Here is a 461,373-nt window from a genome sequence, read left to right on the forward strand (position 1 = left end):
GCGATACGGCTAAGTAAAGTATCTATCTGAGAGCCGCGGCCAAAAAACACTCTGGCATAGCGTGCATCGTAGGCCTGCAACCCGGGGAAAGGCGAGCCCTGCTGCCAGCTATGCTGCTGTACACTGTGTTCCTGCCCCAGCGGAAAACGTACTTCGGCTAAGGTCCGGTAGCCACGCTTGCGGATGGTTTCTATGTATTTAGGTGCCGTAGCGCTATCACCCAGTGCTTTACGCAGCTGGGTAATGATCTTATGCAAAGGGTTGTCGCCGGTATCAGTACCAGGCCAACACTGACTGGCGATATCATCACTGCTTAGTACCTCACCAGCATGGCTGCACAACAGCAGCAGCACATCCATGGCTTTGGGTTCAAGCTGATACACCTGTTTACCGCAGCGCACTGTATTAGCAGCAGGCTCAACCTGCCAGTCGCCGAAAAAAAACGCGTTACTCATATTCAACTGACTAAATGGCTTTACCAAACAACATAACATGCGTAGCCGCTTTAGTTTAGTGCTGTTTTAGTGTTTCTTAATGCGGGAAAATAGTTTTAACAGGGACAATATACAATATTGCTTAAGACAATGACTTAAAAAACATTTCTTTCTGCCATTATTTGTCAGAAAATTTTACATCGCTACAAATAAAACAATATAACAACTTTATATTCAATAATTTAACTTATGGCATATTTTTCGCTTTGCTGCGCCGCTGTAACAATACAGCCAATAATAACAGGAGCAAGGAAAACGCATGTTAAGTTATAAAAACACAGTGTCTGCTTTATTAAAATATACCGTTTTACCCGCGGCCATGGTGTTAAGCACCACAGCAAATGCCGCTTTGATTCATTTCACTGGCGAACTGGCCAACCCTAACTCTGTAGTTATTACCGAGTTTGTTGTTGAAACCGATAGCAATATCAGAGGCTGGACCGACTCTTTCGGTGACTATGCTAATTTCGACCCTATTACCAGCTTATGGGACAGCGCAGGTAATCTGTTACTGAATAATGATGATAACCCAAATATCAACCCGGCCACCCAGACCCGTTTTGATTCAGGTTTTCAAACAGTGTTAAGTGCCGGCACTTACTATTTTACGATGAGCGTATTTAGTAATTTTCCAATCGCTGGCCAAAATCTGTTTTCCGGCAATCCATTCAACGGTTTAGCGGCTAATGGCAGTTGTGCCAATACGAATACCTGCAGCATTGCTGACTGGTACGCCGGCAATGGCAGAACTGCACCAAACGGCAGCCCGGTTGGCAGCATGTACAGCCTGTGGCTGGATGGTGTTGCCTCTGCCGAAGTGGTCAACCCGCCAAACCCGGTACCGGCACCTGCCAGCCTGCTACTGCTGGTTGCCGGGCTATTCGGTTTACTGCGCAAAAAACGCTAAGCTGTAAGGCAGATAAACAGCTGTAGCTGTTTATCTGCCTTTGCTACCCACCGCTGCACTTATTTCCCACCAAGGCTTTGCTTGAGTATCCGCTCAGCTTTGCTAGGCTAGAGCCAAAGCACGCTTAAGGACACAGATTATGGCGCAATGGCTTAGCGGCACCGTTACAGCTAATCATCACTGGCATGCCAATTTATTCAGTATAAAGCTGCAGGCACCGGCCTTTGATTTTACTGCCGGCCAGTTTGTGCGCTTGGGTATCGACACCAACGACGGGCGCGTGCAGCGCGCTTATTCACTGGTTAACAGCCCGGGCAACACTGAGCTGGAATTTTTAGTCAGCACGGTGAGTGATGGCAAGTTATCGCCACTGCTGCAACAGCTGAAGATGGGCGACTCACTGGATGTCAGCCAACCTGCATCGGGCTTTTTTGTGCTCGATGAAGTTCCTGCCGGTGATAACCTGTGGCTGATGGCAAGCGGCACCGGTATCGGCCCTTACCTGTCGATGCTTGGTACGACGCAGCTTTGGCAGCGTTTTAACCATGTCATACTGGTGCACAGCGTGCGCACCCTTGCCGATTTGGTCTACCGCGAGTTGATAGCGCAGTGCCAGCACCAGTACCCCGGGCAGCTGCACTATCAACCTATTGTCACCCGCGAAGCGCACAGTGGCGCCCTGAATAAACGTTTGCCTGAGCTGATACAAAGCGGGGAACTGCAAAGCGCGTGTCAGCAAAGTTTGACTAACCGCTCGCAGGTGATGTTATGCGGTAATCCGCAAATGATTACCGATACCAAAGCGGTATTGGAAGCACTGGGACTAACCAAAAACCTGCGCCGCAGCCCCGGTAACATTACGGTGGAACAATACTGGTAGGATATCAGAAGATACCGGCTAACGAGCGCAATAAACCCTGATGCAGCGGCTGCTCAGCATCCTGCCAGTCCAGATTGGCTTTGTTGGCAAAACTCACCACTTTAAGCTGATATTTACGCATATCAGTGTCACGTTGCCATAGCTGCTCAAAGGCACCACTGTCGCCCTGTAGTAACTGATGCTCGCTGTACTCCTGCACTTTTTGCTCGCTGTCCGGTGCGATGCGCTCGGCAATCTGAATATCGGTCAGCATGGTGTAATACTTATCCTGCACCAGCTGATTACCGATATACTCAGCACCGGCAAAAGCGGCCAATACCACCAGTGCACGGGCAACATCTTTGCCATCAATATTGGTACCGACTGAGGTATCGACAAACACGGCGGCGTTGCGGCTATAGCGCTCGCTGCGCTGCTCGGGTGTTTCCGGTGCCGGCGGTGGGGCCATACCGGGATTGAGCATCGCCTGAATTTCTTCATCACTCATGCCGTATTCAGATGCCAATACCTTGTCGGGCCGCTCTTTTAGCACCGTACGCACGTTGACCTGCAGCCAGTACTGGGCATTGATTGGCGAGTTCACCAGATGATAACCGCGCTGCAGCATAAACTGGCGCACATCGTCATTCAGCGGTAACTGGTATTCGGCAGTGGTATTGCGGATATCGACAAAAATAGTGCGTTGCTCCGGCTCAACCGGGTCTAAATACACCGTCTGGCTCATGCGGGTCTGCACATCCAGGTTGCGTTTTGACACCGACGTATGCAAAGCAGTACAGGCGGTTAATGCCCATACTGCCAGCAATAACAGCACGCTACGCATTTAGAATAAACCCGCCAGAGAGCGCACCAGGCCCTGGGTTAGTTGTGGCTCTGCCTCTGGCCACTTCAGGTTGGCCTGATTAGCAAAGCTGGCGACGCGGGTCTGATATTTGCGCATATCACTCTGGCGCTGATAGCTGGAGGTGGTGCTGCCGCTATCACCCTGGATTAACTGATGCTGCGAGCTTTCACTGACAGTGCCATCAAAGCGCTCCATGATCTGAATATCGGTGATCACGCTGTAGTACACATCTTCTACCATGGCATCGACCACGGTGCCGACTATAGCGCCGCCAACAAGGGCGCCGGCTGTCGCACCGCCTGAGCTACCACCCGTTGCGCGGTGAATGGCATAACCTGTTACGGCCCCAGCCGCTATACCCGGCCCGGCGGCAAGTGCACTGTTAGTATCGCGGGCATTACTGCGGCCCACCTGCAATACATTGGCTTGTAACCAGTAATGCGCGCGTTTAGGGCTATCAATAACCTGATACCCGCGCGCCTGCAGGCTCTGTACTACTTGTGGTTTCAGATCGAATTCAGGTTTATCTGAAGTGTTGCGGATATCGACATAAATAGTGCGCTGCTCCGGCTCTACCGGGTCGAGGAAAATCGAGCTGCTCATTTTAGTCTGTACATCTAAATTACGTTTGGCGACAGCGGTATGTAAAGCGCCACAGCCCGACAGGCTTAATGTGCTGATAAGTAACGCCGACATTAATACAGTTTTCATTTTTGCTCCTTTACCGTTGTATTCCATCATTAACGGGACAACGGTTAAATTCTGACCGGTTTAGCTGAATTTTATCTGAACAACTCCCTAGAGTTTACCCGAAAATGCCCGTTTCCAGCGTGACGTTTTGTAAGCAAAGATAAACAGTCAGCAAAATGCTTAACGAAACAGGTTTTGCCTTTACTTTTGCCGCGCAGCCGTTACAATGTGCGCCGCTCTTTTGACCGAAATTTACACAGCTCTTTTCAAAATAAGGTAATTGCTATGCATCCGATGTTAAACATCGCGGTTCGCGCTGCCCGTAGCGCGGGTAACGTGATCGCCCGTGCCTGTGGCCAGCTCGATATGGTTCAGAAACAACAAAAAGGCACTAACGACTTTGTCACCAACGTAGACAAAGAAGCTGAACAGGCGATTGTTCAGGTACTGAAAAAATCGTTCCCGACTCACGGTATTGTCGGCGAAGAGCATGGCGATTACGGCAACAACGACAGCGAGTTTCAATGGATTATTGATCCGCTGGACGGCACCACCAACTTTATTAAAGGCATTCCGCACTTCGCGGTGTCTATCGCGTTGAAACATCAGGGTAAACTTGATCAGGCAGTGGTTTTTGACCCGCTGCGTGGTGAGCTATTCACTGCTTCACGTGGTCGCGGCGCGCAGTTAAATGGCACCCGTATCCGCGTAAACAACTTGCCTGATATGGGCGGCACTATCCTGGCAACCGGTTTTCCGTTTAAAAACAAAACCCATATCCCGGCGCACAGCGCCATGCTGACAGGTTTACTGGCTGAAGCGGCTGATATTCGCCGTACCGGTTCTGCTGCGTTAGATTTAGCCTATGTTGCTGCAGGACGTTTTGACGGTTTCTTCGAAATTGGCTTAAAGCCGTGGGATATCGCTGCAGGCGAACTGATTGTGCGTGAAGCAGGCGGCCTGGTATGCGACTTTGTTGGCGGCAACAACCACCTGCGCAGTGGTAACGTTGTGGCAGCGGCACCAAAAGTATTAGCCAGTATGTTAAAAGGCATTCGCCCACACCTGACAGAATCACTGTCCCGTTAAGTGGTGCAGTGAAACAGCATAGTCTGCAACGCCCGCTGTGCTCGCCACAGCAACTCGGATTTGCGCTGCAAATCCTCAGACACTCTGTGGCTGTGCATCGGGGTTCCAGACTACTTCAGCAAAACCTGTTTATTCTAAGCTAACCGTTGGAGCCCTGGATGGGCGAACAAATGTGTCAGGAACATATTTGAACATCGAAGATGGCCCGCAGGGTAAATTGCAGGAAGCAATTTATAAAACGAGCCCCCAGGGATGGGTTCACGGCGTGTTAGCGTGAGTAAACAGATTCTAGCCACCGAACTATAGCTATAACTTAGTCACCTGATAGCCCTGCTGTTGCAGTAACTCAAGCACATTGCTGTCACCGGCCAGATGCAACGCCCCGACCAGTACCAGCTCCACCTCTTTCGTTGCCAGCATCTGCTTAAGCTGCGGTATCCAGTTCTGATTACGTTGCACCAACAACGCCTGATAAAACTGTTTGCCCTCTGCAGTGTCTGTAAAAGCCATTGCCAGCTCAGACAGCTCATCAGTATTACCGCTACGCCAGGCACTGATGATCTGTGTCAATTGCTGTTCCAACCCAGATAACTGCGCCAGGTTCTGCTGCACAAATACATCTTCATTCGCCGCCGACACATTCAGTAAAATACTTAACTGCTGGTCAACAGTTTCCAGAAAATGCAGAGGCTTACTCTCGGCTACGGCCTTGTTCAGGAAGTACATATCTACCCCCTCGCCTGCCATACCGGCTTTTTGCAAAGCAACCTGCATCAGCGTTAACAACACAAAGTCGGGCTTAAAGCCGTTAAGTGCTTTAAGATCGACGCCCTGCGCCGTGGCAAACTGCTGTAACTGTTTAAACGTTGTAGCCGACAATACCTGGTTCAGTTTTCTGCCATCGTTGTACATTGCATGCTGCATCAGCAACTGCATACCCTGCGGCGTTTCCAGTTGTCTGACATCTGTCTCGAACACCAGCGCGTCGGCCTGCTGATAGGCTTTGGTAAACTCGTCCGGTAACGGGAACTGCTCCGGTGGTAGCAAATGCACGGTACCGGCAATGTATAATTGCTGCGCGCCTTTACTAATACGCCAGACTGAACTGTCAGCCGCCGCCGAAGCAGACAAAAATACAGCCAGTGCACAGCCCAGTTGTAGCAAAATTCGCATAAGATACTCCGTTATTTTGCTGCCGGCACTTCCAGTGGCAGGTTACGCTCACACCATTCCCGGTAACCACCAGCCAGGCTGTATACATTCTGGTAGCCCATTTGCTGCAGCGTTTTCGCTGACAGCGCCGAACGATATCCACCGCCACAGTACAGTACGATTTTCTGCTTTTTATCGGCTACTGTCTGTTCAATATCACGCTCAATAATACCTTTGCCTAAATGCATCGCCTCGGGCAGATGGCCTTTATCCCATTCGTGATCTTCGCGGATATCCAGCAGTACATAAGGTTGGTTATGCTCAAGCAGTTCGTCAATGCTGATTTCATTAATCTCGCTTTTGGCCTGTTCTACCAAGGCCACAAAGCCGGGGGCATGTTGTTTGCTCATCTGTCACCACCTGTTGTTCATTCTCTGCGCATAAAAAATGCCAGTCACGGACTGGCATTTTTAGCATCTTTACGGCTTGTGTTACAGCAGCGCGTCAGTATTTTCGCCTTCTTTCTCTACCGGAGGCGGCGGCAGCATATCTTCACGGCTGATGCCGAGAATTTCTGCAATGGCGCTGGCCACATAAATAGAAGAGTAAGTACCTATAGCAATACCGAACAGCAGCGCGGTAGCGAAACCATGGATCAGCGCGCCGCCCATATAAAACAGTACCACTAATACCAGTACTGTCGTTAACGAGGTAATAACAGTACGGTTTAATGTTGAGGTAATGGCATCGTTAATGGTGTCATCGACACTGGTGTCACGCAGTTTACGGAAACTCTCGCGGATACGGTCAAATACCACTATCGTATCGTTAATCGAGTAACCTATCAGTGCCAGTATTGCCGCCAGCACGGTTAAGTCAAACTCTAACCCCAGCACCGAGAACAGCCCCATGGTCAGCGTTACGTCGTGAAACAACGCCAGCACAGCACCCACAGACAAACGCCATTCAAACCGCATCGTCACGTACAGCAAAATACCGATCAGCGCCACCAGCATTGCCAGGCCACCATCTTCTTTTAGCTCTTCACCAACGCTTGGGCCGACAAACTCGATACGGCGCATGGTAACCGCTTCGCTTTGCGCAGCGTTCAGTGCTTTGATAACACTATCACCCAGCGTGGACTGATCGACGTCTGTACGCAATGGCACGCGGATCAACACATCGCGGCTGGTACCAAACAGCTGTACTACCGCATCGCCGTAGCCAGCAGCCGTCAGCGTTTGCCGCACCGCAGGTAAATCGGCAGGTTGGGCAAAGCCAACTTCTATAACAGTACCACCGGTGAAATCCAGGCCCCAGTTAATACCCTTGGTAAAGAAGGACACAAAAGAGCCCAGAATAAGCAGCGTCGACAATACTATTGCCGGCCACTTAAGGCGCATAAAATTCAGCGATTGCTTAAAATTGAATACTTGCATGCCGTACTCCTTATATCGGCAGTGACTGCACGCGGCGGCCACCCCAGAATAAATTGACTAACAAGCGAGTACCCACCACCGCAGTGAAAATAGAGGTCAGAATACCTATTGCCAGTGTAACCGCGAAGCCTTTAACCGGGCCTGTACCGATACCGAACAGGATCAACGCCACCAGTAAGGTAGTGATGTTTGAGTCGGCAATGGTGGCAAACGCACGGTCGTAACCATGGTGAATCGCCTGCTGTACAGAACGGCCTTCGGCCAGCTCTTCACGTATACGCTCGAAGATCAAAACGTTCGCATCAACCGCCATACCAACGGTTAATACAATACCTGCCATACCCGGTAAGGTTAGTGTTGCACCCGGGATCATCGACATCACACCAACAATCAGTACCAGGTTAGCCACCAGCGCCAGATTGGCTACCAGACCAAAGGCTTTATAGTAGATCACCATAAAGATCAGTACTGCCACCATACCCCACTGAATCGCAGTAACACCCAGTTCAATGTTCTCTTTACCCAGGCTTGGGCCTATGGTGCGCTCTTCAATAATCTGAATGGGCGCAATCAAAGCACCGGCACGCAGTAAAGTTGCCAGATTTTGCGCTTCGCCCGGTGAGCTGATACCGGTAATACGGAAATCACGGCCTAAACGCGCCTGTATCGTGGCGTCGTTAATCACTTCCTGTTGTTTAACCAGTACAGGGTTACCGTCTGCACCAATTTCGGTACCAGGTTTATACTCGATAAACACTGACGCCATGCGCCGGCCGATGCTGTCGCGCGTTGCCGCTGACAACATATTGCCGCCTTTGGCATCCAGTTTAATGCTAACCTGAGGCCGGCTGTATTCGTCATACGCTGAGCTGGCGCCGGTAATATGCTCACCGGTTAACATGATGCGTTTTTCCAGCAACAACGGACGGCCATCACGGGTGTAATATAACTCTGCATTAGGCGGCACACGGCCTTCCAGCGCAGCAGCCAGATCGCCTTCTTCATCAACCAGGCGGAATTCCAGTGATGCCGTAGCACCCAGGATTTCTTTGGCCTGAGCGGTATCCTGTACACCGGGCAGTTGCACCACGATACGATCTGCACCCTGACGTTGCACCAGCGGCTCGGCAACACCTATTTCATTTACCCGGTTACGGATAATGGTGATGTTTTGCTCTAATGCATATTCGCGGATTTCTTTTAAACGGATTTCGCTGATGCTAACCAGTACCGTCAGCTCGTCGGCACCCGGCGTAAACACCAGTTCGCGGTCACGTTTTTTCAGCGCAGCTTCTGCGGCAGCAACATCTTCCACACTGCGCAGGCTCAGCTGTACCTGGCCATTAGCTAAATCAGCCTGTACGGTACGGTAACGGATTTTCTCTTCACGCAAATCGGTGCGGAATGTCTGCACCATATCGTTCAGATTTTTATCCAGCGCCGCTTTCATGTCGACAGCCATCAGAAAATGCACACCGCCACGTAAGTCGAGGCCCAGTTTCATCGGCGAAGCACCAATGCTGGTTAGCCAATCGGGTGTAGCCGGTGCCAGATTAAGCGCGGTAATGTAGTTAGTACCCAGTAACTGGCTGGCCACTTCACGTGCCTGCAGCTGATCTTCGGTGCTGTTAAAACGCGCCAGCACCTGGCCGTTATCCAGCTCTACCGCTTTAGTGGTAATACCGGCTTCGGTAAAGCCCTGCTCGATCTGGGCACGAATGTCTTCCGATACCGTACCACCGCGGGTGGCGCTGATATTCAGCGCGGGATCTTCCGGGTATAAATTTGGCAGCGCATACACCAGTGCCAGCAACAACATGCCGACAACCACCAGGTAGCGCCAAACGGGGTTTTGATTTAACACCTGTTTATCCTTCAGTGTGGCTTACAGTGACTTCAGCGTGCCTTTTGGCAGAACCGCGCTGATAGCAGCTTTTTGCACTGTCACTTCAGTGCTGTCGTTCAGGGCAATGACAACATAGTCTTTGTCATCCGCTATTTTGCTGATGCGGCCAACCAGGCCACCCTGCGTTAACACTTCATCGCCTTTTGCCAGTGCAGACATCAGGTTACGGTGATCTTTAACACGCTTAGCCTGCGGGCGGTAAATCAGGAAGTAAAAGATCAGACCAAACGCCACCAGCATGATGATAAGGTCCCAACCGCCACCCTGTGGCTGGCCGGCCGGTGCAGCTTGTGCATACGCATTGCTGATAAATAAACTCATAAGTGTCCCCTTAATTGTGATTAATTGTGTTCTTTATTAGTATCAACCGCGTCCAGTGCCGGTACCGGCAGGCCACGTTTGGCATAAAACTGTGCGACAAACTCATCCAAAGTACCAGCGGCTATCGCGCTGCGCAATCCTTGCATCAGTTTCTGATAATGATGCAGATTGTGCACGGTATTTAATCTGGCACCCTGGATCTCGTTGCAGCGATCCAGATGATGTAGATATGCGCGGGAATAATTTTTACAAGTGTAACAGTCGCATTCTGCGTCCAGTGGGCCAATATCGTCTTTGTATTTAGCGTTGCGGATTTTTACCACACCAGTGCTGACAAACAAATGACCATTGCGGGCGTTACGGGTTGGCATTACACAGTCAAACATATCTATGCCACGGCGCACGGCTTCAACAATATCTTCCGGCTTCCCCACCCCCATCAGATAACGCGGCTTATTGGCCGGCATTTTATCGGTGGTATGGTTAAGAATGCGGATCATATCTGCTTTAGGTTCGCCTACCGACAAACCGCCAATGGCATAGCCATCAAAGCCAATGTCTTCCAGACCGTTTAAGGATACATCACGCAGATTCGGGTACATACCACCCTGAATAATGCCAAACAGTGCCGCCGGGTTATCACCATGCGCATCTTTACTGCGTTTGGCCCAGCGTAGCGACATTTCCATCGACTTTTTCGCCTGCTGCTCAGTTGCCGGGTACGGCGTGCATTCGTCGAAGATCATGACGATGTCTGAACCCAAATCACGCTGCACTTCCATCGAGCGCTCTGGCGTTAACATTATGCGCTCGCCATTAAGCGGTGAGCGGAATTTGACGCCCTCTTCAGTAATTTTACGCAGCTCGCCGAGGCTAAATACCTGGAAGCCACCAGAGTCGGTCAGAATAGGCTTATGCCAGTGCATAAAATCGTGCAAGTCGCCGTGTTTTTTAACAATCTCAGTGCCCGGGCGCAGCATTAAGTGAAAGGTATTACCCAAACAGATCTGCGCACCGGTTGCTTCCAACTCTTCCGGCGTCATGCCTTTAACGGTGCCATAAGTGCCTACCGGCATAAAAGCAGGCGTTTCGACTACGCCACGCTCAAAGATCAGCCGGCCACGGCGGGCCTTGCCATCTGTGGTATCTAATTCAAATTTCATTGTTATCCTCTTACGCCAGAGAAACAGTCCGGCTTTTTGCGCCGCGATTATAGCAGCTAAATCCCGATAAACTAAGCGATAGCACAGCCTTCAGGATGATACTGTTAAGTATAAGGCTATGGCAGGGTGTTCTTATGCAGCAGCGGCACGGATGCCGCGGAGGCTGAGACAGCACAGGGACGTGCTGTCGAAGGCGGCGGAATAAGAATTTCCCTGCCGTAGGCCCCACACCTCGATATCCCCCTCTTTAAATGCGAAGCTGTTGTTAGCGGATAAACATCGCATCGCCATAAGAGTAAAAACGATATTGCTCAGCAATAGCCGTTTCGTAGGCGTTCATTACATGTTCGCGGCTGCTGAACGCCGATACCAGCATAATCAGTGTTGATTCCGGTAAATGGAAGTTTGTGATCAACGCATCTATCACCTTAAAGTCGTAACCGGGGTAGATAAAAATTTGCGTATCGCCGTTGTAGGCAATCAACTTACCACCGCCTTGCTGTGCGGCCGACTCCAGCGAACGCACTGAGGTAGTTCCTACAGCGACAACCCGTCCGCCGCGGGCTTTGCAGGCTGATATTGCATTCACCACCTGCTCTGACACCTCGATATACTCGGCATGCATTTTGTGCTCCAGCACATTATCCACCCGCACCGGCTGAAAGGTGCCAGCACCGACATGCAGCGTGACATAAGCAAACTCAACGCCTTTCGCTTTAAGCTTTTCCAGCAGCGGCTGGTCAAAATGCAGCCCGGCAGTTGGCGCCGCCACTGCACCCGGTTTTTCGTTGTATACCGTTTGATAACGCGCTTTATCTTCTTCGGTATCCGGCCGGTCAATATAAGGCGGCAGCGGCATGTGCCCCAGCCGTTCTAACATTTCCAGCACGGGCTCATCACCCATCACTTCCAGCTCAAACAGCTCATCATGGCGCTGGTTCATCATGACCCGGGCTGAGCCTTCGAGCAGTAATTCGGTACCCGGTTTAGGCGCTTTACTGGCCCGCACATGTGCTAAAAAGCGTTTGTTATCCAACATACGTTCAACCAGTACTTCGACTTTACCGCCAGAGGCTTTCTGGCCGAATAACCGCGCTGGTATCACTTTGGTGTTGTTAAAGACCAGCAGATCACCACTTTGCAGAAAGTCTGCTAAGTCTTTGAAAATATGGTGGCTTAATTCGCCGCTGTTTTTATCCATCGCCAGCAGGCGGCTGGATGAGCGTTCAGTTTTGGGAAAACGGGCAATAAGCTGCTCAGGCAGCTCAAACGAAAAGTCTTTGACTTGCATACTTTTTGCAGACATAGAGGGTTCCTTGGCTTTACCGACCAGAGGGCGCGGCTGTAAAAAAACAGCCGGCATTTTAGCAGAACGCAGGGGTTATTTGCACTTTTGTACCAGCACCTGGGCAATCAAATCGGCCATTAAACGATAGCTGTGTGCTTTGGTTGACGTCGGCCGCCATGCCACACCGATATCACGATATGCAGCAGCGGTTCCCGGCGACTGGGTAATCAGTTCAGTGCCGTCGAGCAGGCCACTGTTAATTGCCATCTTCGGCATAAAGGTTACCCCCAGTTTGTTATTCACCATCTGCGTTAATGTATGCAGGCTGGTGGCAAAAAACGGGTTCACTTTGCGGCTGTCTTCCAGCTCACAGGCTTTTACTGCATGATTGGTTAAACAATGTTCGCGCTCAAGTAAAAAGATACTTTCATCCGGCCACTGGCTGATGTCCTGATTAAAGCCTCTGTCCAGCCAGTCCTTATGCAACACCAATTTAAATGCATCCTGCGCCAGCACTTCAGTGTGAAAAGCACCGGTTTCATAAGGCAGCGCCAGCAACACCATATCCAGCCGGCCTTCAGCCAGAGCATGCAAGGAATTATCTGACGTATCTTCACGCAGCAGCAATTGCAATTCGGGATAACGTTCCCGGCACAGTGCCATTACCTCGCTTAGTACAAAAGGCGCGATAGTAGGAATGCAACCGAGACGGAACGGCCCGGCCATAGGCTTACCCTGACACTTGGCAAAATCGGTCAACTCTTCACATTGCTCAATAATGTAACGGGACTGGCGCACCACATCTTCACCCAGCGGCGTGAAAATAAAGGTTTTATGATCGCGCTCCAACAACTGCGCATTCATGGTCTCTTCCAGGTTAGCAATAGCCGCACTGAGTGTAGACTGACCAATGAAGCAAGCCTCTGCGGCACGGCCAAAATGCTGGTGTTCGTGCAGCGCCAGTAAATATTGCAACTGTTTAATGCTGGGCAAACGTTTCATTGTAATTTCCGATTAAAAAATGCATTTAACGTTTATATAAGTGCTTAAACTGTACGCCGGATGCCGCAGCCATGCAAGCTTGCGCATTGGTTTAGCGCTATACCGCCCGCTTTATCACTGACCGCACATTACAACATCAAATATTTGTAAAATATTTGTTTGTTATATATTTTCATTTGTTATAGCGTATTTATCAGGCTGTACTCATGAAACGGGTGCGGCCCGACAATCCATCGCCTCCCGTTTGCGAGTCCTGCAGTACGCGTTGTACCGGGTAATACAAGTACAATGATAACAATCACCTGGAGGGTGAACATGTCCAGAACACCTCATATTTTGCTGGCCACCGTCAGCTTGCTGGCAGCCAGTATCAGCAGTGCAACAGCCGCGTCGGCAGATAATATCAAACAGGCGGCAGAACACGCTGCAGCAGACCGCTACATTATTAAATATAAATCAGCAGTAAACGCAGCCGGGCTTCGTACAGAGAACAAGGTCGGAAAAGCTGCAGCGCTGCAACAGCTGCAAACCAGCAGTGCGTTACTGCAACAAAAAGGCGCCCGGATACATCATATATTAGCTTCCCGTAACGCTATCGCGGCCCAGCTTGATGCCAAAACATTGCAGCAGGTAAAAGCGGATCCGGCTGTCGAATATGTAGAGGCCGACCTGCCACGCTACCCTATGATGCAGCAACAGCCTTACGGTTATGCGCTGGTACAAGCGGATCTGGTTAGCGACCAGTTTGCATCGAATCAAACCGTTTGTGTTATCGACTCTGGCCTTGGCTTGCCGCATGAAGACTTTAACGATGCGAATATCAGCGGCAGCAACGACATAGGTACCGGCAACTGGTTTGACGCCGGTGGTGCCCACGGTACACACGTTGCAGGCACAATCGCCGCGCTGAACAACGATGTGGGTATTGTTGGCATTATGCCAAGTGGTAATCTGAAACTGCATATTGTTAAAGTGTTTAACGATGATGGCTGGGGTTATTCTTCCACACTGGCACATGCTGTAGACACCTGCGTACAAAGCGGAGCCTCGGTTATTAATATGAGCCTTGGCGGTGCAGGTTCCAATACGACCGAGAGCAATGCCATGCAAGCCGCTTATGATGCCAATGTATTGCTGATCGCTGCAGCAGGTAATGATGGCAATACCGCATTGTCTTACCCGGCATCTTATGACTCCGTTGTGTCGGTTGCAGCAGTGGACGACAGTAAAGCTCATGCTGACTTTTCACAACGTAATAGCCAGGTTGAGCTTGCTGGCCCGGGTGTTGCGGTACTGAGCGCTTACCCAACCGGAACAGGCCTGGACACCGGCTTAACGATTGGCACCACCACCTATAGCACTAACCCGCTGGAAGGTTCGGCCATGGCTAACTTCAATGCTGAGCTTGCCAGCTGCGGCCTGGGCACCAGCACCTGTACTGATGTTACCGACAAAATATGTTTGCTTGAGCGCGGCGAAGTTCCCTTTTCACAGAAAGTAGAGTCTTGTCAGGCGGGTGGCGGCATCGGCGCGGTAATTTACAACAACGAGCCGGGCAATTTCAGTGGCACGCTGGGTGATAACCCAACCACCAATATAGTCGCCTTAAGTGTGTCACAGGAAGATGGCCAGCTATTGCTTGGGGAGTTGGGCAACGAGGCCAATATTGTTGCAGAGCCGTCAAACTACGGTCTGATGGACGGCACCTCGATGGCATCGCCGCATGTGGCGGGGGTGGCAGCGCTGGTCTGGAGCCATTACCCGGACTGCACCAATGCCCAGATCCGCAGTGCGCTTAGTGTGACAGCGGAAGATTTAGGCAATGCCGGCCGCGATACATCATACGGCTATGGCCTGGTGCAGGCGAAAGCTGCAGTTGATTATCTGGCAGAATTCGGCTGCGAGGGTGACGATATTGAACCGCCTCCGCCGCCGGTTGCTACTGAGCTGGAGAATGGGGAGACGGTGCCTGATATTTCGGGCGACGCCGGTGAAGAACAGCTTTACAGCCTGACGGTACCGCAAGGCGCTTCTGAGCTGTCTTTTGTAATGGCAGGCGGCACTGGCGATGCCGACATGTATGTCAAATTTGGCAGTGAGCCTACAGCGTCAGACTGGGATTGCCGGCCTTATGAGTTTGGTAATAATGAGAGCTGCGCTATCGACCCGGCACAAGCGGGTATCTATTACGTCAAACTAATCGGTTACAGCGACTTTGCCGGGGTCAGCCTGACCGGTAGCTTCACCGGGGCAGATCTACCTGATGGCGGCGGTGAGACGATCACAGATATTAATATTGCCCGCCGCAACTGGCAGCACTATACGCTGGACGTGCCAGAAGGCATGTCGCAGCTAACGGTAGACATCAGCGGTGGTCGCGGTGATGCTGATTTATATGTGAAATATGGCAGCCAGCCCAGCAGCGGTAGCTATGACTGCAGGCCGAATAAAAATGGTAATAGCGAAACCTGTGTCATCAACGCACCACAGGCCGGTGTATGGCATATCTCTTTGTATGCTTACCGCGCCGTAACAGGCTTAACACTGACCAGTGAATACCAGCCATAAGCTACGGCACGCCGATACAAAAAAGCCCTCACACTGAGGGCTTTTTTAAACTGCCTACGCAGTAATTCAGATACTGAATATGCTTTTCAGAATAAAGAAAAACACTATCGCCAAACCTGCACCCACCGGCAGCGTAATCACCCAGGAGATAAAAATGTTACGCACTACGCCTAAGTTAAGCGCGGCGATACCACGGGCTAAACCCACACCCAACACAGCACCAACTAATGTTTGCGTCGTCGATATAGGCAAACCGGTACCTGAAGCGATAACCACGGTAGAAGCCGCCGATAACTCGGCAGCAAAGCCCCGGCTCGGCGTTAAATGCGTAATGGCAGTACCTACGGTTTTAATAACACGCGCGCCCAAGGTTGCCAGACCAATAACAATACCAACAGCGCCAAGCGGTAATATCCACCAGGCCAATTGTGCTTTGCCTGCTACTTCACCGCCAGAACTTACCACACTGACTACAGCCGCCAGCGGGCCTATAGCATTAGCAACGTCGTTCGAACCATGCGCAAATGCCATACAACAGGCAGTAGTGATCATCAACACACCGAAAATGCGCTCAACATTGTTAAACTGCATTTTCTTATCGGCGGCCGGGTCAAACTTCAGTTTACTGATCACCACTTTACCAATAACACCCACCACGGCAGCCAGCGCCAGAGAAATGTAATAACCTTCGGCGGTACTAATGTGTAAACCTATATGCTTCAGACCTTTTTGCACTGTCACCAGCGTCATAACAAAGGCGGCGAACCCCATATAAAAAGGCACATACTTTTTCGCATTAGCCAAAGGGTTATCGGTATCGAAAATTAGCCGCTGTGCACTCATAAAGAACATATATGCTAAAACGCCAGCTAACATTGGTGTGACAACCCAGCTGCCGACAATACCCCCTACTTTGTCCCAGTGTACGGCGTCGACCCCTACGCCTACGGCAGCAAAACCGATAATAGCGCCGACAATAGAATGCGTAGTCGAAACCGGCCAGCCAAAATATGACGCAACAATCAGCCAGGTCGCAGCAGCAAGCAATGCGGCTATCATGCCGTACGCCATCAGCTCTGGTGTATCAACAAAAAACGAGGCATCCGTAATACCACCACGGATAGTCGAGGTTACTGAACCGCCTGCCAGATAAGCACCGGCAAACTCGAAAATAGCAGCAATGAAAATTGCCTGTTTAATGGTCAGTGCTTTAGAGCCGACTGAGGTACCCATAGCGTTGGCAACATCGTTTGCCCCAACACCGTAGGCCATAAAAAAGCCAAACACGGCCGCGATAATCACCAGGATCAGACCATATGACTGTATAATATCCATCAGGAAAACCTTTTAAAATTAACGAGCTAACATAATCTCGAGACGCGAACCCACTTTCAGCGCCACATCGGCTAAATCACCAACCCACTCCAGCGTGCGGTATAAGAACATCACATCGATTGGGTTTAGTTCCTGCTCAGCCAGACGCAAAGCCTTACGCAGTTTAATCTGCATATCGTCGGTATCACCTTCGATCATATCCAGCTGTTCAACCATCTTGATCACCAGATCAACTTCACGGCCACGAAAGCCGGTCTCCAGTAATTCATCCAGTTCGTTAATCACTTCACTGGCCAGTTTAGTGGCATCAATACAGCGTTGAACATAAGCTTTAAAACCTTCCTGCAAACTGACAGGGATCAACAGCTCACGGCCCAGTACGCGGCCGGTAATGTCTTTGGTTTTGTTGGCGATTTTGTCCTGTTGCGATACCAGCTCCAGAATATCGGTCCGGTCTACCGGTAAAAACAGGCCACGTGGCAGGTTAATGCGGATTTCGCGCTTTAATTTGTCGGCTTCCTTTTCCAACGTCACGATGTTTTTGCGTACGTCCGCAGCAAGTTGCCAGTTTTGCTGATATACAGCATCGAAAAACGGCAGCAACAATTCGCTTGCCTGATGCACCTTGCGGATATGTTCCTCTATCGGCTTAATCGGTGATTTAGCAAACACGGATAAAAAAGTACTAGCTGGCATAGCCTGGCCTCGTTAGTTGGTTTGACTGTAGTCGGCGCGCATTGTAGCGGCATTCATAACGCAAGAAAAACGAAAAATGAATGCAGAATGAAAACGCCCTGAACTGAAGTCTAGTCAGGGCGTATCGGTTGTACAGTAAAAATACTTGAAAATCAGCTACGTGCTTCTTGCTCCAGTTTCTCGGCGCTGCTGTGGCGCACGACCTTACCTTTGACAAAAAAGATAATATACTCAGCCAGGTTTTTGCAGCGATCACCGATGCGCTCCAGAGAACGGGCTGACCACAGTACATTCATAATTTTGGGGATAGAGCGCGGGTCTTCAATCATATAAGTCATCAGCTGGCGCGTTATGGCCTCATACTCGCGGTCAACTTTCTTATCTTCTTTATGCACCAGTAAAGCCGTTTCAATATCCATACGGGCGAAGGCATCCAGTACGTCATGCAACATCTGACCAACATGGTGGCCAAGATTATCCAGGTTTACCAATAAGTCCTGCTGTTCACTGTTAAACGACTCCAGTGCAACACGGGCAATACGGCGGGTTTCATCGCCGATACGCTCTAAGTCGGCAATCGTTTTCATAATTGCCATAATAAGGCGTAAATCACTGGCTGCTGGCTGGCGCTTAACAATGATGCTGGTGCATTCACGGTCTATCTGCAGCTCCCAGTCATTTACTTTTAAATCGGTGTCGATCACCTTTTGCGCCAGTTCCGCATCTGCCGACGCTATTGCCGCCAAGGCATTATTCAGTTGTTGCTCAATCAGTCCGCCCATGGCCATAACATGGTTACGAACTTCATCAATTTCCTCATTAAAGGAACTGGAAATATGTTTTGTTAAATTGAGCTTATCCACTGCGCTCTCCGTTAGTGTGAATACTCTGCCTGCCTCATTGGCCGGCGACTGCTTATGCGCTCAGTATAGGCAGAAAGCGGCTGGCTGTGCCAGTAAAGCAACAGTGGTTAAAAGCTAATTTTTTGTTCTTCGCTACAATTCCACCTTGGCACTGTATAAAAACCGGACAAAAGTTAAATCACTAAATTTACATATATTGTTGGCAATACATTTAAAAATGTAACGTCTGCGGCTACACTCTGTTGGCGTTATCCGTTTTGTATGTCTTAATTGGGGACAATAACAACCACAATCATTGTTAAGGTATGACAGGAAGATATTGAATGAAGCAGTTAGTACTTACAATAATAGGTAAAGATAAAGCTGGTTTAGTCGAGAAACTGGCTACCGTTGTCAGCACGCATAATGGTAACTGGATGGCCAGCAACCTGAGTCATTTGGCAGGTTACTTTGCCGGTATCCTGCAAATAGAAGTCGCAGAGCAGGACCTGCCTGCCCTGACCAGTGCTTTAGAGCAGATTACTGAGCTGGATATCCGCGTTCAGCACGGTATGTCCAGTAGTTTGAATGAGCAGCAGCATCTGAAGTTCGTCATTACCGGCAACGACAGGCCGGGTATAGTGCGTGAGCTGTCGTCAGTGATTAAACACAAAGGCACCAACATAGTACACTTTGAAAGCAGTAAACAAAGCGCGCCAAACTGGGGCGTACCATTATTTAATGCCGTTGCTACTGTTGAATTGCCGTCAACAGTCAGCCGTGATGAAGTGGTAAAAGCACTGGAAGCGATCGCCACGGACATTGTTGTAGATATAGAAACCGATATCTGAAATCTTTTTGCAGCCGCTTCGCGGCTGCATTCATCTTGCTGTCATAAAAATGCCATAGAGTAACCCCAGTTGTAGTCAGGGAGCTGGATCATGGAACACACCGACGCCGCAAGTGGCACTGAATTTCCTCTTTACCCGCGTGAACTGAGCTGGCTGGCATTTAACGGCCGAGTGCTGCAGGAAGCTGCGGATGAGCGCAACCCACCTATCGAGCGGCTGCGCTTTCTGGGCATTTATTCCAATAATATGGATGAGTTTTTCCGCGTACGGGTGGCCGATGTTAAACGCCGTATTCTGCTGAAAAAGTACCAGAGCAGTGAGCAGGAAGATGCCGAGGCTCTGCTGCATGAAATTCAGCAAACCGTATTACAACTGGGTGCCCGTTTTAACGCCATTTATCTCGATATTCAGCTGGAACTGCGCAAACACAATATTGAACTGATTGATAACTTTAAGCTGACAGAACTGCAATCTGGCTGGGTGCGCAGTTATTTCCGTGATGAGGTATTGAAACACATTTCGCCGATGATCCTGTCCGGCGACGAGGTCAGCCTGCCCAAGGCGCTGGAAGATAACACTACGTATCTGATGGTGGAAATGACCGGTGCCAATAAACCGGAATATGCGATAGTGCAGGTACCGACCAATGAGTTATCACGCTTTATTGAGTTACCACTGCATTTAAATACCCGCAAGAAGAATGGCCATTACCGCCGGCAAATCCTGCTGCTGGACGATGTGATAGTGCATTGTATCGCGGATTTATTCTCCGGCTTTTTTGAGTTTGACGCCATTCAGGCATATTCGCTTAAACTCACGCGTGATGCGGAATACAATATCAGCGACACGCTGGACCAGAGCCTGATTGATAAGATGTCAAAAGGCATTCGGCAGCGCTTAAAATCGGAACCGGTGCGGCTGGTTTACGATGCAGCCATGCCAGAGCAAATGCTGAAAGTACTGAGCAAGCAGCTCGGCACCAGCTCGGTAGATTCGTTAATTCCCGGCAGCCGCTACCGTAACTTCAAAGATTTTATCGGTTTTCCCAATATCGGCCATCAAAGCCTGGAGTTCCCGACGCTGCCACCGCTGAAAAGCCCCGAGTTTGAGCAGTACGCGACCAGTTTTGATGCCATTCGGGCCGGCGATATTTTGCTGTACTACCCTTACCACAACTTTGGTTATTTTACCGAATGGGTACGCCAGGCGTCGTTCGACCCTAAAGTGACCCACATTAAAATGACCATGTACCGTGTGGCCAAGCATTCAAGGGTGATCCACTCTTTGCTTGATGCGGTGCGCAACGGTAAAAAAGTAACGGTAGTGGTTGAACTGAAAGCCCGCTTTGATGAAGAAAATAACATCAATTGGGCACGTAAAATGACCGAATCCGGTATCCAGGTGGTATTCGGTTTAACCACGCTGAAAATACACTCTAAGCTTTGCCTGATAAGCCGGATGGAAAAAGGCAAACTGATGCATTATGGCCATATTGGCACCGGTAACTTTAACGAAAAGACCGCACGCATTTATACCGATATGAGCCTGTTTACCTGTCATCAGGAAATTACCGCTGAAATTGGCCAGGTGTTTGAGTTCATTGAATACAGTTACCGCCCCTATCAGTTTAATCACCTGATCGTCTCCCCAACCTGGAGCCGGCCACGGTTAATACAACTGATCCAACGCGAAATCGATTTTGCTGTTAGTGGCCGCAAAGCCGAGATTTTCCTCAAAGTGAATAATCTGGTTGATCAGCAAATTGTCGATCTGCTGTACCGGGCCAGCCAGGCCGGTGTCAAAATTCGTATTATCGTGCGCGGCATGTGTTCACTGATGCCGGGCATTGCCGGTAAAAGCCAGAATATTAAAATCATTTCGGTGCTTGACCGCTTTTTAGAACACGCCCGCATTTATGTGTTTCATAATGGCGGCGAAACCGATGTTTATCTGTCATCCGCTGACTGGATGACGCGCAATATTGACCAGCGGGTAGAGGTTGGTGTACCGATTTACGATGTACGCTTAAAGCAACAGGTGCTGGATACGCTGGATATTCAGTGGCGGGACAATGTAAAGGCACGTATTATTGATGCCAAACAAAGTAACGCCTACGTTAAACGCGGCAATAAACGCAGCATCCGCTCACAGCAGCAGATCTACGAGTATTTTGCCCGCCAGCAAGGGCAGCAAAGCGACAGCGGGCTTTAATGAACGAAACGGTACATGATACAGAGCGCCCCGATCATCAGGCCTATATGGCAGCGGTTGATCTGGGCTCTAACTCCTTCCATATGGTGATTGCCCGGGTGGTAGATGGCGACATTCAGCTACTACACCGGGAAAAGCAAAAAGTGCAGCTGGCTGAAGGCTTAAACGAGCAGCTGGTATTAAGTGAAGAGGCCATCGAACGCGGCCTGACAGTGCTGGCCCAGTTTGCCGATACACTGAAACCCTTTGCACCACAATCGGTGCGGGTAATCGCTACCTATACACTGCGCCGGGCGAAAAATGCCGCGACGTTTTTACGCCGCGCCAGAACAGTGTTTCCGTTTCCGATAGAAGTGATTTCCGGCCAGGAAGAAGCCCGTTTTATTTATCAGGGTGTGGCGCATTTTGAACACTTTAATGGCCGCCGGCTGGTCATCGACATTGGCGGTGGCAGTACCGAGTTTGCTATCGGCGAGGGTTTGCAGCCGCTGCGCCTGAGTAGCCGCAATATGGGCTGTGTCAGCTATGCAATGCAGCATTTTGCGCAGGGCCGTATCAGTGAAAAACGGTTTGCCCGCGCTATCTTACAGGCAGAACAGGAACTTGAGCCGATTGTCAGCAGCTTTAAAGCCGCAGGCTGGCAACAGGCCGTGGGTACCTCCGGTACCGTTAAAACCATTCGCGATATCATTATTGGCCTTGGTCTTAGCAATAATGCACTGGAGCTACATCATTTACAGGCGCTGAAAGAGCACCTGGTAGCACAGGAAAACAGTTACCAGCTTGATCTGCCAGGCTTAACTGATGATCGTAAATTACTGATTTGCTCCGGCCTGGCTATTCTGATTGCCGCCTTTAATTTATTGCAGATAGACCAGTTGGTATACATCGATGCCGCGCTGCGCGAAGGTGTATTATACGAAATGAGCGACAGGCTGCAGCACCTTGATATTCGCGAGCACAGCGTCGCCAGCATGCAGCGCCGTTATGATGTAGATATGGCTCAGGCTGAGCGGGTGCGTAATACCGCACTGCAGCTGTTCAGCCAGGTACGCAGCGTGTGGCAACTTAGTGACGAAGACGCCATGCTGCTGGGCTGGGCCGCAACCCTGTATGAAGTTGGCCTGCATATAAACTCTTCGGGTGTGCAGAAGCACTCGGCCTATATTTTGCAAAATGCCAACCTGCCTGGTTTTAACCAGGAACAGCAACAACTTATCGCCACGTTGGTACGGTTTCACCGGCGTAAAATACGGCTTGATGATATGCCGCCGTTTAGCCTGTATCAGTTATCGCAAGTCGTGTATTTGTTGGTTCTGCTGCGCCTGGCCGTGCTGCTGAACCAAAAGCGGCGCGATGATTTATTGCCAGAATTTAGTGCCCATGCCGCTATGCAGACGCTGGAGCTGAATTTAGGCCGGGACTGGCTAACCCAGCAAAGCTTGCTGGCGGCCGATCTGGCGGCAGAGCAAAAAGCACTGAAAAAAATTGCTTTTGTACTCGATTGTCCTGAACTGGTAGCCAGCAATACTGTATTAAGCTAGCCCGATTCTGCCGTATCAGAGCCAAAGCGCTTGGCTTTTTCAAGCTGAGCGCTTAAGGTAATACCACAACGGGTCAGGATGGAATTACTATGCGCAGGTCTCTGTTAAGTCTGGCGTTATTGCCACTACTCTCTTCTTTTCATACCGCTGCAGAACAGCGGCCAGAGCTGAGCAAACATATTGAGCAGGTAATGCCCAAAGTGATCAGCTGGCGCCGGGATATTCATCAGCACCCGGAATTATCCAACCGTGAAATACGCACCGCAGCCAAAGTTGCCGCGCACCTGGAAAAGCTTGGGCTGGAAGTACGCACGGGTATAGCGCATACCGGTGTGGTCGGTATTTTAAAAGGCGGCAAAGACGGCCCTGTGGTGGCGCTACGCGCTGATATGGATGCGTTACCGGTCACCGAACAAACCGGCTTGCCGTTTGCCTCTAAAGTGGTTAGCGAATTTAATGGCCAGCAAACCGGCGTTATGCATGCCTGCGGCCATGACGCCCATGTTGCTATGTTGATGGGTGCAGCAGAAGTGCTGGCCAAACAACAGGCTGACATTGCCGGTACCATTATGTTTGTGTTCCAGCCGGCTGAAGAAGGCCCACCGGCAGGAGAAGAAGGCGGCGCCAAGATGATGCTGGCCGAAGGTTTATTTGCGAGTCCAACGCCTTCAGCGATTTTTGGCCTGCATGTCTGGCCTGGCGAAAGCGGACAGATACAGGTAAAAACCGAAGGCATTATGGCAGCCGCGGACAGCTTTCAGATCACCGTAAAAGGTAAGCAGGTGCATGGCTCTTCGCCTTGGCGTGGTATAGACCCTATCAATGTGACCGGCCAGCTGATCAATGCGATTAACCTGATACCGGCACGGCAGATTGATGTCACCAAAGCACCGGCTGTTGTGTCTTTTGGCCAGGTACATGGCGGTATTCGCTGGAACATTATTCCCGATGATGTGAAGCTCGAAGGCACGATCCGCACTTTTGACAGTGATATGCGTGAAGATCTGATCAACCGTATGGCGCACACCAGTGAACATATCGCCAAAGCCAGCGGAGCTGAAGCTGAATTCCATGTACATAACTTTGCTGCCGTTACCTGGAACGACCCGGCTTTAACAGAGTGGGCGATGCCGAGCCTGAAATGGGCAGCTGGCGATAAAGGCGTTGCATCGGTGAAACCTATTACCGGCGCGGAAGACTTCTCGTTTTATCAGCAGCAAATCCCGGGGGTATTCTTCTTTTTGGGTATTTCTCCCAATGGCAAACCGCTTAGCGAAGTTGCGCCAAATCATTCACCGATGTTCGATGTGAACGAAGACGCGCTGATAAATGGCGTGCGGGCACTAACCGGCCTGGCATTAGACTATCTGGCTCAGCCACCGCAGGCCGGAAAATAAGGTAGCCATATGAATACACCACACCGCTGTCATTGGGTAGATTTAACCAAACCAGACTATATCGCCTACCACGATACCGAATGGGGCGTACCGGTTTATGATGATAACCGGCTGTTCGAGTTTCTGACGCTGGAAGCGGCTCAGGCCGGACTCAGCTGGTATACCGTACTGAAAAAACGCGATAACTATCGCGCCGCTTTTGCCAATTTCGACCCGGTAAAGGTCGCTGCTTTTGATGAACATAAAGCGGCAGAATTGATGCAAAACCCCGGCATTATCCGTAACCGGCTTAAAATTGCGGCAGCGATTAACAACGCTGCCCGGTTTCTGGAAATTCAGGCCGAGTTTGGCAGTTTCAGCAACTATCAGTGGCGTTTTGTAAACGGTAGCCCACAGCAAAACAGTATTGCCGGCCCGGCAGATTACCGCGCGACCAGCCCGGAGTCTGATGCGATGAGCAAAGATTTGAAAAAGCGCGGCTTTAAGTTTGTCGGCTCAACCATTATTTACGCCCATATGCAGGCCTGCGGTATGGTCAACGATCATCATAACGACTGTTTTCGTAAACACACCAGCAGCTAATCTTTAGCTGCTGGCTTTCTTTGCTCTGGCTGGTTTACGGTTACCCAGCACCAGCTCAGGCGGCAGTGTAAAAGAGAAACTACTGCCTTTGCCCGGCTCGCTGAAAATCATCAGCCGGCTGTTATGCCGCGACAGCACATGTTTTACGATGGCCAGCCCCAAACCTGTGCCACCGGTATTGCGGGCGCGGGCTTCATCCACCCGGTAAAAACGCTCGGTTAAGCGCTTAACATGCTGTGGCGCTATACCCGGGCCGTTGTCGTTGACGGCAAATACCGCTTTCTGATGCTGTCGCTGCCAGCTGACATGAATATCGCCATTGTTCTGCGTGTATTTAATCGCATTAATCACCAAATTGGAAAAAGCACTACGCAGCTCTTCAGTGACACCGGTCACCCTTAACTCTGGGTCAATATCAAATATTATGCTGTGTTGCTTATCACGGTTAACGGTCTGCGCTTCCTGCTCCAGTTTGGCCAGCATCGCCGGCACATCAACCTCGTCATCAAACTGTACTCTAGCCGATGCTTCAATGCGGGACAGTGTTAGCAGCTGCTGTACTAAAGCATCCATTCGCTTGGTCTGATCAAGCATCACATTATGGGCTTTTTTCCACATGGCCTTATCTGGCAGATGTTCATCGTCCATCACTTCCAGATAACCCTGCAGTACCGTCAGTGGTGTACGCAGCTCATGCGACACGTTCGCGACAAAATCTTTACGAATTTGCTCGAGCTGCTTTAGCTGGGTGACGTCGCGCACAATAAGTAAAAACTGCTCAATGCCGTATGGCATGATATTAAATTCCAGCGTCAGCTGATCGTTTACCGGTGATGGCAACTCAATGGGTAACTCAAATTTCGCTGTTTTCAGATACTGTAAAAATTCAGGGTGGCGGATAAGATTATCCAGCCGCTGACCTTCATCTGCTGGCCAGTGTAACCCAACCAGAATTTGCGCCAGCTTGTTGCTCCAGATTATCGACCAGTCATCGCGTAGCACTACTACGGCTTCAGGTAATGCTTCCGCGCCGTCTCGAAAGCGCCGCACCACGTTTCGCAGCTCGCGTCTTTTGCGCCGGTCCCGCCGCTGCAGGTAATAAATACCCTCGAACAAATGACCCCAGATCCCCTCGCTTATTGGCGGTGACAGCTTGCGGTCACGCCACAACCATTTGTCCATAAGAAACAGATGGTGATAGTGCCACAGCAATAACGCGACGGTGAAAATAAGCAGCGCCAGCAATAAGCTGTTGGAAATAAGCCCCACCAGAGCAATAAAACAATAAAAAAGGAAGAGCCTGGTGTACACCTTCCTTTTTGAAAGCAGCTGACGCATAAAAGTGGTGACTAACCTTACTTAGCTGAGAAACGGTAGCCGGAGCCCCGTACGGTTTGCACTAATCTATCATGGCCGGCGATAGAAATCGCTTTGCGTAAACGGCGGATATGTACATCAACAGTGCGGTCTTCCACATAAACGTTGGTACCCCACACATGATCCAGCAACTGTTCGCGGCTGTAAACACGCTCTGGGTGGGTCATAAAGAAATGCAGCAAACGAAACTCGGTTGGCCCCATATCCAGTGCCTGATCAGATGCCATTACCCGGTGCGAAACAGGGTCAAGCTTCAGACCCTGTACTTCAATGACCTCATCCAGGCTGGTTGGTGCGACACGGCGGATCACGGCTTTAATGCGCGCCATCAGTTCCTTTGGTGAGAATGGTTTGGTAACGTAATCGTCCGCGCCAACTTCCAGGCCACGCACTTTGTCCTCTTCTTCACCACGGGCGGTGATCATAATGATCGGAATATTACGGGTCAGCTCGTGCTGCTTCATTTTTTTCGCCACCTGAATACCACTGCCACCCGGCAGCATCCAGTCCAGCAACACTAAATCCGGATAGGGTTCCATCAGTGCATTAACGGCAGAATCGTAATCTTCTGCTGTTGTCGCCTGATAACCGTTTTGCTCCAACACAAAACACAACATATCGCGAATCGGGGCTTCATCTTCCACCACCAGGATCTTTCTTGCCATTGTTCTCACCAAATATAAATAGCGGCTATCAAGCCGTATTAGTTAACTGTTTACTTTTATTAACAATAATAGTATTACCTTAAATTATGACATTTTTATGAAAAACTTACCTGATAGCACGATAAAACAAGGATATGTATTCTAAAGCTCAGCTTTACCGCCGAAAAACTAACGAGAAAATAAAGCCCCGGTTTTAAGGCCGGGGCTGGTAGTTTCTCAGGCTGCAGATAACCCTAAGTACGCTTAGAAATCGTACTTGAAACTTAGCTGCAAGGTAGTGCCTACAGTACGACTTCGCACTGTTACATCGTCCTGGGTCACTTGCTGGTCTTCGCCCAGCAGATTACGCACCCGTAACTTAAATGTGCTGTTAAAATCGAGGTAGTACGAATAGACAAAATCCAACGAATGGAAAGGCTGTTCATAAGCATCTTCGCGTCCATTTATACCAGACGCTATAATCCGCTCACCGAACACATTATATATCAGTGATGCGCTGTGCTCGCCATTTGCCGAGTCATAACCCAGCTGGAAGTTGGTTACGTACTTAGAGTGACCGTTCATACGCTTGGTAGTATTAGTTAAACTACCCGCATCAGAAGCGGCGATCTTCACTTCAGAATCGCTCAAGGTGATGTTGCCAGAGGTAAAGAAACCATCAACAACCCAACCCAGGTCATACAACCATTCAGCCTCAAAACCGTATAATTCGGCTTGCGTGCCATTGGTAAAACCAGCGGTATAACTGGAATCACCAACCCGCAGTATGGTTTCTATGGGGTTAGTAATATCTTTGTAGAACAAAGATAACGCCAGATTGTTACCCATTTCGCCATAAAGCTCATACCGCAAGTCATAGTTTTTCAGACTACTGGACACCAACTGAGTATTACCCGTAGTACGGATATCCGTCAGAGGGTCAAAGTAACCTACCGGCACCACTTCACGTAAATCTGGCCTTACGACTGTTTCGCCGTAGCCAAACCGTACCTGATAGTCATCACCGCCGATATAGGTAAAGCTTAACGCCGGGAACAAGTCATCAGTATCGATGGTTCTGGCTTTAATATTGTCAGGGTTGAAGAATACATCCTGATCTTCAGGCGTAAAAATCAGGCTTGATGTTTCAAGGGCCACTTGCTTGAAGGCTTCATAGCGTAAACCGCCGCTTACCCGCCAGGTGTTGTCAAAAATAACATCAAAGGCACCGTAGGCCGCATCGGTTTTTTGTGCTGCTAAGTAGTCGTCAGCTTCAGGTGCATCCGGCTCGTTAAACACCGCCAACAGACTTTGCTCAGCAATAAAGCTATCTGTCAGATAAGATGGTAGCTTTAATAAATCAGCCTCACTAGCTGTTACACTGATGGCTGAACCGCTGTTGTTTACAAAGAAGCTGGATGTTGTGTAGTAGCGGGCTCTGTCAATAAAGTCCCAGCCACCTTTGAGCTCAATTTCAAAGCGTCCGGCTGTAATAGGCAGAGTTACATTTCCGCCCCAGTTTTTCATATGATCGTCCATATCGACGTAATCATACTCAACCTGTCCATTACCACCATTGACACTTGTACCCAGGTAATTGCTATTAGCATCATACCGGTTACTGAAGTTAAAAGTAGCTTGCAACGGGATATCCGTCGTGGCTTCTGACTGAGTGTAGTGCCAGTCTACTCCCACTCCCATGTAATCCAGAAAAGTATGCTGACCGCGGAACTGGTCTACCTCAAGTTTTCGCTCTTCGTAGGTAAAGCCCTGCGAATAGTCTGCGACACCATCAGCAGCAATGGTGATGTTTTGTGACGGGTTTTGTGAAATGGAAATTTCAGACTCGTCTTCGTTATCTTCAATATAAATTTTGGTATAGCTGACATTGTGCGTGTCCAGCCGGTAACCCACTGTGAACAACCCGTTAAGGCGCTCATTCTCCTTGGTTACCTGCGAATCCACCATACTGTCAAAGCAGCTGACAGCAACATCGTCTGCGGTTTCCAGCGACTGTGAGCAGTTCTCAGTTAAATTAGCACTTACCACAGCATTGCGACGGTCGGTATAATTCCATTTATTGTCATAAGCTACTGACGCTAAAAAGCCGACAGTGCCGCCCAGCCATTTTTCGTCAACACTATTACCGATATAAGCTTGTACAGAGTAGTTTGGATCCAGCGATTCATCTTTGAGCGACATATTGCGTGGCAGAGACTTTAACAGACCGTCGTTAATGGCTGTAGCTTGCTCGGCTGCAGTACCTGATCCGTTGGTTGTCAAACCATCGCGCTCAATGATATTACGTAATGAAAAATCACCACGGTAATGTACTATGGCATCGCGCAGTGCTGAAGGTGTGCCGCTGTGGTTACCGGCATAAGTAAAGCCATCAGAATTATTTGAGTCGGCTTCCACCCCTACCTGAATACCAGCAGTAAATTCAGTTGGCAGTGACTTGGTGCGGATATCTACATTACCGCCACCAAACGCTGCGGGCATATTCGGAGAAAATGCCTTTTGCACCGATAAGCTTTCAATTACGCTGGAAGGAAAAATATCCAACGGAATAACATTGCGGGTTAAATCCGGGCTTGGAATGCTTGCGCCATTTAGCCTCGCACTGGAGTAACGCTCACCGAGACCACGTACATAAATAAATTTACCGTCTACCAGAGTGAGCCCGGTAACCCGCCGCAGTGCGGCCGCAGCATCGGAGTCTCCCGTACGGGAAATTTGTTCAGCACCAAGAATATCGGCAACAAACGCCTGGTTCTTACGTTCTTCAATAACCGCTGTGGCAGTACCTTGCAAACGTGTCCCTGTGGCTACAACTTCTTCAATGGTGGTATCTTCCTGTGACTGGGCCAACACAGCACCAGACACCAGACAAGCCGCCACAGCTAGTGAAATTCTATTCATTCTGAATCGAAGCATGATTTATTTCCCACACTTTTTATGAACAAATAGGCGCAACCAAGCGCCTATTTGTGTCTGGTCAAATTGGTTATTCGTCGTTTGCGTTATCAAACGCGGCTTTGGCCCACTTGTACCAATCAGAAGAAGTGTCGTTAGGAGATACTGCTCCGATAAAGTCTGTCGCTTCAAAGAAGCTGTCAACCGTTGTCATATCCGTTGGGGTAACGGTCACATCCGCAGAGGTTGAAAAACCATTGTTAGCCAGTACGGTGTCAGAGCCGTTTACCACTTCACTAACGCCATCTTTGGTAAACCATTCGGTAACAGTGGTACTGCCACTTGCAGTTGAAACCGCCTCTTTACCAGCGTCTGCCAACAGCGCGCACGCAGCAATAGACGTTTTAATTGCAGTACGGTCAGTTACAATTTCATCGGCAGCGTCACCAGAGTAGTTAACACACCAAGTCTGAGTAGCGGACGTCTTCTTTAACACCATGTTGTAGAAAGTCGCGTTAATGAAATCGTCTAACTTCATCGCGATTGAAGGGTCACCATCGCGAGCTGATAATTCGTCAGTAGTGATTACAGTAACGTTAGCAATGTGAGGTGCAGATGCCGGAGCCTCTGTAGTTGAAGAACCTTTGCGGCCATCAGCTTCAAAACCGCCGTTACCCATGTTCAGCGTTTCGCCCGCCGCGTTTACAACAGAGCCGTGCTTAATCAGCAGATACTGAACCTTACCCTGCCAACCTGCGTCGATATCCAGGCTATCGTCCTGAGTATCAGTAACAACGATATGCTTCAGGTTAACGGCACCACCAAACAGTTCAACGCCATCATCGTAACCGGCATAGATATCTATATAATCAATTTCAGTGCCAGAACCTACCGAGTTTAAAAACAGCGAGTTCAGGTCGTTACCCACTTCAGCACCAGCTGGCAGACCGCCGGCATAATGAATTTTAACGAATTTTAATGTACCGCTGTCATCTTCGTTGTTGTTACCACCGTAGAAAGAAGATGCGCCTTCACTCTCTGCGTTACAGCTGCCGGCAGCACGCTCAGCATCCGAACACTGGTCAGTAATACCAAAACCATTGATGATAACGCCACCCCAGTCCTGCGGAGAAGGGCCAGCACCTACAGAATCCAGTGCTTCAATAGCGTTGGCAGAAGTGAACGTAATAGGCTTGGCAAGGGTTCCAACTGCTTCGATATTGGCACCGCGGTTAATCTGTACGCGGGATGCAGCATTATCAAAAACGATAGTAGCACCGGCTTCAACAGTCAGCGTAGGGCCATCTGTTTCTACAGTACAACCTTGCGTAGTATTACAGTCCTGGCCAACTGACAGTGTGCTTTTGAAATAGTGCACAATATCGGCATCTAACGTCACATCCGTAGTTAGCGGCTTGGCAGCACTGACGAAATTAGTACTATAAGTACAAATTTTGTTGCTGCTATCGTAGGTACCTTGAACAGTATCGCTGCCTGATTCATAAGAGCCGCAAGGATTCTCATCACCGCCGTCGCCTCCACCATTTGTTGGTGGCGGGTTATTTACAGTGCTGTTGTCGTTAACTGTTGGGGTGATATTGATATCTCCGCCACAACCGACTAACACTAAAGCCAGGGCAACAGCTGATACCTTAAACATGCTTTTAAGTTCCATTAAGCTCTCCGAAATTGTAATTGTGAGTTTATTCGCCGCACAAAGACTAGCGAGAGCCAGTGACACTTTTATTACAGTAAGATGTCGTCACAAAAACTTCATGGAACTATTCAATCCTTCTTAATGGGAACTTACGCCAATACAAAAGCCGTAATAAAACTGTCATTAACAACCACTAAACTGTGAGCCAATTTTTCAAAGACCAGTATTCCGTTGGTCTTTCTTAATTATTAGGGCTTAACAGTATGAGGCGTATAAAACTACTTCCGTTGGCCGTGCTTGCCTCCTCTCTGGCAGTTGCATTGCCATCACTAGCACAAGAAGATAAGTATCTGGAACCTGTAGTGAAAGAGGCTGGCGACATCAATAAGTCAGCGGCTGCGTCGCAGGAAAAAATCGACACCATAACTAACCAGCTCGATAATAAGCTGCAACAGTTTAAAAGCATTAATAAAGAGATTGACGGCTTAGTGGTTTATAACACTCAGTTGCGTAAACAACTAAGCAACCAACTGCAAGAAGTCGATGACTTAAATAAAGCCATTGATGAAGTAAGCGTTATTGAACGCCAAATCACACCATTAATGATGCGTATGATTGAAGGTTTAAAGCAGTTTGTCTCGCTTGACGTACCGTTTTTACCTGAAGAGCGCAGCAAGCGTTTAGCCGAGTTGGACACGCTGATGGAGCGTGCTGATGTAGCCCCCTCAGAGAAGTTTCGCCGCGTGATGGAAGCTTACCAAATTGAAATGGACTATGGCCGTACTTTGGAAGCGTACAGCGGCTTGCACAACATTGACGGCCAGGACCGCGATGTCGACTTCTTACGCGTTGGCCGAACAGCTTTAATCTACCAGACCCGCGATGCCAGCCAGCAAGGCATCTGGAATAAGCAAAGCCGCCAATGGGACGTACTGCCTGCTAACTACCGCACCGAAGTGACTAAAGGTCTGCGTATGGCTAAGAAGCAGCTCGCCCCTGATTTGCTGTCGCTGCCAATCGCCCTTACCGACTAAGAGAATAGAAGTGATGAAATCAATAGTAAAAGTTCTTACAACAACGTTGTTTGCCTCTTTAGTTGCAACGGGTGCCATGGCACAAAGTGTCGATGATAAAGCCCTTGACCTGGATCAGTTATTAAAACAGCTGGAACAAGGCCAGATTGCGCAGAATAAAGATAACCAGCGCCGTGAAAGTGAGTTCATTGCCAAGGTAGCAGAGCAAGATAATATGCTCAAAGCTGCCACCAGCAAACGAAATGCCGAGCTAAACACCAGTGAAAGCCTTGAGCGTCAGTTTCAGGAGCATGAAATTAAGTTGGCCAATTTAAATGAGGCCTTAACAACCCGCTTAGGCTCGTTAAAAGAGTTGTTCGGCGTGCTGCAACAAGTGTCTGGCGATACCAAAGGTAAATTTCAGAGCTCGGTAATTTCTGCGCAACTTCCTGGCCGGGTGCAATTTCTGGATGAACTGGCTCAGTCTATGGGGTCAAGCTCAAAGCTGGCTTCTATTGAAGAAATTGAACGCGTCTGGTTTGAAATTCAGCGTGAGATGACAGAATCAGGCAAAGTGACCAAGTTCAAGACCGATGTGGTAGAAGCGGGTGGCAACAAGGTTAATAAAGAAGTGGTTCGGGTAGGTTCTTTTGCTTTGGTAGCTGACGGTAAATATTTGGATATGAACCCAGTAACCGGCACTGTAGCAGAACTGACACGCCAGCCTGCCAGCCGTTACGGCGACAGCGCAGCGAATTTGCAGGCTGCTGATATCGGTGAGTTGGTTCAGTTCGGTCTTGACCCTACCGGTGGGTCTATTCTGGGATTACTGGTACAGGCGCCCAATTTCCAAGAGCGCATTGAACAAGGCGGCTTGGTTGGTTACATCATTTTAGTGGTAGGGGCAGTGGGCCTGATCCTTGCGCTAGAGCGTTTAGTTAGCCTGACGCTGATTAAAATCAAAGTAGACCGTCAACTGAAGAATCCGCAACCTAATAAAGACAACCCTCTTGGCCGTATTCTGCAAGTGCGTGAGCAGTTCCCGAACGTCGATACTGAAACACTGGAACTGAAACTCACTGAAGCCATTTTGGGCGAAGTGCCGAAACTCAGCCGCAACCTGACGATGATAAAAATCATCTCAGTTGTAGCGCCGCTGATGGGCTTGTTGGGTACCGTAACCGGTATGATAAACACGTTCCAGGCTATCACGCTGTTCGGAACAGGCGACCCTAAACTGATGGCAGGTGGTATTTCTACAGCCTTAATGACGACAGTGCTGGGCCTGGTAGTCGCTATCCCAATGACGTTGCTTTACGCCATGCTGAATACCCGCAGCAAGAACATCGTACTTATTCTGCAGGAACAAGCTTCAGGCGTTATTGCTGAACGTGCTGAACGGAGCTAATCGCCATGTTCGAGATATTCGAGGCCGTACGAGATTTTACCGAGACAGGTGGCCAGGTTCTGCTGGTGATTGGTCTACTGATTTTTATCATGTGGTTGCTTATTCTTGAACGTGCCTTTTACGTCTTTATTTGGCACAAACAATTCAAGAACCAGACTATTTCAGCCTGGGAATCAAGACGTGACCGCTCATCATGGTATGCCGAGCAAATCCGTCAAGCCATGATCTCGCGGGTGAGCATTAAGCTGAATGGTTCCATTCCGGTCATTCAGGCTTTAGTCGCGCTGTGTCCGCTGCTCGGCCTGATGGGCACAGTAACCGGTATGATTGAAGTGTTTGATGTCATGGCTATTTCCGGGTCCAGCAGTGCCCGCTCTATGGCATCGGGGGTATCTAAAGCGACTATCCCGACCATGGCAGGCATGGTCGGTGCGCTGTCAGGGGTATTTGCTTCCTCTTGGCTGGCCCGTGTTAGCAAGACCGAAAAAATGCATATTGAAGATGCGATGACTATGGATCACTAAGTGAGCCGGTTTTAACAGATTTGGTGGCTAAATGCCGCCCCACAGATAAGAGATATTTATGAAACAGCATTTTCAGAATCTGGTAGATGAAGAAGAAATTACCATCGACCTAACACCAATGCTAGACGTGGTTTTTATCATGTTGATCTTTTTTATTGTGACAGCGTCTTTTGTAAAAGAGTCCGGTATAGACGTGAACCGCCCCGAAGCGGCTACGGCAGTGAAGAAAGACCGCGCCAATATTCTTATCGCTATCAGTGACAAAAATGAAATCTGGATTAACAAACGCCGTATTGACGAGCGTGCAGTCCAGGCCAACATTGAGCGTTTGTATGCTGAGAATCCACAGGGCAGCGTTGTGATCCAGGCAGATAAAAAAGCCGTCACAGAAACACTGATTAAAGTGATGGATGCTTCCAGAGCTGCTGGTGTCTTCGATGTATCTATTGCAACTCAGGAGTAAACCGGTGCAGCGAATTTTCAGCCAAACCGTTCTATTTCAACCAGGAGTTAAGCATGGCTAATGCAACGATCGCAGCGCCGGGCGGCGCTTCTATGCTAGGTAGAATAGTCTTAGCGCTGGTGTTGTCAGGCATAGTGACTCTCGGGCTGTTTTTTCTGATGCAGTCCCTGATTAAGAGTGGCGGTAGCGCCCTGACTGACCCACCAGTAGGTTCTGTGCTGGACTTTGTCCGGATTAAACAGGAAGAGCAAGTAGAGAGAAAAGATCGTAAACCCAAGAAGCCGCCGAAGCCGGAACAGCCGCCACCACAAATGCAGCAACCACAATTAGACTCACCCACGCCCAATACAGAGGCTGGTTTTAGTATGGACTTTTCAGCAGATATCAGCACTGATGCGAAGTTATCAGGGGGTCTGGCGTTAGAAGGTGGGGACGGCGAGTATTTACCTATTGTCAAGGTTGCACCTGTTTATCCACGGCGTGCGCTGCAAAGGGGCATCGAAGGTTATGTTATTGTTGAATTCACCGTAACTAAATCAGGAACGGTGCGAGATCCTGTTGTCGTGGAAGCCAATCCGGAGGGAATATTTGAGCAGGCCGCGATGGATGCCGCGCTAAAGTTCAAATATAAACCAAGGGTGGTTAACGGCGAAGCAGCAGAAGTTGCGGGTGTGCAGAACCGCATAACCTTCCAGATTGATGGTTGAGGTGGAATCCTATGTTAGCAAAAAAAACACTCAGTCAAGTGGTCGCGTTTACGTTACTGGCGACAAGTAGCTATCTGTTACCCTGCGTCAGCCCGATGGGCCTGGTGCAAGCACAAGAACAGCAGCAAGACGAACGTAAAACCCGCCGTACACCAGCTTTACGCGCTAAAGTGTATGAGCAGTTGGCCAGGGCTCAGGCATTGGCCGATGCAGGGAAAGTAGACGAAGCCCTGGCGGCATTAGACGACGTTAAAAGCAAATCCAGCTCTATGAACAGTTACGAGTTGGCCATGCTGTATAACTTTTATGGCTTTACATATTACAACACCGAGCAGTATGGCAAGGCCATTACCGCCTTTGAGAAAGTAGTAGAGCAGCAGCCTATTCCAGAATCTTTCGAGCTCTCTACCCTGTTCAGCCTGGCTCAGCTGCATATGATGCAAGGCAATTATGCTAAGACACTTAGCGTCCTTGAACGCTGGGAGGCACTGAACAGCGGTGAGATCCCAGCCAATAATCATCTTATCAAAGCTCAGGCCATGTACCAGCAAAAAGACTATCAACGGGCTTCTGGCTTTATTAATCAAGCTATTAAGATGGTTGAAAGTGAAGGAAAGGTGCCAGACGAGAACTGGTATGTGTTGCAACGCGCAATCTATTTCGAGCTTAAACAACCCGAGAAAGTAAAAGATGTGCTGGTTAAGATGGTTCGCCACTATAACGATGGAAAATACTGGATACAACTCGCCGGGATGTACGGTGAACTGGGCGAAGAGAAAAAGCAACTGGCCGTTCTTGAAGCGGCGTACCAGCAGGGTTATATCACATCGGCCTCTGATATATTTAACCTTGCTCAGTTATATTACTACCATCAGGTTCCGGTAAAAGGCGCCCGCGTTATGGAGAAAGCCATGCAAGCGGGTGTGCTTGAGCGCAACCTGCGCAACCTGAAATTTACCGCAAGCTGCTGGTCTCTGGCCAAACATGACGATAAGGCTATTCCGCTGTTGATTGCCGCCGCAAGCTTATCAGATGATGGTGAACTTGAAGCTCAGCTGGGCCAAATATACCTGAATATGGAAGCATACGATAAAGCTATCGAAGCGAGCCTGTCTGCCTTGCAAAAAGGTGGCCTACGTAATCAGGGCATGTCTCATTTAGTATTAGGCATGGCTTACTTCAATAAGCAGCGTTTCGATGACTCTTTAGTTGAGCTGGCCAAGGCAGAGAAATTTGACAACACCAAACGCATAGCTATGCAATGGGAAAAATACGTAAAAGCAGAGAAAACTAACTTTGAAACTCTTCAAAGCGAACTGTCTTAATAAGTCTGAATAACACTTTAAAATACTAAACCGGCTTTGCTATTGAAAAGGCCTGCCATGCGGCAGGCCTTTTTATTGACCAAACTAAAACAGCTTACTGAAAGCTGTAACGCACACCAAGTGCATAGCGTGTACCGTACTGGCGGGCAAACAGGAACTGCTCTTCATAACGGCCATACCCCTGCTCGGTTTCATTGTTCAGGTTAATGCCTTCAAAGAACACTGTCAGGTTGTCATTAATGTCGTAATTTATGCTCATGTCCCACTGGCCAAAGGTTTTGGCAAACTGCGGTGGTGCATCAGCCGAGCCCTGCGATTGCCCTACGCCAATCAGGTAACTATCACGCCAGGCATAGGTTACCTTGACAGATAAACCATGGTTTTCATAAAACGCCTGGAAGTTAGCTGAATCACCCAAACCATTTAGCGGAGACTGCACTTCAAGGCTGGTGACGTCGAACTTCACATCACCGTCAACAAAGGTAGCATTAGCTCCCACACCAAAACCGGTTTCACCAAACAGGTGTTGCACCGCAACCTCAAAGCCATCGACTGACTTATCGTTGCTGTTGTAAGGCCGGGTTACCAGCCAGGTTATCAGTGGATCATTGGCAGTAGGTTCAATAACACCATTGGCGTTGCCATGGCCATTGTCGAGCATCTGCTGATAAATGGCGCTGGTATCGGGGTTGGCATCACCTGCCGCAATCAGCTGCTGCTCGGCTTCAAGATAACGCGGCCCCAGATAGATATCATGCAGGCCGTCAAATTGCGCTTCAACCGTTTCATTGGCAATAAAGTTCTTCACATCCTTTTTGAAATAACCCACTGACGCATAGCTGCCCTCAGCATAATAATATTCCAGGCTCAGATCTAAATTGGTCGATTCAAACGGTTGCAGATTAGTATTGCCCTCACTGCCGGTGCGCGCACCTATTTTTGGGCTGCCGCTTAAACTGCGCCCGCCAGCCAGATTACCCAGCGGTGCCCGCGCAATGGTTTTGCCCCAGGACATCCTCGCAACAATGTCATCGGTCAGGTCAATACGAAAATCGAACATCGGCAGCAGGACATCATGCTTACCGGTCAGGGTTAAAAAGGTATCTTCACCCTGAAGGTATTGCATTATCCACTCTGACGCTGAGGCCCATACCACCTGCTGCGGCACTGTCTGGCGCACGGTACTGGTAACGTCGGTTTCTTCGTAGCGCACACTGGCGTTAAACCGCGCCGGAAAACGGCCTATGTCAAACTGCCAGTCTGACTGCAAATACACACTCAGCGTTTCTTCCTGCACCGAACTTTCGCTGTCTATGCCGTCGTAATAAGCATCCGCTACATAAACATCAGCGCCCATTAGCCCCTCAGTCAGATAAGCTGCCTGGCGTGCCACGGCTTCATCAAAACTATAGGTGTAATAATACGGCGAGGCCATATTCAGGCCGCCACCACTGAACTCATCCAAAAAGCCGGCAGTGCTGTGACGGGTGAACATATTGTCAGGAAAAATTTCGGTAAAGCTGGGGCTAAAACCGGCACCACCACGCAGACCACTCCAGGCGTTATGGCCGCCCATGGTCTGGTCGGTAAAAGCCACACCGGCTTTAATGCTGGCCAGTGGAATATCAAATACCGAGTTATACCAGGTTGAATCGAGCTGTAATTGCTTGATATCTGACTTACCCGGCGAGTGAGTAAACTGGCTGAAGTTAGAATCCATTTCGCCCGGCGTCAGCTCATTGGTGCCATTACGCCACAGGATAGAAGCCTGCGGAATATCACCGGTGCGGTAATCATAGATTTTCGTGACCAACTGGTCAGAGCCAATGATCACCTGACCATCACTGCCAAGGCCCTTATCGGCGCCATTATCGGTTTTGTTATCTGAGTCGTGATAATCCAGGCTCAGATGAAAATCTTCTGTAACTTGCCAATCCAGGTTTAACCCTACTGAACGCGCTGTTACTTCAGTTGTATTACGGCTGGCGGTAAAAGAGCCGTCATTACCGCTGATATCGGCATAAACAGCGGTACCATTTTCATCCAGCTCGTACGCGTTAATATTGCCGCCAAACTCGTTCCAGATCCCCCAGCCAATAGTATTGACACCGGTAGTCGCTTGCGAAGCCGTGTAATCTAGGGTTGCAACAAAATTATCCACCGGCGCAAACTGCAGCGTAACCTGGCCGTTACTGCGCTCACGTTCTACATCATCAATGCCATAGTTCATATCTTTAGCAAAATACGCTGGCCCGATTTTATTGCCTTCTGCATCTTCCGGCCTGGCATCTATTACGTTGGCGGCATCAAGCACAGGCAGGCTGGTTTGCGCCTGCCAGCCCTGAATATTGGCATACTGGCGCTGAAAATCCCGCTGCTGGTGTGATACCGAAATTGCCACACCGAATTTTTCATCAGCAAACGTATTGCTGAAAATTGCAGACAGTTCCGGCGTGATGTCGTCACCTTCCTCATTGGACGAGTCATAAATGCCTTTAGCGGATACCGAGTATCGCAGACCGGGGCTTTGCAGCGGTTTAGCCGTAATAATATTGACGGTCGCCCCTAAACCCCCGCTTGGGTTTTCAGCACGGGCCGTTTTATATACCTCAATTGCACTGATACCGTCTGACGCCAGGTTTTCCAGGTTATACGAGCGGGTATTACCGGTGCCCGGCATTTGCCGGCCGTTTAAGGTAATAAGGTTAAATTCCGGGCCAAAACCGCGAACCGTGATCTGGCTGCCTTCGCCGTTAGAGCGGCTTACCGACACACCGGTAATACGCTGCAGTGACTCTGCCAGGTTGGTATCCGGAAACTTACCCATTTCTTCGGCGGAAATGGCATCTACTACGCCACTGGCATCGCGTTTTACATCCATTGAGCGAATTAAACTACCACGGATCCCGCTGATTTGAATGACTTCGATATCTTCGCTGGCACGGCTGTCTGCAGCATTAGTGTCCTGCGCCTGTACCAGTGAACTTGCCATTAATACGGCAATAGCGGTAGCCAGGCGGCTTTTAGTAAAAGTTACGTTTTTCATAATGACCTACTGAGCTTTATTCGTTATTTCCGGCCGGGTGCAGTCACCCGGCGCCTTTATGCTATTGATGTTAAGGTTGTTTAATCACCACATTGTCCAGACGGTAAATCGCCCCCTCTCCCTGTCCCCAGGCAGGAAAGACCATCAGTACGTCAATAGCTGAAATATCAAGCCCAGCCTCCAGTAAATCAGCCACGTTAAACGTGTAGGTTTGCCACTGCCCAACTACAGGCGCAACACCCTCAACACTGGTTGTTAAACTTACTTCTACCGCTGTTGCGGCATTATCTGCTTCAATCTTAAATATCCAATCAGCAGCCGCATTTGCCGGTGCACTAACCACCTTCATTTCAAACTGCACAATGCCGCCATTACGCAATAAACCGGCATCGAAAGGCTCGCCACTACCGCCACTGCCGGTGCGGTTGTTAAAGCCCATGACAGTTGGAGTGGCACCAATTCTAAACTCGGCAACCGTGCCATGAGCGGTATCATCCACCTCTTCCGTCGGCACAGAGCCACCACAGCAGTCCCACATCGGCCAGTCAGAGTTTGTTTGATCAGCAAACAAGGTTAACTCTGGATAATCGAGCGTAATTTCCACATTATCTACCCGGTACACGGCGCCTTCGCCCTGGCCCCAGGCTGGGAAGATCATCACAACATCAATAGCGGACACATCCAGACCGGCATCGGCCAACATCTGCAGCGGGAACGTATAGGTTTGCCACTGACCTGCAACCGGCGCAGTGCCTTCACTGCTAGCTGTAATATCCAGCTCTACTGCTGTGCTGGCTTCAATACTTTCCACTTTAAACAACCAGGGTGCCGACGCATTATTCGGCATAGAAGTCACCTGCATATCAAAGCGAATATAGCCAATCTCAACAATACCGGAGGCATCAAATGGCGAGGGGACGCCCTGAGGATCGGTAATAAACTCCTCTCGGCTGGTAAAACCGTTAACGGTAGGAGCTGCCGCTACACTAAATTCATATACATCACCCCGGTTAGCGTCTGCTACCAACGCTGGGGTGGTGCCGCCACAGCAGTCCCAGGCCGCCCAGTTTGGGTTAGGTGTGCCATCAAAAATGCTTACGCTTTGCACAAGACCGGCAGCAGCAGTGGGGATAGGCGCCAACCCGGTTACCAGTGCATCAGCTTCATCTTCATAGCCTGGGCGAATCGTCTCGCAGCCTTTGCCGGTTGAAGGGTTAGCAGCACACTCATATACCCTGACATAATCCACTTCAAAGCGCTGGCCGTCGGCAAAAGCAGCAGCATCTATGCCCAGATTGTTGACGTTCTCCGGCCAGTTACCGCCAACAGCCAAATTCAGGATCATAAAAAATTCCTGATCAAAAGGCGCTGCATCCCAATGCACTTCCAACTCTCCGCTGGACTGATTAAAGTACTCAGCAAACCAGCCGCGATGTGACAGCCCGTCAGCCTCTCCTTTACTGTTATAACGTACTTTTGACTGGCGCTGTGTGGCGAACAGGTAGCCATCCACATACCAGCGAATTTCACCCTCCTGCCACTCAATAGCATAGGTATGGAAATCGTCTGCCGGGTTTATACCATCGGGTAACTGATAAGCTTTACCTGAGCTGGCGTTATTTGGCCACTCGCGGCCATAGTGCAAGGTTCCGTGTACATTCGCTTCAGCGACACCGTCATCGCCAACCACTTTAAGGTTTACGGCCTCCATAATGTCAATTTCGCCGGACCGTGGCCAACTGCCGTATACACTGTCTGTCGGCATCATCCAGAATGCCGGCCAGCTGCCCTGACCGTAAGGAAGTTTGGCACGCATTTCGAAGCGGCCATATTTAAAATCGGCTTTGTGCTGCGTCGTCAGCCGGGCAGAGGTATAGGGCTTTTCTGCACCTTCCTCAGCTGGTAATGCCACGATATTCAACACACCGTCTTTTACAAAAGCGTTTTCATTGCTGTCGGTATAGCATTGTTTTTCGTTATTACCGCCACCCGTGCAATTGATTTCGTAGTTCCACTTATTACTGTTTATCGCCGTGCCGTCGAACTCATCGTTCCATACCATTACCCAGTCTGTTACCGGTTGGGATACGTCTATGTCGTCGAAATTGGATTTTGTTTCTGCACTGCCGCCGCATCCCTGTAATGCAGATGCCAGCATCACAGCGCAGGCTACAGTAGCCAGCTTTGCTGTTGTTTTCATACTCTTTGCCCCGTTTGTGTCAATGTTTAGCGTGGTGTTCGATTAAGCAGTCGACACCATCTAATGTAAGCGCTTTCATAAAGCTAATTGACAACAAGGCAAACGTCAATGCATCTGACAGATCTTTTTTTGTACAAATTAAAGAAACACTGCGGCCAAGCAGCATAAATCAAGGTTGGGCTTGAGTTGATGCTGACAATAAAAAAGCCGGTGTAACTAACCGGCTTTTTTGAACAGTAGGCTAAAAATATATTAAAACTTGTGTTCCAGGCCTACCGCCAGATAATCCTTGTCTAAAGCAGTATCGAAATCAAAGCTGGAGTACCAGGCAAATAACTTGGTGTTTTTGCCAAGCTTGTAGTCCGCGCCAGCGCTAAACCCATTATCATCTTCCATCGCCTGATACTGACCTTTCAGTTCAAACTTGCCAACAGGGTAGGCAACGCTTAACAGGTAACCGTCACGCTCAAGGCCGGTATCCGTTGCTTCCTGTGTCTGATACATGGCACCCAGTTTAAAACCAGACACTTTAACCTGTGCGCTGGCACGCACGGTGTCATAACCTGCCACATCAGCATCATAAGCCAGCGCAGCATATACCGCACTGTCTTTCAGGTTTTCATCACCGTATAACAACGCGGCCGAGATACCATCTTCTGCTTCCGGATCATCTTCAGCAATATACGTCAGCTGAGCACTGAAGCCTGAAAAAGAGGGTGAAAAGTAACTTACCGAATTGCTGGTACGGTTTTCACCTTTCCAAAGTACTTTAATATCACCTTCATAATCACTGAATAAGTCAATCTTGCCTTGCGACATCTTCAGTGCAGTATCATGCCGTCCAAGCCGCACTTCACCGAAACTGCCGGCCAGTCCCAAATACTGGTTACGCGACTTAATGTTCTTCTCGTTAGCTTCATCAGATGGGTCGACTTCCCATTCCAGCTGATATACCACAGTTAAACCGTCTTCGAGCGCATAATCGCCTTTCAGGCCAAAACGTGAAGCATTACTTTTCAATTCAGTGAAGCTGCCTTCACCTTCATCACTGTACTGCGCCGACACGTTAATTTTACCGTATACTTCCAGCTCTTTCGCCTGCACCATTGTGGTACCGGCAGCCAGTGCCACCGCTAATACTACTGTCGTTTTCTTCATTTTCTGCACCTGAATTAAGGCCGGTACCTGATGTTACAGCAACCGGCTTGGCTGTTTTGGACGCCGCCATAGTATGACTGATTTATGACACTAAAATGACAATATGGCAATTTCATGACCTTAAAATGATGTTTTTATGACTTAGACAGCTAAGCAACTGTTCTACTGGGAAAAGTATTTATCAAATTGACAAGATAGCCAGCCCAAAAAAGAAAAAAAGGAGCCGTAGCTCCTTTTTTTTGAAATGTCACAGCGTTAGTCGCGCTTTTTATCGACCACTTGCTGCAACTCGGCGTCACTAAGATGGGCTACATTGCGGCCTTTACTGAGGAAAATCGTATGCTCGCAAATATTGCGCGCATGGTCACCAACACGTTCCAGTGCTTTAGCAACATTTGATATCTGCAAGCTGATGGCAATTTGCCGGGCATCGTTCATCATCATGCTAAGGTTATGCTGCATAATGCGGGCATAATCATCATCTATGGCTTTATCTTCGCGTAGCACAGCTAAGGCGTTTTCAGCATCAATTTGCTCAAATGCTGCTAAAGCACGCTGTAACATTAAGCGCACTTTCTGCCCCATTACCGCAATGTCATCCAGCTGAGATTGCTGTGGCCGGTTTCCCTGCTCTTCTTTTAGTAGAGCCTTGGCGATGCGTTTAGCCAAGTCGCCTATGCGTTCGACATCGTTTATCGCTTTAAGTACTGACAGCACTAAACGCAGGTCGCTGGCTGCAGGTTGTCTTCTGGCAAGAATATCTAAACAGTGCTCGCTGATATCTACTTCAAAGCTGTTGACCTTACGGTCGAAATCTTTAACTTGCTGTGCCAGTTCAGTGTCAGCGCCGGTGAACGCTGTCATGGCGTCATCAAGCTGTTGCTGTGCCAGCGCGGCCATTTGCAGTAAACGAACTACGGCTTGTTGCAACTCTTCATCATAAGCCTGCGAATAATGGCCGCCGATTTTGCTATTTGGCATAACGCCAGTCTCCTGAAATAATCTTAAGCTGTGGCAAAATACAATTAACCGTAACGTCCGGTAATGTAGTCTTCAGTGCGTTTTTGCTGTGGGTTAGTAAACAAATCATTGGTATTACCAATCTCGATAAGATTACCCAAATGGAAAAATGCCGTACGGTCTGATACCCGTGCAGCCTGTTGCATATTGTGTGTCACGATAACGATTGTGAAGTTTTGCTTCAGCTCGTCGATCAGTTCTTCAATAATCGATGTAGCAATAGGATCAAGCGCAGAACAAGGTTCATCCATCAGGATAACCTCCGGGCTGACGGCGATACTGCGTGCGATACAAAGACGTTGCTGCTGACCGCCGGATAAACCGGTACCGGGCTGATCTAAGCGATCTTTTACTTCATTCCATAACCCGGCGCGACGCAGGCTGGACTCAACGATATCATCCAGATCGGCTTTACGCTCTGCCAAACCATGTAGTTTAGGGCCGTAAGCAATGTTTTCGTAAATTGATTTCGGAAACGGGTTTGGTTTTTGAAATACCATACCAACCTGGGCACGCAATTGTACTACGTCTAGCGACGGCTCATGAATGTCGCGGCCATCCAGTGTAATACTACCGGTGACACGGCAATGTTCTATCGTGTCATTCATCCGGTTCATACAACGTAAAAAGGTTGATTTACCGCAACCTGACGGGCCGATAAAAGAGATCACCTCGTTCTGATACACATCCATGCTGATGCCATGCAGCGCTTCATTGTCGCCGTAAAACACCTTTACATCTTTCGCACTGATTTTTACCGGGGCTGAGTTACTCATGCGTTTATCCGTTACCTTAAAAATTAAATCTGTTTAACGTGGTGGTTTGTAAAAATTCTACCAGCGCTTTTCGTATTTCTTTCTCAACCAGATGGCCAGGCCGTTTAAGCCAATCATCATTAGCAGCAATACAATGATAGCGGCAGACGTACGGGCCTCGAAGAAGTTACGCAGCTCATTGCCCTGCCACAGGTAAATTTGCACCGGTAAGGCACTGGCCTGCTCAAAAGGTGATGTAGGTACCGACGCTACAAAAGACTTCATACCAATAAGCAACAAGGGAGCCGTTTCACCCAAAGCCTGAGCAACACCTAAAATAGCACCGGTTAAGATACCCGGTATTGCCAGTGGCAATACATGGTGGAAAATAGACTGCATCTTAGATGCTCCGAGCCCTAACGCCGCTTGCCGGATAGAAGGCGGTATTGCTTTAAGCGTTGAGCGGGTCGCTATAATAACCGTTGGCAACGTCATCAGTGACAATACCAGACCACCGACTATAGGCGCCGACATTGGCAGGTTAAACCAGCCAATTAATACCGAGGCACCGAGCAAACCAAATACAATAGATGGCACTGCGGCCAGGTTATTGATATTCACTTCAACCAGATCGGTCAGCTTGTTACGTGGCGCAAACTCTTCCAGGTAAATAGCAGCAGCCACACCCATAGGTACCGCCAGCAGAATGACCACCAGCATCATGTAGAACGAGCCCATAAAAGCCCCAGCCAAACCGGCGGACGCCAGTGAACTGCGCGAGTCCGGGTTCATAAACAGCGCCAGGCTGAAACGGTTCTGGATAATACCCTCAGCTTTGAGTTTATCTGCCCATTCACGCAGTGTCGCGCTCAGTTGTTGCTGTGCATCAGGCAGGCTACGGTCAATATTGCCTTTAAGCCAAACATCAATGTTGGCATCTGTCAGCAAATGCAGCGTACGCGTCTGGCCAATGATAGCGGGGTCGGCTACCACCATATCACGCAGCGCAAAGCGTTCACCCGATGTGACAATACGTGTCAGGTCGCGCCGGTGCTTGCTGGCATCAGGCAATATTTTTTGCAAACTGTCAGTGATAAGCCGGTTGAAGTTAATAAAGCCCACTTCAGTTTGCCATGCCAGGTCACGCTGGCGGAAGTCGTTATCAGACTCATCAGCTTGCTGCACCGGTTTTGGTGGGATTTTAATAATCGCCGGGTCAAAATAAATATCCAGTGTCACCGCAGACTGCCAGAATGCCGGCACACCTTTGGAAAATATATTAATAAATAGCACTGCGACCAGCGCCAAACTTATTAAAACCGCTGTTAGCCCCAGGCTGCGGAACAGCTTTTCTTTGCGATGGCGCTTGTTCAGCGAGGCAATCACTTTCTGCTGCACCAGGCTGGGTGCTGCCACAGGCTTAATCGGGTTCTCTGCAATAATGGTCATAACTTACTCGTATTGCTCACGGTATTTACGCACTATCACCAATGCCATCACATTCAGCAGCAGGGTAATAACGAACAGGGTCAGGCCGAGGGCGAATGCCACCAGCGATTGCGGACTGGAAAAATCATTATCGCCGGTCAGTTGGTTAACGATGGTAACAGTGACTGTCGATACCGCCTCAAACGGGTTTGCGGTTAGCGCCGGGCTATTACCCGCTGCCAGCACCACTATCATCGTTTCACCAATCGCCCGGCTAACTGCCAGCAAAATGGCACCGACAATGCCTGGCAATGCGGCAGGTAACACAACTTTTAAGATGGTCTCAGATTTCGTGGCACCAAGCCCAAGTGAGCCATCGCGCATCGATTTAGGCACCTGCGTGATAATGTCATCCGACAACGAAGAAATAAACGGGATAATCATAATCCCCATGACAACCCCGGCAGTTAATGCAGAAGTGGCGTTAATATCCAGCCCGATGGTGTTACCTAAGTCGCGTAAAAATGGCCCTACGGTAACCAGCGCAAAAAAACCATACACAATAGTCGGGATACCTGCCAACACTTCGATCATAGGCTTGGCGGTGTTACGCAGCTTCACCGGCGCATATTCGGCCAGATACACGGCGACCATTAAACCGAGCGGTATCGCCACCAGCATAGCAATGCCAGCAATCAGTGCGGTACCGGCCAGCAGCGGTACTAAGCCAAAATCGCCCTGCTCGCCTACCCCAACAGTAGAAAATCGGGGATTCCAGGTAGTACCAAAGAAAAATTCGGTGGGTGGGATATAACTGAAAAATTTCAGCGTTTCACCAACCATAGACAGCACTATGCCAATGGTGGTCAGAATAGCCACAGTGGAACACAGCACCAGTAACGCTTTAACCACGCGCTCTACCTGATGCCTGGCTTTTAGCCGGGGGGTAATCTTTTGCAAGCTCAGTAACATACCAATAGCAGCAATGACTGCCATCAGCGCGGTCAAAACTATAGCGCTGTTAGCTTTTAGCTGGCGCAAATGATCTGCCGCACTGAGCTCCCAGGCCTCTGCATCGGCCACCACGCCAAAATTACTGGCCAGGTTACTTATGCGCTGCGATACGACCCGCAGCTGTTCATCAGAAAGCGCAGTAACCTCTGTCGGCAATTGCGCTACCATCATGGCGTTGATAACAGCGGGTGACAACCACAACCACAACAGAAGAATAAAGAAAGCAGGCAATACAGCCCACAACCCCACCATCATGCCGTAATGATGGGGCCTGGAATGCATACGTAAATCAGAGTTAACTGTCGCCACTTTGCGGCTTCGGGTCATACCAAGCTGGTAGCCCAGTGCCAGCAAAACAAGCAGCACTACAATTAACGAAAGGTTACTCATGGTCGCTCCGTTTACAGCTTACATGTCATCAAATACTCTGCCTGGCAGTGTAAGCAGCTTTTGTTTCATTTTTATGACAGTCATAAAGTAAAAAAGAGAACCCAAAACAGGTTCTCTTTAATCAAGCAAAGCTGATTATAGCGACTTTTTCTGCTTAATGTTCTGAATCATTTCAGCACGCTCTTCGTCAGACAGCGGAATTAAACCCGCACTTTCCAGCACGCTGCCAAAACCAGACATTGCTTCGCTGACGTGGAACTGAGCATATTCCTGTAAGCCTGGGATCACACCGATATGTGCACCTTTCACATAGATGTAAAGTGGGCGCGATACCGGATATTCACCCGAAATAATTGTGTCCTGATTTGGCTCTACACCAGACATGGTGGCTACTTTGATGCGATCACGGTTAGCTTCGTAGAAACTCAGACCAAATACGCCAATAGCATCTTTTTGTGCAGTTAAGCGGGCCAGCGTCTCAGTATAATCGCCTGCGATTTCAACTACACGGCCGTCTGTGCGCATTGCGGTACAGAACTTATGCGCTGCATCTTTATCCATCGCTTTAACTTCGGCCAGTGTCTGACAACCCGGGACAACCGCTTTTTCTTCATAAACTTCACGGGTACCGTGGTTTGAACCAGGGATAGCAAGCAGAATATCCTGATCCGGTAAGCTGCTGTCAATCTGATTCCAGCGGGTGTAAGGGTTTGCAACCATTTTTCCGTTCTGAGGCACTTCGGCCGCCTGCGCTAAAAAGACGTGGCGTGGCTCCAGTTTAAAAATGGCAGCATCGGTACGGGAAGCAAACACAATACCGTCGTAGCCAATTTTCACTTCAATGATTTCTTTAACGCCGTTTGCTTTACAGGCTTCCACTTCATTCGGACGAATTTTGCGCGATGAATTGGCAATATCGATCGTGCTGGCGCCCACGCCCTGGCAGAACTGACGCAAACCACCTGAAGAGCCGCCTGACCCTACAACCGGCGTACGAAACTGAGCAAAGTTGTTACCAAATTCCTCAGCAACCACAGATGAAAACGGCAAAACTGTAGATGAGCCAGCGATCTGGATAGTGTCACGGCTTTGTGCATGCACTGCTGTTGACGCAGTCATGGCGATGGCAGAAGCCAACAGCAGATTTGAAAGTTTGTTCAGTTTCATATTAATTCCTCGGTCATCCGGTTGTATGTACGGGCCAATGATGTACGGATATAGTTTGCTGCACTTTTATTGCAGTAATATGACAACAAGGAATTATTTAACTTAGCCGTTGTGATGTCATTGCTGTACACAGCAACGATTACGGCCCTGATGCTTAGCTTGATATAACGCCTGATCGGCCCGTAGTAACAATTTATCAAGATCGTCCTGCTGCGGCATGTACATCGCAATACCAATACTGCAGCTAACTGACAGTTCACTGCCATCGCTGAGCTTAAACGGGTGGGCGGCGACAGTCATCCTAAGTCGTTCCGCTGATAGAATCGCCGTCTTCAAATCTATTTCAGGCATCAGGATAAAAAACTCTTCGCCGCCGTAACGTCCGGCTAAATCGCTGTCACGAATACTCTGCATACACAGTGCCGCAAACTCTGCCAATACTCGGTCTCCGGCGGCGTGGCCATACTGATCATTGACTTGTTTAAAGTGATCAATATCCAGCATCATTACGGCTAAATCTTTCTGATATCGGCTGGCACGGCGGATCTCAGCCTGCGCCTGCTGGATAATGACACGCCGGTTAGTCAGCCCGGTCAGGATGTCTGTGCTGGCCAATTGTAGTAGTTCTTCATTGCGCTCAACCAGTAAACGCTCGGTCTGCGCGTGCCGGCTCATCTCAGCCCGTAATGCAGCAGCCAGCCGCCGGTAGCGCAGCGTACAAAACGCCAGGAATGCGATAACCAGCAACATGAGTAACACTGACTTAATCAGCAGCCGGTAATCCGTAGCCACAGGCTCGGTGTAAATAAAATTATCCAGCGGACGCACAGTTTCAGCCATACCCAGTGCCTGATAGCTGGCTGCGATCTGTTGCCAGCGTTCCGGGTTCATATGCCCAAGCTCAACCAGTTCCGGCATAATCAGACTGCGGATTACACTAGCTTCATAATGTAAATGGGCTATGGATTTCTCAGGTGCGTAATGCTGATGAATATAGTTGACGCTGTAATCGATATTATCCAGTGCGAACTGCCAGCCATCCAGACTGGCTTGCCTGAAAGCCGCCGCCTGCTTTGGGTGCTGACGTACCCAGTCTGCGTTACCGATTAAGATATCCTGATAAAAATTAACGCCATATTCTACTGGCTGAATAACCCTGTATGGTATGCCTAACTGTTCAAGCAGATAAGGTTCATTAGACAAGTAGCCGTTAAACGCATCCGTTTTTCCGCTTATCAGGTCATCCAGTTTCATACTGGAATTGCTCAATTTCAGCTTACTGATATCAATGCCTTCTTTAGCAAAAACAGCAAGGAATTCGGCATTTTCCTGCGTCAGACTAAGTTCAAGCTTTCTGCTGGCAAGATCCTGCAAGGTATAAATATCGGAGTCAGCTCTGACCAACCAGACGTTCGGAGATTTTTGCAAGACTGCAGCCAGTGCAACCACCGGTCGCCCCTGCAGATAGGCAAGTACAGCCCCTGATGCTGACACCGCAAACAGCGCTTTACCGGCCAGCAATTGATCCAATGCAGATATCCCGGGAGCTCCGGGCACAATGGTGACCTTTAACCCGGCTTGCTGATAATAGCCTTGCTCCAGTGCCATATAGTAACCGGCGAACTGAAACTGATGATGCCAGCGTAACTGTAGTCTGATGTCATCATCAGCCTGTGCATTTAGCATCAGCAGCGCCATTATCAGCATAACCAGCCTGATAATTCTGTTATTCACTGTCCCTGTCATGTTGCTATAGCATTTGAATTGCCCGGTTTATAGATGCGGGAATGCATTCTCAGTATAGGACAGGCTTACCAAGCGTAAAGCAGGGCTAAAGAATAAAAAGCCGGCATAAGCCGGCCGGTATTGATTACGGGTTTAATAAACGGCTTAACTGAGCCTGGGCCAACGGCTCACTCTGCTCAGCTGCCCGTTGATACCAGTCGCGGGCTTTTGCCAGATCTTTACTGACCCCGCGGCCATATTCATACATCCAACCGAGGTTATACTGTGCATTGGCATAACCCTGCTCAGCGGCCTGCAAAAACAGCTCAGCAGCTTTTTGATCATCCGCTTTTACCTGGCGGCCGTTTTTGTAAAACAGGCCCAGTGCTGTCAACGCTCTGGGCACCTTTGCCGACAGTGATTGCTGATATAAGTCAAAAGCTTTGCGCTCGTCCATGCTAACGCCATAACCTTTCTCGTACATATATCCCAAATAAGCAAGTGCGCGCTGATGCCCTTGCTCAGCAGCTTTCTGGTACCATTTTACTGCCTGTTTGTCGTCCTGCCGCACGCCTTTGCCAGTTTCATAGCGTAGTCCCAGATTAAACTGGGCATCAGCATCACCTGTTGCAGCCACCTTACTGTACCAGTACAGCGCTTTCTCATCGTCCTGCGCTACGCCACGACCTGCGCCATACATAAAACCAAGATTGTATTGTGCAAACACTACGCCTTGCTCGGCAGCGCGTTGATACCATTTCACCGCCTCAGCATCATTCTGCTCGGTGCCTGTACCGTTGGCCAGACGTAACGCGGTCAGATATTGCGCTTCGGCATGCCCTTGCGCTGCAGCCCGTTTAAACCAATCAAACGCAGCGGCTTCATCAACAACCCCTGAGTCTCCCTGACTTAACAGCACACCTAGCCTGAACTGGGCCCCCATATCTCCGGCTTCAGCCGCCTGCTCAAACAACAGTGCCGCCCGTGCTTCATCTGTTTTAACGCCCCGCCCTTCACTCAGGTGCACGGCAAGATAGTAACAAGCTGTCGCATCCTGGCCGTTACACGCAGCTTCAAGCGCCGCGACAGCTTTACTGTCATTGTTACGAACACCACGACCGATAGAATAGCTGATGCCAAGCTCACGTTGTGCTTCAATCAAGCCCTGGGAAGCCGCCCTGCTAAATAGATCAAAGGCCCGGCTTTCATTTTTGGCCACTCCTTGCCCACGCAGATAGTAATGCGCCAACTGATAGCCTGCCCGAGCATGGCCCTGATCCAGCGCACGCTGATACCAGCCAATGGCCTGGTTAATATCAGCTGGCGCCCCCCGGCCACTCTGGTAACGCTCTGCCACAATATATTGCGCATCGACATCGCCCTGAGCTGCCGCTCGCTCGTACCACAGCAGTGCGCTGGCATCATCCTGTGTCACACCCCGGCCATTTGCATACATAAAGCCGAGGTTATACTGTGCCAGCACATATTGCTGCTCAGCCGCTTTGCGATACCAATAAACAGCCAGCGCATCATCCTGCGCTAACCCTTTGCCATTGGCATGGGCTACGGCCAGTTGATATTGCGCCTGCGCCATCCCCTGCTCTGCAGCCTGGCCAAACCAATGTGCCGCCTCAGCGTCATCAGTCTTTACGCCATAACCGTTGGCATACATCGCCGCCAGATTAAACTGGGCATCCACCCCACCGGCCTGTGCTAATGGGTACCAGTGGCTAAACGCTTCGTCGTAGCGCTGGCGCTGAAACGCGCGCATGCCGATATCGAAATTGGCCTCTGCCGGTGCTAATACGGCTAATTCAGGCGGCTTTGCAGCCTTTGGTTTGCTGCTCGCCTGCACCGCTGCGCTGTCTGCTGCAGTTGCAGTGTCATCTGCTGCAGAGTTTACCGCATCAGCTGTTTTCACTATTGAGGTATCGGGTACTGCCGCTGGTAGCGCTTCAGCTACAGCGCCAGCTTGCTGTGATTTGTGTTGCTGTAATCCTGAGGCAATATCCTGCTGTGCACGGAACGATTCAGCAAAATCGGTACTGTTTGATGCCGCTTGCTCCAGCCAATAGGCCGCTTGCAGTGCATCTTGTTCTACGCCCTGCCCCATAGAATAGAGCTTAGCCAGTTCAAACTGAGCCTTGGTATTACCTTCCAATGCAAGCGCCTGCCATATCTGCGCGGCTTTGTGATAGTCACCTTGCTGATATGCTGCTACTGCTGTTTCAAATTGCTGTTGCGGTTCTGCTGCCAGCATAAAACTACTCAGCATGGCGCCTGTTATTATTCTGTTTAGCCGCATAGATGCCCCTCCACTAATCCTTGTTATACCAAAGATTAGTGTTCACACCAAGGGATGAACCAAGATAAAAAGTGAACCTGACGTGAATAAAACGGGCAAAACTGAGACCAGCAACAAAATTTAGCCGTTAAATTGCTGCTGATACCCCTGCAACAACGCTGGCCATTGTTCGGGTTGCCACTGAAAAGCACCATGCAGGCGACGCTCTTTTTCAAGTGAACGGAGCAACCGCTCCAGGTTCTGCTGCTGCCAGCTGCCCGCAGTGCGAACATCACACTTGTCAAAGTCAATCAGCCAGAACTGGCCATCTGCTGCAAGTAGAATATTGTGACAATTCAGATCCGAGTGAAATACGCCATGCCGGTGAAACCGCGCAATCATGGCGCCAACCTGTTGCCACTGCTCAGGCGTTAGCGCTTGCAGCAATAATAACTGAGCTAAATCTGTGGCACCTGCTATGCGCTCAATCAGAATGTCTGCACTATAACCAAAGCTACGTTGTTGATAACGTGCTGCGCAGGGCCGGGGAACGGGTAACCCCCAGCGCCGCATCTGGCACAACAGCCTGAACTCCGCCATAGCGCGGCTTAACAACACCGGCTCAGGCCAGAAGATATCCTTGTTAAACTTGCCTACGACCCCGCCACGATAATAGTGCCTGAGTACAGCTTGTTTGCCCTGTTGCTGAATAAACCAAACAGTATTTCGGCCTCTGGATTGTCCGGTTATCAGGCCTTGTTGCTGCCAGAACGCCGGCTCAAAATAGCCTGGCTCAAACTGCGGAAAAAACGCCGGATCAAACCAGGCGGTGCTGCCATCGAACCTGGCGATCCTCATCTGCGCCAGCGGCAGTAAAGCTTCTGCCTGCAGCATAATGCGGGCTATCGCTCCCTGCTGTTTACGATACAAGTCCAGGCCTTTGTTACCCAACTGCAGCGCAATTTCAGGCTGTTGTGTAAGTTGTTGTACCGCTGCGGCCAGGCTGGCAGCATCAGACACGGCGATATAAGCCTGCTGCTTGCCAAGCTGGCTAAACACCTGCTGAAAGTTAAATACATGTGGCCCGGCTATTACAGCTTTGCCAAATGCCATCGCTTCCAAAGGATTATGACCACCACGCTCGATCAAACTGCCACCGATGAAAACAAAACTGGCCAGCTGATACCAGCTTAATAGCTCGCCCATCGAGTCGGCCAGCCATATTGCCGTTGTCGTGTCGGGCAAAGCCCCACTGCTGCGACGAACAAAAGTAAGCTTATGCTGTGTCAGCAATTGGGCTACCGCATCAAAACGCTCGGGGTGACGCGGCACCAGAATCAGTAACAGCTGAGGAAATTGTATTTTTAGTTTCTGATAAGCCTGAATTAACAGTTCATCCTCACCGGCATGGGTACTGCCAGCTACCCACACAACACGCCCGTCAATAGCCGGCTGCAACGCTGTCGCCAGTTGCCGGCTGCTGCCCGGAATATCGAGCTCAAATTTAATATTGCCAGCGACTGCAACACTATTAGCACCCAGGACACGAAACCGCCTGGCACTGGTATTATCCTGTGTCAGAATTTGGCTGATCTGCTGCAGCATAGGTTTAGTCAGCTCACTAAAGCGCCGGTAACCTTTGGCCGAGCGGGCAGATAAGCGGGCATTGACTACCAGCGTAGGGATTGCTAACGCTTTACAGTTTGCCAGTAGATTTGGCCATAATTCTGTTTCCAGAATTAACAGCAATTGTGGCTGTAGTCTTTTTAACCAGCGACGCATCAATATAGGGTAATCAAATGGCAAGTAACAATGCGACAGCAGCCGGCCCTGTTGTTTCTGTTCATGCAAAAACCTGACAATAGCTGCAGAAGCCGTCGGTGTCGTGCAGGTTAATGTCAGGGGTAATTGCGGGTAAGCCTGCAGCAGGTTTTTAAGCAGCGGTTTGGCCGCATTAAACTCCCCCACCGATACCGTATGTACCACTATGCAACCTCTGGCACTTAATGCAGGTAGGACGAAAGCAAAGCGCTCGGTAAACCGCTGCCGGTAGGCTTTGTCTTTGCGCGAACGCAATAGCAGATACACTATAAGCACCGGTGTCAGCAGCAATAACAGTGTACTGTACAGAATCCTTAAAAGTAGAAACATCACGCTTTAGCCACTAACTTTATTGGCTTTAGCATTTGCTACCATGGTCGCCAGTGCAGCATACTTATGAAACGCATACTGCCCAAGCACAATCGCCATTAGCAAGCCGCGCCAACCGTCCAGAAAACCCAGCCGTAGTACGTACTGCTGCAAAAAATCGGTAAAAAACCGCAAAATAGCATAGGCCAGACCCGCTTTTTTACCGCGGGCAAACTTGTCCTCAGCGCCAAGGCAGGCATATTTGATATGCTTCTCCTGACAATGCTGATAACTGCGCCAGCTATGGTGAATAATCGCTGACTTCAATACTCTTACTTTTTCATAAGGCAGTAACAGCGTTTCATGCACCTGGCGGTCTTTAAAGCTGGCACCGGTTTTTAAGAATAGTTTACCCTGAGGTGTGGAATAGCGGCCGCGCTTGAGCAACTTGCCAAAGAAGTAAGTATGCCACGGCATTTTAATAAAGTTGGCGTCCAGCTCTGGTTCAGACAGTACCCGATCAATCTCTGCTTTCAGCTCTGGCGTCAGTATTTCATCGGCATCAATGCTCAGTACCCAGTCATGCTCGCACCAGGCCAACGCCCGGTTACGCTGTGGACCAAAACCCGGCCAATCGGTCTGATACACTTTGTCAGCGTAACGCTCGGCGATTGCCACAGAGTTATCTTTACTACCTGAATCTACAACGATCAGCTGGTCTACCCAGCCAGCAAGAGACTGCAGGCAGGCTTCTATTCTGTCTTCCTCGTTGCAGCAGATCACAAAGCAGGAGATTTTACGGCTGCGCATACTTATACCTTTTCTGTTGCTGACGAAGCGTTATATTGCACTGACGAAAGATCACCAGACAGATACTTTTTACGCACTGCACGCAGTTGCAGGCGGTACATCAAATTACGCCAGAAAGAGGTTCCGCCTTTACGGGTACCGCCACTCATTTTGTCGATTTCACTTTCGAAACGACTGGCAGACCATAAACGGTAAGGCAAAATCGAATACACCGACAGCCCCAGCTCAGGATAAAACTGCAAATCAACATCGACCGGCCGGAAAAACCGTGGCCGGCTGAGCAATTTCTTCGCGCCTTGCAGCGTTAACGCATAGCCGGTGGTACAGTTTGGTACTTTGGCAAAATTAACCAGCTGATAGCCATCGCCTAGCGCTAATTTTTGCTCGCCTTTACCATCGCGATCATCGGCCAGCTTAATCATATCCCAGTTATCTAACTGGCTGATTTTCTGCAGCACGGCAATAAAGTCGGGTTCTACATCGATATCATCTTCAAGGATAAGTGCCAGCGGGATCTGCTCATCCACCATACGCTGCCACAGGGTTCTGTGACTTAAGTAGCAGCCAATTTCCCCCGGCGACAACGGCCGCCGAAATTTCTCCCGGTTCAGCTTTCTATCATAACAAGCGTTAATAGCCTGTTCCGACAGGCTTTTGCCGTAAATGGCACTAAAGCGCTCAGCCTGCAGCCCGAGCTTGTCCAGCTGCTCAGTAGCAGATTTGTAACGCTCCGGGTTTGAATCCAGGTTTATCAGCCAGACAGGAAAGCTCAACTGTTGTGCCATTATGTTTTCCATTTTATTTTTATCTGTCGCGTTATTTTACCTAACAAACACCGTTTTACCTAGGCAGTGGCTATACGGCCAGTGTCTGGCTGCTTATTTACTGAGCCGGTTCAAACAACAACGCCAATGATGGATCCGGCTGTTGCTGAATAAAGGGGGCTAAGCGCTCAAACACCTGTTTCGGCGGTAAGCGGGTTTTGCTACCCACCACACAGAATAAGCCGGGGTTCTCCGGTGCGAAGCTGTCTGCTACCTGCCAATGCTCGTAGGGGTGAGAGTCATGGATCAGCAACAGCTGTGGTACTGCTTCGGTACCGGCAATAACATGGAATTTTTGCAGCATATTTAGCTTTAACGCACAAAGATAATACAGTGAATACTCGGTCCATTTCAGTTTCAGGTAACGGCCAATCCACCAGTTACGCGGATCTGAAGGGTTATGTAACGAGCACAACCCATCCACCCAGTTTTGATTGGCAGCTTTTGGCGTTAACTGCTGCATCAGCTGCTGGCTGATGGTTCTGGACATTAGCGCCGGCGTAACCGTCATACCAACGCCCTTAGGGCCGATATCCGGGCTTATCCCCAGCAGCCGGGCAGAAGAACGCCACCATTTCGGATGCTGCGCCCGCTGCTCATACTGTAACAGCGCCTTGCCATCAACAATGAGCTGCTGCTCGCTAAGCGGCTTTAAGCATACGACATCCGCATCCAGCGTCAGGTAAAACTCATTCGCCACCTTATCGGCGATAGCAATTTTAACCAGTTGCTGCTTACGCCAACCCCGCATTTTTGGATAACGTTTAAACTCAGGCAGTAATTCGTCCTCCGACAGCACTATGATATTCAGCGACTGCCAGCGGGCATATTCCTGTTTTACCAGTTCTACCTCCTGCCCGGGTACTACGATAAACAATTCGCTGATAAGCCCCGGCGCCATAAAGGTGCTGAGCGACGTGAACAGAATATGCGCACGCTTTAAATCGTTTACATCATAACTACCACTGGCTTTGAGCGGTAGCACGGCACTGATTGCCATAAACACTCCTTGTTGTCTAAACAGGGTCGTATCAGATTGTTAGCGGTTTTAATGCCGCCCGATAATAACCTTGGGCATAGCACTGCAAAAACCGGCCTGAAAAAGTGCATTAGCTTACCCGAAGCACCGTGCACGAGTAAAAACTTCTTTTGCAATAGGCAAGATCCGTTAAAATAAGCTCACCTGTGCACCGACTTGAGCCTGACATGCCAAATATGACCCAAAGTTTTCTGGATAGTTTAAAACGCCATCGCGACGCCTTTGCCACCGTAGAGGCCTATCTCGACGATGCAATGCAATTACTTAACGCTGTGCAGAATAGCCTGGCGCAGGGCGGCAAAGTGGTATGGATGGGTAACGGCGGCAGTGCCGCAGACAGCCAGCATCTGGCGGCTGAATTTATGGTGCGCTACAAAGCTGAGCGCGGGCCACTGGCATCAATAGCGTTAACTACCGATACGTCTATTTTAACCGCGCATGCGAATGACTATCACTTTGACAGCGTATTTGAACGCCAGGTACGCGGCCTGGTGCGGCCGCAGGATGTGGTAATTGGCCTGACAACCTCCGGCAAAAGCCCGAATATTAATCTGGCGCTGCAAGCTGCCAACGAGCTTGGTGCTTACACAGTAGCGTTAACCGGCCGTGATGGTGGTCTGGTAAAAGATATTGCCAAGCTGCCTATTATTGTAAAAAACGACGAAACAGCCCGCATTCAGGAAGTGCACATGTTTATTGGCCACTGGCTATGTGAAGCGCTGGATTTGGCTATCGCAGGGAATAACTGATGATTGATCTTAGCCTGCTGCAAAACTTGTCTTCAGCCGCTGTGCTGGTGGTCGGTGACGTCATGCTTGACCGTTACTATAACGGCGACTCGCAACGTATTTCCCCTGAAGCACCGGTACCGGTAGTGAAGATCAGCAAAATAGAAGACAAAGCAGGCGGCGCGGCTAACGTGGCGCGTAACATTGCCCATCTGGATGGCAAAGCCGGCTTATTAGGTATTATTGGCGACGACAGCGCAGGTATCTCATTACAGCAACTGTTAGCCGGCGAGCAAATTCATTCAGAACTGGTTAGCCAGCAGCATAAACCCACTATTGCAAAAATCCGAGTTGTCTCGCGCCAGCAGCAAATTGTCAGGCTAGACCAGGAAGAAACCTTCAGTATAGAAGATGCGAAGCGTCTGGCTGAACACTTTGCCGCCGTTTATCAGCAATACGATGTGATAGTGTTCAGCGATTACAACAAAGGCTCGCTGCAACAGATTGCCGGTATGATTAAACTGGCTAAGGCTGCCGGAAAAACCGTATTAGTCGACCCTAAACAAACCGATTTGTCGGTATATGCCGGTGCCGATGTTATCACCCCCAACTTAGGTGAATTCAGAGCTGCCGGTGGCAAAACCGGCTCGGTCGAAGACATGCTAAGCTCAGCCAGAAAGCTGATGCAGGATGCCGGTTTAGCATCCATTTTGCTAACCCGTAGCGAACAGGGTATGAGCCTGATTACTGCCAATGAGCATTTCCACTTCCCGGCGCAGGTACTGGAAGTCAGTGATGTGACCGGTGCCGGCGATACCGTCATTGCCACCTTAGCCGTTATGTTAAGTGCCGGTATGTCGCTGCACGATGCCACACAACTGGCGAACCTGGCTGCTGGTATAGTAGTGGGTAAAGTCGGCGCCGCAACAGTATCGCCGGAAGAGCTGGCAGCAAAACTGAATAAAGATTTATTCCGTCAGGGCGATTTCTACCAGACACCGTTTGACAAAGTAGTGCAGCATATCCGTTTTGCGCGCCAGAGCGGTGAACGTATTGTGTTTACCAATGGCTGCTTTGATATTTTACACGCTGGCCATGTGCGTTACCTGGCGCAGGCAAAAGCACTGGGCGACCGTTTAGTCGTCGGGCTAAATTCAGATGCTTCAGTGCGCCGCTTAAAAGGCGAGCAGCGGCCCATTAACTCACTGGAAGACCGGGCCACAGTGCTGTCCAGTCTGGCCAGCGTCGACTGGGTAGTACCTTTTGGCGATGACTTAAGCGAAAACGACACCCCGCTGCAGCTTATCAGTACTATCTTGCCTGATGTGTTGGTCAAAGGCGGCGATTACAGCCTCGATACTATCGTCGGCGCCGATGTCGTTATCGCTAATGGCGGTGAGGTACAGGTATTAACCTTTGTTGATGGCCGTTCAACCAGCAAAGTTATCCGTAAAATTCAGGATCTGCAGGGAAAACAATAAGTGGTTAAGCAGTGGAATCCGGCAAACCTTAACTCAATTTGTATTTTACGCCTGTCGGCAATTGGTGATGTGTGTAATGCAGTGTCTGTGGTACAGGCTATTCAGCGACAATACCCAAAGGCGCAAATCACCTGGGTCATCGGTAAGGTAGAGGCTGTGCTGCTGGCAGGGCTGCCCGGCGTGCGCTTTGTTGTATTTGACAAAAAACAGGGCAAAGCAGCCTACAGCCAGTTGAAACAAGCGCTTAAGCACGATTACTTTGATGTATTGCTGCATATGCAGGTCGCTTTTCGCGCTAACGTAGCGTCTCTGTGCATTAATGCCGGCAAAAAAATTGGCTTCGACTGGCATACTGCAAAAGAATTCCATGCGCTTTTTATGCGCCACCGTATAACGCCAGCGCCACGCAGCCATGTGCTGGACGGGTTTCGCCAGTTTGCCAAAGCCATTGGCGTCACTGAGCAAACCCTCGGCCACCCCCCAAGCTGGCAGCTGCCTATCAGCGATGCTGACGAGCAATGGGCCAAAGCGCAACTGGCTGCAACCGGCAATAGCAGAACTTTCATCATTAGCCCGGCGGCCTCTAAAGCAGAGCGTAACTGGTTAACGGAGCGCTATGCCGCTGTAGCAGATTACGCCACTGAACAAGGCTTTGCCGTGCTGCTATGCGGTGGCCCGACTGAACTGGAGCGTAATTTAAGCCAGGCAATATTAGCGCAGGCCAAACATCCGCTAACGGATTTGACCGGCAAAACCAGCTTAAAACAACTACTGGCGCTGCTTAAACATACCAGCCTGGTATTAGCACCCGACACCGGCCCTGCCCATATGGCTGTGGCTGTAAATACACCGGTGATAGGTTTATATGGTCATAGTAACCCCGATCGTACCGGGCCTTATTTATTCCGCCGGTACGTGGTCGAGGTGTATCACCAATCATTATTGCAGCAGCAAGGCAAAACGGCCGATCAGCTAAAATGGGGCACCCGGGTAAAAGGCAGCAATATCATGCAGCAGATAAGTGTCGCTGCGGTAACCGCCATGTTTGATACCGTAGTAGCGGAGCAACGGTTGTGAGCATTAAACCAGCGGTTAAAGCCGCATTTTTAGACCGTGATGGCGTAATCAATGTTGATCACGGCTATGTCAGCACTGCAGAACAATTTGAGTTTATCGACGGTGTCTTTGCGGCCTGCCGTTATCTGCAGCAGCAGGGTTACCTGCTGATTGTGGTGACAAACCAATCGGGTATTGGCCGTGGCTATTACAGCGAAGAGCAGTTCTGGCAACTAACCGCCTGGATGAAACAGCAGTTTGCCGAAAACGGCGTTAATATTACCGACGTCTTCTTTTGCCCACACCACCCGGTGAATGCCGAACCACCTTACCGGCTTGACTGCAATTGCCGCAAACCTGCGCCGGGCATGTTACTGCAGGCAATAGAGAAATATGGCATTGATGCCAAACAAAGCCTGATGTTGGGTGACAAAAAAGCCGATATGCAAGCTGCCAAAGCCGCCGGCGTTGGCCGCAAAGTGCTGGTGCTATCAGGTCAGAGCCTGAGCGGGGAAGATAAGGCCAGCGCTGATGAAGTCTGGCCTTCGATAAAAGCAGCGTTAACGCAGATATAACGCTTACAGCGCCGCCAGGATCACTTCGGCTTTACTGACTTCAAAGGTTTTCGGTGCTTCCACATTTAGCAGTGTCACCACGCCATTTTCGACAATCATGGCATAACGCTGTGAACGCAGACCACCAAAATCGCCGGTTTCCATAGTCAGACCAATGGCTTTATGAAATGCCGCGCCGCCGTCCGCCAGAAATACAATCTCTTCTGCATTCTGGCTTTTCGCCCAGGCACTCATGACAAAAGCATCATTAACCGCCGTACAGACAATGGCATCGACACCTTTGGCTTTAATCTGGTCGGCCAGTGTAATGTACCCCGGTAAATGCGCCGCAGAACAGGTCGGCGTAAAAGCCCCCGGTACGGCAAATAACACAACTTTTTTATTGGCAAAGATCTGGCTGGTGGTCGGGTTCATCACCCCTTCTTTCGTCAGTTGGGAAAAACTAACTTCCGGTAATTTATCGCCTGTTTTAATCATGGTTGCTCCCCTGTGCGCTAAGCGTTGGTTAAATCATTAATGTTAAATAAGTTGCTGACAAAATAGCATTACATTGCTGCATTAATATACACATCAAAACGATTATTCTTACCACCGACTTCCATCGTGGGTTTAACACCCGCTAAATATTCAGCATAACCTGGCCGTTTTACCACCACCCGCTTTTGTGCCAGCTGCAGTGCAGGTGCCAGCAGGGCATCGGCGTCGGTGTCGCTGCCAACCACATCATGGAAAGCCCGCATCTCTTTTTTTACCAGTGCGGTTTTATCCCGTGGCGGAAACATAGGATCCAGATAAACAACGTCTACCTTTGCATGTGTGGTAAGTGCGTGCAGCGCGCTGCTGTGCAGTAGCTGCATCCGCTCTGTCAGCCAGCTTAGCTCTGCTGTTTGCGCACCACGGCGCAAACCATCATATAATAGCGCTGCAACAGCCGGGTTACGTTCAACCAGCGTCACGCTTGCGCCCAAGCTTGCCAATACAAACGCATCACGGCCCAGCCCTGCAGTAGCGTCAAGCACCGTAATATCACGTTTTTTCTGTAAGCCACAGGCTTTAGCAATGGCCTCGTTTTTACCCCCACCATGCTGGCGGCGGTAACTGGCAGCACCACTGGCAAAATCGACGACAATATCGCCCTGCTTTGGTAACTCTGAATGGCGCAATACCAAAGCGCCCTGCTGCCAGGCCAGATGCCAGCCACTGACATTGTCGGCCAGAGTAAGATTAAATTGCTGGCTCAGGCTGTCGGCATAGCCGCCATCCAGTTCAGGGCTGTGTAAAATGCTAAACGCCATTAACGCTGCATCCCCACCACATTTTCACCAACACTTAGCGCAATAATCTGACTTAGCTGCTGCATACTACGGCCAGATTGCTGTTGCCACAGATTAAACTGCTGCTGTATTTGCTGTAGGCTGCGCTTACTGTTAACACCACCATCAAATACGTTAGTTGCACGCAGGTACGCCTCAACATCGTCGCTAAGAATAAAAGTATCTTTGCCAATCGCCCTAAGTGCATAGGGGCCGGTATTACCGCCAAGACGGGCGCCATGTTTTTTCAGATACGCCCATAAACCGGTAATGTCGCCAACAGGCCAGTCGGCCAGAAAGCGGGCAAAACTGCCGTGTTTTCGGGCAATATCGTCAATCATCATTGCATTGTGACGAATGGTAAACACCTTGGCTGCATTTCGGATAATACGCTCATCACGCGCCTTGGCTTCAAGCATCTCATCACTCATCAACAGCATTTTTTCGATATCAAAATCAAAAAAAACTTCACAAAAGCCCGGCCACTTTTGCCTGACAACCCGCCAGACAAAACCGGACTGAAACACTTTTTTGGTCAGTTCACCAAGTAGAACGTTGTCGGGTATGGCCGCGATATCAGCAGCAGTTGCACTTTGCCCAAGCAGCGCTTCCAGTGCCGTAGCGCCGCCTTTGCGATCACAGGCACGCTGATAAATTTGTTGGAAAGATTCAGCAGTTTGCACCAGGTTATCCATCTCTCAAAAATAAGAGCAACAGTGTAACTGCTGCCCCTATATCAATGCCAGTTCTGCTGTGTTACCAAGGTAAAAGCGCTTAAAACGCCGGCGCCTCGCCAGTGCCTTTTAACGTACAAACGCCATTTTCCAGTACCACCGCGGGTTTAGGCACCACAGCACAGTCAGACATCAGACCCAGCCGGTCATTTTCTGATTTCACGGCCGCATTGTATTTACTGATCAGGGCCATTATCTGGCTTTCATTACCCTTTTTCGTCGAGAGCGCAATATAGCTTGATGGCCCGCCACAGGGCTTACTGCCAAAGCCAACCACCTTGCACTGCTGAACATTATCGGCTTCTGGCTCACCAATCAGCGCCATAATTTCAGCCCGCATGGCCGGTAAACTTGCTTGATCTGCCATTTGCTGTTTCCTCGCTTTTACTGCCGCTACCGGGTTGGTTTGTGGGTCAATCGGCTCAACCAACGGCTCTGGCGGCAAGCGCTCAGCATTTGAGCCGTTTGCTGCCTGGCCCTGCTGACAACCCGCCACAGCCAGCGTCATAATAAGTATCAATAACTTGGTGCGCATAGTGTCTCCTTCCTGTCCGACATTCAGCTTGGCAGAGCAATAGTGAATTGGCAATGAATTGTTAATTCACTATTAGGGCTCAGCTGGCAATGCCCATATGCCGGAGTAATGCCTCGTTACTTGGCTCACGGCCACGGAAACCTTTAAACAGCTCCATTGGTTCGGCACTACCGCCACGCTCTAAAATCCAGCGTAAAAAATCGCGCCCGGTGTCGGCGTTAAAAATACCTTCTTCCTCAAACCGGCCAAAAGCATCTGCCGACAGCACTTCGGCCCATAAATAACTGTAATAGCCTGCCGCATAACCCCCGGCAAAAATATGGCTAAAGCCGTGTTGAAAGCGGTTAAAACGTGGCGGAATAATCACCGACACCTCACTACGCACTTCATCCAGCATTTGCTGTACACGCCCGCCTTGTGCCGGGTCATATTCGGCATGCAGGCGAAAATCAAATAAGGCAAACTCAAGCTGACGTACCAGAAACATTGCCGACTGGAAGTTTTTCGCGGCCAGCATTTTGTCCAGCAAATCCTGCGGTAATGGCTCGCCGGTTTCGTAATGCCCCGAGATGATAGCCAGTGCTTCACTTTGCCAACACCAGTTCTCCAGAAACTGGCTCGGCAGCTCTACCGCATCCCAGGCCACACCGTTAATACCGGCTACTGCGGCGGCGTCTACTTTAGTCAGCATATGGTGAATACCATGACCAAACTCATGGAACAGCGTTACCACTTCATCATGGGTAAACAGCGCGGGTTTTCCACCCACCGGCTTATTAAAATTACAGGTCAGGTAAGCTACCGGCGTTTGTACACTGCCATCGGCAAGAATGCGCCTGCCCTGACAGTCATCCATCCAGGCACCACCACGTTTTTTCGCTCTGGCATATAAATCGAGATAAAAACTGCCACGTAGCTCGCCGCTGCTGTCAAAAATATCGTAAAACTTCACATCACTGTGCCAGACATCAACACCATCGCGCTGTTGTACACTGACACCAAATAGCTTATGCAGTACGGTAAACAAGCCCGCTACCACTTTATGCTCTGGGAAATATGGCCGTAGCTGCTCATCAGAAATAGCATATTTTGCCTGCTTCAGTTTTTCGGCATAGTAAGTCACATCCCAGGCTGCCAGCTCAGCCACCTTATACTCGCTTTGAGCAAACTGCGTTAACTCGGCCAGGTCTTGCTGTGCTTGCGGCTTAGCTCGCCGGGCCAAATCGTGCAGGAAATCCAGCACCTGCGCCGGGCTCTGCGCCATTTTGGTAGCCAGAGACTCTTCGGCAGCGTTATTAAAATCCAGCAATTGCGCCAGTTCATGTTTAAGCGCCAGCGTTTCTTCAATGATAGCGCTGTTATCAAACTGGCCAGCAGTCGGCCCCTGATCAGATGCACGGGTGCAATAGGCACTGTACATTGCTTCGCGCAGTTCGCGTTTGTCTGCATATGTCATGATGGCGATATAGCTTGGAAACTCTAACGTAAAGACCCAGCCGCTCAGATCACGGTTTTTAGCTTCTTCCGCCGCAGCCAGCCTGGCATCTTGTGGCAACCCGACTAATTCAGCTTCATCAGTAATATGTTTAAACCAGGCCTGAGTCGCATCAAGTGTATTGTTGGCAAAGGTTGAGCTAAGCTCGGATAAGCGGCTTTGTATTTCACCGTAACGCTGCTTCTTCTCAGCCGATAAACCAATACCCGACAGCTTAAAGTCACGTAACGCGTTTTGAATCACTTTTTGCTGCGCAGCAGTTAAGTTACTGTATTCAGTGCTTTGCGCCAGCTGCTGGTATTTCTGATACAAGCCTTCATGCTGCCCAAGCCAGGTGCTGTATTCTGACAATAACGGCAGGCAGCTTTCGTATGCCTCGCGCAGTTGCGGTGTATTAACGACAGAATTCATATGTGACACCGGCGACCACAGCTTACCCAGACGCTCAGCATCCTGCTCTAATTGTTCAATCAGTGTCGTCCAGCTTACCTGCGGCAAAGCCACCGCGCGCTCAACAGCGGCGCGAGCCTGAGCTATAGCTTGCTCTACTGCAGGTTTCACCTGCTCAGGTTGGATCTGTGAAAAAGGAGGTAACCCGGTAAAGGATAACAGGATGTTTTCAGTGGCAGACATAATAAACCTTAGCTGTTTAGCGCAATAATGCAGATGATGTTGGGGCGAACCCGTTCAATATCAATCCGGCAACAGCAGACCGCGGCTGACAAGCCTATTGGCAGTGTCGCCATCACTTAGCTATACTGTGCAGAATTTGTTAATCAAAGGAATGAAGTTAAATGAAAATGTTGCAAAAATCCATTTTTATCAGCCTGTTATGTGCAAGCCTCAATGTAAGCGCCAGCGATGCTGAAATTAACGAAGCTATCGCAGCTGCAACCAAACACTACAAAGCCGGCGAATTGTCTCAAGCGATAGCGCAACTGGATTATGCCAGCACCCTGATCCGACAGGAAAAAGGCGAGCAGGTAAAAAGTGCCTTCCCGGATGCCCCTTCAGGCTGGGAAGCGGAAGATGCCAGCAGCGAAGTGGCCGGCGCTGCAATGTTTGGCGGCGGCATCACTGCGTCGCGGGTTTATTACAATGATGAGCAGCGCATTGAAATGCAGCTGATGATGGACTCGCCGATGTTGCAGGCGTTTTCAATGATGTTAAGTAATCCGTCGATGATCGCCATGTCTGGCGGTAAGCTGACGAAGATCCAGGGCATTCAGGCGGTCCAGAAAGTGGATGGCGACCAGTTGGAAATTCAGTTTGTCACACCTGGCGGTGCAATGATCACGTTAAGTGGTGATAACGCAGCGCAGAGCACCATGTTAAAGCTTGCCAATGCTATCGATTTGAAGAAGTTATAATTCTAAAGCCGATATTCTGCAGCATTAGCCCGGCGGCGTTGCCCCGGGCTTGTAAAACGCCAACCTAACCCCTATAACACAGTACAGTATCTTCTCAGGAACTGTATTATGACCCGTCATTTTGATTACTTATCTATCGGCGCCGGCAGCGGCGGCATTGCCAGTGCCAACCGTGCAGCTATGCGCGGTGCCAAAGCCGCGGTAGTGGAAGCAAACGTAGTAGGCGGCACCTGCGTGAATGTAGGTTGTGTGCCTAAAAAAGTAATGTGGTACGGAGCGCATATTGCAGAAGCCCTGAAATACAGCCCTGACTATGGCTTTGATGTTACACAGCACAGTTTCGACTGGGCCACCCTGGTAAAAAACCGTGAAGCTTACATTCAGCGTATTCACACCAGTTACCAAAAAGGCTTTGCTAACAATAACGTGACTTATATTGAAGGTTTTGCCCGCTTTATTGATCCGCATACGGTTGAGGTAAACGGTGAGCGTATAACAGCTAACCATATTACCATCGCCACCGGCGGCCGGCCGTCGCGACCTGATATTCCCGGTAGCGAGCATGGCATAGATTCTGATGGCTTCTTTGCGTTAACCCAACAGCCGAAAAAAGCGCTGGTAATAGGTGCCGGTTATATCGCAGTGGAAATTGCCGGTGTATTACACGCTTTGGGTACTGAAACGCATCTGCTGGTGCGTAAAGACAGGCCGCTGAGAAATTTTGATCAAGATATTACTGATATGCTGCTTGAAAGGATGACACAGGATAAGCTACGGCTGCATACACACAGCAATGTCGCCAGTGTCGAAAAAGTCAGTGATGGTAACCTGACTGTCAACCTGGATAACGGCGTACAATTTACCAATGTTGATTGCCTGATTTGGGCAATAGGCAGAGAGCCCGCCACGGACAACCTCGGTTTGGCTGCTGCCGGGGTAAAAACCGATGCAGATGGTTACATCCGCACAGACAAGTACCAGAACACCAATGTCAACGGCATTTATGCCGTCGGTGACATTACCGGTGAAGCGCAGCTGACGCCTGTCGCAGTAAAAGCCGGCCGCTTGCTGGCAGAGCGCCTGTTTAACCCGGAACTTGCCGATGCCCATATGGATTACAGCCTGATCCCAACCGTGGTATTCAGCCATCCGCCGATCGGCACTATTGGCCTGACCGAGCATGAAGCACGGCAAAAATATGGCGATGATGCGGTAAAAGTATACCGCTCCGGCTTTGCTGCTATGTATAACGCTGTAACCGCACACCGGGCGCTTAGCCGCTTTAAACTGGTTTGTGCAGGAGACGACGAAAAAGTTGTTGGCCTGCATGGTATTGGTGAAGGCATGGACGAAGTGCTGCAAGGTTTTGCTGTCGCAATCAAAATGGGGGCAACGAAGGCGGACTTTGACAACACCGTCGCCCTGCACCCCACCAGTGCAGAAGAATTTGTGACGTTGAGGTAAGATTCGGGCTAAGTTATTTTAAAGCCGACGATGAGCAAAGCTTTTTTACTTTGATTGTTACAACTTTAGAAGGCTTGCAATAACAAAGAAAGCCATTGCTGTCTTAGCACGCTTGGTCAACTTAGTACTTAGTGGTGTAAAACAAAAAGCTGCTGTACTTAAATTTGATGGTAACGAGTCCCCTTAAAATGCTTCAGTCGCCCCCCTACATCAGAGGGGCAGCAGGGTTTTAAGCTTCAGGAAAAAAATCCTGCTTTACCAGCGCCAAAGCGGCTACGTTGACCTATTAAAAACTTTGCTCCAGAGACACTATTGCTTAATTGGCTGTAAACCTTTAGCTCTGTCTTTAACGGCCTCTTGCACACCAAAGCCAGCATTTTTCCATGAGTGTGCTTCCTCTGCTGTGAATTTTTTTTCAATCCACTCTTCAGCAGTACCAGAATTGAATCCAGCATCAATCCATGTTTTTGCCTCTGTTGCTTTCAGCCCTAAATCATGCCAATTGTCGGCTTGCTGTGCATTGAAACCTAAACTTTTCCAGGAGTTAATTTCTGTTTGCGTCATTTTCCCCCAATCTGGCGAACTACTACACCCAACTACAACAAAAAAACAGATAAAACAGAAAGATAAATTTTTCATTTAATTACCCTTAATGTCCTAAGTTAATACATTAACCATGTTCGCTGCACTCAACGCCAAACTGAGCTAACAAAAGTTATAGCAGAGTAGTGCATTATCTGCGTGACCAAATAACTATAGCTTTTCCTAAATCAATTAATGTCGCCTCATCACCAAATCCATCAATATCAGAACCCTATAATCTACTTGATTCCAAGTCTGCAAAACCAAAGGCTATAGCGTCATTGTCGGCAAGTAATACTCCAATAGCTAAACGGCTCTCTAGTTTTGAGGTAATTCCAGCGTTAATATCATTGACTTCGCATGGTATGGCACCCACATAAACCAGAAACACAACACATACCAGAAAGCATGCCCTGAATATGATTTTTAATAATCTAAACAATCCCTTGCTAAGACTGACTAATTTATAAGCATTAGTGTAGCATAGGGCTACCAACACAAAAGTTGACCACACTGGCAAAGCAGCTGTTCTGAAAAGACATTCAATAACCAGATTAAGTAAGCGATTAATAGACAGTAATTGGAAAGTCGTGCACAGATTCAGTTTTACACCAGTTTCATTCAAAAAATAACGTGTGAATCAGCTAAGGAACTATTGCAGCAGTGACCAGTAACTCATCTACGCCTCTACCACTGGTATTGGCCGGCCCTGTTCTCAGGGCCGTAACCAAAGACAGCCTGACGCTGTGGCTTGCCACCACCGAAGCGGTGCGCATTAAGCTGACGTTGCAGCCAGAAGGCGAAGAAAATCAGCACTACAGCGATACCGAAATAGCCAGACACTGCACTGAATTAAAATGTGCCGGCAAACTCTACCTGCAACTGCTGCATTTACCGCTACGCAGTGTACTGCCGACCGGTAAATGGATTACTTACGATGTTAAGTTAACTGCATCTTCATCTGACACAAGTCAGTTTGACAACAACTGGCAGGGCTGGCAGCAATGGGCGCCTGATTTGGTGTACCCTGGCCGTGATCTGCCCGGCTTTGTACTGCAAAGCAAACTGTGCCGACTGCTGCATGGTTCCTGCCGTAAACCGCATTATCCCAGCGATGACGGTTTGCTGGCGGCAGATTTATATCTGCAGCAACATAACGTAGAGCAATGGCCGGCACTATTAATGCTAACCGGCGACCAGATTTATGCTGATGATGTCGCGGCACCGATGTTAAGAGCCATACACCGTTTGATAGAGCGACTCGATTTTCACGATGAAAGCTTACCCTGCTCGGCAGTGGCGAGTGCGTCAGAATTGCACAGCAGCAAACCTTACTACTACCGCCGCGATACCCTGTTGCCAAAAACTGAAGGCAGCCAGGCTGTTATTACGCAGGTATTCAAAGGTGCCAAAAAACCGGTTTTTACCTCGGATAATGCCCGTAACCATTTGATGAGCCTGGCGGAAATGCTAGGTATGTACCTGCTGGTATGGTCGCCGGCGGGCTGGCAGGATGACGCGACACAGCTGGAGGAGGAAATAGCGAACGAGCTGACTGATGAGCAAAAACAAACCTATGACGAACATCAGCAGATTATTCAGCAGTTTGCCACCGGGCTTGGCAAGGTACGCCGCGTACTGGCGCACTTACCTAGTGCAATGATATTCGACGACCACGATGTGACCGATGACTGGAATCTGACCGCCGAATGGGAGCAAACCGCCTATAGCCACGACTTCTCTCGGCGCATTATCGGTAATGCCCTGATAAGCTATCTGCTGTGTCAGGCTTGGGGTAACACCCCCGCAACCTTCGACAACGCCATGTTGGATAACGCCGAACAAGCCCTGCAGCAAAGTGGCTCAGAGCGGCATCAGCAGTTTATTACCCGCTTGCTGAAGTTTGAACAATGGCACTATCAGTGGCCAACCGAGCCGCCGCTGCTGGTACTGGATACACGCACCCGGCGCTGGCGCTCAGAGGTGTCAATTAGTAAACCCTCTGGTTTGCTCGATTGGGAAGCCATTACCGAATTACAACAAGATCTTATTGGTCATGATGCAGTGGTACTGATTGCGCCGGCACCGGTATTCGGCGTCAAGTTGATTGAAAGTATTCAAAAAGTGTTTACCTTTTTTGGCAAACCACTGCTAGTCGATGCTGAAAACTGGATGGCGCACCGCGGCACCGCTTATGCCCTTATCAATATTTTCCGCCACCCGAAAACACCGAAGAACTTTGTTATTTTATCCGGTGATGTTCATTACTCCTTCGTCTATGAAGTTAACCTGCGGGCAAAGCAACAAGGGCCGGATATCTGGCAAGTAACCAGCAGTGGCCTGAAAAACCAGTTTCCAACCCGCTTGCTGGATGTGCTAGACCGGCTAAACCGCTGGCTATATTCACCACGGTCACCACTAAACTGGTTTACCAAGCGACGGCGGATGAAAATTGTGCCGCATAAGCCAGACAACGCCAAGGCCGGTGAACGCCTGCTTAATCGCTCAGGTATCGGCCTGATTGAGCTTAACACCGACGGTTCGCCGAAAAAGATCATGCAGCTGACCGCAACCGGCGAGGCAATCGAATTCAATATCCGTGAAGGTGAAGCCCACTGGGAGTGAGCACGGCTTGCCGACCCGCTCACTGCCCTTAAATTTGCCACCGGTACATCTTTTGTTTCGGTTGTTACTACATTGTTCAGCTTTTTGGCTAAGCTCAGTATCAGCAGCTGCTTACAGGGACTGAACAATGGCTATTCTAACCGACTTATTTAATGGCAATTTTATGCCGCATGGTCACTGCCTGTTATGGCGGCCAGACTTACTGCTACTGCATGTAGGCGGTGATGCACTGACGTTTATTGCTTATATGTTGATACCAGCAGCCTTAGTCCGGCTGGTACGGGCGCGCGATGACTTGCGTTTTGACAGTATGTTTCTGATGTTTGCCGGCTTTATCTTTTTTTGCGGCGCAACTCATCTGCTGGGCATTATCAATGTATGGCATGGTTACTATTATATTCACGGTATTGTTAAAAGCCTGACCGGTGTGATCTCTATTATGACCGCTATTATGCTGTGGCGCCTGCTGCCCGAGGCCATCAGTTTGCCGGGTAAACGTCAAATGCAGGTAACTATTGCTGAACTGGTAAAAGCAGAAAGAAAACTGGCAGAAGCTAACCAACATCTGGAGGCGGAAGTACGTAAACGCACGGCACAGTTGGAGCAAATGGCAACAACAGACGAACTGACAGGCTTACTTACCCGACGTGAAATTATGCGTATCCTCGAGATTGAAATAGCACGGGTAAGCCGACAGAGTACACCACTCAGTATTATGATGCTGGACTTGGATCACTTTAAGAGTATTAATGATAACTTTGGTCATCAGGTCGGCGATGCCACACTTAAAACAGCAGCCGACAGTTTTGGCATTTTTTTACGGAAAACCGACTTTATCGGCCGCATAGGCGGTGAAGAGTTTCTTATCGTTTTACCTGACACTGATCTCAAAGATGCATACGAACTGGCAGAGCGTATCCGTCAGGTGTTAGAGCAACATACAGTGCAAGCTCCTTCAGTACCCGCCTGTACTGCCAGTATCGGCATAGCGCAATGCCAACCTGCTGATAATCTTAACAGCCTGATCCAGCGGGCCGATGAAGCTTTGTATCAGGCTAAATCAAAGGGCCGTAATTGTGTGGTAGGCACCTGACAAACGGCTAAATGCAGCTCTGCAGAAAATTGACAATGTAAACGTTGCTAATCCAGAGTAAAGGACAAGCGAAACTGTAATCCTGGTTCCATTTTGCTCGCGATAAGCGACCACTCGTGCGCCAGTGCAATTTCGCGGCAAATAGTCAGCCCCAGACCGGCGCCACTATCCCGTCTTTGTTCGGAACGCCAGAAGCGCTTAAACAACTGCAGCAGCTGAGCGTCATTCACGCCTGGCCCATGATCACGTACAACAATGCTGTCTGAAAATACATCGACTGAAACGACTGAGCCGGCAGGCGAATGTTGTATGGCGTTCTCAAGCAGGTTTTTCAGTAATGTAAATAACGCCCCCTTATCGGCCTGCAATATAAGGCTTGCAATATGCCGCTCTAAACGCAGTGTCACTTGCTCGTTGTCGGCCATGCGCTGCAAATAGGCAACTACTTCGGCAGCAATCTCAGTTACATCAACCTTTATAAATCTGTAGTTCAGCCGTTCACTGGCCTCTGCCAGCAATAATAATTGCTGCACCTGACGCGACATATAACGCACATCGTGTAGCAGCCAGTTACGCTGTTCTGTGTCTGGCATCAACTCAAGTTGGGCACGGATTAATGCCAGTGGAGTTTTTAGCTCATGCGCCGCTGTAGCCAAGAACTCTTGCTGCACACGATAACCATACTCAAGCCGCTCAAGCGCCTGATTAAAACTATTTACCAACGGTGTAAGCTCGGTAGGTACACCTTTAACTGGCAAACGAACATCCAAAGAATATGGAGAGATAGTGGACGCAGATTGAGATATATCTTTTAGCGGCCTTAGGGTATAGCGCAGCGTAATATAAGCGAACAGACCAAAGGCGAGCAGCAACACTACGCTAAACAGCGTAACACCCGCCCCCACCAGCGGCAGTGCAATATGGCGGTGCATAAGCTCCATAAACCTTGTGCTGGCGGTAAGCTGCAAATACCAGATTTTACCATTGTGTATAACGGGCTCCGTTGCACCATGCATAGTAATTCCATCATACTCAAAATCAAACCGGCCACGCGTCAGATTGAGCGGTGCTTCGTTCTCTGGCCAGACAGACTCGCCGGTACCCGATTGCAACACCACGTTACCTGCCTCATCCAGTATCCGGTAAGCCGTTTCATGCGAAACACTGTCAAACAGCCATGTTACGTCCTCGACTTTTGCAGCAAAGCCAATCGGCGTTCCATTGTCGTCGTACCTGATATCGTCAGCTATTCCGGCTACCGCATCGGCCAGATCCATTCTGGCAAGTGTATTATCTTGCAACACCATCATGGTAGCCAACATCAGCAATATTACACTCAGGACCATGCCGCCGAGATACGACAGTAATACCTGCAGTCGCAAACTATTGAAAAGATGCATTGTCACGAAGCGCATAGCCCACACCTCTGATATTCACTATCTGCTGCTTCGAACCAATAGCCCGCAGTTTACGCCGTAACCGGTGTAATGCCACATCCAGTGCATTTGGCGTCACCGCGTCGCTGAAGCCCCAGCCTGCCGCTTCCAAAGCACTGTGCCGTACTGATTCATTGCATCTGCGTACCAGTAACAACATAATTTGCAGCTCTGCCTGCGCCAGCGTCTCGCAGTTGTCGTTGCAGCAAATAAGGCTGTCTGACGGGCGCAAGATTAAATCGCCGCACTGTGGATCAAGTGAACGTACCTCAGCCGGACGACGCAGCAGTGCCCGCACCCGCGCCACCATTTCTTCCATGGCAAAAGGCTTGGCCAGATAATCATCAGCGCCGGCGTCCAGACCTTCAACGCGGTCATTCAATGCAGTGCGGGCAGTCAGTACCAGGCAGGGTATAGTATTGCCTGCATCGCGCAGCCGTCGTAGCAGCGATAAGCCATCGCCATCCGGTACGCCACGATCAATCACCAATGCCTGATAAGGTACTTGCTGCAACGCCACCAGTGCATGCTCTATCCGGCTAAACACATCTGCGACTATGCCGGCAGGTGCCAGCCCCTCACAAATTAGCCGGGCTAAGCGTTCATGATCTTCAAGTAGCAGAATACGGTTCATCAGAAGTTGTAGATATAACCAAGAAACACCCGGTTCTCTGTAGAGCGGTCAACCAGAGGACTGTCTTTTATTTCTGTTGCCAGACTCGTCACACTGGCATCGAAGAATATAAAATGCTTTTGCTTAAACATATAACCGACCCGTACTCCCATTTCGACATTCACACCTGCCTCACCTTTATAATAAGACCGGTCTGCGGTTACTTCTTCAGTTGTAACGCCGTAGTAGTAATCGACATATTTCTTATCCAGTAAACTCACCACAACCCTTGGTGTAAACATATACTGTTTCGCAAAATGCCAGGTTCTCTCAACACCAAAATTCAACATATGGCCTTCACTGTCGCCGGCAACTTCAGTCAGGATCTCGCCGCTGATATCTGCCAGATCATTTTGCCACTCTGCCTTAAACCCGGCCCAGAAGCCACCGTCACGATCCTGCATGCCATTCAGTACAGGTGCATCACTTTGCTCGTAATCCGTAAAGTCATACTTGGTAATTACACTGAAGTTTAACCGGTTTGACTCGCTAAAACGGTAGCCTGGTAACTTAAACGCCAGCTCAGGACCACTTAAGCGGACATATCGGTTCTCGTAACTCAGTATCGGCAATACTTTGTTATCGCGATCGATTCCTGTATACGGCTTCTGGCTGGTCATCACCGCCAGGCCTAGTCCCCATGACGACGCATTGTCATCTGCTTGCTGGGCAGTAACCGTTAACGGTACCAAACTAAAACCGGCAACTAATAACACCGCTGTGCGTTTTGGCAACTGAGTCTTCCAGAACAAGCTTGAGATAATTGAGTGCATAGATAAGTTCCTGTCAGATGAAAAGTGAGCAAAAAGTATCCTCATCATCCGCTGCCAGACTTACCTAAAACTTACCAATACATTTTTTTACTGTTTTTCCGCCAGTAAGTTTGCAGAAAGACAAACTACCGGACAGTAATGCAGGTTTCAGGCATATATCCCAACTTCACACTCCTTCAACCGCCTGAGGCAACAACCAGATTAAGGAAGCAGAACATGAAAAGGTCTCATCAGGTTGTATTGCTTGGTACTGCACTGATCGTCGCCATCACGGCCAGCATCATTATCGCAGCAGACCATGCTGACACACCGGCAAATAAGGTGCCCACAACTTCCAGGCCAACATTGACCGTGAGTGTCGTCAGCCCTCAACTTGCACTGTTGCCAGCCATATTATCTGCCAGCGGCAATATCAGTGCCTGGCAGGAAGCAAGTATCGGCAATGAAACAAATGGCTTAAAGCTGGAGCAAGTGCTGGTTAACGTCGGAGACAGCGTCAAGCATGGTCAGCTGCTGGCTAGCTTCAATGCAGATACTGTGCAGGCTGATCTGGCTCAAACCCTGGCAGCAGAGGCAGAAGCAGAAGCCCTGCTGGCGGAAGCCTCAGCTGATGTGAAACGCACTGCAGAGCTGCAAGCAAGCGGAGCCTTGTCTGCGCAGCAAATCCAGCAGTACATCACTACTGAAAAAGCGGCCCGGGCCCGGCTGCAGTCAGCCCGGGCTTTGGTGCATATACAGCAATTACGTGTTGAGCATACTAAGGTGTACTCACCCGATGACGGTATTATTTCAGCCAGAGCTGCCACAGTAGGTGCAGTAATGCCTGCAGGCCAGGAGCTGTTCAGGCTGATCAGGGGCAGCCGGCTGGAATGGCGGGCAGAAGTGGCCGCCGCAGATCTGGCGAAGCTCGAACCGGGCCAGCGCGTGCATATCACGCCGCTTGGCGGCGGAAGCATTATTGGTACTGTACGGATTGTCGCGCCGGTAGTGGATATTCAAAGCCGTAATGGGACGGTGTATGTCGACCTGCCGTCAGGCAGTAATACCAAAGCCGGCAGCTTTGCCCGCGGCTGGTTTGAGCTGGGGACGTCGAAGGTGCTAACCCTGCCACAAGGCGCCATTCAACTGCGGGATGGTTTTAGCTATGTAATGCGTGCAGGCCCGGACGGCAGAGTCAGGCAAACTAAAGTAAGCACCGGGCGTCGCACAGCTGATTTAGTTGAAATTACCAGCGGCATTACACCGGCTGATCAGGTAGTTGCAACAGGCGGGGCTTTTCTCGGTGATGGCGATTTGGTGAAAGTTGTTCCCCACCAGCTCACCACACAACTGCCTGTAAAACCCATTGTGACCGGGCCGACGCTAACCGCTTCATCAGACGAAGCGATGTAGCCGGAGTACAAAATGAATTTAAATATCTCTACCTGGGCTATACGTAACCCCACGCCGGCTATCCTACTGTTTGTGCTACTCACATTGTCCGGAATTTTTAGCTTTCGCGCGATGAAAATTCAGGACTTACCCGATCTGGACTTGCCCACAGTTACCATCACTGTAGAACTGCCAGGGGCTTCACCGTCGCAGCTTGAAACCGATGTCGTACGCAAAATAGAAAGTTCTCTGGCCACAGTTCAGGGCGTAAAGCACCTTTACAGCAACCTGAGCGACGGCAAAGCCAGTATTTCAGTCGAGTTCCGGCTGGAGCGCCCGATACAACAAGCCCTTGATGATGTGCGAGATGCTGTCGCCCGCATTCGTTCTGACCTGCCAACAGACTTACGTGATCCGGTAATTAAAAAAGAAGAACTATCTGGTTCCCCCATTCTGACGTACAGCCTTAGCTCTTTGAGAATGGATACCGAGTCATTATCCTGGTTCGTCGACAACGACATCAGCAAAACGCTGCTGGCGGTAAAAGGGGTCGGCGCGGTAACGCGGGTCGGCGGTGTTCAGCGGGAGATCCGGGTCGAACTGGATTTCGCTAACCTGCTGGCGTTCAACACTACAGCCGCTGATATTTCACGCCAATTACGCCAAGTACAGCAGGAAGCCGCTGGCGGGCGCGCCCATATTGGCGGTATGGAGCAGCCGGTGCGCACCCTAGCTACCGTGCAGTCGGCAGAACAGTTCGCCGCCATGGAAATCAGTTTAACGGATGGCCGCCGTATCCGGCTGGATCACATAGCCACCGTATCCGATACCACCGCAGAGCAACGTTCTGCCGCTTTTCTGAATGGCCAGCCGGTGGTGGGCTTTGAGATAACCCGTGCTGTTGGTTATGGCGAACTTGAAGTGGCCGAGGGAGTACAGACTGCCCTGCAGCAGTTGCAAACACAGCACCCGGATATCAGTGTAACCGAAGTATTTAACCTGATTGATCCGGTAGCAGAGAACTACGCCGGCTCCATGCAGTTGTTGTATGAAGGCGCACTGTTGGCGGTAATAGTCGTACTTTTATTTCTGCGCGACTGGCGGGCCACTTTCATTTCTGCGGTCGCCCTGCCACTGTCTATCATTCCCACCTTTTTCGTGCTGCACCTGATGGGCTTTTCGCTGAACACTGTAACGTTGTTATCACTGTCTTTAGTCATTGGCGTGTTGGTAGATGACGCCATTGTAGAAATAGAAAATATTGAGCGTCACCTGTTAATGGGTAAGACGCCGTTTCAGGCAGCAATGGAAGCTGCCGATGAAATTGGTCTGGCCGTGGTCGCAACCACTTTTACCCTGGTCGCGGTTTTTCTGCCTACCGCCTTTATGAGCGGCGTCATTGGTAAATTCTTTGTGCAGTTTGGCTGGACTGCAGCCATCGCCGTGTTGTTTTCTTTGCTGGTTGCCCGCCTGCTGACGCCGATGATGGCTGCCTACCTGTTGCGCTCACCCAAGCAACTGAGCAACCAGCAGCTTAAACCAGAACCAGGCTGGATACGCTCTTACCTTAAACTGGCAAGTCGCTGCTTGCAGCACAAAAGTATAACGCTGGGGGCAGCTGCAATATTTTTCTTTGCCGGCATAATGCTGGCGATGACGTTGCCCGGCGCCTTTATGCCAGCAGATGACAACCAGCAGACCCAGGTTACGCTGACTATGCAACCCGGCACAAAATTGCAGGACACTGTAGCACTGGCTGAACAGGCACGCCAACTGCTGCAACAGCATGAACATGTACAACAAATTTATGCCGCTATTGGTAGTGGTAATGCCGGTGACGCCGATGACGCGGGCGGCACAGCAGCCAGTGTTCGCTCAGCGGTGTTGACACTAAGCCTGAGCCATCGCAAGCGAAGGCCTGGTGTACATAAGCAAGACATTGAACAACAACTACGCGAAATTCTGCGCTCCCTGCCCGGTGCAAGAATTAAAGTCGGCATGGGCGACAGCGAAAACTACAGGCTGGTGCTGGCCGGCGAAGACAGCCGCGTACTGCAGCAACATGCGCTGCAAATTGAGCGGGAGTTAAGGGCAATTCCGGGCATCGGTGCCGTTACGTCAAGCGCTAGCCTGGTCAGGCCTGAGCTACTGATCAAACCGGATTTTGCCCGCGCCGCCGATCTGGGTGTTACAGCAGCGGCCATTGCCGACACTTTACGTATCGCCACAGCGGGAGACTATCAACAGGATTTAGCCAAACTTAACCTCAGTGAGCGTCAGGTTCCGGTAGTGGTGCGCCTGAGCGATATTGCCCGCGAAGATTTTGACACCTTTAAACGCTTGCCAATACCCGGTGCTCATGGCCCGGTCGCGCTGGAGAATGTCGCCAGTCTGGAAATCAGCAGTGGCCCGGCAGAAATAACGCGCTTTGACCGCATGCGCAATATCAATTTTGATGTAGAACTGAACACCCTGCCGTTAGGTGTGGTAGAACAAGCCGTAATGGCGCTGCCCAGTGTAAAAACCTTGCCGCCGGGCGTATCGCAAACCACGCAGGGCGACGCTGAAATGATGGGCGAACTGGCCAGCGGCTTCGCTATAGCAATGCTTACCGGCGTATGCTGCATTTATATGGTGCTGGTTTTGCTGCTAAAGGATTTTGTGCAGCCGGTTACCATTCTTACTGCGCTGATTTTATCTGTACCCGGCGCGTTTCTGGCGCTGTTTTTAACCCACTCAGCACTGTCCATGCCGGCAATGATTGGTTTAATTATGCTTATGGGCATCACTACCAAAAACTCCATCCTGCTGATTGATTACATCATTATTGCCAGACGTGAACATCAGCTAGAACGCTGGGATGCCATTATCGATGCCTGTCGCAAACGGGCGCGGCCGATAGTCATGACCACGCTGGCTATGGGAGCCGGCATGCTGCCTATCGCGTTGGGTATTGGCGGCGATCCGAGTTTCCGTGCACCAATGGCCATCGTTGTCATTGGTGGACTTATCACCTCTACGTTTCTTAGTTTACTGGTCATACCGGTGGTATACAGCTGTGTTGATGATGCGGTGCAATGGTTAAAACCACGCTTGCAGCAGTTTTTACCGCTTAACTATTAATCAACATCTGTGGGTAACTCAAACAGAGTAAATAACATTACCACTGGTGATTCAGCCTAACTTCAGCCGCACAGCGCAGAATAACCGCACCCTCTGGCGCTGTCGCGGTTGCCCGGTATTTGGTATTAAGACCACTCTGTCATTTGTAATAGAGGTAACAGCTTCGTTACAAAGTCATACAATCTGCCGCCCGGGCCCGCTTTATATTGCCGCCGGTAAACACAACCATAGTGGTGTATTTGATGATCCCGAAAATAATTCATTACGTCTGGGTAGGAAATGCCGAAAAGCCTGAGCTGGTGCAGCGCTGTATTGCCAGCTGGAAAAAACACCTGCCGGACTACCAGCTGATTGAATGGAATAACAACAGTGTCAAAGCCCTGAACAATACCTATATGCAGCAAGCCTTTGCAGCAGGTAAATGGGCTTTTGTATCGGACTATCTGCGGCTTTACGCACTACACCAGCACGGCGGATTTTATTTTGACACCGATCTGGAAGTCACTGCTGATTTAGAAGTATTTCGCCAGCATAACTTTGTCACCGGCTTTGAGAAATTTAAAAACCGTCTGGCACCTGTTACGGCGCTTATGGGTGCCTGCGCGCAGAATATAGTAATAGATAAACTGTTACGCCCGTATGACACCAAGCAGTTTGTCACAGCAGACGGCCAATATGACATGACGCCAAATACAGGTGTAATAAGTGAGATTTTCTGCAGGGAGTTTGGCCTGGTAAAACCTTACCGGGACGATGAGACAACTAAGCTTACCGCTGACGCCGTGATTTATCCCAGCCATTATTTTTGTACGCCCAGACAGGACAAGCCCGGCTACGCTATTCATCACTTTAACGGTTCCTGGTTTGATGAATACAGCCGTAAATTGCTGTTCCGGATAAAGCGATACAAATTTATCCGGTTAAAACGCAATAAAATACGTTCAGCATTACTGCCACTGCAAGCCGGTGAAACCAAAATCTGGCAGTGGGCACTGGGTGCGCGTTATAGCCTGCTGGTCGTGCAGGATGGCAGTAGCCTTTAACCCTGCAGCAGCTTTATTCTCAGCAGATAACGGCTGGCAGTAATATACAACCAGCTGTTGTCAGCGCTTAACGCCACATTAGCCGCCGCTACTCCGGTTTGTATCGTGCCCAGATGCTCACCTTTTGCCGATAACACCCACACCCCACCGGGGCCGGTAGCCAGCAATATGCCAGACGGCAGCACTTTTAGCCCGTCCGGCAAACCACTGGCCATTTTTGCAGCAGCGGTAGCGTCAAAAAACAACTTACCTTCGCCAAGCGTGCCATCACTGTTTACCGGATAGCGCCACCACTGCGCTGCTGCCGGGTCAGAATTAGCCACATATAACCACTGCTCATCCGGCGAAAATGCCAGGCCATTCGGCCGGGTCAGGTGGCTTGCCAGCAGCGTTATCTGGCCATCACTTTGCAACCGGTAAACTCCATTGACACTCTGCTGTTTTTGCTCTGATTTATCTGCACCTTTCAGGCCGTATGGTGGGTCGGTAAAATAATAAGCGCCGCTGCTATGCTGCACCACATCGTTGGGGCTATTCAGCAGTTTGCCGTTATAACGGCTGATAAGGGTATGATACTGCGGCTGCTCTGCACTGCTTTGCAACACTGCCAGACGCCGGTCACCATGTTGCGCCAACACTAACTGACCATCGTGGTTAAATATCAGTCCGTTGGCACCTTCCTGCAGATTATTGTCCGGATACAAACCGGTGTAACCAGAAGGCTGCAAATAAACGGTCAAGCCATGCTGCGCACTCCAGCGATACACGGTGTTCTGCGGCACATCGGAGAACAAAATATCACCCGAATCAGGTTCAGCCACCGGGCCTTCAGCCCAATGGAAACCTTCCGCCAATTGTTCAAGTACCGCCTGTTTACTGACAACCTGTTGCATGCCGGGCTGCAGCATTAATACTGGCTGCTCAGGCCAGGGAGAAGTACCAGCCATTGCCAGAGCTGGCAAAAGAAACAGCAGCATAGCAGTTGCGCGCATTTAAAAACCCCTTACCGAGAAATAACTGATGACAGGCTAACATGATGTCAAAACGGAGGAAATGTTGTTATTCACGCGGCCAGTTATGTTTATTCACATACCAGGCTCTGCTCTTCATTACGCAGAGTCAGCACCTCAACACCCGTTGTAGTTACTGCTACGGTATGCTCCCACTGGGCGGACAGCTTTTTGTCACGGGTAACGACGGTCCAGCCGTCTTTTTTGGTTTTCACTTTGTGACTGCCCTGATTAAGCATCGGCTCAATCGTAAATACCATGCCGGGCTTCAGTACCATACCACTACCTGCCGTACCGTAATGCAATACCTGGGGCGCCTCGTGCATTTCCCGGCCAATACCATGACCACAATATTCACGTACGACACTGTAACCTTTACGCCTGGCAAACTGCTCTATGGCAAAGCCTATATCACCCAGTCTACCTCCGGGTTTGACAGCATGAATGCCTAACCACAGCGCCTGATAACAATCATCAACCAGTGCTTTGGCGTCTGGTTTTACGCTGCCGATGCAATACATTTTACTGGAGTCTGCAATAAAACCATGCTTTTCCAGCGTAATATCAACGTTGATTATATCGCCACTGCGCAGCACCTGTGATGCAGAAGGTACACCGTGACAGACCACATCATTTACCGATGTATTAAGCACATAAGCAAAGCCATACTGCCCCTTGCTTGCCGGTCGGGCATGCAGTTCATCGACAATATAACGCTCTGCCAGGTCATTAATCTGTAGCGTTGAGATGCCTTCGGCAATTTTGCTATCCAGCATGGCAAACACCTGCGCCAGCAGACGGCCCGCCTCTCTTTGCAGGCTGAGCTCTTCTGGCGTTTTAAGCACGACGGGGCTCATCTATCTCTCCTGCAAGCGTGACATCAGCCTGGCGCAATAGCCTTGCTGTCAACTGCTGATAATTTAATGTCGGGTTCAGCTCAGCAAGCATGCCCATTTTCAACCAGAATTCAGCCTGAGCATTGATTGAACGGGACATGGCACCACTGGCTTTACGAATTTCCTCGTGCAGTTCATCTGCAATTTTAACGATACCCAAGTTAACCCTCCTGATTTAAATATACGAATCATATATAAAACATATAAACCAGACAAGTCCCCCTTCAATGCGCTACACTATGGCCCTGAACACGACAGCCAATAATGCGGCGCTTTAATACCGCTAAGATCTTATTTGCTCTAAGCTTTATACTGCGCCATGATTTGTAACGTATGGCGTCTGTGGATCAAAAAGGATCTGTCAGTTTTATTTACACCAGACCAGATACGGAATCATAAAAATCATTCAGAATCAGCCATTAACAAAATGGTCTGCTTTTTGCATTAACATGTTAGGAATTGTGATAAACCACTGTCGTCTATCTCTGTAGGGAATGGAAAATGTTAAGATCCATACTAATTTTGCTCTGCTCGGTTTCACTGTCTGCTTATGCCAGCACAGAAACGTGGAATTTTAAAACCGGCCAGACTACAACTGGCGCCAACAAACTGTCACTGCAATCCAGCTCAGGCAACAGCGCTGCACTATCTGGCTGGTCTTCTAACAGCAGTAGCGCAACGTCTACGGTAAGATCTGCCAACCGCGTCACCCTTGATTCTAATTGGGGTGTACAGCTGTGGAACAGAAACGACAGCGGCTCACCTTCGCACGCGGTAGACAATACCAGCGGCTTTGATTTTATCTTACTGGAATTCTTACAGCCTGTTGAGTTGCTCAGCCTGACAAACAGCTGGACCAGCGGCTACAGCTGGGTATCGGTAGGTGCTTTTGCAGCTAACCCTTTCGCCGGCGGTTCAGTAAACTGGCAACAGGTGGCCAATTCTGCCATCCAAACCGCGAGCTATAAAGATACTGGTATTAATACACCTTATGTGTTTGCCAACAACAGTTCTATTGAAGGTACAGGCATTACCAGCACTTTCGCTAACTACTGGTTAATCGGCGCTTATAATCCGGTATTTAACGGCGGCAATTACGCTCTGGGTGATCATATTAAATTTGCCAGTATTACCACCAAGACCTTTGTACCAGACAACACTGATACGCCGGTACAGGTACCAGAGCCTGGCACCATAGCACTGTTTTCGTTAGGCCTGCTTGGCTTGCTCTACAGACGGCGCGCTTAATCTGCACAAAAGGGGCGTCAGGCCCCTTTTTTTTATCTGCTTATTACTGCTATTGTTCATTTGCTTTACAGGGACAGTTTGCCGACTCCGGCAAAAAACGATAAGAGGTTTCAATGTTTGTTCGCTTTATTCTGGCATTGCTGCTGGTTTCCTCCTGCCAGTTGCTTGCCGACAGCCAATATAATTACGAGAACGCGTTAAAACTGTACCAGCAGAAACAATTTGATAGCGCGGGCATCCATTTACGTAATGTATTAAAAGATAATCCGGATAACTTAGCGGCTCAAATTTTACTGGGCAAAATTCTGTTAGAGCAGCAGCACTTCGCACAGGCGTTAAACGTGTTAGAGGGCGCGCTAACCGACGGTGCCGATGTTAATCTGCTCAGTGATGAACTAAGTTACGTCTACCTGTTATTTCAGGATGAATCCAGGCTGATGCAACTTGAAAAGTATGGTGCATTAAGTCCGCTCAAACGTTTTAACTGGCTGCTGGTCAGCGCTAACCTCTATCAGGAAAACGGTAAATACACCGAAGCCGCCACCGCACTGGATAACGCAGAACAACTGCTTGCAGACAATGCGTCTTTACTCAATGCCAAAGCGGGCCTGGCTATCAGATTACGCCAGTTTGCTAAGGCTAATAGCTTATTGCAGCAAACCCTGGCAAAAGATCCGCAGAATATTGAAACACTGCTACTGCTCGGCAATCTGGCCAAAGAGCAGCAACAACCCGAAGCGGCTCTGGATTACTATCAGCGTGCTTTATCGCTACAGAGCGATAACCCTTTTGTTTTACGTTCATTAAGCGCCGCCTGGTTCGCCGTAGGCCAACCGGCTAAAGCGCGGCCATTCTTACTTAAGCTGCAAGATATGGGACTAAACGATGCTTATCTGCGTTTTAGTTTGCTGCTGCTTAACGCTGTGCTGGATAATAAAACAGAAACCACTAATTTTGTTGCGCTACGCGATGATCTGAATGCGCTGCCAACCGATTACTTTGCAGCAGCGCCGGCACAGCTGTATTTAAGGGCAGCCTTGAACTATCTGCTGGGGGCATCAGAACAGGCGATTCAGGATTTAGAAGCTTATCTTAAACTGCAACCGCAGGATTCAAATGCTATCGCATTGATTGCAGAACATTATTTACGCACCAGAGAACCTAGCATGGCACTGCGTTTTTTGGAGAGACATCAAGAGCATATTCAAAACTCCGTGCCACTGCTGGCTCAACATGTGTTGCTTACGATGAGAGCAGGCAAGCTTAAATCAGCTGAAACGATGTTAAGTGATATCCGGGCCCGGTTTCCAACTGATGCAACACTGGCAGCACTGGATGCCGATTTAAAACGCCAGTTATATGGCCCAGAGCTGGCCCTGCAGGAGTTGAATAAGCAGCAAAGCCCAGATACCCCAGCAACGTTGTTAACGGGCGCTCTGCTGGCGCTGGATGTCGGTGATAATGACGCCGCTATGAAGAAGGCCCGGCAACTGATAACTTTGGCACCTGATAATGCAGATTACCTGAACTTATATGCCGGTATTCTGTTACAAGCGCAGCAGTACCAGAGTGTAAACCAGACATTGCAGCAGCTGTTGAAGCTAAAGCCAGAACACTTTGCCGGCAGGCTGACACTGGCTAATCTGTACATCAGTCAGGGCAAAATACAAGAAGCTGAGACCTTACTTTCAGCACTGTTAAAAGAACAGCCCTACCACCAGGCCACAACCGTTTTGCTGGCTGCTACGGAGTTGCAGTTAAGTAAAACACAACAGGCCGAGCAGCGACTGAATACGATGCTAAACCGTAAATACTACCGCCCAGCGGTAGACCTGTTGCTGCGTCACTACCTGACAACCAATGCTCTGACGGACGCACGCTATCTGCTGCAGCGGGCATTGCGGCAAGAGTTTCTTGATAAAGAGTTACTGTTTCAGGAAGTCGAGGTCCTGCTTGCTCTGAACGAAACGGCACAAGCTGAAGACAAAATAAAGCTTATTCAGTCATTGCCGGAACTTAACAGTGGGCACTGGCTGCAGCTTGGCAGAATTCAGCAGCGGCTAGGCCATCCGCTACTGGCGCTGCAAAACCTGGCTACTGCAATACAGCTCTCGCCAGATCAACCTGTATATCAGTACGAATATATCGCCATGCTGATAGCGAACAACAAACTGCCTGTGGCAAAAGAGCAACTGGCTGCACTAGAAGGCGAATCAGGCGAAAGTGCAGACGCGTATTTGCTTCGGGCAGAATATGCCAGGCAAACAGGCAATACATCAGACGCTTTCGTTGCTTTTAAAGCCAGCATCAGCAAGGACCCGTTTTTCAAGCGCGCCTGGGCCGGTTTATACGAACTAGCCCGGCAGGAAAAATACAACCAGCCTTTTGTCACGCTAGCTGAGCAATACCTTAGCGCCAACCCTGACAATGTGTGGCTGCGCCGTTTACTGGCTGAGCATCATATTAATCATCAATCTTATGCAGCAGCAAAACAGCAATATCAGCTGCTGCTGAATGCCGGCGCTTTCACCGATGATCCCTGGCTGTATAATAATCTGGCAAATGCATTGTTAACTGATGACGCTCAGCGAGCACTGGTGTATGCCATTCAGGCAGATAAGCTGCTTGGTAACAATCCCCGGATCCAATTAACGCGGGCGAAGGCTTTGCTTGAGCTGCGTCAATTTGATCAGGCACTACCCGTGCTGCGACAGGCATTCGCATTGGATAGCACTAATGCAGAGGTAAACTACCTGCTGGCAGAAAGCCTGGTGCAGTTGCAACGTAAAGATGAGGCACGGCTTATATTGCAAAAGTTGGTTAACAGTACCAGCCAGCCAGACTACCGGAGCAAAGCGTCAAGCCTGTTAGACACCCTATAACTTGCGCCAGCCATCAAGTAACGCTGGCTACACGGTATGTAGTGCGGCCAGCGCCTGTTCAATTTCCTGCTCATTGTTTACCAGACTTGGGGCAAAACGGGCATAAGACTTACGGTATGGTGTCGCGCTCATAATAATGCCTTTTTTGTGCATCTCTTTTACCACATCTTCCGGCGACATTTGTTTGTAATCAAAACATACCAATCCCGAAGATAACTGTGGCGACATAGGTGTATACAGCTTTACGCCCGCCAGTTTGGCCAGGCCTTGCTTAGTTTGGCTGTTAAGCTGGTGAATACGCGCCTGAACATCCGCTTTACCCAGTTGCAAATGTAATTTAAACGCCTCAGGCAGCGCCCAGCGGTGTTCAAACGAATGAAAACCACCCGGTGTCATGTGCTCGCCTGTGGGCACCTGATCCTGGGTGCTGCCACCCAGCCAGACATCATACGATTGACTAAAGCTTGGAATAACCGCATTGCAGTGCTGCCAACCGCGTTTACTGCCCCAGATCACACCGGTACCGCGTGGGCCGAATATCCATTTGTGGGTACCGGCAATAAAAAAATCACAGCCCAATGACGAAACATCCACATTTTCAATACCAAAGCCATGTACGCCATCGACACAGAAGATGATCTGATCGGCGTCATCACGCTGTTTATTCTGTTCAGTCAGCATATCGGCAATGGCCCGCACCGGCAGCTTTACCCCGGTAGAGGAATGCACCCAGGTTACGGCAACGACCTTGGTTTTGGTAGTAATGGCCGCCTTTAGTTTGGTCACCACTTCATCTACTGACACCTGCGAAGGATCATCATACAGTGCCACCTGGCGCACCTTAGCGCCGGTTCTGTCTGCCCGAAGTTGCAGCGATAAATCGGTGGAATAGTGATCATGCACCGTTTGCAGTATTTCATCACCCGGGCGTAATTTTAAGCCACTGTATACCAGCGCCAGGCCCATAGTGGTGCTGTCGGTGAGTGCTATCTGCCAGGCATCACCGCCCATATAGTCGGCTGCTGCCGCGGCTATCTGATGATCAATGGTCATAAAATGCTCATGCCAGTAATCGGCAGGGTTTTCATCAAAGGCTTTGCGGTGGCGTTCAATCGCGGCAGCCACCGGCTTGGGGTGTGATGCCAGCAAAAAGGTCGCTAAATGTATGTAGTCGTGAGTCAAAGAGAATTGCTGCCTCAGACCTTTCCAATCTGCGGTTTTAAGCGCGGGTAATGCTGTGCTGGCTTGCAATAGATGAGACACTGGCAGCAAACTGCTACCAAGCAATAATGAGGTTTGAGTCAGAAAATCGCGGCGTTTCATGGCTAATCATCCTGATTAAATTTTAATCAGTTTAGTGCATAAGCCCCAGAGTGCTGCAGAATTGACCTGGTTTGGCACTAGCCGCTTGTATAGCAAGGTGTTTTAAAAAAGACGAAAGCCCCGCCTGCAAAGCTGACGGGGCTCAATGTTAACTAGCTAAAGCTGCTAGAGCGACAAATTATCCAGAATGTCGTCATCTACCCGGTTCGCCAGCGTAACCTTTAACTTCGGGGTTCTGGCCATTTCACGTTTAATGGCAAAATCGGCCTCGGTATTCCGTGCCCAACTGCGACGCGCGATACCGTTATTAACATCGAATAGCAGCATGGATTTTAACCGTCTGTCTGCCTCGTTTGAGCCGTCGAGCAGCATACCAAAGCCACCGTTAATCACTTCGCCCCAGCCTACCCCGCCGCCGTTATGGATAGACACCCAGGTCGCGCCGCGGAAGCTGTCACCGATAACGTTGTGAATCGCCATATCGGCAGTAAAACGGCTGCCATCGTAAATGTTAGAGGTTTCACGAAACGGCGAGTCGGTGCCGCTGACGTCATGGTGATCACGCCCCAATACCACAGGGCCAATCTCGCCACGGGCAATAGCGGCGTTAAAGGCTGCGGCAATTTCCATCCGGCCCTCGGCATCGGCATATAAAATTCGTGCCTGCGAGCCGACCACCAGCTTGTTCTGCTTAGCATCTTTAATCCAGGTGATGTTATCCTGCATTTGCTGCTGAATTTCTTCTGGCGCCTCTACCATAAGGCGCTCAAGCACCTGTGCCGCAATGGCATCGGTTTTATCCAGATCTTCCGGCTTACCGGAGGTACAGACCCAGCGGAACGGGCCAAAGCCGTAGTCAAAACACATCGGGCCTAAAATATCCTGCACGTAGGACGGGTATTTAAAGTCGATGCCGTTGTCGGCCATCACATCGCCACCGGCACGTGAGGCTTCCAGTAAAAACGCATTACCGTAATCGAAGAAGTAAGTGCCCTTCGCGGTGTGTTTGTTCACCGCATCAGCATGACGTTTTAATGTCGCCTGCACTTTAGCTTTAAATAGCTCTGGCTCCTCCCGGATCAAGCGATTCGCTTCGTCATAACTGATGCCAACCGGGTAGTAACCGCCAGACCACGGGTTATGTAGTGACGTTTGATCTGAGCCCAAATGCACAAAAATATCGCTCTGATAAAAGCGTTCCCACACATCGACGACGTTACCGATGTAGGCAATCGACACCACTTCTTCATTGCCCTGCGCTTGCTTTACCCGGGCAATCAGCGCATCCATATTATCGATAAGCTCGTCAACCCAGCCCTGCTGATGGCGCTTAGTGGCAGCCTTCGGGTTTACCTCGGCACAGACGGTAATACAGCCAGCGATATTACCGGCTTTGGGCTGGGCACCACTCATCCCGCCCAAACCGGCGGTTAAGAAGATCTTGCCTTTGCTGCTCTCGCCTTTTTTCAGTACCTTTCGAAAGGCGTTCATTACCGTGATGGTAGTACCGTGCACTATGCCCTGCGGGCCGATGTACATGTATGAACCGGCGGTCATCTGGCCATATTGGGTAACGCCCAGCGCATTAAAGCGCTCCCAGTCATCCGGCTTGGAGTAGTTCGGAATCATCATACCGTTAGTGACAATAACCCGCGGTGCTTCTTCAGATGATGGGAACAAACCCATAGGGTGACCTGAGTACATATGCAGTGTCTGATCGCTTTGCATCTCGCTTAAATACTGCATAGTTAAACGGTACTGCGCCCAGTTTTGAAACACGGCACCATTACCACCATAAGTAATCAGCTCTTCCGGGTGCTGTGCTACTGCCGGGTCGAGGTTGTTATCAATCATCAGCATAATGGCGGCGGCCTGCTGGCAGTTGGCCGGATAATCAGTAATTGGCCGCGCTTTTAGCTTGTAGTCCGGCTTAAAGCGGTACATATAAATACGGCCGTAATCACTCAGCTCTTTGGCAAACTCTGCCGCCAGTTCGTTGTGCCACGCTTTTGGGAAGTAACGCAGCGCGTTACGCACCGCCAGCTGCTTTTCTGCTTTGGTCAGTATGTCTTTACGCTTAGGCGCCCGGTTCGCATCCGCAGGATACCGCTTAGCTGGCGGTAACTCGGCTGGTATACCTTGCTTAATCTGGTCCTGAAAAGTCATCATCCGTCTCCCCTTAATTCAGCGCAAAGTTGACAGTAAAGGCCTGGGTTTTCACCAGTTCAATCATGGCGTCGATATCCGGCTTTAACAGGCGATCTTCTTCTAACTTCGCCACTTTGCTACGAATAAGCGCAAAGTTGTGTTCAACCAGATCAGAACAGGTATTTGGCCGGCGGAACTCTATTGCCTGAGCGGCATACATCAGTTCTATCGCCAGAATTTTTTCCAGGTTACCTAAGATCTGGTTTAATTTGCGGCCAGAGATACTGCCCATAGACACATGATCTTCCTGTCCCATTGAGGTCGGTACACTATCGGCTGACGGCGGGAAGCACAATGATTTGTTCTCGGTTACCAAAGCAGCAGTCACATATTGCGGGATCATCATGCCGGAGTTTAAACCGCCGGCTTTGGTCAGCAAGCGCGGCAAACCATGCAGGCCTTCCAACAGTAAATAACAGCGGCGGTCGGAAATGTTACCCAATTCGGCAGCGGCGATAGAAGCATAATCCAGCACCATCGCTAGCGGCTGGCCATGGAAGCCACCGCCGGAAATCGCCTCTTCGCTGCTTATTACGATAGGATTATCGGTAACCGAATTCATTTCAATTTCGGCCAACTCTTTTAAATGGTTATAGGCATTACGCGAGGCACCATGTACCTGCGGAATACAGCGCAGCGAATACGGGTCCTGCACCCGGGCACAACCGGTATGCGAAGCCATATTTTCTGAGTCTTTAAACAGGCGGCGCATGCGGGCAGCTACTTCGATATTGCCTGCAAAAGCACGGATTTGATGCAGCTCGGCACGAAACGGCGAGCCACTGCCCTGCATACCCTCAATACTCATGGCGCCAGCAACATCGGCTAAATTCAGCAGGTAGCGCATCTTAGTCAGGGCAGTAATGGCATGTGACAAAATAAACTGGGTGCCGTTAATCAGGCCAAGGCCCTCTTTGGCCTGTAACTCCAGCGGTGCTAAGCCATGTTGCGCTAAGGCTTCAGCCGCGCTGATTGTGCCTTTGTCGTGCCAAAACTCACCTTCACCTAAAAGCGGTAAAAACAGGTGAGATAACGGCGCTAAATCGCCGGAAGCACCCACTGAGCCCTGCTCGGGTACTACCGGAATTAAATCCAACTCAATAAATTTCAGCATGCGCTCAACCACTTCTAAGCGTACACCTGAATAGCCCTGGCTTAAGGCATGTACTTTGGTGATCAGCATTAATTTTGAAATGGCTTTGGCGATAGGCTCACCTACCCCCACGGCATGGGTGATCAGCAGATTTTTTTGCAGTAGCGCGGTTTCGGCCGGCGAAATTTGCGTATCGCACAATGGGCCAAAGCCCGTGTTAATGCCGTAAATGGCTTTGTCAGATGAGGCCATTACCTCAACGTTGTTGCGGCTTTGATTAATTCTGGCGATAACTTCAGCACACAACTCAGCCTTAATACTGCCATCAGCGATACCGTTGACGATATCTAAATCCATCTGGTCTAAACCATAGCGAAACGTCATATTGTGATCCTTAAACATGCTGATAAAAAGTCTGCAACGGGACCTCGCAGGCAGAATCGGTTTGCTCTAAATCAACCGTTGGAGGCCAGAGATGGCCGGAACCGAGCCTCAGGGACGATTCATGGCGTGTTGATGTGAGTAAACCGGTTCAGCCGATGCCGCGATGAGCAGACATTGCTTTAATACCACCATGCTAGCTTGCGTCAGTAGTTTTATAAATACATAATATTCGTAACTCATTCCTGATTTATCGAACTAAAGAGCAACTGATGCAGGTACAGGACGTTGATTTACGTTTACTGAGAATTTTCGTCACTATCGTCGAATGCGGCGGGCTGTCAGCGGCCGAATCGCGGCTGAATATCGGCCGCTCAACCATCAGTGCGCATTTATCCGACTTAGAAGTACGGCTGGGCGTAACACTGTGTAAACGTGGCCGCAGTGGTTTTGAGCTGACTGAGCCTGGGCGAATAACCTATCAGGCTTCACTTGAGCTGTTACAGCAATGCGAGGCTTTTGCCACTACAGTTGCAGGCTCAAAACATAAATTATCTGGCCGGGTAAGCTTAGCAACCATCGACACCCTGGTTGGCGACCCACGCTGCGCTATCGGTAAAGCCATAGCGGCACTAAAACAGAAAAGCGACGCTATTCAATTTGATATCTATGTCTGCGAAGCACGCGAAGTAGAAACAGCCGTCGCCAACGGCCGTTCGCTGTTGGGCATCGGCGTTAGCCGCCACCATATCCGTGGGCTGGATTACACGCCGCTGTTTAATGAAACCAACTATCTGTACTGTGCCAGCGGCCACCCGTTGTTTGAGTGCAAAGAGCAGGAAACGGAAAAACTATTACAACGCGCTGAAGTGATCACCAGTAACTATATGCGCGATAAAGAGCGGCGCAACGATGGCTTAAACTACCAAAATACCGCAATCGCCTATCACGACGAAGGTATTGCCCATTTGATCTTATCCGGTAAGTTTATCGGCTACCTGCCCGAGCACTACGCCAGCCATTGGGTAGATAAGGGCGTATTCAAAGCGATACTGCCGCAAAAATATTGTTACCAGATCCCGGTGGTGTTAATTACATCCATCAACCATTCAGGCTCACCGTTGGCGCAAGCGATGATTGAAGCTATAAAGCGAAGTCATACTATCAGTAATTGATTTGATTCGTTTTGGTGCCTAGGGTCGGACTCGAACCGACACGGAGTTTCCCCCGGCGGATTTTGAATGAACTTCATATATGGTTATCTAGCTGAAAATTCAGCAGATAATTCTCTCAAAAAGCAAACTTTACAAAATATTTGCAAATTGAGAGCTATACATGGAGCTAAAAAATGTCAAAAGTCATCGAGAAACATCGCCTTACACCAGACCTGCAAATCTACAAGCAAAGTAACTGCTATAACTGGATTGCCCGCCTAAAAATCAACAAAACTCACTTTTCCCGCACAACCAAAACTCGTGATCTGAGCGAAGCTATAGCTAAGGCTCATCGAATTTTCATCGAATACGAAATCCGTTTCGAAACCAACAACTTTGTTGTAGAGACTAAACGTTTCGCCTTTGTGGCTGATAAAGTCATACAACAGATGCAGCAAGCATTAGCTGCTAGTATGGGTAAAGTCATCTATGACGATTATATAGGTGCACTGCGCAAATACCATATACCTTTTTTTGGTCGCACGCATGTGACCAGAATTGACGATGATCAACTTACCGAGTTCGACCAATGGCGCGTTGCTCAGCTTGGCCGCATCCCGGCTAAGTCAACAGTACAGAACCACAACGCAGCCCTGCAAATGGTCTTTGATTATGCCGTGAAAAAGAAGTGGATGCTGGTTAGCCAAGTACCATCGCTAGAAAACAAAGGTGTCGGCGGCCAGCGCCGTGCAGCTTTTAATATTGACGAATATCTTAAGGTCAGGGAGAAGGTAGAAGAAATCCAGTATGAAAGCCGCAAGGAGAAAACCCGGCAGATCAGAGAGCTTTTATTGGATTACATGGACTTCGCTATCCTGACGGGTATGAGGCCAGGCTCTGAAATGGATAACCTGACTTGGGCAGATTTGCACATTGAGAGGGACGCTGAGCGCTGCAGATTTTATGCAACCGTTCGTAAAGGGAAAACAACGAAATATACCGGTACACGCGAAATTGTTTGTAAGGAAGCCATCGTAAAAGTACTACAGCGTCTAAGTCAGCGTTTTCCGAATAGGAAAAAGGACGACAAACTGTTTCTACTGAAATCCGGTTCTGCAGTCAAAGAGATGCCACGACACTTTGATAGAGCCTTACAATTAACCGGCCTAAAGCATTCCCAACACGGAGAAAGGAGTTTATATTCGTTACGTCACAGCTACATTACCTGGGAGCTCACTGCCCAGAATGTCAGTATCGACGTTATAGCCCGTCAGTGTGGTACGGGTATCCAGATGATTGAACAGCACTACAGTCATGTTATCCCTCGGATGTTTGGCCGCGAATTGTCAGGTGTAGCGTTGGAAAACCAAAAGATGGTTGATAAGCAGTTTTCGGAAGTCCACTACGACGAACTGCTTAGACATCAGATAGATCGCTGGGCACAAAACTACAAATTACGAGGATTTATCTAACAGGAGTTTTGAATGGCGTACCTGCAGAAAATAACCATCTTCACGGGACTGATTATTTTTATCCAGCAGGGTTCTCAACGTTGGTATGCCCGCTTCAAAGTCGGTAAGAAACACGTTACGTATGCTACCGGCGAAATAGATGTTGACGCTGCAAAAGTTAAAGCCACCGAGGCTTATTATAAACGCCGGGCTGAATTTCAGCTCGGCATCAAAGCCGGCGCCCAGAATTTTGAAGTGCTCGCCAACTCAGTGATTAAAGATTTAGAACTGGACATTGCCAACGGAAAGTCTGCTAAAACCAACACCGTCTATATTGGCATTCTCAAAAACTATCATATTCCGTATTTCACTGGGAAACGAATCGACACCATTGAGCAAAAAGACATGGATGCGTTTTCTGAATGGCGCAAGAAAGAATTTGGTGGCGAGTTATCCAGCTCATCGTTGCAAAATCACAACGCAGTTCTTGGCAAGATATATGACAAAGCGCTGAGGTCAGCACAGATCTCCAAATACCATATCCCCACGTTTGACACCAAAGGCAAACGACAAGAGCGCCGTGCTGCATTTACTTGGGAAGAGTTCCGCAAAATCTCCGAATATATTGATGAGGAAAAGCAACGCACCAAAAACAAAACTAGTCGCATGCTGCTGGAATTGCTGTATGACTACATTGATTTTGTTGTTGCTAGCGGTATGAGGCCAGGTACTGAGATTGAGCAATTGGAATGGCGAGATATAGGCTTTGGATTAAATGATGGTGTACCAGAGATTACGGTATCAGTTCGCAAGGGTAAAACGACTAGCCATACAGGAACACGACAAGTCGTAGTGCGCAGTGACTTCGTTTCAAACCTCGAGGAATTGGTTGCCAGATTTCCAGACAGACAAGCAACCGACAAAGTATTCAGGTTAGCGGACGGCTCAGAGCCAAAGAGCCTAAGCCGTAAGTTCTCTGACATACTGGAAAAGCTAAACCTCAAAGAAAGCCCTTACGGCGAACGAACTCTTTATTCATTGCGACATTCCTACATTACATGGAACTTGAAAACGAAAGCAGACATCGCTGCATTAGCAAAGCAATGCGGCACCAGTATAGAAATGATCGACAGAACGTACAGCCATTTACTGCCTTCGATGTTCAGGCAAGAGTTCAGCGGTATGGTGTACGAGCAAAAAGATCCTGATTCATTGAAACGACGTGAGATTAGCCAAAAGGCTAGAAAAGCCAATATTAGGGATTATGGTTGGCTTGCTGAGAATTTTGGAAAAAGAAAGTTTGTATAGACTCATACGGCAGTAACAGAGAGCTCTCTGTTCGATTATCCCCGTAATTTTTTCGATTAACACATTGATAAATAATTACATTTCAACTTTTGACCAACTCAAACAAATTATGCCGGTGAACGCCCCCCAGATTCAGTCGAATACAAATCAGGATTTCCAAACCTAGAAACAATAGCATTACCTAACGCTTCTTTTGACAAACCGGGATATGTAATTGCAGCCTTCATAAAGGCAACACGATCCTCAAGAGTTTTAACATCAAGCCTATAACTACCACCTTTATACTCAATTCCATTAATTGATACGCTACTCATCCCAAGCTTTTTATGAAGCTGCTTTTGGAACTCAGCAGTAAATGTACCACTAATAATTTCTTGTCTCTGCAACGTGATGTTTTTAGTCGCGATATAATCTCCATGCACCGGTCTGCAAGTAATCAAGTCGCTTAAGGAATACTCTACCGCCCCTCCAGGAGACGATAGCGCTGAACCATCAAACTCATCACCTAAACCCAATGTACCGAACCGCAACCTGAAAGGCTTATCACCTTCAAACCCTCCACTCTGAATACGCTGAAGATTACTGACGTCTAATTGCCCAATTGCATCACCGCAGACACCCAACAGCCCGCCATAAACAACTAAGCCCAACACATCCCGCTTAATTTTCATATTGTCCATTCCCTAATTGTTATCAACCAAAACTTTAGAGATTAGGCCAGCAATCTAGTTTGTCAAATAGGATCAAATAGACGTTTTGGCCCGCCAATGTGGAATCAGCATTGAGATGATTGATCGCCACTACAACCAAGTAATACCAAGGATGTTTAGCCAGAAACTTTCTGGTGTTGATATACCGAAGAAAGACGATATAGAGCGTAAATGGACACACGCGGATAAACTCAGCAAACTATGGGAAAAACGGTTCATCGACTGGGAAATGAACTACAAAAACCGAGGAACCATTTAAATTTACCAGCTCAAATCTGATTGGACAGACACCACCGCAAAACTGGTAACTGTCAGATCAAGTCTGAGCTAGTACAGCTTAACTAAATGTCCGTTGTCTTCCAAACGTCTTTCGCAAGTGTAATTAAAAGCATATGCCGTTTTTCAATTGAAGCAGCATTCCATTCAGGAAACGCTTCCAATTTGGCATTGATTCTTGTTACTGAAGTGTCTTGCCCTACATCGACTAAAGCAGCAAGGCTTCGAGTTAGGTAGTTACCACTCTTACTGTATTCCAATTGCTTTGCCACGTAAAAATCATTGCCTGCGACAATATTGATTGGTTTTTCCAGCAAGGTAAGATTACCGAGGCGATTTTTATAATCGTCATACACAGCATTAGGGTTGTCATCAAGCCAACTTTGGCGAAGCTCCGCTTTTGGGTTGTTCGGCAAAATATGTTCAACTTCAAGCTTGGTATACGGTTCAAGACTGCCAGGCGTCTTGATTCCGCTGAATGCCATTTCGACGTGCTGAGTTAAGCGCGCTAGCAAGTACTTCGTTCGATATTGCTGCATCGAATAAAATGTGAAGCGTTTGAGTGCATCAGCTAGTTCTTGGGACTTAGCACTCATATTTTTCTCAAAATGATCAGATATAAAGTCGTTTAGTTTGCATTTCTGTAAAGAAAGATCTGTTGTTCCGGCAATAGTACGTAGTTCATCCGCCCATAACGAAAAATTACGTTCTAAGTCTTTTGTCGGTGTTTTTGTGAAGATGTAATAAAAAAGGAAACTCTCCAACTGTGCAACGAAGTGATCAAATAGTTGTTTTGGAAAATTGGCGGCGGCAAGTAGTAAGACATAATGCAAACTGAAAGCCCCGCCAGTAAGCCTTTTCAAGCTATCCATCACCAAACTTGGTTGACCGTCATTTCCGCACCCTTTAGCAAATGATATATAGTGCTCTACGTTACGAATTACTTTTCGGACAAACTCAAAGGGTTTAGCTTCGTAGTTGCAAAGAGCTGCATTACCTTTTGCGACAAACCAGTCGTAAATTTCATCTTCACGCACAACATTGTCCGCACGATCATTTTTTATGACGTAGTTAGCCATCAAAAAGTATCTTAGAAATCTAAGAGGTTTTTCTTTAGCCTTCTCAAGTGGTTTGGTAACCTTTTTCCACTCATCTTTCAGCTCCGTAAACTGGGTTTGCTTTACCTGTGTGAACAACAGATTCTTAAGCAAATCCATCGGATTCAAGCCGACCCCTCTTTCGTTAATCGTCTCAAAAATTTTTAAAGCACTACTAACATCTGTTGAAATCTGGATAAATACAACGTTATTTGCCAAATATCCCCAGTACTTTTTAAGCTGTGTTACTTCCTCATAATTATCCTTCAAATATCTATAAAGAGTACTATAGGCGTTAACCAGATTTTCCAGAGATCCAAAACTCGATATACCTGCCGCCTGAATACCGGCACGCACAATTAAGGGTTCAGCATCCAACTCAACGAGCTTTGCCATAACTTCACCGGCGCTTTCATAACGGGGTTCTAATTTAAGGTTAGTACGAACTTCCCCTTCACTATCAACATAACTTGTAGAAATTAATCCGGAAATCATCTGCCGCTGTGGCTCTCCTTGAAACAAATGCTTGAGAGCACACAACAAGAGGAAGAAAGTTGTAAGACGCTGCTGTCCATCAATGACTTCGTAATGATTCTTCTGCTCAGTGGGAGACACCAGTATAGTACCGATAAAATACTCTCTGGCAGAGCCGACATCAATTTGCTCTCCGATATCCTCTAGTAGCTGATGGACTTCTTTGTCAGTCCAAACATACTCACGTTGGTAATCAGGTACAATGTAAAAACATTCTCTAAAGGCTTCTTCAATGCTATATTTGTGATTCTCAATACGAGCCATTTTTTTCGGCTTCCCTTATCTTTTTCAGCAGGTTTTTCATAGTACCTAATATCGTATAATTTAAGAAGTTTGGTAATCCCCCCTAAAAATAACTGACGTCAAAAGTAGAATTTTCTCGAAACATTAAGCTCGGAAATCGCTCATTATTAATCCATCTCTCATCTTCAGCAGTCTTTAACAACTTTGCTAAGGTAGGCACTTTTTCGTCTGGATACTGAGAAATAAATTTGGTCTTAAGTGCCATTTCTAATGTGACATATGCCTGTAATTCAGCGACTTGATGAAATCTGTAAACAAACCAAGTATACAGACATAAGTTTTTGGCCGTTTCAAATAATTGTCGAACATCAACTGGAACGCATAGATGTAAATTAATTTCACTTCAAATACGATGTCTATCAGAGAGGCTACCGGTAAAGTGTTTTTGTCGTGGGTCTGGTGAGCAGATTTCATTTAAAGATTTCAAAGGATCTTCTACAACTTCACTTTTTTTCATAAAAATATTATGCCTACTTCCACGATTCCCAGTCTTTATATCCAACTTTGTAACCGACAACCTTACCGATACCAGGTTCACTAATTAGCCGATTTATTAAATCATTCTGTTCTTTTACACTAACAATGTGTTCTATATACTCGATGCCATCTAAAAAGTACCTTACAGCGTAATCTCCACGGCCTGATATATTCTTGTGTGGAAATAAATGTCTCTGATATTTATCACGTAGCTCCCAAAGTTCTTCTTTCAATTCATTAGCCCTAGTTTTTGTAAAAATCAGAGCTAAAAAAAGCGGCACACTTACAAAGGCCATAAACTCTACCAACCACATATTTCATCTTTCCTTAGTAATTCAGAGCATCAGCATTAATTCATACCGTATTTTTTAAGTAACGATTTAAAACCAAGATTTGGTTGTGTTACTCTAGCTTTATCTCCCCAGTTGTTTTAACCATCCTTAGTGCCAATGCAAAACAAATCAAAAGTGGTGCTATTTCAAAAAGGAATGTTTCCAACGGGGTTACTTTCATCTTTTCTTTAATTTCGTAATATTTTTCATTTTGAATGCGATAAAGGTCAAGTGTCTTTTCAAGATCTGATTCTGCGTCATATGACGCAATTGTTCCCGGTGCTTTCGGAAAATCATCAAGCTTAACTTCTTCCAATTGATTGAGATTAAGTTGCCTTGCTTTGGTCGCAACCGCATCGATCCATTCACAAGCCAGCTGATATTCTATGGACGGTCCGTGCGTCTCTAGTTCGAAAGTACCTTCAATAGCATCGATTTTTCCGGTGGGATCGTTACATGCAGAACCCGTATGTATGTCAGAAAATTCTTTAAGCGAATTTAAGTACAGAATAGCATTAGTTCTCGATATTGCTGCGTCCTGGTTCAATTCCCTAACCAATGTTTCTTTATTGCCTAGTGCAACCCCCAACAAAGCAATAATCAACCAAATATAATCGATGTACTTCCAATCTTTCTTTGTTAGTTTTTTAAAGTATCTACTATTCTCCCTGTTAGCTAGACAATCTATAAGTACTACCTTAATGAGGAAATACATTACCATCGTAATCAAAATTAGAACCAGCGTACTTTCTTTGATAAAAGAAATTAAGTTATAAATCATGTCTAGGTTCCTTGACCAAATTCCGAAAACCAGAAAGTTGAATCGACCATAGATTCTTAGGAAAATATCAATTTTGCACTTTAACGTATATTAAAGTGCAGATTTTTAACTAGATCAGCGACAAAGTGCATGCCTTGTCACTAACATAGATATTTTCGATACTTCTGTCACTACTTTAGCTAAATCTTACACTTATGCAACACAACTGCACTCTGAATGCGTGTGATTAGCTGATACAGCTTTAATTGATCTCACGTAAATACCATAGCGGTTACCGGAGGTATTTTCCGGCTAATTTTGATACGATTTTGGGTAGGTAGAACAATTCTCAGAATAGGTAGCTGGCAAATGTCTAGTTTATTGGTGGCGATTCAGTGATGGCCGGATTGAAAAATCTCCAGCTAAGACAGCTGGGATATACTAAGTTAATTGGTTGCAATTCAGTATGATGTAACTCTTTAAGTTATTACTTTTTAGTTTCTTCACTACCCTGAGAGTAACTAATATCTTTTGCAAACTTTTCAGCAGTTTCAGCAGTTTCAGCAGTTTCAGCCGTTTCAGCCGTTTCAGCCGTTTCAGCCGTTTCAGCCGTTTCAGCAGTTTCAGCAGTTTCAGCAGTTTCAGGTTCGCGTCTAGTCTTGGAATCTGGCTTCTTCCAATTCAAGACTCGAGCGAAAAATCCAGATGCGGCATCAGCATTAACATCCTCCTCATCTATGCCCCCTCTATTCAGCTTTTTAATCGATATTAGACTTGTAATAGCATCGTTTACAGCATTATAGCCTAAAAGATCATAGAGAACGGTTGCCGCTTTTAAAGGTCGTACTTTTTCACTTATAGATTCATCTTCTCCGATGCCAGTGTAATATAATTGTATAGCTGTTATTTCTTCCTCAGTGACATTTTGTAAAAGACCAATACAAAATGGCATTACAATTTTAGAAAAATCATCAAAGGTTATTCCTGCAGCCATAGTTGCAATTTCTTGGGCTCGTTTACTAGCCCTCTTTTTATCTATCTCACGATCAATAACACCAAGGAAACGCGACGCAATTTCAGCTAAACCGACATCAAATTCCTTTCCGTTTTCTCCTTTAATTTTTATTAAGGAACTGCGAAAAACAAACATTGCCCCTACCCCAGCCGAAATAACATCGGACACTTTGTCTTTAGTCAAATATTCACCAGTTTCAAAATCCCCAAGAAAGGCATGCATTAAAAATAATGCAACAAAACTCACTAGACCGTTAAAAGCCATATACGCTATGGAAGGTGCAGAAATTATAACTTTAAAAGGAGCGTCTTTATATCTAGACGTAATTTCGAAAAAGCTGAAAACAATCCCTATCAAAAATACAGAAAGGTAAAGACCAAAATAAGAACACCAATATTCAATCGACAACACTTCCATGTCATTGCCCTTATTACTTTATTAACTTATCATTCTTATAAATACGCCGTTCGTTCTTAAATTTACTTACAGAATCCTTTAAAACCTGATAAGCACTAACAATTTTCTTACCATTTTCAGTCAGTTTAATTGTCACATTTTCAAGACTGTTCCTATTTTCAGGATCTAAATTTATATCCAAAACGCCTTCATAAATCAGTTTCTCAATATCTTTCAAAACTAAATCAGCTTCCGCTCCAATTGATTTAACAACCTGGCTTAGCGATACAGTTGCTGAATCACTGCTTAAGCGATTTAATCTATTTAGAACCTTCCAGTCCATTTCAGAAATAGCATTATTACGATAAAAATCAGCATAATTCTCATTTGAGAACCTTTCTTGATTTTTTACTACGTCGTCAAACTTAAGGCCTTTTGTGTAACTTAAAACGTATGGTTGCTCGCTAGCCTTCTTCATAAGCTCCTCTACTCTAGTAACTAAACGAGTGCTAGCCTAATAATAGCATGGTTTTCCAAACTAAACATTCTGACAACCTTACTAAACATCAGTTCCACCTTTCTCACCCACAATAGTTTCTGCGCCTCTCTTTAAATTGGTATCGCCGGCTTTTTTCTATCTAACTCAGAGGTATAAAATCGCCCTCTTAGAATTGGTATCTAATCCAAATGCTAATCAGATTCTCGCATGCTTATTCTTAATACCTCTACAAGTAAAGCTACAACCAAACCCAGCACCATAAAAAAGCGCATAAATATTTTGTGGGTCGATCGCTTTGAAGTCGTGAACATCTAAATACAATACTTGACTTATGTCTCCTGGAGATCCCAAATTTCGACTGTGTCTTCCTTCGAATGAATTCGGAATAACTAGTAAACTAAGATATCCTGTTCTCTGGTCATAGTTAGAATCTATAAGGCCGTTTATTCCTTGAATAAACTCCAATCCTTCCTGCTCTAGAGTTACAAAAAATGTATCATCTTTGGAGCCATACCCTGTCCTGTCGACATAATTAAAATTAAACTTATACCTATTACTATCTAGTTGACTAAGTACACTACGGAAATCCAGTGCCAAATAAAATCTATGAGAAATAAAACCATTGTGAGCACTTTCTTGATTTAAATTAGCAACAGATATAATTTCTGACAAGTTTACAATATAACGTCTGAGCCCAGCATTCACTGACCTACTTTTAGCCTGAAGCTCACTATATATTGCATTAGAATGTAACCCTGCGACTTCAATCCTTTCAAAATCTTCAAACCCGCCTATTTCGAAAATAACATAAACATTATCTTTCGATATATTTTCTTTCAACAGCACTTTAATATCAAGAATTAGCCTAGTGTGCGCTTCGCTGACATTTAGCCTCCTACCATGCACTTTAACCTTACACTTACTTCGATTGATTTCGTCATTAACTTTGCTTGATACACCAGAGTTGACTACCACTGTTTCATTAAATGATCTGCAATTATCCGAAAAAAGGATCTTTGCCTGAAGTCCATTATACCGAGGTGGACTAAAACTAAATCTAACATATAAAATATAAATAAAAACTAGCAAAATAATTAGCATAAAGATAATTTTCCAGATCACCTTTACCTCTTTGCTTCCTAGAGGGTTAAGAATTAAACTTACATGCTTAAAGATATCCAAAGAGCAGAACCCTCGACATATATCGAATTAAAATCAAAAAAACATATCAACTACACCCTAAAAATCATAACCAACTTAGCACAACCACCATACATCATATCATCAATAACAAGCAGTCTAAAATCTATGCTTGCACTATCACCTTTTTAAAAAAGTCAATATTCTACTCGGTAGAAAACTTTTCTGATATTCTATTTAGTGTAGACAAAATGACATCAATAGTATTTTTAATGGCCACGCCTTCTGAATAAAGATTTTTAACATCATTTTCATTGAAACTGTCAACAAGGTTTCCTATATCCTCGTCAATGCTCTTGGAGGCTTTTGCTATTTGGTCGACAAGTGCAGCTACCTCGGCAAGATGAGCCGCGGCACCAGGAAAAAATAGGCTTTTTTCAGACTTATTAGCGACGACTGTTGCCAATCGAAATCCGTCTTTAAGGTTACGTGCACTTGCCGCAATTATTGCGTAAGCAGCGAAGGCATTTTCCGCCGTAATATTAATAAGCAGGTCACGGGCTTTTGATAAGCGGTCTTGGGTTTCATCATCAGCGGTATCCAATGCATTACTAAACTCACTAAGAAAACCTGTGTAATCCTTTTCTTCGGCAACTGCGTTGCGAATTTTTGCTAGTGCAGCCATACCACGCGCTTCTGCTGCGTTATGTTCAATTGTCATTTTGCATTTCCTCATAATTAAGTGTTGTGTATACACAAATCAGCTAGCAATTTCATGATCAACTTATAAAGAAGACTATTCACTGGGGACTGCTGCTCTAATTTGTTCTGCTACCAGCTTTAAATTTGCAGCAGTGTAGTTTCCACACTTGAATCGAAAAGATCTAAGTCCGCCACATTTCTGAAGTACACTGGCAGCTTCGCTATGCGTATTGCTCCATGCGTCGACTGCTTTCACAATTTTGTCTAGTGCTGAGTGGCGAGTCTTACGCCATTGAATCGAATCTTGTTTAGCTTTTTCTCTAGCGCGATAGCGTGGTTCTAGTAATGAGAGTAGTCCGACAATCGCGTGCGCTTCCACAGGATCAGCATTGTCCTTGAAGTAGTTTTCAATTGAAGAGAAACCTTTGTTATTTGCATACCAACGCATGCGTTTTTTACCCGCGCGCTCGTCAATCATTGCCCATTCCTGGAGTTGTATCGAGTCGATTACTTGCTTCTGTACTTCTGCTGCATCCTTCACCACTTGAGCCAATAACTGAACTTCTCTATTGACTGAGCTCATTATGCCTGCCAATGAGTCCTGGGCTTGAACTTTGGTAAAAGCATCAGCAAAGGCCTTGAATGCTGTTATTGCAGTTGAACTAATTGGATTGGATGCGCCAACAGTATTAACGATCGAGTTTACTGAATTGTTTATGCTATCTACAGCTTCTTCTCCAGTTTCTCCGGACGCCGCAAGTTTTGCTATGGCATCTGCATACCCGGTCATAACCTCGAGTGTTGCGTCAATATCAACTTTATTTGTCGCAAACGTATCTCGACGATTTTTCCATTCATCTAGTTTACTTTTTGTGAACCACCCCTCCTCAGATCCAATAAGATATTCAACATAGTTATGATCAAGCCGTTCAGTTATTTGTTTTCCCTCACTTGCTACTGCCCCTGCGAGGTCAGCTGAATTTTGTGCCCAACCAGATAAATCTGGTGTTGATGTGCATCCAGAAATGAAAATTAGTGTTAACCAGCAGATTTTCACAGTTAGATATTTTAGTTTTCCCGGAAACATCCTCGTTCTCCTACGTAGTTAATAATAAAAAATTGGCAATCATTAAAACCCCTAACTTATCGCATCAATTTAAGGAAGGAATTAACTTTAAATTGAATACAATTATCTGAACCACATATATCCCATCTAAAATCCGAAAATTAATATCAAATAAAAAAGCCGCTATCACATATCATTTTCAAATTTGTGCATTATTGAAGCGGAAAAGCAGGCTTATCTTTACCTTCATTAATCCAGTTAACCCAGAGCTTCGTATCCGTCCCTTCAAGCAACGTTACAAAATTACGGGCGCGGATATATTTGTTCGAGCCCTGTGGCTTGAGCATGTCGGCCGTGATGGATCGGGTCTCTTCCAAATATTCGAGGTCATCATTTGTGACGGCCAGTATGCCTAACCATTCGAGGTAAGTTGGTGCGGGATGCACAATGCCTGATGACACCACCTGGTGAATACTTATAGGCTGCTGTAAACGTAAGTCCCGGATAATGCCCAGACAGCCAACATGCACATCACCTGATAGCAGCACGGTTTTGGCATTTCGTATTTTCGCATTTTCCAAAAGAGCCATAATAAGTTTTAGGCGCTCCCCTTCATGCTCTTTAGCTCGCCAGTGGTCTTTTAAATCATCTGTGAGCTCTTCCTCCCACGGCGTGGAATCGACCACACTTTCTGCAAAAGAGAAATCCCGGTACACCACGGGTACCGCAGTCATAACCAACAGGTCCCCGTGGTTACAGCTATTTTCTAAGTAACTTTTGATGTCTTTCCACTGCTCACTGCCCATGACCTGAAGCAGCGTACGCTCAGAGCGGTTGTCCAACGCGAGAATGTTATATCCTCTAAAGTGCACCGCCATTGAGAAATGTGTCTTGTCGTCGGTTGCCAATAAACTTGTGTTGTCTCTGCCCCGAACCTGAAGTAAAGAGAAGTGTTTTCTTGCTGCTGCAAAGATGGCCTGATATACGTCACATTTCTTCTGTAAATCGTCCGGGTAACTGCCCCAACCATCAAAAATATCGTGGTCGTCCCACATCATGATAGAGGGAATAGATGCTAACATATGGGCTATGGGTTCTTTGTTCCATCTATCGACATAAAGCTCACTGTAGAACCTATCTAACTGTGTCCGCATGTCTTTCGTTGCTTTGCGGTTAACCTTCTCCTCCCGTGGAAGCTCATTCCAGGCTTTCAGCGTGCTCAACGTCGTCCACATGGAATCGGCATATACCTGGTCCCCACCAAGTAACAATAAGGAGAACGGGTTAATAAAGTGTTCTGCAGCCATGTCTTTCCAAAGGCGATATGGCTGCTCTGTTGTTGTCAGCATTTTATAGTCAGAGAAACCATTACATGAGGCGTATGCGAACTTAGGTTTCTCATTAGCGCCTGGCACATAAAACGTCCAGAAAGTTCTGCCGGCTTTGTCTTCCGCAGGCTCTGCATCTACTGAAATACTGTAGTTGACGTGGCGTTTGTCCTGCATGGCCACGGTTAGTACAGCACGCCACACATGCCCTGAGTAGATTTCGCCAATTAGCACCGCGTCTGCCTCTTGGCCATCTGCATAAGTTACAGATGCCTGACTGGCATTTTTGTCAGAGATAAATGTAACGGTGTAGAGCGTATCAGATTCAAGTCCCAGTATAGGACCGAGTACTAGTTTCTTAGACATCTGTCATATCCTTATATACAAGATTAAAAATAATCCCTACATACAACCCAATTGTTTAAGCAAAGCCGCCGATGACTGCAGCGCTGGTAGAGAAAAATTAAGCTTCTGTTTTAACGTCTCAAACGAAACAGAGCTGGCGCAGTAACTGTCGTTGCGTTTGGCCGATTGCTCCATGATAAAAAATGCGCCGTGGCCATCTTTGTTATAAATTGCTTTGAAGTAGGCCGAAGGTACTTTATGGGTTTCATCCGCTTGAGGCATTATCGGCATCTCTATCAGATATAGAGGCCCGGTTATAACAAACAGGCTATGTCTAAAACCTACAGCGGCTCTTTCTGCATCCTCAAGGGATTTCCAAGGGCCTTGGTTTAAGTCTTTATCTTGCGGCGTGATATTGCTCAGGTAATTAAGCTCATACCAGTATTTTGAGCTGGCAAACGTTGCAAGTGGGGCCTGATGGCCCCTATCTGCCTGCAGTACAGAGCTGCTTGCCCCTTTATAGTCGTCTTCCTCTAATGTTTTATCTGGATGAATTAAGGGATCTGTCGACCAGTCACGACCGGGTGACACCCCAAAATTTGTGATATCGACTTCATAAGCTACCCAATCGGCGAACTTAGTTTGGTTATTATTCGAGAGCGCATATAGATGGTTAAATACCAAGTCGTTGCCATCTGGATTAGTTGGGCAGCCAAGTGGACAATGCACGGAGTATATAGTTGCGCTGGCAGGGAGTGTGAATGCCAGCAACAGTGAAGTTGAAATAAGTGTCTTCGCAAATCCCATTTGCACGCTTCCTTTGATATAAGAGTATATGCAATGCTGCATTAATATTGTGCCAGTGCCGCTGGCAAATACTCTCTGCTCTGCTAATCATATTACCGTCTCCGATAAAAAATACCTTACGATTGCTTTATCAAAATATGATTTTTATTAGAAAGGGATTTTAATGATGTCTCAAAGCAAAGAACTTATCTTGTTTATCCCTGGATTGTCTGGCGGGGGGCCTGAAAAATATTTAAACAAGCTAACGGATGGCTTGGCAGATTATTGTAAAGGAACCGGCATCCCATTTAAGAATATAGAAGACTTTACCTCCGCAGAAGGCGCAAGCAAACGTCAAATCGAGATTGATGTATCAGACGAAATGCAAAAGACAATAGATATCCATGAAGTCTATTGGTCTGACTTAGCGCAAAACCTCAGTGCATCCAGCAGCTCACTAAAAGCCATTAGAGGCTTGTCATTAATTCTGTACTGGATGCGCTCACTGCCTGTCTGGGCAGCTGCGATACACAGCAAGTATATGTTCTCATCAATGCTGTTCACGCTACTTTTAATGCTGTTTTGGTATTTGGGTGTTTTTCTGGCCTTATTAACAGCGATAGGCACTCCGCCAGAAAGCGTTTTTACATTCGAAATATCCGGAAGTGAGTCAGTAAATTTTGCACCAATAATGCAGAGTATAAGTGATTGCGCTAAAGCGCTGGGTGGATGGTATATCTTCGCAGTGTCGGCAGTACTTGTTGCCGTTTTTCCAGTCAACTCCGTTGTCGACATCTCCTATGCGACCCAATGCTATTTACTCAACCGGGATAACGTGTTTCACAAAATAAGAGGCCGGATAAACTCAGCGCTGTATGATGCAGTACGTGACCCAGCGTATGAGAAAATTACCGTGGTCGGATATAGCTTCGGAGCTGTCGTCGCCGTCGAAGCTCTTGCCTCCTATACGGGTAAGAAAGAGCTTAACTTTATAACACTAGGAAGCCCTTTACTGATGATGGCAGCCAAATCCACACGGGTCAAGAACGCTATCGAGCAGCTGCAAGGTAACGCACAAATCACTTGTTGGTCGGATTTCTACTCAGATCAAGATTGGTTATGCACTAAATCACCAAACACATCTGTCAATGAAAAGCTCAATAGCCAGAAAATCACATCTTCAGTACCAATGGACGAGAGACTGAAAGGTCTAAGCCATCAGCTTTACTTTGGAGATTGGGACGTATTGAAGCGATTAATTTGAATATTTGGCTTAAACATCATAGAGATGTTGTACCACCAATCAGCGGTTTGCGAGATGCATAACAACTGACCAAAACTTTAAAACACTAACTATGTGTACAAATAAAATCATGTAAGCTTGGAGCGATGTCTTTTAAGGTAGTGCTCCATTTCTGCGTCAATCTTAATCCTGGCATTTACATCAATGTTAAGCGCTTGTATTTCTTCCGCTATGCACGAACTCAATAAAATCCTTCCCTCTTCATCAAAACTAATTAAATTCTTATCAAAAAGTGCATCATAAAGCGGAGAGAGAAGTAGCCCATTGTTTACGTCTAGGCGCTCTTTATCAGTAGCCTCGCTCCAAGGAACGATATGGCTAGCAATTAGTATTTTGTGTAATTTAGATCGTGTCACAGCACATTTGTTATCAAATTTATCAATAAGTTGACGTCTAAAGTAGCCTTGCCCTACGCGCGATGTTACTAAACCTTGTCTCTCCGTAATAGTTGGTGGCTTGTAGCTACCTTTTCGTTTATTAGAAATGACACCTTTTTTTGTCAAATGTGCTGAGCTACTCATTCCAACTTTTTCAGGTTTCCAAATGTAGATATCTATTAAGTCTTCATTATCTGTAAAATCATCATAATCAATGCTATCAAACACAATATGCACAGGTTTAGAGGTAGACTCATCATGCTCGACGTATTCTAGTCGACCACAGTATACGAATGGCTGCGTCTTACCTTTTACTCTCTGCACTACCCTAACAAACAAATGCGTCTCTAACTCTCCATTGATTACTTGCCTAATTTTGGGACTATCAATGTGCTGTGTTGTCTGAGAATCCCAATGAAAAAAATCTTCTTCGAAATAATCATTGAAATGGAACCGCGCTTCTTTACCTTCCTTTTGAAGATCCACAAACAGTAAGTAAGAGTTTGAGTTCTTGCAGGTAAAAACACCCTCTCGAACACTGGTGAGTGAACTCTCATTAAATAAAATGGAAAGGTCGCTTTTGCTATATTTAGCACCTAGTTTTAATTGACTAAAAATACTCATAGCACTTCCAAAGTCCCCATAGACTCTTATTACACTCTTAGAGATTAGTTTTGCATTTTAATGATTGTTAAAGTGCAGATTTTTAGCTAAATCAGCGACAAAGTGCATACCTTGTCACTAACATAGTGAATTTCAGATATCCTGTCACTACATTAGCTAAATTTTACACTAATGCAACACTATTGAGTTGTGTGCGCTTCTTTATCGCTGAATCTGAATAAAGCTAGTTCATATGAATAGCAGCGTATTACATGGAAGGATATATAGAGGTATTGCAGGAAAGCAGGTGCCCAGCTCAGCTAGGCACCAAAACATAGTTACTTCTTGGATAAGATCTCTTCACCATTAGCTGCTGCCCATTCATTCCAGGCATCAACTTTTGAGTTGTAGTTTTCCAGTGCTTGCGCTGTTGCTTCTGCAATTAGTGCATCAACTTGCTTTGCATGTTTCTTGTCAACCTTAGACACAGGCAATACTTCGACACCACGCTCCTGTAGCCCTTTCTTCATGGTATGGGTGCGCAGTAAATTTAGCTGGCCGCCTTCTACGTAGAAATATTGCTTATCTTTGTTGATGGTTTTGAACTTTGGTTTTGTTGGGCGTTTCCCTGAGGCCGGGTCATCTTGCTGACTATCTGAGCCTATAACATCGTTGCTCAATTTATAGCCCAGCTGCTCAAGCGTGAAGCCTTGCGACTTTGCCAGCTGTTCAAGCTGACCAATAATCTCAGCTTCCTTCTCTCGCTCTGCTATTACTGTGTTTAAGGTTGCAATAACGTCCTGCAGTTTTACAAGCGACAATTCCTTTGCAGCTTTTTTTAACTCGCGTTTATCTAATAGAATCGACATTACTTAATCCTTTGGGATTTGTACAGGGGTTGGGGACTTATTTACTTCCTGCAAAATCTCTCAACTGAGAGAAAAATCCCGACACAGAATGCCGGGTAATTAAATAATTAGCCTTTAACCGGCTAATTCAATTTCTTGCTTTTGATCATAAGCTTGTAGCCTAGACTAACATCTCAAGCGGAAACATCATAACCAACAAAATCTCAAACGCATATCGTAAATATGGACTTAACCGTTATTAACACGCAAATCGTCTGAGCTTATCTTTTAAAGAGTCATTTGTAGGAGAACCTTGAGGATATAAAGAGGCTATTGCACATATCGCATTCAAAACCTTTGCGCACGATATGTGCCTGTAGTGCTATTACTTAATTAATATCTCGAACAAATCTTACGTACAACTGCCCAGTAAACTGAGATACTCTGCCATCTTTAAAGCCGACATAATCGTAACCAGTATTAGCAGCAAAACCGAATAATACATTCGGTGTATTTGGAAAAGCAGTCTCGATAATAGTTGGAGCAGTAAAATCGCCTTTGCAAATTATGCTACCAGTAGCCGGATAGTAAGTGATATTTTCAGAACCAAGCCAGTAACTTGGATCTCCTGAGGAGCAGTAAACTAAACTGCGCAATTCTCGTACTGTAGGTGCGCGCCAGTCATCATAGTTCTCATCATCATAGTCAACAAGATTTGCAAGTCCTGCAAGCACAGTTATCGGTTCACCAGTACAAGTACCATCTTGCCAAGTCATGCCATAAGCACACCTTAGCCACATAAGATTAGTTTCTGTATCTGTTACAGTGCCGTCTTTATTGTCGATATAGCGTCCGACAACAACACCACTACCTTGCTCGGTAAAAGTCACACTAATAGCGCAATCTGAAGTGACAGCTGTGGTAACAAAGCTATTTGCGTCCAATTCACCACCGCAACCTGAAGCGCTAGTTAACTCATAGCCAATATCAGGGGTTAATGTAAATGTTGCAGTGTCTCCGTGTGCAATACTAAGACCATCTGGTGATATCTCACCACCGCCTGTAACACTAGTAGATATGGTATACGTCTTACGCTCAAATGCAGCACTAACCTGGCAGTTAGCTGTAATTGCACCTGTAGTGTATGTGCTGCCACTTAGTGTACCGGCACAACCACTGAGATTATCTATTTTGTATCCGTCATTCACTGATACGGTAAAAGAACCAGACTGTCCAGAAACGACCTCTAGTTGCGTCGGACTGAGACTGCCACCACTTGTGACAGACGTTGTAACTAGATATTTCTGAGTCTGCCCACCACCTGTTCCGCCATCTGTGCCTGTGTCTGAGCCTCCACTGTCACCTCCTCCACCACAACTTTGAACTAACAGCATTATCAATGGCAGCACTGCCAATCTATAGCGACTACTTAGCATTTTTAACGTCCTTACATTTACTGGGATTATATGCCTAGGACTATAATCTATAGACCGCAAGAGGGCAAATCATCATAGTCGCCTAAATTTATGAGGCTTTTGATGAGTAAGCAGTTTTTTAACGCCCTTGGGCAAAACGTGAAGAGCAGACGTCTGCAGAAGCAGCTAACGCAGCTGGAGCTGTGTCATGCTGCGGGTGTCGATCTGAGCTACATCAGTCGCATAGAACGCGGCCAGGTGAATGTAAGTATTGAAGCGTTATTGAAAATCTCAACAGCCCTTGAATGTAATGCAAAAGATTTACTGCCTGACAATGATGTGTCTGATTCTGATGGGACAGACAAGTAACACTACGTCTTATAATTCTGTACAAACTTTAGTCATCACTAAGTAACAAATTCTGCGCATGATGCTTTCTGGTTAACCAGAGAAAGGCATCAAAATGAAAATCAAAACTACCTTCGTGTTAGCAGTACTGGCATTTCTGTCAGCATCTCAAGCGTTCGCTGCAAACTGTGTTTATGGCTGCCCTACCGGTAAATCAGGCCAAACAATTGAGCGTCCTATCTACACCCTGCAAAACAACAGCAGTACTAAGTTTGCGAATTGGGTGGCTTATAAAGTGACTAAGAATACTATCGATGGTCCAAGCCGTACCCGGACATGGAAGGCAGATCCAAATATCAATTCAGCTTATACCCTTGAACCAGCAGACTACACTGACACGGCTGCGGTGCTTGGTACTGACCGAGGCCATCAGGTGCCGCTGGCTGCTTTTAGTAATACAGCGCATTGGGCTATGACGAATTACTTATCTAATATCACGCCGCAGTCGGCCAACCTGAATCAGGGTGCATGGGTGAAACTGGAAACTGCTGTCAGGAACCTTGCTCGCACCGGCCAGGACGTTTATGTCGTAACAGGCCCATTATATGAGTGGTACTTCGGTACGTTACCGGGTGCGGATGAAAGTCACATCATCCCATCAGGTTACTTTAAAGTGGTGATTACCGACAATGCAGGTTGGGTAGAGGCATCGGCTTTTATCATGGAGCAGAACTTAAGCCGCTCTGCGAGTTTTTGCCCTCGAGAAGTGACGATTAATCAGGTTGAGTCCCGTACCGGTTTAAACATCATGCCGTCGCTACCGTCATATAAAGAACCAGCTGTCGAAGGCCAGGTTGGTGGTTTGAAAACTGATCTTGGTTGCTGACGGTTTACCATACTGCCCAAGGTTAAGGCCTCGGGCAGTTTAACTACACTCCATATCTGCTATTGGCCCCTCATCAAAATATGTTTAATAAGTCTTCGTCGAACCGCACACCAGTAAGATGGTGTCTTTCACAACATTGCTTAAACGCTTCAGATACGAATAGCGCCTTATAACCTTCAAGCTCAGATTTAAAAATGTTTAAATCCTGCAGGCTATTTTCATCAAAGACAAGGGTTTCTAATCCGCACTCAAACCCGTCCAGATATTTTTTTAAGCATAACTCTGCCTGCTCTTTACCTGCAGACATACAGTTAAAAAAGTCATAGTGGACACCCTCGATTATTAGCGGCAATAACTCACCGTCTTTCGCAATTAAAGGCATCAGGCACTCTTTCGCTTTACTGTTCAGCAGTAAGAAGCCACCCCAAAAGGATACGTCAGGTAACGGTGTTCCGTTTTGAAAAGGTTCGCTTAAAGTACATTCTGGTTGCACCCAACGATCTTTAATAGTCTCGTGCAATCTGACAAACCGGCGAACCAACTTTAAATCTGTATCACCAATCAGTTCGGCAACTTGCATCAGATCCAAATCCGGCACTTCGTACAAATTAATCTCTCGTTTTAAGCGATAAACTTTCGTGCTCATAGTTAACTACTTCTTTTCTCTTCGAGGATTTTGACTGGATGCGTGCCAGTTTTAAGCTGCACTTTAACAGCATGAAGTCGATTTAAATAAAGTGCTTCAGGCAGATTGTCATTAGACAGCAAATCGCTAATCCACTCTTCATACTGATAGGTATGCAGCTTGCGGTGAGCTGGGGCATCAGGGGTAGCCCAATCATCCGGGGTATTTCGGACAAAGTTTCGGAGCCACACGCCGTTTACCGGATCATTAATACCAATGCCGTACTGATGTAAGTTCAGGCGACACGTCAACATATCCACTTTTAAATATCGACCTTTGCCTGGAATAATATGGTGGGCTTCGTGAAACGATGTCGGCTTCACCTCGCCTACGGCTCGCATATTTCTAACAAGGCGTTTTGTTGGGTGGTGCTCCTCAACCTGTAATTCAGTCGAGGATTTCAGCTTATTAGCAGCACGGTAATCTGTAAGTTGCGTTTGCAATCTAACATGGGCTGCGATTTTCCGACGCTCCATCCGTAGATGTTTTTGATCACGCTCACACTTGGCAATCCGCTGCAGTTTTGATAGTTGGCACTCGTTTTTGGGTGCTGCTTTGTGTCGCTCAAGATGAAACGCCCGAGCCTTAACCTCATAGTTATAGATAACCATTTCGAGTGGACTTGGGTTCAACGGGCGTTGTGGCATTGGCATAGCAGGAAAGTTGTTTGCGGTAGTTGGTTTCATCCTGAAGTCTACTCCCTATATCTCTCAACAGTTGACCGCATTCTAGTATCTGAGCTATTTGACATCAACCTTTTGTAAATCTATTTTTAACCAATAATTCACCCTTAAGGTTTGGTTATGGATAATCAGCGCGTCACTGAGCAACAGGCAGTGCAACTTCTGCAGCAATGGAATGGTGTGGGCCATGACTTGCCGTCTTTGGCAAAACTCAAACCAGCCAGCGATAAACAAGCAATACTCCTATTACTACCCGGCTATTTGTGTAATCAGTGGTATCAAGTTGGCGAAACCTATAGCTCTTACAGGGAGGCACTAACCTGCTTAGGCTCCCTAATAGATAGAAGCCGAACGACTTCACAGTTACCAAACTGAGCGAGCATTAAACTCCTTTGTATCAGAATTGCCAATTCTGGCCTGGCTGATATACTGTATATCCATACATATATGAGGTGGGTATGTCAGCAGTATTTATTGGTAACGCCGATTTCTGGCCGAAACAACAAATTCCCTTCTATAGCGATCCAGTCAAGGCGGGCTTTCCCTCACCAGCACAAGATTATGTTGAACGAACGCTAGACTTAAACGAACTATGTATTCGCCACCCTAATGCCACGTTTTTTGTTCGGGTTGAGGGTGATTCGATGATAGAGGCAGGCATTTATGACGGTGATGTATTGGTAGTAGACCGCTCTGTAGATGCCGAGCATGGTGATATCGTGGTTGCGGCAGTAGGCAATGAGTTTACCGTGAAAGAGTTATGTACCCGGCCATCGCTTATGTTGTTACCGCGCAATTCGGCTTACAAACCGATACGACCACGTAACGGTGAGGAGCTGAACATCTTTGGGGTAGTGACCAACGTTATTAGGCAAATGAAACGCAAATGACACCCTCCGTATTTGCGCTGGTGGACTGTAATAACTTCTACGCCAGCTGTGAGAAGTTGTTCCGGCCTGACTTAACGAACACGCCAGTAGTGGTGCTTTCTAATAATGATGGCTGTGTGGTTGCTCGCTCAAGAGAAGCAAAGAAACTCGGTATTAAAATGGGCGTGCCTGTGTTTCAAGTCCGTGAGTTAATGCAAAAACATGGTGTAGTAGCATTCTCTTCCAACTACGCACTTTATGCCGATATGTCACAGCGCGTTATGAGCACCCTTGAAAGCCTGGCTCCCAGGGTAGAAGTATATTCTATTGACGAATCTTTCTTGGATTTGACCGGTGTTGATTTTAGCCAGAGCCTGACCGAATTCGGCATACAAGTACGAAAGGTAGTGCATAAGTGGACAGGCATTACCGTCTGCGTAGGTATAGCACCAACCAAAACGCTGGCAAAACTGGCTAACCATGCAGCCAAAACATGGCCGAAAACCGGTGGCGTAGTCGATTTAACCTCTAAGGATAGGCAACGCAAGCTACTGGCCCTGTTACCAGTTAATGAAGTATGGGGTATTGGCAGCAAGCTAACCAAACGCCTGCAGCAACTGGGTATTGATACGGCACTGCAGCTGGCAGATGCTGATCCGAAGTTTATTCGTCAGCACTTTTCAGTGGTGGTAGAGCGCACGGTCAGGGAATTAAATGGTGAGTCTTGCATGGCGCTGGAAGAGATGGCACCAACTAAAAAACAGATTGTCAGTAGTCGGGCATTCGGTGAGCGTATAACTGACAAACAGCAAATGCAGGAGGCCATTAGCGAGTACGTCAGCCGGGCCTGCAAGAAACTGCGTACCGAACAACAAGAAGCTAAGCATTTAACGGTATTTCTTCGTACCAGCCCGTTTAGCGATAAAGATGCACCCTATAGCGGCAGTAAGAGTATCGAGTTAGATAAACCAAGCAGCGATACCCGGATATTTCTGAACAAGGCAATGCAGCTAATGGATGGGCTATGGGTTAGTGGCTATCGATACGCCAAGGCCGGTGTGATGTTGGCTGACTTTTACGAGCCTGGCGTTTATCAGCCTGGCCTTTTCGATGACCCACTAGTGCAGAGAGAGTCAAATCAGAAACTGATGCAGCTGATGGACAATCTGAACACTAAACACGCTAATACCATCTGGTTTGCTAGCCAAGGTACTAAGCAGGACTGGAGCATGAAGCGTGAACTTTTGTCGCCGGCCTACACGACTAATTGGCGTGAGCTGCCGGTAGCGAAGTAATAACCGCAGTGAGTAATTAACTGTAGTTGCCCCTGCTAAAACAGACATTACTAACTTGCCATTTGATAGCCCTACAGTCTCGCGGCGGCATCACTCTCAACCTCAGCGAGTGAAATGACAATAAACGTTTATCGCGATAGCTATTTGTTTGAAACCGGCGCTGCTTATCTGCATGCGCTGCCGGTAAATCGCCACAACCTGTTTGCTGTGATGGCTGGTTTTTAACTAAGGTACTAAGCGGAAAAACTCTAATAATATAAAACTCTAATTTCATGACAAATTAACAATAACCTCTATACTTTAAAACAGATTAATCACCTCTAACATTTTTCAATCCTTAAAGAAGTTAGTAATGAAGAGTAAAAATCTTAGCCAGGTTTATGCTAAGCAGGCCTTCCCATATAGCGTTTATTTATTATAAATGCGAAGGGGGGATTTTATGAAATTAATGAACTGTAAGGAACTAGCCTAAATGGATTGGCATTTATTCATAGCTAAGTTTCTAGAGTGGTATTTAATTTTCATTTGCGTCTGCAGCACGGCAAACTCTTTAGCAAATATAGAAAAACCCTCAGTTCTGTCAGTGATACTTTCTTTCATAATTGTTTTATTAAATTTCGGAGTTTTTGCGACGTGGGCAGCTGGCCATGCTCAACCTTCTGCATACACTTTATACACTATATTACTGGGTCCGGCTGTATTTATAAATTGTTTGAATTTCACTTATTCTTTATTCAAACTTGAAAAAAAAATTGAAAGAAAACTATTAATTAATGTCGAAAGGCCATTTTACTTTTACACTGTTCGTTTAATTTTCGTCTTAACACCTACAGCCATTTCGACAGCTTTAGCAACTGGTATTTTTAGCGGTCTAGCAGTTCAATTTAGTGATGCTCAATACCAGACAACGCCAAAATTTCAAGAAATTTTGAACTACAACAAAAAACAAAAGTTGGCGATGTTTGAAAGAACAAATAAAGAGTGCATCTATATTTTTAACCGGCTATCTCTTTATGATAAAGAAAAAATTGATTTTGACTCTAGTTTATTTTGGAGTGATGATGCCACTGCATATATTTCTGACGGCCCTAACATTCATATTAAATTCAGTAGACTTGCAACAGGCGAAGGCCGGCCATCAATGGACACGATTCGCCTTTCAGCAAAAAACTACAGCTGTCAGCACTCTAATGCTGACTTATCATTCATAAAAAAAGAAAACGGATACGACAAGAGCACGCTCCTAAAAATAATATATGATAGAATAAAAAACCAAGAAAAACTTAAAAGCTTACTGAATGAAGAAGAATCCCACCCAAGATTGATTGCATATGCTGCGGCTAATGTATATAAATATTTTGGCGAAATAAGGATAGATTACAGAGCATTAAATGATAGTGCAGAATTTGTAGACTTACTTAATTTATGGTTCTTTAGGATAGTTATAGGCGGTGTTTTTTACTTATCACTGATTTTAGATAAAAAAAACATTTAAATTTTAAGTTGGCGATTTATGTTGAGAGCAGCTTTATATTCGGAACTTATCGGCCATAATTCCAAAATATTAAGCTCTCTATCAGATTTCGATTATAAAAAATACGCTAAGCTAAAGCCTACAAAAAATAACTTATTAGTAGGATATAGCTTAATGTGCGGTAGACTTAACGTTATTGATGATCCAGGTGTTAGAGAACTATGCGAAGGGCTACAGATACAACTGTTCCCTGAACGTCAGATATTTAGCCGCTTTATCCGTGCCACTAACCCAGTCAGTATTGTTAGACAGAAGGATGGTATACGCAGAATTGATAACGCTATCTGGTGGCTGCTATTAGAACCAACAGCTACTGGCTTTAAGCCATCTAAGTACACTTCGTTTAACACTAGGTATGACAAGTTAGATGTTAAGGGCTCTGCAGGCTACCAGGCATACCGGCATAGCAGATGCGTTATTCCAGCTAAGGGATTTGGCGAAACGGAGTATGTGAACAACAAACCACAGCATTACCACGATATGGTTGCCAAAGATGGCGCTATTTTACTTGGCGGCCTGTGCCAGGAGTGGATTAACAAAGATACCGGCGAAACCGCACTGTCTTGCTCCGTGATAACCTTACCGCCGCACCCAAAACTGATGCATATTCATAGCAAGGCATCACCACTGTTACTGCCGATAGATATGGCTTTGGTAGACCGTTGGCTGGATGAAAACATCACTGATCCGAGTGAATTCCAGCCACTTCTACAGCCTAATATACCCTATGACCTCATTGCTACTCAGATAGATAAACCAAGTACTTTTAATGCTTTAAGTGGAGCAATTTTAATCGAGCAGGATATCTAATGCCTTTAGAGCTGATTATCACTGTCAAAACTGTCAAAACCTCTGACCAACCACTGCTAGTTTTGGTAAATACCTAGAAACCATCGAAGAAAACTAGCAAAAAAGCTGGAATAATGCAGATACAACACCTATATAACCACATGTAATAATACAACTATTACTTATATCATTGTATAGTAATAGGTTAATGTAACACTTAGCATTATTACCAATAGTTAATATGTAAATTAATAGCTTAGTTACTTAGTCTCCTGTTTATAAATTTACATACCTTTTAACTGCCAGAACACTTTGTTATATACCATCCACTTACAAAGCCTTATATGCTTTAGTCTCACACGTCTATTAGCACCAGATTTTTTAGTTTTACCTGGGATTGGTATAGCCTGAGTTTCAGGGGTTATGTCGGTAACAGTGATATAACCATAGCCATGAAGTCTTTGAAGTGTTTTAGTTAAATCAGTTGGACTATCAGAACCAACTAAATTCTTAGCTGAGTCAATCAAGTACCTAAAGTCGTTATCCTCTGTGTAAAGTGTTGCCTCTTTAGAAAGGTAATTATCTCTTATATAGACCCCGCCTAGCTCCCCGTAAGATCTCGCCAGTTCCATATTAGCTGCCATCGGCCTTACAACAAAAACAAATCCTTCAAGTTCTAACTTGTCATCATGTGTTAAAAATACATTGTGTAAATAAATAGCTAATTTGACGTCCGCCACAGTCAGAGACTTGTTGAAAAGCACATTCATCTGAAAGTAGTCAAAACCTCTAGATGTTCGCTTGGTAAAGTCAATTTCCTGACCTTTATCCAGCTTCAAATTTCGAGCAAGAAATGAATCCTTTAGCGCCTCTCGAAGTAGAGGCCGGTCAACCGATTCAGGGACCACTACCGTTGGGTTCTCTTTAGTCGCCAACTTGACGTTTTTTAACCTCTTTTTTCGGGGCTTAAATAATTTTTTATTCTCAGTATCTGCCGGTTTTGAGAGTATTTCCGGTAGTGTTTTTTCATGTTGCTTATTCATTTGCGTTAAACCTTTAGCCCAAAAGCGCAATAAGTCAATGATTATTATTGGATTTTTAGAAATCAATGAAAGTGTGACTTTTCGTAATAAATTCAAATCAGCAAAAATAATAGCTCATTTTTCAATTAAGCCCACCATATAGAACCTTAACTCAAAAATAAATATAAATTCCTACACCTCTGCAAGCCTTGATAGATATAACTCGCAACAAAATAAGGTTTAAAAATGCACGCAAATTCTAAATATTTCTGTGAATGCAAAAATCCTCTGCAGGCCTTATGGATACTGGCTTAAAGCAACTGTAAAGGTGTTATTTAGTGCTGCCTAGGTGGGTTCTGCACAGGATGAAATAATTGTTGGGTCTTAGCAATGGTGCGGGACAAAACGGTCGGTAAGACCATCCAGCAAATTAGGAAAGCCAAACGAGGCTTCGGAGTATATTACAATGAGTAAGAATCGGAAAGTATCAAGCAATTTAAAACGCCAGCAATCCAAGCGCCAAAAACTAGATGCGTTAAAAAGCAAGGCAGAAGTAGGTCAAAAAGGTACTGATGAAAAGCAGAAGAAAATTCCTAAAAAGGAAAACTCAGCTAAATCACGTGCTATTCGAGAATTCGATTTCAAAGCTGCCATCGAAAATGCTTCATCAGGCTCTTCGTCGAAAAAGAATAACTCTCAGACCGAACATGGCTTTTCGGCACTTTCACCTAATTCTTCCAAGAATGAAGGACCTAGTGATAAAGAGATTGCACAACATAATCTTGACGCTTTAGAAATGGCAGCCCTTCCGAAACCACCAAAAGTTACGGAAAAACATATGCCATCAACACTTTTCCGTTTCGTTATGGCAATTACAGCATTGTCAGACTCAAAGCTGTCATTCGCCGCTGCTGGGTTATACGTCGTACTTTGTAACTTGTTATCCCGCTTTCTAGTCGTTCGGGTAGCAAACGCTTTCGACTTTTATGACGTTGAAGTAAATATCTCAGGACTAATCGTGGGAGAACCAAGCACTAATAAATCACCTGTAATCAAGAAAATACTGGAACATGCCATTAAGCTAATCCGTCAAGGTAAGCGCGGTGACTCAGAAAAGACGATATTTGATATCGAAAAAGAGAAGATCCAGCTTAAGAAGGCCAGAAAGAAAATCGACGAAGCTGAAGAGATTCGTGCTACAGATCCAAAACTAGCAATGGAACTAGAAGCTGAAGCCCATTCATTGCTTGCTCAAGGGAAAAATTCTGATTGCCGCAAGAACTTTATCATCAGCAAGTGCACTCTATCATCTCTTGTTCACAAGGTCTCAAAAACTAATGATCCTCAACTAATGGTTCATGAAGAAATGGGCGAATTACTGACACTCACCCAAAAGGCTGGAAATCCAATGAAGGAGTTCCTTATCGGTCTGCTGGACGGCAACAGTATTGAGAATTACGAAAATAGATATCATGAATTCGAAACGAGCGGCAAACGCTTGAGTATTCTTGGAGCTGTGCAACCTGAAGTTGTTTCCAAAATTGTTATTTCAGTCAATGACGGCTTGATCCAGCGCTTCCCTATCATCGCTTACGAGAACACTGTTTCAGAGCAAGATATCACTTTGAACGCGGCTCAGGTTACCAAAAGTTTCGATAAGTGGAACTCCTTGCTGACACACTTAACGAAGCATCCTGAAAAACGCTTTGACGCCTACCTTACTACTGAAGCACTACAAGAATTAAGCCTAATAAAAAGTCGTTTTGCTACTCGGATTAATGACAAGCTAACCAATGCGATACTCAAAGGCCTATTTGGCAAGCGTCCTTCGTTTATTCTCTCAGTTGCTACTGCTAATGCGTTCATCCGAAACTGCGGTTTTAAGTCTCTGAAAATCGAAGTTGAAGATATTAAACAGGCGGCTGCGTACGCTGAATTAAATGAAGAGCACTTTAAGATCGCCTTTGGTTTCACTGAGGTCACGCAAGAAAAGCGTGCACTGGAACTGCTTAATCGCATTATGTTTTCAAAGTTTGCAAAGGAAAAATTTACAGCTAGCCAGATTGCCAAAAACGAGTGGCGCGGCTTTAAAAAGTCCTCATCAGTCGAAGAGCTATTAAATATCCTTAAGGAATACCAACTTGCCTATCAGTTAAAACCAACTGCTACAAAAGAGGGTGGTCGTCCGACAGTGTACTGGTTAATTAACACAGATTTGTTGGAGGCCTAAATATGCCTATGTTTAACGCGAAATCTATTGACGTTGAACATTTTGAAGACCTACAACCTTCATTGGGTGCCTTTCGGCACTCAATGAACAAAGGAATTTCAGTTGAAGATTTTCAAAATGTCATAACAGACAACCCTATTCCAGCATTTGAGCTGGGTGCACTTAAGATGTCATATAGTGCGGAGCCTCAACGCCCAGAAGTAGGAATTAACCACCTGTATGCTTATGACACATTATTACGCAGCCAAATCGCAACGCCTGCGACATGGGGGTTAATACCTGTTATTGATTCAATCAACTTTACTGCCCCGGCGAGTAAAAAAGAACTGCGAAAAATCCATGCACTTCTCGATGGAAATAACATTGAAGATTATGGCCTGCATGCCGTCATGGATACCGGCAACCACAAGACATACAAAGCAGAGGCGAAGGTGCGCAATTATTATCTCCGTACCTATCGCATCAGATTACTAAACACAGATGACACTAAATCGGAACCAATATATTTTTCTTATGGTTCGAAGATTACTGCTCGCAAAAGCAAGCGTAAGGCTCTGCGTTTCTCTTTTAACCCGGCACGATTTACAAAAGGCCAAATTAACGAAATTTTTAGCAGTCTGAATGACACTGGTGTATTCAAAAACCTAGAGCTGACATTAGACAAGGCGAACGTAACTCGCGTGGACCTTGCTTTAGATTTTATTGGAATACCAGCGCCAATGTTGTGTGTTGCTCAAAGTAACGTTAAGAAATACGTTGCACTACCTAAAGAGCCTGAAGACGGCATTGGTCAAACATTCTACATGGGGACTCGCAACAAAACTCGTGTTGTAATTTACAACAAAATCGCAAAACAGCTGAGCAAACGTCAACGACACGTAGCTGGTTTAGCGGGCCCTGATAGTAATCCGTTTGAATTGGTCAGGTTGGAATGGGTAATGATGCCCCAAGGTAACAACGGCAAGGAGATTAAGTTACCTGACCTAAATACAATTTCGTCTTTATTCCGGATGAAGACATTCTATTCTCCTCTAATTTACTTGGAGTATCCAACTTGTCATAACGACTTTTTAAAAAAAGGTGTCATCAAAACGCTTATGTCTGAGTCCAAAAAACTCAAAAAGAACGGCAAACCAATGTCAAAAGAGGCAATCAAGAAAAAGCAGAAATTAAGTAAATCCATGCGTAACGCGCAGATCAAAGCCATGTTTAAAAACATTGAGAAGTACAAAATGCATATCAATCAGACATGGTTTAAGAAAGAGCAGAAAGCAGTTCTCAATCAATTAGTGAGCGAAATCTTCGCTTTTGCCCGCTAAATTACTGAAATTACCGTGTCAGAAATACCACTCGCAATTCCACCAACACCAGCGCTACCATAGTGTAGCGCTATCTTCTGCGCTCCCTTTCTCACCCTATTTCACTCTGATTATCACTATTTAACGAGGTGCTCTTATGAGTACAGCTTCGCCGTATTCGCTTTATTTAAGCAGGCTATCGGCTAACAGCAGAGCGTCTATTGCATCGCAGCTACGTAGCATCGCTAAAATCATGGACTGGCCGGAAGATGATGTTAGCCGGTTTCATTGCATCTACTATCAGGACATGCTGCAGATACGCGCTTTGCTTCAGCATGCTGGCTGGTCAGCACGTTCGATTAACCGCGCACAAGTAGCTATTCGCAGTATAGTCAAAGTTGCCGTGATGATGAAGCTAGCCGATAGCGAGCAGCTTAATCAGCTCAGCAGCTTAAGTAAGCTAAAGCATGCCGAATATCACGGCACGGCGCTGACTAAACAGCAGGTTCAGGCGCTCTTCACCCTGCTTGAACACTCTATTACCCCTACCGGTATTCGCAATGTTGCGCTATTCGCGGTACTGCTCGGTACAGGGCTTCGGCGCAGCGAGTTGGTGGCACTTCAGCTTAAAGATGTGGATATCAACAAGCAGACTCTGCTGGTGCGTAACGGCAAGGGCAATAAATCCCGCACCGTGTTCTTACCCGATTGGTGCCTTAACTATTTACAGCGCTGGTTAGTACTGCGCTCCAAGCAGCCGGGATACCTATTTTGCTCGATGTTTATGAGTGGCGCTGTCACGCTTGATAAGCCGTTAAGCGTTTGGCTGGTCTATAGGCTAATCAAAGACAAGTTACAGCATATTGGTGTCGAGAATGCCTCACCGCATGATTTACGCCGCACCTTTATTACCCGTCTGCTTGAGCAGAACGTCGATTTAAACACAGTCAGGCAGATGGTCGGTCATGCGTCGATTACTACCACAACCATTTACGATAAGCGTGATATGCAGTTTATGCAGCAGGCGGCTAAAGCGCTGAGTTATGGAAGTGGTAACGGTAAAAGCGGGAGGTAAGCATGATTACCCCACCCAAAACGCCAGTGCCGTGTCATTATCTGGCCGCGTTTTATGCTCGGGAAGTGATTAGCCTGATTGATGTTGATATCAACCTAACCAGCGTGAATCGCACTATCTTAAAGCGCATAACCGGCCATGCGGTTGAAGGCAACTTAGAGCTTAATACCGAGATAGCACTTAAACACCTAACCATTACTGATACGGCTCCTGAACTTACTGACCGGGTTAAGCAGAACTTAGCAACGCTTTGCACCCTGTTTGGCGTTGATGCGGCCTTTGGTCCTGCGCTGGGCTTTTTGGTGCTCATAAATATCAATCAGGGGCTTAATCAGCTGGTGGATTTTGCTGGCGGTTACTTTGAAGAAAAGGCGCTGGAGAAGCTGCTATGCAACGTGTCCGGTTTAAGTGCTAATGATGTGAGTGTTGGTTTGTCAGCCATGCAACAAAACGGCATTTTGATTGTTGACCGCTACCTCAATGAGCTGCAGGACATCACGATACCTGTCAGTATGCTGTATGTACTGACCAGTGAGAATATCGAGAGCAAAGCGCAGCTATTGCAGCATGTACTCTGCCCAAGCTCAGTGATTGATTTAACCACAGATGATTTTAGCTATGTTGATGTGGCACTGCTGCGAGGGTATCTGGCTGAAGCCATTATTCAAAAGATTCGCGGCGTTAATATTCTGCTTTATGGTGAGGCCGGTAGTGGTAAAACGGCCCTTGCCAAAGTGCTGGCGCAAAGTCTGTCGATACCACTTTATGAAGCCCGCAATATGCGCATGGACGAAGGCTTTTTATCTAACGAGTTTGGCGCAAAAAGCTCAGACACCCAGCGTATTCAGTACATCACCATGCTGCAAAGCTTAATGGGCGGCAGCGACATGATGCTACTGGTCGATGAATGCGAAAGCCTGTTTTATAGCGCTGATACGCATTACTCCAAAGAGTCCGTGCATCGGCTACTTGAACAAAACGCGGTGCCAACCATTTGGATAACCAATTACGTTGGTGAGTTAGAGAACAGCTTTATTCGTCGCTTTAAGTTGGTGATGCCGGTTCATGCACCCAAGGACGAAGTGCTGGAGAAAATGAGCCGTGCAGAGTTTAAAGGCTTAGGCCTAAGTAGTGAGTTTCATGTTCAGCTGAGTAAAACCCCAAACCTGACACCGGCACTATTAGCCAATGCCTCCCATGTCGCACGAACACTAGGTGTTAAGCGCAGCTTGGCACAAGGCGTTATAGATGATGTGATTGAAAACAGCCTCACAGCCTGTGGGTTATGGGATGACACCATGCGCTATCAGGAAGAGCTAGCGTTTGATATGTCGCTACTGAACATCAAGCAACCAGCATCCGTGTTAAAGCAGATAAACCATGCCGTGGCTAATAACGCGCCTATACGGGTGTTGATTAGTGGCCCACCCGGTACAGGTAAAACCGCGCTGGCGCATTATTTAGCTGAGCAGCACAAGCGGGAGTTAAAGCGGGTGCTAAGCTCAGATGTACTGAGTAAATATGTGGGCGGCTCGGAGAAACAAATCGCCAGGCTATTTCAGCAAGCGCACCGCAACAACCAAATGTTACTGCTTGATGAGGTCGACAGCCTGCTGACCAGTCGGGAGCGTCTAAACATGCACCATGAGCGGCAAGTGGTTAACGAACTGCTGGCGCAGCTTGAGTGCTTTAGCTATCCGCTCTTTGCTGCAACTAATTTCGAAACGGCTTTGGATAGCGCCATACTGCGCCGCTTTGACTTCAAGCTGCAGTGTGACTACTTGACTGCGCCGCAAGTGTTAACGCTGTACAAGCGCACTGTGAGCGTCCAAACGCTATCAACGTTAGAGACTGAGCAGCTAAGTTCGCTTAGCAGACTTACACCCGGCGATTTTGCACTTTTAACCCGTCGTTTGCGCTTTAGCGCAGCGCACGAACATCGTCAGTTAGCGCTTGCCGTACTGACTGATGAAAACAACCGCAAGCAACCTAAAACCTCCATCGGCTTTGTGCAATAGCCACTAAGCCAACACCATAAGGAAAACACACTATGTCTATATTGAGTTCGCTCAAGGTTATCGCTCGCCCAAAAATTGAGCCCAAACCACCCATCCTAGGCAAACGCCTAAAATTGATTGAAAAGCTGGATGAGCAGCAGGCGATGGCGCAGGCTATGTTAGATGGTCATGCTTATGAAGCCTACAAGGATAAAAAGGTGAAAGACCCCGATACCGGTGAGCGCAAAACCGTACGCACACGTAAAGCGGTTCGCCCCTGGTACTTTGATGACAACGAGCACTACTACTTTGAAATCAAAGTCGGGCTCAAAACGCTTGAGCTGGAAAAAGGCAAAGCGGCGATTGATGTCGGTAAGAAAGAAGATTTACCCACCGTCATTAGCACCATCATCAAGGCCGTTGAGACTGGTGAGCTGGATGCGCAGATATTGCAATTGTCACCGGCAAAACCCCCGAAACAACAGAAAGCCAAAACCACGGATAAAAAGTGATGCGATGTGGCCGGTCACTGTGCCGGCCAAAGTTTAAAAGGTTTTGGAGGTGAGGAATGCCAACCTTACGCGAAATAGATGTGAAGTATCGGTTCAAAGAAATCGACTGCGACATTACCGGCATGCCAGTGCATCAACCTGCTGCCATAGCCCGACTATTCGACCACCTGAAGTATGAAACGAAAGAAGTCTTTATTGTCGTTAACCTAACCAAGCAGCATGACATTAACTGCTTTGAGGTAGTGGCCACAGGCAGTGTTGACGCCGTTACAGTGCGACCGGCTGAAGTACTAAGAACCGCCGTCATTCTAAATTTAAAAGTGGTGATGCTGATCCATAACCATCCATCCGGGAAGACCGACCCGAGCCGGGCAGATGTCCGCATTACCCGTCACATCATTGATGCGGCAAAAACACTGGATATCACGGTACTGGACCACATCATCATTGGCCTTAACCAGTACACCAGTTTGCAAGAAACCCACCCCGACATTTTTCAGTAACACCCTATCTATTCAGGAGTAAACATTATGCGTATTCAGTACGAGGGCTTAGCTTTGCCTGTTTCAAAGCGATTTATCGATGCACTGATCAATGCTATCGAGCCACACAGAGAGCCATTAGCAGAGTTTGTCTGCGTAAACTTTCGGGACCCGAAATACAGTGCTGAACATGGCGGCTATCACCCGGTAGAAATTCTGATGACAGGCACCAGTGGCCGTTACGACATCTGCTACATCACCGACTTTTGTTATGCCGGTATTGGTGATTGTGCGGAGCTGGTGAAATCACTCGATTTTGAATTCATCGCGGGCACCTTCCAGGATATGACCGGCTACTACCCTATCGAAGTCGCCAGAGAAATCTACCCAATGTGGGAAGACAACTTTTTAACCTACTGGCTAGATATGGGGGTTTTTGAGGTGGAGGTAAGCTAATGGAAGCATACAAACCAAAACGCGGTGAAGCACACTTAAAAACCAGCCCCAAACGGCTTGCGCTTGGTAATTGGTTACGGGAGCAGCGAAACGCTAAAGGGCTTACCATGCGCGACCTATCTGCAATCAGCGGCAAGCCGCACAGTTACTTTGGTAAGATTGAGCAAGGTATTCGAGGGTTGGATATTCTGGAGTTTTTGGAGCTCTGTCAGTGGCTCGGTATCGATTTCCGCAGTGCCATAAAGAAGATTGGAGAGCTTTAAAATCACTTATTGTTTCTGGCTCAACTCTAGACAACAGAGTTGAGCCCAGTGAAGCACACACTTGCTTTTCCATCCCGCAGGATATTAATGTAGGTGGTAAACTTTCATAAGTTACCGAGTTTATAACTTCCTAAGGTTATTCGTTTGAGATCTTTATTATTCGTTCTTTTAATAGCTTCAACCTCTTTATTGGCAAATGAACTGTCTCTAGATACTCTGCGCTTTGCCTCTGATAATACGATGGCAAGAGAAATTGCTAAGTGTGAGGTAATTCATGAGAAAATGTATGGCCCAACAGAGGTTTCTGGCAAGTTTAAAACTCATAAGGGTAGAATAAACTCCAGACATTAAGCCAGATTTGAAATGAAATGTTTATAAAATACGATTAGAACATTAATGCGCAAACTCCTTAGAAAGCAATACCAACTATAGTCTACTTCGAGTTCTATCATATATTGATTCGTCATCGACGGACTCTAGTGTAAATGTATTAACTGTAGTGCAGACCAAGACTTCATCATCCGAAGGTTCCGTACTCTCAGTTGAGTAAGTAGTCCCAAGAAGTGCATTATTTAAAACTGTATCAACCACTTCACTATACTGTAATACGTATGGCTTCATGAACACCTCCGAATATACCTTGCTTTGGTATTAAGTTAGGGACTCAAGCTCTGCAAACATCATCAGTTAAATTTAGCTATACTTTCATCATCAACTGATTCATGTGTTCTCGTTACCGTAGTTCTGTCGACTCCGTTATAAATTACATCATCATCAACAGCTTCGACAGTCTCAGTTAGCTTTGTTGTACCGAGCATTGAGATCACATCATCGTCGATCTGCTCTAACGTTTTAGTTATTGTCGTTGTATCAGAGAAAATAACATCATCATCAACAGATTCATTGGTGTTCGTTCCAAAAGTAGCCATTTGGATATTCTCGTCGTCAGTCGCCTCTATTGAGTCCGTTTGGAAGGTACTATTATCACTTTCCAACAAGCCAGATAAAGCAATCGTTTTGCTATATTGTAAAACATATGGCTTCATTAAATCACCTCACTTATGAAGATACTATTATCATTAATAAAGGATTCCTCAACCCTTGACAAATGTACGTCCTTTCCGATTAATATTAAATATTCAGCTAGAGAAGCACACTTTAAGTTTTCAGCGCGACATAAAACCAAAACTTTTCTATAATCTTTGATCTCTTTCGTAAATAACACAACAGTATCAATATCTAAACTATCACTTTTCAAATATATACCTGAACCACCTCTTCCATCAGTTAAATTTGCAGATAAACTTCCGCCCAGAGACACCATAAAAAACAATATGGTCATCGACAAAAACAAAGACATTAGAAACTTTCTGGCATTTAATACATTTGTAGCAAGTTGATTTGAAGTTCTTAATGTGAATAGTAAATCAAAGTACAGACTTTCCGCTACAGCTCTCTTTGTAGAATTCTCTACAATGCCTTTGACAGTAGATTTCGATGTGCTTCTTGTTTTTATACCATCAAATATAACGCAGAAAGCTTGCGATAAAAGTAACAGAGTTATAAACAAAAAGGCTAGATGCCACTTAGTCATACTTACTTTCACCGACTCACTGAAAAGGTATCCTACGAATGCTGCTGAAGCAGTCAAAATGGACAAATTGGCAATTATTTTGTCATTCAATACTGATAGTGGTTCTCTGGCCGCAGCGACTTTTTCTTTCAGAAACTCTGTTATTATATCTATTTGATCAGGATCTTTTCCATCTAGCTCATTTTTAAAAAACTCAAATTTCTCTTCCTCAGCGCCATTTCTGTAATGATAAATATCTTCCAACCTAACTAATTTTACAAAACTAAATTTGAAATAAAATGGATGTTCTCTTGAAATTGAGAAACTTAGAATGTGATGAATAACACTCCCACTATGAAAGGCAAAAATTGATACCCTAAAATCATGAAAATTTTTAAGAGAACCAAAAGAACTATCATTAGAAAAATTTAAGACAGGGCTTAAGTTTATTAGGTACTTAAAAAGGCTAAACATTTAGGTATTCCACTATTTTTGAACTGATATCTATGCCTGCCATTTCTTCAAGCCATGCCCACTGTCCGTTAACATTCATTTCTAAGAAAAACCACTCATTTTCATAAACTATGAAATCGAAGCAGCCAAAATCCATATTCATCTTTTCCATGTATTCATTGCACTTAATCTTTATTGGATCTGGAGTATCAATATGCTGGTATAAATTCTCAGCTCCGTTTTTTCTCCAGTCTATTAAGTTGGTTGACTGTATTTTCACTGCAAAAAAATTTCCACCTATCACAGTCAACCTAACCTCAAAATCTTTACTTTGATACTTTTGAAAGTAAGCTGGTGAAAACGTTAACGCCTCGACATCACATTCTGGATTGTACAGGTTTGTTTGCACAAACTCTTTATGGGTCGAAAATACTATAGTTCCGACTGCCAGAGGTTTTACGACAACATCCCCATCACTAATAATGGAGATATTGGATATGTTATTTGTAATAACAGCTGTAGGCTGATTAAACCCACATAGTTTCGCAATTTTGCCTTGATATACTTTATTATTAGCAAGCTTCATTATCGATGGCTTTGTCAAACAACGACCATCAAAAATCTCTGCGATACCTTCAATAAGGGTAAACAACTCTTTTGCTGCGAACTGATCGTATGGACTGTCAAATAATTTTTGGAGTTGGCTATTCGATGGCTTTCGGTAATAAATGGATTTACAGCAATCTGAATTGATAAAGGTGTCTCTTGATTTGATTGAAAAAAAATCCGCGCTAACAGAAATATCGTAAGCAAGCATGTTATCGACATCCAGCCTGAAAAACTCAACTGCTGAAGAATATCTTGAGATTATCAAGTCGACTGTTTTATCGTATGCACTTGTTATAATTAATATTTTTTTATTTTTCATTATCCATGTTTTTTTGGGTTTGTAACTTGGTAATCAGATAGATTATCTGTACATGAATTGGTCGCGGAAAACAATAGATAGCGCTATTTAAGCAATTAGTTGACCACTACATATTTCTTTTTTGAGGTGGAGGTTAGCTAATAGAAGCGTACAAACCTAAACGGGGTGAAGCCCACTTAAAAGCCAGCTCTAAACGCATTGCTCTCGGCAATTGGTTACGGGAGCAGCGAAAGGCTAAAGGTCTTACCATGCGCGATATGGCTGCGATCAGCGGCAAGCCTCATAGCTACTTTGGCAAAATCGAACAGGGTATTCGGGGGCTGGACATACTGGAGTTCATTGATCTATGCAAGTGGCTAAGCTTACCACCTCTTAAATCGTTGCAGTCTGTTATTGATATTGTATATCGATAACAGAGTTAAAGAGGTCTAATCATAGACCTCTTTAAATTAACAGAAATTTAGTTCCTTTCAGCAACTATTCGCTCGAACTCTGTCTCTAAAAGACTTCTAAGATTACGCGAAATCTGAGCATTCAATTCCCTTTTGGCATCTGAATTTACAGAATGGTCATGAGTAACTCGTAATACCTCGAAAGTTAGTTCAGCATCATCTTTGGCAGTCTTACCCTTCAACGGTGTACTAAAAAAGAAACCAGCTCGAAACTCACCGGTGTTTGCAGCTGAAACATATCTAAATGTAACATCTATTCTCTGCACATGGTAATAGGGATAATACGTTTCATCAGCTATCAAAAAGATATCGTTCAGTTTTTCTCCATCAATTTTAAGACGTTTAACAGTCTGGTTCATCCAAGACACTTGCGGATCATTTGGAAGTGGTGGTCCAGATATATCTCGACTTATTTCCATATCATTGACATTGCCCTTTTCGATAAAACGTCCATAACCCCCAGTTAATCTTTTGAAGAAACGAACCCGCTCGACATTTGAAAAACTGTTAAAGATAATACGTCTCTCTACTTCGCTAGTTGTAGCTCCAGACTCTTTCAAGGCTTTGGATATACGGGCTGTCATTCGTCTATTAATTATCTCTGTTTCTTTAGAGGAATGAGTTGACGAGAAATCAAGCTTCAAATTTTTACCTTGACGCTCAATAGCGATTTCACCATCAAAGCGAAGCTCTCTTTGTGTCCAATCTTTACTGAAATCTTTGCGAGAAATTGAGAACGGAATGCGGATTTTATCTTTTCCTTCAACCACTATTCCTGGAACATCAATTACTTCAATATTTTCAATACCAGTAAACGGGTTGAAGTCAGTATTAAAAAGTTCTTTCAGGGGAGTAACCCAATCGGAAACCGTATTCACCAAATCAAGGGAAGATACTTTTACTTTTGGTTTTGAGTCTCGGTCAACAGATGCATCAATTAGTGCCGAATAACCAGACGGAGTTAATATAGTAGCAGCTAAAAGAGGGACTGTTGCTGACTTATCATTACTACCAGAGAAGATTCCTTTTGTTTTCAGAGCCAAATGAACTTCACCGTAGGAAATGTGTTCGCTATTAAGTAGGACGCGCAGGTCAGCACCTAATGGAATCAAGTAGTTTGAATCTAAATTCATCATCATTGCGGAGCCTTCTGGAGTAAGTCAAGAATAGAGCGATTAAATGAAAAAGGAGAAATTTCTTCTGGTCTACTATGAAATGCTAGTCTAGCTTGTCTAGCTAATTCATCATCACGTGCAGGGTTATAATTAGGCATGCCGATTTTAATTTTGCCTATTAACCCTGATGCAAAGCTCAATCCATATGCCATTAGATTTTTGTATGAACTAGAATCAAAGTTTTCATTTGCATAAACAATTAACTCTTTTGATTCACCTTTTGTCACAACAGCAGGTATGATGTCAGCAGCAATGAGTTCAAGTGGGAGCTCTTTTCCCGTCCGCATCTCGTTCACAGTTATTGATGTACCAATTCTTGGGTAAAAAAATTCGTAATCTCCCCCTACTGCCCGCATCCTCAAATCATCTACAACTTTTAAGAGGAAAGACGCTCTACCATTGTCAATCACATAAAAAGGAGCATCACAATCCGAATCGGGTCTACAATGAGCAAGATCACCCAGAATGCTTTTATCAATTTCTTCATGATCATTATGGAGCCAGATCAGAAGCCCTGCGTGGTGGCGGTTTTTCTTAGCCTTGAAGTTTGTTCCAATATCTCTCAGGGTTTGATTGTATTTAGCACAATCAATAGTCTGGCCTAACTCTTTTATATGGCTTTTAAATTGCGTTCTCAGTGTTCCAACCGCTGGATAACTTCCTAAGATATTCTTGTTCGACACATGAACAAACTCAGTACGATCATCATGAAAAGGGTTGTTATAAAGGTAAATCTGGTCTTCTCCATGACTTTGACGTGGTTTTCCCTCATCGTTTACATGGCTGGGAGTATTACAGCTGATTGAGATATTGTGGATTAGATGCTTCCAACCTATTCGGTCAAGAAGCGCTGTAGCCAAAGCTTCTCCAATTTCACCAGATTTCTTTGATTTTTCTCCAGCCATCTTTACGCTCCTTTCCTTTCGAAATCCACCACAGCCCGAAACCCGCCTTTTGTAACCTTAACTTCTATTGAGGATATTTTTGTTTCTGGGTTCGACACCAACAAACTTACACCTTCAGAAATCCGCGCCTTAGTGACCACATCTTTAGCGTATTTTGAGAGATATTTACTTTCTATTGGTGCGTTGTCGTCCAGCGTTATTCCATATTTAAGATGTGCACCATTCACAAGCTCGTCCAATTTTTCGTCATCGATGTAACCTTTAGAGATGTTTCTTAGATCTGACAATGACAGTGATTCCGATTCGCTTAGATGCTCCTCAATATGTTTTGCAAATTCAATCGCACTACCTGGAGTTTCCACTTTATTAGATATTGCCTTAATCAGTGTGCCGGCAACTTGAGCAAATTTTTTAGGTGTTTGGACAGGGGAGGCTTTTAGGAAGTTTTCGATCCAGTATTTAGTTTTTTGCCCTAAGTTATCAATCACGAAGACCTTGTTACTATCAGATAAGACAATAGCTCCCTTCTGAACTTTATCGAGAGACACTCCCTGTTTTTCAATAACTTGAATAACACCGCCTTCCTCTCCCACATCTAAGTAGTCATCTTTACTTTCAACCCTAAACAACCCCAATGCTTGCAGTGAGACGTCATCAACTCTTACATCATCAAAAAGAATTATAATAAATTCACCACCTCCAATATTCGGATGACCAGAAGATCCATAAAGGTGCTTTGCTATTGCCTCACTGCATTGTTTAAATTGATTCGGGTCTGAGAATAGATTTTTTGCATAATGGTGAATGGTGTTTAAGGAGATGTCAGACTCATGCGTCAGAAAGAACTCCTCCCCTCTCCTTATTACCGGAGATAGAAGGCTACTTAAAAGCAAGTCATCCAATGTATTGGATCTATTGCATTCGACAGGAGACAAATAAAACCCCTCGTCACGAAGTTTATTTCCCACCCTATGGACAATAATTTTAGAGACTTTCGTCGAACTTATATCCATTATCAATCCTATTTCGGCTGAATTTATAAACCAACAATTTATTTGACTCAACTGCATAGTCGTATCTATTGAAAGCCGTTTTGCCAATTCTTCAGATAACAAACCGTTCTGGTCTTACGCCATATTTATTGCCTTTGATTTGGTTGGCATCCTTAAACTTCGATAAATCTAGTAGCTTAGTGCCTAATTTGCCTCAAAAAAAAAAAAAGAAACCGGTACTATGCATGCCAATGACATAGAACCAACAGAAATAACCTCTATCTGGTCGTGCGCCTTAGAATTTAGTTTTACAATATTTGGCAGAATATGGCTCGGTACACAGCTGTAGTCGACGGCAAGATCACATCCTTGGTTATCCATCTCAAGGTTGGGAGATTTCAATATCATAGCTAAAACTAGCCCTGGTTAATTGGAGTAATTCGCCAATAAGCAGATGCTTTATGAGCTTCACGCGATAAGATGATTTAAGGTGATGCCGATCCATGCAATTTCCTTGAAATTAGTAACTAGAACATTACCAAATTAGGAAACAATGTCAAAGCATAAAGATTTAAGTTATTGAGTAATATGGTGCCTAGGGCCGGACTCGAACCGGCACGTTGTCGCCAACGGTGGATTTTGAATCCACTGCGTCTACCAATTTCGCCACCCAGGCATTGAGAGGACTTTTTCTTTTGTAACTAACCTAGTTACAGACCTTTGCAAAACTTTGCAAGAAACCTGCACTTTTAATAACTGCTGAATCGTAGACTATTCAACGAGTTATGTCTACCCCACCCCTAAGACGCTTTGCATTTTGAATCCGCTGCGTCTACCGATTTCGCCACCCAGGCACTGAGGGGTATTTCTGAGGTAAACGCCTGCATTATACGATGCGAATCACTGAGCGCAAGCGAATTTGTGACAGAACAGTGTAGTTGCACAAAAATACAGCAGCTTCGAAAAAGCCTTGCTGCATGCTACACTTGCGCCGATTTTACTAGCGGATATGACTATGTTTGCCGATGCACCCCGCGCAGGGTTAATTCGCCGTTTAGCGGCAATGATGTATGACTGGCTGATTCTGGCTGCACTTTGGATGGCGGCGATGGCGCTGGCACTGGTACTGGTTGCGCTACTTAACGCTGTGGGCATAATTTCACTGGCCAGCTATACCGACCACGCCGATTTTATCGCCCGGCATAAAGTGTGGTTTCAGCTGTACTCTGTTGCCTGGTTTTGCTGGTTCTACCTGTATTTCTGGTGTCGTGGCGGCCAGACGCTGGGTATGCGGGCCTGGCGCTTACTGTTAGTGCAACAAAATGGTCAGGCTGTAACCTTACGCCAGGCCATATTACGCGCCATTACAGCACTGTTTGGTGTTGGGAATTTATGGCTATGGTTACGCTTTGGTAAAGGCCTGGCACTGCAGGATCAGCTGAGTAACACCCAGGTAGTTGTACTGACTAAAGAACAAAGCAAATTGATCAACCTGCATAAAACAGCCCGCTAAACTTCCTGCTGACATCGGTTTACCCACACCAACACGCCGTGAACCCAATCCCTGGGGGCTCCTCTCAGCCCATTCAGGGCTGAGACGGTTGGCTTAGGGCATACCGATTCTGCTTAAATGATCAGCATTAGGCTTTTTTCCGCATAAAATACAGCGATAGTGCAATAAACAGTACGCTTGGCAGTATTGCTCCCAGCAAGGGTGGTAACTGGTACACCAACGCGACCGGGCCAAATACCTCATTACTCATGTGGAACGCAAAACCCGTTAAGATACCCATTAGCACCCGGGCAGCCATTGTTACGCTGCGCAGCGGGCCAAAGATAAATGATAATGCCATCAGCAACATGGCAATTATGGTCAGTGGTTGCAGCGTTTTGCGCCATAAGGCCAGTTCGTAACGGCGAGAATCCTGCGAGTTTTGTTTCAGGTAGTCGACATAGTCATTCAGGCCACTTAGTGACAGCATTTCCGGTTTTATCGTCACTACGCCAAGCTTGTCTGGTGTTAAAGACGAGCGCCAACGCTGCTCGGGCAAGGTTTGTCTGATAATACGCTCGGCACTAAAATCGAGTTGGGTGACATCTTTTAACTGCCAGGCATCACGGTTATATACAGCCTGGCCGGCACTGACGATAGACAGCAATTGCAACTGCTCGTCAAACTGATATACCACCACCTGCTCCAGGTTACCAAAGTCATCAACCTTACGGATGTTGACAAAGTTATCGCCATCTTTTGCCCAAACACCTTGCTGTGCAGCAAACAGGCTACCATCAGATATCGCCTTGGTCCTCAGCTCCCTCGCAGCCCTGTCAGTTACCGGAGCCCCCCACTCGGCAACAGCCATTACCAGCAACATCATCAGCACGGAGGTTTTCATTACCGAGCTGATAATGTTCACACGTGATAAACCAGCAGCCTGCATTACTACCAGCTCGCTGCTGCTGGCCAGCATGCCAAGGCCAATCAGTGCGCCTATTAATGCCGCCATCGGGAAAAAGGTAACCAGATCGCCTGGTACACTGTATAAAGTGAATAGCGCGGCATGCACCATATCGTAGTAACCACGGCCAACCGAGCGCATCTGATCGATAAACTTGAACATAGCCGAGATAGCCAGCAACACGCTTAGCGTCAGCATTGAGGTAGTTAGAATGGTGCGGCCGATATACACATCAAGAATTTTCAGCATATTAACTTCTTCCCGCCAGCCAGGCCTGGAAACGCTGCGCCGCTGAACGATTGCGCAAAATCAATACTGCGCCAAGAGTCAGCGCACAGGCATGCAACCACCACATACCAAGCGGTGCCGGTATTTTGCCATCTTCCAGCGCGGAACGGGCAATAATCAGCAAAGAGTAGTAGCCCAGGTACAGCAACAATGCCGGTAGCAAGCGGCCGAACTTGCCCTGACGCGGATTAACCCGGCTTAGTGGCACAGCAATAAGTGTCAGCAACGGAATAGACAGCGGAATAGCAATACGCCAGTGCCATTCGGCCAGTGCTTCGTTGGTGTTCATCTGTAGCAGCTCTGTCGTAGCAACACTGCCGAGCTTACGGCGGCGCTGCTCTACTTCCTGTTCGCGGATTTGCAGCTGATAACTTTCAAATTCCGTAATTTCGAACGCAGCAGAGTCAACGTCGCCAGCGTATCGTCGTCCCTGCGCCAGTTGCAGCGTCTGACCGCCACGGGCATCTTCTTTTACGTTGCCGCGTAATGCATAAACAATGGCCTGGCCGCCCTGCTCATCACGGGCACTATTTTGCGCAACAAATACCCGTGACAATTCGCCGCTGTCACTGCCGCGTCCAACATCATGCACAAAAATGACGGCTTTTTCGTTTGATGTATGCTGAAACCGCCCCGGCACCACAGACAGTAAGCCGGCATTAGCGTCAGCTTTTTCTAAAATGCGATACTCCTGCTCTGTTGCCCACGGGCTCAGATACAAGGTAATGCTACCGGCAACAAAGGCCATCAGGATAGACAGTATTAAGGTCAGCCGCGTGACATACCACTCACTTACGCCGGTGGCATGCAATACTGTCATCTCGCTGTCGGCGTACACACGGCCATACGCAATCAAAATACCAACGAAGGCACTGAGCGGCAGTATAATTACAGCCAGTTGCGGCAATTTAAGCGCAACGATGCTGATAACCAGTTGCCCGGGCACTTCACCTTCTGAAGCGTCAGCCAGAATTTTGACAAAGCGCTGGCTTATAATAATGGTCATCAGAATGATAAATACCGCCAGCTGAGATTTAAAAACCTCACCTAACAGGTAACGAAAAATAATCAAAACGCCCCCTAAAAACCTGCCTTTTTGCTGGAACCCTGGCGATTTTTCAGTAAACTTGATATTTATAGCAATTATTATCGACCAAACAGCACAGAAAACCGAGCTTTTTTATAAATTCACGGTAGAATTTGGCCATAAATGTGCCGGTCATGTTAGCACAGTCTATTAGAATCAGGAGTTAGTATGGAGTTCAGCGTAAAAAGCGGAAGTCCGGAAAAACAACGTAGCGCATGCATCGTTGTCGGTGTTTATGAACCACGTCGTCTTTCTGCAGTGGCAGAACAACTAGATAAAATCAGTGAAGGTTATATCAGTAATCTGTTACGCCGTGGTGATCTGGAAGGTAAACCGGGCCAGATGTTGCTGTTGCACCATGTACCTAACGTATTGAGCGAACGCGTATTATTAGTTGGCTGTGGTAAAGAGCGCGAGCTGGATGAGCGTCAGTACCGGCAGATTATTGCCAAGACCATCAGTACGCTGAACGAAACCGGCTCGATGGAAGCCGTATGCTTTTTATCTGAGTTACACGTAAAAGGCCGCGATACCTACTGGAAAGTGCGTCATGCGGTAGAAACCACGCAAGACTGCCTGTACGTGTTTGACCGCCTGAAAAGCAAAAAAGATGAAACCCGCCGCCCGCTGCGAAAAATCGTATTCAATGTTCCGACACGGCGCGATCTGACCATCGGCGAAAAAGCAGTAGAGCACGGCCTGGCTATTGCAGCAGGTATCAAGCAGTGTAAAGACGTCGGCAACATGCCGCCGAATATCTGCACACCACAGTATCTGGCCGACCAGGCGCAGTTGCTGGCTGAAAGCTCAGCCAAAATCAGTGTCGATGTGTTAGGCCCGGAAGAGCTCGCCTCTCATGGTATGAACTCCTATCTGGCGGTTGGCCGTGGTTCTGTCAATGGCCCGCGTATGGCAGTGATTAAATATAACGGTGCAGATAATGACAGTGCCCCTGTGGTACTGGTAGGTAAAGGTTTAACCTTCGATTCAGGCGGTATCAGTTTGAAACCGGGCGAAGGCATGGATGAGATGAAATACGATATGTGTGGCGCCGCCTCAGTACTGGGTACCATGCATGCAGTGGTGCATTTAAGCCTGCCTATCAATGTGGTAGCCGTACTGGCCGCAGCCGAGAACATGCCCGATGCCAATGCCTACCGGCCGGGTGATATATTAACCACTATGTCCGGCCAGACGGTTGAAGTGTTAAATACCGACGCCGAAGGCCGCCTGGTACTGTGCGATGCGTTAACCTATGTTGAACGCTTTGACCCTGAGCTGGTAATAGACGTAGCCACCCTGACCGGCGCCTGCGTTATTGCACTGGGTAAACATGCTACCGGTTTAATGAGCAACCATAACCCACTGGCGCATGAGATTTTGAATGCGTCTGAGCAAAGTGGCGACCGCGCCTGGCGTTTACCGCTGTGGGATGATTATCAGGAGCAACTGGAAAGCCCGTTTGCTGATTTTAGCAACCTTGGTGGCCGTGCTGCCGGTACCATTACCGCCGCCTGTTTCCTGTCGCGCTTTACCCGCAAGTACAACTGGGCCCATCTGGATATTGCCGGTACTGCCTGGCGCAGTGGTGGCAAGGACAAAGGTGCTACCGGCCGGCCGGTGCCTATGCTGACACAGTTTTTAATTAACCGGGTTGGGCAGCAACAGGACAACTGATGCAGGTTAACTTTTATCTGTTAGATGAAACAGCCCCACAAAATGAGCTGAGCACTGTGCCAGCTCATTTTGCTTTAGCATGTCAGCTATGTGCCGACTTGTACCGCGCCAAACAACGGGTTTTCGTTTATACTGCCGACCAGCAACAGGCAGAAGCCTTTGACGAGTTATTGTGGCAATTTGATGCAGAACGCTTTGTGCCGCACAACTTAAGTGGTGAAGGCCCAAGATATGGCGCCCCGGTTGAAATAAGCTGGCAAGCCCCGAGGCAAAACAGGCCCGTGCTGGTAAACCTTGCCGACACCGTGCCGGCGTTTGCCAACCGTTTTAACCAAATCATTGAATTTGTTCCTGCAGATGCGCAGTTAAAAGCGCAGGCTCGGGAGCGTTTTAAGCACTATCGCCAGTTAGGTGTTACGCCGCAAACAGTAAACACCAACTGAGTTACAGGTAAAATCATGGAAAAGACGTTTAATCCCAGTGAAATAGAACAGGCCATGTATAACGCATGGGAAGCTAAAGGCTACTTTAAGCCCAGTGGCGACGAAAGCCTTGGCAACTACTGCATTATGATCCCGCCGCCGAACGTGACCGGCAGCCTGCATATGGGTCACGCCTTCCAGCAAACTATTATGGACGCCCTGACACGCTATCAGCGCATGCAGGGCAAAAACACGCTGTGGCAAGTGGGTACCGACCACGCCGGTATCGCCACCCAAATGGTGGTTGAACGTAAACTGGCAGCAGAAGGCTTGCCTGGCCGGCATGAGCTGGGCCGTGATGCCTTTATTGAAAAAGTCTGGCAGTGGAAAGGCGAATCAGGCGGCACTATCACCTCGCAAATGCGTCGTTTAGGTAACTCGGTTGATTGGGAACGCGAGCGCTTCACCATGGACGAAGGCCTGTCTAATGCCGTGCAGGAAGTCTTCGTACGACTGTATGAAGATGACTTGATTTACCGTGGTAAACGCCTGGTGAACTGGGATCCGAAACTGCATACCGCAATTTCAGACCTGGAAGTTGAGAATAAAGAACAAAAGGGCCATATGTGGCACCTGCGTTATCCGCTGGCTGATGGCGCGAAAACCGCTGACGGTAAAGCTTATCTGGTGGTGGCGACCACCCGGCCTGAAACCATGCTGGGTGATACGGGCGTGGCGGTAAACCCGGCCGATGACCGCTACAAGGCGCTGATTGGCAAAGAGATTATTCTGCCATTGGTTAACCGCCGTATTCCGGTGGTTGCTGATGAACATGCCGATATGGAAAAAGGTACCGGCTGCGTCAAAATTACCCCGGCGCACGATTTTAACGACTACGAAGTGGGTAAACGCAGTCAGTTGCCAATGATCAACATCATGACGCCTGATGCCACCATCCGCGCTGAAGGCGAATGCTTCCACCCAAGCGGTGAAGCCAACCCGGCGGTCAGTGCGCCTATCCCGACGGAATATCAGGGGCTGGATCGTTACGCTGCGCGTAAAGCTATCGTTGCCGCCTTCGACGCCGCCGGTTTACTGGAAAAAGTAGAAGATCATAACAATACCCTGCCATATGGCGACCGCAGTGGCGTGGTTATTGAGCCACTGTTAACCGACCAATGGTATGTGCGTGTTGCGCCACTGGCGAAAACCGCCACTGAAGCGGTTGAAAACGGCCAAATCGAATTCGTGCCTAAACAATACGAAAACATGTACTACAGCTGGATGCGCGACATTCAGGACTGGTGTATTTCGCGCCAGCTATGGTGGGGCCACCGCATTCCGGCCTGGTACGATGAAAACGGCAAGGTATATGTTGGCCGTACCGAAGCAGAAGTGCGCAGCAAACATCAGCTGGCAGACAACGTGAAGCTTTCACAAGATAACGACGTGCTCGACACCTGGTTCAGCTCTGCTTTGTGGACCTTCTCTACGCTGGGCTGGCCGGAAGATACTGATGCACTGCGTACCTTCCATCCGACCGATGTACTGGTAACCGGCTTCGACATTATTTTCTTCTGGGTTGCCCGGATGATCATGATGACAATGCACTTTATTAAAGGTAAAGACGGCAAACCACAGGTACCGTTTAAAACCGTATACGTTACCGGCCTTATCCGCGATGAAAACGGCGATAAGATGTCAAAGTCCAAGGGCAACGTTATTGACCCGCTCGACATGATTGACGGTATCAGCCTGCCGGATCTGCTGGCCAAACGCACCAGTAACCTGATGCAGCCACAACTGGCAGAGAAAATCGGCAAAGCCACTGAAAAGCAGTTCCCGGAAGGCATTACTGCCAGCGGCACCGATGCCCTGCGCTTTACCCTGGCGGCCCTGGCATCAACCGGCCGTGATATTAACTGGGATATGAAGCGCCTGGAAGGCTACCGTAACTTCTGCAACAAGCTGTGGAATGCCAGCCGCTATGTGCTGATGAATACCGAAGATCAGGATTGCGGCTTTAACGGCGGCGAGATGCAGCTGTCGCTGGCCGATAAGTGGATTTTGGCGCAGTATCAGGGCACGGTAAAACAAGTACGGCAGTATATCGATACCTACCGGTTTGATATGGCGGCCAACGCCCTGTACGAGTTTACCTGGAACCAGTTCTGTGACTGGTATCTGGAACTGACCAAACCGGTATTGTTCAAAGGCACCGAAGTACAGCAACGTGCCACGCGCCATACGCTGGTAACAGTGCTGGAAAGCTTACTGCGCCTGATGCACCCGATAATGCCGTTTATTACCGAAACCATCTGGCAATCCGTTAAGCCACTGGCAAACATCACTGCAGACAGCATTATGCTGCAGGCGTATCCTACAGCAGATGAAAGCCTGATTGATGCCACCGCAACTAACGACCTGGAATGGTTAAAAGCAGTGATCACGGCTATCCGTAACGTACGTGGTGAGATGAACATAGCGCCAAGTAAACCGCTGAGCATTTTGCTGCGTAACGTCAGCAGCGAAGAGCAGCGCCGCTTAAACGAAAACCAAAGCTTCCTGATGAACCTGGCCAAGCTGGAAAACATCACAGTGCTGCAAGCCGGTGAGCAAGCACCAGCCTGTGCAGCCCAGTTAATCGGTAGCATGGACTTGCTGATCCCGATGGCAGGGTTAATCGACAAAGATGCCGAGCTTAGCCGTATAGCCAAGCAGCTTGAGAAAACCCAACAGGAACTATCACGCGTAGCGGGTAAACTGGCTAACGAAGGCTTTGTTGCCAAGGCACCGGAAGCCGTACTGGAAAAAGAACGCGCCAAACAAACTGAGCTGGAGCAAGCGGTTGCTAAACTGCAAGCACAGCAGGCTGAAATTGCCGCGCTGTAAGCGCTTTGAACAGCTAAAAAGCCGGGTCTGAGTACCCGGCTTTTTTATGGCTTGAGTTACGCCGCAATGCTTTAGCCTGCAAGGGCTGGCGCAAAGATTCCATTTGTAGAAAATAATATTTTTGCTATGATTGCGCGGTATTTCGGCAACTGGCTGACAATACGCTTGCACTGCGTATTTATGCAGTAAAGTCTGGTGTTTAGCGCCTCATTTTTAAGCGCAGCACGGCTGATACCGCAAGGAACCGCTCCGTTGACTCGGGTTATCTGCTGCAACGGTTCACTTAACTTTTATCCGGCCTGCCGGAATAACTTTGAGAATAATAAATGATGTCAGCAGATACCTTGGTCGAGAGTCTCGCCGAACCTGTTGCGACCGCGGCCGAAGCGGCCGCAGCTGCGCCAAGTGCGTTAAGTTTAATCCCGCCTATTGTTGTACTTGCTATTGCTATCTGGTTAAAGCGGCCCATTTTGGCGCTGGTCATGGGCGCCATCGTTGGTTTGTTGCTGCTGTCACCGGTAGGAGCGTTAGATAATTTTGCCGAAACCTCACTGCGGGTAATGCAGGATGAAACGATTGGTTGGTTAATTCTGGTCTGTGGCGGTTTTGGCTCGCTTATCGCCTTGCTGGTGCATACCGGTGGTGCTTTTGCCTTTGGCCGGGCGGCACAAAATGTTGCTAAGGGGCGAAAATCATCACTGTTAATGACTTGCTTTCTTGGCATCGTCATTTTTGTCGATGATTACTTAAATGCGCTGACTGTTGGCGAAACCATGAAGCGGATTACCGACAAATATAAAGTGTCGCGTGAGATGCTGGCCTACGTTGTCGACTCTACTGCCGCGCCTATCTGTGTGCTTATTCCCATTTCAACCTGGGCGGTATTTTTTGGCGGCTTACTAGTCGCTAACGATGTAGCGCCAGCTGGTGATGCCAGCGGTATTGCAACCTACATCTCTGCTATTCCATACATGCTGTATGCCTGGCTGGCCATGGTAATGGTAATTCTGGTGATCCTGGGCGTGGTGCCTCTGTTTGGCCCGATGAAAAAGGCAGAACTGGCTGCGCAACAAGCCACCGTTGCCGCCACCGATGCGCCGAACTCCGCCACTACAGCACAGGATACGCACTCGGCTGATGATTTTGCGGTGCAGTCGTTTGAAGAAGAGTTTGATCAGGCCGACAAGCAAACCGGCAAACTGCATAACTTTTTGCTGCCCATGATTATGCTGGTCGGGTTTACTGTATGGTTTGAAATTGACGTCTGGAAAGGCTTGCTGGTGACTTTCCTGCTGACGCTGCCACTGTATCTATTGCAGCGCTTAATGACGGTATCTGAGATGATGGATCAGATGATCCACGGCTTTAAAACCATGCTGCCGGCTATCTGCACTGTTATAGCCGCTTTTGTGTTTAAAGATGTTTGCGATCAGCTTGGCTTACCCCAATACATCATCGAGAACCTGGCACCTTATATGAGCGCACAGCTGTTGCCGGCACTGGTGTTTTTATCGATGGCAATACTGGCGTTTGCTACCGGCTCATCCTGGGGCATTTTCGCCGTGTCTATTCCTATCGTTATGCCACTGGCGTTTGCGGTTGAAGCCGATATCCCACTGGTAATAGGCGCGCTGTTATCGGCCAGTTCTTTTGGCAGCCAGGCCTGTTTTTACAGTGACTCTACTGTACTGGCGGCGCAGGGTTCAGGTTGTAACCTGATGAGCCATGCGTTAACGCAGTTCCCTTATGCGTTTTTAGCGGCAGTGCTGGCGTTCTTCGGCTTCCTGGCGCTGGCATAACCCGCCCCAATTGTTACTGATAAAGGCGCTGACAACAGCGCCTTTATTTTTTATCAGGCTATTTCCGGTACTGAACCCATTTTTTGTCCCTGACAAAGCAAGCAGACACTGTTACCTTATATAACAACATTGTACCTTCTGTTTACCGGAGTGCTTATGCTACCTCTGCTGGCTAAAATTCTTAAAGTTCTGAATTCAGAGGCCTCGCCCTGGCAAATAGGCTGGGCCATTGCGCTGGGGTTATTTGTCGGTATTCTGCCGTTTGGGCTGTTAACCCTGCTAATTGTGTTGCTGGTGTGTTTACTCACCATCAACCTGACGACCTTTATCCTGGTGTGGGGCCTGACAGAGGGCCTGATGCTGCTATTTGCTTATCCACTGGAACAGCTGACCTGGCAATACGCGCAAAACGATACCCTGCTGACATGGCTTGCCGAAACTGAGACGCTGCAACTGCTGCATTTGCACCATACGCTGACACTGGGTGCCTTTGTGCTGGGTGCCCTGCTGCTGGTGCCTGTAGCCTGGCTCAGTAAAGTGCTGGTTCAGCAATACCGTTACCGGATAATGACCAATGTTGAGAAATGGAAACTGACGCAGATGCTCAAAGCCAGCAAGTTGTTTGCATTATATGAAAAGCTGAATTAAGGAGCCGGGCATGATACGTAAATCTGGTTGGTTAGTTTTTATTATCTTCTTCACGGCGCTGCTGGCGTTGGTATATTTACTGGCTGGCCCGGCCATAAGACTGGGTATGGTTTACAGCCTGGAGAAAGCCGTCGGTGCCGAGGTCAATATCAACAGTGTTTCACTTAAGCTGGCGCCGCTGGCATTACAGGTTGAAGATCTGCAAATTACCGACGCGGCGAATCCAAGCCACAACAGCTTCAGTTTCAACCAGGCAACGGCCGCGCTGGAACTGTGGCCGGCACTGCTTGGCTATTATGTTGTTAATGAACTGACCGTCGATGGGCTGCAATACGGCGCGCAGCGCCGCCAGCCCGGTGAGGTATACCGCACCCCGGGTTCAGATGGCGAAAAAATCGATATCGCTGACGTTTTGCAGGTGGATTTACCCAACGCGGATGAACTGATAGCCCGTGCTAACCTGCAAACGCCTGAGAAAGCTGAAGCACTTAAACAACTCGCGCTGTCAGAACAGCAACAGCTGAAACAGATAAAAGATCAATTGCCAGGTAAAGACACGCTGGAGCAGTATCAGGCAGATATCAAAGCACTGACAGACAGCAAAATAACTAATGCCGCCGATCTGGCCGCCAAAGCGCAACAACTACAACAGTTAAAAGACAAACTAAACGCCGAAAAACAGCGCGTACTTGAAGCAAAACAGCAGCTAACACAAAGCAAAGACAGCCTGCAACAAGCAGTAGCAGAACTAAAAGCGGCCAGTGAAGCCGATTATGCCAAAGTGCAGCAATTGGCTAATCTCAGTGACGGCGGCCTGGCGGGTATCAGTCAGATTTTACTCGGCGATGTCTGGGGGCAACGTATTGCACAGTTACAAAGCCTGTACCTGCTGGCAAAGCCTTATTTGCCTGACGAGCTACCACAGCAAAGCACCGAACCAGGCGAACCGGAAGTCGTGCTGCCCAATCGCATCCTGCCGTTACCCAGCCAGCCGTACCCTGATTTTTGGATAAAGCAGGCCAGAGTAAACTGGTTAATCGGTGGCGGTGAAGCCACCATTGCGATGCAGGATATCACCGCCCAGCACGCGCTGATAAACAGCGCGACAAAATTCTCGCTGGATGTAAAACAACTGCCGCAATTAGCCGCCTTTAACCTGCAGGGCGACTTTGCTATTTTGCAGCAAATGGTGACAAACCTGAGCTGGCAACTTGAAGGACTGAACTTGCAGCCACTGACGCTGGGTAAAGACGACACGGCGCTAAGCATAACCGACGGCCTGATAAGCTCAAGCGGCAAGCTTAACCTGACAGATAACCAGATATCACAACAAGCCAGTGTATTGTTAAAAGCAGCAAACTTTAGCAGCAGCGGCAATAAGTACCTGCAACAGTTAGCGGCATTACTGGATAAACAAACGCAGATCCCACTGAATGTTGCCGCTACCGGCCTGGTCAGTGCGCCTGAAGTCAGCATCCGCTCGTCACTGGATAAAGTCATAGGTGATGCGCTGCTTGGTGAAGCAAAACAAAAGGTTGCGCAGTACCAGAGCGAGCTTAAAGCGAAACTGGACGCCCGGTTACAACAGGGGTTGGCAGGGCAACAGGACTGGGCGGCACTGCTGACTGAGCAGGATAGCAATATCAGCACTGTCAGCGACAGCATTGAAAATATGCTCAATGCCAAACTGGCTGATGTGAAAGAGCAGGCTAAAGATAAACTGAAAGACAAATTACTGGATAAACTGGGTAAAAAAGATAACCAACCCTAAGGCTGTAACAGGGTGTTACAGCCTGTAAGCCTTTATTAATGCGCCCCCCGCCGGGCGCATAATTTCCCCCGTCTGCCCCATCACTCTCGCTTTTATGCCGCCAGCGGATAGATTTCAAGCCACATAAGTATACGGAATTACTCAGCATGAACCTCAGCCGTGCGGCGCTTAAAAATCCGGCCAGCGTTATTGTTACTGCTATTCTGATTTTGTTGTTTGGCGTAATCAGCCTGCTTAAACTTCCTATCCAGATCACGCCGGATATAGAACAACCGCAAATTTCTGTTTTTACCGGCTGGCGTTCAGCTGCGCCGCAGGAGGTTGAAGCGGTCATTATTGAACCTATTGAAAACGCAATAAAAAACACCCGCGGTGTAACGAAAGTTGAAACCAATATTCAACGCGGCTTTGGCTCTATTACGCTGACATTCGACATTGGTGCCGATATGCAACAGGCCACGCTGGATGTGATCAACAACCTGAATCAGGCGCCGCCGTTACCGCTGGATGCGATAGAGCCAACTGTTGTTGCAGGTGGCGGACAAAATACGCCTAACGCAGCCTCTATTCTGATCCGCCCGCTTCCGGGCAACAACGTCAAAGATGTTGCCAGCTATCAGCAGCTGATTGAAGATGTGGTGTATCCAAGGCTAAGCCGGATCCAGGGTGTCGGCCAGGTCAACCTGAACAGCCAGCGTCCGCGAGAGCTGCGCATTACTTTTGATGCGCAGCGCGCCGCTGCACTGGGTTTGAGTATCAACAACATTGCCTCACAGCTTCGGGCAGCTACAGATGCGTCCGGCGGTTTTGCCGATGTTGGCCGCCGCCAGTACACAGTACGTTTTGCCGGTCAGTTTAACCCGCAGTCACTGCTGGATATGATTCTGGCTTACAGCGGAGATCGACCAATTTACTTGCGCGATCTTGCAACAGCGGAGCTGGGCTTTAGCGACCGCACCGGCTTTACGCTGCGTAACGGTGCTCAGGCGTATTACATTACTGTTGCACGGAATAATGATGCCAATACCGTAGCGCTGCTGGATGAAATCAACATTGCTATCCGCGAACTGAATGCCGGACCACTGCTTGAAGCCGGCTTAATGATGGACCTGAGCTTTGATGCTTCGGTGCATATCCGTAACGCACTGGCGCTGGTAAAAAGTAATCTGGGGCTTGGCGTAGTGTTAGCACTGGCGCTGTTATGGCTGTTTATGCGGGGCTGGCGTGCCACGGCTATTATTGCGCTTAGCATTCCGCTTTCACTGGCTATCGCCCTTTTGGCCCTGCAATTACTTGGGCGCAGCCTGAATGTGATTTCACTGGCCGGGTTGGCGTTTGCTGTTGGCCTGGTGCTGGACGCGGCTATTATTGTGCAGGAAAACATCCTACGTTTGAAAAGCGAAGGCCTGGATGATAAAAAAGCCGCGCTACGTGGCGCTGCGCAGGTAAGCGGTGCTTTGCTGGCTTCCACTGCAACGACCGTAGCGATCTTCTTACCGATACTGTTTATGGCCGGTATCGAAGGTCAGTTGTTTTCCGATTTGGCCCTGACGTTATCTGTGGCGGTATGCAGCAGCTTTATCGCCGCCATAACGGTGATCCCGCTCGCCAGCCGCTACTGGTTGCCGGCCACACAACAAGCCGACCCTTTTGCTGCCTACTGGCAACGTTTGAGCCAGCTGATTATGCGACTGACCGATAGTGCCACCAAACGTCTGAGCTGGGCCACCGGCCTGCTGGCAGGGTCGGTATTAATAACGCTCGTACTGCTGCCACGCACCGATTTTATGCCACGTGCGCCTATAGATGGTTTCTTTTTTAACTTCAGCCTTCCACCCGGCGGCAACATTGAATTTCTCGAACAAGAGCTGGCTAACCGTGTCGTCGAGCGGCTGGAACCTTATTACCGCGGCGGCAAAACACCGGCTATTAAAAGTTATAATTTTTACTCTTATGGCCCTAACGCCAGTGGCGGCTTTATTTATGCAGCAGACCCAACACAGGTAGAAGCCCTGATGGACCTGGTGCGCAACGAAGTATTTGCCGGCATACCGGATACTCAGGTATTTCTGTTTCGCGGTTCAATGATTAACGTATCAGGCGGCGGAGATGGCCGCAGTATCGAGCTGAACTTGCAAGGGCCAGAGCTGAGCGATCTGATGCAGGTGGCCCGCATTGGTGTTAGCAAAGTGCAGGAACATCTCGCTGGCGGCAGTGCACAGCCGGTACCGGCGCTGGATATGGCTGAGCCCGAACTGCAACTGTTGCCTAATGACAGAGCCATCAGCCAGGCTGGCTTAAACCGGGCGGATGTCGCCAATTATGTCCGGGCTTTTACCAGTGGGCTTTTTGTGTCTGAGTATTTCGATGGCAACGACAGAATGAACGTTATCCTGCGTGCCGAACCCTGGCAAACACCAGAGCAGCTGGCAGCGATGCCATTGGTCACGCCCCGTGCCGGTAACCAGACACTGGGCGATATGGCGTATGTGCGACAAACTGTCGGGCCGTCACAACTGCGCCGTATTGGTGGTAAACGCACCATTAGCTTAATAGTGCGTCCGCCTGAGGGCATGTCGCTGGATGAAACTATGGATATCCTGCAGCAGTATGTTCTACCGCCTATGCAACAGGCACTGCCGGAAGGTGCCAGCCTGCTGCTAAGCGGCAACGCCAGCCAGATGAACTCTGCAATAGACGAAATGCTGCTGAATTTCACCTTGGCCTTACTTATTCTGCTACTGCTGATGACAGCCTTGTTCCGTTCATTACATGATGCTTTGCTGGTGTTGCTGGTAATGCCGCTGGCCATCGCCGGTGGTGTTGCCGCGCTGGCACTGGTGAATCTGTTTACACCACAATCGCTCGACCTGCTAACGATGATAGGGTTTATTATTTTGCTGGGATTGGTGGTTAACAATGCCATTCTGCTGGTGGATCAAACCCGCAGCGGTGAGCGTGAAGGCCTGCCACGGCAGCAAGCGGTGCAACAGGCAATACTGCTGCGCGCCCGGCCGGTGTATATGAGCACACTGACCAGCTTGTTTGGCATGCTACCGCTGATGCTGATCCCCGGTGTCGGCGCCGAAATTTACCGCGGCCTGGCGACAGTGATTGTTGGTGGTATGGCTGTCAGCGCCCTGTTTACTCTGATCCTGTTACCTGCAGTACTGCAAATACAGCGCCCGGTTTCAATGCGTATACGCAGTGCCACTGTCACTGCCCAAGGAAACTCCCATGTATAAATCGATATTGCTCATCAGTTGTTTATTCAGCTCACTGACGTTGGCACAAACAGCACCGGCGACATCCGTACAGCTGACTGAAAGCCGCTTATCATACGAAGTACCAACAATGGATATTGCCGGCACCATCTACAGCCTGAATAACACTGAGCTGACCGCCGGCATAGACGGTCGCCTGAGCTGGGTAGCCGAAGCGGGCACCACTGTACAACGCGGCGACCTGCTGGCGCAGCTGGATCCGCTGCCACTGCAGCTGCAAAAAGTCGAACTGACCGCCCAGCAGCAGCGGGCCAGGCTGCAAGCAGACTATTTCAGCCGCGAATATAAAAGGCTGCAGGATTTGCAGCAAAGCCAGAGTGTTTCACTGCTACAACTGGATAAAGCCCGCTCTGATTACCAGCTGGCACAAGCCGATGCCGACATTATTGCCGCCCGTATTGCGCAGCTGGACGATCAGCTAAACCGTACCGAAGTGCGGGCACCTTTTGCCGGAGTAGTGGCTGAGCGCATACGCGAGGCCGGTGGCGATGTGCTGCGTAACACTGCGCTGATCCGCTTGCAGGATATTTATCAGCTGGAAGTTCGCGCCTATATACCGCTGCAGTACCTGCGTTTTGTCCGTCTTGGCGACACCTTGAATATCAGCAACCAGCAGCAACACGGCAGCGCGGCAGTAACAGCCCTGATCCCGGCAGCAGATGCACAAAGCCAGCGCGCAGAGCTTAGATTAAAGCTGGGTAAAGCCTCTTCTGCCTGGCTGGCCGGCGAGCTGGTCAGTGTTAAAGTTGCTACCCGTGATGCCAGGGCGGCAGTAACTGTACACCGTGATGCCCTGCTGCTGCGCAGCGACGGCACCTATGTCGTGACAGTGGATGATGACAATGTCGCGCACCGTAAAGCGGTAAAAGTCAGCGACGGTAACGGCGATTGGGTCACAGTAGATGAAGGCTTACAAGCCGGCGAGAAAGTGGTCACCCGCGGTGCAGAGCGGTTACGGGACGGCCAGACAGTATCGCAAAGCTGAGTGCTGTCACACGCTGCTCAATCAACAAAGAAAAAAGCCGCTTTACAGCGGCTTTTCAACAGGATTTATTCTTCGTCATCATATTCAACGTCATCGTCACCTTCGAAATAGGTGCCCCAGCCGTCGTATTCTACTTTATGTTTATGTGCCAACTCTTCAAGCTTAATCGCATCAGCAACAATACTGTCAGCATCCAGTGATTGCTCACGTATGGCATCAAACACCCAGGCGTTGCCGCCATCTTCAAACTCAACTTCTTCGGCATCGGTCACTTCATAGCCAAGCTTAAACAGCTCTACGGCCAGTTTTTCCAGCTTGGCAAAATCTTTGTCGTAGAAATGGTGCTCGATGGTGTAAAGCGCATCCGGATCGCTACCGTCTTCCAGTAACGCACCTATGGTGTCTTCAGTAAATTCCTGCCAGTTTTCCATAAAATTACTCTTTCGCTGCGATAGTGCTGGCAGTGTAGTCGTTGCCCAGTTCGCTATCAAGTAAAGCTATCTGCTGCTGCATCTGCTGGTGCATACTTTGTGCAAACTCCCGGATATTCATCTGCTCACGTGCTGGTAAGGCTACCGGTTCCATCAGCTGAATAATCACTTTGCCATTATTCCAGCGGTTCAGTTTAAACTGGCCGTGGGTGCTGCTCATACAGACCGGCACTAACGGCACAGCAGCTTCCAGCGCGATATGGAAAGCACCCATTTTAAATGGCAGTAAACCGCGGCCATAACTGCGTGTGCCTTCAGGAAACATCCACACCGATAAACGGTCACGGTTAATCCGTTCAGCCGCGGCCAGCATAGTGTTCAGTGCTTTGGATTTGTTGTTGCGGTCGATCAGAATATTACCGCTAAGCCAGTACAGCTGACCAAAAAACGGAATAAACTTAAGGCTTTTTTTGCCAATGGTAACTGTGCGTGGCTGCACACCATTACTGATGGTAAATAAATCCAGGTTATTCTGGTGGTTAGCAATATAAACATAAGGCTTGGCAGGGTCGATAGCGCTATCGCAGCGAACTTCTACACTAATGCCGAAAATACGTGACATCCAGCCGTACCAATGGGAAAAAATATAGACATTATTCGGGTGAAATGGCCGAACCAAACAAATCAGCAAACCTGCAACCGTACTGATAATGAAAAACAGCACCAATAAAATTAACCTTACTACCGCAATCACTGCTATCTCCGCTCTTCCACTATAGGTGGCTGTTGTCGCTGGCACAAAAAAGGCGCCTGAAAAAGGCGCCTAGTATAGCGGCTTTATTCGCTGCTGCTGGTTTGATCACTACCGCCGTCATTACCCTGACTAACCTGCACCTCATCAATGCGCTGCAGACCGCGTGGCAACTTATTGCCACGCCGGCCGCGCTCACCGTGATAATGCGCCAGATCGTCCGCTTTGAGCCCCAGCTTGCGCTTGCCAGCCACCAACGTTACGCTGCCGTCAGCCGGTACTATCGCCAGCTGACAGACATACTCTTCACGACTGGCAGCACGGGCCGAAGGAATAGACATCAGTTTATTACCCTTACCTTTGCTGAGCTTAGGTAAATCCGCGACCGGAAATACCAGCATGCGGCCTTCATTAGAAATACACAGTACCAAATCGGTATCCGGTTGCTTCACTACCACAGGCGGTAATACTTTTGCGCCTACCGGCAAACTCAGCACGGCTTTACCGGCTTTGTTACGGCTGAGTAAATCACTGTACTCGGCAACAAAGCCATAGCCGGCGTCACTGGCCAGCAGCAGGGCCTGTTTGTCATCACCTAGCAGCACATGCTCAAAACTCTCACCAGCAACCATAGCAAAACGGCCGCTTAAGGGCTCGCCCTGGCCGCGGGCGGACGGCAGTTCATGCGCTTCGGTGGCAAAACTACGGCCTGATGAATCAATAAATACTGCTTGCTGGTTTGAACGGCCACTGGCCATGGCTTTAAAGGCATCACCGGCTTTGTAACTCAACGCATTACCATCAACATCATGGCCTTTGGCACAGCGCACCCAGCCTTTTTCCGACAGCACCACAGTAACCGCCTCACTTGGCAACAGCTCTTTTTCACTCAGCGCTTTGGCTTCGCCGCGCACCACTATCGGGCTACGTCTGTCATCACCATATTTCTCAGCGTCAGAGAGCAGCTCGTCACGGATAAGCTTGGTCAGCTTTTTCTCTGAGCCAAGGATCGCCTGTAACTTATCACGCTCTTTAGCCAGCTCGTCCTGCTCGCCGCGGATTTTCATCTCTTCCAGCTTGGCTAAATGGCGTAATTTCAATTCCAGAATAGCTTCGGCCTGGCGTTCGGTAATGCCAAAGAATGACACTAACTCAGGTTTGGGCTCATCAAAAGTGCGGATAATACGGATCACATCATCAATGTTCAGAAAGGCTATTAATAAACCTTCCAATACATGCAACCGATCCAGTACCTTGTCTAAGCGGTATTGCAGGCGGCGGCGCATCGTATCGCGGCGGAAGGTCAGCCATTCCGTCAGGATTTCCAGCAGATTTTTTACCCGCGGCCGGTTATCCAGCCCAAGTATATTGATATTAACCCGGTAGCTTTTCTCCAGATCAGTGGTCGCAAACAGATGCTGCATCAGCTGTTCAACATCAATGCGGTTTGAACGCGGTACGATCACAATCCGGGTCGGGTTTTCATGATCCGACTCATCGCGTAAGTCACTGACCATAGGCAACTTTTTCGCCTGCATCTGGGCGGCGATCTGTTCCAGCACTTTGGCACCTGATGTTTGATGCGGCAAAGCGGTAATGACAATATCGCCATCTTCCTGCTGGTAAATAGCGCGCATTTTTACGCTGCCACGGCCGGTTTCGTAGATAGCGGCTAAGTCGGTTGCCGGGCTGATGATCTCGGCATCAGTCGGGTAGTCCGGCCCTTTTACGTACTGCATTAAATCCGTTACTGTGCTGTGCGGATTGTCCAGCAGCGCAGCACAGGCATGCGCCACTTCACGCGCGTTATGTGGCGGAATATCGGTTGCCATACCCACGGCAATACCGGTAATACCATTTAGCAGAATATGCGGTAAACGCGCTGGCAGCACTTTAGGCTCTTCCAGGGTGCCATCGAAGTTCGGCAGCCAGTCCGTCGTGCCGGAGCCCAGTTCAGACAGCAGCACTTCCGAAAAACGCGACAGCTTGGCTTCGGTATAACGCATTGCCGCAAACGATTTTGGGTCGTCCGGTGCCCCCCAGTTGCCCTGACCGTCAACCAGCGGATAACGGTAAGAAAATGGCTGAGCCATCAATACCATAGCTTCATAACACGCCGAATCGCCATGCGGGTGAAATTTACCCAACACATCACCGACTGTACGGGCCGACTTTTTGTACTTAGCCAGATGTGACAGCCCAAGCTCAGACATCGCATACACGATACGCCGCTGCACCGGTTTTAATCCGTCACCGATATGCGGTAAAGCCCTGTCCATAATGACGTACATGGAGTAATTTAAGTACGCCTCTTCAGTAAAACGTCGCAGCGGAAGCTGCTCTACACCGTCATACGAAATTACTGTTTCTGTCATAACTTATCCTGTCTGGCCGGATACATCTGCACCGGTCGCTGTATATTTAGATTTTTTGCGGGTGAGTTGCCATAACAGCAGGATCAGCAGCACCAAGGTGCTGCTGCCCAGCACCGCCAGCCATAAAAACTGTACCTGCCGGTCACGCTCTGCTTCTTTCAATCGCAAAGCTTTAAGTTCATTATCCTGCTCCAACAGGCGGTTTTGCTGAAGTTGCCGTTCATGATCAAAGCCAAGCCGCAGCTGCTCCAGCGCCAGCTCATTTTCTTTGTTGCGCACATCCTGAAACAGAAAAACAAAATCCGTTAACTGCTGATAAGCCCGCTGATACTCACCTTGCTCTGCCAACAACTGAGCTTTTAAGTACCAGACATTCAGCCGGGTTGGGCTATCTTCAGCCACACTTTCTTCCGTCAGTGCTTGCTCTGCCAGCACCACTTGCTGCATCGCCAGCGAGCTTTGATTCAGCTTCTGATAAATCAGTGCCTTTTCATAGTGATGCGTCGAAATATGCGACGTAGACTGTAGCTGAGGTAAATACTGCTCGGCTTTATCGATATAAGATAGCGCCGCCTCGCCGCTGCCGCTTTCGCTGCTGGTAATAGCCAGCCCCAGATAGGCATGGTACAGGTTCACCTTATCATCAGCCTGCAGACTTTTTTGCAGCATCCGATTATAGGTTTGCAGCGACAACTGATATTGTTCGAGATAACTGTAGGTACGGGCCTGGTTAAAAAGTACTGTGATTTGGTTTTTTTGCCAGCCCAATTGCTCATACTGCTCTAATGCCTCATTCAGCAGCTCAATCGCATCCTGTTCAAACGACAAAGAGGCGTACAAGAGCCCAAGTTCAGCATTTATTTCTGCCAGCAGTTCCGCATCTTTCAGTGGCTGAGCACGCTGATAAGTATCTTTAAGCAGCAGTAATGCCTGCTGCTCTTTATTTTGTGCACTGAGCACTGCTGCATGATTAATCTGCCCCAGCAAAACATGCTTTTCGTCATCGAGCAAAGTGGCCAGTTCCATGCCGTGCTGATAGTTTTGTAACGCCTGCTGGTATTGTGTTTGCATTTCCAGCGCAAAACCCAACTGATAAAGCAGGTCTACTTTTAACAGCGATGGTTCTTTACCCAGCAACGCCAACCCCTGCTCTGCGGCTTCCAGCTGTTCCTGATGCCGTCCCAGAGCCTTCATCAGCGCGGCCTGCTGATAGTACCAGTTTGCCTGTACCTCTGGCGTCAGGTTTGCCAGCTCAGAGCGATGCTGCTGCAGCAACTGCAACATTTGCTCAGGTTGTTGGTGTTTTTGCTCATCAACCTGCGCCAGCCAATCTGGCAGCGTAGTTGCAACGACAGTCTGACTCAACAGCATGCCGGTACAAAACATAATTGCCGATAAATGTTTGTTCACAGTCTGACGCCTTGTGCTGAATACTCTTGTTAAACCGTAAGGGCTGCTTTGTCGCCTTTTTGCTCCAGCCATTCACGCCGGTCGGTAGAGCGTTTTTTCGCCAGCAACATATCCATGATTTCCATGGTTTGGGTCACGTCATCTATCGTCAGCTGCACTAAGCGTCGGGTATTAGGATCCATGGTGGTTTCACGCAGTTGCAACGGGTTCATCTCACCCAAGCCTTTAAAACGCTGTACGTTTACTTTACCGCGTTTTTTCTCTGCTTCTATCCGGTCCAGAATGCCGTTTTTCTCATCCTCATCCAGCGCGTAATACACCTCTTTGCCGATATCAATGCGGTATAAAGGCGGCATGGCTACATAGACATGACCCGCTTCAACCAGATTACGGAAATGGCGCATAAACAAGGCGCATAACAAGGTGGCAATGTGCAGACCATCTGAGTCCGCATCTGCCAGAATACAGATTTTACCGTAGCGCAATGCAGTTAAATCGTCGCTGTCCGGGTCCATACCGATGGCAACGGAAATGTCATGCACTTCCTGCGACGCCAGAATTTGGCCGGACTCCACTTCCCAGGTATTCAGAATTTTACCGCGCAGTGGCATAACAGCCTGAAACTCGCGGTCGCGTGCCTGTTTGGCACTGCCGCCTGCCGAGTCGCCTTCTACCAGAAACAGCTCGGTCTGGTTTAAATCCTGTGACGAGCAATCAGCCAGCTTGCCGGGCAAGGCCGGGCCCGACGTCACTTTTTTCCGTACGACTTTTTTGGCCGCTTTTAAGCGCTTTTGCGCGTTGTTAATACAAAAGTCTGCCAGGCTTTCTGCAATATCGGTGTGCTCGTTCAGCCACAAACTAAACGCATCTTTTACAATGCCCGACACAAAAGCGGCTGACTGACGCGACGACAAGCGCTCTTTGGTCTGGCCGGCAAATTGTGGATCCTGCATTTTTAGCGACAGGATATAAGCACAGCGGTCCCAGATATCTTCTGCTGACAGCTTGATGCCACGTGGCAACAGGTTGCGGAACTCACAAAATTCACGCAACGCTTCAAGTAAGCCCTGGCGCAAACCATTGACATGAGTACCACCCTGAGCCGTTGGGATCAGGTTGACATAGCTTTCGGTCACCAGCTCGCCGCCCTCTGGCAGCCATAACAATGCCCATTCCACAGCTTCAGTGCTGGCACTGAAACTGCCGACAAATGGTTTTTCCGGCAGGCAAACATAATCTTTAACTGACTCGGCCAGATAATCTTTAATGCCAGCCTGATAGCACCACTGGTACTGCTGCTGGTTTACTTTGTCATCAAAACTGACGGTCAGCCCCGGACACAATACGGCTTTGGCTTTTAAGACATGCAGCAGGCGGCTGACCGAGAATTTGGCAGAATCGAAGTAAGATGCTGTTGGCCAGAATCGCACCCGGGTACCGGTATTGCGTTTACCCACAGTGCCGGTGATGCTCAGCTCTGACACTTTATTGCCATGTTCAAACGCCATTTCATACACATTACCGTCGCGACGCACGGTGACATCAACGCGGCTCGACAAGGCGTTAACCACCGAAATACCTACACCATGCAGGCCGCCGGAGAATTGGTAGTTCTTGTTGGAGAACTTACCCCCGGCGTGCAAACGGCAAAAAATCAGCTCTACGCCGGTAACGCCCTCTTCCGGGTGAATGTCTACCGGCATACCACGGCCGTTATCAATTACTTCAAGTGACTGATCATCATGCAAAATAACCTGTACTGCATCGGCATGCCCTGCCAGCGCTTCATCGACACTGTTGTCGATAACTTCTTGCCCTAAATGGTTTGGCCGGCTGGTATCGGTATACATTCCGGGGCGACGCTGCACGGGTTCAAGCCCGGTCAGCACTTCAATCGAATCGGCATTGTATTGTTGTGATGTCATAGTCTCGGTCACTGGCTGATAGGATTAAGCGCGTTTTACGCAAGTTGGCAAAAGTTGGCAATAGCCTCCAGCTCGCTGGCATAGCCAACATAACTGTGATCACCACCTTCGCTCAGTTTTATGGTTGCACCTTTATAGTATTCAAGCGCAAGACGGTAATCTAACACTTCATCGCCGCTTTGCAACAACAGCAGGTAATTCTCAGGCTTTTGCAACGTTATTGGCATCATCTGCTGCAGCTGGCTCATTTGCGCACCGGTAACATCAAAGTGCTGTTGCAACACCGGGTGATAATAACGGCCCAGGTGTTTATCCAATACCGTGTGCGGCGCCACAGCCGGGTTAATCAAACAGGCCCGGCAATCAATTTGTTCAGCAATACAGGTTGCCAGAAAGCCGCCCAATGAGCTGCCTATCAGCGCAACATCACGCTGTGGCCCTATTTGCTGCCTGATAAGGTTAAGCGCTGCCGCCGGTTCGTAAGGCAGATCCAGCGCTACATAGTCAATATGCGGATAATGCTGGCGGAAATACGCCGTAGTCTGCTGCGCTTTTTCTGACAGCGACGAGCTGGCAAAACCATGTAAATAGAGTATTTTACTGTTCATATTCTGTCTTGTTGTCATGTTTACAGCCGCCGAAACTGCCAGCTGACCTCGCCATCGGCACTAAAGAACCAATCGCACCACTGGGGCCCGTCATTTACAGTATGCCAGTATGGTAGCGGTGAAAACTGCACGGAACTGGCCGGACAGCCTACCACATTAATGCCCTGCTCCTGCCGCTGATAGGCATAATGCGCATGGCCGTGTGCAATTCCCCTGATCTGAGGGTGTGCTTTAATGCTACACCAAAGCGCCGTTTGATCCTGCTGACCGTGTTTATCTATAAAACAGTTAAGCGGCACAGGGTGATGATGGCAAAACAGCCAGATATTGGCTTGTGTACTGTCGCGGCATTGCTGTGCTAACCATTGCTGCTGTGCCTTGGGAAATATACCGGCCGGCGTTTCCCCCTTGGTGTTTAACAATAAAAGTTGCCAGCCATTTAGCTGTAAGCTTAGTTCGGCACAAAAAGGTGGAGCGGCACAGAGCTGGCTTAGCATGGTTTCATCATCATGATTACCCGGCGTTACAAATACCGGGCACTGTAATCCCTGCATAAGCTCAGCCAGCAGGTGGTATGACGCTTCGCTGTGATCCTGTGTTAAATCGCCGGTTAAGATTACCGCATCAGGCAGCTCTGTTTGCAACTGCCTGATTATGGCAGCCAGATGCTTTGCAGGTTGCACCTGCTGATAGTAACCGTCTGCACTTTGTAATAAGTGGCAATCGGTGACCTGCACCAGCCGGTAGGCGTTTTTCGGGCTGAACACATACTGCATTAACCGAACACCAGCTCCCGGTTAATGTAACCCTGACCAGCGCAGAGTTTCAGCCAGTCACGCAGTAACATATTGATTTGCCTTTTTTCATCCGGTAACAACATGTCCAGATTAGGGTAATCGTAGCGAGCTTTAAAACGGCTGATATGCTGGCAGGCCAGCACTTCGGCTACCTGGGCATCATGATATAACCGCACGACAAAATGCGGCCGGAAAAAATGTTGCTGCTCATCCAGCAGTTCTATCTGCAGCGTGGTGGTAAAACGGGCCACCTCACTGACACTGATACAATAGCGATGCTGCGCAGATACCTGAATGACCGTTGACTGTCCCTGATGGGTACCGTCAGACAAATAGCGGTTCAACTGCGCGTAATTACGTTCACACAGAGCGAGAAAATCCGGTAATTGTGGTACATATTTACGGCGCTTAAACCACACTTCAGGCTCCCCAGGCGTGTTTTACTTTATCCAGATTAAGAGCCAGCCATTGCAATGCAATGACACTGGCGGCGTTATCGATTTTTTGCTGTTCCAGCAGTTGCATTGCCACAGTACGGGGCACCAGATGCACTTTAATGTCTTCCTGCTCATCAGCCAAACCGAAGATACCCTGCTGCACCGGCGCGGTAACCTGGCCTAAAAACAGTTGTATTCGCTCCGTTGTACCGCCCGGGCTCGATAAGTAGCTAAGCATAGGCCAAAGTTCGCCTATTGTTAACCCGGCTTCTTCCTGCGCTTCACGCCGTGCGACCTGTTCAGCACTTTCGCCTGGCTCGATCATGCCGGCTATCGCTTCCAGCAGCCATGGGCTTTGCCCCCCGCTGCCGGCACCGACTCTGAACTGTTCAATAAGCACTAGCTCATCGGTTTGCGCGTTGTAGGGTAACACGACAACAGCGTGGCCACGTTCAAATACTTCGCGCTTTACCGTGCCACTCCAACCACCGTTGAACAGCTTATGCCGCAATGTATATTGTTCTAAGCGGAAAAAACCCTGAAAAACCGTGCTTTTGTCGAGAATCTCCAGATCCTGCGGCCCAAATGAAGGATACTGGCTGATATTGTATTTAGACATAACTGCACTCACATTCTGTTACACTCTTGCGTGCAACTTTACCGTTTAATGATTACGAAGTTTACCGTAACAGAGTATTATTCGTGCAGTTTCCTTTTATCTGACCAGGATTGGTAGAAATGAAAAAAACCTTAATCAGTACCTTGTTAGCCTCTTCTTTCGGTTTGTTCAGCCTGCAGATTGCTGCAGCGGACCTGCAGGAAATATATCAGTTAGCCACGCAAAAAGATCCGCAGCTGTTAAAAGCAGTCGCCACTCGCAATGCCGCCAAAGAGGGCATCGATGTTTCTAAAGCCAGCTTACTGCCTCAGGTTAATTTAACCGCAGGTTACAGCAAAACCTGGTCTGAAAGCCCTGAATTTCTGGAAGACGGTATTGTGATTGTTGATGGCGATAGCAAAGGCTGGAATGCAAGGGTTGCCGTATCACAGTCAGTCTTTGACTGGACCAACTGGGAAAACCTGAACACGGCAGAAAAGCGTGCCTTACAAAGCCAGACCAATCTGGATGCTGCATCGCAAGAGCTGATTGTCCGTGTATCACAAGCCTATTTTAATGTGTTAAAAGCAGGTGACGATTTAGGTTTTGCTGAAGCGGAAAAACGCTCTATCGAGCGCCAGCTGGAGCAAACCAAACAGCGCTTTGCCGTAGGTTTAACAGCGATTACTGATGTGCATGAAGCCCAGGCGCAGTTTGATAGTGCCGTCGCCCGTGAAATTACCGCGCAAAACGCGCTGGAAACCGCCCGCGAAGCACTGCGTGAAATTACCGGTCAGTATCATGCTGAACTGGCGACGCTAAATACCGACAAATTTTCTACTCAAACACCTTCACCGGCCAGTGCTGACGAATGGGTTAAACTGGCAGAAGAGAAAAACCTTAGCCTGAAGGCAAACAAACTGGCGCTGGAAATTGCGCAGAATGATATTGATTTAGCAGCAGCAGGGCACTATCCAACAGTGACATTAGATGGATACTACAACACCTCTGACAGCGAATCTGAAAATACCTTAAATGGTGTCACGCGTTCTTCTAACACACCCCGGCTTGATAGTAAGCAAATTGCATTAAACCTGCGTGTGCCGTTATACAGTGGTGGTGCTACCACGGCCCGTACTGCTGTAGCCCGCGCTAACTATGTCGCTGCAGGCCAGGATCTGGAACTAAGCTACCGTACCGCAGTGCGTCAGGTTCGCAGCTCGTTCAACGATATCAATGCGAACATTGCAACGATCCGGGCGCTTGAGCAAGCCGTTATTTCTGCTGAAAGTGCGTTAAATGCCACTGAAGCCGGTTTTGAAGTCGGCACCCGTACCATCGTTGACGTGCTGCTGAGTACCCGTAACCTGTTTGAAGCACGCCGCAACTTATCCGGTGCCCGCTACAACTACGTTATTGCTATTCTGGCACTGAAACAGGCAGCCGGTAACCTGTCAGAACAGGATCTGGCGGGTATTAACCAGGCCCTGACTAACTAATCTGCGTTAAGGTTCATCGCGTCTGCGGTGAACCTCTTACCAGTTTCTGCTATCGCCCCCGCCATTTTTCGCTACAATAGCGCTTTCATTTTTTGCTGAGGATATCGCGTGGTTCAGGCTCCGCAGTTTAGCTGGCGCTTTTTGTTGCCGAATTATTGGTTGTTGTGGCTTGGCGCAGCGTTGCTTTATCTCATCAGCTGGCTGCCTTATAGCGTGTTGATGACGTTAGGAGCGGGCTTTGGCCGCTTGCTATACAAAGTGCTGAAATCCCGCCGCAAAGTAGCGCAGCGCAATATTGAGCTGTGCTTTCCTGATATGCCTGCTGCCGAGCAAACCGCTCTGGTAAAAAGTAACTTTGAAGAAACCGGCCGGGCGCTGTTTGATACGGTGATTGGCTGGTGGTGGCCCACCTGGCGGATCAGGAAACTGGCAAATTTTAAAGGCTATGAGCATATTGAACAGGCACTGGCTGCAGGCAAAGGTGTATTACTGCTGGCGCCGCATGTTCTGCACCTGGAGGGCGTATGCCGTGCTTTTGGCCTGACCCACCCCAGCGTCGGCTTTTACCGGCCGCACAACAACCCACTGTTGGACTATCTGACCTACCATGGCCGCAGTAAAAGCAATAAATATATGATTGGTAAGCGTGATGTGAAAGGGCTTATCCGCGCACTGAACCAGCAGGAAGTGTGCTTTTACCTGCCCGATCAGGATTACGGCCGCAACAAAGCTGAATTTGTACCATTTTTTGCCGTAAAAGATACCGCGACCACGACCGGTACCTTATTATTTGCCAACGCTGCCAATTGTGATGTGATACCGGTTATCACCAGGCGCTTACCGGGCAGTCAGGGATACGAAATTGAAGTTCAACCCAAACTGGCACCTTTTCCGACCGGCGATGTGAAAGCCGACGTCACCCGGGTGAATCAATGGGTAGAGCAAGTTGTGTTGCGGGCGCCGGAGCAATATATGTGGCTTCACCGCCGTTTTAAAACCAGGCCCGATGAAAATGCGCCGTCTTTGTATTAAAGGAGTCTGATAAATGTGGTTCTGGATCCGTAACCTGAGTTTACTGGTCATTTTGGGGGCCTTTGCCTATGCCATTTTCACCAAGCCGGATTTTCTGATCCGTAAAGATTCTGCCAACATCGCGGCTGAGGGCTTCAGCGATTTTTACTCAAAAATACGCGGCTCTATTGCCGACGGTGCAAAAGAGTTGTCAAAGTTCAAGATATCGCTGCCTGATACCAGTGATCGTTTGACCCAGCAGCTGCAGCAACGCGCTAATGTCGTGGTGCCGGGTGAAGCAAACTGGCGCGGCCAGGTAACTGACCGCCGGTTTCGCGAAGGCGATACGGTGAAAACTAAACTGACCGAGTATTCGCAGGCAGAAGGCATAGCCCTGTTCTGGACCTTACCCCGCGACTATGTGGTAAAGCAGTATTTTCAGACTGACACGACGCTGATTGAGACGATCTATGAAGTTGCAGTGGCGATAGCACCGGATTTTGAGTCACCGGTAATGGCGTATTACTGTCCGCGTGAACGGGCGGCAGTGATCACCGACAAAGCCAATGACCATCTGCAAAAGAATTGTATGACAGCCGATACCCAGCCGAAACAGCAATAGTGACCGTTACACTGCTGCTGTTACGTCAAACAGTTGCCGCCACACTTGTTCTACCTGCCATTTAGCCTGTTGCAGACGATCATCGGGTGGCAGGGTCGCCGGCGCCAGCGTCTGGCGGTGCCCGGCGCCACGTAACAGCTGATAGGCCTGCTGCAACTGAATACTTTGCTCAGTGCTGAGTAAGCCAGCGGCGGCGGCGGCTTCAAGAATACGGATATTGTCGCTGTACTGGTACAGGCTGGCATGTTCGGCGCTATAGGCCAGCACCAGATACTGGCTGATAAATTCCAGATCAACAATACCACCAACGCTATGTTTGGGATCGTCAGCCATACCGCTGTGATGCTGGCGCAGCTTATCACGCATCGTCGTGACATCCTGGCGTAAGCTGCCAAGTACACGGGGCTGACTTAAAATCTGCTGACGGATACGGTTAAAATGCTGCTGCAGGTCCATGCTGCCATATATCGCCCTGGCCCTGACTAGCGCCTGATGTTCCCAGGTCCAGGCTTCCTGTTGCAGATACTGGCCATAGGTCTCAATGTGGATTGCCAGTAACCCCGAGTTACCGGATGGCCTGAGTCTGGTATCGATATCGTACAATACGCCACTGTTGGTGCGGGTGGTACAAAGATGCAGTACCCGCTGCACCAGTTTCAGATAGAACTGCTTAGAATCTATGGCCTTATCGCCAGAGGTTGCCTCCTGGCTGTCACAGTTATGCACAAACACCAGGTCCAGATCAGAGCCATAACCCAGCTCCAGCCCACCAAGCTTGCCGTAAGCTATTACCGCAACACCTTTATTATCATTACTGGCGCCGGCAGGTAAACCATAACGCTCTGTCATTTGCTGCCAGGCCAGCTCTACGACCTGCGCCACTATGGCTTCAGCCAGCCAGGTTAAATGGTCGCTAACTTTCATCAACGGCAATACACCGCTGATATCCGCCGCCGCTATACGTAGTTGCTGCGCCTGTTTGTACTGGCGCAATGTCTCCATTAACAGCTCCAAATCATCTGACGGTACCCGCAGCATTTGCTGGCGCAGGCGGTCGCGATAATCAGCAGCTGTTGACACCTGATACAACTGCGCCGGGTCTATTAGCTCATCCAGTAACATCGGATAACGCGCCAGATGTTCGGCCAGCCAGCCGCTTTGATTACACAGTAATACCAGTTGTTGCAAGGCCGCAGCGTTTTCAAACAGCAGCTCCAGATAAGCGGTACGGGTGACGATTTGGCGAAATACCCCCAATACCCGGCTCAGCACACTGGGCAACGCCTGCTGTTGTTGCAACATATGTAACAACAGCGGAATAAGCTTGGCCAGAAAATCGCGGCCACGCGGGCCAACACTGCGTTTTTGGCAATCCTGTTTGAATTGCTGCAGCTGGTCAATTAGCTCGGTAGCCTGCTCCAGGCTAAGCCAGTCGAGCTGCGCAGCAAGCTCAGATGATGCCTGCTCACTGTCCCAAATCAGTTTACCCAGCGTGATTTCCTGTTGGTCCGGCTCTTCACCGTTATCAATCACCAATTTGAATTGCTGGTGCACCCGGGCCATAGCGGCATCCACCAACTGTTGTAACTGCTGCCAGTTGTCAAAGCCTACCGATGCCAACAGCTGCGCCTTTGACAAATCGTCCTGTGGCAATGTCTGAGTTTGCTTGTCGTCTATGCCTTGTAACGCCTGCTCAATGCGGCGCAGTAATAAGTAATCCTGCCGCAGTTCGCCGGTTTGTTCTGCCGTCAGAATGTTTTCGTCTGCCAGTACCTGCAGTGCTTTGAGCAATGCAGGCTGCTGCATGGCCGGGATGCGCCCACCGCGGATCAGTTGTAATGTCTGCACAATAAACTCAACTTCGCGGATACCGCCGATGCCAAGTTTAATATTATCGCGCCGGTTCAGACGGCGATTTTCCTGCTCAATCTGCTGTTTCATCCGCCGCAACGACTCAATGGCAGAGAAGTCGATATAGCGCCGGTAAATAAAGGGCCGCAGTAGTTTTGTCAGCTCTGCGCTGTGGACACCGTCGGGGTTTAGCACCCTGGCTTTTAGCATGGCGTAACGCTCCCACTCCCGGCCTTGTTCCTGATAGTAATCTTCCATTGCGGCAAAGCTCAGCACCAGAGGGCCACTATCACCAAAAGGCCGCAGCCGCATATCGACGCGGTACACAAAGCCATCTGCGGTAACCTGATGTAATGCCGCTATCAGCTTCTGGCCGAGTTTGGTAAAAAACTGCTGATGCTCACAGCTTCGGCGTCCGCCCTGGGTTTCGCCGTTGCCCGGATAGGTAAAAATTAAGTCGATATCCGAAGAGAAATTTAGCTCACCACCACCGAGCTTCCCCATGCCCAGAATAAGCAGTGGCATTGCCTTTCCCTGATTGTCCAGCGGCGTGCCCCACTGTGCTGACATCTGCTGATAGGCCCACTGATAGGCCGCATTGATGGTCAAATCTGCCACTTGTGATACCTGCAGCAGGCTTTCAGTAATATCCTGCAGCTGCAAAATATCTGCCGCCAGAATGCGACACAATTGAGCATTGCGGTACTGTCGTAGCTTTGTAAAAGCAGCCGGCTCGTCAAGGGCATCCAGCTGTGGCGGTACATTGCTGTTAAGCTGCAAAGCCGCCATCAGTGCTGCACTGTCGCAAAATTCAGCCTGCAGTTGCGGTTGTTGCAACAAAGTGCGGGCAATAAAGTTGCTGCCGCTGAACAACACGGCCAGTTGCTGCTGTGCGGCGCCGCTGACAGCAGTCAAATCAAACCGGCTGAGTATCTGCGTTAGATAACTGGAAAGTGCAGCACTTTGCTCGCTCATTATTGACTCCCGCTCAGGTATATTGATACAGATACTGCGACAGGCTCAGCAGTAATAAGTTGTACTCCCGCAACGTAAATACCGGTTGGTTGGCTGCAAGTTGCTGCGCCAAAGCTGACGCGGTAACACTAAGCTGTTGCAGTTGCCCAAGCTTCCCGGTCGCAGATGCAATAGCACTCAGAGCCTTTGCCGCAATGCCAAGCGCCAACAAATCCCGTTGTTGTAAATAGCAGGCCTCGGCTTGTTGCAGCGCTTTGACCTGCGCCAGCAAAGAATCACCAATGTCTGTGGGCAATTTTAGTTTAGTTTCAAACGCCAGCTGGTAACCCCGTGCAGCCTTACTTAACCAACCGGTTTGCAGCGGTAGTAGCTGAATAAGCTGGTTTGCCAGAACAAAAAGCTGCTGCGGATCGCCCGTCAGCAATTCAAGTTCCAGCTCAGCAATCGGCTGCGTTTTACCTTTCGCAGCCACCTGGCCCTGATCGTAAACCAGGTCGACTTCCGTACCATCAGCACAGCGCAACTGCCAGCTTCTTCTGTTAAAGTCAGTACGGAACAGCTCAGTAAGTTCTGTCTGCAGCTTGCCGACATCGGCATTTTCCGGCCATATGTGACTTGGAAAAGACACCAACTGTGGTATTACCGACGCGCAGGGCGCGTTGTACTCCGGCCGCATCTGCATAGCACCATGCTGGGTGCCCGCCAGTTTAATGGTTTGCTCATAGCGGCCTTTCTTCAGACGGCTACGCAGCCCCATGTCATGCTGGCGAAACCAGTTCGTGCTGGTATCAAAATAAGCGTTCAGCAGATCTGCCTGCTCATAGTGGCTAATTTGGCCCAGTTGCGTCAGGCTGGCCTGTAATTGCGGTAAATATGCCGGAGCCAGTAAAAACTTCAGCTCAAGTTCAGTACTCATCTGCTACTCTGTCTGCTATGGTGTGTCCGGCACAGGCCGCCACCGTTTTAAACCTTGTCAATTGCCGCGCAACTCCCTATCATCCAAGGTGTTGGCTGCAAAGCTGTTTTATAAAAATAAGCTCAGGATACCTATGTTCAGATTAATTAAAAGCTCCCTGCTGGTATTATTTTCAGCATGTTGGTTAGCCTATTGCGGTTCAGCCGCCGCCCAGACAGAAAGCAAGCCAGCCTTTATCAGCGACGCCTTATTTGTTTACCTGCATTCAGGCCCAAGTAATCAGTACCGGATTGTCGGGACTATTAACGCCGGCCAAAGTGTCACTTACCTTGGGGAAGATGCCGAGACCGGCTATGCGCAAATTCAGTATGAAGATAACAAAACCGGCTGGTTGCCAAAAGAGCATGTCACCTTTAGCCCGGGGTTAGTTTCACAGCTGGAGCAGTTAAAAGCCGAGTATGCCGATCATAATGAGAAAATTATGGCACTGGAGCAGCAGCGTGATGAGTTAAACAGCCAGTTGAATCAGGCCGTCGCTGAACGTCAGACGGCGCAGGAACAACTGGAGCAAGCAAACCGGGCCTATGAGCAGCTAAAAGTGCAGTTAGAAAACACCCAAAGCTCGATCTGGGAAAAACCTATGGTACTGGGTTCGCTGATTTTACTGGCCGGCCTGCTGTTTGGCCTTATTTTACCGCTTATCCTGCCGAAAAAACGTAATAACGAACGCTGGATGTAATCTCTGCAACAGCCGTTTCCATTATCAGCCCGCTGCCGGCGGGCTGTCTGCCGGTTTCAGTGGCAAGCCCCGGTCATTTTTCACCTGTTCTATCACCACATAGGTATGTGTTTGCGCTACACCCGGCAAATCGACAATCAGTGCCAGTATGTCGCGGTAAGCGTCCATATTTGGCAACCGCAGTTTTAACAGATAATCAAAACCGCCCGCCACCATGTGACATTCAGCCACCTGAGGGATCTGCACTACCGCATCGCGAAACTTATCAAATACCTCGCTGGTGGTTCTGTCCAGCGTAACCTGAATAAAAGCGGCAGTACCAAAGCCAAGCTTAGCCGCGTTTAGCCGGGCGCCAAAGCCGTCTATATAGCCTTCTTTTTCCAGCCGCTTAACCCTGTCGATACAAGGGCTGGCGCTTAAATTAACCTTTTTTGCCAGATCAACATTGGCAATGCGGCCGTCGCGCTGCAGCGTGTCCAGAATACTGATATCAATCCGGTCCAGCGCTTTACTTTTTACAGGTGTATTCATATCAGTAATTTTTCTGGTTTATGTTAATTCTGCCAGAATTATATAGGGTTAAACGGCAAAAATAACCACCCTATGCTGCAGACTTTTCACTAAAATGCCGCATTCTCAAATCTTGTCAGGAAGCTATCTGCCATGCTGTATAACGGTTCCCTGGTTGCCACTCAACCGCTGCGTCAAACTATTCGTGATTTCTATCGTGCCGATGAAGATAAGGTATTGGATTACCTGCTACCGCTGGCCGATATTGGTGTTAATGCCCGCAGCCGGGCCTGGGAGCGTGCGCGCCAGCTAGTACTGACTATCCGTCAGGCGCAGGTAGGTAAAGGTGGTGTAGATGCGCTGCTAAATGAATTCTCGCTGTCAACCGAAGAAGGCCTGGTGCTGATGTGTCTGGCCGAGGCCCTGCTTAGGGTACCTGATAAAACCACTGCCGACCGCCTGATCCGCGACAAGTTATCACAGGGCGACTGGAGCTCTCACCTGGGTAACAGTAGCTCGATTTTCGTTAATGCTTCGGCCTGGGGTTTATTGTTAACCGGTAAGCTGGTGAACTACTCTGATGAACAAAAGAAACAACAGTTTGGTCTGTTAAAACGTACCTGTGGCCGCTTGGGCGAACCCGTGATCCGCCAGGCAGTGCGCTATGCGATGCAAATTATGGGCGCGCAGTTTGTTATGGGCACTACTATTGGTGCCGCACTGGAGCGCGCCGCTGACATGGAAGCCAAAGGCTTTCGCTACTCTTATGACATGTTGGGCGAAGGCGCCCGCACGATGGCCGATGCAGAGCGTTACTTTGACAGCTATATGCGCGCTATCGATACCATAGGTAAAGCCGCGAATGGCCGCGGCCCGTTTAACAGCCCGGGCATCTCGGTGAAACTATCTGCCATTCACCCACGCTATGAATTTAGCCACCGTGACCGTGTTATCGACGAGCTTATTCCGAAAGTCAAACAGCTGGCGTTAGCGGCCAAAGCCTACGATATTGGTTTTACCATTGATGCCGAAGAAGCCGACCGGCTGGATATTTCACTGGATATTATTGAAGCTGTGTTCAGTGATCCGGCACTGGATGGCTGGGAAGGCTTTGGCCTGGCCGTGCAGGCTTATCAGAAACGCGGCATTCATGTTATTGAATGGCTGCGCGATTTAACGGTAAAAGTGGGCCGAAAAATGATGGTACGGCTGGTTAAAGGCGCCTACTGGGATACCGAAATCAAGCTGAGCCAGCTTGAGGGTTTCAGTGACTTCCCGGTATTCAGCCGTAAGCCGTCAACCGATGTGTCTTATCAGGCCTGTGCGAAAAAAATGCTTAGCTATCGCGACAGTATTTACCCGCAATTTGCGACGCACAATGCTTACACCGTTGCCACCATTATGGAAATGACCAAAGACTACACCGGCTTTGAGTTCCAGCGCCTGCACGGTATGGGCGATGCGCTGTACGATGAAATTGTAATAAAAGACAAGATCCCATGCCGCATTTATGCGCCGGTGGGAGAGCATTCTGATCTGTTAGCGTATCTGGTGCGGCGGTTACTGGAAAATGGCGCCAACAGTTCATTCGTAAATAACATTGTCGATGAAACTATTCCGGTTGAATCACTGCTGAGTGACCCGGTTGAAACGGTACGCGGCTGGACGAAGAAGCGCAACCGCCAGATCCCGCTGCCGGCAGATCTTTATGGCAGCGAGCGTAAAAACTCTAACGGCCTGGATTTAACCGACATAGACCAGTTAGAGCCGGTAAAAGCAGCACTGACGCAATGGTTTGACAGCGTTAAAGACATTGCAGTGCAGCCGGATGCCGTACCGGTAACCAACCCAGCTAATCTGGATGAAGTGATTGGTTATCTGCAATATGCCGATAAAGACAAGATGCAGCAGATCCTGGCCAATGCCGATGCCGCTTTTGCCAGTTGGTCAGCAACGGATGTCGCCGAGCGTGCAGCATTACTGCGCCGCATTGGTGATGCACTGGAAACGCACCGTAACGAGCTACTGGCACTGTGTGTAAAAGAAGCCGGTAAAACGTTGGGCGACAGCGTAGCTGAAGTGCGCGAAGCGATAGATTTCTGCCGCTACTATGCTGCCCGTGCCGAAGAATTGCTTGCACAGCCACAACAGGCCCGTGGCGTGTTTTTATGTATCAGCCCGTGGAACTTCCCGCTGGCCATTTTCTTAGGCCAGGTAGCCGCTGCTATTGTCGCCGGTAACACCGTGGTAGCCAAACCGGCAGAGCAAACCAGTTTAATTGCCATCCGTACTGTTGAAATTATGCGTCAATGCGGCATGCCAGAGCATGTCGTGCAATTAGTTATCGCACCGGGCCGTCAGGTCGGCGAGCATATCGTGCCAGACAGCCGTATTCAGGGTGTGATGTTTACCGGCTCAACCGAAACCGGCTGCTGGATTGCACGTAAACTGGCAGAACGTGGCGGTGAGCCGGTGCCGCTAATTGCTGAAACCGGCGGCCAGAACTGTATGATTGTCGACTCTACTGCCCTGCCTGAGCAGGTGGTAGACGATGTGATTTCATCAGGCTTCCAAAGTGCTGGCCAGCGCTGCTCTGCACTGCGCGTATTGTTCCTGCAGGAAGACGTGGCAGATAAAATTATTACCATGTTAAAAGGCGCCATGGCTGAGTTGCATGTCGGCGATCCTCAGTGGCTCAGTACAGACTTGGGCCCGGTGATTGACGCCAAAGCCCACGAGCGCTTAAGCAGCCATGTGCAGTATCTGAGTGATAAAGCCACCTTACATTATGAATGCAAGATCCCAGCAGGTGACCGGCATTATTTCTTTGCACCACGCCTGTACGAGATTGCTGATTTAACCGTGCTGGAACGGGAAGTGTTCGGCCCTGTGGTACATATCATCCGCTTTAAAGCAGATGATCTGGATAATATTATCAATCAGATCAATGCCACAGGCTATGGCCTGACAATGGGCGTACACAGCCGGATCGAACAGTTTACCCGCCGTATAGCCCGCGATATTAAAGCCGGCAATATCTACGTTAACCGTAATATGATAGGTGCTGTCGTTGGCGTGCAGCCATTTGGTGGCCGCGGTTTATCAGGCACCGGTCCTAAAGCAGGCGGCCCACTGTATCTGACACGGTTAGTTAAAGACAACCCGGATGTTAGCTGTGCAGCATTGGATGACGCCAAGCGCCATCGCCTGCTGAGTGAAACAACCAGTAGTGCAGTTGCCTATGCCATGCCAGCGGCTATCAGCGCACAACAACAGTGGTCACTGCAGTCGATAAATCAACGCACCTCTGTGTTGCGTCAGTTTATGGCATCACTGGCAGCAAATACCGTCGTCAGCAAGCAAGAACCGGACTTAGAGCAGGTTTTAACGCTTGCCCAGCAAAAACTGGCACGGGTAGAGCGCGAACTGCAAAAGCCTATCGCTTTGCCCGGCCCAACAGGTGAGAGCAATGTGCTGGTGCTGGACCCGCGTGGTGTGCTGGCGCTGGTGCGTGACGAATCAGCGGCGTTCAGCCACTGGTTACTGGCGATTATTACCGCACTGGCAGCAGGTAACGCTGTCGTTACAGCGGTAGAAGATGCCGACATGGCCGAAGCGGAAGCCTGCATTAAGGCGCTGCAGCAAGCTGGCATGCCACAACATTTGGTGTCTGTGGTGCGGCTGGACTGCCTGACAACTCTGCTGGCACACCAGGATCTGGCAGGGGCGATGATAGACGTTAGCAGTGCTGTAAAACCTTTATGTGCCGAACTTTTGGCAGCGCGTGAAGGCGCCATACTGCCACTGATCACCGCACCGGCAGGGCCGCAATTATTGCACCGTCTGGTGACAGAAAAAACCATCACCATTAACACCACAGCAGCTGGCGGTAATGCGTCACTGATGACAATGGCTGACAATATCGGCTGATAACGCCACTTATGTCATGATAAAGCCCGCTGTTGCGGGCTTTATGCTATGGTATATACCGTGCTATCGCAGTATTATGACAAATTATCTCGTTGTTAATTTATAGTTAAGCCGGTTCAGATATACTACGCGGCTGATTGTGAAGTAGGCAGGGTTAGGCGGAAGATGGCATATCAGGAAGTACACATAGCCGATTTGCAGCCAGGTAGCTATGTGGTTCAGGTGTTACAGCAAACCGGTGATGTCATCGTTAAACATGCCGGCTGGGTGCGCACACCCGCAGCTATCGAGCAACTGCGCCGCAAGGGTGTACAGGTTGTTCTGACCGATCCGGAAAAAAAACTCGAAGAGACTAAAGCCCCCCCAGCTGCAGAACCCACCAATATTGACGACGAACACAGTTCCAGAGCACTGTTCAGCGATGAGTGGCCAAAAGCTGAGCGTGCTTTGGTACAAACGCAAAAAGTGCAGCGGCAGATGCTCGATGCAGTGCGTCATAACAATATGATTGACCTGACACTGGTGCATGAAGTCAGCGCCGGCCTGGCCGATTCTATAGCACGTAATCAGGATGTATTACTGTGTTTAAACCGCATTGCCGAGCAAAGCGACAGCCTTTTACAGCATAGCATTAGTTGTGCTGTCTATATGGCGGCCTTTGCCCGACATCTGAATATGCCGACACATAAAGTGCAGTCGCTGATCACCGCTGCATTGCTGCATGATATCGGCAAAGCACTGAACCCGGACTATTTGCAGGCAGAAGACTATATGGCCATTCCGGCTAGTCTGAATGCGCTGCAAAAAACAGCTAATCTGGCGGGTGAAATCTCGTTATGGATTAGCCAGCATTGTGCGCATCTGGATGGCAGTGGCTCACCAAAGATCAGCGCCGGCCAGATAGAAAAAGGCAGCCGGATGCTGGCTATTGTCAATAATTACGAAAAACTGACCTCACCACAACATAGTAAGCTGGGCCCGCTGGCGGCGTCCCGCTTGTTGCTTGAACGCACACCACACAAACTGGATGCCGAGTTATTGCAGCTGTTTATCAAATGTATCGGTATCTATCCGCCGGGGTCTGTCGTCAAACTGACCAGCGGAAAACTGGCTTTGGTGCTGGAGAACAGTGCGAAAAAGCCGCTGCTACCTAAGGTGAAGATATTTTATCACAGTGCGCATCAGCATCACCTGCCAGCCCGGATACTGGACCTTTCCCGCCAACAGGAAGAGCAAATTGACAGCTGCGTCGATTTGAAAAAATACGGCCTGGATGTGCGCAACTACATCTAAATTTTACCATTAGCTAATATAAGCTGCTTGAATAAGCACAACAGCCGCTCTAAGATGTTAACAATTGCCTGAGTGGAAATGAGCAGTACTTGAAAACAATTAATATAGCGCAGTTAGCCAGCGGTATGTATGTGGTAAATGCACAAACATCCTCAGGTAAGGCTCTAAAAATACAAGGATTAATATCCAACCCGGCCCAGATAGAACTGTTGCGCAGTAAAGGTGTCACACAGCTTAGCATTGACCCTGCCAGGCAGCAGCCCACCGAACTGGAAGTCGATGACAGCAGCCAGTTCAACATGGTAACCACCGCTGCAGATTCTCCATCACTGACAGCCCGTCAGAGCATGAAAAAGCTCAGCATGGCGCAGGAAATCAAGAAAGCAAAAGCTCTGTATTCAGAAGCCAAGTCACTGCAAAAACGTGCTTTTGCTGACATTACTAACGGTAAAGCGATTAACGTTGCTGATTTTCGCCGCTGTGCCGAAGGCTTTATTGATTCGGTGTTCCGCAATCAGGATGCACTGCTCTGCATCAGCCGGATGCGTGAGAAAGATGCTTACCTGCTTGAACACTCGGTCAATGTATCTATTTTGATGACTATTTTTGCCAAGTACCTGAAGCTGGACGAACCCACAATTGAAGAGCTGGCCACAGGGGCTCTGCTGCATGATATCGGTAAAATAAAAGTACCCGATGCCATTCTGAACAAGCCGGGCCGCTTAACAGATGACGAATTTGTTGTTATGCGCCAGCATGTTGAGTTTAGCCGCGATATTCTGCAGCAAACTGAAGGTATCTCGCCAATCAGCCTGGATGTAGCGGCAAATCACCACGAGCGCATGGATGGCAGAGGCTATCCGGCAGGTCTGAAACAAGAGCAGATATCCTTACATGCCCGCATGATCGCAATAGTCGATACCTATGATGCTATTACCGCCCAAAGGGTTTATAAGAGCGGTCAAAGCTGTGTCAGAGCCCTAAAAATATTGCGCAGTGACAGCCCTGCGCATTTTGATCTGGAGCTGGTTAAGCAATTTATTGCCGCTATTGGTATGTATCCACCGGGCACGTTAGTTCTGATGGACAGTGAAAAACTGGCGCTGGTGCTGGAAAACAACCCCAGCAGCCTGACCTGCCCGGTCGTTAAAGTGTTTTACCATACCAAAAGGCGCTGTTATCTGCCGCCGCTGACGGTCGATTTGGCAAACCCGAAGTGCGATGATGCGATAAAGTCTGCTGTCGATGCCTCAGACTATGGTATTGACCTGAAAAAGTTTTTTAATGAATTTATCATGCAGGTTTAGTCAGGCCAGCCTGAAAGTGCCGTCATACTAAACAGCTGATTACCGTACTGCAGCAGCACAAACTGCGGCGTAATTTCTTTAATGCGGATATCAGCCGTCACCCACTGCCCTTCCTGTAGCGTTTTACCATTTACTTTTACCCAGCGCTGACTTGGCGTAGTGGCATAAACATGAGCATCAAACCGTAATGCGGGTATTTGCTGACGTAAGCTGGCATCCAGCTCGCTGATATCAACTGCAGGAGCCTCGTTGGTTCGTCTGGCCAGGCTACGGCTGCTTTGCTCTGTCGCTTTTAATGCTGAAGCGAACTTGTCGCGCAGCTCAGATGACACCTCCACCGGTTCCGCCGCAACGTCTTTGGTTACAGCCATCGGCTTTGGCTCTGCAGCTGCACTGCCGGCAGTCATGGTTTTTACCGGTGGCGGTGAGCTAAATTGCTCGGTCACCGGCTGCGGCGCTGGTGATACGACCTGGTTCAGTGCTGAGCCTATTTCTGCCGGGCTGGTGTTCACGCCAATAACAGCTGTCTTGTTATCTGCACTGTCATGAGTATTTTTTGTCTGCAGTGCCTGCAAAATAGCCTCAGCAGCTGCGGGCTCAACCTCGGGTTGCGGCTTAGTTTGTGGCGCAGGCTGTAGTAGCGGTACCAGTAAATATGCTGCAACAGCACCGGTCAAAAGCGCCAGTAACAAGGCCAATACCAACGCCAGCTTACGCCAGTAAGTGCTGGTTTTGTCAGGTACAGGATCTGAATGATGCTGCTGTTTTAATGCAGCCATTAAAATAGACATAACCTTGTTCACTACCTTTTATGCGAAAAGTGCTCGCCTGTCAGCCGTGTTGCAACAGCGGCATCAGCACCAGCGCCAGACTAAAGCCCAGCACTATAGCGCAAACCCCCAACACAGGCCAGAACCAGGCAGGTAAAGCCCGCTGGTTTACCTGATCTGACAGCGGTAGTATTTCACTGGCAGCGTGTTTGACCATTTTCTCGCTGACAATCGCCTGCTGCTGACCATAAGCACCAAGTAAAGCCCGATCGGCCATCAGATTAAGTAGCCTTGGAATACCGCCACTTAGCTGGAACAAACGTTTGACCGCAGCGTCGCTGAATACCGGCCGGCTGCAACCTGCTACCTGCAAGCGGAATTTAAGGTATTGTTTTACCTCATCCAGATCGAGTGGCAACAAGTGGTAACGGGCGGTAATACGCTGCGCCAGCTGACGTAAGTCGTTGCGTTTTAGCAATTGCTGTAGCTCCGGCTGGCCAATCAGAATAACCTGCAGCAGCTTGCGGGTATTGGTTTCCAGATTAGTCAGCAGCCGTAATTGCTCCAGCACAGCAGGCTGCAGGTGCTGGGCTTCATCAATAATCAGCAGCGTATGCTTACCGGTATCATGGTTTTTCAGTAAACGGTTTTTGATTTTATCGCCGAGTAACTTCAGGCTGGCATCACTTTTTTTATAACGGATTTTCAACTCGTCGCAAATAGCGCCAAGCAATTCCAGCTCGGACAATGTGGGATTGAGAATAAACGCCACCTCAGCCCGATCGTCCAGCTCCTGCAGTAAACAGCGGGATACTGTGGTTTTACCCGTTCCTACCTCGCCGGTCAGCAACACAAAGCCGCCCGCCTCACCCAAGCCAAACCGCAAGTGCGCCAGCGCCTCTGCATGGCGCGGGCTCAGATACATAAACTCCGGGTTAGGGGCTATCGAAAACGGGGCACTGCTCAGACCGAAAAATCCGGTATACATACTGCATCCTGCTACTTGGGGCGCTGCAACGTGCTGCGGCCGTGCATTTTGAAAGACGACGGGTATAATGGCAAAAAATCCAGCAACAGGAAAGCAGGTGCAACGATATCTGGTCGGTGGTGCAGTACGTGACAGTCTTTTAGGGTATCCGTTTCATGAGCGGGACTGGGTCGTGGTCGGTGCTACCCCCGAACAACTGCTCGCTCTGGGCTATCAGCAAGTGGGTAAAGACTTTCCGGTATTTTTGCATCCCGATACCAAAGAAGAGCATGCGCTGGCCCGAACCGAGCGAAAAAGTGGCAAAGGTTATACCGGCTTCAGCGTTTATGCTGCACCGGATGTCACGCTGGAACAGGACCTGCTGCGCCGCGACCTTACAATAAACGCTATTGCCCAGGCAGATGACGGCAGTCTGGTTGATCCTTTTCACGGTGCAGACGACATAAAAAATAAAGTGCTGCGCCATGTTTCGGATGCATTTGCCGAAGATCCACTGCGTGTGCTGCGTGTTGCGCGGTTTTACGCCCGCTATGCTCATTTGGGGTTTACCGTTGCGCCGCAAACCATGCAGTTGATGCGCCAGCTAAGCTCAGAGCTTGATACGCTGGCGGCAGAGCGCGTCTGGCAGGAAACCGCCAAAGCGCTTAGCGAAAAAACGCCTCAAGCCTATTTTGATTTGCTGCAACAAACCGGCGCTTTACAGGTACTGATGCCCGAACTGGCCGCACTGTGGGGCGTGCCACAGCCGCCGCAATGGCACCCGGAAATTGATACCGGCGTGCATACGCTAATGGTAGTGCAACAAGCCGCACTGTTATCTGACCGGCTCGACATTCGCTTTGCAGCATTAGTGCACGACTTAGGCAAAGGTGTCACCAAACCTGAGCTGTGGCCAGCGCATCACGGCCATGAACATACCGGCTTACCGTTAATTAAGCAGCTGTGCCAGCGTTTACGGGTGCCGAACGATTGCCGCGATCTGGCGCTATTGGTATGTGAGTACCACCAGATCATCCACCGCGCCCGCGAACTGAAAAGTAACACAGTGCTGAAACTGTTTAATGCGATAGATTTATGGCGTAAACCGCAACAACTGGAAGCGATATTATTAAGCTGCGAAGCCGATTTGCGCGGTCGCACTGGCTTTGAAAAAGCCGCGTATCCGCAAGCAGATTATTTACATCTGCTGGCCAGTGCGGCTTTGCAAGTGAATGCCAAGGCGTTACTGGCACAAGGCTTAAAAGGTGAACAAATTAAGCAAGGGCTGGAACGCGCCAGGCTGAATGCGATCAGCTCAGCCAAAGCACGCTATAACGCAGATACAGCACCTTAAACGGTGCTGCTTAACACCAGCAGTAAGGTTATACCTAAAATCAGCCGGTAAATTACAAAAGGCAGCATACCCATGCGCTCAATCACTTTTAAAAACAGGTGTATACAGATAAAAGCACTGATAAATGACAAGCCGGTACCAAGCGCTATCGCATTGATATCATAGTGCGTAGGTTCAGACAGTAGCTTAGACGCCTGATAGCCGCCGCTCAGCACTATGATCGGAATAGATAATAAGAACGAAAAACGCGCTGCACTTACCCTGTCCAACCCCAGCATTAACGCTGCTGTCATGGTAATACCAGAGCGCGAGGTACCCGGAATAAGCGCAATCGCCTGGGCAATGCCAATCAGCAGTGCCTGCTTCCAGCTTAACTGCTCCATTGTTTGTTGCTGTTTTGCCGTCACGTCTGCCAGCCATAACGCCAGGCCAAACACGATAGTCGTCACCGCGATCACATAGGGCGAGCGCAGAAAGGTTTCTATCAAATCAGCGGCCAACAAACCGGCCAAGCCTGCCGGTATCGTCGCCAGTATCACCCACCACGCCAGTTTACTTTCGGTGGTGTGTTTCCCACCCAGACTCTGAAACCAGCCGACGGTTAACTGAGCGATATCACGGCGAAAATACAGCATTACTGCCAGTAAAGTACCGACGTGTACCGCAACATCAAACACCAGCCCCTGATCCTGCCAGCCCAATATCGCGGAGGGCAGAATAAGATGGGCAGAAGATGAAATAGGTAAAAACTCGGTCAGGCCCTGAATAATAGCCAGAATAATCACTTCCACTGTACTCACTGCTGCGCACTCCATTCAAATGGCACTGGCCATAATTTTTGTTTTTTCTCGTATTGCTGCCATAACCCGGCGTAAGACAAACCGGTCTTCGGATGCAACCTGTCAGGCGCTAGCTCTGCCAGCGGCCAAAGCACAAACGCATTTTCAGTAATTTCTGCCCGTGGCAACTCCACCGGTTGCTGGCATACCACGTCGTCATAAGTCAGCAAATCTAAATCCAGGGTACGGCCACTGAACTTCTGCGCACTACGGTCTCTGCCATAACTGTCTTCAATTTGTTTAAACAACGCGACACAGTCGGCTATTGGCAAGTCCGTATCTGCACAGGCCACCAGGTTATAAAAGGCATCACCGCTAAAGCCAACGGCTTCACTCTCATATACTGACGACAACTGCACGGCGCCAAAGTGTTGCTGCAACGCGCTGACTGCAGCCTGAATATGAAACTGACGATTAATATTACTGCCAATGCTGATATAAATCCGAGCCATCAGTTGCGGCTCCGGATAATGTGTACACCAACCGTCTGTGCCTGCGCTACTGCACCAGGCTTACTGACGGTTACTTCAACTTTGCTGGTGGCAAACTGCTGCAATAACATAGCGGCTACACGCTCTGCGACGGTTTCAATCAACTCTATCGGTTGTGCTGTGACAAGTGCCGTTACCTTGTCGGCAATAATGGCATAATCCAGTGTCAGCTTGATGTCATCGCCTGCAGCCGCCGCTTTGGTGTCGGTTGTCAGGGCCAAATCAAGAAAAAGCCGTTGCTGAATGGTCTTTTCCCAGTCGTAAACGCCAATAACGGTGTCTACTTGTAGCTGTTTTATAAAAACTATGTCCATTCAGTTACATCCGCATTGCGTTATTTCTCGTTTCAGGTAGGCTGGTCGGATAGGTAAAACCGCTGAAAACCTATATTCTGCAGGCCTTGAATCAGGCTGCAATCTTAACGTAAAAACTGGTGCTGAGGAACCGCCTTAATGACCCCGCTGATTGGAATTATGATGCTGGCAGCCTATCTTTGTGGCTCCATTTCGTCGGCAGTGCTGGTCAGCAAACTGTTCCGCTTACCCGATCCCCGTTTACATGGCTCCGGCAACCCCGGTGCAACCAACGTGCTGCGCTTAGGCGGCAAAGTTCCTGCCGTGCTGGTATTAGTGTTTGATATTTTAAAAGGCACTATCCCGGTGTGGGGCTCCTATTTTCTGAAAATAGAACCGCTGTATTTAGGCTTAATCGCAATCTGCGCCTGTGTTGGGCATATCTTTCCGCTATTTTTTGGCTTTAAAGGCGGTAAAGCAGTGGCAACAGCTTTTGGTGCTATGATGCCAATTGGTCTGGATCTGGCGGGCTTATTGATAGGCAGTTGGCTGGTAATTGTCGCGCTCAGTGGCTATTCATCACTGGCAGCCATTTTGACGGTGAGCTTGGCACCGGTGTTTACCTGGTTTATCAAGCCTTTGTATACGATACCGGTGTCGATGCTCAGCGTGCTGATTATTCTGCGCCACCGTGAAAACATAGTGCGCTTGTGGCAGGGTAAAGAAAGCAAAGTGTGGGATAAGACCAAGCGCATTCGCGAGTAGCTTAACTCGGTATTCGCTATAGCTTCCGGTTGCAACTCCCGCTTTGGCTCACCACAGCAACTCGCTACCGCTTGCGCGTTCGCTCAAACACTCTGTGGTGCCCAAATCGTGATTCCAACCTTCAGCCTCGCAGGGCCACTACTCAAAGCCCGCACACGCCGCATTGATTGTAATGTTTACACCGCTGGCAAATCCTGCATTGGCCAGCGTGGCGTGACACCAATCGTTAAGTCCTGCTGCTGCCCTGCGGCTAAACGAAAATACCCGGCCAGCGCGATCATAGCGCCGTTATCCGTACAAAACTCCTTGCGTGGATAAAACACTTCACCACCATAGCGCTTTAATAACACTGCCAGTTGCTCACGTAATGATGTGTTCGCACTGACACCACCGGCAATCACCAGCCGCTTATAGCCGGTTTGCTGCAATGCGCGTTCACATTTAATTACCAGCGTATCCACCACCGCTTGCTGAAACGACGCAGCGATATCCGCCTGTACCTGAGTACTGTTACCTTCTTTAGCTATCACATTGGCAGCAGAGGTTTTCAGGCCGCTAAAGCTAAAATCCAAACCGGGCCGGTCGGTCATCGGCCGGGGGAATTTATATTTTTTCGCATCGCCTTGTGTTGCTAACTTCGCCAACAAAGGGCCGCCCGGGTAATCTAACCCCATCAGCTTGGCGGTTTTGTCAAAGGCTTCACCGGCGGCATCGTCAATAGATTCACCCAGCAACTCGTAACGGCCAATACCTTCTACCGCCACTAACTGGGTGTGACCACCCGACACTAAAAGCGCAAGAAAAGGAAACTCTGGCGAACGTTCTTCCAGCATCGGTGCCAGTAAGTGGCCTTCCATATGGTGCACGGCCAGTGCCGGTTTATTCCACGCCATCGCCAGCGACCTGCCAATAGCCGCGCCAACGAGTAGCGCACCGGCAAGGCCAGGGCCTGCGGTATAAGCCACGCCATCAATATCGGCAGCTTGGCAACCGGCTTCTTTTAAAGCCTGTTTAATTAACGGAATGGTTTTACGGATATGGTCACGCGACGCCAGCTCAGGCACCACACCACCATAGTCAGCATGCAATGGGATCTGGCTATATAGTACATGACTGAGCAACCCCTGCTGGTCATCATAGATCGCTATACCGGTTTCGTCGCAGGACGTTTCTATACCTAAAACTCGCATCTGTGTCTCAAATCCGCTAAAATAGCGCGCATTGTACCGGCTCAGCCCACGCAGAGCCAGAGGATCGGATTTAGATCGCAGAACTGCTTTACATCACCCTGTCTTTTTGCGTAAAATGCCGCACCATTTTTAATCGTATTGGTTCAGAGATAACCAATTTGGCCCTGAGGTGAGAATTTAATGCCTGTTGTTAAAGTAAAAGAGAACGAACCGTTTGACGTAGCATTACGTCGTTTCAAGCGCTCATGTGAAAAAGCTGGTGTATTAGCTGACGTTCGCGCAAAAGAATTCTACGAGAAGCCAACCTGGATCCGTAAGCGTAAAAAAGCAGCAGCTGTTAAGCGTCACGCTAAGAAGCTGTCTCGCGAAAACGCACGTCGTATCAAGCTGTACTAAGCGTCGCTTAGCTTACCCGCTGTACGACCACGGTGCTGTCTGCTGATAAATATCAGCATTGAAGAGCCCGTCGTGATATTGCAAAGTTGATATCTGCATACCGTGCCCGCAAGGCACGGTTTGTCTTTTTCTGAATAACGCCGAAGGAAAAAGGTGGCAGGACAAATCCCAAGACAGTTTATCGACGAATTACTGGCCCGCACCGATATCGTCGAACTGATTGACCAGCGCGTACCGCTTAAAAAAGCCGGTAGAAATTACGCCGCCTGTTGCCCGTTTCATAGCGAAAAATCACCTTCTTTTACTGTCAGCCCCGATAAACAGTTTTATCATTGTTTCGGTTGCGGTGCGCACGGTAACGCCATCAGCTTTATGATGGAGTTTGAACAGTTGGAATTCGTAGAGGCGATTGAAGAGCTGGCGCAGCTACACCATCTGGACGTACCACGTGAGCAAGGGGCGGCTAAGGCACGGCCTGCAGCACATGCCGATGATTACACCTTAATGCAGCAAGCCGCTGCGTTTTATCAGCAGCAGCTAACACAGCACCCAGATGCGCAAAAGGTACGGCAATATATTGCCAAACGCGGCTTAAGCGAGAAAACAGTCGCCGACTTTGCGATTGGATATGCACCAGACGGCTGGGATAATCTGCTAAAGCAGCTAAGCCCGGTTAATAACAGAACCCTGCGCGATCAGTTAGTTGAACTCAGACTTATTAACCGTAACGACAATGGCCGCGAGTACGATTTTTTCCGCGACCGGTTAATGTTTCCTATCCGCGATAAACGCGGCCGTGTTATTGCCTTTGGTGGCCGGGTACTTGGAGACGGTACCCCTAAATACCTGAATTCGCCGGAAAGCCGCTTATTTCATAAAGGCCGCGAACTGTATGGTTTATACGAAGCACGCCAGCAGCCGGGGCACTTAGAACAGGTACTGGTAGTAGAAGGCTACATGGACGTTGTTGCACTGGCCGAACATGATATCCGTTTTGCCGTCGCGTGCTTAGGCACCGCCACGACGTCAGATCATATGCATACGCTGTTTCGCTACACGCCCAAAGTAGTGTGCTGCTATGACGGCGACCGTGCCGGACGTGATGCAGCCTGGCGTGCCCTGCAAAATGCGCTGCCGCAGTTAAAAGACGGGGTGGAACTTAACTTTGTGTTTTTACCCGATGGCGAAGACCCGGACACACTGGTGCAAAAAGAAGGCAAAGACGCTTTTTTGCAGCGTATTGCGGCGGCAACACCGCTGAACCAATACTTTTTTGAACACCTGATCCAGGAATTTGATCCGGCGACAGACGCAGGAAAATCGGCATTGTCAGTTAAAGCCGCCGAACTGATTAAACAAATTCCCAGTGAATTTTATCGCGACAGTTTAAGCGACAAACTGGCTAACCTGCTGGGTAAACCACGGGAACGGACGAAAGCAGCAGTAAAACGGGCACCTAACCGGATAACACCCGCCACAATGAAAATTACACCAATGCGCCGGGCTATTGGTTTATTGCTGCAGTATCCCCATTTAGTGAAGGTAATGCCTGATGCGCCGGAGCTGGCAGACGCAGATATCCCCGGTATTAACTTACTGCTGGCCATACAACAACGGTTGCAGCAAGAGCCCGGGTTAACCACAGCCCAGTTACTTGAGCAATGGCGGGATTTACCTGAACACAGCATCCTGATGACGCTGGCCGCCTGGGAACACCAGATCGAGCCCGAACAGCTGTCGCAGGAGTTTATCGACACATTTTATTTTATTGAAGATCAGTATCTGCAAAAGCAACTGGATGAACTGGCGCTACGGGCCAAGCTTAACCAGTTAAGCAAAGCCGAGTGGCACAAATACAACCTGTTGCTGCAGGCACTGAAAAGCAAAAAACCAAAGCTTGCGACCTAATGCAGCTGGCTAGAAAAGCTGCGCTTTGTTATAATCGCTAGTTCGCAATTTTACATTAATCAACATTGGTGGAAGATAAGTCTCTATGGAGCAAAATCCTCAGTCGCAGTTAAAACTCCTGATCATCAAAGGTAAAGAGCAAGGTTATCTGACCTTTGCTGAGGTGAATGACCACCTGCCGCAAGACATTATCGATTCTGATCAGATAGAAGACATTATCCGCATGATCAACGACATGGGGATCCAGGTGTTTGAAAGCGCCCCGGATGCCGACGATCTGATCATGGCTGATGCCACCACAGACGAAGACGCAGTAGAAGAAGCTGCCCAGGCGCTGGTAAGCGTTGATAAAGAATTGGGCCGTACCACCGATCCGGTGCGTATGTATATGCGTGAAATGGGTACTGTTGAGCTGTTAACCCGTGAAGGTGAGATTGATATCGCCAAGCGGATTGAAGATGGTATCAACACAGTACAAAGCTCTGTTGCTGAATATCCTGAAGCTATTACCTACCTGCTGGAGCAGTGGGACAAATACGAAGCGGAAGAAATCCGCTTAAGCGACATCGTTACTGCTTTTATCGACCCGAACGATATTGATGAAGCGCCAATTTCTGGCAGCCACATCGGTTCTGACGTGCCAGAAGATCAAATGGACGATGACGACGATTCAGACGACGATGACGATTCTGACGGCGATTCAGATGACGGCGACAGCGGCCCGGATCCGGAAATGGCGCGCGAAAAGTTTGGCGAACTGCGTACCCAGTACGAAGTAACCCGTAACTCTATCGTCAAAAATGGCCGTGAGCACGCTACCACTAAAGCTGAAATTGAGAAGCTGAGTGAAGTATTCCGTTGTTTCCGCCTGGTACCGAAGCAATTCGATCGCCTGGTGAAAAACATGCGCGAAATGATGGATCGCGTAAGGGTGCAAGAACGCATTGTGATGAAACACTGCGTTGAATACGCCAAAATGCCGAAGAAAAATTTCGTCAAAGCCTTTACCGGTTTTGAAACATCAACTGCGTGGCTGGACGCCGAAATCGCCGCCAATAAACCTTATTCGCTGAAGCTGAAAGAGCAGCACGAAGAGTTGGTACGCAGCATTGAAAAACTGAAAAAAATTGAAGAAGAAACCGGCTTAAGCATCTTTAAAATTAAAGATATCAACCGTCGTATGTCAATCGGTGAGGCTAAAGCCCGCCGCGCGAAAAAAGAGATGGTTGAAGCTAACTTACGTCTGGTTATTTCTATCGCGAAGAAGTACACCAACCGCGGCTTACAGTTCCTGGATTTAATTCAGGAAGGTAACATCGGTCTGATGAAAGCAGTAGATAAGTTCGAATACCGTCGTGGTTATAAGTTCTCAACCTACGCTACCTGGTGGATCCGGCAGGCTATTACGCGTTCTATCGCTGACCAGGCCCGCACCATCCGTATACCGGTGCACATGATTGAAACCATCAACAAGCTGAACCGTATTTCACGCCAGATGCTGCAGGAAATGGGGCGCGAGCCTTCACCGGAAGAACTGTCTGAGCGCATGCAAATGCCGGAAGATAAGATCCGTAAAGTACTGAAGATTGCCAAAGAGCCTATTTCGATGGAAACGCCGATTGGTGATGATGAAGATTCACATCTGGGCGATTTTATCGAAGATGCCACCGGCGAATCGCCGCTGGACTCGGCCACCATGGAAAGCCTGAAAAACGCGACCAACGAAGTACTGGCAGGCTTAACAGCACGTGAAGCCAAGGTACTGCGGATGCGTTTTGGTATCGACATGAATACCGACCACACCTTGGAAGAAGTCGGTAAACAGTTTGACGTAACGCGTGAGCGTATCCGTCAGATCGAAGCCAAAGCGCTGCGTAAACTGCGCCACCCGTCACGTTCAGAAGTATTAAAAAGCTTCCTCGACGAGTAAAGCAGCTATCCGGATAAAGGCGCCAACAGGCGCCTTTATTATTTTCGGCCGAATAAGCTTAAAAAATCAGCAATTAGCCACACTTAGCGTAACAAGCCGGATGACAAAGACCGCAAAAGTTTTTATACTGCCTGCCGCTTTATAGCGAATGGCCCCATAGCTCAGTTGGCTGAGGGGCGGTCGCCGCTAGGCGATGAGGGGTGACTTAACGTCACACCGAAAGACACGAAGGCGAGACCGTGGATGGTCGAGCCGGAATGAAGCTACAGGATGTACCCTGGCAGCTGTTACAAAAGTTTCACATGGCCCCATAGCTCAGTTGGTTAGAGCGCTCGACTCATAATCGATCGGTCGCTGGTTCGAGTCCAGCTGGGGCCACCATTCTTTTCAATGACTTACGTCAAATTCTCAATTTCAAAAAATCTTATTTTAAAGTTGCGGATCGGTAGCGGATCGGAATTGCTAAAAAAGTAGCTGAAAGGGTATTTCTATTTTTAGCTACTTTAGATATTCGCTGGCGCTTTTTATAGAGTTGGTTTTTACTTTAGGGGCTCTGAAAATACCCTTTTAATGGGTATGAAAATACCATTTGAATTTTGTGGCCTACTGTCCTAGCTTTTACCAACTGATAGCAAAAATTATGCGGGCTGTTAGATGCATTGGAATAATTTGCAAGACTATTTGTCTTTTGCTGGGGAACAAAAAACAAAAGCAAAATTGGCAATAAAAGAAAAGCGCTTCGATGATGCGTGGCGGCACTTACACCAGCAAAAAGATTTCTATGCAAAGCACGTCAATCAATCAGGCGGTTTTTCAACCCGCGACACATTAAGTTTGTTAGGTACTGTAGACAGAGATTTGGCAGATGTTCTTAGATTAGAGGGGAAGCATCGTCAAGCCTTGGTTCACTTAGCATATTCATTTACCGCATCAAGGCATCGTCTTACAAAGGATTTAGAAAATAAGTTGCTCGCTTTTTATAAAAGGTGCAAGTTTACAAATAGCGATTATGATATTTTCAGGAAAAAACTGCTTTTAGCTTCGTCACCTGTAAATTTTGGCGAAATTCAATCCATTGTCTCACAGCAAGATTAAAACCCTTACTAAAACATTACCCTTAGTGAAACCTTAGTATTACGCGTACTGGTAGCAAAATGCCATTAGGGTAATATCAGGGTAAACCTTAGGGTAATCTTAAGGTAATAGCTCATTACTCGCTGGCTATCGCTGGTGCTTTATTCTCTTTGCTTAATCCCCACAGCCCAGAATAGCCAGCGTTTTGCAGGAATCTGAATAATCGTTTTCTTGTCCAAGGGTTCCCCCTCGCGGTGCGGATTTCTTTTTCGTTAAGGTAGGCTACTGCTTTTTGGTAGCTTGGAATTTGCCAGCCTGTTTTTACAAGTGAAAAAACCACGCTTAAAACGTGCTGACGGTGTTGTTGGTGTTCTGTGCTTGTCATAATTGTTAATGCTTCTTACTCAATTACTAGCGAACTAGCTGACCATTTATCACTATCTTTGTGATAAGTCATCTCAACAACATAACGGCCGCGAATCATTGCGCCAAACCCATTCTGCGAATCAAACGTCGCAACTATTAATGTTTTGCAGTTGCCAAGGTACTCTGCTTTTACTGGTCTAGAGGGAAATTCAGCACTTGCAGGTGATTTCAAACGTTGCTTCACAAAATACTGTGACATAACAAAAGCGCTCGAAGTATCTTTACAGTTTTTCTCTGCTCGTGCAGCAGCTTTTTCTTTTCTTTGCTCTGCTTTTTCTGGTGAGTCAGAAAAGCATGATCTTAAAAATAATACGATAATTAATCCCAAAATTATCTGTATTACGATTGCTACTGTTTTACCATTATTACCACTTGGAATTTTGGATTATTACTCCCAGACTGTTTGCCGTATTTATTTACACGATCTTGCCATGTTTCTTCTTTAACAGAATTGGTTTCTTTATCTTCCATGGTTGTACTCCCTGTCTTTTCTTTTGAAGAATGTTTTAACTCTAATTAGGTACAGTTTCAAATTTATATTACGCACTTAGCTGAAATCTAGGTTTATACCATCGTTATACTTTGCCCGGTATAAAGCAAAAGCCCCGCCGGGCTTGGGGTTCAGGCTGCTTTATACCTTTACCGTGAATTTCCCTATAAATACAGATATTCAGTTTTTCAGGTATAAAAACAGATGATTAATAAAAAAGAAGAAATAATGGTATAAAGGTATAAAGATACCTCTAAGCCTTATAAATAAAGGGCTTTGCGTTATACCCCCGCAGTATAAAGAAGGTATAAAGCAGATAAAAAAAAGCCCGGCCACCAATAGAAAGGGCCATTTAGCGGCCCCCGGTTAAAACGTAGCGTTTTGTTTTGCCAGCCTGCTTTAGCTGAAGGTCTCCCACTTCTTCCATGCGCTTAATGATCTGTTCGTATAGGTCTGGTTTGCCTTCCACTTTTGGGTTCTTGCTGTGCTGTTCGGTTAACTGCTTTAACTTGGCAAAGCATTTTAAAACTGCCTGCTTTAAGGCACTTGGCGTTATGCCTTCCGCTTTGGCTTGGCTGGTGGCCAACCTGCGTTTAATTTCTGCTCTGGTGTGCATTGCAATATCAGCAATGGTGGCGTTTGCTTTTTGTGCTGCGTCCTTTTGCAGTAAATAGGCAATATCATCAATGCACCGGGCAACCAAGGCAAAAGCGTAGCTAACGTGTTCTGGCTTTATTTCTTCAGCTTCGAGCGCCAGCAGGCTTGCCACCTTGTTTACCTGTTCCATTACCCGCGCATAAATGGCACCCATTACCGGGGCATTAAGTCGCTGGTCTTGGTCGTAATAACTTTGTATTGCTTCGAGCATTTGCCGGGCTTCTGCGCTAACCCTGAGCGGTTGCAAGCTGCCATTATTAATCAGGTGCAAGCGGTTAAGGGTGTTCACCTCACCGAAAAAAGGCGTTTCCTTTACCTTTTGTAGCTTTTCGCGTTCTTCCGCGCACCGTATCACCAGACAACGGCCAATTAAGCCACTGCCTATATTTTCCTCAGTGATAAGGCTATCAAGCCCACTGGGGGTAGAATGGCCCATAATCGATACCACAGGATCAGGCCAGCCATTTTCGATAAAATCACGTTTCTTAAATAGCCAACGCAAAGCCCGGTTAAGTTTTTCAACGTCTGGCGCTTCTTCCCCCGCTGCTGGTGCTTCTTCGGCTTTGGTAATGCGTTTTTTCAGGTGGTCTATTTCGTAATCAATTTCCTTTAAAAACTGGCGGCGGTGGTTGCCGTTAAACATATAAACTTTTGACGTTGCCAGCGTCAGAATTAAGTCACCTATTTTGCTTTCATAGGTGTTGGCGTTTTTGCTTTTTATAGCGTTAAACAAGCCCTGAATTTCATCAATGCGATAACAGCTGCGCCCGTCACCGTCTACAAAGTTTCGGATCATATCAACATCTGAGGAAATACCCCCGACAACATGACGGCCTAACTTTAATTCAGCGGCGGTTTGCGCTAACCAGCTTTGGCCGTGCTCCTTTCCTGCGGCACTGGGTGCAATCGCCAGCGTTAACAGGTTTAACTTAATACCGTCTAACCCTTTGCGGCTGCCTGCGGCCAGTGACAGCATTTGCAAAGCAACAATGGGATAAATCAGCGGTATAGGTCGGTTTGCTGTTTTGTTTAGGTGCTGGCAAATTTCACCCGCTAACCCCGGCGGGTTCTCAATGCTCACCCCTGACACATCAACAGGCAAAGGGTCTGGCTCTGGCACTTCTGTTTGATCTTCTGAAGCGATAAACAGCGCAAAAGCATCATCGGTAGCAGCCAGCCCTAACAATTCAGCAGCGGCCTTTACAGCGGCTTTAAAATCGCCGTTGTGTTCATCTTCACAGTACAGATCAAAGGAATCTAACCCCCTGCCGTTTAGCTTGTGGCTGGTGTTGTGAATGTACAGCCTTTCGCGCCCGTCTCGCTCCCCGGTTAGTATTTTTGCGCCTGCTACCCCGCTTTTGCTTTCAGGCGGTAAATAACGATTTTCCCGAATGAGTTTAAAGCCCATTTCTGCAACTTTCTGGCGTATCGGGTAGCGGTCACAGTAAGCCTGTACCACGCTTTCACCTTGGCGCTTAGGCATTGCACTGGCTGGCGCTTGTATTGGCTCCGGTAGGCTTTCAGGCACCTTAAACGGCTGCCCTGTTTCATAGCTGGCGCAATAGTAAACAGCAGCCCGGCCAGCGTCTAACCTTGGAAAAAACCAAGGCTGTGATAGCTTGTTATTCTCACTTACCGGGGCAACTTTAACCCCTGCTAAATGCAAAATATCAAGAATGGCATCAACGCCACTGGTTAAGCTGTAGGCTGTGGCATCACTTGGCACCACTAGACGCCACTTGTTAAAATCCTGGCCGTGCTTCTGGTGGCTGTGGCTGGTGTAAATAACGTGCTCAATGCCTGCCTGTCTCATAGCTTCATGCGCCAGCTTAGGATCGGGCGCACCTTCTACAATTTCGCCAGCATCACTGATTGAGCTATCACCATCAATAATGATTAACAGGTTTTCGGCCAGTGCCATTGCCGCATCACTGCGTGCACCATCACAGCTACCGCGCACAAAATAAGGGCCTTCCTTTGGGCCCGCCTTGACCTGTTCAAGCTGAAACATGGCAACCAGTTCAGACAGCGATACATTAAACGGCTGCAACTGAGTATTACCCGCGCCCCCGGTTAGTGTTCTGGACAGGTTAAGTTTTGTGCTATTATTGCCTGTGAAAGATGATTGCAAAGCCCCGTTAACTTGCCCGGTTGCGGGGTTTTGTTTTTGTGGTTCAGCCATTAATCCACCCCACAAAGTAAGCCCGTGCTTCTGGGGTCATATTCTCCCAGTCGATAAAGTAGCGGCGTATTTTGTCGTGCTTTATGCCATGAAAATCTGCAACGCCGTTTTCATCGTTATAGCGATATAAAAAGCCTTTTCGCTCTAAATCCTGTACCCGCGCTGCAAGGTGGCAAACTCCTAGCCGATCGGCTTCATAACGATTAATTGAACCCTTCGCCAGCATAAACTTAAATACTTTCCGCGCTTGTATCTCTGCGCTTTGGGCGTGCTTTTGGCGTAATATCATAATTAAACCCCCTTACCGGCTAAAAAAGCCTGTACCGCTTCAGCAGACCAAAGCAAACGGCCTGAAGGTAATTTGATCGGTTTTATGCCGTAGAATGAACCCGTTTTACAAAGACGGGTTCTGATTGTGCTGGGTTTGCCGTGTAGCAGTTCGGCGAATTGTTCAGTGGTTAGGTTTTGCGGTGTGAATGTAATCGTGTTCATGCTAATACCTCGTGTTGTTTGGTATTAGCACCTTAAAAATGAAGTGGTGTTAGCCACGGCTAGACGTTGTTATTTCTCATTCAAGCGCCTAACAAAGCGATCGTACTTCATAGTTTCTTCTTTTATCTCTTCGTTATCACTATCAGGAATAAGTGAAAATTGAACCGACCAAGTTTTGCAATTTGCTGGGTTTGAGACCAATTCGATCACCTTATCAAAAGATTCATGGTCAGCCTGAAGTAAATCAATAAATTCAGGCCATAACTCTTTTGGTCTGGCACCGGCAACTTTTCTTTGTTTTAGCTTAGAAAACACACTATTCAAACCTTTCTTTCGCTCTTGCTTAGCGATTTTGGTTTGTGTTTGTCCATAAAAGTTGTTCACTACCATACAACGCCAGATATTCCCGAGTTCATAAGCTGCGGCCAGTCGGGTTTCTACGGTATTTCTTTCGTCTAATGCAGCGTCTCCTGATTCCAAGTACCTTGCAGCCAAATCAAGTTTACTATCCCTTTCAAATTGGTTTGATTCCCTGATTTTCGCCCCAGATAATGCCATCCCGGTTATATCATCTCTAAGTTTTATTCCTTGCTCTCTCAAAAACTCAACGACAAAACCTATCATTCTTTTAGTGTTTAATGAAAACGCTCTACTTTCCTCTTTCATGCCTTCTGAATCAAAAAATGTGCGCCCGGTCTTTGTAAATCTTCCTCCTTCGTCCCCCATAACTACAACCTGACCCGATTCATAAAATAAAATCCACGGGTCTTTTCCTGCCGCTTTTATTGCCTTTATGAACTCTTCATATTGGCCTGTGGTCTTTAAGCGCTCTAGTATGACTTTTTTCTTATACTCATCCATCACGCCCCCTTAACCACAGTTAAACGCTGCTCACCATTGGCAGGCGCAATAAGCCCGGCCTGAACTAAAAACCATGTTTCTATTCGTTCATGCCATACCCTGAGCAAGTCCAGCGGCCTTTGCTTGTAATGCTTTTCAGCAGTCGCGCTGGGCTTATGCCCCATAATTTGCGCCACCACCCCGGCGGGAACTTCTACCCATTCAGATAAGGTGGCAAAGCTGCGCCGTAAACCGTGCAAGGTTAAACCTTCAATACCTGCGGCAATGACTGCGGGGTCAAAACTCTTGCGGGGGTCTACTAGCCTGCCGTCTTTACCTGAAGGGCTAGAAAAAACCCACTGATTGCGGCGGGGTAACTGATTAAGCAGGCTGGCAACATAAGGGGTTAACGGAATAACGCGCACCCCGTCAACGCTGCCTTTACTGGTGGCTTTGTCGCGTATAGTCATGCTGTGCCATTTAAAATCCACATCTGACCATTGCAGGGCCATTAACTCATTTCGCCGGGCTCCTGTTAGCAGCAAGGCTTGCACATAAGCGGCAATAACGGGGTTTGATATTTTCAGCAGTTCAGCAAAAAAAGCGGGTAACTGCTCACGCTGCAAAACATCATCACGGGGCTTTAACTTGGTAACGGTCTTTTTCACTGCTTTGCTTTTCAGCGCTGCAACATCAACCAGCCCGGCATAGTCTGGCTGTTCATTGCACCAGCTTAAACAAGCAAACAGCAGGCGGTAGCTTTGCGCTGCAACGCCGGGGCGGGTTTTGTTCTCGTTGTCTAACCAGCGTTTAATGACAGCGGCGGTTAACTCCCCCAGCTTTACACTAACCAGCGGAAATAAACAGCCTGCTTTTGTCACCCGGCGGCCACGGTCACAAGATAAACCCGAAGCTTGCACAAAATTAATATGATCGCGGTAATGCTTTTGCCCCCAGTCGCCCTTGTTGGCTTCTACATATTCAGCCCATACCGTGCCGAATGTTACTGAGCCCCGTTTTACTTCCTTTTCTTCTGCCAGTTCAGCGGCGGCCTTTTCTCGTTTTACCTTGGCCGGGCTTATGTTCTGGCTGGCTAATGCGTCCAACTTTTTAGCTTCTGCTCTGGCTTGCTCAATATCGAAACTTTCAACGGGGCCAATTACTACTCGTTGAGTTCTGCCATTAACCCATACTTGGTAAATGTAAGTTTTCTTACCTGAAGCAAAAGCCCTTAGCCCTAATCCGGGTTGCTTAGTGTCCCATAAAAACCCATCTCGCTTACCTTCGGGACACTGAAAAGCATCAACACGGCCAGCCGTAAAACTGACTTTGTTGCTGGCGCTTGTTGCTTTGGTGGTAGAATCTGCTGTAGCCATTTGAACCCCCTTTTGGTTCTTCTGGTTCGCCCTGCTAGGTGTTGGCGCACCTGCGGGGCTTTTTGCTGTTTTAAAGCTGCGGATCGGCTGCGGATCGGAATTGCTTCAATATACATCAATTTCGAGCAACGCGCCAGCAAAGGGGTTTAAGGCTAAATTACTGTTTTTTTATTAGTTTTGATATGTAAAGCAATGCGGGAAAATACGTTAGACACTCGACTCATAATCGATCGGTCGCTGGTTCGAGTCCAGCTGGGGCCACCATTCTTACCACGCATACTATAGCTGTCTCACTCCAACGCTTTTCTTTCACCACCTGTCGCTTGCTGCAACGGTATTACTTTGTTGCGTGCTATAAAAACACTCTGTGTATAAAATATACAACACGGAGAGAAGGTGAAAAATTTATTATTATGCGTAATGGGGTTATTTATGGCGACAGCCCACTGTAGTGAGCCTGAACTGACCATAATACAAAAGCCGATACAAATGAATGACACCAGAACGGCGCTTACGCTGGAGTATTTGAAACAGCGTTATGGTATCGAACAGCAAGAACCGACGATTACCCCGACGATGGTCGTGGTGCACTGGACTGTGATCCCAACCTTAGAGCAAACCTTTGCAGCTTTTGATCCGGCTGAATTGCCTGCCGCCCGCGACGGTATACGCAGCGGCGGCCAGCTGAATGTCTCCAGCCAGTTTGTTATCGACCGCGACGGCACTATTTATCAGTTACTGCCGGAAACCTATATGGCAAGGCACACTATCGGCCTGAATTACACCGCTATAGGGATTGAAAATATTGCTGATGGTAACGACTTGCCCATGACAGATGCTCAACTGAGTGCTAATGCCCGCTTGATCCGCTATCTGGCCGGTAAATACCCGATTGAATTTGTGCTGGGCCACAGCGAGTACCAGGCTTTTAAAGGTACCCGCTGGTGGAAAGAACGTGATGCCAACTACATTACCGAGAAAAACGACCCGGACCCGGAATTTATGCAGCGGTTGCGCAGCCAGCTAACCGATTTGGCATTGAAACCACTGCCCTGATAGCAGCGAGCAAACAGCGCAGTCAGGGTTTATCTGCGCTGTCTGGCGGTAATGGGGTTAGCTCGCCGGTGTGCAGATTAATGCGAAAATGATCATAGGACACGCCTTTGCTAAACACCGCCAGCATATCAAACAGCAAGCCAAACTGTTTGCTGACATATGCTCTCAGGCTACCACTGTTTTGTCTGTCAGTGGCTTGCCTGGCCAGCTGAGCGGCCAAAAAACGATACTGTGCTAACCGCTCTGCGCTGATATCGGTCAGCGCCAGACTGCCGGCATTTCGTAAACGATAAAAATCCAGCGCTACATCAAAGCCATGCCAACCGGCAAAGGTATTCAGCACTACACCTGCCTTTGCTGCATCCTGCTGCAGCTTTTGCCGCGCGGTTTGCCACTGTGGGCTTTGCATCAGCTGTTCAAGCTGCTCAGGTGACTGTTGCAACTGCGCCAACGTCATATCGGTTTGCAGCTGTGTCAGGATTGCCATCTGTTCTCCGTTCAACGCTAATAACAGCGTACGCAGTTCCTCCGGCCACTCTGATGGTAGAAAGCGTTGCCGTGTCAGTTCGCGCAAATGCCAGTTGGCAAACTCGCGATAGTTCGCTGACTGCAGAATTCCGCTGTTCCAGGCTGCGTCGGCATCTGTTTGCCGTAATTGCTGATGCTCAAGCCGGTAATGCTCGAACAGCTCGTCAAAACGTGGCACCTCGTTTAGCACTATGGTATCAACCTCGACTTGATAGTCAGGCAATACCGTCAGCAGTTTGTAAGCCGGTACATAAGCAGCTATCGATGGCGACTGAATATTCAGCAGGTAGCGGCCATCGCTGTAATGGGCCAGATTAGTATTGTTCAGGTGCATATGGCCGCCGACATGCAGCCGGATACCGGCTTTAGCTAAGGTGTACCCTACTTCGTCATCTGGCTTGCGCCCCAGCTGGGCGCTGTTTTTGCCAAGCAAACTGGCAATATGATCAGATTGGCCCTGATAAAATTCCAGCATCGGAAAGTGACTAAAAGTAAGCAGGGTTTTGCCCTGTTGTTTTGCCCGTTTGGCAACCTGCTCCACCCAGGCAATAACATGCGGCTTGTACTTTAGCACAGCGTTGTAACCGGCATTACCTGAACCTTTAAACCCTGTAGGCTCTGCCTCATCCGGTATATAAACATTGGCATCTATCGCCAGTAGCCATAAACCCGGTACCGGCTCGACCAGATAGCTTGCATCAACCACCTGACGGCACTCGGTATAGCCCGCCTGACGATAAGCGCCCCCGCCCTGACGGCAAATTTGATACTGCCGCTGCTGCAGATCTGCCTGAGCCTGCGCTGTTGCCAGCTCATACCCATTGGCGGAGTAGTCACTGAATGGCGTCTCCCAATACAGATCATCCGCCGTGGGGTAAAAACCAAAGCCTGACAACTCTGTCATCAGCTCTACGTAGCCGGCTTCTTTTACCTGATCTGAGCACACCAGACGGCGATTTTCAGGCGATGCCGTGGCTTTATCCTGGCAGCCACCGGCACCAGCGCTGTATATCGGTTGCGGCTTGCCATCAACGCCCAAATAATCCGCTTTGCCAGCAGCATGGCTGAGCGGGCGCACCGGATCATGATTGCCCAATGTCAGCAAAAACCGCATGCCATATTGCTGGCTATAACGCTGCAGTACTTGCTTTAACCCGCGCACATGTACCGGCTGACCATCGTCACTGAAATCGCCCGGCAACACCACCAGCTTGACCCCTTTGGCGGCAATGTCGTCCAGCGCCGCGAGAAAAGCAAAGTAGTTTTCGTTAAACAACCGGGTAGATTTAAGTTGCGCGGCCATAGTGCGGATAGCGGCTTGCTGACCGCTTTTACGGTTAGCCAGGCCGCTAAAGCCGTCAGTACTGAAATCAGCATACACATCGTGAAAGTGCACATCGGGCAAGAATGCTATCTGCACCGGCTGCATATCAGCCGCCTGCACCATTACAGCGGCAGTCAAAAAAGTAGCAGCAAGCCCTGCAGTAACCAGCCGCTTTGTCAGTAACCTAAGCTGTGATAACGCCATCGCTTTATTCCGTTTTGTTGCATCAGAAAATATAAAGGCCACAGCAGTATTCTGTGGCCTTTACCATTATCGTTTTAACACTCAGAAATCGGCGCGCAGCCCCAGGCTGATACGACGGCCCGAATACTCGTTCATCGTCGGGAATGCCGGGTCCATAGTGTAGCCGGTGGTTTCCTCGTCGGTCATATTGATGCCTTTTAAGCTCAGCTTAACATTGTCGGTAAGCTGATAACCAATGGCGATATCCAGCTGACCATAAGCATCGCGGTATACCGGGTACATGCTGCGTTCAATACGTTCTACATACTTGTCTTTGTAGTTGTACGACAGGCGCGCGTCGAAGCTGTCATTCTCGTAATAGAATGTCAGGTTATAGGTGCTGTCGGCCAGGCCTTCCGGCGGCGTATCAATACCCAGTGATGATGCGCCTGTCAGGGTGTTATCCAGTTTGGTGTAGTTAGCGTTAACGCCAAATCCATCCAGGGCATCATGCAGAATAGCCAGCGGGAACTGTGCAATCAGTTCAAGCCCGGTTACTTTGTATGAGCCTTCGGCATTCACCGGTTGGTAAACATCAAAATCGTAGTAGCCATCCAGGGTGCCGTTGGCGTTACGTTTTTCGACATCTTTTACCACACCGGTCAGTGCTTCACGTACCACACCTTCAATGTCTTTCCAGAAATATGACGCAGCCAGAATACCACCATTTTCCAGATACCATTCCAAACCGGTTTCCCATTGCTTCGCCATGGTCGGTTTCAGATCCGGGTTACCATCTTTAAAGCGGAACTCGTTCCAGCTGACCGAGCGTTTATAGGCAATGTCAGTCAGGGCCGGACGCATTAAGGTTTCAGATGCCGCCGTGCGCCACAGCACGCCATCGAGTAATTCAACCGTCATATTCAGGCTGGGCAGAATGTCGTTGTAACTACCTTCTTTTGAAATCGGCGCTGGCGTATAACCGTTAGAGCCGTCTTCGTTCTGGATCTGGTGATAACCAAATGAAAGTACTGAGGTATCTACCGCCCGCACACCAGCGTTTAGCACAACGGGTTTGCCAGCCAGGGTGAAATCGAAGTTCGCCATTGCATACAGCGCCAGCACTTCTTCATCTACCCGGTAATAATCGGCCACGTTAAATGGCACAGCAAAACCGTCATAACGGAAAGTGTCGCGGGCATAGGCGTTAGATACCTGCATCCAGTTTAAATCTTTGGCTTTGTAAGCACCGCCCGGCACAATATCGGTTACCCATTGCAGCTCGCTGTCGCTAAGCTTACGACTGTTTACCCAGGATGAGTCTCCCGCCGCTGGCCCCTGAATTTTTGCCGAGCCAAAATTACGCTCTTTTGATTTATCGGTATAACGGGCCCCAAACTGTACACTGGTCAACGCTGGCATAAACTCAAGCTGCAGCGCTTTTTTTACATCCAGCTGCAGTGCATATTTGTCATCGCTTACCTCTTCCAGCTCGGTCTCATAAGCTTCAAACAGGTAACTATCGGCTGCATCATACATATCGATACTGGCCGGATTATCACTCTTAATGGTTTCGCCGCCATTAGCGGTATAACGGGTACGTGACGGCGCATAGGCAACGTGCTTCAGGTTGGCGTAATCGGTGGTTTTCTCGGCACCGGAGTAACCCGCCAGCGCGCGGATATCAAAGCCATTGATCATCCAATCCATCGTCAGGCTGAACTGACTGTAGTCGGTGTTGTTAATGCGTTCTTTGCTTAAAAACTCATGTTGTGTCGCCGCGTACGACACATCGGTTAGCACGGTAATGCCGTCTGCAGCCAGGGTGGTATTATCGTAGCTGTGAATTTGTTCAAAAGTACTGATACTGGAAGCAGAATAGGCTGCAGCATCATATTCATCTTCGGTGTTGTCATAGCCACCCAGCATGCCATCGAACGTCAGGCTGAAGTTGTTATCCGGCTTGTATTGTAACGATAAGGTCGCGCCCCATTTATCCTGATCATTTAAGTACACACGATCGCCGGCTTTATCCAGAAACACAATGCGGTTAGTCACGTCAGTATCAAAACGGTCGTCAATCACAATACCGGTATCCCGTTCCAGTACGGCGACAGCCTGATCTGCACGAGCCAGCTTGCTGTCTGAGCCTCGTTGCTCTAAAAAGCGGCCTGACGGGCGAAAATTGATGCCAGAGTTGGAATCGGTGCGGTTAGTGCGTTGCGCTTTGGCAAAAGATACCAACGCGCCCCAATCGCCAAAGGTATCGCTGGCTAAAAATGAGAACTTAGGATCAACTTCTTCAGAAATAGAGTTATGCGCACCTTCTGCCGACACGATCAGTTTGCGGCCCGGGAAATCGAATGGCCGCGCAGTACTGATTTGTACCGAACCGGCGATGCCGCCCTCTTCATCAGCTGCGGTCGGTGATTTTTGTACGGTAACACTTTGAATAATTTCTGAGGCAAAAATATCAAATTCAACATCACGGCCGCCACTGCCTGACGCCGTTGCCAGGTCGTTAATCGACACATGGGTAAATTCAGTAGGCAGGCTGCGCACATTGACTTTGTCGCCAAGGCCTTTATTACGTTCTATCGTTACACCCGGCATACGCTGCAAGGCTTCCGCCAGGTTTTGCTCGGGAAAATCGGCGATATCGGTTGCAACAATTGAATCAGAAAAGCCAATATTGCTTTGTTTCAAATCGACGGCTTTTTCCAGGCTTTTACTGTAAGAGCCGGTTACAGAAATGACTTCAACATTCTGCTCTTCAGCTGTCTGCGCCACGCTGTGCAGCGGCAAACACACCAGGCTGCCTAACAACAGCTGATGAATAACTCGGCTTAGGGCTTTGGGTTGAACTGGCAACGACTGATGATGCTGATTGAGGTACTTCATAGTATTTCCGTTTTGTAATATTAGGGGTTAGCGACAAATAGCTGTACCCAATATTACAAAGCGGAGATGATACTTTTATTGCAGAAACTGAATATTTATACCCAATTTAGACATAAATATGTAATATTTATCCTAAAGCTAACAATAGCCAAATCAAAGTATTACTCGGCCAATAGCTCATCTTGCCGTTGTGTAGTGGGCATTAGTTCACGCCACCAGGCATGCTGACCAGCGCCATACCAGTTCGCCGCCGTCAAGCTGGCAACCTGACCAAAATGCGGCGTATATAATGCCACGGCATGCGCCGCCGCAGCGTTACTTACCCGCTCCAGCGGTTCATACCAGGCATGAAACGCTAAATCGAAAGTACCGTTATGCACCGGCACCATCACTTTGGCATCAACATCCAGGTGTGCCTGCACACTCTGCTCTGGCGTCATATGAATGTGTGGCCAGTCTTTGTCGTAAGCGCCGGTTTCGATAAACGCTACATCAAAAGGGCCGTATTTCTGGCCTATTTGTTTAAAGCCATCGAAATAGCCGGAATCACCACTAAAATACACTGAACCCGCAGCCGTTTTAATCACCCAAGAGCCCCACAGTGTCGTGTTGCCATCGCCAATACCCCGGCCGGAAAAATGCTGCGTTGGCGTAAAAGCGATCAGCGCATTAGCCGTTGTCAGCTCCTGCCACCAATCAAACTGGCTGATCTTTGCCGCTGGCACACCCCATTTTTGCAAATCAGCCTCAACCCCAAGCGGCACCAAAAAATGCTGTGTTTTATCCGCCAATAGCTTAATACTGGCTTTGTCCAGATGGTCGTAATGGTTGTGTGAAATCAATACTTTACTAATTGGTGGCAGCTCAGCCAGGCTGATAGGTGCCGGGTGAAACCGTTTAGGGCCTAAAAACGAAAACGGCGATGCCCGCTGTGAAAATACCGGGTCAAGCAGCCAGTATTCACCATATACTTTCAGCAGCACTGACGAATGCCCCAGCTTAACAAAATGCAGGCTGTCATCCGGCAAGGCATCAAGCTCTGCAAGGCTGATGTGTTTTAGCGGCAGCGGAAATGCCGGCACTTTATCAACAGCAGGCTCAGTGTAATAACGCTTGGCAATCGCCAGTGTTTTCATCAGCCCCGGCTGTTCAAACGGTGCCTCATTATGAAATTTCCCGTCCTGATAGCGCGCGCTTTGCTGCACGCTCTGGCTGTCGGTTGACGCTGTTATCTGGCTATTCACTATCCACGCTCCTGCCGCAAGGGCTGTCAGGCTGCACAGCAGCCCGGTTAAACATCGGGTAATCACTCGCATACGTTGCACCATGCTGATATTACTGCTCAGGCAATAAACTACACGGTGCAGTTTACATCAAGCCGGCAATAAGTAAACTACTTAGTGCACTTTTTTCTGTGCTGCGCTACAATGCCTGCGCAATCAGAGGTGTAAATATGAAATTATCCGAACAGAAAAGGCTGCAAATCCTTGATGCAGCGGAAGAGTTATTCCACAGCTTCGGCGTAGAGCACACCAGCATGGATCAACTGGCGTTACAGGCGCAGGTGTCCAAGCGCACTGTATATAATCACTTCGCGACTAAAGAACAGCTGTTTCAGGCTATTTTGCAGCGCATGTCTGACAAACTGCGCCAGGGCGGCGAAGTGCAATTTAACCCGGCATTACCCATTGCTGATCAGTTGCGCCGTATCGCCGCTGACGAGGTTGCCCTGCTTAGCTCAGAGCCGCTGTTGCGGGTAGCAAAAATTGCCATAGTACAGATGATGAAACAGCCTGAACTGGCCCAGACAATGAATGACAACGCACTGGGCTGTAAACGCTACCTGGCCGATTTCCTGCAGCAAGCTTGTCAGGCTAACGTGCTGACCATTGCCGATACAGTATTCGCCAGCCAGCAGTTTGTTTATCAGCTGAAATCCTTCGTGTTTTATCCGGCATTATTTGGTTTACATCAGGCCAGCGCGCCAGAGTTACAACATATTATTGATGAAACCGTAGCGATGTTTTTAGCCCGCTACGCTAACTAAGCATGGCGCTTTAACCAAACATCAGAAAACGGTGTGCTGCTGCTCCGGCTTTTACCCCGGCAGCGGCCGCCAGCATGGCGTTATGCATGGGGGCAGCCATATCACCGGCAACAAAAACCCCGCCGACAGAGCTTTGCTGCATAGCATCGGTTTTAACATAAACGCCGGTTGGCCCCTGCTCCAGCTCACAGCCCAGTTGCTGCACTAAGGTGTGGCCAAAGCTGGTTTCTGATGCAACGTACACCACACCCGTCGCCACCTCGCGGCCATCTGCCAGTTTTACTGCGCTTACGCCGTCAGCCTCGCCCAATATTGCCACCACAGGTGTGTGTTCCACGGCTACGCCACGCTTTTGCAGCATAACCTGCTGCTCTGAGTCCGGTAAAAACCGGTTCTGGCTGAAATAGGTCACCGGGCCCCAATCCGGCAGAATACCGGCCTGATGCACCGACGCCGCGCCATTTGCAATAACCGCTATCGGCTGCTGACGGTATTCATAGCCGTGGCAATACGGACAATGGATCACCGATTTACCCCAGCGCGGCTTCAGGCCGTCGATATCTGGCAACGTATCCACCAGCCCGGTGGCCAGGATAAGCACTTTAGTCTGATACTGCTGCCCTACTTCGTCTGTCACACTAAAGCCGTTAGCTTGCTGTTGTGCCGACTGCACCCTGCTCTGACGAAACGTCACACTCGGATACGCCAACAGCTGTTGCCAGGCCTTGCCCTGTAACTCCGCCGGCGCCATGCCATCGGCGGCAAAAAAGCCGTGTGATGCAGTGGCAAAACGGTTGCGCGGCTCGCCGGCATCTATCAGTAGCACCGAACGCTGGCCCCGGGCCAATTGCATTGCAGCAGACAGCCCGGCAAAGCTGCCACCAATCACTATTGCGTCCCACATCATCCTCGCCTCCTGTTGATAACTGTTATCGCGATACTACAACTTAAGAAACATCATAAGTTACGTAAGATGCAAAAACAACTCATGTAACATAAAAAGTTCCTTAAAACTACGTTAGAATGGCTGACAATGTTTTTCAGATGAGTGTGTTATGCGTAAAGACAGTCGCTTATCGCGCATGCTACATGTACTGGTGCATATGCATCATTTAGAGCAGGCGGTAACCTCAGATAACATCGCCATTATGCTGGGCACTAACCCTGTAGTAGTGCGCCGCACTATGTCGTTGTTACGTGAACAAGGCTATGTGAATGCAGTCAAAGGCCACGGTGGCGGCTGGACGCTGGCCAAGCCGCTGCACTGTATTACCCTGCTGGATATTCACCGCTCGCTAAGCGAAGCCTCACTGTTCACCATAGGTTTAACTGATGAGCACACCAACTGCCCGATTGAAAAAGCCGTCAACCTGGCCATAGACGATGTATTGCACGAAGCTGAGCAACTGGTGCTGCGCCGTTTTGCTGAAGTAACACTGGATAAGCTGGCATTGGAGTACTCCGCCAAACTGCGCTGAAACAGCGCGCAGCAGAAAATAATTTTACTGTTGTCGATTTGGCGGTGACTCAACCGACTAAGCTGTGACACAAACGAATAACGTTTTCGCAGCCAACAGGAGCCAGTAATGAGCAACAACACCGTAACCTTACATCGCGTGATTAAAGCGAAACCTGAACGCGTCTACCGCGCCTTTTTAGACCCCGATGCACTGGTTAAGTGGTGCCCGCCACACGGTTTTACCGGCAAGGTGCACAGTATGGATGCCCGCGTCGGTGGCGGTTATAAAATGTCATTTACCAATTTTAATACCGGCAGCAGCCACAGCTTCGGTGGCACCTATCTGGAGCTGAAACCTAATGAGCTGATCCGCTATAACGATCAGTTCGACAACCCTGATCTGCCCGGGCAAATGCAGGTTGTTGTCAGCCTGAAGCCGGTGTTATGTGGCACTGAGCTGCACATTGAACAAAGCGGGATACCTGAGGCAATACCATTGGAATTTTGCTACGCGGGCTGGCAGGAGTCGTTGCAACTACTGGCGCAGCTTACCGAGCCGGAAATTCCGGATCAGGGTTAAGCGCTGCTCAACCCTGGATCTGTAGCTATCTGCTATAAACTGTTTAAAAAAGCCAACAAGGCACTGCGTTCATTATCCGGCAGGGCCTGATAATTATCATTGCTGGCCTGCGCCTCGCCGCCATGCCAGCGGATGGCTTCATCGATACTGCGGGCCCGGCCATCATGCAGGTAGCTGTGTTGCGGTGTGCAATATTCATAGCCATCCAGACCAAATGCATCCCAGCCGCGACCGCCGGCGACACCTCCGGTAACACAGGCTGACAAGCCTAACCCCCAAAGCGGTGCAGTGCGCCACTCGGCACCACTGGCATTACCCTCGCCTAAATTGTCTGCCAGCCCCGGGCCCATATCGTGCAGTAACAAATCGGTGTAAGGGTAAATCGTCTGGTTCCGCAGTTCCGCCAACGGGTGAAAACTGCTGGTTTGATGGCTTTCGGTGTGGCAGCCATTACAGCCGATATTACGAAATACGTTTTTACCCTGTATCACCTGCGGGTTCGCGTAATCACGCTGCGGCCGCACGCCCAGCAGCGACACGTATTTCACCAGATTATCCAAATGCTGATCAGACATCTGCCTGCCACTGCTGGCACAACCACTTTGACTGCTGCCACAGTCCGGGCTGGAGAATATCGCTGTCATCACGCCCATATCGGTATTCAGCGCAGCGGCAACCTGGTGCCGTACACTGGCAGTAGCCGCTTTGTAACCAAACCGGCCCAACCGGGTGTCACCGCTTTGCGGATCAGTTATCCGCTGTGCCCGGCCGGAAATACCATCACCATTGCTGTCGTTTTCATCTTCCAGCGCCAGTATGGCAGCTTCCGGTATCGCTTCCAGCAACCCCATGCCGTTTAATTGCGGCGCAATTCGGGCTGAAAACAGCTGCGGTACGACACCACTGAACTGATAGTTTGGTTTACGCAGGCCGTTGCTTTCGGTAAAAGAGGCAATGGAAACATTGCCTTCACTGCTGGCAGCACCATTGGTTTTGCTTTGCAGCACACGGCCCAGTTGCGGGTGCGAGTTACCGCCGGCATCGGCGACTTTAAACACCCATTTATCCAGTGACTCGCCAATAGCCGCAACGGCTGCCCGGCCATTACGCACATGGCAACCGGCACAGCGGTCATTGATGTAATGCGACCCGCTTAAACCGGCCATATCAGTAAAAACACCGTTTTCAGCATGTTCATCATGGCTGCCATCTACTGCCGAGCTATGGTGTACACGCCGCCCCAGTACAAACGGCTGACCATTGTCGTAACCCAGGTTCGTCGCCATTTGCTGAAAATGGCCATCGGGTTCGGCGGTCATCTGCACGTGTAAGGTGGTATCGCCGCCAAGGCGTGCCGTTGCCGGTACCGGTATTGAGTCGCGTTGCAGATAATTACCCGGCTGAAACACCTGTTTATCGGTGACATCCCACGGCACTATGCCCTGGCCAACAATGTATAAAAAGGTGGTGCCGTAATAGTTAGAACGCCCACGCGGCAACGTAGCAGCATCAAGAAACTGACTGATCTCAAACTCCAGCTTATCGCCCACCTGAATCGGCCGGCCTTCACGGCAGTTATAGCTTTCTTCTTTCCAGTAATGGGTATAATCGACCATATTCATCACGCCGTTACCGCAAAACTCGGCCAACGTATTCACGCCTATATACCACCAGCGGTTTTCTGCCTGTAAATCATCCAGTTTATTTTGGGTGACTACATTCATCCGGATACTGCTGCCGCCTTTGGCGACGTAGTCAACAATCTCGATAGCGGCAGTTCTGTCTTCCCAGTAAAACGTCAGGTAATGATCGTAGGCCTGAAAATGGTTTTCTTTGGCATGCCTGTCGCGCGCCCGGTCAGAAAAACGCGTTACCAGCGCATCACCACGGTCAAACTGAATGGCGGGTTCCAGCACGGTCGACGCGCTATATAGCGGTACCACATCAACCGAGGTTAACGGGCAACCATTGGCATTGACAGGTACGCCTGGCGGCGTACCACTGCAGTTATCCAGTGTATCTTCCACACCGTCGCCATCACTGTCCTGGCCGGGTTCAGGTTCCGGGTCAGGATCCGGCTGCGGGTTCACGCCGCTGCCAAGAGTATAACTTTGCCACGGCGTATCTACCGCATAACCGTTGGCGGTGTCCCAATAGGTGAAAAAGTAATTAAGCACTGCGCCAGCCGACAGGCCCGATACGGTGTACTGGTTTACACCACTGGCTTGTTGCATGGCAACATTAATTTGGCCACCGCTGTTAACCGTGTAATGCAAATCGGCCCAGCCGCTGCTGTTGACAAAAAACCGTACGCTGTCAGCTGCCGTTTGCGCCACGCCAAAGGCGCCGCTGGCAGTAGGGCAACCATTGCCGTCGACAGCGCTACCCGGTGCAGTATTACTGCATTGATCGGCACTGTCCGGCACACCATCGCCGTCGCTGTCTGCTTGCTGGTTACTGTTGCCACCACCATGCCAGACAATATCATCAATAGCGAACTGGAAGCTGTAACCGGGTAACTGGCCATCAACACTGGCAATGTAAAACATGCCGCTTAACGCCTGCAGCGCAATTAAACTGCCACGCAAGTCGGCAACCGGTATCGTTACCTGCCCCCACTGGCCATTGCGCACTAAGCCGTATTTGCTTTCATTGGCCGGAAAAGTGATCCAATTTTGGTTGGTGTAATCGTCCGCTATGCCAATACGAAAGCTGACATCTGTCGGTATTTTGATACGAAAACTTACCGTACCGGCGGCAAAGTTGCTCATATCGCGCAGCTGTCTGGCATGTATACCGCCACCAAACCACTGGTTCGGTGCCACGTATTGCCAGGCAATCACATTAGATCCTTCAGCCGGTGCCGTATTGCCTGCTACCACTGAACTCTGGTTCCAGATATAAATATCCGAGCTGACGCCCGGCTGCAAGCTGTTACTGACTGCATTGCTGTCGGTAAACACACCAAAACTGCCGGTTTCCGGCGGGTTAATATTACCGCTAAACACCTGCCCCTGGCCGTTGAGCTGGTACACACGAATATAATCAAGATACATTTTGCCAGGTAGCGGCGCTGTTACCTGGCTGTTGTTTGCCGCATCGGTAAAGTTGCCACCAACAGCCAGGTTTGCCAGCAGATAAAACGGCTGCTGCAGTTCGCTGGATTCCGCTGTAATGCTGATGGGTGCATCGTACATATCGTATTCAACACCATTGTCGACCACGGTAAAACGCAGCTGGCTGTCGGTCCAGTAAGTACGGTAAGTCACAAAACGGTTACTCAGCGGCTGTGCGGCAACGTAAGCGTTATCGGTTTGCCAGGCGGTCATCGCGGCGCAGCTTGGGTTTTCAGGCACACAGGCGGCGTCAGCATAAAAAATGGCGTTGGCGCCGACATAACTGTTGATATTGGCACCGGCATGGCCCGAATCCGCCCTGGCCTGTGCTCTATGCCCCATCTCCATCATGTCAATTTCGCCTTTGGCCGGCCAGCTGGCAGTACTGGTACCCAGCATCCACGCCGCTGGCCACAAGCCAGTTGCCAAATCAGGCACCCGCAGCCGTACTTCTATCATGCCGTACTGCACTGCCAGTTTATGCTGGCTGTCTATTTTGCCTGAGCTGAAAGCGCGGCCGCCGATATTGTCGTTACGGGCCTGAAATACCAGCGCTTTGTTGCCTGGCTCGCCTGGCACATCTTCAATGCTAAGGTTGTTGCTGCTGTACCATTGCAGCTCCTGATTACCCCAGCCACATAAGCCAATAGCGCAACCATCGCCTTCGTTTGGCGTCCAGTTGTTGCTGTTCAACGTATTGAAATTATCTTCAAACAGTAAGTTACCAATTTGCGGATTACTGACATCGGCACTGGCTGGCTGCACCAGCAGCAGGCTGCATAACGCCAGCGACGTTCTGATCATTGTTTTCATTTGCACAAACCCATCGGTTGCAGGTTAAGTTAACTGTCACGCCATAGCGTTAACTGCATGCCAGGGCGCGCCGTATCGGGCAATGCTGATAGAAAGAGAGTAAGCTCCGAGCAGCTCATTTGTCTGCCTGACCGGTTTGCTCACATCAACACGCCATAAATCGTCCCTGAGGCTCGGTTCCGGCCATCCATGGCCTGCAACGGTTGATTAAGAGCAAACCGGTCAGGCTGAATTAACTGGTACTCAGCAGCCGGGCTGTCTTTCTGATGAAATGTACTAACGTCGCCACGCGCCACCATCAGGGTTAGCTGCCGGTTGCGTTGCTGTCATGGCGTTATTACCGGTATTAGCCGGTGGTATTATCTTATCCTGTCCTGAGGCGCTTATTTTCTCTGCCTTGTCACAGTTTGCGCAGGCAATATTGTTGTATTGATGTTAAAATGTAAGCGCTTTCTTAAGGCTAGATGATTCACCTGTAACGGTCAAGCAGTATGATAAAACTCTGGTTGGATAAGGGATAACAGCGGAAGTCGCGACAGACAGCAAACTGCCTGTCGCGGTGTAACATTAACGGACGATATCCATCTCTTCGAGTAGATTTTGTGCGCCATCAACATGCTCCATCAGCCACAGCACGTAGCGGATATCAACATGAATAGCACGGGTAATTTCCGGGTTAAAATACCAGTCTTTGGTGATCGACTCATAAGTTGAGTCAAAGTTTAACCCTACCAGCTCGCCTTTACCGTTCATTACCGCAGAACCTGAGTTACCACCAGTGGTGTCGGCGCTGGATAAAAAGTTAACCGGCACCGAGTTAAAAGCTTTTACCTCGGGTTTGGCGCAACCGCCAATACGGCACAGCAAGCCCGGTTTATATTCTGGCGCTAAATCGGCGTAGTAGTAACCGTCGGTTTTACCGGCGTTGTAGGCATCTACCAGTTTTTGCGGCAGCATAAACGGCGCTTCGGCCCGGCGCTTGGCAATTAAGCCTTTAACCGACGTAAACGGCGTTTTGTATACACCATCTTTAGCCGGGTAACCGTCCACAGTGCCGTAAGTAATACGCAGAGTGCTGTTGGCATCGGGGTATACCGGTTTGCCCAGTGTTTTGTTGTAGGCAATAACCGCCTGCATATAGGCCGGGCGCACCTGCGATAACTTGCCTGCTAAGGTTTTCTCCTCCAGCTCCAGCGCTTTATTTTTGGCATAAATCGCAACTGCCAGCTTGATAAACGGGTCGCTGCTATTGGCAAAATCGGCCGGTGTTTTACCCAGCCAGGCTTTACGCCCAGTTGTACTGGTCAGCGTGCTTTGTGGGTATAAGGCCGCCAGTTTATCGCTGATTTGCGCCTGGCTCATACCCGGCGTTAACCCCAGAGCGTTGTCCAGCTCAGTTACCCGAACGGCGTCAGGCTGGGCCAGATATTCAGCCAGCTGTTCCGACCAAATGGCTAAATCCATTGTCGGGTGAAAGCTTTTTTCCATCCGCGTTAAACGGCTCTCAATCATGGTTAAATCACGCTGCTGAAAGCCCATTTCGCGCATCGCGTCCGGCTTTTCGCTCTCTACCGCTAAGCGGTATAACAGCATGGCTGCCTGCAACATATCGCTGCGCTTGGCGTTGTCAAAATAGTAGGTTTGCTGGGTATAAGCCTGATCGGCATCAATAACACTTTTCAGCGCCGCAATACTTTGCTGATACTGCTGGTACGCCGTGTCGCTGTTAATCCAGTTTAGTAGCGCTTGTTCCTGCTGTTGTTTGATGGCATGAATATCAGTTACTTTAAAGCCATCCAGCAAGCCCTGCAGTTTTTTCATCCGGTTGTTCAGGCTTTTTACGGTTGAAGCATATTTAACTTTTAAATCTGCATCAGCTGCGCCTAAGCGGTCAATGGTACTGATAATTTGCTGGTAGGTTTTTACCTGCGCCGGATACTGCCAGTCGGCGGCAAAAGCAATTTCATCAGCCAACCGGTAACGGCTGGTCCGGCCCGGGTAACCGGCCAATAAAATGCCGTCGCCGGCACGCACACCCTTGGCGTTTACTTTCAGGTAATGTTTGCTCTGGTACGGTACGTTATCTACCGAATACGGTGCCGGTTTACCATCTTTGCCAACATAGCCGCGCAAAAAGGTGTAATCGCCGGTATGGCGCGGGTATTCAAAGTTATCTATATCACCACCAAAGTTGCCAATGGCCTCACTTGGCGCATACACCAGACGCACATCCTGCAGCATCAGCTGCTTGATCTGGAAATACTCCAGGCCATGGTGAAAACTGACTACCGAGCAGCGGTAGTTGGCATCAGACTCACAGCTTTTAATCAGTGCTTTACGGTTGGTTTCAATTGCTTCGTAGCGCTCACTGCCGCTTAGCTCAGCCGGTAAATTACCGGATACCTGCGCAGTAACGTCAGTCACAGATTCAGTAATATATAACCGCTCCTGCGCCCCGGCCGGCAGCTCCTCGCCCTGAGTTTTAGCCAAAAAACCTTTTTCAATCAGATTGTTGTCTTTAGTCGAGTTGTTCTGAATAGCGTTATAACCACAGTGGTGATTAGTTACCACCAGGCCATTGGGCGAGACAAAAGACGCCGAGCAATAGCCCAGGCTGACAATGGCACTCATCGGGTACTGGCTTAAATCAGCCAGTTGCTTGCCGGGGATCTCAATGCCTTTGCCAGTAAGTTCAGCCTGCAGCTGCGCCATCTGATGCGGCTGCCACTGGCCTTCGTCGGCAACAGCACTAAGGCTTACACCCAGCGCCGCGACCGTTAACAGGTATTTCGTATTCATAATGATTCCGTGGAAGAGGTTGTTATCGTTTTACGTCAGGCTAAATTATCCATGTTCAACGCCGCCGGGCAAGCCGGATAAGCTCAGTGCGTTATATTTACGTTAAGCTGCGCTAAAACGGCGCAGACAGCACGGTCAATTTAGGCTAATCTGAGCCAGTTTATAAAACTGTCATTGCCATTAAGGCCTCCCTTCCAAGGTAACTATATGATAATAAAAGCGTTACATCGCAGCACTTTGCTTGCTGCCCTGGGCCTGTTCAGTCTGTCAGCGAATGCACAAAGTCATGAGCTTAACCTGGCCGAAGCCGACAAACTGGTGAGTTTGCCGCTGCATTGTGTAGAAACGCCTTACCCTTATAAAACCGGTTGGGTATTGGGTAGCGCAGCAGATTTACAGCCACCGTCTCTGGTGCATCCGGTATTTTTTGGTTGCTTTGACTGGCACAGCGCCGTGCACGGTTACTGGTCTTTAGTTACCTTGCTGCGTCAGTTCCCGCAGTTGGAGCAGGCTGACGCCGTAAAATCGGTGCTGGCACGTAACCTCAGCGCCGAAAACGTGGCACAGGAAGCGGCATTTTTTAAAAAAGACATTAACGCCTCGTTCGAGCGTACTTATGGCTGGGCCTGGTTACTGAAGCTGCAACTGGAATTGCAGCAGTGGCAAGACCCGATGGCAAAACAACTGGCAGCAAACCTGCAGCCGTTAACCGATGTTATTGTGCAGCGCTATATGGATTTTCTGCCACGGTTACGTTATCCGGTGCGCGTTGGCGAGCACAGTAACACGGCCTTTGGTTTAAGCTTTGCCTACGACTACGCCGAACAAACAGGCCACAGCGCACTTAAAACCTTAATCACCGAGCGCGCTAAAGCATTTTACCTGCAGGATAAGCAGTGCCCGTTAAACTGGGAGCCAAGCGGCTACGACTTTTTATCGCCCTGCCTGGAAGAAATGGGCTTAATGCAGCGAATTTTGCCGGCGAATGAGTTTACCCGTTGGCTACAAGCCTACCTGCCACAGCTGAGTAAGCCCGATTTTACGCTGGCGACCGGTGAAGTGGGCGACAGAACCGACGGCAAGTTAGTGCACCTGGATGGGTTAAACTTCAGCCGTGGCTGGAACCTGTACCGGCTGGCTAAACAGTACCCGCAATATGCGCATTTAACTGCTGTTGCCGACCAGCATCTGGCCTATTCTTACCCTAACCTGATTGGCGACAGCTACGAAGGCGGTCACTGGCTGGGTAGCTTTGCTATTCACGCACTAAACAGCACCAAACCCTAGTTTCATCCTAAGGCAGTGCCGATTAGCGCACTGCCTTAACGGTTTACGTCCACCACTATCCGGCCTCTGACTTTGCCGTCAAGCAGCTTTGCTGCATACTGCTGCGCCTCAGACAAACCGATTTCTTGCGTCATACAGTCAAGCATTTCAGGATCCAGCCATTTCGCCAGCCCTTGCCAGGCTGCCAGTCTTTTCGGTTTCGGACACATGACACTATCTACCCCCACTAACGTAACGCCACGTAAAATAAAGGGCGCCACCGTAGCGGGGAAATCCATTCCGCCGGCCAAACCACAGGCAGCAACTACCCCGCCGTACCGGGTAGCAGCGCAAGCATTAGCCAGAACGTGCGACCCTGCCACATCGATTACCGCTGCCCAACGCTCTTTTTGCAGTGGTTTGCCTGCCGTTTCCAGTTCAGAGCGCGGCACTACGGCACTGGCTCCCAGTGTTTTCAGGTAATTGGCTTCCTGTTCACCACGGCCGCTCAGCGCCAGCACGTCATATCCTTGTTTAGCCAACAAAGCGATAGCAACACTGCCGACACCGCCGGTTGCCCCCGTAACCAGAATCGGGCCATTTTGTGGTGTCACGCCATGGCTTTGTATGGCCTGCACACACAACATGGCGGTGTAGCCGGCAGTGCCAATCGCCATCGCCTGTTTGGCGCTAAATTCTTTTGGCAGCGGCACCAGCCAATCACCATTAACGCGCGCCTTCTGTGCCAGGCCCCCCAAATGCGTTTCGCCTACTCCCCAGCCATTCAGTATTACCTGCTGTCCAGCCTGATAATCCGGGTGCGACGACAAACTTACTGTGCCAACAAAGTCTATGCCCGGTACCATAGGAAAACGGCGAACCACCGGTGCTTTACCCGTGATGGCCAGCGCATCTTTATAATTCAGTGTCGAGTAACTGATATCCACCTCAACATCGCCTGGCATCAGTTCAGAATCAGCTATTAACGTTAAATTAGTGCTGTACTGCCCTTCGGGTTTATCAATAACCAAAGCATTAAACATAACCACCTCCAAATTATTAGACCGATCGTATATTAAATAATAAAAAAACTTACCTTATACTTTGAACAAAGAATTCTGCAAAAGTACGCAGCGGCATAACGCTATGCTCCAGCTTTGCCTTTAACACCGCCCCTTCCCACGCGTTCCAGAATACATAGGCCAGCAATTTGCAGTCTTTTTCCTGCCCCAGCTCCCCACTTTGTTGCGCTTCCAGCAGGCAAGCCTCTACCAGCTGCTGCCACTCATCCAGCGTCGACATCAGCTTCTGCCGAAATGCCGGTGACAACTGCCCAATTTCCTGACTCAGATTGCCAACCAGGCAGCCGCGTGCAAAATCGTACTTTTGCATAGACTGCTCAGCATCACGCATATATGCCACCAGGCGTGCCAACGGCGGCAAGCTGGTATCGGTTAAAAAACGCGTCAGCTTAGCTTTCAGATAAGCAGAATAGTGCTCAACCAGCACCAAGCCATACTGCTCTTTACTGGCGAAATAGTGATAAAACGAGCCCTTTGGCACGTTAACGCTGCGCAGGATCTCGTCAATACCTGTCGCCGCAAGGCCGCGCTCGGTAAGAATGGCTACGCCGGCTTTGATAAGCTGAACCCGGGTCTCGCTGTATCCGGCCAGCGATTTTGGCGGCCTGCCCCGGCGCCGTGTAGTATTAGTGATATTTTGCATAGAAAAAATATTAGACCGATCACTTAATAAAAGCAAGTCTCAACCAAAATGCTCAGCAGCCAAACTGCTGTACAGCGCGGTAGCAGCATAGCTTCCGGCTCAACTCTGGCAAAAATAATGATCACTTTGCCTTGAAATATCCCACCTGAAACAAAACATACCGAAAGGTACAAATTAGTTATGTCTGATATAAATTAGAGGTTACAGATGGCGAAAATTACCGATTTATTAAACTGGCGCTATGCCGCGAAGAAACTTGAGGCCGACAAGGTCGTACCAGCAGATAAACTGGAACATATTTTAGAAGCTATTCGCTTAAGTGCCAGCTCCAGCGGCTTACAACCTTATCAGGTGCTGGTGGTGACCGATCCTGCATTAAAAGCACAAATTCGTCCCGTAGCCTGGAATCAGTCACAAATTACCGACTGCTCGCACTTACTGGTATTCGCAGCCTGGGATAACTACACCGTTGAGCGCATTAACGGCATGTTCGATCTGGTGAACGAGCAGCGCGGCTTTAAAAACGAAGGTTGGGAAGCCTACCGGCAGAAATTATTAAGCTGGTATCCCCAGCGGCCGGCGCAAGAAAATTTTGAACATGCCGCCCGACAGGCATATATCGGCTTAGGTTCAGCTTTACTGGCCGCGGCTGAGCAAGGCGTTGATGCGACACCGATGGAAGGTTTTGAACCGGAAAAAGTCGACCAGATATTGAACCTGGCCGACCTTGGGCTGAAATCAGTATTGCTGCTGCCTCTTGGCTACCGTGAGGTTGAAGGCGACTGGCTGGTTAACCTGAAAAAAGTACGCCGCAGCAAAGCCGATTTTGTTATCGAGCGCTAAACAGCTGTTAACCCCAATGCGCTGAATGCATTGTTATTACGGCGGAACAGGTTATAATTCCGCCGTCCCTTCAAGCTTTGGAGCATCTTACTGAAATGAATAACTAAATCCTGATTAGCCGTCACTTTTTATTTAGGACTTATCAGGGTTAGTGGGTTTATTGTCAGTAGGGCTATAGCACTGCCTGAGCTGTATCTGTTACCCGCCCCTGATTTATCAGGAGGCATTATGGCCCTTTTCAACTTTTCCCCCTGTAGTTTCAACCTTGCCAGCGGCGAGACGCTTTACCACGATATTAAACTGACGCTCGATGGCGGCATAAACGGCCTTATTGGCCGCAACGGTGCCGGTAAATCAATGCTCGCCAGTCAACTGGCAGCACAGCATCCGCAACAATGTTATTTGTTAGCGCAACTGCCCCAAAGTGATTGGCGGCAACGCAGTATTGCAGCGCTGTTAGGCCTTGAGCCGGTATTATATGCCCTGCAGCAACTGGCAAGCGGTCAGTTTGATGACAATACGCTAAGCCTGATAGATGGCCACTGGCAGCTTGCCGATGACTTACAGGCTGAGCTGCGGCAGATCAATGCCCCAACCGATTACTGGCAAAGCGCATCAATATTAAGCGGTGGCCAGATGACGCATCTGCGGCTTTGGTGGGCATTTTATCAGTCGCGGCCTTTGCTTATTCTTGATGAACCGTCAAATCATCTTGATACAGCAGGCCGCCATTGGCTAAACCAGCAGTTGCAACGGTTTGCAGCCAGGCCTGGCAGTGCAATTTTACTGATCAGCCATGACAGAGCCTTACTGCAGCAAGTGGCAGTATTGTATGAGTTAACCAGCAACGGCCTGCTGCGCTTTGGCGGTAACTATGCTTTTTATCAGCAACAACATCAGTTGCAGCAAGCGGCGCTGCAACAGCAGCAAAAACATGCAGAAAAGCTGTTGGAGCAGCGACAGCGCAATGCGCAAGCAGCAGCTGAAAAGGCGGCTAAACGGCAGCGACAGGGTGAACAGCGCCGTGGCAGCCAGGCCGCCATTTTGCTGGATTACAGTAAAAACCGGGCGCAAAGCGCGACTTCAGCCCGGCGTGTGCAGGAACAGCAGCAATTGCAACAGGCACAGCAACAGTTACAACAGATAAAAGCGCAGCAGCAAACGCTAAAATCGCAGCAGTTTTATCTGCCTGCCGAAACGTCAGCAGGCACGAAAACGCTGATAACTGCAGAAGCTTTACAACTCCCGTTTGGCAATTGCCGCCCGTTGAGCTTTAGCTGGAGCAACAAGCAGCGGGTACATCTGCAGGGCCTTAACGGCAGTGGTAAATCTACCTTGCTGCAGGTTCTTGCCGGAAAAGTCGACTTTTCTTCAGGTACGTTACGGATAAATTGCGACGTGCAATACTTGGATCAGCATTTCAGTGTGGTTGACCGCAGCGCAACAGTACTGAATAACCTGCGCCGCTATTGTCCCGCTCTTACAGAAACGCTTGCCCGTACCCTGCTGGCGGGTGTTGGCTTTCGTAATGAGCAGGCACTAAAGCCCGCAACGGCACTTAGCGGGGGTGAGCTGATGAAACTGGCCATGCTGATGGTTAGCCAGCATACCGGCTGGTTACTTTTACTTGACGAACCAGATAACCATCTGGACCTGCAGGCCAAACAGCTGTTGGCAGCAGCCTTGGCACAGTATCCGTCCGGTTATGTTTTAGTTAGCCATGATGCTGACTTTGTCACGCAATCGGAGGTTGATACCGTGCTGCAGTTGTAAGCTTTCAGCCCAGCAGCATCCAAAGCGCCACGCCAAACATCAGGCTGGCGCCGATGCGGTTTAAGTACTGCACCCGGTTGGCTTTACCAAAAAATAGCGCCAGTGCTTTACCACCGCTGGCGTACAGCAGCATCGAGCCAAATTCCAGCAGAATAATAATTGTCACCAGCACCAGCAACTGTGGCCAGAATGCCAGCTGGGTATCAATAAAAGGTGGCAATAGCGCCATATGAAAGGCCCAGCCCTTAGGGTTAGATACCGCTGTAATAAACCCCTGGCTAAACAGCACACGCCGTGGCATCAGGGCAGGCAAGGCCCCGGGCTGCGGCAGTGCCAGCTTACCTTTAGCACGCCACATTTGCAGGCCTATATAAGCAAGATACGCGGCACCGGCAACTTTAAACCATTGAAAAACAGCAGGAAACTGCAGCATTATCGCTGCCACACCGCACACCGCCAGTATCGCCACCAGCGCCACGCCCAGCATCTCGCCCCACATCATCCACAAGGTGCGGCGCACGCCCTGACTCATGCCGAGTGTCATCGCCAGTGTCATACACATGCCCGGCGTTACCGAAACGAATAAAAAGGTGGGAATAAAGGCTCCCATCAGCGCCAGATTAACCATAACCACCTCAACTGCGTGAAGGCGCTATTTTGCGCAGTTGCCACACTGGCAGCAAGCGCTTTAAGCAGGATTTTTGTGCCTGTTAGCGCAGTTGTAGCAAAACTTTATTATTAGCGGTTTAAGTTGCTAAAACATTTGATATTTTCACTATTTTTTAGTCAGTATATTAATTCACGTTTTTTATAACAGCGCTACACGCCGCAATTCTTCTGGGCTTGGCTAATTGGCCCGGTAATTGCCTGATTAATATCAACTAATTCACCTGAAGGAACAAAAAATGAAAAAAACACTCTCTGCTGTTTTCTTAATCGCGCTGCTTGCTGTGCTGTATTCTCAATTTACTGAACTAGCCTACAAATTTGGCTTTGCTGAATTAAAGATGGTTGCGGTGCTGGAGAACAGCGAAAAAATGAAAGTGAAGTGTGATGTGTATTCATTGGGCTTTTTTGACGAAATTAAGCTGCAGAATAAATTCCAGCAATGCCTGAATGACTATGAAGCCAAAGGTTATAAGATCATCAGCCGCCACGATGCCTGAGCAGCCTGAGCATTTATTTGCCGTTTAACCCGTCAGGCCCGGTAAAAGGTTTGCGTGACTTATACAGCCAGTCACTCGCCAACCGGGCAGATGATAGTCACGCCGATATCGCCGTGACCAATATCAAAGGCAAAGTGGTGTTACTGTCAGGCGAAAACGATGAAATATGGCCAGCACCGCAGATGGCCACAGAGGTGTGCGAAAAGATAAACGCCCGGCACGAAAACCAGTGCGAGCATTTGTATTATGAAGGCTTGGGCCATTTACTGGATGAAAAGTTTTTAGATAAAAACGATGCACTGCATCAAACCTTTATCAATAAACTTAAAGCTGACTAAGCAGCCTGCACAGCAGCAAAACAGCCCCCAAGAGGCAGGGAAGCCAGTTATTTACTCACTTCAAAGGTATGCAGTTGGTTCTTTTTAAAATAATGCACACCAAAAAGTAATGCCCCGGCATTTCCTGCAACGCTGGGGTCTCCGCTATGTCTGAATATTACATAGTCGCTACCCTCTTCTATTAACTGGCCATCTGAAAGATGCATTACGGAAGGCGTGATTAAACCACCGAGATTACTGCCATAGATATAATAGCTGCCAAAATCCACGGTTTTTCCTGTGGAATTAAGCTCTCCCCGTAAGTCTCGCGCTATCAGTTCAGCCAGCTTTTTCATGCCCACTGCTAATTCTGTTTTGAGTGTATCAACTTCCAAAGGGCTGGGGTTTTTAATATCAGTTACCGGAATATGAGTTGGCACATGATATAAATATCGGCCAACCCAGGTGTCTGAATCCACTTCTATTGCTAACGAAATCCGAAAGACATCGTCGAAAGATTCCTGAATATAAGCTACCGGGAACAACTGCGTTTTTTGCGGTTCATCACTATAGAACTCACTATTTTTGAAAGCATTCTCAGCCAGCGCCAATATATCAATACCAACATAGTGCTCTTTATAAGATTCACTTTTGCTTGAGTTAATCGCGCCAACTACTGCATCGCCCACAAAAGGCACAGGCACCAGTAAAGTCGCTGCACTGTCTGCAAATATCACAGCAAAATGCGTATCGGGAATTAGCCGCGAACCAGAAGGCAGTGTTGGAAGTTGCGCACTTATTGAAAACTTTTTAATTGTATTCTGAGGTGGCGGATTGCTGTCTTTCATTGCCACACAGCTTGTTAAAAAAAATATACTCACCGCAAAGAGGATTCGCATTGCTAACTCCTGTGTACTTAACATCCATTTGAATTTGTATGATAAAGCTGTAAAGGCAAGGCATTGCCATTTAACTCAGTACCTGGCACCAAGTATTGATAAAGCACTTATAAATTAGTCAATTATTACTATAGCGAATATAGAAGACCCACGCCGCAGATGGCAAATAAAGGGCGGCAGAATATACACACTAAGCCCCATAACCAGCGCCAGCACGCATATTGCCAGGCGTAACCACGCCAGACAGATTTTTTAGTATCTGACGCGACGATAAAACCAGCCTGTACCCATTGTACGCATGATAAAACCGAGGTAATGTCATACACATCAAATTTACAAAGACGGCCTTTTGCGACCTAAACCTTAAGCAATGAGCGACGTCGCGCGCTAAATTTGCGCCGTTAAGCCCCTGTCAAATCAGTAATGGAGTATCAGATTAATGGAAAATCAAGAATATGCAGGTTTTTGGATCCGTGTTGGCGCAGTTCTGATTGATATGATTGTAATGTTAATTGTGTTCGGGCTTCCGCTAACGCTTATTTATGGCGGAAAATACTGGACCGGAGATCAGATGTATCATGGCTTCTGGGACTTGTTTTTTAGCTATATTCTGCCTTTTGTTGCCACGATTTGGTTCTGGCTTCGGTTTTTGGGCACTCCGGGGAAAATGGCATTACGGCTGAAAATAGTCGATGCAAACACCGGTAATAAGCTGTCTGTAGGTCAGGCTGTTGGCAGATACTTCGCCTATATTGTTGCAGCTATTCCACTATTGCTGGGTTATATCTGGATAGGCATAGACAAGCGCAAGCAAGGGTTTCACGACAAGCTGGCCGGTACTGTAGTTATCCGCCAACTGGATAAAGAACCGGTTAACTTTAACAAAGATGCTTGATAACCCGCATTTATCGGTAACTGGCAGTCAGGAAAGGTTCCGGCTGCCAGTTATGGCCGTGTCTGACAGCATGAAACAGTCAGAGTGTATTTTCACGAAAAGTGCTCCCGATTTAATAACGCTTGATTAATTTTTTATTGTCCTCATTTAAGGTCAGGGAAATTACTTAAAGGAATGAAAATGAGATCAATGAATGATATTTTTGAAGTGAAATCATTAGTAAAGACGATTGCACTGTGTATTTTCACCTTCGGACTTTACGTCATTTATCGACTTTTTACGCTCACAAGCCAGATTAACGGAAATGTAGGGAAACCTATTTCTATATTGTTCGCAACCAGCGCCATCGTAGTGCATCTAATCTCTTTTTTTGGCCTTATCATTTACTTTACTGCAAACGGCAGTCCCGAATTGCTTATATTCTCAAAGTTGATGCACGTTGTTTCATCGATATTTCATGTTACGTGGTTAATAAAAATAAGAAATAGAATAAATCTAGCAACAGGTGTGGAGAAAGGAAGTAAGTTCTGGCTTAATCCTTTTTTAAGCTCCTTTCTGCATGTAATTTACATTCAGTACAAGATTAATCAGTTTTTACAGGTTAATACTGAACAACAGCAGGTTGCAAGTAATGCAATATAACAATCACCATCAAAAACGCGCCCGATACGCGCTCGACTCGCAACAAGTTGCTCGCGTTTGTGGCGGGCGTTAGACGCAATCAGGAATCAAGCATGAAGGGAATAGAGAAATCGAAGGCGCAAAAGGTCATTAATAAAATCCAATCAGGGGATTTTGATGAAAATGATATAGATAACCTCTTCATGCGGCTTCGCGCCTATTCAAAGAAAAATCTGATTTTCCGGGAAATTGCTGACTTTGTTGCTCACAATGATTTGCGTGATAGAGGAATTACAAACCAGTCTCTGCAAGCAATGTACTACAGTATTAAGTTTTTTATCGAATACGTTTCGCTGAATAAAACAATCGATATTACTAAACCATTCCCTTCATGGATAAAGAGATTAATTCAGTATCAGGTAGATAAAATTGACGAGCAAAAATTAATCGAATTACATAAAGTAAGTAAAGAAAGGCTGAAATCAAGAATTGACAACGGCTTCAAAGATGACGCCAAAAGCAGTACTACAAGTTTAAAGCAGGGAAAGCTATCACAGCATACGCTCGAAGCGATTCGTTATGTGATGAGTTTCATTATTCCAAAAGAGGCATTTACCCAAAAGGCACTTGTTGAGCAGTTGATTCAAGTAATTGACTCGAATGGTCTAGAGTACGAAAGAGTACAGATAGAAAAGCAATCGAACAGAATTGCATTATGTGCAATGCTTTTGCTCCACAATGCAAATTTCGATATTAAAGGACATAAACACGGTTACTGTAGCATTACTTCAGACAAAAATTCAGTATCGCACAATGTACGACATGTAGAGCAAGATGGAAATGCAATCGACTCTAAGGAGTCTTTTGGGAAACTTCGTATCACAGGCTACAGCGTGCTAGATAAGGATGGTAAGGATTTAACTATCGGTCACCCTGTAATGTCTACAGAACTGGAAGCAGAAGATTGGTGTTCTGTTGGTCTATTCCATATAGAACCAATGCGTCCTGAAGATCCAAACTACCTATGTAAAAGGCTAAAGCTAGATTGCGATTTGTATATCAATGAAAGTTTTCAGCTCTCTGAAGTCGGCGCTTAACAAACCAAGGCAGCGGGGCGTTAACCTCCGCTTTTCGCCCACCGCAGACAATAAAAAAACCGGGTTCACCCGGCTTTTTTCATTCATACCCCCCCCTAAATCAACTGTATCCCACCACCAAAACTGCGGTAGATGCTGACTAGTCGGGTAAAGCTTTGCTGTTGCAGTTGCGCCAGCTGATCGCGGGCGCGCAGCAGTTCGCGCTCGGCGTCGAGTAAGTCTAAAAACTCACCGCTGCCTGCGTTGTAACGCTCGCGGGCAATTTGCACTGCTTTATTACTGGCCTGCCACTGCAATTCTGTGCTCAGTTGCTGCTCGCGGCTTAGGTTATAGCTACTAAGCGATAACTGCATTTCGTTCAGCGCGTTAAACACCTGCTGCTCGAAATTGGCCAGTGCCATTTGGCTGCTGGCTTCAGCCTGGCGGATGCGGGCTTTAACAGAGCCTAAATCGGCGGCCTGCCAGCTAAGTGTCGGCGCCACTGACCAGCTTTGGGTATCGCTACCCAGCGTTAAACCGGGGCCTGACATAAAGCCTAAAAAGCCGCGTACTGACAGGTTCGGGTATAAATCTGCCGTTGCTACGCCAATTTCAGCGGTGCGGGCGGCCAACTGGCGTTCGCTGGCCGCAACATCGGCGCGGTAACGCAGGTAGTTTTCACCTTCGGCTATCGCCACCGGCTGTTTCAGCTCTGGCAAGTGCGGTACAGCGCCCAGCTTTAACTGACCGGGCTTTTGTGCCAGCAATGCTGATAACGTCGCATCGGCGGTTAACAGCGCCACGCGGTACGCCGGCACTGCGGCATGTACCTGATGCAACTGGGCATCAATTTGCGCCAGCTCCAGCTCAGATGCCATGCCTGCTTCTAACCTTGCCAGCACGATGGCGCGGCTTTGCTGCAGGTTTTGCAGGTTTTGCTCTGCGACCACCAGCCGAAGCTGTGCACCACGGTACTCGCCATAGTTGGTGGCAACCTGGCTGATCAGCTGTACCTGGGCATCGTGCCACAGAATATCAGCCTGCTCAGCCTGGGCCTGTGCGGCTTCTGTCGCACGGCGGATTTTGCCAAACAGATCCAGGTCCCAGCTTAGTGTGGCGCCGGTACTGTAACCGCGGGTGATCACACCATCATCTGCAGGTGACACTGTGCCGTTCTCGCTGGCCTGATAGCCAGCGTCCAGCGTGCCTTTTGGCAGAAAGTCGTTATTAGCATCGCGAAACACCGCATAAGCCCGGTCAACGTTAGCACGGGCCTGTGCCAGGGTGCGGTTTTCCTGTAATGCGCGTTCAATCAGCTTGTTTAACGCTACATCGTCAAACGCCTGCCACCAGCTTTGTGCCAGTTCGGCCTGCTGATAGGGTGCCTCGATATTAATATCCGCTACCTTTACCGGTGTCTGGTAATCCGGGCCAACGGCACAGGCACTTAAAGACGCTACCAGTATGGCGATGGCCGACATTTTCATTGGCTTACGCATGAGAGCCCTCCACTGAACTTGTCACCGCTGTTGCTTGCTCTGTTACAGGCTGACGGGCTTTCGTTTCACCACGTTTGGCCAGCATGTAGTAAAACAGCGGCGTTAAAATTAAACCAAATACCGTTACGCCTATCATGCCGGCGAATACGGCCACGCCCATGGCCTGACGCATTTCGGCACCGGCACCGCTGGAGAACACCATTGGCACCACACCCATAATAAAGGCGATCGACGTCATCAGGATTGGCCGTAACCGTAAGCGGCCGGCTTCCAGTATCGCTTCCATCGCGGTCATGCCGTGGTCTTGCAACTCTTTGGCAAACTCGACAATCAGAATGGCGTTCTTGGTTGCCAGGCCCACCAGCACTATCAGACCAATCTGGGTGAAAATGTTATTGTCACCACCGTAAATCAGCACACCACTCAGCGCCGATAACAGCGTCATCGGGATGATCAGAATAATCGCCAGTGGTAAGCTTAAGCTTTCGTACTGTGCGGCCAGCACCATAAACACCAGCAGGATCACCAGCGGGTAGATAAACATGCCGGCGTTACCAGCCAGAATTTGCTGGTAGGTCAGTTCTGTCCACTCATAGGTCATACCGTTTGGCAGGGTTTCAGCCAGAATTTTCTCAATCGCAGCCTGGGCTTCACCCGTGCTGTAACCTGGTGCCGGGCCACCGTTAATCTCGGCGGTGGTAAAGCCGTTGTAGTGCATTACCCGATCCGGGCCTGCGGTATTGCTTACATTGATAAACGAACCCAGTGGGATCATCTCGCCGGCAGCATTACGCACTTTTAACTGGCCAATTTGCTCTGGTGTTTGGCGGAACTGCTCATCGGCCTGCATATTAACCTGATAGGTACGGCCAAACTGGTTGAAGTCATTGACATACACCGAGCCCATGTAGGCCTGCAGTGTCTGGAATACTTCGTCCATTGCCACGCCCTGCTGCTTGGCTTTAGTGCGGTCGATGTCCAGATCCAACTGCGGTACGTTCACCTGATAGCTGGAGAAAATGCCAGCCAGTTCAGGCGTTTGCCAGGCTTTCATCATCACTTCCATCGTTACTTTGTACAGCTCTTCATAACCGTGGTTACCGCGGTCCTGAATTTGTAACCTGAAACCACCAATGGTGCCCAGGCCCTGTACCGGTGGCGGCGGGAAGATAGCAATAAAGGCATCTTCAATACCGGCAAACTTCTGGTTCAGTGCTGCTGCAATAGCATTGCCGGATAATTCGGCGCTGCCACGCTGGTCAAAACCGTCTAAGCCGACAAACACAATGCCGCTGTTCGGGCTGTTGGTAAAACCGTTGATGCTCAGGCCCGGGAAGGCAATAGAGTTCGCCACGCCAGGGTGTGCCAGTGCAATGGCCGACATTTCTTTGATTACCGCATCGGTGCGCTCCAGTGACGACGCATCCGGTAACTGGGCAAACGCCACTAAGTACTGCTTATCCTGCCCCGGTACATAACCGGTTGGTGTAGTGGCAAACTGCAGGCCGGTTAAGCCTACCAGCGCGACGTACATCACACCGACAATGGCGCCGTAGCGGATCACTTTTCTGACCAGGTAGCCATAACCTTCTGATAAACGGGCAAAGAAGCGGTTAAAGGGGCCAAATAACCAGCCGCCAAACAGCTTGTCCATACCGCGTGTCAGGGCATCTTTTTTCTCGCCATGGCCTTTTAACAGCAGGGCCGACAGCGCCGGGCTCAGCGTTAACGAGTTAATGGCCGAGATAAAGGTAGAAATCGTAATGGTTAAGGCAAACTGCTTATAAAACTGCCCGGTTAAGCCCGACATAAAGGCGGTAGGAATAAACACCGCTGCCAGCACCAGCGTAGTCGCAACAATGGGGCCCGTTACTTCTTTCATCGCTTTTTGCGTTGCTGCTACAGGTGATAAACCTTCACTGATATTACGCTCAACGTTTTCAACCACCACGATGGCGTCATCGACCACGATACCGATAGCCAGTACTAAGCCAAACAGCGACAACGCATTAAGCGAAAAGCCCAGCATTTGCATAAAGGCAAAGGTACCTACCAGCGACACCGGTACTGCCACCAGCGGAATAATAGACGCGCGCCAGGTTTGCAGGAACAGCACGACCACTAATACCACCAGCAGTACCGCTTCAAGCAGGGTTTTCACTACCGCTTCAATAGAACCACGCACGAATACCGTTGGGTCGTACACGATGTCGTAAGCCAGGCCATCCGGGAAGCTTTTTGACAGCTCGGCCATTTTGGCGCGTACATCATCAGAAATTTGAATAGCATTAGAGCCTGATGCCTGAAACACCGGAATTGCCACCGCATCTTTGTTATTCAGCAGTGAGCGCAGCGCATAGGTAGACGCACCCAGCTCAACCCGGGCCACATCTTTTAACCGGCTGACTTCACCGTTAGCACCGACTTTAATAATGATATTTTCAAACTCTTCCACCGCGGCTAAACGGCCTTTAACGTTTATCAGCAACTGAAACTCGGCATCGCCGCTTGGCTGGGCACCTAAACTACCGGCAGCCGCCTGCTGGTTTTGCTCGCGGATAGCTGCAGTAATTTGCGCCGGCGATAAACCCAGTGCCGATACTTTGTTCGGGTCCAGCCATATACGCATACTGTATTCGCCGGCACCAAATAAACGCACCGCACCCACACCTTCAATACGCGCCAGCTCGTCTTTCACATTAAGCGCGGCGTAGTTCGACAGATACAGCATGTCGTAGCGCTCATCAGGCGAGGTTAAATGCACCACCATGGTTAAGTCGGGTGACGATTTTTCAGTGACAACGCCTAAACGCTGAACTTCCTGCGGCAGCCTTGGCATAGCACGGTCTACCCGCGCCTGCACCTGGGTTTGCGCCAGATCGACATCAGTACCAATGGCGAAGGTCACCGTTAATGTCATCCGGCCATCAGACGTGGCTTGTGATGACATATACAGCATGCTTTCAACGCCGTTAATTTCCTGCTCCAGTGGCGACGCGACGGTTTCGGCAATAACTTTCGGGTTAGCGCCGGGGTAGTTCGCTGTTACCACCACAGTAGGCGGTACCACTTCCGGATACTCAGTGATCGGCAACTGCCAGACTGCTATCGCACCGGTGATAAAAAACAGCAGTGAGATAACAGCGGCGAAAATCGGCCGCCGGATAAAAAATTGCGATAACATTTAGATCTCCTTAACCGCGGCTGGCCGCTTTATCAGCATTGGCTTTCAGAACACTGTCTGCCTCAGCGGTCAACGCATTACTGGTTTGGTCCAGCTGTTGCTGTTCACTGCGCAGCTTCACCAGCTGCTCACTGCTGGCCATCTCTACCAGCTTGGGCTCAATCTGCATATTGGGCCGCACACGCTGTAAGCCGTTAACAACAATTTTGTCTGTCGCCGCCAGGCCGTCAGTGACAATACGCAGGCCGTTTACTTTCTCACCCAGCTTGATGGCGCGGTATTCCAGCTGATTGCTGGCATTCACCACCAAAACAAATTTGTTGTTTAAGTCAGTGCCCACCGCTTTTTCATCAATTAACACACCGTCATAACTGTCACTGCCGACCAGACGGATACGGGCAAACAGCCCGGGTAACAGGTCGTTTTCAGCGTTGGCAAAACTGGCGCGGATACGGATAGTGCCGGTTTGGGCATCAATGCGGTTATCGACGAAATCAACATGACCGATGTGGTTAAAATCGGCTTCGCTGGCCAGTGCCATATACACCGGGTTGGCCGCTTCGTCACGGGTATCGGCACGTTTGCCATCCTGTGCCAGGCGGGCGTACTTCAGGTAGGTTCGCTCGTCTACATCGAAATAAGCATACATTTTGTCGGTAGACACCAGGCTGGTCAGCTGGCTTTGGCCGGCATTGACAAAGTTACCTGCCGTCACCTGGGCATAAGACACCCGGCCACTTATCGGCGCACGAATGCTGGTATAGCTTAAATCCAGCTCGGCACGCTGCAGCGCAGCACTGACCGATGCTACCGTGGCGGCGGTTTGTTGTTTACGCGCTAAACGGCTGTCCAGCACTTCGGCTGAAATCGCGCGCTGGCTGCTCAGTTTCTCTGCCCGGCTGTATTCCGCATCGGCCAGAACTGAGGCGCTTTTCGCGCTTTGCAGCTCAGCTTTTAAGCGTGCGACTTCTGCCGCAAACGGCCGTGGGTCTATCTGCACCAGCAGATCACCTTTTTGTACCAGGGCGCCCTCGCTAAAATGGATCTGCTCGATATAGCCTGATACCCGGGGTACCAGATTTACCGTTTGCGGAGCCTGCAGCCGGCCGGTGAATTCATCCCACTCGGTTACGCGCTCATATACCACCTGCGCGACACTGACCGAAGGCGCTGCCTGGGCCTGTGCCTGATCAGCCGCTTCAGGGTTGCCACAAGCAGCCAACACCAGGGCAGCTACGCTTCCTAACATAAAAGTTCTTACAGTGTTTTTCGTACTCATGACGTTAATCTCCACGCTTTTTGTTTCTCGCTGCTAAAAAAAGCAACAAATAAAACTTGCCAGTTATGTACCGTTCGGTAAATATATAGGACGCAACAAAACAGTCAACCTATTTTTGTACCGGTTGGTAAATAAATTTATTTATACTACAGACGAATTTGTTCTAACGCTGGATCAGCACCGTTGCAGTGCAGTAAAACAGGCAAACTGACAGAGGTTACTGCCAGCTTATGACGTTAGTTTACGCGCTGTGCGGTTGTGGGTTAATGCCGGATGCTCGGGCATTCTTGCCTGAAACTCCACAGGCCATTGTTGGCAAACACAGTGAACCCTCAGGGGTAAAAGTGGTCTTAGCAGGTGTTAGCGGAAAGATTTCTGTACTGTAAGGTAAATAACCCTTACTAGACACGGGGTCTTTTGCTGTTTAGTATATAAGCAAGTTTTAATGCAGGAGCTGAACCATGTCAGCAATAAGTTGTACCCCGAATGTTGGACGGCCCCGCGCCTTTGATATGGACACCGCACTGGAAAAAGCGCTGGAAGTGTTTTGGCGTAAAGGTTATGACGGCACGTCTTTATCAGATCTGACTGAAGCTATGGGGATCAACAAGCCTAGCCTGTATGCTGCCTTTGGTAATAAAGAACAATTGTTTTTAAAAGCGATTGAGCTGTACGAAAGCCGACCCTGTTCGTTCTTTTTACCGGCGCTGGAAAAGCCAACCGCGTATCAGGTTGCCGAGCATATGTTATATGGCGCAGCAATGAATATGGCAGATCAAAGCCACCCACAAGGCTGTGTTGTAGTGCAGGGCGCGTTGTCGTGCAGTGAAGCCGCCGCCACCGTGAAAGAAGCCTTGATTAACCGCCGGCTTGAAGGTGAACAGAAATTACGTGACCGCTTTGAGCGGGCAAAAACCGAAGGTGATTTACCCGCCGATGCTGACGCTGAAACGCTGGCCCGTTATCTTGGTACCGTGCTGCAGGGCATGGCTATTCAGGCCAATAACGGCGCAAGCTGCGAGCAATTACGGCTGGTAGCACAAATGACTTTGCAGGCATTCCCACGCGCTTAAAGCAATGGAATCTGCCTTAAACTCCATACTTATTGCCTAATCCTACACAGGCTGCTGCCAGCCATAGGCAAAGCAGCCTGCTATGCCTATACTGCTGCAATTCACATTGCGGAGGGCAGCCTGTGACAGAGCAACGCGAAGTACTACGTCAGCAAATGCTGCAACCTTTGCAGCAGCTGCTAAAAGATACCGGTATCAATGAAAGCTGTGTACCCGGCTTGAAGCTGTATCGCAGCAATGCGCCAACATCTGCTACCCCTACATTATATGAGCCGACACTTTGCCTGTTATTGCAGGGCAGTAAACAGATCCTGCTGGGCGAAGAAATGCTGCAGTACAATCCGCTGCAATATTTGCTGGTACCGGTGATGTTGCCGGTCAGTGGTAAAATTATCCGTGCCAGCAGTAACGAGCCTTATCTGGGTGTCAGTATCAGCCTGGATTTGCGCGAACTGACCGAGCTGGTGATCGACCTGGGCGACAAAGTGCCACGCCAGCCACAGCCTGCCCGCGGTATCAGTATCGGCGATGCTGACCTGGACTTACTGTCTGTGTTTCAGCGGATTTTTGCGCTGTTGCAGCGGCCGCAGGATATTGCCGTACTGTATCCGCTGTTAAAACGCGAGCTGCTTTACCGCCTACTGTTAGGCCCGGCCGGTAGCCACCTGCGTGAGTTTACCCTGCTCGACAGCCAGGCCAGCCGCATCGGTAAGGTTATTGATACTTTGCGCCAGCGTTTTAATCAGTCGCTGCGCATTAAAGAGCTGGCCGATGTGGCGCATTTAAGTGAATCGGCGTTGTTTCAGGCGTTTAAAGCGGTCACGTCGATGTCGCCGCTGCAGTTTCAAAAACAGCTGCGCTTAAACGAAGCCCGCAGGATCATGCTGTATGAGGGTGTGGAAGCGGCAACGGCCAGCTACAAAGTGGGTTACGAAAGCCCATCGCAATTCAGCCGTGAATACAGCCGGTTATTTGGCGCACCACCCAAGGCTGATGTGGCCCGGTTTCGCCAGACCATCTGAAGCGTAATCTTACTGAAATGCCTGCAGATACTGCTGCAGCTGCTGTTCAAACCATTGCATAAATGCCTGTAACCGCCGGCTGACGTGACGCCGGTGCGGGTACAGTAACCACACCGGCATAGGTGCACAGCGGTGTTGCGGCAAAATATCCAGCAGCGCCCCGCTTTGCAGATAAGCCGCTGCGCCAATGACCGGCGCCTGAATAATGCCCAGCCCCGCCAGGCAAGCTGCAGTGTAAGCGTCTGCATTGTTCACTGTCACCATACCCGGCATCGACAATGTTTTGTCCTGCCCGTGCTCGGTATATTCAAAATAGCTGTTGTGCTGCCCCAGCACACTAACGTAATGCACCAGTTGATGTTGCGCTAAATCGGCCGGAGTTTGCGGCATGCCAAAGCGGGAAATATAGGCCGGGCTGGCTAAATTGCGCATTGGTAACTGTGCCAGTTTACGCGCCACCAGCCCCTCATCACCCACACTGCCAACCCGGATCACGCAGTCAAAGCCTTCTGCCACCAAATCGACTTTACGGTCGGTGCTGCTCAGCTCCAGCCGGATATTCGGGTACTGCTGCATAAAGTCAGGTAACTGCGGCATCAATATATGCCGCGCCATACCGGTCGACATATCCAGCCGCAGCACCCCGCTTACCTGGCTGCTTTGCTGCTGAAACAGGTTTTCAAGTTCCTGATACTCATCGAGCAATAATAAACTGCGGTCATAGCACAGCTGGCCATCCTGCGTCAGGCTGACACGGCGTGTAGTACGGTGCAATAAACGACAGCCTAAATGTTGCTCCAGCTGCTGCACCACATTAGACACATGGGTTTTTGATAAGCCCAGGCTGGCACCGGCTTTGGTAAAGCTGCCAAGCTGTGCCACCCGGATAAACATCTGCAACGCCTGTAACTTGTCCTGCATGTCATTGTCCATTAATGCTTAACAGTTTTACCATTTTTAGCATGTTTATCATATTACGGGCAACCAATACACTGAGCGTCGTAACTGAGTAACCCAATACGGAGCACACTATGACAACAACTCACCCTATCGCCCTAATCACCGGTGGCAGCCGTGGCCTTGGTAAAAATTCTGCCCTGGCACTGGCGCAACAAGGCACTGATATTATTCTGACTTACCAGCAAAACGCCGCAGCAGCGCAGGCGGTGGTCAGCGAAATAGAATGGCTGGGCCGAAAAGCGGTAGCATTGCCGCTGGACGTCGCCGACAGCAGCAGTTTTGCTGCCTTTGCCAGCCAGGTGCAACAGCAATTGCAACAGCTTTGGGGCCGCGACAGCTTTAACTATTTACTCAATAACGCCGGCATTGGCATTAATGTGCCCTTTGCTGACACCACTGAGCAGCAATTTGACCAGCTAATGAAAATCCATGTAAAAGGCCCGTACTTTCTGACTCAGCAGTTGCTGCCATTGCTGGCCGATCAGGGCCGTATTTTAAACGTTTCAACCGGCTTAACGCGTTTTGCAGTACCGGGGTATGGCGCTTATGCCGCCATGAAAAGCGCGATGGAAACCTTAACCCGCTACTGGGCTAAAGAGCTTGGGCCTCGCGGCATCCGCGTTAACGTGTTGGCACCCGGCGCCATAGCTACCGACTTTGGCGGCGGTACGGTACGCGACAACGATAGCGTAAATCAGTATCTGGCCAGCCAGACAGCACTGGGCCGGGTTGGCCAGGCCGATGATATCGGTGGCGTCGTCAGCTTACTGTTGTCCGAACAGGCAGGCTGGATCAATGCCCAGCGTATTGAAGCCTCAGGTGGCATGTTTTTATAACGAAAATATTGTTGCGCCAGCCACTGCCAGAATGCAAAAAAGGCCGTATCATAGGCGCCTTTCTTGCTGCTGCAGTGGCGCCTTTATGCAAAACATTCTGCTGTACCTAATCACGGTTTTAATCTGGGGTTCTACCTGGTTCGCTATTGAGTTTCAGCTTGGCGATGTTGCGGTAGAAGCCTCGCTGACCTACCGCTTTGCACTTTCTGCACTGCTGATGTGGGGCTATTGCCTGTGGCGGCGGCTGCCGATGCGCTTTAATGCAAAAGATCATGGCTTTATAGCGCTATTGGCGCTGTTTAACTTTGCCCTGAACTACATTCTGATTTACCAGGCGCAGCAGTATTTGACCTCTGCCATGACGGCCATTGCTTTTACCACTATGCTGTTGATGAATATCGTTAATACCCGGTTGTTCTTCGGCAAGCCGGTGGCGAAACGCATCTACTTTGGTGCGTTAATGGGTATTGCCGGTATTGTCGTGCTGTTCTGGCCCGATTTAGACGGCCTTGACTTAACCAACGCCAGCCTGCTCGGGCTGATACTGGTGCTGGGCAGCGCACTGAGTGCCTCACTGGGTAATATGGCCAGTGTACGTAACTCACGCGCCGGCCTGCCGATTATGCAGGTAAACGCCTGGGGCATGCTGTATGGCACTATTATGCTGGCGCTGATGGTAGGCATCAGTGGCACCAGTTTTACCTTCAGCACGGCGCCGGCTTATATCATTTCTTTACTGTATCTGGCGGTATTTGGCTCAGTAATAGCGTTTGCAACTTACTTTGCATTGCTAAAAGGTATGGGGCCGGAAAAAGCCAGCTACACCATAGTGCTGTTTCCGCTGGTGGCAGTTGTATTAAGCACCTTGTTTGAAGACTTTGTCTGGACCAGCTACACCTTTAGCGGCTTTGCACTGGTGCTGCTGGGTAATGCGCTGGTGCTGACGCCTTTTGCCAAAATTAAAGCGCTGCTGTTTAAACCTGCACTAGCCGCAGAGCCAGAATTACCCCAGGCAGAAACGCCAGCAGCGAAAAGCGGCGTTACCACGTAAACGCTGCTGCCAATTTCACCCCAGCTGCTATAGTACAAAGCATGCCGTGTAAACCGGCAGCTTTGGACTAGCAGAAGTGGAGTGTAAATGAAGTATGCAGTAACAACACTGCTGTTATTTTGTTGTTGGCCGGCACAATCATGCCAGTGGCCTGAGCTTAGCTTTCTGGTTGGCGTGGAAAAACCTCCCTATATTGAAGTGACAACCCAAAGCGGCTACGAGCTGGAGCTGTTACAGCTGGTCAGCCTGAAAATGCATCGCTGCGCCGTGTTTATTCATACTCCGAATGGCCGCCTGCTGGAGTTATTTAAGCAAGGCGTCGCTGATTTTGTCTCACTGCAGCGCAGCACGCCCGACGGCACTTACGCCACCCTGCCCTATATCAGCTACGAAAATGTGCTGATAACGCGCAGCGATCTGCAGCCGCCGCTACAAACACTGGACGATTTAACCGGCCGCAGGGTGATGGCCTTTCAAAATGCCCGTCAGTTTTTACCACCCGCCTACGCCGCTGTCCTACCGCGTTTCAGTAGTTATCTGGAAGTGGTAGAGCAACATCAGCTGCCCAATATGCTGTTAAAAGGCCGGATCGATGCGCTGGTGATGGATAAAAATATCTTTGAATACTACTACCGCCAAATCGCCCCCGCAGATCAGAGCCTGCAACAATTGCCGCTATTTGGTAAAAACAGTTACCATTTGCTCGGGCGCGATCCCTGGCTGGTGCAACGCTTTGATCAGGCGCTGCAGTTGTTTCAGCTAAGCAAAGAGTACCAGCAACTTCAGCTTAAGTATTTTCAACAGGTTAATCAGTAAATGCAGTGGCAGTTATTATTCATTCTACTATTGGTTGTCGGCAGCGCCGGCCCGACTGCACTGGCAGCAGACACCGACTTTACGGCTTTACGCACTCAGATAGAAACCAGCCGACAGCAGGGTAATCTGGATCTGGCTGATAAACTGACTGCAGATTATCTTGCGATGGCGACAAAGCTGGCTGACCCACAGCAGCAGGCGCTGGCCTACCATCAAATGGGTAATAACGCTATGGAGCGTAACAATTACCCGGTTGCCAGGCAGCAGCTTGAGCAGGCTATCAGCCTGCTACAACCAAACGGCCAGACAGCAGAACTGGCCAGCGCACTGCGCCGTTTAGGTATGGTGTACCGTTATCAGAGCGACTATGCCACCGCACTGCAATATATGTATCAGGCCATGCAAATCAATCAGACACTGCAGGACGAATCACAGATAGCCAGCACCTACAGCAGCATTGGCACCATACTGGAGAAAATGGGCCAGTACGAAGACGCTTTACAGGCTCATCAACAGAGCTTTGCACTGCATTTTAAATTAGGTAATCAGAGTAGCCTGGCCAGCGCGATTTATAATCTGGGCGACTTGCACCGCGTACTTGGCGATAAAGACAAAGCACTGGCGTATTTTCTGCAAACCCTGCAGCTGGATCTGGCCAGTGGTGACAAATTAAATATTGCCTACAGTCATAACAAGCTGGGATACCTGTACAGTGAGCTTGGCGAATTTGATAAGGCTGCTGAGCATACACAACAGGCGATGTTACTATTTGAGCAAATTGGTGCCCCGCGTGATACCGACTGGGGCCGCACAGTTGTGGCCAAACTGGCAATGGAACAGGGTGATTATCCAAAAGCACAACAATTGTTGGACGGCGTGATAGCGCGCGCGAAAACCAGCAGTTACAAAAGCCTGCTGGTAGATGCCTATAAAATGGCCGCTGAACTGGCGCTGCGCCAAAACGATGCGCAGGCGGTACTGCGCTATACCACTGCCGGGATAGAACAGGCACAGCAAAACAATGAGCGCGCCGACGAGGCGCTGTTGCTGCATATGCAGGTGCAGGCTTACATACAACTGGATGCGGTGCGCGAAGCCTTAGCGAGCTTGTTAAGACAAAAGCAGCTGGACGATGAGATTTTCAACAGCAAACGTGCTGCCACTATCGCTGCGATTCAGGCGCAAACCGATTTTACCCGTCAGCAGTATCAGATTGACCTGCTGCAAAATGAACAACAGCTGCAACAAGCCCAGTTAGAACAGCAGCACCTTATCCGTAACTTCTGGATCTCAGGCCTGGTTGCCGCTTTTATCCTGATGATTTCACTCTACCGGCGTTATGTGCAGCGCCAGCAAAACCGCCGGCTGGAACAGAAAGTGGACGCCAGAACACAGCAGCTGAAGCAAAAAAATGCCGAGCTGGCGCAGGCATATCAGCAACTGGAAATTATCAGCCTGACCGATAAGCTGACCGGCCTGCATAACCGGCATTTTCTGGAAAGCCATATCAGCACTGAGCTTGAGCAATGCCGCAGAATGCAGCACGGCAGCGGCAGCACAGCAACAGCGGCGAACAGTGAGCTGGCACTGTTTATCATCGACCTTGATCATTTTAAGTTGCTAAATGACAACCACGGCCATAGTGCCGGCGATGAAGTGCTTAAGCAGTTGCGGCACATTATGCAGCAGGTGTTTCGCCAGTCTGATTATCTGGTACGTTGGGGCGGAGAAGAATTTGTCGCGGTAGCACGCAATATTAACCGTGACGAAGTCAGCCATCTGGCGCAGCGCTTTGTTAATGCAGTACAGCACACGCCTATCCGGATCACCGGTGATGAACCGCTGCATATTACCTGCTCTGTCGGCTATGCCTGCTACCCGCTACCACTTGGCGAGCCAGCCATGCACTGGCAGCGCCTGCTAAAACTGGCCGATCTGTGTTTATATGCTGCCAAGTACAGTGGCCGTAATGGCTGGGTTGGACTGGACAACTGCACAGCCGATCTGCCACTGAGCCAAGCCGGTATTAATGCCGCGCAGATGCAGGCCTGGCACCAGCAAGGCATGTTGCAACTGCAGCACAGTTTTAACGGCGCTGTTAACTGGCAAGCCTGAATTACTGGCCGAGCTTAAGGCCAACCACACCGGCAATAATCAGCACAAAACACCCCAGTTGCTTAAGCGTGATCAGCTGGTCAAAAAACACATGGTTAATAAGCGTAATGGATACTAACCCCACCGCCAGCCACACCAGATAAGCGGTCGGCGCCGGTATGTCTTTTAACGACAAACCAAACAGCGCCAGGCTGGCTGTCATGCAGGCCACGGCGAAAATGACATAAGGAATTTTGCTAAAAGAGGCCGATTTTTCGATACCGACTAACCAACCGGCTTCAAGCACACCAGCAACAAACAGAATAAACCAAGACATAACACACCCCATTTCAGTAATGGGGCCGTCCCCGGATGAAATGGAGCGGTGAGGTCGTCCTCACTTCCAGAAGGGTTAAAACGCGCGGATTTTGGCAAAACAGACCGGTAATTGCAAGCCGTTAAAACGTCTGGTGGACCCGTAAAAACCGGGCAAAACGCGGTAAGCCGTGTTTGGTCAGGCCGTTATAGCGATAGGTAATGATGCAGCCAATTTCCGGTGGTGTCTGGCGCAAGGCGTCGGTTAAGCCGCTGCCGATGGCGAAGGTTTTGCCATCCGGCATTTTTACCAACAAAGCGCCCACCATGCCCTGGTACTTGCCTTTGCCGGGGCGGTAGCCAATGACTTCGGCCTCGGTATCCTGATAGGTTTTCAGTTTCAGCAAAGCATTGCTTCTGCCGGTAGTATAAGCGGCATCCTGATGATGCAACATCAAGCCTTCGGCACCGCCTTGTTCCAGCTCATGCAGTTTTGCTTGCAGCTTTGTATGACTTTCAAGCCTAAACTGCGGCACCAGCTTTAAATAGGGGCTGTTTTGCTGCTGCACCAACTGCTGCATCAGCGTTATACGCTCGCTAAAACTGCCCTGTGCCTCAGGCAGCTCGAATATGTAATAAGCTACCTGCTGCCACTCGCTGTCAACCGGCGCGGCTTTACTGACAATGCTCAATGTTTCAGCAAACTTGTTTCGGCCAAGCCACAGCTCGCCATCGAGTTTTTGCGCTGGCAATGTCGCGACAAACCAAACCGGAGCAGCAATAATATTACCGCCACGCGAGATAAGCTGCTTGCCATCCCAGAATGCACGCACACCATCCAGTTTTTCACTTACCCAGTATTGACGCACATCGATGTTGTCGCGGTATACCTCTGCCAGCAAAAGATCGGGTTTAGTTGCCGCCGTCAGCGCAAAGCTCAGGAACAGCAACAATGAAATTAACGCTTTTATCATATCTTTTTTCGTTTTATTTAAAAAAAAGTATAGTGAGCAAACACCGATCAGCCAAACAGAATGGAGCTGTGCGTGATTTGAAATGCGGCCGCTAACGAATAATCTGTTTAAACGTTTGTAACAGCATTAGGGCTTTAGCTGGATTGGTAAGGTAAGCAGTATCATTTAGCGGACGATCCAGGTAATCGCTGTAGCCAAGCTTTTCGGCTGCAGTAAGATCTGCCATATCTTTAAACCCCATTTTCCAGTCACCAAAACTGCGGTGCTCAATGGGTGTTCTTAGCAGCCTAATAACGCCGTAATGCCTCGGATCTTTGGCGATTTTTTGCTCCAGTGCGTCGACACTGTCAGCATCGCCTTCCAACACCTGCATAAAGTGTCCGTCTTTAAACAGCAGTAGCCCGGTAATATCATTTGCTGCGTTGGCAGCACGGCTACGGTTCAAAATATCTTTGATATCTACCCTGCTAAATGACCTTGCTGCTGAGCTTACGTAAATTAAAGTGATTAAAGCCATGTCGCCCCTTATTTTGCTTACTGCAGCACAGGTTTAAGATAACCGCTGCCCAGCTGGCGCATTTGCTGCTCAACCCAGCTCACACGTTGTTGCAGGTAAGGTGTTAACCGTCGTGGGTCGCGTTTACGCGGGCTGGGCAACAATACCGCCAGCCGCGCTGCTTCGTTGCGGCTTAGTGCGCTGGCAGCTTTACCATAATAATACTGACTGGCCGCTTCGACGCCATAGATGCCTTTGCCAAATTCGGCGATATTTAAATACACTTCCAGAATACGTTTTTTGCCCCAAACTAACTCCAGCCCCAGCGCCAGAGTGGCTTCCAGCCCCTTGCGCAACATACTGCGGCCGGGCCACAGCAACAGGTTTTTCGCCGTTTGCTGGCTGATAGTACTGGCACCGCGCAAGCCGTCGCCGTCGTCAAACTGCTCCAACGCTTTTTTAATTTCTGCCATATCAACGCCAAAATGCTGCGGAAAGCGCTGATCTTCAGAGGCGACCAACGCCAGCGGTACATGCGATGGCAGCGTGTTGATATCCACCCAACGCTGACTGACCGGATACGGGCTTTGCAGCATAAAGGCTGATGTAGGCGGCGCAACGAACCGCAGCAGCAATAACAGCAACAGTACAAGCAGCAGTAATGCCAGCATACCGCGCCAACATACAAACCAGATCCAGCCGATAAAACCGCGTGTACCCTGAGCCATTAATCCTCGCTTCACCGATGCCTGTTATAAGCTGCGCTGTAAATCGCCACTATCTTCGCCAGCCATTATGCGGCATCTTACTGAACTGGCACTAAATATAGAATGAAAAGCCGCCTCTGTGCGTTTTACAGCCATCACCTTGTTGTACTCAGGCTGAGTTAAGCTTGTTTTGTTACTACATCAGCTATGGTTTATCTGTACTGTTTTAACTGGAGAATGCCTTTATATGCCGGCTGAGCTGCTTATTCTGTCCAACGCTAACGCTATTGCCCAGCGCATTGTCGACAAGACCGGCGGAGACATCCGGCTGGCACTGCCGCTTGGGCTGGGCAAGGCAAACACTATTGTTAATGCGTTAACCGACCTGGCTATTGCCGACCCGTCTATCAAACTGCATCTGTTTACCGCGCTAACCTTACAGCACCCTCGCCCGGCAAGCGACTTGCAGGCCCGTTTTCTCGGCCCGGCCATAACACGCCTGTTCGGTGCTTATACCGCGCTGGATTACGCTACCCGCCTTGCCGGGGGCACTTTGCCTGACAATATCCGGGTGCAGGAATTCTTTTTTCAGGCCGGCAGCTGGCTGGGTAACCAAAGCGCCCAACAAGGCTATATACCGGTTAACTACACCCATGCCTTAGATACATTGCTGGCACTAAAGCCCAACGTCATTCTGCAGTTGCTGGCGCGTGACAAAGACAGGTTCAGTTTGTCCGGTAATACCGACATCACTGTCGACCTGCTGCGGGCACGTGCCCGCGGCGAGCAGCGCTTTATTCTCGCCGGTGAAATTAACCCGCAGCTGCCTTTTATGCCCGGCGCGGCGCAGCTTAACCATGATGAACTCGACTGTGTGCTGGACGATCCTGCCAGCCAGTTTGAGCTGTTTTCTGTGCCCAAGCGCCCGGTTGAGCTGGCCGATCACGCTATAGGCCTGCATGTCGCGGGCCTGGTGCCGGATGGCGGCACGCTGCAAATTGGTATAGGTTCACTGGGTGATGCCGTTGCTTCGTCGCTGATCCTGCGACACCAACAACCAGACACCCTCAGGGCCGTTATGGCAAAAGCCCCCTTCCCCAGCCATGCCGCCGCGCAACACAGCAGTTTCACCCGCGGACTGTATGGCGTAACCGAAATTCTGGTGCAGGGCTTTTTACGATTGATAAAAGCGGGCGTGATCCGGCGCGAAGTAGAGGGTGCACTGGTTCATGCCGGTTTCTTTGTAGACTGTCACGATTTCTATCGTGAGCTACGCGACATGCCCGAGCACGAACGCAGGCAAATCCAAATGATGCCGGTGTCCTTTACCAATCAGCTGTACGGTGACGAACTGCCAAAACGCACGCTTTGTTAATGCGGCAATGAAAGCCACTGTGCTGGGTGGTGTTATTTCAGATATTACCGACCAAGGCCAGATTGTCAGTGGTGTCGGCGGCCAGTTTAACTTTATTGAGCAGGCATTTGCGCTGCAAGGGGCGCGGGCGCTAATTACATTGCAAGCAACACGGGAAAGTAAAGGCAAAGTGGTGTCCAACATTGTGTGGCAGCATCCGCATGAAACCATTCCACGGCATTACCGCGACATTATCGTCACCGAATACGGTATTGCCGATTTACGCGGTCGCTCTGATGCGGAGTGTATCATGGCAATGATTTCTATTGCCGACAGCCGGTTTCAGGCCGATTTACTGGCAAAGGCCAAAGCAGCAGGTAAGCTGCCCAAAGCGGCCAGCGTACCGGCGCCGCATCGCAACAATACGCCGCAAAATCTGCGAAACTGGCTGGCACCCGTTGTCGCTGACGGTACCCTGGTACAATTTCCGTTTGGTACCGACTTCACTGACGTCGAACAGCAATTGCTGGGCGCGCTTAGTATTCTCAAAGCCAAAGCAGGTTCATACCCGGCAATGGCGGCGTTACTGTGGCATGGCCTGGTAAGCAGCAAGTCCCCTGCGCAACTGGCCTGTCTACAGCGCTTGTCGCTACAGCAGCCACGCTCTGTTACAGAGTGGCTGACGGCACAGACGGTAAAAGGCGCTTTGGCTATAGCCACTGAGCACTGACACCCTTGGCAGTATACCCTTCGCCTACTTAATCCTAAGCGAACATGAATACTGCAGTGTGATGTTTTGTGCTTCTAAATTGCTGCACAAACGAATAGCATAGTTGGTTTGCCGACAGCCGTGTTTGGTCGCGCCGTAATAATGGAGTAGTTTATGCGCCTTATCACTTTGCTTATTTTATGTTGGTCATTAGCGGCCTACAGCAACACGGCAGATACGCGGCAAAGCCTTGAAACAGAGTTGGACGGTGCGACGCCACAGCGGCAAATCAACATCCTGCAACAGCTGGTTAAAGAAAACCTTAAGCCAGACCCGCCCTACGCATTACAACATGCCAACGCGCTGATTAGCTTACTTGAAGCCACCGGGGCCACAGGCACAGCTTACCTTGAGGCGCTGCAGCAACTGGCAACCTTACAGGTTGGGCAGGGCTTGTTAGATGACGCCAAAGCTAACGCCGAAAAGCTGGCTGCTGGTGCGCAGCAACTGACAGAGCATGACTTGCATATTCAGGCACTGAAGATCCAGGGCGTTATCGCCAGGATCCAGTCAGATTATGACGCAGCTTTGGGCTACTTTAACCGCGCAGCCACCCAGGCTCAGCAGCAACAGCTGCCGGATGCGGCAGTACAAATAGCGTATGAAATTGCCATTATTTATTATTTTATGGGCAAGCACGCAGACGCCATTGAACTGCTCAAAAACATTCAGCCGAAAGTCGAACAAGCCAACAACCAACTGCTGGCCGGCAAAGTACTGAATATTCTTGGCATTGTTTACGCTAATCAATCACGATTTGAAGAATCGCTGGATGTGATGCTGACGGCATTGGAAATCCAGAAATCACTAAGCAACAAAGGTGCACAGCAGGCATTACTGAACAACATAGGCGTCACCTACAACCGGCTGGGTAAAATCCGCCAGGCGCTGGATATTTATATTGAATCACTCGATCTGGCCGTTGAACTAAAAGATATACAGAGCGAAGCACTGGCACTGATCAATATTGCGGCTATACAGCAAGACCTTGGTGACTACGAACCCGCTCAGGCTAATTTATCGCGTGGTATGGCGATAGCGCGGCAACTTAACGACAAAAACTTAATTGCGCAGGGCCTGAACAGCTCCGCCGAGTATTACTTGTTTAAAGCCGATTTTGCCAGAGTAATTGAGTTATCAAATCAGGCGTTAGCCCTTGCCGACAGTAGCGGTGATAAAACCACAGCGGTAGAACCGCGACGAAGACTGGCCAAGGTCTATCTGGCGCAAGGCGATATAACTAACGCCCTGTTGTATATCGAACAGGCAATTGCCATTGCAACTGAACTTGAGAATAAATCTAACCTCAGCAAACTGTACAAACAGTTGGCGGATATTTATCAGCAAGACGGCCGGTATGCCGAAGCGCTGGCGGCACACAAGCGCTATAGCGAGTTGAACGACGAAGTATTTAACAACGAAAGCGACAAGAAAATGGCCGCCTTACGTGCCAGAAATGAATCGCTGCAAAAAGATCGCAAAATTGAAGCGCTCGCCAATGAACAAAAACTACAGGCCATTCAACATGAAAAAGAATTGGCGCTGCGCGACCAGCTGTCGGCTCAAGCAGAGTTTCAGCGTTATGTGTTTGCTGCACTCGTTACGCTGTTGTTATGCGTGCTGTTTATGATTTACCGCCGGCGCCAGCAAACCCGGCTAAATAAAAAACTAAGTAAGTTAGTCAAAGATCGCACCCGCGAGTTAGCGGCCAAGCATATCGAGCTGGAACGGGCTTATACGGTCATGGAAACGCAAAGCTTAACCGACCAGCTGACCAAACTGCATAACCGGCGGTTTTTAATGCAAAAACTACCAGAAGATTTAGCCAACCCTGCAGCCGATGCCAGCGAACAGGACTTTGTCTTTCTGCTGCTGGATCTGGATAACTTTAAACAGGTTAATGACACTTACGGCCATACTGCCGGCGACCTGATCCTTATTCAGTTCAGCAACCTGATGAAGCAGGTGTTTCGCAGCAGCGACTATACCATTCGCTGGGGCGGCGAAGAGTTTCTGGTGGTGATGCGCCATATGAACCGCGCCAATGCGGCAGCCTACGCCGAGCGCTTGCGTCGTACTGTAGAGCAACATAACTTTGATATTGCCGACGGTAGCAGCATTAAAATGACCTGTTCAATCGGCTTTGCCTGTTTCCCGGATACCCAGGGCGAAAACCCGATACTCAGCTGGAACCAGGTGATTGATGTAGCCGATATTTGTTTGTATGCGGCGAAAAAATCGCAGCGAAATGCCTGGATTGGTGTCGAGAAGCTGGCAGCACACACCGGATTTAAGGATTTAATCAGCGATATGTCACTGTCTGTTGCTGCCAATCAGGTGAAGATAGTGTCATCTATAGCCGCAGATGAGATTGTCTGGGATTAGTTTGTCAGACAAACGCTCTGCCTGGGTCAAAACTATCATCAGTGGCGAAGCGCAGTCCAAGCCAGCTAAAGATTCAATGTACGGTCATTCGCGTGCAGGTCTGAGCTCTTCAATAATTTTCGCATCCACCCAATAAGGGCTGCCTACCACGTATCGACCGCCGTCTTCTCTGACTTTGACATCGCCCTGCCAGAAAAACAGATATTTGCCATCCGGTGTCACTTTTGGCCGTTGTTCATACAATGGTGTATTGATTTTGTCGCCCATATTAATCGCTTCGCCCCAGGTGCCGTCTTTCTCGCGAAAACTGATATAAATATCCGGAGTGCTTTCACCGTCTTTTTCCGCATCCCACATTAGATAGGACTCATCCGGCGCAATAAAAGGATGGGCGATATATTTTCCGCTGTTAATCGCCGCATTGATTTTTACCGGTATTTCATATTTACCATCGATCAGACGTGAGTAACTCAAATGCCCACTGCCATCTTTAAAATCTAACACGTAAAAATAGTATGTTCCTGCCGCTGATACCGAATAGCCAACAACAGGAATGTCTTTAAAAACATCAAACTTTTTCATCTCTCCCACACCTGGGCTGAAGCGCTCTTTTTCTGCTTTTATGTCTGTTGCCGGCACAGGTTTTTCGCGCCAGCCATTATCTTTGTATTGCATAACAACCCATTTGGGTTCTTTATACTGTCCACCAGAGCGTGTGAACGACAATTCCGTCATATCCGGCAAAAACAACACTTCAGTTTCCAGATACTGTTCTGTGGCAACGATTCCGGGTGCAAATGGTTCAGGTATTAAGCCTGGCGGTTTTTGACCAAGGTAAGGCCCCTGAAGTTTAGATATGTCATGTTGTGCAAAACTCACGTTACCCAACAGCAACGTAGCAAGCAGAAGCGGTGTTGAAAGATATAAAGGTTTCATAGCTTTTCCTTAGCGACTTTTTATTGATGCCCTCAAAATAACAATTCAGCTACAACAGCAACATATCGGAACATACTAAACCACAGCCTAAGTCAGCTAAAATTAGTGACGAGTGGTAGAAACAATGAAAGGAAAACGCTGATCAGCTTATGCTGCGACTGACAATTTATGTCAGCCGTGTCCATGGCCCTGTTATAGCCAGTGTTTTTGTCGGTGAGTAAACATTTACAAATAAAGTACTGCCATCGGGTGAAAAACATGCCCCGGCCAGTTCCGTTTGCTGATGTAAGCGGGCAAAGTTATACACCTCCCCCGCTGGTGTTACACCACGTAAATGATTATCTACCACCTCAGTATACTGATCTTCGCATACCAACAAATGGCCAAAAGGTGTAACAGTCAGGTTGTCGCCAAAGTTATACATAGACTCATGCTGGCTTTCGAAAAACAGCTGTAAACGGCCCGGGTTTGCCGCTTCAGCGGCTGTGCCCTCAGCGGATGATGGCTGGTAGCGCATAATTTGACCGAGCTTGGCTTTACCGCCATTGGTGCAGCAGAAATACAACTCTGCTGTACCCCAATGCACGCCTTCACCACGGGCAAATACCGCCGCGCCTTTGGCAACGCCTTGCTGGCGTAAATCATCGTTCGGGCTTTGTGGGTTATCCAAATCAACCCATTCCGTTTCCAGCCAGGCCGATACCGGCATAGCGTCATTTAGCCAGTTGCGGCTGTCGTACTGAGGTTTACCTTTGACCACCAGCGCCTGCAGCTTTCCGCCTTTGGCCAGCTTGCCATATTCGTTTGGCACAAAGCGGTAAAACAGGCCGTCACCTCTGTCTTCGGTTAAATAAACAATGCCGCTTTTCGGGTCAACTGCCGCCGCTTCATGGTTAAAACGGCCCATCTGCACTAAAGGCTCGGCTTTTACCAGGCCGGTAGCATTGGCCGGTACTTCAAAAATATAACCGTGATCTTTACTTAGTTCGCCGCCTGCGCGGTCAACCGACTCTTCACAGGTTAACCAGCTGCCCCAGGGGGTAATGCCGCCAGCACAGTTGCGGATAGTGCCAGTTAAACTGATAAACTCCCGCTCTTTTTTACCTGTGCTCAGATTATAAATCAGTGTGGTGGTGCCACCGGGCAGCGCTACGCCGTTGTTAAACTGGTCATACGCCAACGCGGTTTTGTGTTGTTGCTGCAACGCAGACTGCTTTGCCAAATCTTTTGGCTGCAACTCATGGTTACGGATTAACGCCACGCGATGGTTATCCAGTGGCAAACAGCCCATACCATCGGCTTTATCCGGTACGGCAAAACCGTCTGTCATCGGCTCGCCAAAAGAGGAAATAATGTTGTAGCTAAAGCCTTGTGGCAGGTCGAGCAGCTTATTCGGATCGGGCAATAACTCGCCATAGCCGGCAATACTGTTACCCGGTAAGGCGGCAAAAGCTTTACCGAGCAAACTGACGTTAAGGCCGGCAAAGGCCAGCGCCACAGCGCCTAAGGTAAATTTACGTCTGGTAATCATGCTAGTACATCCTACATAAGTGGCAAATCAGTTTAGCCTTACTGTGTTAGTGCAAAACCGACCGTAAAGCGTCTTTTAGCGCTTTTTAGCGCGCTGCTTTGCCTGAATCTGATTGCGTACTACGCACTTTATGCTTGATAAACTTACTTTTCAGCGTAGTAACAAGCAACACAACACCAGTGCACCACATAACAAATACTATGATGCCTGAGGGTAAGAACAGCCACAGCTTGGCGAACTCTGCAAACCAGCTGCCATCATGGATAGATTCGATGGTATCTGAGCGTCTGTAAGCCAGGTGCAGCACCGCTGCGGTCTGCGCATCAAGCTGCGCTTCCCAGCGGTTTGCCGCCACGACTTTCATTATGCCTTTATCAGGACGCACGTCGATTCGGTCGATATGTTGCCAGCCGCTTACCTGCATCTGCGGAATAGCGCTGACCACGTCTAGTACCTGGGCAAACGTTATGGTTGGCGAATTGGCGGCCCCCTTCATGGTCGGTGGCTGCACCCAGTCAAATTGTTTTTTAACTTGCAATAAAATGCCACTGCCAAACACGATAACAGACGGAATCAGAATGGCTACGGCGAGCCATAAATGCAGCTTGCGGCTAACCTGACGTAATGTTGGATGCATAGTTATCACTCTTCATTAATCGCTGGCCGTTAAAATTGATAGCGGGTACTAAACACCCATTCGCGCCCACGGGCAAAGGGCGCCAGATCATCCCTGGACGTAACATAATGGGCATCGGTCAGATTAACAACATTAACTGACAGCTGCCAGACGTCCGACAACGCATAGTTATAGCCGATATCAAGCACCCTGACACTGGACGTAGCAAGCTCGCCCGCGACCAGTTTGTTTGAAGCGCTGCGATGTGTCAGCGCGACAAAGCCGTCTGCGCTGTTGCCATACCATGACAGCGACACTCTGTGCTGCGCTGGCACTATATCAATCAGCCGCTGGCCAGCGTTATCCTCACCACGAAGCCACTGCCCGCCCACCTTAAGCTCGGTGTTCAAGCCAAAAACAGAAAAGGCGTGGCGCAGCTGATAATTTATCCCGCCAATTTCTGCCTGTGACAGATTCTGATATTGCTGCCGGCTTGAAGACAACGTTATCAACTCGATGTAATCTTTAATATGATGCTGAAACAGCGCCAGCGAAATGGCAGATGCGCCCTGCTGGTACTGCAAGGATAAATCGACATTATTCGCACGTTCAGTGCGCAGGTCACTATTGCCAAACACCTGCCCGCGCGGTGTTTCTCCGCGGTAAAAACGCTCGGTAAGGCCAGGCACGCGATACCCCTTACTCAGGTAGCCTGATAGCGACCAGGCAGGCGACAAAATATGGCGGTAGCCGGTAAAAGCACTGAAGTTACTGTCTTGCTGCCAGGTTGCCGTTAAGTTGTTGCTTTGCGTGGTGGATGACCAGCGTGCGCCGGCCACCCACAGGCCAGAGGCAAGGGTTTTACGGCTCTGAGCACCGGCATACAGCTGCCATTGCTTGGCATCCAGCATGCGCCTGTCATATAAAGGGGCGGCGTTTTCGACCGCGGCTTCACGTTCATCAACCTGCACACCCAGCCGGGCATCAATGCCGGTGCGCCAGTTCAGCAACCAGTCGCCTGAGTGCGACAAGCTTAGGCTGTTACTCAAGTGCATTCCGGTATTCAGTGCCCGGCTATCAAGTGCGTTAAAGCGCTGACCTGATCGGGTAATGTGACTTGTTAGTGCCGAGCGGTGCGCGTAAAAAGTTGCGTTGTGCCAGCCAAATGTCAGTTTCGCCAGGGCATGCTCATTTTGCGGATACAAGGTAAAACGTTTTTCCGGATCATCTGCACTGGCTTTGGCGATATTATTCGCCACCGAGTACAGCAGCAATGCATCAGGCAAGATGCCATGTCCGGCTTGCCGGCGTACCATCAGGCTATGCTGTTCAAACCTGTCCTGAATTGGTGCGTTACTGCCATCTTCACTGTTATTGGCGTGTTGATGATTGACTATCCAGCTCAGGTTACTGTTGGCTTGCACGCCACTTAGCTGCAGCTCGCGGTAGTCGTTGTTCGCACCATAACGCAGGCTAAGGCTGGCTGCCGGCGGAACCTTAAGCGCCACATCTACTGCACCACCAATCGCATCTCCACCTAGCTGTGTTGCTGCCACAGCAGGAAAAACCCATGCTTTGCCGACCATCGCAGGCGGCACAAATTCGGCAGCGCTGCCTGCGCGACGTTCGGTGTAGATGGGGATGCCCTCTACCAACGTTTGCACCCGCCATCGTGCGAATCCGCGGATATTGATGCTTTGGAACAAACCGCCCTGGCCGTTTAAATTGACCATCGGCGTATCTTTTAGCAAATTGGCAAGGCTATCACTGCTAAAGTGGCTGTCGTCGATACTGTTAGCCAGCGCCAGCACCTCAGCCGCTGCGCCACGGGCTTCAATTGCACGGCCAATTACCTCAATTCTGAGGATGTTATCGTCAACCGTATCAGGCGGCTCTGCGTGCAGGCAACCAGACAGCAATAACAAGTACCACAGCTTGTTTGGCATAAAACAATCAACCAGAAAAAATATCTATAACTGCACCGATGGTAGCAAGACGCGGCACCCGAGCCCTAGGGTGTTGGACGTATAATTCAGCCTATCGGACGAAAAAGCATTGAACAAGCCCGCTGCACACTCTACACATTTTTGTGCTACAACATCACCTTACTTATAACAACAATCCGGGGTCACGATGAATATTTTCACTAAAGCCACCTTGGTCACCACCTTGTGTGTGTCCAGCGGCTTCAGTCTGGCTGCCACAGAGCAAGACGACGCTGCATTTAGCAATGCCATCTTTAAAGCAATGGAATTTCGTAATATTGGCCCGGCCTATATGTCTGGCCGAATTGCAGATATTGCCGTAGACCAAACCAACCCGTCTACCTGGTACACAGCCGTTGGTTCTGGCGGTGTCTGGAAAACGACCAATTCCGGTACTACCTGGACGCCCATTTTTGATCAGGAAGCAGTGTACTCAACTGGCGACGTCACCATAGCTCCAGGCAACCCGAATATCATTTGGGTAGGCACCGGAGAGAACAATGGCGGGCGTCACCTGAGCTTTGGTGATGGCGTGTATAAATCGCTGGATGGCGGTAAGACCTGGCAAAACATGGGGCTGAAAAATTCAGAGCGCATTTCGGATATTATTATTCATCCAGACAATGCCGATATTGTCTGGGTATCAGTACAAGGCCCGCTCTGGTCAAAAGGCGGCGAACGCGGCCTATATAAAACCCTTGATGGCGGTAAAAAGTGGACCCAAGTTCTCAAACCTGAAGACGAATGGACAGGTGTCACGTCGCTGCTGATTGACCCGCGGAATCCGGACAAACTCTATGCCGCCACCTGGTCACGCCAACGCACAGTAGCAAGTTACGTTGGTACAGGGCCAGCGGCCGGTATTTACACTTCAGACGACGGTGGCCAAAACTGGGTTAAATTGAAAACCGGTTTACCTGAAGACAATATGGGCAAAATTGGCCTGGCCATTTCACCTGTAAAGCCAGACGTACTATACGCCACCATTGAAACCGACAATCGCGGCGGCGGATTTTACCGCTCAGAAAACCGAGGTGCCAGTTGGCAGAAATTGTCAGATGAAGTGGGCGGCGGTACAGGCCCGCACTATTATCAGGAAATTTTTGCCGATCAACATCAGTTTGACCGCGTTTACATCGCCAGTAATTACAGCAAGGTGTCGGATGATGGCGGCAAAACCTGGACACCAATCAATGTAGAACGCAAACACGTTGATGATCATGCCATGGCCTTTCATCCCACCGACCCCGATTTCGTGCTGATGGGTTCAGACGGTGGCATTTATATGTCACATGACCGCATGGCCAGCTGGCGTTTTATTGCTAATCTGCCACTAACGCAGTTTTATAAAATCGCTGTCGACGACTCAAAGCCATTTTACATGGTTTACGGCGGCACTCAGGATAACTCTACCCAGGGTGGCCCGTCGCAAACAAACCGCAGTGAAGGCATAAAAAATAAAGATTGGTTTTTAACGCTGGGCGGTGACGGCCACCAGCCTGCGATTGAGCCTGGCAACCCGAATGTCATGTACTCGCAGTGGCAACAGGGCAACCTGAACCGGCGTGATTTAAACACCAAAGAGAACGTATACATTCAGCCACAACCCCGCCCGGGTGAGCCAGCCGAGCGCTTTAACTGGGATGCTCCTATTAACGTGTCTGCACATGACCCCAAACGGCTATATTTTGCTTCTCAACGGGTATGGCGTTCAGACGACCGTGGTGATAGCTGGGTGCCGGTGTCTGGCGATCTGACCAAAAACGGTAACCGCATGCACTTACCAGTAATGGGCCGCACCTGGTCGGTTGAAGCCGGTTGGGATTTATATGCCATGTCTGAGTACCACACTATTGCCAATTTTGCCGAAAGCCCGGTGAACGAGAATATTCTCTGGGCGGGCACCGACGATGGCTTAATTCAGCTGACCACCGATGGCGGAAAATCCTGGAAGAAAATTGAACTGGACGATATTAAAGGTATACCAGCAACAGCCTACGTTAACGATATCCGTGCTGATTTATTCGATCCTAATACAGTTTACGTGGCGCTGGACAACCATAAATACGGTGATTTTAAACCCTATTTAATTAAATCAACTGACTTAGGGCGTAAGTGGACGTCATTGTCACAAAACCTGCCTGACAAGCATCTGGTATGGCGTATCGTGCAGGATCATGTCAACAAAGATCTATTGTTTATCGGTACTGAATTTGGTGTGTTCTTTACCCTTGATGGTGGCCAAAAATGGCTTGAGCTGGAAGGTGGCATACCGACAATTTCAACCCGCGACGTACAAATTCAGCGCCGTGAAAACGATTTAGTTGCCGGTACCTTTGGCCGTGGTATCTATATCCTGGATGACTATGCTCCGCTACGTTCGTTAACGGCAGAAACGCTAGAGCAAAAAGCCTTGCTGTTTGCGCCCAGCCGGCCGGTGAAATGGTTCCGACTGGATGAAAACCACAGCGAAACAGACGGTAACGATAGCTTCGTGGCAGACAACCCGAAACACGGTGCCACCTTAACCTATTATCTGAAGGACGGCCTGCTGACAGAAAAAGAAAAACGTCAGGAAACAGAAAAAAAGCAGCTGGAGCAGAAGAAATATCCGAAGTATCCAGACTGGGAAAGCATAGAAGCTGAAAACAACGCGGCCAAACCTGCCGTTTACCTGGAAATAACGGACAGTCAGGGTCAGGTTATTAACCGTGTAGAGGGTGACACCAAGAAGGGTCTGCATCGCATCACCTGGGATATGACCTTTGCGCCACAAAGTGCGCTAGTTACCCTGAGCAAGGAAGGGGAGCATGAAGAGGAAGACGGGCAGTCAGAAGGTTTTATGGTGCCACCGGGCAGCTATACTGCCACGTTGTATCAACGCATCGGCAGCGAAGTTACTGCCCTGACCGAACCGGTTCAGTTAACACTGGAAGCAATTTACCAACCAGCGGTTCAAGGGCCATCCTCTGCAGACAGTATTGCCTTTACCCAACAGTTAATCGCTGCAGACCGGCGTCTGTCAGCAGTTGAAGCCGTGTTTAGTAACATGTCTGATACGCTAAAACTGGTACGTGAAGCTATTGACCACACACCGGGAGACATTCGCCAACTGGAGCAACAATATGCCACCATCAATGCGCAAGTACATGACATATCAAGCCAGCTATATGGCTTAAAATCACGTGATAAGATGGGCATAGCACCGGCATCTATCGTTAGTAGGCTGCAATATGTGATGTCGGCTTCCTGGTCGTCGTATGGCCCGACCAAACAACATAAAGAACAGTTTGGTTTTGCCATGAGCGAGCTTGATAAAGCCGCTGCACGTATTCAAGCTCTGCATGATTCGGCATTACCTACGCTACAAAATGCCATTGTCAGCGCCGGCGGCCCTTGGACATCAGGCACCACGCTGATCGCTCAATAACGAGCGCTGCAATTTTGCCTCTATTGTTTAGCGCTCTAGGGGCAAAGCTGCTGCACCGGCAATCTTATTTAATTTTAACTCTAGTGTATTTAAAGCTGGCTTCTTTTAATTCATGCTCACGCTCAAACACCACGAACATATGCACCTCATCAGCAGAGATTTTGCGAATGGTAAAACCATCAAAATAAGCGGCATTGTCTTCTATCTTTACCAGCGCAAAATCCACGGTTTGATCTTTCTCTTCCCAGCCTTTTAAATCATGCTGAAAATGTTTTAATTGCAGCATCAGGCTGTCGTTCACTTCACGGATAATCTCAATTTCATAAAACTTTACTTTGCCATTGCTGCTGAGTTTAAACGTGCCCGCCATACTCCCGGCAGACGGCGGCGCCCAATGCTCTTCCACTGCGCCACCTAAAGCTTCACCACGCCAATGCCCTGCCAGCCAGCTTAACTGTTCGATACTGGCCTTTGGTGATACTTGCCCCGGTGCCAAAGTAAGAGTGTCAGCGGCATAAACATCAGATAAACACAGTAGTAATAAACAGCAAATTCGCAGCATAGTGTGCATGGTAGTTCTCCCTTTAACCTGTGTGACTCTTTAGCCTGTCTGACTATAGATGTCAGGCTTATAAATCTCCATAAAGTTATCGGGCTTGCTTAACGCGGTAAAGCCAAACTTCTGATACAAGCCATGCGCATTTGACGTGGCCAGCGTAAAACGCCTGACCTGTTGCACACTGGGGTGCTGCAACACAGCCGCCATTAGTAAGCTGGAAATGCCGTTGCCGCGATGCTCTGGCCAGACAATCACATCAACTAAATTGGCAAAGGTGGCCTGATCGGTAATGACCCGGCAAAAGCCAACCTGCTCGCCGTTTAAGTACGCGCCAAAGCATATGGAGTGTTCAATCGACGTAGTAACGGTAGCCAGGCTAATGCCTTTGGCCCAGCTACTGTGGTGCGTAAGAAAATCGTGGATCTTCGCTACATTAAGCTTCGATTTATCGTCATTGATAACAACCTTGCTCATCCCTAACCTCTGTTCTCTGCTGTGCACTTTACGCACTTTTACGTTATGCCGCGTACTACCACCATGCCACAGTAGCGACCGCGGAAGTTGTCTGTTAGTTTATTGAAAATAATACTAACAGGAACCAGCCGATGCTGAAAAAACAGCAGCTTTTTTCTTTACTGACCGCCGCGATACTGGCTACTGCCGTTAGCAGTGCAGTCGCCAGCAATACAGCCCCCCCAAAAGTAACGGTATCTGACTGGCTGGCACAAAGCACTGCTGGCGATTGGCGCGAGCTTGATGCCGAAAACACCTTATATCTGGAGCTGCCCAGCGGCCGGGTTGTTATCGAATTAGCCAGCGATTTTGCACCTAAACATATCAGCAATATAAAGGCGCTGGTGCGCGAAGGCTTTTATCGCAACATACCTGTAGTACGGGTGCAGGACAACTACGTCGTACAATGGAATGAACCCGACGGCGCAGTGCCGAAACCGTTAAAGCAGGCTAAGCGGAGCATAGCGGCAGAATTTACCGTTAAGCTGCCAGCTGACTTTGCCTTCTCCGCTTTAACCGACCCCGACGGCTACGCGCCAAAAACCGGCCATGTTAACGGCTTTGCCATGGCAATGGACCCCAGTAACAACAGCGGCTGGTTAACCCATTGCTACGGCGCCGTCGGCATCGGCCGCGACAACGAAGCTGACAGCGGCTCCGGCACCTCTATGTATGTGGTGACAGGCCATGCGCCACGGCATCTGGATCGCAATATCACGCTGGTTGGCACCGTGCGTAAGGGCATAGAGTTATTATCAACCCTGCCCAGAGGCCAGGGCGATATGGGGTTTTACACCTCCGCCGACCAATACACTTATATTAAAGACATCACCCTCGCTGCAGATCTGCCACCAGCACAGCGCACCGCACTGCAAGTACTGCGCACCGACACTGCAACCTTTAAAGGTGTTGTAGAAGCACAGCGCAACCGCGCCGGCGACTGGTACCAACACCCGGCAGCTTATATTGAAGTGTGTAATGTCAGAGTGCCAGTGCGGGAAACGCCAGAGAAGTAGCACCAAATCACTGTCACCAACGCTGTTGGATGCTGACGCTATCGATTTCGGCCGCTGTTGGTACAGCGCAGCTAGATTTTCAAACCACTAATTCAACATCAGTTGAGTCTTTTCTACATCTAATTCGTAATAACTATGCTTAGCAAGGCTAGCATTACCAATGACTTCATCAAAACCATTATATTCTTGAAGAGCATCGCCAAAATTACGATCTATTTGCAACATAGCTTTACGAACATTGTCGTCTATCATTACCACGTCTCTTGCTCTGGTAGCAAAAGTCGCCATTTTTGCAGCTCTATTGACACTTTGCCCCAATACGGTAGGAGTAGGGAACTGGCGAGGCCCGACATTAGTTACAATGACTTTGCCAAGCGCTAAACAGACACGTATTTTGACATTATCTGCAATTGAATGATCCAAATGTTTCCAATCTCTCGTTTTAAAAACTTTAAAACTACGAACCATGTCAACAGCAACTCTTACCGCCTGATATACGGGGTTACTGCTAATATCGCCGGGTTTAAAGCTGCGATAATGAAACCGCAGCAAGGTACCATCACCATTGAATTTCTCTAAAACAACGTCATATGGTTGCACTCTACGATAAAGCTCATCGTTAAATCTAACGATGAGTCTGGCGACTTCTGCTAACGACAACTCCTGATATATAGATGATGATCGCGTTAGATCTATGTACATTATCACCGCGTTGTCTAACTTTAACTCTTCATCTATACCCAGAAAAGCAACCGCGTTCGGTGCGTTCTTAAAATAATTCAGACAAGTAGCTATACCTGCACTTTTGTCTTCCGCAAAATCAGCTAATTTTTTCCTATCTTCGGCATTAAAGCCCTGCTCGGCCAGCCCATGATTGGTATCACTTCTTCTATTGAATACTTGCAATACGCCGATGACAGCATTCTGGAATTTTATCGGTGCCAGCGCAGTATGTATGGCTGTAAATCCCGAATCCGTATCATAAGAGGTAAGGTGCTGCAGATTCTTTTGTAATTCATTGTCAAACACTGGACATTTCTTTTCAAAACAATCACCGACAATTCCCCAAGTCTCTACCATTTTCAGATTATGTACTTTTTTCATGGCTTTCACATCTGAATTGAAAACTGCCGCGAAAGCATATCCCCGAGGTATTTCTGAGTCACTATCTCTTTGATTAAAAACGGGTATATAAACTGATGCGGCTTCAGCAGATAGGGCGTGAGCGATATTCTCTAATTTACCCGTTAATTCAGCTCTAAGATTTGGCAAATTTTCATGGCTTCTTAACTGTTTAAAGCATTCAACATCACTTGCCTGCTGCAGAGCGTTTTCCAGCTTGCGATTAATGTCTCTGAGCTCATTCTCTTTAAGAGCCAATTTCATTTTGTATTGTTCTATCTTCCTCCATCCCCCAAACACAATGGCAACAAAGATTATAGCTCCGACGCCATACTGCCTTATCCATAATTCAATGATATCTAGCGAGCTCATGCTAATCTTCCTTAATTAATAACCTAGGTACATTTTGAAATCTTAATCTCCATTTGACTAAGCTTAAGTGATAGCAGGTATCGTCGAGTAAGCAAATCCGCGGAACGTTCAAGCTCCGCATACCGTTTTTAATTACGTCATGAGCTTAGTAAGCATTGGAGTGCCCCTGAAAAGATTAAAGGGCATGGCAGCCGTTTTTTACCGATAGAACTGGCTGAAAATATGAAGAAGATGGTGGGCTTTTGCAATATCGCCGTGCATGAATATCAGCGTCTGCAGCTGGCGGTAACTGAGTATGTCATTACCAAACGGTTAGATGATTTTAAGCGGTATTGTCAGTTACTGCTTGGCAAAGACTTATAACTCAAACCACCGAATAACAGTTGCGCTGCCACCCAGTTGTGCTTCCATTTCACTAAAAAGTAGCTTGCTTACGTTTACGCTGTGCTGTGTAGTGCCACCACGGTTGAGAGTCATCACCATTGATAAAGCGAGTAATCGAAATAAATACATCGATGACACAAGGGTCATGCCGCTGGCCAGTAATATCGCATAGCCGGTAATACATATCGTAAGGGTCTTGCCCCAGCAAGTCGGCAGGCTTATCAATACCTAGCAATACCAAATCTGCAGCACTCGCCTTACCAATATTCGGCAGGTCGGTTAACTTAGTTACTTTTTCACGTATTACCTTGTCTGGGTGCATAGATACAGCTAACGCCGCATTCAGCGGCTTGTCCGCTGCAATGCAATGTTAGAGGCGCCCCTCATTCTCGTAACAAGCCCCGATATTTTTCATACTTATCTAGCTTGGATTTGTGCTCTCGACTTTCGTAAAAATTGAGATCGAGAATCGAAAGTAGACCACGAACGACACCAATGGCATTAAACTTTAGCCCGTTCTTCGACATGGGCGGATTTTCCTTTTCGTAGGCCAAGAACGCGGCCCATCCGACATCCAACGCCTGATCCAGCTGTCCTACTAGCTTGTATCCCGAGGCCGAAAGTTCACTCATGAGCTTCGAATACCCCTCTGCGTCGGACTCCGGCACAACGTGATCTTTGATTTTCCGAGCAAGGTAAGCGCGTAACGTATCGATATTGAGCTCTTCATCTAGATCGATGCCTTGGACCGATATCTTATCGGCAACCTCAGCCTTATTTCTTTCCCCGGCTTGGAAGAACATCTCAAAATGAGTATCGACCACATAGAACAAACCGCTTAGAGCATAAAAATCCTTTCTTAGATGCCGTGGGACATCATGGCTTGCTTTGTAGTCAAGATAATGCGAAACGGTTGCCCAAGCATCCATCGCAACCGTACGAACCTGAATTTCAGCGGCCAGGTTCTTAATGCTGTCGTAGCGTGGTCCGGAATAATCAGCCTTAAGTGTCGCGATGAAATGAACTGATTGATAACCGAATGAGGATATTTCTTGGCCTTCGATTTTATTGTCTTCCGACTTCACCTCAAGGGCCGACCTGATGATCTGCCCGATTCGTGGAATATCTGATCGGAATAGGCAAATGACCCTTACACCGACAATATCGGTGACTTCTTCAAACGGTAAATCTGTGTTGAGCCGACTGACCTTCTGTTGGAAGGATTCCGAATCTTTGACTCTTGACAGAACCGCATGGATTTTAATGCCCTCGTCCTGAATTGCACGCTCCAATACATATCGAACCTCTTCCATCAACTGGTCGTAGGTGGGCCTACGGCGTCGAAATTCCGACAATAGGGTTGTTGTCATCGATTTAGCCTCTAACAGCTTATTCAAAGGATCTATCCCCCGCAAATTGCGTTTAAAAGATCTCGCAAGTCACAAAATAAAATTCAGTCTATGGCGTCAACCAAATGTAAATCAAGCATATTTTCCATGTAGCAAATTACGGCATTGCAAAATACAGGTTTTGCACCCGCAAGTTGCTGTGAAAAACTCAAAGAGGAATGCTGTATAACCACACAGCCTATTATTCGCGTAAAGATGATAGACAGCGTTACTGATTGGCGGTACGCCGGGTATTTATCATCTTCAGCAACTCCACCGTTGCTGTCGCATCTGCCAGGGCGCGGTGGTGGTTGGTGAGCGGTATATCAAAATGCTGGCACAGGTTACCCAGGCTGTAGGATTTTAACCCCGGATAATAGCGGCGCATATTAACTACCGTACACAGCTGCGGCATATCAAACGGCAGTTCGCAGCGGGCGAATTCACTGCGGATAAAACCGTAATCAAACTTGGCGTTATGCGCGACAAATACCGCGCCTTGCAGAAACTCGGCAAGTTTCTCTGCCACGTCGGCAAAGGTTGGCGCATCCGCGACCATGCTATTGCTGATACCGGTTAAGCGGCTGATAAAAGAGGGGATATGCCGCTGCGGATTAATCAGCGTGCTAAAGGTGCCCAGCACTTCACCGGCCTGCACTTTTACTGCGCCTATTTCGGTGATGCGATCGGTACCGGCTTTGCCGCCGGTGGTTTCAACGTCCAGCACCACATAAACGCGGTTTGGGTCGATTATCCACTGCAGTTTTTCAATACGGGCATTAAAACCGGCCTGCTTTAGTGCCTGCAAACGCGCTAACTGATGGCGCTGAATTTTATCGCCCGGTGCTTTTACTTCAATAAACTCAAGCGTGTCATCTTTTATCAGCAGTAAATCCGGGTAACCGCTGCTGTGGCGGGGGAAATCCTGCGCCATGGCGCGCAGTATGGGGGCTAATGCACTTTGGCCATCCATCCCCGGTGCATATTGCAATAGCGGTAATAGCTGCTGCGCTAAATCGCTGTGCCAGTAAAACAGGCTGTTGGCTTTGCCATAGTGCGCGGTTAAGGCATTTAGCAGCGTGCTGGCTGCGGTAGGCAGGGCAAGTTCGGTTAGCTTTTGCTCGATGTCCGCCGCAAACTGCTGATAAAAGCCGCCGGCGCTGAGGTTACGCGGCCGGCGCTCAAAGGGGTTATGCAGCGCGCTGTGTTTATGTTCAAACAGCTCATGCCAGAACCACAGGCCAAACAGCGCCAGCCAGAGGTTGTTTTCGCCGTGAAACACGCTGTAACCCTTTGCCGCATAGTGTGCCATCAGGCCTTGCTCGGCTTTGCCTAAGTAAAGTTCGTCTATGCCAACCTGTGGTGCACTGCGCAAAAGCTCGGTTAGTGCTGAACGGCGCTGGCCGTTTGCGGCAAATTTACGCTGATAAAAATCATCGGCAAACAGCCATTCTTCATCGCAGCTGGGGTCGTCCAGCAATTGCTGCAAATACTGCTGGCACTTGTCCGTTTGCCCGCTGCTAAAATACAACCGCACTAAGCGCTCGCTGGCCGGAAAGCCATTACTGTGCTGATAAAAGGCGATAGCCAGCTCGTCCAGCAGGTATTGCTCGGCCAGTTTGCCCAGGTTGTAGCAGCGTTCGCTGCGCTTTAACGCCAGCGCATTATCATCACTTAGCGGCCATTGCTGCACCTGTTCCAGCCAGGGTTGCAGTAACATGGCGGCATCTTCCGGCTGGTTTTTCAGCTGTTTTGCCAGCTCGGCCAGTTGCTGTTTGGCACAGGCTAACGCGTAAGCCAGCCGGGCCTGGGCTAAGCCGGTAAAGCGCGGTTTAAACTGCTGTTTAAACTGGCCACTTTGGCGAATGCCCAAATCGCGCAGCGTAAACAATGATAAATTCGGCTCTATACGGCCAAAATAAAGAAAATACAGGTAATTCAGTGTGGGCTGGCGTTGCAGCGCTACATAGCGTTGCGGCAGCTGACTGATAAGCGAAAGCCAGTTTACGTCGAGCTTCAGCGCTGCGCGCAGCAGTTGTGGCTTGGCCTGGCTTTTTTTCGCACCACTTGCTGCGCCGGTTTGCGTTTCAGCCAGTTGCAGTAACTGCCATAAGGTGTCTTTGGTTAAGCGTAGCCAGAAATCGGCCAGTTCATTGTCGCTAAGCGCACTGATAAAGCCGGCGGCGCTCAGTTCATCAAGCACTGGCCCCGGCGGGCCAATCTCTTCGTAATGCAGCTCGGTATCGGCAAACACCGTGCCTTTGCGGTTAAGCATACGCACCAGTAACTGCTGCGCCGGCTCGCGCAGCGCGGCAAAATCGTGCAGAAACTGCTGCTCGTCTTTGGTTAAACACTGCGCGTAGTGAGTGCCGACAAACTGCAACAACTCGTTAAAGTGCTGCAGGTAGTAACCGGTGTCGAGATCCTGGCGTGGCCCGGCCATAAGCTCTGGCTTACGCCATAACAGTGCTGACTAAATAGCCGGTATAGCCAATAAACACCGCCAGTAGCACTGCACCTTCCAGCCGGTTAATACGGCCCTGTTTTTTGTAGCCGTAGCCCATCACAAACAATGCCGCTGTCAGTACGGCCATCAGTGTCCAGTCACGTGTTAGCACGACGGCATCGACCGCCATAGGTTCTATCGCTGCCGCTATACCCACTACCGCCAGCGTATTAAACAGGTTAGAGCCAATCACGTTACCCAGCGCAATATCGTGCTCGCCCTTTTTAATCGCAATCAGTGACGAAGCCAGTTCCGGCAACGAAGTACCGATTGCCACTACCGTTAAACCAATTACCAGATCGCTGACGCCCAGGCTTTGGGCGATAAACACCGCGCCGTATACCAGCATACGCGATGCTACTATCAGCAGAACCAGGCCCACCAGCAGCCAGATAATGGCTTGTTTTAAGGTCATGCTGCTTTGCGTCAGCTCTTCATTCATTTCTGTAGCCAGCGCATCCTGCGGGCTTTTCATGCCCTGATATACCGACCAGGCCATCAGCACAAAGAACACGCCCAGTAAACACCAGGCATCCAGGCTGCTAAGCTGATGGTCAAACATCTGCCAGCCGGCAAATACGGTTACCAGCATTAAAATTGGCAGCTCTTTTTTCAGTACCTGTGAATGCACAGCAATAGGGCTTAGCAGCGCCACCAACCCCAGGATCAACGCAATGTTGGTAATGTTAGAACCATAGGCATTACCCAGCGCCAAAGCCGGGTTACCGTCGCTGGCGGCCATGGCTGATACCACCATCTCAGGAGCTGAGGTGCCAAAACCAACGATCAGCATACCGATTAACAGCGGTGGCATACCAGCATACCGGGCGGTGGCTGCAGCGCCATCGACAAAGCGGTCTGCGCTCCAGACCAAAAGTGCCAAACCGGCAATTAACGCTACTACCGCCAATGTCATACTGTTGCCCTTACTTAAGATAATACTGCGCGCAGCATAGCATGCAGCCACAATGCTGCGAAGCTGTGCCACGGCGATTTTGAAACTAAAGTGAAAACCGTTTAAGCTGCAGCAATAGCCTGAACGGAGTACATAATGACCACCCTGATTACGATACTGGCACTGCTGTTTGCCGCGCTGTTTATCGTTGTTACGCTGACCGAAAAATACGGTAGCCGCGACAGCGAACAAACCGCCAAATTAAGCCGCTACATTATGCCGCTGGTGGCGCTGCTGATTTTGGCGCAGGTGATTAAGTTTGCTTTTTTCTCTGACTGAGTTTGGCCTTTATCCCAAGCACACTGACCAGCAGTGCCGGTAAAAAGGTCAGGCTTATCAGGGTAGAAAACAGCAGCCCACACAATACGATAATACCGACCCCGCGGTACAGCTCGGTGCCTTCCCCCGGAATAAGTACCAACGGCGCCAGGCCAAAAATAGTGGTGGCAGTAGACATCAGTATCGGCCGAAGCCGCGTCGCCACGGCCTGTGATACGGCTTCCTGCACCGACTGCCTGCCGCTTTGCAGGTTATGCCGGCTTTGATCGACAATCAGGATCGGGTTATTCACCACAGTGCCGAGCAGAATTAAAAACCCCAGCATGGTGATCATATCAAACGGCTGGTGAAAGCCGCCCAGCCCAACATGGGCCAGCACACGGCTTACGCCATTAACGGCGGTTAAGCCCACCAGCGCGCCAGCCAGGCCCAGCGGCACTGTGGCCAGAATAAACAGCGGGTAGCCCCAGTGGCTGAAAATAGCCACCAACAACAGATAAATCAGCAGCACCGCCACCGCAAAATTACTGCCCAGTGCGGCACGGGTTTCATCCAGCTGATCCGATGCACCTGAGATATCCAGTGTGACATCGGTGCCAATAGCACCGTCACGCTGCAGCTGTGGTACCAGCTGCTGCTGAACCATCGCCACCGCGGTTTCCAGTGCCACCGAGCGCGGCGGAATAATGTACAGCGTTACCGTGCGGCGGCCATCAACGCGGCGCAGGGTATCGCTGTCGGCTACTTCGGCTAAGTCTGCCAGGCTGCTAAGCGGCAGCACGGCCCCGCCCGGCGTCAGCACCGGGGTTTGTGCCAGCCTGGCCAGGCTTTGCTCATTACCAGCTTTGCTGAACAGAAAAATATCCACTTTGTCATCGTTGATAAAAAACTCATCAACAAAGGCACCGTCGCTGAGTGCTGATACCGCAAAACCAAAGTCAGCAGCGCTAAAGTTCAGCTCGGCTAAACGTTGCCAGCGCGGGCGAATTTCTACCAACGGCTGATCCAAAGATAACGATGCCGGCTCAGAGTTAAGTTGCGGCTGATCAAATAACTGACCAGCGGCGACATAAGCGGCATCAGCGGTAGCGTACAGGCTGGCTAAATCGGGGCCGGAGATGTCCAGCGCCACAGCGCGGGTACCGCCGTCGTTACTGCTGATAATAGAGCCGCGTGACGAGAATGCCCGCATACCGGGGTACTGGCGGAACAGCGTCGTCATGGCGTTCATCATCGCCTCGATATCGCCTGAGCGTACCGGTTCGCTCAGCACACGGATGCGGCCAACTGACACACTGAGCGAATAATACTTCAGCGCCGGCATACTGGTGTCGCCACGGTCAAAATCGGCCGGGTCTCGCTCAACCTGGGCGCTGAGGTATTCACGTAATTCTGTCGCAATACCGGCCATTTCCGACAGGTTATACCCCGGTGGCGCTATCATCGACGAAAAGGCTTTGGGCTCTTCCCCTTCCGGCAGATATTCGGCCGGCGGCAGCAAAAACCAGGCCGCGCCGAGTGTCAGCAGTACCGTCGCCAGCAACGTCACACGCCGGCGCAGCCGGTTGCTGATAATGCCATTGACCAGATTAAGCAATACGCCCGGGGGCTGCACCGCGTCGGTTTGCTGCATAGCCGAGCGCTTGCCAAAACCCAGCCTGGCAATCGCCGCCGGCACCACCAGCACCGCCACCAGCATAGAAGCGATAATGGCAGCGCCGATAGCGATGGCAATATCAGAATACAGCTGGCCGGCTTCCTGCTCGACAAACAATATCGGCACAAATACCAGCACTGTGGTCAGCGTTGACGCCAGCACTGCCGGCCAGACTTCACGCACACCGGCGATAGCGCCCTCTATTCTGTCCAGCCCGCGCCGGCGTGCCTGCTCGATACTTTCCAGCACCACTATGGTGTTATCCATTGTCATACCGATGGCAAAGGCAATACCGGCCAGCGAGATCACATTGATAGTGCGGCCAAAGGCCAGCAAGCCTAAAAACGCCGCTATGGTGCAAATGGGTACCCCCATCACGCCCACCAGCGTGGCGGGGCCAGAGCGTAAAAACAAAAACAGCACCAGCGTTGCCAGCATGGCGCCCAGTGCCAGGTTGGTCCAGACATTGGCCACCGAGTCTTCGACATAACGCACATCATCACTGATTAATGTCAGCTGCAGGCCATTGGCCGCCAGCATATCGCGGTTGATTTGTGCCACTACCTGCATCATCTGCTGCTTGATATCAATGACGTTAGAGCCTGGCTCGCGCCGCACCGACAGCCCCAGGGTGCGCTCGCCGTCGGTAAAGGCAAGGTCACGCACTTCAAAGTGGTCTAATTCAATACTGGCGACATCTTTTAACCGCACCTGCATATCACCCTGCTGGCTCAGGATCAGGTTTTCCAGCTCGTTCAGCTGGTCAAAGCGACCTACCATACGCAGCAGATACCGGCGTTTTCCGCTATCGATATCGCCAGCCGAGCTGTCGCGGTTACGCTGGCGTATTGCATCGCGTACCTGCGTCAGGCTGATACCGCGCTGCGCCAGCCGGGCCGGATCAAGCCTTATTTGCACCTGACGCTCAGCCCCACCACTGACGCCAACTTCAGACACCCCCGGCACCCGTTCCATCCGTGGCCGCACGTAGTCTTCGGCGTAATCGCGCAGCATATCCATATCCAGTGCCAGCGGGTTACCGGGCAATGGCATCAGCCGGAAGAACATAAAGGCGTTGTTGGAGAACGAACTGCTGAACAGCCTCGGCTGATCAACATTTTCCGGGTAGGACGGTACCTGACTGAGTGCATTGCTGACGCGGATCAGCGCTTCATTGACATCGACGCCAAACGGAAACTCCAGTTCAATTTCCGCCGAGCCGGTACTGGCGCGCGACACCATACGTTTCAGGTTTGGCAGGGTGCGCAGATAGCGCTCCTGTTCAATCAGAATTTCTTTTTCCACATCCTGCGGTGTCGCGCCGGGCCAGCCGGTGACAACACTGATGGTGCGCACTTCCAGGTCCGGGATCATCTGTACCGGGATACGCAGCGCAGCTACTATGCCCAGTACGCAGATAATCAGTACGGCAACCGTCAGTATGGTGCCACGGCGTATACCGGCATCGAGCATAGGTTACTCCTTATCCTGTGCCAGTACCTGCACACGCTGGCCATCGCGCAGCGTTTCGTTGCCGCGTATCACAACAGGCAGCTGTTTCGGTAGGCCGGACACAATCTCCACCCCTTGCTCTGTGCTGCGGCCAAGCTTTACCAGATGACGCTTGGCGGTATTATCGTTAATGCTGAATACGCTGAAGTTACCGTCGGGGTGGCGTAACAGTGCATCGGGTGGTACCACCAGCACGCTGGAATCATCACGCTCAAAGAACAAAGTTGCGCTGGCGGAGCTGCCCGGCAGTAATGGCTGTGGGCTGTCGCTGATCTGCAGGCGGGCAAGAAAACTGCGTGCGTTGCTATCGCCAACCGGCACCGCAGCCAGTAAGGACGCGCTAAGGGTGGCGCCGGGCACTAAATCCGGCCTTACTTCAATGCGTCGCAACGACGACAGCTCGGTGAAATACTCCTGCGGTACCTGCACATCCAGCAGCAAAGGGCTCAGACTAACCAGTTGTAATACCGGCGTACCCAACGCCAGCCATTCGCCGACATCGGTAAAACGTTTGGCGACAACACCGGCAAAAGGTGCGGTAAGGGTATGCCGGGCCAGTATTTCCTGTTGTTGCGCCACAGCGGCCTTGGCCTGCTGGTGTGCAGCCTCAGCTTCGGCCAGCGCGGCCTGGCGTAAACTCAGTTCACTTTGTGGAAATAGCTGCTGTGAAATCAGCTGCCGGGCTTCATTAACCAACCGCTGCTGCTCGTCATAACGTACCTGGGCAGCATTTAACGCCGCCTGCAGCTGCGCCAGTTCGTGTTCTGTTATAGCGGTATCAAGTTGGAGTAAAGGCTGGCCCTGCGTAACGATACTGCCGGCGTCTACCAGTACCCCGGCCACTAAGCCGGCAGTGCGGCTGGACAGCTGCGCATCCTGCTGTGCGGTCAGACTGCCGCTGAGAACCAATTGCTGGGCCAGCGCATTTTGCTGCGGCATCACCACCCGCACCGGCACGTTTTCCTGCGCTGCTAATGACAGCACCGTGCAGCAACCCCCTAACAACAGCAACCTCAGCCAAACCATACTCCACCTAAATAAGAATTGTTCTTGTTAAGGAGGAAGTATGACGCAAACCAGGTTTCAGATCACTTTTTTCCGGCTTTTAATCATGTTGCTGTTTGCATGCCTTACCAGCTAAGCGGGTTTAAGCGATAAAACCGGCTCAGTTCGCCGTACAGCTTTGGGTGTTGCTGTGATAACAAACCGGGTTGTTCAAAGAATACTTCACTGATTACGGCAAAAAACTCTGCCGGATTCGTCGCACCGTAGTGATCAAACAAACTATGTTCCCCCAAACCGGCCTGGCGCTGCAGTGCCGCAAACTCCGCGGCCATCACGCCGGACCAGCTTTGATAGTCACTGCTACGCTCCAGCAGCGGCGCGCCATTAGCGATGCCTTTTTCCTGATCCAACTGGTGGGCAAATTCGTGGATCACGACATTGCGGCCATCACAGGGGTTGGCGGCACCATCCAGCGTATCGGCCCAGCTTAAAATAACCTTGCCCTGCCCCCAGGACTCACCGGACAACACCCGGCGCTGTTCATGCAGCACGCCCGCGGCATCGGCACTGTTGTTACGCACAATAAAGGCAGAGGGATAAAGCAAAATCTGTTTTAGCTTAGGGTAGTAATAATCCGGTCTGTTCAGCAGCAACAAGCAAGCCTGTGCGGCTATCGTCACGCGCATTTCGTCGGTCACCGTTAAGTCATCACAGCCAATAAACTCTTTTTCAGCAATGAACACCTGAATATGTTTTTTCAGCTGCAGCTGTAAATCGGCAGGCAAAGCCCTGAAATACGGCAAGCGGCGCTTTAAAATATCACGCCACGGCGCAGGAAATGGCCGCGCCATAATGATGCTGCGCTGATAACGGCGCCAGTACGGCAAGCCCAGCACCAACGCAATAATGGCTGCGCCGAGTAATACGGTAAACAGGATTGCCACACTTCACCTCGCATCATGACAGCGGTATGCTGCACACTTAGTGTGGCAATAGTGGTGGTTTTTCAAGCCAGGCCGGGCAAACTAAACCGTCAGATGAACTCTGCTGCCTGTAGCGGCTCTAACCAGAGATGCAAAGTAAGGAAAAGCAATGTTTCAGTTATTTAAAACCCTGCTGGATAAAGTAAACGATGGCCTGTCAGCACCCGCAGGTACGACGAACACTTATGGCCTGAATGAGACGGAGCTGGCCTGTGTCAGCCTGATGCTGATGGTAGCTTATGCTGATTTCAGCAGCAGCGATGATGAGCGTGCCCTGGCAACAGATTACGTTAAACGGGAATTTTCTCTGACTGACAGTGATGCCGCAGCTGTGATTACGCTGGCGGATAAACAGGCACAGGATGCCACCTCGTTGCATCAGTTTACTGCCCAGTTAAAGCAGCTAAGTTATGATGCCAGGCTGGCGCTGCTGGGCAACCTTTGGCAGCAAGCCTATGCCGACGGCGTGCTGGATCCGAATGAAGAAGCGATGCTGCGTAAAATAGCAGATCTGCTGTTTATCCGTCATAGCGACTATATTCAGGCGAAACTGGCGGTGTCTGGTTAAACCCGCTTAGTCTTCCCGCTTATGAATAACTTCACCTTCTATCACGGTATTGGCATTATTGTGCTGTGTGCCGGCGTCAGCGCGCTGGCGCTGCTGCCAGGCTTTAATTTTTGCACGATGACGAAACAACAGAATCGGGATCAGGATCCAGCTTAACAGCAGCATAAAGACCAGCACAGCAACACCGACAAATAACATCAGGCCCAACATCAACCAGGCCAGAATACGCTGTAGTGGCCCGGCACTTTGACGACGGGCAAACATTTGCTGCCACTGGCTGCTTTGCTGTTTAAACGAAGAAAACATAGTTACCTCAATGTTGGCCTTACCGCACAACTTTATGCCGTAAAACCTTGCTGCGTCACAGAACCAAGCCTGTAGCACTGACGCTGAGCACAGACTGAACCTGACAAAACTGCCCGGTAATACAGCCTTAGTGTGGGCGCAGTGAATGAAGTTCAACACCTGTGCTATCGATTGCTATACTTGCATCAGTTTCATTAAAAGGACTTTGGCTATGCGCTTTGTGTTACTGCTGCTTTGCCCTCAGTTAGCGACCGCAGCGGGCCTGGTGTTAGGCACACACTCGCCGGTTGATGGCAACAGCAGCCAGCAGCAGATTAACTGTATTATGCAGCAAACCCGCCAGCCTTATACATTACAGGTTATGCCATGGCGCAGGGCGCGGCAGGAAGTAAAAATGGACCGGATTGACGGTTATTTTACTGCCATGCCCAATGACGAAATGAACGACTTCGCCCAGTTATCTGCACCATTGTTTCTGGAAAACTGGTACTGGTTCTGGCATCCGCGTCATCCCGGACCAGACAGCAAAGAACGTATCCGCTATGGTGCCATACTGGGTAGCCATCAGGCCGACTGGTTAGCACAACATGAACATAAACCGGATGTAGAAGTAAACGATTTGGCGCAGCTGGTACAACTGCTAAATATTGGCCGTATCGACATGCTGCTGGCCGATCTGGATGATTTTAACGAGGTGGCAAGTCGGCTTAAAATCGACAGTACTGAATTTAAACAGCGCTTTTTCCGCTATGTGCCGCTTGGCGTTTACTTTGCTCATAAAGCGCTGCAGCAGAGACCCGGTTTTATCGCCCAGTTTAACGCGGCGACACATTTATGTGCGTCGGCACCTTTTGCGTTATCAACAGCCGAGCAGCAATTGATCCTGAGCAAGCTATTGTCTGATGTGCAACAGCTGGCGCGCTTGCCGCTGCTACGTCAACGCCTGCAACAGCAAAACCAGCCAGAAGTCGATCTGTCTGCAATGTTACTGCTGGACTCGCAATGGCAGCAGCAATTGCTGGCCAACCAGGAGGACAGTCTTGCCACTAAAATGCTGAATAGCGCTGCATCTGAAGCACTGCAACAATGGCAGACCAAATATGCGGAGCTGGTGACTGAAGTTATCCTGATGGACCAGCATGGCGCAAATGCGGCCATCAGCAGGGTTACTACTGACTACTGGCAAGGCGATGAAATGCCGTTTCTGGGTATTTTTGAACAACAAGCGGCTTATTTTATCGATGTGGTTGAATACGACCAGTCAACCCGCCGCTTTCAGGTAAAGCTAAGCGTACCTGTTAGCGACGGGCAGCGCCATGTAGGCGTATTGAGCATCGGTATTGATGTTGAGCGCGCCTTAGCAACAAACTGATGCTTTAGTACGACTTACCAAAGGACAAATACACCGCATTGTTCTGCTTGATAAAACTGCGCTCGGCGTGGCCATAACCCAGATATAAAGGCCCAAAAGGTGTATCCCAGCCCAGAAATATACTGCCAGCCCACAACCAGTCGGTAGTGTCATCGGTCTGCTGTTCACCAAACACATTGGCTTTTACCCTGCCCCGCTCCAGCGAGCCGCCAATGTATAAAGGCGCGTTAAAAAATGAAATCTGCGGTTGGTTAATCTGATACAGGTAAACAAAACTACCAAACTGAATATCAGAACCGTACAGCAGGTCTGCAGGGTAACCGGACAGATTTAAAAAGCCGCCTAGTGAAAACTGATCAAAGGAAATGGCATTGTCATCAGCCTGATGGCGGTCGAAGTACCAGCGGGTTCTGAGGATATGCGGATGCCAGCTTTTAGCCGCCAAAAGTTCTGTCGAAGCGCGGTTACTATTACCTTGCAATGAGAGCGTGTTATCAGTACTGCGCCTGAAACTGGTTGCCAGCCGGATACCGCGGCTTGGAAAGCTGCGGCTATCCAGCGTGTCCCACACCAGTTTTAATTCTGGCCCACGGCTGCGGTAATCCAGCGTAGCACTACCAAACTGCTCTGCCAGATACCCTGGCATGGTAATGGTGCCATTTTGCCAGCTCCAGCCCAGCGTCAACTCAGCATGATCGGAAATATTCCAGCCCAGCCTGGTTACAGCAAGGTTACGGTTGTTACGCAACTCGCCTTCAGACAGCCCATTGTCGCTTTGCAGCACCTGAACATCCCGCCGGTGGCCTACACCCGTCAGCGCAAACAACCCACTGTCGGCGAAGGGCAGGTAGGCTTCAGTATACAGCGACTTGTCATTGCCCAACCCTAACGTGGTATGCCACTCGGCGCCCCAGCGGGTTAAGTTGGTCAATGTGTAAGCCCCGGCCAGCTGATACTGATGGGTATTATGGAAATCGTCTTCCAGTTGAAAATGAAAATTCAGATAACCCGGCCCCCAGGATTTTTCTTCAGCGCGAATATGCAGTGTATTACTGCCATCTGCTGCCGTAGTCAGTTGCTGAGACACCCGTTCAAACGTATCCACCCCATAGAGCTGCCGCAGCCCTTTATGCAGCTTGCGCGGTGTATAGGCATCACCCGGCGTCAATTCAAGCCGGCGCAGCAGCAGCCGGTCGTCCAGCCGGGACAGGTTTTCCAGTTCAATATTGTCGATAGTGATAGCCGCGTCAGGCCTGGGTAAAAATGCCTGACGCCAGGTAGCATACCACTGCGGCTGACTGAACCCCGCCAGCTGCGGTTGCGCTGCCTGTGCAGCAGTGCGCCCTGCTGCTATTGCCTCATCAATACGTTCAAATGCCAGCGTAGCCACGCCTTCGGCAACCGGGCTCAGTAACAGGTCGTCCTCGTCCAGTAACTGCAGTTGCTGCTGCACACCCGCTCTGACTAAGAAAGCAGTCAGTTGATGCGTTACATTCAGTGCTGACATCATTTGTTCTTTGTTCAGCAACGGGGCGTCGATACTGACCGCAATCACCCGGTCAGCGCCCAGTTGTTTTGCCACACTTATCGGCAGATTGTTGACCACGCCACCGTCCACCAGCAACCTGTCATCCAACTCCATAGGCGCGACGACACCCGGTATTGTCATCGACGCTTGCACAGCCTGTAGCAGGCTGCCACTGTCCAATACAACCTGCTGCTGCGTCAGCAGGTCGGTAGCAATGGCGCGAAAAGGCACCGGCAGTGTGTCGAAGTGCACCCTATTAGACGTCGTGCCGTACATGCTCTGCAGTAAATCTGCCAGCGCCTGACCAAACAACAAACCTTGCGGCAATTTGATACCGTCGGCAGATAGCCCTAAATCAACGTTCAGCGCGAACTGATCACTATGCTGTTTACGCCGCATCGGCATTTCATCACGGTATACCCTGTCTCTGAAGCCTTCAGCCCAGTTTGCCGCTGCCAGTTTGGCACTGATTTCGCTGGCACTGAAGCCACTGGCATACAAGCCGCCGATAAAAGCACCTATGCTGGTACCGACTACAAGATCGACCGGGATCTGTTGCTGCTCCAGTTGCTCAATCACCCCCAGGTGTGCTCCACCACGGGCGCCCCCTCCGCCTAACACCAGCGCCACGCAAGGCCGCTGCTGAGCTTTTGCCTGGCGGCAAACCTCATCAGCACGCACCTGCCAGGTGCCGGATAACAACATCAGCAGTGCTATGCTAAGTAGTACTTTTCCCGCCCTCATCCTGTTCTCCCTGGCGCATCAGCGATGTATTACAGCAGTGTAGCCACAGCAGCCCCGCAACCACAACAACTTCACCCCGTTTCTGTGTCCAGGCAGGCTGCCTTAAGCGAAAATCGAACTCGCATACTGTTACCGCCTCACATGCTGTCGCCAATTCATATCAGACTGTCTCAAAGCATCGACAGCGCAGGCTGTTGGCATTGAGCTGGCAAGAGGTTACTGTTATTGTTAACGATGTTTTCTAAGATGGTGGCGTGTATGCAGCATTACCGGGTTAATTCGATTGTTTTACTGACGCTACTTTTGGGTTTAACCTCACCGCTGTTCGCCAACACGCTATCAATCCGGATCACGGATGAAATGCAACACGCCGTTGCCGATAGCGTGGTTGAGCTTATTCCCAGCAATTCAACCCTCAGCCGCGCATCAACCGCAGGCAGCATTGCCCAACAAAATCTGACGTTTGTGCCTTTTGTGTCGGCTTATGCAGCCGGCACTTACATTGAGTTTCCCAACCGGGATAAGACGCGCCACCATGTTTACTCTTTTTCAGCGGCAAAAACGTTTGAAATTGAACTGTATGCAGGAAAACCCGAAGCGCCCGTTTTATTTGATAAGCCTGGCATAGTGTCTATTGGCTGCAATATTCACGACTATATGCAAGCCTATGTGTACATTGGGGAAAGTCCGCTTCTGGCCGTCAGCGACAGTGAAGGCAAGGTGCATTTTGACGGCTTAGCTGACGATACCTATCAGCTGAAACTGTGGCATCCGTGGCAAAAGAAAGACCATGACAGCTTGAGCGTAGTACTGGACCATGATACCAGTATCGATTTAACACTAGCGGTTGAACAAAAACAAAAACCTAAAGCGCCCAAACGTGGCTTTGGTAATTAAGGTATCGCGGCACATGCAGTTTCGCTCTGTCAGAACCAAGCTCATCGCGGTGCTATTGCTGCTACTCAGTGCTTTGGCGGCGGCTACGGCCACAGCCACACTTACAGCGATGAAGCGTGACAGTGAAGTGCAAACCCGACAGTTTTTAGCAGTAGGCGGTAAAGTGCTGCTGGAGGCATTGAATAACCGGGCAAAACAATTAAGCAGCAGCGTACAGGTTTTGGCCGCCGACTTTGGCTTTCGCCGCGCAGTCGCCACCGCAGAGCAGGAGACAATTGAGTCGGTATTAGCCAATCATGGTAGCCGCATTAACGCCAGCCTGATGCTACTGATGTCCCCCAGCGGTGAACTGCTGGCGAGCTCGGAAAAGCAGCTGCGCGCCAGTGACGTGATGCCGGTTTTTAACCAAAGCGCGCAAAACAGCAATACCCCGGTTACTGATGTATTGCAATTGGCCGGGCAGCCTTACCAACTGGTACTGGCGCCGGTAAAAGCGCCTAATCTTATTGCCTGGGTTGGCATGGGGTTTCCGCTGGATATGCCTTTGGCTGAGCAAATAGTGGCGATTACCGGTTTAGAAATCAGTTTTGTCTCTCAGCAGACTGAACAATTTAAGCTGTATATTTCTACTTTGGATAACAGCAGTGCGCAAAAACTGCCCGCCATGTTAAATACCCTGATTAACCAGCCAGGGCTGCCCTACGAAAACCCAGAGCAAGACTATGTGTCACTGGCTTTACCGCTGGATAAAAACAATCAGCTGTGGGCGGTGCAGCACCTTCAGCATTCGCGCTGGCTGGATGGTTATCTGGCATTCCGGCAACAATTATTCATTATCTTTGGTGTAGCACTTTCACTGACGTTAGTTGTAGGTATCTTCTTTGCCCGCAGTATTACTCAGCCAATTAAAGCACTAAGTTACTTTGCCCGACGTATAGGTCAGGGCTTTGACGAGACCATTCCGGTGCAGGGTAAAGACGAAGTTGCAGTGTTAGGCCGCACGTTAAGTGCAATGCAGCAAGACATCAAACAACGCGAGTTGCAACTGCGTCACAATGCAGAGCACGACACGTTAACCGGCCTGTTTAACCGCACCGCAGTAGAGCGCCTGCTGCCAGTCATATTGGCACAACATGATGGCTGTATATTAATCGTCAATATTGAACGCTTTAAACATATTAACGAAGTACTGGGCTTTAGTACCGGCGATATTTTGCTGCAGCAGTTAGCCCAGCGTCTCGCTCAGTTGCCACAAGCCCCGGATTTGCTGGCGAGGCTAGGGGCAGACGAATTTTTACTGGTTTATCAGCACCGGTTTACCGCAACACAGTTATCCGCTTTATTTGCCACTGCGCTTTCAGGTTACAACGTTGATAACTCGCATATTAATCTGAAGCTTTGTATTGGCATTTATCCTTTCTCACGCCAACAATGTAGCGTAAATGATGCCCTCAGACGGGCCGACATAGCCCTTGAAAATGCCAGACAGACACCACAGCGTATTGCCGAATATCTGCCCGGACAAGATGAACTGCATCAGCGTGAGCTTACCCTGATCCGCGACATACCGTATGCGCTGGAATCGGGCCAGTTTTTTGCCGTGTACCAGCCCAAAGTAGATATTCATGACCAAAGCTGTAAAGAAGCGGAAGCACTGATCCGCTGGCAGCATCCTAGTCTGGGCTTCGTCGCACCGGATGAGTTTATCCGTTTAGCTGAACACTCGGGAAATATAGGCTTAATCACTAACTGGATGCTGCAACATGTAATTGTGCAGCTGGCGACATGGCGGGCTGCAGGGTTCACCGTTACCGTTGCAATAAACTTGTCGGTACACGACTTACTCAACCCTAAGCTGGCAGATACGATTTTACAGCTGCTACATCAATATGACGTACCACATGATGCAATATCACTGGAAGTCACTGAAAGCGCGATCATGCAGGATACTGCGACGATTATTGCGCAGTTGGAGCGACTAAGAACGCTTGGGATACACCTGGCGATTGATGATTTTGGTACCGGACAATCATCACTGGCTTACCTTAAGCAACTGCCGGTGCATGAGGTAAAAATAGACCGGGCCTTTGTTAAAGATATTCATCACAACAACAATGATGCTTTAATTGTTAAGGCTACGACACAGCTTGCCCACAGCCTTGGCTTGGTTGTGACGGCCGAAGGTTTGGAAAACCCGGCAGGGTTAGCAGAACTGCTGCAGTGCCAGTGCAATAAAGTTCAGGGATACTTTTTCTCCCGCCCGCTGGAAGCAGAAAAATTCTCGGCCTGGATAAAACAATTTTCAGAGCAAAAACAGCAATGGTTTGCCCGGAAGGAGCGGCAATGAAAACAACGCTTTTTACCCTGACTGCCGGCCTGATTTTTAGTTGCTGCTGCGCGGCAAACAGTAAAATTATTGCCACTGGCGGTACGTCGTCAATAGAAGGCAGTGCCGGTGGCGGCATTGTGCCCTGGGCGGTCATTAACGGCTATGCCAGCAGTGGCGAAATGGCCGCTACTGCCTTTATCAGCCGGGTGGGCGTAGACGATTTTACGCTGAACTCAATCGGCGCCAGCCTGGCATACGACAACAATTGGGAATGGTCTGTCGCAAGGCAACGATTTGCTTTGGATAGTATAGGTGGCGAGCTGAGCCAGAACATTATCTCGGTGAAATACCGCCTGGCAGGGCAACTGCTTTATACTGCCCTGCCGCAGATCAGCCTTGGCGCACAATACAAAAAACTGCACGACTTTACATTGCCACAAGCAGTGGGCGCACGCGATGACAGCGGGCTTGATGTTTATCTTGCAGCAAGCAAAGTACTATTCAATCAAGTTGCCGGGCGCAATCTGCTACTTAACGCTACCTTACGCGCAACGAAAGCAAACCAGACCGGTTTACTGGGTTTTGGCAGTGCCGACAATAATAATTATCGCCTGATGTTTGAAGGCTCAGCCGCTTTGCTGCTGAATTACAATGTGGCGATAGGTGTAGAGTTTAAACAAAAGCCTGATGAGCTGGCTTTTGCTGACGAGCAGCATTGGCGCGATGTGTTTGTGGCCTGGTTTGTTAACAAACACCTGTCCGTGACCGCTGGTTATGTGGATTTGGGCAGTATTGCCGGCCTGAATAACCAGCAGGGTTATTATCTGTCAGTAGAAGGAGCCTGGTAATGAGGTGGTTAACTGTTTTAGTGCTAACGCTGATAACGGCTTGCAGCCAAACACCAACACCCAGCCTATACCAGCAGCTGGGAGGTGACGCCGGCATCAGTGCTATTACCGACGGCTTGCTTTATGAAATAGAACATGACAGCCGTATTGTGCACCATTTTGCAGATACCGATATTGAGCGTTTTCGCCGTTTGCTGGCGGAGCAATTATGTGAAATCAGCGGTGGCCCCTGCACTTACACCGGCGGCAGCATGGCAGAAAGCCATACTGGTTTTAATATTACCCTGGCCGATTACGATGCATTAGTTGGCCATTTAATTAAGGTAATGCAGCAGCAACATATCAGCATCAGTGCGCAAAACCAGTTATTGGCTCTGCTGGCACCCATGTACAAAGATATTAGTTATCGCTAATGCGCGGACCTGCAGCCTGGGTTAAACGCATGCTCAGTTTGCGGCTGAGCGGTGCGAAAATAAATACCAGCGGAAATGCACAAGCATGCGCGTACAGATAGGCTTTAATCCAGGCCTGAAAAAAACCGCTAAACCAGCCTAAATTGATAAATGTCAGGATACCTGACATTAAAAATGCCATAAAGCCTGACATGATAAAGGCAAACAATATTGGCTGAAAACGCGCAGGCAGCATAACTCGCTCCGGGAACAATGTGGTTCAATCAGATGATACAAAGGGTACGACTTTAGCATAGTTTTATTGCGGGGCGGTTTACCTGTCGTCAAAGCGCTGTTATAACACGCCATTTTCCAATACTGATACATTAAAGCGCAGGAGCTTTTATGCATAACATCGTTTTTCTCGACGCAGGCTCAATGGGTGATGCAGATTTATCGGTATTAGCCAATGGCGATGTTGCGCTGCAATGCTTTGAACATACCCCGGCAGAAGACGTAGTAAGCCGGCTGGCTCAGGCCAGTATCGCCATCGTCAACAAAGTACAGCTGGGTGCTGCAGCGCTGCAGCAATTGCCAAATTTAAAACTGGTGTGTATCGCTGCCACCGGCGTCAATAATGTCGACCTTGATGCCGCCGCCCAACTGGGTATTAGTGTGTGCAACGTACGGGGCTATGCCAATACTGCTGTGCCACAGCATGTTATCGCCTTGCTGCTGCAACTGACCAATAAAATATCACAATACCACCAGGCCGTTGCAGATGGCCTTTGGAGTCGCAGTAAACACTTTTGTCTGCTGGATTATCCGGTGACAGAGCTGGCTGGGAAAAACTTTGTCGTTATCGGGTACGGTGCTTTGGGTCAGGCCAGCGCTCAGCTGGCACAGGCTTTTGGAATGCAGATTATCGTTGCTGAACAGCCGGGTGCAGTCAGTTGCCGTAGTGGCCGGGTGCCGTTTTTAACCGCTCTGGCACAGGCAGATGTAATTTCACTGCATTGTCCGCTGAACGCACATACAGAAAAACTGTTTAATCAGCCGGTGTTGGCGGCAATAAAACCCGGCGCCTTGCTAATCAATACCGCGCGCGGAGGTCTGATTGACGAAGGCGCGCTGTTAAACGCGCTGCAAAATGGCCAGTTGGGTGGCGCCGCACTGGATGTATTATCAGAGGAGCCGCCGTCAGCTGATCACATACTGCTGCGCGCAGCACTGCCAAATCTGATCATTACGCCGCATATGGCCTGGGCCAGCGCAGAAGCACGCCAGCGCATGGTGGCGCAGTTAAAGCAGAATATTGATGCCTTTATCAGCGGCAAAGTGCTAAACCGGGTATAGGCTCAGCCTGCAATACCCGTTACACTGCGAAGAAAATACTAATATATGCATGCCATTAATATGCCTGTGATGATCTTAATATTGCTGCTATGTGGTTTTACTGCACAGGCCGAACCGCTGTCATCGCGTATGGTCGAGGCTTCAGATAATGCAGAGCAAATCAGCAATCAGTTACTATCCCGCCCTGCCGATAGCTTAACAGATGAAGACTGGCTGGTATTGACCGGGGCCCAGTTGCGGCTGCGCAATAAAGATGCCGCTATGGACGCCGTCAGCCATGCACTTGACATTAGCCACAAGCCTTACCTGCAGGCTTATGCTTACCTGCTAAAAGCACAGATTTACGGTATTTTGTACAGAGATACTGTTATTGCCATTACGCAGCTGGAACGGGCAGAACACCTGCTGCAACACGCTGAAGATGCAGCCAGCCTGGCGCTATACAGCGATGTGCTACAAAATTTCGCTCAGGCTTATAATCAGCTGGGCAATATTCCACTGGCTTTACCTTATGCCGAGCGCAGTCTGGCGCTGGCAGTCAGGCAACAGCAACCCGAAGCCGAGCTCAAAGCCCGCATTACGCTTGGCAGACTAATGCTGCAGAACAACGCCTATAGCCAGGCTTATCAGCAGCTGAATAGTGCGCTGGTGTTGGCAACCCAGCTGAAGGATGACGATGCGCTGGCGTCAATCCACCTTCGCCTTGGTATGGCATACCGTAAGATCGAATACCACAGCCAGGCTCTGCAACATTTACTCGAAGCCAAGCAGCGCTATCAACATCTGCAGCGCCATTCCAGTTATACCTATACCCTTATCTATATCGCTGAGACTTATCTGGAAGATAACCAGACAGCTGCTGAAGCTGCTGCTTATCTGGATGAAGCACTGAAACTGGCGCATGAACAGAACGATTTATTGCGGGTCGGCATCGTCACGCTGGGGCTTGGCAGACTGGCAGTAGTGCAGCAACATGAAGAACTGGCCCTGCAGTATTTTACTGATGCACTGCAGTTATTCCGGCAACAACAGGTACAAACCTACCTGCAGGAAACCAGCCTGGCACTGGCCGATTTACTGCTGCAACGCCAGCAACATGCGCAAGCGGATGAATTACTGCAGGAAATTGCGCCGAACATGCCACAGGCAGCAGCCTACCTGCGCTATCGCTTTCATGATCTGTCTGCCAGGCTATCTGCCGGACAGGGCGATTGGGTACAGGCATATCAAAACAGCCAGCAGGCCAATACTCTGCGCTTTGAGCAACTGGCGGAACAAAGTAAGTTGCAGCTTGATTTAATCAATCAGGGATTGCAGCAGGCCAAAGCAGCACCTGATGCCGATATTGCTGCCAATACGGTAAAAGAGCAGAATAAGCGCCAACTATTGTACATCTATCTGCTGGCGGCGTTTTGCATGTTGCTGGCAGCAGCCTTACTGGTTGCTATAGCAATATTACGCCGTAATAGCATAGCGCGCAGTGAGCCAAAGCAGCAAAACCACTGGAACAGTTTTTGTCAGCGCTTACAGCAACATTCAGCCAAACCTAATATCAATATACTGGCTTATGGACTCAACAATAGCCAGCAATTAAAAATGCAACACGGTGAACAGCAACTGCTGGCGGTGTTACAGCAGTTTCAGCAACAGTTGCCCATGGCCGTATTTGCCAGCTGTTTATATGATGACGTGCTGTGGCTTGCCGTGCACTCTGAGAGCGAGGACAGCCTAATACAGCAGACACTGGCCGGGCAGTTACAACAATTGCTGCCAGAGGTTCTGGCAACTGAACAGCTCATCAGTTTGCAGCTGCCGGTATCAGACTTACTGGAAAGCCCCTGGTTAACCAAAGAGATTAACGCACTGCGTGAAGCGCTTTGGCTAAGTCTGGCGCTTTGTGCCCGGCCATCAACTGACCACCGTCAACCTCGCTTGATGGCATTGCACAGCCGGCAGCACAGAGCATGCGAATGGCGCAGCAATATGGTCAGACAGGATTTGCTCAATGCCATCCGGCTTGGCGGTATTGAACTGACCTGCAACAACACTGTGTTGCCAGCGACTGTCGCCGATCAACTGGCCTGAGCAGTCTGGTCTGCAGTCAGCAGCAACTCTGGCGGTAATGCATAGCGCACCATTTTTCGCGCTTTGGGGCAGGTAAAGCTCAGGCTGACGGCCTGTAAGGCCAGGCCTGACGCGTCTTTATTATTTTTTCCATACTGCGGGTCACCCATTACCGGGTGACCGATGTCGGCAAAATGGCGGCGGATCTGGTGTTTACGTCCACTAATCAGCTCAATGTCAAGCCAGCTTTGCTCAGTGCCACTATCATAGCGACGCAGAGAAAACCGGGTCAGGCAGGCTTTGCCATCCAGCGGTGCTGTGATCGTACCCTGTTGCAGCAGCGCTGCTGATAATTGGCCTTTCACGCGGATCAAATACTGTTTACTGATTTGGTGTTCTGCAATCAGTTTGCTCAGCGCGCCGGCAGCTTGTTTACTGTGAGCCAGCATAACCAGGCCACTGGCTTCACGGTCCAGACGGTGCAGCAGAAATACCTGACGTTTAGCGGCAAAGTGCTGCTCGGCTGCGCGCAGCAGCGACAGATGGTCGCCCCATTCGTTGCCCTGCGACAACATACCGGCAGGTTTAAACCAGATACTGTATTGCTGCTGATCACTTATCAGCAGAGCACCAGCACAACTGCGCTGCAGAATATCGTCATCATAGTGTAACTGGAGTTGCTGGCCGCTGTGCAGCTTGGTTTGTGCGCGCCGCAAACGCTTCTGCGGTTTACCACTTAATAGTACAGCGCCCTTTGCCATCGCATCTTTCAGCCGGCCTTTCGATAGCTCAGGTACCTGCTGGCTGAGTAAATCAATGGCATTAATGCCCTGCTGTGCCACCAAAGTGCGTACCAGTTTCATTGCTTTACACATCCTTTACGTTGAAGTTCAGCCAAAATTCATGCCGCCAGCCTGTAATAGTAACAAAGCAAACGGAGAATCTGTTATGAAAAACATCAAACTGGGGCTGTTAAACTGCCTGTTACTGGCAATCATGCCACTGGGTAGTGCCATAGCCAGCGATAGCAGCAGCGTTGAGACATTCAGCACTACCGCGCCGGCGCAACTGGAAGCCAGACAAAGCAGCAAACTGAACAACATAGTGACACAGGCCTACCAGAGCCATGTCTGGTTTCACAGCGTTGATATATATCTGAGTGGCGACATTAACAGCAATGGTTATTATCACCGGCTCGAAGTGGAATTTGATGCAGACACATCGGTACCCTATCAGCAGGTATTTGCCGAATTTACCTTGTTGCCAACTTACGGGGCTGAACGGCTGTATTACACCAGTAGTGTATTTGAGCTATTCCGGGAGAGCAGCAATGACTGGCTGGCGGTTGACACTGTGCTGGACCAGCATTTCGCTGCCGATGATTACCTGCTGACGATCCGTTTGTTTGATGCGCAGACCGGCTATTTGCTGGCAGAGATTTCCGGCTTTGACGACAGTAGTCTGGATTATCTTCCACTGGAAGATTATGGCCGCGATAGCTACCACGAAAACAGCTCATCAGTCGAAGTATCCGCAGGTTCAACTGGTATCCTGGCGCTGCTGGCATTATGCTTGGTGCTATACCAACGCTTTCGTCTGAAAATCATCCGGAGCTGAATGAGACTGCTACTTTGTCTGTTACTGCTAACGCCGCTGTGTCAGGCGGCGCCGCTACGACTACTGTTGCAGCCATCGCCGCAGCAAATGCTCTTTAGCTACCAGTTTGACCTTGGGGGTTCCCCGCAACAACTGAGTTTCAGTATCAATAACAACACGCTGAACTCCCACTTTCGTCAGTTCCGCGCCCTGAAACCGGCACTGTTACAACAATACCTGTGGCGGGATCTACGCGCCCATGTCGCGCAATATCCGGGCGCACGGCTACAGCGGCTGCCCGGCAAAGACGCCTTGCATTACAAACTGCTGGTGGCAGATAGCAATCTGCTGGACAAGGTCGATACAGAACTGCAGCAACTGATGTCAGAGCGCACAGCCTTTTACCTGCAGCAACAATATTATTATGTGCAGGCTCTGCCGTGGAATGCGCGGGCGATTATTCCAGATCATGCGCGCATTATGCAGGACAGTCTGCAGGATCTATTGCCTGTTGCCACAGCATGGCACGGCAAGCTGGCAAACGTCCCGACCCGACAGGCGTTATTGACGCTGAGTGCATGGATACAGCAGATCCCTTATCAGGACCTATCAGACCGGCAGCGTTCATCCGGCGCCAGTTTTAGCCCACCGCTTAAGTTACTGCAGGAGAACCGTGGCGATTGCGATAGCAAAGCCGTGTTATTGGCTGCCTTGCTCAGGATGCTGCTACCAGATGTCAAACTGGCGATGGTCTATCTGCCACAACATGCGGTATTGGCGGTTCAACTACAGGTGACACCGGAAGATATGACCGTCAATATAGAAGGCCGGGACTACCTGCTGGTTGATGCTACCGGCCCGGCGTTGCTGGCTCCGGGCCAGATTGACCCGCAGTATCAAATCTATACAGACAATGGCCAGTTTGGTTATCAGCTACTGTGACGGCGGATGCTTTAAACGGCTTATCCGCTCGAACACATCCTGCCAGCCAAATGGGATACGGCGCACCCCCTGAGATCTGCCCTGTGACAACCGCTCAATATGCACCAGTAGGCGGCTAAAAGGTGTCAGAGTACGCAGCCGGTAACGGTACTGCATCGCCCCCAGCAATAAGCCGAGTAACACGGCATAACTGAACCAGTGCCAGATAAACTCTTTTAGCCCGGACGCAAATAAGCTGGTTTTCTGCTCCAGCAACCCCAGCGACCAGGGCATTGTATTCAGCCGCTGGATCTGCAGGACGTGCTGGTCGATATCCTGTGGCGAACGGGCCAGAGAACTGTTGATAAGCTGACCGGATTGATCCAGCAGCACGAAATCTGCATCACTGTGCTGCTGGTAAACCGGTGCCAGCAATGGCTCCAATGCCAGCGCAAATACAAAGTGCCCTAACTTCTTGTCCTCGGCGTATAACGGCAGCATCACTGCTGCCTGCCCGGGCAGAAACTCCGTAAAGAATATTTGTCCGCGCTCATAGGCAGGTTCAGGCATATTTTTTTGATACCACAGCAGCAGGTGATCAACGATATAATCAGACCATTTAGCCTGTCCGTTAAAGGCAAAACCCTGCTCAGAGAAATAATACATGCCGACCAAATGTGGCTGTGTTTCAGTGGCTAACTCAAAATAAGGCTGCAGGCGCCAAAGCATCAGCAGCTCGGCATCAACCCCTTCGTCAGGTGCAGTGATTGCCACCTGGCTATCACGGCCATCACTAAGCTGCAACAATAGCAAAGATTCGTCTGTATCTACTGCGGGTAAGCTCATTTTCAGTAATGAAGCGCGACGCACAGCCTCCATAAAGGCCAGCACGGGAGCAAATTCACTGTCGAGCTGATTACCAACAGTACTGAGGCGGAATTTAGTCTGCACAACATTATCGTCGAGACTACGGACATAATGTACAACGGCACCCAAGGCTGATAACAGCAACACCAGAATAATGCCCAATAAGGTACTGCGGCGATATTCAATATAAACTGGATTTTTCATGCAACTCCTTTTGCATGTCCGGTAGGACTGACGTAGAAATATAAAACAAAAAGCCTAGTTGAACTGCATCATTAGTCAACCAGGCTTTAATTTCAATCTATTTGTTATAAATTTGTTTCGGCAAACGAGGCCAACCGACTGCGCACCACACCGTTAAGATTAATAGTCGCGCTGCCCTCAAAGTTCTTAAACCGCTCAACAATATAGGTTAAACCGGACGTAACCGCTGTCAGGTAATTGCTGTCAATTTGTGACAAGTTACCCGAACAAATCAGTTTAGTGCCTTCGCCACAGCGCGTAATAATAGTTTTAAGCTGCGCTGCACTTAAGTTCTGACACTCGTCCAGAATAACAATCGCGTTCTGAATACTGCGCCCGCGCATAAAATTGACTGACTTAAATTGAATGTTGGCCTTTTCCATTATGTAATTAACGCTGGCATGCGGATGCTCATCCGTTTTGTGTAGTACTTCAAGCGAATCAGTTATTGCCGCCAGCCAGGGCGCCATTTTTTCTTCTTCAGTACCCGGTAAAAAGCCTATTGATTCGGCAATTTCCGGCGTGTTACGGGTAACAATGACTTTGTCATACATACCTTTTTCAATCACCAGTTCCAGTGCGGCTGCCAACGCGATCAATGTTTTACCGCAACCTGCCGGGCCGGTTAGCACGACCAGATCGATGTTGGGATCCATCAGTGCCTGCATTGCCATCGCCTGATAAACATTTTTCGGATGTATGCCCCAGGCATGGCGGTGCATCAGACGCTCGTAACCAAAATCCATAATTCGGATTTCTTTTTCGGTGATAGCAACCACTTTACCGGCAAAGCCTTCAGCTTCATCAATCAGATATTCATTAATATAAGCATTGGGTAACACGCTGCGATTGACATAGTGGTAAGTTTCCCGGCCCTCGTTTTCGCTGCGGCACTCACCAACCTGGCTCCAGAAGTCACCGCTGAATTTGTAATAGCCTTTGTACAGAAAACGCACATCATCAATCAGCTGGTCAGTTCGGTAATCTTCCACCAGCTTTAATCCGGCACCTTTAGCTTTCAGGCGCATATTGATGTCTTTGGTCACCAGAATAACTTTGGTCGGGCTTTTTTCTTTTTGCAGATATAACGCGGTATTGATAATGAGATGATCATTCTCGCCACCGGGCAAGCCGGGGATTTCATCAGTAATATGATGATCATTAACGATAATAAGGTGGCCACCTTGCTTCTGCTCACCTTGCCGGGGCACTGGCACCCCTTGTAACATTTGGTCCGGCGAGGCGTCTTTTAATACATCCTCTAATGCACGAATTGCAACACGGGCGTCACGGCTGACATCCTTATTCCGGTCTTTGATATGGTCAAGTTCCTCCAATACCGTCATCGGGATCACAACGTCATGTTCTTGGAAGTTTAGGAAGGCAAAAGGTTCGTGTAGCAGGATGTTTGTGTCGAGAACGTAGATTTTCTTTTCTTTACTTTTTCTTCGCGCCATACGGCTCTCCTCTTCGCCTGACCCAGGCCACGTACCTGTGTCATAAAACAAGCATAGTGCAACTGCCGGAGTTTGTCTGAGCCATTTACAAAATATGCAGCTGGTTCAGGTACATCAATAATGTGACGCGACCGCATGTCAGTTTAATGACAATTCAGCTCAGTTGCAGATACAAATTCAGATGCAGGCCGAACCGATTCCTAGTACCATAGCGCCCCCGTTTTAGCTGATAGGTTATCAAATGAAGTTTGCGCTGGGACAACGCTGGATTAGCGACACAGAATCCGATTTAGGTTTAGGCACTATTGTTGCGCTGGAAGGGCGTCATCTGACATTGCTGTTTCCGGCCAGTGGCGAGACCCGCCTTTATGCACAGGCAGAGGCACCGTTGACCCGGGTACAATTTAACGTTGGCGATGAAGTTGCCAGTGCTGACGGTTTTAAACTGCTGATCAGCGCGATAAAAACCCAACACGACACCTTAGTGTATTGCGGTACCAGGCTTGATGACGACAGCTACGTTGAGCTGCGCGAAACCTTTCTGGATCACTTTATCAGTTTCAATCAGCCACAGGATCGTCTGTTTGCCGGCCAGATAGATCGCTTTGACTGGTTTACACTGCGTTATCAGGCCTGGCAACATCTGCACGAGCAACAGCAAAACCCATTACGTGGTTTATCAGGCCCCCGGGTGAGTTTAATTCCGCATCAGCTACACATTGCCAACGAAGTCGCAAAACGCCATGCACCAAGAGTATTACTGGCCGATGAAGTGGGCCTGGGCAAAACCATTGAAGCCGGCTTTATTATCCATCAGCAGCTGATAAGTGGTTTGGCCAGCCGGGTGCTAATCGTGGTGCCGGAATCTCTGCAGCATCAGTGGCTGGTAGAAATGCTGCGCCGCTTTAATCTGCATTTCTCTGTATTTGATCAAGAGCGCTGCGAACAGTCGTTGCTGGACAACGCCAACCCGTTTGAAACCGAACAACTGGTGCTGTGCAGCCTGGCGTTCTTAAAAAACCATCCGCGCTGGCATGAACTGGCTGTCGGCACGCACTGGGACTTGCTGGTGGTAGATGAAGCACATCACTTACAGTGGAATGAGCAAACGCCAAGTGAAGAATATCAGCGTATCAGCGAGCTGTCTGCTAACACCGCAGGCGTTATCTTGTTAACCGCTACCCCTGATCAGCTTGGGCATGAAAGCCATTTTGCCCGGTTAAAGCTGTTGGACCCGGCACGTTTCCACAGCTATCAGGAATTTCTTAAAGAAGAGCAGAGTTATCAGCACATTGCTGCGATTGCGAAACCTTTATTAGAGCAGCGTGCGCTGACAAGCGAAGAAAGCCGGGCACTGCAGCAGGCATTAAGCGAAACCGACATCAGTGGTTTGCTGACACAACTGGCTAATGAAGCAACAGCCAACGAGCACGCAGCGCTGCGCCAGCAATTGCTGTCACAGTTGCTGGATCGTCACGGAACAGGCCGCATCCTGTTCCGTAACAGTCGCGCCAGTGTCAAAGGCTTTCCAAAACGTCACGCTCATCTGGCTGCCTTACCGTTACCCGAGCAGTACCAAAATGCGCTTAAAGTGCATTTTAGCCTTAACCCTGCCCTGTCAGAGGCCGAGCGGATCAGTGCAAACTTATTCCCAGAGCAGGTATTTCAGCAACTTGGGGCGAATAATGACTGGTGGCAATTCGACCCGCGGGTTGATCACCTGCTGCAACTGTTGAAACAACATAAGCACGAAAAATTCCTGCTGATTTGCGCCCGCGCAGAAACGGCTATTGCGCTGGAAGAAGCGGTACGGGTACGTGAAGGTATAAGGGCGGCGGTGTTCCATGAAGGCATGAGCATACTGGAACGAGATAAAGCCGCAGCCTATTTTGCGCAGGAAGACTACAGTGCTCAACTGCTGCTATGTTCCGAAATAGGCAGTGAGGGCCGTAATTTTCAGTTTGCTCATCATCTGGTGCTATTTGACCTGCCATTGAACCCGGATTTGCTGGAGCAGCGTATCGGCCGGCTCGATCGGATTGGTCAACGCGAAGATATCGCTATTCATTTACCTTATTTTGCTGATCACAGCCAGCAAGTCCTGCTCAACTGGTATCATCAGGGCCTGAATGCGCTGGAACATACCTGCCAGACAGGACGTACCGTATATGAACATTTCGCCACCGATTTATTACCACTACTGGCGCAAAACACAGCTGATACTGCAGTTCTGGCTCAACTGATCAACGCCACACGTGAGCTGAATGACAGCCTGAAACTGAAACTGGAACAAGGCCGTGACCAACTGCTGGAAATAAACTCTGGTGGTGGCAATGTCGCCAAACAACTGGCGGTGCAGCTGGAACAGCAAGACAACGGCACAGCTTTGCCGATGCTGATGCTTAAGGCCTGGGATATGCTGGGGATCAATCAGGAAGACCGCAGCGATACCAGCATTATCTTGACTCAGTCTGAGCATATGCATTGCAGCAGCTATCCCGGCTTGGGCGATGAGGGGGTTACCGTGACCTTTGATCGTGCTACCGCACTGGCAGAAGAAGACATTCAGCTGTTAACCTGGGATCATCCGATGGTGCGGGGCACTTTGGACATTCTGACCAATGAGCCACATGGCAGCAGCTCCGTAGCCATATTAGCCAATAAAGCTTTACCTGCCGGCAGTTACCTGCTTGAACTGAACTTTATTGCTGAAGCCAGCGCTCCGCCAGTACTGCAGTTGAGCCGTTACCTGCCAGCCACACCTGTGCGTTTACTACTGGATAAAAACGGCAATAACTTGTCAGCCAATGTCAGCTTTGACCAGCTGAATAAGCAGCTCAAACCTATTGGCCGCCAGACAGGCAGTAAATTGGCCAGCGCCCTGCAAAATCTGGTACATCCGCTGATCGCTAAAGCCACGTCGCAGGCTGAGACAGAGCTGGAACGCATCATAGCGAATGCCCAAAAACGCGCTGCCGACAGCCTTAGTGCGCAGCAGGAGCGATTGGTGGCCCTGCGTAAATTTAATCCTTCTGTACGGCAGGAAGAGATAGATATGCTCAACACACAGCAGCAACAGCTGACAGAGTTTATCGGCAAGGCTCGATTAAAACTGGACGCGATACGGTTGATTGTTGTGAGCCATGACTAACGATGTTGCTTAGTTATACGCCACCGCAGTCACCCTATCTGGATATTTTGTATCAGGATGATGCTGTAGTGGTGTTTAATAAGCCCAGTGGTTTACTCACGGTGCCGGGGAAGGCGCCGGAGCATAAAGACAGCCTGGAATACCGGGCTCGTCTAGTCTGGCCTTCAGTGCGTATCGTGCACAGGCTGGATATGGCCACGTCTGGTGTTGTGGTGATGGCACTGAGTGCAGCCAGCCAGCGCGAGCTTAACCGGCAATTCCAACAGCGGGAAACAAAAAAGCATTATATTGCCAACGTTGCCGGAATCGTCAGCGCTGACACCGGCAGCATCGACCTGCCATTAATTTGTGACTGGCCGAACCGGCCAAAGCAGAAAGTTTGTTACCAATATGGTAAAGCGTCCCTGACCCATTATCAGGTACTGCAACGTAGCGCTGATCACAGCAGGTTAAAACTGACGCCCATTACAGGGCGGTCTCATCAGCTAAGAGTGCATTTGCAATGGCTTGGACACGCGATTTTGGGCGACAAGTTTTATGCCGCTGAAGCCGCCTTTCTTGCCGCCCCGCGTTTATTGTTACATGCAGAACGTCTGGAGTTTAATCATCCTGATAGTGCACAACCAATAGTGTGCTTTGCGCCCTGCCCGTTTTAATCAGAATAAAATCATTATTATATTAACCCAAGGTTCATGTTAGTCAGATAACATCTATCACATAGTGTTGCTAACTGATTCAGAACTACTATTTTTTATATTAAGTTCAAATAATTTTAAATGATCTGCATTTAATACTCAGGTGAGTTTAAGGAGAAATGGATGAAACTTAACAAAACATTTTTAGCAGTAGCAGCCGCATTCCCGCTACTGAGCAGCGCAGTAATGGCGGACACTGTAAGTTCAGCTGATTTAAAAGAACGTGTGTTTGGTTCTTTGTTCGGTGAATACTATATGCCGGATCTAGATAAAACAGAGTCCGCTGAATGGAATTATATGGAGAAAGATTGGGGCTATGGTGTTGAGCTGGGTTATTACCTGACAGAACAATGGGCCTTACGTCTTGAATTCGCTAAACTTGACCTGCAGTCAAAACTGGACGGTTCTGATGCTGACGGCAATCGTATCGGTCTTGATGCCATGTATCACATATCACAGCTACCATCAGTTTATCTGGTAGGTGGTTTAAAACGCTTTGATGCCGTGCAGGATACCACTGCCTTTAATGTTGGTATCGGTTATAAACATTTCTTCAATCAGAATTTTGCTTTATTTGCCGAAGCGAACCGCTATCAGGGTATAGATGAAACTTACGCTGATGCGGGTGTTAAAGTGGGTCTGACCTATGTATTTGGTTCAGCATCAGCAGCGCCTGCACCAAAACCGGCTCCGGCGCCAGCTCCGGTCGCTCAGGCACCTGTACAACCGGTTGCACCTGCAGATACTGACGCTGACGGTGTAGTGGATAGCGCAGACAAGTGTGCTAACACTCCGGCAAACCACAAGGTTGATGCTACCGGCTGTACGGTTTACGAAGAGAAAATGGCCTCAGTGGGTGACATCGACATCGAAGTCCGCTTCCCGTTCGATTCCGCTACCATTCCGGCAGATAAAATATCCGACGTTGAGGGCTTGGGTGCATTTATGCAGCGCTTCCCGGAATCTACTGTACTGATTGAAGGCCACGCGTCTAACATCGGTAACCCGGATTACAACATGCGCTTATCTGAACGCCGCGCTAACTCTGTAGCAGATATGCTGAAGAAAGATTTTAATATCGACCCGTCACGCATTACTGCTATCGGTTACGGTGTAACCCGTCCACGTGTTGAAGGCAACACCCGCGCAGCGCACCGGGCTAACCAGCGTATTGAAGCTAAGGTCACTGCGAAGATTAAAGAACCAGTACTGCGTTAAACTTAACTGGTTATCTGTTGTTAAAAAAAGTCGCTGTTTATCAGCGACTTTTTCTTTTTTCGCTGCGCAAGTGATATTTTCTGCTGCACCATTGAAATAAGCTGTGCTAGCATGCCTGACCGATGAGCGGATATTTGCCATCTTCTGTATCAAGCACCTGTTAGGCCGTCATAGGGACAACGCATTAGTTTAACAGGGTGGAGTGCACTATGTTTAAATCACTTAGCCTGTTTGGCATTGCAGCGCTGCTTTGCAGTTATACCGTCGCGGCACAACAACCTGTCTTAGTCTCACTAAGCGCAAATTCTCATGTTTGTAACACTGAAACAGAGATTGCCCGTCTGGCCGAAAATGAGCAACTGCAGGAAATGGCCAAGGCATTGGTAGAAATCAAACCCACCAAATACTGTTTTATTCTGCCGCATGCCCCCAGTGTAGCTAAGCTGGATCATCAGGCAGGCTATATTAAATTTAATTACAAATCGCAGATTCTATATACGTTTCACAAATATGTGATTGCCACGACAGTAGCTGCGAATAATCCTTAAAGCTGTGCCGTTAGCCGCCGATATCTGATTAACTGTCTTTTAAAGGTTTTGTTATGCGGCGCAGTTTTGTCAGCAGCACTATTTTATTCACAATTCTGCTGTGGGCGTTCACGGTAAACGCCTCAACATCCGTTGAGCAAAACGCCAACGCAGATTTGCTACGCCAGTTGCCCGCCGATGAGATTCTGCAGCTAACCGCACAGCAGCAGGAATTTATGCTGCTACAGCGCGAAAACATGACCAGCTACACCAAAGGTACTGTCATCTTATTGCCCGATGCGAGCGAGCACCCAGCAAGTCCAAAATATATTAACCTGTTGCGTCAGCAGCTGACTGATTACGGCTGGTATACTTTAGCACTGATGCCGCCTTCACTGCCTGTTGAACTGACTGCTGACACCTTACAGGCTTATCAGCAAAGCCTACGTGAACGTTTAGCTGCTGCTCAGCAACAGGCTGAGCAGCACAGCGGCGTGACTATTGTTATAGCACAGGGTAGCAGTGCAGCGTTGTTGAACCAGCTATATGCCAATGCCCAGCTAGCTGAACCGGCAGCCTTTATCATGTTGGGCGCTTATTTGCCTGAGAGAGCGCTAAACCAGGATTTTGCCAAAGCGCTGGCCACACATCAGGTACCAACATTGGACATAAGCACTGGTCAGGATAACCGCATGGTACTCGGCCAACTGCGTTACAGAAAACAGTTGGCTAACAAGCATCTGAAAGCCGTTTACCGTCAACGTCTGATCAATGGCTCAGGCTACAATGCAGATACCCAGCAATGGGTATTCCAGGAGATATACGGCTGGCTAAGTTCAGTTGGGCTTTAGTTTACGCTTTTCCACTGCGCTTTTGGCGCAGCAGTTCATAAGCAGCCTGTATATCCTGCGTCCGTTTTTTAGCCACATCTAACATTTCGGCAGGCACCCCTTGCGCCATAAGCTTGTCAGGGTGATGCTGTGCCATCAGTTTGCGGTATGCCTTTTTCAACGCTGTATCGGAAACGTCCTGACTCACCCCCAACAGCTGATAAGCATCGGCAAGACTAGCTTGCCCGGTACTGTGTCGTTGGTTTGATCTGGACGAAAAACGGCTTTGCGCCTGATAAGCCTGCAACAGCATATCCAGCTGTGCAGCACTGAAATTCAGATATCCGGCGACCTGCTGCAGCAATCCATACTGGGCTGTCGTCATATTGCCGTTAACATTGGCGATGCTGAGTTGGATCTCCAGAAATAACTGCAATACGTCTTTACGACGCCTGTAGGTGTGGTAAAACTGCTGCAGTTGCTGGCGCAGTGGAAAATTAACCGCTTTGCCATCACGAAATGCGGCCTGGGCTTCACGTTGCTGATGACTATCGAGCCCAAGCTGGTCCATAAATACAGTGGCCTGTTGGATATGGGAAGAAGTAACTACACCCGTTGCTTTTGCAATGTGCCCCATAGTGGCGAAAGTGGTGTAACGGAATAATCCCTGTTCGTCAGTATTATCTCTGAACAAGGCGCTAAAGCCGCCATTTTGCTCAAACTGCAACCTAAAAGCCCGATCAAACCAGTGCCCTATCAGAATACCAAGCAATAACCCCGGCAGCTTCAATAAAGCCAGACCAAACAGCGCACCAAGTATTTTACCCCACACAGCGTCACCCTTCATTCGTTTGCACAGTAAACCGATCGCCGCACATTAACTGCGCTGCAGAATACCATCAGCACTATATCGGATTAGCAGGATTTCTAAAATTGATTTATCATAGCGAGTCCGCTGTCAATAAAAGCAATGAAAACAAAAGTAAGGCAAGAGTACTGCATGAAGCATGGGTTAGCTGTGTGTTTTTTTCTTCCGGCTGTCGCAGCCTGCACAATCGCATACGCCGAGGCAGCTCCCGCTGAAGTATGTTATATCCCGGTACAGCAGCCAGCTGCACTGGCCAGCCTGAATGCGGCGGATCCAACTATTAGCATTGCGTCAGATTCCGTAGCACTTAGCGACAACCAAAACGCTCAATTTAACGGCAATGTCGAGATTAGTTACCGCGATACTTTGCTGCTGGCACCAAGAGCATCTTTTAGCAGTATTTCGCAAACCATGACAGCCGATGGTGGCCTTGACTATTTTAACGGTACCTTACAGGTGAGTGGCAGCCGTTTCAGTGCGGATATGCAACAGAATAATGCCAGGCTGGATGATGCCAGCTACCGCTTTCTGACCCAGGCCGGACGTGGTTATGCCGAGCACCTGACCGCGTCAGAGCAGCAGGTTCTGCTTGACCAGGCGTTGTTTACAACCTGCCCTGTCAGCGACAACAGCTGGGCGCTGCATGCCAGTGAAATCAATATCGAGGCAGATGAAGGCTGGGGAGAGGCGCGTCACGCCATCTTTAAAATTAAAGATATCCCGGTACTGTACTTGCCCTACATCACCTTTCCGGTAAATGAACAACGCCGAAGCGGATTGCTGTTACCCAAATTTGGCAGTTCGCAAAAGTTAGGCGTTGAATTTGAGCTGCCTTATTACCTGAATCTGGCACCTAATTATGATATGACCCTTACGCCGCGTTATATGAGTAAACGCGGCGCTCAAATAAAATCAGAGTTGCGCTACCTGACTGAAACGCAGCAGGGCAACCTGCAGCTGGAATATCTGGGCTCAGATAATGAAAAGCCGGATGGCTTCGGCGCGCGCTACCTGGGCCACCTTAGCCATCTGAGTGATTTTACCCCTGAGCTGCGCGCTTATGTAGATTTTACTGACGTAAGCGATGATGCCTACCTGACTGATTTGGGTTCAGATTATAATAACCAAAGCGATACCCAATTGCTGCGCGAGGCGGCGCTGAGCTATTACGGCGAACAGGTGCATTCACAACTCAGGCTGCAGGGATTTGAAATTCTTGGTAATTACAACAAAGCTTATAGTGCCTTGCCGGAACTTAGTCTGTCTGCGGCAAAGCCGATCACGATTTTGCCTTATGTGAACTTCTCCTGGCAGGCACAGTACGCGCATTTTCGTAATGATGAAGCCAGCATTAATTATGCAGACCGTATGCATGTTGAACCAACCATTACCCTGCCTTTTGTCACACCTGCATTTGAACTGACAGCAGAAGCCAGTATGCTGTATACCTACTACCAGCAAAATGCTGCCGACGACGCTTTTGCGGTTGATTCATCCGTTACCCGTACGTTACCCAAACTACGGCTGCATTCAAGGCTGAATTTTGAACGTGAGTATGACTGGTTTGGCGAACCGGCACTGCAGACTTTTGAACCGCAAATTCAATATCTGTATATCCCCTACCGTGATCAGAGCAATATCGGCCTGTACGATACCACCCGCCTGCAGGATGACTATTATGGTTTATTCCGTATCAACCGTTATTCAGGCCTGGATCGGATTAACGAAGCCAATCAGGTCACAGTAGGCTGGACCAGCCGCTTTTATGATAATGTCGACAACGAGCTGTTCCGCTTTAGCCTTGGCCAAATCTTCTTCTTGTCAGACCCGACAATACAAGATGACGAAACGGATGATTTGAGCTCTGCAGAGTCAATGCTGGCCGCGGAACTTATCTGGCACTGGTACCGCAAATGGTATTTCAGCTCAGCCGTTCAGTACGATGTCGACAGTGACGAAATCATGAAAAGCAGTGTATCTCTGGATTACCGGGCCAGTGATAAAAGCATGTTTCAGTTGAACCATAGATACAGCCGTGCAGTCTCAGGATTGGAAATTCAGCAGCTTGGCGTGCTTGGAACTGTGCCTGTCAGCGATAACTGGCAGTTAGTAGGCAGTTACTATCGTGATCTGACAAATCATCGTATGATAGACGCCAGCATAGGCATGCAATACGAATCATGTTGCTGGGCAGTCCGAATAATAGCAAAACGTCAGATCCTGACCGATCTTGAGTTACCAATAGGTAATGTTACCCAGGCCAGCCAGCTGGACAGTAGCATTGGTATACAATTTGTTCTCAAAGGCTTTGGCGACAGTGCCGGCTTCGGTGTAACCGATATGCTATCGAACGGCATTTTCAGCTACCGCCGGCCATACTTACTAACTAATTGATGTAGGAATTTATGAAGTTATCACAACTTATCTCTGCAGCACTGCTGTGCTGTGTCGGCTTTGGCAGTAATGCTGCTGAACGTGAAATAGACAGCGTTGCGGTCATAGTGGATAACAGTGTCGTGTTAGAAAGTGATGTTACCGATATCGTTGAGCGGGTTAAACGCAACGCCCAGGCACAAGGCCAGACATTACCCTCTGATGCAGCGCTGCGAACTCAGGCGACCGAGCGGTTAATTCTTACTAATCTGCAGCTGCAGTTGGCCCAACGTATGGGTATGCAAATCAGCGATGCACAGCTCGATGATACAATCCGTAACATTGCTCAGGACGAAAAGTTGTCGTTGGAACAGTTCCGTCAGCAAGTCATAGCTGAAGAGGGCAACTACGAACGTTTTCGCGAACGTTTACGTGACGAAATGATCACCGGCGAAGTTGTCCGGGCCAACGTACAGCGGCGCATCTATATCAGCCCGCAGGAAATAGACAGCGTACTTAAGATGATGGAAGAACAAGGTGCCAGCAACGAACAGTACAATATTGGTCACATTTTAATTGCTATACCAAGTCAGGCCAGTGCGGAAGACATTAGTGAAGCCAAAGATCGGGCAGACAAAGTCATGCAGCTTTTGCGCGACGGTAGCGATTTCAAACGTATTGCTATCGCCTCATCTTCCGGAGCCAACGCACTTGAAGGCGGTGATTTAGGCTGGATGAACATTAATGAGATGCCGACGCTGTTTTCCGAAGCCATACGGGGCCGCAAAAAAACGGATATTGTCGGGCCTCTGCGTTCAGGTGCCGGCTTTCATATTCTGACTATTTTTGACATTCGTGGTGAAAACGTCGCTGCAATTAACGAAGTGAAATCCCGCCATATTCTGATTAAACCATCGATCATTCTGAGTGAAGAGCGTGCCCGTACTATGCTGGCTGATTTCGCAGCCAAAGTTCGTGCCGGAGAAGCCGATTTCGCTGAACTGGCGAAACAGCACTCAGAAGACCCGGGTTCAAAGCTAAATGGTGGCGATCTGGGCTGGAGTGAGCCGACAGTGTTTGTACCGGCTTTCCGTGACACCCTGAACCGGTTGGGAATTAATGAAATCAGCGAGCCATTTCGCACTGAGCACGGTTGGCATATTGCACAGGTGCTGGATAAGCGTACTGTCGATGCAACAGCCGATAAAAAACGTGAGCAGGTTTACCGCATGATCTTTAACCGGCGCTATAACGAAGAAGCAAGCAACTTCCTGCGTGAACTGCGCTCAGAAGCGCATATTGAAGTACTGGCGGATAACTAAATGACGCTGCGCATTGGTATAACGCCAGGTGAGCCTGCAGGCATAGGACCAGATCTGGTAATAAAGCTTGCCCAGCAAGACTGGCCAGCTGAACTGGTGGTTTGTGCTAATGCTTCTTTGCTTGAACAGCGGGCTGCGCAGTTGCAGCTTCCGTTGCGGTTACTGCCGTATGACGAAACCGCGACCGCAAAGCCGCAAGCAGCTGGCACCCTTACCCTAGCCGACTTCCCGTTGGAAGAGGCAGTTGTGGCGGGTCAGCTAAATGCTGCTAACAGTAACTATGTGGTCAACACACTTAGCTTTGCTGGCGAGAAATCTATTAGTGGTGAGTTTGCTGCGATAGTAACAGGCCCTGTGCACAAAGGCATAATCAATAAAGCCGGTATTCCATTTAGCGGACATACAGAGTTTTTTGCCCTGCAGTCTAATACACCTTACGTCGTTATGATGCTCGCTACCGAAGGATTACGGGTAGCCCTTGCTACCACGCATATTCCTCTGGCTTATGTCGCAAAAGCGATCACGGCAGAAAGACTGACGAAAGTCCTGACTATACTGCATCAGGACTTACAGCAGAAATTCGCCATTGCCAACCCCAAAATTTATGTCTGCGGGTTAAACCCGCATGCGGGTGAAGATGGGCATCTTGGCCGCGAAGAATTGGATATTATTATCCCAACACTTGACCAGTTGCGTGCAAGCGGCATGCAGTTGATTGGCCCTCTGCCGGCGGATACTTTGTTTCAACCTAAATACCTCGATGATGCTGATGCCGTATTGGCGATGTATCATGACCAGGGCTTGCCTGTGTTGAAACATATGGGATTTGGCCGCTCTGTAAACATCAGCCTGGGTTTACCGCTGATCCGGACCTCTGTTGATCACGGCACAGCGCTTGACCTTGCCGGCACAGGCAAAGCTGACGCCGGTAGTTTATTCCATGCAGTAAATCAGGCTATCTCTTTAGCCGCTAAAACGACGACTTTACATGACTGATAACGTACACCAGGGCCACCGCGCCCGTAAGCGCTTTGGCCAGAATTTCCTGCACGACCCCCAGGTTATAGGGCGTATAGTTAAAGCTATTGCGCCTAAACCGACAGATATATTGGTAGAAATAGGCCCAGGGCTTGGCGCACTGACTGAACCGGTAGCAGAGGCTGCCGGGCATTTAACCGTCGTTGAGCTTGACCGGGATTTAGCTGAACGCTTGCAGCATCATCCTGTTCTTGCCAGCAAGTTGACGATTCATCAGGCTGACGCAATGAAGTTTGACTTCACCAGCTTGGTTAAACCGGGTCAGAAACTAAAAGTTTTCGGTAATTTGCCTTACAATATCTCTACGCCTTTGTTATTTCATTTGTTTCAGTATGCTGATCAGATCGAAAATATGCATTTTATGCTGCAAAAAGAGGTTGTGCAGCGTATGACGGCAACTCATGGCAGCAAAGCGTTTGGCAGGCTCAGTATTATGACGCAGTACTACTGTCACGCCATGCCCGTTGTAGAAGTTGGCCCGGGGGCCTTTAAACCCGCACCAAAAGTAGACTCTGCAGTCGTTCGCTTACTGCCTAAGGCTATTGCCGAACGGGCACCCGTGCCAGCAGAAGTGCTTAACAGAGTTTGTCTGGAAGCGTTTAATCAGCGCAGGAAAACTATCCGCAATTGCTTCAGTAACTTTGCAACAGCAGAACAACTGGAACAACTTGGATTAAATCCAGGCTCACGGCCAGAGCAGCTTAGTGTGGAAGATTTTATTAAAGTAGCCCAATGGCTGCACCAGCAAGAGTCAACTGCATGACATCGCATTTTAATGTACCGGTTGAAGTAGAAACCTTTTACATCGCCGCCCAATCTGATCCTGCCGCACAGCGTTATGTCTTCGCCTACACCATTACCATTCGTAATCACAGCGAAGAATCTGTGCAACTGCTAAGACGCTATTGGCTCATTACCGATGCTAACGGCAAGCAGACTGAAGTTGAAGGCGATGGTGTAGTAGGAGAACAACCTACACTTGCACCCGGCAGCAGCTATCAATATACCAGCGGTGCTGTGCTTGAAACACCGGTAGGCACTATGCAAGGCCACTACGAAATGCTAACCGGTCAGCAAGAGCGGTTTCATGCAGCCATCCCTTTGTTCCGCCTGGCTATGCCAAATATTCTTAACTGACCATGGCAACTTATGTAATAGGCGATCTTCAGGGTTGCTATGATGCTTTACAGCGTCTGCTACTGCATATTAATTACCAGCCGGATAAAGACCAATTATGGTTTTGCGGCGATTTGGTCGCTCGCGGTCCACAGTCGTTAGAATGCCTGCGTTTTGTCAAAAGTCTGGGTTCCTCTGCAATTACTGTACTGGGTAATCACGATTTACATCTTATCGCCTGCTATTACGGCCTCAGTGATGTTAAACCACAAGACTTACTGCAGGATGTTTTTGCTGCGCCTGACCTGGCGGACGTAATACAGTGGCTATGCCAGCAGCCACTGCTGCATATCAGCACTGATCAGCGGTTTATGTTGGTTCATGCTGGCTTAGCGCCAGAATGGTCATTGGATGATGCGATTAGCATGACGCAGGAAGTGCAGCAGCAGCTTAAAACAGATCCTCTACCACTGCTGCAGGTTATGTATGGTAACAAACCTGACCGGCTGGCTGATGCACTGACCCCTGCCCTGCGTTGGCGTTTCACTATTAACAGCTGCACGCGGATGCGATTCTGCCGGCAGGATGGCTCGCTGGAGTTAAAAGAGAAAGGCCATCCACGAAGCCAGACAGCGTTAGTACCCTGGTATGAATTCTGGCGCGGTAAATTGCAGACTGAGCTATTTTTCGGCCATTGGGCGTCGCTTAACGGCTATAGTCCGATAGTCAATATACATGCGCTGGATACAGGCTGTGTCTGGGGTAATGCATTATCTGCATACTGTATTGAAACCCAGCAACGATATAGTGTGGCAGGTTTAGCAAGGACACGGTATATTTAGCCGGCTTGTCTGAACTTGTTCCACTTTGTACCTTAAGTTAAGGTGCAGAACTAATGCAAACAATTGGGAGTTATTATGAAGTTAACCGTTGCATTACGGGTTATCGGTGGATTTGGTATTATTTCGCTGCTCCTGTTGATCATTGGTATCACAGCTTATGGCAGCCTGAGCAATATCAGCGAGTCTACTGCGGAAGTTAATCAAATATCTATTCCCGCTCTGGAAAACAGTGCAGCTATGCAAAGTGAGTTTGTCATTATGAGTAAACTCAGCTTGCAGGCGTTTAACGCCGACTCTTTGTCTGAAATAGAGCGACTGCGCAAACAGTTCAGCAACGAGCAGCAATCCTATCAGCAGGCATCTGAACGGTTAATGAATGCGGTTCAGGAAGAAATGACACTGAAAGCCGCTGCAGGTGAAGTAAACCAGGCATACAGTAGCTTTATTCCAGTAAGCACCAAGCTATTTGATGAGCTGAAAAATAACCTTATGCTGCGTGACACTATCGATAGCAAGTTGTCAGAACTGGAAGGCCACGCCGACGATATGGCGTCATTAATCCTCGATTTCACTGATGTACGTGATGTGCAGCGGCGATTCCCACGGTCGTATCAGGCTGCTACCAGCATAGAAACCGGCATCAATACACTGATCAGCAACGTTGTAGATTTGAACCGTACTTTATCTGACACTACAGCCAATACGATCAGCAATGAAATAGCCTTCCGCCTGAAAGACCTGAATGACCAGTTTGCCGTGATTAAAACAGAAACTGCCGGTCAGGTAAGTCTGGTCAGTGAACTTGACGAGAAGGTTAGTGCGATAAACGAATCTTTAGACGGCAGCCAGGGTATCCCCGCGTTAAAGCTTAAACGCCTGCAAAGCACTGCCGACGCGACAGTTTTGCTGGCGTCAGCTGAGCAACAAACAGCCAGTGGTATGGCGAGTCTTGCCGGCCTATTAAGCCAGGCCAGCAAAGCCGCCGAAGTCATTCAGCGCGACGCGTCCTCTGGCGTGTCTAATGCCATTACAACAATCTTTATTGTAGTGCTGCTGTCTATTATCTTCTCCGTTATCATTGCCACTGTAACTGTCCGTAGCATTGCTATACCACTGGCGAAAGTAAATCAAATTCTGGGTGTCGTTGCGTCCGGTGATATGACCCAGAAACTTGATGACAGTGCTAAAGACGAATTTGGTGAACTGGCCCGTAACTGCAATAAGGTTATCGCCAATCTGCAACAGTTAATTCAGGGTATCATTTCGCGCTCAACACAGCTGGCAGCAGCATCTGAGCAAACGTCCGCTATTACCGTGCAAACTACTCAGGCTATTCGCGAGCAGAAGTCTCAGGTGACACAAGCTGCTACCGCAACGACTGAGATGAGCAGCACCGCACAGGGTGTGCTACAGAGCTCCAACGATGCAGTGGCAGAAATTAAGAATGCAGACAACGAAGCTGAGCGCGTTAAAGGTATTTCTCTGGAAAATAAAGCGATCATTCTGCAACTGTCACACGAAGTGGAGCAAGCTTCAGTCGTGATCAATAAACTGCATAAAGACAGTGCCTCTATCGGCAGTATTCTGGACGTTATCAGAGGCATTGCAGAGCAGACTAACCTACTGGCACTAAATGCTGCTATTGAAGCAGCCAGAGCCGGCGAGCAGGGCCGTGGTTTTGCGGTAGTAGCTGATGAAGTCCGCTCGCTTGCCAGTAAAACACAAGCGTCAACGCAGGAAATTCAGGCGATGATTCAGGTGCTTCAGAGCGGCGCGCACGCAGCGGTAGAAGCAATGAATAAAGGCCGCAAACAGGCAGAAAACTGTGTAGAGAAAACAGAAGTCGCCACCAAAGCCCTTGATTCGATTACTCATGCAGTACACCTGGCACATGATATGAGTGAGCAGATATCAGATGCCGCTAAAGAGCAGAATCAGGTTTCTCATGAAATCAGTAAGTTACTTGAATCTATCGTGTCGATTGCAGAAGAAACTGCGTCTGGTGCCGAACAGACATCAGAGTCTAGCCACGAAGTTGCGAGACTGGCTGAAGAGCTGCGTGTGTCGGTCGAGCAGTTTAAAGTCTAAGCTTTGATCAGCATAATAAAAAACCGCCAGTTGGCGGTTTTTTATTATGCTATAAACCGATTAATCGCCGTCACCCGCCCGGCTTTTTAACACGGCTACTAAAGGTGAGGCACCAAAACCATTGGCTTCAGCCCATTCGATATCACCCGCGCCAGCAATTGCCGAGCCAGGTAATTGCTTAGCAATAAATTCGCCAACGTCTGCGGCATTACTTCTAAATGCATGACGAATAAGACTTTCGCCATTACACACTACACCGTCATAAATGTTGCGCAGACGCAGACGATAGTCACTCAAAACCTTTCGCAGACGGTTTTTATCATCGGCTGCTACATAGTCGCACATTGAAGCAGCAAGCTGATCATCGGCTACTGCAACCGGTGCAGTCAATAGTGATAATGTTACCGCAGCACCACACAACAAAGTTGACAATAATCTCATCTACTACTCCTCACTGAATATAACCTGAATCATCTTAACAACATGTCTTTGCCTGTGCAAACTCAGACCGCACGCTGTAATGTAATAAAACGGCAATGATAGGGGTTATTTGTGTCAGCAGGATGATGAGATTCGCTGATAAGCCGCCATTCGTCTGAATTTCCTGTCTGATAGTCGGGAAAATACGCATCGCCTTCAGTATTGAGCTCAATTTCTGTCAAATATAGCCTTTGCGCTAAAGGTAAACACTGGCGGTAAACTTCGGCCCCGCCAATCACCATTACTTCGTCATGTTGTTGCAATAGCTCAAACGCCTGTTCAAGGCTGGTAACCCATTCAGCGCCTTTGGCATCAACAGGTGCCGATCGGCTGATGACAATATTGCGCCGGCCCGGCAGAAGCCGCCCAATAGATTCAAACGTTTTTCGCCCCATCACAACGGGTTTACCCAATGTCACCTGCTTAAAATGTTTTAAATCTGCCGGCAAGTGCCAGGGCATCTGGTTATCTTTGCCGATAACCCTGTTCCTGGTCATGGCGGCAACCATTGAAATTATCATGCCTACTACCTTAACGCTGATAAATCACTTCAACATCGTAGTCATCGTCATCGAAATCGTCGTCATCATCCTCATCATCTGCAACATGCTGTATGTCTGTCGGGCTATCATCCCATTTGAATGTCACTGGATCCGCCACTTGCTCTGCAGGTTCATCAACAGGTAACTCTTCAATATAGTTAAGAATGTCAGCAGATAAACGTTCGGTATTGGTTCGGCTGGCTGCTGCGATCTTAAATACCGGGCCTTGCCAGTCTAGTGCCGCTGTCACATTGCCGATGATCTCATCTAATTCATCGTCCATGACCAAATCCAGTTTGTTAAAAACCAGCCACCGCGGTTTACCGGCCAGTTTTTCGCTATATTTTGCCAACTCCTGTACAATCGTTACAGCATTCTCAGCCGGATCAGAGCCATCTGCCGGTAACACATCAACAACATGCAACAATAGACGACAACGTTCCAGGTGTTTTAAGAATTGAATGCCCAGCCCGGCCCCTTCAGCTGCACCTTCAATCAGGCCTGGTATATCAGCGATAACGAATGAACGATGTGACTCAACCCGCACAACACCGAGATTTGGCACTAACGTAGTAAAAGGGTAATCAGCCACTTTGGGTTTAGCTGCTGAAACAGCGCGGATCAGTGTTGATTTACCCGCATTCGGTAGCCCAAGCAGGCCAACATCTGCCAATAACAGTAATTCCAGACGTAAATTACGGATCTCGCCCGGTGTACCATTGGTTTTCTTGCGGGGTGCCCGGTTTGTACTGCTGGCAAAGCGGGCGTTACCCAAGCCGTGCCATCCGCCTTTAGCTACGCGTAAGCGCTGACCATTACGGGTCAGATCACCCAGCACCTCATCAGTATCAACATCTACAGCCCGGGTACCTACTGGCACACGTAACTCCAGATCCTTACCACGCTTACCAGTGCAGTTCACACTGCCGCCGTTTTCACCACGCTCTGCGCGATGAAATTTTTCAAACTGATAGTCAACCAGAGTGTTCAGGTTCTCATCTGCAACCAGATATACGTCGCCGCCATCGCCGCCATCGCCGCCATTGGGGCCACCCTTAGATACAAACTTCTCACGTAAAAAACTAATAATACCGTTGCCGCCGTCGCCGGCTTCTACTCGGATTATCGCTTCATCTACAAACTTCATCGGGTGCGTCCTGATTAATCAGATTAAAACCAGTTACCAGTTAACTGGCGATAAGTATAACTTAGCTTATTAAAAGATGTCGAAACAGGCTTGCGTGACCTATCACACCAACTTAGTAATAAAAAACCCCGCACCAGGCGGGGTTTATTTGAAATTTGACAGCTTACTCGCTGACGATGCTCACAAACTTACGGTTGTGCTCACCTTTCACTTCAAACTTCACTTTACCTTCAGTTAAAGCGAACAGAGTGTGGTCTTTACCGATACCAACGTTAGTACCCGCGTGGAATTTAGTACCACGCTGACGTACGATGATGCTACCAGCTAATACAGATTCGCCACCGAAACGCTTAACACCTAAGCGTTTAGCTTCTGAATCGCGACCGTTACGAGTGCTACCTACACCTTTTTTACTTGCCATGTGTCGATACTCCTATTACGCGCTGATGCTGGTAATTTTCACTTCAGTGAACCACTGACGGTGGCCCATCTGCTTGCGTGAATGCTTACGACGACGGAACTTAACGATTTTAATTTTATCGCCACGGCCATGAGTGACCACTTCCGCTACTACTTTACCACCTTCAACTAAAGGTGCACCGATGCTGATATCTTCGCCATTAGCGACCATCAGAGGTGTAAATTCGATTGTTGCGCCGGTTTCTAAGTCTAATTTTTCAAGACGTAGAGTTTGACCTTCCGTCACACGGTGCTGTTTACCACCACTTTGGAAAACCGCGTACATAGTTAACTCCGTACAAAGCACGCCAACGCTTATTAAGGGGCGTGTTAATTCAATTCACAGGGCGCGAATTGTACGCAATTTCCCCTACCCCCGCAAGTAGTAATATAAAAAAGATCACTGAAGTAGCAAAAGGATCCGGTTTTGCTTTGGGAGTATAAGAGCCATAGTGTAGAATTAGCGCCATTCTTTGGTTTAAGCAGTTGTTTTTCATGACGCTCGAACAAATTCAGCAGCTCACTTCTGCCGATATGGCTGCAGTTAACGAACATATTTTTTCACAGCTGAACTCAGATGTTGCACTGATCAACCAATTAGGCATCTACATCGTCAACAGTGGCGGTAAACGACTAAGGCCGCTGTTGGCAGTATTAGCTGCCAGAGCCCTAGGCTATCAGGGCAATGCTCATATTACAGTTGCTGCTATTATCGAGTTTATTCATACATCAACCTTACTACACGATGATGTAGTAGATGAATCAACACTACGCCGGGGTAAAGAAACAGCCAATGCAGTTTTTGGCAATCAGGCTAGCGTGCTGGTAGGCGACTTTTTATACAGCCGTTCATTCCAGATGATGGTATCGCTAAACGACATGCGTATTATGCATGTGCTGGCGGACGCCACTAATATCATCGCAGAAGGCGAAGTGCTACAGCTGATGAACGTCAACGATCCTGATACAACCGAACAGAGCTATATGCAGGTGATTTACTGTAAAACGGCCAAACTATTTGAAGCAGCAACTCAGTTAGCCGCCATTATTACTCAGCAACCTGAAGCTGTCGTGAACAGCCTTAAGCTTTACGGAATGCATCTTGGTACAGCGTTTCAGCTTATTGATGATGTGCTGGATTATCAGGCTGATGCTGCCGAGTTGGGTAAAAATATCGGCGATGATCTGGCAGAAGGTAAACCAACTTTACCACTTATCCATGCGCTGAAACATGGAACTCCCGCCCAACAATCATTGATCCGTGAAGCCATAGTAGAAGGTAACGGTATGGCCAATCTTGATGCCATTATGGCCGCCTTGCACGATACCGATGCCTTTGGTTATACACGAAGCATTGCTGAGCGCGAAGCGGAAAGTGCCCGCCAGGCTTTGGCAATATTGCCAGAATCTGAGCATAAACAAGCACTACTGGCATTGGCGGATATCGCGGTATCACGCACGCATTAACCTGCGATGCTGAAAACAAAAAAGGCGCGTATAGCGCCTTTTTTCATCATGAAGACCAAGCTTAGTTATTCTTAACGAACTCTTCGCCCAATGTAATATCGCCTTTTAATGTGCCCAGCATGTCATTCATGGCTTTTTGCTCATACGCACTTAAAGTACCGATAGGCAATAATTTCTCGACGCCATTTTTACCCAGCACTAAAGGCTGAGCAAAGAAACGGGCATGCTCACCGTTACCTTCGACATAAGCGTACTCAGTGACCGCTTCGCCTTGTAAACCTTTGATCAGGGAAATACAAAAACGTGCCGCAGCCTGGCCCATAGACAGCGTAGCTGATCCGCCACCGGCCTTCGCTTCTACTACTTCAGTACCCGCATTCTGAATACGGTGAGTTAAAGACGCTACCTCTTCATCAGTGAAGCTTACGCCTGCAACCTGAGACAGTAATGGCAGGATAGTGGTACCACTATGTCCACCGATAACCGGCACGGTGACTTCAGTCGGGTTTTTGCCTTTTAATTCGCCAACAAAAGTTTCGGCACGAATGACATCCAGCGTGGTTACACCGAATAAACGACGAGGGTCATAGGTACCCGCTTTTTTAAATACATCTGCAGCGATTGCCACTGTTGTATTAACCGGGTTAGTGATAATACCAACCAAGGCTTTAGGGCACTGCTGCACAATGGCTTCCGCCAGGGTTTTTACTACGCCAGCATTGATGTTAAACAGGTCTGAACGGTCCATACCCGGCTTACGTGGCATCCCGGCAGGGATCATAACAATGTCAGCGCCGGCTAACGCGGTATTCAGATCTTCTTTACCGTAGCCCGTTACCTTGACAGCTGTAGGGATATGGCTTAAATCAACCGCAACGCCCGGAGTAACCGGTGCTAAATCATATAACGCTAAATCTGTGCCTGCTGGTAAGTCTAATTTCAGCAATAAAGATAATGCCTGGCCAATACCACCGGCGGCACCTAAGACAGCAACTTTCATGATAAATCCCTCAATAACGGTTGATTGAAAAACGCGCCAACAATACTGAAACCGCGCTGAAAATACAAATAGCTTAAGCCTAAAGTCTAAGCATTTTAGCGAATTTTAGTGTAGTTTACTTCACAAAGTGTGACGCACTGCGAACTTTGCTAAGATAGCGACACAAAACAACTGATGATAAGAGCGTGATATGACAAAGCAAGCCAAACAGGAAGCGCTGATCCAGGCGTTTAAAGCATTACTGAAGACAGAAAGCTTTGGCTCTCAGGGAGAAATAGTTGATGCACTGAAAAATGATGGCTTTGATAATATCAGTCAGTCTAAAGTTTCGCGGATGTTAAGTAAGTATGGCGCAGTGCGCACACGTAATGCCAAACAGGAAATGGTCTATACGCTGCCACCTGAATTAGGTGTACCAACAACCAAAAGCCCACTGCGTCAATTGGTGCTTGATATCGAGCATAACGACGTGATGATTATTATCCGTACCAGCCCGGGTGCTGCACAACTTATCGCGCGTTTGCTTGATTCCGTAGGTAAAGCCGAAGGGGTACTCGGAACCATAGCTGGTGATGACACTATCTTTATTGCACCAATCAGCGTTAAAAATATTGATTTCACACTGAAGAAAGTCACCGAGCTGTTTGAAAAAGTATAATTAGATTAAAACTCAGCCTTTGGCAGATAATTCGAGAAAACTCAGCGATGGGGCAAAAAACGCGGCACTGAGTTCAATGCGATAATAACTCAGTAATGCATCAGGGGTTGTTAGCTGCTCTGATACTCCAAGGCGTCTGAATAACGCTTCAGCCAGATATTCTGCCTTTGCAGCATAACTCAACTGAATGAGCCCTTGTCGCTTTGGCTGATAAAACGGCATGTTCTGCATCAGTACAGTACTACCGGACTGCTGAGTCAACGCCAAATGGCTGTCGGGCAACATCAAGGTATCACTTAATGGCTTTGCTGATACCTTGTCATAGCCCATAACTTCCTCCTGCTCAGTCAGACTAAGTTGCTGCCAAAGCATCTGATCAAAGCACAGCTGTTGGAAATACACATAACTACCAGCGGCAAAAACAGGTTGTTGTGTGCTATCCACCAAAGCTACTTGTCTTTTATAACGGCCACCGGGGTTATAAGGCGCGTTTATAAAGCCGCTCAAATCCCGGCCATCTAAATAGCGAAAGCCCTGCAGTTGATCTTGCAACTCTGTATGGCCGTTCAACACCTGCAGAATTTGCTGACAAGCGATGACATTAACATCGAGGCGATCTGAGCGTATCTGGATCAGCAGATCAATGGGTACCGGCGACAGGCCTATATCGTCCAGTGTTAAATCGGGAAAAGATTTAAAGCCTGCAGGTCTGGCATCGGGATAAAGCACATCCCAATAATTGCTGCCAATAGCCACTACAGCAGTCAGCATCGACTCAGAGAAATGCGCTGCCAGGCGGTCTATTAACTGAGGTATACGTGCCAGTTTATAACGTAAGACGGATTCATGCCCTTCATAAGCGTTCAGAAGCAAATAGCTGCCATGCAGGTTTGCTTCAGTGCATATCCCCAGTTGTTCTCTGGCCATCTTAATCCTTGTTTAATTCAGACATACATTGAATGGCGCAATCTTGCACCCTTAAAGCCTTCATTGTTGTGAGATATATCTCACAAACAAGTAAGTTTTAACGCTATTTAACTGACAAAAATATTCTTCCAATAACACTTAAATGCATGATAAATAATAGCTTTCAACCGTAACCCTTATATTTACAATAATATTACAGCGCGTTTTTTTCAAAAAGCTACTGCTGTAATTACGCTACAGCGTTCATAATTAACTTGTCAACGGATGGACCCCCTGACAGGAAGTTAGGGCGACTCTGCAGGACGCAGATTCAAGCTAGGATAGCACAGGGATGAAAATAGGACACGCTCAGGATGAGCAAGCTCTTTTCAGACTCTTCACAAGCGCTGAGAATTGCAGGGATGACACAGGACACTCTCAGGACGAGAGCACATTATCAGGACGATAATGTTTATGGATGAAAGGGAAATAGCAGGACGCTTTGGGAACACTCCGGGATGGAGCCAGGGATGATACGCTAAGGACAGTATCGACAGGATGACGAAACAGGACCTTAGGTGGCCGCGCGGTTTGCGGCCTACCTTCTTCCTGGGTTACCAGCCACTATCAGAAAACTGCATTAATAAACCTCAGCCAATTACAGCAAACAATAAGCAGATGCACTCCACTATCGATTTAACTGCTGACAAGCTGATCATTTTTTATCTAACCTGTTCTGATATACAGAAAAATCCGGTACATCGCGTTTATAATCCTGCTGGTACAAGCTGGAATGAATGATAAAGTCAGCCGTCGCCTGATTACAGGCAACAGGAATATTCCACACCACAGCCAAACGTATTAACGCTTTCACATCTGGGTCATGCGGTTGTGAAGATAACGGGTCCCAGAAAAACACCAGCCAGTCAATTTTTTGCTCAGCAATCATCGCACCGATTTGCTGATCCCCCCCGAGCGGGCCGCTCGCCAGACATTGCACATGCTGATTCAGCGCTTCTGCAATCAATTTACCGGTAGTACCGGTTGCCACCAGGTTTTTATCAGCAAAGAAGGCTTTATGTGCACAAACCCATTGCAGTAACGCCTGCTTTTTACCATCGTGTGCAACCAGAGCAATTGTTTTCATAATGCCATACCCTTGTGTCTGAAAATGCCAGCTTAACGCGAAAAAAAAGCCCTGCATAGCAGGGCAAAACAACCAAGGTCCACGTATAACATCATTATTGGTCAGGTATTACAGCAGCTTCTGGCAAACGGTATACCTCTAACCACATCATTCTTCAGGCTACTGAGCAGACTCTACGATACGTTTCATCGCTGTCATGTAACCACGTAACTTTTTACCGACAATTTCCACCGGATGCTGCCGTATAGCCTCATTCACGGCAATCAGCTTAAGGTTGTCTACACCGTTACCGGCAGACACACCTTTGCCAAGGTATTCACTGCCTAAACTATTCACCGTCTCTTTTAATAGCGGCACAGCAGCATGAGCAAACAGATAATTGCCATATTCCGCAGTATCAGAAATAACAACATTCATTTCGTATAAACGTTTGCGCGCTATGGTATTGGCGATGAGCGGCGTCTCATGTAAAGACTCATAATATGCAGACTCAGCAACAATGCCGGCGTCGACCATAGTCTCAAATGCCAGCTCCACACCAGCCTTAACCATTGCCACCAGCAGCAAGCCACGGTCAAAATAATCTTGCTCGGCTATATGTTCATCTGAAGCCGGTGCCTTCTCAAAGCCACAGCTGCGGGTCTGCTCGCGCCAGGTTAGCAGGTTTTGATCATCATTCGCCCAGTCTGCCATCATGGTACGGGAGAACTCGCCGCTGATAATGTCATCCATGTGTTTTTCAAACAATGGTCGTAACGTTACCTTTAACTGCTCAGCAAGTTCGAATGTTTTGATTTTGGCTGGGTTGCTTAAACGGTCCATCATGTTGGTTATGCCACCGTGCTTTAACGCCTCGGTTACCGTTTCCCAACCATACTGGATAAGCTTAGCGGCGTAACCCGGAGCGATGCCATCAGCAACCATTTTATCAAAAGCCAGGATAGCGCCGGTTTGCAGCATGCCGCAAAGGATAGTCTGCTCCCCCATCAGGTCAGATTTTACTTCCGCAACAAAGGATGACTGCAGTACGCCGGCTCGATCACCGCCTGTTGCTGAAGCATAGGCCTTTGCGATTTCCAGCCCCTGACCTTTCGGATCGTTTTCCGGGTGCACAGCAATCAGCGTCGGTACGCCAAAGCCGCGTTTATACTCTTCTCTTACCTCAGTCCCCGGACACTTGGGTGCCACCATTACCACTGTAATGTCTGGCCGGATCTGTTTACCTTCTTCAACGATATTGAAACCATGTGAATAAGCCAGCGTCGCCCCCTGTTTCATCAAGGGCATAACCGCATCCACCACCGCACTGTGCTGTTTGTCCGGTGTCAGGTTTAATACTAAATCTGCTGTAGGAATCAGCTGCTCATAAGTACCAACAGTAAAACCGTTGTCGCTGGCCTTTTTAAAAGACGCCCTTTTCTCTGCAATAGCTTCAGCACGAAGTGCATAACTTATGTTCAGTCCTGAGTCGCGCATGTTAAGCCCCTGGTTTAACCCCTGAGCTCCGCAACCGACAATAACAATATTCCAGCCTTTCAAAAATTCGCAGCCGTTGGCAAACTCAGCTTTATCCATAAAACGGCACTGGCCCAACTGGCCTAACTGCTGGCGTAAATTCAATGTATTAAAATAGTTTGTCATGTTACTTCTCTGAATTCGTTTTCACCGCCCGGCGTGCAAGCCAAGCATAAACAGCACGTTGCAGCTGCTTTAATACCGTATATATTAGCCACTGCTTTAAATTGCGAGAAGTGATATATTTAGAAGTCTGTATTTCAAATAATGAAATAAAGGCCAACTTTATGGATATCCGCAGCGTTCAGTTATTTCAGCACCTTGCCAGCAGTTTAAACTTCAGTAAGACCAGCGAGCAGATGTATGTCAGCCCTCCCACTCTGACCCGGGTGATACAGAGACTGGAAGAGGAATTAGGAGTAACGTTATTTTTCCGCGACAAGCGTTCGGTTCGACTTACAGCAGCAGGGCAGCGATTTGCTCAGTTTGTGCGTACCTGGCTCGACGAATGGCATCAGCTGCAAGTTGACCTGCAGCTGGCAAGTGCAGAGCTGACGGGTGAAATCCGCTTATTTTGCACAGTCACGGCCAGTTACAGCCATTTACCGGCTATTCTGGACCGGTTTCGGTTAATGTGCCCCAAAGCTGAAATAAAACTAACCACGGGTGATGCGGCGTCAGCGATAGAAAAGGTTCGGCTGGATGAAGCCGACATTGCACTGGCAGCTCACCCTACGCATCTGCCAGCTAATTTGGCATTTCGCAGTATTGCTAGCCTGCCGGTAATGTTGATTGCCCCTACCATACCTTGCAGAGTGAATGACCTTTTACAGCAGAACCCGCTCCCATGGGATAAGGTACCGCTGATTATGCCAGAACATGGCCCGGCCCGTAGCCGGTTTGACCGTTGGTTGACCGACATGACTATAACACCACATGTCGTGGCGAAGGTAGATGGTCATGAAGCTATGGTGTCAATGGTAGCGCTTGGCACAGGTGTAGCATTAGTCGCAGATGCAGTGGTAGTGAACAGTCCGGTAAAAGATCGGGTCAGATCATTAGAAGTGGATTATCGCTTTGAACCCTTTGATTTAGGTGTCTGTATGCTACAAAAACGATTGAACGAGCCACTTATCCAGGCTTTCTGGCAAGTGGCTACTGCAAAATAAGACATACATCGCTAGCAGATTTATTTAACTACTTTCAGGTGAGATGTTTTCTTCGGCTTTGGAGGTTCAGGTTCCGGAGAGTCATCACCGAATTCATTGCTGAAAATCTCAGCTTCGTCTTCCTCTTCCTCCAGCGTGAACACAGTACCCGCGCCATTTTCTCTGGCATATATTGCCAGTACCGCGTTGACAGGGATATAAAGCGCGAAGGGCTGACCACCGAACCGGGCATTGAAGGTTACAGCATCATTACCTAACTGCAGATTGCCAACAGCAGAAGGGGCGGTATTCAGTACAATCTGCCCGTTCTGCACAAACTGCATAGGAACTTTTACAGCACTGACGGTAGCGTCAACAACCAGATAAGGCGTGCAATTGTTGTCGACTATCCACTCATAAAACGCCCGCAGCAGATACGGGCGGTTCGCTGTCATCTTCATTAGAACTTCATTCCTCTGCGGATCTCACGCTCAACATCACTTAATGAAGCTTGAAATGCATCGCGATCAAAAATACGCGTCATATAGTTTTTCAACTCTTTACTGCCAGGACCAGATAATTCAATGCCCAACAGCGGTAGGCGCCATAACAACGCGGCCATATAACAGTCAACCAGGCCAAATTCCTCGCTCATAAAAAATGGCGCCTCGTTGAACAATGGTGCGATAGAGAGTAAGCCTTCTTTCAATTCTTGCCGCGCCGTTGCCGCGTTTTCATCACCATTCAGAATAGCTGCAGCCAGACGGTACCAGTCTTTTTCAATCCGGTACATCATCAAACGAGCCTGACCACGGGCTACCGGATATACCGGCATCAAAGGTGGATGAGGAAAACGCTCGTCCAGGTATTCCATAATAATATTGGCCTGATACAACGCCAGTTCACGATCAAGCAGAGTTGGCAGGCTGCCATACGGATTAACTTCGTACAGATCTTCCGGCAAGTTATCTTGTGTGACCTGAAGAATATCGACAGTTACGCCTTTTTCAGCAAGTACGATACGTACCTGATGGCTGAACATGTCATCAGCTGCTGAGAACAGTGTCATCACAGGGCGTTTATTGGCAGTGATCGCCATGTCTTCCTCCGGTAAAATAAAAAACGGCAAAGGGGCGCTAAGGCCCCTGTAAACATTTCTAGTTGAAACAACTAGTTAATGTACATCTTTCCAATATTCTTTCTTCAGTAAGTAAGCCAGTACAAAGAATATTAACAGGAACACCATAACTTTTGTTCCCAACGCGCGGGCTTCCAGCTTAGTTGGTTCACCGACGTATTCCAGATAGTTTACCAGATCTGCAACTGCCCGGTCATATTCTTCGCTGGTAAGTTCGCCTGTACCATCCGTTTTAATGCCCGCATACACGTCTTTTGATTCACCGTCGACTAAACGGGTTTCATGCGCTTTGTACGGCATACCCTGCAACTCCTGCAGCACGTGCGGCATACCAACCATCGGGAATACTTCATTATTTACACCAAAAGGCCTAGACGGATCGGCATAAAAACTACGTAAATAGGTATATAACCAATCAGGGCCGCGCACCCGGGCAACGTTTGTTAAATCCGGTGGCGCCGCACCAAACCACTTCTCGGCATCTTTGGTAGCCATATTATTTTTAATATGATCGCCAACTTTCTCACCGGTAAACATTAGATTTTCCATACCAACATCTTCCGGAATATCCAGGTCACGGAAAGTTCTGGCATAGCGCTGGTACTGCATCTGGTGACACCCCAGGCAGTAGTTCTGGAACATACGGGCACCATTTTGCAATGATGCTTTATCGGTCAGATCAATCGGCGCCTTATCCAGATGAACCGAAGGCCCTGCAGCAAATACTGAAGCAGATACACACAGTAAGGCTGCTGAAAAAATATGCTTAATCATTAACTTAACCTCACTGGTAACGGCTTGGTCTTTTCGTTCTTACTGTAAATCCAAAGCAGTGCGAAATAACCGAAATAAGTAAATGAGAAAATACGTGCCAGAATGGTGTATGTTGGCGTTGCAGGTAAAACACCTAGCACACCAAGCGCTACAAAGCTGATACAGAACACGATCAGATTCACTTTGTGCAAACCGCTGCGGTAACGGATTGAGCGAACAGTACCGCGGTCAATCCATGGTAATAAGGCCAGTGCAATAATCGCCAGAAACATAAAGATAGCGCCAAACAGCTGATCTGGCACAGCCCGAAGAATGGCGTAGAACGGCGTAAAGTACCAAACAGGAGCGATATGCTCTGGAGTCTTCAACGGGTTAGCCGCTTCAAAGTTTGGCGGCTCGAGGAAATAACCACCACCTTCTGGCATAAAGAAAATAACCCAGGCAAAGATCAACAGGAAACCTGCTACACCAACTAAATCTTTAACTGTGTAATAAGGATGGAACGGTATTGCATCAACGATAATCTTCTTACCGCCTTTTGTGAAATACTGGTGGAAAGTAAACTTCTTGTCTGCTTCCGTTTGCTCGATGCTGCCGTCATTGTCGCGCTTGACTTCGATGCCGTCAGGGTTGTTCGAACCCACTTCATGCAGCGCCATAATATGCAGGAACACCAACACAACCAGCACTAAAGGTAAGGCAATAACATGCAATGCAAAGAAACGGTTTAACGTAGCACCTGAGATAACATAGTCACCGCGGATCCACAGCGTTAAATCCTCACCAATTCCCGGAATTACCCCGAAGATAGAGATGATTACCTGAGCCCCCCAGAATGACATCTGTCCCCACGGTAACAGATAACCCATGAATGCTTCAGCCATCAGAACCAGGAAAATTAACATCCCAAAAATCCACAGCAGTTCGCGTGGTTTCTGGTAAGAGCCGTACATCATACCGCGTAACATATGCAGGTATACCACGACGAAGAATGCAGAGGCGCCGGTAGAGTGCATGTAGCGCAGCAACCAACCGTAATCAACATCACGCATGATGTACTCAACAGAGGCAAAAGCGCCTTCAGCACTTGGCACGAAGTTCATTGTTAACCAAATACCAGTCAGGATTTGGTTAACCAGTACCAGCATCGCCAGTGAGCCGAAGAAGTACCAGAAATTAAAGTTTTTTGGAGCCGGATACTGCATAACATGCAGATTCATTTTCTCCATAAATGGCAACCGGTATTCAATCCAGCTCATCAGATTCTTAAACATCAGACTGCCCCCTCATCTTCGCCAATTAACAAAGTGTTGTCGTCGATAAACATATACGGTGGGATTTGCAGATTCTTAGGAGCCGGAACACCTGAAAATACGCGACCAGCAAGGTCGTAGGTTGAACCATGACATGGACAGAAGAAACCGGAATGTACGCCTTCTACATGCGAATCAAAATCAGTAGGGATATATGAAGGTGAACATCCAAGGTGAGTACAAATACCTACTGCTACAAATATTTCTGGTTTCTTAGAACGATAGATATTTTGCGCATATGCCGGCTGCTGTTCTTCCTCAGATTCCGGGTCACGTAATCGGTCATTCAGCTTAGGTAATAACTCCAGCATTTCTGTTGTACGTTTAACAACCCAAACCGGTTTACCGCGCCATTCAACGCGAATCAGTTGGCCGCTTTCCAGCTTGCTGATATCGGCCGTTACCGCAGCACCGGCTTGTTTAGCTCTCTCACTCGGGTTCCACGAAGCTATAAAGGGCACAGCAGCTCCGACAGCACCTACGCCCCCTACAACTGAGGTTGCAATGGTAAGGAAGCGGCGGCGACCTTGATCTACAGGCGCGTTGCTCATCCACTCATCTCCACGTTAACGCTTAAACAGAATTTAAGCGGCTGAATTTCAGCAATTATTATAAACCGTAAAAATATCGCCGATCATAATGAAAAGCCCTGCTTTACACAAGGATTAAGGCAGGCTGAATCGGTATTATCTTAGCAGTTTGCGTTATACGACCAGCATCTCAGGCTGGTTTGCAATCACAGATTACGGTCAGACGTATGAAAAAAAACCCGGCAATAATTGCCGGGTTTCTGGTACTGAATAAAACGATTAACGTTTTGAGTACTGTGGACGCTTACGTGCTTTACGCAGACCCACTTTCTTACGTTCAACCTGACGGGCGTCACGGGTAACGAAGCCTGCTTTACGCAGTGCTGGACGCAGTGACTCGTCAAACTCCATCAGTGCACGGGTGATACCGTGACGGATAGCACCGGCCTGACCGCTGATACCACCACCTTTTACGGTGATGTACAGGTCAAACTTCTCAACCATGTCAACCAGCTCTAATGGTTGCTTAACAACCATACAAGCCGTTTCACGGCCGAAGTAGTCGGTTAACGCGCGCTGGTTGATAACGATGTTACCTGAACCTGCTTTTAAGAAAACGCGGGCCGTTGAGCTTTTACGACGACCAGTTCCGTAATATTGATTCTGTGCCATGTTATGCTCCGATTAAATATCTAATACTTGCGGTTGCTGAGCAGCATGCTGATGCTCTGCGCCGGCGTAAACTTTCAACTTACGGAACATAGCGCGACCCAGTGGACCTTTTGGTAACATGCCTTTAATAGCAAGTTCCAGAACCATTTCTGGTTTTTTCGCGATTAATTTCTCAAAGCTGATTTCCTTGATGCCGCCTGGGAAACCAGTGTGAGAGTAATACATTTTGTTCTGCGCTTTAGCACCGGTAACAGCTACTTTCTCTGCGTTAACAACGATGATGTAATCACCGGTGTCTACATGCGGAGTGTACTCTGGCTTGTGCTTGCCACGTAAACGGGCAGCGATTTCAGTTGCGATACGGCCCAGCGTTTTACCTGACGCATCAACAACATACCAGTCGCGGGTTACGCTTTCTGGCTTTGCAGTAAAAGTTTTCATTGTCTCTATCCAAAAATAACTTAGTTACACCTGACACCGTGCAGGGCTGATGCAGCGGTTGTCGTTAGCGTACCCCTTCGAGTACAAAACTACCGGGCTAACGGCAGTATATAGGCTGTAACGTAGGCCGGGCGCGGATTATATATTAACCAATTTCAAAAATCAGCACCTTACGTATAAATTTCCACAGATTTGGCAAAAAATTATGGTAAGTGTGGCCTGGCAAGGTATTCCCGCGACTGCATCTCCTGCAGACGGCTGATACACCGTTTAAATTCAAAATTCAGAATGCCATCCTGATACAGCTGCTCCAGCGGGATCTGTGCAGAGATAATCAACTTGACATGCCGCTCATAAAACTCATCAACTAACGCGATAAAGCGGCGCGCTACATCATCATTTTGCCGCCCCATTGCTTTCACGCCAGATAGCAAAACCGTATGGTAGCAGCGGCTGAGTTCCATATAGTCATATTGGCTACGGGCCGTCTCGCACAGCTCATGAAAACTAAACCAGACAATACCGTCCGCTTCAAAACGGGTATTTAGTTTGCGGTTTCCTACTTCTACCTGTACCGCCTCTTGTCTTGGCTCTACCGACAGAGCGTGGAAATACTGCTGTAAGTTCGTTTCGGCTTTGGCATCCAGCGGAAAATGATAGATCTCTGCCTGTTCCAATGTTCGAAGCCGGTAGTCGATACCGCTGTCAACATTTATAATGTGGGTATATTTTTTAATAAGTGCTATCGCTGGCAGAAAGCGGGCCCGCTGCAATCCATTACGGTATAACCCATCTGGCTCTATATTCGATGTCGCGACCAGTGTAATGCCACGCGCAAACAGTAATTCCATCAACGTGCCCAGAATCATTGCATCGGTAATATCTGAGACAAAGAACTCATCAAAACACAGAATGTCTGTTTCTTGCTTAAACTTGTCGGCAACTTTTTCCAGCGGATTGCTGACACCTTTCAGTAATTTTAGCTCTTCGTGTACGCGATGCATAAAGCGGTGAAAGTGAATGCGCATTTTGCGCTTCGTCGGCAAACACTCATAAAACGTATCTACCAGATAGGTTTTGCCCCGGCCAACGCCCCCCCAAAAATACAACCCCAGCAAAGGCTGAACAGTTGGCGAGGCACCAAATACTTTGCGCCACAGCGATAACGTAGCAGGTTTATGATTAATAAAATCATCATACAATCGCTGTAACTGTGTCACAGCAAACTCCTGCGCCGCATCGTAGTGAAAGTCATCACGCGTTAAATCTTGCTGGTACTTTAATAGTGGAGTCATTTGAGTCTTACTTGAACGCTACTGAGTTACGGCTTTATTATCAGCAATAATAGTAACATGCCTTACCACTCTGGATAAGAAGTTAGGTTACACTATCAACAGATATTACCCCGCAGGAGTTGTTATGGAATTTATGTACGCTGCAGCATGGCTAGTGGCCGGACTTATTATCGGTGCAGTTGCTGCCCGCCTTTTTACACTAAGACAGCTGAACCAGCACAAGCTACAGCTGCAGCTGGATGAAAGCCAGGCTCAGCTGGCACAGTACCGCGAGGATGTATCCAGCCATCTGGAGACGACTAATCAACTGATGACTCAGCTGCAGGATAACTACGCCCGTATCGCAAGACATATCGCAGACTCTAAGATGCAACTGGTTGAGCGTCCGACAGTTTCTGTCAAACAAGATATTAATTATCTGTCCGGCGACACAGCAGCTTACATTCGGCAGTCATTGAATCAAATCGACGAAAAACGCCGTGTATACTCATCGGCTGAACAGCAACCACGTGATTATTCCGGGGAAGCCAGTGGCCTGATAAAAGATCGGCACAGTAAAAAACCCGTGCAATAATTTGTTACATAATGCATGCGGCCCGGCTGAACTTTTTTGTTTGGTAAAGGCTCATAGTCGCGACTTGTTAAAGGAGACTATGACGCTATGAATACAAAATTGTCATTGGTTGGTGCCGCAATCGCAGCCAGTTTGTTGTTGACAAACCCCGCCCCGGCGGAAGCCCGAATACCGTTTTTCTCCGGCGAGCAGGAAATACCTTCACTTGCTCCCATGCTGGAGCAAACTACACCCGCCGTTGTGCATATTTCAGTTGCCGGCAGCCGCGAGGTAAAACAGCGTTTACCCGAAGCTTTCCGTTACTTCTTCGGCCAACGCGGTCCAAATGAATATCGCGAAGAACGGCCGTTCAAGGGCTTGGGTTCAGGCGTCATTATCAATGCAGACAGTGGCTATATCGTTACCAATAACCATGTTATTCAGGATGCCGACGATATCGAAGTGCGGTTAAAAGACGGCCGGACTTTTAAAGCGAAAAAACTAGGCGCAGATCCGGAAAGCGATATAGCGCTATTACAAATTGAAGCCAAAAACTTAACCGAAGTGAAACTGGCTAACTCGGATAAGACCCGCGTCGGTGATTATGCCATAGCTATTGGCAATCCTTTCGGACTGGAGCAGACGGTTACTTCAGGCATTATCAGCGCGTTAGGCCGCGGTGGTTTAGGTATCGAAGGCTTTGAAGATTTTATCCAGACAGATGCCGCCATCAACAGTGGTAATTCCGGCGGTGCACTGGTAAATCTTCGCGGCGAGCTTATTGGTATAAACACCGCCATTCTGGGCCCGAACGGCGGTAACATCGGTATCGGTTTTGCCATTCCTGCCAATATGATGAAAAACCTGGTTGATCAGATCATTGAACACGGAGAAATACGCCGTGGCAGCTTAGGTATTCGAGGTCAGGATGTCACGTCAGACCTGACAGAGGCGATGCACCTCAACGTCAGCCGCGGTGCCTTCGTTAATGAAGTGCTACCTGACAGCGCAGCGTCAGAGGCTGGTTTAGAATCAGGCGATGTCATCATTAGTATGAATGGCAACAAAATTAGCTCCTTCATGGAGTTACGTGCAAAAGTTGCCACACTTGGTGCAGGCCGCGAGGCGAAGCTTGGCATACTACGCGATGGCAAAGAACGTACGATAACTGTAAAACTGCGGGAGTTAGCGACGGGCCAGGTAGCCGCAAGCCAGGTACATCCGATGCTTGAAGGTGCTGAAATGTCTAACGCCGAAGGTGGCGGTGTAAAAATAGACGTAGTAGAAAATAATTCACCGGCGGCGCAAATTGGCTTGCTTGCCGATGACGTTATTGTAGGTGTAAACCGGCAAAGGATTGCGAATCTGGCAGAGCTGCGCAAGATGCTGGAAAACCGTGACGGTGTAGCAGCGCTGAATATACGCAGAGGCAATATGAACCTGTATGTATTAATTCGCTGATAATACAGCGCTAAGTGGTAGCTGACAGCTACTGCTTAGCGCATATTAATGCTATGCTTGCGCAACCTTAATTTTGTAATTTTTTAATATCCCGTGGCCAAATTTTTGTATTTTGTACTTAAGAGTATTGCCTACGGGCTGGCATTAGCATTTCTGCTGATGCTGTTTGTACCGTCATTTACACATCTGTCGCTTCCTATATTCAGTCAGCAAGATGCCGTCGAAGAACACCACGCTGTGAGTTATGCCAGAGCAGTGCGACGGGCGGCACCGGCTGTGGTGAATGTTTACACCCGCAGCACCTTGGTCGACCCACGTTCTTTAAGGCCACGCACTATAGAGCGGCAAGAGTTGGGCTCCGGCGTAATTATGAGCTCACAAGGATATATCCTGACTAATTACCATGTTGTCTACGGAGCAGACTATATCGAAGTTGCCCTGCAGGATGGACGCACACTTGAAGCCGTACTGATTGGTCAGGACGAATTGACAGATTTGGCCGTATTGTATGTTCAGGCCGAAAATCTGCCTGTTATCCCGCAAGACAGCTCGCTGGAGCCTCAGGTAGGTGATGTTGTGCTAGCGATCGGCAACCCGTTAAATCTAGGACAAACGATTACACAGGGCATTATCAGCGCTAACGGTAACACCGGCTTAAGTTCACGTGGTTATATTGATTTTATGCGAATGGATGCAGCCATTAACCGCGGTAACTCTGGCGGTGCGCTGGTTAATAGCAATGGTATGCTGGTTGGTATCAACGCCGCAGCCTTTCAGTTGGAAAATCAGGATATTCAGGGCATATTCTTCGCTATTCCCTATCAATTGGCGGTAAACGTCATGCAAAAACTGATTAAGCATGGCCGGGTGACACGCAGCCACCTCGGCGTGTCTGGTGATGCCGTCGTCAATGCAGCCGGCGACCGTCTGATTTCGTCAGGTCAAACACTGTATGGTCTTAGCATTACCGCCGTTAACGCTAACGGACCGGCAGCAGAAGCTGGTTTGCAGGTCGGAGACATATTGCTGCAAATCGATGGTAAACGTTTTAGCAGTGTGCAACAGGCATTGAATATGATTGCCGAAACAGCACCAAATACTGCTCTTGCACTTACGATAAATCGCAGTGGTCAACAGCTGACTGTAAACGCAATAGCCCGCGAATTACGCAGATAAAAAACGCGGCTTAAGCCGCGTTTACCCGCTCGATATTAGCACCGAGTTTCTTAAGTTTGTCTTCTATTTGCTCATAGCCACGGTCAATATGATAAATACGATCGACGATGGTTGTGCCTTCAGCCACCAAACCTGCTATCACTAAACTGGCGGATGCCCGCAAATCTGTTGCCATCACCTGAGCAGCCATGAGTTTGTCGGTGTGCTGACACACCGCTGTATTCCCTTCCAGACTAATTTTCGCACCCATCCGCTGCAGTTCAGGGACATGCATAAAACGATTTTCGAAAATCGTTTCAGTTATCATTCCCACGCCATCCGCGACGACATTTAAAACTGTAAATTGTGCCTGCATATCAGTTGGAAAACCGGGATGAGGTACCGTTTTCACTTTCACAGCTTTAAGCTTACGCCCCGTCATGTTTGCGCGTATCCAATCCGGACCAGTGGTAATCTCAACACCAGCTTCACGTAACTTATCCAGCACAACTTCGAGCTCTGCCGGGTCAGTATTACGACAGGTTACGTCACCACCACTGACAGCTGCAGCCACTAAGAAGGTGCCCGTTTCGATACGGTCTGGCAACACCTTATGGTCTCCGCCGTGTAACGCCGCAACACCTTCAATAACTATACTGTCGGTACCTGCGCCGCGGATCTTCGCACCCATTGTATTCAGGTATACAGCAAGGTCGACCACTTCAGGCTCGCGAGCAGCGTTATCAATAGTTGTCGTGCCGTCGGCAAGAACAGCAGCCATCATCAGGTTTTCAGTACCTGTAACACTTACCATATCCATAATGATGTGCGCACCTTTCAGCCGGCTGGCATTGGCTTTAATATAGCCATTCTCAACCACGATTTCAGCGCCCATTTTACGCAGGCCATCAATATGCAAATTGACCGGGCGAGCACCGATTGCACAACCACCTGGCAATGACACTTCAGCCTGACCAAATCTGCTTAGTAAAGGGCCCAATGCCAAAATAGAAGCGCGCATGGTTTTGACCAGCTCATAAGGGGCAAACTGATTTGCAACCTTACCTGCATCAACCCGAACAATGTTATCGCTAAAGCTGACTTCTGCGCCAAACAACTGTAACAACTTTACAGTTGTTTCAATGTCTTTCAGCTTCGGTACATTGCTGATAACTGTTGGCTTTTCAGATAACAAACTGGCAAAAAGAATGGGTAAAGCGGCATTTTTTGCCCCGGAGATAGATACATCTCCCTGTAATGCCTGACCACCTGTAACAAGAAATTGTTGCATAAATTACTACATCGGAGGATTAAGAAGTTTTTCTCTACGCCATTGTTCTGGTGTAAAGGTCTTAATGCTAACAGCATGAATAGAGCCATCAGCGATCGCCGCCATCAGCGGCGCATAAACCATTTGTTGCTGTTTAACCCGGCTGACGTCAGCAAAACAGGCTCCTACAGCCGTCACGGCATAGTGAGAACCTTCAGCGCTAACGCGCACTTCTGTCAGTTGCAACTGTTCTGACAACAGTTGCTCTATTTGCTTAATATCCAAAACGAAACCTTAATTACTAATGGGCAATAACGGCCTGACTGCCGTTACATCTGCTAATGATAACAGCTGTTTCGGAACGTTACACAAAGAGATCTCTATACCACGCTGCTTAGCCCCGGCTAGCTGTTGCAACAACCAGGCCAGACCAGCAGTATCGATATTTTCAAGTCCGGAAAAATCAAAATTTACCCGTTCTGAGACGCCATTTAACAGTTTGAACGGTGAATACAGCATTAACGTATCACGATTTAGCACACCGGTAAAACACAATACCTCGCCTTGCTGCTCGATGTTAAGCGTCACTTTTCCTCCGCAGGCTTGGTAATAGGCGCTTTAGCTTTCTCCTGCAACAGCGCTGTCACACTAGCCAGCCCCTGCTGCCGGATAAGATTACCTAATTCTGCACGCTTACTGTCAAGCAATGAAATACCTTCGGCGACCATATCAAATACCAACCAGTTGTCTGCATCTTTACCGCGACGCAGTTTGAAATCAATTTTGATATCTGGTTTACCCGGATCGATAACCCTGGTTTTTACGGTAATGATTTTCTGATCATCTAAACCACCAGCAGCGGGTTCAATAATAACTTTCTGATCACGGTATTGGGTAAATACACCAGCGTACGTGGCGACCATATAATTCTGAAAGGCGTCGACAAAGGCCAGTATATCTTCACGAGGTGTCTTTCGAAGGTCAGCGCTGTTGCCGATAACACGCAGTGCGGCATAACGGCTGTCGATGTATGGAACAAGCTCATCGTTGACAATTACCCGCAACACTTCCGGATCAGCCTGAATTTTACTCTGGTCTTTAGCAATACGGCTAAAAGTATTGTCGGCCAGCACTTCCATCATTTTATATGGATCGGTAAAGGTGACCACTTCTGCCGAAGCCTGTGGCAGATAACTCAGAACGGCTAATGCCCCAGCCAGAAAAGTTGCGTACAATTTCATGTTTAATTCCCGCGGTTAAATAAAAACTGACCTATCAGCTCTTCCAGTACCAAAGCTGATTTAGTGTCTTCGATATAGTCACCATCACCCAGAATTTCAACAGTCTCGTCGATAAAACCCGGTTGCAACCCCAAATACTGCTCCCCTAATAATCCGGATGTCAGGATCGCCAGAGTGCTGGTTTCAGGAAAATTGTTATAATCGCTGTTAATTGCCAGCGTCACTATCGGAGTATAATACGTTGTATCAAGTTCAATGGCAGCCACACGTCCTACAACAACCCCACCCACTTTTACCGGCGAGCGGACTTTTAAACCACCAATATTTTCAAACTTTGCTTTAAGGGTGTAAGTTTCGCTACTTGCCCCCATACCGCTATTTGCAACCTTTAATGACAACATTAAAAATGCGGCCAGCGCTAATACGATAAAGCCACCAACTAAAATCTCTATTTTCCGCGTGGTCATGTTATCCACCAAACATTATTGCCGTTAAAATAAAATCAAACCCGAGCACTGCCAGTGATGCCGTAACAACGGTTTGCGTGGTTGCTGCACTGATACCTTCTGATGTAGGTACAGCGTCATAGCCTTTGTGTAGAGCGATCCAGATAACAATAAGCGCAAATACCACGCTTTTTATGATGCCGTTAAATACATCCTGATATAAATCGACATTAGCCTGCATTGCAGACCAGAAGCTACCCTGGTCAACGCCAAGCCAATCGACACCGACCAGATGTCCGCCCAAAATCCCCACGGCGGTAAAAATGATTGCCAACATAGGTAAACTGATGACACCGGCCCAGAAACGCGGCGCAATAATACGTCTTAAGGGATCAACGGCCATCATTTCCATACTGGATAGTTGCTCAGTCGCTTTCATCAAACCGATTTCTGCTGTCAAGGCGCTACCGGCACGACCGGCAAACAGTAAGGCGGCAACTACAGGGCCAAGCTCGCGCAATAAACTCAGCGCAACCAGAGGTCCCAGCATTTGTTCTGCACCAAACTTGACCAATACAGTATACCCTTGCAATGCCAGCACCATGCCGATAAACAAGCCGGACACCAGTATGATCAGTAGCGACAAAACCCCGATAACGTATAGCTGCTTAACCAGCAGCGGAAATCCTTTACGGAAATCCGGTTTACCAAGCAAAGCACCGAATAGCATCAGGCCTGCGCGGCCAAAGCCGGTAATACTGTTTATGGTGGCTGCACCAAGCTGTTGTAACTTATTGGCGATCACCTGGCTAACTCCATTAATTCTGTCTCATAAGGCGCCGCTTTATAATGAAACGGCACGGCACCGTCAGCTTCGCCCTGTAGAAATTGTTGCACCAGCGGCGAGTCACTTTGCCTCAGCTGTTCTGGCGTACCATGCCCGATAACGCTCTGCTCTGCCACAACATAGACATAGTCGGCAATGCTCATAACTTCTGTTACGTCATGTGACACCACGACAGACGTTAACCCCAGAGCATTGTTCAGCGAGCGGATAAGACGAACAATAACGCCCATAGAGATAGGGTCTTGGCCGGCAAAGGGCTCGTCATACATGATAAGCTCCGGATCCAGAGCTATTGCCCGGGCAAGTGCGGCTCGCCTGGCCATACCACCAGATAATTCCGCAGGCATAAGATCCCGTGCGCCCCGTAACCCTACTGCTTCAAGTTTCATCAAAACAATCAAACGGATAAGCGACTCGGGTAAGCGGGTGTGTTCACGGATAGGAAAGGCGACATTGTCAAACACTGACATTTCGGTAAACAGAGCACCACTTTGAAACAGCATGCTCATGCGTTTTCTTGCCTGATACAGTGCATGGCGCGACAGCTGCGGAATGTCCTGCCCGCCGAACAGAATTTTGCCACTGTCCGGTTTCAACTGTCCGCCAATAAGCCTCAGTAGTGTAGTTTTACCAATACCGCTTGGCCCCATAATGGCTGTCACTTTACCTCGCGCGAACTGCATATTCAGGTCCCGGTAAATCACTCTTTCGCCGCGACTGAACGTCAATTGCTGAATATCAATCAATGTTTCTGACAAATTCACTCTCTTTGCCTTACGGCAGGCTTCGCTGAAACAGGTTTGCAATATACATACATACTTGTATGTTTTCAATTATACTGCAGCCAAGGTTGTATTATTGTAAACGGCTTCATCGCTAAAGTCGTTACAAAAAATCGTAACAAACTGTGCTAAAAATTCGCTACGTTAGATAAACCGCAGCTTTTTTTGCAATTACAGTCAATAAACTGGAAAATAATCTCTGATTCGACAGCGCATTTGGGGAAAAAATTTTGTCACCCTTGTTATTAGCCGTGATTTTTGTGTTGGTTGGCCTGATTTTGCTGATCTGGAGCGCCGACCGCTTTGTATTCGGTGCGTCATCTGTTGCCCGAACCGCAGGTATTTCTCCGATGATTATCGGCCTTACAATAGTAGCGATGGGCTCTTCCGCACCAGAGATGCTGGTTTCAGCCAGTGCGGCCTGGCAAGGCCGGCTTGATACGTCCGTTGGCAATGCATTAGGCTCTAATATTACCAATATTTTGCTGGTCATAGGCGCAGCCGCGTTGCTCAAACCGATACTGGTATCCTCGCTTACCTTAAAACGCGAGTATCCATTACTGTTTGCTTGTACCCTGCTTGGTTATTACTTTATCAGCGATGATATGTTAACCCGCACCGAAGGTGTGCTGCTGCTCGTAGCATTCACCGGCTTTATTTGTCTGTTGGTATATTGGGGTAAGCATGCCGAAGCCGATGATCCGTTAATTGCTGAGATTAACAGCGAAATGCCAGAGCAAATTTCACTGCTGCGCGCGGTAGTTTGGGTGGTAATAGGTTTGCTGCTTCTGCTTGCCAGCTCGCAATTACTGGTGCATGGCGCTGTCACCATCGCCCGTTATGCTGGCATGAGTGACTTGGTAATAGGCCTGACTATTATCGCTATCGGCACCAGCCTGCCTGAACTCGCCGCCAGCATCATTGGCATCTTCAAAGGTGAGGATGACCTGGCGCTTGGCAATATTATCGGCTCCAATATTTTTAATATTCTGGCTGTATTAGGCTTAGGTGCCGTTATTGGCCCCGACTCGCTGGATCCCATGGCCGGTAGCCGGGATAGCTATGTGATGATCGCTGCAACGCTTGCGATGTTACTGATGTCTCTGCGTATAGGTAAAGGTCAACGCATTAATCGTATAGAGGGTGCCTTGCTGTTATCCGGCTTTGTTGGTTATCAGTACTTGCTGTTCAACACGATGTCGCAGTAAACGCCGGGGCAAAAATATGACAATTGATTTTACAATCCGGGCGGCAGAAGTAATCAAAATCGAGACTGCTGCCGTTGAACAACTAAAACAATATCTGGATGCTGATTTTAATCTGGCTTGTCAGCTGATTTTTGATAGCACCGGCAAGACCATTGTCACCGGTATGGGAAAATCAGGTCATATTGGCAGCAAGATAGCGGCGACACTGGCCTCTACCGGTACTCCGGCTTTTTTCGTTCACCCGGGTGAGGCCAGTCACGGTGACCTTGGCATGTTGTCCGCAGCTGACATCGTCATTGCTATTTCGAACTCCGGCGAAACCGCTGAAGTTCTGACCATTATGCCGGTTATCAAAAGACTTGGTATCAAGCTGATTGCCATGACAGGTAACCCGGCGTCTACCCTTGCCAAGCTGGCTGACGCTCACTTGTGTGTCAAAGTTGAACAAGAAGCCTGCCCACTAGGCTTAGCCCCGACAGCCAGTACCACGGCGACACTGGCCATGGGTGACGCACTGGCAGTCGCTTTGCTCGACGCCAGAGGCTTTTCTGCCGATGACTTTGCGCTATCACATCCTGGTGGCAGCCTGGGACGTAAGTTGTTATTGCGCCTGGAAGATATTATGCACACCGGCGAGCAGGTGCCGGCAGTGTTGTACAGTGCGACAATTAAAGATGCCTTGCTGGAAATCTCAAAAAAAGGCTTGGGTATGACAGCCGTTGTTGACGAGCAAGGCAAAATGGCTGGCGTATTTACCGATGGCGACCTGCGCCGTATTCTGGACCAGCGCTATGATATCCATAGCAACCAAATCGCTGACGTTATGACACGAAACTGTATCACGGCACAGGCACAACAATTAGCCGCTGAGGCGCTGCAGATAATGCAGCAGAAGAAAATTAACGGACTGATTATTATCGACGATGCCGGCAAACCTGTCGGTGCAATGAATATGCACGATCTGCTGCGGGCCGGGGTATTATAAATGTCACTTTTTAACAGCCTTTACACCCCTGTAAGTAACGATATTGTGCGTCGTGCCCGCGACATTAAGCTATTAATCTGCGATGTTGACGGTGTGTTTTCCGACGGACGCATTTATCTGGGTAATAACGCCGAAGAGCTTAAAGCCTTCCATACCCGGGACGGTTATGGCATTAAAGCACTACGCCAGGCCGGCATAGAGGTGGCGGTGATTACCGGTAGAAATTCAGCCATAGTGCAGCAACGGATGACATCATTAACCGTGCCTTATATCTATCAGGGGCAAGAAAATAAAACTGCTGCGTTTGAAGAATTACAGCAGCAACTGCAACTTCTGCCACAACAAATTGCCTACATCGGCGATGACTTAGCTGATTGGGTCGTAATGCAGCATTGCGGGTTGGCTGTTGCCGTAAACGATGCTCACCCCTATCTGGTCAAACATGCCCATTTTGTCACCAGCATACCTGGCGGGTTTGGTGCAGTGCGCGAACTATGCGACCTGCTGTTAATCAGTCAGGATAAATTCGGCCTATTTGATGGCAGTAGCACATGAGAAAAATACTGGTTTTACTCGTTCTGATACTGACCGGCACCGCTGCTTATCTTTGGTTTGAACCTACTGACAGCAATGATGCCTTGCAAACCGATCAGGAACTGATGCCTGACTATATTGCACAGAATATTACCCGACGACTGTTTGACAGTGATGGCTATCTGGTAGACAGCGTCAGTGCACAACGACTTGAACATTTTGAACTACTGGGATTTACACAGTTTGAAAAGCCAGTGTATACCCTGTATAACGAAGATCATCAGCCAAGCTGGCAAGCCAGTAGTCAATACGCGGTATGGTTCCCCCAGGATAAAATAATCCTTGAGCAACAGGTCAGAATTGATAGCCTGCAGCAAAATGAGCTTATTGACTGGCTTGAGACAGATACGCTGGAAATGCTGTTCCCTGACAACAAGTTACAAAACAACCAACCAGTGTTAATTCAGGGACAAGGCTTTTATATCAAAGGTAGTGGCATTAAAGCTGACTTGACCAGCAAAACTTTCCAGTTAGTACAACATGAGCAGACGGTATATCGTAATGAAGAATAATCTTATCTTAGCTCTGCTGCTAAGCAGCTCTGCGGTGATGGCTGCACAGCCAGACTACACCCAACAAATTCAGATCGATGCCGATAATCTGGTTTCAGTGCAGGAAAACGTCCTGACTTATCGTAATAATGTGGTGATTACACAAGGCTCACTACAGATGAAAGCCGACCAGCTGGAGATTAATGCCAGTGCAGGCAAGGGCAAAGAGGTATATATCGCTACCGGTTCACCCGTGAGTTATTCTCAGTTATTAGCGGATGGTAAGCCGGTTACCGCCACGGCAAGTGAAATGCGGTATGAGCCGTCAAACCGCACTCTGACGTTGAGTGGAGACGCAGAGCTGACGCAAAGCGGTAGTGTTGTCAAAGCGTCCATTATCAAATATAACGTGGAAAAACAGCAACTAAGTGCGGAAAGTAACGAGTCAAAACGCGTAACAACGATTTTTACGCCGGAGGAAAAGAATAATCCATGAAGTTAGTTGCTTCGCACCTGGCGAAAAGTTACAAAGGCCGGCAAGTTGTTAAAGATGTCAGCCTTGAAGTGAATGCAGGTCAGATCGTCGGTTTGCTCGGGCCCAATGGGGCAGGCAAAACGACGACTTTTTATATGATTGTCGGTCTGGTGCCATCAGACAAAGGTCATATCAGCCTGAACGACAAAGATATCACCTTCGACCCCATTCATACCCGGGCCCGTCAGGGCATAGGGTATCTGCCGCAGGAGAGTTCAATTTTCCGCAAGCTGACGGTATATGAAAACCTGCTGGCTATATTACAAACCCGCAAAGATCTCAGTGCCAGCAGACGCGAAGAAATAGCAGACGATTTACTGGAAGAATTTCATATTGGCCATATCAAGCATAGTCTTGGCATGAGCCTGTCTGGTGGCGAAAGGCGCAGGGTAGAGATAGCAAGGGCACTGGCAGCAGACCCGGCTTTTATTCTGCTCGACGAACCTTTTGCCGGCGTAGACCCAATATCAGTACTGGATATCAAAAAGATTATCCAGCATCTGTGTCAGCGCGGTATTGGTGTATTAATAACCGACCACAACGTGCGCGAGACGCTTGATGTCTGCGAAATTGCCTATATTGTCAGTCATGGCGAGCTGATTGCGTCGGGACCACCGCAAGAGGTATTGGCAAATCAGAAGGTCCGTGATGTATACCTCGGTGAGCAATTCAGGCTATAGTTAGCGAAAAACAATCTCAACACATTATTCAGTAGGATAACGGTAGAAGTAGATGAAGCCCTCTTTGCAACTTCGCTTAGGACAGCAACTTACCATGACGCCGCAGTTGCAGCAGGCTATACGCTTGTTACAGCTGTCAACGATTGAGTTGCAACAGGAAATTCAGGAAGCATTGGATGCCAATCCATTGCTGGAAGCCGAAGACGACTATGACAGTTTTTCTGCTGATGCCAAAGACACCTCAGATCCTTCCTCACTCAACTCTACCGACTCAGAACAGATAGCAGACGACAACTATGAGCCGAGCGAACCTGACAGCAGTGAAGCGATGTCAGAGCAGAATATTCAGGAAGACTTGCCGCTGGACAACAACTGGGATGATTTGGTTAGTGCAGCGCCGGTAAGTGCCGGAAACAGCGGCAGCGATGAAGATTTTGTCTATCAGGGTGAAACCAGTGAAACGTTACAGGACTACCTGCGCTGGCAAATGCAACTTACGCCCTTCTCGGATACTGACCGGGCAATAGCTGAAATTATTATTGAAGCCATTGACGACAATGGCCTGTTGACCATCAGCTGCGAGGAGATTCTGGAGTCGCTGGGGATAGAGGATATCGAAGCCGACGAAGTTGAAGCCGTCATTAAGCGTATTCAGTTATTCGACCCGGTGGGGGTTGGTGCCAGATCTATTCAGGAGTGTTTGCTGGTTCAACTACGCCAGTTTGCCGCGGATACCCCCTTCCTGTCAGCTGCGCAAAGCATGATCCGTGACCATACAGAACTTTTAGCTAACCGTGACTTTCGTTCTTTGATGCGTGTGACTAAACTGAAAGAAGACGAGTTACGGGAAGTCATGCGGCTGATCCATAGCCTTAACCCCCGCCCAGGCGCTGACGTTATTCGTGAAGAGCAACAATACGTTATTCCGGACGTTAGCGTGATAAAAGTAAAAGGCCGTTGGCAGGTTGAACTAAACCCTGACGCTATGCCTAAAGTACGTATAAACCAGCAGTATGCCGCGATGTCGCGTACCGCAAAAAATAGCGCAGATACCCAGTTTATCCGCTCTCATCTGCAGGAAGCAAAATGGTTTCTGAAAAGTCTGGAAAGCCGCAACGAAACGTTATTAAAAGTGGCAAATTGTATCGTTCAGCAGCAGCAGGCTTTTTTTGAGCACGGAGAGGAAGCGATGAAGCCTATGGTGTTAAATGACGTTGCCGAAATGGTTGGCATGCATGAATCGACAATCTCGCGAGTCACGACGCAGAAATATATGCATACACCCCGGGGTATATTTGAGCTTAAATTCTTCTTTTCCAGCCATGTGAGTACAGAAAGTGGTGGAGAATGTTCTTCGACAGCTATTCGTGCATTTATTAAGAAATTAGTGGCGGCGGAGAATCCGGCCAAACCGCTTAGTGACAGTAAAATGGCCGATATTCTGATGGAACAGGGCATTAACGTTGCGCGGCGTACCATCGCTAAGTATCGTGAGTCTCTGTATATTCCGCCGTCAAATCAACGCAAGACCTTGCTGTAAATAAGCCTAAAAGAAGGAATATGTCTATGCAAATCAATCTGACCGGTCGCCATGTTGAAATCACCACTGCCTTAAAACAATACGTAGATAGTAAATTTGCCAAACTGGAAAGGCACTTTGATCATATAAACAATGTACATGTGATCCTAAACGTGGAAAAATTGAAACAGATTGCTGAAGCTAAGCTGCATCTTAATGGTGCTGAAGTATTCGCAGTATCTGAAGATGAAAATATGTATGCTGCCATAGACCAGTTGATAGACAAGTTAGATCGCCAGGTCATTAAGCATAAAGAGAAAATAGCCCGACACTGATTAGATTATGACGAATTTAACCGCAATGCTTACCGAGAACTGCACTAAAAGTGCAGTTCTTTTTAACAGCAAGAAACGTATTCTGGAATATATTGCTGAGCTAGCACATCAGCGCCTGCCAGACATATCTGAGTACAGTATCCTTGAAGCTCTGATGACCCGGGAAAAACTAGGCTCTACAGGCATAGGTGGCGGCATTGCGATCCCCCATGGCAAACTCAAAACTGTCACTCAGCCGGTGTTAGTATTCGTAGTCAGTAAAGAAACGATTCCGTTTGACGCGATAGACAATCAACCGGTCGATATATTCTGCGCGATTCTGATCCCGGAAGATCAGTGTCAGGCTCATTTAAGTACACTGGCAGGCATCGCCAAACTATTGAGCCAGAAAGAGCTGACTAAAAAAATCCGTCATGCAGAAACAAACCAGCAGTTATACCAGTTGCTGGTCGACTACAGCTCAATGGAAACAGCAAAATGAAGCTGTTGGTAGTTAGTGGTCGTTCCGGTTCAGGCAAATCTGTTGCCTTACGTGTGATGGAAGACCTTGGCTACTACTGTGTAGATAACATCCCTGTTAATTTGCTACCAACGCTGGCCACTACAGTGATGGGGCAGTACGAGCGTGTTGCTGTCAGTATAGATGTTCGAAATCTGCCACAAGACCCCGATGAGCTGGCTGAGATCCTGTCCTATCTGCCACGAAAGCTGGATTTAACTATTCTGTATCTGGACGCCGATCATGCCAGTTTAATTAAGCGCTTCAGCGAAACCCGTCGCCTGCACCCGTTATCCCATCAGGCGATGTCACTGGACGATGCTATATCCCGCGAGCAGCAATTACTTGACCCGATATCCAGCCGGGCTGACCTGTACATTGATACTACTGAGTTAAATGTGTATCAGTTGGCTGAGCAGCTGCGCGAACGTATTCTGGGCCAAAAAACCGGCCGACTGGTCATTCTGTTTGAATCTTTCGGCTTTAAATATGGCATCCCTAAAGATGCCGATTTTGTATTTGATGCCCGTTTCCTGCCCAATCCACACTGGGAGCCGGATTTAAAGCCGCTGACCGGGCTGGACCAGCCAGTCAAAGACTATCTGGCTTCTGAACCGGTAGTCGCCAAGTATATCTGGCAAATAAACAGTTTTATCAGTACCTGGCTACCGCATCTGGAACGTAATAATCGCAGCTATTTAACAATTGCAATTGGCTGCACCGGCGGCCAACACCGTTCTGTCTATATCGTTGAAAGCCTGGCTGAAAGTTACCGTAACTTAAGAGACGACGTGCAAACACGCCATCGTGAGTTGGTACGCCATCACGGCAGAGCAAGCTGATGAAGTGCAGTGAAGAAGTCACTATTGTAAATCAACTTGGGTTACATGCCCGGGCAGCCACCAAGCTGGCACAGTTATGTCAGCAGTTTCAGGCAAAAATTGAACTGGTACAGGAAGATAAGACAGCAGACGCTAGCAGTGTGCTGGCACTGCTGATGCTGGCGAGTAGCAAAGGCAAGACATTGCTGGTTTGTGCAGATGGTGAAGACGCTACACAGGCGCTACGAGCCGTCGCCGATCTTATTAAAAACGGCTTCGACGAAAACTAGCTACGCTAATAACCCTTTGTACACCGCCATTCAATCTTAGCTACACATTCCTATCATGCGCTTTCACCTGAGCAGGGGGTATTTTATCCAACCCACGTGTTTTACTGATCGCAGTCAGTTTATGATGTAACGCTGTTTTAATCAGCATATGAGCACTGATTGGTGCTGTGATCAGCAGAAAAATAGTAATCAACAGTTCGTGAATACTCACATCTCCGGTCAGGCTGAAGAAAAAAATTGACCCCAGCAGTATGCCGCCCATACCAAGCGTTGTGGCTTTGGTCGGCCCGTGCAGACGCATAAAAAAGTCAGGCATCCTGGTCAGACCGATAGACCCTATCAACACAAAGCTGCCGCCCAGTAGCAGAAAAAACGCGATTGCCCATTCCATCCAGTGTTGCATAGTACTCTCCTACTCGATAATGTCGCCGCGCAATAAGAACTTACAAACGGCGACAGTACTGACAAACCCCAGCATAGCAATAAGCAGTGCGGCCTCAAAATACAGCGGCGAGCCCATAAGCAGACCATACAAAATGATCAATGCAATACTATTTATATACATGGTATCCAGCGCCAGAATACGGTCTGGCAGGCTGGGCCCCCGCAGCAACCGCCACAGGTTTAGCAACAGTGCAATGCTGATCATTGCAAACACCAGCATAATGACATTATCCAGCATTGAAAATCTCCTTTAGTGGGGCTTCATAGCGCTGTTTAATTGATTCAATTAGCGCCGCCTCATCAGTCAGGTTCAGTACATGAATTAATAACCAACGTTGTGGTAAGGGCTCACCTGGCTTAATGCTTTCAGTGCTGGGTAGCACTTCCGCACTTACGGTGCCCGGCGTCATCGACACCGTACTGGCCAGAATCGTTATAGGTAGCTCGTGCTGCAGATCCAGGGGTACTTTGACAAACGCCGGGTTTAGCCGCCTTTTGGGCCCCAGGATCAGCACTGCTACCTGAGCATTGGCAACCACTATGTCGGCCAGTACCCGCAGCATATAGCGCAGTGCCAGCAATGGCCGTTCGATGACAGGTTGAGGATCACGAAAGCGCTGTATCAATAATGGGATAAGCAGTGCCAGCACAACCCCAAAAAATAAATGTACAGCCTCAATGCTCTGGTTCAGCAATAACCAGACAACAAACAGCATGACACTGCGGTATGGCGTGGGCAGCCAGCGATACTTTGCATCAAATCTCATGGCGCATCCCCCTCTGCAGTGGCGGAGCCAAGTATTGTCCTGGCGGCAGTGTCCGTATCATATAACTGTGCCGCAGCCTGTTGCGTCAGCTCAGTTAAAGGTCCGGCAAATACCACCAGTAACGGGCTGGCCAATAACAGCCAGCATACAGCAAATACCTGTAATGGCGCGGCCTTATCACCAGTTGCATCACCACCACTTACCCGCCAGAACAACGTACTGCCAGCACGCGACAAGCCCACTATCACCAGCAGGCTGCACATTAATATCACCGTCCAAAGTAAGGCGCGGTTTGCAGGTTCCGTCACCGCCTGTAGCAACATAAGCTTACCAATAAAACCGGACAAAGGCGGTAAGCCGGCAACAGCCATCGCCGCCAGCATAAACAGGCTGCCAAGCAATATCGGCTGTACTACCCGCCGGCCAGAAACCAGACGGTCTGCCGCTTTACCACGTTGATTAGAAATCAGATCAGCAATCAAAAACAGCGCAGCCGTGACTAGAGTAGAATGCACGGTGTAATATAATGCCGCCGCCGCAGATAACTCAGTATGCAGCGCGACCATGGCAACAAGCGTACCCACGGATACCAGCACCAGATTCGCAACCAGTTTACGAAAATCGTGGCTGGATATCACACCAATAGCGCCAAGCACTATAGTGGCAAGGCCTGCCGGCAGTAACCAGTCTGCAGCCATTCCCTGCAACGGCCCCGCATCAGCACCAAATATTGTGGTGTACACCCGCAGCAGCGCATAGATACCAATTTTTGTCATTACCGCAAACAGTGCAGCCACAGGTGCTGAAGCCGATGAATAGGTGGCTGGCAGCCAAAACTGCAGTGGCAGCACTGCCGCTTTTAGCGCAAATACGATCATCAGCATCAGACCGCCTGATTTTACCAGCATCAGATCCTCAGCCGGCAGCACCGCAACCTTCTGTGCCATATCTACAATGTTCAGTGTACCAAGAGTGCCGTACAATACCGCCAGTGAAAACAGGAAAATGGCAGAACCAGTCAGGTTCAGTACCACATAATGTACAGCAGCTTTGGTTTTGTTCTTACCACCGGCATGGATCAGCAGTGCGTAAGAGGCAATCAGTAGTACTTCGAAGAACACAAACAGGTTAAACAGATCTCCGGTTAAAAACGCACCATTGATGCCCATCACCTGAAACTGAAATAACGGGTGAAAAAACGACCCTTTCTCGTCCTCACCGGCGCTGCCATAGCAAATAGCCCCCAGTGCCAGAAATGACGTTAAACACACCAGCACCATAGATAAAGTATCTGCAACCAGAATGATACCAAACGGTGCCTGCCAGTTACCTATTGCGTAGTGCAGCAAGCCATTTTGCTGTACATGCAGCAGCAAAATCACCACCAGCACCAGCTGAACTGCGCTTGAAATCATACTGACCCAACGCCGGCGCATTGGCGAATAGTGTACCGGCGGTAGCATAATGACCAGCGCGGTTAGCATCGGCAATAAAATAGGTGCCGTAATTAAATGCCACATCAACGACTCTCCCTCTTCATGCCATCAGCATCAGGCAGTTTACCATCGACATGGTCATTGCCCAGATCGGCACGGGCGCGGATAGCAAGGATGACTAAAAATGCGGTCATGGCGAAACCTATTACGATAGCGGTCAGCACCAACGCCTGTGGCAAAGGGTCTGCATACTGCTCACTGGTTCCCAGCACCGCTGCACCGCGCAGGGTCAGGCGGCCGGAGGCAAAAATAAACAGATTAACGGCATAGGACAGCATCGTCAGCCCCAGCATCACCGGAAAGGTACGGCCGCGTAACATCAGAAAAATACCGCAAAACGTAAGAAAGCCTATACAACTGGCAAACAGAGTTTCCATCAGATCGTTTCCTTATGCACTGGCCGGTGCGCGGTCGTCATCTTACCGAGATTAGCCAGAATCAGCAGCGTAGAACCAACCACCGTAATATATACGCCTAAATCAAAGGCAATCGCACTGGCCAGTTCAATTTTGCCAAGCACCGGTATATCAAAATAGTCGAACCAGGATGTCAGGAATGGCCGGCCAAACAGCCAGCTGGCAGCACCGGTAAATAGCGCAATCATCAAGCCAATCGCCACCACGCGCTGGTACTCAACGTTCATCCGCTCTTTTACCCAGTCCACGCCATGCGCAATGTACTGCAGAATAATGGCAACTGCTGTAACAAGCCCGGCAATAAAGCCGCCACCCGGCAAGTTATGGCCACGGAAGAAAATATAGATGGATACCATAATCGCCAGCGGTAACAAACTCTGTGATACGGTAGCCAGCAGCAGAGAATGCCGCTCCAGCGCCCAGGGCCGGCCTTCGCCATCACTACTGGGTTTAAACAATGGAATTCTGGTCAGCAGTTTAAAGATACCCAACGAAGCAATACCTAGCACGGTAATTTCGCCTAGTGTGTCAAAGCCACGGAAATCAACCAGTATGACATTTACAACATTGGTGCCACCGCCGCCGGTTTTAGCGTTAGTGAGAAAAAAGTCTGAAATGGTATTAAACGGCCTGGTCATCAGCGCATAACTTAAACTGCCAACCACAACACCCACCATACTGGCAATACTTAGATCACGCACCACACGGGAGGATTCAGATTGTTTTGGTGTCTTATGCGGTAGGAAAAACAGCGCCAGCATCAGCAGAATAATAGTTACTACTTCAACTGACAGCTGGGTTAGTGCTAAATCCGGCGCTGAAAAGCGGGTAAAAGCGATAGAGACCATCAACCCAACTACAGAGATCATTAGTAGCGCCACAACCCGTTTACGATGCCACATTACGGTAGCAAAAGCCCCAATCAGCAACAGCGCCGCACCAGCGCCATTGACGGCATCTATCGGCAGCTCTTCCCGCCCGCCCCAAAGTGTCGTCAGGTGTATTAGGGGTAAACCGGCCAGTAACACAAAACTGAGCAGCACCAGCGTCATGTAACGCTGCAAAGAGCCGTTATCCAGCCACTGATAAAAGCGGTGGCAGCGTGCAGCAAACTGCTTAATGCCCCGTTCAAAACTATTCAGCGCATCAACATCCGGCAGTGTGTTTTGAAAATCAAACAGATGCTTACGGTTGATGTAAATCAGCACGCCACCCGACACGGCCAGCACACTCATCAGCAATGGTAGATTAAAACCGTGCCATATCGCCAGACTATACTGAGGTACATTTCCAGCCAGTACCGCCTCTGATGCAGCATGCAGCAAGTCGCCAATCATATAGCTTGGGAAAATTCCGACCAGAATACACAGCGCAACCAGAATTTCGACCGGCACGCGCATATAACGAGGCGGTTCATGCGGAGTTTTGGATAAGCCTTTGGGCTGACCGTTAAAAAATACATCGTGAATAAACCGCGTTGAATAAGCTACTGAAAATATTGCCGCTATGGTCGCAAGTACCGGAATAACCCAAGATAAAGAGCCGAGCAAATGCTGGTGCAGGGTTTCAGCGAAAAACATTTCTTTTGATAAAAAGCCGTTCAGTAGCGGTACACCCGCCATTGCTGCCGCTGCAACCATTGCCAGCGTGGCGGTAATCGGCATAAATTGCCATAAACCATTGAGCTTGCGCATATCACGGGAGCCGGACTCATGATCAATAATGCCGGCCGCCATAAACAGCGAAGCTTTAAAGGTTGCATGATTAATGATATGAAATAAACCAGCCACAGCAGCCAGATCAGTGCCCATACCAAATAGTAATGTAATAAGCCCCAGATGACTGATGGTGGAATAAGCTAGCAAACCTTTTAAATCGTGTTTAAACAATGCCAGATAAGAGCCAATCAGTAAGGTCGCAAGGCCAGCAACACTGACCAGCACAAACCATAACTCAGTGCCAGACAATGCCGGATAAAACCGCGCCAGCAAAAAAATGCCTGCTTTAACCATAGTAGCAGAGTGTAAGTAAGCACTTACCGGCGTTGGCGCTGCCATGGCGTTTGGCAGCCAAAAATGAAACGGAAACTGAGCTGACTTGGTAAAACAACCCAGCAGAAACAACACTAATAATATCGGGTAATGGCTGTGTTGACGTATTTGGTCTGCACTGGCTAATACCTGCTGTAAGTCATAGCTGCCAACAATGTCGCCAATCATCAGAAAGGCTGCTAATAATGCTAAACCACCCGCGCCGGTTACCGTTAGCGCCATGCGCGCACCGCGGCGCGCTTCTGCTTTGTGCCACCAGAAACTGATTAATAAAAACGAGCTGATACTGGTTAATTCCCAGAACAACCACAATTGCAGAAGGTTACCCGACAGCACTATGCCCAGCATCGCCGTCATAAACAGCATCAGATACGCAAAGAAACGCGGCATTGAGTCACGTTCAGACAAATAATAACGGGCGTAAACAATAATCAGCAGGCCAATGCCGAGGATTAGCAAACTGAATAAAAACGCCAGCCCATCCAGCGTAATGGTAATATCAAGCCCGAGCAGCGGTATCCAGCTAACAAAGAAGCGCAGGGTCTCACCAGAAAATACTTCAGGGGCCTGAAGCAGTAATAATACCAGCGCCAACGCCGGAGCTACTCCCGTGGCTAAAGCACAGGTAGTACGGCTTCCTTTGCCGGCAAGTAGCGGCACCATAGTCCCCAGCAGCGGCAGGAGTAAAATCCACATCAGTGTCATAACTGTCGCGCGTCCTTCTTATTCATTAACCGACTGAAACTTTATACTGTCCCGCTAATCGTACAGATTAAGTTGTTGATATCCATAGGCAGTTAACTAAGCATAGAAGACAGAGTGCCTTTACAACATTGGGCGGGCAAAAAAATCAGTTTGTTGGTATTAATTCGGTTATTTATACCGATATCTGGCGGAAAAGTCTATAAAAGCTGAGCGCCCCAAGCCCGGTTACTATCGGTATTTACCGCAATATTTCATGCCTTTATCGCACTGTTATCAGCAACTTTTGCCGCCAAACTGGCGGCATTTATTTAAACAGGTTACAACTAACAATCTGCCGGCAACCGATACACAGGAGCACAACTTATGAAAACCCGAACTGAACACGATAGCATGGGTGAGCTGCAGGTCCCGCTGGACGCTCTTTATCAGGCGCAAACACAACGCGCAGTGCAGAACTTCAACATCAGCGGTCAGACACTGCCGGTAGAGTTTATCCGGGCTTTATTACAAATTAAAAAAGCTGCGGCTACTGCCAACCAACAGCTTGGCTTGCTGAACAACACTATCAGCCAGGCTATCTGTCACGCCGCAGACGACCAGCTTGCTGCGACAGATATGCAGCAGTACCCACTCGACATTTTCCAAACCGGCTCGGGCACCAGCAGCAATATGAACGTTAACGAAGTGCTGGCAACCCTGGCCAGTAAAGCACTGAACCAAACTGTCAGCCCGAACGATCACGTTAACCTGGGGCAAAGCAGCAACGACACCATTCCCAGCGCTATCCATGTCAGTGCAGCTATAGCCCTGCAACAGCAATTACTACCCGCCGTCAGACAGCTACAACAGCAGTTAAGTAATAAAACCAAGCAGATAGGGAAACTGGTAAAAACCGGCCGCACCCACCTGATGGACGCGATGCCAGTCAGTTTTGCCCAGGTACTCGGAGGCTGGCAGTCACAATTGCAATTGGCGGAGCAGCAACTGCAGCAACAGCTGGAACAACTTCAGGCACTGGCGCAAGGCGGCACAGCTGTTGGTAGCGGCATTAATGCAGACCCAGCCTTTGCTGCGACGTTCTGTCAGGTATTAAGCCGTAACACCGGCCTGTCCTTTCGCCCGGCGGAGAATTTTTTCAGCGCCATTGGCTCTCAGGATACGGCCGTTGCTACGTCCGGCGCATTAAAACGGCTCGCTATCAGTCTGATGAAAATCAGCAATGATTTACGCTGGATGAATTCTGGCCCGCTGGCAGGGTTGGGTGAAATAGAATTGCCGGCATTGCAGCCGGGATCTTCAATTATGCCGGGTAAAGTTAACCCGGTTATTCCCGAAGCGGTGGCTATGGTCTGTGCTCAGGTAATTGGCAATGACTGCACTATTACTGTCGCTGGTCAGTCAGGTAATTTTGAACTGAACGTGATGCTGCCGCTTATTGCCGATAATCTGCTGCACAGTATCCGCTTACTCAGTAACAGCTGCTCGGCGCTCGCGACACAAGCCATTTCAGGTTTTACCGTACGTGAAGACAACATCAGTAAGGCTCTGGCACTGAACCCTATTTTGGTCACGGCATTAAACCCATTAATTGGTTATGCCAAGGCAGCTGAAATAGCCAAGCAAGCTTATAAAGAACGCCGGCCGGTTATCGATGTGGCACAAGAACATACCAGCTACAGCCGCAGTGAGCTGGAGCAGTTACTGGATCCGGCCCGGCTGTGTCAGGGCGGCAATATTAGCTGATATTGCCGTTTTGGTTCAAATGCGAACATTCCGGCTAAAACCTTCTTAGTTTTAGCCTGTCCGCTTGCGTTAACTCCCCAGCTTCCGCCATAACTGGCAGTGCAGCACATGTTATGCCGACACACGCACTGAAAATGCCACCGGTAGACAGAATTAAAAAGTGACTGCTAAATAACAATAATTATTTCAAATCAACAGGGTTACCTCTGATTTAGCAGTACGGCAGGCAGCCCCTGAAGCAAAGGGTAGCGATATCATGTTTAATAAAACTCTACTTGCAATGCTGGTAGGCAGCACGCTGCTGCTTGGCTGCAACAGCAGTGATGACGATCCGGTGACAGTGCCTGATACGGGAGCCGAAACACCCACACCAGAACCTGATACCGGCGTTGTGGCGCTTACCGACCTTGATACCGTTTATGGTTATGCCAGCGAAAACGGCGGCACAACCGGGGGCGGTGGTGAAAACAAGGTAGAAATCACCGTCTGTACCGGCGAGGAAATGATCAACGCAATAAAAAACAAAGACCCGGCCAGGCCTTTAACAATATGGGTAAATGGTAGTATTACGTTGCAAAATGCCAAAGACAGCAGAATTGATATTAAAGATGTGTCAGATATTTCTATTGTCGGCCTGGGGAATCAGGGAGAAATGGCGGGTATTGGTTTTAATATCGTCAGGGCAGAGAATATTATTATCCGTAACCTGCGCATTCATCACGTGCGCGCCAATTTGGGAGCGCCTGGCGATGGTATCAGTATCGAAGGGCCGGTACGTAATATCTGGATTGACCATAATGAAATCTATAACAGCCTGACAGTAGCTGACCCTAGCCTGACCGAAGATCAGGTAAAAGACTATTACGATGGTCTGGTTGATGCCAAAGGGGACGCACAATTTATTACGATCTCCTTTAACAAACTGCACCACAGCTGGAAGACGTCGCTGGTTGGCTCTTCAGACAGCGATAATTACGACCGTACCATTACTTATCACCATAACCACTGGTACAACGTAAACTCGCGCTTGCCACTGTTTCGCTTTGGCAAAGGCCACATCTATAACAATTTTTATGATGGTGCTGTTGAAAGCGGGATAAACAGCAGAATGGGCGCAGTGATACGCATCGAGCACAACCACTTCGCCAGTATGAAAAACCCGGTTATGTCGATGTACAGCCAGACGGCTGGCTTCTGGCAGTTGATAGACAATATCTTTGAGGATATTACCTGGCAGGAAAGTCCGGACGATGGCGTTGTAGCCGGTGAAGCGGCTGAATCAACCGGTGAGTTAACACCACCTTATGACTACAGTGCCAGCCTTTTGCCGGTGCACAATGTTAAAGCAACGGTGCTGGCCTATGCCGGTACCGGTAAAATAGACACACCGCCAAGCCCTGGCCTGTGTGCGCCCGCTGAACCTGCAGAGCCTGAGCCGACTGAGCCGGAGCCCGTACCCATTGACCCGGTAGAACCGCCGGCCAGTGTCGACTGGAACGGCTATGATGGCAGTGTACAGCCCTTTGCTGACGGAGCCCTTGCGCTGGCAGATGGCAGCCTGAGCACGTTTGAACCACAACAAAGCGGAGGAGCTGACGAGCCTAACCTGTTCAGCGCCAATGGCGACGGTACAGTCCGTTTTGACAGCACAGCCAACAGCGCAGACCGCAGCCGTGCCAAGCTGAGTGCAGTAGCGCCTGATGACGGTGTTTATCCCAAGTTCTTTACGTTATTGATGGGCGTAACAGGTAACAGCAGTGGCAACCGGATCCTGGAAACCGAAGTGGCTTTAGGCGATGCAAACGCCGTCGCAGCCAGCCGGCTAAAAATCATCTTGCGTAATGATGGCAATAACTCAGGCATCCAGTTGGAGAATGCGAATAACGGCTCCTCTGTTACCGCCGGCAAAGGTGGCGAGCCTGACGCGCTGGACATGAGTACATACCGCATCTATCACTACACCGTGGCGCTAAGCTCCCCCACCACCGGTAATGTTGTTGTTTATGCGGATGGCAATAACACGCCTTTACTGCAGCTGGAAGGCGTGACCATGCGCCCGGCCAGCAATGGCAGTGATAATTATCTGCAGATTGGCGATGCCGGCGGTAGTAGTTACCTCGGTGATATTGATTGGGTAGTTTGGAGCAGTGCCGGTGCCTATACCCCAGACATGTTAAAAGGCTTGCTGCCTGCTGGCATTGGCAATATCAGCGGCTATGAAGTTCAGCCCTGACACGCTATTCATCCCGCAGCATTATTGAATATTCAATAGCGCTGCGGGTTAGTTAATTTTTCAATAAATAATTATTGCATTTAACCTATATATTATCGGTATAATTGCTGCTTTGCTTTACATTAGCGCAACAAGGAAGCAGTACTTATGGATAATATTACCTACACTGATAACAGCCCTGCAGTGACAAGCCGTCAGCGCCACGCCAAAGTGCAGTTCAGCGGCCAGGCCGGCGAGTTTTTTGGTATCTGGATTGTTAATTTACTACTAAGCATAGTGACACTGGGAATATACAGCGCCTGGGCCAAAGTGCGTACTACTCAGTACTTCTATGGCCATACCCGTATTGAACAGCAGCCTTTTCGTTATCTCGCAACACCAATACAGATTTTAAAAGGTCGTATTATTGCGGTAATTATTTTTGCGTTGTTTACTGCGGCTTCCATGCTATCTCCGGTACTGGCAGTATTGCTTGCAATGCTGTTAATGTTTGCATCGCCCTGGCTTATTGTACAAAGCCTGAAGTTCAATATGCGTATGACCAGTTACCGTAATGTGCGTTTTGCCTTTCACGGTGACTATGTCGGTGCCTTAAAATATTTTGTGCTGCTGCCGGTATTGTCGGTATTTACTTTATATCTGGCGATGCCTTGGGTCCTGAAAAAGATCGATCGTTTTATTTGCACCAATACCAGCTTTGGTGGGGTAAAGATGCAGGTGAATACCGATACCAGTTCTTACTATATCGCCGCTTTAGTTGCCGCTGCCGCCGTCTTTGGCGTAATGACAGTAGCCGCAATTATTGGCGTAGTACTGATTGGCATTATGGCAGCTACCGGCGCTGGCAGTGCAGCCGCGGCAATATTCCTCGGCTCGGCCGGTTTTTTTATTATGTATTTTTTCGCGTTTACGTTAAGCGCGGCGATTTACCACTGCATGATTCGCAACCATTTATTTGAGCGCACTGAGCTGCCTGAGGTAGCTAAATTTAAATCGAAAATGGAAGTGATGCCTTACCTGCTGCTAACCGTCACTAACCTTACGGCCATTGTGCTGACACTGGGCCTGGCTTATCCCTGGGCAAAAGTGCGTAAAACGGCGTATCTGGCATCTGTCACCGAACTGCTTATTTACCCTAAAGCCGACACGCTGGTGGATGAGCAACAAGCTGACAGCAGCGCTTTTGGTGAAGAAGCTGCCGGTTTGTTTGACGTTGACGTATCGCTCGCCTGATGTCTGCCGTTAAGGCCGTTCCAGGCCATTTTCAGCAAGCTGGCAGCAGTGCATTATATGTTGCCACTGCCAGCCTTACTGAGCAGGGCCTGTTACTGATACAGTGTGCCGACACTGCAACATTACTGGCTGAGGTTAGCAGGCCAGACTATCGTTTTGGCACTGTCCTGCCGGGGCTGCCGGTTGAAGTACAGCTGCGCAGTGGCGGTATTTTCCGGCCTGACGATGCCAACTGGCGTTGGCCGCAGCAAACTACCGGTTCGGGTATAGCTGCCGCGCTGGAAAGCAACCGGTTGTCGATACTGGCGGCTGTATTACTGTCGCCTTTACTGCTGTGGTGGATCATTGTCGACCTTATGCCAATGCTGGCCAGCGCCAGTGTGCTGCTGGTGCCCGACCATATTAAACAGAAAATGGGCGAGCAAACATTTTACACCCTGCAAAAAACGGCTTTACAGCCGACTCAGCTATCAGCTGCACAACAAGCAACCGTTAACTATCACTGGCAGACGGCCTTACAAAAGTTGCCATTGCAGCAGCAAAACTACAAGTTGCATGTGTTTCAGTCTGAGTTTTTTGGCGCCAACGCTTTTGCCCTGCCAGACGGCACTGTGGTGATCACTGACGAGCTGGTGAATTTACTACAGCACAACCCCGATGCTATCGTCGCGGTGTTATTGCATGAAATTGGTCATGTTGAAGGTCAGCACAGTGTGCGCTTAGTTGCCCAGTCTTTAGGGGCAACGCTGGTCATTGGCATCCTGTTTGGCAACCCGGATGGCGTAGCCGACCTGCTACTGGGTTCAGGCTCGGTGTTACTGCAAAATGCATTCTCCCGCGATATGGAACGTGAAGCAGACCAGTTTGCGTTACAACACCTCAAAACGCTGGGCAAGTCGCCGACAGCATTCGCTGATGCTATGTCAGCGTTACTTAGCAGCAAAGAAACCACCCTGGAGTCAGAGCCAGCCTTGTTAAAATATCTCAGCACACATCCGGCAACACGTGAACGGATCGAACAAGCCCGGCAACAACAGTAATACGTAAAAAGGTGCCGGATACCCCCGGCACGATTTTATTGTTATAGTTGATGGCAAAACCAACCAGGACAATACCTTATGCTGCGTTTTGCCAGTTTAGTCAGTGCGCTTTTCTGTAGCGCCGCCGCGGCGGCGCCGGTAGTACTTTCCGATATCAAAGGTTATGGCTTTGATGACAACCGCCAGCTGCAGCCGTTTTCAGTTTTAGTGTTTGATGATGAAAGCGGCAAAGTGATTACACGTGGCAATGCTGCCATTGCCAAAACATTTGCCAAAGCAAAACAGCTCACCGGCAAAGGCGCTACAGTGTTACCCGGCTTAATTGATGGTCACGGCCATGTACTGGGCTTAGGCCAAAATCTGGCGCAGGCCGAGCTCAGGGGCAGTAGCAGTGAGCAGGAAGCTGTGGCGCGGGTTGCGCAGTTTGCTGCAGAGAACAAAGATGCGCCCTGGATTATCGGCCGTGGCTGGAATCAGGTGTTGTGGCCCAGCAAACAATTTCCCAGCCATGCCAGCCTGGATGAAGCCATCAGCGATAAGCCGGTTTATTTAAAACGGGTCGATGCACACGCCGGCTGGGCCAATAGTAAGGCGCTGGCGCTGGCCGGTATCAGTAAAGATACACTGGACCCACCCGGCGGTGAAATAGTGCGTGACAGCAAAGGCAACCCGACCGGGGTACTGATTGATAATGCCATGACGCTGTTGGAACAGCATATCCCCGATGCCGATAACGCAGCAAAGGTTCGCGCCTTGCAAGCCGCATTTAAACATTTACTGGCGCTTGGCATCACCAGCGTACACGATGCCGGTGTCGATACCGATGTGGTAAAGCTGTACCAGCAACTGGCTGCTGAACACAAACTACCACTGCGTATTTACCCTATGCTGTCGGCCCGCGACCCACAACTGCCGGCATGGCTTGAAGCCGGTATTATTGATGACCCAACAGATTTTCTCGATATCCGTTCGGTAAAAATATACGGAGACGGCGCTTTAGGCAGCCGCGGTGCTGCACTCATTGAACCGTACAGCGATAAGCCGGAACAAAAAGGTTTGCTGGTTACGCAGCCGGATCAGCTAACCCAGATAATGCAGATGACAATTGACGCAGGCTTTCAAACCAATGTGCATGCTATCGGCGATTTGGCTAACCGTTTAGTGCTGGACCGCTTCGAAAAGCTGGTGCCCGATAACAAACGCGCGCAAAGCCGTCACCGTATTGAGCATGCGCAGATAGTTTCACCAAAAGACATCCCCCGCTTTGCCAGTTTGCATGTATTACCGGCAATGCAGGCGGTGCACGCAACGTCAGATAAGAATATGGCCGGTGACCGCCTGGGCGTAGCCCGGCTGCGCGGTGCCTACGCCTGGCGCAGTTTTATTGATCAGGGTAGCATCATAATTGGTGGCTCAGACTTCCCGGTAGAACTGGCCAATGCCTTTCATGGCATTCATGCCTCGGTCACGCGTCAGGATCATGATAATCAACCCGCCGGAGGTTGGTTACCAGAGCAGCGTCTGACGCTGACCGAAGCACTGCGATCTTTCACTGTTGACGCTGCCTATGGCGCTTTTCAGGAGCAAAGCATGGGTACGCTGATGCCTGGCAGTTGGGCTGACTTTATTATCGTCGACCGCGACATCTTTAATATCGCGCCAGAGCAGCTGTGGCAGGTAGAGGTAGAGCAAACTTACGTAAATGGTAAACAACGCTTTAAGCGCCGTACCGAATAATGCCAGCTTAAATATAAAAAACGGCGCCTGTGGCGCCGTTTTTTATACTGCAGCAACCCAATTACGCTTCCGGTTCGGCATAAACCGGGCTGGCAACCCGGTTGTCGCGCTGCTTACCCACCAATGAGCTGAGTTTACGTTGCATCTTATCAGCAGCACCGGTTATGGCCTGCCCCACGGTAGCAGCATGCTCAGTAACTGCAACCGGGTCCAATCCTTCCGGCCTGGCTTCGAGCAAACAGCGTTTGTCATTGCCATCATGCTTGGTATTGCCATTCTCGTCACTTAAATGCACTTCAATCCGGGTCAGGTAATCGGCAAAACGGCTTAATTTACTCAGCATAGTATCGCGCACAAATTCAGCCAGTCGCTCATCGGCCTGAATATTACGATCGGTATGAGTTTGAATTTGCATAGGCTACTCCTTCTGTGGATCTTCAAATAACCCTGGTGTAGGGGCTTACGATTACAGACCACACCGGGGGCGGATGGTTTCGCTGTGCTACTGTTTATCTGGAGACAATAATGCTTGCCATCAAGGGGTAACAGCAAAATTAAGCCGGATAAAATCAGACAGCAGAGAAAAGACTGGGTAAAATAGCGCTACTCTGTACCTGAACCGCCTCAAGCAGGACACGCCAACACCATGATAAGTAATAAGTGGCTTAAGCTGATTAAATCGCTGCATCTGAAAAAATACCGTAAAGCCGAGCAGCTGTTTTTTGTTGAAGGCGAAAAAGCTGTGCTGGAATTACTGGCATCCAACTGGCAGGTCAGCGCTTTGTTTGCCACTGAACACTTCTTACAACAATACCAGATGGCCGCAGCTAAAGCAGAGCTGGTGCAGCAATGCAGCAGTGACGAGCTGGTAAAAGCCGGTACTTTCAGCAGCAATGATGCGGCACTGGCGGTGGTGAAAATACCGACAGCCAAAGGCTTTAGCGCGCATCTTAGCGGCTGGGTACTGGTTCTTGATCAGGTAAATGATCCAGGCAACCTTGGCACAATTATCCGCATCGCCGACTGGTACGGCATTAAGCATATTGTCTGTTCGCCAGACACTGCAGACTGCTACAACCCTAAAGTGATAGCAGCCGCTAAAGGCTCATTTTTGCGCGTACAACTGCATTACCAGGCACTGCAGCCGCTGCTGGCAAACAGCTCGCTGCCGGTGTACGGTGCCTATCTGGGTGGCGAGTCAGTACATCATCTTAAGCTGATACAAAGTGGTGGTTTTATCGTGCTGGGTAATGAAGCAAATGGCATCAGCGCAGAACTCGAAGATACGATAAGCCGTAAAATCACCATACCTGCCTTTGGTCAGGCCGAGTCTTTGAATGTGGGCATTGCCGCAGCAGTGATCTGCGACAACCTGCTACGTTTAAGTTAAACACTCTGACAGCCCGCATTACAGCAGCGGCGGGTGTTTAAACACTGCTTTGCAGACAGAACATCTGTCTGTTGTACTTGAGCGCCCAGCTGCCTTTGCCTACAATGACGCTCTTTCAGTTATCACGGGTCAAAGCGATGAACGACACTACTATTACCGACGCAACTACGGATACAACCAGCAAGCCGGATTTACCGGATCGCCTGTGCGTTAACCCACGCAGCAAGCACTATAACGCTGAAGTGTTCAAACACGATGTCGGCATCCGTTTAAACGGTAAAGAGCGGTTTGATGTTGAAGAATACTGTATCAGTGAAGGCTGGGTAAAAGTCGCTGCTGCTAAGGCACTGGACCGCCGTGGTCAACCGTTATTAATGACGGTAAAAGGCACGGTAGAAGCGTTTTACCGCTAACAGAGGCGACACCTATGAGCTTTACCACTATTGAACACGCTGTTGGCGGAACACGGCTGGTAAAGCTACAACGGCTTGCGGCACACACCAACAGCACAGTGCTACTGAAGCTCGAAGGTGATAACCCGGCAGGTTCGGTAAAAGACCGGCCAGCACTGAATATGATAGTTCAGGCCGAAAAGCGCGGCACCATAAAGGCCGGCGATCGTATTATCGAAGCCACCAGCGGTAACACCGGTATCGCGCTGGCGATGGCCGCCGCGATCAAAGGCTATAAGATGACGCTTATCATGCCGGACAACGCCACCGACGAGCGCAAAAGCAGCATGCGTGCTTATGGCGCTGAGCTGATTCTGGTCACCAGAGAGCAAGGCATGGAAGGCGCGCGTGACTTAGCATTGCAGATGCAGGCTGAAGGCAAAGGCATAGTGCTGGACCAGTTTAATAACCCGGATAACCCGGCAGCACATTACGCCAGCACCGGGCCCGAAATCTGGCAGCAAAGCCAGCATAAAATTACCCACTTCGTCTCCAGCATGGGCACTACCGGCACCATTATGGGTGTATCGCGTTTTCTGAAAGAGCAAAACAGCGCTATTCAGATAATAGGCCTGCAACCGGCTGAAGGCGCCAGCATTCCGGGCATCCGCCGCTGGCCAGAAGCGTATTTACCAGGCTTTTTCGACAAAAGCCGGGTAGATAGCATTATCGATATCAGCCAGGGTGATGCGCTAAATGCGATGCGTAAACTGGCACGTGAAGAAGGCATTTTCGCCGGTGTCAGCTCCGGTGGCGCCGTGCATGCTGCCATTAAATTAGCCGAGCAGCACGATAACGCCGTAATCGTGGCGATTATTTGTGACCGTGGCGACCGCTACTTATCCTCGGGTATTTTCTAGCCTGTACCGCTTTTCGTCTTGCTCTGGTCAACGTCCTGTTGGCCACTTAACTTGGCCTTAGCGTCAGTTTGCGCTATTCTTTAAAGCCCTCCTGCTTTAAATCTGATACAAAATAAGGATTTATTATGTTTTCACTTCGCAGTATCAGTCTGATTGCTGCTGTTGGGCTATGCCATTTCTCAGCCCATGCCACTGACACCGACGACATTAAACAGCAACTGGCAGCGCTAAAGGCGCAAATTGCCGCCCTTGAACAACGGCTGGCAGAACAGGAAATCGCCAGCAAGAAAACGACGACACTGCTGGTACAGCAACAGACCGAAGCAGTCAGCAAACAGGAAACGAATGACAGCGACGGTATTAAACTGGGCGGCGCCATCCGCACCAATTACAGCCATACGTCCTACAGTGACGGCAATAAAAACCGCGGCGGCGATTTTGATTTTGATATTTTCCGGCTGAATTTGAACGGCAGTATTGGCGATGTGCTGCTCAACGCAGAAATCCGCTTTTTTGATTATATGACCGCCGTCAAATACGCCTATGTTGGCTACCAGTTAAATGAAGACTGGCAGGTGCAGGCCGGTATTACGCAGGTACCCTTTGGCAACTGGCCATACAATTCGCATAACTACTTCTTCAGTACTAACTATTATCTGGGGCTGGAAGATGATCACGACCTGGGCCTGCTGTTTAAACGCCAACTGGCCGATAACTGGCAACTGGATCTGGGCTTTTTTAAAAATGATGAGCTCGGAGGCGTCGATGGCTATGTCAGTAGCCGCGCCGACCGTTATTCGTATGACGTCGTTGGTTACCGTCTGGGCGAAGATGGCATCTATGACGATCCGGCGCAGCCAGTCGGCGAATACAACACTTTTGCCGGTCGTTTTGCTTATCAATTTGAACACAGCAGCGACTTTACCACTGAGCTGGGGTTATCCGCCCTGGCCGGCGGCCTGCATAACGGCAACTCGCGCGCCGGCAGCTACAACGCCTGGGCACTGCACCTGAACAGCCATTACCAACGCTGGAACCTGCAACTGCAACATGGCGAATACCATTACGATATCGATGACGTTGAACGCATGGCTGTTGGCGCTTATGCGTTTTACGACAGCATTGCTGCCAAAGCGAAAACCAGCACCATTAACCTGGCCTACAGCCTGCCAATCGAGTGGGGGCCGGTTACCGGGCTGCAGTTTTATAACAACTATGGTTTGGTGTACGACAAGTCAGACAACAGCCGTGACACCATGATGAACGTGACCGGCTTCTCTGTCGCCGCCGGCGGCTTATTTACCTATTTTGATTTAGTGCATGCCCGGAATCAGCCTTTTGTTGGCGGCAGTGCTGCCGGTGACAGCGGCGAAACCGAGCGTCGTTTTAACATTAATATCGGCTACTACTTTTAACCGCCGCTGCGGCTTTGAACCCATAACAAGGACAACAGCATGACAGATTATAAAGATCCGATGATCCCGGATGGCAAAGTTAACCCGATAGACACCGATTATCAGATAGGTCAGGACAATATCCTGATCAAGGTCGGCCCTTTTGGTTTGGATATTCATAACCGGGTGTTTTTAATTTCAGCTCTGGTGGTGGTGCTGTTTGTGGTGCTGACCATCAGCTTTCAGCAACAGGCAGAGCCGGTATTTAGCAGCATGCGCAGCTGGCTTACCAGCAATCTGGATTGGTTTTTTATTTCCGCCGCCAATATTTTTGTGTTGCTGTGTTTAGGCTTAATTATTTCGCCACTGGGCAAGGTACGCCTGGGTGGCACGGAAGCCACACCGGATTTCAGCTACGGCGGCTGGTTTTCCATGCTGTTTGCTGCCGGCATGGGCATAGGCCTGATGTTCTATGGCGTATCTGAACCGCTGTCACATTTCAGTAGTGCTTATGGCGGTGTTTCCGTTACCGACGGTGTGCGCACCGACTGGGCGCCGCTGGCCGGTGCCGCCGGTGATGCGTTAGCGGCCGAGCGCCTTGGTATGGCGGCGACTATTTACCACTGGGCACTGCATCCCTGGGCTATTTACGCCATTTTGGCGCTCGGTTTAGCGCTGTTTTCCTTTAATAAAGGCTTACCGCTGACCATACGCTCGGTATTTTATCCGCTGCTGGGTGAACGTATCTGGGGCTGGCCCGGCCACATTATTGATATTCTGGCGGTGTTTGCCACCTTGTTTGGTTTGGCCACGTCCTTGGGGCTGGGCGCTTCTCAGGCCGGCGCCGGCTTGCATTATTTGTTTGACTGGCCACAAGGCAATACCACGCAAATACTACTGGTCATTGGCATTACTGCTATAGCGCTGACGTCAGTATTGGCCGGGCTGGAAGCCGGGGTAAAACGTTTATCTGAAATTAATATGCTGCTGGCTGCGTTGCTACTGCTGTTTGTGATCATTGTCGGGCCAACCTTAGCCATTGCCAGCGGCTTTGTCGCCAACCTTGCGGCTTACCTGCAGCATTTACCGGCATTAGCTAACCCGCTGGGCCGCGAAGATGTCAATTTCTCACAAGGCTGGACTGCATTCTACTGGGCCTGGTGGATTAGCTGGTCACCTTTTGTCGGCATGTTTATCGCCAGGGTTTCGCGCGGCCGCACCGTGCGCGAATTCTTAATTTCAGTATTGCTGATCCCCTCTTTAGCTTGTGTACTGTGGATGACGGTATTTGGCGGCACAGCGATAAGCCAACTGGTACAGCAAGGTTATGAAGTGGCCGCCAGTGCCGAGCTACCCTTACAATTATTTGCCATGCTAGATGTATTACCGCTGGCGCAAATCAGCTCTTTTATTGCCATTATTCTGGTGGTGGTGTTTTTTGTCACCTCATCTGACTCAGGCTCACTGGTTATCGATACCATTGCGGCCGGCGGCAAAGTTGATGCGCCGACACCACAGCGGGTGTTTTGGTGTACCTTTGAGGGACTGGTCGCCATAGCGCTGATTTTAGGCGGTGGCCTGGTGGCATTACAGGCGATGGCGGTATCGACCGGTTTTCCGTTTACGCTGGTATTACTGGCTGCCTGCGTGGCAGTGGTTAAAGGCCTGATGTCCGAACCCAGAGCCTGAGGCCTTGGCATATAGGCAGGCAGGAATATAAGCACGATGGAAATAGAGCAAATTGAAATATTGCAGTTTTTGCAGCGGCATTCACCCTTTCAGGAATTGCCGCCAGAGCAGCAACTGCAGTTAGCGCAAAGTATCAATGTCGGTTATTTTCAGGCCGGCAGCGAGATACTGCGCTATAACGAACCGCTGCATGCGCTGCATCTGATCCGCAGCGGCGCGGTGGAAACCTTCCGTCGTAATGGCGATTTGTACAACCGCTTAAGCGAAGGTGGTATTTTCGGCGAGCAAGGCCTGCTGCGTGGCGGCAAGGTACGTTTTCCGGCAACCGCACTGGAAGACACGTTAATTTACTTTATTCCCGACCATGTATTTCAGCAGCTGTTTGACAGTAATGAGTTTTTTGCCGACTACGTTGAAGTAGGCGATACCGAACGTCGTAAATCGACGCGGGCGGCGAAGCAGGCAGAAGCCGACTTACTCAGTGCGAAAATAAGCACCCTGCTACACCGTGAGCCGGTGTGTCTGGCCAGCAGCGCCAATGTATGGCAGGCAGCACAAACCATGACAGAACATGGAGTGTCCTGCTTGTTAATAGTGCATGACACTGCAAACACAGACCAGGCTGAAACAGCGCAAACCGGAGCACTGGCGGGCATTATTACTGACCGCGATATCCGCTCCCGTTTAGTTGCCCCCGGGTTAAAATCGGAAACCAGCGTCAGCGACATTATGTCTACCAACCTGGTCACGATTGAGCAACACCAATATCTGTTTGAAGCCATGATGCTGATGCTGCGCCACAATGTGCATCATCTGCCGGTAATGCAGCAGGCGCGCCCGGTGGGTGTGCTGGCGTTATCGGATATTATCCGTTACGAGTCGCAAAACAGCTTATTTGTCGTCAGCAGTATTTTCCGTCAGCAATCGGTAGCGGAGCTCAGCGCCCTGCTAAAAGATGTTAAAGCCTGCTTTGTACGGATGGTAAATGAAGACGCCAACTCACATATGATCGGCAGCGCCATGGCGGCCATTGGCCGCAGTTTTAAACAGCGCTTGCTGGAGCTGGCAGAACAGCAACTGGGGCCGCCGCCGGTACCTTATTGCTTTTTAGCGCTGGGCTCTATGGCGCGTGACGAGCAGCTTATTGTCACCGATCAGGACAATGCTCTGGTGCTGGATAACAGCTTTGATCCGGTGCAACACGATGCTTATTTTCAGCAGCTGGCAGCCTTTGTCTGCGACGGCCTGGCTCAGTGCGGCTACAGCTATTGCAGCGGCAATATTATGGCCACCAACGCCCAGTGGCGCCAGCCGCTACGGGTGTGGCAGCAATACTTTACCGATTGGATTGAACAGCCCAGCGCTGAACGTTTACTGCATGCGAATATTTTCTTCGATTTAGACGCCGTCTGGGGGAAAACCCAATGGGCTGATGAGCTAAATCAGCTGATCGCCACCACAGCAAAAACCCGACCGCAGTTTCTCGCCTGCATGACACGCAATGCGCTGCAACGCACGCCGCCGCTGGGCTTTTTTAAAGACTTTGTGATGGAAAACGACGGCCGGCAAAACAACAGCCTGAATATCAAACGCCGCGGCACGGCCCCGATGGCCGATTTAATCCGCGTGCACGCGCTGGCACTGGGTTCGCCCGCCACCAACTCCTTTGAGCGGTTACGCGATATTATCGCCGCCAAGGTACTGCCTAACGGCCGCGGTGAAGATTTACGTGATGCCTGTGAAGTGATCGCCATGACGCGTATCCGCCAGCAAGCCCTGGCCTTGCAGGCCGGTGAAACACCGGACAACAATGTCGTGCCGGAGCGGCTGTCTGAGTTCGAGCGTAAGCATTTAAAAGAAGCCTTTTCGGTGCTGAGTAATGCGCAAAAATTTCTTAAATTTCACTTTCGGGCCTGACTATGCTGTATTTGGGCCCCTCCGAGCTAAAACGTCCCACCAGCCGGCAAACCGACCCGGCCATCAGCGATTGGCAGCAGTATTACCAGCAACAAGCTGAACACAATCAGCATGCCCTGCTAAAGCAGTTTTATCAGGCCGGTATGGTGGCATCTGACACCCCCATTAGCGACACGCCCTTGCTGGCACTGGATATTGAAACCACCGGGCTTGATCCTGCCAGCAGCGGTATTGTCAGCATTGGCCTGCTGCCAATGGACTTAACGCAAATTTATGCGTCAGAGGCACAGCAATGGCTGTTAAAACCTCGTTTTGCCCTTAGTGATGAATCGGTTACGCTGCATCGTATTACCCATTCTGATATTGAGCAGGCGCCGGATCTCAGCAGCGTGTTACCGCAGTTACTCCAGCTGATGGCGGGCAAAGTGGTGATAGTGCATTACCGTGGCATTGAACGGCCGTTTCTACATGCCGCAGTCAGCGCACGGTTGGGGCAAAGTTTTTACTTTCCGGTGATTGATACTATGGCGCTGGAGGCCAGATTGCACCGGCGCAAAGCATTGAGCTTGTGGCAGCAACTTCGCGGTAAAAAGCCACTATCGATAAGGTTAGCAGACAGCCGCTTACGCTATGGCTTGCCGCACTACCGACCGCATCATGCCGCTACCGATGCACTGGCCTGTGCCGAACTGTTTCGTGCCCAGCTGGGTGCACACTTTAGCCCCGACACGCCGGTGAGTGAACTATGGTGTTAGTCACCCTTGCATTTGGTGCAGCCACTTGGCATAGTGCGCAAAAGCCACAACAGGTCAGACCACAATGAACCAAGCCAAACCCAATAAATTGCAGCGCATCGTCAATAAGTGCTATCAGCTGCCAAAATCGTTGCAGGCCTTTGCACTAAGCACGGTATTTGGCCGGGTAATTAAGTTTGCCGGCACCGCCGGTGTAGAAGTGTTAGAGCTAAAAGGCAACCGCTCGGTGCTGCGGCTGAAAAACCGGAAAAAGGCGCAGAATCATATTGGCTCAGTGCATGCTGCCGCTACCGGCTTGCTGGCCGAATCAGCCACCGGCTTTTTAGTCGGCATTCACCTGCCCGACAGCAAATTGCCGCTGCTAAAGCAAATGCAGATAGACTACATTAAACGCTCCAGCGGTGACCTAACCGCCATCGCCACGCTGACTGACGAGCAAATCGCGGCAATGCACAACGAGGATAAAGGCGAAGTCACCGTTGCGGTAACCATTACCGACAGCGTTAATGTTGAGCCGGTCAGCGCTAAGATGACCTGGGCCTGGATCCCGAAAAAGCGCTGAACCTGCCTAGTCTTTTTCCCGCTCCAGAATTTTTGGCAGTTTGCGGTGACGCTCTTTTGCCACACTGATGGCATCGCTGAATGCTGATGCCAGAATGCCGGTAGGCACCGCAATAATGCAGACACCGGTAATAGCCGTTAAGCCGGCGCAAAACCTGCCTAAACTGGTGATCGGATACACATCGCCGTAACCGACGGTGGTCAGGGTGGCGATGGCCCACCAGGCACTGCGTAATATCGAGCCAAAAGCTTCAGGCTGATGCGGCCCTTCGACCAGATACAGCAGCGTGGAAGACACCAGCAGCAAAATACCGGCAAAAATCGCACTGATTAACAGCTCGTACCCACGGCTACGCACCGCTTCCAGAATACAATCGAGCGCAATAGAAAACCGCCCCAGTCGCGCCAACCGGATAATGCGGATCAGCAACAGTAAACGTAGCAAAATACCGCCGTTACCCAGATATACTGAGAACGCCACTAATACCGCGGCCAGATCGGCCAATGCCACAAATGAAAACACATACTGCCAGCGATGTTTAATACCGTCGTTTTCGATGCAGGTCCATACCCGCGCCAAGTATTCCATCAGGAACAGGCTGCCAAACAACAACTCACTAAAGCGAAACCAAACTTCATTGCCACGATATAGTTTTGGCTCAGTTTGCAGCACCGCCATGACGATACCAATAATAATAACCAGTGTAATCAGCGCATTAAGCGGTGTTAAACCATCCTGACGGTTAAGGCTGGGATCTAACTGACAAGCCAGACGATGACGAAGCGTGGCAACATGGCGATCGGCCATAATGACTCCCGGGTTTTCATAGTATTTTTGCAGTGGCCTTTTTATAATACGCCACCTGTTTTCGCCGGACTAACCTTTTGTCTTACGAGTATCTGGCCCTGGCCGCCGCAACCTGTTGGGCACTGGGCAGCTTAATGTCGGCGCAAGCCTCTACCCACTTGGGCGCATTTTACTTTACCCGCTGGCGTATGCTGTGTGCCGGTAGCATATTGTGGTGCATCTCGCTAACCAGTGGCGGCTGGGCCAGCCTCACACTAAGCGGCAGCACCGTGCTGGTATTATCCGGCGCGATTGGTATTTTTATCGGCGACACCGCCCTGTTTGCCTCAATGAACCGGCTCGGCCCGCGCCGCGCCGGAGTGCTGTTTGCTACCCACTCGCTGTTCTCAGTCATTCTGGCATATCTGTTTTTAGGCGAAACCCAATGGGGTTGGACGTTGGTCGGCAGCAGCATGCTGATTAGCGGTGTGATGGTGGCGATTCTGTTCGGCAAGCGTAAAGCCGAGCAACATGCCTGGGAGGCAAACCAAAGCCAATTGAAATCCGGCATTGCACTGGGGCTGCTCTCTGCACTGTGTCAGGCCGTTGCCACCTTAATGTTAAAACCGCTGATGGAAACCGATATCGATGCAGTATCGGCCAGCGCGGTGCGTATGACTACTGCCTTTTTGCTGCACCAGTTGATTTTTATGCTCGGCGTGAGAGTTGCCCGCGCTTATTTGCCCATGACAAAAAAGGTGTTTTTACTGGTACTGGGTAATGCTGCACTGTCGATGGTGCTGGGTATGACATTACTGCTATATGCGCTGCGTTATGGTGACGCCGGCATGGTTGCTATTTTATCCTCTGTCAGCCCGGTGATAGTACTGCCGCTGCTGTGGCTGGTGTACAAACGCAGCCCAGCCTGGGGCGCTTGGTTAGGGGCTATACTTACTGTCGCGGGTACAGTACTGATACTGGCGCAAAGTGTATAGTTGTATAAATAATGCCCTAGCCGCCGTTAACATTTACCTATAAAATCACCTCACTTTCGCACCATCTAACCGTTGCGCATATCCTAATTAAAGGAACATTATGAAGTACTCACTATCACGGCCAGGATTGGCTTCGCTGTTTGCAGCCTTATGTTTAAACAGCGCAGCGGTATATGCAGCTGTTCCCACATACGAAAATTTTGATGGTGTCGTTTTGGGTGACAATGGCAACACAATGAGCTTTGGAACCCCAGGTGCACCAAGAACAATTAATAACTGGACATTTACTTTACTCAATGCGGCAGGCACCCAAGATACAAGCCCTAATGCGTTTGTTGATATTACAAATCAATCGGCTCTAACTTCGCTCGCAGATAATAATTTTGATAAAGCCGCTTATCTTAATGGTAATTTTGCGGAAGGTACCGGAAATGCGGCAGCAGTGTTCAAGGCTACCCTGGGAGAAGAATTTGCATTTATTTCTGTTCGGGTGGAAAACGGTGCTTCAGCGGGCACCGATTATCGCTTGGTGGGGTATTTAAATGGCAGCCCCGCTGCGGGAGCCACTCAAAATTTTAATGCGGGAGCTTATGGTTCTGGCGGCACTTTGGTTACTGTCGCGGGAGCTGTTTGGCAGTACCTCGATGAAATTCGGATCGTGCGCCAAAATGGTGATTCTGATGTTTCCATCTATATTGATGATATTAACATTGGCCCTGCCGTATCACCCGACACCACCGATCCCACAGTAACCTCGGTCAACTCCAGCACAACAAATGGCACCTACAAAGTAGGTGATGCCATTAGTATTCAGGTCAACTTTGATGAAACTGTGACAGTGACCGGCACACCTCAACTGACACTGGAAACCGGCTCTACCGACCGGGTAGCGAGTTGCGCGAGCGGCACCGGCACTAGCATGACATGCACCTACACCGTTCAGGCGGGTGACAATACCTCTGACCTGGATTATGTCGCCACCAATTCGCTCGCATTAAATGGTGGAACTATCAGCGATTCGGCCAACAATGGTGCTGATCTGGACTTGCCAAGTCCCGGCGCTGCCAACTCTTTGGGGGCGAATAAAGCTTTAGTCATTGATGGTATTGTGCCCTCAGTGACCTCGGTTAATTCTAGTACTGCCAATGGCACCTATAAAGTGGGCGATGTAGTCAGTATTCAAGTCAGTTTTAGTGAGGCCGTTGCGGTCAACACCGGTGGCGGCACACCGCAGTTGACGTTGGAAACCGGTAGCACCGATCGCACTGTCAGCTATGCAAGCGGTTCGGGATCAACTCAGCTGACGTTTAGCTATACCGTGCAGGCAGGTGATAACTCTTCTGATCTCGATTATGTCGCAACCAATTCACTGGCTTTAAATGGTGGCACTATTCGTGATGCCGCCAATAATAACGCCAGCCTGACACTGGCATCTCCCGGTGCGGCCAACTCGTTGGGCGCGAATAAAGCCATAGTGGTAGATGGTGTAGTACCTACGGTGTCATCGGTGAATTCCAGTACCGCCGATGGTGCCTACAAGGTCGGAGATTCTATCGGCATCCAGATTAACTTCAGTGAAGCAGTTACAGTTACTGGCACACCACAGCTAACACTGGAAACAGGCAATACCGATCGCGCCATTGATTACGCCAGCGGTACTGGCAGCAGTGCCCTCACTTTCACCTATACGGTGCAGGCAGGCGATAACTCTGCCGATCTGGACTATGTTGGCACCAACGCCCTGGCCTTAAATGGCGGTACTATCGCAGATGCAGCCGGTAATAATGCAACCTTGACGCTGGCAACACCTGGTGCAGCCAACTCATTGGGTGCAAATAAAGCGCTGGTGGTGGATGCTGTCGCTCCCAGTGTCAGCAGCATTACCCCAACAGGTTTACCAGCAGCCAATGCGGCAAGTATGGCTTTTGCCGTAGCCTTTGATGAATCAGTAAATAATATATCCACTGATGACTTTACGTTAGTCACTACTGGAACCGCCTCAGGTTCTATCGCCAGTGTCTCAGCAGCATCAGGCGCTGGTGTTAACGTCACCATTAATACCATCACCGGTACGGGTACTCTTAAGCTAAACCTCAATGGCTCAACCAATATTGTGGATGATGCTGGCAATGGTGTAGCGGCTTACAGCAGTGGCACGACTCATAGCGTGGATCGCGATACACCTGCTGCGCCCAGTACACCAGATTTGGATGCAGCCTCGGATACCGGTGCATCCAATACCGACAATATCACCAGCGACAATACGCCCACCTTTACCGGCACGGCCGAGGCCAATGCCACAGTAACGCTGATTTCATCCCTGAGCGGAGCTTTAGGTACTACCATGGCGGATGGTTCAGGTAACTGGAGCTATACCTCAGGCGTGATAGCCAATGGTGTACACAACATCACCGCTACGGCAACGGATGCAGCCACTAATGTCAGTGCAGCATCAGCAGCGCTGGCGGTTACGATTGACGGGCCAGTCACGGTAACTACCAATGCCGACGCCGGTGCCGATGCAACTATCGACGGTAGCCTGGCTGTTGATTTTGCCGATGGTGCCGGCTTGTCATTGCGCGAAGCTTTTGCCTATGTAGCGGCGAATGGTACTGTTGATTTTGCGGCTGGGCTCAGTGGCACCACTATCACTTTAGGAGCACCGTTGACGGTTCCTGCAGGCATCATATTGAATGCCGATGCACTGGGTACTGCCACTATTACCGGCAGCACTTTCACTTTGGCCGGTAGCCTCAATTTAACCAATGGCAGTGGTGACAGGTTAACGCTGGATAGTGAATTGACCGGTGCCGCCGCTTTAACCAAAACCGGTGCTGGCCGTTTAATCCTGACCAATACCAATAACACCAACAGTTACAGCGGTGATGTCACGGTAAACGCCGGCGAACTGTGGATCGACAGCGACAGCGCCTTCTCCACAGGAAGCCTGACGCTGAATGGCGGAGTGCTGGGCAATAACATGGCCAGCTTCAATTTTGATAACGCCATAGTGTTGGGCGCTAGTGGTGGGGGTGTTCAAGTATTAAACGCGGCACAAACCCTGACACTGTCAGGCAATATCAGTGGTAGCGGTGCTTTAAGTAAAACCAGTGGCGGCAATTTAACGCTCAGTGGCAACAATAGTTTCTCGGGGGGGCTAGCTATCTCTGGCACCAATGGTGTGACAGTATCAGATTCGACTAATCTGGGTTCAGGTGCAGTTACCATCAATCCTTCCAGCCTGTTAACCCTTACCGGTACGGCCCAGACAATTACCAACGCCATTGTTCTGGCAGGCGATGCCACTATTAGCAATGCCAATGCCATGACCCTTGGCGGTGTAATCAGCGGTTCCGGCGGTTTAAGCAAAGCAGGAGCAGGAACCCTTACGCTGGGTGCAACCAATACCGCAACAGGCACAGTTGCCGTGGCGGCGGGTGGTTTAGCACTGGCTAATGGCAACGCGCTGGCAGATTCAGTAGCGGTATCAGTAAGTGCCGGTGCCAGTCTGATTCTGCCTGCTGGCAGTGAAACTGTAGGTTCAGTGGCAGGTGCCGGTAACCTGGTATTAACCGGTGGCACCCTAACCGCTGGGGCTAACAATAGCAGCACCAGCCTGTCAGGCGTGATCAGCGGTGCTGGTGCTTTAACAAAAGCAGGTACTGGTACTTTTACGCTTAGCGGCACAAGTTCCTTTAGTGGCGCCACTCAGGTTTCAGCCGGTACCCTGTTAATCACCGGCGACCTATCCAGTAGTTCAAATGTCAATGTGGCATCCGGTGCAACACTGGCCGCTACAGGTACGACCCCGACGATTGTCGTTGCAGATGGTGGTAATCTGTCACCAGGTAATGCAGGGCCCGGGCTATTAACCGTAGCAGGTAACCTGGTGCTTAACAGCGGCGCCAATCTGTTATTGGATATCACCGGCACCACAGCTGCCACCCAGTACGATCAGTTGACTGTTGCCGGTGCAGTGTCACTGGCCGGAGCCAACATTTCAGCAACGCACAGCTATGTCGCCGCCAACGGCGATACATATGAGGTCATCTCAAATGATGGTGCCGACGCCATTACGGGCACCTTTACAGATATCGCTGAAGGCGCTTCTTTTGTCGCCAGTGGCAATTCAAGCAATTTAATTGTGAGTTATGCAGGTGGCAGCGGTAATGACCTTAGCCTGACCAATACTCTGCTACCGGGGGCCCCCACCGGGGTGACCGCCGTGGCAGGAAATGGCTCGGCAACAGTCAGCTTTAATGCACCTTCATCCAATGGCGGGTCCGCAATCAGCAGCTATACCGTAACCTCCACTCCAGGAGGTCTGACAGCTACCGGCGCCAGCTCACCACTTACAGTTAACGGCTTGACCAACGGTGCAGCCTATACTTTCAGGGTGACGGCAACCAATGCCACCGGTTCAGGTACAGCGTCAGCTGCATCAAACAGTGTTACCCCGCAGTCACCCAATCAGGCGCCAGTCATTAGCGGCTCACCTGCATCGACGGTTTTACAGGGTACTGCCTATAACTTTGTACCAACAGCAAGCGACGCCGACAATAATCAACTGACATTCAGCATCAGTAATAAACCGGCCTGGGCCAGTTTTAATACAGCGAATGGCGCCTTAACCGGCACGCCGTCAGTCACTGATGTCGGCATCAGCAGCGGTATCATTATCAGTGTCTCGGACGGCACTGTGTCCAGCACCTTACCCGCATTCAGTATTGAAGTTACCCGGGCAAACACTGCACCGCAAATAAGCGGCATACCAACGACAACGGTAAAGCAGGGACAAGCGTACAGCTTTGTACCAACGGCATCTGATACTGACAATGACAGCTTGTCGTTCAGCATCAGCAACAAGCCAACTTGGGCAAACTTCAGCACCAGCACCGGAGCACTGAGTGGTACGCCGCAGCGCAGCGATGTCGGCACGACTCAGGGCATTGTGATCTCGGTATCTGACGGCGCGCTCAGTGCCAGCCTGCCAGCCTTTAATCTGCAGGTCGTCGCCGTAAATGAAGCACCGCAAGCTGAAAACGACAGCTTCACCCTGCCGTTTAGCCTGTCGGGCACTTATACGCTGAATGTGCTGGCCAACGATACCGACCCGGATAATGACAGCCTGAGCATTACCTTTGCCAAGACCAGCATTGGTACTGTGCAGGTGCAGAATAACCAGTTGCTATTAACAACACCGGAGAACTTCGGTGGCGCGATAAGCCTCAGTTATAGCATTACCGATGGCGAATTCAACGACAGTGCTGATGTTATGCTGCAGATAGAAGGCAGTAATCCGGACGCCCCGGTCGTTACGGTACCAGACGACCTGACCGTCAATGCAACCGGGTTGTTTACCAAAGTTGATGTTGGCGTAGCCATGGCAATTGACCGCGATGGTAACCGGCTGGCAGTGGCTCTGGACAAAGATAGCCTGCTGTTTAGCCCGGGTGAACATCAACTGTACTGGACTGCCACCGATGCAGAAGGCGTGAGCAGTACCGCCAGCCAGATACTGCGTGTGCAACCTTTAGTCTCACTAAGTAAAGCCCAGACAGTTACCAACAATAGCGAGGTAGCTGTTGATGTCATCCTAAACGGTGAAGCCCCTGGCTACCCGGTTGAAATAGGCTACAGTGTGGGCGGTACAGCAACAGCCGCTGACCACGATTTAGTAGCCGGTACTGTACAAATCACATCAGGACTGCGAGCCAGTATTCACTTTAATGTGTTTGCGGATCTCAGCAATGTAACTGAAAAAGACGTGATTATTACGCTAAACAGCGGCCCGAATCTAACCCCCAATGCCAGTACTCCGGTTAGCATTACTGAAGCAAACCTTGCACCCACTGTACAGCTTACGGTAATGCAACAAGGCGTTGCGACATCACTGGTAACTCCTGCTGGCGGTCCGGTAACGGTTAAAGCCGGTGTCAATGACGTAAATACTGGCGATACCCACAGCTATAGCTGGCAGTTGCCGCAAAACATCGATTTTACTGATGATGGCGATAGCATCAGCTTTGCCCCAGATAACCTTAACGGCGTACAGCAAGTTCAGGTTGAGGTAACAGATTCAGCAGGTACAACGGTGCAAGCGTCAGACTATTTCCGTGTGATTGCCGCCTTACCCGTGCTGGACGCGGAACAGGATACTGATCAGGACGGCATTCCTGACGCTCAGGAAGGCAGCGGAGATACCAACCGCAATGGCATTCCAGATTATTTGGACAATATGCCATCAAGCAATATTCTGCCGCAGCAAATTAATACCACTAATGCTTTCCTGATGGAATGTGATCCGGGTGTCCTTTGCCGTTTAGGTCGCTTTGCGCTGGCGGGCCAGTCAGGCGGTGCAGAATTGTTTAGTAACGAATTGCAAAGCGTACACAGCATACCTGCAGACACCGGCTTTAAAGCGGTCGGCGGTATATTCGACTTTGCTGTGACTGACTTGCCAGCAAGAGGGCAATCCGTGCGCATAGTGATCCCGCAAGCTGCACCTATCCCTGCAGGCGGTATCTATCGCAAGTTCAGCCGTGGGCAATGGGAAAGCTTTGTCGTCGACAGCAATAACCTCGTTGCATCTGCGACAGGGGCAACAGGCTATTGTCCACCGCCAGGCGATGCGCAATGGCAACCAGGCCTTATCGCAGGCAACTGGTGTGTGCAGCTAACCATCGAAGATGGCGGCCCGAACGATGACGACGGCCAGGTAAACTCTGCTGTAGTTGACCCCGGTACCGTCGCAGTGCCGGTAACGGATAACATAGCGCCACTGGCAGGTGATGATACCTACAGTGTACAGTGGAATCAGACGCACCAGCTTAACGTACTGGACAACGATAGCGATGCAGATAGTGATACGTTAACTATTCAGCAAGCATCCGCTAACTTTGGCACTGTTGTTATCAGTGATGACGGCCAAAGCCTGTGGTATACCCCACCGCAGGACTTTATCGGTAATGCTGTGGTGAATTACAGTATCGCAGATGGTAACAATGGCAGTGCCAATGCCACAGTGAATCTGACCGTTTACTATAACCGGCCGCCGTCCTTCACAGACAGCACCGCCAGTACAGACGACAAAACCGCGATTGATATTAACGTGCTGGCCAATGCCAGTGATGCTGATGGCGATACGCTAAGTATCAGCAGCGCTGCCGCGCAGCAAGGTACTGTGGCGATAACAGCTGCTCAAACGCTGCGTTATACACCTAAGGCCGGGTTCAGCGGTACTGACGAGATCAGTGTACAAATCAGTGACGGCCGCGGCGGCACGGCGCAAGCCAAAGTAAGTGTCACTGTGCAGGCAGTGCCGCCGGTAGTGACACCACCAGAGAAATCATCAGGCGGTGCTTTCAACCCGTGGCTGCTGGCCTTGCTGGCGTTATCATTGATACGCCGCAGTGGACACAACCGCCGCCATTAAAGCTGGTATAACCCTCAGCAAAGGCACCATTTGGTGCCTTTGCTTTATCTGCACGGCAATATCGTTAATACTGGGCTCAGATAGCTGATCTACACTCTTGCGTCTGACTGTCTAAGCCACACAACTGATGGAGGCCAGTATGAAATACATCCGCCAGCTCAGCCCCGCACGGCGCCTGCTTGTGGTCTCGCTGGCAGTTTTAGCCATGGCTGTGGCGCTGTACAGTGGCATTTTGCAGCAGCGGGTGGTTAACCCCGCACTGGCGCCGCTGGATGACAAAGCTCATTCGGTACTGCAGCACAGCCTGCTGCTAAGCAGCGCCTCTTTCGCTACCGCCCGGCTGATTGACCGCGGCATTGCTTTTGTGTCAGAAGCTGAAGTCGGTGTCGGGGTTGCCAGTGTTAAACCGGGCCAGTTACTTAAACCGTTGCAGGATATGGCCGTGCGCTATTCCGATTTAATGGTTATCGCGATGACATCTATCGGTTTACAGCTGTTCTTGCTTGAATTTGCCAAGCTGGCGGCGTTGCCCCTGTTTGGCAGTGGCATTTTGGTATCTACTCTGCTGGTATTAGTGGGGCCTGCCAGCTGGCGGGCCAGCAGTATCTACTTGCTACGTATTTTTATCGCTGTGCTGCTGGTGATCCGTATCGGCGTACCATTGGCGGCTTTTGGCGTGTCTGAGTTGTCAGACTGGGTGCTGGAGCCTCAGCGCATTGCGGCAGAAGCGGCATTAACCGGTGAAACGGCTGCGCTGCAGCGGGTTGAACAACCCCTTACCAATGCCAACGATGGTTCGCTCAGCTGGCTGCGGCAAATGGCCGCCAAAGCCAATGATATGTTCTCAGCCATGAAAAGCTTTTCTGACACCATGGTTGAAAAGCTTATTCAGCTAATAGTGGTGTACAGCCTGCAGACGCTGGTATTTCCGCTGTTGTCGCTGTGGCTGCTGTGGCACCTCGGCCGCTGGTTTGTGCGCAGGCCATTGCCACAGCCGTCACTGCAAACTGCTACACCTTAAAGCGTTGTACCAGAGCACTCAGGCGTCGCTCCAGCTCGGTCAGCTCACCGGTTGAACTGGCCAGCTGTGAGGCATTATTCGCCGCCTGATCGGCAAGTTGAGCAATTTCATGAATACTGCGGCTGATATCACCCGCTACCGCGGTTTGCTCTTCAGCAGCAGTTGCAATCTGGATATTCATCTGGGTAATGGTGCTGACCGATTTGGTAATGGTTTGCAGCGACTCACGGGCCTGATCAGCCTGCGCCACGGTCTGGATAGACTGTTCACGGCCGCGCTGCATTACCTGCACGGCATCTTTGGTACCCTGCTGAAAAAGGTTGATCATCTGCTGAATTTCATTAGTGCTTTGTTGGGTGCGGGTCGCCAGTGTGCGGACCTCATCAGCCACTACTGCAAAACCGCGGCCCTGCTCGCCGGCGCGGGCGGCTTCAATGGCAGCATTTAAGGCCAGTAAGTTGGTTTGTTCGGCAATACCACGGATCACGTTAACAACAGAACCTATCTGGTCAGCATTGGCACCGAGCTTTTCAATCGCATCGCCGGCGGTATTGACCTCTTCGGCCAGTTTATTAATCGAACTAATGGTCTGGGCCACACTTTGCTGCCCGCCGACGGCCTCTTTATCGGCATCCTGTGCCGCACTGGCCGCCAAACCAGCGCTACTGGCCACTTCCTGTACCGCAGTAGACATTTCATATACCGCTGCGGCCACTTGAGTGGTTTCTGCCTTTTGTGTACCCGCATCCTGATCGGTCAGGCTGACAATTTGCTGCATAGTTGACGCGCTGTGGCTAAGTGCTGTGACAGCCTGCTTAACCTCACTGACCAGCTGCTGAATTTTCTGCGCAAACTCATTAAAACCGCGCGCCACTTCGCCAACCTCATCAGCTGTTTCAATCTGCAAGCGCTGCGTCAAATCACCTTCGCCCTGGCCGATATCAATCAGCGCAGCCGAGGCTTTTTGTAATGGTTTCACCACCATATTGGCGACAAACAGCGCCAGTAGCACCACCAGTACCAACAGCACTATGGCGCCGCCAATAATCATCAGTAAGGTATCGCGGATCCGTTCGCTGATTTGCTCTTCTTTGCCGGCAACACGGCGGTCGATATCGTCGATATAAAAGCCGGAACCGATAATCCAGCGGTTATTATTCATTGCGGCTGCATAGCCGAGTTTGGGTGTCAGGCCGCCGCGGGTCTTTTCATCCCACATGTAAGTGACAAAGCCGCCGCCTTTTTTACCCGCCGCTATCAGCTCACGAATTAAAAACACGCCGTTTGGGTCTTTCAGATCGATCAGGTTGCGCCCTTCCAATGCCTGATTAGAGCCATGCACTATGTTTACGCCATCCAGATCATAAACAAACATATAGCCATCATCACTGAACTTCATCGCCCGGATCACCGCTTTAGCGGCTTCCAGCTGGGTAGCATCCAGTGCATTGCCCGTCATATAAGGCGCCACCGCACTGACTGCTATTGCGACATGGTGCTCCAGCGCATCCTGTTTCTCCTGCATCATGTCAGCACGAAACTGAGTTACCTCCTGCTCTCCCATCGCGCGCATCTGGCTGTAGATCAATAACATCAGCAACAACACTACGGTTGCCATTGGCAACACCGCCAGCAGCAGCATTTTATTTTTCAGTGAGAAATTGAACATAGACAGGCTCCGCATCTTTGCGATAACAACTTGATTCTGTTACATCATAGTGCAGGCAGGCAGAAAAGGAAGCGCCCTACGACTATAGTGTATAGCGCGTAAATTCAGACTGCTGCATACGTATGCAGCATAGAAATGCATGTCAGCTGTAATACACTCAGCAGCAAATCTATTAAAACTACAACACAGGGTAGAATCTATGCGTAAGAGCGCCACCATACTGTTGCTGAGTGTCGCAGGCAGCCTGCTGCTGTCATGCAGCAAAGCACCGGAGCCCGCCATGTCGACAAAAACCGAACCGGTAGCAGCAAAGCCTGCCGCTGAACGTCCGGCAACTGAACATAAAGTTGTGGTGTATCAGGTATTCACCCGCTTATTTGGCAACACTAACAGTAACAATCAGCCCTGGGGCACATTAGCGCAAAATGGCGTGGGTAAATTTTCTGACTTTACGCCCCAGGCGCTGGACGCAATAAAAGCCCTGGGCGTCAGCCATATCTGGTATACCGGCGTACCTCACCACGCACTGGTTAACGATTACAGCGCTTATGGCATCAGTAATGACGACCCGGACGTTATCAAAGGCCGCGCCGGCTCGCCTTATGCGGTCAAAGACTATTACAATGTTAACCCTGATCTCGCTACCAACCCGGCCAACCGGCTGGCTGAATTTGAACAGCTTGTCGCCCGTACCCATCAACACGGCATGAAAGTGCTGATAGACATAGTGCCGAACCATGTCGCCCGGGCGTATCAATCGTTGTCTAACCCTGAAGGCACTACTGATTTTGGTGCCAATGACGATACCACCGTCGAGTATGCCCGCGATAATAACTTTTATTACGTGCCTGGCCAGGCGTTTAACGTGCCGGCCTTCCCGGACAGTTACAAGGTACTGGGCGGTGAAGCGCATCCGTTAGCCGACGGAAAGTTTGCCGAGTATCCGGCAAAATGGACAGGTAACGGCTCACGCGCAGCCCAGCCAGCCTTTGACGACTGGTATGAAACCGTAAAAATCAATTACGGCGTAAAACCAGACGGCAGCTATGATTTTGACAGCTTACCCGCAGACTATGCCGAAAAAGACTGGCAGGCGCATTTTCAGTTCTGGCAAGGCAAAACCGTGCCGGACTCCTGGCGCAAGTTTCGCGATATTACGCAGTACTGGCTGGCCAAAGGTGTCGACGGTTTTCGTTATGATATGGCCGAGATGGTGCCGGTGGAGTTCTGGAGCTACTTAAACTCGCATATCAAACAAACCAACCCGCAGGCGTTCTTGCTGGCCGAGGTGTATCAGCCGCATTTGTACCGCGACTACATTAAACTTGGCAAAATGGATTACCTGTACGACAAAGTTGAGTTTTACGACAGCCTGAAACTTGTTATGCAGGGCAAGGGCCCAACCTCGGCACTGGTTGAAACGCAGCAGCGCATGGCTGATATTGAACACCATATGCTGCACTTTTTAGAAAACCACGACGAGCAGCGTATCGCCGCGCCGGAGTTCGCTGGCGATGCCAGAAAAGGCCTGCCAGCGATGGTCGTGTCGGCAACGATCAGTACCTCGCCTACGATGTTGTACTTTGGTCAGCATGTTGGCGAACCGGCAGCAGCAGACGCCGGTTTTGGTAATGCCAGCCGTACCACCATTTTTGATTACTGGGGCGTGCCGCAACATCAGAAATGGATGAATGGCGGCAAATTTGATGGCGCGGCCCTGAGCGAAGATGATAAAGCCCTGCATGCTTACTATCAGAGGCTGCTCAGCTTTACCGCTAAGGCGCCGGCGCTGATGGGACAATACGCCGAGCTGCACAGCGCCAACCTGGCCGCAAATAGCGGTTACAGCGAACAGCAGCTGGCCTTCGCCCGCTGGAGCGATGAGCAAAAACTGGTGGTTGTCAGCCACTTTAACGCCGACGCTGCAGTGAGTTTTAACCTGACGCTGCCGGCCGACCTGATTAAGCGCTGGCAGTTAAGCGATGGTCAGTACAGCCTGACCGACGCCCTGAGCAACAACCAATATTCATTAACGGTAAGCAATGGTACAGGCAGTATAGCGCTGGAGCTTGCGCCTTTAGCCTCTGTGATCCTGGAGCTATAAACCATGCGCTTATTAATCGTTATATTTGCTTTTTTGTCAGCACCTGCGCTGCTGGCCGCACAGTACCAACAGCATGATCTGCAGGGCAGCACACTCAATATTAAAACCGACGAGGGTGCCGTCACGCTAACGTTCTACCAGGACGATGTGGTAGAAGCCTTTTATCAGGCAAAAGGTGTCAAACAACTGCCATCATTCTCAGTCAGCCAGAACCCGGCTGATATTGCGCTACGGCTACAGGAAACTGCCGGTAAGCTGATACTAAGCAGTGCCGGCTTAACCGTGAACATTGAAAAATCACCGCTGAAGCTTAGCTACTACCGTAGCGGCAAGCTGTTGCTCGCCGAAGAGCAGGGTTATGTGCAAAACGCTGACAGCCAGCAGCATGGCTTTCGTTTCGCGTTAACGCCGGGCGAAAAACTGCTGGGCGGCGGTGAACGCGTACTGGGTATGGATCGGCGCGGGCAGAAATTTCCGCTATATAACAAAGCGCATTATGGCTACAGCACTGAATCCAGCCAGATGTATTTCAGCCTGCCACTGCTGCTATCGAGCAATAAATACATGCTGCTGTTTGATAACAGCGCTAAAGGCGAAGCGGATTTAGGCGCTACAGACAAAAACGTACTGCAATTTAGTGCCGAAGGTGGCCGCAGCAGTTATGTCGTCGTCGCCGGCGACAGTTACCCGCAGCTGGTCAGTAACTATACCGCCTTAACCGGCCGCCAGCCGCTGCCTGCGCGCTGGACACTGGGCAACTATGCGTCGCGCTTTGGCTACCACAGCGAGGCAGAAGCCCGTGCCGTGGTGCAAAAATTCCGTGATGCCAAACTGCCGCTGGATGCGATAGTGCTGGATTTATACTGGTTCGGCCCGGATATTCAGGGCCATATGGGTAACCTGGACTGGGATCGCAAAGCCTTCCCTCACCCGGAGCAAATGCTGGCCGATTTCAGCGCTGACGGCATTAACACCATATTAGTCACCGAGCCTTTTGTGCTGACCACGTCAAAACGCTGGCAACAGGCAGTAGCGGCCGGCGCTATAGCCAAAGGACTTGACGGCGAGCCTAAAACCTTTGATTTTTACTTTGGCAATACCGGCCTGATTGACGTCTTTAGCGAGCAGGGCCAAAACTGGTTCTGGCAGATTTATCAGGGCCTGACTGAGCAAGGCGTGGCCGGTGTCTGGGGTGATTTAGGCGAGCCGGAAGTACACCCGGAAGATACTGTACATGCCATCGGTATGGCTAACGAAGTACACAATGCGTTTGGCCATCAATGGGCCGACATGGTCTACAGCGGCATGCAGCAGTATTTCCCGGCCAAACGGCCTTTTATTATGATGCGCGCCGGTGCCCCTGGCAGCCAGCGCTTTGGCATGGTGCCCTGGACCGGCGACGTTGACCGCAGCTGGGGTGGGTTAAAACCCCAGGTCGAGCTGGCGCTGACTATGGGCCTATCCGGCTTTGGCTATATTCACTCCGACTTAGGCGGCTTTGCCGGCGGTGAAGTATTCGATAAAGAGCTGTATATCCGCTGGCTGCAATACGGTGTATTCCAGCCGGTATTCCGCCCGCACGCGCAGGAGCATATTGCACCTGAGCTGGTGTTCCATGACAAGGATACCATCGACACACTGCGGCCCTGGCTGAATTTGCGTTATCAGTTACTGCCGTATAACTACACGCTGGCCTATCAGAACAGTGTCAGCGGTACGCCACTGATGCGGCCGCTGTTCTTTTATGATGAAACCAATACCGCTCTGCTCGATGAAAAAAACAGCTACTTCTGGGGTGATGCCTTCTTAGTGGCGCCGGTAACCGAACCCGGCGTAACAAGCTGGCCGGTGCAACTGCCGGGCGGTGTCTGGTTTGATTACTTCAGTGCCAAGCGCTACGAGGGCACAGCTAAAGTTGAAGTGCCGGTAACATTAAACACTATACCGGTATTGGTTAAAGCCGGCAGCTTTGTGCCAATGACGAAGCCGGTGCAAAGCACGCGTGACTACAGCAGTGAACAGCTTACCCTACACTATTACGCTGATAGCAGTATCGACTGCGCTAAAGGCGAGATGTATGAGGATGATGGCAAAACACCGGAGGCCATTGCCAAAGGCGAGTTTGAGCGGCTGAATTTCTATTACCTCAATGATAACGGCACGCAGAAGTTTGAGCTGCGCCGCAGCGGCGACTATAACGGCAAACCTCAAAACCGCGAGGTTACGCTGGTCGTGCATAACCAGCGGGCAAAGCCGTCGCACATCAGTGTCGATGGCCGTTATATTCAGCTGGTGCCGCAACCGGCACGCTTTGCCCGGTTAGAAAATGTGGCGTACTACGACAAAGCCAGCAGGCAGCTGAGTATTAAAGTTGACTGGCAAGCGGATTTGACCCAACTAGCGATTCGCTGACAACCGGATACATCCGGTCGGTTGAGAAAAAGACTGACCGGTTTGCTTACACCGACACGCCGTAAATACATCCCTGTAGGCTCGTTTATGAACTTCTTTCCCGAAGTTCCCCCTCTGGGCCAGCGGAGCTGTTCAAATTCGTTCCCGACGAATTTGTACGCCCGTCCAGGGCTTCAACGGTCGGTTTAAAGCAAATCGATCAGCCTTGGCGATAGTAATGTTGCTTTGCATATATCTGATTTAGTTTTTCCTTTACAATGACCGGGTTAACAACCCCGATGGACGCGCTAAGTGCTAAATGCCGACTTTACCCAGAAACGTAAATTTATCGTCAAAATCGGCAAGATGCTGCATAAGTACGGCACACCGGCATACCGGCTTGAAGCCCACCTGGCCGAGCTGACCAGCCACCTTGGTCTGAAAGGCTCTTATATTATTTCGCCTACGTCGATGACCTTTGTGCTGTGGACCGAAGGCCACGAGCAGGAATATACCCATGCCGCACGCGTTAACCCGGGCGATCTGGATCTTGGCGCCTTATCACGCACTGACGAACTGGCCGATCAGGTGCTGCAGGGTAAAGTCAGCCTGAACGAAGCCGATGCGCTGCTCGATGCAATAGATGCCCGCCCTAACCCTTATGGCAAAGGCGCTACGGCGCTGGCAATGATGATGTCCGGTGGTGCTTTCGCTATGTTAATGGCCACCAGCTGGAATGATGTCTTGTGGTCGTCTTTACTGTCGTTGCTGGTATACGGCTTTATGCTGTGGGCCGCGCGCTCGGCGCGTATTGCCAATATGCTTGAGCCTTTAGTAGCACTGGCCGCTGCACTGGCTGCCTGCGCCATCAGCCGTTATATCGACCCCGGCGTCAATATCCGCTTAGTGGTGCTGTCGGCGATTATTCCGTTTATTCCCGGCCTGGCATTAACATTGGGCTTTGCCGAACTGGCGGCACGGCATTTGGTATCGGGCAATGCCCGCATTATGGATGCACTGATGCTGCTGTTTAAGCTGTATTTTGGCGCATTCCTGGGTATAGCGCTGGGCTTTCGCCTGTTTGGCACGGTCGATTTTATCCAGCCTGCGCCGATACCACACAGCTTTGCCTGGCTGGCAATTGGCATTTTAGGTATCTCGCTGATTATTCTGTTTAAAAGCCGGCCTAAATATACACTGTGGTCACTGGCGTCGGGCTTTATTGCCTATGCCGTCAGTATTACCGGCGCTGCTATGTTCGACTATACACTGGGCGCTTTTCTCGGTGCCTTTGCGGTCGGCATCTACAGCAACCTGTTTACCCGGCTGGCGAAAGCACCGGCGGTCATCGTGGCGATGCACGGCCTTATCGTACTGGTACCGGGCAGTAAAACCTATATCGGCTTAAACTCACTGATTTCCGGCCAGGACTTTGTCGTATCCGACGGCATTGGTCAGCAAACCTTTTTAATCTTTATGTCACTGATTGCCGGGCTTATTTTCGCAAACGTTGCACTGCCACCGAAAAAAAGCCTGTAAATAATTTCACCGCCCTGTCGAACCGGAAACACCTGTTGCGACCAGTTATACCTTGGATGGTAATAACAGGAGCAACAAAATGAATCAGGTAAAACAGGCACAACAGATCAGCGATTTGCTAAATAGCTGGCTACGCGCGGTAAGAGCCAAAGATGTCGCGGCTATTACCAGTATCTACCATAACGACATTGTCGCCTTCGATGCCATTGGCCAGCTGCAATTTAAAGGCCTTGCTGACTACCGGGCACACTGGCAGCGTTGTATGGAGTTTTGCAGCGGCGAGTCTTTTTTTGAAATGCACCAGCTGCAAATACAAGCTGCAGAACAGCTGGCATTTACCCACTTTTTAACCCACTGCGGTGGCACCAATGAAAAAGGCGAGCTGCAAAAATGCTGGATGCGTGCCACCCAGTGCTGGCAACATGGCAGTAATGGTTGGCAAGTGGTACACGAGCATTACTCGATGCCATTTGACATGCAAACCGGTGCTATTCTGTCAGACCTAACCCCATAAGGAGCACAGCATGAAATACCTTTGTCTGGTGTACAGTGACGAAAACACGCTGCATTGCCTGCCCGACAGCCCGCACGACAGCGAATGTCAGGCGTATGCGGAAAAAGTGCATAACAGTGGCCGCATGCTGGCGGCAGAAGCCCTGCAACCGGTCAGCACTGCCACCACCATCAGGGTGCGCAGCGGTAAAGTCAGTATTACTGATGGCCCCTTTGCTGAAACTAAAGAACAGCTGGCTGGCTTTTATCTGGTAGACGCCCATGACTTAAATGAGGCAATACAAATAGCCAGCGGTATACCAGCCGCACGGGTTGGCTCGGTCGAAGTGCGGCCGGTACGCCAGCTCGACGTCTGAACAGGCCGCAGAGAAATGCCGGTTAATCCCGCTCAGGGCAGCCAGGTTCGCGCTCAGCTAAGTGCCATGTACCAGCGTGAATCACGCAAGGTACTGGCAACACTGATTAGGCTGTTGGGCGATTTTGAGCTGGCAGAAGAAGCGCTGCACGAGGCTTTTCATGCGGCGCTACAACAGTGGCCTGTCGAGGGCTTGCCAGCAAACCCGGTGGCCTGGCTGATATCAGCCGGGCGCTTTAAAGCCATAGATCAGCTGCGTAAAACATCGCGCTTAACCCACTTACCCGATGAGTTGCTGGCGCAGCTGAACACAGCAGATGCAGCCGAACCCGAGGTGATTGCCGACGATCAACTACGGCTGATCTTTACCTGTTGTCACCCAAGTTTGGCCACCGAGGCCCAGCTGGCACTAACACTGCGTGAAGTTTGCGGCCTGACCACTGAGCAAATCGCCAGCGCTTTTTTAACCAGCACGCCGACAGTGGCGCAGCGCATCGTACGGGCTAAAGGTAAAATCCGCGATGCCCGTATTCCGTATCAAGTACCGCCAGCGGCCGAATTACCGCAACGGCTGGATGCGGTATTGCAGGTCATTTATCTGCTGTTTAATGAGGGCTATTCGGCATCGATGGGCACAGCGCTGCTGGATATCAGCTTAAGTGACGAAGCCATCCGGCTTGGCCGCTTAATGCTAGAACTGCTGCCAGACGCCGAAACCGCTGGCTTACTGGCACTGATGTTACTGCAACATGCCCGCCGCCACGCCCGGGTATCTGCCGACGGCGAGTTAGTATTATTACCACAACAGGATCGCAGCCTGTGGCAACAGGATGAAATACGCGAAGGCGGCGAACTGGTGCAATGGGCACTGCGCACCCGCCGCATTGGCCCCTATACACTGCAGGCAGCAATAGCCGCATTACACAGCGAAGCAGCAAGTAGCACGACCACCGACTGGCAGGAGATTTGCGGCCTGTACCATTTGCTGTTGCAGGCCGATCCATCGCCGGTTATTGCCCTGAATCGTGCGGTAGCCATTGCCATGCGCGACGGCCCGGCAGCCGGTCTGGTTTTGATTAACCAGCTGGAGCAACAAGGTGAGCTTAGCCAGTACCATCTGCTGTACGCCGCCAAGGCTGACCTGCTGCGCCAGCTTGGCCACAATGAAGAGGCATTATATGCCTATCAGCAAGCACTACAGCTGTGCAAACAAGCGCCGGAGCAGCGCTTTTTGCAGCGGCAAATTACCGCCTTGACCTGACAACAGCGCTAACCCCACTGGTCAGGGCAGTGGCTGAATACGTATGCAGTGTCGGCTTTTGTCTTGCTGCAAACTGGTGCAATGCTCTAGGGTAAAAGCTTTGTCACTGTACCGGAAATGCTTATGCGCCTGTCTGTAACCCGCTGCCTGCTGGCAGCCCTGCTCACACCCTGTTCACTGCTGGCGGCCAGCCTTAGTGTTACTTCACCCGATGGCAATATTGAGCTGACGCTGGATGACAGCAGCCTGACCTATCAGGTGCAGTTTCATAATCAGCAGGTTATTGCACCCTCAGCGCTGGGCTTTCGTTTTCTGCAGTTACCGGCGCTGACTAAAGGTTATAAAATTACCGAACACAGCCGCAATAGCGTTAACCAAAACTGGCAGCAGCCGTGGGGCGAGCGCGAAACAGTTGTAGATCAACATAACGAACTGGTGGTGACGTTAAAACACCCACAGCGTCAGCAGCCTTTTACGCTGCGCTTTAAACTGTTTAACGACGGCCTAGGTTTTCGTTACGAGGTGCCCAATCAGGGTATTGATAAGCTGGATATTATCGACGAGTTGACCGAATTTCGTATCGATGACAGCAAGCAGACTACCGCCTGGTGGATCCCGGGCAGGGGCTGGAACCGCTATGAAATGCTGTACCGCACTACAGCGCTGAACGAGGTAGACCGTGCCCACACGCCTTTTACCTTTAAACTGCCAAGCGGCGTGCATCTGAGCATCCATGAAGCGGCACTGGTTGATTTTGCAGGCATGGTGCTCGATCAGCAGCGCGACGGCGTATTAAAAAGCGATTTAACGCCCTGGTCAGACGGCATCCGGGTAAAAACCAATGGCAGCTTTACCACGCCATGGCGCACCATTCAGATAGCAGATAATGCCGTTGGCCTGTTAAATTCTGATCTGATTTTAAACCTGAACGAGCCGAATAAACTCGGCGATGTGTCCTGGGTAAAACCGGGTAAATATGCCGGTATCTGGTGGGGTATGCACCTGGAAACACAAAGCTGGGGCAGCGGGCCCAAGCACGGTGCCACTACAGCTAACACTAAAGCGTATATTGATTTTGCCGCCAAAAACGGCTTTGACGGTGTGTTAGTAGAAGGCTGGAACCAGGGCTGGGACGGTGAATGGTTTTTAAACGGTGCTGTGTTTAACTTCACTACGCCCTACCCCGACTTTGATTTAGCCGCCATTACTGCCTATGGCAAAGCAAAAGGCGTGAAACTGATTGGCCACCATGAAACCTCGGGCCATACCAGCAACTACGAAGCGCAAATGGCCGACGCTTATGATTTATACGCCAAACACGGCGTCAGCCAGATTAAAACCGGTTATGTCGCCGATGGCGGCCAGGCTACCCACATCGATGAAAACGGTATAGAGCGTAAAGAGTGGCATGACGGCCAGTTAATGGTAAACCATTATTTGTATTCGGTGACCGAAGCGGCGAAACGCCAAATCAGCATTAATACCCACGAACCGATTAAAGACACTGGCCTGCGCCGTACTTACCCGAACTGGATCAGCCGCGAAGGCGCCCGTGGCCAGGAGTACAACGCCTGGGGCTCACCACCAAACCCGCCGGAGCACACCGCTATGCTGCCGTTTACCCGTATGCTGTCCGGCCCGATGGACTTCACCCCCGGCATTTTTAACCTGGCCTATAAAGGATTAGATGCGGAAAACCGCGTGCAAACTACGTTAGCCAAGCAGTTAGCGTTGTATGTGGTGCTGTATAGCCCGATCCAGATGGTGGCCGATTTACCCGAGCACTACGAGGCTCACCCTAAAGCTTTTCAGTTTATTAAAGACGTGCCAACCGACTGGGCACAAAGTAAAGCCCGACAGGGCGAAGTAGGTGATTATGTTGTGTTTGCCCGCCAGGATAAACACAGCGCTGACTGGTACTTAGGCGCGCTGACCGACGAGCAAGCGCGCACAGTAACAGTAAAACTGGACTTCTTACCGGCCGGTGAACGCTTTACGGCGCAAATTTATCGCGATGGCAAAGACGCCGACTGGCGCACCAAGCCGTACGAGATGATCATCGAGCAGAAAAGCGTAACCGCAACCGACAGTTTAACCTTGCCACTGGCCACCAGTGGCGGCGCCGCCATCCGCTTTAAGGCAGAAAATTAATGTACAACAAAAAGTTACTGTCAAAAAACATGCTAGCAGCGGCAGTGTTAAGCTGTGGCCTTAACGCGCAGGCAGCACCGGCTTTTCAAATCGAACGCTTAGAACCAGCTAACTGGTGGGCCGGTATGCAGCACCCAGAGCTGCAACTGATGCTGTACGGTAAAGATATTGCCAAACTCACCCCGGCACTTAACTACGATGGCGTAACCCTAACCGGGGTAGAACGCACCAATAACCCGAACTATCTGTTTGTAAACCTGGAGCTGGCGGCCAACGTTAAGCCTGGTGATATCGCGTTGCAGTTTAGCCACAACGGCGAAACAGTACTTAGCCATAATTACCCGCTGCTTAAGCGGCACGAAGCCTCCGCCGGCCGGCAAGGTTTCAGCGCTGCCGATGTGATTTACCTGCTGGTGCCGGATCGCTTTGCCAACGGTAACCCGGCGAATGATAACCAGCCCGGCATGGCGGACAAGCTAAACCGTGCTGATGACAACGGCCGCCACGGTGGCGATTTAGCCGGTATGCAAAGTGCGCTGGGTTACATTGCCGATATGGGTTACACCACTATCTGGCCAACCCCGCTAACGGAAAATAACCAAAGCGCTTATTCGTACCACGGTTACGCCGCTACCGATCTGTACAACATCGATGCGCGCTTTGGCAGCAATAGCCAGTACCGCGATTTCGTCGCAGCAGCCAACGACAAAGGCATTAAGGTGATTCAGGATATTATTCTGAACCACATCGGTAACGAGCACTGGTGGCTGAAAGATGTACCAGACGAGAACTGGCTGAATAATCAAAGTTTTTTAAGCGGCAAGCCGTTTGTTGGCACCAACCATAGCCGCAGCACAGTGCAAGACCCTTACGCCAGTAAAATAGACAGTGCGCAGTTTACCGACGGCTGGTTTGTCGACACCATGCCCGATTTAAACCAGCGCCACCCGCTGCTGGCCACTTATCTTATTCAAAACAGCATTTGGTGGGTGGAATATGCCAACTTGTCCGGCATCCGTGAAGACACCTACAGCTATGCCGACAAGCAGTTTTTAAGCGAATGGGCGCGGCGACTTATGCTGGAGTACCCACAGTTTAATATTGTTGGCGAAGAGTGGAGCCCCAACCCGCTTATCGTGTCGTACTGGCAGGCGGGTAAGCAAAATAAAGACGGTTATGTGTCGCACACCCCGTCGATGCTGGATTTCCCGCTGTACGACGCCATGCTAAAAGCACTGACCATTGATGAAAGCTGGAACGGTGGCTGGATTGGCCTGTACGAAATGCTCAGTAACGATCATATCTATGCCAACCCGTTTAATCTGGTTACCTTTGAAGGCAACCACGACACAGCGCGTATTTTCTCTCTGCTGAATGAAGATATTAACCTGTACCGTATGGCTATCAGCTACCTGCTAACCATGCGTGGTATACCGCAGATGTTTTACGGCACCGAAATAGCCATGCAAAGCCCGAAGTTCCGCGATGACGGCAAAGTACGCGCTGATTTCCCCGGCGGCTGGGCTGGCGACAAGGTGAACGCCTTTACCGGTAAAGGCCTAAACAACACGCAGAAAAGCGCACAGCAACTAGTGAAAACCCTGCTGAACTGGCGCAAAACGGCCACAGCTATTCACAGCGGTAAGCTGATGCACTTCGCGCCCGATAACGGCACTTATACGTACTTTCGTTACAACGATAAGCAAACCGTGATGGTAGTAATGAACAAACAATCTGAGCCAGTAACGCTGGATTTAGTCCGCTTTAGCGAAGTGCTGCCGCAAGGTAAAACCGCTACTGATGTAATTAGCGGCAAAACGATCAAGCTGGACAACCAACTTACCGTACCAGCCCGCGGTACTTTGGTGCTGGATATACGTTAGTGTTAAATAGCCACAGTACCTACAAAAGTACTAAGCTGTTGAACGAAAAAGTGCAAGGCAGATCTTGCCCGACGATTAGAAAATAGCAAAAGGTGAAGACCAACAGCAGTATGATTAGCTTTAAAAACGCTATCAACACTAACCTCATCCAGCAACAGAAACCTGTAAATTATTTGTTCCCTAATTAAAAAAATTCAATTAGCATCTGTTGTATCAAAAATTAATCGAACCGCAGCATTCTAGAGCTGTTGATTAGTCATTGAGCAATGTGCTGGCTATTCACTCTAATCGTCAGTGTCGTTGGTTTAGTTACAGCTATCTATACATTTTTTTAAAAACGGCGTGAGCGTGAGGTTCTGCTTTTGCTCAGGTATAACAAAAAATACATCTAATACCAAAATCTAATGTGACACTTCTGTCAAATAATAAAAGGATATTGTGTGAAGAAAGTACTGATACCATTTTTACTTGTCTCTGCAGTGCTGGCTGGTTGTGCAACACAGCCTCCAAAAGCTAATAGTATAAAACTAGCTTCAAAAGACAGGCTGTACGATCAAAATTTATATGCTCCTAGCGAGACAAGGACGATCCCCGTAAAGATAACCCGAGATGCTGGATTACAAGGTTCTCTGGCAACTGTTTTTTTGAAAATTAATGGCAAGTATGTTGTTTGGTTAAATGATAGTGAAGAGATAACCATATATTTAGCCGAAGCGGGTTATGTATTTGAGCTCGTGCATTCATTATGCCCGAGTGAACAGCTTTGCAGCGTTCCCACAGATGTTACTATAAAAGATGGATTTAATAATAACTTCAGAATTCTTGTTGATGGTAGCTTTTCCTTGATTCGTTCCAAAACCGGATAATAATTAATGCCAACTTCATTTAACTGAAAAGTTCAATGAATACATCAGTTAAACTCACTAACTTATATATTATGAAAATTCATAAAACGCCATTACAGAAAAACAACAAACAGATAAATTATTATATTTTTCGAAATTCTGAAAACAATCTCTAAGTCATTGCTTAGGAGCGACAAAATAGTATGAAAATAGAAGCCAATGATAAAGAAATCCAAGACATTTTCTCTTTGGGCTACTTCCAAATCCCTAGATTTCAAAGACCCTATTCCTGGGGCAGAGAAGAAGTAGATAATTTTTGGAATGACATAATTGGAGATAAAACAGATAGTTACTTTATCGGTTCGATGGTTGTTTATCAAACAAGAAAGCCATATTTTGGGATTGTAGATGGGCAGCAACGACTAACAACCATTACCCTAGTCCTGTCTGTAATAAGAGACGCTTTCATAAAGCTAGGCGAGCTGAATTTAGCTAAAGGAATTCATAAGTTCATAGAAAAGCCGAATAACGATTTCATTAATGAGTTCGTCCTGAACGCAGAAACGTCTTTTCCGTATTTGCAAAATCATATTCAATCTTTTACTGACCCCGCACAGAGCATAAAACTGGACTGTGAAGTTGGAGTAGAGGAAGCAAATTTAAAGTATGCTTACGAAATATTATCAAAAAATTTAGAGAGCCTAATCCCAATATCAAACACTGGAATGATTCAATCTGAGTTATTTGCTCATGAAGATCCAATTCTTAAACTCAAGGATCTAAGGGATAAATTTTTATCTTTAAAGCTTGTGTTTATTCAACTTGATAATGAAGATGATGCTTATTTAATTTTTGAAACACTTAATGCGAGGGGCAGAGATCTTCAAACATCTGATTTAGTTAAAAATCTGATTCTAAAAACGATTAAAAATACTCATTCAACTCTCGACAGCCCTAAAGAAGCTTGGAATAGGCTTGTAAAGAAATTCGATGACATCACCGAGTACAGTGTTATAGATACTTATTTGTTGCACTATTGGATTTCTAAACATGAGTACAGCACAGATAAAAAGTTGTTCTCATTAATAAAAGAGTACATTTCTAAAGATCATGGCAATGCAAAATCATTATTGCAGGATCTGAGTAATTCTGCAGAGAGTTACTGCAAAATGCTTAGCCCAGACTCTTCAAGCTGGACAAAAGAACAGTTTGAGATCAAGACTTCTCTTGGAGCTTTGAATAGCTTCAAAGTTAAACAGCAATCATCTTTTGTACTTTCACTACTTGTTAGTTATTCGCAAGGACGCTTAACCTTAAAGCAAATTAAATTGATGATTAAAAAAATTGAGCATTTTCATTTTGCTTTCAATGCAATAACACAGCAAAGGTCCTCTGGCAGCATTGCAACCATGTATTCTCAGCACGCCATTCAGTTATCAAAAGCAAATACAAATGATGAAACGCAAAAGGTCTTGTCTAGTTTGTCCCGGAAGCTTGAGTCTAGAATGCCTTCATATGAAGAGTTCGAAGTAAAATTTCTTGAGCTGAATTTCCTTTCAAATAAAACAAAGTCCAAAAATATAATTAAATATGCTTTATGCAAGCTACTAGGGAGTAAGTCAAATGGGCTTGAAATCAATCATTCTAACTTGACAATAGAGCATTTAATTCCTGAGTCCTACACCAGAAAAGGAGTGGATTCTGAACTAATTGGGAATATTGGGAATCTAGTTTTGACAGACTCCAATACCAATGGTCACTTACTGAAAGATAGAGAACCAATCGATAAGTTAATATTACTCAAAAATAGCGGCTACCCGCTCGAATCAAACTTTTTGAATCAGTCAACTTGGGAGGAATTAGATGTATTAAAAAGAGCGAGACTGATTTCACAGTCCGTCTATCACCAAACATAAGAGATTTTCCTTGAAAACGGTGAGTTAAACATATCTTGCGTAAAAGCGTTGCATCGACAGAGTCGATGCTCAGAAAGTTTGTGACGGTACCCCAGATGCCAAACCGGATTTAGTAATAAAATCCTAAACTATTTAGCCACATATCACGAAAGGGGTCGTAGCTAATTAACGTTGAACAAGCTAAGCCACTGCTGCACATCAGCTGAACTAAAGTTACCAATTAAACGGTAGACGTTATTGCCATTGCCCACGATCATAAAAATGGTGTTATCCGCAGCACCTTTATTCACCCGCACATAGCCTGTCATATTGCCATTGGTAAACTGCATAAGCTGGGTTTCTGCTTCAATGCCAAACACCTGCAACAATGCTTGCTGTTTAGTCATCAAGTTCGATCTGTCTCGGCAGAATGACTTGCCTGAACTTGTCAAAATGCTGTTGTAATTTCTGGCTTTGCAAAGTTTCCGGCTGAAGAGATCAGCACTTATTGGCGCTGAGGATCTCAATACAGCGTGCTGTAACCGCTTTTCCATCTCCACCCAGGTGAGCGGTTACAATAGCACCTTCTTTCAACAAACAGATATGGTCCAGCATTGCATGGTTAGCGGCTGTTAAATGCTGGCTGATAAGTCGCCGGACCTGTTCTTTATGGAAATTACAGTAGCGAAATATCTCGCTATTCACACCGCTGAACTCTGCCGACGTATTAATAAAAAAACAGCCCCTGAAGTTGCCTAACATCTGCTCCTGGTTTTCAAACCAACTTGCCAGTGCTGTAAATAGGCGCTGAATAACCTCTGTGTCTGACAGGGCTCCAAGTAGCTTTTGTTCCAGCCATTCGGTAAAGGTGGTGTGTCGTTGCTGCAAAGCCGCAAGGACCAAGGCTTCTTTACTTTGGAAATGACTATACAAAGTGCGTTTTGCAACACCCGACACACTAAGAACTTCGTTAATCCCAATTGAATTAATGCCGTTTTTATAAAAAAGATCGAGCGCGGTATCAATAAGTAACTGCCGTTTTGGTTGCATAGCATTTCTCCTTTGCAGCATATTGACAAAAGTAGACCAATTTGTCTACCATTCGCAAGTAGACAAATCGGTCTACTCAATTCGGGATTGACTATGAACAGTATCGTTACGGCTATTTTGGCAGGTGTTGGGGCTTTTCTGGCCATAGGTTTGTTAAGTGTTATCGACTCTGCGCTGGGTAATATTGTGCTGATAATGGCACCGTTCGGAGCAACAGCTGTGCTGGTGTTTGGCGTGCCACAAAGCCCTTTAGCTCAGCCCAAAAATGTCATACTAGGCCATTTAATTACGGCTTTTGTCGGCGTGTTTTTTAGTCAATGTATCGGTGTGTCGACACTGACATTAGCGCTGGCAACTGGTATAGCAGTAAGCGCAATGCTTATAACCAAAACAACACATCCACCGGCAGGAGCCAACCCTTTACTGATCATGCTGTCCGGGCAGAGCTGGGGTTTTTTGATTACTCCAGTATTACTGGGCGCGGTTTTTATCGTGCTTATCGGTAAGAGTATGCAGCTGGCACTAAGAACATGGGCGAAAAGTTAATTGCCTGGCAAAACAAGTAGATTTAGCCACAAAAACCGGCACTTTTCAGCCCTTTACCTGACCATTATTTAACCAACCCTGGATGATGTTTGATTAATACTTGAACACTCAACTAGATTGCTACATACTTGTGCAGTCAAATATCACACAAGAGAATTTATTATGTCAGACTATATCGCAGAAAATCTGGTTATCGATTTGATGAACCTGCAAAGCATTATTCAGAAAAAAGTCGGGGGTGCGCTTTCTATGCATGGCTTGGGTTTATCGGATTACTTTGTGCTGAACCAATTGTATTTAGCACCGGCTCAGAAAATGCGCCGCAGTGAACTGGCCGAGCGTGTCGGGTTAAGCCCGTCTGGTATTACCCGCTTGCTTAATCCGCTGGAAAAAATTGGTCTGGTAGAGAAAGAGGCCAATGCCCGTGACGCCAGAGTGAGTTTGGTCACGCTTTCAGCATCAGGCAAACAAGTGTACGAGGAAGCTAAAACGGCGTTCTCAGAAGCAGCAAACAACTTATTCACCGCCCTTGATGCCGCCAAGCAGGATAACTTATCTAGCTTGATCAAGCCGTTGCTGTAAGTCTTTCCTATTAGGTAGCAGCCACGGCAGTATACAGTTCATTTTATGCTAAGGGGACATTATGACAACACAGCACCAGGGATCCTGCTTATGTCAGGCGGTTAAATTTAGCCTTAGTGGCGAGTTTTCATCGTTCTTTTTATGCTATTGCAGCCGTTGCCAAAAAGATACCGGCTCAGCCCATGCGGCTAACTTATTTGCGCCTGAAGCAACACTTAACTGGCTGCAAGGGGAAACCAGTGTTACCAGTTACCAGCACGCCAATACACGCCATAGCAAAAGCTTCTGCAAGCATTGTGGTTCGGCGCTGCCGACAGTAGCGGCCAGTATTGGCTGTGTGGTCGTTCCTGCCGGCTGCCTTGATAGCGAAGTCACCATAGCGCCAACGGCCAAGATTTTTGTTAAAAGCTGCGCCAGCTGGGCCAAAAATCTTAACGCCGTACCCAGCTATGAGGGTTTGCCTGGTAAATAATCCAACCGGAATAATGCGAGTTGCCTGCTAGTCTACCGAAATAGCTATCTTACCTTTGCGGCTCCCGGCCTCGATAAGATCATGCGCTGCCACTATTTCCGTTAGCTTCATCACCCGCTCAACGATAGGCTTAATGCCGCCTGCATCGACTGCCTTGGCGATGTCAGTCAGTCGCTTGGCCGATTGGGTGGTAAAAACAAAGTGGATCTCGGCATTAGCTAACCAGCCCGCCATCAGGTTTTGCGGTACTGACATATCAACTATCGATACTACCCTTCCCGCTGCAGCCAGCAGTGACAGACTGTTTTCTATGGTTTTTTGGCCGACGGTATCCAACACAATATCAAAGCCAGCGCTATAGTCGCGCTTAAGTTCTTCATACAATGTCTCGCGGCGATAATCGTAACAAACATCAGCGCCGAGCATTTCCACAAAGCCAGCGTTATCTGCACTGGCGGTAGTGACAACGTGTGCGCCAAAAAACTTAGCTATCTGAATGGCATATACACCGACACCACCGGCGCCGCCATGAATAAGTACAGTGTCGCCTTTTTTCAGCCGGCCCCGCTCGACCAGGCATTCCCATGCAGTACCAGAGGCCAGCGGTAAAGTTGCCGCCTGCTCAAAAGAAATGCTTGCAGGCCTTTTTGCCACTATCGACGCTTTCTCGACATGATGTGTTGCATAGCTGCCTTCATTTTCAAGTAGTCGGGGCACATAAAACACTTCATCACCCACTTTCAGGCCTGATACGCCAGCGCCGACTTGTTCAATAATGCCGGCACAATCAACGCCCAGCCTTGCCGGTAAGGCGACAATACTTTTGTAATCTCCCCTTCTGGTTTGTATATCAACAGGGTTCACCGACGCCGCTTTTACCCTTACCAGCACTTCATCATAGCCTGGGCTGGGCGTGGGCTGTTCAACCAGCTTCATGACATTTGAAGCACCAAATTGTTCGATCACTACAGCTTTCATTTTTCTCTCCAAAATTTGAATTCTGTGCAGTCTACCGCGAAAGTTCTCTTTGCATAAGTACGCACATTTTTGTAATGTAGTATCATTTTGTATACCACAAAGAGTGCTGATAAATGAACTATGACGAGCCCTTTGGCTGCTCAGTAACCACGACACTCAAAGTAATCGGTGGCAGGTGGAAACCGATTATCTTGTTTAATCTGTTAGAGAACGACAAATGCAGATTCAATGCCCTAAAACGCATGATTAATGGTATTACGCAGCGCATGTTGACCATGCAACTAAAAGAACTGGTCGATGACGGCGTTGTTGCACGGGAAGTGTATGAAGTTGTTCCGCCCCATGTTGAGTATTCGCTGACAGAATACGGCAAAACCTTAACTCCGCTACTGCTGCAGATGAGGGATTGGGGCGCATATCATGCCCAGCGCTCAGAAGCTGCGGCAGCAGATTAACGCTTTACGCTACACTGCTACGGCATAACAGTGAGCAGCGAGGTCAGCATGGAGACAGTAATGTGGCAATGCCCGCAATGTCAGCGTGAATTTTGCCGTAAAAACCAGCGCCATGTCTGTGGCACTGGTGATAGCGCAGATGTATTGCGCGGCAGGCCGCAAGCTGTGATTGATGTTTACCGGGCAATAGAAAACGTTATTGATAAGCTTGGCGACGTAGAAACCGTTGCCCGCGATCGCTATGTGTTGTTTCGCAGCCGCCGTATCTTTACCGATTTATCCATTATGAAAGACGCGGTGCGGGTGGCGATACATCTTGGCCGCAAAGTTGATAACCCGATGTTCATTAAAGTGGTTGATGACGGCAAGCAGGTAACGCACGTTGTGAAAATTACCCATCCCGCCGACGTTAGCCAGCTCATCCCGTTGTTCAAAGAAGCCTATACGTTTTCTTTAACCTGATTTGCCCAGCCACTAAGCGGCACCGGCAATGGCCGGAATTACGAATCAAATGTCCTTTCGGCCAGCATTAATTTTGTTACAGTGCAGCCTTGGTTATTCAGTCGGGCGCATTATGATAAACGTTGGCGTGTTAGTTTACCCCGAGATCCAGGCACTGGATCTTGCTGCGGCAGTGGATTGTTTTGGTCAGGTTAATCAAACCCTTATGGCAACCGGACGGCAGCCGTATTACCGGTTGTTTACCGTCGGGCAGACCACTGCAACCGTTAAAGCCGAGAACGGCTTACAACTGAGTGCCGAATATACGCTACAGGATTGCCCGGCGATTGATTATCTGGTGCTGCCCGGTGGCGCCGGTGCGCGCCCCTTAGCCGCCGATCCTGCTTTTATGGTCTGGCTACAACAACGTGCCAGCAGTGCACAAAAGCTGCTGTCTATTTGTACCGGCGCTTATCTGCTGGCGCATAGTGGTTTGCTCGACGGCAAGCCGCTTGCCACCCATTGGCGTTTTGCCAAAGATCTGCAACAGCGCTACCCCAAGGTACAGGTTAATGCGACTGAGCTGTATGTAATGGCGGATAAGTTCTACTCGTCAGGCGGTATGACAGCGGGCATTGATCTTTGTCTGGCAGTAATAGAGCAAGACTTGGGTGTAGCGATAGCGCAGGCAATCGCACAAGAGCTGGTCATGTACCTGCGCCGCAGCGGCAAGCAATCACAATATGCCAGCCCGCTGAAAATACAACACAGTGCCGAGCAGCGTTTTACCCGGCTGCAAAGCTGGTTGCTGGAGAACCTGGCGCAACCTATCAGCGTTGTCGATATGGCGGCCCAGACAGCACTAAGTGAACGTCAGTTCCGGCGGGTATTTCAAAGCCGCTTTGCGATGTCGCCAATGCAATACCTGCAGCAGCTGAGGCTGGATAAAGCCCGCAGCTTATTGCTGTGCGATGGCTATAGCCTAAAGCATATTAGCCAACAGGTTGGCGTTAACGACCCACGCAACCTTATCCGGATGTTTAATAAAGCCTTTGGTTGCACCCCGGGCGAATACCAGAAGCATTTTCGTTAATAGTTTGGAGTGCACAACCCATGCAAGTGATAAGAAGCAAAACCTTTACAGCGCCCAGGGCCTGGGGCTCTCAGCTTATCGCCAATATGCACGGCATTACCACTAAGCTGCACTGGACGAATCAGCCTTACCGCTGGCACGTTAACGACGGTGAAGAGGTGTTTGTCGTGCTCGATGGCATTGTCGATATGCATTACCGGCACAATGGTATTGAAACAACAGCCGAGCTTGGCGCGGGCGATATCTTTTTTGCCGCAGTCGGTACCGAGCATGTGGCCCATCCCCGTGGTGAAGCGCGCGTACTGGTGGTCGAACACGACGGTAGCGCGTAAACTGATGCCAACTTTTCCAGTACAGAACAGCTGAATACAGGGCTCCTATGCAACCAGAACAAACCGGCCTGGCCTATGATGAGATAACCCACTTATGGCAGCGTGACAGCTTTAACCGCAGCAATGGTATTGCCCAGCATCAGCGCGCGCTGGCCTTCGCTAAAAACCGTGGTAAAGCACTGGATGTTGGCTGCGGCTGCACTGGTCGTATTCTCGATTTGCTGCTAAGTGCAGGTTTTACCCCTGAAGGCGTCGATGTGTCAGCAAAGATGATCGCCCTGGCCCGGCAGCGCCAGCCAGAGCTGACCTTTCATCAGCAGGATATCTGCAAATGGGAAATCAGCGACAAATACGATTTTATCAGCGCCTGGGACAGCATCTGGCATGTGCCGCTGCAGCAACAAGCAGCCTTAATGCATAAACTGATTGCCAGCCTGAACAGCGGCGGAGTACTGATTTTCTCCTGCGGCGGCACTGAAGAGGCTGGCGAGCACAGCAATACCGCCATGGGCCCGGAAGTGTATTACGCCAGCCTGGGGATTAATGGTTTTACTGAACTGCTGCTAAACGCCGGCTGCACTATCCGACATCTTGAATACGATCAGTACCCTGAGCTGCATACCTATTTTATTGCACAAAAAAGTTAACCGCTGTCGAATAGGCCTATGCTTAACCGACTATGCTTTGCCGATAACCACATAACCGGAGCAACAACATGGCAACAGCGAACTCAGTAAAAGGCCCTGCCTCATATTTTCCATCGATAGAGAAAACCTATGGTCAGCCGGTTCAGCACTGGTTGGATTTGCTCAGTACGGTACAAGCCTTGCCGCATATGCAGCAGGTCGCATTTTTAAAAACTGAACATGGCCTTGGCCACGGCCATGCTAATGCACTGGTTGCCTACAATAAAGCACAGCATTAATGCCGTGCTTTATTCAGGCATAGCTTACTGCTCGGCAAACTGCTTTAATGCCTGTAAGCGTAGATCCCACTGTGCTTCCAGCGCGGCAATAAAATCGCGCCCTTGCTGCAGGGCTGCCGCATCTAACTGCACTTTTACTTCGCGCCCGGCCGGGTGCAGCTGTACTACATTTGCCGACACCAGTGCCTGAATTTGCTTACGCGCGCCCTGACGGCTAATGCCAAGATCTTTTGACAACTCGCCCATGCAAAGTGGCACACCGTTAGACAGCCGCTGCACGATCTGCAGCCGCACCGGGTCGCCCAGCGCTTTAAAAATCTGTACAACTGCTGTCTGACTCATTTTGTCTCCGTGCTGAAATATTGTTGCAGCCGCTGTAACATAAAATCCCAGCCTCTGCAGTTCTGGCCGTAGCTGACTTCTGCGATATCCATGGGTAAATCGGCAAAGCCGGTTTCGGTTAAGCTGACTTTGCAACCGCCGCCGGCAAGCTCTTCAATGCGAAACTCTACCAGAGTATTAGGCACAGTGCGTACATCCCCAACAAAATGATTACTGCCCGGCACCCAGCGGTAAGCAAAATAGCGATATGGTGTCATTGCTTCGATATAAATACTGCTTTGACCAAGCTCACCAAAGCTCATGATGGCCTGGCCACCTTCACGATACTCACCGCTGACCGCTTCGGGGAACCATTTCACCACCTGCTGAGCATCGGCGATGGCGTTATAAATGCGCTCGGCACTGGCATTAATGGTCAGTTCGCGCTGAATAACATTTTGCATACTGTGTTTTCCTTTCGTTGTTGATAATGATTGTGCGTTAACTAAAGCACAGCATCAGACAATATGCAACCATTTGGTTGCATATTGTCTGATGCATCTCACTGAACAACTGTGATGCCGGAGCTAAAGCAATATAGCTTTGCCTGTCTTTTCTGCTACAGCCAGCATCTTATGCTCAAAGCTCCATTGGCATAACAGGCCAGTGCCGTCTAAGCTGATAAAAAACTTTTGCCGGAGTGATCATGCAACTCGGAGCTTTCTCTGTCAGCCTGGCAGTAAAAGATATTGCCGCCTCGAAAGAGTTTTATGAAAAGCTGGGATTTAGTTACAAAGGCGGAGATGAAAGCCAGGGCTGGCTGGTTTTAAAAAATGGCACAACCGTAATCGGTTTGTTTCAGGACATGTTCGACAAAAACATTCTGACCTTTAACCCGGGTTGGGATAGCGATGCACAGCATCTGTCACAGTTTACCGATATCCGTGATATTCAGCGCCAGCTGCTGGCGCAGGGCGTGGTGCTGAAAAAATCTGTCGATTTAGATAGCAGCGGCCCGGAGCATATCATCCTGGAAGACCCGGACGGTAACCAGATTATGTTGGACCAGCACCGCTAATCCTGTGTTGGCACTGATTAGTGCTGCCACTATTCCTACAACAGAAACACTGGCCAAATTGTTAGCATCTGGTTACACTCGGGGCTTTTCCAATACCCAAGCTGGATATGCCGGATCTCGATTTAGCCACGCTTATCATCGTGACACTGGTTGTCAATTTACTGGTTGCCGTTTATATGGCTCTGTTGGCAAGATTACAGCCAAAGCAACCAGCCTTCAGGCACTGGGCTGCGGCGTGTTTTATTTTTGTGATTGCCAGCCTGCTGGCGGCAAGCCGGGTTTATCAGGTGTCTGCCATAGTCAGCGTATTGCTTGCGCATGCTTTGCTGGCATTGCCTCCGCTTCTGATAGCAACCGGCCTGGTCAGGTTTATTCACGGCCCGGATGGCAAACTGCCCTGGCGCAGTCTAACGACTCTGGCGGCACTATATTTGTTGTTGCTAAGTAGCAGTTACACCCTGTCCTACAGTGCAGCAGTGTTAAATGCTGCAGCAATTACTGCTAGTTGTGTCTGGTCTGTATGGCTGCTACAACCCTTACAGCAACCTCCTGCTATACGACGCCTGCTGCAGATCGTGCTGACAATGCATGCACTGACCATGCTGGCAGAAATATACCTTTACCTGGTGCACTGGAACACTTCCCTGCCCGCCTCCGCCGTGACAGTGCAACAGTTTATGCTGCTAAGCCACTTAATGTTAACCACCATCGCTGCTGTGTTGCTGCCGCTGTTATTTTTCACCGCACGCGAAAAGATGCTGCTGCGTCAGGCTAACCAGGATGAGCTGACACAACTACCAAACCGACGCTATTTTCTGCAGGAGTCCGTTGCCTACCTGACGCGTAGAGGCGATAACACGACTGCAACAGTCATGATGCTGGATCTGGATCACTTTAAAGCGATAAACGACAACTATGGCCACAACACCGGGGATATTGCCTTAAGACAGGTCGCGCAAATTCTGACACAGGAATTACGTAAAACAGACTTTATCGGCCGCTTGGGCGGAGAAGAGTTTGCCATAGTGTTGCCTGATACCACTGAAACAGAAGCCCGCAATATCAGTCAGCGCCTGCGCCAGCAGGTTGAAGAGCAAGCACGGGTTGTGGATGGCAAAGCGCTTGGCCTGACAATTAGCATCGGCGCCGTTTATAGCAGCCACTTCAGCGCCGGTCAGTTTGAGCGGCTGCTAAAACAGGCCGATGATGCTCTGTATGACGCCAAACGCAGCGGCCGTAACACGGTCACCTTTTACTGTCTGGGGTAGCCGAAACCTCCATTAGCGCAAAGCTAGCTATACTGTGGCAACATCTGGCTGATATAACAGGAGAACCTATGAAAACCGTTGTTTTAACGCTTATGCTGCTTTTCATTGCCAGCTGTAGCAATAAAGCTGCTTACCAGAACCTGCAGCAGAATAAGCGTAACGAGTGTATGCGGGCGCCAGCGGCAGAATATGACAAGTGTATGCAGAGCATGGCGCAAAGCTACGAAGAGTACGAACGGCAGCGCCAGCAGGCGTTAGAACGCTGACACCGCCGCTTTTCACAAAGGCCGAGCTTTAGTTGGCAACCTGTAACATATATTCCGCAACCGCCAGGCGCGTTTCTGCATCCAGATAATCCTGCTTGGGCATATGCGGATAGTCGTCGCGCTTTTTCACCGGGTTGGCAATGTAGTCGGCCAGGCCTTGCGGATCGTCCATATACAGGCTTTGAATAACCTGTACCGGTGGGCCAATTAAGCGCCCGGTGTAAGCATGACAACCGGTGCAAATGCCCAGATAAGCATATTTACCTTTATCTTCTGCCGCCACAGAGCGTGGTGCGGCAGGCTGGTCCAGCAGGTAATTAACGATGCTGTCGGTATTGGTAAAGCTGCAAGCGGGCCAACTGTCTACACCCACGGTAATATATTGCTGCGGGTTATTAATACAGCTGCCGTTACTGTCGCCGACGCGGATAATATCAGGCTGCCCCTGCTTAAACTCGGTTGCCATCAACACTTTGGCTTCAGCGATAGTATCAAAACCGTTGTTATACAGCAGATTATTTAAAATCATCACTTTGTCCGGTGTCGGGTCAGACTCCGGATCCAGCGTGGTGTTTGGTGCATTCTGGTGGTCAGTAATAATAATACCGGCCGTTTTATTACCAACGATCAGGTTATCTTCAATAATCACCTCATCCGCTGCCATGATAAGAATACCGGTACCGGCCGGAATGCCAGCTACCATAGAACCGACAGCGCCAAAGTTAGCTGTGTTGTTATTGCTGATCCAGTTATTGCGGATAATGACATCTACTGTGTCTTTGATCGGCAAACCCGGCGTGACAAAAGCCAGTATGCCGCCTGTATTATTGTGCACAAAGTTGTTTTCCACCACCGCATGGCGGCTGTTTTCTATTTCAATACCGGCCACACTGTCGAACACTTCATTGTTCGCCACATGCACGTGGTCGCTCATGCCAACATAAATAGCGGCATCTTCAATACCAGAGATAATATTGTGCTCTACCAGGCCGTTTTCGCCCAGTTGCGGGAAAATACCGTATACGCCGGTATCGACAATAATGTTGTTACGGATCTCGAAGTTATTACCGGCCTGGCCCATGATGCCATTGCCTTTGTATTTGGTAATTAAGAAATTTTCGATCAGGATATTATTACCGGAATACAGGATGGCATCGTTTAAACGCTCTTCGCCTACCAGGCGTGGTCTTTTGCCTTCAATAATCACACCGCTTAAACGGATATTGTCTTTGTCGATATACACCGTCTCAATATAATCGCCGGGGAAAACCTGAATAATATCGCCCGGTTCCGCCGCCTGCACCGCATCCATAATCAACTGGCCGGGCTTAACCTGATGCACTTTGCCCGGCACGCCATGATCAATCACCGACTTTTTACCATTAGCTGCCGCGGCGCCGCCGCCATAGCTTGATTCTGCTACCAGCGCCGGTGCCTGCTGACCGCTACCTGCCAGATAACGGCCAGCAATAAACGCCACTGGCAGCAATATCACCAGTACCCATGTTGATTTTTTCATTCTGTTACCCCTGTTTTTGGTTCGGGTTGTTGTAATTCATCAGGTAACGCCAGCCCGGACGGCAGCCGTGCCGGCGTGGCCGGGAGCAGGCTTTGATCGGTCAGGCTGCCCAGAAACGCCGCTATCTGGCTGATTTCTTCCGCCGTCAGTTTTGGCTCCCAGATATGCCAGTGCAGTAGCAGGTCTTCTCCTGCAGGTACGGCATGGCCGCGGCCTTTGGTGTAAAACTCTGTCGCGTCTTCCAGTGTGGCGAAACGGCCGGAATGCATATAGGGCGCCGTCAGCGCGATATTACGCAGCGTCGGCACTTTAAAGCCGCCACGCAGCTTCTGATGGCCCGGTTCTGCCCCGGCGCCGGCATCAAAAGCCATGCCATCCGGCTCAGGTGTACCTATCACCGCTATCTGCTGATTGGTAAACAGCGGCGGGGTATGACACTCGGCACAGCGGGCAACAAAAGAGCGGAACACATTCATGCCCTTAATTTCCTGCTCGGTCAGCGCCTGATGATAGCCGTGCGCATAATGGTCGTAGCGGCTGTTAAGGGAAATCAGTGAGCTTTGAAACGCACTGAGCGCGGTGGCAACCTGCGTCATATCTATCTGATCCGTGCCGGCAAAAGCCTGCCTGAACAACGCCGGGTAATATGCATTGGCCTGCAGATCGCTTAACAGCTGCGCCGGCGAGTTCGCCATTTCATGCGGCGCTACAATGGGGATAAGCGCCTGCTGCTCCAGTGAGCCGGCACGGGCATCCCAGAACAATTTTTTTAAAAAGCCGACATTCCACAAACTGGGCGCACTGCGCGTACCAATATCGCCATAGGTGCCGGTGCTCAGCGCTTTACCATCGGTAAAACCGCGTGCGGGTTGATGACAGCTGGCACAGGCTTGTTTGTGGTTTGCCGACAACAGCGGGTCGAAAAACAAATAGCGGCCGAGGTCAATTTGCTGTGGGCTGAAACCATCTCGATGTGCCGGCAATGCAGTGCGGGTGCCGCCAACGCCTTTGTTTTGCAAAGAATCGTAAGCGTCGTAACGGGTAACCAGCTTGCAGCGGTTATCTGCACTCAGCTCAAAACTGGGCGGGCAATGCGTGCTTAAACTAAAGCCGTCTGCCAGCGTCAGGGCGCTAAAAAGTAATGCCGTTACTATCATGGCAGGCCAGCTCCAATGTAGGCAGCCACAGCCTGTATATCGGCTGGCGATAAACTGCGGCTAATCAGAGCCATTTGCCGACCGGGCCTGTCACTTTTGGCCGTACCGCGCACCCCACTGTTAAAGTGATTGAGCTGCAGTGCCAGATATTCCGCCCTGAGCATAGACAGCGCCGGAGTTTTCAATGCTAGGTTCCCCTGGGCTTTGTCACCATGGCAGGCGCCACAGTTGCCGATGTATATACGCCGGCCTTTATCAAGCAACGCGGCGTCAGTAGTGGTTGCTGTTACCGCTGCCACGGGTAGCTGGCTAAAGTAGCGCGCCAGTATGCTGATGTCATCGGCGGTTAACGTCTTTGCAATCGCGGCCATCTGCTGGCCTCGGCTGTCATCGGGGTGCTGCCCGCGAGTACCGTTTTGCCATTGTTCAAGCTGCTTATGCAAATAGAATTCGTGCTGACCATTTAGCTCAGGCGCGCCGGTGGTGGTAGCCACAGCAGCATTGTGGCAGGCGCCGCAACTGGCTGCGGCGGCAGGCATATCGGCCTGGCCTTCGCCACTGCATACAGCACACAACAATACACAGAGCATCAGTTTATATTGCATAAAGCACCCATTTTTTATCAGCAGAAGGCCGTGCCGTCTTGCCGGTAGAGTGCGTTTTCGCCGGCTCAGGTTCAAACTGAAAAGTGTACAAAATTGTCCAGATCGGTTTATTTCAGCAGCGGCAGGTTTACTATCAGCTGTACTGCAGGGGCGGTTAAATCAGCGCGAAAATAACGCGATCAGGTCAGCAACCGGCAGATAATTAAAACAACAAAAAGTCAGGGGAAATGGCATGGCAGCACTACAGCGCGACATCACAAAATTCAGCAGAACACCTATAGCACTTTGCATCGGTCTGGCCCTGACAGGGGCGTTAAACCAGGCCAATGCACAGCAAGCCGCAACTGAGCCGGAACAGAACAAAGCTGCCATCGAAACCATTACGGTAACTGCACAGAAGCGGGTACAGAATGTGATGGATGTACCACTGGCTATCGACAGCATTACCGCTACTGACCTGGAAGAAACCAGCTCAGTACTGCTTGGCGATATAGCAGACTACACGCCAGGCTTTAAATTCAGCAAAGAGGCGGTTGCTCAGGCCTCGGCTGAAATACGCGGTATCTCCAGCAGTAACATCAGCACCGGCGGCGACCCGTCGGTTGCTATTTTTTATGATGATTTCTACCTGCCGCGTGCGGCGCAAAGTGTGCTGTTTTCCGATATGCAGCGCATCGAGATCTTAAAAGGCCCGCAAGGCACCCTGTTTGGTAAAAATGCGGCTGCAGGCGTAGTGAATATGATCCCTAACGCACCGGCATTGGATGACGAAGCCTTTGTTAAAGCGACACTGGGCGATTATGCCCTAAGAAGATATGAGCTGATGGGTAACAAAGCACTGAGTGATAATTTTGCACTACGGCTGAACCTGATGAGCAATCAGCGCGATGCTTATGTCGACAACGTTAACCCGGATTACCAGGGAGAAGAGCTCGGCAGCGTCAACCATCGCTCGGCAAGGCTGGCTGCACTGTGGCAGATAACCGATGCCACTAAACTACAACTCAGTTACGACTGGGACGATGTCGACCAGGGCTATGCCCCGGGCATTGGCATCAGCCCTTACAGCTACAGCATGAACCCGGCAGACCGCCGCATTGAAAATGACGTGGTTGACGGCCATGAATGGCGTGATATGAGCGCGTTCTCACTGAAGCTGTATCACGACTTTAACGATCAGTGGTCAGGCAAGCTGATAAGCTCAAAACGGCAGTGGCAGGTATCCGGCCGCGACGATGCTGACGGTACCGCTGATAAAACCCGTTACCTGGATACCATTAACTTTGAAGACTCGGATATTTTCTATAACGAATTACAGCTGAATTACCAGCATGGCAACATTAACTATGTTGGCGGCCTGACTTACAGCAAAGAAAAGGTGTATCAGAAAACCAGCCTGAACATTCTGGCGGATACTATCGCCCGGCTCACCACCGATAATCTGAACCAGCAGCTGATTGGCGCACTGCAACAAAACGGCATCCCGGACGAAATGATTGGCCAGTTAGGCTTACCTGCCGATCATATCTGGCAACCAACCGACTGGGCCAGCATGCTAAGCGTTATGGCAATGGTAGACCCATCCGCAGCAGGTCTGTTACAGATGCTGGGTGCTGAGCCATTTAGCCCGGAGCTGGTGGCAGCCATTGGCGCAACCGGCGACCTGACATACGATGCGATAGGTGCTGGCCTGGGGGTAGCGGAAATCTTCGGCCCGTCCAACGCGGGCAAAATGTGGAGCGAAGATATTACCAATACCGGTGATTTTACCTCTTATGGTATCTATTCCGACCTGGATATTCAGCTTAACGATAATTGGGGGTTTACTGCCGGCTTACGCTACAGCCGTGATGAGAAAGATTTCAGCTGGGAAATTACTGAGCGCCCCTTTGCTGCACCGTTGCCGGGTATCACTGAATTTCTGTTTCCGCTGATGCCACAGCTCAATGCCAGCGATAGCTGGAGCAAATTAACCGGCCGCGCCGTAGCACGCTATAACATTAACCAAAACAATATGCTGTATCTGTCGTATTCAACGGGCTATAAGTCAGGTGGTTATGATTCACTAGACCCAAGATCAGCCATCACCCCCTTTGAGCCGGAAGAAGTGGCCAATATTGAGCTTGGCTACAAAGCTGATTTGTGGCAAAGCCTGCGTGTACAGCTGGTGGCTTACCAGATGGACTTAACCAACCGCCAGCGCTCGGTAAGCAGTAAAGAACCTGATGCCGGTGTCGCCATTCCAATAGTGATAAACGGCGATCAGGACATCCGCGGTGGCGAACTGGTGCTGGACTGGCAGGCAACACCAACGCTGAAGCTGGGCCTGATTACCGAGTACCGTAAAACCGAATCGGCATGGCAGCCGTTTTACAATGCCGATGGTGAATTGGTAACCGATGTGGAGAAAAGCTCTGCAGCTGACTCTTATACCTTAGCCGCCGACTGGGCACCGGAATACACGCTGGCTAACGGCCAGTTTAAGCTGCATGTCGATTATGTTTATGAAGAGAACACCCGGGCGGATGATCCGGATTTACTGGATATCGCTTACAGCATTCCGGGCTATTTTGCTGACCAGAAGAGCCTGAATGCAAGGCTAAGCTGGGCCACAGCAGATGCGCAGTGGCAGTTGGCAGTGTGGGGTAAAAACCTGACCGATCATGACAGTATTGGCGGTATCGGCGGCTTTGCAGCTGCAGCCCTTGGCACACCGGTAACCAGTATCAGCGCACCGCGCACTGTTGGTGTCGATATCCGCTATCAGTTCTGAGCATAAGCGGCCGGGGCTTAGCGCCCCAGGCTGCAGATCGGCAACGACAGCTTGGGGCTTTACTCTGGCGAAGCTGCGCGGCACACTCAAGCTTACCTGAACATGGAAACGTCAATGCCATGAAGCTGCTTTGTACCCTGGTTTTACTGCTGGCCCTGCCCTCAGCCGCCAATGAGCTGCTGATAAAACCCAGGCTGTGTATTGAACATGCCGGCAAGCCCTGCATACTGCAGCTGACTGCCAGCTGGCAGCAAGAGGCTGAGGTTTGCCTGTATCAGCAACAACAACCCGATACGCCTTTACTCTGTCGGCAACAGGCTGATAATGTCAGCTTATCGCTGCCGATCACAGAAGATACACAGTTTTTCCTGAAGAACCCGCACAATGACAAAGTACTGGCAAAGCGGCAGGTCAGGTTGTTACGCGTTGATCTTGAGTCAGGCGAGCAACTACTGAATAAAAGCCGCAACGGCTGGTGGTTACTGCAATGAATGCCCATATTTTGCTGATTGAAGACGATCTGGAACTGGCAAAGCTGGTAGAAGATTTTCTGCAGCACGAGGGCTACCAGGTCACCCATTGCGGCAATGCACTAAAGGCCAGAAAGGTACTGCTGGCACAGGGGTTTGATCTGATTGTCTGTGATGTGATGTTACCCGGCAGTAATGGCTTTGATTTAGTCCGGCAAATTCGCCAGCAGTTTAAAGGGCCGATTTTATTTATGACCGCAGTCACCTCGGTCGCAGCCCAGTTAGAAGGGTTGCAGCTGGGGGCGCAGGATTATCTGTTAAAACCGCTGGACCCGCGCATCTTACTGGCAAAGATCCGTATCTTTTTATCAGAAGCGCACAGTGCGCAAACCACAGGCGATGTGCTGCAACAGGGTAATCTGCACATTGATAAGCGCAGCGCCACCGTCAGCGTAGCAGGCGAAGAGATCAGCCTGACCGATGCCGAGCTGCAACTGCTAATCACCCTTACTGAAAACTATGCCGTCGTGGTCAGCCGTGAACGGTTGTTCCGCGAGCAGCTTGGCCGTGAATACGATGGCGCTGACCGCACCTTTGACGGCCGGGCATCCAGGCTGCGTAAAAAACTACAAGCAGCTGATAATAAATGGAATATCCGTAATATCTGGGGCAAGGGTTATTGCATTATCTATAACGCTAATGAGGCAGGTACTGAATGAATTCAGCCATGCTGAGGTTTTACTTCGCTATAGTGTTGCTGGTGCTGCTGCTGTTTTTTAGCTTAAACCAGTTATACAGCCTGATGTATCAGCGCAATGACATTGTCGTGGCGGCACAGAGTATTCTGCAGCAGGCTTATCAGTATGATAAAGACAGCCAGTTGCGGTTAAGTTGCCGGATAAGCGATACCGACGATTGCCCCGACAGCTTATTTATTACCTACCCTGCCGGAATGTGGCAACCGCTGGCCGGTTTTGACTACCAGCTGGAAATTATGCGCGACAGCCTGGGCAACGCCTCGTTGTGTGGCGCTATGCCCGATGACGAATTGCTCTGCATGACCCGGCTTAATCTGCCACAGAGTCTGGATTTCAGCGTCGATTTGGTGCATGTATTTATTCTGTTGTTACTGCTGTTTTTGTTCTGGCTCAGCCGCAATGTGTTTCGCGACGTAGAAATACTGCGCCAGAGCGCACTAAAAGAAGTGGCTCTGGGCCGGTTGCCGGCATTTCAGCTAAGTGAAAAATCTTACCTGCAGCCGCTGGCATTGTCGTTAAGCCGGATGAACCAGACCATTGCGGATTTAAACCTGCTGCAGCGCGAAATGGCCGACACCGTTTGCCATGATATAAAAACGCCGCTAGCGCGACTGCGTTTTATTATGCTGCGCCTGGAACAACAACTCCCGGACAGCGACAGCAAACAGATCCGCCGCAATTTGCAGGAAATTGAAGACAATGTTTACGATTATCTGCGCCTGGCGCAAAAAGGCTTCCGCTCTGATCTACAGCTAACGGATATTGATGTTAACGCGCTACTGCAGGAGTTACTGGAGAAATTCGCCGCTAACTCTGAACATCAGCTTAGCCTTATCCCCGCCGGCGCAGTGCAGATCCAGGCTGACAAAAAGCTGCTGCAACGCGCACTGTCAAACCTTATCAGCAATGCGCTACGCTACTGCCACGGCCATGTTTGGGTAGAACTTCGCATTAACGGCGGCAACTGCCAGATTGATATTATTGACGACGGTGCCGGCTGGCATAGCAATGAGAATATCAGCGACGGTGTTTCACATCATGGTATGGGGCTGGCTATTGTCGCCCGGGTTGCCAGCCAGCACGGCGGCAGCTTCGGCCGGTTCGAGCGCCCTGAAGGCGGCGCCATTGCCCGGCTGATTCTGCCAACCGGCACTAGCGATACTAAGCCCGGTGACTAAACCGGGCGATGCACTTAACGGTACGCTGGCTTAAACCTGCGCCTGGGTATCTTGCTCTTTAACCAGCCATACTGACAGTGCGCCAAGCACCATAGCCGCGCCGGCCAGCATGACGATATAGACCGCCTGATTTTCAAATACCGAGCCTAAAATCCAGCCGGCAATCAGACCGGACACAATCTGCGGTGCGGCGATAGTAAAGTTAAAAATCCCCATATAAACACCGGTTTTATTTGCCGGTAACGCACCGGCAAGTATGGCATAGGGCATGGCCAGAATGGCAGCCCAGGCAATACCAACCCCGACCATAGGTAACATTAGCCCTAAAGCGCCCTGTGGAATGTCTACCTGAGTGATTAACAGATCAACATGGGTCATGGTTGGGTCGCTAAACAATGCAAAGCTTAAATAGCCGGCGCCACCCGCCAGCAACGCCATTGAATAAACAAACTTACGGCCGAACACATTGGCCAGTTTAGCCATCACCAGCGAAAACAGCACAGCAAACAACGAGTAGCCGGCGTACAAAATGCCGACCCAGTCACCGGCAGCCCCTTTCGCCGCGGCGATATGTGCCGGTACGCCACCCATCTGGGCAATATAGGCAGCGTCGTACCATTCGGTACCCACACCCCAGGTATTTTGCGCAATAGCAGCCGGAAAGTAAGTCCACATAATAAACAGGGCAAACCAGGAGAAAAATTGCACCAGGGCCAGTTGCTTCATAATGCGTGGCATGCCCAGCATGGTTTGCCAAAAATCAGCCAGTTTTTCACCCAGCGAGCGCGATTTTTGTGTTTGCACGGCTAACTCGTGCGCTTTGGCATCCAGCCCCTTATAAGCAAAGTACTGCTCAGGTGCATATTCTCTGGTGCGAAATACTGTCCAAAGCACACTGCCAAGCAGTACAGTCGCGCCAATGTAAAATGCCCAAATGACAGACGGCGCCACTTCCCCGGCTTTAGATGCATTATCCAGCCCGACCACGTTAGTCAGCACAAAAGGCAGAATAGAGCCAAAAACAGCACCGATATTAATCAATAAGGTTTGTACCGAGTACCCCAGGTTACGCTGCTCTGGCGGCACCATATCGGATACCAGGGAGCGAAACGGCTGAAAGGTCACGTTAAAAGCCGCATCTTTAATGGCAAAAATGACCAGACCAAATATCATGGGCGGAATAAACGCCACCATCATCGATGAGTTTGGCAATAGCACCATAGCGGTAGCCGCCACCACAGCACCACCGAGCATAAACGGCAGACGGCGGCCCAGCCGGTTCCAGGTGCGGTCTGACGCTGCACCAACTATTGGCTGAACCAACAACCCCATAATAGGTGCGGCCAGCCAGAACAATGATAATGACGATAAGTCGGCGCCAAGATCTGACAAAATACGGCTGACGTTGCCATTTTGTAGTGCAAAGCCTATCTGTACCCCTAAAAAGCCGAAGCTGAGGTTCCAGATCTGCCAGAAAGATAGCTTAGGTTGTTTCATACCCGCTCCCCGGATGATTTTATTATTCTGTGTAAGCGCAACAGATCGAACTAAGCTACACGAAGGCAGCGCTATTGCGCAAAACTGTGCATACGTATTCATCTTGTTGTTGCACTGTTTTGGCGTTATTACGAACCATTATCAAGCATAGTAGCACCACGTTGCAGCGCTATGGTGCACAAATAAAGTTTAAACGGGGATCTGATGAAAGCTTTTACATTATCTGCCTTGGCACTGTCTTTGTTACTGGCAGGCTGCAAACCAGCACAGGTAACTGAGCCACAAGCTACTAAGCCGGTAGTACCCGCTGCGCAACAACAAACAGCTGATGTGGCCTGGTGGCAACAAGCCGTGTTTTATCAGATCTGGCCGCGTAGTTTCTTTGACACCGATGCCAACGGCCACGGAGACTTTAACGGCATGACCGCCAAATTGCCGTACCTGCAGGAGCTGGGCGTAAATGCGCTGTGGTTAACGCCGATGTTTGAAGCACCGTCGTACCACGGTTACGACTTTACCGAGTTTTATCAGGTAGAAAGCGATTACGGCAGCATGGCAGAATTTGACGCCTTTTTACGCGCTGCAGATAGCCACGGTATGAAAGTGATTCTGGATTTGGTGATCAACCATATTTCCAGCGAGCATGACTGGTTTAAACGCTCAGCCGCGGGTGAAGCACCGTATAAAGATTATTTTATCTGGCGCGACGACATGCCTACCGCTGGCAGTGGCTGGGGCCACGCCTGGAGTAACAACGATCAGCCCGGAGCAGTCTGGCACTACAACAAAACCCGCAATGCTTATTACTACGGTGCCTTTGGTGCCAGTCAGCCGGATTTAAACCTGCGCCACCCCGATGTGATTGCGGAAATGAAAAAAATGGCTAAATTCTGGCTGGACCGGGGTGTCGCCGGGTTCCGTTTAGATGCAGTGCGTTTTGCGATGGAAGGCGGGCCCGATGCTCAGGCCGATACCGATGAAACCATCGCCTACTGGCAAGACTTTAATCAATACGTTAAAAGTGTGAACCCACAAGCATACCTGGTGGGAGAAGCCTGGGTCGATATACCGGTAGCCGCGCGTTATTATGGCAATGGCAAAGCGCTTGATCAGGGTTTTGATTTTGAGGTGGGTTATAAAATTCTGGGTTTGTTAAAACCAGATGCCGGCGCTGAAGCGCAGTTTGGCACTATGGGCTCGAACAAACAAAAAGCCGCCGATGCCACGGTGTTGCAACAAAATGTGCAGCAGCGCCTCGACTCAGTAGCGCCACTCAGCTTCTTCGCACCATTTTTGACCAACCACGATCAAGAGCGTATCGCCTACCAGCTGCGTGAGCATGATGCCAAAGCTAAACAGGCAGCCACTATGTTGTTCAGCTCACCGGGTACACCTTACATTTATTACGGCGAAGAAATTGGCCTGACCCAGGGCGGCACAGGCCACGATGTGTATAAACGCGCGCCTATGCTGTGGGATAACAGCAAACAGGCGGGCTTTACGCAAAGCGATACCAGCTGGGTAGAGCAGCAAGAGCTGTTTGGCGCTAACTTCAGCAACTGGTACCCGGACTTTCTGGCCAGCCAGCTTAATGCGCAGGATCGCAGTGTAGCGGCTCAGCAGGCACAACCTGATTCGATTTGGCAACTCTATAAACTACTGATTGCTCTGAAAAAGCAGCGGCCGGAACTGGGTACCCAAGGCAGCTATCAGGTCACCCAGCACAACAACGGTGTAGTACAGATAAACCGTGAGCTAAATGGCAGCAAGAGTCTGTTTCTGCTGAACCTGGGTGACAGCGCGCAGGATATCAGCGATATAGCGCGTGATGGTCTGAGCGCCAGCTGGGCTTTTGATCTTAAAAACCAGCAGCTCGCCGCCAATGGCGTACTGATTTTACAAAGCACACCTTAAGCTTTTCACTGCAGTGTTCTCCCTGAAACCGCCGGCTTTTATTAGCGGCGGTTTTTTCTTTGCTTGTCAGATTCACCTTGTTAATTTATTGTACCTTGATATTTAACAACCAAATGCAACAAGGAAAGTTAATGAAACCTTTACTGATTTTACTCAGCGCTATGTTACTCAGCCCGGTGCTTCAGGCGGAACCGGCCAAAGCGAAAAAAGGACCGGAGTTATTACCGGCGTTTTCCAGCGCAAGTTCACTAAAAGAAAATTTCAGTTGCTACGGCGGCCCTTTTGCGAGCTATGACAGCTGGTTGGCGATGCTAAGCAAAAAGCCTAAATTCAATGCTGAGCAGTTTGCTGAAATATTCCCCAAGGCAAAATTCGAACAACGCCAGCAACAGATTGATTGCCGGATATTCGTTTACGAATCAGACGGACATCTGGTTGAAGGCATAATGCTAAATCCTGACAAAAATGCCTCTGCTGATAATAAGCTGCCCGTAGTCATTTATAACCGTGGTGGCAATGCCGAATTTGGCAAATGGCATTTTGGTGCAATTCAGATGGCTTTAATGCCTATGGCAGAACAAGGTTATGTGGTCATTGCCAGCCAGTATCGTGGCGCTGCGGGCTTTCCATCCGGCATAAAAGCTCAACCCTTATTGGATCAATTCGGCGGTGCTGACGTTAACGACATTAAAAATCTGCTGCCGATTATAGATGGTATGGCAAATGCGGATAACCAACGTATAGCCATGAAAGGCGCCAGTCGTGGCGGCATGATGAGCTACCTTGCTGCGCGCGATATGCCACAGTTAAAAGCCTTAATTGTCGAAGCTGGTGTTACGGATTTAGAACTTCAGATCCCGCAAAGACCTGATATGGAAAAAAATATTTTCAGCCGTTATATGCCTAATTATGCAACTGAAAAGCCTGCTTTGCTTAAAGCCCGTTCAGTCATGCATTGGTTAGACAAACTACCAACTGAACTACCCATTTTGCTTGTGCATGGTGACAAAGACTGGCGGGTGGATGTTGCTCAGTCACAGATGTTGGCCAAAGCCCTGGCCGAAAAAGGTCATCCGCATAAACTGGTAGTGTACCCTGGGGCAGATCACGGTATGCAACCTAATCGGGCAGAAGCCGACGCTGAAACCGCAGCCTGGTTAAAACAATATCTATAACGTCGATAACAACAACGGAAAACTGCACCGGGGAAAACCTCAGTGCAGTACCATTTTTTAAGACTTTGACGGTAAGCTAATGACTGTCGAAATGGGAAAGTGATCAGAAATATACACACCGCCGATGTTCAGTTGATAAGTGCGGTAGCTGGAACTTTTTAAACCCTTGCTGATAAAAATATAGTCGATACGCTCCCGTTCGCCGGCAGCGAAACCATTGTAAGTACCTGCGCCCTCTGCGTTTGCCAGTATTGCAGTGTCGGTTAATGGCAGCAAAGGGCCTGTGGTAAGCGTTTTATAAGCTGCGCTATTGTTCAGCATATTAAAATCACCCAGTAAAATAACCGGTTTGCTGCCTGCAATGGCCGGAATATGTGTTAGCAGAAACGCTGCGCTTTTTTGCCGCGCCACATCACTTACATGGCTAAAATGCACGTTAAATACAAAAAAATCACTGCCATTTTTCTCAAAATGCCCCCAACTGGCCACACGGGGAAGATGGGCTTGCCAGCCGATCGAGCCCGCTATCTGCGGCGTTTCAGACAACCAAAAGTTGCCGCCATTTAGTTTCGTCAGAGTATTTTTATTGTAAAACAATGGCACGAACTCACCGGCACTAACACCATCGTCTCTGCCAACACCAATGTAATCATAATCAGGCAATTGCTCACTCAACCAGTTAAGTTGATGCTGCAACACTTCCTGTAAACCCAGCACATCAGGCTGCAGTGTGTTTAAGTGGGCATAAACCAGCTGTTGTCTGTCGGGCCAGGCATTTGGGGCATCTGCAGGGTTGTCGTACCGAATATTAAAGCTTTCAACAACCAGGTTGGTTGCATTTACTTTGAATATCAGGCTACACAGCGTAACCAGCAAAACAAAATTAACGGCTTTTGTCACAACGATTCCTTTTGGCTTAACCTGGGTTGTTATTGTAGCTAAGCAGTATTGCGCCATTGTTAAAGCAACACAACCAGACTAAAAGCGCATAGGCACAAGCCTTTGCCAGCGTTACACTACGTTTATTCCTTAGCGGCCTTATCGTGAATGCTGTTATGTCTGACCGGTCCCATTTGTTTTCACTGCGTTTGTGCCATGCCCTGCGTGAAGTAATGGCTGAAGGCTATAACGCCAATAAACTCAGCAAAGATCTGCTGGCTGGCCTCACAGTTGGCATTATTGCCATTCCACTGGCCATGGCTCTGGCCATTGCGTCAGGCGTAGCACCACAGTATGGCTTGTACACCGCTATTATCGCTGGCTTTATTATTGCGCTGACCGGCGGCTCCCGTTACAGCATCAGCGGCCCGACGGCAGCTTTTGTGGTTATTCTGTACCCGGTAGCAATGAAATATGGCTTGAGTGGCTTATTACTGGCCACAGTATTATCAGGTGTGTTGTTGCTATTGATGGCGGCATTCCGGCTGGGCCGTCTGATAGAGTACATTCCCGAACCGGTAACACTGGGTTTTACTGCCGGTATCGCGGTGGTGATTGCTACCTTACAAATCAACGATTTTTTTGGCTTAAACCTTACCGGCCTGCCAGAGCACTACGCAGAAAAAGTCGCCGTACTGGCACAGCATTTGCCGCAGTTATCAGCTGCAAGTCTGTCGGTAGCGTTGGTAACACTGGGTGTGATGCTGCTGTGGCCTAAACTGAAAATACCGGTGCCAGCCCATTTACCTGCCTTGTTTGTAGGCACTTTATTGGCGTTAGTATTGCTGCAGTTTGGCGTTGAACTTGACACCATAGGATCACGTTTTAGCTATAGCGCTGCTGATGGCAGCGATGGCCGCGGCATTCCACCTTATTTGCCCTATTTCGATTGGCCCTGGCTACGCCCAGGGCCTGATGATGAGCTACTAAGCTTTAGCTGGCAGCTGGTAAAAGACTTACTGGGTGCTGCTTTTGCTATGGCGATGCTGGGTGCAATTGAATCGTTATTATGCGCCGTGGTGCTCGATGGCATGTCAGGCCGGCGTCACAGCGCCAACAGCGAGCTGTTCGGCCAGGGCCTTGGGAATATTATTACCCCCTTCTTTGGCGGCATTACCGCTACTGCGGCGCTCGCCCGCTCGGCGGCAAACTATAAAGCCGGTGCGCAATCGCCAGTCTCAGCAATGGTGCATGCTGTGGTACTGCTGTTAGGTTTAGTGCTGCTGGCACCGGTATTGTCTTATCTGCCGATGGCGGCACTGGCTGCTTTGCTGGTGATGGTAGCCTGGAATATGAGCGAAGCACCCAAAGCGCTGCATTTGTTGAAAACCGCACCACGCAGTGATATCTGGGTATTTGTTACCTGTTTTAGCCTGACTGTGCTGTTTGATATGGTGATTGCGATAACCACAGGTATTCTGCTGGCGGCGGTGCTGTTCGTTAAAGAAATTGCGCAAATGAGCAAGGTAACAGACATCAGCAACAACCGTAAGCAAGTGGAGCAGCATCTGCCTGAAGGCTGGCAGGTACTGAAAATAAGTGGGCCACTGTTTTTCGCCGCTGCCGACAGGATTTTTGCTGATATTGCCCGCCTGAGCGAACAAAGCCAGGGTTTAGTGCTGTATATGGATGGCGTGCCGTTGTTGGATACCGGCGGCCTGGCCGCACTGAACAAACTTATCAGCAAATGCCAACGCAACAACACCGAGCTGGTGATTGCCGACCTACAATTTCAGCCACTGAAAACCCTGGCCAAGGCCGGAGTTCAGCCGATCCCCGGCAGATTGACGTTTTACCCGACATTACGTGAGGCGCTGGACAAACTGTACCTGCGTGAGCAGGATACTACGCCCAGCAGTTAGCCCTTATTTTGCAGCACAGTACCCAGTAACGGCGATAACGGTGCCCGTTCCAGTTCGCGCTGCGAAAATGTTGCTGCTGTCCAACAGATACCGGCAACTGCGACAAACAGCGCCAGCCAGCCAAACACACCGAGCCAGCGCGCCAGCGATGGCTGTTTGTGTTTAGTCCGCAGCCAGTGCATACGCATACCGCCGGCCACCAGAATACACAGGCCGGTACCAAATAGCGCATAAATCAGTTTAACTGCCAGGCCGCTAAAATTACCGAAATGCAGCGGATCAGCCATATCGGTAAGCCGGGCAAGCACCCCCAAATCTGCGGCGTGCTGCATGCCAAGTATCTGCCCGCTGCCATCAAGATAAATGCGGTTAGCCCGATCGCGCACCATCACGGCGCCGTCCTGTCCGGTCAGTATTACCGGTGCCTGTGGCCGGTTGTTGTAAAGCACGCTGCGAATATCCAGCTCCGGCCGCTGGGCCTGAGCTATTGCCACCAGCCTGGCCAGCGACAGAGCATCAGTGTCACCGGTAGCCATAACTAACGGGTTAGTGTTAATGGTCACTTTTGGCGGTTCGGGGTAAAACTGCACATCAGTACGTAATAACCAGTGCTCGGTAAAATACCAAAGGCCGGTAACGGTCATCAGCAAAACAAACCACCAGCTCCACAGCCCAATCAGCTTGTGCCAGGATGCCCAACTGCTGCGCACAGACCAGCGCCACTTACCCGGGTTACGACACCATTGTTGCCACCAGTTACGGTAGACAAAAAAGCTGGTTACCAGCGTTATCAGTAACAAAAAGCTGAGCGAGGTAACAATAACTTTACCGCTGCTGCCCATCGACAAATACATATGCAAGTTGCGCAAAAAGCGCGACAGCCGCCCCCAGTCACCGCTACCGGTCAGCTTGCCACTGGCAGGGTCAAAGTAAACAAACCTGAAACCCTGCGGTGTAAACAATGCCGCCTCGCCAGCCAGGTACCATTGCTGGTGTACCTGAGCATTGATAAGCTGGCTATCCGGGTAAGCCTGTGCCAGATTCTGCTCCAGCTGTGCCCAGTTTACCGGCCCGCTGCGCGGTGTTTCAGCCCGAAACTTAGCATCACTCAGGTACTGAATTTCATAGCTGAGCGTTGCCAAAACCCCGGTAATGCAAACCATCAACAGCAAGCTACCAAACACGAAGCCAGCCCACGAATGCAAGGTAAACCATTGCCGGTTTGTCATATCAGAACTGGTAACTGGTGGTTAAATAAATCCGCCGCGGCTCGCCCGGAAAATGGCCGGTGCGGGCAATAAAACCGCTACTGGCGTATGTTTTGTCAAACACGTTTTTCACGTTCAGCTGCACCAGCCAGCTTTGCCATTCGGTCTGCCAGCTGATATCAAATACAGTGTAAGACTTCACAGTCTGCCCACCCAAGCTAATTTGCTCACCAACGTAATCCAGCCCCACAGCGAATGACGACAATAGTGTTGGTAACTCGTAACGGCTCCATAAGCCAACCTGATGTTTGGGCGCATTGGCAAAGCGGCCGTTAACAGCATTAGTAATGCCACTGGTATCTTCCGTTACCTGGGTGTCGTTGTAGGCATAGTTCAGGTTCATTACCCAGTGGTCGGTTAAATCCCCCAGAATATCCAGCTCAAAGCCGCGGCTGCGTACTTCGCCCAGCGCCAGCAAATCATCAACATCACCCTGCGGGTCAGACTGCAGAATATTTTTTCGGGTGATCTGGTATAGCGCTGTATTTAATCTGATAGCGTCGTTTAGCAACGAAAAACGCACACCGGCTTCATATAAACGCGAGGTTTCCGGCTCGAACGGCCCCCCAACATTCTCTGCCTGCGAGCTTGCAGCTTGCGGCACAAAACCGGTAGCAGCTACCAGATAACCACGGGCATAGTCGGTTAGCTGATAAGTGCTACCCAGCCGCCATGAGGTATCGTTACCCGACACTTTGCTGTCATTACGCTTGTCTGTGTCTTCAAAGCTGTCCCAGCGTACGCCCAACAACAGGTTCCAGTTGTCCGACAGTGTTAACTGATCCTGCAGGTAAAAGCCCTTACGCACGGCTTCATTATCGTTAATGTTGGGTGTTAAGGTATCAAGGTTATAGTTGGCATGGTTAGTCAGGCCATATATGGGGTCGCGAAGGCTCAGGCCAGGCACAGTACCGCCGCTTTCAAGCGGTATAGCGGTACGGCTAAAGAAATAGGAATCCTGTTGCAAATAGTCAGCACCGACTAACAGCGTATGCACAATATCAGCGGTGTTTAATTCAATAATATTATTCCAGGTAAGGCTGAACGAGTCATTCTCGCGGTTTTGGTCACGAAACTGACGGCCGCAGTAATCGATAACGCCGTCACCGTCAGTATCAAAGCTGCAAAATGGCTCATGATAATTCTGCAGTTCCTGATTCTGATAACCACGCACGGTAACATCGGTACTCCAGTAGGCATTGACCTGGTGATCCAGCCGCGCCTGATACACCTCTGCCGTTAAACTCTGAAAATCCGTGCTTTCGTTATGGTTCCAGCTGCGGTCAGCCAGAAAATTACCCTGTGCGTCTGTTACCACACCACGCAAACGCGCGCCGCCATAATCCTGCTCTACATCGGTATATTGCAATGTCAGCACGGTATCCTGGGTTAAATCGATAGCGTAGCCAAAATCCAGGATCTGGTTTTCGACATCCGTGTTTCGTCGGAACGGCTTTTCGCTGTCTTTATAAATACCGGCACGATAACGCTGAGTAGCATCATCCGTCAGTGGGCCGCTTAATTCGACTGAACCACTGTAAAAGCTGTCATTACCCATCGCCAGTTTCAAGACACGCTCCGGCAATGCTGTAGGCTTTTTAGTGGTGTAGTTAATTAATCCGCCTGGGGCCATGCTGCCATACAGGGCACCAGCTGCACCTTTTAATACCTGAATTTCATTGATGTTAAACAGCTGAGGCACGGCAAAACCGTTAAACGGGTCGCCCCGGACACCATCATATAAAATTTCATCCTGACGAAAGCCACGAAAGGTTACGCCTGAGTAACTAAAGCTGCTGACGCCGCTCATGCTGCGGTATAAATCGGTGATCTGTCGTGCCGCCTGATCCCGAATCAAAGCCTCGGGCAGAACCTGGATATTTTGCGGTACTTCATCCAGTGGTGTATCTGTGCGGGTACCCAGGTTAGACGAGTCAACCCGGTACAGAGTTTGTGCCCGGCCTTTCACTTCAATATGCTCCAATACGGCAGCAGAGGTATTCGCCGGTGCAGTATCGGCCCAAGTAGTAGAACATGCCATAGCGCAGAATACACTGACAGCAGAAAGACGAAACTTCATGTTACAACCTGTATCGCGGAGGAATTAAACAGGCTGAATTGTAAATGATAACAATTACTATTACAACAAACGAAACTAAAACAACCCTGAAATCCGCTGCCGCCTGCACAGCAGCGGTTTGCGGTTAGCCTTTATGCTCGGTTTTAATTAACTTGCCATGCTGGTCAAAGTACTGCCAATCACCGGACGGCCGGTCACTGATATAGCTGCCCTGGGTTCTGACCTGGCCATTTGGCCAAAACTCCAGCCACTCGCCTTCTTTACGGTCGCGCAGGTAAGCCCCCTGCTGTTGCGGTTTACCATTTTGATGAAAGTATTCCGCCTCACCTTCTTTTAAACCTTTTACATAGTTTTCTTTTTGCTGCGGCCGGCCATTTAAATGAAATAGCTGATAACGGCCATGCGGCTTGTCATACTCATATTCAATTTCGCTTTTTAACTGGCCATTATCATAAAACTCCTGTGCCAGGCCATGCTTTCGGCTGGCATCGTAATGAACCGCCTGTGCCAGAGTACCGTCTTCATACCAGGCTTGCCATAAACCAAACCACTCGCCTTTTTGCAGTTTGCCTGCAATTTTGGCCTCGCCGTTGCTGACATAAAACTCCTGATAATCACCGGTCTTTTCACCTTTTTGCCAGTTTTCTACTTTGTACAGAATGTTTTTGGCAGTATAAAACTCGGCCTTACCATGTTGTTTGTTTTCCTGCCAATGGGTTTTGTACCTTACGGTGCCCTCTGGAATAAAACCATAGGTTGGATCGTCAGCCTGATAATAGTATTCAACCCATTCGCCGGTTTTTTGGTTATTCAGATAATAACCGCTAGTGCGGCGACGGCCCTGGTAATAGTCGACAAAGCGGCCTTCGGCTTTGCCGGTAATAAACTCCTGCTCGCGGCTTTTCTCGCCTTGCTGGTAAGTTATCCAGTTGCCGTGACGTTTGTTATCAGCGTAGTTACCCTCTTGCGTCAGGTCGCCATTTCCGGCCCATTGCTGATACTTACCTTCCAGTGCAAACTTATAGTCTGAGGCTTTTTTCTCACTGGCGTAGTGTTCCAGCTTTTGTGGCTTGCCGGTATCGTAAAACAGCTGGTAACGCCCGGTTAGCTGACCGTCTTTGCGCTCACCCTCTTCACGCAGCGTGCCGTTGATATGCCAGCTTTTGAAAGGCCCGGTCAGCTGGCCGTCGACATAGGTATTGTGCTCACGCGGTTCACCCGATGAATAAAAAGTTTTACTCAGGCCATGACGTTTACCGGCTTTGTAATAGGTCTCTTCTACCAGCTTGTCTTCTATATAGCGCTTATGTACGCCGTCACGTTCACCCAGTACATAGTTGGACAGGTCAAATAGCAGGCCATTTTCCTGATAGATTTCGCTAACACCATGCAATGGAAATTGGCCATTCGCGCTGCGTTCTGTCGTGTGGTAGGTAACACGCTTTGATAACTCGCCATTGGGGTAATACTGCAACTGCTCACCGGCAAACATACCATCAATATAATGCTGTTTCTGTATCAATTGGCCTTGTTCGCTAAACCATTGCTGTTCACCGTGTTGCTTGCCGTCTTTAAACAACAAAGCATTCATTAGTTGGCCATTGTTATAAAAGTCGCGGCATTCACCGTGTTGCACACCCTGCTGATAATGGCACTGACGAACCAAAGTACCGTCGGTACTGAATTGTTCGGTTAAGCCATGGCGCTTACCATTCAGGTACTGCACTTTCGCTTCTATCACATCGGCGGTATAAAATTGCTGCCACAGCCCATCCTGCTGACCCTGCGCATCGTACTCGCCTTGCAGCAATACCTCGCCTTGCTCATTCTTGCTTTGATATAACCCGTTTAGCTGGTTGTTGGCATAAGTCCAGTGTTCGGCAACCTCACCGTTAAGATGGAACGTTTGCCAGACACCATGCCGCAGGCTGTTTTGATAGGTTTCGACGCTGCGTATTTTGCCATTGTCATAAAAACGGCTGACGTTAGTTTTTTCGCCCCGCTCAAATTGCGTAGTCTCAATTACCTGCTGCTGGCTGTTAAAGCGCCGCCACAAGCCAGTGGCAACGCCGCCATCATAATGTTCTATCTGCTCAACCATGCCATCAGCGCTAAAGTACTGCCACTCGCCTTGTTGTCTGCCAGCTTGATACTGCCCGCTTAAAATACGTTGATTACGCTGATCAAACACTTGCCAGCCGCCTTGCACCAAGCCCTGGTCAAAACTTGCCAGTGTGTAACCCTGTGTATCACGTACCAGCCGGTACTCACCCTGCAGTGGCATGCCGTTACTCAGATTGTAATAAACATCTAACCCTTCAACCTTGCGCACATCCAGCATGCGATTAGCCAACGTCTGGTTCGCCAGCACTGGCCAGGTTAGCTGCAAGCCTAACCACAGTAAAATAAAGCGAGATAAACAATACACCGGCATTTGTCCCTAATTAAGCCAAACAACAAAGCGCCGGATATTAGCACAAGGCAGCGCCGGTGTAATCAAGGTTATTAAAGCGTTAATAAAGCTGCCGTATATCAGGCTGGTACAGGTATTAGCCGCCGCGGTGGAAACCGCAAGACTGACGGATAATCAGCTTGGGTTCTATCTGGTTAACGGTAATCGGCTGGTTATTAATCAGCTGCAACAGGTTATTTACCAGCAGCTCGCCAGCCTTGGTGGTGTCCTGCTGAATAGTACTCAGCGCAGGAGTAGCAAAAGATGCCACCGGAATATCATCAAAACCCATTACGGCAATATCTTCCGGCACACTGATACGATGGCGCTTTAGGCAGCGCATCACACCAATAGCAATCAGATCACTGGCACAGAAAATAGCGTCAACCCGATGCCCTGCTGCCAGTAATTGTTCTGTTGCTTTATCGCCAGCACTTTCAGTAGAGATGGCGTCAAAATGCGGCACCTCACTTTCATCTATACCTGCGGTATTCAACGCATCGATAAAACCGCGATAACGGGCACTAAACTCCGGGCTGCCTTCAGACGCATTACCAATAAAGGCAAACTTTTTATGCCCGGTTGCCAGCAAGTGCTCACCGGCTAAACGCCCACCCTCGCGGTTATTGCTGCGCAGGGTGAATTCAGGGTGCCCGAGCACTTCAGCGCCCCAGCAGACAAAATGTGTCTCCTGCGCCAGCAATTTAGCCAGCTTTTCTTCGTAATCTTTGTAGTCGCCGTAACCCAGCAGAATAATGCCGTCGGCTTTATTGCTGTCTTCATAGTCGGCATGCCAGTCATCGCTTAATTGCTGAAACGATACCAGCAGATCCTGGCCACGCTTAGCGCAGGCACGGGTAATGCTACCCAGCATCGACAGGAAAAACGGGTTAATCAGCGACTCATCAGTGGTAGGATCTTCAAACAACAGCAGCGCCAGCGTGCTGCTGCGTTGCTGGCGCAGATTGCTGGCATTTTTGTCGACTTTGTAATTCAGCTGCCGCGCTATCGCCTGCACTCTTTCCCGGGTCTCTTTATTAACCTGAGGGCTGTTGCGCAATGCCCGCGACACTGTCGATTGTGACACGCCGGCCATATAGGCAATATCGAATGAAGTAGCTTTGTCTTTCATCTGGATGCTCTGCTATAGCAGTGGCGTTACCACGACCGCGGGTACCTGTATGGATGACACCGGTACTTATCTGTTTGATGCGCTTATCATAGTGGGAATTGCAGGTGGATTCAATTTTGTTCTGCCGCTAACCAAACCACCCGGCGTGGTGGTTAACTGTGCAAATTGTGAAACATTGTTATATCCGCTTATCTGTGGCACAACTACTTGGTAAACTGACGTCGTTGGAAGTCTGTCTGAATTAAGGTGCCCTTTGCGATACTGGTTACTACTGCTATGCCTGCTAAGCATAACTGCGCAAGCTGAAACGGCTTCGCCCTGCGAGCAGGACGACAATTGTGTAACAGAGCAGACACTGTATCTGAATATTGCGCTGGGTTACGGTCAGCGCAGTAACCCATTGCATGATGGCGATGAATTACCGTTGGTGTTATTGCCGGATATTTATTACTACAGCAAACACTGGTTTTTCGATAACGGCAAGCTGGGAACCAGCTGGACGTTAGATAACCAATGGCAGCTTAGTCTGGTTGGCCAGTTTAATCAGGAAAAAGGCTTTTTTCAGAAATGGTTCGGTGGCAACGCGTTTCAGTTTCGTCACAGTTTTGCCAATTCAGCCATAGTTGGTGAAACCGAAGAAAAAGACGTTGGCCCTTTGCAAGCCTCTGTACGCGAGATCAGTAAACGCCCGACAGCTTATGATCTGGGCCTGCAACTCGACTGGTTTGGTGAAAACTGGCACCTGCAGGGTGTTGTCTGGCAGGATATCAGCAATACCTATCAGGGCCAGCACGCCACCATAGGCGCAGGACGTAGCTGGCAAACCAGTACCGGCAATTGGCAGCTGGGGGCCAGATTACACTGGAAAAGCGCCAAACTGATTGATACTTACTACGGCATTGATAATAATGAGCCGTTCTATCTTAACCGCTATAAAGGCAAGCCAAGCTGGCAGCCGGAACTGCGCTTAGGCTGGCAATATCCGCTGTCAGAGCGGGTTGCAGTGCTGGCATTTTTACGTTACTTACATCTGGATGATGCAATGACAGACAGCCCTCTGGTGCGCACCGATCACGTGACAACCTGGTTTTTTGGCGTAAGTTACCGGTTATTTTGATGCAGGGACTTTGGTTGTTACTGGCACTTAACGGTATTGCAGCACCCAATCCCTTACCCGCAAACTGCAGCAGTTTGTGTTGGGATGTCAGTCCACAAATTTGTGTAACCGAGCAGCAAAACCAAAGTTGCCAGACCCGGCTACAACTAAACTGGTACAGTCAGACGGCGCTGAGCACCTGCCTGTACATGGCGGAAGAAAAGCTGCACTGCTGGCAACAGGCAGAGCAGGGACACTGGCAGAATATTGTCAGTTGGCAAAATACCGAACTGTCACTCAGAGACAGTGACAACCGTATCCTGCTGAAAACCGAGCTACAGGTACTAAGCCGCAAACCTGCCCAACGTCGTTTAAGCAGCCCATGGAGCATATTCTGATGGCAAAAATACTATTGGTTGAAGACGATATCCGCCTGGCATCGCTGGTACAGACATTCCTGACTCAGCATGGCTTTACCGTGCAGTTGCAAAGCCAGGGCGATGCGGTAGCGGAGCATTGCCGCCAGTTTCAACCCGACCTTATTGTATTGGATTTAATGCTGCCCGGCCTGGACGGTTTTGGTGTCTGCCGGCAGATCCGTCCCTGGTTCAAAGGGCCGGTTCTGATGCTCACCGCCAAACAAAGCGATATTGATCAAGTACTCGGGCTGGAACTGGGCGCAGATGACTACGTTGTTAAGCCGGTAGAACCCAGGGTGCTGGTTGCGCGGATTAATGCTTTACTGCGCCGAACTCAGATTATCAGCAAAGCTGAGCAACAGGAGTTGCAGTTTAACCGTTTGCTGTTAAAACAGCGCTCACGCGAAGCCTGGTATGACAACGAGCGTGTTGAGCTGACCAGTTATGAGTTTGATCTGTTGTGGATGCTGGCCAAGCATGCCGGCCAGACGGTAAAACGCGAAGCCATTCATCAACAAATTATCGGCCGCGAATACGATGGGCTGGATCGCACCGTCGACGTGCGTATTTCGCACCTCAGGCGCAAACTGGGAGACAACGCCGAAACGCCGTTTCGTATCAAAACGGTGTGGGGTAAGGGGTATTTGTTCGTCGCCGACGCCTGGCAGTAAGACTGCCAATGCATCGCCTGTTCTGGCACTTTTACCTGTTTATTTTTCTGGTGTTACTGGGCACCGGCTGGGCTGTTGAGCAGCTTTGGCAACAGTGGCAACCCGCAGCAGAGCCACCATGGCTCGACAGCTACACAGCCCTGTTGCACCAGCAGCTGCAACAGCCCCAAAACCAGTGGTCACAACATATTCCGCTAACCATTTCAGCGCTGCCAAGCGATAGCATAAGTTGGTTGCCGGATGAAGCCGCCAATCTACAACAAGGGCAGGTGCTGACACTGTTTGAAGCCGAGCGGGTATATTTCTATTATCAGCAGGGCGGCCAGCTATGGCGCCTGGGCCCGCTACAACTGGTGCAGGAAGACGGCGCCATCTGGTTCACACTACTGTTCTTTGTACTGCTGGCAGTCGCGGTTGCACTGTGGCTATGGCCGGTTGCCCGTGATATCCGGGTGTTGCAACGGCGTTTGCAAAAATTCTCTGCTGACGCTGAAACCCCTTTGCAGTTACCCGCCCGCTCCTTTATCGCCCCCATTGCTCATAGCTTTCAGCAAATGAGCCTGCAGATCCGTGAATTGCTGGCATTGCAACGGGAAATGACACATGCCGTGTCACACGAACTACGCACCCCTATAGCGCGACTGAACTTTGCACTGGAAATGGCACAACAACTGCCACAGGAAGAACGCCAGCTGATGCAGCAGGATGTAAAAGAGCTGCAGCAACTGGTCGATGAAATTCTTGATTATGCAAGGCTGGAGACCGGTCAGTCTCCATTGCAGAAACAACACCTGGACTTAACCGAACTGATTGCCAACGTACAGGAAAAACTGACACCGCTGCCCGGCGCCGCTATCTCACTGCAATTGCCTGACAAGGCCATGCTATATGGTGATGGTCATTATCTGGAACGCGCTCTGCAGAACCTGTTGGTTAATGCAAAAAAATATGCGGTGAGCCAAATCAGACTGACACTAAGTCAGCATAAAAACCACTGGCAGATTGAAGTCGAGGACGACGGCCCAGGTATACCGCAAGCGCTGAGGCAGGATATTCTGAAACCGTTTTTCCGCGCTGAAGCCAGCCGTAATAAACAGGCTGGCGGTTTTGGTCTGGGGTTAGCCATAGTTCAGCGTGTAGTGCAGTGGCATCAGGGCAGAATCGAAGTGGCCACCTCGCCCCTCGGCGGCGCACGTTTTGTGCTGTTACTACCACAGCGTGGCTAACGCCTTTTGCAGTTATAACCCCAGATTTTTCAGAAAATCGTCATCTACATCGACATCTGCACTGACAGTATTTTCCGGTGTATATTGCTGTGCATTCGCCAGAATGTCATCCGGATGTTCCTGCTCGGTTTTATCAAACTCATGCAGCTGAATAAATTCGGTTTTATCCATCGCCAGTTCAAGATAGAAAATATTATGCTCAGGTGTGCTGAAGGTTACCCGGCGTGCCTGCGGCTGATCCAGCTGGGTATTAACCAGAATTTGTACCTGTTTGTTAATTGCCATCATTTTCGGCTGGCTCTGGTTGATTGACGTATGCAGGTCGTAGCGCACTGTATTGGTAAAATCGCCAACTATCTGGTTCATCAGCTCGCCCATCACGTTGCCCACTTCGTCAGAGGTATGAAACTGCGCCAATTCCTCTTCAGGCATACCCATGCTCATCAGGTACTTTTTATAAATCTCCATTGCGGCCTGCGCAGTGAAATTAATAATAACCAGGCCTGAGAAACCGCCGTCAAACAGCACAAAGCAGCCCAGATCTGGCCGCAGGCAGGTTTTCTGAATTTTTTGCACCATAGGTGAATACGCAACATTACTGTTGCCAGCGCCGGTCAGTACCTTGGTTACTGACTGGCACAATGTCAGCAGTATTTCATCTGTGGTTATAACTTTGGTTTTTTTCATTATCAGTTTCCCGCATCATCGATGCGCACAGTATACGCGTAATAACATTGTAATGGCTATTCTGTCCCGATAGCAGCCAGGTGATTATATTGCTGCAGGATAGCGGACAGTTCACCACTTTGTTGCAGTAATTCCAACCCATGATTAAACACATCTTTCAGCGCCGGAGCCCAACACGCAGCCGGGTACTTTTGCCCGGTAAACAAATGATGCGTCTTTAACGTCAGTAGGGGTGCAGTTTTAGCGGCCAGATAGTGCAGCACTCTACGTTCACCTATGACCAGATCCACTCTGTTACTAAACAGTAACTCCAGCTGTACACTACGGTCGGCCAGCTCCAGGTAATTGGCATTTGCTACGGCCGCACTGAACTCAGCGCCCAGCACCTGCTGCGCCTGTTGATAAGCGACAATGCGCTTACCCGCCAGTTGCTGCAGGCTTTGGATCTCCATGCCTGAAGAAGCCAGACTGATTACCACATCCTCAAAAGGCAGGTAAGGTTCGGTATAACTTGCACCCTCTACCGGTACAGCCACCGGTGAGGCACAATCAAGTTTTTTATCACTAAACTGTTTTAGCAGCCGGCTGTAGCTATGCAGTTCGTACTCTACTTTAAAACCCGCCCGGCTAAAGATGCGAGATACCAGCTGATATTCGATGCCATCTAACTCACCGGTATCGTTATAAAACGACCAGGGAGCAGACAAGTGTAGCCCAATACGAATGGGCTCTGCGGCCTGCAGCGGAAACGCCAGCAGGCCGGCAAACAGACAAATAAACCCGTAAAATCGTTTCATGACCTGCACAACAGAATTTGCTTATATACGGCTATTAAAAAACTTTGCCAGGCTAAATGCAAACCAGGCCAACAGGCAGACATATTTGTTAACCCATTTTTACACTCTCACGTTAGCTGCTGCCGAGAAAAACGCGTATCATAACGCGCTGCGAAGTTAAGAGCCCGAATCAATGTCACATAAACCTGCTGGCTGGATTATTCTGTTACTGGCCTCCATTGTTGCTACCACACCTTTGGCGATTGATATGTATCTTCCTGCCATGCCACTGATGGCGCAGCAATTGGATACCACTATAGGTATGGTGCAGCAGTCATTAAGTATATTCCTGGCATTTTTCGGTGTCAGCATGCTGATATGCGGCCCGCTGGCAGACAGTCTGGGCCGCCGGCCGCTGGCTATCTTTGGTCTGACAGGTTTTGTTCTGGCCAGTATTGCTCTGAGTCTGGTTAGTTCGATTGAATGGTTTCTGGCCTGGCGTGCAGTACAGGCGCTTTGTGGTGCAGCAGCAACTGTCGTGGTACCTGGTATAGTGCGGCATATCTATCAGGAACACACTGCTAAAGGCATGTCTTATGTGTCAATGATTATGATGCTGGCCCCGTTGCTGGCACCGGCAATCGGCAGTGGCATCTTGTGGCTGGCCAGCTGGCAAATGATTTTCGTTGCCTTAGCCGGTTATGCACTGCTGATCCTGTTGCTGAGCTGGCGTTATCTGCCTGAAACCAAAACTGTTTCCTCTCAGACAGCTAAACCGTCCTTTCTATCAGGCTATAAAGTGGTATTTTCCAACGCCTCAGCACGGCCGGATATCGCCACTTCAATGTTCGCATCGTTTTCATTTTTCTGCTTTTTGACTGCCGTACCTTTTGTTTATATTAAATTTTTTGGCGTCAACGAGCAGCAGTTCAGTTTATTGTTCGGCGTGAACGTTGCGATGCTGATGCTAGCTAACTTTATTAACAGCAGGTTAGTGGTAAGGCTTGGGCCACAGCGTATGCTGCGCGCAGGCCTTGCAGTAGCCGTTGTCAGCGCCAGTGCATTGGCTCTGTTTAACTTCTGGAATTTTGATTTGGTCTATACGGTACTATCGATAGCACCCTTGATGGCCAGTCTGGGTTTAATTGCGACCAATGCTGATGCAATGATTCTGATGAAGTTTCCTGACAATAGCGGCACAGCAACAGCGGTTATCGGCACCTTGCGCTTTGGCATTGGCTCGCTTTCAGGCCCGCTGCTGGCGTTATTCTACAACGGCACGCCGCTACCTTTTGCGCTGCTGATGTTGTCTGGCGTACTGTGCATCGCTGTCAGCCAGCTGTGGCATAAAACCACAGTGCCGGCCGTGACAGCAGCAGATTAGATCTTACAGGCGCCGCCGCTACACTCATCATCATCGTCGCCATATTGTGGGTCGTCGGCGCGCTCAAGTTCAGCTTGCTGCTGACGTTCTACATTATGTTCTGCCGCAGCAAAATCAAGGTGGTCCAGGTCGAAATCTAAGTCGTTCATAAGGTTTCCCAGCGTTAAATGTGGCAATAACTGGCATTGCAACCCTGCAGTGTCAGGCGCAGGGTTGAGTGTAGCAAAATGCTACTGCAGACTAAAGCGGCCAGAAGTACAACAAGGCCGGAACTGACACTGCGACAACAATTATTTCCAGCGGTAAGCCCATACGCCAGTAGTCTCCGAATCTGAAGCCTCCCGGCCCCAGAATCAACGTATTGTTCTGATGGCCAATAGGCGTCAGGAATGCGCAGGAAGCACCAATCGCAACCGCCATCAGAAATGTATCCGGGCTGGCATCAAGCTGGGCCGCAACGCTGATCGCTATCGGGCACATGACAGCCGCCGTAGCAGCATTATTCATAAAATCAGACAACGTCATTGTCAGCACCAGTAAAATAGCCAGCGCCACTATAGTGCTACCTGCCGATGCATATTGCAGCAACCACTGGGCCAGCAGTTCTGCCGCACCGGTGCTCAACATCGCCTCCGCCACCGGCAGCAACGCAGCTAGCAGCACAATAACCGGCCAGTCAATGACCTGATATACCTTGCGGATGGGCACCGCTTTAAACAACATACTGGCCAATAACGCCGCGGCAAAAGATACTGCGGCAGGTAATAACCCAAGAGCTGCCCCCGCCACTGCAGCAAACATAATGCTGGCCGTCAGCCAGGCACGGCGCTTGTCCGGCACATTAATCGCGCGCTCAGCCAGTGGCACGCAGCCGAACTCGCTGGCAAAACTGCTGAGCACCTGCGCGTCGCCCTGCACCAGTAACACGTCGCCGGCGGCGATCTCGGTGCGGCGTAAGCGCTTAATTGACCTGTTGCCACTGCGCGACAATGCCAGCAGGTTGATACCAAAGTTGCTGCGCAGGTTCAGGTTGGCAGCCGAACGCCCGATAAGCTGTGCGCTGGGTAATACTGCCAGCTCAAGCAGAACCATATCGTCCGAGTTCATCGTGCCATTACCGCTATCAGTGTCTTCCTGCGGTTCAGTTGCTGCGTTGTCCTGCGATTCTGATTTTGCTTCAGCCTCAGCATCGGCCCGGGCTGTTTCTTCCAGAGTTAAACCAAGCTCTGCCAGCAATGCCCCTAAAGATTCCGGTTCAGCCTCTATCACCAGCACATCGTCGGCTACCAGCCGCCGGTAACCGGCAGGCACGGTTACCCTGAACTTATTCCGCACCAAACCAATAACCTGCGCATCGGCGTCTTCCAGCTTCTGTTCAAGCTCCGCCAAACGCATACCATCCACTTTACTCTTAGCCGTTACCCGAACTTCAGTCAGGTAATTAGCCGTGTCAAAACCTTCAATACCCTGCTGTTTGCGCTTCGGCACCAGGCGCCAGCCCAGCAGCACAATAAATACCACACCGCTCAGTGCCACCAGCAAGCCTACCGGGCTAAAATCAAACATGCTAAAACCAGTACCCTGACTGCTATTACGAAAGCCTGAAACAATAAGATTGGGCGGCGTACCTATCATTGTTGTCATACCGCCGAGAATAGAACCAAAAGCTACCGGCATCAGGATTTGCCCGGGTGGAACCGCCAACTTAACCGCGGCCTGCATCGCCACTGGCATCAGTAACGCCATTGCGCCGACATTATTCATGAACGCAGACAATACGGCTACCAGCGCGGTCAACAGAGTTATCGTGGTCATCACACCGGCTTTGGCCGGTAATACCCGCCTTACCATCGCATCAACCGCGCCACTGCTCTGCATGGCATAACTTAGTACCAGCACGCAGGCTACAGTAATAACCGCCGGATGGCCAAAGCCATTAAAAGCTTCGTCAGCTGGCACCAGGCCTGCAAACACGCAAGCCATCAGTGCGGCTAACGCGACAACATCATGCCGCCAGCGCCCGTATATGAACAGGCCAATGGTCATCAGCAAAATGGTAAACAGCAGTGCCTGCTCAGTCGTCATATTGTTAAATTCTCGGGTCAAATAATGAATAGTGTTCACACTAGGCTGAACGCTGACTTACTGCAATACGTCGGCGCAGCAATTTCCCCACTGACAGATAATTGCTACAATAGCGCCGTTTGTTTACTTTCACTTTATTCAGCCAGCAGGAGCCACTTTATGACCACCTTAACTATTCAGACTCCGGACGACTGGCACCTGCATTTTCGCGATGGCGATATGCTGCGCGAAACTGTCCCGGCCACGGCTCGTCAGTTCGCCAGAGCAATAGTGATGCCTAATTTAGTTCCACCCGTTACAACAGCCGCTATGGCACAGGCTTACCGTGAACGAATATTAGCGGCTCGCCCGGCTGGCAGCAGTTTTGAACCACTGGTGACGTTGTACCTGACAGATAAAACCAGTGCTGCTGATATTATTGAAGCAAAACGTGCAGGTATTGTAGCTGCCAAGCTGTACCCTGCTGGCGCAACAACAAACTCAAGCCACGGTGTTGGTGCGCTGGACTCGCTTTACCCGGTATTTGAGACTATGGCAGAACAGGGCATGCTGCTGCTGATCCATGGCGAAGTGACAGAGCATGAAATTGATATCTTCGACCGTGAAAAAGTGTTTATCGACCGCTACCTGCAACATATCGTAGCCCGCATACCATCACTAAAAGTTGTGTTTGAGCACATCACTACTGCTGATGCTGCCAGCTTTGTCGCACAAAGTTCCGCTAACGTGGCAGCGACCATCACGCCACAGCATTTACTGCTAAACCGTAATGATCTGCTGGTAGGCGGCGTCAGGCCACATAACTACTGCTTGCCGGTATTAAAGCGCCGCACTCATCAGGAAGCGCTGCGCGCCGCTGTCGCTACCGGTTCAGCTAAATTTTTCCTTGGTACCGACTCGGCACCACATGAAAAGCACCGCAAAGAATCAGCCTGCGGCTGTGCCGGCTGTTACAGTGCCCACAGTGCAATAGAGCTTTATGCTCAGGTCTTTGACGATTTAGGTTGCCTGGACAAACTAGAAGGCTTTGCCAGCCATTATGGTGCCGACTTCTACGGTCTGCCGCGCAATAAGGGTACCGTGACACTTATAAAACAACAGTGGCAGGTACCCGCCGAAATAACCTTGCCAAACGGTAACCCTATAGTACCGTTTTATGCCGGTGAAACCCTGAACTGGAAACTGGTATAACCCGGCGGCTCAAGGCTGCCGTTGAACCTGCCAAATGGTTATTTGGCAGCTTTTTTCACGCCAGCTCTTGTTGCCCGCGTTGGCTTGTGGCATAACTGCACCCTGTTAAATGACAATTATTTCTATTCTCAATTTAGTATTTAGCTTATGAAAACATTATGGGACATGCCGCGTGGGCAAACGGCTGAGATCGCAGCTATTACCCAGACACTGCCACAGCAGATCCAACAGCGCCTGTTCGAGATGGGTTTCGAGCCGGGCCGCGCGTTAACCTGCGTGCAGCGCGGGCCGTTTTCCGGCCCTGTCGTGGTTACAGTGGCCGACTGCGTATATTCGCTGGAACAGGCTATTGCCAGAGAAATCCACATCCGCAGCATCTGAGTGCAGGCGGTGAAAGGATGTTGTATTAGCTGAATGTGAAAACAGGTTGTTTTATGAAACGTATTATTCTGGTAGGCAAACCAAACTCTGGTAAAACCCTGTTGTTTAACCAGCTTACCGGCCTGAAACAAAAGGTTGCCAATTTTCCGGGCGTAACAGTAGAGCTGAAAAGCGGCCAGTTTGCCGGTTATCAGGTAGTCGACTTCCCTGGCGCTTACTCATTGCATACGCTGTCTAAAGACGAACAGATCGCCGTAGACAAACTGCATGAGGCACTGCTGGACGACAACACCGCACTGATTGTCTGCAACCTTGATGCAACGCGATTGGAAAGCAGCCTGGTATTTGGCCTGCAGGTACAACGCCTGGCAAAACAGCACAACAAAGCGCTGATTTTTGCACTGAATATGATTGATGAGCTGGGACGTTTTGGCCATCACATCGACACTGATGCCCTTAGCAAACAGCTGGGTAGCCCGGTATATGCTATTTCAGCCCGCACGCTTGAAGGGATTGCTGAATTTAAAACTGCGCTGCAACAGGATGCGGCTGCAGCCAGTGCTATTCCCGAGCTGTCAGATTTGCGCCCGGATGCAGCAAGCGATCTGAAGCAAGCCCGGCAACTGGCGGCTGAACACGGCATCAAAGATACTGTGGTACTTAAAAATCAAAACCGTATCGACAGCTTTATGCTAAACAGTGTCAGCGGCAGCGTGATGTTTCTGCTGGTGATGTTCTTTCTGTTCCAAAGCATTTTTACCTTCGCCACCCCGCTGATGGATGCGGTGGAAAATGTCATTGCTTTCATTGCAGAAATATTGACTGAGGCAATAGGCCCGGGCGTGATACACGATTTTATTAACGATGCAGTATTTGGCGGCCTGGGATCATTTTTGGTGTTTGTGCCACAGATAATGGTGCTCACGCTGATTATCGGCCTGCTGGAAGATAGCGGCTATCTGGCCCGTGCGGCGCTGATTTGTCACCGGCCACTGAGTTACTTTGGCTTATCCGGACGTAGTTTTATTCCTTATCTGTCAGCCCATGCCTGCGCTATACCGGCCATTATGGCCGCCCGCACCATAGAATCACCCCGTAAACGGCTGATCACCATGCTGACCATTCCGTTGATGTCCTGCTCAGCCCGCCTGCCGGTATATGCGCTGTTAATTGCCGTGTTTATCCCAGATATTCAGTACCTTGGTGGTCTGGTCAACCTGCAGGGTATCGCTTTTTTTGCGCTGTACTTTATTGGCATTCTGACGGCATTAATGATTAGCCTGCTGTTGTCACGCTCAGAAAAAATTGAGCCCACGGCCACTGATATGCCATTTATTCTGGAGTTACCAACCTACCGTTTACCACACTGGAAGCCACTGCTGCAGCGAGTACTGCAAAGCGGTAAGCACTTTATTTACCGTGCGGGCCCTGTAATTTTTGTGGTATCGGTTGTGATATGGGTACTGAGCTACTTCCCGGCAGGCGGTGACGACCTGGCACATTCTTATCTTGGTACTATAGGTCACTTTATCGAGCCAATCTTTGAACCTCTGGGTCTGGACTGGCGCTATGGCGTGGCTATTTTACTGTCGTTCCTGGCGCGTGAAGTGTTTGTTGGTGCGCTCGGGACCTTGTTTGGTGTCAGTAATGCCGACGAAAACGTCGCCGGTCTGGCAGAAAACATTCAGCAGGATGGTCTGGCATTAGGCGCCGGTCTGGGTATTCTGTTGTTCTACGTGGTAGCACTGCAATGTGTGGCAACAGTGGCGACATTAAAAGCGGAAACAGGTAATAATAAGCTGGTAATAGGCGTAGTGGTTGCTTATGGCTTACTGGCTTACCTGCTGGCTGCCATCACCTACAACCTGATTGGTTGATGGGGAAAAGACAAAAGCCCTGCTGGTTAATCCTGCAGGGCTTTTTCATATTCAAGGCTGAACTGGTCAAACTCTGATGCCGACATACTCAGCACTATATCTGTAGCTGAAAAATACAGCTCACCCAGGTTCTCAAAATAGATTGGCTGACCATACTGCTGTGGTGATAAACGCCGTTTAGTTTCGGTATTGCATAACTGCCCGTTTTCACTAACCCACATCTTTCTTTCCTTAGATAAAATGTACACAGAGAATAAACAACGTCATTTTACCTATTTATGTTACTTTGTAAACAATATGAAAAAACTCAGAATAAAATAGTCGCATTCAATTTTTCAGATAACTTATCAACCGCTCTAATGCCCGATAACTTAGTGCCTCCATTAAATGTGCCCGGCTAATCTGCTGTTGTTGTTGTAGATCTGCAATACTACGCGCCACTTTAATAATCTTATGATAAGTACGGGCCGATAATTTAAACCGGTGAATCGTATCTTCAAGAAAGCGGGCATCAGCATGTTGTAGCGGGCAAAAATCTGCAATTTCACTACCACTTAGTCTGGCATTGGCTTTCCCCTGGCGCGCCAATTGTAACTGCCGTGCTGCCAGTACCCGCTCCCGCACACTGGCACTGCTCTCTTCCTGCGTATGCTGACTCAACATACCCTTGGGTAACAGCGGCACTTCTATCTGTAGTTCAATACGGTCAATAAAAGGGCCGGACAGGCGGTTTAAATAACGCATTACCTGTTCAGGCGTAGCGCGGCCATCCTGATGATGTCCGGTCGGGCTTGGGTTTAACGCCGCTACCAGCTGAAATTGCGCCGGAAATTCAGCCTGTCGTGCCGCCCGGCTGATATGCACAACACCGGTTTCCAGTGGCTCGCGCAATACATCCAGCACTTTGCGTGGAAACTCCGGCAATTCATCTAAAAACAAAATACCGTGGTGGGACAGCGATATTTCTCCCGGACGCGGCACCGAACCACCGCCGACCAATGCTACGGCTGAACTGGTATGGTGCGGGCTGCGAAACGGCCTTTGCTGCCAGTCGGTTAAGTTACGCTGCAAACCGGCAATAGAATATATAGCTGCGGTAGCTAACGCTTCCTGCTCTGTCAGCGGCGGCATAATTCCCGGCAGACGCTGCGCCAGCATCGATTTACCAGTGCCTGCCGGACCCAGCATCAGCAAATTATGTTCACCTGCTGCCGCTATCTCCAGCACCCGCTTGGCATGAGCCTGACCTTTCACATCTGCTAAATCCGGCTGCGAAGTTACCACCTTGGCCGGCAACGCCGGAATAGCCGGTAATGCCTGCTGTGCCAGTAAAAAACTGTGTACCTGCAATAAGTGCTCTGCGCCATGTACGGCCACTTTTGGCACTTGCTGGGCCTGCTGCGCATTTAACATCGGTAGCACCACTTCACGGCCTGCATCACGGCAGGCGATAGCAACCGGGATCTCACCCACTATCGGCCGGATTTCGCCTGATAACGCCAGCTCGCCACAAAACTCATAGCCGAGCAGGCTTTTCTCCGCTAGCTGACCCGATGCTACAATAATGCCCAGCGCAATCGGCAAGTCGAAGCGGCCACCTTCTTTGGGCAAATCTGCCGGGGCTAAATTAACCGTGATTTTGCGGTCAGGGAAAGCAAAACCGCTGTTAACCATAGCACTGCGTACACGGTCACGTGATTCTTTGACAGAGGTTTCCGGCAGCCCAACCAGCTGAAAAGCCGGCAGACCATTACTGATATGTACTTCAACGGTAACCAGCGGCGCATCTAAACCATGACGGGCGCGGCTGAACACAACGGCCAATGACATCCTGTCTCCCTGGCAAAAACGGAAATAAAAGATAAATAATGTTTAGCATATTGTTAATATTAAACAAGGATAAATAATCTGTTTAGCTTAGAGCCCGATAGAGACTACACTGGGTAACACAGCATGGATGCGTACAATTATCAGCCCAAGCTGTTGGCCGGATTGACGAAACAGGTTTTTGGAGCAGCATATGAGGCAACGTTGGTTAAGCTGGGTTTTGGCGCATCCATGGCAGGTTCTGTTTGGTACTGCATTGCTGGTGATACTGATGAGTGCCGGTATCAGTAAGCTGGCTTTTCGCGGCGATTTCCGTATCTTTTTTTCAGAGCAAAACCCGCAATTGCAGGCATTCGAGCAAATGCAGGATGAGTTTAACAAAACCGATAATATTTTAATTGGTGTAGCCCCCGCTGACGGCACCGTATTCAGCGCAGATATGCTGACGCTGCTCAAACAGATGACCGACGCCGCCTGGCAAACACCGTATTCTATCAGAGTAGACTCAATCACTAACTTCCAGCACACCGAAGCGGATGCTGACGATTTACTGGTTGAAGACCTGCTGCTGGATACATCGCAGCTAACCCCCGGGAAAATTGCCAAAATTGAACGTATCGCACTGAGCGAACCCGCTCTGGTTAACCGCCTGGTGGCCAAAGACGGCGCAGTAGCAGCAATTAATATTACCGTACAACTGCCTGAGCAGGACAAAAACAAAGAAGTGTTTGATGCCTATGAGTCTGCCCGCCAATTAACATTGCAATTTAAGCAGCAGTACCCGCAGACGGAGTTTCATCTGGCGGGTGTGATAGCGATGAATCATGCACTGGCATATGAAGCCGAGCATGATGCCAGAACACTGATCCCCTTTATGTTTGTAGCCATAGTGCTAATGCTGGCACTGCTGTTGCGCTCGGTTTCGGGCGCAGCAGCAACTATTGTTATTATTGCAATCACTATTAGCTGCACATTGGGTCTGGCCGGCTGGGCAGGTATATTTTTAAGCACCGCTACCGTGAATGTGCCAACCATACTGATGACGCTGGCGGTGGCTGATTGTGTGCATATTATTGCCTCGATGCAGTTTGCACTGACACAAGGTGAGCAAAAAGCTGCCGCCATTCAATATAGTATGCAACGTAATCTGGTACCGGTGTTTATTACCAGCTCAACCACTGCAATTGGCTTTTTAACGTTAAATTTCTCTGAAGTGCCAATATTGGCAGACCTTGGCAATATGAGCGCCGTCGGCGTGATGCTGGCGTGCCTGTTCAGCCTGGTGGTGCTGCCTGCACTACTGCAGTTATTGCCGCTTAAAGCCGGTAAGCAACAGCAGCAAAAAGACAAGGTGATGGACGCACTGGCTGGCTTTATCATTCGCCGGCATAATCTACTGCTGCCTGCCATGCTGATATTAATGCTCGGGTTCTCTGCTCTTATTCCACTGAATAAAATAAACGACGAAGCAGTTAAATACTTCGCGCCTGAGACCCAGTTTCGTCAGTCGATGGATTTTCTGGATCAGCATATAAGCGCGTCTGCCTCTGTCGATTTTGCCCTGCACAGCGGTGAAAGTAGCGGCGTTAACCAGCCGGAATTTATTGCCGCCGTAGAACAGTTCAGCAACTGGCTTAAGCAGCAACCAGATGTTATTCATGTCAATACAGTCAGCGACACCTTTAAACGGCTGAACCAGAATATGCACGGCGACGATCCGGCGTACTACAAGCTGCCCGCTCAGCAAGACGAAGCCGCGCAATATTTGCTGATGTACGAAATGTCGCTGCCTTACGGGCTGGATTTGAATAATCAGCTCAATCTGGATAAAAGCGCCACCCGTATTACCGCTTCGCTGAAGAATATGGGCAGTAAAGAAATTACCCAGTTTGAGCAAAGTGCACTGGCCTATCTCGCCAACCATTATCCACAATACCAGGCCAGCGCAGCCAGCACCGCGCTGATGTTTGGTTATATCGGCGAGCGCAATATGGCATCGATGCTAAAAACGCTGCCGCTGGCACTGGTGCTGATTTCATTGCTGCTGATTTTCAGCCTGCGTTCCTGGCGTATGGGGCTTATCAGCCTGCTACCTAATATCGCTCCGGCGGCTATCGGCTTTGGGATCTGGGGCTGGTACAGTGGCGAAATTAACCTTGGCCTGTCAGTGGTCGCCAGTCTGAGTCTGGGTATCATTGTTGATGACACCGTACATTTTCTGGCCAAATATCAGCATGCTCGCCAGGAAGGCCGGGATGCTGAAGCCGCAGTACGTTATGCTTTTAACAGTGTTGGCCGGGCGCTGTGGATCACCACAGCTGTGCTGGTAATAGGGTTTAGCGTACTGATGTTATCCAGCTTCCGGCTGAATTCTGACATGGGCCTGTTAACAGCTATTATTATTCTTACCGCGCTGGTGATTGATTTCCTGTTTCTGCCAGCCTTTTTACTGAAATTTGACACCAAGGAAAGCAAACGCCATGCGTAACTACTTACTTACCCCTCTGCTGATATCAGCTCTGGTCATACTGCTACAGCCATTGAGTCTGGCGGCGGACGAAGCCAAAGGTCTGCAGATAGCCAAAGAGCGCAAAAGCCGCGACATCGGTTGGGGCGACAGCGAAAGCCAAACCACTATGGTACTGCGTAATGCGGCCGGTGATGAAAGCCGCCGCGAAATGCGTACTGCGGCACTCGAGGTACAGGGCGATGGTGACAAAGGCCTCACCATATTTGATGAGCCGCGGGATGTACGTGGCACTGCCTTTCTAAACCATTCGCATCCAACCGCTGAAGATGATCAATGGTTGTACCTGCCGGCCGTTAAGCGGGTAAAACGTATAGCGTCGCGCAATAAATCCGGCCCCTTTATGGGCAGTGAGTTTGCTTATGAAGATTTAAGCTCATTTGAAATCGAAAAATACCGCTTCAATTATCTGCGTGACGAGCCATGCGGTGACGGCAACTGTTTTGTGCTGGCGCAGACACCGGCAGATGAGTTCTCGGGTTACAGTAAAAGCATTGCCTGGCTCAGCCAGCAACATTATCAGCCGGTAAAAGTTGAGTATTACGACCGTAAAAATACTTTGCTGAAAACCCTGACCCTGCAGGATTATCGCCAGTATCTGGACAAATACTGGCGGCCACATAAACTGAGCATGGTGAACCATCAAACCGGCAAAAGTACCGATTTGCTGATCCATAAAATTGAGTTTAACACCGGCCGTACCGCGGCAGACTTTGATACGAATGCGCTGCAACGGGTACGGTAGCAGCAGGATATGCCAGTAATGCACAGATTAATGCCCGGTTTTGCCCTGATGGCAGTACTGGTAACAGCTGCCCCGACACAAGCAGACAATATGGTGCTGGGCCCGGTGCAAAGCACTGATACTTTATGGAAACTGGCCACCCAGGCCAGACCTGACGAGGGTGTCGCTATGGTGCAGGTGGTTTATGCGCTGTGGCAGGCGAACCCTGACGCCTTTAGCGGCCAGAATATTAATATGCTGCGCGCCGGTGTACAGCTTAATGTACCGCCGCGCAGCGAGATGCTGGCGACCCCGGTTGCCAGAGCCAGACAATGGTACTATCAGGCTATTGCAGCTAAGCCCGGGCGTTTGGCGAAAGCGCCGCTGTCGCCAGCGAAGGAAAACACCATCGCTGCCAGTACGGCAACGATAAAAACGAATGCCAGTGTACATCAGCCAGGCCCCGCGGCACCGGTTGCAGCAGCGGCAACGCCAACAACACCATCACACACAGCGCAGCCCAGCAAACCGGCAACAAGTAAAGCGACAATGCCGGAAACAGCCGATGAAAGCTGGCTGCAACAGTTCAGCCGCGATTACACCCTGTCACTACAGCAACGTTATTATCCGCAGCAAGGCGAACAAGGCCAGGCAAAGTCTCACAGCAGCGTCGCCTTCAGTGCAGAATGGGTATGGCAGAGCGATGATCGCAATCATCAGTTAGCGTTTGAGCCTTATTTACGCTTTGACCAACGCGACAACGAACGAAACTTGGTAGATTTGCGCCAGGCTTACTGGCAATACGCCGGCGAGGGCTTTGATGTCAAAGCAGGGGTTGATATTGTCTTTTGGGGAGTGACAGAGTCGCAGCACCTGGTCGATGTCATTAACCAGACCGATTTAGTCGCCCATATCGACGGTGAAACCAAGCTCGGCCAGCCGATGTTAAACTGGAACCTGTATGGTGCAGGCGGCACGCTGTCGATGTACCTGCTTCCGTATTTCCGTGAACGCACTCTGGCTGGCGCCGAAGGCCGGTTACGACCACCTTTACCGGTCGATACTGATCAGCCGCTGTATGAATCAGATCAGCAAGAAAACAACCTTGATTTCGCCCTGCGCTGGAGCCGACAGTTTGACGCACTGGATCTGGCGTTAAGTTATTTTGAAGGTAATAGCCGCGAGCCAATCCTTGTACCGGGCCCAAACAATGTCTTGCAGCCACTTTACCTGCAAATGCAGCAGTTGGGCCTGGAAGCGCAGCTGATTAGCGGCAGTTGGATCTGGAAGCTGGAAAGTATTTATCGTAAAACCCGGCAGCAAGATTTTGTTGCGGCTACAGCTGGCTTTGAATATACCCAGGTTGGCCTGTTTGATAGTGACTGGGATTTGGGCTGGCTTGCTGAATATCAATACGATAGCAGGGATGAACAAGCATCACAGCCCGGGCAGAACGATATATTTATCGGCACCCGCTTTGTCGCCAATGATGCTGCAGGCAGCGAGATATTGCTGGGTTTGATACAGGATCTGGACAATAGCGACAGCCGCAGCGGTAAAATTGAAGCCTCGATGCGGCTATCGAATAACCTGCGGCTGCGGCTCGATGCCTGGTTTTTCCAGAGCGACACAGGGTGGGACCCGCTGTTTTACCTTCGCCGTGATGACTACCTGCAGCTTAGCCTGGACTATTATTTCTAAGGCCGCTGATTATCTGTCACCCTGCGCCGGCGGCGCTTCGAGGATCAGTTTCAGGTTATCCAGCCCCCGCTGTAAATCTGCGGCTATGATGGTTTCAACATCCATCAGCAGCAACATCAGGTTCATCGGATAAGGCATATGACCAGCAAAGCCCCAGCTAACCCGGGTTTGCGCTGGCGCTATGATTTCAGTTGTCATGTAGGCCGGCGAAACAGACTCAAACGGCTGATAAAAGCGCAACTCGAAATCTATCCGCTGGCCTTCCTGAATCGCTTTAATTTCCTGCTCACCGCTACCGACATCCGGGTTGTCACTTTGCCAGGCGGAAACAAAACCAACGGTACCGTCAACACCGCGGTAAGACTTCTGCATATTCGGATCCATAGCCGCCCAAACACTGAAATTATCCTGATTACCAAGAAAGCGGATATAGTCGAACACCACCTGAGCCGGCTGTTGAATCACCACCTGCGTTTCTACTTTATAGTCCTGCTTCACAAACAACGCGACAACCAGTGGTATCGCCAGCAGAACACCAAGCACCAGCAGTATTTTTTTTATCATTGTGCATTATCCTTATTGTTATCGCTGCCTTTACAAGGTCATCGGTACCATACAGCTCGCTACCAGCAAACTGCACCGCTGCATGGCACAAATTTCCGCTTAAACATAGCTGGCTTTTTGTTAACACTCCAGCTGACTGCGATATAGCCCAACCAGGCAGTGAAGATGGCCTAATTCACCAGATGTTAGTGTGAAAGGCTAACAGCAGCCCAGAGCAGTGGACACTAAGTTTATAAATAACAATAAGTTAAATTCAGGCACTGATTTTGCTAATGCTTTACTGTACCGACAACAACTTAGATTATTTCTGCACTAACTCAATAAGGAAGCAAAATGAAAACATCAGTTCTGACCATTGCCGCCGCCACCCTACTCAGCGGCTGTGTTATTTACGTTGGTAACGGCCATGCCGGCGATTTACAGCATGAAGAACGTACTCTGGCATTAGCGGCCACCGACCTTAAGCAACTGGTAGCCGATACCGGGGCTGGCAAACTCGATATTATTGGTGAAGAAGGCCGTAGCAACGTGGAAGTCGTGGCCAATATTTACTACTACGACGCTGAAGACGTTCGCCTGTCGCTGGTTGACAGTGGCAGTAATGCTAAGCTTGAAGCCGGTTTCGACAAGTCGTTCTATTCTGGCAACAGCCCTTATATCGACCTGACGGTAAAAATACCGGCCCGCTTTAGCCTGAAACTGGATGACGGCTCAGGCGATACTGATATCCGTGGCCTGAAGGGCGATTTGTATATTGACGACGGCTCCGGTGATTTACAGATCCAGGGTGGCGCCAATGCCGAAGTTGACGATGGCTCGGGCAATCTGAGTATCCACCAGCTCAGCGGTAAACTGCGCGTAGAAGACGGCTCTGGCGATTTGCATATCAGTGATGTAGCCGGTGATGTCAGTATTGATGATGGCTCAGGCGATTTGACTGTCAAGAATATCGGCGGCACGGTAACGGTAGATGATGGCTCTGGCGATATACTGGTTGACGGCGCTGCTGGCCTGACTGTTGTTAACAGTGGTTCGGGCGGGTTAAAAATAAATGCGATTAACGGACCGGTAAAAATTAACGATTAACCACATAAATTTGTTTTATTTTATGCTGCCGCATTTGGCTTCGGGCAAAACTGCGGTAGCATTACGCCTTTGTGCTTAGCATTCAGGCGTTATGACAACCGACACAGCTTTTCCTCTTAGCCAACAGCAACTGGAACAATGGTTTGACGCGGTGACGTTTCACCGGGCTCAGGCTTACCTGCAAGCGGGCAAAGTGGTTAAGCTGGAGTACAAAAGTGATTTGTCTGACATCAGCGCCCAGGTTTGGGGTGCGGCCTTCACACCGTACCGACAGTTTATCAATCTTAAAAACACCAGTGACGGCTGGCAGCTACAAAACCGCTGCACCTGCCCGGTGGGTGCCAACTGTAAACATGTGCTGGCAGTACTGCTGCGCCTGCAGCGAGATTACCAGCAAGACAAACTAAAACTGGAACAACAGCCGGTACGGCAACTGAATCAGTGGTTTGAGCAGGTAGAGCAGTCGTTAGCCCCAGCCGAAGATGACAAAGATATAGTGCTGTATCTGTTGTCTTATGGTCAGGCCGGGTTGCAGCTAAGCCCACGGCGGGTTCGGGAGAGTAAAAAAGGCGGTTATACCAAAGGCGTTGCCATTGGTAAGTATGATTTAGTCGCACCCGCAATACCGCACTGGATAGAGCAACACGATTACCGTTTACTCAGTTATTTCCGTGCCCAGAGCCTGCGTGACTTACCGCTGCTCGAAGGTGACTGGGGCTATCAGTTGCTGCAGCAGTTACTTAGCAGTGGCCGCTGTTTCTTCTCTGAAGCACGTTACCCGGTAGCGCAGGGGCCTAAACGGCCACTGCAGTTTATCTGGCAAAATACGGCCGCAGGGCAGCAACTGAACTGGCAACTTGACGATGCTGATCGCGATTTTGAACTGGTATACACAGACCCACCCTGTTATCTGGATACCAGCTACTACCAGATTGGCGAGCTGGACACCCGGCTTAGCAGCGAGCAGCTGAAATTGCTCAATAAAATGCCGCCGATACCTCAGCAGGCCTTACTGCCCAGCATCAGCCGCCTGCAGCAACTGTTCAACCAGACCAGCCTGCCAGTCCCTTCTGCTGAAGGTTTAAAGCAGGTAAAAAGCCGCCCTCGTCCGGTGCTGCAACTAAAAATGCTGCCCCACAAGGCAAAAGGCCGCAGCGAACCCACCGCAGTATTGCAGTTTCAGTATGCCGGTTATCTGCTGCCACTGGATTTAAATCAGGCACAAACGGAACTGGAACAGGACGGTGTGACGGTTTTTGTGAAACGGGATCGCAGTACAGAAATTGCGGCGCTGGAGCAGTTAGTCGAGCTTGAACTGCAACAACTGCCCGCTTTACCACCACCTTATAGTGAACACAGCGCTTTTGGTGTCGGTGACGGGCCGGACAACCCTTTGTTGTGGCAACCCTTGCTGGATGCCTTACCACAACTGGAGCAACAAGGCTGGCATATTGCCCGCGATGAAAACTTTAATCTGGATATCTTAACCGGTGATCCGTACCTTGCCGTGCAGGACAATGCCGTGGGTGGCTTTGCGTTAGCGATTCAGGTCGACATTGACGGCACTCAGGTGCCCTTGCTGCCTCTTATCAGCCAGTGGCTGCGCCAGCACGGCCTGCCCGACGCCAATAAGCCCATTTGGCTTTCGCTGCCACAGGGTAAGCTGGCATTGCCGGTCGCACTTATCCAGCCATTTATTGATACCATTATTGAGCTGTTAAACCCAAACAAGCCGCAGTTCAGCCTGGACTTACCTGCTTACAAGGCCGCCCTGCTGCCCCCGGAGAGCGCAAAAGACATTCAGTTTTTAAATGCGCAGCGCGCACAGCGTTTAAGCAGCTTATTGCATAACTTTACTGGCATCCCCCCTTGTCAGGTACCACAGGGCTTGCAGGCGTCGCTGCGTGATTACCAGTTACAGGGCTTAAGCTGGCTGAACTTCTTACGCGAATTTGGCCTCGGCGGTATTTTGGCTGACGACATGGGCCTGGGTAAAACCCTGCAAACGTTAAGCCTGCTGTTAAGCATAAAACAGCGTGGCGAGCTGACCCAGCCGGCGCTGATTGTCTGCCCGACCAGTTTACTGGGTAACTGGCTGGCAGAGGCCGCACGCTTTACACCGCAGCTCAGGGTGTTGCAGGTACATGGCAATAAACGCCAACCGTTGTTTAATGAACTTGCCGATTATGATGTGATCGTGACCAGCTATCCGCTGGTTGTGCGCGACCATAAATATTATCAGCAACAGCCGCTGTCTGCCGTGATCCTGGATGAAGCCCAGCATATTAAAAATGCCGGCAGCCAGGCCGCCAAAGCCGTGCGGCTGCTGAAAGCCGGTTTTAAACTGGCGCTATCCGGCACCCCACTGGAAAACCATTTAGGTGAGCTCAAATCTATCTTCGATTTTGTGTTGCCCGGGCTATTAGGTAACGATGCACACTTTAACCAGGTATACCGGAAACCAATTGAAAAACATGGTGATACCGAACGCGCACATGCGCTAAAAGCCCGTATCGCCCCTTTTATGCTGCGCCGTACAAAAGCTCAGGTTGCCAGTGAGTTACCGGAAAAAACCGAAATTGTGCAACTGCTGGAACTCGAAAGTGACCAGCGCAACCTGTACGAAAGTATCCGGTTAGTAATGGAAACCAAAGTACGGGAATTGTTTGTGCAAAAAGGCGTTGCAGCCAGCCAGATCCAGTTTCTTGATGCGTTACTGAAACTACGCCAGGCCTGCTGTGATGCCCGATTGGTGCCGGTAGAACACGCCCGCTCGGTTCAGAGCAACGCCAAACTGCAATGGCTGCGCGACACCCTGCCTGAAATGCTGGAAGAAGGCCGGAATATCCTGATTTTCAGCCAGTTCGCCAGCATGCTTACATTGATTGAAGATGAGCTGACTGCATTGGCTATCAGCTACAGCAAGCTGACCGGCCAGACCAAGCACCGTCAGCAGCAAATAGATGCCTTTCAGCAGGGTGATACCCGGGTATTTTTAATCAGTTTGAAAGCCGGCGGCACCGGGTTAAACCTCACCGCTGCAGATACCGTTATCCACTACGACCCGTGGTGGAACCCGGCAGCCGAGGCACAGGCAACTGACCGCGCCCACCGTATAGGCCAGCAAAAAGCCGTGTTTGTTTATAAACTGATTGCCAGTAATACCGTTGAGCAAAAAGTGCAACTGTTGCAGCAACACAAGCGCCAGCTTGCCGACCAGCTGTTTGCCGGTGGCAAGGGCCAACCGTGGCAAGGCCAGGCTGAAGATTTACTGGCGCTGTTCAGCAGCGACTAACCTCTTTTAGTCGGCATACCACATTCTGGCCTGCCGTGCTGGCAGGCTGAAGTTAAAACTTCCACCACTGATATACACCAGATTACTACCGCTCAGAACATCGCGGTAGTTACGGTACCAATAAAAACGATTGTGGGTACTCACATTAAAGCTCTGGGTACTGCCGCACTTATTAATACCGACAATCCCCTCCTGACCACGGCGGAATAACACAGCACAGTCATTCCAGGCCAGCATTTCCATGCCTTGCCCTTGCATACGGTTATGAAAATTCAGCATTTTGCTAATATGGTCAGCTTTATAAGCATTGACCCAGCGATTATTGTCAGTGCCAGTGCTGTCGCTAAATACCAACGGCTTACCGCCATCACGACCCATGACATAGGCATAGGCCAGATACTCATCGGTTGGGTCCATGATCAGGTAACGAAAACCATCATTCGTCGGGATATCATGGGTAACGGTAAAGGTGACAGCGCGGCTATTTTGCAGCGCCTGGCCATAGGCTGCAGGGTCCACCAGTTGGCTTAAACTACCGCCAAAACTAAAAGCGGTCCTTATTGCGTTAAATAATGGGAAATCATAGGCTTTATGATCGGTATATTGCAGGTACGGCGCTAAAAAACTGTCGTACTCGTTGTTACCGGCACCACCGCTGGTAATAATTTCGCCAAACAGGTACATGCCGTTTTTAATGTCGCTGGTGAAAATTTCATTGATATGCCAAATCGTCATATGCTTGGCCGCATCGACCCTGAAACCCGTGACTCCCAGGTTTTTCAATGCCGTCAGGTAACTGCGCTGCTGCTGTACCACCCAGCTGTTCGGGTTTAAATCCGGCAAACCGGTATCACCACTACCGCCACATAAGCGGTAATTCTGCACCTGCCAAACGTCATTGTAATTGCTGATACAGTTTGCCGGGTTAAAGTCGGCGCTGCCAAACAGGCCCTGGGTTAAATTGCCAAATAAACGCTGATTATTCCAATAACTGCTGTTACTTCCATAACTGTTTACTGCGGCCTGACCGGGAAAGTCGGTTGCACCATTACGCTCATTAGCCATATGGTTTAATACGATATCGGCGTAAACATCTACTTTCCGCGCCGGATCAGTATCATTTAATGCATTGATCATATTTACAAAAGCCTGCTTGTTACCTTTGCAGTGGTCTATTACGCGCAGATCCTGCGGCTGATAACGCTGCCACCAGGCGCAGTTAGCGGCATTAGACTTCAGTGGTGGTGCTACCAACACCGCTTTATAACCGAGGTTTTTTATCTCAGTCGCTTTGGCGGCGACATCATCATAATGCCAGTCAAACGCATGTAAAATGGCATCGGCACTGGCGTTATTGCCAAATAACAGTGGGGCGACAGCTAACATCAGCCAGCGCAGCTGGCGTTTTACTAAAAAACTGATTACTTGCATTGGTCTATCCTTTATTTTCATTAGTTTATGCAAGCCATCCGTGAACCGACGTGTTGCTATCATTACTTAGCCGCACGGTGTTATTGACTACTGGCTCCGTTAACACCTGCTCAGCCTACGCCTTACCGGCGTTTATTTATTGCTTATATACGCCAAATTTACACTTTAGATACAATAGGAACAAAGTATCTCATTGACCCTGTGCCACAGTGGATTTAGGCTTAGTGATGACTTACTTAACTCCTTCGACAGCAGGTAAAGCAACGATGAAAAACCTGACCGAGCATTTAAGCCAGTACGCGCTATACCACCGTGATGAGCGCAATATACTGACCCATTACGCCGGCATTCCACTTATTATGGTGGCCGTATTTGCTTTATTGTACTGGCCGCTGTTTAGCCTGGCGGGCGTTGTTATTACGCCTGCGCTGCTGCTATTTATTGGTGGTATGGCGTTTTATCTGCGGCTGGACCTGCGTTTTGCGCTGATTATGTTTATCTTCAGCGGCATCAGTTTTCTGCTGGCTGCACAGTTGGCCAGCCTGCCATTTGGTATCTGGCTGGCAAGCTCAGTTGGCCTGTTCGTGGTGGGTTGGGTACTGCAGTTTGTCGGCCATTACTATGAAGGCAAAAAACCGGCTTTTGTTGATGACCTGATCGGCTTGCTGGTTGGGCCCTTGTTTATCGTGGCAGAGCTCGGGTTTAAACTCGGTCTGCGCAAACCGCTGCAGCATGATATCGAGCAGGTTGCCGGCAAAACGCATTAAGTCAGCTAAAGTTCTGCCCAGTTTATTCAGCAGGTATATGCTCAGGAACAGGTTTACCCACGCTAACACGCCGTGAACCCATCCTTGGGGGCTCGTTTCCGCCCGTCCAGGGCTTCAACGGTCAGCTTAGGGTAACCCTGTTCCTTTTTAACATCTCACTGAAATAAGTAGTAGTGAATGAAATTTGTCGCGTTATTTAGCAGCTATTTGCTGCTGTTATGTTCTGTCTTTACCTTAGCCGCCCCCTCAAACTTTGATCAGGCCAAACGCTTAGCCCAACGTATTCATGCACCCGAAGCGACAAGCTTTTATTGCGATTGCGCTATTCGCTGGCAAGGCAAGAAAGGCATACCCGATTTAGCTGGCTGTGGCTATCAGGTGCGTAAAAACGGCCCGCGCGCTAATCGTGTGGAATGGGAGCATGTGATGCCGGCGCATCACTTTGGCCATCAGCGACAGTGCTGGCAAAACGGTGGCCGCAAAAATTGCGTAAAAACCGATAGCACTTTTCGTGCAATGGAAGCCGATTTATACAACCTTGTACCCGCTATTGGAGAGGTAAATGGCGATCGCAGTAATTACCGCTTTGGTGTTTTGCCATCCACGCCTTCACAGCACGGTGCCTGCCCGGTAAAGGTTGATTTTAAACAACAAGTGTTTGAACCCGCGCCAGCCGTGCGGGGTGATATCGCCCGCATTTACTTTTACATGGCCGATAAATATAACCTTAGCCTGTCGCGCGCTCAGCAACAGCTGTTTATCGCCTGGCACAAACAAGACCCGGTAACCGCGCAGGAACGCGACTTGAACACGCGCATCAGCCAGCATATGGGCCACAATAACCCTTTCGTCAGCGGCAAGCGCGAATGGACGTTAGATTACAAAGCGACGGGCTATGGCGTGGTTGTCAGCCAGTAAACTGGCTGACACTGATACATAACCGCCATACTATTGGTTAAGTTTTGAAGTACCAAATTTTTCGTGCTCGCCAAGCTCCGGTTGGTCACCGGTAAGCCTGGCCTTCATGGTTTTAATGCTGTTTACCATCTTGCTACTGCTGCTATCCCAATGTTCACCACGCTTAATTTTAATCTCAAGCATACCGACATTAGGAGACTCTTTGCCTTGCGGAAACCAGGCGGCGACAAAACTGTTCCAGTATTTATCAATCAGCTTTTTATCCCGAATGGCCCGGCCTGTGCCGGTCAGTGAGACATAAGTCTGGCTGTCAGGGTCTGCAAAACTCAAGCAAATGTCATGATCTTGCTCCAGTTCGAGTACCTTTTCTGACTCAAGGTCAGTGTAAAACCAAAGTGTGCCGTCGTATTCGTCCTGCACCAGTACCATAGGGCGGGCACGTAGTTCGCCGCCGTGATGCGTGGTTAACATACCGGTGTTGATTTTCTTGATCAGCTGCCAAATTTTTTGCTTATGCTCCGGACTGGACATAGTTCCTCCTCGTTGCCTGAGATCACATTAGTTTGTCAAAACCATAACAAGTAAAAATGCTGCTTATAAAGCATAGAGACCGAGGCCCAAGTACAAGTTCAGCTTAATTTTCAACAAATTTAAAATACTTGATTTACAAACAGCAGCGCGCCTGGACTGGATGTGATTTTAAAATTAAACGGGCGGCCTGAGGGCACTTTGCAGTCAGCACTAACAAGAGTAAAGATACATGCGTAGCATTTGCCAATTAGCAACCCGGTTTAAGCCATTTTGTGTGTTATAGCGGCTGTAAAACCACCCTGCCATAAGCGATAAAAGCGCAGACAGCTGCTACCACCAGCCAGTAGATAAGCGGGCTGTAGCTGCTGCCAACGGCATTAAGGTGCACGGCAGAGAGCATTAACATCTCTAAGGCGATACACACCGCAGCTACAGGAATCAATATCGCCAGCGGTTTGTAAAACACCGGTAATATAAGACATAGGCTGCACAGCAGCTCTATACCGCTCATTGTCAACCACAGGCTATTCGGGATCGCAGCTAACGACGGCATAGTGTGCTGGGCAGAATGTGAGAATTTCCACACTGCGCCGGCGGCAGTGTGCAGTGCAAGCAAGATTTGCATCAGCCATAGCAGGATATTCATGCTGTTACTCCGTTATTGGTATTAATCAACTGGATGTCAAAACTATCCAGCGCAGCTCTGTCCATCACTATATTCACGGTGGCAATTTTGCCGTCTGCAACGGTAAAGCAAAATGCCACCATCGCCTTACCGTTGACGCCCCAGGTACCACCCGCAAGGCCATTTATCATCGCCAACTGAGCACCAGCCGCCCGACCTTTAAAGGTTGCCGCCACCTTGTCAGCGCCCCTAATTTCAGCCGCAAACTCTGGTGCGCCTTTGGCTTTATTGGCGGTACTGATTTTAATCGCAGTAGCATCAGCGCGCAGCACTACGTCAGGATGCAGTAGCCGTAGCAGCGCATCAAAGTTACCTTCACGCGCAGCCAGCAAGAACGCAGCAACGATGCTTTGCTGCCGCGCTGTGTCTTGCTCTGCAGTGGTTGCTCCGCGAATACGGCGACGGGCCCTGCTGGCGTGTTGTCTGGCCGATGCTTCCGGCAGTTCGAGGATGGCGGCAATCTCAGCGAATGGCAGCTCAAACACATCATGTAGTACAAAGGCAACCCGTTCGGCCGGCGTCAGCATATCCAACAGTAACAGCAGCGCGGGCCCGATGAGATCCAACTGCAGCAACTCGGCTTCAACATTGTCTGCCGCGTCAGTGGCAATTTCAGCAACATTATCATCAATGGTGCCATGATTAGATTTTCGCGCGCGTAACATATCAAGACACACCCGCGCTACAACAGTAGTCAGCCAACCGGTAAGGTTTTCAATACTGGCCACTTCTACCCGATTAAGCCTGATCCAAGTTTCCTGTACCGCATCTTCAGCTTCGCTGCCCGAGCCAAGCATACGGTATGCGACCTTATGCAAATGCTGTCTTGATGCTTCAAACTGCTGTGTTAAATAATGCTGTTCTGTCATGCAAAGTCATATCCTGTCTGTTTACTCAGTGTCATTTTTTTACTTATCTATTGCTATGACGTAGCGCAATGTAAAAACGTGACAACATTTTCTATTTCAATAGTTAGATAGACTTAAAAATATGAATTATAAAGACAATTATTCTCCTACCACTCTACCCTTAGCCTGCTGCATTTTCACATAGCGCACAATATTGATAAAAGTATCTGTCCAGTAAATATCGCGATTCGCCGCCAGATAGGCCAGCAATTCCTCATGAGCCTGAGTAGATACACTCAGATGATCGCCACCTATGCCATGAAAAGTAAAATTGACCATGGTACCGCGCTGTGCCGCCTGTTTAACTAGATCTATCAGCTCTGCCCCGCTGCTCCCCACCGGTGCGACAACCGGCACTGCGTACACATCAAACAGCACCATATCGGCGACGATGCCACCAATCTTCGCTTTTATGCCAACAAAATCATTAACCAGCAGTGGCAGGTAAGGCTGGCCGCCTGCCAGCGCATCACCACAGGGAGCGGTAAAAGTACGCTCGGTTTCACCGTCAATAGCGAACAGCATGCTGTTACCCAAGCGAATTTGCTGAACCAACTGCTGCGCACTGAGTTTATCCAAATCATTTTCAGCCGCTACCCAATCACGGCCCGGTTTGCTGGCAGAGCATTGATGGAACAGCGTATGGTTACCCAGTTCATGCCCCTGTCTGGCGGCAGCGCGCCAGTCGCTCAAACGTGTTGTTAACAAAGGGCTGGCCAACTGCAGGTAAAAACTGGCTTTAAGCCCATGCGCATTCAACGCAGGCAAAGCGGTATCGAGCTGCGACGCTAAAGTATCATCGTACGCCAGGCTAACGGCCGCCTTTGCGCCATTTGGCCAGGCGAATCCGGCCTGAACGGTATTGATCGAACTGGCAATAACACTGCACAGCAGTGCATAAATAATCCTCTTCAACATAGGGTTCTCCGGTTAGCTGTTACTACCCTAAACCAGTGAAGCACTACAGTAAATGTCAGCGACACGCAGACAAGCCGGTTGCAATGCTCTACCATAGCCATCAAGACTGCTAGAACCGGATAGATTATGCAAATTACCTCTGAATGGCTGACACTTGATACCGCTACCGGCAGCATGCGCTGCCAGTTATTCCGCCCGCAACACAATAACAAACGCTACCCGGCCATACTGTTCTACTCAGAAATTTTTCAGATCACCGCGCCTATTGCCCGCGCGGCCGCAATGATGGCCGGCCAGGGCTTTCTGGTGCTGGTGCCGGAAGTATTCCATGAATTAAACGCCGCAGGCACCGTGCTGGCTTACGATGATGCAGGCAAAGACAAAGGTAATGCTGATAAATGGGCTAAACCTTTAAGTAGCTACGATAGCGACAATGCGGCCATGCTCAGCTACCTGCAAAAACGTAGTGACTTTAACGGCAAAACCGGTGCTATGGGTGTGTGTATTGGTGGCCATCTGGCATTTCGGGCGGCATTAAACCCGGCGGTAAATGCCGCATGTTGCCTGTACGCCACCGATTTACACAGCGACACCCTGCCTGTTGGCGGTGCGAAACAAACGCTGGACTGTGCCTCCGGGATACAAGCGGAACTGCTGATGATTTGGGGGAAGCAAGACCCTCATATCCCTGCAGAAGGCCGGGCTAAAGTGTATCAGGCACTGACGCAGGCTGGTTGTAACTTTAGCTGGCACGAAGTTAACGCCCAGCATGCGTTTATGCGTGATGAAGGTGAACGCTATGACCCGGCACTGGCACTCTGGGTGTACCAGCAAGCCCGGGAGTTATTTCAGCGCATGTAAGTTTAAGCAACTGACCAGGCCAGCTTGTTATTACAGGCTGGCGACGCACTCTATTTCTACCTTAGCGTTCAGCGCCAGCCCGCTGGCAGCAAAAGCGCTGCGTGCAGGCAATGGTGCCGTGAAATAGCCTTTGTAGATTTCGCTGACTTTGGCCCAGTCTTTAATATCAGCCAGCATCAGGGTGCACTTGGTAACATCTTTTGCCGTTAAATGATGCTGCTGCAGCACTGCCATAATGTTGTCCATAGCCTGCGTCATCTGGCTTGTGATGTCATTACCCGCCAGCGTCATAGTACCGGGGAAATTACCAATCTGCCCCGATAACCACAGCATACCGTCAGCCTCACGGGCGGCTGAGAATGGTAAGCGCTCGTCATCGCCGCGGTAAACGAAGCGGCCATTTTTAATCACATGCGCAATATCGGTGCTGCGACGAATATCGTCCAGCGGGTTAGTGTTTAATACCAATAAATTCGCTTTTTTACCTGCGTCAACCGTACCTACATCCTTATCAATGCCTATTGCTTTGGCACTATTAAGAGTGGCGGCTTGCAGCGCCTGCGCCGGCGTCAGACCGCCCAGCTCTGTCAGCAACTGTAACTCGTGATGCAACATCGGCAATGCCGCTGTATCATCAAACGCGTCAGTGCCTGCAGCCAAGGTAATACCGAACTCGCGCGCCAACTTGGTCAGAAAGACGCCATGCTGAAACATCACTTCACGGTTCGCCCCCTGGTGGCGGTGTTGTTCAAACACTGTCAGTGTCACATCAAGAATAGTATTGTGCTGCTTGATACTTTTGAGCAGTTCCGTGTAGCGTGCGGCGTCAAATGAAGCAGTTTTAACGGCATCATCTATTTCAGCATTTTTACGCCGCCAGGCTTTATAGTCGCCAATCACTTCAGCGGATAAATCCGGCACATGTGATATCACTTCAACACCGGCATCAACCACTGCGGAAGGTTTATCCGGCCCGATATAGGCATGAGACCATACTTTTAAGCCAGCCCGTTTGGCCGCTGCCGCAAGCTTTTTTACTGTGGCAGCAGGGACATCGGCATAGATTTTTATCCCCGACGCCCCACTGCCAAGGGTTCGCTGCATTAATGCATCTACATCAGTGTTTTCATCAACAGCTCGCATCCAGTCGGTCTCACCAGGCGTTTTGCCTTTTGCTGCCGCTGCGGTTCTTGGATCGCTGAAAAAGCTGTTGCCGCCCAGAATGACTGAATAATAAATATCCGGTGCCTGAATTAAATCCAGCTCAGCACTGCGTTTAAGCCCCGCCAACACACGCACATCACCGGCCATATCGCGCACAGAGGTGACACCGCCACGCAGCAGTTTTTGTAGGCGTTGATGTGTGATAACGGCATTGTTATAGCCTTCCGGCTCGGTGGCATGATGCACGTGCGCATCAATCAAGCCTGGCAGCACGTACTTGCCGGTCAAATCGACCTTTGTATAGTGTTTGGGAATAGCTTTACTGGCGGGTTGAATGGCTGCAATTCTGTCATCCTGTAGCAAAACTGTCTGATTGGACTTTACCGTCAGCCCCTCAACGTCTATCAGATTTACTCCGGTCAGAGCAATGCTCGCCGCAGCGGCTGGTAAACTGAGTATCGCAGCCATCATAAACAGCGGTGTAATTCTGCGCATTATGTCACCTCTTATTGTTGTTATTGTCTCCACTATATAACGTCGCTTGGTCAGAACGCAGTCATCTTAACGGGGAAATGCTGCATTCGGCCGTATGCGCTGCATGCCAGCCACAGCACTAAAGTACTAAACCGCTTTAAGGTTATCACTCCTATAGTAAGGAGCGTCGGGGGTTGTAGCTTAGGGTTTGCTGGTAACAAGGTGTAAAGCTGCGTCGCCTCCGGGTCATACAATAACAATGATAAGGATAAGACGACGTGAAAAAACATGCTTACTATGCTGCAGCCGCTCTGGCTCTTGCTTCAAGCTGCTTTAGCGCACTGGCTGGCAGTTGGCAACAGAATGTCGCCACAGGCGGCTTTAATAAGGTACATATTTACACCCCGGATTCGGTTTCAGCCATCGGCCAGGGCCGGGGCCTGCTGCTGGTCTTACACGGCTGCACCCAGGCTGTTGATGCTTACCTGACAGCCAATCTGGCGCAGGCAGCAGAACAATATGGCTTGGTGATCGCGGTGCCGGACGCTATGAATAAAGCCGGTTTCAGCTGCTGGTCTTACTGGCAGGGTACTAAAGCGCGTAGCGCTGGCGACTACAAAAATCTGATATCACTTGCCACCACCTTAACGGCTAACAGCAGTTATCAAATTGACCCGAATCAGGTGTATATCGCCGGTTTATCTTCAGGCGCAGCCTTCGCCAATACTACGGCCTGCCTGGCGCCGGACATTTTTGCCGGCATGGGCGTCAGTGCAGGCCCCAGTATTGGCACCAGTTCCAACGGCGCTTTAGGCCCTTGCGAGAGCGCTGATGTTGCCAGTCGCTGTGCCCAATATGCCGGCAGTTACGCCAGCCATTTTAGTAGTCAGATAGCCTCCATTGCCCAAGGCCGTAGCGATACCACGGTGAATCTGTGTTACAACGAGCAAAATGCCACCGGCATGGCCGACTTATACGACGTCGCGCGGCTTAGTGGCGAAAACCTGATTAGCGAAGGTGCCGGGCGTACTGCCGATGAAAGCCTGTGGCAGGATGGCCGGGTATCCATGCTGTGGCTTAACAACGTTAATCACGCCTGGTCTGGTGGTCAGGGCGCCAGCGGGGCCTATATCAGTGGCAGTGGTATTAACTATGCAAGCTATCTTGGACAGTACTTTCGTGACAATAACCAGAGAGTTAACCGTAATAGCGCACCTGAGCTGACTAATATCATTGTCGACCAGAACAACAGCGCTATTAATGTCAGCGGCAACGTTAGCGATGCAGATGGCGACAGCATTACTGTCAGTGCCAGCTTTGCCGATAGCCTGAATCAGACGCAAGATGTCGCTGCAGTGCCAGATGCCAATGGCAACTTTGCTATCAGTAGCCCACAGCTGCCGGATGATTGGTATCAGCTTACTGTGAGAGCTACAGACAGTGCCGGCCTTAGCAGTGCGCCGTACCAGACATCGGTCTTACTTGGCCCACCACCACCAGCCAGCGCACCTGAACTCACCAATCTTAATGTAACAACAGACGGCCAGTGCGCTACCGTCACCGGCCGGGTATTTGATCTGAACCGGGATCTGGCCGGTGTCAGTGCCGACTTTTCCAACGGCAGGGTCGATGCCACTATAACGGGCGATCAGTTCAGTGCCCGTGGCTGCAATCTGCCCGGAGGTGTCAACACAGTATTAGTTACAGCCACTGATAATGAAGGCCTGTATACAACTGAGCAGGTGAGCTTTGATATTGATGCCGGGCAAAACGCTACATTGGATCAGCATATCAGCGCTGGCCGGCTGGACTATACCAATTACGCGAATTGCTATCTGGAATACAGCACAGCCAGCTTTATTTTGCGCGAACAACTGGTAAGCGGCAGTCAATGCCGCTGGCAGGATGAGGACGGCAGCTGTTTTGGCCCGACCCAGAGTTGCGGCAACAACGGCGGTGGTGATAGCGAACCACAACCCGCAGACTGTGCGCAATTTAGCACCAACAACTACAGCCATAAACTGGCCGGCCGGGCTTATAGCACAGGAAACCCTTATGCACCGGATTACTTTGCCAGCGGCAGCAATGCGGCATTAGCAGGCTCTACCTGGGGTATCAACACTTTACACTCAAGCAACAGCGATTACTGGCAGGTAGGTAATTGCCCACAGTAAGATGCTGTAAAATCGTTAAAACAACGTTATGCTAAAGCCCGTGATGACCCACGGGCTTTTTAATTAAGGAACCCAGCAATGACTACTGCTTTATATGCTGCACTACTTGCTTTGTTTTATATCGTGATGAGTTTTAAAGTGGTCGGCAAACGCCGCAAATATCAGGTTGGAATTGGCAGCAACGGTGAAATGGAACTGGAGCGGGCCATACGGGTGCATGGCAATTTTGCCGAGTATGTGCCCTTTGCCCTGCTATTGCTGTTTCTGGCCGAATACAGTGGTTTGGCGCCGCTTTATATTCACATTCTGGGTGTCGCCTTAATCATAGGCCGCTTAAGCCACGCCTGGGGTGTGCGCCAGATGAAAGAGCCGCTGGGCTTTCGGGTATTTGGCATGATACTGACATTCAGCGTTATGCTGCTGTCTGCCATCGCTATTATTGTGCTGTATTGCCTTAAATTGTACGTATAAATAGAAACAGGAAAACTGGTGCAACAAGCGAGATACCTTAATGATAACCGCTTAATCAGCACGGCCGAATATCAAGCGGCATCGGAACACTATCGCGGCTTATTACTCTGCCCGCTTTGCGAAGAAAAAGCCTGGTTTATCAAAGCAGTTAGTAGCGAAAACATCAATCGCGCGGCCTGTTTTGCTGCGCACCACCAGCAGGGTTGTGAAGCCGCTACACTGCGGCTGGATGCACAAGACGAGACGACTGGCAGTAAGCCAGATAAAGTAACCGAGCCTGCTGTGCGCTATGCCCCGGCTGGTTTATGGCAAAGCATAAAAGCGCCGCAGCTTGGCGGCATCGACGGTTACGATGTTAATACGGCCTTGCGTCAGTTATTAAGCCATCTGTGCCGTAACCGCGATTTTGCCAGCCAGGGGCAAAAAATACTGGTACTGACAGCAGCAGACAGGGAGCTGATATCCGGCAAGCTGGCCGATTATCTGGTGCATATCAACGACATCAGCGATAAACATTTACAGGCACTGTATATTTTCTGGGGCCAGATAAACAATGTGAATGAGCGCGAGTTTGAGAACCCGGCCGATGATGAGCTGTGGTTAAACAGCGGCGATTACCGTAAAGAGCCGAGTATTTTTATCGATGCTGATTTACGTTACAGCATAATGCGCCGGTTTAACCTGACAGATTTAGATGCGTTAAGCGGCGCAGACTTTATTTTACTGGGACATGCCGGTAAATCGCCACACGGCAAATTTACGCTGCATATCGCGATGAGCAAGTATATTGCTTTTCGTCGCTATGATCCTGCAGAGTAAATCATACCCGTTAGTCATTAGTCTTTTCCGCTATTTATTAGTAAAAACCGCAACACCACCCAAACACTAAAAACAAAAAATCAATTAATTTCAAATAGTTAAAATTGGCAAATCCTTTGCAAAGCTTACGGCAAGCTAACAATAAAAAAGGACACCGATATGAAACTTTCTACCTTAGTTGCCGCTGTTACTCTGGCTGTTGCCGCTGGCTGTATTGTCAGCCCGGCCTTTGCTGAAGGTAACCAAACCACTATTGATAAAGTACTGGGCTCTGCCTCAGTGGGCAGTAATCAGCATTATGGCGATATTTCGCTGGTCAATGGCAGCGTGCAAATGGCCAGTAACAGCAGTGCCAACGATGTATCAGTAGTCAACGGTAGCGTCGACATACGCGATAACGTCAGCATCAACAGTGGTTCAACAGTAAACGGTAGTATTGAAACCGGTAGCGGTTTACAGGTAGCCACAAATCTGGAGACGGTGAACGGTAAAATTCGTCTCGGCAGCAACGCGCAGATTGGCGGTAGTATCGATACGGTAAATGGCGACATCACGCTGGATAGCAGCGAAGTTGCTCAGGATATCAGTACCGTAAACGGCGATATCACGCTTACCGGCAACACTGTGGTAAAAGGCGATGTGATTTACAAACCACGCGGTAAAAAGAAATCTTTCTTTGGCTGGCGCAATGACAGCAAGCCCAGCCTGCATATTGGTGCTGATGTGATAGTTGAAGGCCGTATTTTGCTGCAACAGGAAGTAGAGCTGAAGCTGGATAACCCGGCAATGCAAGATAAAGTGGTGTACGACATTAACGACGGCCGCTAAACACTGCCAGCCAGACTGCAAAACTCAGTCTGGCTGTAATGCTGCCCTGAATGCGTCTTTAAATCGCCGCGATAATGCCAACTGTTCACCGCTTTTCAGCAAAATGTCGCCATCGCCGCTGCTATCGTAACTAATACTTTCGATAGCACTATGGTTTACGGCTAAGCTACGGTGTACCCGGCTAAAACCTTTGCTGCTCAATAAATCGAGTGTGCTACTTAACGTGGCACGTAGCGGATAAATCCGGCCTTTACTGTGCAGGTTAACGTAATTGCCGCTGGCTTCCAGCCACTCTATATCATCGGTGCGGATCAAAAACTCTTTATCCAGCTTTTTAACCAGAAAATGCTCCGGCGCTTTCTGGTTTTTTTGCGTTGTAGTTTGTTCCACACTGTCTTCAGCCATATCCAGCTGATGTGCTTCACCTTTGAGCCGGCTGTAACCAAACATCAGCAGCTGATAACTGAGCAAAAACCAGATATAGCCCCATACATCTTTACGGTATTCATAGAAGAACTCGCGCAGCAGCGGGCCAAAGTTATAGTTGCCGCCATGCCAGTAATAAATTAGCTCTCGCAGTGCCACCATCAATCCAACATGCAGTAAAGAGAACAGCAAACTACCCAGCAGGTGAGCCAGCAGCTGACGTTTTACGTTAGTCAGTTGCAGCGGATAACGTCTAAACCAGTAGAACAATAATGGGCACAGCAGCAAGGTGCTGATAGCACTACTGTATTCCCACACTATCGGCTCTAAAACCGATAAACTGTTCGCCGGGTTCCGGCTGTGCTCCATCCATACCGAACTGGCATTTATAGCCGCGTTGATAAAGAAATACAGCACCAGCAACAGATAACTATACAGCGTTGGCCGTTGGTCAAAACGCTCGAACATACTTTTTGCTTTACCGCTTGTCACACTCAGCCACCTGTTATCCCTAAAGCCCGCCGCAGCGCCATTTGTCTGTGTTGCATGCTAGTGCAACAGCGCACACTGGGGCAACTATTACCAAGGAGCTTTGTTATGGCAACACATTTATCTCAACGCCGTTACGATCTGGACTGGTTGCGCACGCTGGCATTCACGCTGCTGATTCTATATCACGTTGGCATGTATTATGTCGCCGATTGGGGTTGGCACGTAAAAAGCGCCGTTACCAGTGAAGGATTGCAAAACCTGATGCTCCTGACTAACCCATGGCGCATGTCACTGCTGTTTTTTATCAGCGCTATGGCGCTGGCATTAGCGCAGCGCAACACCGCCACATTCAGACTGTTCAGCCTGCGCAGCAACCGTTTACTGATCCCGCTGCTATGCGGCATGTTTATTATCGTGGTGCCGCAGGTTTACTACGAAGCCTTATCACAACAGCTTATCGAACCGGGTTACTTCAGTTTCTGGCTGCACTATATCAACCCGAACACTGACTTGCTGCGCGATCATCACAGCCCTATCGGGCTGCTAACCTGGAACCACCTGTGGTTTTTGCCTTACCTGTGGTGCTACAGCGTATTAGTGCTGATTATCGCGCCGTTACTTAATACACTGGCGAAATACCTGCAACCCCTGCCCGGCAGCATTGCTTTGCTGTTGGTGATGGCCAGCCTGATCTGTGCCTGGTTTACACTGCGGCAGGCTTATCCTTCAAGCCATGCTCTGGTAAATGACTGGTATAACCACGCTAAATACTTCAGCGTCTTTATTGCCGGTTATTTGTTTGCCTTGCAAGGCAACTGGTGGCAAAAGGTTATCGCCTTTCGTCGCTGGTTTCTGCTGGCAGCGCTGGTCGGGTACAGCCTGATTATTGCCGATCGTAACGCCCTGTTTGACAGTGTGCCGGCCAGCTTTGGCGAATCATTTAGTGGCCGCTTGCTGGTCGGTGCTGTACTGGCGCTAAATCACTGGGGATGGATCTTAGCGCTTATCGGCTATGCCGGACGTTACCTCAGCAAGCGCACCAATACGGTAGATAAAGACGGCAAACTTCTGCACTACGCTAACAACGCTATTCTGCCCTGGTATATGCTGCACCAGACGCTAATTATCGTATTTGCAGTATGGCTTAAGCCATTAGCATTACCGGTAGGTGTTGAGGCGACACTGCTGATTATACTAACCTGCGCTGGCTGCTGGGCCGGGTATGAGCTGGTAAAACGCTTCTGGCTTAGCCGCTGGTTATTTGGCTTGAAAGTTACAATAGCAAGGCAGGATAAAGTTCCCGATAAACAACTGGCCCATGACTAAACCTAACGTCCGCGCTTTACGTACCAAGCAACAGGCAAGGTTAGCTGGGTACCAAGATGAAACGGTTTTGTTTACTCGTTATGCTACTGACTCTGCCGATTTCGTCAGAGCCATGGGATAGTTGGCGTGAAGGCAAAGCAATACTCATTATGCGCCATACACTGGCGCCGGGCACCGGCGATCCAGCCGGTTTCGTGCTGGAAGATTGCAGTACCCAGCGTAACCTGAATAACGAGGGCCGTCAGCAGGCGAAGCACTGGGGCAAGCTACTACGCGAAAAATACAGCGCTGATATTACCGTTTACAGCAGCCAATGGTGCCGCTGTCTGGAAACAACCCGGCTAATGCAGCTAGCCACGCCTGAGGCGTTACCAGCACTCAACTCATTCTTTGCCGGTCGTGGTGATGCAGATAAGCAAACTAAAGCGTTACTGCAGCAGTTTGCCTTCGCTCAGACTCCACAACCAACAGTGCTGGTTACCCATCAGGTTAACTTCACCGCCTTAACCGGTATCTTCCCGCGCTCAGGCGAGGCTGCGATTATCGCCTTACCTCTAACGCAACCGGCTACGGTGCTGGCACGGATAACGCAACCGTAAAAGGCGTTAGCTAAATTGATATAGTCAAGCTGGCATGGGCTGCATTGCTGGGGTAAGCTAAACAGCATTACATTTGATGCAAAGCTGGAATGATATGTCTTTAGATATTAGCCCGTTACTCAACGCTATTGGCCGTCTGAGCGAAGGCTTACAGCGTTATGAACGGGATATTACTGACATTCAAATCCGCGATGGTCTGGTACAGCGCTTTGAATTTACTTATGAAATCAGCCACAAAATGCTTAAGCGTTACCTGGAACAAAGTTCTGCCTCGCCCGATCAGTTTGATGTGATGCCCTTTGCTGATTTGATCCGCACAGCCAATGAACAAGGCCTGCTAAAAGGCGATTGGCCAGCCTGGCGCGGGTATCGGGATATGTATAGCAAGGGATTAGAAAGCTACAACGAAAATATTGCGCATCAAGTGGTGGGAATCATTCCAGCTTTTCTTAGCGAAACAAAATTCCTGGCAACAAAGCTTACACAAGCTTTGAGGCTACCTAGCTAGTGGCAGATTTAAAACCATGGCGGTCGATGACCGACCAATTAGCGCTACTAAAATCTCGCGGTTTGTTAGTTGATAACGATACGGCTGCACTAAACTACCTGGCCCGTATTGGTTACTATCGGCTGAGTGGCTACTGGTACCCGCTGCGCGTTATCGACACTGAAACATCGCTACAGCGAAACCAGCCTGTGCGCTTTGATCACTTTATGCCTGATAGTCATTTTGAAGACGTAGTTAAGCTTTATGTATTTGATAAAAAGCTACGCTTACTAGCGCTGGATGCGCTTGAACGGATTGAAATGGCGCTGCGGGTGGATGTTGCCCACTTACTTGGACAAAAGGAACCCTGCGCGCATATAAACCCAGATTGTTTACACGGTAATTTTGCCAAAAAAGCGATCAAGAAAGGGCCAAGCAAAGGTAAAACCGAACACCAGGTGTGGCTGGAAAAATACAGCGCTATGCTACATCGTTCACGACGGGAGCCTTTTATCGCTCATCACCGAATAAAATATGATAGCTGTTTGCCCGTATGGGTAGCGATTGAGGTGTGGGACTTTGGACTGTTATCAAGGTTATTTGAAGGCATGCAGTTTTCGGATAAAAACCGCATTGCAGCAAAGTATGGGCTTTCTGATGGCGAACAGCTGGCAAAATGGCTTAAAAGCTTGAACTTTGTGCGTAACGTTTCAGCTCACCATAGCAGGCTATGGAACATCAACGTATTAGAATTATCTGCCTGTCCAACCTCCTGGCCAAAGATGAATCATAGCCGCCCTTTTATGTACTTTGCGATGATGTCACAACTGCTTTCAGTAATCTGCCCTAACTCAACCTGGACACAACGACTCCTCACTCTGATGAATGATTTTCCCACTGCAAGAAATGGCATGTTGACTCTGCAAGATTTTGGCGTAGTTGAAGGTGCTATTGAATGGTTGAACGGATTTCAGAAATGAGAACCGACGCGTACATAAATGCAGAGGCGCCGGTCATATTGGTTGCAAGTCTAGGGTCTGGGTGTCGTTCTGTCAATTAAGATTTTAATCACCATTTAATTTACTGTTATATCGTTTCAGCCAAAGCTTCGACCTCTTCCGGCTGCAGTTCTTGCTGCACCGGCTGGCAGATTATCCAGTCTTTTTCATCTACCCAGTTTTGTGCGCCGTTGGCGACGGTGCGGATAGGCACGATATAACGGCAGCTGGTTTGCGGTTTCACCGAGGCGAAAATTGGCACAAAGCCAAAGCTGAGTGCAGTTTCAATAATCGCCTGCTGGTTATGCGGGTCGATATCGGCAGCTTCGTCGATGTAAATCGGAATACGGTATTTACCGCGTTCGCGCTCGGCCAGTAACTGGCGGATAAACAACATACCGCACAGTAGCTTAATGGTAATACGGGTGCCGTTAGAGCCGGCCGAGTCGATCTTGTCGAAGTACTCTTCTTCACCAGCGCGGTTAACCACTTTAAAGCGGATATCGAATAAATCCGATAAGGTTAAGCCACCTTTCTCGCTGGCGGCCTGCACCAGATAATCGCGGGCAGCGTTAATATCGCGCTCGGCCAGGGTATTGCCGGCCAGCAGGTCAAAGGTATCGCCCTGCTCGTAGGCTTCTGAGGTGCTTAAGATAGTATCGATATGGCCAACCAGCAGCTTGCGATCGACTATCTCTATCTTAAAGTCTTTTAAGTTGGAGATTTGCTGACGCCAGATGCCGCGGTTAAAGCTGTTCAGCTCGCGGTGCAGCCGGTTTAAATCGTTACGCAGGCCTTTTAACGTCGAGGCCACTTCGGTTAATGCTACCCGGGCACGGCGTTCAATGGCATCACGCTCTTTATCCAGATGATGGAACGCTTCTATCAGCTTCTGGTACTTCAGCTCAGTGTCGCTTTCGGTTTCAAACTTGGTGATTCCGGCGTTGTAGATAAACTGATAGGTATTGGCGATATTCATCTCGGTTAAGCGCAGCTCCTGACAGTCTTTATTAAAACTGCGGATACTGTCGGCTAAATTGTCAAAATCCAGCACGATATCAATCATATAAGGCGTAACACGGCCGCTGTATAACTCAAGCTCATGGTCACGGCGCTCACGTTTTTCCTGATCGATGCGCTCTTTTTGCCGCTTTAACTGCTCGAGCTTATTGTTGAGTAAATTACGCCGATCAGACTGGCTGGCCAGCTTGTGCTGCACCTCATCCAGCTGGCCTTGTACGCTGGCTTCTTCCTCTTCCAGCGCAGCCTGTAACTGCTGCTGATCATCAAGCAGCTGCTGCATTTGCTGGTAGCGACTGAAATCTTTAACGTCTTGCTCAGCTTGCAGCATATCCTGATACAAGCGCTCTTTTTCGCGCGTTTTACCGGCTAAATCGGCGGCAACTTCAATTTGCTGGTTAAGCGTATGCAAGCTTTGCTCTAAGGCGTCGATTTGCTGCTTAATTTGCAATTTATCTTCGGCGCTGGTCATATCCGGCGCACTGTGTAGCGGTGCTAAATCGATAACGGCGCCCGGCAGATGTGCCTTGCCGCCTTTAATGCAGTCGGCCAGTTGTTCAAGTAACTGACTAAAAGCGCTATCGTCGCTGATCTCAACCTCACCGCCTTTGGCAGTAGACAGCGACAATAAATCCGGGTTTAGCAGCTTGGTAATGTGCTGTACTTCTGGCAGGCTTAAATCTTCGCGCAGCCGTGAATACAAATTGTATTCGAGGTTTTTCAGCTGCAGCTTGGCGCTTTTATGCTGCTTCTGCGTCTGGCTTAGCTGGTGCTGCAAAGTGGCCTGATTAACGTTACTGGCGCCCTGTAAACTGTGGCTTAATCGCTCGTAATCGCTGCGGATATTGCCAAGGTTCGTCGCCAGTTGCTCGCTGCTGGCGAGTTCAAAGCGGCCATGCAGCGCATCGTATTGGTTAAACCACTGGCTAAGCTCGAGCTGGCGGTTGCCTAAGTCTTTAATCTGGCCAACAAATAAGCGCTGGCGCTCTTCTAACTGCTGCTTTTCGCTGAGTAAATCTTCCAGCTGTACGCTAAGCTCGCTGGTTTGATCGTCAAAGTGCTGCTGATAGTCATTTAATGCAATATCGAGCTTAGGCGCGTAAGCGGCTAATTTACCTTTATACACTGCGCGCGCATCCAACATATGCTCCAGTGCGGTCACGCCTTCCTGCTGGCTTTCCAGTGCTTTTAGCTCGCGCCGGTCACGGTTAACCTTTTCAAAAGCACCATGCCAGACGGCATAAAAGTCGACTTTCGGGTCACCTAAATGGCGGGCGAATACCGGCAGCAATAAACGCTTAACATCCTGCGCGGTGAGCTTGTGCAGGTTCAGAATGCGGCGGAAAATATCTTTATACACCGGTGCATCTGACACGTTGTTCAGCGGGATCATGCGCAGATTAATCCGGCTGTCGTAGGGTGTGGCGCCGCCGGTCAGCATGGCGTTTAGCTCGGACGGCTTCAGCTCAATCGGGTCCAGGCCTTTTTCGCGCAGCACGTGGTCGAGCTTGTTGTATTTCACTATGCTGTTGCCGGCGATAAAGTGGTCTAAATCCAGTGCACCCTGATAGCAAAAATACTGGTATTTGTAGCCGGCAATTTTACCCAGGCCCGCCACACCGATAACCACTTTGCCATCGGGCAGGTTGGCCTCCAGCAGGATATAGCTTTGATCCGAACCAAAGTAGAACTTACGCGTTTCATCTAAATCGTGGCCGTCCCACTCGGTTAAGCGTAAATCGTTAATCAGCGGGAACTGCAGCGCATTAATTACCGAGCTTTTACCGGTATTGTTCGGCGCACAAATGGAGGCGGCATGATCGAGTGGAATGACGCATTTGGCATAACCGGCGGTGTTTAACAGCGCCAGCTTCGTCAGGCCGTACAGCTGCTCAGACATCGCTCATCTCCTCAGTATCCTGGGTATCTACCAATAACACCGTATCGCTGGAGTCTTGCGGCACGCCATCATCTAACTGCAGCAACGCATCTAAATAACGATGCACCGGCGCAAGCAACTTAATATTGTCACCACTAGCACGGGCTAAACCTAAGCGCAGCATACGGTTGGCGACTTCACGTTTTACATCAGTGGCACTGAAGATATCCAGCTGCTCGAACAGGTGATACTGCTTTTGTACAATGGCTGCGAACACTTCGTGATCCAGCTCGCTATCAAACAGCGCTTGTAGTGGATCGCGGCCCTGATCGGCGAAATATTCCACCAGCGCATAAATAGTCAGCGCAAATAAACGCGAAATTTTGCCCATATTGGCGCTGGCATCATCGACATCAAAATAGAAAAAGCCGCGGCTGTCGCGCTTTAGCGTATGGCCCAGGCCCGAGAATAACGCGCTGTAGCTCAGTTCCTGCGCGTCCAGTTCTTGCCACAGGGCTAAGTCCTGCTCGCTGATATGGTAACCGCCACTGAGCTTTTTATAGATCTCAGCCAGCTGGGTCAGCTCTTGTAAATCAAGATGCATCGGCCTTGGCCTCCTGCGAAAACGGGTAAAGGGTTAACTTATGCTGCTGTAATGTCAGTTCAACCGCCTGATGGTTGTGGTTAAGCGCCAGGCCATCTTCGCGGCTTAACGCCTGATACAGATACAGCAGTTCATCCAGCGCTAAATTCGGGTAGCTGTCATCCAGCCAGCGCGCCAGGTTAGTAATAGTGCCACTAGTGCGCGCTTTGCTCAGCACGCTCTCGTAATCCGGCAGTTGTAAATTCGGTGCCACACGCTCGTCTTGCTGCGTCGGCAGCTGGTATTCGGCTTGCTGGTAATCAGCCAGCTCGGCCATATAGCTGGTAAGCTGATTAGCACTGCCGAGCGAGAAGCGCTGCGAATCCGAGGCGATAACTACCGGCAGCTGGCTTAGCGTGAGATCAATGCCTTTTTTGCGCATTAAACCCAGTACGGCACTGGCATTACGTGATAACAGCGTGTTTTTACGCAGCTCTTCGCGTAGCGGCATTAACGAGTCGGCACTGCGGCTTAAACTTTCGCGGCCAATCTGGTTCATATCCAGCAAACGGGTGCGCAGCTGCAGCAATAATTCTTTTTCGTGGCTTAGGCCGCCGCTAATTTCCAGCGCGGTTATTTGCTCACTCAGCAGTGCTTCCAAGCCGGCAATAGTGGCCTGAAACGGGCCATTGATATCAATCAGCTGCAGCATTGGCTCGATGTAGTCGTCAAAGGCTTCCATCACCGCGCTGTAGCGGCGCGCTAACGACAAATTGCGCTCATCGGCTTTGGCTTTATCGACCAGGTTTAAAATAGCGGTTTCGTTTTTGGCAAAATGTTTTACCACTTCGCGGATCCGCTCATCCATTTGCCAGATAAAACGTTTTAGCTCGCTGGCATCACGACCTTTGGCGGCAAGCTCCAGCTTACGCGCCAGGCGGTTTAATTCATGAATACGGCTTTGAATATCTTCAGCCATACCCAGGTTGTGTTCCTGCAGCAGATATTCGGCAAATTCCAGCACGGCGCGGTTTAGCTCCAGCTGGCTGGATTTAGCCAGCGGGATAAACACTTCAGCCTGCAACAGTCGCTGCGCTTCTTTAAAGATTTGCTCGCTGCTGTAAGCAGGATTAAAGCGTTTAATCAGCGCCTGCACATCCTGAAAACTGAAACTGCCAAGGCTACTGCGGCCAATTAAGGCTTCAATAACCTGCCAGTGCTCGTCCAGACATTTTAATATTTTACGCGGGGATATCATGCGCGGCTAAGCGTTCCTGCTCGATACTTCAAAAAGGCTATTATCCACGGATTAGCGCTAAACGCCAGAGTGTGGCGCGACCTGACTAACGACTACAGCACCTGCAGTTTCATTAATAAGCTGATCGCACAGTGCCTGCTCGGCATCCTGCGCCAAGCTGATACAGATTGTCACGTTGTCACTGTAACTAACATCCTGTAACGACGCCTTATACTGCTGCAGTAGTTGCCGCAAGCGGGCTTCAAAGGCGAAGCTGACAACGATAGTCAGGTCAATACTGGGGCTTACCAAGCGTAGCCCGGCTTTTGCCGCCGCCTGTGATACGGCATTCGAGTATGCCCGCACCAGCCCACCGGCACCCAGTTTTACGCCACCAAAATAGCGCACCACTACCGCCAGGCTATCACCCAATTCGCGCTCGGTTAATACATGCAACATAGGTTTACCGGCGGTACCGTTTGGTTCGCCGTCATCACTAAAGGCCTGCGTTTTCGGCTGGCGGGTATTGCCAATAATGTACGCCCAGCAGACATGATTGGCGTCCGGGTAACGCTGTCGGTACTGCTCAACCCATGCCATAGCCTGTTCCCGGTTGTTTACCGGGTGCAAAAAAGTCATAAAATCACTGTTTTTCTCGGTGAGCAGATGTTCAGTATCAGCAGCGAGAACGGTATATCGGCTCATGGGTTTTACAACATATCCCGCAGGTTGGTTAGCAGTTATCAGGGCTCGTTTAGTTCGGCGTGGTGCTTGGCGAAAACAGGTATGGTGATCTGCCATTTCATCGCAGCTAGCCGCAACATTAGCAGTGCCAGCATACCGACTGTCATCGCCACAGCAGTGTTTACGCCAAACCAGATAAGGCTGGTGTAAACCACGCCACCGAAAATACAGGTCACAGCATACAGCTCGCCACGAAACACCATTGGCACTTCGCGACACAGCACATCGCGGATCATACCACCGCACACCCCGCTCATGGTACCGAGCATTATTGCTACCATCGCAGAAGTGCCGTTATCCAGCGCCTTTTGCGTACCCATAATAACAAAGAACGCCAGCCCTAAAGCGTCAAA

General features: G+C 49.3%; 405 protein-coding genes and 2 tRNA genes (2 of these 407 cut by a window edge). 203 read left to right on the forward strand and 204 right to left on the reverse strand.

Features of this window, described 5'->3' with window-relative positions:
* Nucleotides 1-455: the start of an nSTAND1 domain-containing NTPase gene (locus AC5SV9_RS07080; RefSeq protein ID WP_475147499.1), read on the reverse strand. It extends 2,806 nt beyond the left edge of the window; the window shows 455 of its 3,261 coding nt (coding positions 1-455); the start codon lies at nucleotides 453-455; its stop codon lies off the left edge, out of view.
* 298 nt (nucleotides 456-753) lie between these two features.
* Between AC5SV9_RS07080 and AC5SV9_RS07085 the strand changes: the two genes are divergently transcribed.
* On the forward strand, nucleotides 754-1,401 hold the full coding sequence (locus AC5SV9_RS07085) for a DVUA0089 family protein (RefSeq protein WP_475147501.1): 648 nt from the start codon (nucleotides 754-756) through the stop codon (nucleotides 1,399-1,401).
* A gap of 139 nt (nucleotides 1,402-1,540) precedes the next feature.
* Nucleotides 1,541-2,281, forward strand: a complete 741-nt coding sequence (locus tag AC5SV9_RS07090; RefSeq protein WP_475147503.1) for a ferredoxin--NADP reductase — start codon at nucleotides 1,541-1,543, stop codon at nucleotides 2,279-2,281.
* Between the two features lie 4 nt (nucleotides 2,282-2,285).
* Here AC5SV9_RS07090 and AC5SV9_RS07095 read toward each other — a convergent pair whose 3' ends face one another.
* On the reverse strand, nucleotides 2,286-3,104 hold the full coding sequence (locus AC5SV9_RS07095; protein ID WP_475147505.1) for a complement resistance protein TraT: 819 nt from the start codon (nucleotides 3,102-3,104) through the stop codon (nucleotides 2,286-2,288).
* The gene (locus tag AC5SV9_RS07100; RefSeq protein ID WP_475147507.1) at nucleotides 3,105-3,836 is read right to left on the reverse strand and encodes a complement resistance protein TraT; all 732 of its coding nucleotides are present in this window, start codon (nucleotides 3,834-3,836) and stop codon (nucleotides 3,105-3,107) included.
* 264 nt (nucleotides 3,837-4,100) lie between these two features.
* Here AC5SV9_RS07100 and suhB point away from each other — a divergent pair, with 264 nt between their 5' ends.
* Nucleotides 4,101-4,904 carry an inositol-1-monophosphatase gene (gene suhB / locus AC5SV9_RS07105; RefSeq protein ID WP_475147509.1) on the forward strand — a complete coding sequence of 268 codons (804 nt, stop codon included), beginning with the start codon at nucleotides 4,101-4,103 and terminating at the stop codon, nucleotides 4,902-4,904.
* A gap of 306 nt (nucleotides 4,905-5,210) precedes the next feature.
* Here suhB and AC5SV9_RS07110 read toward each other — a convergent pair whose 3' ends face one another.
* The 8 genes from AC5SV9_RS07110 to AC5SV9_RS07145 all read right to left on the reverse strand — a co-directional run bounded on the left by AC5SV9_RS07110 (nucleotide 5,211) and on the right by AC5SV9_RS07145 (nucleotide 13,175).
* Entirely contained in the window at nucleotides 5,211-6,077 is an 867-nt protein-coding gene (locus AC5SV9_RS07110) for a TraB/GumN family protein (RefSeq protein ID WP_475147512.1), read from the reverse strand.
* An 11-nt stretch (nucleotides 6,078-6,088) separates the two neighbouring features.
* Nucleotides 6,089-6,466, reverse strand: coding sequence for a rhodanese-like domain-containing protein (locus AC5SV9_RS07115; protein WP_475147514.1), 378 nt, complete (start codon nucleotides 6,464-6,466; stop codon nucleotides 6,089-6,091).
* An 81-nt stretch (nucleotides 6,467-6,547) separates the two neighbouring features.
* Nucleotides 6,548-7,495, reverse strand: a complete 948-nt coding sequence (gene secF / locus AC5SV9_RS07120; protein ID WP_134057735.1) for a protein translocase subunit SecF — start codon at nucleotides 7,493-7,495, stop codon at nucleotides 6,548-6,550.
* Between the two features lie 10 nt (nucleotides 7,496-7,505).
* Nucleotides 7,506-9,359 carry a protein translocase subunit SecD gene (secD, locus tag AC5SV9_RS07125; RefSeq protein WP_475147517.1) on the reverse strand — a complete coding sequence of 618 codons (1,854 nt, stop codon included), beginning with the start codon at nucleotides 9,357-9,359 and terminating at the stop codon, nucleotides 7,506-7,508.
* A gap of 21 nt (nucleotides 9,360-9,380) precedes the next feature.
* Entirely contained in the window at nucleotides 9,381-9,722 is a 342-nt protein-coding gene (gene yajC, locus AC5SV9_RS07130; RefSeq protein WP_134057739.1) for a preprotein translocase subunit YajC, read from the reverse strand.
* Nucleotides 9,723-9,742: 20 nt separating this feature from the next.
* Nucleotides 9,743-10,885: a tRNA guanosine(34) transglycosylase Tgt gene (tgt, locus tag AC5SV9_RS07135; RefSeq protein ID WP_475147519.1), complete on the reverse strand. Its 1,143-nt coding sequence runs from the start codon at nucleotides 10,883-10,885 to the stop codon at nucleotides 9,743-9,745.
* A 265-nt stretch (nucleotides 10,886-11,150) separates the two neighbouring features.
* The gene (queA, locus tag AC5SV9_RS07140; protein ID WP_475148325.1) at nucleotides 11,151-12,176 is read right to left on the reverse strand and encodes a tRNA preQ1(34) S-adenosylmethionine ribosyltransferase-isomerase QueA; all 1,026 of its coding nucleotides are present in this window, start codon (nucleotides 12,174-12,176) and stop codon (nucleotides 11,151-11,153) included.
* Nucleotides 12,177-12,266: 90 nt separating this feature from the next.
* Nucleotides 12,267-13,175, reverse strand: a complete 909-nt coding sequence (locus tag AC5SV9_RS07145; protein WP_226767410.1) for a hydrogen peroxide-inducible genes activator — start codon at nucleotides 13,173-13,175, stop codon at nucleotides 12,267-12,269.
* A 315-nt stretch (nucleotides 13,176-13,490) separates the two neighbouring features.
* Between AC5SV9_RS07145 and AC5SV9_RS07150 the strand changes: the two genes are divergently transcribed.
* Nucleotides 13,491-15,743: a S8 family serine peptidase gene (locus AC5SV9_RS07150; RefSeq protein WP_475147522.1), complete on the forward strand. Its 2,253-nt coding sequence runs from the start codon at nucleotides 13,491-13,493 to the stop codon at nucleotides 15,741-15,743.
* Between the two features lie 66 nt (nucleotides 15,744-15,809).
* Here the strand turns inward: AC5SV9_RS07150 and AC5SV9_RS07155 are convergent, their stop codons facing one another.
* The 3 genes from AC5SV9_RS07155 to phoU (AC5SV9_RS07165) form a co-directional block, all read right to left on the reverse strand.
* Nucleotides 15,810-17,078 carry an inorganic phosphate transporter gene (locus tag AC5SV9_RS07155; protein ID WP_475147524.1) on the reverse strand — a complete coding sequence of 423 codons (1,269 nt, stop codon included), beginning with the start codon at nucleotides 17,076-17,078 and terminating at the stop codon, nucleotides 15,810-15,812.
* A gap of 18 nt (nucleotides 17,079-17,096) precedes the next feature.
* Nucleotides 17,097-17,774: a TIGR00153 family protein gene (locus tag AC5SV9_RS07160; RefSeq protein ID WP_134057749.1), complete on the reverse strand. Its 678-nt coding sequence runs from the start codon at nucleotides 17,772-17,774 to the stop codon at nucleotides 17,097-17,099.
* A 152-nt stretch (nucleotides 17,775-17,926) separates the two neighbouring features.
* Nucleotides 17,927-18,637 carry a phosphate signaling complex protein PhoU gene (gene phoU / locus AC5SV9_RS07165; RefSeq protein ID WP_475147526.1) on the reverse strand — a complete coding sequence of 237 codons (711 nt, stop codon included), beginning with the start codon at nucleotides 18,635-18,637 and terminating at the stop codon, nucleotides 17,927-17,929.
* 323 nt (nucleotides 18,638-18,960) lie between these two features.
* Here phoU (AC5SV9_RS07165) and AC5SV9_RS07170 point away from each other — a divergent pair, with 323 nt between their 5' ends.
* The 5 genes from AC5SV9_RS07170 to AC5SV9_RS07190 all read left to right on the forward strand — a co-directional run bounded on the left by AC5SV9_RS07170 (nucleotide 18,961) and on the right by AC5SV9_RS07190 (nucleotide 25,201).
* Nucleotides 18,961-19,467 (forward strand): glycine cleavage system transcriptional repressor, encoded by a 507-nt coding sequence (locus tag AC5SV9_RS07170; protein ID WP_475147529.1) that lies wholly within the window; start codon nucleotides 18,961-18,963, stop codon nucleotides 19,465-19,467.
* 90 nt (nucleotides 19,468-19,557) lie between these two features.
* On the forward strand, nucleotides 19,558-21,678 hold the full coding sequence (gene ppk1 / locus AC5SV9_RS07175) for a polyphosphate kinase 1 (RefSeq protein WP_475147531.1): 2,121 nt from the start codon (nucleotides 19,558-19,560) through the stop codon (nucleotides 21,676-21,678).
* A complete protein-coding gene (locus AC5SV9_RS07180) occupies nucleotides 21,678-23,222 on the forward strand; it encodes a Ppx/GppA phosphatase family protein (protein ID WP_475147534.1) in 1,545 nt (514 codons plus the stop codon). Before ppk1 ends, AC5SV9_RS07180 begins: the two co-directional genes overlap by 1 nt.
* A gap of 89 nt (nucleotides 23,223-23,311) precedes the next feature.
* Complete coding sequence (locus tag AC5SV9_RS07185; RefSeq protein WP_475147535.1) at nucleotides 23,312-24,619, forward strand: amidohydrolase; 1,308 nt, start codon at nucleotides 23,312-23,314, stop codon at nucleotides 24,617-24,619.
* 9 nt (nucleotides 24,620-24,628) lie between these two features.
* Complete coding sequence (locus tag AC5SV9_RS07190) at nucleotides 24,629-25,201, forward strand: DNA-3-methyladenine glycosylase I (RefSeq protein WP_475147538.1); 573 nt, start codon at nucleotides 24,629-24,631, stop codon at nucleotides 25,199-25,201.
* A 3-nt stretch (nucleotides 25,202-25,204) separates the two neighbouring features.
* Here AC5SV9_RS07190 and phoR read toward each other — a convergent pair whose 3' ends face one another.
* From phoR to AC5SV9_RS07210, 4 genes are all read right to left on the reverse strand, one after another.
* Nucleotides 25,205-26,539 (reverse strand): phosphate regulon sensor histidine kinase PhoR, encoded by a 1,335-nt coding sequence (gene phoR, locus AC5SV9_RS07195; RefSeq protein ID WP_475147540.1) that lies wholly within the window; start codon nucleotides 26,537-26,539, stop codon nucleotides 25,205-25,207.
* Nucleotides 26,540-26,556: 17 nt separating this feature from the next.
* Complete coding sequence (gene phoB / locus AC5SV9_RS07200) at nucleotides 26,557-27,243, reverse strand: phosphate regulon transcriptional regulator PhoB (RefSeq protein WP_134057767.1); 687 nt, start codon at nucleotides 27,241-27,243, stop codon at nucleotides 26,557-26,559.
* A 243-nt stretch (nucleotides 27,244-27,486) separates the two neighbouring features.
* A complete protein-coding gene (locus AC5SV9_RS07205) occupies nucleotides 27,487-30,144 on the reverse strand; it encodes a TonB-dependent receptor plug domain-containing protein (RefSeq protein WP_475147544.1) in 2,658 nt (885 codons plus the stop codon).
* An 85-nt stretch (nucleotides 30,145-30,229) separates the two neighbouring features.
* Nucleotides 30,230-31,813, reverse strand: coding sequence for a beta-helix domain-containing protein (locus AC5SV9_RS07210; RefSeq protein ID WP_475147546.1), 1,584 nt, complete (start codon nucleotides 31,811-31,813; stop codon nucleotides 30,230-30,232).
* Between the two features lie 245 nt (nucleotides 31,814-32,058).
* On the opposite strand from AC5SV9_RS07210, the gene AC5SV9_RS07215 reads away from it, so the two are divergent.
* Genes AC5SV9_RS07215 through AC5SV9_RS07240 form a run of 6 tightly spaced genes read left to right on the forward strand, consistent with a single transcriptional unit; the run spans nucleotide 32,059 to nucleotide 37,235 of the window.
* On the forward strand, nucleotides 32,059-32,829 hold the full coding sequence (locus AC5SV9_RS07215; protein ID WP_475147549.1) for a DUF3450 domain-containing protein: 771 nt from the start codon (nucleotides 32,059-32,061) through the stop codon (nucleotides 32,827-32,829).
* 13 nt (nucleotides 32,830-32,842) lie between these two features.
* Complete coding sequence (locus tag AC5SV9_RS07220) at nucleotides 32,843-34,216, forward strand: MotA/TolQ/ExbB proton channel family protein (RefSeq protein ID WP_475147552.1); 1,374 nt, start codon at nucleotides 32,843-32,845, stop codon at nucleotides 34,214-34,216.
* A 5-nt stretch (nucleotides 34,217-34,221) separates the two neighbouring features.
* A complete protein-coding gene (locus AC5SV9_RS07225) occupies nucleotides 34,222-34,740 on the forward strand; it encodes a MotA/TolQ/ExbB proton channel family protein (protein WP_475147555.1) in 519 nt (172 codons plus the stop codon).
* 58 nt (nucleotides 34,741-34,798) lie between these two features.
* Nucleotides 34,799-35,203: an ExbD/TolR family protein gene (locus AC5SV9_RS07230; RefSeq protein ID WP_475147557.1), complete on the forward strand. Its 405-nt coding sequence runs from the start codon at nucleotides 34,799-34,801 to the stop codon at nucleotides 35,201-35,203.
* Between the two features lie 53 nt (nucleotides 35,204-35,256).
* Entirely contained in the window at nucleotides 35,257-35,910 is a 654-nt protein-coding gene (locus AC5SV9_RS07235) for an energy transducer TonB (protein ID WP_475147559.1), read from the forward strand.
* An 11-nt stretch (nucleotides 35,911-35,921) separates the two neighbouring features.
* Nucleotides 35,922-37,235: a tetratricopeptide repeat protein gene (locus AC5SV9_RS07240; protein WP_475147560.1), complete on the forward strand. Its 1,314-nt coding sequence runs from the start codon at nucleotides 35,922-35,924 to the stop codon at nucleotides 37,233-37,235.
* Nucleotides 37,236-37,329: 94 nt separating this feature from the next.
* Here AC5SV9_RS07240 and AC5SV9_RS07245 read toward each other — a convergent pair whose 3' ends face one another.
* The 14 genes from AC5SV9_RS07245 to AC5SV9_RS07310 form a co-directional block, all read right to left on the reverse strand.
* Nucleotides 37,330-40,281, reverse strand: a complete 2,952-nt coding sequence (locus AC5SV9_RS07245; RefSeq protein ID WP_475147562.1) for a TonB-dependent receptor — start codon at nucleotides 40,279-40,281, stop codon at nucleotides 37,330-37,332.
* Between the two features lie 70 nt (nucleotides 40,282-40,351).
* Entirely contained in the window at nucleotides 40,352-42,481 is a 2,130-nt protein-coding gene (locus AC5SV9_RS07250) for a glycoside hydrolase family 16 protein (protein WP_475147564.1), read from the reverse strand.
* A 252-nt stretch (nucleotides 42,482-42,733) separates the two neighbouring features.
* Nucleotides 42,734-43,639: a porin gene (locus AC5SV9_RS07255; RefSeq protein WP_475147565.1), complete on the reverse strand. Its 906-nt coding sequence runs from the start codon at nucleotides 43,637-43,639 to the stop codon at nucleotides 42,734-42,736.
* A 255-nt stretch (nucleotides 43,640-43,894) separates the two neighbouring features.
* Nucleotides 43,895-44,620: a phosphate signaling complex protein PhoU gene (gene phoU / locus AC5SV9_RS07260; RefSeq protein ID WP_475147568.1), complete on the reverse strand. Its 726-nt coding sequence runs from the start codon at nucleotides 44,618-44,620 to the stop codon at nucleotides 43,895-43,897.
* A 44-nt stretch (nucleotides 44,621-44,664) separates the two neighbouring features.
* A complete protein-coding gene (pstB, locus tag AC5SV9_RS07265; RefSeq protein ID WP_134057781.1) occupies nucleotides 44,665-45,435 on the reverse strand; it encodes a phosphate ABC transporter ATP-binding protein PstB in 771 nt (256 codons plus the stop codon).
* A gap of 57 nt (nucleotides 45,436-45,492) precedes the next feature.
* Entirely contained in the window at nucleotides 45,493-46,863 is a 1,371-nt protein-coding gene (gene pstA / locus AC5SV9_RS07270) for a phosphate ABC transporter permease PstA (RefSeq protein ID WP_475147571.1), read from the reverse strand.
* A 3-nt stretch (nucleotides 46,864-46,866) separates the two neighbouring features.
* Nucleotides 46,867-48,246, reverse strand: a complete 1,380-nt coding sequence (gene pstC, locus AC5SV9_RS07275) for a phosphate ABC transporter permease subunit PstC (protein WP_475147572.1) — start codon at nucleotides 48,244-48,246, stop codon at nucleotides 46,867-46,869.
* A 135-nt stretch (nucleotides 48,247-48,381) separates the two neighbouring features.
* A complete protein-coding gene (locus AC5SV9_RS07280; protein ID WP_475147573.1) occupies nucleotides 48,382-49,413 on the reverse strand; it encodes a substrate-binding domain-containing protein in 1,032 nt (343 codons plus the stop codon).
* Between the two features lie 117 nt (nucleotides 49,414-49,530).
* A complete protein-coding gene (locus tag AC5SV9_RS07285; RefSeq protein WP_475147576.1) occupies nucleotides 49,531-51,147 on the reverse strand; it encodes a diguanylate cyclase in 1,617 nt (538 codons plus the stop codon).
* A 136-nt stretch (nucleotides 51,148-51,283) separates the two neighbouring features.
* A complete protein-coding gene (locus tag AC5SV9_RS07290; RefSeq protein WP_475147578.1) occupies nucleotides 51,284-53,443 on the reverse strand; it encodes an SEL1-like repeat protein in 2,160 nt (719 codons plus the stop codon).
* Nucleotides 53,444-53,563: 120 nt separating this feature from the next.
* A complete protein-coding gene (waaA, locus tag AC5SV9_RS07295) occupies nucleotides 53,564-55,573 on the reverse strand; it encodes a lipid IV(A) 3-deoxy-D-manno-octulosonic acid transferase (RefSeq protein WP_475148327.1) in 2,010 nt (669 codons plus the stop codon).
* A 6-nt stretch (nucleotides 55,574-55,579) separates the two neighbouring features.
* Nucleotides 55,580-56,362, reverse strand: a complete 783-nt coding sequence (locus AC5SV9_RS07300) for a glycosyltransferase family 2 protein (RefSeq protein ID WP_475147581.1) — start codon at nucleotides 56,360-56,362, stop codon at nucleotides 55,580-55,582.
* A 2-nt stretch (nucleotides 56,363-56,364) separates the two neighbouring features.
* On the reverse strand, nucleotides 56,365-57,147 hold the full coding sequence (locus tag AC5SV9_RS07305; protein WP_475147583.1) for a glycosyltransferase family 25 protein: 783 nt from the start codon (nucleotides 57,145-57,147) through the stop codon (nucleotides 56,365-56,367).
* Between the two features lie 97 nt (nucleotides 57,148-57,244).
* Nucleotides 57,245-58,186 carry a DUF6492 family protein gene (locus AC5SV9_RS07310; RefSeq protein WP_475147586.1) on the reverse strand — a complete coding sequence of 314 codons (942 nt, stop codon included), beginning with the start codon at nucleotides 58,184-58,186 and terminating at the stop codon, nucleotides 57,245-57,247.
* A 206-nt stretch (nucleotides 58,187-58,392) separates the two neighbouring features.
* Between AC5SV9_RS07310 and AC5SV9_RS07315 the strand changes: the two genes are divergently transcribed.
* Genes AC5SV9_RS07315 through gmhB form a run of 4 tightly spaced genes read left to right on the forward strand, consistent with a single transcriptional unit; the run spans nucleotide 58,393 to nucleotide 62,065 of the window.
* Complete coding sequence (locus AC5SV9_RS07315) at nucleotides 58,393-58,974, forward strand: D-sedoheptulose-7-phosphate isomerase (protein ID WP_475147588.1); 582 nt, start codon at nucleotides 58,393-58,395, stop codon at nucleotides 58,972-58,974.
* Complete coding sequence (gene hldE, locus AC5SV9_RS07320; RefSeq protein ID WP_475147590.1) at nucleotides 58,974-60,434, forward strand: bifunctional D-glycero-beta-D-manno-heptose-7-phosphate kinase/D-glycero-beta-D-manno-heptose 1-phosphate adenylyltransferase HldE; 1,461 nt, start codon at nucleotides 58,974-58,976, stop codon at nucleotides 60,432-60,434. The genes AC5SV9_RS07315 and hldE overlap by 1 nt, the downstream gene beginning before the upstream one ends.
* On the forward strand, nucleotides 60,435-61,511 hold the full coding sequence (locus AC5SV9_RS07325; RefSeq protein WP_475147593.1) for a glycosyltransferase family 9 protein: 1,077 nt from the start codon (nucleotides 60,435-60,437) through the stop codon (nucleotides 61,509-61,511).
* Nucleotides 61,508-62,065 (forward strand): D-glycero-beta-D-manno-heptose 1,7-bisphosphate 7-phosphatase, encoded by a 558-nt coding sequence (gene gmhB, locus AC5SV9_RS07330; RefSeq protein WP_475147595.1) that lies wholly within the window; start codon nucleotides 61,508-61,510, stop codon nucleotides 62,063-62,065. The genes AC5SV9_RS07325 and gmhB overlap by 4 nt, the downstream gene beginning before the upstream one ends.
* 3 nt (nucleotides 62,066-62,068) lie before the next feature.
* Here gmhB and AC5SV9_RS07335 read toward each other — a convergent pair whose 3' ends face one another.
* The 5 genes from AC5SV9_RS07335 to prlC form a co-directional block, all read right to left on the reverse strand.
* Entirely contained in the window at nucleotides 62,069-62,542 is a 474-nt protein-coding gene (locus tag AC5SV9_RS07335) for a peroxiredoxin (RefSeq protein WP_134057805.1), read from the reverse strand.
* Nucleotides 62,543-62,610: 68 nt separating this feature from the next.
* Nucleotides 62,611-63,360, reverse strand: a complete 750-nt coding sequence (locus AC5SV9_RS07340; protein WP_475147596.1) for a class I SAM-dependent methyltransferase — start codon at nucleotides 63,358-63,360, stop codon at nucleotides 62,611-62,613.
* Entirely contained in the window at nucleotides 63,360-64,061 is a 702-nt protein-coding gene (locus AC5SV9_RS07345; RefSeq protein WP_475147599.1) for a DNA-3-methyladenine glycosylase I, read from the reverse strand. Before AC5SV9_RS07345 ends, AC5SV9_RS07340 begins: the two co-directional genes overlap by 1 nt.
* 91 nt (nucleotides 64,062-64,152) lie before the next feature.
* Nucleotides 64,153-64,647, reverse strand: coding sequence for a hypothetical protein (locus tag AC5SV9_RS07350; protein ID WP_134057811.1), 495 nt, complete (start codon nucleotides 64,645-64,647; stop codon nucleotides 64,153-64,155).
* A 79-nt stretch (nucleotides 64,648-64,726) separates the two neighbouring features.
* A complete protein-coding gene (gene prlC, locus AC5SV9_RS07355) occupies nucleotides 64,727-66,775 on the reverse strand; it encodes an oligopeptidase A (RefSeq protein ID WP_475147603.1) in 2,049 nt (682 codons plus the stop codon).
* A gap of 161 nt (nucleotides 66,776-66,936) precedes the next feature.
* Between prlC and AC5SV9_RS07360 the strand changes: the two genes are divergently transcribed.
* Together AC5SV9_RS07360 and gorA are read left to right on the forward strand one after the other, a co-directional pair.
* Nucleotides 66,937-67,512 carry a hypothetical protein gene (locus AC5SV9_RS07360; protein ID WP_134057815.1) on the forward strand — a complete coding sequence of 192 codons (576 nt, stop codon included), beginning with the start codon at nucleotides 66,937-66,939 and terminating at the stop codon, nucleotides 67,510-67,512.
* Between the two features lie 108 nt (nucleotides 67,513-67,620).
* Complete coding sequence (gene gorA, locus AC5SV9_RS07365) at nucleotides 67,621-68,976, forward strand: glutathione-disulfide reductase (RefSeq protein ID WP_475147606.1); 1,356 nt, start codon at nucleotides 67,621-67,623, stop codon at nucleotides 68,974-68,976.
* Between the two features lie 309 nt (nucleotides 68,977-69,285).
* Here gorA and AC5SV9_RS07370 read toward each other — a convergent pair whose 3' ends face one another.
* Nucleotides 69,286-69,615 carry a hypothetical protein gene (locus tag AC5SV9_RS07370; protein WP_475147609.1) on the reverse strand — a complete coding sequence of 110 codons (330 nt, stop codon included), beginning with the start codon at nucleotides 69,613-69,615 and terminating at the stop codon, nucleotides 69,286-69,288.
* Nucleotides 69,616-70,221: 606 nt separating this feature from the next.
* Between AC5SV9_RS07370 and AC5SV9_RS07375 the strand changes: the two genes are divergently transcribed.
* The gene (locus AC5SV9_RS07375) at nucleotides 70,222-72,183 is read left to right on the forward strand and encodes a metallophosphoesterase family protein (protein ID WP_475147611.1); all 1,962 of its coding nucleotides are present in this window, start codon (nucleotides 70,222-70,224) and stop codon (nucleotides 72,181-72,183) included.
* Nucleotides 72,184-72,310: 127 nt separating this feature from the next.
* On the forward strand, nucleotides 72,311-73,276 hold the full coding sequence (locus tag AC5SV9_RS07380) for a GGDEF domain-containing protein (RefSeq protein ID WP_475147614.1): 966 nt from the start codon (nucleotides 72,311-72,313) through the stop codon (nucleotides 73,274-73,276).
* 47 nt (nucleotides 73,277-73,323) lie between these two features.
* Here AC5SV9_RS07380 and AC5SV9_RS07385 read toward each other — a convergent pair whose 3' ends face one another.
* The 3 genes from AC5SV9_RS07385 to AC5SV9_RS07395 are packed head-to-tail and all read right to left on the reverse strand — an operon-like array spanning nucleotide 73,324 to nucleotide 76,158.
* Entirely contained in the window at nucleotides 73,324-74,691 is a 1,368-nt protein-coding gene (locus AC5SV9_RS07385) for a sensor histidine kinase (protein WP_475147617.1), read from the reverse strand.
* The gene (locus AC5SV9_RS07390) at nucleotides 74,660-75,346 is read right to left on the reverse strand and encodes a response regulator transcription factor (protein ID WP_475147620.1); all 687 of its coding nucleotides are present in this window, start codon (nucleotides 75,344-75,346) and stop codon (nucleotides 74,660-74,662) included. Before AC5SV9_RS07390 ends, AC5SV9_RS07385 begins: the two co-directional genes overlap by 32 nt.
* Nucleotides 75,346-76,158, reverse strand: coding sequence for a MipA/OmpV family protein (locus AC5SV9_RS07395; RefSeq protein ID WP_475147623.1), 813 nt, complete (start codon nucleotides 76,156-76,158; stop codon nucleotides 75,346-75,348). The genes AC5SV9_RS07390 and AC5SV9_RS07395 overlap by 1 nt, the downstream gene beginning before the upstream one ends.
* A gap of 216 nt (nucleotides 76,159-76,374) precedes the next feature.
* On the opposite strand from AC5SV9_RS07395, the gene AC5SV9_RS07400 reads away from it, so the two are divergent.
* The 3 genes from AC5SV9_RS07400 to AC5SV9_RS07410 all read left to right on the forward strand — a co-directional run bounded on the left by AC5SV9_RS07400 (nucleotide 76,375) and on the right by AC5SV9_RS07410 (nucleotide 81,695).
* Nucleotides 76,375-77,550 (forward strand): efflux RND transporter periplasmic adaptor subunit, encoded by a 1,176-nt coding sequence (locus tag AC5SV9_RS07400; RefSeq protein WP_475147626.1) that lies wholly within the window; start codon nucleotides 76,375-76,377, stop codon nucleotides 77,548-77,550.
* A 12-nt stretch (nucleotides 77,551-77,562) separates the two neighbouring features.
* Nucleotides 77,563-80,652, forward strand: coding sequence for an efflux RND transporter permease subunit (locus AC5SV9_RS07405; RefSeq protein WP_475147628.1), 3,090 nt, complete (start codon nucleotides 77,563-77,565; stop codon nucleotides 80,650-80,652).
* Between the two features lie 242 nt (nucleotides 80,653-80,894).
* On the forward strand, nucleotides 80,895-81,695 hold the full coding sequence (locus tag AC5SV9_RS07410; protein ID WP_475147630.1) for a glycosyltransferase family 32 protein: 801 nt from the start codon (nucleotides 80,895-80,897) through the stop codon (nucleotides 81,693-81,695).
* Here AC5SV9_RS07410 and AC5SV9_RS07415 read toward each other — a convergent pair.
* The 3 genes from AC5SV9_RS07415 to AC5SV9_RS07425 all read right to left on the reverse strand — a co-directional run bounded on the left by AC5SV9_RS07415 (nucleotide 81,692) and on the right by AC5SV9_RS07425 (nucleotide 83,761).
* Nucleotides 81,692-82,687: an SMP-30/gluconolactonase/LRE family protein gene (locus AC5SV9_RS07415; protein ID WP_475147632.1), complete on the reverse strand. Its 996-nt coding sequence runs from the start codon at nucleotides 82,685-82,687 to the stop codon at nucleotides 81,692-81,694. The genes AC5SV9_RS07410 and AC5SV9_RS07415 overlap by 4 nt on opposite strands.
* Nucleotides 82,688-82,776: 89 nt before the next feature.
* Entirely contained in the window at nucleotides 82,777-83,562 is a 786-nt protein-coding gene (map, locus tag AC5SV9_RS07420; RefSeq protein WP_475147635.1) for a type I methionyl aminopeptidase, read from the reverse strand.
* The gene (locus tag AC5SV9_RS07425; protein ID WP_475147637.1) at nucleotides 83,543-83,761 is read right to left on the reverse strand and encodes a ParD-like family protein; all 219 of its coding nucleotides are present in this window, start codon (nucleotides 83,759-83,761) and stop codon (nucleotides 83,543-83,545) included. The genes map and AC5SV9_RS07425 overlap by 20 nt, the downstream gene beginning before the upstream one ends.
* A 341-nt stretch (nucleotides 83,762-84,102) precedes the next feature.
* Here AC5SV9_RS07425 and xdp1 point away from each other — a divergent pair, with 341 nt between their 5' ends.
* Nucleotides 84,103-84,849: an exosortase-dependent surface protein XDP1 gene (gene xdp1 / locus AC5SV9_RS07430; protein ID WP_475147639.1), complete on the forward strand. Its 747-nt coding sequence runs from the start codon at nucleotides 84,103-84,105 to the stop codon at nucleotides 84,847-84,849.
* 113 nt (nucleotides 84,850-84,962) lie between these two features.
* Nucleotides 84,963-87,731 carry a tetratricopeptide repeat protein gene (locus AC5SV9_RS07435; RefSeq protein WP_475147642.1) on the forward strand — a complete coding sequence of 923 codons (2,769 nt, stop codon included), beginning with the start codon at nucleotides 84,963-84,965 and terminating at the stop codon, nucleotides 87,729-87,731.
* 27 nt (nucleotides 87,732-87,758) lie between these two features.
* Here AC5SV9_RS07435 and AC5SV9_RS07440 read toward each other — a convergent pair whose 3' ends face one another.
* From AC5SV9_RS07440 to hutH, 3 genes are all read right to left on the reverse strand, one after another.
* On the reverse strand, nucleotides 87,759-89,054 hold the full coding sequence (locus AC5SV9_RS07440) for an aminotransferase class V-fold PLP-dependent enzyme (RefSeq protein WP_475147645.1): 1,296 nt from the start codon (nucleotides 89,052-89,054) through the stop codon (nucleotides 87,759-87,761).
* A 165-nt stretch (nucleotides 89,055-89,219) separates the two neighbouring features.
* On the reverse strand, nucleotides 89,220-91,223 hold the full coding sequence (hutU, locus tag AC5SV9_RS07445) for a urocanate hydratase (RefSeq protein WP_475147648.1): 2,004 nt from the start codon (nucleotides 91,221-91,223) through the stop codon (nucleotides 89,220-89,222).
* A gap of 10 nt (nucleotides 91,224-91,233) precedes the next feature.
* On the reverse strand, nucleotides 91,234-92,739 hold the full coding sequence (gene hutH / locus AC5SV9_RS07450) for a histidine ammonia-lyase (protein WP_475147650.1): 1,506 nt from the start codon (nucleotides 92,737-92,739) through the stop codon (nucleotides 91,234-91,236).
* A gap of 269 nt (nucleotides 92,740-93,008) precedes the next feature.
* On the opposite strand from hutH, the gene AC5SV9_RS07455 reads away from it, so the two are divergent.
* From AC5SV9_RS07455 to AC5SV9_RS07465, 3 genes are all read left to right on the forward strand, one after another.
* Nucleotides 93,009-93,911: a LysR family transcriptional regulator gene (locus tag AC5SV9_RS07455; protein ID WP_475147653.1), complete on the forward strand. Its 903-nt coding sequence runs from the start codon at nucleotides 93,009-93,011 to the stop codon at nucleotides 93,909-93,911.
* 173 nt (nucleotides 93,912-94,084) lie between these two features.
* Nucleotides 94,085-95,362: a tyrosine-type recombinase/integrase gene (locus tag AC5SV9_RS07460; RefSeq protein ID WP_475147655.1), complete on the forward strand. Its 1,278-nt coding sequence runs from the start codon at nucleotides 94,085-94,087 to the stop codon at nucleotides 95,360-95,362.
* 12 nt (nucleotides 95,363-95,374) lie between these two features.
* Nucleotides 95,375-96,649 (forward strand): tyrosine-type recombinase/integrase, encoded by a 1,275-nt coding sequence (locus tag AC5SV9_RS07465; protein ID WP_475147658.1) that lies wholly within the window; start codon nucleotides 95,375-95,377, stop codon nucleotides 96,647-96,649.
* A 107-nt stretch (nucleotides 96,650-96,756) separates the two neighbouring features.
* On the opposite strand, the gene AC5SV9_RS07470 is transcribed toward AC5SV9_RS07465, so the two are convergent.
* The 11 genes from AC5SV9_RS07470 to AC5SV9_RS07520 all read right to left on the reverse strand — a co-directional run bounded on the left by AC5SV9_RS07470 (nucleotide 96,757) and on the right by AC5SV9_RS07520 (nucleotide 108,436).
* The gene (locus AC5SV9_RS07470) at nucleotides 96,757-97,320 is read right to left on the reverse strand and encodes a hypothetical protein (RefSeq protein ID WP_475147661.1); all 564 of its coding nucleotides are present in this window, start codon (nucleotides 97,318-97,320) and stop codon (nucleotides 96,757-96,759) included.
* Between the two features lie 380 nt (nucleotides 97,321-97,700).
* Complete coding sequence (locus AC5SV9_RS07475) at nucleotides 97,701-99,530, reverse strand: DUF262 domain-containing protein (protein WP_475147663.1); 1,830 nt, start codon at nucleotides 99,528-99,530, stop codon at nucleotides 97,701-97,703.
* A 509-nt stretch (nucleotides 99,531-100,039) separates the two neighbouring features.
* The gene (locus AC5SV9_RS07480) at nucleotides 100,040-100,360 is read right to left on the reverse strand and encodes a hypothetical protein (RefSeq protein ID WP_475147665.1); all 321 of its coding nucleotides are present in this window, start codon (nucleotides 100,358-100,360) and stop codon (nucleotides 100,040-100,042) included.
* An 88-nt stretch (nucleotides 100,361-100,448) separates the two neighbouring features.
* Nucleotides 100,449-101,159 (reverse strand): hypothetical protein, encoded by a 711-nt coding sequence (locus tag AC5SV9_RS07485; protein WP_475147666.1) that lies wholly within the window; start codon nucleotides 101,157-101,159, stop codon nucleotides 100,449-100,451.
* 466 nt (nucleotides 101,160-101,625) lie between these two features.
* Nucleotides 101,626-102,570 (reverse strand): hypothetical protein, encoded by a 945-nt coding sequence (locus AC5SV9_RS07490; protein WP_475147668.1) that lies wholly within the window; start codon nucleotides 102,568-102,570, stop codon nucleotides 101,626-101,628.
* Between the two features lie 13 nt (nucleotides 102,571-102,583).
* Complete coding sequence (locus AC5SV9_RS07495) at nucleotides 102,584-103,027, reverse strand: hypothetical protein (protein ID WP_475147670.1); 444 nt, start codon at nucleotides 103,025-103,027, stop codon at nucleotides 102,584-102,586.
* A gap of 216 nt (nucleotides 103,028-103,243) precedes the next feature.
* Nucleotides 103,244-104,170: a hypothetical protein gene (locus AC5SV9_RS07500; protein ID WP_475147672.1), complete on the reverse strand. Its 927-nt coding sequence runs from the start codon at nucleotides 104,168-104,170 to the stop codon at nucleotides 103,244-103,246.
* A 223-nt stretch (nucleotides 104,171-104,393) separates the two neighbouring features.
* Nucleotides 104,394-104,909 (reverse strand): hypothetical protein, encoded by a 516-nt coding sequence (locus tag AC5SV9_RS07505; protein ID WP_475147675.1) that lies wholly within the window; start codon nucleotides 104,907-104,909, stop codon nucleotides 104,394-104,396.
* A 75-nt stretch (nucleotides 104,910-104,984) separates the two neighbouring features.
* Nucleotides 104,985-105,977, reverse strand: a complete 993-nt coding sequence (locus tag AC5SV9_RS07510; RefSeq protein WP_475147678.1) for a hypothetical protein — start codon at nucleotides 105,975-105,977, stop codon at nucleotides 104,985-104,987.
* A gap of 191 nt (nucleotides 105,978-106,168) precedes the next feature.
* Complete coding sequence (locus tag AC5SV9_RS07515) at nucleotides 106,169-107,650, reverse strand: alkaline phosphatase D family protein (protein ID WP_475147681.1); 1,482 nt, start codon at nucleotides 107,648-107,650, stop codon at nucleotides 106,169-106,171.
* A 36-nt stretch (nucleotides 107,651-107,686) separates the two neighbouring features.
* Nucleotides 107,687-108,436 carry a DNA/RNA non-specific endonuclease gene (locus tag AC5SV9_RS07520; protein ID WP_475147684.1) on the reverse strand — a complete coding sequence of 250 codons (750 nt, stop codon included), beginning with the start codon at nucleotides 108,434-108,436 and terminating at the stop codon, nucleotides 107,687-107,689.
* A 163-nt stretch (nucleotides 108,437-108,599) separates the two neighbouring features.
* Between AC5SV9_RS07520 and AC5SV9_RS07525 the strand changes: the two genes are divergently transcribed.
* Nucleotides 108,600-109,679 (forward strand): alpha/beta hydrolase family protein, encoded by a 1,080-nt coding sequence (locus AC5SV9_RS07525; RefSeq protein ID WP_475147685.1) that lies wholly within the window; start codon nucleotides 108,600-108,602, stop codon nucleotides 109,677-109,679.
* A gap of 107 nt (nucleotides 109,680-109,786) precedes the next feature.
* Here AC5SV9_RS07525 and AC5SV9_RS07530 read toward each other — a convergent pair whose 3' ends face one another.
* The 3 genes from AC5SV9_RS07530 to AC5SV9_RS07540 form a co-directional block, all read right to left on the reverse strand.
* Nucleotides 109,787-110,719, reverse strand: coding sequence for an HNH endonuclease (locus AC5SV9_RS07530; protein ID WP_475147687.1), 933 nt, complete (start codon nucleotides 110,717-110,719; stop codon nucleotides 109,787-109,789).
* 317 nt (nucleotides 110,720-111,036) lie between these two features.
* Nucleotides 111,037-111,567: an H-NS family histone-like protein gene (locus tag AC5SV9_RS07535; RefSeq protein WP_475147690.1), complete on the reverse strand. Its 531-nt coding sequence runs from the start codon at nucleotides 111,565-111,567 to the stop codon at nucleotides 111,037-111,039.
* A 368-nt stretch (nucleotides 111,568-111,935) separates the two neighbouring features.
* Complete coding sequence (locus AC5SV9_RS07540; RefSeq protein ID WP_475147692.1) at nucleotides 111,936-112,982, reverse strand: DUF1566 domain-containing protein; 1,047 nt, start codon at nucleotides 112,980-112,982, stop codon at nucleotides 111,936-111,938.
* Nucleotides 112,983-113,084: 102 nt separating this feature from the next.
* Between AC5SV9_RS07540 and AC5SV9_RS07545 the strand changes: the two genes are divergently transcribed.
* Nucleotides 113,085-113,330 carry a helix-turn-helix domain-containing protein gene (locus tag AC5SV9_RS07545; RefSeq protein WP_475147694.1) on the forward strand — a complete coding sequence of 82 codons (246 nt, stop codon included), beginning with the start codon at nucleotides 113,085-113,087 and terminating at the stop codon, nucleotides 113,328-113,330.
* A gap of 94 nt (nucleotides 113,331-113,424) precedes the next feature.
* Nucleotides 113,425-114,195: a DNA/RNA non-specific endonuclease gene (locus AC5SV9_RS07550; RefSeq protein ID WP_475147696.1), complete on the forward strand. Its 771-nt coding sequence runs from the start codon at nucleotides 113,425-113,427 to the stop codon at nucleotides 114,193-114,195.
* A gap of 73 nt (nucleotides 114,196-114,268) precedes the next feature.
* Here AC5SV9_RS07550 and AC5SV9_RS07555 read toward each other — a convergent pair whose 3' ends face one another.
* Together AC5SV9_RS07555 and AC5SV9_RS07560 are read right to left on the reverse strand one after the other, a co-directional pair.
* Entirely contained in the window at nucleotides 114,269-114,841 is a 573-nt protein-coding gene (locus AC5SV9_RS07555; protein WP_475147699.1) for an imm11 family protein, read from the reverse strand.
* Between the two features lie 2 nt (nucleotides 114,842-114,843).
* Entirely contained in the window at nucleotides 114,844-115,566 is a 723-nt protein-coding gene (locus AC5SV9_RS07560) for an AHH domain-containing protein (protein WP_475147701.1), read from the reverse strand.
* A 455-nt stretch (nucleotides 115,567-116,021) separates the two neighbouring features.
* Between AC5SV9_RS07560 and umuD the strand changes: the two genes are divergently transcribed.
* From umuD to AC5SV9_RS07580, 4 genes are all read left to right on the forward strand, one after another.
* Nucleotides 116,022-116,453 carry a translesion error-prone DNA polymerase V autoproteolytic subunit gene (umuD, locus tag AC5SV9_RS07565; RefSeq protein ID WP_475147704.1) on the forward strand — a complete coding sequence of 144 codons (432 nt, stop codon included), beginning with the start codon at nucleotides 116,022-116,024 and terminating at the stop codon, nucleotides 116,451-116,453.
* Entirely contained in the window at nucleotides 116,450-117,727 is a 1,278-nt protein-coding gene (umuC, locus tag AC5SV9_RS07570; RefSeq protein WP_475147707.1) for a translesion error-prone DNA polymerase V subunit UmuC, read from the forward strand. Before umuD ends, umuC begins: the two co-directional genes overlap by 4 nt.
* Nucleotides 117,728-118,199: 472 nt before the next feature.
* Nucleotides 118,200-119,222 (forward strand): hypothetical protein, encoded by a 1,023-nt coding sequence (locus AC5SV9_RS07575; protein ID WP_475147710.1) that lies wholly within the window; start codon nucleotides 118,200-118,202, stop codon nucleotides 119,220-119,222.
* 18 nt (nucleotides 119,223-119,240) lie between these two features.
* Complete coding sequence (locus tag AC5SV9_RS07580; protein ID WP_475147712.1) at nucleotides 119,241-120,071, forward strand: SOS response-associated peptidase family protein; 831 nt, start codon at nucleotides 119,241-119,243, stop codon at nucleotides 120,069-120,071.
* A gap of 263 nt (nucleotides 120,072-120,334) precedes the next feature.
* Here AC5SV9_RS07580 and AC5SV9_RS07585 read toward each other — a convergent pair whose 3' ends face one another.
* Complete coding sequence (locus AC5SV9_RS07585; protein WP_475147714.1) at nucleotides 120,335-121,093, reverse strand: hypothetical protein; 759 nt, start codon at nucleotides 121,091-121,093, stop codon at nucleotides 120,335-120,337.
* A gap of 445 nt (nucleotides 121,094-121,538) precedes the next feature.
* On the opposite strand from AC5SV9_RS07585, the gene AC5SV9_RS07590 reads away from it, so the two are divergent.
* The 8 genes from AC5SV9_RS07590 to AC5SV9_RS07625 all read left to right on the forward strand — a co-directional run bounded on the left by AC5SV9_RS07590 (nucleotide 121,539) and on the right by AC5SV9_RS07625 (nucleotide 129,385).
* Entirely contained in the window at nucleotides 121,539-123,302 is a 1,764-nt protein-coding gene (locus AC5SV9_RS07590; RefSeq protein ID WP_475147717.1) for a DUF3987 domain-containing protein, read from the forward strand.
* A gap of 2 nt (nucleotides 123,303-123,304) precedes the next feature.
* Nucleotides 123,305-124,621, forward strand: coding sequence for a hypothetical protein (locus AC5SV9_RS07595; protein ID WP_475147719.1), 1,317 nt, complete (start codon nucleotides 123,305-123,307; stop codon nucleotides 124,619-124,621).
* 136 nt (nucleotides 124,622-124,757) lie between these two features.
* Nucleotides 124,758-125,675, forward strand: coding sequence for a tyrosine-type recombinase/integrase (locus AC5SV9_RS07600; protein ID WP_475147721.1), 918 nt, complete (start codon nucleotides 124,758-124,760; stop codon nucleotides 125,673-125,675).
* A gap of 2 nt (nucleotides 125,676-125,677) precedes the next feature.
* Nucleotides 125,678-127,693, forward strand: coding sequence for an AAA family ATPase (locus AC5SV9_RS07605; RefSeq protein WP_475147724.1), 2,016 nt, complete (start codon nucleotides 125,678-125,680; stop codon nucleotides 127,691-127,693).
* 32 nt (nucleotides 127,694-127,725) lie between these two features.
* Entirely contained in the window at nucleotides 127,726-128,184 is a 459-nt protein-coding gene (locus tag AC5SV9_RS07610; RefSeq protein ID WP_475147727.1) for a DUF6641 family protein, read from the forward strand.
* A gap of 56 nt (nucleotides 128,185-128,240) precedes the next feature.
* The gene (locus AC5SV9_RS07615) at nucleotides 128,241-128,687 is read left to right on the forward strand and encodes a JAB domain-containing protein (RefSeq protein ID WP_475147729.1); all 447 of its coding nucleotides are present in this window, start codon (nucleotides 128,241-128,243) and stop codon (nucleotides 128,685-128,687) included.
* Nucleotides 128,688-128,714: 27 nt separating this feature from the next.
* Nucleotides 128,715-129,122, forward strand: coding sequence for a DUF2787 family protein (locus tag AC5SV9_RS07620; RefSeq protein WP_475147731.1), 408 nt, complete (start codon nucleotides 128,715-128,717; stop codon nucleotides 129,120-129,122).
* Nucleotides 129,122-129,385 carry a helix-turn-helix domain-containing protein gene (locus AC5SV9_RS07625; RefSeq protein ID WP_475147734.1) on the forward strand — a complete coding sequence of 88 codons (264 nt, stop codon included), beginning with the start codon at nucleotides 129,122-129,124 and terminating at the stop codon, nucleotides 129,383-129,385. Before AC5SV9_RS07620 ends, AC5SV9_RS07625 begins: the two co-directional genes overlap by 1 nt.
* Nucleotides 129,386-130,068: 683 nt before the next feature.
* On the opposite strand, the gene AC5SV9_RS07630 is transcribed toward AC5SV9_RS07625, so the two are convergent.
* From AC5SV9_RS07630 to AC5SV9_RS07640, 3 genes are read right to left on the reverse strand one after another with little or no spacing between them, the layout of a single operon-like run.
* A complete protein-coding gene (locus tag AC5SV9_RS07630) occupies nucleotides 130,069-130,431 on the reverse strand; it encodes a hypothetical protein (RefSeq protein ID WP_475147737.1) in 363 nt (120 codons plus the stop codon).
* Nucleotides 130,431-131,432, reverse strand: coding sequence for a hypothetical protein (locus AC5SV9_RS07635; protein ID WP_475147739.1), 1,002 nt, complete (start codon nucleotides 131,430-131,432; stop codon nucleotides 130,431-130,433). The genes AC5SV9_RS07630 and AC5SV9_RS07635 overlap by 1 nt, the downstream gene beginning before the upstream one ends.
* Nucleotides 131,425-132,339 (reverse strand): MvdC/MvdD family ATP grasp protein, encoded by a 915-nt coding sequence (locus AC5SV9_RS07640; protein WP_475147741.1) that lies wholly within the window; start codon nucleotides 132,337-132,339, stop codon nucleotides 131,425-131,427. Before AC5SV9_RS07640 ends, AC5SV9_RS07635 begins: the two co-directional genes overlap by 8 nt.
* A 197-nt stretch (nucleotides 132,340-132,536) precedes the next feature.
* Here AC5SV9_RS07640 and AC5SV9_RS07645 point away from each other — a divergent pair, with 197 nt between their 5' ends.
* Nucleotides 132,537-132,752: a helix-turn-helix domain-containing protein gene (locus AC5SV9_RS07645; protein ID WP_475148328.1), complete on the forward strand. Its 216-nt coding sequence runs from the start codon at nucleotides 132,537-132,539 to the stop codon at nucleotides 132,750-132,752.
* Nucleotides 132,753-132,799: 47 nt separating this feature from the next.
* Here AC5SV9_RS07645 and gapS4b read toward each other — a convergent pair whose 3' ends face one another.
* From gapS4b to AC5SV9_RS07665, 4 genes are all read right to left on the reverse strand, one after another.
* Entirely contained in the window at nucleotides 132,800-133,930 is a 1,131-nt protein-coding gene (gapS4b, locus tag AC5SV9_RS07650; protein WP_475147744.1) for a GapS4b family protein, read from the reverse strand.
* On the reverse strand, nucleotides 133,927-134,871 hold the full coding sequence (gene gapS4a, locus AC5SV9_RS07655; RefSeq protein WP_475147745.1) for a GapS4a family protein: 945 nt from the start codon (nucleotides 134,869-134,871) through the stop codon (nucleotides 133,927-133,929). The genes gapS4b and gapS4a overlap by 4 nt, the downstream gene beginning before the upstream one ends.
* Nucleotides 134,872-134,873: 2 nt before the next feature.
* A complete protein-coding gene (locus AC5SV9_RS07660) occupies nucleotides 134,874-135,884 on the reverse strand; it encodes a nucleoid-associated protein (protein WP_475147747.1) in 1,011 nt (336 codons plus the stop codon).
* Nucleotides 135,885-136,452: 568 nt separating this feature from the next.
* Nucleotides 136,453-136,539 (reverse strand) — tRNA-Leu (locus AC5SV9_RS07665).
* A gap of 339 nt (nucleotides 136,540-136,878) precedes the next feature.
* Here AC5SV9_RS07665 and AC5SV9_RS07670 point away from each other — a divergent pair.
* Nucleotides 136,879-137,376, forward strand: coding sequence for an RDD family protein (locus AC5SV9_RS07670; protein WP_475147748.1), 498 nt, complete (start codon nucleotides 136,879-136,881; stop codon nucleotides 137,374-137,376).
* A 127-nt stretch (nucleotides 137,377-137,503) separates the two neighbouring features.
* Here the strand turns inward: AC5SV9_RS07670 and lptG are convergent, their stop codons facing one another.
* Nucleotides 137,504-138,571: an LPS export ABC transporter permease LptG gene (gene lptG / locus AC5SV9_RS07675; protein WP_475147749.1), complete on the reverse strand. Its 1,068-nt coding sequence runs from the start codon at nucleotides 138,569-138,571 to the stop codon at nucleotides 137,504-137,506.
* 1 nt (nucleotide 138,572) lies between these two features.
* Complete coding sequence (lptF, locus tag AC5SV9_RS07680; protein ID WP_475147750.1) at nucleotides 138,573-139,682, reverse strand: LPS export ABC transporter permease LptF; 1,110 nt, start codon at nucleotides 139,680-139,682, stop codon at nucleotides 138,573-138,575.
* A gap of 183 nt (nucleotides 139,683-139,865) precedes the next feature.
* Between lptF and pepA the strand changes: the two genes are divergently transcribed.
* The 8 genes from pepA (at nucleotide 139,866) to AC5SV9_RS07720 (ending at nucleotide 153,175) form a co-directional block, all read left to right on the forward strand.
* Nucleotides 139,866-141,374: a leucyl aminopeptidase gene (gene pepA, locus AC5SV9_RS07685; RefSeq protein WP_134059227.1), complete on the forward strand. Its 1,509-nt coding sequence runs from the start codon at nucleotides 139,866-139,868 to the stop codon at nucleotides 141,372-141,374.
* Complete coding sequence (locus AC5SV9_RS07690; RefSeq protein ID WP_475147753.1) at nucleotides 141,374-141,817, forward strand: DNA polymerase III subunit chi; 444 nt, start codon at nucleotides 141,374-141,376, stop codon at nucleotides 141,815-141,817. The genes pepA and AC5SV9_RS07690 overlap by 1 nt, the downstream gene beginning before the upstream one ends.
* 15 nt (nucleotides 141,818-141,832) lie before the next feature.
* A complete protein-coding gene (locus AC5SV9_RS07695; protein WP_475147755.1) occupies nucleotides 141,833-144,688 on the forward strand; it encodes a valine--tRNA ligase in 2,856 nt (951 codons plus the stop codon).
* Between the two features lie 326 nt (nucleotides 144,689-145,014).
* The gene (locus tag AC5SV9_RS07700) at nucleotides 145,015-146,487 is read left to right on the forward strand and encodes a Na+/H+ antiporter NhaC family protein (protein WP_475147757.1); all 1,473 of its coding nucleotides are present in this window, start codon (nucleotides 145,015-145,017) and stop codon (nucleotides 146,485-146,487) included.
* A 156-nt stretch (nucleotides 146,488-146,643) separates the two neighbouring features.
* Entirely contained in the window at nucleotides 146,644-147,135 is a 492-nt protein-coding gene (locus AC5SV9_RS07705) for a TIGR03546 family protein (protein ID WP_475147759.1), read from the forward strand.
* A 10-nt stretch (nucleotides 147,136-147,145) separates the two neighbouring features.
* Nucleotides 147,146-148,906, forward strand: coding sequence for a TIGR03545 family protein (locus AC5SV9_RS07710; RefSeq protein WP_475147762.1), 1,761 nt, complete (start codon nucleotides 147,146-147,148; stop codon nucleotides 148,904-148,906).
* A 146-nt stretch (nucleotides 148,907-149,052) separates the two neighbouring features.
* Nucleotides 149,053-152,151 (forward strand): efflux RND transporter permease subunit, encoded by a 3,099-nt coding sequence (locus tag AC5SV9_RS07715; RefSeq protein ID WP_475147764.1) that lies wholly within the window; start codon nucleotides 149,053-149,055, stop codon nucleotides 152,149-152,151.
* Entirely contained in the window at nucleotides 152,144-153,175 is a 1,032-nt protein-coding gene (locus tag AC5SV9_RS07720; RefSeq protein ID WP_475147768.1) for an efflux RND transporter periplasmic adaptor subunit, read from the forward strand. Before AC5SV9_RS07715 ends, AC5SV9_RS07720 begins: the two co-directional genes overlap by 8 nt.
* A gap of 65 nt (nucleotides 153,176-153,240) precedes the next feature.
* Here the strand turns inward: AC5SV9_RS07720 and rraB are convergent, their stop codons facing one another.
* From rraB to nudF, 9 genes are all read right to left on the reverse strand, one after another.
* Nucleotides 153,241-153,606: a ribonuclease E inhibitor RraB gene (gene rraB / locus AC5SV9_RS07725; protein ID WP_134059205.1), complete on the reverse strand. Its 366-nt coding sequence runs from the start codon at nucleotides 153,604-153,606 to the stop codon at nucleotides 153,241-153,243.
* A gap of 4 nt (nucleotides 153,607-153,610) precedes the next feature.
* Nucleotides 153,611-154,360 carry a 1-acylglycerol-3-phosphate O-acyltransferase gene (locus tag AC5SV9_RS07730; protein ID WP_475147771.1) on the reverse strand — a complete coding sequence of 250 codons (750 nt, stop codon included), beginning with the start codon at nucleotides 154,358-154,360 and terminating at the stop codon, nucleotides 153,611-153,613.
* Nucleotides 154,361-154,443: 83 nt separating this feature from the next.
* Nucleotides 154,444-156,732 carry a DNA topoisomerase IV subunit A gene (gene parC, locus AC5SV9_RS07735; protein WP_475147774.1) on the reverse strand — a complete coding sequence of 763 codons (2,289 nt, stop codon included), beginning with the start codon at nucleotides 156,730-156,732 and terminating at the stop codon, nucleotides 154,444-154,446.
* Nucleotides 156,733-156,735: 3 nt separating this feature from the next.
* Entirely contained in the window at nucleotides 156,736-158,142 is a 1,407-nt protein-coding gene (locus tag AC5SV9_RS07740) for a tetratricopeptide repeat protein (protein ID WP_475147777.1), read from the reverse strand.
* Nucleotides 158,143-158,171: 29 nt separating this feature from the next.
* A complete protein-coding gene (gene parE, locus AC5SV9_RS07745; protein ID WP_226767785.1) occupies nucleotides 158,172-160,067 on the reverse strand; it encodes a DNA topoisomerase IV subunit B in 1,896 nt (631 codons plus the stop codon).
* A 35-nt stretch (nucleotides 160,068-160,102) separates the two neighbouring features.
* Entirely contained in the window at nucleotides 160,103-160,675 is a 573-nt protein-coding gene (locus AC5SV9_RS07750) for a YqiA/YcfP family alpha/beta fold hydrolase (RefSeq protein ID WP_475147779.1), read from the reverse strand.
* Nucleotides 160,676-160,695: 20 nt separating this feature from the next.
* The gene (locus AC5SV9_RS07755; RefSeq protein WP_475147782.1) at nucleotides 160,696-161,451 is read right to left on the reverse strand and encodes a metallophosphoesterase family protein; all 756 of its coding nucleotides are present in this window, start codon (nucleotides 161,449-161,451) and stop codon (nucleotides 160,696-160,698) included.
* On the reverse strand, nucleotides 161,451-161,891 hold the full coding sequence (locus AC5SV9_RS07760) for a DUF1249 domain-containing protein (protein ID WP_475147784.1): 441 nt from the start codon (nucleotides 161,889-161,891) through the stop codon (nucleotides 161,451-161,453). Before AC5SV9_RS07760 ends, AC5SV9_RS07755 begins: the two co-directional genes overlap by 1 nt.
* A 1-nt stretch (nucleotide 161,892) precedes the next feature.
* Nucleotides 161,893-162,528 carry an ADP-ribose diphosphatase gene (nudF, locus tag AC5SV9_RS07765; protein ID WP_475147787.1) on the reverse strand — a complete coding sequence of 212 codons (636 nt, stop codon included), beginning with the start codon at nucleotides 162,526-162,528 and terminating at the stop codon, nucleotides 161,893-161,895.
* 119 nt (nucleotides 162,529-162,647) lie between these two features.
* Between nudF and tolC the strand changes: the two genes are divergently transcribed.
* The 3 genes from tolC (at nucleotide 162,648) to AC5SV9_RS07780 (ending at nucleotide 165,639) form a co-directional block, all read left to right on the forward strand.
* On the forward strand, nucleotides 162,648-164,006 hold the full coding sequence (tolC, locus tag AC5SV9_RS07770; protein WP_475147789.1) for an outer membrane channel protein TolC: 1,359 nt from the start codon (nucleotides 162,648-162,650) through the stop codon (nucleotides 164,004-164,006).
* Nucleotides 164,007-164,114: 108 nt separating this feature from the next.
* Nucleotides 164,115-165,038: an LpxL/LpxP family Kdo(2)-lipid IV(A) lauroyl/palmitoleoyl acyltransferase gene (lpxL, locus tag AC5SV9_RS07775; protein ID WP_475147790.1), complete on the forward strand. Its 924-nt coding sequence runs from the start codon at nucleotides 164,115-164,117 to the stop codon at nucleotides 165,036-165,038.
* Nucleotides 165,039-165,051: 13 nt separating this feature from the next.
* Nucleotides 165,052-165,639, forward strand: coding sequence for a TcpQ domain-containing protein (locus AC5SV9_RS07780; RefSeq protein WP_475147793.1), 588 nt, complete (start codon nucleotides 165,052-165,054; stop codon nucleotides 165,637-165,639).
* A gap of 6 nt (nucleotides 165,640-165,645) precedes the next feature.
* On the opposite strand, the gene glnE is transcribed toward AC5SV9_RS07780, so the two are convergent.
* Both glnE and AC5SV9_RS07790 read right to left on the reverse strand, forming a co-directional pair.
* Nucleotides 165,646-168,465, reverse strand: a complete 2,820-nt coding sequence (gene glnE, locus AC5SV9_RS07785) for a bifunctional [glutamate--ammonia ligase]-adenylyl-L-tyrosine phosphorylase/[glutamate--ammonia-ligase] adenylyltransferase (RefSeq protein ID WP_475147794.1) — start codon at nucleotides 168,463-168,465, stop codon at nucleotides 165,646-165,648.
* A gap of 13 nt (nucleotides 168,466-168,478) precedes the next feature.
* Nucleotides 168,479-169,381, reverse strand: coding sequence for a CYTH domain-containing protein (locus tag AC5SV9_RS07790; RefSeq protein WP_475147797.1), 903 nt, complete (start codon nucleotides 169,379-169,381; stop codon nucleotides 168,479-168,481).
* Nucleotides 169,382-169,514: 133 nt separating this feature from the next.
* Between AC5SV9_RS07790 and AC5SV9_RS07795 the strand changes: the two genes are divergently transcribed.
* On the forward strand, nucleotides 169,515-170,120 hold the full coding sequence (locus AC5SV9_RS07795) for a TIGR04211 family SH3 domain-containing protein (RefSeq protein ID WP_134059165.1): 606 nt from the start codon (nucleotides 169,515-169,517) through the stop codon (nucleotides 170,118-170,120).
* 24 nt (nucleotides 170,121-170,144) lie between these two features.
* Here the strand turns inward: AC5SV9_RS07795 and AC5SV9_RS07800 are convergent, their stop codons facing one another.
* Complete coding sequence (locus AC5SV9_RS07800) at nucleotides 170,145-170,651, reverse strand: Lrp/AsnC ligand binding domain-containing protein (RefSeq protein ID WP_134059162.1); 507 nt, start codon at nucleotides 170,649-170,651, stop codon at nucleotides 170,145-170,147.
* A 132-nt stretch (nucleotides 170,652-170,783) separates the two neighbouring features.
* On the opposite strand from AC5SV9_RS07800, the gene putA reads away from it, so the two are divergent.
* From putA to AC5SV9_RS07815, 3 genes are all read left to right on the forward strand, one after another.
* Nucleotides 170,784-174,560: a bifunctional proline dehydrogenase/L-glutamate gamma-semialdehyde dehydrogenase PutA gene (putA, locus tag AC5SV9_RS07805; RefSeq protein WP_475147801.1), complete on the forward strand. Its 3,777-nt coding sequence runs from the start codon at nucleotides 170,784-170,786 to the stop codon at nucleotides 174,558-174,560.
* A 165-nt stretch (nucleotides 174,561-174,725) separates the two neighbouring features.
* Nucleotides 174,726-175,853 (forward strand): HD-GYP domain-containing protein, encoded by a 1,128-nt coding sequence (locus AC5SV9_RS07810; RefSeq protein ID WP_475147804.1) that lies wholly within the window; start codon nucleotides 174,726-174,728, stop codon nucleotides 175,851-175,853.
* An 89-nt stretch (nucleotides 175,854-175,942) separates the two neighbouring features.
* Nucleotides 175,943-177,160 (forward strand): cyclic di-GMP phosphodiesterase, encoded by a 1,218-nt coding sequence (locus tag AC5SV9_RS07815; protein WP_475147807.1) that lies wholly within the window; start codon nucleotides 175,943-175,945, stop codon nucleotides 177,158-177,160.
* On the opposite strand, the gene AC5SV9_RS07820 is transcribed toward AC5SV9_RS07815, so the two are convergent.
* Both AC5SV9_RS07820 and AC5SV9_RS07825 read right to left on the reverse strand, forming a co-directional pair.
* Entirely contained in the window at nucleotides 177,157-177,951 is a 795-nt protein-coding gene (locus tag AC5SV9_RS07820; RefSeq protein WP_475147809.1) for a general secretion pathway protein GspB, read from the reverse strand. The genes AC5SV9_RS07815 and AC5SV9_RS07820 overlap by 4 nt on opposite strands.
* A 40-nt stretch (nucleotides 177,952-177,991) precedes the next feature.
* A complete protein-coding gene (locus tag AC5SV9_RS07825) occupies nucleotides 177,992-178,918 on the reverse strand; it encodes an ExeA family protein (RefSeq protein WP_475147811.1) in 927 nt (308 codons plus the stop codon).
* 97 nt (nucleotides 178,919-179,015) lie between these two features.
* Between AC5SV9_RS07825 and AC5SV9_RS07830 the strand changes: the two genes are divergently transcribed.
* A complete protein-coding gene (locus tag AC5SV9_RS07830; RefSeq protein ID WP_475147814.1) occupies nucleotides 179,016-180,251 on the forward strand; it encodes a multifunctional CCA addition/repair protein in 1,236 nt (411 codons plus the stop codon).
* On the opposite strand, the gene AC5SV9_RS07835 is transcribed toward AC5SV9_RS07830, so the two are convergent.
* The 3 genes from AC5SV9_RS07835 to folB are packed head-to-tail and all read right to left on the reverse strand — an operon-like array spanning nucleotide 180,248 to nucleotide 181,895.
* Nucleotides 180,248-181,051, reverse strand: coding sequence for an undecaprenyl-diphosphate phosphatase (locus AC5SV9_RS07835; RefSeq protein WP_475147816.1), 804 nt, complete (start codon nucleotides 181,049-181,051; stop codon nucleotides 180,248-180,250). The two genes, AC5SV9_RS07830 and AC5SV9_RS07835, sit on opposite strands and share 4 nt — an antisense overlap.
* Nucleotides 181,048-181,542, reverse strand: coding sequence for a 2-amino-4-hydroxy-6-hydroxymethyldihydropteridine diphosphokinase (gene folK, locus AC5SV9_RS07840; protein WP_475147819.1), 495 nt, complete (start codon nucleotides 181,540-181,542; stop codon nucleotides 181,048-181,050). The genes AC5SV9_RS07835 and folK overlap by 4 nt, the downstream gene beginning before the upstream one ends.
* Nucleotides 181,542-181,895 carry a dihydroneopterin aldolase gene (folB, locus tag AC5SV9_RS07845; protein ID WP_475147822.1) on the reverse strand — a complete coding sequence of 118 codons (354 nt, stop codon included), beginning with the start codon at nucleotides 181,893-181,895 and terminating at the stop codon, nucleotides 181,542-181,544. The genes folK and folB overlap by 1 nt, the downstream gene beginning before the upstream one ends.
* Before the next feature lie 138 nt (nucleotides 181,896-182,033).
* Here folB and plsY point away from each other — a divergent pair, with 138 nt between their 5' ends.
* On the forward strand, nucleotides 182,034-182,639 hold the full coding sequence (plsY, locus tag AC5SV9_RS07850; protein ID WP_134059133.1) for a glycerol-3-phosphate 1-O-acyltransferase PlsY: 606 nt from the start codon (nucleotides 182,034-182,036) through the stop codon (nucleotides 182,637-182,639).
* A gap of 176 nt (nucleotides 182,640-182,815) precedes the next feature.
* On the opposite strand, the gene tsaD is transcribed toward plsY, so the two are convergent.
* Nucleotides 182,816-183,829 carry a tRNA (adenosine(37)-N6)-threonylcarbamoyltransferase complex transferase subunit TsaD gene (tsaD, locus tag AC5SV9_RS07855; RefSeq protein ID WP_475147825.1) on the reverse strand — a complete coding sequence of 338 codons (1,014 nt, stop codon included), beginning with the start codon at nucleotides 183,827-183,829 and terminating at the stop codon, nucleotides 182,816-182,818.
* Nucleotides 183,830-184,009: 180 nt separating this feature from the next.
* Between tsaD and rpsU the strand changes: the two genes are divergently transcribed.
* The 5 genes from rpsU (at nucleotide 184,010) to AC5SV9_RS07880 (ending at nucleotide 189,158) form a co-directional block, all read left to right on the forward strand.
* Entirely contained in the window at nucleotides 184,010-184,225 is a 216-nt protein-coding gene (rpsU, locus tag AC5SV9_RS07860) for a 30S ribosomal protein S21 (RefSeq protein WP_027671378.1), read from the forward strand.
* A gap of 153 nt (nucleotides 184,226-184,378) precedes the next feature.
* Nucleotides 184,379-186,133, forward strand: coding sequence for a DNA primase (gene dnaG, locus AC5SV9_RS07865; RefSeq protein WP_475147828.1), 1,755 nt, complete (start codon nucleotides 184,379-184,381; stop codon nucleotides 186,131-186,133).
* An 85-nt stretch (nucleotides 186,134-186,218) separates the two neighbouring features.
* The gene (gene rpoD / locus AC5SV9_RS07870) at nucleotides 186,219-188,063 is read left to right on the forward strand and encodes an RNA polymerase sigma factor RpoD (protein WP_475147831.1); all 1,845 of its coding nucleotides are present in this window, start codon (nucleotides 186,219-186,221) and stop codon (nucleotides 188,061-188,063) included.
* Between the two features lie 304 nt (nucleotides 188,064-188,367).
* Nucleotides 188,368-188,444 (forward strand) — tRNA-Ile (locus AC5SV9_RS07875).
* A gap of 273 nt (nucleotides 188,445-188,717) precedes the next feature.
* On the forward strand, nucleotides 188,718-189,158 hold the full coding sequence (locus AC5SV9_RS07880; protein ID WP_475147834.1) for a hypothetical protein: 441 nt from the start codon (nucleotides 188,718-188,720) through the stop codon (nucleotides 189,156-189,158).
* A 115-nt stretch (nucleotides 189,159-189,273) separates the two neighbouring features.
* Here the strand turns inward: AC5SV9_RS07880 and AC5SV9_RS07885 are convergent, their stop codons facing one another.
* The 8 genes from AC5SV9_RS07885 to AC5SV9_RS07920 form a co-directional block, all read right to left on the reverse strand.
* Nucleotides 189,274-189,522, reverse strand: coding sequence for a recombinase family protein (locus tag AC5SV9_RS07885; protein ID WP_475147836.1), 249 nt, complete (start codon nucleotides 189,520-189,522; stop codon nucleotides 189,274-189,276).
* A 15-nt stretch (nucleotides 189,523-189,537) separates the two neighbouring features.
* Nucleotides 189,538-189,891 carry a hypothetical protein gene (locus tag AC5SV9_RS07890; RefSeq protein ID WP_475147838.1) on the reverse strand — a complete coding sequence of 118 codons (354 nt, stop codon included), beginning with the start codon at nucleotides 189,889-189,891 and terminating at the stop codon, nucleotides 189,538-189,540.
* 20 nt (nucleotides 189,892-189,911) lie between these two features.
* Nucleotides 189,912-190,034: a hypothetical protein gene (locus AC5SV9_RS07895; protein WP_475147841.1), complete on the reverse strand. Its 123-nt coding sequence runs from the start codon at nucleotides 190,032-190,034 to the stop codon at nucleotides 189,912-189,914.
* 371 nt (nucleotides 190,035-190,405) lie between these two features.
* Complete coding sequence (locus AC5SV9_RS07900; RefSeq protein WP_475147844.1) at nucleotides 190,406-192,892, reverse strand: YfjI family protein; 2,487 nt, start codon at nucleotides 192,890-192,892, stop codon at nucleotides 190,406-190,408.
* Nucleotides 192,885-193,181 carry a helix-turn-helix domain-containing protein gene (locus AC5SV9_RS07905; RefSeq protein ID WP_475147846.1) on the reverse strand — a complete coding sequence of 99 codons (297 nt, stop codon included), beginning with the start codon at nucleotides 193,179-193,181 and terminating at the stop codon, nucleotides 192,885-192,887. The genes AC5SV9_RS07900 and AC5SV9_RS07905 overlap by 8 nt, the downstream gene beginning before the upstream one ends.
* A 2-nt stretch (nucleotides 193,182-193,183) precedes the next feature.
* The gene (locus AC5SV9_RS07910) at nucleotides 193,184-193,384 is read right to left on the reverse strand and encodes a helix-turn-helix domain-containing protein (RefSeq protein WP_475147847.1); all 201 of its coding nucleotides are present in this window, start codon (nucleotides 193,382-193,384) and stop codon (nucleotides 193,184-193,186) included.
* A gap of 69 nt (nucleotides 193,385-193,453) precedes the next feature.
* The gene (locus AC5SV9_RS07915) at nucleotides 193,454-194,245 is read right to left on the reverse strand and encodes a hypothetical protein (RefSeq protein WP_475147849.1); all 792 of its coding nucleotides are present in this window, start codon (nucleotides 194,243-194,245) and stop codon (nucleotides 193,454-193,456) included.
* Nucleotides 194,245-195,600 carry a tyrosine-type recombinase/integrase gene (locus AC5SV9_RS07920; protein WP_475147850.1) on the reverse strand — a complete coding sequence of 452 codons (1,356 nt, stop codon included), beginning with the start codon at nucleotides 195,598-195,600 and terminating at the stop codon, nucleotides 194,245-194,247. The genes AC5SV9_RS07915 and AC5SV9_RS07920 overlap by 1 nt, the downstream gene beginning before the upstream one ends.
* Before the next feature lie 396 nt (nucleotides 195,601-195,996).
* On the opposite strand from AC5SV9_RS07920, the gene AC5SV9_RS07925 reads away from it, so the two are divergent.
* Entirely contained in the window at nucleotides 195,997-196,656 is a 660-nt protein-coding gene (locus AC5SV9_RS07925) for a peptidoglycan recognition protein family protein (RefSeq protein ID WP_475147852.1), read from the forward strand.
* Nucleotides 196,657-196,678: 22 nt separating this feature from the next.
* On the opposite strand, the gene AC5SV9_RS07930 is transcribed toward AC5SV9_RS07925, so the two are convergent.
* The 3 genes from AC5SV9_RS07930 to AC5SV9_RS07940 all read right to left on the reverse strand — a co-directional run bounded on the left by AC5SV9_RS07930 (nucleotide 196,679) and on the right by AC5SV9_RS07940 (nucleotide 202,836).
* Nucleotides 196,679-198,712, reverse strand: coding sequence for a metallophosphoesterase (locus tag AC5SV9_RS07930; protein WP_475147853.1), 2,034 nt, complete (start codon nucleotides 198,710-198,712; stop codon nucleotides 196,679-196,681).
* A gap of 81 nt (nucleotides 198,713-198,793) precedes the next feature.
* Nucleotides 198,794-201,592, reverse strand: a complete 2,799-nt coding sequence (locus AC5SV9_RS07935) for a TonB-dependent receptor (protein WP_475147855.1) — start codon at nucleotides 201,590-201,592, stop codon at nucleotides 198,794-198,796.
* 161 nt (nucleotides 201,593-201,753) lie between these two features.
* Nucleotides 201,754-202,836, reverse strand: coding sequence for an MBL fold metallo-hydrolase (locus tag AC5SV9_RS07940; RefSeq protein ID WP_475147857.1), 1,083 nt, complete (start codon nucleotides 202,834-202,836; stop codon nucleotides 201,754-201,756).
* A 209-nt stretch (nucleotides 202,837-203,045) separates the two neighbouring features.
* On the opposite strand from AC5SV9_RS07940, the gene AC5SV9_RS07945 reads away from it, so the two are divergent.
* Nucleotides 203,046-203,639: a TetR/AcrR family transcriptional regulator gene (locus tag AC5SV9_RS07945; RefSeq protein WP_475147859.1), complete on the forward strand. Its 594-nt coding sequence runs from the start codon at nucleotides 203,046-203,048 to the stop codon at nucleotides 203,637-203,639.
* Nucleotides 203,640-203,649: 10 nt separating this feature from the next.
* On the opposite strand, the gene AC5SV9_RS07950 is transcribed toward AC5SV9_RS07945, so the two are convergent.
* On the reverse strand, nucleotides 203,650-204,546 hold the full coding sequence (locus AC5SV9_RS07950; protein WP_475147862.1) for an NAD(P)/FAD-dependent oxidoreductase: 897 nt from the start codon (nucleotides 204,544-204,546) through the stop codon (nucleotides 203,650-203,652).
* 148 nt (nucleotides 204,547-204,694) lie between these two features.
* On the opposite strand from AC5SV9_RS07950, the gene AC5SV9_RS07955 reads away from it, so the two are divergent.
* Both AC5SV9_RS07955 and AC5SV9_RS07960 read left to right on the forward strand, forming a co-directional pair.
* The gene (locus AC5SV9_RS07955) at nucleotides 204,695-205,117 is read left to right on the forward strand and encodes an Rrf2 family transcriptional regulator (RefSeq protein WP_475147864.1); all 423 of its coding nucleotides are present in this window, start codon (nucleotides 204,695-204,697) and stop codon (nucleotides 205,115-205,117) included.
* A 108-nt stretch (nucleotides 205,118-205,225) separates the two neighbouring features.
* Nucleotides 205,226-205,678: an SRPBCC family protein gene (locus AC5SV9_RS07960; protein ID WP_475147866.1), complete on the forward strand. Its 453-nt coding sequence runs from the start codon at nucleotides 205,226-205,228 to the stop codon at nucleotides 205,676-205,678.
* Nucleotides 205,679-205,710: 32 nt separating this feature from the next.
* Here AC5SV9_RS07960 and AC5SV9_RS07965 read toward each other — a convergent pair whose 3' ends face one another.
* Complete coding sequence (locus AC5SV9_RS07965) at nucleotides 205,711-209,607, reverse strand: di-heme oxidoredictase family protein (RefSeq protein ID WP_475147869.1); 3,897 nt, start codon at nucleotides 209,605-209,607, stop codon at nucleotides 205,711-205,713.
* Between the two features lie 567 nt (nucleotides 209,608-210,174).
* Nucleotides 210,175-212,406, reverse strand: a complete 2,232-nt coding sequence (locus tag AC5SV9_RS07970; protein WP_475147871.1) for a S46 family peptidase — start codon at nucleotides 212,404-212,406, stop codon at nucleotides 210,175-210,177.
* 207 nt (nucleotides 212,407-212,613) lie between these two features.
* On the opposite strand from AC5SV9_RS07970, the gene AC5SV9_RS07975 reads away from it, so the two are divergent.
* Entirely contained in the window at nucleotides 212,614-213,693 is a 1,080-nt protein-coding gene (locus tag AC5SV9_RS07975; protein ID WP_475147872.1) for a DUF2891 domain-containing protein, read from the forward strand.
* A gap of 35 nt (nucleotides 213,694-213,728) precedes the next feature.
* On the opposite strand, the gene acuI is transcribed toward AC5SV9_RS07975, so the two are convergent.
* Nucleotides 213,729-214,715: an acrylyl-CoA reductase (NADPH) gene (gene acuI / locus AC5SV9_RS07980; RefSeq protein WP_475147875.1), complete on the reverse strand. Its 987-nt coding sequence runs from the start codon at nucleotides 214,713-214,715 to the stop codon at nucleotides 213,729-213,731.
* 49 nt (nucleotides 214,716-214,764) lie between these two features.
* Nucleotides 214,765-215,397 (reverse strand): acrylate utilization transcriptional regulator AcuR, encoded by a 633-nt coding sequence (acuR, locus tag AC5SV9_RS07985; RefSeq protein ID WP_475147876.1) that lies wholly within the window; start codon nucleotides 215,395-215,397, stop codon nucleotides 214,765-214,767.
* Between the two features lie 207 nt (nucleotides 215,398-215,604).
* Between acuR and AC5SV9_RS07990 the strand changes: the two genes are divergently transcribed.
* Entirely contained in the window at nucleotides 215,605-216,240 is a 636-nt protein-coding gene (locus tag AC5SV9_RS07990; protein WP_475147878.1) for an NAD(P)H-dependent oxidoreductase, read from the forward strand.
* 228 nt (nucleotides 216,241-216,468) lie between these two features.
* A complete protein-coding gene (locus tag AC5SV9_RS07995; protein ID WP_475147880.1) occupies nucleotides 216,469-218,013 on the forward strand; it encodes an ATP-binding cassette domain-containing protein in 1,545 nt (514 codons plus the stop codon).
* A 4-nt stretch (nucleotides 218,014-218,017) separates the two neighbouring features.
* On the opposite strand, the gene AC5SV9_RS08000 is transcribed toward AC5SV9_RS07995, so the two are convergent.
* Entirely contained in the window at nucleotides 218,018-218,641 is a 624-nt protein-coding gene (locus AC5SV9_RS08000; protein ID WP_475147882.1) for a LysE family translocator, read from the reverse strand.
* A gap of 277 nt (nucleotides 218,642-218,918) precedes the next feature.
* On the opposite strand from AC5SV9_RS08000, the gene AC5SV9_RS08005 reads away from it, so the two are divergent.
* Nucleotides 218,919-219,179 (forward strand): hypothetical protein, encoded by a 261-nt coding sequence (locus AC5SV9_RS08005; protein ID WP_475147885.1) that lies wholly within the window; start codon nucleotides 218,919-218,921, stop codon nucleotides 219,177-219,179.
* Between the two features lie 17 nt (nucleotides 219,180-219,196).
* Entirely contained in the window at nucleotides 219,197-219,517 is a 321-nt protein-coding gene (locus AC5SV9_RS08010) for an acyl-CoA thioester hydrolase/BAAT C-terminal domain-containing protein (protein WP_475147887.1), read from the forward strand.
* Nucleotides 219,518-219,564: 47 nt separating this feature from the next.
* On the opposite strand, the gene AC5SV9_RS08015 is transcribed toward AC5SV9_RS08010, so the two are convergent.
* Nucleotides 219,565-220,395, reverse strand: coding sequence for a hypothetical protein (locus tag AC5SV9_RS08015; RefSeq protein WP_475147890.1), 831 nt, complete (start codon nucleotides 220,393-220,395; stop codon nucleotides 219,565-219,567).
* Nucleotides 220,396-220,834: 439 nt separating this feature from the next.
* Between AC5SV9_RS08015 and AC5SV9_RS08020 the strand changes: the two genes are divergently transcribed.
* The 3 genes from AC5SV9_RS08020 (at nucleotide 220,835) to AC5SV9_RS08030 (ending at nucleotide 223,008) form a co-directional block, all read left to right on the forward strand.
* Nucleotides 220,835-221,290: an RDD family protein gene (locus AC5SV9_RS08020; RefSeq protein WP_475147893.1), complete on the forward strand. Its 456-nt coding sequence runs from the start codon at nucleotides 220,835-220,837 to the stop codon at nucleotides 221,288-221,290.
* Nucleotides 221,291-221,470: 180 nt separating this feature from the next.
* Nucleotides 221,471-221,932, forward strand: a complete 462-nt coding sequence (locus AC5SV9_RS08025) for a hypothetical protein (RefSeq protein WP_475147896.1) — start codon at nucleotides 221,471-221,473, stop codon at nucleotides 221,930-221,932.
* 92 nt (nucleotides 221,933-222,024) lie between these two features.
* Nucleotides 222,025-223,008 carry a hypothetical protein gene (locus AC5SV9_RS08030; RefSeq protein ID WP_475147897.1) on the forward strand — a complete coding sequence of 328 codons (984 nt, stop codon included), beginning with the start codon at nucleotides 222,025-222,027 and terminating at the stop codon, nucleotides 223,006-223,008.
* Nucleotides 223,009-223,103: 95 nt separating this feature from the next.
* On the opposite strand, the gene AC5SV9_RS08035 is transcribed toward AC5SV9_RS08030, so the two are convergent.
* The 3 genes from AC5SV9_RS08035 to AC5SV9_RS08045 are packed head-to-tail and all read right to left on the reverse strand — an operon-like array spanning nucleotide 223,104 to nucleotide 228,919.
* Nucleotides 223,104-224,486, reverse strand: coding sequence for an efflux transporter outer membrane subunit (locus tag AC5SV9_RS08035; RefSeq protein ID WP_475147898.1), 1,383 nt, complete (start codon nucleotides 224,484-224,486; stop codon nucleotides 223,104-223,106).
* Nucleotides 224,479-227,670 carry an efflux RND transporter permease subunit gene (locus AC5SV9_RS08040; protein WP_475147901.1) on the reverse strand — a complete coding sequence of 1,064 codons (3,192 nt, stop codon included), beginning with the start codon at nucleotides 227,668-227,670 and terminating at the stop codon, nucleotides 224,479-224,481. The genes AC5SV9_RS08035 and AC5SV9_RS08040 overlap by 8 nt, the downstream gene beginning before the upstream one ends.
* Nucleotides 227,671-227,680: 10 nt before the next feature.
* Nucleotides 227,681-228,919: an efflux RND transporter periplasmic adaptor subunit gene (locus AC5SV9_RS08045; RefSeq protein ID WP_475147903.1), complete on the reverse strand. Its 1,239-nt coding sequence runs from the start codon at nucleotides 228,917-228,919 to the stop codon at nucleotides 227,681-227,683.
* 491 nt (nucleotides 228,920-229,410) lie between these two features.
* Between AC5SV9_RS08045 and AC5SV9_RS08050 the strand changes: the two genes are divergently transcribed.
* Both AC5SV9_RS08050 and AC5SV9_RS08055 read left to right on the forward strand, forming a co-directional pair.
* The gene (locus tag AC5SV9_RS08050) at nucleotides 229,411-230,022 is read left to right on the forward strand and encodes a TetR/AcrR family transcriptional regulator (protein ID WP_134058014.1); all 612 of its coding nucleotides are present in this window, start codon (nucleotides 229,411-229,413) and stop codon (nucleotides 230,020-230,022) included.
* A 122-nt stretch (nucleotides 230,023-230,144) separates the two neighbouring features.
* A complete protein-coding gene (locus AC5SV9_RS08055) occupies nucleotides 230,145-231,044 on the forward strand; it encodes an AraC family transcriptional regulator (protein ID WP_475147906.1) in 900 nt (299 codons plus the stop codon).
* A 9-nt stretch (nucleotides 231,045-231,053) separates the two neighbouring features.
* Here AC5SV9_RS08055 and AC5SV9_RS08060 read toward each other — a convergent pair whose 3' ends face one another.
* Nucleotides 231,054-231,965 carry a LysR family transcriptional regulator gene (locus AC5SV9_RS08060; RefSeq protein WP_475147908.1) on the reverse strand — a complete coding sequence of 304 codons (912 nt, stop codon included), beginning with the start codon at nucleotides 231,963-231,965 and terminating at the stop codon, nucleotides 231,054-231,056.
* A gap of 110 nt (nucleotides 231,966-232,075) precedes the next feature.
* Here AC5SV9_RS08060 and AC5SV9_RS08065 point away from each other — a divergent pair, with 110 nt between their 5' ends.
* The 4 genes from AC5SV9_RS08065 (at nucleotide 232,076) to AC5SV9_RS08080 (ending at nucleotide 236,822) form a co-directional block, all read left to right on the forward strand.
* The gene (locus AC5SV9_RS08065; protein ID WP_475147910.1) at nucleotides 232,076-232,840 is read left to right on the forward strand and encodes an SDR family NAD(P)-dependent oxidoreductase; all 765 of its coding nucleotides are present in this window, start codon (nucleotides 232,076-232,078) and stop codon (nucleotides 232,838-232,840) included.
* 85 nt (nucleotides 232,841-232,925) lie between these two features.
* Complete coding sequence (locus tag AC5SV9_RS08070) at nucleotides 232,926-233,891, forward strand: DMT family transporter (protein WP_475147912.1); 966 nt, start codon at nucleotides 232,926-232,928, stop codon at nucleotides 233,889-233,891.
* 87 nt (nucleotides 233,892-233,978) lie between these two features.
* A complete protein-coding gene (locus AC5SV9_RS08075; protein WP_475147915.1) occupies nucleotides 233,979-234,707 on the forward strand; it encodes a substrate-binding periplasmic protein in 729 nt (242 codons plus the stop codon).
* Nucleotides 234,708-236,822, forward strand: a complete 2,115-nt coding sequence (locus AC5SV9_RS08080) for a diguanylate cyclase (protein WP_475147918.1) — start codon at nucleotides 234,708-234,710, stop codon at nucleotides 236,820-236,822. It abuts the gene before it with no gap.
* Between the two features lies 1 nt (nucleotide 236,823).
* Here AC5SV9_RS08080 and AC5SV9_RS08085 read toward each other — a convergent pair whose 3' ends face one another.
* The 4 genes from AC5SV9_RS08085 to mtgA all read right to left on the reverse strand — a co-directional run bounded on the left by AC5SV9_RS08085 (nucleotide 236,824) and on the right by mtgA (nucleotide 239,314).
* Entirely contained in the window at nucleotides 236,824-237,138 is a 315-nt protein-coding gene (locus AC5SV9_RS08085; RefSeq protein ID WP_475147919.1) for a DMT family transporter, read from the reverse strand.
* 121 nt (nucleotides 237,139-237,259) lie between these two features.
* Nucleotides 237,260-238,090 carry a DNA ligase gene (locus AC5SV9_RS08090; protein WP_475147922.1) on the reverse strand — a complete coding sequence of 277 codons (831 nt, stop codon included), beginning with the start codon at nucleotides 238,088-238,090 and terminating at the stop codon, nucleotides 237,260-237,262.
* Nucleotides 238,091-238,181: 91 nt separating this feature from the next.
* Entirely contained in the window at nucleotides 238,182-238,607 is a 426-nt protein-coding gene (locus tag AC5SV9_RS08095; protein ID WP_475147923.1) for a BLUF domain-containing protein, read from the reverse strand.
* 17 nt (nucleotides 238,608-238,624) lie between these two features.
* Nucleotides 238,625-239,314, reverse strand: a complete 690-nt coding sequence (gene mtgA / locus AC5SV9_RS08100) for a monofunctional biosynthetic peptidoglycan transglycosylase (protein ID WP_475147925.1) — start codon at nucleotides 239,312-239,314, stop codon at nucleotides 238,625-238,627.
* Between the two features lie 226 nt (nucleotides 239,315-239,540).
* Here mtgA and AC5SV9_RS08105 point away from each other — a divergent pair, with 226 nt between their 5' ends.
* From AC5SV9_RS08105 to AC5SV9_RS08115, 3 genes are all read left to right on the forward strand, one after another.
* Nucleotides 239,541-240,668, forward strand: coding sequence for a hypothetical protein (locus AC5SV9_RS08105; RefSeq protein WP_475147928.1), 1,128 nt, complete (start codon nucleotides 239,541-239,543; stop codon nucleotides 240,666-240,668).
* Entirely contained in the window at nucleotides 240,637-241,377 is a 741-nt protein-coding gene (locus AC5SV9_RS08110) for an acetyl-CoA hydrolase/transferase C-terminal domain-containing protein (RefSeq protein WP_475147929.1), read from the forward strand. The genes AC5SV9_RS08105 and AC5SV9_RS08110 overlap by 32 nt, the downstream gene beginning before the upstream one ends.
* Nucleotides 241,378-241,530: 153 nt before the next feature.
* Nucleotides 241,531-243,801, forward strand: a complete 2,271-nt coding sequence (locus AC5SV9_RS08115) for a diguanylate cyclase (protein WP_475147931.1) — start codon at nucleotides 241,531-241,533, stop codon at nucleotides 243,799-243,801.
* 84 nt (nucleotides 243,802-243,885) lie between these two features.
* Here the strand turns inward: AC5SV9_RS08115 and AC5SV9_RS08120 are convergent, their stop codons facing one another.
* From AC5SV9_RS08120 to AC5SV9_RS08135, 4 genes are all read right to left on the reverse strand, one after another.
* A complete protein-coding gene (locus tag AC5SV9_RS08120) occupies nucleotides 243,886-244,737 on the reverse strand; it encodes a TolB-like translocation protein (protein WP_475147934.1) in 852 nt (283 codons plus the stop codon).
* 166 nt (nucleotides 244,738-244,903) lie between these two features.
* Nucleotides 244,904-246,268, reverse strand: coding sequence for an alkaline phosphatase PhoX (locus AC5SV9_RS08125; RefSeq protein WP_475147936.1), 1,365 nt, complete (start codon nucleotides 246,266-246,268; stop codon nucleotides 244,904-244,906).
* An 85-nt stretch (nucleotides 246,269-246,353) separates the two neighbouring features.
* On the reverse strand, nucleotides 246,354-246,905 hold the full coding sequence (locus AC5SV9_RS08130; protein WP_475147939.1) for a PepSY domain-containing protein: 552 nt from the start codon (nucleotides 246,903-246,905) through the stop codon (nucleotides 246,354-246,356).
* Nucleotides 246,906-246,934: 29 nt separating this feature from the next.
* Nucleotides 246,935-248,830 carry a TonB-dependent receptor plug domain-containing protein gene (locus AC5SV9_RS08135; protein ID WP_475147941.1) on the reverse strand — a complete coding sequence of 632 codons (1,896 nt, stop codon included), beginning with the start codon at nucleotides 248,828-248,830 and terminating at the stop codon, nucleotides 246,935-246,937.
* A 187-nt stretch (nucleotides 248,831-249,017) separates the two neighbouring features.
* On the opposite strand from AC5SV9_RS08135, the gene AC5SV9_RS08140 reads away from it, so the two are divergent.
* Nucleotides 249,018-252,299 (forward strand): VPS10 domain-containing protein, encoded by a 3,282-nt coding sequence (locus tag AC5SV9_RS08140; protein ID WP_475147944.1) that lies wholly within the window; start codon nucleotides 249,018-249,020, stop codon nucleotides 252,297-252,299.
* Nucleotides 252,300-252,363: 64 nt separating this feature from the next.
* Here the strand turns inward: AC5SV9_RS08140 and AC5SV9_RS08145 are convergent, their stop codons facing one another.
* Nucleotides 252,364-252,870: a DUF6265 family protein gene (locus AC5SV9_RS08145; protein ID WP_475147947.1), complete on the reverse strand. Its 507-nt coding sequence runs from the start codon at nucleotides 252,868-252,870 to the stop codon at nucleotides 252,364-252,366.
* A gap of 30 nt (nucleotides 252,871-252,900) precedes the next feature.
* The gene (locus AC5SV9_RS08150) at nucleotides 252,901-253,332 is read right to left on the reverse strand and encodes a GNAT family N-acetyltransferase (protein WP_475147950.1); all 432 of its coding nucleotides are present in this window, start codon (nucleotides 253,330-253,332) and stop codon (nucleotides 252,901-252,903) included.
* A 131-nt stretch (nucleotides 253,333-253,463) separates the two neighbouring features.
* Here AC5SV9_RS08150 and AC5SV9_RS08155 point away from each other — a divergent pair, with 131 nt between their 5' ends.
* On the forward strand, nucleotides 253,464-254,387 hold the full coding sequence (locus tag AC5SV9_RS08155; RefSeq protein WP_475147953.1) for a peptidylprolyl isomerase: 924 nt from the start codon (nucleotides 253,464-253,466) through the stop codon (nucleotides 254,385-254,387).
* 87 nt (nucleotides 254,388-254,474) lie between these two features.
* Here the strand turns inward: AC5SV9_RS08155 and AC5SV9_RS08160 are convergent, their stop codons facing one another.
* A complete protein-coding gene (locus tag AC5SV9_RS08160) occupies nucleotides 254,475-255,881 on the reverse strand; it encodes an adenylate/guanylate cyclase domain-containing protein (RefSeq protein WP_475147956.1) in 1,407 nt (468 codons plus the stop codon).
* Nucleotides 255,882-256,055: 174 nt separating this feature from the next.
* Here AC5SV9_RS08160 and AC5SV9_RS08165 point away from each other — a divergent pair, with 174 nt between their 5' ends.
* Nucleotides 256,056-256,244 carry a DUF86 domain-containing protein gene (locus AC5SV9_RS08165; RefSeq protein ID WP_475148330.1) on the forward strand — a complete coding sequence of 63 codons (189 nt, stop codon included), beginning with the start codon at nucleotides 256,056-256,058 and terminating at the stop codon, nucleotides 256,242-256,244.
* A gap of 52 nt (nucleotides 256,245-256,296) precedes the next feature.
* Here AC5SV9_RS08165 and AC5SV9_RS08170 read toward each other — a convergent pair whose 3' ends face one another.
* From AC5SV9_RS08170 to AC5SV9_RS08185, 4 genes are all read right to left on the reverse strand, one after another.
* Complete coding sequence (locus tag AC5SV9_RS08170; RefSeq protein WP_475147959.1) at nucleotides 256,297-256,587, reverse strand: helix-hairpin-helix domain-containing protein; 291 nt, start codon at nucleotides 256,585-256,587, stop codon at nucleotides 256,297-256,299.
* A 61-nt stretch (nucleotides 256,588-256,648) separates the two neighbouring features.
* Complete coding sequence (locus AC5SV9_RS08175) at nucleotides 256,649-257,662, reverse strand: GTP pyrophosphokinase (protein ID WP_475147962.1); 1,014 nt, start codon at nucleotides 257,660-257,662, stop codon at nucleotides 256,649-256,651.
* 220 nt (nucleotides 257,663-257,882) lie between these two features.
* On the reverse strand, nucleotides 257,883-260,096 hold the full coding sequence (locus tag AC5SV9_RS08180) for an exonuclease domain-containing protein (RefSeq protein ID WP_475147965.1): 2,214 nt from the start codon (nucleotides 260,094-260,096) through the stop codon (nucleotides 257,883-257,885).
* 10 nt (nucleotides 260,097-260,106) lie between these two features.
* Nucleotides 260,107-261,075 (reverse strand): calcium/sodium antiporter, encoded by a 969-nt coding sequence (locus AC5SV9_RS08185; RefSeq protein WP_475147967.1) that lies wholly within the window; start codon nucleotides 261,073-261,075, stop codon nucleotides 260,107-260,109.
* Nucleotides 261,076-261,210: 135 nt separating this feature from the next.
* On the opposite strand from AC5SV9_RS08185, the gene AC5SV9_RS08190 reads away from it, so the two are divergent.
* Complete coding sequence (locus AC5SV9_RS08190; protein WP_134052592.1) at nucleotides 261,211-261,393, forward strand: hypothetical protein; 183 nt, start codon at nucleotides 261,211-261,213, stop codon at nucleotides 261,391-261,393.
* Here the strand turns inward: AC5SV9_RS08190 and AC5SV9_RS08195 are convergent.
* From AC5SV9_RS08195 to AC5SV9_RS08205, 3 genes are all read right to left on the reverse strand, one after another.
* Entirely contained in the window at nucleotides 261,368-264,523 is a 3,156-nt protein-coding gene (locus tag AC5SV9_RS08195; RefSeq protein WP_475147969.1) for an efflux RND transporter permease subunit, read from the reverse strand. The genes AC5SV9_RS08190 and AC5SV9_RS08195 overlap by 26 nt on opposite strands.
* Before the next feature lie 3 nt (nucleotides 264,524-264,526).
* Nucleotides 264,527-265,546, reverse strand: a complete 1,020-nt coding sequence (locus AC5SV9_RS08200; protein ID WP_475147972.1) for an efflux RND transporter periplasmic adaptor subunit — start codon at nucleotides 265,544-265,546, stop codon at nucleotides 264,527-264,529.
* A 146-nt stretch (nucleotides 265,547-265,692) separates the two neighbouring features.
* Nucleotides 265,693-266,511, reverse strand: coding sequence for a M90 family metallopeptidase (locus AC5SV9_RS08205; RefSeq protein WP_475147974.1), 819 nt, complete (start codon nucleotides 266,509-266,511; stop codon nucleotides 265,693-265,695).
* Between the two features lie 148 nt (nucleotides 266,512-266,659).
* On the opposite strand from AC5SV9_RS08205, the gene AC5SV9_RS08210 reads away from it, so the two are divergent.
* The gene (locus tag AC5SV9_RS08210) at nucleotides 266,660-267,118 is read left to right on the forward strand and encodes a tellurite resistance TerB family protein (protein WP_475147976.1); all 459 of its coding nucleotides are present in this window, start codon (nucleotides 266,660-266,662) and stop codon (nucleotides 267,116-267,118) included.
* A 6-nt stretch (nucleotides 267,119-267,124) separates the two neighbouring features.
* On the opposite strand, the gene AC5SV9_RS08215 is transcribed toward AC5SV9_RS08210, so the two are convergent.
* Complete coding sequence (locus AC5SV9_RS08215; RefSeq protein WP_134052602.1) at nucleotides 267,125-267,424, reverse strand: hypothetical protein; 300 nt, start codon at nucleotides 267,422-267,424, stop codon at nucleotides 267,125-267,127.
* A 211-nt stretch (nucleotides 267,425-267,635) separates the two neighbouring features.
* On the opposite strand from AC5SV9_RS08215, the gene AC5SV9_RS08220 reads away from it, so the two are divergent.
* A complete protein-coding gene (locus AC5SV9_RS08220) occupies nucleotides 267,636-268,796 on the forward strand; it encodes a substrate-binding periplasmic protein (protein ID WP_475147979.1) in 1,161 nt (386 codons plus the stop codon).
* A gap of 4 nt (nucleotides 268,797-268,800) precedes the next feature.
* Here AC5SV9_RS08220 and AC5SV9_RS08225 read toward each other — a convergent pair whose 3' ends face one another.
* Nucleotides 268,801-271,068: a patatin-like phospholipase family protein gene (locus tag AC5SV9_RS08225; protein WP_475147982.1), complete on the reverse strand. Its 2,268-nt coding sequence runs from the start codon at nucleotides 271,066-271,068 to the stop codon at nucleotides 268,801-268,803.
* Between the two features lie 258 nt (nucleotides 271,069-271,326).
* On the opposite strand from AC5SV9_RS08225, the gene AC5SV9_RS08230 reads away from it, so the two are divergent.
* From AC5SV9_RS08230 to AC5SV9_RS08245, 4 genes are read left to right on the forward strand one after another with little or no spacing between them, the layout of a single operon-like run.
* A complete protein-coding gene (locus AC5SV9_RS08230) occupies nucleotides 271,327-271,965 on the forward strand; it encodes a methylamine utilization protein (RefSeq protein WP_475147983.1) in 639 nt (212 codons plus the stop codon).
* 13 nt (nucleotides 271,966-271,978) lie between these two features.
* On the forward strand, nucleotides 271,979-274,312 hold the full coding sequence (locus tag AC5SV9_RS08235) for a bifunctional diguanylate cyclase/phosphodiesterase (RefSeq protein ID WP_475147985.1): 2,334 nt from the start codon (nucleotides 271,979-271,981) through the stop codon (nucleotides 274,310-274,312).
* Nucleotides 274,309-275,142, forward strand: a complete 834-nt coding sequence (locus AC5SV9_RS08240; protein ID WP_475147986.1) for a DUF3034 family protein — start codon at nucleotides 274,309-274,311, stop codon at nucleotides 275,140-275,142. The genes AC5SV9_RS08235 and AC5SV9_RS08240 overlap by 4 nt, the downstream gene beginning before the upstream one ends.
* A complete protein-coding gene (locus tag AC5SV9_RS08245; protein WP_475147988.1) occupies nucleotides 275,142-275,555 on the forward strand; it encodes a group I truncated hemoglobin in 414 nt (137 codons plus the stop codon). Before AC5SV9_RS08240 ends, AC5SV9_RS08245 begins: the two co-directional genes overlap by 1 nt.
* Here the strand turns inward: AC5SV9_RS08245 and AC5SV9_RS08250 are convergent.
* Entirely contained in the window at nucleotides 275,542-275,790 is a 249-nt protein-coding gene (locus AC5SV9_RS08250) for a DUF2798 domain-containing protein (protein WP_475147991.1), read from the reverse strand. The two genes, AC5SV9_RS08245 and AC5SV9_RS08250, sit on opposite strands and share 14 nt — an antisense overlap.
* Nucleotides 275,791-275,939: 149 nt before the next feature.
* Here AC5SV9_RS08250 and AC5SV9_RS08255 point away from each other — a divergent pair, with 149 nt between their 5' ends.
* Together AC5SV9_RS08255 and AC5SV9_RS08260 are read left to right on the forward strand one after the other, a co-directional pair.
* The gene (locus AC5SV9_RS08255; protein WP_475147994.1) at nucleotides 275,940-276,890 is read left to right on the forward strand and encodes a D-2-hydroxyacid dehydrogenase; all 951 of its coding nucleotides are present in this window, start codon (nucleotides 275,940-275,942) and stop codon (nucleotides 276,888-276,890) included.
* 45 nt (nucleotides 276,891-276,935) lie between these two features.
* Nucleotides 276,936-278,975: a tetratricopeptide repeat protein gene (locus AC5SV9_RS08260; RefSeq protein ID WP_475147996.1), complete on the forward strand. Its 2,040-nt coding sequence runs from the start codon at nucleotides 276,936-276,938 to the stop codon at nucleotides 278,973-278,975.
* Here AC5SV9_RS08260 and AC5SV9_RS08265 read toward each other — a convergent pair.
* Nucleotides 278,963-279,817, reverse strand: a complete 855-nt coding sequence (locus AC5SV9_RS08265) for an RluA family pseudouridine synthase (protein WP_475147999.1) — start codon at nucleotides 279,815-279,817, stop codon at nucleotides 278,963-278,965. The two genes, AC5SV9_RS08260 and AC5SV9_RS08265, sit on opposite strands and share 13 nt — an antisense overlap.
* Nucleotides 279,818-279,902: 85 nt before the next feature.
* Here AC5SV9_RS08265 and AC5SV9_RS08270 point away from each other — a divergent pair, with 85 nt between their 5' ends.
* Together AC5SV9_RS08270 and AC5SV9_RS08275 are read left to right on the forward strand one after the other, a co-directional pair.
* Nucleotides 279,903-280,571, forward strand: coding sequence for a choice-of-anchor H family protein (locus tag AC5SV9_RS08270; protein WP_475148001.1), 669 nt, complete (start codon nucleotides 279,903-279,905; stop codon nucleotides 280,569-280,571).
* Entirely contained in the window at nucleotides 280,572-281,492 is a 921-nt protein-coding gene (locus AC5SV9_RS08275; RefSeq protein WP_475148004.1) for a hypothetical protein, read from the forward strand.
* Here the strand turns inward: AC5SV9_RS08275 and AC5SV9_RS08280 are convergent.
* Together AC5SV9_RS08280 and AC5SV9_RS08285 are read right to left on the reverse strand one after the other, a co-directional pair.
* The gene (locus AC5SV9_RS08280) at nucleotides 281,484-282,542 is read right to left on the reverse strand and encodes a hypothetical protein (RefSeq protein ID WP_475148006.1); all 1,059 of its coding nucleotides are present in this window, start codon (nucleotides 282,540-282,542) and stop codon (nucleotides 281,484-281,486) included. The genes AC5SV9_RS08275 and AC5SV9_RS08280 overlap by 9 nt on opposite strands.
* 104 nt (nucleotides 282,543-282,646) lie before the next feature.
* Nucleotides 282,647-284,038: a PhoH family protein gene (locus tag AC5SV9_RS08285; RefSeq protein WP_475148009.1), complete on the reverse strand. Its 1,392-nt coding sequence runs from the start codon at nucleotides 284,036-284,038 to the stop codon at nucleotides 282,647-282,649.
* Between the two features lie 241 nt (nucleotides 284,039-284,279).
* Between AC5SV9_RS08285 and rapA the strand changes: the two genes are divergently transcribed.
* The 5 genes from rapA (at nucleotide 284,280) to AC5SV9_RS08310 (ending at nucleotide 290,480) form a co-directional block, all read left to right on the forward strand.
* Nucleotides 284,280-287,189: an RNA polymerase-associated protein RapA gene (gene rapA, locus AC5SV9_RS08290; RefSeq protein WP_475148012.1), complete on the forward strand. Its 2,910-nt coding sequence runs from the start codon at nucleotides 284,280-284,282 to the stop codon at nucleotides 287,187-287,189.
* A 2-nt stretch (nucleotides 287,190-287,191) separates the two neighbouring features.
* Complete coding sequence (gene rluA / locus AC5SV9_RS08295; protein WP_475148015.1) at nucleotides 287,192-287,845, forward strand: bifunctional tRNA pseudouridine(32) synthase/23S rRNA pseudouridine(746) synthase RluA; 654 nt, start codon at nucleotides 287,192-287,194, stop codon at nucleotides 287,843-287,845.
* A gap of 162 nt (nucleotides 287,846-288,007) precedes the next feature.
* On the forward strand, nucleotides 288,008-289,102 hold the full coding sequence (locus tag AC5SV9_RS08300) for an OmpA family protein (protein ID WP_475148018.1): 1,095 nt from the start codon (nucleotides 288,008-288,010) through the stop codon (nucleotides 289,100-289,102).
* Between the two features lie 209 nt (nucleotides 289,103-289,311).
* Nucleotides 289,312-289,650: a hypothetical protein gene (locus AC5SV9_RS08305; protein ID WP_475148021.1), complete on the forward strand. Its 339-nt coding sequence runs from the start codon at nucleotides 289,312-289,314 to the stop codon at nucleotides 289,648-289,650.
* A 53-nt stretch (nucleotides 289,651-289,703) separates the two neighbouring features.
* Nucleotides 289,704-290,480 carry a DUF3530 family protein gene (locus AC5SV9_RS08310; protein ID WP_475148023.1) on the forward strand — a complete coding sequence of 259 codons (777 nt, stop codon included), beginning with the start codon at nucleotides 289,704-289,706 and terminating at the stop codon, nucleotides 290,478-290,480.
* Between the two features lies 1 nt (nucleotide 290,481).
* Here the strand turns inward: AC5SV9_RS08310 and djlA are convergent, their stop codons facing one another.
* Nucleotides 290,482-291,291: a co-chaperone DjlA gene (gene djlA, locus AC5SV9_RS08315; RefSeq protein WP_475148025.1), complete on the reverse strand. Its 810-nt coding sequence runs from the start codon at nucleotides 291,289-291,291 to the stop codon at nucleotides 290,482-290,484.
* 168 nt (nucleotides 291,292-291,459) lie between these two features.
* On the opposite strand from djlA, the gene AC5SV9_RS08320 reads away from it, so the two are divergent.
* The 7 genes from AC5SV9_RS08320 (at nucleotide 291,460) to AC5SV9_RS08350 (ending at nucleotide 300,106) form a co-directional block, all read left to right on the forward strand.
* Nucleotides 291,460-293,721 (forward strand): LPS-assembly protein LptD, encoded by a 2,262-nt coding sequence (locus tag AC5SV9_RS08320; protein ID WP_397471307.1) that lies wholly within the window; start codon nucleotides 291,460-291,462, stop codon nucleotides 293,719-293,721.
* 11 nt (nucleotides 293,722-293,732) lie between these two features.
* Nucleotides 293,733-295,022 (forward strand): peptidylprolyl isomerase SurA, encoded by a 1,290-nt coding sequence (surA, locus tag AC5SV9_RS08325; protein ID WP_475148027.1) that lies wholly within the window; start codon nucleotides 293,733-293,735, stop codon nucleotides 295,020-295,022.
* Nucleotides 295,023-296,018, forward strand: a complete 996-nt coding sequence (pdxA, locus tag AC5SV9_RS08330; protein WP_475148029.1) for a 4-hydroxythreonine-4-phosphate dehydrogenase PdxA — start codon at nucleotides 295,023-295,025, stop codon at nucleotides 296,016-296,018.
* Nucleotides 296,011-296,823, forward strand: a complete 813-nt coding sequence (gene rsmA, locus AC5SV9_RS08335; protein WP_475148032.1) for a 16S rRNA (adenine(1518)-N(6)/adenine(1519)-N(6))-dimethyltransferase RsmA — start codon at nucleotides 296,011-296,013, stop codon at nucleotides 296,821-296,823. The genes pdxA and rsmA overlap by 8 nt, the downstream gene beginning before the upstream one ends.
* Nucleotides 296,820-297,197, forward strand: a complete 378-nt coding sequence (apaG, locus tag AC5SV9_RS08340; protein ID WP_475148034.1) for a Co2+/Mg2+ efflux facilitator ApaG/CorD — start codon at nucleotides 296,820-296,822, stop codon at nucleotides 297,195-297,197. Before rsmA ends, apaG begins: the two co-directional genes overlap by 4 nt.
* Nucleotides 297,198-297,199: 2 nt before the next feature.
* Entirely contained in the window at nucleotides 297,200-298,018 is an 819-nt protein-coding gene (locus AC5SV9_RS08345; protein WP_475148036.1) for a symmetrical bis(5'-nucleosyl)-tetraphosphatase, read from the forward strand.
* Nucleotides 298,019-298,093: 75 nt separating this feature from the next.
* Nucleotides 298,094-300,106: a methyl-accepting chemotaxis protein gene (locus AC5SV9_RS08350; RefSeq protein ID WP_475148038.1), complete on the forward strand. Its 2,013-nt coding sequence runs from the start codon at nucleotides 298,094-298,096 to the stop codon at nucleotides 300,104-300,106.
* 60 nt (nucleotides 300,107-300,166) lie between these two features.
* Here the strand turns inward: AC5SV9_RS08350 and AC5SV9_RS08355 are convergent, their stop codons facing one another.
* From AC5SV9_RS08355 to rplU, 5 genes are all read right to left on the reverse strand, one after another.
* On the reverse strand, nucleotides 300,167-300,547 hold the full coding sequence (locus tag AC5SV9_RS08355; RefSeq protein ID WP_134052662.1) for a DUF3718 domain-containing protein: 381 nt from the start codon (nucleotides 300,545-300,547) through the stop codon (nucleotides 300,167-300,169).
* 62 nt (nucleotides 300,548-300,609) lie between these two features.
* Complete coding sequence (gene folA, locus AC5SV9_RS08360; RefSeq protein ID WP_475148041.1) at nucleotides 300,610-301,107, reverse strand: type 3 dihydrofolate reductase; 498 nt, start codon at nucleotides 301,105-301,107, stop codon at nucleotides 300,610-300,612.
* Between the two features lie 10 nt (nucleotides 301,108-301,117).
* Nucleotides 301,118-302,275, reverse strand: coding sequence for an Obg family GTPase CgtA (gene cgtA / locus AC5SV9_RS08365; protein WP_475148043.1), 1,158 nt, complete (start codon nucleotides 302,273-302,275; stop codon nucleotides 301,118-301,120).
* 163 nt (nucleotides 302,276-302,438) lie between these two features.
* Complete coding sequence (gene rpmA, locus AC5SV9_RS08370; RefSeq protein ID WP_008220951.1) at nucleotides 302,439-302,696, reverse strand: 50S ribosomal protein L27; 258 nt, start codon at nucleotides 302,694-302,696, stop codon at nucleotides 302,439-302,441.
* A 15-nt stretch (nucleotides 302,697-302,711) separates the two neighbouring features.
* Nucleotides 302,712-303,020, reverse strand: coding sequence for a 50S ribosomal protein L21 (rplU, locus tag AC5SV9_RS08375; protein ID WP_134052668.1), 309 nt, complete (start codon nucleotides 303,018-303,020; stop codon nucleotides 302,712-302,714).
* A gap of 209 nt (nucleotides 303,021-303,229) precedes the next feature.
* Here rplU and ispB point away from each other — a divergent pair, with 209 nt between their 5' ends.
* A complete protein-coding gene (ispB, locus tag AC5SV9_RS08380; RefSeq protein ID WP_475148046.1) occupies nucleotides 303,230-304,201 on the forward strand; it encodes an octaprenyl diphosphate synthase in 972 nt (323 codons plus the stop codon).
* 61 nt (nucleotides 304,202-304,262) lie between these two features.
* Here ispB and mdh read toward each other — a convergent pair whose 3' ends face one another.
* Nucleotides 304,263-305,201, reverse strand: a complete 939-nt coding sequence (gene mdh, locus AC5SV9_RS08385; protein WP_475148048.1) for a malate dehydrogenase — start codon at nucleotides 305,199-305,201, stop codon at nucleotides 304,263-304,265.
* Between the two features lie 190 nt (nucleotides 305,202-305,391).
* On the opposite strand from mdh, the gene argR reads away from it, so the two are divergent.
* On the forward strand, nucleotides 305,392-305,859 hold the full coding sequence (gene argR / locus AC5SV9_RS08390) for a transcriptional regulator ArgR (protein ID WP_134052674.1): 468 nt from the start codon (nucleotides 305,392-305,394) through the stop codon (nucleotides 305,857-305,859).
* 12 nt (nucleotides 305,860-305,871) lie between these two features.
* Here the strand turns inward: argR and AC5SV9_RS08395 are convergent, their stop codons facing one another.
* The 3 genes from AC5SV9_RS08395 to ilvC all read right to left on the reverse strand — a co-directional run bounded on the left by AC5SV9_RS08395 (nucleotide 305,872) and on the right by ilvC (nucleotide 309,553).
* Nucleotides 305,872-306,786: a Dyp-type peroxidase gene (locus AC5SV9_RS08395; RefSeq protein WP_475148050.1), complete on the reverse strand. Its 915-nt coding sequence runs from the start codon at nucleotides 306,784-306,786 to the stop codon at nucleotides 305,872-305,874.
* A gap of 694 nt (nucleotides 306,787-307,480) precedes the next feature.
* The gene (locus tag AC5SV9_RS08400) at nucleotides 307,481-307,912 is read right to left on the reverse strand and encodes a methylglyoxal synthase (protein ID WP_475148052.1); all 432 of its coding nucleotides are present in this window, start codon (nucleotides 307,910-307,912) and stop codon (nucleotides 307,481-307,483) included.
* Nucleotides 307,913-308,071: 159 nt separating this feature from the next.
* Nucleotides 308,072-309,553, reverse strand: a complete 1,482-nt coding sequence (ilvC, locus tag AC5SV9_RS08405; protein WP_475148054.1) for a ketol-acid reductoisomerase — start codon at nucleotides 309,551-309,553, stop codon at nucleotides 308,072-308,074.
* Between the two features lie 161 nt (nucleotides 309,554-309,714).
* Between ilvC and ilvY the strand changes: the two genes are divergently transcribed.
* Entirely contained in the window at nucleotides 309,715-310,596 is an 882-nt protein-coding gene (ilvY, locus tag AC5SV9_RS08410; protein WP_475148057.1) for an HTH-type transcriptional activator IlvY, read from the forward strand.
* A 20-nt stretch (nucleotides 310,597-310,616) separates the two neighbouring features.
* Here the strand turns inward: ilvY and AC5SV9_RS08415 are convergent, their stop codons facing one another.
* From AC5SV9_RS08415 to zapE, 8 genes are all read right to left on the reverse strand, one after another.
* Nucleotides 310,617-311,030: a ClpXP protease specificity-enhancing factor gene (locus AC5SV9_RS08415; RefSeq protein WP_475148331.1), complete on the reverse strand. Its 414-nt coding sequence runs from the start codon at nucleotides 311,028-311,030 to the stop codon at nucleotides 310,617-310,619.
* Nucleotides 311,031-311,035: 5 nt separating this feature from the next.
* Entirely contained in the window at nucleotides 311,036-311,674 is a 639-nt protein-coding gene (gene sspA / locus AC5SV9_RS08420; RefSeq protein ID WP_134052680.1) for a stringent starvation protein SspA, read from the reverse strand.
* 75 nt (nucleotides 311,675-311,749) lie between these two features.
* Complete coding sequence (locus tag AC5SV9_RS08425; RefSeq protein ID WP_475148059.1) at nucleotides 311,750-312,487, reverse strand: cytochrome c1; 738 nt, start codon at nucleotides 312,485-312,487, stop codon at nucleotides 311,750-311,752.
* Nucleotides 312,487-313,761 carry a cytochrome b gene (locus tag AC5SV9_RS08430; RefSeq protein ID WP_134052684.1) on the reverse strand — a complete coding sequence of 425 codons (1,275 nt, stop codon included), beginning with the start codon at nucleotides 313,759-313,761 and terminating at the stop codon, nucleotides 312,487-312,489. The genes AC5SV9_RS08425 and AC5SV9_RS08430 overlap by 1 nt, the downstream gene beginning before the upstream one ends.
* Complete coding sequence (gene petA, locus AC5SV9_RS08435; protein WP_134052686.1) at nucleotides 313,761-314,351, reverse strand: ubiquinol-cytochrome c reductase iron-sulfur subunit; 591 nt, start codon at nucleotides 314,349-314,351, stop codon at nucleotides 313,761-313,763. Before petA ends, AC5SV9_RS08430 begins: the two co-directional genes overlap by 1 nt.
* Nucleotides 314,352-314,609: 258 nt before the next feature.
* Nucleotides 314,610-315,002: a 30S ribosomal protein S9 gene (gene rpsI / locus AC5SV9_RS08440; protein ID WP_134052688.1), complete on the reverse strand. Its 393-nt coding sequence runs from the start codon at nucleotides 315,000-315,002 to the stop codon at nucleotides 314,610-314,612.
* A 12-nt stretch (nucleotides 315,003-315,014) separates the two neighbouring features.
* Nucleotides 315,015-315,443 carry a 50S ribosomal protein L13 gene (rplM, locus tag AC5SV9_RS08445; RefSeq protein ID WP_134052690.1) on the reverse strand — a complete coding sequence of 143 codons (429 nt, stop codon included), beginning with the start codon at nucleotides 315,441-315,443 and terminating at the stop codon, nucleotides 315,015-315,017.
* Nucleotides 315,444-315,646: 203 nt separating this feature from the next.
* Nucleotides 315,647-316,738, reverse strand: a complete 1,092-nt coding sequence (gene zapE, locus AC5SV9_RS08450; protein ID WP_475148062.1) for a cell division protein ZapE — start codon at nucleotides 316,736-316,738, stop codon at nucleotides 315,647-315,649.
* Nucleotides 316,739-316,862: 124 nt separating this feature from the next.
* Between zapE and AC5SV9_RS08455 the strand changes: the two genes are divergently transcribed.
* The 3 genes from AC5SV9_RS08455 to AC5SV9_RS08465 all read left to right on the forward strand — a co-directional run bounded on the left by AC5SV9_RS08455 (nucleotide 316,863) and on the right by AC5SV9_RS08465 (nucleotide 319,928).
* The gene (locus AC5SV9_RS08455; RefSeq protein ID WP_475148063.1) at nucleotides 316,863-317,312 is read left to right on the forward strand and encodes a Z-ring associated ZapG family protein; all 450 of its coding nucleotides are present in this window, start codon (nucleotides 316,863-316,865) and stop codon (nucleotides 317,310-317,312) included.
* A gap of 87 nt (nucleotides 317,313-317,399) precedes the next feature.
* A complete protein-coding gene (locus tag AC5SV9_RS08460) occupies nucleotides 317,400-318,752 on the forward strand; it encodes a Do family serine endopeptidase (protein WP_475148065.1) in 1,353 nt (450 codons plus the stop codon).
* Nucleotides 318,753-318,857: 105 nt separating this feature from the next.
* Entirely contained in the window at nucleotides 318,858-319,928 is a 1,071-nt protein-coding gene (locus AC5SV9_RS08465) for a trypsin-like peptidase domain-containing protein (protein WP_475148066.1), read from the forward strand.
* 10 nt (nucleotides 319,929-319,938) lie between these two features.
* On the opposite strand, the gene murA is transcribed toward AC5SV9_RS08465, so the two are convergent.
* From murA to mlaF, 7 genes are read right to left on the reverse strand one after another with little or no spacing between them, the layout of a single operon-like run.
* On the reverse strand, nucleotides 319,939-321,198 hold the full coding sequence (gene murA / locus AC5SV9_RS08470) for a UDP-N-acetylglucosamine 1-carboxyvinyltransferase (protein WP_475148069.1): 1,260 nt from the start codon (nucleotides 321,196-321,198) through the stop codon (nucleotides 319,939-319,941).
* 6 nt (nucleotides 321,199-321,204) lie between these two features.
* On the reverse strand, nucleotides 321,205-321,462 hold the full coding sequence (locus tag AC5SV9_RS08475; RefSeq protein WP_475148070.1) for a BolA family protein: 258 nt from the start codon (nucleotides 321,460-321,462) through the stop codon (nucleotides 321,205-321,207).
* 9 nt (nucleotides 321,463-321,471) lie between these two features.
* Nucleotides 321,472-321,765 carry an STAS domain-containing protein gene (locus AC5SV9_RS08480; protein ID WP_475148072.1) on the reverse strand — a complete coding sequence of 98 codons (294 nt, stop codon included), beginning with the start codon at nucleotides 321,763-321,765 and terminating at the stop codon, nucleotides 321,472-321,474.
* A complete protein-coding gene (locus tag AC5SV9_RS08485; RefSeq protein WP_475148075.1) occupies nucleotides 321,762-322,418 on the reverse strand; it encodes an MlaC/ttg2D family ABC transporter substrate-binding protein in 657 nt (218 codons plus the stop codon). Before AC5SV9_RS08485 ends, AC5SV9_RS08480 begins: the two co-directional genes overlap by 4 nt.
* A gap of 2 nt (nucleotides 322,419-322,420) precedes the next feature.
* Nucleotides 322,421-322,885, reverse strand: a complete 465-nt coding sequence (gene mlaD, locus AC5SV9_RS08490; RefSeq protein WP_134052708.1) for an outer membrane lipid asymmetry maintenance protein MlaD — start codon at nucleotides 322,883-322,885, stop codon at nucleotides 322,421-322,423.
* Between the two features lies 1 nt (nucleotide 322,886).
* Nucleotides 322,887-323,669: a lipid asymmetry maintenance ABC transporter permease subunit MlaE gene (gene mlaE, locus AC5SV9_RS08495; protein ID WP_226766428.1), complete on the reverse strand. Its 783-nt coding sequence runs from the start codon at nucleotides 323,667-323,669 to the stop codon at nucleotides 322,887-322,889.
* Nucleotides 323,666-324,475 (reverse strand): phospholipid ABC transporter ATP-binding protein MlaF, encoded by an 810-nt coding sequence (gene mlaF / locus AC5SV9_RS08500; RefSeq protein ID WP_273023215.1) that lies wholly within the window; start codon nucleotides 324,473-324,475, stop codon nucleotides 323,666-323,668. The genes mlaE and mlaF overlap by 4 nt, the downstream gene beginning before the upstream one ends.
* Before the next feature lie 248 nt (nucleotides 324,476-324,723).
* Between mlaF and AC5SV9_RS08505 the strand changes: the two genes are divergently transcribed.
* From AC5SV9_RS08505 to AC5SV9_RS08555, 11 genes are read left to right on the forward strand one after another with little or no spacing between them, the layout of a single operon-like run.
* Complete coding sequence (locus AC5SV9_RS08505; RefSeq protein ID WP_397471322.1) at nucleotides 324,724-325,701, forward strand: calcium/sodium antiporter; 978 nt, start codon at nucleotides 324,724-324,726, stop codon at nucleotides 325,699-325,701.
* A gap of 16 nt (nucleotides 325,702-325,717) precedes the next feature.
* Nucleotides 325,718-326,686, forward strand: coding sequence for a KpsF/GutQ family sugar-phosphate isomerase (locus AC5SV9_RS08510; protein ID WP_475148078.1), 969 nt, complete (start codon nucleotides 325,718-325,720; stop codon nucleotides 326,684-326,686).
* Nucleotides 326,687-327,241 carry a 3-deoxy-manno-octulosonate-8-phosphatase KdsC gene (kdsC, locus tag AC5SV9_RS08515; RefSeq protein WP_475148080.1) on the forward strand — a complete coding sequence of 185 codons (555 nt, stop codon included), beginning with the start codon at nucleotides 326,687-326,689 and terminating at the stop codon, nucleotides 327,239-327,241.
* Nucleotides 327,238-327,792 carry an LPS export ABC transporter periplasmic protein LptC gene (gene lptC, locus AC5SV9_RS08520; protein ID WP_134052719.1) on the forward strand — a complete coding sequence of 185 codons (555 nt, stop codon included), beginning with the start codon at nucleotides 327,238-327,240 and terminating at the stop codon, nucleotides 327,790-327,792. Before kdsC ends, lptC begins: the two co-directional genes overlap by 4 nt.
* Entirely contained in the window at nucleotides 327,782-328,267 is a 486-nt protein-coding gene (gene lptA, locus AC5SV9_RS08525) for a lipopolysaccharide transport periplasmic protein LptA (RefSeq protein ID WP_134052721.1), read from the forward strand. The genes lptC and lptA overlap by 11 nt, the downstream gene beginning before the upstream one ends.
* A complete protein-coding gene (gene lptB, locus AC5SV9_RS08530; protein ID WP_475148083.1) occupies nucleotides 328,264-328,986 on the forward strand; it encodes an LPS export ABC transporter ATP-binding protein in 723 nt (240 codons plus the stop codon). The genes lptA and lptB overlap by 4 nt, the downstream gene beginning before the upstream one ends.
* 52 nt (nucleotides 328,987-329,038) lie before the next feature.
* Complete coding sequence (locus AC5SV9_RS08535) at nucleotides 329,039-330,526, forward strand: RNA polymerase factor sigma-54 (protein ID WP_475148084.1); 1,488 nt, start codon at nucleotides 329,039-329,041, stop codon at nucleotides 330,524-330,526.
* A 26-nt stretch (nucleotides 330,527-330,552) separates the two neighbouring features.
* The gene (gene hpf, locus AC5SV9_RS08540; RefSeq protein ID WP_134052727.1) at nucleotides 330,553-330,840 is read left to right on the forward strand and encodes a ribosome hibernation promoting factor; all 288 of its coding nucleotides are present in this window, start codon (nucleotides 330,553-330,555) and stop codon (nucleotides 330,838-330,840) included.
* 7 nt (nucleotides 330,841-330,847) lie between these two features.
* A complete protein-coding gene (gene ptsN, locus AC5SV9_RS08545) occupies nucleotides 330,848-331,321 on the forward strand; it encodes a PTS IIA-like nitrogen regulatory protein PtsN (RefSeq protein WP_134052729.1) in 474 nt (157 codons plus the stop codon).
* Nucleotides 331,318-332,181: an RNase adapter RapZ gene (rapZ, locus tag AC5SV9_RS08550; RefSeq protein ID WP_226766424.1), complete on the forward strand. Its 864-nt coding sequence runs from the start codon at nucleotides 331,318-331,320 to the stop codon at nucleotides 332,179-332,181. Before ptsN ends, rapZ begins: the two co-directional genes overlap by 4 nt.
* Complete coding sequence (locus AC5SV9_RS08555; RefSeq protein ID WP_134052733.1) at nucleotides 332,181-332,450, forward strand: HPr family phosphocarrier protein; 270 nt, start codon at nucleotides 332,181-332,183, stop codon at nucleotides 332,448-332,450. Before rapZ ends, AC5SV9_RS08555 begins: the two co-directional genes overlap by 1 nt.
* Before the next feature lie 40 nt (nucleotides 332,451-332,490).
* Here AC5SV9_RS08555 and AC5SV9_RS08560 read toward each other — a convergent pair whose 3' ends face one another.
* Genes AC5SV9_RS08560 through AC5SV9_RS08585 form a run of 6 tightly spaced genes read right to left on the reverse strand, consistent with a single transcriptional unit; the run spans nucleotide 332,491 to nucleotide 338,329 of the window.
* Nucleotides 332,491-332,853 carry a Na+/H+ antiporter subunit G gene (locus AC5SV9_RS08560; RefSeq protein ID WP_226766423.1) on the reverse strand — a complete coding sequence of 121 codons (363 nt, stop codon included), beginning with the start codon at nucleotides 332,851-332,853 and terminating at the stop codon, nucleotides 332,491-332,493.
* A gap of 9 nt (nucleotides 332,854-332,862) precedes the next feature.
* Nucleotides 332,863-333,132: a K+/H+ antiporter subunit F gene (locus AC5SV9_RS08565; RefSeq protein WP_134052737.1), complete on the reverse strand. Its 270-nt coding sequence runs from the start codon at nucleotides 333,130-333,132 to the stop codon at nucleotides 332,863-332,865.
* Entirely contained in the window at nucleotides 333,122-333,661 is a 540-nt protein-coding gene (locus AC5SV9_RS08570; RefSeq protein WP_475148086.1) for a Na+/H+ antiporter subunit E, read from the reverse strand. Before AC5SV9_RS08570 ends, AC5SV9_RS08565 begins: the two co-directional genes overlap by 11 nt.
* The gene (locus AC5SV9_RS08575; protein ID WP_475148088.1) at nucleotides 333,658-335,181 is read right to left on the reverse strand and encodes a monovalent cation/H+ antiporter subunit D; all 1,524 of its coding nucleotides are present in this window, start codon (nucleotides 335,179-335,181) and stop codon (nucleotides 333,658-333,660) included. The genes AC5SV9_RS08570 and AC5SV9_RS08575 overlap by 4 nt, the downstream gene beginning before the upstream one ends.
* Nucleotides 335,181-335,534 carry a Na+/H+ antiporter subunit C gene (locus tag AC5SV9_RS08580; RefSeq protein ID WP_134052744.1) on the reverse strand — a complete coding sequence of 118 codons (354 nt, stop codon included), beginning with the start codon at nucleotides 335,532-335,534 and terminating at the stop codon, nucleotides 335,181-335,183. Before AC5SV9_RS08580 ends, AC5SV9_RS08575 begins: the two co-directional genes overlap by 1 nt.
* Nucleotides 335,534-338,329 carry a monovalent cation/H+ antiporter subunit A gene (locus AC5SV9_RS08585; RefSeq protein WP_475148090.1) on the reverse strand — a complete coding sequence of 932 codons (2,796 nt, stop codon included), beginning with the start codon at nucleotides 338,327-338,329 and terminating at the stop codon, nucleotides 335,534-335,536. Before AC5SV9_RS08585 ends, AC5SV9_RS08580 begins: the two co-directional genes overlap by 1 nt.
* A 363-nt stretch (nucleotides 338,330-338,692) precedes the next feature.
* On the opposite strand from AC5SV9_RS08585, the gene AC5SV9_RS08590 reads away from it, so the two are divergent.
* From AC5SV9_RS08590 to AC5SV9_RS08610, 5 genes are all read left to right on the forward strand, one after another.
* A complete protein-coding gene (locus AC5SV9_RS08590; RefSeq protein ID WP_475148091.1) occupies nucleotides 338,693-340,072 on the forward strand; it encodes a class II fumarate hydratase in 1,380 nt (459 codons plus the stop codon).
* Nucleotides 340,073-340,328: 256 nt separating this feature from the next.
* The gene (locus AC5SV9_RS08595) at nucleotides 340,329-342,305 is read left to right on the forward strand and encodes a pectate lyase family protein (RefSeq protein WP_475148092.1); all 1,977 of its coding nucleotides are present in this window, start codon (nucleotides 340,329-340,331) and stop codon (nucleotides 342,303-342,305) included.
* A 147-nt stretch (nucleotides 342,306-342,452) separates the two neighbouring features.
* On the forward strand, nucleotides 342,453-343,538 hold the full coding sequence (locus AC5SV9_RS08600; protein WP_475148094.1) for a YjgN family protein: 1,086 nt from the start codon (nucleotides 342,453-342,455) through the stop codon (nucleotides 343,536-343,538).
* Complete coding sequence (locus AC5SV9_RS08605; RefSeq protein ID WP_475148095.1) at nucleotides 343,538-344,578, forward strand: M48 family metallopeptidase; 1,041 nt, start codon at nucleotides 343,538-343,540, stop codon at nucleotides 344,576-344,578. The genes AC5SV9_RS08600 and AC5SV9_RS08605 overlap by 1 nt, the downstream gene beginning before the upstream one ends.
* A 78-nt stretch (nucleotides 344,579-344,656) precedes the next feature.
* Nucleotides 344,657-346,315 carry an amidohydrolase gene (locus tag AC5SV9_RS08610; RefSeq protein WP_475148097.1) on the forward strand — a complete coding sequence of 553 codons (1,659 nt, stop codon included), beginning with the start codon at nucleotides 344,657-344,659 and terminating at the stop codon, nucleotides 346,313-346,315.
* Nucleotides 346,316-346,376: 61 nt separating this feature from the next.
* On the opposite strand, the gene AC5SV9_RS08615 is transcribed toward AC5SV9_RS08610, so the two are convergent.
* Complete coding sequence (locus AC5SV9_RS08615; RefSeq protein ID WP_134052757.1) at nucleotides 346,377-346,730, reverse strand: HPF/RaiA family ribosome-associated protein; 354 nt, start codon at nucleotides 346,728-346,730, stop codon at nucleotides 346,377-346,379.
* 231 nt (nucleotides 346,731-346,961) lie between these two features.
* Between AC5SV9_RS08615 and AC5SV9_RS08620 the strand changes: the two genes are divergently transcribed.
* From AC5SV9_RS08620 to AC5SV9_RS08655, 8 genes are all read left to right on the forward strand, one after another.
* Complete coding sequence (locus AC5SV9_RS08620; RefSeq protein WP_475148099.1) at nucleotides 346,962-347,705, forward strand: TrmH family RNA methyltransferase; 744 nt, start codon at nucleotides 346,962-346,964, stop codon at nucleotides 347,703-347,705.
* Nucleotides 347,706-347,842: 137 nt separating this feature from the next.
* Complete coding sequence (locus tag AC5SV9_RS08625) at nucleotides 347,843-348,118, forward strand: DUF3297 family protein (protein ID WP_417705887.1); 276 nt, start codon at nucleotides 347,843-347,845, stop codon at nucleotides 348,116-348,118.
* Between the two features lie 14 nt (nucleotides 348,119-348,132).
* Nucleotides 348,133-349,017: a cysteine synthase CysM gene (cysM, locus tag AC5SV9_RS08630; RefSeq protein WP_475148102.1), complete on the forward strand. Its 885-nt coding sequence runs from the start codon at nucleotides 348,133-348,135 to the stop codon at nucleotides 349,015-349,017.
* Nucleotides 349,018-349,142: 125 nt separating this feature from the next.
* A complete protein-coding gene (locus AC5SV9_RS08635; RefSeq protein WP_475148104.1) occupies nucleotides 349,143-350,432 on the forward strand; it encodes a porin in 1,290 nt (429 codons plus the stop codon).
* Between the two features lie 39 nt (nucleotides 350,433-350,471).
* Entirely contained in the window at nucleotides 350,472-352,100 is a 1,629-nt protein-coding gene (locus AC5SV9_RS08640) for a BCCT family transporter (protein WP_475148107.1), read from the forward strand.
* Nucleotides 352,101-352,136: 36 nt separating this feature from the next.
* Nucleotides 352,137-354,017, forward strand: coding sequence for a DUF294 nucleotidyltransferase-like domain-containing protein (locus AC5SV9_RS08645; RefSeq protein ID WP_475148108.1), 1,881 nt, complete (start codon nucleotides 352,137-352,139; stop codon nucleotides 354,015-354,017).
* 2 nt (nucleotides 354,018-354,019) lie between these two features.
* Nucleotides 354,020-354,772 carry a 3'-5' exonuclease gene (locus AC5SV9_RS08650; protein WP_475148109.1) on the forward strand — a complete coding sequence of 251 codons (753 nt, stop codon included), beginning with the start codon at nucleotides 354,020-354,022 and terminating at the stop codon, nucleotides 354,770-354,772.
* Nucleotides 354,773-354,836: 64 nt separating this feature from the next.
* Nucleotides 354,837-355,334, forward strand: a complete 498-nt coding sequence (locus AC5SV9_RS08655; RefSeq protein WP_417705896.1) for a DUF4442 domain-containing protein — start codon at nucleotides 354,837-354,839, stop codon at nucleotides 355,332-355,334.
* A 6-nt stretch (nucleotides 355,335-355,340) separates the two neighbouring features.
* Here the strand turns inward: AC5SV9_RS08655 and AC5SV9_RS08660 are convergent, their stop codons facing one another.
* Complete coding sequence (locus tag AC5SV9_RS08660; protein WP_475148112.1) at nucleotides 355,341-356,141, reverse strand: potassium channel family protein; 801 nt, start codon at nucleotides 356,139-356,141, stop codon at nucleotides 355,341-355,343.
* Between the two features lie 77 nt (nucleotides 356,142-356,218).
* On the opposite strand from AC5SV9_RS08660, the gene AC5SV9_RS08665 reads away from it, so the two are divergent.
* The 3 genes from AC5SV9_RS08665 (at nucleotide 356,219) to AC5SV9_RS08675 (ending at nucleotide 365,571) form a co-directional block, all read left to right on the forward strand.
* Nucleotides 356,219-357,115, forward strand: coding sequence for a DMT family transporter (locus tag AC5SV9_RS08665; RefSeq protein ID WP_475148115.1), 897 nt, complete (start codon nucleotides 356,219-356,221; stop codon nucleotides 357,113-357,115).
* A gap of 235 nt (nucleotides 357,116-357,350) precedes the next feature.
* Nucleotides 357,351-364,550 carry an Ig-like domain-containing protein gene (locus AC5SV9_RS08670; RefSeq protein WP_475148117.1) on the forward strand — a complete coding sequence of 2,400 codons (7,200 nt, stop codon included), beginning with the start codon at nucleotides 357,351-357,353 and terminating at the stop codon, nucleotides 364,548-364,550.
* Nucleotides 364,551-364,689: 139 nt separating this feature from the next.
* A complete protein-coding gene (locus AC5SV9_RS08675; protein WP_475148119.1) occupies nucleotides 364,690-365,571 on the forward strand; it encodes a hypothetical protein in 882 nt (293 codons plus the stop codon).
* Here the strand turns inward: AC5SV9_RS08675 and AC5SV9_RS08680 are convergent.
* Complete coding sequence (locus AC5SV9_RS08680) at nucleotides 365,561-367,240, reverse strand: methyl-accepting chemotaxis protein (RefSeq protein ID WP_475148121.1); 1,680 nt, start codon at nucleotides 367,238-367,240, stop codon at nucleotides 365,561-365,563. The two genes, AC5SV9_RS08675 and AC5SV9_RS08680, sit on opposite strands and share 11 nt — an antisense overlap.
* 199 nt (nucleotides 367,241-367,439) lie before the next feature.
* Here AC5SV9_RS08680 and AC5SV9_RS08685 point away from each other — a divergent pair, with 199 nt between their 5' ends.
* The 10 genes from AC5SV9_RS08685 (at nucleotide 367,440) to AC5SV9_RS08730 (ending at nucleotide 382,198) form a co-directional block, all read left to right on the forward strand.
* Nucleotides 367,440-369,344: an alpha-amylase family glycosyl hydrolase gene (locus AC5SV9_RS08685; RefSeq protein WP_475148124.1), complete on the forward strand. Its 1,905-nt coding sequence runs from the start codon at nucleotides 367,440-367,442 to the stop codon at nucleotides 369,342-369,344.
* Nucleotides 369,345-369,347: 3 nt separating this feature from the next.
* Nucleotides 369,348-371,756 carry a glycoside hydrolase family 31 protein gene (locus AC5SV9_RS08690; RefSeq protein WP_475148126.1) on the forward strand — a complete coding sequence of 803 codons (2,409 nt, stop codon included), beginning with the start codon at nucleotides 369,348-369,350 and terminating at the stop codon, nucleotides 371,754-371,756.
* A gap of 291 nt (nucleotides 371,757-372,047) precedes the next feature.
* Complete coding sequence (locus AC5SV9_RS08695) at nucleotides 372,048-373,274, forward strand: threonine/serine exporter family protein (protein WP_475148129.1); 1,227 nt, start codon at nucleotides 372,048-372,050, stop codon at nucleotides 373,272-373,274.
* Nucleotides 373,275-373,353: 79 nt separating this feature from the next.
* Nucleotides 373,354-373,788 (forward strand): YybH family protein, encoded by a 435-nt coding sequence (locus AC5SV9_RS08700; protein WP_475148132.1) that lies wholly within the window; start codon nucleotides 373,354-373,356, stop codon nucleotides 373,786-373,788.
* Nucleotides 373,789-373,798: 10 nt separating this feature from the next.
* A complete protein-coding gene (locus tag AC5SV9_RS08705; RefSeq protein WP_475148135.1) occupies nucleotides 373,799-374,143 on the forward strand; it encodes a YciI family protein in 345 nt (114 codons plus the stop codon).
* 15 nt (nucleotides 374,144-374,158) lie between these two features.
* Complete coding sequence (locus AC5SV9_RS08710) at nucleotides 374,159-375,403, forward strand: RNA polymerase sigma factor (protein ID WP_475148138.1); 1,245 nt, start codon at nucleotides 374,159-374,161, stop codon at nucleotides 375,401-375,403.
* Between the two features lie 123 nt (nucleotides 375,404-375,526).
* Nucleotides 375,527-377,554: a glycoside hydrolase family 97 protein gene (locus AC5SV9_RS08715; RefSeq protein WP_475148140.1), complete on the forward strand. Its 2,028-nt coding sequence runs from the start codon at nucleotides 375,527-375,529 to the stop codon at nucleotides 377,552-377,554.
* The gene (locus AC5SV9_RS08720; protein ID WP_475148141.1) at nucleotides 377,554-379,437 is read left to right on the forward strand and encodes a glycoside hydrolase family 13 protein; all 1,884 of its coding nucleotides are present in this window, start codon (nucleotides 377,554-377,556) and stop codon (nucleotides 379,435-379,437) included. The genes AC5SV9_RS08715 and AC5SV9_RS08720 overlap by 1 nt, the downstream gene beginning before the upstream one ends.
* Before the next feature lie 440 nt (nucleotides 379,438-379,877).
* Nucleotides 379,878-380,303, forward strand: coding sequence for a hypothetical protein (locus AC5SV9_RS08725; RefSeq protein WP_475148143.1), 426 nt, complete (start codon nucleotides 379,878-379,880; stop codon nucleotides 380,301-380,303).
* Between the two features lie 182 nt (nucleotides 380,304-380,485).
* Nucleotides 380,486-382,198: a DUF262 domain-containing protein gene (locus AC5SV9_RS08730; protein WP_475148145.1), complete on the forward strand. Its 1,713-nt coding sequence runs from the start codon at nucleotides 380,486-380,488 to the stop codon at nucleotides 382,196-382,198.
* 161 nt (nucleotides 382,199-382,359) lie between these two features.
* On the opposite strand, the gene AC5SV9_RS08735 is transcribed toward AC5SV9_RS08730, so the two are convergent.
* Complete coding sequence (locus AC5SV9_RS08735) at nucleotides 382,360-382,584, reverse strand: hypothetical protein (protein WP_475148148.1); 225 nt, start codon at nucleotides 382,582-382,584, stop codon at nucleotides 382,360-382,362.
* A 91-nt stretch (nucleotides 382,585-382,675) separates the two neighbouring features.
* Entirely contained in the window at nucleotides 382,676-383,227 is a 552-nt protein-coding gene (locus AC5SV9_RS08740; RefSeq protein WP_475148150.1) for a TetR/AcrR family transcriptional regulator, read from the reverse strand.
* Nucleotides 383,228-383,320: 93 nt separating this feature from the next.
* Between AC5SV9_RS08740 and AC5SV9_RS08745 the strand changes: the two genes are divergently transcribed.
* The 3 genes from AC5SV9_RS08745 (at nucleotide 383,321) to AC5SV9_RS08755 (ending at nucleotide 384,827) form a co-directional block, all read left to right on the forward strand.
* Entirely contained in the window at nucleotides 383,321-383,773 is a 453-nt protein-coding gene (locus AC5SV9_RS08745; protein ID WP_475148151.1) for an HPP family protein, read from the forward strand.
* Nucleotides 383,774-383,935: 162 nt separating this feature from the next.
* On the forward strand, nucleotides 383,936-384,355 hold the full coding sequence (locus AC5SV9_RS08750) for a MarR family winged helix-turn-helix transcriptional regulator (protein ID WP_475148152.1): 420 nt from the start codon (nucleotides 383,936-383,938) through the stop codon (nucleotides 384,353-384,355).
* Between the two features lie 61 nt (nucleotides 384,356-384,416).
* On the forward strand, nucleotides 384,417-384,827 hold the full coding sequence (locus AC5SV9_RS08755; RefSeq protein ID WP_475148155.1) for a GFA family protein: 411 nt from the start codon (nucleotides 384,417-384,419) through the stop codon (nucleotides 384,825-384,827).
* A 27-nt stretch (nucleotides 384,828-384,854) separates the two neighbouring features.
* Here AC5SV9_RS08755 and AC5SV9_RS08760 read toward each other — a convergent pair whose 3' ends face one another.
* Entirely contained in the window at nucleotides 384,855-385,805 is a 951-nt protein-coding gene (locus tag AC5SV9_RS08760; RefSeq protein WP_475148156.1) for a zinc-binding dehydrogenase, read from the reverse strand.
* 113 nt (nucleotides 385,806-385,918) lie between these two features.
* Here AC5SV9_RS08760 and AC5SV9_RS08765 point away from each other — a divergent pair, with 113 nt between their 5' ends.
* The 6 genes from AC5SV9_RS08765 to AC5SV9_RS08790 all read left to right on the forward strand — a co-directional run bounded on the left by AC5SV9_RS08765 (nucleotide 385,919) and on the right by AC5SV9_RS08790 (nucleotide 389,051).
* Nucleotides 385,919-386,260: a winged helix-turn-helix transcriptional regulator gene (locus AC5SV9_RS08765; RefSeq protein WP_475148159.1), complete on the forward strand. Its 342-nt coding sequence runs from the start codon at nucleotides 385,919-385,921 to the stop codon at nucleotides 386,258-386,260.
* Between the two features lie 60 nt (nucleotides 386,261-386,320).
* Entirely contained in the window at nucleotides 386,321-386,722 is a 402-nt protein-coding gene (locus tag AC5SV9_RS08770) for a DUF5655 domain-containing protein (RefSeq protein WP_475148160.1), read from the forward strand.
* A 49-nt stretch (nucleotides 386,723-386,771) separates the two neighbouring features.
* A complete protein-coding gene (locus AC5SV9_RS08775) occupies nucleotides 386,772-387,794 on the forward strand; it encodes a GlxA family transcriptional regulator (protein WP_495473536.1) in 1,023 nt (340 codons plus the stop codon).
* A 20-nt stretch (nucleotides 387,795-387,814) separates the two neighbouring features.
* Nucleotides 387,815-388,126, forward strand: a complete 312-nt coding sequence (locus tag AC5SV9_RS08780; RefSeq protein WP_475148164.1) for a cupin domain-containing protein — start codon at nucleotides 387,815-387,817, stop codon at nucleotides 388,124-388,126.
* Nucleotides 388,127-388,173: 47 nt separating this feature from the next.
* Nucleotides 388,174-388,773 carry a class I SAM-dependent methyltransferase gene (locus tag AC5SV9_RS08785; RefSeq protein ID WP_475148165.1) on the forward strand — a complete coding sequence of 200 codons (600 nt, stop codon included), beginning with the start codon at nucleotides 388,174-388,176 and terminating at the stop codon, nucleotides 388,771-388,773.
* Between the two features lie 68 nt (nucleotides 388,774-388,841).
* A complete protein-coding gene (locus tag AC5SV9_RS08790; protein ID WP_475148166.1) occupies nucleotides 388,842-389,051 on the forward strand; it encodes a DUF4287 domain-containing protein in 210 nt (69 codons plus the stop codon).
* 24 nt (nucleotides 389,052-389,075) lie between these two features.
* On the opposite strand, the gene AC5SV9_RS08795 is transcribed toward AC5SV9_RS08790, so the two are convergent.
* Nucleotides 389,076-389,393 carry an ArsR/SmtB family transcription factor gene (locus AC5SV9_RS08795; protein WP_475148168.1) on the reverse strand — a complete coding sequence of 106 codons (318 nt, stop codon included), beginning with the start codon at nucleotides 389,391-389,393 and terminating at the stop codon, nucleotides 389,076-389,078.
* Entirely contained in the window at nucleotides 389,390-389,836 is a 447-nt protein-coding gene (locus AC5SV9_RS08800) for an SRPBCC domain-containing protein (protein WP_475148169.1), read from the reverse strand. Before AC5SV9_RS08800 ends, AC5SV9_RS08795 begins: the two co-directional genes overlap by 4 nt.
* Before the next feature lie 242 nt (nucleotides 389,837-390,078).
* Between AC5SV9_RS08800 and AC5SV9_RS08805 the strand changes: the two genes are divergently transcribed.
* The 3 genes from AC5SV9_RS08805 to AC5SV9_RS08815 all read left to right on the forward strand — a co-directional run bounded on the left by AC5SV9_RS08805 (nucleotide 390,079) and on the right by AC5SV9_RS08815 (nucleotide 391,984).
* Nucleotides 390,079-390,450, forward strand: a complete 372-nt coding sequence (locus tag AC5SV9_RS08805) for a VOC family protein (RefSeq protein ID WP_475148171.1) — start codon at nucleotides 390,079-390,081, stop codon at nucleotides 390,448-390,450.
* A gap of 107 nt (nucleotides 390,451-390,557) precedes the next feature.
* A complete protein-coding gene (locus AC5SV9_RS08810; RefSeq protein ID WP_475148174.1) occupies nucleotides 390,558-391,718 on the forward strand; it encodes a GGDEF domain-containing protein in 1,161 nt (386 codons plus the stop codon).
* A 68-nt stretch (nucleotides 391,719-391,786) separates the two neighbouring features.
* Nucleotides 391,787-391,984 (forward strand): hypothetical protein, encoded by a 198-nt coding sequence (locus AC5SV9_RS08815; protein WP_475148176.1) that lies wholly within the window; start codon nucleotides 391,787-391,789, stop codon nucleotides 391,982-391,984.
* 28 nt (nucleotides 391,985-392,012) lie between these two features.
* Here the strand turns inward: AC5SV9_RS08815 and AC5SV9_RS08820 are convergent, their stop codons facing one another.
* From AC5SV9_RS08820 to AC5SV9_RS08830, 3 genes are read right to left on the reverse strand one after another with little or no spacing between them, the layout of a single operon-like run.
* Complete coding sequence (locus AC5SV9_RS08820) at nucleotides 392,013-393,503, reverse strand: parallel beta-helix domain-containing protein (RefSeq protein WP_475148179.1); 1,491 nt, start codon at nucleotides 393,501-393,503, stop codon at nucleotides 392,013-392,015.
* A complete protein-coding gene (locus AC5SV9_RS08825) occupies nucleotides 393,500-394,660 on the reverse strand; it encodes a cytochrome-c peroxidase (RefSeq protein ID WP_475148181.1) in 1,161 nt (386 codons plus the stop codon). The genes AC5SV9_RS08820 and AC5SV9_RS08825 overlap by 4 nt, the downstream gene beginning before the upstream one ends.
* Entirely contained in the window at nucleotides 394,657-395,265 is a 609-nt protein-coding gene (locus AC5SV9_RS08830) for a c-type cytochrome (protein WP_475148184.1), read from the reverse strand. Before AC5SV9_RS08830 ends, AC5SV9_RS08825 begins: the two co-directional genes overlap by 4 nt.
* 232 nt (nucleotides 395,266-395,497) lie before the next feature.
* Between AC5SV9_RS08830 and AC5SV9_RS08835 the strand changes: the two genes are divergently transcribed.
* From AC5SV9_RS08835 to AC5SV9_RS08850, 4 genes are all read left to right on the forward strand, one after another.
* Entirely contained in the window at nucleotides 395,498-398,038 is a 2,541-nt protein-coding gene (locus tag AC5SV9_RS08835; RefSeq protein WP_475148185.1) for a TonB-dependent receptor, read from the forward strand.
* Between the two features lie 119 nt (nucleotides 398,039-398,157).
* The gene (locus tag AC5SV9_RS08840; protein ID WP_475148187.1) at nucleotides 398,158-398,529 is read left to right on the forward strand and encodes a DUF3019 domain-containing protein; all 372 of its coding nucleotides are present in this window, start codon (nucleotides 398,158-398,160) and stop codon (nucleotides 398,527-398,529) included.
* Nucleotides 398,526-399,227 (forward strand): response regulator transcription factor, encoded by a 702-nt coding sequence (locus AC5SV9_RS08845; RefSeq protein ID WP_475148189.1) that lies wholly within the window; start codon nucleotides 398,526-398,528, stop codon nucleotides 399,225-399,227. The genes AC5SV9_RS08840 and AC5SV9_RS08845 overlap by 4 nt, the downstream gene beginning before the upstream one ends.
* Nucleotides 399,224-400,444 carry a sensor histidine kinase gene (locus AC5SV9_RS08850; RefSeq protein WP_475148191.1) on the forward strand — a complete coding sequence of 407 codons (1,221 nt, stop codon included), beginning with the start codon at nucleotides 399,224-399,226 and terminating at the stop codon, nucleotides 400,442-400,444. Before AC5SV9_RS08845 ends, AC5SV9_RS08850 begins: the two co-directional genes overlap by 4 nt.
* Nucleotides 400,445-400,474: 30 nt before the next feature.
* Here the strand turns inward: AC5SV9_RS08850 and AC5SV9_RS08855 are convergent, their stop codons facing one another.
* Nucleotides 400,475-401,941, reverse strand: coding sequence for an MFS transporter (locus AC5SV9_RS08855; RefSeq protein WP_475148193.1), 1,467 nt, complete (start codon nucleotides 401,939-401,941; stop codon nucleotides 400,475-400,477).
* A gap of 204 nt (nucleotides 401,942-402,145) precedes the next feature.
* Between AC5SV9_RS08855 and AC5SV9_RS08860 the strand changes: the two genes are divergently transcribed.
* Both AC5SV9_RS08860 and AC5SV9_RS08865 read left to right on the forward strand, forming a co-directional pair.
* Entirely contained in the window at nucleotides 402,146-403,855 is a 1,710-nt protein-coding gene (locus tag AC5SV9_RS08860) for an alpha-amylase family glycosyl hydrolase (protein ID WP_475148195.1), read from the forward strand.
* Nucleotides 403,856-403,986: 131 nt separating this feature from the next.
* Nucleotides 403,987-405,030, forward strand: coding sequence for an alpha/beta hydrolase family protein (locus AC5SV9_RS08865; protein WP_475148196.1), 1,044 nt, complete (start codon nucleotides 403,987-403,989; stop codon nucleotides 405,028-405,030).
* Between the two features lie 57 nt (nucleotides 405,031-405,087).
* Here the strand turns inward: AC5SV9_RS08865 and AC5SV9_RS08870 are convergent, their stop codons facing one another.
* The gene (locus AC5SV9_RS08870; protein WP_475148198.1) at nucleotides 405,088-405,930 is read right to left on the reverse strand and encodes an endonuclease/exonuclease/phosphatase family protein; all 843 of its coding nucleotides are present in this window, start codon (nucleotides 405,928-405,930) and stop codon (nucleotides 405,088-405,090) included.
* Nucleotides 405,931-406,085: 155 nt separating this feature from the next.
* On the opposite strand from AC5SV9_RS08870, the gene dauA reads away from it, so the two are divergent.
* The gene (dauA, locus tag AC5SV9_RS08875; RefSeq protein WP_475148200.1) at nucleotides 406,086-407,831 is read left to right on the forward strand and encodes a C4-dicarboxylic acid transporter DauA; all 1,746 of its coding nucleotides are present in this window, start codon (nucleotides 406,086-406,088) and stop codon (nucleotides 407,829-407,831) included.
* Here the strand turns inward: dauA and AC5SV9_RS08880 are convergent.
* The 4 genes from AC5SV9_RS08880 to AC5SV9_RS08895 form a co-directional block, all read right to left on the reverse strand.
* Nucleotides 407,828-409,060, reverse strand: coding sequence for a PepSY-associated TM helix domain-containing protein (locus AC5SV9_RS08880; protein ID WP_475148203.1), 1,233 nt, complete (start codon nucleotides 409,058-409,060; stop codon nucleotides 407,828-407,830). The genes dauA and AC5SV9_RS08880 overlap by 4 nt on opposite strands.
* Before the next feature lies 1 nt (nucleotide 409,061).
* On the reverse strand, nucleotides 409,062-411,179 hold the full coding sequence (locus AC5SV9_RS08885; RefSeq protein WP_475148204.1) for a TonB-dependent siderophore receptor: 2,118 nt from the start codon (nucleotides 411,177-411,179) through the stop codon (nucleotides 409,062-409,064).
* A 124-nt stretch (nucleotides 411,180-411,303) separates the two neighbouring features.
* On the reverse strand, nucleotides 411,304-413,607 hold the full coding sequence (locus AC5SV9_RS08890; protein ID WP_475148206.1) for a toxin-antitoxin system YwqK family antitoxin: 2,304 nt from the start codon (nucleotides 413,605-413,607) through the stop codon (nucleotides 411,304-411,306).
* 121 nt (nucleotides 413,608-413,728) lie between these two features.
* Nucleotides 413,729-414,763, reverse strand: coding sequence for a LacI family DNA-binding transcriptional regulator (locus AC5SV9_RS08895; RefSeq protein WP_475148208.1), 1,035 nt, complete (start codon nucleotides 414,761-414,763; stop codon nucleotides 413,729-413,731).
* 253 nt (nucleotides 414,764-415,016) lie between these two features.
* On the opposite strand from AC5SV9_RS08895, the gene AC5SV9_RS08900 reads away from it, so the two are divergent.
* From AC5SV9_RS08900 to AC5SV9_RS08915, 4 genes are read left to right on the forward strand one after another with little or no spacing between them, the layout of a single operon-like run.
* Nucleotides 415,017-415,880 (forward strand): MipA/OmpV family protein, encoded by an 864-nt coding sequence (locus AC5SV9_RS08900; protein WP_475148211.1) that lies wholly within the window; start codon nucleotides 415,017-415,019, stop codon nucleotides 415,878-415,880.
* Nucleotides 415,880-416,257 carry a DUF3019 domain-containing protein gene (locus AC5SV9_RS08905; RefSeq protein WP_475148212.1) on the forward strand — a complete coding sequence of 126 codons (378 nt, stop codon included), beginning with the start codon at nucleotides 415,880-415,882 and terminating at the stop codon, nucleotides 416,255-416,257. The genes AC5SV9_RS08900 and AC5SV9_RS08905 overlap by 1 nt, the downstream gene beginning before the upstream one ends.
* Nucleotides 416,257-416,949 carry a response regulator gene (locus AC5SV9_RS08910; RefSeq protein ID WP_134052859.1) on the forward strand — a complete coding sequence of 231 codons (693 nt, stop codon included), beginning with the start codon at nucleotides 416,257-416,259 and terminating at the stop codon, nucleotides 416,947-416,949. The genes AC5SV9_RS08905 and AC5SV9_RS08910 overlap by 1 nt, the downstream gene beginning before the upstream one ends.
* 8 nt (nucleotides 416,950-416,957) lie before the next feature.
* The gene (locus AC5SV9_RS08915; RefSeq protein WP_475148214.1) at nucleotides 416,958-418,175 is read left to right on the forward strand and encodes an ATP-binding protein; all 1,218 of its coding nucleotides are present in this window, start codon (nucleotides 416,958-416,960) and stop codon (nucleotides 418,173-418,175) included.
* A 12-nt stretch (nucleotides 418,176-418,187) separates the two neighbouring features.
* Here the strand turns inward: AC5SV9_RS08915 and AC5SV9_RS08920 are convergent, their stop codons facing one another.
* Both AC5SV9_RS08920 and AC5SV9_RS08925 read right to left on the reverse strand, forming a co-directional pair.
* The gene (locus AC5SV9_RS08920) at nucleotides 418,188-418,862 is read right to left on the reverse strand and encodes a DUF3334 family protein (RefSeq protein ID WP_134052863.1); all 675 of its coding nucleotides are present in this window, start codon (nucleotides 418,860-418,862) and stop codon (nucleotides 418,188-418,190) included.
* 56 nt (nucleotides 418,863-418,918) lie between these two features.
* A complete protein-coding gene (locus AC5SV9_RS08925) occupies nucleotides 418,919-419,659 on the reverse strand; it encodes a substrate-binding periplasmic protein (RefSeq protein WP_475148216.1) in 741 nt (246 codons plus the stop codon).
* Nucleotides 419,660-419,831: 172 nt separating this feature from the next.
* Here AC5SV9_RS08925 and AC5SV9_RS08930 point away from each other — a divergent pair, with 172 nt between their 5' ends.
* Entirely contained in the window at nucleotides 419,832-421,022 is a 1,191-nt protein-coding gene (locus AC5SV9_RS08930) for a multidrug effflux MFS transporter (RefSeq protein ID WP_475148217.1), read from the forward strand.
* Here AC5SV9_RS08930 and AC5SV9_RS08935 read toward each other — a convergent pair.
* Entirely contained in the window at nucleotides 421,019-421,171 is a 153-nt protein-coding gene (locus AC5SV9_RS08935; protein ID WP_166670394.1) for a hypothetical protein, read from the reverse strand. The two genes, AC5SV9_RS08930 and AC5SV9_RS08935, sit on opposite strands and share 4 nt — an antisense overlap.
* Nucleotides 421,172-421,262: 91 nt before the next feature.
* A complete protein-coding gene (locus AC5SV9_RS08940) occupies nucleotides 421,263-423,107 on the reverse strand; it encodes an SLC13 family permease (protein ID WP_475148219.1) in 1,845 nt (614 codons plus the stop codon).
* A 159-nt stretch (nucleotides 423,108-423,266) separates the two neighbouring features.
* Here AC5SV9_RS08940 and pyrC point away from each other — a divergent pair, with 159 nt between their 5' ends.
* From pyrC to feoB, 3 genes are all read left to right on the forward strand, one after another.
* Nucleotides 423,267-424,298, forward strand: coding sequence for a dihydroorotase (gene pyrC, locus AC5SV9_RS08945; protein WP_475148222.1), 1,032 nt, complete (start codon nucleotides 423,267-423,269; stop codon nucleotides 424,296-424,298).
* 147 nt (nucleotides 424,299-424,445) lie between these two features.
* A complete protein-coding gene (locus AC5SV9_RS08950; RefSeq protein ID WP_475148223.1) occupies nucleotides 424,446-424,679 on the forward strand; it encodes a FeoA family protein in 234 nt (77 codons plus the stop codon).
* 53 nt (nucleotides 424,680-424,732) lie between these two features.
* Nucleotides 424,733-426,556: a ferrous iron transporter B gene (feoB, locus tag AC5SV9_RS08955; protein ID WP_475148225.1), complete on the forward strand. Its 1,824-nt coding sequence runs from the start codon at nucleotides 424,733-424,735 to the stop codon at nucleotides 426,554-426,556.
* 26 nt (nucleotides 426,557-426,582) lie between these two features.
* Here feoB and AC5SV9_RS08960 read toward each other — a convergent pair whose 3' ends face one another.
* The gene (locus tag AC5SV9_RS08960) at nucleotides 426,583-426,777 is read right to left on the reverse strand and encodes a hypothetical protein (RefSeq protein WP_134052878.1); all 195 of its coding nucleotides are present in this window, start codon (nucleotides 426,775-426,777) and stop codon (nucleotides 426,583-426,585) included.
* Between the two features lie 106 nt (nucleotides 426,778-426,883).
* Entirely contained in the window at nucleotides 426,884-428,386 is a 1,503-nt protein-coding gene (locus AC5SV9_RS08965) for a YifB family Mg chelatase-like AAA ATPase (RefSeq protein ID WP_475148227.1), read from the reverse strand.
* A gap of 190 nt (nucleotides 428,387-428,576) precedes the next feature.
* Between AC5SV9_RS08965 and AC5SV9_RS08970 the strand changes: the two genes are divergently transcribed.
* Genes AC5SV9_RS08970 through AC5SV9_RS08980 form a run of 3 tightly spaced genes read left to right on the forward strand, consistent with a single transcriptional unit; the run spans nucleotide 428,577 to nucleotide 433,335 of the window.
* Nucleotides 428,577-430,871, forward strand: a complete 2,295-nt coding sequence (locus AC5SV9_RS08970; protein ID WP_475148230.1) for an efflux RND transporter permease subunit — start codon at nucleotides 428,577-428,579, stop codon at nucleotides 430,869-430,871.
* Complete coding sequence (locus tag AC5SV9_RS08975) at nucleotides 430,864-431,655, forward strand: outer membrane lipoprotein-sorting protein (protein WP_475148232.1); 792 nt, start codon at nucleotides 430,864-430,866, stop codon at nucleotides 431,653-431,655. Before AC5SV9_RS08970 ends, AC5SV9_RS08975 begins: the two co-directional genes overlap by 8 nt.
* 18 nt (nucleotides 431,656-431,673) lie before the next feature.
* Complete coding sequence (locus AC5SV9_RS08980) at nucleotides 431,674-433,335, forward strand: FimV/HubP family polar landmark protein (protein WP_475148234.1); 1,662 nt, start codon at nucleotides 431,674-431,676, stop codon at nucleotides 433,333-433,335.
* 9 nt (nucleotides 433,336-433,344) lie between these two features.
* Here the strand turns inward: AC5SV9_RS08980 and AC5SV9_RS08985 are convergent, their stop codons facing one another.
* A complete protein-coding gene (locus AC5SV9_RS08985) occupies nucleotides 433,345-433,899 on the reverse strand; it encodes an SRPBCC family protein (protein WP_475148236.1) in 555 nt (184 codons plus the stop codon).
* A 333-nt stretch (nucleotides 433,900-434,232) separates the two neighbouring features.
* On the opposite strand from AC5SV9_RS08985, the gene AC5SV9_RS08990 reads away from it, so the two are divergent.
* Both AC5SV9_RS08990 and AC5SV9_RS08995 read left to right on the forward strand, forming a co-directional pair.
* Nucleotides 434,233-434,985, forward strand: a complete 753-nt coding sequence (locus tag AC5SV9_RS08990) for a DUF4097 family beta strand repeat-containing protein (protein WP_475148239.1) — start codon at nucleotides 434,233-434,235, stop codon at nucleotides 434,983-434,985.
* Between the two features lie 91 nt (nucleotides 434,986-435,076).
* A complete protein-coding gene (locus AC5SV9_RS08995) occupies nucleotides 435,077-438,280 on the forward strand; it encodes a DEAD/DEAH box helicase (RefSeq protein WP_475148241.1) in 3,204 nt (1,067 codons plus the stop codon).
* 6 nt (nucleotides 438,281-438,286) lie between these two features.
* On the opposite strand, the gene AC5SV9_RS09000 is transcribed toward AC5SV9_RS08995, so the two are convergent.
* Nucleotides 438,287-439,711: an alpha-amylase family protein gene (locus AC5SV9_RS09000; protein ID WP_475148243.1), complete on the reverse strand. Its 1,425-nt coding sequence runs from the start codon at nucleotides 439,709-439,711 to the stop codon at nucleotides 438,287-438,289.
* A gap of 227 nt (nucleotides 439,712-439,938) precedes the next feature.
* Here AC5SV9_RS09000 and AC5SV9_RS09005 point away from each other — a divergent pair, with 227 nt between their 5' ends.
* Both AC5SV9_RS09005 and AC5SV9_RS09010 read left to right on the forward strand, forming a co-directional pair.
* The gene (locus tag AC5SV9_RS09005; RefSeq protein WP_475148245.1) at nucleotides 439,939-440,478 is read left to right on the forward strand and encodes an Mpo1 family 2-hydroxy fatty acid dioxygenase; all 540 of its coding nucleotides are present in this window, start codon (nucleotides 439,939-439,941) and stop codon (nucleotides 440,476-440,478) included.
* 177 nt (nucleotides 440,479-440,655) lie between these two features.
* Nucleotides 440,656-441,396, forward strand: a complete 741-nt coding sequence (locus AC5SV9_RS09010; RefSeq protein WP_475148247.1) for an endonuclease — start codon at nucleotides 440,656-440,658, stop codon at nucleotides 441,394-441,396.
* A gap of 30 nt (nucleotides 441,397-441,426) precedes the next feature.
* Here the strand turns inward: AC5SV9_RS09010 and AC5SV9_RS09015 are convergent, their stop codons facing one another.
* The 4 genes from AC5SV9_RS09015 to AC5SV9_RS09030 form a co-directional block, all read right to left on the reverse strand.
* The gene (locus AC5SV9_RS09015) at nucleotides 441,427-441,927 is read right to left on the reverse strand and encodes a pyridoxamine 5'-phosphate oxidase family protein (RefSeq protein ID WP_475148249.1); all 501 of its coding nucleotides are present in this window, start codon (nucleotides 441,925-441,927) and stop codon (nucleotides 441,427-441,429) included.
* Nucleotides 441,928-442,204: 277 nt separating this feature from the next.
* On the reverse strand, nucleotides 442,205-442,573 hold the full coding sequence (locus AC5SV9_RS09020; RefSeq protein ID WP_475148252.1) for a hypothetical protein: 369 nt from the start codon (nucleotides 442,571-442,573) through the stop codon (nucleotides 442,205-442,207).
* A complete protein-coding gene (locus AC5SV9_RS09025) occupies nucleotides 442,570-443,481 on the reverse strand; it encodes a sigma-70 family RNA polymerase sigma factor (RefSeq protein WP_475148253.1) in 912 nt (303 codons plus the stop codon). The genes AC5SV9_RS09020 and AC5SV9_RS09025 overlap by 4 nt, the downstream gene beginning before the upstream one ends.
* A 138-nt stretch (nucleotides 443,482-443,619) precedes the next feature.
* Nucleotides 443,620-444,438 (reverse strand): polysaccharide deacetylase family protein, encoded by an 819-nt coding sequence (locus AC5SV9_RS09030; protein ID WP_475148254.1) that lies wholly within the window; start codon nucleotides 444,436-444,438, stop codon nucleotides 443,620-443,622.
* Nucleotides 444,439-444,564: 126 nt separating this feature from the next.
* On the opposite strand from AC5SV9_RS09030, the gene AC5SV9_RS09035 reads away from it, so the two are divergent.
* Entirely contained in the window at nucleotides 444,565-445,299 is a 735-nt protein-coding gene (locus AC5SV9_RS09035; RefSeq protein ID WP_475148257.1) for a dienelactone hydrolase family protein, read from the forward strand.
* A 30-nt stretch (nucleotides 445,300-445,329) separates the two neighbouring features.
* On the opposite strand, the gene AC5SV9_RS09040 is transcribed toward AC5SV9_RS09035, so the two are convergent.
* A complete protein-coding gene (locus AC5SV9_RS09040) occupies nucleotides 445,330-446,958 on the reverse strand; it encodes an amidohydrolase family protein (RefSeq protein WP_475148258.1) in 1,629 nt (542 codons plus the stop codon).
* 257 nt (nucleotides 446,959-447,215) lie between these two features.
* Here AC5SV9_RS09040 and AC5SV9_RS09045 point away from each other — a divergent pair, with 257 nt between their 5' ends.
* The 4 genes from AC5SV9_RS09045 to AC5SV9_RS09060 all read left to right on the forward strand — a co-directional run bounded on the left by AC5SV9_RS09045 (nucleotide 447,216) and on the right by AC5SV9_RS09060 (nucleotide 451,229).
* Nucleotides 447,216-449,111: an extracellular catalytic domain type 1 short-chain-length polyhydroxyalkanoate depolymerase gene (locus tag AC5SV9_RS09045; protein ID WP_475148261.1), complete on the forward strand. Its 1,896-nt coding sequence runs from the start codon at nucleotides 447,216-447,218 to the stop codon at nucleotides 449,109-449,111.
* 78 nt (nucleotides 449,112-449,189) lie between these two features.
* Nucleotides 449,190-449,582 (forward strand): MAPEG family protein, encoded by a 393-nt coding sequence (locus tag AC5SV9_RS09050; RefSeq protein WP_475148264.1) that lies wholly within the window; start codon nucleotides 449,190-449,192, stop codon nucleotides 449,580-449,582.
* A gap of 18 nt (nucleotides 449,583-449,600) precedes the next feature.
* Entirely contained in the window at nucleotides 449,601-450,401 is an 801-nt protein-coding gene (locus AC5SV9_RS09055; protein ID WP_475148267.1) for a hypothetical protein, read from the forward strand.
* Nucleotides 450,402-450,560: 159 nt separating this feature from the next.
* A complete protein-coding gene (locus AC5SV9_RS09060; protein ID WP_475148269.1) occupies nucleotides 450,561-451,229 on the forward strand; it encodes a DUF4097 family beta strand repeat-containing protein in 669 nt (222 codons plus the stop codon).
* A 24-nt stretch (nucleotides 451,230-451,253) separates the two neighbouring features.
* Here AC5SV9_RS09060 and AC5SV9_RS09065 read toward each other — a convergent pair whose 3' ends face one another.
* A complete protein-coding gene (locus AC5SV9_RS09065) occupies nucleotides 451,254-452,147 on the reverse strand; it encodes a LytR/AlgR family response regulator transcription factor (RefSeq protein WP_475148271.1) in 894 nt (297 codons plus the stop codon).
* A gap of 105 nt (nucleotides 452,148-452,252) precedes the next feature.
* Between AC5SV9_RS09065 and AC5SV9_RS09070 the strand changes: the two genes are divergently transcribed.
* The 4 genes from AC5SV9_RS09070 (at nucleotide 452,253) to AC5SV9_RS09085 (ending at nucleotide 455,539) form a co-directional block, all read left to right on the forward strand.
* Nucleotides 452,253-453,473, forward strand: a complete 1,221-nt coding sequence (locus AC5SV9_RS09070; protein WP_475148272.1) for an acyltransferase family protein — start codon at nucleotides 452,253-452,255, stop codon at nucleotides 453,471-453,473.
* Nucleotides 453,474-453,529: 56 nt separating this feature from the next.
* A complete protein-coding gene (locus tag AC5SV9_RS09075) occupies nucleotides 453,530-454,072 on the forward strand; it encodes a histidine phosphatase family protein (protein WP_475148274.1) in 543 nt (180 codons plus the stop codon).
* A 94-nt stretch (nucleotides 454,073-454,166) separates the two neighbouring features.
* On the forward strand, nucleotides 454,167-454,580 hold the full coding sequence (locus tag AC5SV9_RS09080) for an HI0074 family nucleotidyltransferase substrate-binding subunit (protein ID WP_475148277.1): 414 nt from the start codon (nucleotides 454,167-454,169) through the stop codon (nucleotides 454,578-454,580).
* Nucleotides 454,580-455,539 carry an Abi family protein gene (locus tag AC5SV9_RS09085; RefSeq protein ID WP_475148278.1) on the forward strand — a complete coding sequence of 320 codons (960 nt, stop codon included), beginning with the start codon at nucleotides 454,580-454,582 and terminating at the stop codon, nucleotides 455,537-455,539. Before AC5SV9_RS09080 ends, AC5SV9_RS09085 begins: the two co-directional genes overlap by 1 nt.
* A gap of 106 nt (nucleotides 455,540-455,645) precedes the next feature.
* Here the strand turns inward: AC5SV9_RS09085 and AC5SV9_RS09090 are convergent, their stop codons facing one another.
* The 5 genes in view from AC5SV9_RS09090 to AC5SV9_RS09110 are tightly spaced (at most 57 nt apart) and all read right to left on the reverse strand, a layout consistent with a single transcriptional unit that may run on beyond the window.
* Nucleotides 455,646-458,477 carry an Mks condensin complex protein MksF gene (locus AC5SV9_RS09090; protein WP_475148279.1) on the reverse strand — a complete coding sequence of 944 codons (2,832 nt, stop codon included), beginning with the start codon at nucleotides 458,475-458,477 and terminating at the stop codon, nucleotides 455,646-455,648.
* The gene (locus AC5SV9_RS09095) at nucleotides 458,470-459,060 is read right to left on the reverse strand and encodes a condensin complex protein MksE (protein WP_475148280.1); all 591 of its coding nucleotides are present in this window, start codon (nucleotides 459,058-459,060) and stop codon (nucleotides 458,470-458,472) included. The genes AC5SV9_RS09090 and AC5SV9_RS09095 overlap by 8 nt, the downstream gene beginning before the upstream one ends.
* Complete coding sequence (locus tag AC5SV9_RS09100) at nucleotides 459,050-460,297, reverse strand: MksB family condensin complex protein (RefSeq protein WP_475148282.1); 1,248 nt, start codon at nucleotides 460,295-460,297, stop codon at nucleotides 459,050-459,052. Before AC5SV9_RS09100 ends, AC5SV9_RS09095 begins: the two co-directional genes overlap by 11 nt.
* A 57-nt stretch (nucleotides 460,298-460,354) precedes the next feature.
* Nucleotides 460,355-460,981 carry a YigZ family protein gene (locus tag AC5SV9_RS09105; protein ID WP_475148283.1) on the reverse strand — a complete coding sequence of 209 codons (627 nt, stop codon included), beginning with the start codon at nucleotides 460,979-460,981 and terminating at the stop codon, nucleotides 460,355-460,357.
* Nucleotides 460,982-461,019: 38 nt separating this feature from the next.
* Nucleotides 461,020-461,373: the 3' portion of a trimeric intracellular cation channel family protein gene (locus tag AC5SV9_RS09110; protein ID WP_475148285.1), read on the reverse strand. It continues 279 nt past the right edge of the window; 354 of the gene's 633 nt are visible here — the last part of the coding sequence; its start codon lies off the right edge, out of view — the gene reads right to left on this strand; it ends in the stop codon at nucleotides 461,020-461,022.

It is taken from the genome of Rheinheimera sp. ATLC3, from assembly GCF_059429535.1.

What these genes read in the sequence shown, in the direction of transcription:
- AC5SV9_RS08620 (WP_475148099.1), top strand. Translation starts at nt 346,962, where the DNA reads ATGATAAGTAATAAGTGGCTTAAGCTGATTAAATCGCTGCATCTGAAA.
- ispB (WP_475148046.1), top strand. Translation starts at nt 303,230, where the DNA reads ATGACGCTCGAACAAATTCAGCAGCTCACTTCTGCCGATATGGCTGCA.
- AC5SV9_RS07370 (WP_475147609.1), bottom strand. Translation starts at nt 69,615, where the DNA reads ATGAAAAATTTATCTTTCTGTTTTATCTGTTTTTTTGTTGTAGTTGGG.
- lptB (WP_475148083.1), top strand. Translation starts at nt 328,264, where the DNA reads ATGAAGTTAGTTGCTTCGCACCTGGCGAAAAGTTACAAAGGCCGGCAA.
- AC5SV9_RS07580 (WP_475147712.1), top strand. Translation starts at nt 119,241, where the DNA reads ATGTTGAGAGCAGCTTTATATTCGGAACTTATCGGCCATAATTCCAAA.
- AC5SV9_RS08070 (WP_475147912.1), top strand. Translation starts at nt 232,926, where the DNA reads ATGCAAAACATTCTGCTGTACCTAATCACGGTTTTAATCTGGGGTTCT.
- AC5SV9_RS07720 (WP_475147768.1), top strand. Translation starts at nt 152,144, where the DNA reads ATGTATAAATCGATATTGCTCATCAGTTGTTTATTCAGCTCACTGACG.
- AC5SV9_RS08075 (WP_475147915.1), top strand. Translation starts at nt 233,979, where the DNA reads ATGAAGTATGCAGTAACAACACTGCTGTTATTTTGTTGTTGGCCGGCA.
- AC5SV9_RS08940 (WP_475148219.1), bottom strand. Translation starts at nt 423,107, where the DNA reads ATGACGACTGAGCAGGCACTGCTGTTTACCATTTTGCTGATGACCATT.
- hpf (WP_134052727.1), top strand. Translation starts at nt 330,553, where the DNA reads ATGCAAATCAATCTGACCGGTCGCCATGTTGAAATCACCACTGCCTTA.
- cysM (WP_475148102.1), top strand. Translation starts at nt 348,133, where the DNA reads ATGAGCTTTACCACTATTGAACACGCTGTTGGCGGAACACGGCTGGTA.
- AC5SV9_RS07315 (WP_475147588.1), top strand. Translation starts at nt 58,393, where the DNA reads ATGCCAAATATGACCCAAAGTTTTCTGGATAGTTTAAAACGCCATCGC.
- AC5SV9_RS07550 (WP_475147696.1), top strand. Translation starts at nt 113,425, where the DNA reads ATGAAAATCAAAACTACCTTCGTGTTAGCAGTACTGGCATTTCTGTCA.
- AC5SV9_RS08930 (WP_475148217.1), top strand. Translation starts at nt 419,832, where the DNA reads ATGTCACATAAACCTGCTGGCTGGATTATTCTGTTACTGGCCTCCATT.
- AC5SV9_RS07540 (WP_475147692.1), bottom strand. Translation starts at nt 112,982, where the DNA reads ATGCTAAGTAGTCGCTATAGATTGGCAGTGCTGCCATTGATAATGCTG.
- AC5SV9_RS08760 (WP_475148156.1), bottom strand. Translation starts at nt 385,805, where the DNA reads ATGAAAGCTGTAGTGATCGAACAATTTGGTGCTTCAAATGTCATGAAG.
- AC5SV9_RS08780 (WP_475148164.1), top strand. Translation starts at nt 387,815, where the DNA reads ATGCAAGTGATAAGAAGCAAAACCTTTACAGCGCCCAGGGCCTGGGGC.
- AC5SV9_RS07110 (WP_475147512.1), bottom strand. Translation starts at nt 6,077, where the DNA reads ATGCGAATTTTGCTACAACTGGGCTGTGCACTGGCTGTATTTTTGTCT.
- AC5SV9_RS08745 (WP_475148151.1), top strand. Translation starts at nt 383,321, where the DNA reads ATGAACAGTATCGTTACGGCTATTTTGGCAGGTGTTGGGGCTTTTCTG.
- AC5SV9_RS08605 (WP_475148095.1), top strand. Translation starts at nt 343,538, where the DNA reads ATGTCTGCCGTTAAGGCCGTTCCAGGCCATTTTCAGCAAGCTGGCAGC.
- AC5SV9_RS08595 (WP_475148092.1), top strand. Translation starts at nt 340,329, where the DNA reads ATGTTTAATAAAACTCTACTTGCAATGCTGGTAGGCAGCACGCTGCTG.
- AC5SV9_RS07825 (WP_475147811.1), bottom strand. Translation starts at nt 178,918, where the DNA reads ATGTATACCGGATTTTTCGGTCTGAGCAGTGCCCCGTTTTCGATAGCC.
- AC5SV9_RS08840 (WP_475148187.1), top strand. Translation starts at nt 398,158, where the DNA reads ATGAAGCTGCTTTGTACCCTGGTTTTACTGCTGGCCCTGCCCTCAGCC.
- AC5SV9_RS07610 (WP_475147727.1), top strand. Translation starts at nt 127,726, where the DNA reads ATGTCTATATTGAGTTCGCTCAAGGTTATCGCTCGCCCAAAAATTGAG.
- AC5SV9_RS08050 (WP_134058014.1), top strand. Translation starts at nt 229,411, where the DNA reads ATGTCAGCAATAAGTTGTACCCCGAATGTTGGACGGCCCCGCGCCTTT.
- AC5SV9_RS07960 (WP_475147866.1), top strand. Translation starts at nt 205,226, where the DNA reads ATGAGCAACAACACCGTAACCTTACATCGCGTGATTAAAGCGAAACCT.
- AC5SV9_RS08025 (WP_475147896.1), top strand. Translation starts at nt 221,471, where the DNA reads ATGAGATCAATGAATGATATTTTTGAAGTGAAATCATTAGTAAAGACG.
- AC5SV9_RS08575 (WP_475148088.1), bottom strand. Translation starts at nt 335,181, where the DNA reads ATGTGGCATTTAATTACGGCACCTATTTTATTGCCGATGCTAACCGCG.
- AC5SV9_RS08265 (WP_475147999.1), bottom strand. Translation starts at nt 279,817, where the DNA reads ATGAAACTGGTACGCACTTTGGTGGCACAGCAGGGCATTAATGCCATT.
- AC5SV9_RS08765 (WP_475148159.1), top strand. Translation starts at nt 385,919, where the DNA reads ATGAACTATGACGAGCCCTTTGGCTGCTCAGTAACCACGACACTCAAA.
- mtgA (WP_475147925.1), bottom strand. Translation starts at nt 239,314, where the DNA reads ATGGCTCAGGGTACACGCGGTTTTATCGGCTGGATCTGGTTTGTATGT.
- AC5SV9_RS08020 (WP_475147893.1), top strand. Translation starts at nt 220,835, where the DNA reads ATGGAAAATCAAGAATATGCAGGTTTTTGGATCCGTGTTGGCGCAGTT.
- xdp1 (WP_475147639.1), top strand. Translation starts at nt 84,103, where the DNA reads ATGTTAAGATCCATACTAATTTTGCTCTGCTCGGTTTCACTGTCTGCT.
- AC5SV9_RS07255 (WP_475147565.1), bottom strand. Translation starts at nt 43,639, where the DNA reads ATGAAGAAAACGACAGTAGTATTAGCGGTGGCACTGGCTGCCGGTACC.
- AC5SV9_RS08225 (WP_475147982.1), bottom strand. Translation starts at nt 271,068, where the DNA reads ATGAGGGCGGGAAAAGTACTACTTAGCATAGCACTGCTGATGTTGTTA.
- AC5SV9_RS07585 (WP_475147714.1), bottom strand. Translation starts at nt 121,093, where the DNA reads ATGAATAAGCAACATGAAAAAACACTACCGGAAATACTCTCAAAACCG.
- ptsN (WP_134052729.1), top strand. Translation starts at nt 330,848, where the DNA reads ATGACGAATTTAACCGCAATGCTTACCGAGAACTGCACTAAAAGTGCA.
- AC5SV9_RS08650 (WP_475148109.1), top strand. Translation starts at nt 354,020, where the DNA reads ATGCTGTATTTGGGCCCCTCCGAGCTAAAACGTCCCACCAGCCGGCAA.
- AC5SV9_RS07880 (WP_475147834.1), top strand. Translation starts at nt 188,718, where the DNA reads ATGCATTGGAATAATTTGCAAGACTATTTGTCTTTTGCTGGGGAACAA.
- AC5SV9_RS08850 (WP_475148191.1), top strand. Translation starts at nt 399,224, where the DNA reads ATGAATTCAGCCATGCTGAGGTTTTACTTCGCTATAGTGTTGCTGGTG.
- AC5SV9_RS09060 (WP_475148269.1), top strand. Translation starts at nt 450,561, where the DNA reads ATGAAACTTTCTACCTTAGTTGCCGCTGTTACTCTGGCTGTTGCCGCT.
- AC5SV9_RS07470 (WP_475147661.1), bottom strand. Translation starts at nt 97,320, where the DNA reads ATGAAAATTAAGCGGGATGTGTTGGGCTTAGTTGTTTATGGCGGGCTG.
- acuI (WP_475147875.1), bottom strand. Translation starts at nt 214,715, where the DNA reads ATGTTTAATGCTTTGGTTATTGATAAACCCGAAGGGCAGTACAGCACT.
- AC5SV9_RS08565 (WP_134052737.1), bottom strand. Translation starts at nt 333,132, where the DNA reads ATGCTGGATAATGTCATTATGCTGGTGTTTGCAATGATCAGCATTGCA.
- AC5SV9_RS07170 (WP_475147529.1), top strand. Translation starts at nt 18,961, where the DNA reads ATGAAGCAGTTAGTACTTACAATAATAGGTAAAGATAAAGCTGGTTTA.
- AC5SV9_RS08045 (WP_475147903.1), bottom strand. Translation starts at nt 228,919, where the DNA reads ATGTTAGGAAGCGTAGCTGCCCTGGTGTTGGCTGCTTGTGGCAACCCT.
- AC5SV9_RS07545 (WP_475147694.1), top strand. Translation starts at nt 113,085, where the DNA reads ATGAGTAAGCAGTTTTTTAACGCCCTTGGGCAAAACGTGAAGAGCAGA.
- AC5SV9_RS07705 (WP_475147759.1), top strand. Translation starts at nt 146,644, where the DNA reads ATGCTACCTCTGCTGGCTAAAATTCTTAAAGTTCTGAATTCAGAGGCC.
- AC5SV9_RS07885 (WP_475147836.1), bottom strand. Translation starts at nt 189,522, where the DNA reads ATGACAAGCACAGAACACCAACAACACCGTCAGCACGTTTTAAGCGTG.
- AC5SV9_RS08220 (WP_475147979.1), top strand. Translation starts at nt 267,636, where the DNA reads ATGCGCTTTGTGTTACTGCTGCTTTGCCCTCAGTTAGCGACCGCAGCG.
- phoB (WP_134057767.1), bottom strand. Translation starts at nt 27,243, where the DNA reads ATGGCAAGAAAGATCCTGGTGGTGGAAGATGAAGCCCCGATTCGCGAT.
- AC5SV9_RS08975 (WP_475148232.1), top strand. Translation starts at nt 430,864, where the DNA reads ATGCGTAACTACTTACTTACCCCTCTGCTGATATCAGCTCTGGTCATA.
- AC5SV9_RS08090 (WP_475147922.1), bottom strand. Translation starts at nt 238,090, where the DNA reads ATGATAAAAGCGTTAATTTCATTGTTGCTGTTCCTGAGCTTTGCGCTG.
- AC5SV9_RS08815 (WP_475148176.1), top strand. Translation starts at nt 391,787, where the DNA reads ATGAAAACCGTTGTTTTAACGCTTATGCTGCTTTTCATTGCCAGCTGT.
- AC5SV9_RS07900 (WP_475147844.1), bottom strand. Translation starts at nt 192,892, where the DNA reads ATGGCTGAACCACAAAAACAAAACCCCGCAACCGGGCAAGTTAACGGG.
- AC5SV9_RS08820 (WP_475148179.1), bottom strand. Translation starts at nt 393,503, where the DNA reads ATGAAAAAATCAACATGGGTACTGGTGATATTGCTGCCAGTGGCGTTT.
- AC5SV9_RS08935 (WP_166670394.1), bottom strand. Translation starts at nt 421,171, where the DNA reads ATGAACGACTTAGATTTCGACCTGGACCACCTTGATTTTGCTGCGGCA.
- AC5SV9_RS07790 (WP_475147797.1), bottom strand. Translation starts at nt 169,381, where the DNA reads ATGAGTACTGAACTTGAGCTGAAGTTTTTACTGGCTCCGGCATATTTA.
- AC5SV9_RS07905 (WP_475147846.1), bottom strand. Translation starts at nt 193,181, where the DNA reads ATGATATTACGCCAAAAGCACGCCCAAAGCGCAGAGATACAAGCGCGG.
- AC5SV9_RS07700 (WP_475147757.1), top strand. Translation starts at nt 145,015, where the DNA reads ATGATGTCAGCAGATACCTTGGTCGAGAGTCTCGCCGAACCTGTTGCG.
- murA (WP_475148069.1), bottom strand. Translation starts at nt 321,198, where the DNA reads ATGCAACAATTTCTTGTTACAGGTGGTCAGGCATTACAGGGAGATGTA.
- AC5SV9_RS08140 (WP_475147944.1), top strand. Translation starts at nt 249,018, where the DNA reads ATGAATATTTTCACTAAAGCCACCTTGGTCACCACCTTGTGTGTGTCC.
- AC5SV9_RS07640 (WP_475147741.1), bottom strand. Translation starts at nt 132,339, where the DNA reads ATGAAAAATAAAAAAATATTAATTATAACAAGTGCATACGATAAAACA.
- AC5SV9_RS07975 (WP_475147872.1), top strand. Translation starts at nt 212,614, where the DNA reads ATGATAATAAAAGCGTTACATCGCAGCACTTTGCTTGCTGCCCTGGGC.
- umuD (WP_475147704.1), top strand. Translation starts at nt 116,022, where the DNA reads ATGTCAGCAGTATTTATTGGTAACGCCGATTTCTGGCCGAAACAACAA.
- AC5SV9_RS07525 (WP_475147685.1), top strand. Translation starts at nt 108,600, where the DNA reads ATGATGTCTCAAAGCAAAGAACTTATCTTGTTTATCCCTGGATTGTCT.
- AC5SV9_RS08640 (WP_475148107.1), top strand. Translation starts at nt 350,472, where the DNA reads ATGACAGATTATAAAGATCCGATGATCCCGGATGGCAAAGTTAACCCG.
- AC5SV9_RS08115 (WP_475147931.1), top strand. Translation starts at nt 241,531, where the DNA reads ATGCGCCTTATCACTTTGCTTATTTTATGTTGGTCATTAGCGGCCTAC.
- AC5SV9_RS08080 (WP_475147918.1), top strand. Translation starts at nt 234,708, where the DNA reads ATGCAGTGGCAGTTATTATTCATTCTACTATTGGTTGTCGGCAGCGCC.
- waaA (WP_475148327.1), bottom strand. Translation starts at nt 55,573, where the DNA reads ATGTTTCTACTTTTAAGGATTCTGTACAGTACACTGTTATTGCTGCTG.
- pstC (WP_475147572.1), bottom strand. Translation starts at nt 48,246, where the DNA reads ATGAGTAACCTTTCGTTAATTGTAGTGCTGCTTGTTTTGCTGGCACTG.
- pstA (WP_475147571.1), bottom strand. Translation starts at nt 46,863, where the DNA reads ATGACCATTATTGCAGAGAACCCGATTAAGCCTGTGGCAGCACCCAGC.
- AC5SV9_RS08180 (WP_475147965.1), bottom strand. Translation starts at nt 260,096, where the DNA reads ATGGCCGGGCCACGCCAGGATCTCGACACCGGTTACTACCTGCAGCAC.
- mdh (WP_475148048.1), bottom strand. Translation starts at nt 305,201, where the DNA reads ATGAAAGTTGCTGTCTTAGGTGCCGCCGGTGGTATTGGCCAGGCATTA.
- acuR (WP_475147876.1), bottom strand. Translation starts at nt 215,397, where the DNA reads ATGCAAAATATCACTAATACTACACGGCGCCGGGGCAGGCCGCCAAAA.
- AC5SV9_RS07535 (WP_475147690.1), bottom strand. Translation starts at nt 111,567, where the DNA reads ATGTCGATTCTATTAGATAAACGCGAGTTAAAAAAAGCTGCAAAGGAA.
- AC5SV9_RS08690 (WP_475148126.1), top strand. Translation starts at nt 369,348, where the DNA reads ATGCGCTTATTAATCGTTATATTTGCTTTTTTGTCAGCACCTGCGCTG.
- AC5SV9_RS07930 (WP_475147853.1), bottom strand. Translation starts at nt 198,712, where the DNA reads ATGGCGTTATCACAGCTTAGGTTACTGACAAAGCGGCTGGTTACTGCA.
- AC5SV9_RS08585 (WP_475148090.1), bottom strand. Translation starts at nt 338,329, where the DNA reads ATGACACTGATGTGGATTTTACTCCTGCCGCTGCTGGGGACTATGGTG.
- rsmA (WP_475148032.1), top strand. Translation starts at nt 296,011, where the DNA reads ATGACTGATAACGTACACCAGGGCCACCGCGCCCGTAAGCGCTTTGGC.
- AC5SV9_RS07530 (WP_475147687.1), bottom strand. Translation starts at nt 110,719, where the DNA reads ATGAGTATTTTTAGTCAATTAAAACTAGGTGCTAAATATAGCAAAAGC.
- yajC (WP_134057739.1), bottom strand. Translation starts at nt 9,722, where the DNA reads ATGAGTTTATTTATCAGCAATGCGTATGCACAAGCTGCACCGGCCGGC.
- AC5SV9_RS08040 (WP_475147901.1), bottom strand. Translation starts at nt 227,670, where the DNA reads ATGTTATCGCAATTTTTTATCCGGCGGCCGATTTTCGCCGCTGTTATC.
- AC5SV9_RS08625 (WP_417705887.1), top strand. Translation starts at nt 347,843, where the DNA reads ATGAACGACACTACTATTACCGACGCAACTACGGATACAACCAGCAAG.
- AC5SV9_RS09070 (WP_475148272.1), top strand. Translation starts at nt 452,253, where the DNA reads ATGGCAACACATTTATCTCAACGCCGTTACGATCTGGACTGGTTGCGC.
- rpoD (WP_475147831.1), top strand. Translation starts at nt 186,219, where the DNA reads ATGGAGCAAAATCCTCAGTCGCAGTTAAAACTCCTGATCATCAAAGGT.
- AC5SV9_RS08510 (WP_475148078.1), top strand. Translation starts at nt 325,718, where the DNA reads ATGACAATTGATTTTACAATCCGGGCGGCAGAAGTAATCAAAATCGAG.
- AC5SV9_RS08965 (WP_475148227.1), bottom strand. Translation starts at nt 428,386, where the DNA reads ATGTCATTGGCCGTTGTGTTCAGCCGCGCCCGTCATGGTTTAGATGCG.
- AC5SV9_RS07205 (WP_475147544.1), bottom strand. Translation starts at nt 30,144, where the DNA reads ATGAATAGAATTTCACTAGCTGTGGCGGCTTGTCTGGTGTCTGGTGCT.
- lptG (WP_475147749.1), bottom strand. Translation starts at nt 138,571, where the DNA reads ATGCTGAAAATTCTTGATGTGTATATCGGCCGCACCATTCTAACTACC.
- AC5SV9_RS09050 (WP_475148264.1), top strand. Translation starts at nt 449,190, where the DNA reads ATGACTACTGCTTTATATGCTGCACTACTTGCTTTGTTTTATATCGTG.
- AC5SV9_RS07230 (WP_475147557.1), top strand. Translation starts at nt 34,799, where the DNA reads ATGAAACAGCATTTTCAGAATCTGGTAGATGAAGAAGAAATTACCATC.
- dauA (WP_475148200.1), top strand. Translation starts at nt 406,086, where the DNA reads ATGTCTGACCGGTCCCATTTGTTTTCACTGCGTTTGTGCCATGCCCTG.
- sspA (WP_134052680.1), bottom strand. Translation starts at nt 311,674, where the DNA reads ATGGCGATCACTGCCAATAAACGCCCTGTGATGACACTGTTCTCAGCA.
- AC5SV9_RS07085 (WP_475147501.1), top strand. Translation starts at nt 754, where the DNA reads ATGTTAAGTTATAAAAACACAGTGTCTGCTTTATTAAAATATACCGTT.
- AC5SV9_RS07970 (WP_475147871.1), bottom strand. Translation starts at nt 212,406, where the DNA reads ATGAATACGAAATACCTGTTAACGGTCGCGGCGCTGGGTGTAAGCCTT.
- AC5SV9_RS08285 (WP_475148009.1), bottom strand. Translation starts at nt 284,038, where the DNA reads ATGGCGCGAAGAAAAAGTAAAGAAAAGAAAATCTACGTTCTCGACACA.
- AC5SV9_RS08185 (WP_475147967.1), bottom strand. Translation starts at nt 261,075, where the DNA reads ATGACATTGGCGGTAGTAGCGTTAATTGCCGGTTTGGCACTTTTGGTC.
- AC5SV9_RS08125 (WP_475147936.1), bottom strand. Translation starts at nt 246,268, where the DNA reads ATGATTACCAGACGTAAATTTACCTTAGGCGCTGTGGCGCTGGCCTTT.
- AC5SV9_RS08085 (WP_475147919.1), bottom strand. Translation starts at nt 237,138, where the DNA reads ATGTCTTGGTTTATTCTGTTTGTTGCTGGTGTGCTTGAAGCCGGTTGG.
- AC5SV9_RS08970 (WP_475148230.1), top strand. Translation starts at nt 428,577, where the DNA reads ATGAGGCAACGTTGGTTAAGCTGGGTTTTGGCGCATCCATGGCAGGTT.
- kdsC (WP_475148080.1), top strand. Translation starts at nt 326,687, where the DNA reads ATGTCACTTTTTAACAGCCTTTACACCCCTGTAAGTAACGATATTGTG.
- AC5SV9_RS09035 (WP_475148257.1), top strand. Translation starts at nt 444,565, where the DNA reads ATGCAAATTACCTCTGAATGGCTGACACTTGATACCGCTACCGGCAGC.
- rpsI (WP_134052688.1), bottom strand. Translation starts at nt 315,002, where the DNA reads ATGGCACAGAATCAATATTACGGAACTGGTCGTCGTAAAAGCTCAACG.
- AC5SV9_RS07520 (WP_475147684.1), bottom strand. Translation starts at nt 108,436, where the DNA reads ATGGGATTTGCGAAGACACTTATTTCAACTTCACTGTTGCTGGCATTC.
- AC5SV9_RS07485 (WP_475147666.1), bottom strand. Translation starts at nt 101,159, where the DNA reads ATGATTTATAACTTAATTTCTTTTATCAAAGAAAGTACGCTGGTTCTA.
- AC5SV9_RS08400 (WP_475148052.1), bottom strand. Translation starts at nt 307,912, where the DNA reads ATGAAAACAATTGCTCTGGTTGCACACGATGGTAAAAAGCAGGCGTTA.
- AC5SV9_RS08610 (WP_475148097.1), top strand. Translation starts at nt 344,657, where the DNA reads ATGCTGCGTTTTGCCAGTTTAGTCAGTGCGCTTTTCTGTAGCGCCGCC.
- AC5SV9_RS07755 (WP_475147782.1), bottom strand. Translation starts at nt 161,451, where the DNA reads ATGCAGTATGTGTTCAGCCCGAAAAACGCCTACCGGCTGGTGCAGGTC.
- AC5SV9_RS08590 (WP_475148091.1), top strand. Translation starts at nt 338,693, where the DNA reads ATGAAAACCCGAACTGAACACGATAGCATGGGTGAGCTGCAGGTCCCG.
- pdxA (WP_475148029.1), top strand. Translation starts at nt 295,023, where the DNA reads ATGACGCTGCGCATTGGTATAACGCCAGGTGAGCCTGCAGGCATAGGA.
- AC5SV9_RS07350 (WP_134057811.1), bottom strand. Translation starts at nt 64,647, where the DNA reads ATGCGCACCAAGTTATTGATACTTATTATGACGCTGGCTGTGGCGGGT.
- AC5SV9_RS09100 (WP_475148282.1), bottom strand. Translation starts at nt 460,297, where the DNA reads ATGATATCCCCGCGTAAAATATTAAAATGTCTGGACGAGCACTGGCAG.
- AC5SV9_RS08230 (WP_475147983.1), top strand. Translation starts at nt 271,327, where the DNA reads ATGCAGCATTACCGGGTTAATTCGATTGTTTTACTGACGCTACTTTTG.
- AC5SV9_RS07920 (WP_475147850.1), bottom strand. Translation starts at nt 195,600, where the DNA reads ATGGCTACAGCAGATTCTACCACCAAAGCAACAAGCGCCAGCAACAAA.
- folA (WP_475148041.1), bottom strand. Translation starts at nt 301,107, where the DNA reads ATGATAATTTCAATGGTTGCCGCCATGACCAGGAACAGGGTTATCGGC.
- AC5SV9_RS08120 (WP_475147934.1), bottom strand. Translation starts at nt 244,737, where the DNA reads ATGAAACCTTTATATCTTTCAACACCGCTTCTGCTTGCTACGTTGCTG.
- gapS4a (WP_475147745.1), bottom strand. Translation starts at nt 134,871, where the DNA reads ATGGCTGGAGAAAAATCAAAGAAATCTGGTGAAATTGGAGAAGCTTTG.
- AC5SV9_RS08345 (WP_475148036.1), top strand. Translation starts at nt 297,200, where the DNA reads ATGGCAACTTATGTAATAGGCGATCTTCAGGGTTGCTATGATGCTTTA.
- AC5SV9_RS08985 (WP_475148236.1), bottom strand. Translation starts at nt 433,899, where the DNA reads ATGATAAAAAAAATACTGCTGGTGCTTGGTGTTCTGCTGGCGATACCA.
- AC5SV9_RS07385 (WP_475147617.1), bottom strand. Translation starts at nt 74,691, where the DNA reads ATGCGCTTCGTGACAATGCATCTTTTCAATAGTTTGCGACTGCAGGTA.
- AC5SV9_RS08680 (WP_475148121.1), bottom strand. Translation starts at nt 367,240, where the DNA reads ATGTTCAATTTCTCACTGAAAAATAAAATGCTGCTGCTGGCGGTGTTG.
- pstB (WP_134057781.1), bottom strand. Translation starts at nt 45,435, where the DNA reads ATGAGTAACTCAGCCCCGGTAAAAATCAGTGCGAAAGATGTAAAGGTG.
- AC5SV9_RS07505 (WP_475147675.1), bottom strand. Translation starts at nt 104,909, where the DNA reads ATGACAATTGAACATAACGCAGCAGAAGCGCGTGGTATGGCTGCACTA.
- AC5SV9_RS08260 (WP_475147996.1), top strand. Translation starts at nt 276,936, where the DNA reads ATGCATGCCATTAATATGCCTGTGATGATCTTAATATTGCTGCTATGT.
- folB (WP_475147822.1), bottom strand. Translation starts at nt 181,895, where the DNA reads ATGGACATAGTTTTTATAAAACAGCTACAAGTAGACACCGTTATTGGC.
- AC5SV9_RS09020 (WP_475148252.1), bottom strand. Translation starts at nt 442,573, where the DNA reads ATGAATATCCTGCTATGGCTGATGCAAATCTTGCTTGCACTGCACACT.
- AC5SV9_RS08245 (WP_475147988.1), top strand. Translation starts at nt 275,142, where the DNA reads ATGAGGTGGTTAACTGTTTTAGTGCTAACGCTGATAACGGCTTGCAGC.
- AC5SV9_RS08750 (WP_475148152.1), top strand. Translation starts at nt 383,936, where the DNA reads ATGTCAGACTATATCGCAGAAAATCTGGTTATCGATTTGATGAACCTG.
- AC5SV9_RS08280 (WP_475148006.1), bottom strand. Translation starts at nt 282,542, where the DNA reads ATGAAAAATCCAGTTTATATTGAATATCGCCGCAGTACCTTATTGGGC.
- AC5SV9_RS07395 (WP_475147623.1), bottom strand. Translation starts at nt 76,158, where the DNA reads ATGCACTCAATTATCTCAAGCTTGTTCTGGAAGACTCAGTTGCCAAAA.
- AC5SV9_RS08830 (WP_475148184.1), bottom strand. Translation starts at nt 395,265, where the DNA reads ATGCAATATAAACTGATGCTCTGTGTATTGTTGTGTGCTGTATGCAGT.
- hutH (WP_475147650.1), bottom strand. Translation starts at nt 92,739, where the DNA reads ATGACGTTTCGCTATGGTTTAGACCAGATGGATTTAGATATCGTCAAC.
- pepA (WP_134059227.1), top strand. Translation starts at nt 139,866, where the DNA reads ATGGAGTTCAGCGTAAAAAGCGGAAGTCCGGAAAAACAACGTAGCGCA.
- AC5SV9_RS08700 (WP_475148132.1), top strand. Translation starts at nt 373,354, where the DNA reads ATGAATCAGGTAAAACAGGCACAACAGATCAGCGATTTGCTAAATAGC.
- gapS4b (WP_475147744.1), bottom strand. Translation starts at nt 133,930, where the DNA reads ATGATGATGAATTTAGATTCAAACTACTTGATTCCATTAGGTGCTGAC.
- AC5SV9_RS08710 (WP_475148138.1), top strand. Translation starts at nt 374,159, where the DNA reads ATGCCGGTTAATCCCGCTCAGGGCAGCCAGGTTCGCGCTCAGCTAAGT.
- AC5SV9_RS07695 (WP_475147755.1), top strand. Translation starts at nt 141,833, where the DNA reads ATGGAAAAGACGTTTAATCCCAGTGAAATAGAACAGGCCATGTATAAC.
- AC5SV9_RS08675 (WP_475148119.1), top strand. Translation starts at nt 364,690, where the DNA reads ATGAAATACATCCGCCAGCTCAGCCCCGCACGGCGCCTGCTTGTGGTC.
- mlaD (WP_134052708.1), bottom strand. Translation starts at nt 322,885, where the DNA reads ATGACCACGCGGAAAATAGAGATTTTAGTTGGTGGCTTTATCGTATTA.
- AC5SV9_RS07945 (WP_475147859.1), top strand. Translation starts at nt 203,046, where the DNA reads ATGAAATTATCCGAACAGAAAAGGCTGCAAATCCTTGATGCAGCGGAA.
- AC5SV9_RS08730 (WP_475148145.1), top strand. Translation starts at nt 380,486, where the DNA reads ATGAAAATAGAAGCCAATGATAAAGAAATCCAAGACATTTTCTCTTTG.
- AC5SV9_RS07990 (WP_475147878.1), top strand. Translation starts at nt 215,605, where the DNA reads ATGGCGAAAATTACCGATTTATTAAACTGGCGCTATGCCGCGAAGAAA.
- AC5SV9_RS08860 (WP_475148195.1), top strand. Translation starts at nt 402,146, where the DNA reads ATGAAAGCTTTTACATTATCTGCCTTGGCACTGTCTTTGTTACTGGCA.
- AC5SV9_RS08845 (WP_475148189.1), top strand. Translation starts at nt 398,526, where the DNA reads ATGAATGCCCATATTTTGCTGATTGAAGACGATCTGGAACTGGCAAAG.
- plsY (WP_134059133.1), top strand. Translation starts at nt 182,034, where the DNA reads ATGACCCCGCTGATTGGAATTATGATGCTGGCAGCCTATCTTTGTGGC.
- AC5SV9_RS07660 (WP_475147747.1), bottom strand. Translation starts at nt 135,884, where the DNA reads ATGGATATAAGTTCGACGAAAGTCTCTAAAATTATTGTCCATAGGGTG.
- AC5SV9_RS07335 (WP_134057805.1), bottom strand. Translation starts at nt 62,542, where the DNA reads ATGATTAAAACAGGCGATAAATTACCGGAAGTTAGTTTTTCCCAACTG.
- AC5SV9_RS08855 (WP_475148193.1), bottom strand. Translation starts at nt 401,941, where the DNA reads ATGAAACAACCTAAGCTATCTTTCTGGCAGATCTGGAACCTCAGCTTC.
- AC5SV9_RS08925 (WP_475148216.1), bottom strand. Translation starts at nt 419,659, where the DNA reads ATGAAACGATTTTACGGGTTTATTTGTCTGTTTGCCGGCCTGCTGGCG.
- AC5SV9_RS09090 (WP_475148279.1), bottom strand. Translation starts at nt 458,477, where the DNA reads ATGTCTGAGCAGCTGTACGGCCTGACGAAGCTGGCGCTGTTAAACACC.
- AC5SV9_RS07280 (WP_475147573.1), bottom strand. Translation starts at nt 49,413, where the DNA reads ATGAAACTGAACAAACTTTCAAATCTGCTGTTGGCTTCTGCCATCGCC.
- AC5SV9_RS07400 (WP_475147626.1), top strand. Translation starts at nt 76,375, where the DNA reads ATGAAAAGGTCTCATCAGGTTGTATTGCTTGGTACTGCACTGATCGTC.
- AC5SV9_RS07615 (WP_475147729.1), top strand. Translation starts at nt 128,241, where the DNA reads ATGCCAACCTTACGCGAAATAGATGTGAAGTATCGGTTCAAAGAAATC.
- AC5SV9_RS08250 (WP_475147991.1), bottom strand. Translation starts at nt 275,790, where the DNA reads ATGCTGCCTGCGCGTTTTCAGCCAATATTGTTTGCCTTTATCATGTCA.
- AC5SV9_RS07190 (WP_475147538.1), top strand. Translation starts at nt 24,629, where the DNA reads ATGAATACACCACACCGCTGTCATTGGGTAGATTTAACCAAACCAGAC.
- AC5SV9_RS08455 (WP_475148063.1), top strand. Translation starts at nt 316,863, where the DNA reads ATGGAATTTATGTACGCTGCAGCATGGCTAGTGGCCGGACTTATTATC.
- AC5SV9_RS07310 (WP_475147586.1), bottom strand. Translation starts at nt 58,186, where the DNA reads ATGGCAATCAGTGCCGTGCTACCGCTCAAAGCCAGTGGTAGTTATGAT.
- AC5SV9_RS08770 (WP_475148160.1), top strand. Translation starts at nt 386,321, where the DNA reads ATGTGGCAATGCCCGCAATGTCAGCGTGAATTTTGCCGTAAAAACCAG.
- AC5SV9_RS07670 (WP_475147748.1), top strand. Translation starts at nt 136,879, where the DNA reads ATGTTTGCCGATGCACCCCGCGCAGGGTTAATTCGCCGTTTAGCGGCA.
- AC5SV9_RS07235 (WP_475147559.1), top strand. Translation starts at nt 35,257, where the DNA reads ATGGCTAATGCAACGATCGCAGCGCCGGGCGGCGCTTCTATGCTAGGT.
- AC5SV9_RS08030 (WP_475147897.1), top strand. Translation starts at nt 222,025, where the DNA reads ATGAAGGGAATAGAGAAATCGAAGGCGCAAAAGGTCATTAATAAAATC.
- AC5SV9_RS09005 (WP_475148245.1), top strand. Translation starts at nt 439,939, where the DNA reads ATGACTTACTTAACTCCTTCGACAGCAGGTAAAGCAACGATGAAAAAC.
- AC5SV9_RS08105 (WP_475147928.1), top strand. Translation starts at nt 239,541, where the DNA reads ATGCCGGCTGAGCTGCTTATTCTGTCCAACGCTAACGCTATTGCCCAG.
- AC5SV9_RS08275 (WP_475148004.1), top strand. Translation starts at nt 280,572, where the DNA reads ATGAGACTGCTACTTTGTCTGTTACTGCTAACGCCGCTGTGTCAGGCG.
- AC5SV9_RS07935 (WP_475147855.1), bottom strand. Translation starts at nt 201,592, where the DNA reads ATGAAGTACCTCAATCAGCATCATCAGTCGTTGCCAGTTCAACCCAAA.
- ilvC (WP_475148054.1), bottom strand. Translation starts at nt 309,553, where the DNA reads ATGACAAACTATTTTAATACATTGAATTTACGCCAGCAGTTAGGCCAG.
- AC5SV9_RS07490 (WP_475147668.1), bottom strand. Translation starts at nt 102,570, where the DNA reads ATGGAAGTGTTGTCGATTGAATATTGGTGTTCTTATTTTGGTCTTTAC.
- AC5SV9_RS07435 (WP_475147642.1), top strand. Translation starts at nt 84,963, where the DNA reads ATGTTTGTTCGCTTTATTCTGGCATTGCTGCTGGTTTCCTCCTGCCAG.
- AC5SV9_RS08005 (WP_475147885.1), top strand. Translation starts at nt 218,919, where the DNA reads ATGAAAAAAACACTCTCTGCTGTTTTCTTAATCGCGCTGCTTGCTGTG.
- AC5SV9_RS09015 (WP_475148249.1), bottom strand. Translation starts at nt 441,927, where the DNA reads ATGTCCAGTCCGGAGCATAAGCAAAAAATTTGGCAGCTGATCAAGAAA.
- AC5SV9_RS07380 (WP_475147614.1), top strand. Translation starts at nt 72,311, where the DNA reads ATGGCTATTCTAACCGACTTATTTAATGGCAATTTTATGCCGCATGGT.
- AC5SV9_RS08215 (WP_134052602.1), bottom strand. Translation starts at nt 267,424, where the DNA reads ATGTTTTCTTCGTTTAAACAGCAAAGCAGCCAGTGGCAGCAAATGTTT.
- AC5SV9_RS09040 (WP_475148258.1), bottom strand. Translation starts at nt 446,958, where the DNA reads ATGCGCAGAATTACACCGCTGTTTATGATGGCTGCGATACTCAGTTTA.
- AC5SV9_RS07180 (WP_475147534.1), top strand. Translation starts at nt 21,678, where the DNA reads ATGAACGAAACGGTACATGATACAGAGCGCCCCGATCATCAGGCCTAT.
- glnE (WP_475147794.1), bottom strand. Translation starts at nt 168,465, where the DNA reads ATGAGCGAGCAAAGTGCTGCACTTTCCAGTTATCTAACGCAGATACTC.
- AC5SV9_RS07515 (WP_475147681.1), bottom strand. Translation starts at nt 107,650, where the DNA reads ATGTCTAAGAAACTAGTACTCGGTCCTATACTGGGACTTGAATCTGAT.
- AC5SV9_RS09025 (WP_475148253.1), bottom strand. Translation starts at nt 443,481, where the DNA reads ATGACAGAACAGCATTATTTAACACAGCAGTTTGAAGCATCAAGACAG.
- AC5SV9_RS07635 (WP_475147739.1), bottom strand. Translation starts at nt 131,432, where the DNA reads ATGTTTAGCCTTTTTAAGTACCTAATAAACTTAAGCCCTGTCTTAAAT.
- AC5SV9_RS08190 (WP_134052592.1), top strand. Translation starts at nt 261,211, where the DNA reads ATGACCACCCTGATTACGATACTGGCACTGCTGTTTGCCGCGCTGTTT.
- AC5SV9_RS07215 (WP_475147549.1), top strand. Translation starts at nt 32,059, where the DNA reads ATGAGGCGTATAAAACTACTTCCGTTGGCCGTGCTTGCCTCCTCTCTG.
- AC5SV9_RS08145 (WP_475147947.1), bottom strand. Translation starts at nt 252,870, where the DNA reads ATGCACACTATGCTGCGAATTTGCTGTTTATTACTACTGTGTTTATCT.
- suhB (WP_475147509.1), top strand. Translation starts at nt 4,101, where the DNA reads ATGCATCCGATGTTAAACATCGCGGTTCGCGCTGCCCGTAGCGCGGGT.
- AC5SV9_RS08795 (WP_475148168.1), bottom strand. Translation starts at nt 389,393, where the DNA reads ATGAGTCAGACAGCAGTTGTACAGATTTTTAAAGCGCTGGGCGACCCG.
- AC5SV9_RS08740 (WP_475148150.1), bottom strand. Translation starts at nt 383,227, where the DNA reads ATGCAACCAAAACGGCAGTTACTTATTGATACCGCGCTCGATCTTTTT.
- AC5SV9_RS08160 (WP_475147956.1), bottom strand. Translation starts at nt 255,881, where the DNA reads ATGAGCTCGCTAGATATCATTGAATTATGGATAAGGCAGTATGGCGTC.
- AC5SV9_RS07300 (WP_475147581.1), bottom strand. Translation starts at nt 56,362, where the DNA reads ATGCGCAGCCGTAAAATCTCCTGCTTTGTGATCTGCTGCAACGAGGAA.
- AC5SV9_RS08895 (WP_475148208.1), bottom strand. Translation starts at nt 414,763, where the DNA reads ATGAAAGACAAAGCTACTTCATTCGATATTGCCTATATGGCCGGCGTG.
- AC5SV9_RS08825 (WP_475148181.1), bottom strand. Translation starts at nt 394,660, where the DNA reads ATGATAGTAACGGCATTACTTTTTAGCGCCCTGACGCTGGCAGACGGC.
- AC5SV9_RS07245 (WP_475147562.1), bottom strand. Translation starts at nt 40,281, where the DNA reads ATGAAAAACGTAACTTTTACTAAAAGCCGCCTGGCTACCGCTATTGCC.
- AC5SV9_RS07995 (WP_475147880.1), top strand. Translation starts at nt 216,469, where the DNA reads ATGGCCCTTTTCAACTTTTCCCCCTGTAGTTTCAACCTTGCCAGCGGC.
- AC5SV9_RS07895 (WP_475147841.1), bottom strand. Translation starts at nt 190,034, where the DNA reads ATGGAAGATAAAGAAACCAATTCTGTTAAAGAAGAAACATGGCAAGAT.
- AC5SV9_RS07480 (WP_475147665.1), bottom strand. Translation starts at nt 100,360, where the DNA reads ATGTGGTTGGTAGAGTTTATGGCCTTTGTAAGTGTGCCGCTTTTTTTA.
- AC5SV9_RS08320 (WP_397471307.1), top strand. Translation starts at nt 291,460, where the DNA reads ATGAAGCATGGGTTAGCTGTGTGTTTTTTTCTTCCGGCTGTCGCAGCC.
- AC5SV9_RS07910 (WP_475147847.1), bottom strand. Translation starts at nt 193,384, where the DNA reads ATGAACACGATTACATTCACACCGCAAAACCTAACCACTGAACAATTC.
- AC5SV9_RS09080 (WP_475148277.1), top strand. Translation starts at nt 454,167, where the DNA reads ATGTCTTTAGATATTAGCCCGTTACTCAACGCTATTGGCCGTCTGAGC.
- AC5SV9_RS08950 (WP_475148223.1), top strand. Translation starts at nt 424,446, where the DNA reads ATGAAAACATTATGGGACATGCCGCGTGGGCAAACGGCTGAGATCGCA.
- AC5SV9_RS08905 (WP_475148212.1), top strand. Translation starts at nt 415,880, where the DNA reads ATGCAGGGACTTTGGTTGTTACTGGCACTTAACGGTATTGCAGCACCC.
- feoB (WP_475148225.1), top strand. Translation starts at nt 424,733, where the DNA reads ATGAAACGTATTATTCTGGTAGGCAAACCAAACTCTGGTAAAACCCTG.
- ilvY (WP_475148057.1), top strand. Translation starts at nt 309,715, where the DNA reads ATGGATATCCGCAGCGTTCAGTTATTTCAGCACCTTGCCAGCAGTTTA.
- parE (WP_226767785.1), bottom strand. Translation starts at nt 160,067, where the DNA reads ATGACATCACAACAATACAATGCCGATTCGATTGAAGTGCTGACCGGG.
- AC5SV9_RS08910 (WP_134052859.1), top strand. Translation starts at nt 416,257, where the DNA reads ATGGCAAAAATACTATTGGTTGAAGACGATATCCGCCTGGCATCGCTG.
- tsaD (WP_475147825.1), bottom strand. Translation starts at nt 183,829, where the DNA reads ATGCGAGTTTTAGGTATAGAAACGTCCTGCGACGAAACCGGTATAGCG.
- AC5SV9_RS08395 (WP_475148050.1), bottom strand. Translation starts at nt 306,786, where the DNA reads ATGGCCAGAGAACAACTGGGGATATGCACTGAAGCAAACCTGCATGGC.
- hldE (WP_475147590.1), top strand. Translation starts at nt 58,974, where the DNA reads ATGATTGATCTTAGCCTGCTGCAAAACTTGTCTTCAGCCGCTGTGCTG.
- AC5SV9_RS08960 (WP_134052878.1), bottom strand. Translation starts at nt 426,777, where the DNA reads ATGTGGGTTAGTGAAAACGGGCAGTTATGCAATACCGAAACTAAACGG.
- AC5SV9_RS08155 (WP_475147953.1), top strand. Translation starts at nt 253,464, where the DNA reads ATGCTGAAAAAACAGCAGCTTTTTTCTTTACTGACCGCCGCGATACTG.
- AC5SV9_RS08980 (WP_475148234.1), top strand. Translation starts at nt 431,674, where the DNA reads ATGCACAGATTAATGCCCGGTTTTGCCCTGATGGCAGTACTGGTAACA.
- AC5SV9_RS08535 (WP_475148084.1), top strand. Translation starts at nt 329,039, where the DNA reads ATGAAGCCCTCTTTGCAACTTCGCTTAGGACAGCAACTTACCATGACG.
- AC5SV9_RS07465 (WP_475147658.1), top strand. Translation starts at nt 95,375, where the DNA reads ATGGCGTACCTGCAGAAAATAACCATCTTCACGGGACTGATTATTTTT.
- AC5SV9_RS08800 (WP_475148169.1), bottom strand. Translation starts at nt 389,836, where the DNA reads ATGCAAAATGTTATTCAGCGCGAACTGACCATTAATGCCAGTGCCGAG.
- AC5SV9_RS09030 (WP_475148254.1), bottom strand. Translation starts at nt 444,438, where the DNA reads ATGTTGAAGAGGATTATTTATGCACTGCTGTGCAGTGTTATTGCCAGT.
- AC5SV9_RS08135 (WP_475147941.1), bottom strand. Translation starts at nt 248,830, where the DNA reads ATGCCAAACAAGCTGTGGTACTTGTTATTGCTGTCTGGTTGCCTGCAC.
- AC5SV9_RS08655 (WP_417705896.1), top strand. Translation starts at nt 354,837, where the DNA reads ATGAACCAAGCCAAACCCAATAAATTGCAGCGCATCGTCAATAAGTGC.
- AC5SV9_RS08560 (WP_226766423.1), bottom strand. Translation starts at nt 332,853, where the DNA reads ATGCAACACTGGATGGAATGGGCAATCGCGTTTTTTCTGCTACTGGGC.
- AC5SV9_RS08580 (WP_134052744.1), bottom strand. Translation starts at nt 335,534, where the DNA reads ATGGAAACTCTGTTTGCCAGTTGTATAGGCTTTCTTACGTTTTGCGGT.
- AC5SV9_RS08775 (WP_495473536.1), top strand. Translation starts at nt 386,772, where the DNA reads ATGTCCTTTCGGCCAGCATTAATTTTGTTACAGTGCAGCCTTGGTTAT.
- AC5SV9_RS08130 (WP_475147939.1), bottom strand. Translation starts at nt 246,905, where the DNA reads ATGCATCCAACATTACGTCAGGTTAGCCGCAAGCTGCATTTATGGCTC.
- AC5SV9_RS08810 (WP_475148174.1), top strand. Translation starts at nt 390,558, where the DNA reads ATGCCGGATCTCGATTTAGCCACGCTTATCATCGTGACACTGGTTGTC.
- AC5SV9_RS07800 (WP_134059162.1), bottom strand. Translation starts at nt 170,651, where the DNA reads ATGAATACACCTGTAAAAAGTAAAGCGCTGGACCGGATTGATATCAGT.
- AC5SV9_RS08990 (WP_475148239.1), top strand. Translation starts at nt 434,233, where the DNA reads ATGAAAACATCAGTTCTGACCATTGCCGCCGCCACCCTACTCAGCGGC.
- pyrC (WP_475148222.1), top strand. Translation starts at nt 423,267, where the DNA reads ATGACCACCTTAACTATTCAGACTCCGGACGACTGGCACCTGCATTTT.
- AC5SV9_RS07605 (WP_475147724.1), top strand. Translation starts at nt 125,678, where the DNA reads ATGATTACCCCACCCAAAACGCCAGTGCCGTGTCATTATCTGGCCGCG.
- AC5SV9_RS07455 (WP_475147653.1), top strand. Translation starts at nt 93,009, where the DNA reads ATGCAGGTACAGGACGTTGATTTACGTTTACTGAGAATTTTCGTCACT.
- AC5SV9_RS08270 (WP_475148001.1), top strand. Translation starts at nt 279,903, where the DNA reads ATGAAAAACATCAAACTGGGGCTGTTAAACTGCCTGTTACTGGCAATC.
- AC5SV9_RS07475 (WP_475147663.1), bottom strand. Translation starts at nt 99,530, where the DNA reads ATGGCTCGTATTGAGAATCACAAATATAGCATTGAAGAAGCCTTTAGA.
- AC5SV9_RS08735 (WP_475148148.1), bottom strand. Translation starts at nt 382,584, where the DNA reads ATGACTAAACAGCAAGCATTGTTGCAGGTGTTTGGCATTGAAGCAGAA.
- AC5SV9_RS08195 (WP_475147969.1), bottom strand. Translation starts at nt 264,523, where the DNA reads ATGCTCGATGCCGGTATACGCCGTGGCACCATACTGACGGTTGCCGTA.
- AC5SV9_RS08065 (WP_475147910.1), top strand. Translation starts at nt 232,076, where the DNA reads ATGACAACAACTCACCCTATCGCCCTAATCACCGGTGGCAGCCGTGGC.
- hutU (WP_475147648.1), bottom strand. Translation starts at nt 91,223, where the DNA reads ATGATGACTTTTCAGGACCAGATTAAGCAAGGTATACCAGCCGAGTTA.
- tolC (WP_475147789.1), top strand. Translation starts at nt 162,648, where the DNA reads ATGAAAAAAACCTTAATCAGTACCTTGTTAGCCTCTTCTTTCGGTTTG.
- AC5SV9_RS08355 (WP_134052662.1), bottom strand. Translation starts at nt 300,547, where the DNA reads ATGAGATTATTGTCAACTTTGTTGTGTGGTGCTGCGGTAACATTATCA.
- AC5SV9_RS07965 (WP_475147869.1), bottom strand. Translation starts at nt 209,607, where the DNA reads ATGAAAACAATGATCAGAACGTCGCTGGCGTTATGCAGCCTGCTGCTG.
- AC5SV9_RS07495 (WP_475147670.1), bottom strand. Translation starts at nt 103,027, where the DNA reads ATGAAGAAGGCTAGCGAGCAACCATACGTTTTAAGTTACACAAAAGGC.
- queA (WP_475148325.1), bottom strand. Translation starts at nt 12,176, where the DNA reads ATGCAAGTCAAAGACTTTTCGTTTGAGCTGCCTGAGCAGCTTATTGCC.
- AC5SV9_RS08635 (WP_475148104.1), top strand. Translation starts at nt 349,143, where the DNA reads ATGTTTTCACTTCGCAGTATCAGTCTGATTGCTGCTGTTGGGCTATGC.
- rapA (WP_475148012.1), top strand. Translation starts at nt 284,280, where the DNA reads ATGAAGTTTGCGCTGGGACAACGCTGGATTAGCGACACAGAATCCGAT.
- AC5SV9_RS08430 (WP_134052684.1), bottom strand. Translation starts at nt 313,761, where the DNA reads ATGTTTAAGAATCTGATGAGCTGGATTGAATACCGGTTGCCATTTATG.
- rplU (WP_134052668.1), bottom strand. Translation starts at nt 303,020, where the DNA reads ATGTACGCGGTTTTCCAAAGTGGTGGTAAACAGCACCGTGTGACGGAA.
- AC5SV9_RS07100 (WP_475147507.1), bottom strand. Translation starts at nt 3,836, where the DNA reads ATGAAAACTGTATTAATGTCGGCGTTACTTATCAGCACATTAAGCCTG.
- AC5SV9_RS08425 (WP_475148059.1), bottom strand. Translation starts at nt 312,487, where the DNA reads ATGATTAAGCATATTTTTTCAGCAGCCTTACTGTGTGTATCTGCTTCA.
- AC5SV9_RS08920 (WP_134052863.1), bottom strand. Translation starts at nt 418,862, where the DNA reads ATGAAAAAAACCAAAGTTATAACCACAGATGAAATACTGCTGACATTG.
- AC5SV9_RS07360 (WP_134057815.1), top strand. Translation starts at nt 66,937, where the DNA reads ATGAAAATGTTGCAAAAATCCATTTTTATCAGCCTGTTATGTGCAAGC.
- AC5SV9_RS07410 (WP_475147630.1), top strand. Translation starts at nt 80,895, where the DNA reads ATGATCCCGAAAATAATTCATTACGTCTGGGTAGGAAATGCCGAAAAG.
- AC5SV9_RS08865 (WP_475148196.1), top strand. Translation starts at nt 403,987, where the DNA reads ATGAAACCTTTACTGATTTTACTCAGCGCTATGTTACTCAGCCCGGTG.
- AC5SV9_RS09000 (WP_475148243.1), bottom strand. Translation starts at nt 439,711, where the DNA reads ATGCAAGTAATCAGTTTTTTAGTAAAACGCCAGCTGCGCTGGCTGATG.
- AC5SV9_RS09010 (WP_475148247.1), top strand. Translation starts at nt 440,656, where the DNA reads ATGAAATTTGTCGCGTTATTTAGCAGCTATTTGCTGCTGTTATGTTCT.
- nudF (WP_475147787.1), bottom strand. Translation starts at nt 162,528, where the DNA reads ATGTCTAAATACAATATCAGCCAGTATCCTTCATTTGGGCCGCAGGAT.
- AC5SV9_RS08555 (WP_134052733.1), top strand. Translation starts at nt 332,181, where the DNA reads ATGAAGTGCAGTGAAGAAGTCACTATTGTAAATCAACTTGGGTTACAT.
- AC5SV9_RS07715 (WP_475147764.1), top strand. Translation starts at nt 149,053, where the DNA reads ATGAACCTCAGCCGTGCGGCGCTTAAAAATCCGGCCAGCGTTATTGTT.
- AC5SV9_RS08880 (WP_475148203.1), bottom strand. Translation starts at nt 409,060, where the DNA reads ATGACAAACCGGCAATGGTTTACCTTGCATTCGTGGGCTGGCTTCGTG.
- AC5SV9_RS07460 (WP_475147655.1), top strand. Translation starts at nt 94,085, where the DNA reads ATGTCAAAAGTCATCGAGAAACATCGCCTTACACCAGACCTGCAAATC.
- argR (WP_134052674.1), top strand. Translation starts at nt 305,392, where the DNA reads ATGACAAAGCAAGCCAAACAGGAAGCGCTGATCCAGGCGTTTAAAGCA.
- AC5SV9_RS07820 (WP_475147809.1), bottom strand. Translation starts at nt 177,951, where the DNA reads ATGTCTATTTTAATGGCTGCATTAAAACAGCAGCATCATTCAGATCCT.
- AC5SV9_RS09095 (WP_475148280.1), bottom strand. Translation starts at nt 459,060, where the DNA reads ATGCATCTTGATTTACAAGAGCTGACCCAGCTGGCTGAGATCTATAAA.
- rraB (WP_134059205.1), bottom strand. Translation starts at nt 153,606, where the DNA reads ATGGAAAACTGGCAGGAATTTACTGAAGACACCATAGGTGCGTTACTG.
- parC (WP_475147774.1), bottom strand. Translation starts at nt 156,732, where the DNA reads ATGACAGAAACAGTAATTTCGTATGACGGTGTAGAGCAGCTTCCGCTG.
- AC5SV9_RS07145 (WP_226767410.1), bottom strand. Translation starts at nt 13,175, where the DNA reads ATGAAACGTTTGCCCAGCATTAAACAGTTGCAATATTTACTGGCGCTG.
- AC5SV9_RS08705 (WP_475148135.1), top strand. Translation starts at nt 373,799, where the DNA reads ATGAAATACCTTTGTCTGGTGTACAGTGACGAAAACACGCTGCATTGC.
- AC5SV9_RS08570 (WP_475148086.1), bottom strand. Translation starts at nt 333,661, where the DNA reads ATGAGATTTGATGCAAAGTATCGCTGGCTGCCCACGCCATACCGCAGT.
- AC5SV9_RS08150 (WP_475147950.1), bottom strand. Translation starts at nt 253,332, where the DNA reads ATGAGCAAGGTTGTTATCAATGACGATAAATCGAAGCTTAATGTAGCG.
- putA (WP_475147801.1), top strand. Translation starts at nt 170,784, where the DNA reads ATGCTGTATAACGGTTCCCTGGTTGCCACTCAACCGCTGCGTCAAACT.
- AC5SV9_RS07795 (WP_134059165.1), top strand. Translation starts at nt 169,515, where the DNA reads ATGTTCAGATTAATTAAAAGCTCCCTGCTGGTATTATTTTCAGCATGT.
- AC5SV9_RS07510 (WP_475147678.1), bottom strand. Translation starts at nt 105,977, where the DNA reads ATGTTTCCGGGAAAACTAAAATATCTAACTGTGAAAATCTGCTGGTTA.
- AC5SV9_RS07220 (WP_475147552.1), top strand. Translation starts at nt 32,843, where the DNA reads ATGAAATCAATAGTAAAAGTTCTTACAACAACGTTGTTTGCCTCTTTA.
- AC5SV9_RS08415 (WP_475148331.1), bottom strand. Translation starts at nt 311,030, where the DNA reads ATGACAGCGAACCGCCCGTATCTGCTGCGGGCGTTTTATGAGTGGATA.
- cgtA (WP_475148043.1), bottom strand. Translation starts at nt 302,275, where the DNA reads ATGAAGTTTGTAGATGAAGCGATAATCCGAGTAGAAGCCGGCGACGGC.
- AC5SV9_RS07630 (WP_475147737.1), bottom strand. Translation starts at nt 130,431, where the DNA reads ATGAAGCCATATGTTTTACAATATAGCAAAACGATTGCTTTATCTGGC.
- AC5SV9_RS08645 (WP_475148108.1), top strand. Translation starts at nt 352,137, where the DNA reads ATGGAAATAGAGCAAATTGAAATATTGCAGTTTTTGCAGCGGCATTCA.
- AC5SV9_RS07915 (WP_475147849.1), bottom strand. Translation starts at nt 194,245, where the DNA reads ATGGATGAGTATAAGAAAAAAGTCATACTAGAGCGCTTAAAGACCACA.
- rpmA (WP_008220951.1), bottom strand. Translation starts at nt 302,696, where the DNA reads ATGGCAAGTAAAAAAGGTGTAGGTAGCACTCGTAACGGTCGCGATTCA.
- AC5SV9_RS07240 (WP_475147560.1), top strand. Translation starts at nt 35,922, where the DNA reads ATGTTAGCAAAAAAAACACTCAGTCAAGTGGTCGCGTTTACGTTACTG.
- AC5SV9_RS07160 (WP_134057749.1), bottom strand. Translation starts at nt 17,774, where the DNA reads ATGCCAGCTAGTACTTTTTTATCCGTGTTTGCTAAATCACCGATTAAG.
- AC5SV9_RS08785 (WP_475148165.1), top strand. Translation starts at nt 388,174, where the DNA reads ATGCAACCAGAACAAACCGGCCTGGCCTATGATGAGATAACCCACTTA.
- AC5SV9_RS08715 (WP_475148140.1), top strand. Translation starts at nt 375,527, where the DNA reads ATGCGCCTGTCTGTAACCCGCTGCCTGCTGGCAGCCCTGCTCACACCC.
- ppk1 (WP_475147531.1), top strand. Translation starts at nt 19,558, where the DNA reads ATGGAACACACCGACGCCGCAAGTGGCACTGAATTTCCTCTTTACCCG.
- phoU (WP_475147568.1), bottom strand. Translation starts at nt 44,620, where the DNA reads ATGCCAAATAGCAAAATCGGCGGCCATTATTCGCAGGCTTATGATGAA.
- AC5SV9_RS08615 (WP_134052757.1), bottom strand. Translation starts at nt 346,730, where the DNA reads ATGCAAATTCAAACTCATACCGATCGTAATATTCAGGCCGATGAGCGA.
- AC5SV9_RS07710 (WP_475147762.1), top strand. Translation starts at nt 147,146, where the DNA reads ATGATACGTAAATCTGGTTGGTTAGTTTTTATTATCTTCTTCACGGCG.
- AC5SV9_RS07950 (WP_475147862.1), bottom strand. Translation starts at nt 204,546, where the DNA reads ATGATGTGGGACGCAATAGTGATTGGTGGCAGCTTTGCCGGGCTGTCT.
- AC5SV9_RS08915 (WP_475148214.1), top strand. Translation starts at nt 416,958, where the DNA reads ATGCATCGCCTGTTCTGGCACTTTTACCTGTTTATTTTTCTGGTGTTA.
- AC5SV9_RS08060 (WP_475147908.1), bottom strand. Translation starts at nt 231,965, where the DNA reads ATGCAGGACAAGTTACAGGCGTTGCAGATGTTTATCCGGGTGGCACAG.
- AC5SV9_RS07750 (WP_475147779.1), bottom strand. Translation starts at nt 160,675, where the DNA reads ATGAACAGTAAAATACTCTATTTACATGGTTTTGCCAGCTCGTCGCTG.
- AC5SV9_RS07155 (WP_475147524.1), bottom strand. Translation starts at nt 17,078, where the DNA reads ATGGATATTATACAGTCATATGGTCTGATCCTGGTGATTATCGCGGCC.
- AC5SV9_RS08805 (WP_475148171.1), top strand. Translation starts at nt 390,079, where the DNA reads ATGCAACTCGGAGCTTTCTCTGTCAGCCTGGCAGTAAAAGATATTGCC.
- AC5SV9_RS07305 (WP_475147583.1), bottom strand. Translation starts at nt 57,147, where the DNA reads ATGGCACAACAGTTGAGCTTTCCTGTCTGGCTGATAAACCTGGATTCA.
- AC5SV9_RS08300 (WP_475148018.1), top strand. Translation starts at nt 288,008, where the DNA reads ATGAAACTTAACAAAACATTTTTAGCAGTAGCAGCCGCATTCCCGCTA.
- zapE (WP_475148062.1), bottom strand. Translation starts at nt 316,738, where the DNA reads ATGACTCCACTATTAAAGTACCAGCAAGATTTAACGCGTGATGACTTT.
- AC5SV9_RS07090 (WP_475147503.1), top strand. Translation starts at nt 1,541, where the DNA reads ATGGCGCAATGGCTTAGCGGCACCGTTACAGCTAATCATCACTGGCAT.
- lptA (WP_134052721.1), top strand. Translation starts at nt 327,782, where the DNA reads ATGAAGAATAATCTTATCTTAGCTCTGCTGCTAAGCAGCTCTGCGGTG.
- AC5SV9_RS07415 (WP_475147632.1), bottom strand. Translation starts at nt 82,687, where the DNA reads ATGCGCGCAACTGCTATGCTGCTGTTTCTTTTGCCAGCTCTGGCAATG.
- AC5SV9_RS07595 (WP_475147719.1), top strand. Translation starts at nt 123,305, where the DNA reads ATGCCTATGTTTAACGCGAAATCTATTGACGTTGAACATTTTGAAGAC.
- AC5SV9_RS07575 (WP_475147710.1), top strand. Translation starts at nt 118,200, where the DNA reads ATGGATTGGCATTTATTCATAGCTAAGTTTCTAGAGTGGTATTTAATT.
- gorA (WP_475147606.1), top strand. Translation starts at nt 67,621, where the DNA reads ATGACCCGTCATTTTGATTACTTATCTATCGGCGCCGGCAGCGGCGGC.
- tgt (WP_475147519.1), bottom strand. Translation starts at nt 10,885, where the DNA reads ATGAAATTTGAATTAGATACCACAGATGGCAAGGCCCGCCGTGGCCGG.
- petA (WP_134052686.1), bottom strand. Translation starts at nt 314,351, where the DNA reads ATGAGCAACGCGCCTGTAGATCAAGGTCGCCGCCGCTTCCTTACCATT.
- AC5SV9_RS08095 (WP_475147923.1), bottom strand. Translation starts at nt 238,607, where the DNA reads ATGGCTTTAATCACTTTAATTTACGTAAGCTCAGCAGCAAGGTCATTT.
- AC5SV9_RS08835 (WP_475148185.1), top strand. Translation starts at nt 395,498, where the DNA reads ATGGCAGCACTACAGCGCGACATCACAAAATTCAGCAGAACACCTATA.
- AC5SV9_RS08170 (WP_475147959.1), bottom strand. Translation starts at nt 256,587, where the DNA reads ATGCACCCAGACAAGGTAATACGTGAAAAAGTAACTAAGTTAACCGAC.
- AC5SV9_RS08755 (WP_475148155.1), top strand. Translation starts at nt 384,417, where the DNA reads ATGACAACACAGCACCAGGGATCCTGCTTATGTCAGGCGGTTAAATTT.
- rplM (WP_134052690.1), bottom strand. Translation starts at nt 315,443, where the DNA reads ATGAAAACTTTTACTGCAAAGCCAGAAAGCGTAACCCGCGACTGGTAT.
- AC5SV9_RS07340 (WP_475147596.1), bottom strand. Translation starts at nt 63,360, where the DNA reads ATGGCGTTTAGCATTTTACACAGCCCTGAACTGGATGGCGGCTATGCC.
- AC5SV9_RS07590 (WP_475147717.1), top strand. Translation starts at nt 121,539, where the DNA reads ATGAGTAAGAATCGGAAAGTATCAAGCAATTTAAAACGCCAGCAATCC.
- AC5SV9_RS07555 (WP_475147699.1), bottom strand. Translation starts at nt 114,841, where the DNA reads ATGAGCACGAAAGTTTATCGCTTAAAACGAGAGATTAATTTGTACGAA.
- AC5SV9_RS08015 (WP_475147890.1), bottom strand. Translation starts at nt 220,395, where the DNA reads ATGCGAATCCTCTTTGCGGTGAGTATATTTTTTTTAACAAGCTGTGTG.
- AC5SV9_RS08310 (WP_475148023.1), top strand. Translation starts at nt 289,704, where the DNA reads ATGCGGCGCAGTTTTGTCAGCAGCACTATTTTATTCACAATTCTGCTG.
- phoR (WP_475147540.1), bottom strand. Translation starts at nt 26,539, where the DNA reads ATGCGTCAGCTGCTTTCAAAAAGGAAGGTGTACACCAGGCTCTTCCTT.
- AC5SV9_RS07780 (WP_475147793.1), top strand. Translation starts at nt 165,052, where the DNA reads ATGTGGTTCTGGATCCGTAACCTGAGTTTACTGGTCATTTTGGGGGCC.
- AC5SV9_RS07600 (WP_475147721.1), top strand. Translation starts at nt 124,758, where the DNA reads ATGAGTACAGCTTCGCCGTATTCGCTTTATTTAAGCAGGCTATCGGCT.
- AC5SV9_RS07560 (WP_475147701.1), bottom strand. Translation starts at nt 115,566, where the DNA reads ATGAAACCAACTACCGCAAACAACTTTCCTGCTATGCCAATGCCACAA.
- AC5SV9_RS07290 (WP_475147578.1), bottom strand. Translation starts at nt 53,443, where the DNA reads ATGCGGCTAAACAGAATAATAACAGGCGCCATGCTGAGTAGTTTTATG.
- folK (WP_475147819.1), bottom strand. Translation starts at nt 181,542, where the DNA reads ATGGCTCGGATTTATATCAGCATTGGCAGTAATATTAATCGTCAGTTT.
- AC5SV9_RS08035 (WP_475147898.1), bottom strand. Translation starts at nt 224,486, where the DNA reads ATGCGTAAGCCAATGAAAATGTCGGCCATCGCCATACTGGTAGCGTCT.
- AC5SV9_RS07955 (WP_475147864.1), top strand. Translation starts at nt 204,695, where the DNA reads ATGCGTAAAGACAGTCGCTTATCGCGCATGCTACATGTACTGGTGCAT.
- AC5SV9_RS08660 (WP_475148112.1), bottom strand. Translation starts at nt 356,141, where the DNA reads ATGGCCGATCGCCATGTTGCCACGCTTCGTCATCGTCTGGCTTGTCAG.
- AC5SV9_RS07810 (WP_475147804.1), top strand. Translation starts at nt 174,726, where the DNA reads ATGGCATATCAGGAAGTACACATAGCCGATTTGCAGCCAGGTAGCTAT.
- AC5SV9_RS08350 (WP_475148038.1), top strand. Translation starts at nt 298,094, where the DNA reads ATGAAGTTAACCGTTGCATTACGGGTTATCGGTGGATTTGGTATTATT.
- AC5SV9_RS07250 (WP_475147564.1), bottom strand. Translation starts at nt 42,481, where the DNA reads ATGAAAACAACAGCAAAGCTGGCTACTGTAGCCTGCGCTGTGATGCTG.
- AC5SV9_RS08000 (WP_475147882.1), bottom strand. Translation starts at nt 218,641, where the DNA reads ATGGTTAATCTGGCGCTGATGGGAGCCTTTATTCCCACCTTTTTATTC.
- AC5SV9_RS08790 (WP_475148166.1), top strand. Translation starts at nt 388,842, where the DNA reads ATGGCAACAGCGAACTCAGTAAAAGGCCCTGCCTCATATTTTCCATCG.
- AC5SV9_RS07185 (WP_475147535.1), top strand. Translation starts at nt 23,312, where the DNA reads ATGCGCAGGTCTCTGTTAAGTCTGGCGTTATTGCCACTACTCTCTTCT.
- rpsU (WP_027671378.1), top strand. Translation starts at nt 184,010, where the DNA reads ATGCCTGTTGTTAAAGTAAAAGAGAACGAACCGTTTGACGTAGCATTA.
- AC5SV9_RS07620 (WP_475147731.1), top strand. Translation starts at nt 128,715, where the DNA reads ATGCGTATTCAGTACGAGGGCTTAGCTTTGCCTGTTTCAAAGCGATTT.
- AC5SV9_RS08235 (WP_475147985.1), top strand. Translation starts at nt 271,979, where the DNA reads ATGCAGTTTCGCTCTGTCAGAACCAAGCTCATCGCGGTGCTATTGCTG.
- AC5SV9_RS08485 (WP_475148075.1), bottom strand. Translation starts at nt 322,418, where the DNA reads ATGAAATTGTACGCAACTTTTCTGGCTGGGGCATTAGCCGTTCTGAGT.
- AC5SV9_RS07150 (WP_475147522.1), top strand. Translation starts at nt 13,491, where the DNA reads ATGTCCAGAACACCTCATATTTTGCTGGCCACCGTCAGCTTGCTGGCA.
- AC5SV9_RS08600 (WP_475148094.1), top strand. Translation starts at nt 342,453, where the DNA reads ATGGATAATATTACCTACACTGATAACAGCCCTGCAGTGACAAGCCGT.
- AC5SV9_RS08460 (WP_475148065.1), top strand. Translation starts at nt 317,400, where the DNA reads ATGAATACAAAATTGTCATTGGTTGGTGCCGCAATCGCAGCCAGTTTG.
- umuC (WP_475147707.1), top strand. Translation starts at nt 116,450, where the DNA reads ATGACACCCTCCGTATTTGCGCTGGTGGACTGTAATAACTTCTACGCC.
- AC5SV9_RS08305 (WP_475148021.1), top strand. Translation starts at nt 289,312, where the DNA reads ATGTTTAAATCACTTAGCCTGTTTGGCATTGCAGCGCTGCTTTGCAGT.
- AC5SV9_RS09105 (WP_475148283.1), bottom strand. Translation starts at nt 460,981, where the DNA reads ATGAGCCGATATACCGTTCTCGCTGCTGATACTGAACATCTGCTCACC.
- AC5SV9_RS09075 (WP_475148274.1), top strand. Translation starts at nt 453,530, where the DNA reads ATGAAACGGTTTTGTTTACTCGTTATGCTACTGACTCTGCCGATTTCG.
- AC5SV9_RS08685 (WP_475148124.1), top strand. Translation starts at nt 367,440, where the DNA reads ATGCGTAAGAGCGCCACCATACTGTTGCTGAGTGTCGCAGGCAGCCTG.
- AC5SV9_RS07095 (WP_475147505.1), bottom strand. Translation starts at nt 3,104, where the DNA reads ATGCGTAGCGTGCTGTTATTGCTGGCAGTATGGGCATTAACCGCCTGT.
- rapZ (WP_226766424.1), top strand. Translation starts at nt 331,318, where the DNA reads ATGAAGCTGTTGGTAGTTAGTGGTCGTTCCGGTTCAGGCAAATCTGTT.
- AC5SV9_RS07115 (WP_475147514.1), bottom strand. Translation starts at nt 6,466, where the DNA reads ATGAGCAAACAACATGCCCCCGGCTTTGTGGCCTTGGTAGAACAGGCC.
- secF (WP_134057735.1), bottom strand. Translation starts at nt 7,495, where the DNA reads ATGCAAGTATTCAATTTTAAGCAATCGCTGAATTTTATGCGCCTTAAG.
- lptC (WP_134052719.1), top strand. Translation starts at nt 327,238, where the DNA reads ATGAGAAAAATACTGGTTTTACTCGTTCTGATACTGACCGGCACCGCT.
- AC5SV9_RS08885 (WP_475148204.1), bottom strand. Translation starts at nt 411,179, where the DNA reads ATGAAGTTTCGTCTTTCTGCTGTCAGTGTATTCTGCGCTATGGCATGT.
- AC5SV9_RS08995 (WP_475148241.1), top strand. Translation starts at nt 435,077, where the DNA reads ATGACAACCGACACAGCTTTTCCTCTTAGCCAACAGCAACTGGAACAA.
- AC5SV9_RS07625 (WP_475147734.1), top strand. Translation starts at nt 129,122, where the DNA reads ATGGAAGCATACAAACCAAAACGCGGTGAAGCACACTTAAAAACCAGC.
- AC5SV9_RS08240 (WP_475147986.1), top strand. Translation starts at nt 274,309, where the DNA reads ATGAAAACAACGCTTTTTACCCTGACTGCCGGCCTGATTTTTAGTTGC.
- rluA (WP_475148015.1), top strand. Translation starts at nt 287,192, where the DNA reads ATGTTGCTTAGTTATACGCCACCGCAGTCACCCTATCTGGATATTTTG.
- AC5SV9_RS08255 (WP_475147994.1), top strand. Translation starts at nt 275,940, where the DNA reads ATGCATAACATCGTTTTTCTCGACGCAGGCTCAATGGGTGATGCAGAT.
- AC5SV9_RS07440 (WP_475147645.1), bottom strand. Translation starts at nt 89,054, where the DNA reads ATGAAACGCCGCGATTTTCTGACTCAAACCTCATTATTGCTTGGTAGC.
- AC5SV9_RS07210 (WP_475147546.1), bottom strand. Translation starts at nt 31,813, where the DNA reads ATGGAACTTAAAAGCATGTTTAAGGTATCAGCTGTTGCCCTGGCTTTA.
- AC5SV9_RS07690 (WP_475147753.1), top strand. Translation starts at nt 141,374, where the DNA reads ATGCAGGTTAACTTTTATCTGTTAGATGAAACAGCCCCACAAAATGAG.
- AC5SV9_RS08210 (WP_475147976.1), top strand. Translation starts at nt 266,660, where the DNA reads ATGTTTCAGTTATTTAAAACCCTGCTGGATAAAGTAAACGATGGCCTG.
- AC5SV9_RS07405 (WP_475147628.1), top strand. Translation starts at nt 77,563, where the DNA reads ATGAATTTAAATATCTCTACCTGGGCTATACGTAACCCCACGCCGGCT.
- AC5SV9_RS07225 (WP_475147555.1), top strand. Translation starts at nt 34,222, where the DNA reads ATGTTCGAGATATTCGAGGCCGTACGAGATTTTACCGAGACAGGTGGC.
- apaG (WP_475148034.1), top strand. Translation starts at nt 296,820, where the DNA reads ATGACATCGCATTTTAATGTACCGGTTGAAGTAGAAACCTTTTACATC.
- AC5SV9_RS08670 (WP_475148117.1), top strand. Translation starts at nt 357,351, where the DNA reads ATGAGCTTTGGAACCCCAGGTGCACCAAGAACAATTAATAACTGGACA.
- prlC (WP_475147603.1), bottom strand. Translation starts at nt 66,775, where the DNA reads ATGTCTGCCACTGAAAACATCCTGTTATCCTTTACCGGGTTACCTCCT.
- map (WP_475147635.1), bottom strand. Translation starts at nt 83,562, where the DNA reads ATGAGCCCCGTCGTGCTTAAAACGCCAGAAGAGCTCAGCCTGCAAAGA.
- AC5SV9_RS07390 (WP_475147620.1), bottom strand. Translation starts at nt 75,346, where the DNA reads ATGAACCGTATTCTGCTACTTGAAGATCATGAACGCTTAGCCCGGCTA.
- surA (WP_475148027.1), top strand. Translation starts at nt 293,733, where the DNA reads ATGAAGTTATCACAACTTATCTCTGCAGCACTGCTGTGCTGTGTCGGC.
- AC5SV9_RS08720 (WP_475148141.1), top strand. Translation starts at nt 377,554, where the DNA reads ATGTACAACAAAAAGTTACTGTCAAAAAACATGCTAGCAGCGGCAGTG.